This window comes from Paraburkholderia sediminicola, from assembly GCF_046026675.1.
Taxonomy (GTDB): domain Bacteria; phylum Pseudomonadota; class Gammaproteobacteria; order Burkholderiales; family Burkholderiaceae; genus Paraburkholderia; species Paraburkholderia sediminicola_F.
In genome coordinates this window covers 2007104-2468476 of record NZ_JAQQEY010000001.1, presented here as the reverse complement: position 1 = coordinate 2468476, position 461373 = coordinate 2007104, and the positions used below count along the sequence as shown (strand labels likewise).

Here is a 461373-nt window from a genome sequence, read left to right as displayed (position 1 = left end):
TATCACGTGCATTAATTGCTCCGGGCGTTCGGGTTGACCCTGGCTGCCATTCCCCCTCCATGCAATCGCGTTCCCCTGTAAGGGGGATGTTGCATGGGCTCGCGCCGGGACACCATGGATTCCATAGAAATCATACGCCCAACCACCTCGAAGGAGGAGACATGTCAACCGCAACGAATCACATTGCAGCGCACAAACTCGGCCCGCTCGGCGCGCAGCCCGAACTCTCCGAGATGAACCAGATGGTCCAACAAAGCGTGCATCGATACGCAGAAGAGGTCATGCGTCCGATCGGCGTCAAGCTCGATCGCATGACGCCCGAGGAGGTGATCGCCCAGGGCTCGCCCTATTGGGAGGCGCGCGACAAGTTTGTCGGGCTGGGTTTTGGTGTCGACGGACTGCTCGAGCTCGAACCCGCCGAACGGGCGACGACGATGAGCATCCTGTTCGAAGAACTCGGCTGGGGCGATTCGGGACTCGCGATCACCTACGGCGCAGGCCTGCTGCCCGCACTGATGAGCGCGGTGTCCGGCAACCCGTTTTGCCGTGCGCTCACACCGGACGCGAAGCTCGGCTGCTGGGCCATCACGGAACCGGATCACGGGTCCGACATGCTCGACGCGAACGGCATGATTTTTCATCCGCAGGGCTCATACGGCCGCCCTAACTGCGTGGCGACGCTGCGCGGCGACGAGGTGATCATCAACGGGCAGAAGTCGGCGTGGGTGTCGAACGGTATCGCCGCCGACGTCTGCATTCTCTATTGCGCGGCGGACAGCGGCAACGGCGCCGACACGAAACGCGGCGCGGTGGTGATCGTGCCGCTCGACGCCAAAGGCGTCTCGCGCGGCAAGCCGCTCGACAAGATCGGCCAGCGCGCGCTCAACCAGGGCGAACTGTTCTTCGAGAACGTCACGTTGTCGAAGGAGCACCTCCTCGCCGGCCCCGACCAGTACGTCGACGCGGTCTACGCGGTCCACACGTTCGCCAACGCGATCATGGCCAACGTGTTTGCCGGCACCGCGCGCGCCGCGTTCGAGCTCGCGCTCGCTTACGCACATGAACGCAAGCAGGGTGGTTTGCCGATCATCCGCCATCAGTCGGTCGCGTCGCGGCTCTTTCATATGTTCCGCAAGGTCGAAGCCGCCCGCGCGCTCGCGCAGCGTGTCGTGCATTACAACTTCACCGCGGCGCAGCCTTCACTGCACGCGGCAATGACGGCGAAGGTCACCGCGACCCAGACCGCGTTCGAAGTCGCCAACGACGCGCTGCAGATCTTCTGCGGCAACGGGCTCACACGCGAGTATCCGATCGAAAAGATCTGGCGCGACGCACGCGCGTCGATGATCGAGGACGGCTGCAACGAAGTGCTGGCGATCAAGGGTGGCTACTACCTGATCGATCCCGAGCTGCTTTGAACGGCACCGCGCGCCCAAGCAATCCGATGACAACCTGAAGGAGACGACGAAATGGCAACAAAATACGAAGTGGTCCTCTATGGAGCGAGTGGCTACACGGGCAAGCTCACGGCATGGAAGCTCGCCGAACGCGGTATTCCGTTCATTGCCGCCGGGCGCAGCAAGGAGCGGCTGGAAGAGGAGCTCGCGAAGGTGCCCGAACTCGCCGGACACGACTATCAGTGCGTGGCGGTTCAGCACGAAACAGGCGCGCTCACCGAATTCTTCAAGGGCAAGAAGGTGGTGATCAATATCGTCGGGCCGTTCATGCAACTCGGGCGCCCGGTGGTCGAAGCGAGTCTCGCCGCCGGTTGCAACTACTTCGACACCACCGGTGAAACCGACTGGATGTCGCTGTTGAAGCGCACGTATGGCGAAGCCTTCGCGGCCCGGGGTTTGGCGCTGTGCCCCGGCAATTCGTACATGTGGGCCGAAGGCAATCTCGCGGCGGAGATCGCACTCGAGACCCCGGGCATCGACACGCTCGACGTGCTCTATCTCGGCGACTCGGAAGTGAGCGTCGCGTCGACGATGTCGTTTCTGCGGATGTGCACGCAACCGCAGTTCTACCTGCGCAACAAGCAACTGATGCAGTGGCCATGGGCAACGCCGTATCAGGTTCACGTGCCGGGTGAGCACATGTTGCTGAATGCATTGCCATGGAGCGGCGGCGGCGAGCCGGTCTGGTACCAGGACGACCCGCGCGTGCGCAATTGCCAGACGCTCGTGTCGTTCAGAAATCAGGAGCGCTTTCTCGCGGTGGTCGGCCTGCTGAAGAAGTTCGAGGAAGAGTGCCGCCACCTCGATCCCGCCAAACAGGAAGAAGTCACCAATGAGTGGGGCAAGGCCGTGACGCAGGTCGAACCCCCGCGCGAAAACCCGGACGTGAATCGCTGCACGTTGTCGTGCCAGGGGCGCGGCAATACGAATTCCGTCAGCGTGATTCTGCGGGGCAATTCGCCCTATGCGCAAACCGGCGTGCTCGGTGCGGAGGCGGCGCGACGCGTGCTGCGCGGGCAATTGCACGCAACAGGTTTCGTTTCGCCGGCGCAGGCGTTCGGCGCGCGCAACCTGGTCGCCGCGCAGGCCGAGGAAGGTTACCTCGCCTATGAGGTCAAGAGCGTTTGACGACGAATCGGACGGCTCGCGCCGGCGACTTGTGGCTTATGACGTGTGGCGCGCGCCTCCTGGCGATGGAGAATCGACATGGGTAACGAAGTGTATATCGCGGGCGTCGGCATGACGCCCTTCGGCAAGCATCTGGAAACCAGCGTGAAGCAGCTCACGCGCGCGGCAGTGGAAGACGCGCTCGCGGACGCAGGCTGTGACAAGTCGCAGTTGCAGGGCGCGTTTTTTGGCAACTCCACGCAGGGGCACATGGAAGGCCAGCACATGATTCGCGGCCAGCTTGCGCTGCGGGCGATGGGCATCGACAAGGTCGCGGTGATCAACGTCGAGAACGCCTGCGCGAGCGCGAGCACCGCGTTTCACCTCGCGGTGAACTACGTGAAGGCCGGTGCTGCCGACATCGTGCTCGCGGTGGGCGCCGAGAAGATGTTCTCGACGGACAAGGCGCGCACCTTCAGCGCCTTCGACGGTGCGTGGGACGTGCATGACACCGAGAACGGCAAGCGTCGGCTGCTCGAGATGGGCGAGGGCATCGAGCCGCCGGCCGGCAGCGTCTCGACGAAACCGTACAGCGTGTTCATGGATATCTATGCGTCGATGGGCCGGATGCACATGCGCGAATTCGGCACCACTCAGCGGCAGTTTGCCGCCGTGTCGGCCAAGAACCACGGACATTCGGTTCACAACCCGCTCGCGCAGTACCGGCAGGCTTACTCGATCGACGAGATTCTCGGCGCACCGCCGATCACCTATCCGCTCACCCTGCCGATGTGTTCGCCCGTCAGCGATGGCGCGGCCGCGGCGATCGTGTGCAGCGAAGCCGGCCTCGCGCTGTTAGGTGGGCGGCGCTCGCGCGCCATTCGTGTGCTGGCGTCCGTGCTGCAAACCGGCAGCGACCGGCCGGCCACGGCGCTCGACCGGCATCTGGTCCGGCAGGGCTCGTTGCGCGCGTATGAGCAGGCGGGCGTCGCGCCGCAGGATGTCTCGGTCGCCGAGGTCCATGACGCGACGGCGATAGGCGAAATCATCCAGTCCGAAGTGCTCGGATTGTGTGAGCCGGGCATGGGCGGAGTGGCCGCGGAACGAGGCGAGACGACGATCGGCGGGCGGATTCCGATCAATCCGTCGGGCGGTCTCGAATCGAAGGGGCATCCGATCGGTGCGACAGGACTCGGCCAGCTTTACGAACTGGTGACCCAGTTGCGCGGTGAAACGGGCGCTCGGCAGGTCGAGGGCGCGCGCATCGCGATCGCGGAGAACGGCGGCGGACTGTGCGGCGTGGAAGAGGCCGTTGCCAGCATCACGATTCTCGGGCGTTGAGGCCGAATCATGAGAACGCGCTTGAAGCCGCACGTCAAGCCGCGACAGATTCCGCACACGCGCAAGACCGAACCGCATCTGCAAGGAGAGAGGGCGCCATGAGCACCACACCCGAAACCACGTTGGCCGCGTTGCTCGCCAACCGCGTCGAGACCATGCCGGATCTCGACGTGCTGACCGTCGAAGGCGCCGGCGTGCGGCCCGATGAGGTGCGCACCTACCGGCAACTGTGGGAGAACGGCCAGCGGCTCGCGCAGGTCTTGATCGATCAGGGTCTGCAACCCGGCGAGCACTTCGCGCTGCTGATGGCCAATCACGCGGAGTTTATCGACGCGATGGTCGCGGCGTCGATCTCGGGCACGGTGTTCGTGCCGATCGATCCACGCGCACGCGGCGAGAAGCTCGCCTTCATGCTCGACAGTCCGGGCTGCCGTGGCGTTATCGCCGCTGACTATGCGCTCGACAACCTGCTTGCCGTGCGCGCTTCGCTCCCGCAACTGTCCTGGGTGATCGGGCTCGAAACGGACGAGGGAGCGAAGCCGCTCACCGATTTCCCCGGCGTGTCGTCGTACCGCGCGTTGCTGCCGAAGCACGTGCCCGAATTGCCGATCGTGGCCCGCGATCCCGACAGCGCGATGCAGTTGATTTTCACGTCCGGCACCACGGGCGATCCGAAGGGCATTGTCATGACGCACCGCCGCTATTGCGGCACCTCGGCGGCGGTGTCGGCGCTGTTTGGCTACGTGTCTGGCGACCGGCCGTATTCGGGACTGTCGCTCACGCATGCCAATGCGCAGATCGTGACGCTGGGCGCCTCGCTCACCGCCGGCATGCGCGCCGTGCTGTCGCGCCGCTTTACGAAGTCGCGTCTGTGGGACATCACCCGCAAGTACCGCTGTACGACGTTCACGCTGCTTGGTGGCATGACCACGGCGGTCTACAGCGAGCCGAACAAGCCCGATGACGCGGACAACCCCGTGCGCTTCGTGATTTCCGCGGGGATGCCCGCGGCGATCTGGAAGGCCTTCGAGCAGCGCTTCGGCGTGCAGATCGTCGAGTTCTACGGCGCGGCGGAAGGCGGCATCACGGTCAAGCCGCTCGGCGCCGGCCCGGTGGGCAGCATCGGCAAGCCGGCGCCGATTCTCAGGCACCGCATTGTCGACGACGACGGCAACGACTGCGCTCCCGGCGTGCCCGGCGAACTGCTGTTCCGTCCAGCGGATGGCTCGCCGTTCAAGGTCGAATACTTCGGCAATCCGGAAGCGTCGGCGAAGAAGTGCAGGGACGGCTGGCTGTACATGGGCGACGTTGTACGCGAAGACGAGAACGGTTGGCTCTTCTTCGAATACCGCAAAGGTGGCGGCATTCGCCACAACGGCGAGTTCATCAATCCGGCGCCGATCGAGAAAGTGATCGCCGAATCCGGTCTGGTCGAAGACGTCTACGTGTACGGCGTGAAGGCCGCGTCGGGCGCGCCCGGCGAAAAGGATGTGGTCGCGGCGGTGGTGCCCAAGGACGCGGCCCGTTTCGACCCGCAGCAGATATTCCGCGCATGCCGCACGAAGCTGGAAGCGAGTTCGGTCATCTCCTGGTTGCAGGTGGTGCCCGAGATCCCGAAGACAGCGTCGGAAAAACCGCTTGAACGCTATCTGGTCGACATGTTCGACGGCCAGCGTAACAGCGTGTTCGCTGAGACCCCGTGACGGTGTGACGGTGCGCGGCAAACCTTAAGCAATTTTCAGATGGAGTAGGCAATGAAAGTACTTGTTCCTGTCAAACGCGTCGTCGACGCGAATGTGAGGGTCCGCGTAAAGGCCGACGGCAGTGCTGTCGATATCGCCAACGTGAAGCTCTCGATGAACCCATTCGACGAAATCAGTGTTGAGGAGGCCGTGCGCCTCAAGGAAGCCGGCGTCGTGACCGAGGTGATCGCGGTTTCGTGCGGCGTACAGGCGTGCCAGGAAACACTGCGCACCGCGCTGGCGACGGGCGCCGACCGCGCCATCCTCGTCGACACGGACGCGGAGTTGCAGCCGCTTGCGGTCGCGAAGTTGCTGAAGGCGCTAGTGGATAAGGAGCAACCGCAACTGGTGTTGCTCGGCAAGCAGGCGATCGACGATGACTCGAACCAGGTCGGCCAGATGCTCGCGGCGCTGCTCGGCTGGCCGCAGGCGACCTTCGCTTCGAAGGTCGCGATCGAAGCGGGCAAGGCCACGATCACGCGCGAGATCGACGGCGGCCTCGAAACGATCGAAGTCGATCTGCCGGCAGTCATTACCGCCGATCTCCGCTTGAACACGCCGCGCTACGCCACGCTGCCCAACATCATGAAAGCGAAGAAAAAGCCGCTCGATGTGGTGACGCCGGACGCGCTCGGTGTCGACGTCAAGCCGAGGCTAACCACGCTCGGGCTCACAGAGCCCGCCAAACGCGAGGCAGGCATTCGCGTCGCCGATGCAGCCGAACTGGTCGACAAGCTGCATAACGTCGCCCACGTCATCTAACCCACAAGGGGAGAAAAATGCCCGTACTCGTTATTGCTGAGCACGACAATCAGGCGCTCAAGACAGCGACCCTGAATGCCGTCGCCGCCGCCGCCCGACTCGGCGACGACATTCATGTTCTCGTGGCCGGCTCGCAAAGCGCTGCAGTCGCCGAACAGGCGGCCCGTATTGCCGGCGTCACGCGAGTTCGTTGCGCCGACGCTGCGCACTACGGCCATGCGCTGGCCGAGAATCTGGCGGCGCTCGTCGTGAAGATTGCCGCTGACTATAGCCACGTGATCGCACCCACCACCACGACCGCGAAGAACGTGATGCCGCGCGTGGCCGCGTTGCTCGACGTGGCGCAGATCTCCGAGATCATTGCCGTCGATTCCGCCGATACGTTCGTACGCCCCATCTATGCGGGCAACGTGCTGGCAAAGGTGCGAAGCGCCGACCCGATCAAGGTGATTACCGTTCGAACGACGGCCTTCGCGGCCGCGCCCGCCGAAGGGGGCACCGCCGCCATCGAAGCGTTGGAGCCCGCCGCTGCGGTGCCAGGCTCGCGTTTCGTGAGTCACCAGCTCACCCGTTCGGAACGCCCGGAGCTGACGTCCGCGCAACGCGTGATCTCTGGCGGCCGCGGCATGGGTTCCGGCGAAAACTTCGCGCTGATCGATGACATTGCCAACAAGCTCAACGCGGCGGTCGGCGCGTCGCGCGCTGCGGTCGATGCCGGCTTCGCGCCCAACGATTATCAGGTGGGTCAGACCGGCAAGGTCATCGCTCCGCAGTTGTATATCGCGGTCGGCATCTCCGGTGCGATCCAGCATCTGGCCGGGATGAAGGACTCGAAGGTGATCGTCGCGATCAATAAGGACGAGGAGGCGCCGATTTTTCAGGTTGCCGATTACTGGATCGTGGGCGACCTCTTTAAGGTCTTGCCGGAGTTGTCCCGCGAACTGGACAAATTACAACAGGATTAATGCGGGAGCACATGATGAGCACTTATATTGCGCCGTTGCGCGACATGCGTTTCGTGATGACGGAACTGGCAGAACTCGGCGAGTTGTCTTCGCTGCCGGGCTACGAGGAGGCGACCCCGGAACTTGCCGAGGCGGTACTCGAGGAGGCCGCAAGGCTTGCGACTGAAGTGCTTGCGCCGCTCAACAAGCCGGGCGACGAACAGGGCGCGCGGCTGGCGCCTGATGGCGTGGTGGCCGCCGACGGTTTCCCGGCTGCCTACGGGCAGTTCGTTGCCGGCGGTTGGGGCGGCCTGAGCGGCGACCCCGAGTTCGGCGGCCAGGGCTTGCCCGAACTCCTGCAGGCGGCGACCGTGGAAATGTGGAACTCGTCCAACATGGCGTTCGCGCTGTGTCCGCTGTTGACCGCCGGCGCCACCGAGGCGTTGCGCCAGCATGGTTCGGACGAGTTAAAGGCAGGTTATCTGCCGAAGATGGTCAGCGGCGAGTGGACCGGCACGATGAACCTGACCGAGCCGCAAGCCGGTTCGGACCTCGCCGCCGTGCGCAGCAAGGCTGTACCTGATGGGGATCACTATCGCCTCTCCGGCCAGAAGATCTTCATCACGTGGGGCGATCACGACATGACGGATAACGTGATTCACCTCGTGCTGGCGCGCACGCCCGACGCGCCCGAAGGCGTGCGCGGCATCTCGCTGTTCCTCGTGCCGAAATTCCTCCTCAACGCCGATGGATCGCCGGGCGCGCGCAACGACGTGCACTGCGTGTCCCTCGAACACAAACTCGGCATTCACGCGAGTCCGACCTGCGTGATGAGCTTCGGCGATCAGGGCGGGGCGATTGGCTATCTGGTGGGGCAGGAGAACAAAGGCCTCGCGCATATGTTCACGATGATGAACGAGGCACGGCAAAAGGTGGGTATCCAGGGGCTCGCGATCGCGGAACGCGCTTATCAGCAGGCCCGCGAATACGCGAAGGAACGCATCCAGGGACGGCTCGCGTCCAGCAAATCGGGTGGCGCCGTGGCCATCATCCATCACCCGGATGTGCGGCGCATGTTGATGACGATGAAGTCCCAGGTCGAAGCGATGCGTGCCTTCGCGTACGTGATGGCCGCGGACATGGACCGCGCGCATCGTGACCCGGACGCCGGTGAGCGCGCACGTCGGCAGGTGCGTGTCGATCTTTTGATCCCCGTGTTGAAGGCATGGTGCACGGAGCTGGGCGTCGAGATCGCGTCGACGGGTGTGCAGGTGCATGGCGGGATGGGTTACATCGAAGAGACGGGTGCATGCCAGTTTCTGCGCGACGCACGGATCGCGCCGATCTACGAGGGCACGACAGGCATTCAGGCTGCTGACCTTGCCGGTCGCAAGCTCGCGTCAGACAAAGGCGCGGGGATGGCTGAACTTGTTGCGGAGATACGTGAGACCGCGCTGGAGCTCGCGCGCAGCACGGATACGCAAGTGGCGTCCGTGGGGGCGGCGCTCGCGGCCGGTGTAGAGGCGCTTGAAGATGCCACCGCCTGGATGCTGCAAGCCTTGGCGACTCAGCCCGATGCAGCGCTTACCAGTTCGGTCGATTACCTGATGCTCACCGGCTACGTGTGCGGCGGCTGGCAGATGGGGCGTGCAGCGCTCGTTGCGTCAGAAAAAAGCGCGGCGAATGAGGACCCGGACTTTCATCGCACCAAGCTTGCCACTGCGCGCTTTTACGCCGACAAGATCCTGCCCAAAGCGAATGCGCTTCTGGAAGCGATTCGCAGCGGGGCGTCGGGCGGGGCGAGTCTCCCAATCGAGCAGTTCTGAGCGGCGATACAAGAGGTGCCGCGAGAACCGGTGTCGATGTAAAACCATTGATATGCAATACGAAATAAAGTGGAGGGGATATGTTTAAAAAACTTGCATGCCTTGTGTTAATACCAGGCGCGATATGTACCAGCAACGCGATGGCGCAGAGTGCCGGCAGTCTCATAACCAGCGTGGGTGGCGTTTGGCTCGACTTTGCCCCGTCTTCCGCAACTTCGTTGCAGAGCAGTTCGGCTTTGGGCACATTCACGTCAACGGGCACGGGTGGTCAGATACATAACACGTTCACCCTGGAGCTCTCGAACACGTATTTCGTCACGGACAATATTGCCGTTGACCTGGCGGCGGGCATACCACCCAAGCTCCAGCTCTTTGCGCAGGGCAACGCCACACCATTCGGTGCAGGCGGGCCATCGCTCAATCTGGGAAATCTGCAGCCACTCGCTACCACCCGTTCGTGGTCACCCATTCTGTTCCTGAAGTATTTCTTCTTCGACGCGCAGGCGAAGCTGCGCCCGTTCGTCGGTGTCGGCGTGAACTACACCTGGTTCTCGCATACCAATCTCAATTCGACATTCGGTGGCGCGTTGCAGCAGATTGCGGGACCGGGCGGACAGGTGACGGCATCGCTCAGTCCGTCATGGAATCCCGCTTTTGTCGCGGGCGCGTCTTACAACATCAGCAAGAACTGGTACGCGACTGCGTCGGTGACCTATCTGTCACTCAAGACAAATGCGACGGTCAATGCGGTGGCTGCCAACGGCCAGACGGTGTTGTCCAACAAGACGCGCATCACGGCGGATCCGGTGATCGTCTTTGTTGGACTGGGATACCGGTTCTAGCCAGAAGAGAGTGCCCGGCTTTCCGCTTCGGATTCGACGGTGGGATTGTGGGGCCAGAGGATACGCATGGGGATAGTACCCACCCGCATCGGGTGGGTGGCCGTCAGATTGCACCGGGATGTGGTGTTGCAATCTTATACTCGGACCCAATGCGTTCCGTGGTGACGGCATAGGTCGCCTGCCTTTGCACACGTCCTTTGGTCTCTTCAGTTTTCCCAGCATGTCCGATTCCGGTGAACATTCAGTAGACGTGCGCGTCTCGCCCAGACTGGCTTTCGAGGCGGTGACGGGCACGAGGCTGATTCCGCCTCGTGGTGCACGGCAACTCATGCCACGCGAAGCCTTGATGGCGCGGCTGCTCGAAGCGCGGCGGCAGCGCTGCGTGGTGATTCAGGGACCCGCCGGAAGCGCCAAAACCAGCACGATGCTGGCCCTGAGGCAGGCCATGCTGACGCTGGACTTCGACGTGGCCTGGCTTTCGCTCGCGCCCGAGGACGACGACCTGACGGCGTTCTTTCACGGTCTGCTCGCAAGCCTGGCTACCGTGGATCCGGCGATCGCGCGCGAAGCGGAACTGCTGGTCGGCCGCGAAAGCGACGAGAGCGCGGTCGAGCATTGGGTGATCACGCTCGTTCGCGGCATTGCTCGCCGCAAGCGCGAGCTGGTCCTGATGCTCGACGACGTTCATTACCTCCAGAACGCCCGGATTCTCGAGGCGTTGCGCTGGCTGCTCGACTACGCGCCGCCGCAGCTTCACGTGGTGCTGGCTTCGCGGCGGGCACTGCCCGTCTCGCTGGCACGTCTGCGCTCACAGGGTTTGGCGACGGAACTCGATCGACAGGATCTGCGTTTTTCGGCTGAAGAGTCAGAGCGGTTCTTGCGCGAGCAACTCGGTGACATTGCAAAGCGGGACGCGCAGGTCGTCCATGAACTGACGGACGGCTGGGTAGCAGGCCTGCAATTGTTCGCGATCGACCTGAAAACCCGGAAAGGCGCGGCTTTCGCGCCTGCGACGGTGCGCGATGCCGAAACCTTCGCCCGCTACTTCGAACGCGAGGTGCTGGTGCGCCTCGCCCCCGACGATCTGCTTCTGCTTACTCGCGCGGCGTTGTGCGAACGATTTTGCGCGCGCCTCTGTGAAAGCTTGATGTGGCATCCGGGCACCGTTGGAGACGTCGCCTCCACGCTCAGCCGACTGGAAGAAGACAACCTGTTCATCACCCAGATGGGTGTGGGGCAGGACGGCGAAACCTGGTATCGCCTGCATCCTCTGCTGCGGGAGGTCCTGCAGCGCCGGGTCGCCGAACTGCCGGCTGCGGAATTGCGCGAACTGCACGCGGCGGCCTGGCAGTGGCTCAGTGCACAAGGTTATGTCGACGAAGCCGTGCATCATGCCGTCCTGGCAGACAATGCACAGGCTGCCGCGGACCTCGTGGAAGGGTGCGCGCACGATCTGCTCGCGCGAGGCGAACTCCGGCAGCTTGCGGGCCTCGTACGCCGGCTGCCTCCGGTGCAGATTGCGGGACGCTTCGATCTGCGCGTGATCACGGCCTACCTGCAAATGTACGCGGGTGAAACCGACGCGCTCATGCAAAGCATTCAGCAGATCGCAGCGCGTAGCGAGCGCCCGGATCCGCGTCAGCGCTACGCGCTCGCGCTGCTTCGCGGCGGCCTGGCGCTACAGCGCGACGATACGGATTCGGTCGTGGCGCTATTGCCGGAACTGCAGCGCGTCCCGCCAGACGCGGACGATTTCACCCGCGTAGGTCGCGGCAATATCCTCTCGTGGATGTTCATCCATCGTGGTGAATATGAACAGGCCCGCAAGGTTCTGGAGGAGGGGGCGCCGCATGGCGGTGCGCCGCGCGGCATCCTGCTCGGTCGTTGCATGAGCGGTATGACGCATGCCGCCGAGGGGCAGGTGCTGCTCGCCGAACGGGTTTTCTGCGACGTGCTGGCGCAAGCAGAGAAGCAGGGACCGGCCTACGTCGGCATTGCGTGTATGGCTGCGGCGTTGCTCGGCGAGGCGCTTTACGAACTGAACGATGTCGACGTTTCACGCAGGCTGCTGGACGAACGCATCGACGTCCTTGAGCGTGTGTCGATTCCTGACACTGTCTTGCGGGCCCTGGTGGTGCTCGCCAGCGCGCACTGGTCCGCCGGCCGTCGGCTCGAGGCGCGCGACTGCCTCGAACGGCTCGAAGACCACGCGAAGCGTCATGGTGTGGACCGTCTCCTCGCCAATGCACTCTGTTTGCGCGCACGCTGGCTGCTGGAAGAAGGCAGTCTGGATGAAGCCGAGGCGGCGTTGTTGCGCTGCGAAGCGCTGGCGGCGCGTTATGCCGGCGCGGTACGTAGCACGGCGTGGGAAATCAGGGTCTGTGCTGATCTCGCACGCATTCGCATGTGTCTGCATCTGAACGATTTCGACGGCGCGATGAACCGGCTGAAGCCACTCAGTGCGCTGTCCGAAGCGGGCGGACGCTGGTGCCGCGTAGCCGCACTGCGTTTGCAGATGGCGATTGCCGAGAAGGGACGCCACAACGATAGAGCGGCACATGAGCATCTGGTGGAGGCCTTGCGTATAGGCCACCGGTTGGGGCTGATGCGCAGCCTGCTGGACGAACTCGGCGAATGTCGGCAAATCCTCGACGCGCTGCCGCTGGAACCGGGCTTCGATCCCGTGCTGGCCTTCTACGCACAGCGGCTGATCGATGCCGGCGCGGCGACGGCGCCTATCGAGCCCCAAACGGCTGCGATGCATGTGCCGATCCAGTCGCTCAGCGAACGCGAAAACGAAGTGCTGGGTCTGCTCGCGCTTGCGCTGCCCAACAAGAAAATCGCACGCGTCATGGACGTATCGCTCGATACCGTGAAGTGGCACCTGAAGAACATCTACAGAAAGCTGGAAGTGACCGGCCGTGATGGCGCTGTCGCAAGGATGCGCGACGCAGGCGCACGATAGCCGCTTTCTCGCTCACTCGCTCGCGAGACCATCCGTCTACCCATCCCACTCCACAAGGGTAGGCTTCTTCGCCCTTACCTCCGCGCACAATGCATTCATGGAAGCAGCCGGCCGATAAACCCGGTCCGCGCTGCCAACGCATTTAATCGATGAGGAGCGTGCGGTGGAAGTCAAGCGTAATGTCTATCGCGAGGATCACGAGATGCTGCGTGAAACCGCGCGGCGATTCTTCGAGCGCGAGTGTCTGCCGCGTCAGGCTCAGTGGGACGAGGCCGGCTGTGTCGATCGCGAAACCTGGCTGAAGGCCGGTCGTGAAGGTCTGCTGTGTGTGACCGTGCCGGAAGAATACGGCGGCGGAGGCGGCGATTTCGGCCATTCGGCGATCGTCGCGGAAGAGCTGCATCGTGCGGGCGTCTCGGGCTTCAGCTATTCCGTGCACTCCGATATCACCGCGCCCTACATCGTGCGGCTTGGCACGGAAGAACAGAAACGCAACTGGCTGCCGCCGATCTGCCGCGGCGAGAAGGTCCTTGCGATCGCCATGACGGAACCCGGCACCGGCTCCGATCTGAAGTCGATCCGTACCACCGCGGTACGCGATGGCGACGACTACGTCATCAACGGCAGCAAGACCTTCATCTCGAACGGTCTCAATTGCGACATGGTGGTGGTGGTCTGCAAGACCGACCCAGCGGCGGGTGCGAAGGGCGTGAGTCTCATCATGGTCGAAACCGATCGCGAGGGTTTTCGCCGCGGCCGCAAGCTCGAGAAAGTGGGGCAGGCCGCGGCCGATACCGCCGAACTCTTCTTCGACAACGTGCGTGTACCCGTCGGCAACCTGATCGGCAATGAGAACGGCGGCTTCATCCACCTGATGGAAGAACTGCCGCAGGAGCGTCTGATCATCGCGGTGTATTGCGCCGCGAAGCTGGAACGGCAACTCGAACTGACGTTGCAATACGTGAAGGACCGCCGCGCTTTCAATCAGACAGTGTGGGACTTCCAGAACACCAAATTCAAGCTGGCCGATGTGAAGGCGCAAGCCGTTGCGGTCCGTACGCTGGTCGACTACTACATCCGCGAGCATATGGAGCGCAAGCTCACGCTGCAGGAAGCGGCCATCGCCAAGCTGTTCGCGACCGAAGCGATGTGGAAGTGCATCGATGAAATGGTCCAGCTGCATGGCGGTTACGGCTACATGCTGGAGTATCCGATTGCCCGCGCCTTTGCCGACATGCGCGTGACGCGCATCTTCGGCGGGACCAGCGAGGTGCTGCGGGATCTGATCTCGCGCAAGCTGTAAGTCTCCCTATCTTTTGAGGAAGCATCATGAGCGAAAAAGTACTGGTGGCAGGCGTCGGAATGATTCAGTTCGCCAAACCGGGCGCGAGCCAGAGCTACACGGAGATGGGCGCTGAGGCGACCCGCCGCGCGCTGGCCGACGCGGGCATTGCATACGACCTCGTGCAGCAGGCGTTCGCAGGCTACGTCTACGGAGACTCCACGTGCGGTCAAACCGCACTGTACGAAGTGGGCATGACGGGCATCCCGATCGTCAACGTCAATAACAATTGCTCGACGGGGTCGACCGCGCTCTATCTCGCACGCCAGGCGATCGCCACCGGCGATGCCGACTGTGTACTGGCGCTAGGTTTCGAGCAGATGCAGGCGGGCGCGTTGAAGTCGCATTGGGACGACCGGCCGGTGACGCGCGCGCGGTTCGTGCCGATCATGCACGGCCTCACCGCGGACCTCGCGCATTTGCCGCAGGCGCTGCGCACGTTCGGCGGCGCGGGCCGCGAACACATGCAGCGCTACGGCACGCGTATGGAAACCTTCGCCGCGGTGCGCGCCAAGGCGAGCCGTCACGCGGCGAACAACCCGCTGGCGCTGTTTCGCAAACAGGTGACGACCGAAGACGTGATGAACGACACGGTGCTGATGCCTGGCGTGATGACACGTTTGATGGCCTGTCCGCCCACGTGCGGCGGCGCGGCGGCGATCCTCGTTTCCGAGAAGTTCGCGAAGAAGCACAACTTGCGCACGGATGTGCAGATCGTCGCGCAGTCGCTGACCACCGATCCGCCGGCATCGTTCGATCCGCCGTCGATGCTCAACTACGTCGGCACGCACATGACGCGCTCGGCCGCGAACAAGGTCTACGAAAAAGCCGGCATCGGACCGGAGGACATCGACGTGTGCGAACTGCACGACTGTTTCGCGCACAACGAAGTCATTTGCTACGAATCGCTCGGGTTCTGTCCGGAAGGCGGTGCGGAGAAGTTCGTGAGTGACGGCGACAACACGTATGGCGGGAAAGTGGTGGTCAATCCGTCGGGCGGCCTGCTTTCCAAGGGGCATCCATTGGGCGCGACGGGACTCGCGCAATGCTATGAGCTGACGCACCAGTTGCGCGGCACTGCCGATCAGCGCCAGCTGCAAGGCGCAAAGCTTGCGCTTCAACACAACCTCGGCCTTGGCGGCGCATGTGTGGTCACGCTGTACGGCAAACACTGAGTCGTCCGCACTGCGCGACGCACACTGGACGTCGGGCTCGGCGTGCTCCCGCTAAAACGCACAGCAGACAGAACCGAGGTTTCCCCATGCAACAGCTTTGCAAGAAAGGAGAGTGTGCGTGAGCGGAACCCCGAAGTACCTCGGCGACCACGCCGCATTGACGCCGGACAAGCCCGCTGCGATCAACAGCACGAGCGGCGACGTCCTGACCTATCGCGAACTCGACGAGCGCTCCAATCGCTTCGCGCAATGTCTCTACGCGGCGGGGCTACGGCGCGGCGACCATATCGCGATGCTGCTCGAGAACAACATGCGCTGCTTCGAGGTGTGTTGGGCAGCGCTGCGTTCGGGTCTGATGATCACCCCGGTCAACCGGTTCCTGACCGCGCGGGAAGCGGCCGGTATTGTCGAGGACAGCAATGCCCAGGTGGTGGTCAGTTCGTATGCGATGCGTGAGCTTGCGGCCGAACTGACCAGCGTGATGCCGACGTGCCGCTCGCGGCTGATGGTGGACGGCACCATCCGCGGCTGGGACAGCTACGAAGCCCTCACGGCTCGATACCCCGCGATGCGCCTTGACGACGAATGGCTGGGCGCCATGATGATTTATAGCTCGGGAACGACCGGCCGCCCCAAGGGCATCATCCGCTCGCATCCGCAAGGCCGGGTCACCGAAGGCTCAGGTTCCGCGCGCCGTCCGCAATTCGAGCGCTATGGCTTCGACGCGCAAACCGTGTATCTGTCCCCTGCGCCGTTGTATCACACGGCGCCGCTCGGCTACGGGATCGAGACGCAGTTTGGCGGCGGCACCGTGGTGTTCATGGAGAAATTCGATCCGCTCGACGCGCTGCTGGCGATCGAACGCTATCGCGTCACGCATAGCCAATGGGTGCCGACCATGCTGATCCGGCTGCTCAAGCTCGGCCCGGCAGTGCGCAATGCATTCGACCTGTCGAGCCAGCGGGTGGCGATCCATGCTGCCGCACCGTGCCCGCAGGAGACCAAGCGGCAGATGATCGACTGGTGGGGGCCGATTATCGAAGAGTATTACTCGTCGACTGAAGGCAACGGTGTGACCACGCTCAACACCGAGGAGTGGCTTGCGCATCCGGGGTCAGTTGGCCGTGCGTTGCTCGGCATCATTCATATCTGCGACGACGAAGGCAATGAGTTGCCGGTGGGCGAGACCGGACTCGTCTATTTCGAACGCGATCAGTTGCCGTTCCACTACCACAACGATCCGGACAAGACCCGTGCCGCACAACATCCCCGCCATCCGGCTTGGACGGCCGTCGGCGATATCGGTCATGTCGATAGCGACGGCTATCTGTATCTGACCGATCGCAAGGCGTTCATGATCATCTCGGGCGGCGTCAACATCTATCCGCAAGCGATCGAGGACGCGCTCGCCGTGCATCCGGATGTGCAGGACGCGGCGGTGATCGGCGTGCCTGATGCGGAGATGGGCGAGCAGGTCAAAGCGATTGTTGAACTGACGCCAGGCATAGCGGCATCGGACGCAGTCGTGGAAGAACTGTTGGCTTATCTGCGCACGCGGGTCGCGCGCTACATGGTGCCGCGTTCGATCGACTTCATCGACGCGATGCCGCGGCTGCCTACCGGCAAGCTCTACAAGCAGGCATTGCGTGAGCGCTATGGCGCGCGAGCGGAGCGCGCTGATTGATAACCGGTGGCACTGAAGCGACTAAAAAATCTGGAGTGAGACGTGAACAACCTGTTGGATGCTTTCCACCTGACGGCGCTTCCCGCCGAGGCGGAAACCTTTCGTGCGGAAGTGAAGCATTTTCTCGACGAACACCTTCCGCCGGCGTCGGCCGACGTTCGGGCCCGTTCGTGGATGGGCTTCGACGCGGACTTCAGCCGACGCCTCGCGGCGCGCGGCTGGATCGGACTGACCTTGCCGGCCAGTTACGGCGGCGCTGGCATGGACGCGTTCCGTCGCTTCGTGCTGGTCGAAGAACTGTTGGCGGCGGGCGCGCCCGTCGCCGCGCATTGGATTGCCGACCGTCAAAGCGGTCCATTGATTCTGCGCTACGGCACCGAGGCGCAGAAGGACTTCTACCTGCCGCGCATCTGCGCCGCGAGTGCGTTTTTCTGCATCGGCATGAGCGAGCCCGACTCAGGCTCCGACCTCGCGAGCGTGCGCACGCGTGCGGTGCGCTGCGATGGCGGCTGGCGTCTGACGGGGCGCAAGATCTGGACGACCAACGCGCAGCATTGCCAGTACATGATCGCGCTGGTGCGTTCGTCAGGCGCGCCGGAAGATCGGCAGAAGGGTTTGTCGCAATTCATTGTCGATCTCTCTCTGCCGGGCGTGACCGTGCGGCCGATCGAGGATCTGACCGGTGACGCCCACTTCTCCGAAGTGACGTTCGAGGACGTCTTTCTCGCCGACGATGCAATGATCGGCGACGAAGGCGCCGGCTGGCAGCAGGTGACGGCCGAACTCGCTTTCGAACGCAGCGGCCCGGAGCGGCTCTATTCAAGCGTCGTGCTGCTCGACTGCTGGAGCGCGCATCTGCGGCGCCACGGCGCGAACGACGCCGAACTCGCCTTGCTCGGCAGCTTCGCGACGCAACTGGCCACGCTGCGCTGCCTGTCGATCGCGGTCACGGCGAGACTCGCGCACGGCGAAAGCCCGGTCGTCGAGGCGGCGCTCGTCAAGGACATCGGCACTGAGTTCGAACAGGCTATTCCCGTGCAACTGGAAGCCGCGATCAGCGCGGACCCCACACAGACCATCGCCCCCGAGCTTTATCGCACGGTGGCCTACCTCAGCCAGATCTCGCCGACCTTCTCGCTGCGCGGCGGCACGCGTGAGGTGCTGCGCGGCATGATCGCGCGTGGCCTTGGTTTGCGCTAACCCATCTGGACCAGCAAAGAGACCTGCATGTTTACCGAAGCCATCGAAGCTATCCTGCGCGATCGCGCCACACCTGAAGCGGTTCGCGTGATCGAGAGCGGCGGCGCGCCCGCGTCTATCTGGGACGCAGTGGAAGAAGCCGGATTTCTGGAGTTGCTGACGCCCGAGAGCGCGGGCGGCGCCGGACTGCCGCTGTCGGCAATCGCACCGGTTTTCTCGGCCTTTGGACGCTATGCGGTACCCGTGCCGCTTGCGCAAAGTATTGCGGCACGCCCGCTATTGCGCAACACCGGGGTCGCGGCGCCTGCCGGCATGACGACACTCGCGGGTGCCTGCCGCCGTCGCGAGGACGGCTTATTGGAGGCGCCTCAGGTGCCGTTCGGCATGACCTGTGATTACGTGTTGGCCAATGTCGATGGTGATCTGCTGTTGCTTGATGCCAGGCGAGCCGAACGCAAGGCAAGCGGTGTGCACGGCAGTTTAAGCGGCACGCTCAGCTGGCGCCGCGACGCCGTGCCGTCGCCGCTTGGTTCGAATGGGGACGAGGTGCTGCTTTTCAGCGCGGCGATTCATGCGGCCGCTATCGCCGGCGCTATGGATCGCGTCTTCGCCATGACCTTGCGGTACTGCAATGATCGCTCGCAATTCGGCAAGTCGATTGGCAAATTCCAGGCCGTGCAGCATCAGTTGAGCGTGATGGCTCAGCACGTTGCGTCGGCCGGCATCGCCTCCGAACTGGCGTTCTCCGGCGCAGGCGCCGTCCCCGAACGGCTCGCGACGGCGATCGCCAAAGCGCGTACGAGCATGGCGGTGCCGCTGGTGGCGTCGACGGCGCATGCGCTGCATGGCGCGATCGGCGTCACCGCCGAATACGATCTCCAACTCTATACGCGCAGGCTGCATGAATGGCGCATGGCGGATGGCTCGGAGGCGTTCTGGAATCGCATGGTGGGGAACGCGGCTCTCAAGCAGGCGCATGCCACGATCGTGGACTTCGCGCGAATTGCGCCGTATGACATGGCTGCCTGAATGGGCGAATAAACAATGGTGGGTCGGTCTGCGCCTCACTGGCGTAGAGGGAAAACCTTTACAGCAGCATAGAACCTGAGAGATCCAATGAACGAATTCCTGAAATACGAACAGGACGAACACATCGTCACGCTGACGATGAACGAACCGGAACGGCGCAATCCGCTCACCGGCAACACGGCGGTGCAGGAGTTTCTGACGGCGATCGGACGCATCGAAGCCGACCGTTCCGTGCGCGCCGTGATCCTGACGGGCGCGGGTACGGCGTTCTCCTCGGGCGGCAATATCCACGATATGGAGCGGCATGCGTCGGGCAGCATGCCGGGTATGGACATTCGCCAGGACTACCGGCGCGGCATTCAGCAACTGCCGCTGGCGATGTTCAATGTGGAGGTGCCGGTCGTCGCCGCGGTGAACGGTGCGGCGATCGGCGCAGGCCTCGATCTCGCCTGCATGTGCGACATCCGCATCGCGTCCGAGCTTGCCAAATTCGCCGAGAGCTTCGTGAAGCTGGGCATCATTCCCGGCGACGGCGGTGCGTGGCTGCTGCCGCGCATCATTGGTTTGTCGCGCGCCGCGGAGTTGACCTTCACCGGCCAGATGATCGATGCGCAACAGGCGCTTGAATGGAATCTGGTTTCCCGCGTCGTGCCGCACGATGCGCTGCTCGCGACCGCGCAGGGACTCGCACGATCGATTGCCGCCAATCCGCCTCATGCGGTTCGGCTTGCGAAGCGCTTGTTGCGCGAAGGCATGCATTGCCGTCTGGACACGCTGCTGGAAATGTCGGCGGCTTATCAGGCGCTCTCGCATCAGACGGTCGATCATCGTGAAGCTGTCGCCGCATTCATTGAGAAACGGTCACCCTTGTTCAAGGGATAGAACGGCCGCGGATCGCCGAATCCGCACGCTCTCCGGTACCGCTGTCCTGCACGCGGCGCCGTTTCTCCACGGGGCTGGGCAGGCCGCGCGCCGTCAATTAAGCCACCTCGCCACCCGGCCAGGGTGGTCCGCTTTTGCACCTGTTCTGGCTTACTTCCACTTGGGCAATCCCGGTTCAAAGGCCGGTGCCGACTAATAGCGGTGTGCTCGCACGCCGTCATGGAAAAAGACAGTGGAGGGACGATGGGTGTATTGAGCGGTATTCGCGTGCTGGAATTCGAGGCGATCGGCCCGGGGCCGTTTGGCGCCATGTTGCTCGCCGACATGGGCGCGGACGTTTTGCGTATCGACCGGCCACTTCCACCCCAGGACCTGGGGCCGAAGACCAATGGCAAACGTGCGGACGTCACGGGGCGGGGGCGCCGTTCGGTCACGCTCGATCTGAAGCAACCGCAGGCCGTTGAGGCGGCACTGGATCTGATGTCGCGCGCCGATGTCGTGATCGAGGGTTTCCGCCCCGGCACGATGGAGCGTCTCGGGCTTGGACCGCAAGCCGCTTTGGCGCGCAATCCACGGCTTGTGTACGGCCGCATGACCGGCTGGGGGCAAACGGGGCCGCTCGCGGAGCGGGCCGGTCACGATCTCAACTACATCGCGCTGTCCGGCGTGCTGTCGGGCATCGGCCGCGCCGACGGGCCGCCCGTGCCGCCGTTGAATCTCGTGGGCGACTATGGCGGTGGCGGCATGCTGCTGGCGTTGGGCGTGGTGGCGGCATTGTTCAACGTCCAGCGCGGCGGCGAGGGCCAGGTCGTCGATGCCGCGATGATCGAGGGCGCAGCGCAGTTGGGCTCGGTGATCTGGGGGCTGCTCGCTTCGGGTAACTGGCGGGAAGAACGCGCCAGCAATCTGCTCGATGGCGGGACGCCCTGGTACGACAGTTACCGTACGAAAGACGGCGGGTACATGGCGGTCGGCGCGGTCGAATCGCGCTTTTACGCTGAGCTGCTGTCGAAGCTCGGTCTCGCGGATGCAGGTCTGCCGGCACAGCACGATCGGAGTGGCTGGCCCGTGCTGCGCGAACGATTTGCGGCGGCATTTCTCGCGCGTACGCGCGACGAATGGTGCGCGGTATTCGAAGGCAGCGACGCATGCGTCGCGCCAGTGCTGAGTTTCTCCGAGGCGCCCGCCCATCCACAGCATCGCGCTCGCGGCAGCTTTGTCGAAGTGGGCGGTGTGGTCCAGCCGGCCCCTGCGCCGCGTTTTTCCGCAACACCGTCGGTGATTGCGAAGCCGGCGCCGCAGCGCGGCGAACACGGCCTCACCGCCTTGCGCGACTGGGGCTTCGACCAGGCCGCCGTCGAGCGTATGCGTGAACACGGCTTGGGTTACCAGCCCGAAGCGTAAACGTCGTCAGAAAAGAAATTTCGGTTTTGGAGACAACAGATGAAAGTATTGGTCGCGGTAAAACGTGTGGTGGATTCCAACGTCAAGGTCCGAGTCAAGTCGGATGGCTCGGGCGTCGAGTTGGCGAACGTCAAGATGAGCATCAATCCGTTCGATGAAATCGCCGTCGAGGAAGCGGTGCGTCTGAGAGAAAAGGGCGTCGTAAGCGAAGTGATCGCAGTGTCGTGCGGCACGAACGCCTGCCAGGAGACCTTGCGCTCGGCGATGGCGATCGGCGCCGATCGCGGCATTCTGGTCGAGACCGATGCGGAGCTGCAACCGCTCGCCGTTGCGAAGCTGCTGAAGGCACTGGTCGACAGGGAGCAACCGCAAGTGGTGATTCTCGGCAAGCAGGCCATCGATAACGACTGCAACCAGACCGGGCAGATGCTGGCGGCGCTCGCTGGTTTTGCGCAGGCCACGTTTGCGAGCAGGGTCGAGCTGTCCGACGATTGCGCGACTGTCACACGTGAAATCGATGGAGGACTCGAGACGTTGCGGCTCAAGCTGCCGGCGGTAGTCACGAGCGACCTTCGCCTGAACGAGCCGCGCTATGCGACGCTGCCCAACATCATGAAGGCGAAGAAAAAGCCTTTGGATGTCGTCACGCCGGAACAACTGGGCGTGGATGTCGCGCCGCGTCTGAAGGCGCTCAGCACGACGGAGCCGGCCGGGCGCAGCGCCGGCGTGAAGGTTCCCGACGTCGCGGCGCTGGTCGCGAAGCTCAAGAACGAAGCGAAAGTGATCTGAGGGAATCAATATGACTGCATCCAATCAAGTGCTGGTCGTGGCTGAACACGACCACGTTTCGATCCGAACCGCCACGCTAAATACGGTAGCGGCCGCGCTGCAATGCGGCGCCGAGGTTCACGTGCTGGTGGCCGGGCACGAGGCAGCCGGCGCGGCAAAAGCCGCCGCCGCGATCAAAGGCGTAGCGCGTGTATTGCATGCGGACGCGCCGCAGCTCGCCAACGGCCTCGCTGAAAACCTCGCGGCTCAGGTCGTCGCGCTCGCCGCGGGCTACGAGCACGTGCTGTTCCCGGCCACCAGCGCGGGTAAGAACGTGGCGCCGCGTGTCGCCGCGCTGCTCGACGTGGCACAGGTCTCCGACATTATTCGTGTGGTGAGCCCGGACACGTTCCAGCGTCCGATCTACGCGGGCAATGCGCTGGTGACGGTGCAAAGCAGCGATCCGGTGAAGGTCCTTACCGTGCGTGTGACGGGATTCGACGCCGTAGCGGCCGAAGGCGGCGCGGCGCAGATTGAAACGGTCGATGCGGTAGCGGACAGTGGCCTGTCCGCCTTCGTGGAGCGCGTGGTGGCAAAGAATGACCGGCCGGAACTCAGCGACGCTCAGATCATCGTGAGCGGCGGCCGCGCGCTCGGCAGCAGCGAGAAATTTGCCGAAGTCCTCACACCACTCGCCGACAAACTCGGCGCGGCACTTGGGGCGAGCCGCGCGGCGGTCGACGCGGGATTTGCGCCGAACGACTGGCAAGTCGGTCAGACGGGCAAGATCGTCGCGCCCCAACTTTATGTAGCGTGTGGCATCTCGGGCGCGATCCAGCATCTGGCCGGGATGAAGGATTCGAAGGTGATCGTCGCGATCAACAAGGACCCGGAAGCGCCGATTTTCAGCATCGCGGATTACGGCCTGGAAGCCGATCTTTTTGCTGCGGTGCCGGAGTTGGTGAACGCGATCTGACGTGTTCTAGCGGAGCGTAGTCGAGAAAGGGGGCGTCGCTGCATCGCGCAGCGATGCCCCTTTTGCATGGTGATGGAGCCCGCGGATTGCAGCTTAAAAAAGAACCGGCATGGGTCGAATGCTTCGACGCATGCCGGCGGCAAAAAAGTCCGGCACTCGGCCGGACCCCTTGGATTACTGTAAATTGCCTGCGACCGCGATGGTCTGGCCGGTGATGTAGTTCGATTCGGGCGAGCAGAACAGGTAGACGCCGCCTGCCGCTTCTTCCGGCGTGCCCCCACGACCGAGGGGGTTGCGCTGCGCATGCGTCTTGAGCATTTCGGGATTCAGGCCGACGCGGATATCCCGGCCTTCGATCTTGACCGTCGCCCCTGCCTTCGCATCCGCCGAGGTCATGCGCGTGTGGATCAGACCGAACGCCACGCAATTGACGTTGACGTTAAAGCGTCCCCATTCGCGGGAGAGCGCGCGGGTCATGCCGATCACGCCGGCCTTGGCCGACGAGTAATTCATCTGTCCGGCGTTACCGTTGAGTGCGGACGTCGACGAGATGTTGACGATCTTGCGGTACACGTCGCGCCCGGCTTCCTTGTCGGCGGCATGCAGCGCCTTGATGTGCGGGTAAGCCGCACGCAGGATGCGGAATGGCGCCGTCATGTGGCAGTCGATGATCGCGTACCACTGCTCGTCGGTCATCTTCTGGACCACGTCGTCCCACGTATAGCCGGCATTGTTGACGATGATGTCGATGCCCTTATACGTGTTCATCGCCGTGTTGATGAAGCGCTCCGCGAAGTCCGGCGCGCTCACGTTGCCAGGGCACGCCACTGCTTCCACGCCCATTTTCTTCAGCACCTCGACCGTTTCGTGCGCCGGATCGGCGTCGAGGTCGTTGATCACGAGGCGCGCGCCTTCGCTCGCGAGTTTCCCGGCGATCGCGCGGCCGATGCCGCGGCCGGAACCGGTGACGAGTGCCACCTTGCCGTCAAGCTTTCCCATGTCTCTTTCTCCTTGATAGAACGGTATTACAGTGCGATTACCGCGTCGCCGAGGACGCGTGGTTCGCCATATTGATTGACGGTCTGGATTTCCACCTTCACGCGCCGCTCGCCGTCGGCCTCGAACTTGTCGACTACTCGCCCGTTGCAGGTGATCTGGTGTCCGAGGTGGGTGATGCCGACGAACCTGACGCCGAATTGGCGCAGTTGCCGCTGGTCGGCCCAGCAGGTCAGCAACCGGCCCAGGTAAGCCATCGACAGCATGCCGTGGGCGAATACGTCGGGCATGCCGCTGCGGCGCGCGAAGTCGAGGTCGATGTGGACTGCGTTGTGATCACCCGAAGCGCCGGCAAAGAGCGCCAGCGTCGTGCGGTCGATCGGTGCGAGCGTCAGCGGTGGCAGCGTGCCGCCTACCTTGACGTCGTCGAACAATGTGCTCATTCGTCTCTCTCCTCAGCCGTTGCGGTGTACCAGCACGCTGCGCAGATCGGCCACATGCTCGCCTTTCTGGTTAGTCACGCGTGTTTCGCGCACCACAAAATCGAGTGCGCCACCTTTCTTGTCGTAGATGTCGGCGATGTGGCATTCGAAGAGCAGCACGTCGCCGGCGTAGGCCATCCGGTGATAGGTGAACGACTGTTCGCCGTGCAGGATGCGCGCGACCTGAATGCCGATCTCGTCGCGCCAGCTTCTGTCCGGCTGCTCCAGTTCCAGTGAGAACAGGAAGGTGGGCGGCAAGGGCAGGTTAGGGTGGCCCGCGTCGCGCGCCGCCGATTCATCGAAATAGACCGGATTGGTTTCGCCGGTCGCCTTGGCGAAGAAGCGCAACCGGCCCGCTTCGGCCACGGTGCGAAACGCGGGAATGACCTTGCCTATGTGCTTTTTATCGATCATGTCGAACACTCCGTCGGAAGCGGCGCATCACGCTGCTTTGTAGATGGTCGTGACGCACGCGCCGCCGAGCCCCAGGTTATGTGCCAGCGCGACCTTCGCGCCTTCGACCTGACGTTGATCGGCAGTGCCGCGCAGCTGATGGGTGAGTTCGTAGCACTGCGCGAGGCCGGTCGCGCCGAGCGGATGCCCCTTCGACAGCAGGCCGCCCGACGGATTGACCACCCACTTGCCGCCGTAGGTGTTGTCGCCGTCGTTGACGAGTTTCTCCGCTTCACCTTCGCCGCACAGACCGAGGCCTTCGTAGGTCAACAGTTCGTTCTGCGCGAAGCAGTCGTGCAGCTCGATCACGTCGATGTCTTCCGGGCCGACACCGGCCTGCTCATACGCGAGCTTCGCGCCCGAGCGCGTCATGTCGAAGCCGACCACGCGAATCATGTCGCGCGTGTCGTATGTGCTCGGCAGGTCGGTGCTCAGGGATTGGCCGGCAATCAGCACATTGGTGCGCAAGCCACGCTTGCGCGCGAATTCCTCCGACACCACGATTGCCGCCGCTGCGCCGCAAGTCGGCGGGCAGGCCATCAGACGCGTGAGCACGCCTTCCCAGATCATCGGCGAGGCCAGCACCTCTTCCGGCGTCACGACGGTGCGGAACACCGCCAGCGGATTGCGTGCCGCATGCTGGCTCGCCTTCGCGCGAATCTTCGCGAACGTTTCGAGTTTGGTGCCGTACTTTTCCATGTGGGCCCGACCGGCGCCGCTGAACTGGCGGATCGCGCTCGGCAGATCGGTGCGATCGACCAGTTCATTGACCAGATCCAGCGCACGTTCGAGCGCCGGCGCACGGTCGCTCCACTTCGACGACAGTGCGCCTGGCTGCATGAATTCGAAGCCCACCGCGAGCGCACAATCGACCGCGCCGCTTTGCACAGCCTGACGCGCGAGGAACAACGCGGACGATCCCGTCGCGCAATTGTTGTTGACGTTGATAACGGGAATGCCGGTCATGCCCACGTGATAGAGCGCTTTCTGGCCGCAAGTCGAGTCGCCATAAACATAGCCCGCGTAGGCCTGCTGTACATCCGCGTAATCGATGCCGGCATCGGCAAGCGCCTCGCGCACGGCGCCCGCACCCATCACGTCGTACGGATCGCTGCTGCCTGGCTTCTTGAACGGAATCATGCCGACGCCGGCGACGAAGACGTTACGAGTCATATCATTGCTCCTTGGTATGGGAAATTCGCACTACAGCTTGCGGGAGATGAGCTCGCGCATGACCTCGCTCGTGCCGCCATAGATACGGTTGACGCGCGCGTCGGCGAACGCTCGGGCAACGGGGTACTCCAGCATGTAGCCGTAGCCGCCATGCAGCTGCACCATGTCGTCGAGCGCCTTGCCGAGCGATTCGGTGGCGAACAGTTTGGCGATCGCCGCTTCTTCTAGCGTGAGACGCCGGCGCACATGTTCGGCGAGGTAGTGATCGACCAGTACACGCACGGCGGTTGCCTGCGCCTTGATGTCAGCCAGTTTGAATTTGGTGTTCTGGAAGTCCCAGACGGTCTGATTGAAAGCCTTGCGGTCCTTCACATAGTTGATCGTGTGCTCGAGGCAGGCTTCCAGTTTTGCGGCAGCACCGATGGCGATTGAGAGCCGCTCCTGCGGCAGTTCGCCCATCAGATAGGCAAAGCCCTTGCCCTCTTCACCGAGACGATTGCTTACCGGTACGCGCACGTTGTCGAAGAATAGCTCGGCCGTGTCCTGCGAGTGCATGCCGACTTTTTCAAGCTTGCGGCCCCGGCGGAATCCCTCACGGGTCGCCTCGACGACGATCAGGCTGACGCCTTTGGAGCCCGCGCTGGGGTCGGTCTTGCAGACCAGGACGATCAGGTCGGCATTAAGTCCATTGCTGATGAAAGTCTTGCTGCCGTTGATGACGTACTCGTCGCCGTCGCGCAACGCCGTGGTTCGTATCGCCTTCAGATCACTGCCGGTGCCGGGTTCGGTCATGCCGATTGCGAGAATGGATTCGCCGGTACAGGTCTTCGGCAGCCATTTCTGCTTTTGCTCCTCATCGCCGATGCGGGCGATATACGGGGCGATGACGTCCGAGTGCACGCCGAAGCCAAGACCACTCAAACCAGCGCGATTCACTTCCTCATTGAGGATCGCTGCGTGGCCGAAGTCGCCGCCGCCACCGCCGTATTCCGTTGGGAGCGTGAGACACAACAAACCTTCGCGCCCCGCCTTTAGCCACGTTTCACGGTCGACGCGGCCAGCCTTGTCCCACTCGGCCTGTTTGGGCGTGCATTCCCGTTCGAGGAAGCGACGCACCGTGGTGCGCAGCATTTCATGATCGTCACGAAAAACAGTACGTGTAATTTGCATAACTAAATTCCTGGGAATGGATGCGGCGTGAGTCCATGTGTGGCGTTATCGCATGCAGGCGATATGTGCTGCAGGTTCGGCTTTGTAAAGCTGTTCGATTAAGTGCGCACGGCGCGCGCGGGTCACGGCCTGGTTGACGTAACCTTTTTCGGCGATCTCATTGGCATCGATCGAAGGCGGCTCGGCCATCAGCATCAGGCGTTCGATGGTCAGGCTTGCGCCGCCGCCAGTGCGACCGGCGAGGCGTTCGCGCAGCGCGGCGACGACGACCGGGTGCTGCACCAGGCTCTCGGTGTCGAGCCCGGCGAGTTCGGGGGCGAGACGCCGGCAGGCGGCGACATTCGGCCAGGCTAGCGCAGCCAGAAATTCACGGTCGTGGCCGCAGATCACGGCATCGGAGACGAGGGGCGCACACAGGTCGAGCAAGCCGAGCCGCACGGCGCCGGTTCGCACCCAGGTGCCGCTTGTGAGTTTGAAATCCTCGACTACCCGTCCGGCGAAGAGCAGGCCCTGGCCTGGGTCGTCAGGATTCGCGAGGCGCACCGCGTCACCGAGCCGGAAGTAACCTTCGTCATCGAAAGCGGCGGCGGTGAGCGCGGGGTTGCCAATGTAGCCGGCAAATACATTCGCGCCGCGCATACGGATTTCGTAGCGTCCATCGCCACCTTCGAGCGGCAGGAGCTTCACTTCCGAGCCGGGTACGGGTCCGCCGATGTTGCCGAGATCGGGGCTCGGCCAGCCGCAGTAGGTGCCCATTCCACTCGTCTCGGTACAGGCGAGGCCCGTCGAGAAGACAACGCGCTTGCCGATCGTCTCCACGGCCACGCGCTGGATGCGATGCCACACGTCCGTTGGCAGGCTTGCGCCGCCGTAGCCGAAGTACTGCACGTTGGCAAACAGGCTGCGGGCAAGCGCGGGATCGCGCTCGAGTTCGCCCGCGAGCACCGCCCATGCAGAGGGGACGCTGGTGAAGATGGTGGGCGAGACTTCACGCAGGTTGCGTACCGTGCGCTCGATCAGACCAGGCAGCGGCCGGCCGTCGTCGATATAGTGCGTCGCGCCGAACTGGACTGAGCGCCCGATGTTCAGGACCCCGCCGAGACCATGGTGCCATGGCAGCCAGTCGAGAAACACCGGCTGGGATTCCCGCAGCCAACCCAGGTTGTCCGCGTAGTAGGCGGCAACCGCCTTGAAATTGCTATAGGTGAGCGGCACGCCTTTCGGCGCTCCGGTCGAGCCCGACGTAAAGAGGATGCGGGCAGTGTCGTCGTGGCGAATGGCCGCGTGTGCGGCAGCAACCCTGGCGACGCTTGCCGGCGTCACGTCACCGGCAAGCACGTCGGCCCATGCACGCTGTGAGCCTTGGACATTGCGTACGGCGATGACGGGCATGGCTGCCAGTTCTGGAATTGCGAGCGCGCGTTCGAACTGCGTTCCGTCCTGCACGAACACGGCCTCAGGAGGCACCAGTTCGAGCACGCCTTTCAGACGGGCGAAGTTTTGGCTGAGCGTCGAATAGGCTGCCGATACCGGTGCGGCAGGAATGCCGACGTACTCGGCCGCCAGCAGCAGGACAGCCTGTTCGATTGAATTACCGGAGAGCAGGACGAGTGGACGCTGCGGGCCGAGGCCCATTTCCAGCAACCTGGCTGCGACAGTTTGCAGTTGACGCCATAGCTCGCGCCAACTGACCGAGCGCCACGCGCCGTTTTCATCCCGTTCGCAGAACGCCGGGCTGTCGCCGCGGCGCTCGGCCCATTCGGGGATGAAGGCAGCGAAGCCGTTCTGTGCGATGTCGGGGGGCTGGCTGGCGGAACTCAGCATCAGCGTGCCGTCGGGGCGGCGTTCGACGAGCGGGCGCCGTTCCGGAAAGCGTACGGGACGGTAAGGGGCTGCCGTGTATTCACTAGCCATGAGCGTCATTGCGCCTGTCTCCTGAGCTTCAGCGCGCGCCATGATGCGCGCCAGCGTTTGTTTTATGAGGTAAGTCCGCCGCTCGCGGCGGCGCGTGACCCCTTGAGTTATAGGATAGTGGCTCGTGGCCGGAAGCGAACCACCCGAGGTGGGTGGCGAAGGCGATCAGAATGGAGAAGGAATGCCGGAGGGGCACGCTATGACGCGGGCGTGTCAGCCGCCCTCGCCACCGGCCACGGGCGCCGGGCCTAATTCGAGGTCGCGCACGCGTGCGACCGCCTCGTCGCGGCTGGTCACGCCAAGTTTGCCGTAGATGTTCTTCAGGTGCCACTTGACGGTTTCCGGCGAGATGCCTAGCGTGCGGGCAATCTTCTTGTTGGGCAACGCCTGCGCAAGCAGGCCGACAACCCGAGCTTCGCGCTCACTGAGCATCTCAGGACCGGTGGGCTGTGCGCTTCGATTGACGGCCTGGGCGGCCGGCACTGCGCCACTGGCCAAGGTCGCCTTCTGCGCGGCCTGTAGCCGGCTTACATAGAAGGATAAAACCGGATCGTGCGCCTCGCCTTGTACCACGGCGGTAATGAGATCCAGCGCGCCGGGATCGGCGTCGAGCAGGCTACGCATGAGACCTAGCCGGTGGCCCCGGCGCAACGCGGCGAGCACGGCTTCGCGCGCGGCGTCGGCCCGGCCGCGCCGCGCATCGACCACGGCGGCCTGCATCTGGAAATGCGCAACGTGGCGTTGCCAGCCGCGCGCCTCGCAGAATGGAATCAGCGCCTGAAGGCGACCCGCGGCTCCTTCGAAATCCTCGTGGGCGATACACCAGTTGATGTGCGAGCGTTCCGCCATCGCGTGAATTTCCGCGACGGTCCCCGCCAGGGTAGCCGCCGGAGCGGACACAACCCGCGCGGCGATCATGTCGAGCCGGGCGAGGCCGGCTTCCGCCGCATCGAACTGACCGCTTAGCAGATGGCGATGAATCTGCTCGGCCACGCTATGGACGACGAGCCGATGCAAACCGTATTGCGTCGCGTATTCTTCGAGGCGCTCGAGATAGGCGAAGGCGTCGAGGCGATGCCCCGCCACCCAGTGGACCGCTGACAGCACGCTCAGTACACGCAATACGGAATCCGGAATGGACACGCGTTCGAGCACGTCGATACGGTCCTCCAGAAGTTTGCGAGCCGCGTCCAGTTCGTTGAATTCGTACAGCACTTCGCCAAGCAGCGCTGCCGCAAAACATGCGGCTTCGGCGGCGGCGCTGCCGCGTTGATCGGCGTCGAACAGAACGTCGCGGCTGATGCGCTCGACCTGGATGAACTTGCCCTCCAGCGCATAGCTGAAACCTGCAATGCAGCGGCCGTTTAGCGTACCGGCCGAGGTACCCATGAGCGGTGCGCCGTCCACAAGCAGTTGCGGCGCCTCGTCCTGAACGCGCCGTGCCTCCTCGTATTCGCCGCGACGCATGTGAATCCACGACAGCAGGTTATTGCGGCCGCCCACTGCGAGGCTGTCAGCGTGAGCCGGGATTTGCAGCATGTACGGCAACACCGACATCGCATCGTCGGTGTCGTCGCGCTGGACGGCAAGCGCGGCTCGCAACAGGATGAGGCGGTATAGCGAATGCACGTCGTTTTCGGGAATGTCGGCCTGAAGGCGCGCGATAGCCGCGGCGCAGGCGTCGAATTCGCGCGCGTACAACTGCAGATGCACCATCCATAGCCGCAGCCCGATGCGAGCCTGCACTTCGGCAAGCGGCAGCAGACGTATCAGTCCGACCAGCTTGCGCAGGTCGCCCTTGATCTGCATCGTGCGGGCGACGCGCAGCACAAGGTCGGCTGCCGCTGCTGCTTCGCCCGCGAGTAACGCATGCCGCACGGCGTCGTCGGGCTGCTCGTGATCGCGGAACCAGGTCCATGCGGCGAGATGCACTTCGCGTTGATGCAGTTCACTGCGTGCACGAAAACGCTCGAGCAGCGTCTCGCGAAACAGCGGATTCAGCCGGTACCATGACTCGCTACCTGAACTCTCGATGGGGGCGAGGAACAGGTTGTCGCTTTCCAGCCTTGTCAGCAGCGCACGCACTTCGGCGGGAGATTGCTCGTCGCCGATCGATGCGATGCACAACGGCGCGCATACCCGCGTGCAGCTCGCCATTCGGATCAGCAGTTCCACCTCGGGCGGCGCAAGGCGTGACAACACTTCGCGTTCGAAGTACTCCGCAAACCCGCGGGCATCCAGAAGTTGGGCGTGAGCGAGCGGATCGGCCGACGTGAGGTCCGTAGCACTTTGCTTCTTTCGCTTGAGACGCATTGCGAAGAGTTGCAGTCCCGCCACCCAGCCGTCGGTCAGTTCGTGCATGTGCCGCGCATCGCGCTGTCCGATCTCGCCCAACTGGGCCTTGAGGAATGCCTCGGACTCGGCGGCCGTGAAGCGCAGGTCGCGCATGTCCAGTTCCAGCACGAGGCCCTGGTCGCGCGGGCGGCCCAGTGCGAGCGGCACCGCCTGGCGTGAGACGAGCACGAGATGGAGATTCGCCGGCGCGTAGTCGAGGAGCCATTGCAACGCTTCGTGGTTGCGCGCATTGGTGACGTGATGCAGATCGTCCAGCACCAGCACGACGTCGTTCGAATGGGCGGCGATACCGCGCACGAGGGCGATGATCGTGCGTTCGACCGTTTCGTCGTCCGTGCCGCGACCGCCTAGCAGGGCGGCTTCATGGCACATCGCCGGGTCGACGTGGGCGAGGCTCGCGACGAGGTAGTCGAGAAAGTGTATGAGTTCGTTGTCTTCAGGTGCGAGCGTCAGCCAGGCGATGTCGAAGCCGAGCGAAAGCAATGCCTCGCGCCACGCGATCAGGAGGCTCGTCTTGCCGCAGCCGGCGGGACCCTGAAGCACGACGCAACGGTTGCGCCGTGCGTCGAGTAACTGAGCCAGAAGGCGTTCGCGCGCGACGATGCGGGCGGTGCTGCGCGGCGGAATCAAGCGGGGATCAGATCTGGAATCCGCGGCGCCGCTTTGTGAGCGGCGAGGGTCCACGGGAGGGAAATTCTGCGGCATCGTGACCTGCGCCTTGCGCGCTCGAGCTTCGCGCCTCGTCGGCGCGGGCCAAAGGACGAAATGATAATCGGCACATTGTAGCGCAGCACGGGTAGCGTTTTCACCTGCGGCAGGGGTAGTGTCTTCCCGGATTATCCCTTGTGTGGCGGGCGGCTTGCATCGGCAATATGCGCTTCGTTTTGCTGCATCGCGTGTTCGCGCCGCGCCACGAATTGCACGACCTCGCCGCCCGCGCGCCATGCGTGACAGGTGTCGGTCATTGGATGCGCCTGAACAGCTTGTCCCCCGTCGTCAGATTTCGTCTGGACGGGCGCGGTCTTGCGCCAACCCATCAATGTCTGGATGGCAGTCGTGGCGATGGGACCGAGCAGTTCGCTCAGATGCGTACAGCCTTTCGGACCGCTCAGCCGGCTCTTGACCTCCTTCATGAAGCCCGCGCCGATGCTCAAGCCCTCGAGGCTGCGATAAGCGTGGTTGATTTCCGCGCAAAAGCGGCTCGGCGCGGAGTCGGTATGAGCCTCGATGTGATGGATAACGAGCTTCGAATCGACCGTGACGATGATGCGCATTTCGTGAATCGGCGAACCGGCGGGCACGGTCTTGAAGAGCAGATCGGCGTCGTCGGCCTTCGTATCGCGCATACGGCCTTCGATGTCGAACAGGCCGTCGCCTCGCTCGAAACCCATGCACTCGATACGGCGGGTATGCACGAGCCGTCTTGCTGAAGGATTCACGGGGATGGCAGACATAGGTATCTCGCTTGCGGAAGCATTCATTCATCCGCCCTTGAGTGGTCGATACCACGGAGCCTATCTGAACGGCGAACGCCTGCGGCCCCCTACGTTGGGGGGGAGGGCCGCTGCCTGTCGCCACCCGCTTCATCGGTCGGGGTATTCCCGTCCCCCCTCTGTTTGGGTAGGTGATCTGTGTGGACGTCCCTGCAATATGGCCTCGCAAAGACGGGTCAGGTTGTTGCCGACCGTCGTCCCGGCGGACATCTGCATGAGTTTGCTTGACCCGTGTCCGTCGGACGCGGCAAACACAAAAAGGGAGACATGCATGCGTTTCATGAGTCAGAGTATTTGTGGGGCTACGTTGATTCTTGCCGCAGGGGGGGCGGCGGCGCAGTCAAGTGTGACGCTTTACGGGGTGGCGGACACGTTTATCCAGTATCTGGATAGCGGTGGCAATCATTCGTTTTCCGAACGAAGTGGCGGATCCACCGGTTCGCTGTTCGGGCTGAAAGGGACCGAAGACCTCGGTAATGGGCTGAAGGCGGTATTCGACATCGAAAACGGCTACAACATCAACAACGGATCTTTTTTCGCCGACAGTACGGCGATGTTCTACCGGCAGTCGTGGGTGGGGCTGAAGCATGACACCTATGGCTCGCTGACCTTCGGCCGTCAATATCAGCCGAGCTTCTGGGCGGTCTACTTCACCGACCCGTTCCGTGGCAACGAAGTCATGTCACCGCTGGCAGCGGCCGATCTGGCTGGCGCCACCGACCGGTCCACGCTCGCCACGCAGTACGTGGCCGGGCGAACCAGCAATTCGATCGTCTATACGTCGCCCGACATGAGAGGCGTGCACGTCTACGCGATGTACGCGATGCCTTCCACGGTGACGCAACCCGTGCCGGTTCGGTCCGGCGCGATGCTCGACCTGGCAGCGAACTATTCGGGCTATGGTTTTTACGCGGGCGCCGGTTATCAGTATCAGCATGGAGCGCAGGAGAGTGCGCCGCTGGTGCCCACGGCCCCGACGTTGCTCACCACCTTCGACCTGATGGCAACGGAGCACTTTACCGGCGCGCTGGCATACCGGCTGGGCATCGTGAACTTCCAGTTCAACTATTCGTATAACCGGCCGAAAGATGCGCCCGCCGGCGCGCTGGTCACGATCACGCCGGCGATCAAGCTGCCGCTTGCTTCGCTGGTTCACTCGTACAGCATCATTGAACTGGGTGCGACGATCCAGGCCACGGCAGCGGACGTGATCGAAATCGCCGGCATCGAGCGGGACGTGCGTGGAGTTCACGACAACACGCCGGGTGTCGAAGTCGGCGTCGACCACAGTCTGTCGAAGCGTACGAGTCTTTACATGCGGGCGGGCTACCTGAAGAACAACGGCACCGCGAACATGAGCTGGCCTGGCGTCACGGGCGTCGCCAGCGGTTCGAAGCAGATTCTTGCGGTGCTCGGCATGACGCATCGTTTCTGACGACGTTGGGCGTTATCGGGAAGACGCCGCTTCGCGGCGTCGCTCGTGAGCGCTGCCGTATCTGTTTTCAAGCGGTCCGATATAACAACAGGAAAAAACTTCCATGAAGCAAACCAGGGTAACCAAAGTGGTGGGTGGCGTGCTGATTGTTCTGGCGTCGCTGGATGTGCGCGCTCAGAGCAGCGCTGCGGCTCCGGCGTCCGGCCAGTCGTATGCATCGGACGCGAAAGCGCTCAAGGCCGCCGACCGTGCGCTGCAGAAGAACGTGATTCGTGCGTTGAGCAGGACGAAAGGGCTCAGGGCTGCCACGATCACGGTTCGCGCACGTAGCGGTGTGGTGACACTGGAAGGAACGGTGCCCGAACAGTCGCAGGTCGGTCTGGCGACTCAGGCTGCTGAAGGTGTCGAGGGCGTGACCTCGGTGACGAACGCGCTGACGTTGTCCACGTTGTAAAACGCGTTTCAAGCGTTCTTGCAGCGAATCCAGAGGGCCTGCTCATGGTGTGTGTGAGCAGGCCCTTTGTACGTGATCTCAGCCGGTCACCGATTTGCACTCGAGAAATTCTGCCAGGCCTTCGTGACCATACTCACGCCCGTTACCGGACGTCTTGTAGCCGCCGAAGGGAACCGTAATGTCCAGCATCGCGCCATTGATGCGCACCGACCCGACACGCAGGCGTGCGGCGACGCGACGCGCGCGTTCGGGGTCGCTGGTGGCGATATAGCCGGCCAAACCGTATTCGGTGTCGTTGGCCATTGCGATGGCGTGTTCCTCGCCGTCATACGGAATCATCACCAGCACCGGTCCGAAAATTTCCTCGCGGGCGATCTTCATGTCGTTGCGGACATCGGCAAAGACGGTAGGCCGCGCGTAAAAGCCCTGCGCAAGTCCTTCGGGCCTGCCGGGACCGCCGGCAATCACGCGGGCGCCTTCCTCGATTCCGGCCCGGATCATGTGTTGCACCTTCTCGTATTGCGCGCGGTTCGAGATCGGACCCATTTTGGTCGCCGGGTCCGCCGGATCGCCGACGACGATTCCATTGGCGACCGCCGCGGCAGTCGCAATGGCGTCGTCGTATTGTTCGCGCGGCACCAGCATGCGGGTCGGTGCGACACAGGTCTGTCCGGAATTGACCATGCATTGGGCCACGCCACTCTTGACCGCGGCCTGCAGGTCGGCGTCGTCGAGAATCAACAGCGGTGACTTGCCGCCGAGTTCCTGCGCCACGCGCTTGACCGTGGGCGCGGCGCTCATGGCTACCTCGACGCCGGCACGCGTCGACCCGGTGATCGACACCATGTCCACATCGGGATGCGACGACAAGCGTGTGCCGACGACGCGTCCCTCACCGAAGATCATGTTGAAGACGCCGGGCGGGGTGCCTGCTTCGTGCATGATTTCCGCGAAGATCACAGCATCCAGCGGTGCGATTTCAGAAGGCTTCAGCACGACGGTGCAACCCGCTGCCAGGGCCGGCGCGACCTTGGCGGCGATCTGGTTCAACGGCCAGTTCCATGGCGTAATCAGTGCCGCGACGCCAACCGCTTCGCGGCGCACGTAGCTCTTGTCGTGATGCGTTTCGAACTCGAAATGGCGCAGCGTTTCTACTGCGGCCTGAAGCTGCGAGAGGCCGATCGCGGCTTGCAGATGTTTGCACAGCGTGATGGGTGCGCCGATCTCGATGCGCACCGCTTCAGCGATGTCGTCGAGCCGTGCACGGTAGCATTCGATAATCCGCTCGAGCAGCGCGATCCGCTCGGCGCGGCTCGATTCCGACCAGACCGGAAAAGCGGCCCGCGCCGCGGCGACGGCGCGATCCGCGTCTTCCGCAGTCCCCATCGTCAGCCGTCCTGTCAGCGTCTCGGTGGCCGGATTGACGATGTCCGTCTGCGTGCTGCCGGCAGACGGCTCGACCCATTGGCCATCGATGTAGAAGGTGTTCAGCATTTTCATTTGGTTTCCTGAGGTTCTGAAGAGCGCGTCGAACTCAGGCCGCAACCGGACGATCGCCGATCACGGTCGCGCGCATCATGTGACGCGGGGCCGGGAAGTAGTCCTGCACCGCGTAGTGCTGGCACGAGCGGTTATCCCAGAAGGCGATCGTGTTCGGACGCCACTTGAGGCGGACCTGATATTCCGGCGCCTGGGCCTGACGGAACAGGTACTGCAGCAGATCCATTTCGGCGAGTTTGTAGTCGAAGCCGACGCGATATTCCTGAGCGGTCAAGCGGCCGTAATTCGACAGATGGGTCGTAAACGCTTCGTTGACGTAGAGGATCTTCTCGCCGGTTTCGGGGTGGACTCGCACAACCGGATGCTCGACGGGCGGAAACTTCGCGCGCATCGCCGCGTGCTGGTCTTCGGGAACCGCAATGCCGAATAGCGGGAGGAAATCGTGGACTGCCTTGAGGCCTGCGATTCGCGCCTTCACGTCGTCGGGCAGATTGTCGTAGGCCGCCACCATGTTGATCCAGATGGTGTCGCCGCCGACCTCCGGACATTGCACGCATCGCAACATGGAGCCCATCGACGGGATTTCGCGCCACGATACGTCGGAGTGGTACAGGTTCTCGCGACCGCGTTTTGTATCGTTGCGGCCGAATATCACGAGTTCAGGATGATCGGGATGATGGGGAAACGCCGGATGGGTCTCCAGTTCGCCGAACCGCTTTGCCATGGCAACATGCTGGGCTGAGCTGATGTCCTGGTCACGGAAGAACAGAACCTTGAACTTCAATAGCGCGCGGCGCAGCGCGGCATAAGTCTCGTCATCGAGCGGCTCGCGCAGGTCGACGCCGCGAATCTCCGCACCGATCGTCGGCGTGTAGCGCTCCACCGTAAATGGCCAGGCGTCGGAATGCGGGTGCGCCACGGTCGAAGCGGGCGCGATCTCTGTTGCTTGCATGTCATGTCTCCATTAGTTTGGGCCCGGGGATGCCGCGGCGCGTGAGGCTCGCGACGGTTGGGGCGGTTTCACAGGCGGACGCGATTCGCGTATGCCGGGTTCTTCTTTCGCGCACCGCCGATCGCTGGCCGTTTCAGCGTGCAGCGCGAGCATTTATCGGTTGTCGGCGCGGATCAGATCGGCGGCTTTCTCACCGATCATGATGGCGGGCGCGTTGGTGTTGCCGCCGATCAGTGTCGGCATGATCGACGCGTCCGCCACGCGCAGAGCTTCAATGCCGCGCACACGCAGGGCAGGATCGACCACGGCCATTGCATCGATTCCCATCTTGCACGTGCCGACCGGGTGAAAGACGCTGTCGGCGTGACTGCGCACGAACGCACGGATTGCCTCCTCGTTCGAATCGTCCGGGCCGAAATCGTCCGTCAGCAATTCCTTTCCGCCCGCTTCGGCCAGCGCCGGCTGCGCAAAGATACGGCGGACGATTCTGACGCCCGCAACTAGCGCGTCCATGTCGGCCTCGGCCGACAGAAAACGCGGGTCGATCAACGGCGCGTCGCGCATGTCCGCGCTACGCAGGCGCACGTGACCGCGGCTCTCGGGACGCAGGATGTAGGCGTGACAGGAGTAGCCATGCCCGAGCTTGCTGCGTTTCGCCACGTTGCGATTGCCGAGTAGAGCGAGAACGAAGGCGAGCTGCACGTCCGGGACGGCCAGCTCGGGGCGGCTCTTCACGAAGGCACCCGCCTCAGCGAAGTTGGAACTGACCATACCGCTGCGATCGCGCCGGTAGCGCAGCATGCCGGACGCCAGCCGCAGAAAACCACCCGCCGAATAGCCATAGAGGTCGTTAGACTTGACCTGTTTGTTGACGATGATGTCGAGGTGGTCCTGCAGATTTTCGCCGACTCCGTTCAGATCCTGGACGACTTCGATGCCGTGGCTGCGCAGGTGCTCGGCCGGGCCGATGCCCGACGCCATCAGCAGTTGCGGCGAATTGAAGACGCCGCAGCTGAGTACGACTTCGCGGCGGGCCCGAAGCGTTTGCGCGACACCTGCACGCACGACGCTGACGCCGCGCGCACGTTTACCTTCGATGACCAGACGCAATACCTGCGTATCCGTGAGTACATCCAGGTTCGGGCGGCCGCCGTTCAGGTTCGAATCTTTTGCATTGCCGTTGTGCAGGTAGGCACGCGCGGCATTCCAGCGTTCGCCGTTGAATTGAGTGACCTGGTAAAGACCGGCGCCTTCCTGCTCCGCGCCATTGAAGTCCGTGTTCAGCGGCAATCCGGCTTGCACCGCGGCGTTCACGAAACGATGGGAAAACGGATTGGGCGTACGCAGGTCGCTGACGTGCAGCGGGCCGTCGCCGCCATGCCACGGATCGTCATTGCGTCCGGCGTGGCGTTGATTGCATTCGCTGCGGCGGAAATAGGGCAGCACGTCGTCGTAGCCCCAACCCGTGCAGCCGAGGCTCGCCCATTCATCGTAGTCGTTGCGATGTCCACGAATGTAGGCCATGCCGTTGATCGATGAACTGCCGCCCAGTCCGCGTCCGCGCGGCTGATAGGAAGGGCGTCCGTCAAGATAAGCCTGGCGTTCCGTGTAGTACGCATAGTTGCGCGGACCGGCCTTTTGCACGGTCGATGCAAGACCGATCGGCACCCATACGCTCATGTGGTGGTCATGCGGACCTGCTTCGAGCAGCGCCACCGTGACCGTTGGGTCCTCTGTCAGTCTGGCGGCCACCGCACAGCCCGCGGAGCCTGCGCCGACGACGATATAGTCGTACTCTGCTGCGATCATTGTGCTGCGAGCGTTGTTGCCAGATCCGATCATGGCGCCTCTGTTCGTTGGAAGGGGTTTGCGCACGTACAGCGGCCGTTGTCCTTATCACCGCTGGATTGGCCAGGCACGTATCAAGCCGCGGCTTGCGTGGCAAAGTGATTGAGTGTCTTGTGCGAGCGATCTGGATGAAGCCAGCGCAAGGCGGCGAGCGATGCTGCGATCAGCAATACGGCGCTGACCGTGAAGCCGAGTTCGTATGCATGGCTATTGCCGCCGCCATAGACCTGTACGATCCGGCCCATCACGGCCGGCGCGAATGCGGCGCCAAGACTCGCGAGTGCCGTGTGGATCGCGACGAGCGATCCGCGCTGGCTGTCCGGGACCATTTCGGCGAGCAGCGCGGGAGCGAGCGTGAAGCTCAAAGTCGGTAGTGCACCTGCGATCGCGAGTAACGCCACCTTCTGCAACGGCGGCAAATGAAGCAGCATGAGGGCGATGTACAGCAGAGCCCCTACCGCTGCCGACAGGCAGATCAGATGAACACGCGCCCTGCGTGTGGACACGCCGCGTCCGAGCATGCGCTGGGATAACCAGCTCAGACCCACGTTGACCGGTGTAGCAGTCGCGACCACAACGGCGAAGCAACGACCAGCTTCGACACCGCTGAATCCGAGTCCTTTTTCGAGGTACGTGGGTATCCACGTGAGGCTCAGGCCCAGCGTCCAGTAAGCCGTGAATCCCAGTGCGAACACCGAGAGGATCGAACGATCCATGAGGATCCTTCGATAGGGCAGCCGATATGCCTGGATTCGCACGGTCGGTACGGCTTGGTGCTTGCCTAGTCCTCCCTCGCGCCCAAAGCATGCCCACAGCACGCTCCACGCTGCGCCTATCGCGCCGAGCAGCAGGAAGTTCATGCGCCATCCCCACTGCCGCGTGACGAGCGGAATCAGCAGGCCGGCCAGCAGCATGCCGAAGGCGGCGCCCTGGTTGATGAAGGCGACCGGCAGATTGCGTTTCCGGTCTGGGAACCACTTGTACAACGCATGCACGGAGACCGGAAACGCCGGGCCCTCGGCGGCGCCAAGGATCACGCGGCAGATGAGAAGTCCCGCCGCGCTCGTCGCCATCGCTTGCGGCAGTTGGAGTGCTGCCCAGCTCAGACCCATCGCCAGCAGTAACCAGCGAGTCGGGAAGCGGTTCGAAAGAAATCCCACCAGGACGGTCGAAATGGAAAAGAGCCAGAAGAAACTGCCGGCGACAAGTCCGAATTTTTCCGGCGAAAGATGCAGATCAGCCGTCAACGGCACGGCCACCAGACCGAGCACGATCTTGTCGAGGAAATTGATGAGGGCGAGCCCCGTCAGCAGGAGGGTCATTGTCCACGCGGACTTTGCCTGGAAATCGGGGGAAGCGGTCATAGGTTGTCTCCTGTCGTCCTTTTCCCGTTGGGCTTCGCTGTCCCGACCGGAATGCGGACTTTATGGCGCCACGGTAAAGGGTGCGGGAGGGCGGGCAACCACCCGGAACAGGTAGGCCAGGGAAAACCTTGTTCTCTGCGATTGCAGATCGTCCAGTCGTGCATGCCGGCGTTGTCGCGAAAGGCGGCCGGTCTACCCGACCAGGGTGGTGGTATCGGAAGAACATTGCCTTACTGTGGATCCGGGCCGTATGGAGCGGGATCGCAGTTCGGTCGGTGTGATCGGCGATGTGCAGTCGAGGCCGCCGACCGTCGATCGGCGCGGTCGCATGCGTGCCGGCCGGGATCAGAGGAGAGCCAGTGAACAATCAGGAAACATCGTTGCGCCGCCTTGTGGAAAGGTGGTTTGGACCGGATTCGGCGATGCGCGCGCGCGTGACGTTTTTCAGTCACTCTCGCGCGAGCCGGTGGCGTTACGTGTGCGTGGCGTCGAGGCGGGCGTCCGGTGATCTGTCGATCTTCTTCTTCCGCCACGAGGATGGGTCCTGGTCAGTGCTCCCGCCCGAGACAAAGCGACCGACGATGAGCGCGGCACGCATGCTGGTTTTGCCCGGCCTGGTTTTGCCCGGCGCACCAGGCCCGATCGCGTCGCCGGCCTGACGACCGGCAGATCCGGGGTGACCTTCACGGATTGAAGCATTCAAAACAGCTTGCTCAATCGCGGCATTCTGTTTTTCATCTATTCCAAATAATGGAGACCGACGCAGTGTCAATCCCGACAACCCTGATTGATGAACTTGCCAGCCCGCGCGAGTCGATGGAATACGACGTTGTGATCGTCGGTGGCGGCCCGGCTGGCCTGTCCGCGGCGATCCGCCTGAAGCAGCTGGCGGCTGGGAAAGGCGTCGAGCTTGGCGTGTGCGTACTGGAAAAAGGCTCGGAGATCGGGGCTCATATCCTGTCGGGCGCGGTGATGGATCCGCGCGCCATCACCGAACTGATCCCGGACTGGAAGGAAAAAGGCGCGCCGCTGACGGTCGACGTGACCGAAGACAAGTTCCTGTTCCTGACGGAAACCGGCTCGAAGAGCGTGCCGGTCTGGGCGCTGCCGGACAACTTCAAGAACCACGGCAACTACGTGATCAGCCTCGCGAACGTCACGCGCTGGCTGGGTCAGCAGGCTGAAGCGCTCGGTGTGGAGATTTTCCCGGGCTTTCCGGCTGCTGAGATTCTGTATAACGACGATGGCTCCGTTAAAGGCGTCGCCACCGGCAATCTCGGTATCGGCAAGGATGGCGAGCCGACCGGGAACTTCCAGCTCGGCATGGAATTGCACGCGAAGTACACGCTGTTCTGCGAAGGCGCGCGTGGGCACTTGGGCCGCCAGCTGAACGATAAATTCAAGCTGCGCGAAGGCGTCGATCCGCAGGTCTACGGCATCGGCATCAAGGAACTGTGGGAAATCGATCCGGCGAAGCACAAGCCGGGTCTGGTGATGCACACCGCTGGCTGGCCGCTGGAGAACGACACCTACGGTGGCTCGTTCCTCTATCACATGGACAACAACCAGGTGGTGGTGGGCTTTGTGGTCGGTCTGGGCTATACGAACCCCTATCTGTCGCCGTTCGAGGAATTCCAGCGTTACAAGACGCATCCGGCAATCCGCGCGATTCTGGAAGGCGGCAAGCGGGTGTCGTACGGCGCACGAGCGATTACTGCGGGCGGTCTGCTGTCGCTGCCGAAGCTGGTGTTCCCGGGTGGTGCGCTGGTGGGTGATGATGCAGGCTTCCTGAACGCATCGCGGATCAAGGGCTCGCATGCGGCGATCAAGACCGGCATGCTGGCCGCTGAGGCTGCTTTTGAAGCCGTGCAGGCTGGCCGCACCAGCGACGAGCTGACGGCCTATCCGGAGTCGTTCAAGACCTCGTGGCTGCACACAGAACTGCATCGTGCGCGCAACTTCAAGCAGTGGATGAGCAAGGGCCTGTACCTCGGCACCCTGATGGTCGGCATCGAGCAGAAGCTGTTAGGCGGCAACGTGCCCTGGACGCTGCATCACCAGCATTCGGATCACGAGATGCTGAAACCGGCGTCGCAGTGCAAGCAGATCGTGTATCCGAAGCCGGATGGAAAGCTGACGTTCGACCGCTTGTCTTCAGTGTTCATCTCGAACACCAACCATGAAGAGAATCAGCCGGCTCACCTGACGCTGAAAGATCCGTCGGTGCCGGTGAATGTGAACTGGCAGACCTATGCCGGTCCGGAGTCACGCTACTGCCCCGCGGCGGTGTATGAGTTCGTGAAGAACGACGACGGCAGCGAGCGTCTCGTGATCAACGCGCAGAACTGCGTGCACTGCAAGACCTGCGATATCAAGGACCCGACCCAGAACATCGTCTGGGTGACGCCTGAGGGTGGCGGCGGTCCGAACTATCCGAATATGTGATTCGGTCTCGCCAGGAGGCAGGATATGTCCCGCGTCAAAACCTCCGCTTGCGACCATTGATGGGGACGCACGGGCGAACTTGAGGGGGCCATTTCAAGCGGTCGGATAACTTTCGCATGCGATTCCACGTTGTCATCGATACTGTATGAATGTACAGTATCGTGCGTGGACGGCCAGTGAGTGCAAGTTCATTGGGCGTGAACGGGCGCGGGGACATGGGGTGCGTTGAACCTCGTCTCGCCCCATCGAGTCGTGAAAATTTTTCAGATGCGTGGGCACGTCCGCATCGATGCGAGGAGATTCTTCCAAATGTTTGCGTCATCCATTCAGGCGCGCCATGCCTGAGCAACTCTGGCTGCCCGGACTCGAGGCGCCACCTGTGCCGACAGACGGCCTGTTCTTCGCCGTCTTTCCAGATACGCGCACGGCGGCGGGCATCTCGAAGCTGGCGCAACAGCTCTGCTCAGAGACGCGTTCGAAGAGCAAACCGCTCGCGGCCAACCGTTTGCACGTCACGTTGCTGCACCTCGGGAATTTTGCGGGTGGCTTGCCGCCGGCGCGGGTGGATGCAGCCATGAGCGCGGCCGCGTCGATCAGCATGGAGCCTTTTAGCGTCGAGTTCGACAGTGCGGTCAGTTTTGCACTGAAGCCGCGGCCGGGGCCGCTGGTGTTGGGCGGAGGCGAGGGCATCGTTGGACTCCATGCGCTTCACGATGCACTCGGACTGGCATTGCAGAACGCTGGATTTGGGGATCGAGCGGTCTCGCCGAATACGCCGTACACGCCGCACGTGACCCTCGCTTACGGCATGCCCTCGATCGCGACACGTCCTGTCGAAGCCGTCAGTTGGAACGTGCGTGAGTTTGCGCTGGTGCACAGCCTGCTCGGCCGTACGCGGCATGTCGTTCTGGCGCGCTGGTCGTTGGCGGCCGGGTGAATGTACGGGTTCGCGTCGGCCGTCGGGAAGCGGATGCGTCGCGGCGCAGGGGCGGGCCGTTCTCGATGAATCGCGGAGACGTTGCGCCGGACTAGAACCGCACGCCGGTTGCGCAGCCGCCGGCAAAGCCGCCGCCGCTACCACCTGCACCTCCGCAGAACACGCCGCAGCCTGATAGCGCGGCCGACATGGCAATGGCTGTCATTGTCGTGCGCAGATATCTTTTGAAAGCGCGCTTTCGGAGCCGTGCAGTCAATGCGCTCAGGCGCGGATCGCAGCATGTGGCGCAAGCTGGACGTGCTGTGTCGAAGCGGTGGTCGGTGATTCCGGATTGCATAACGTAAGTGGACTCCATGAACGGGGCAATGGCAGCGCCGAGTGGCCGTTTTCGCGGCGCATGCCGAAAGATATTCGTAAGTTTTTGCGGGTGCGAAGCAGCGGCGGCGGCAACCCTCCACGCTAATCCACGCTATGCGCCCCTCAAATACGCAGAATCTGAAAACCAGGGGGATTCATCGGTCAGACAGCCAGAACCGTCGCGCGCTCCCTGATAGAATGCTTGGGCCGCAACGTAGTGGACTGCAGATGAAATTGCTTGATGCGTTAGTCGAACAGCGTATTGCCGCCGCAGCCGCGCGCGGTGAGTTCGATGATTTGCCGGGCGCGGGCGCGCCGTTGCTCCTGGGGGACGATGCACTGGTCCCGGAGGAAGTGCGTGTCGCCAACCGGATTTTGAAGAATGCCGGCTTCGTGCCGCCGGCTGTCGAACAGCTGCGCGCCTTGCGCGACCTGCAGGCGGAGCTCAATGCCGTGAGCGACCAGACCATCCGTTGCCGTCTTCAGGCGCGCATGCTGGCGCTCGATATGGCGCTTGAATCGCTGCGCGGCGGTCCACTGGTCCTGCCGCGCGAGTACTGCCGCCGCATTGCCGAGCGGCTGTCGGAGCGCGTCGGCAACCTCAATATGGCCGATGCGGGTTCGCAGTGAGCGAGCCGCTTGCCCGTTCCGCCTCGGCAAGTCCGGGGTCTGTCGAGTCCGGCGAATCGGCTGAGGCGGCAACACTGCTGGCTGGCCAGACCGGGTCCGTTGATCCCGATGCTTCAGCGTCCGCGGCGAGTGATCCAACGCCAACCGCGGCCGCCACAGTGCTGATCGATACCCCTACACCTGACGAATCGCCCGCAGCGGCTGTGTCGGAGCGTGATCGTCGCTTCATGGCGCTCGCCCAGGCTGCCGCCGAAGAGGCCCGCGCAGCGGGCGAAGTGCCGGTCGGCGCGGTGCTCGTGCGGGGCGACGAAGTCATCGCCAAAGGATTCAATAATCCGATCGGTGCGCACGACCCGTCGGCTCATGCGGAAATGATCGCCTTGCGCGCAGCCGCACAAGCTGTCGAAAACTATCGTCTGCCGGGCTGCGAGCTCTATGTGACGCTGGAACCTTGCCTGATGTGCGCCGGTGCGATCATGCACGCGCGTATCGCACGCGTCGTGTTCGGGGCGCGCGATCCGAAAACCGGGGCGTGCGGCAGTGTTGTCGACGCATTCGCGAATCCGCTGTTGAATCACCACACCACGGTGACCGGCGGCGTGCTCGAAACCGAATGCGGCGCCGCGCTCAAATCGTTCTTTGCCGAGCGGCGGCGCGCAAGTCGTGAAGCACGCGCAGCGGCACGGGGCGAAACGCATGTCGTGGCAAGTGGCGAAGTACATCCCGGCGTGCACGTCGAAGTGCACACCGAAACGCACACCACAGCACGTAGCGAAGCACACGCTGAAGCCCATCCCGACGCAGGCCTCGACGCGCACGTCGAAGCACGCAGCGAACCGGGGCCGGCTGAGCCGCTCTAAAACAACAACGTCCAACAGGTCTTGCCAATGACCGTCCATCGCACCATTGAGTTGATCGCGCCGTCCGGGTATCCGCATGATTCCGAGGTGTTGCATCGCGCGTTGCATCGCTTGCATGCGCAGGGGCATCGCGTCGAAGGTGTGGAGGCGACAAGGCGCCGTTACCAGCGCTTCGCCGGCACCGATGGTGAGCGTGCCGCCGATCTGAACCGGCTGGCGGACCCTTCGCGTGAGTTGCCCGACGTCGTGCTAGCCGTGCGTGGCGGCTACGGCGCAGTGCGCATCCTGCACGGACTCGACTACGAAGGGCTGCAACGGCGGCTGACCGATCAACCGGTCGCGCTGGTGGGGCATAGCGATTTCACCGCGGTGCAGCTTGCTTTGCTGGCACGCGCCGGCGTGAAAACTTTCGGCGGCCCGATGCTGATGAGCGACTTCGGCGCGGAAGATCTGAGCGAGTTCACCATGCAGCACTTCTGGTCCGCGTTGACCAAGCCCACCATGACGGTGACCAGCAATGTGCCGCAAGCGCAGACTGCCGACGTGACGGGCATGTTGTGGGGCGGTAATCTGGCGGTGGTGACATCGCTGATCGGCACGCCGTACATGCCGCCGGTGCAGGGCGGCATTCTGTTCCTCGAAGACGTCAACGAGCAGCCTTTCCGGCTCGAGCGGATGCTTTATCAATTGCACCTCTCGGGCATCCTCGCGCAGCAGCAGGCGCTTGTGCTCGGCGATTTCTCCGGCGGCAAACCGTACGAGTACGACAACGGCTACGACCTGCACGCAATGATCGAGCAGGTGCGCTCGGTGATTGGGATTCCGGTCATTATCGGTCTGCAATTCGGCCACATTCCCAACATGCTGACGCTGCCGGTCGGCGCGGACGCGCACCTCGTCGCCAACGCGCACGGGTTCAAACTGTCGTTATCGGGCTATCCGACCCTTGCCTGACACGGCGTGGGGCAGGGAAGCGGGCATTTGTCCGCTTTCTTTTTGCGTCTATAACGCAACTAACGGTCAGTTATTCAGGGCAACTCCTAGCAGATCGGCCGCATGGAGGTCCCTCACTTTGTTGACAAAAACCGTCACCAATAGACGGCCCTCCCATACATTAATTAAACTGGTAGTGAAGCAGAATAAGGCCTGTGCGGGTTGTCCGCCAGGCCGCACCATGGTCAGAGCATCCAGATTGTCGAAATTCAAGACAAAAATTGTTGACAATCTTTATGTCCATCCTATGATGACAAACATACCGAGACGCACATCATGTCCGACACAGATTCCGCCGCCGCGAATAGTCCGAAAGCCGAAACGATCGCCGAGCGCATCCGCGCCGCGATCCTCGAGCATCGGCTAGCGCCTGGCGCCAAGCTGACAGAAGCACAGTTATGCGAAGTATTCGGCGTGAAACGCGGCCCGATCCGGCAAGCGCTCGCGCAACTGGCCACCGACCACCTCGTCGATCTCGAACCGAATCGTGGTGCGTTTGTTGCCAGCCCGTCGTTGCAGGAAGTGCATGAAGTGTTCGAAATGCGCCGGATCATCGAACTGGCCGTAGTCGAAAAGATTTGCGGCGGTCATGGCCTGCGCCGTTTGAAGAGCATCGGCAGCATGATCGGCCGTGAACGCAAAGCGTTCGAAACACGTGATTTTCCGGCGTGGATTCGCCTGTCGGGCGAGTTCCATACCGAGTTGGCCGGGCTCACCGGCAACGCCGTGCTGTGCGACTGTCTGAACGGACTGGTGGCGCGCTCTACGCTGATTTCGGCACTGTACGAGTCGCTCGGACGCAGCCCTTGCTCGTTCGAAGACCATGAAGCGATTCTCGCCGCGCTCGACGCCGGCGATGCAAAAGAGGCGGCGGCACTGATGTCGCGCCATTTGCAAAGCGTCGAGTTGAAGATGCTGGAGCGCCCGGCACGTGGCGCGGCTGATTTGCATGAAGTGTTTGGCGCCCTTGGCGGCGCGTCGAAGGAAGCAGCTAGACCCAAGTCCGCGCCAGGCTGAGGCAGGCGGCCGGCGCGCGCCCGTTGCTGGTGCGCGCCGCACTGAATTGAACTGAACCGAATCAGGCGTTGCAAGGCGGCTCTGCGTGAGCGCTGCCGGCTTGCGCACGCGTGGCCGTCAGGGGATGACAGCCTTGAAGTAGTAACGCATCGCCGGGAATTCGCGGCGACAGGCGGTGCGATAACCACAAGTACATCAAGTACGGAGACATCCGCGGCACGGTTAATCAGTCGGCTCGAAGCTCCCATTTTCCAATCGGGGAGAAGAGGGCCGCTGGCATGGCCGATGCAACGTCCTTCGATTCGCTATCGATGGTCCCTATCCCAAGGAGGAATCATGGCTCAGTTCAGTGCAGCGCCCGGCAATCCCGCAATTCCCACCTACGCAGACGGCGGCGCGCCCAGCGATCCGTCGATGCCAGCAGGCTACAGCGAGAGGCTGTACAACGAAGATCTGGCGCCGCTGCGTCACCAAACCTGGGGTGCGTACAACATCTTCGCGTTCTGGATGTCGGACGTGCATAGCGTAGGCGGTTATGTGTTCGCGGGCAGTCTGTTCGCGCTTGGGCTGACGAGCTGGCAGGTGCTGATCGCGCTGCTGGTCGGCATTACGATTGTCAACCTGCTCTGCAACCTGATCGCCAAGCCGAGCCAGGCGAATGGCGTGCCTTATCCGGTGGCCTGCCGCGCGACGTTCGGCGTGCTTGGCGCGAATATTCCTGCCGTGATTCGCGGCTTGATCGCGGTAGCATGGTACGGAATCCAAACTTATCTGGCGTCGAGCGCGCTGGTAATCGTGGTGCTGAAATTCGTCCCGCAACTGTTGCCGTACGCGGATATGCACCACCATGGCTTCATGGGCCTCTCCACGTTGGGTTGGGCCGGTTTCATGTTGCTGTGGGTCCTGCAGGCGCTGGTGTTCTGGCACGGCATGGAGACCATCAAGAAGTTCATCGACTTCGCCGGCCCGGCGGTCTATGTGGTGATGTTCATTCTCGCGGGCTACATGGTGTATCGCGCAGGATGGCGAAACATCGGCATCAATCTGGGCGGTGTCAAATATCACGGCATGGAAGTGGTGCCGGTGATGATCACGGCAACCTCACTGGTGGTCTCGTACTTCTCCGGGCCGATGCTGAATTTCGGCGACTTTTCGCGCTACGCCAAGAGTTTTCGCAGCGTGCGGCGCGGCAATTTCTGGGGCTTGCCGGTCAACTTCCTCGCCTTCTCGCTGGTGACGGTGGTTACAACCGCGGCAACGCTGCCGGTATTTGGCCAACTGATCACGGACCCGGTCGAAACGGTGGGCCGTATCGACTATCCGACCGCGGTGATTCTCGGAGCGTTGACTTTCACGATTGCAACGATCGGTATTAACATCGTCGCTAACTTCGTGTCGCCGGCCTTCGACTTCTCGAATGTCGCTCCGCGTCTGATCAGCTGGCGTGCGGGCGGCATGCTCGCGGCGGTGGCGTCGATTTTCATCACGCCGTGGAACCTGTTCAACAATCCGGCCGTGATTCACTACACGCTTGACGTACTGGGCAGTTTCATTGGACCGTTGTATGGTGTCCTGATCGTTGATTATTTCCTCGTGAAGCGTCAAAAGATCGTGCTCGATGATCTCTACTCGGTCTCCCCGAGCGGCTCGTACTGGTACAAAAACGGTGTCAACTACCGCGCCGTGGCTGCATTGTTGCCGGCTGCGGTCATCGCCGTGATCTGCGTGATGGTGCCGACGCTCGACGGGCTGGCCAATTTCTCGTGGTTCATCGGGGCCGGATTGGGTGCTGTGTTCTACCGCGTGCTGGCTCGCTGAGCCAGTGCCGCAACAGGAGTCGCTATGCGCATCAAACTGATCAATCCGAATACGACGCAACGCATGACCGAAGCGATGAGCCGCTGCGCGCGTGATGTCGCCGCACCCGGCACCGAAGTGATCGCGGTCAATCCGACGATGGGGCCGCCCTCGATCGAAGGCTATTACGACGAGGCCCTCGCAACCCCCGGTTTGCTGGCCGAAGTCATCGCCGGCGAACGTGAGGGCTGCGACGGGTACGTGATTGCCTGCTTCGGGGACCCGGGTTTATACGCGGCACGCGAGCTGGCGCGCGGTCCGGTGATCGGCATCGCCGAAGCGGCGATGCACGCCGCAAGCGTGCTGGCGCCCGGGTTTTCGGTGGTGACCACGCTGGCGCGTACGTGCGGCATGGCGTGGCATCTTGCCGAGCGCTACGGCATGAAGCGCTTTTGCCGCAACGTCCGCGCGACCGACGTCGCGGTGCTCGATCTCGACAAGCCCGGCTCGGCGGCGCGTCGCATCATCCTCGACGAATGCCGGCGCGCACTGGAGGAGGACGGCTCGGACGCGATCGTGCTCGGTTGCGCCGGCATGGCCGAATTGTGCGCGGAGATCGAAGATGCGCTGGGCGCGCCGGTGATCGAAGGCGTGACCGCAGCGGTCAAATGGACCGAGGCGCTGGTCGCGCTGCGGCTGTCGACAGCCAAGCGGGGCGACTATGCGCGGCCGCTGGCCAAGCGTTACGACGGCGCATTGGAATCCTTCAGTCCGACCGATGCGGACCCAAATCCGCAGCCGCCGCGCGGTTCGGCCGCAAGCGCTGCGGGAAGTGCAAATTCGAGTGGTTTACTGCGGGTAAACACCACGGAACGCCCGGTGGGGCCGGCTTCGCACATACATCCAGTCTGACACGCACTATCTGCCCGGGTGTATGGGCGCACCCGGGCGTTTTCGCTACACTGGTCCCACTCGGCGCTGGTACCCGAATGCTGTTTTGCTGCTGCTTCTGGTGCCGCTTTTTCAAGGCTGATTCCGCCCGCGCCGGCCTGCCTGTGCCTGCATTTGCCTGCTCGCAAGGCAACCGCAGGCAAATGCAGGCAAATGCAGGCAAACGCAGGCAAACGCAGACACACGCATGCAGAACGCACGCAAACCCACGTGCATGTCACGTGAGTTCCGCGCGAATTTTACGGTCCGTCACCACGCTTTCGTCAAACCATGCCACTCGACTCGAACTATCCACGTGATCTGATCGGCTACGGCCGCCACCCGGTGCAGGCGAACTGGCCGGGTCGAGCGCGCGTCGCGGTGCAATTCGTCCTGAACTACGAAGAAGGCGGTGAAAACTGCGTGCTGCACGGCGATCCGGGCTCGGAGCAGTTTCTGTCGGAAATCGTCGGCGCGGCGTCTTATCCGTCCCGTCACATGAGCATGGAGTCGATCTACGAATACGGCTCACGGGCAGGCGTGTGGCGCATCCTGCGCGAATTCGAAAAACGCGGCCTGCCGCTCACGGTGTTCGGCGTCGGCATGGCGATCGAACGGCATCCTGACCTGGGCCGCGCTTTCGTCGAGCTCGGTCATGAGATCGCCTGTCACGGCTATCGCTGGATTCACTACCAGGACGTGTCGCCGGAAAAAGAGGCGGAACACATGCGCCTCGGTATGGAAGCGATCGAGCGCATCACTGGCGAGCGGCCGCTCGGCTGGTACACCGGCCGCGACAGCCCCAACACCCATCGTCTGGTAGCCGAACACGGCGGCTTCCTGTATGACTCGGATTACTACGGCGACGATCTGCCATTCTGGATGGATGTCGAAGTGACGGGCGGCGCGAAGAGCCCGCAACTGATCGTGCCGTACACGCTCGACACCAACGATATGCGCTTTGCAAGCCCGCAAGGCTTCAACACCGCGGACCATTTCTTCACGTACCTGCGCGACGCATTCGACGTGCTGTACGAAGAAGGCGATGAGGCACCGAAGATGCTGTCGATCGGCATGCACTGCCGTCTGCTCGGCCGTCCGGGGCGCTTCCGCGCGCTGCAACGTTTTCTCGACCATATCGAACAGCACGATCGCGTGTGGGTGACGCGGCGCGTCGATATCGCGCGTCACTGGCGCGAACATCACCCTTACCAACAAAACAACCGCGGGGCAGCGGCATGAAGGCGATGCAATACACTCTGGATCAACTCAACAGCACCTCGACCGACGCGTTCGTCGCAGCGCTGTCGGGCATTTTCGAGCACTCGCCGTGGGTCGCGGAAATTGCCGCGGTACAACGGCCGTTTGCCAGCATCGACGAACTGCATAGCAAGATGTCGAGCATCGTCGAGACGGCCGGTGAAGAGAAGCAATTGGCGTTGATCAACGCCCACCCGGAGCTCGCCGGCAAGGCTGCCGTGCGCGGCGAGCTGACGGCCGAATCCACCCGTGAGCAGAGCGGCGCGGGCCTTGCCCAGTGCACGCAGGAAGAATTCGACAGGCTGGTGGCGTTGAACAGCGCCTATCGCGAGAAGTTCGGCTTTCCGTTCATCCTCGCGGTGCGCGGTTACGACCGCCACGGCATCATCGCGAACTTCGAGGCGCGCGTGAACAACAGCCGCGCCGACGAATTGCGCGCGAGCCTCGATCAGATCTACCGCATCGCACGTTTCCGGCTCGACGACCTGATCGACGCGTAAGGTTTTAACTACGCGTCGCGGACCTCGAACCGAAACGTTTTTTCAGTACCAACAAACATTAAGGAAGACAAAGATGGCACTCCCGATTCTCGACCCCAACGCACCGGAATTCACGCGCCGCTATGTGAACCTGGCGGACCCGCGTCTGGGCGCGCAGGCGCTCGAGGCCAGCGACGATTTCTTCGCACCGAAGGAACGCATGCTGAATCCGGAGCCGGCCGTCTTCATTCCGGGCAAGTACGACGACAACGGCAAGTGGATGGACGGCTGGGAAACGCGCCGCAAGCGCGCCAACGGTTATGACTGGTGCGTCGTGAAGCTCGCGCGTCCGGGCGTGATCAAGGGTCTCGACCTCGACACCAGCCACTTCACGGGTAATTTCCCGCCGGCGGCTTCGGTTGAGGCTGCGCGCGTCGTGGACGGCGTGCCGAACCAGTCGACGCAATGGACCGAAATCGTCCCGTCGACCACGCTGCAAGGCAACAGCCACCACTATCACGAAGTCAGCGACACGAACGCCTACACGCACTTGCGCGTCAACATCTACCCGGACGGCGGTATTGCGCGTCTGCGTGTGTATGGCCAGCCGCAAGTCGACTGGGCGGGCGCAAGCCGCACCGAGCAGTTCGATCTGGCCGCGATGGAAAACGGCGCGTATCTGGTCGCGGCGAACAACCAGCACTTCGGCGCTGCATCGACGATTCTGATGCCGGGCCGCGGCGTGAACATGGGCGACGGCTGGGAAACGCGTCGCCGCCGTGAACCGGGCAATGACTGGGCGATCGTCGCGCTGGCGCAACCGGGCGTGATCAGGAAGATCGAAGTCGATACGGCTCACTTTAAGGGCAACTATCCGGACCGTTGCTCGATCCAGGCCGCGTATGTGACGGGCGGCACGGACAGCTCGCTGATCACGCAAGCCATGTTCTGGCCGGTGCTGCTGGGCGAACAGAAGCTGAAGATGGACAACCAGCACTATTTCGAAAGCGAAATCGCTGCGCTGGGTCCGGTTACGCACGTGCGCTTCAACATCATTCCGGACGGCGGCGTGTCGCGTCTGCGTCTGTGGGGCACGCTCACATCATGAAAACGCTGGCGATCGAACCGTTGACGAAGGACGCGTTCGCCGCATTCGGCGACGTGGTCGAACTCGAAGGCGCGAAGCAGATTCCGATCAATCTCGGCACCACGATCCGCTATCACGATCTCGCGAAAGTGGACGTGACTGACGAGAACGGCCGCACACTGGTGAACCTGTTTCGCGGTCAGCCGCGCACGCTGCCGTTCGAAGTGAAGATGCTCGAACGTCATCCGCTGGGCAGCCAGGCCTTCGTGCCGCTGAACGACAAGCCGTATCTGGTGGTCGTGGCGCCGGCGGGCGAGCTGGATCCGAAGCAGATTCGTGCGTTCGTGACGAGCGGCTGGCAGGGTGTGAACTACGCGAAGGGCGTCTGGCACCATCCGCTGATCGCGTTGGGCGACGTGAGCGACTTTATCGTCGTCGATCGCGGCGGCGACGGGTTGAACCTGAACGAGCAGGATCTGGCCGAATCGCTCTGGCTGACTGAAGATGCGTTGAGCGCGGTGACCGTTTGAGGTCGTTGCCTTAGCTTGCGTTAGCGTAGTACGTTGAGCAGGCTGGTTATAAAAAAGCCGCCCGTGATGAACTGCACCCCAAAAGTTGGACACCCGTCCAACGATTTTGGGGTGTTTTTTCATTTGCGGACCACCACACTGCGGGGCGCAATCTCGTTGGTCAGTTGCGCTTGCCGAGAAGCGGTGAATGCCCGATGACTTCACGCGCATGTTCAGCCGGCTCCGGTGCGGAAAATCCCGCCGCTTCGATCGCCGGTTTGAGTCCTTTGAACTGCAAGCTCTTCTTCGGCGATCGCAACGACGCCATACCATCGTCCCACGCATGCAGCATCTGCTTGGCGACGTTGCGCCACTGCGGCTCGTTGCGCGCCGCTTCAATCAACTCGTGACCGACGGCGACGGCCGAGTCGCATAACGCTTCGACCATCTGTGCGTATTGCCGCGGCGCGATTCCCATGCGCGTGTTGAAAAATCGCTCGAGCGTTTTGCCGGCCGCCCAGGTTTTACGTCCGTCGATCGGCAGGCCCGGCGGATTGGCCGCGAAACGTGGATAAGCCTGCGTCGTGACGATGTCGTAGACGGGCGTAAACGCGACGTCGTCCACCGACGTGTAAAACAGCGCGACATTCTTTGTATGGCAGTCCGCGTTGCGCACGACGTAGTTCGTCAGCAAGTGCCAGCCGAGATGCTCGAGTTGCTGTCGCATGCTGTCGCGATCGAGCAGGTAGGCGCGTGCGGCATTGAGCATCTTTTCGCTGGTCGAATTGTATTTTTCGTGCGGCGGTAGGCCCAATAGACCGCACATGTCCTCCACGCCGTACGCGGGCAGTCCATGCGCATCCACGTCGAAACGCTCGACGATCAACGCGCGCCCGTCGTCCGACATCTGCGTGCGCGCGACCGGCGCTACGCCGAGCCGTTCGAGCACGCGCATCGAGTAGAACTCGTTGAAGCCGAGAAACGGCGTGTTGTCGTCGGAGCCTTTGACGATGTGGCGGCTCGTTCGGATTGTTGGTTTGCCGAGCGGCATCGGGGCGGACGCGCCGGAAGCTTCTGCCTGCGGCGCGATGAACTTCGGCACGGCGCCCGAGATAGCCGCGCGCGCATATTCGCGCACCAGTGAAGCAAAATGTTCGGCCGTGTTGTCACCATGCAGGATGTCCTGCACGTCTAGCGCTTGCAGTTCGGTGCCCGGCACGACGCCTTCGGGCGTCACGGTGACGCGGCCAATCCCCATGGCGCCGACTACGGCAAGCAGCGACAGATCGGTGCCGTCGAGTAGGGGACCGAATTGCTCGCGGATCAGATTCAGCAGGTAGCCTTCCGGCAGGTTCTGCCGGAAAAACGGATGCAGGTCGCGTGGCCAGCGCCAGGCTTCTTCGCGTACCGGCATGGTCAGACTGACGAAGTCGGTCGCCGTCGCATCACGGTTGTATTTGAGGACGTAGTCGTCGCGCTCGCGAAACAGCGTAGCGACGTGCTTGCCCAGTACCTGAACGTTGAGCCTCATGAGTCCGCGTCCGGCATGCGTTGTTCAGCCAGGATATCTTCGAGCGTCCGCCCGTGACCGTGCGCGACGAACTTGAGGTCGTAGCCGGCCGCTTCGAGCAGGCGCACCAGCACCGACACGCTCATATCGTTTTTGGCTAGCGTTTCCATGCGTGCGACGGTCGTACGGGCGACGCCCGCGCGGCGCGCCAATTCCTCTTGAGACAGGTGACTTTCGCGCCGAACGGTCTTCAGCATGTCCGATACGTCAGCGAGATTGGTCATTTGTGGCCCCAGGGCGTCAAATTGGCAGATATTGGCCATATTGTAGCCTATAGGACACAGTATAGTCTTTCGATTTTGTGCCTTATGGGCTACATTTTATCGAATATCGCTGAATTTGTGCCTCATGGGCTACAATTCACCTTATCATTCTGATAAGCCGTCCGGACCGAATGACTAACAAAAAAGCGGGCTTCCCGCTCGCGCGAAAAGTCCGCTTCATGCTCTGCAAAGCCGGGCGCAACGCCCGGCCAGCGCATTACTTCACCGCACCGCCTTCGAACCACGCGGCGATCTTCATTCGTTCGTCGTCGGTCATATGCGTGACGTTGCCCAGCGGCATCGCCTTCAAGGTCACTGCCTGCTGGTAAATCCGCTGCGCGTTCTGCGAGATCTCGTCCGGCGTATCCAGCAACACGCCAGCCGGGGCGCTGCCCATCATTGTCGGATGGGCGGAGTGGCATGCCACGCAGCGTTGTTGCAGCACCGGCGCGATATCGGCCACCTTGATGCTCGGCGCATTCGCAGCTTGTGCTTGCGGCACGACCGGCTTCGGCATCGTCGAGAAGAGGGCGGCGAACATCAGCACGATACCGACCAGCGGCAGATACCACAGTACCTGGCCACGGTGACGCATCACGAAGAACTGGCGAATCAGCGCGCCGGCCAGCATGATCATCAGGAGCACGACCCAGTTGTACTGATTCGTGTATGTCATCGCGTAGTGGTTCGACAGCATCGCGAACACCACCGGCAGCGTGAAATACGTGTTGTGCACCGAACGTTGCTTGCCGCGCTTGCCGTAGATCGGGTTCGGGGTTTCGCCCTTGAGCATCGAGGCAACCATCTTGCGCTGACCTGGGATGATCACGAAGAACACGTTCGCCGACATGATCGTTGCCAGCATCGCGCCCATGATCAGGTAAGCCGCGCGGCCCGCGAAGATGTGGCACGCGAGGTACGCCGCGACCACCACATAAATGCCGACGCAGATGCCGAGTACCTTGTCTTTGTTGCCGAGCAGACGGCACAGCGAGTCGTAGACGATCCAGCCTGCGGCGAGGAAGCCGAGTGCCGAAGCAACCGCGACCACCGGACCCATGTCGAGCACGTTCTTGTCGATCAGGTACGTGGACGGCGAGAGCAGATACAGCACCGTGAAGAGGCTCGCGCCCGACAGCCACGTGGTGTACGACGGCCACTTGGACCAGTGCAGATCGTCCGGCATTTCCGGCGGCGCGACGGTGTACTTCTGCATGTTGTAGAAGCCGCCGCCGTGCACGTGCCACAACTCGCCGAACACGCCGCGCTTGCGCTGGTTCGGGTCCGTAGGCGGTTTCAGGCTGTTGTCGAGCGCGACGAAGTAGAACGATTCGCCGATCCACGCGATGGCGACGATGACGTGAAACCAGCGCAATGCCAGGTTCAGCCAGTCAGTGATAAAGCCTTCCATGAAACTCCTCCACTTCTGATTCGTTGTACGCGCAACGACGCCTGTGCCTTGATTGCGCCTTCGGGACCCGGTTGATGGGTTGTCGGCATGCACGGTGTCGCTGCGCAGACTGCGGGGTGAGAGACGCGGTGCGCTCAGTTCGCACAGCGCCGTTTTTTATTGGAACTTCGGGTCGAGTCGCTCGCGTTCGATTGCGCTTCGCGGGTGTCTCCAAGGATCCGCACAGTGCAATCGGGCGCGCTCGCACATACAGCGCGACTTCAACCTCGTCTTCCTCCAACGCCTATCGATATGCTCCGTTCGGCTTAACTGCCCCGATAGGTGCTGTACGACCACGGCGACACCAGCAGCGGCACGTGATAGTGCGCACCGGCATCAGCCACGCCGAAGCGCAACACGACGCGATCGACAAAACGCGGCTCCGGCACCTTCGTGCCGATCGATGCAAAGTAGTCGCCGGCGCCGAACACGAGTTCGTATTCGCCCGGGACCAATGCGTCGCCTTCGAGCAGCGGCTGGTCGCAGCGGCCGTCGTCATTGGTGGTGGTGGTTTTGAGCGCGCGGCGGGTGTCGCCGGTGAGCGCGAAGAGTTCGACCTTGATGCCCGCGCCGGGACGGCCGTTCGCGGTGTCGAGCACGTGGGTAGTGAGCTTTCCCATTCGCAATTTTCCTTATGTGAATGCGAGGTTTCGGCGGCGGCCCGATCCAGAATACGTTGCGGCGGATCGAGGCTCCACGTCAGTGGCTACATACCCGTCGGCGAATTGAAGCGAGCGCCGTGGCAGCCATTGTAAAAAGGATGTTCACGTCAGCGCGCGCGAGATAGGAAAGATAATACCTGGCGCATGACAGACAGCCTGTTGAAAGCCACATTGAGTCGATTCATTCGACTATTGCCGTGCAATTCGATCGTACCGGCGCCAAAAAAGGCCCACTATATCGGCAGCGTGAGGTTGGGTATCGCACTGGCGCGAGTTGTCAGCATTATTTTGACCGTCGAAGGTTACACCTGTGCGCCGCAGCAAACACAAGTGAAGCGCGGCACACCCCGAAGACGGCGGAAACACGCTGGGTAACCGGGCCAACGGCGTTCGACGGGACGCGGCGGCACGGTTGGCGTGCCGTTACATCGCGTTCGAACGGCTTTGCACGGAAGCAATGAAGCGGAGAAACGAATGACGATGGAGCAGACGGCTATCAAGCCGAAGAAAACGATGTTGGTAAAGCACGCGGACATGCTGGTCACGATGGACGGCGCCCGGCGCGAACTGCGCGACGGCGGCATGTATATCGAGGACAACCGCATCGTCGCGGTCGGACCGACGGCGGAATTGCCGCAAACGGCCGACGAAGTGCTGGACATGCACGGCCACCTGGTGATTCCGGGGCTGGTAAACACGCACCACCATATGTATCAGAGCCTGACGCGCGCGATTCCGGCCGCACAGAACGCCGAGCTATTCGGCTGGCTGACCAACCTCTACAAGGTGTGGGCGAACCTCACGCCGGAGATGATCGAAGTCTCGACCTTGACGGCGATGGCCGAGCTGTTGCTATCCGGTTGCACGACCTCGAGCGACCATTTGTATATCTACCCGAACGGCAGCCGCCTCGACGACAGCATCGTCGCGGCAGAGCGGATCGGCATGCGTTTTCATGCAGCGCGCGGCAGCATGAGCGTGGGGCAGAAGGACGGCGGTTTGCCGCCGGATTCGGTGGTCGAGCGTGAAGCGGACATCCTGAAGGACACGCAGCGGCTGATTGAGACGTACAACGACGAAGGACGCTACGCGATGTTGCGTGTCGTGGTCGCGCCGTGCTCGCCGTTCTCGGTGAGCCGCGATCTGATGCGCGAATCGGCGGTGATGGCGCGGCATTACGGTGTGTCGCTGCATACGCACCTGGCGGAGAACGTCAACGACATCGCGTATAGCCGCGAGAAGTTCGGCATGACGCCGGCGGAGTATGCGGAAGACCTCGGCTGGGTCGGTCACGACGTGTGGCACGCGCACTGTGTGCAACTCGACGACGCGGGCATCGAACTGTTTGCTCGTACGGGTACCGGCGTTGCGCATTGCCCGTGCTCGAATATGCGGCTGGCGTCGGGAATTGCGCCGGTCAAGCGGATGCGCCTGGCCGGTGTGCCGGTAGGCCTGGGCGTCGACGGTTCGGCCTCGAACGACGGCGCGCAAATGGTCGCCGAAGTGCGCCAGGCGCTGCTGCTGCAGCGAGTCGGCTTCGGGCCGGATGCGATGACCGCGCGTGAAGCGTTGGAGATCGCGACGCTAGGCGGCGCGAAGGTGCTCAATCGTGACGACATCGGCGCACTGGCGCCGGGCATGGCGGCGGATTTCGTGTCCTTCGATCTGCGTCAGCCGCTGTTTGCGGGCGCGTTACACGATCCGGTCGCGGCACTGGTATTCTGCGCGCCGTCGCAGGTGAGTCATAGCGTGATCGGCGGCAAGGTGGTGGTGAAGAATGGTCAGTTGACGACGCTGGAACTCGGACCGGTCATCGAGCAGCACAACCGGTTGGCGAAGACGCTGTACGAAGCGGCAGCCTGATGACGGAGTAAGGGCGAAGTAGAAGAAGCAGGTCTATCGGCATCCACAAAGACGGGATGCCGATAGAGCGCGGCGCAAAGATTAAGGCTTGTCGATCAACGTTTTGGTCGCTTCGGCGACCAGGCTGCGCAGCCAGCGCACTTCGTCGGAGTAATGCACGCGTTCGTGCCACAGCTGGTAGTACTGCATCGGCGGGAAATCGAGCGGTGCGGGCACCACGGTCAGCGGCAGGAACTTGGCGTAGTAGTCGGCAAACAGGCGCGTCGTTGTGAAGATCAGATCGGACTTGATCAGCACGTAAGGCGCCAGATTGAAGTATGGCAACGTGACGACCACGTGACGCTTTAACCGTTCGCGCGCGAGATGCACGTCGATCGCGCCGCGTTGGCCCACCGAGTAAGGAGTAGGCGCAAGATGCGGCGCATTCAGGTACTGGTCGAGCGTCAACCCGCCGCGTTTGGCGAACGGATGCGCATTGCTCATCAGGCAGACGATCTGGTCGACGAACAGGTTCGACAGGTGCAATTGCTCTGGCGGTTCCGGCCAGTTGCCGACCACGATGTCGAGCTTGCCGTCCTCGAGCGCGAGTTCGTAGTCGAACGCCGGCCCGAGCGAGTGAAACTCGAGCGTCGCGTTCGGCGCGGCCTGACGAAAGCGCTCCACCACCGTCGGCACGAACAGCACGTTCAGGTAGTCCGGGCAGCCGATCCGGTAGCAACGAATGGACGTGGCCGGATCGAAGTTGTGCTGCTGGAACTTGATGCGTTCGATCTCGCGCAGCGCGTTTTGCACCGGTTCGAGCAGGCGCAGGCCGTACTCGGTCGGCACCATGCCGGATTTGCCGCGCACCAGCAGCGGGTCGCCGGTGATGTCGCGCAAACGGCGCAGGGCCGCGCTGATGGCGGGTTGCGATTGATTCAGTTTGACGGCCGCGCGCGTGACGCTGCGTTCCATCAACAGGGTGTGCAAGACGCGTAATAGATACGTATCGATCGCCTCGCGTTGCTGACTCATGACTTCTCCGAAATATATGTTCTGGCTGATCGAACGGGCGTGGGTATATATGGCTTTTAATATGAACACAAAGCCACGTCAAGAGTGGGATACCCGCAGAGCACGCTGCGACGGGGGTTTGCGGGGAATTTTGACGGCTCGACTGGGCCGGTCGATTTAGGTATTGTCATCCGGTTGTGGTGACGGATCGTCTGCTGACAGGGCGGGCGGACGCGCTGTAACCGGCAGTCTCTGACGTACTACGGAATCACATGAGCGACTCTTCTTATAGCGACGGCGCCGCCGCGCAGCCGGCAAACAGGCCGGAACAGGCGGCGCCCCGGTTGATGCTTCATGGCATCACCAAACAATATCCGGCCGTACGCGCCAACGACGACGTCACGTTGATCGTCGCGCCGGGTGAAATCCATGCCGTGCTCGGCGAAAACGGCGCCGGCAAAAGCACGTTGATGAAAATCATCTACGGCGCGGTGCGTCCCGACGCCGGTGAGATCCAATGGGAAGGCCAGCCGGTCGAGATCGCGAGCCCCGCTGCGGCGCGCAAGCTTGGCATCGGCATGGTGTTCCAGCATTTTTCGCTGTTCGAGACGCTCACGGTCGGCGAAAACATCGCGCTCGCGCTCGACGAACCCTTCGATCTGAAGACGCTCTCTAAACGCATCCGCGAAGTCTCCGCTGACTATGGCCTCGACATCGACCCGCAACGTCATGTGCATAGCCTGACGGTGGGCGAGCGGCAGCGCGTCGAAATCGTGCGCTGCCTGCTGCAGAATCCGCGGCTCCTGATCATGGACGAACCGACTTCGGTGCTCACGCCGCAAGCGGTCCGCAAGCTCTTCGCGACGCTGCGGCGTCTTGCGGCGGAAGGTTGCAGCATCCTCTATATCAGCCACAAGCTCGACGAGATCCAGGAGCTGTGCGACACCGCCACGGTGATGCGCGGCGGTCGCGTGACGGGTCACGTGAAGCCGAAAGCAGAAACACATGCGTCGCTCGCGCAGTTGATGGTCGGCCATTCGCTGCCGGATTACACACGCCGCGAACATACGCCGGGTGCTGTGCTGCTCGACGTGAAGCAGTTGTCGGTGGAAAGCGACGATCCGTTCGGCACGTCGCTCAATAACGTGTCGTTTGGCGTCCATGCTGGCGAGATCTTCGGCATCGCGGGTGTGTCGGGCAACGGTCAGGCCGAATTGCTATCGGCACTCTCCGGTGAAAAGCGCGGTACGCGTGCCGATGCGGTCACGATCTGCGGCAAGGCGGCAGGGCGCCTCGGCGCAGGTGGGCGGCGTTCGCTCGGTTTTGGTTTCGTGCCGGAAGAGCGCCTCGGCCGCGGCGCAGTGCCGGCGATGACCTTGTCGGAAAATGCGCTGCTCACCGCGCATCGCCAGCAGATGGTGAACTCCGGCTGGATCAAGGCGGGCGCGATGCGCGCCTTCGCCAAGCGTTGCATCGAAGCGTTCGACGTGCGTTGCGGCGGCTCGGAAGCGTTGGCGCAAAGCCTGTCCGGCGGCAATCTGCAGAAATACATCATGGGCCGCGAGATTCTGCAGGCGCCCAAGGTGCTGGTGGTCGCACAGCCGACCTGGGGTGTCGACGTCGGCGCGGCGGCGTTCATTCGTCAGCAGTTGCTCGACCTGTCCGCTCGCGGCGTGGCGATTCTGGTGATCTCCGAAGAACTGGAGGAGTTGTTCGACATCTGCGATCGCATCGCGGTGCTGGCCGGTGGCAGACTCTCGCCCGTGCGCGCTACGGGAGCGACTAACGCCGAGGAAATCGGCCGCTGGATGGCGGGCCTGTTCGGCGACCGCGAGGGCGCGGCGCCGTCGGCGGAACAGCCGGCGCATGCCTGAACATATCGATGCGTGATCGGATGGCTGATCAACGCTAAAGCACCAGAACCAGATATAAGCACTCACATAAGCACACGCTCCCATGATTCTTCCGTATCGACTCGAAGCACGCACGACGCCCTCGCGCACGATGCAGCTGGCCGTGCCGCTGATCGCCGCGTTGCTCACGCTCGCGATCGGCTTCCTGATCTTCAGCCTGGTCGGCCGTGATCCGCTCGAAGCCATGCACGCGTTTTTCATCGAACCGCTCTCCAGCGTGAACGGCTGGTCCGAACTGCTGCTGAAGGCTTCGCCGTTGTGCCTGATCGGCCTCGGCCTCGCGATCGGTTATCGCGCCAACGTCTGGAACATCGGCGCTGAAGGACAGATGCTGCTTGGCGGCATCGCCGCCAGCGGCGTCGCGATCTATTTCGATCAGGCCAGCGGCTGGTGGATCCTGCCGACCATGATGATCGCCGGCGTGCTCGGCGGCATGGCGTGGGCCGCGATTCCCGCGCTGCTGAAAAGCCGCTTCAACACCAACGAGATTCTCGTCAGCCTGATGCTCACGTATGTGGCCACGCAGTTGCTGATCTATCTGGTGAGTGGCCCGTGGCGCGATCCGCAGGGCATGAACTTCCCGCTTTCGGAGATGTTCAGCGGCGACGCCCTGTACCCGACCTTTTCCGGCGACTGGCACTGGAAATGGCTGCGCGGCACGCGGCTGAACGCATCGGTGTTCGTCACGCTGATCGCGATTCCGTGCGTGTGGCTGTTCATGCGCAAGAGCTTCGCGGGCTACCGGATGAACGTCGGCGGTCTCGCGCCGCTCGCCGCGCGCTACGCCGGGTTCTCCGACAAGAAAACCATCTGGACGTCGTTGCTGATCAGCGGCGGTCTGGCGGGTCTCGCCGGGATGGGCGAGATCGCAGGTCCGATCGGTCAGTTGCAGGCGACATGGTCGCCGGGCTATGGCTTCACCGCGATCATCGTCGTGTTCGTGGGACGGCTGCATCCGGTCGGCATCGTGCTCGCGAGCTTGCTGATGGCGCTGCTTTACCTCGGCGGCGAAGCGGTGCAGACCTCGATGCAATTGCCGCAGGCGCTCTCCGGCGTGTTCCAGGGGCTGCTGCTGTTCTGCCTGCTGGGTGCCGACCTGTTCGTGAACTATCGCGTGCGCCGGCGTTCCGCCGCCGCGCAAGCCCACTGATTTTCCCGGCGGATCTCCATGGATATTCAACAAGCCAGCGCGCTCACCTCGAGCGCCGTCACCGCCGCAATTCCGCTGATGTTCGCGGGCGCGGGCGAACTCGTCACCGAGAAATCGGGCGTGCTCAACCTCGGCGTCGAAGGCATGATGCTGATGGGCGCGGTGACCGGCTACGCGGTCACCGCCATTACCGGCAACCCGTGGCTCGGCGTGGTCGCCGCGATCGGCGCGGGGCTCGCAATGTCGATGCTGTTCGCGTTCCTCACGCTGACCATGCTCGCCAACCAGGTCGCCACCGGCCTGTCGCTGACGATTTTCGGCATTGGCCTGTCGGCGTATGTCGGCAAGCCGTACACGTCGGCTGCGGTGCGCGCCACGATCGACACATGGACCATTCCGGGTCTCTCTAAGATCCCGGTGCTCGGACCCGCGCTCTTCAGCCTCACGCCGCTCGATTACCTCGCGTTTCTGATGTTCGCGGTGATCTGGTGGTTCCTGTATCGCACGCGCGCCGGCCTCGTGCTGCGTTCGGTCGGCGAATCGCCGCAAGTGGCGCACTCGGTCGGCTTTCCGGTGGTCGGCGTGCGTTACGGCGCGGTGGCCTTCGGCGGCGGCATGGCGGGTCTCGCCGGCGGCTATTACTCGATCGTCAACCTGCACTTGTGGCAGGAGCAGCTGACGTCGGGCCGCGGCTGGATCGCGCTCGCACTGGTGGTGTTCGCGACATGGCGCCCGGGCCGTCTCCTGATCGGTGCGCTCCTGTTCGGCGCCGTGACTGGCCTGCAGTTTTACGCTCAGGCCATCGGCGTGCCGGTGCCGACGCAGTTTCTGGCGATGCTGCCGTATGTCGCGACCGTCGTCGTGCTCGTGCTGATTTCGCGCAACCCGAACACGATTCGTCTGAATGCACCCGCGTCGCTGGGCAAGCCGTTTTTCTCTGCGGGTTGACACGCTTGTCGCTTCATATGACCGACCACACGTTTCAAATCAATCGACAAACACGACAGGAGAAAACATGAAGAGAAGAAATCTGCTGACCGCCTTCGCATGGGGCGCGGCCTCCCTGGCGCTTGCCGCGCTGCTCGCGCAATCCGCGCAAGCGGCCGACGCGCCGGGCGTCGCGTTCGTCTACCTCGGCAATCCGGGCGACGCCGGCTGGACCTTCGCGCACGATCAGGGCTCGAAGGAAGCCGAAGCGAAGTTCGGCAACAAGATCAAGATCACCCGCATCGAGAACGTGCCGGAATCGGCCGACTCGGAACGTGTGTTCCGCGATCTGGCGAACAAGGGCAACAAGATCATCATCGGTTCGAGCTTCGGCTACCAGGACTTCGAACTGAAGGTCGCAAAGGACTTCCCGGATACGGTGTTCCTGCATGCAACCGGCTACAAGAAGGCGCCGAACTTCGGCACCTATGACGTGCGCATGTACCAGGGCGCCTACCTGGCAGGCGTCGCTGCAGGCTATGTGACGAAGACCAACACGCTCGGCTTTGTCGCATCGGTGCCGATTCCTGAGGTGATCCGCAACATCAACGCGTACACGCTCGGCGCGCGTTCGGTGAATCCGAAGATCCACACCAAGGTCATCTGGATCAACAGCTGGTTCGATCCGGGCAAGGAAAAGCAGGCCGCTGAAACGCTGATCGGCCAGGGTGCCGACGTGCTGCTGCAAAACACCGATTCGAGCGCGACGCTCGCGACTGCATCGGAAAAGCACGTGCATGCGTTCGGTTGGGATTCGGATATGAAGAAGTTCGGTCCTGAGGCGCACCTGGGGTCGGTGGTCGCGCACTGGGGCGTGTATTACAACTCGGCTATTCAGCAGGTGCTGGACGGCAAGTGGAAGAACGATCCGGTGTGGTGGGGGATTCCGCAGAAGGCCGTCAATCTTGAAGACCTGAATACGTCGGCGATTTCGGCTGATGCGCAGAAGCAGGTGGCGACGAAGCGCGACGACCTGGCTGGCGGCAAGTGGGACGTGTTCACGGGCCCGATCAAGGATCAGTCCGGCTCGGTGAAGGTGCCGGCAGGCAAGACGCTGACCGATCCGGAACTGCAACGCCTGAACTGGTATGTGGAAGGCGTCGACGGTACGCTGCCGAAGTAATCTGGCTTGCGCGAATCATCGAGAACGAATCGCGCAAGGATTGACCGGGTAACGATCGACCAGGCGGCGGTCTCAGCAACCGCTGCTTCAAGACGCTGCGTCCAGTACGGACGCAGCTTTTTTTTGCTTCAGATTTATGCGCCGAAGATGTTTCAGGCGAAGCGCTAGTCGATGCGCAGGCCGACCTTGATGGTCACCTGCCAGTAGGCGACCTTGTCGTTCTCGATCTGGCCCCGCGTTTCCGTTACCTCGAACCAGTGCAGATTGCGCAGCGTCTTCGACGCTTTTGTAATCGCGGTGCTGATTGCGTCGTCGATCGATTTGGTCGATGAGCCGGTCAGTTCGATTTGTTTGTAGACATGTTCTGACATGAACTTCCTCCTTTGACCTTCGTTGGTGTGCAAAAAAAGTATAGGCAATGGATCGCCATTGACATCGCTCGTATGGGCAAGTCATCCCGCACATCGCGTGCCCGATATGCCGCCGCGAAGCGAGGCCGTTATGATGTCCGCGCAACTCAAATCTGAAACCTGACGAGGCTTGAAAGTGGAAATTGGTTTTTGCGGTCCCGGTCTGATGGGCGCGCCGATGATCCGGCATCTGCTGCGCGTGGGGCATACCGTGCACGTCTGGAATCGCACGCGAGCCAAGGCGGAAGCGTTGCTGGTAGACGGGGCCAAAGTGGTCGATACACCTCGCGAACTGGCCTCGCGGTGCGAGGTGGTGCTGCTGTGCGTCGCGGATGCGGCGGCGGTCGAAGAAACGGTGTTCGGCGCAGAGGGACTGCTGAGGGTGGAACCCACCGCGCCGAGGCGCGTGCGCTGGATCGTCGATCACTCGAGCATTCCGCCGGCCGCGACGCGCGCGTTCGCGCAGCGCGCGGCGGCGGTGGCTGCAGTTGCGGGGGAAGGTCCGATTGCTGCTACGGGTGAGGGTGGGCGAGAGCGCGAATCCGCAGGCACAGGCGCCACAGGCGTCGGCTGGATCGACGCGCCGGTATCCGGCGGCGTAGCGGGCGCGACGGCGGGCACGCTAGCGATCATGGCGGGCGGTGCCGCAGCGGACGTCGAGGTGGTCACGCCACTCCTCGGCGCGTATTCAGCCCGGGTCACGCACATGGGCGAGGTCGGTGCGGGGCAAACCACCAAGCTCTGTAATCAGACCATCGTCACCGCGACCCTGGCGGCGATCGCCGAGGCCGTGAGCCTTGCGCAGCGCAGCGGCATCGACGCCTCAAAACTGACACAAGGCCTCGCCGGCGGCTGGGCCGATTCGGTGCTGCTGCAGATTTTCGTGCCGCGCATGACGCAAAGCGGTCTCGCGCCGATCGGCGCATTCCGTACGTTCCAGAAAGACATCGACACGGTCGCCGCGACGGCGTACGAGACGGGTACGCCGATGCCGGTTTCGTCGACGGTTCAGCAACTGCTGCGGCTCGGTGCGGCGATGGGGCTGTGCGAGGCCGATCTGTCGGCCTTCATCGACGTTTTGCAGACGCCGCGCGGCGGCTAGAAGGCACGCGGGGAGGCGCGAGCCGGGCGTGAAAGCGGCGTCGAAACGCGCGCGCACGGCGCTCGCGTGGGTTAGATTCGCGATAACCTGCTAAAATATTGGGTTGTTCGCCGATATCACATTCAAAGGACGCGCCGTGCTGTCTACCGCCAATATCACCATGCAATTCGGGCCAAAGCCCCTCTTCGAGAATATCTCGGTCAAATTCGGGGGCGGGAACCGCTATGGCCTGATTGGTGCGAACGGCTGCGGCAAGTCCACCTTCATGAAGATCCTGGGTAGCGATCTGGAACCGAGCTCGGGCAACGTGATGCTCGAACCGAACGTTCGCCTTGGTAAGCTGCGCCAGGATCAGTTCGCGTACGAAGACGTGCGCGTGCTCGACGTCGTGATGATGGGGCACGCCGAAATGTGGGCCGCGATGACCGAGCGCGACGCGATCTACGCGAACCCGGACGCGACTGACGACGACTACATGCACGCCGCCGAACTCGAAGCGAAGTTCGCCGAGTACGATGGCTACACTGCCGAAGCGCGCGCGGGCGAGTTGCTGCTCGGCATCGGCATCGCGATCGAAGACCACAATGGCCCGATGAGCAACGTCGCACCGGGCTGGAAACTGCGCGTGCTGCTTGCGCAGGCGCTGTTCTCGAAGCCGGACGTGCTGTTGCTGGACGAACCGACCAACAACCTGGACATTAACTCGATCCGTTGGCTGGAAGACGTGCTCAACCAGTACAACTCGACGATGATCATCATCTCGCACGATCGTCACTTTCTGAACCAGGTCTGCACGCACATGGCCGACATGGACTTCGGCACGCTGAAGGTCTATCCGGGCAATTACGACGATTACATGCTGGCCAGCACGCAGGCGCGCGAGCGTCAGCAGAATGCCAACGCCAAGGCGAAGGAACGTGTCGCCGACCTGCAGGACTTCGTGCGCCGCTTTTCGGCGAACAAGTCGAAGGCGCGTCAGGCCACCAGCCGTCTGAAGATGATCGACAAGATCAAGATCGAGGAATTCAAGCCGTCTTCGCGGCAGAATCCGTTCATCCGCTTCGAGTACGAGAAGAAGCTGCATAACATCGCGGTGGTGGCCGACAAGATCTCGAAGAAGTACGAGCGTCAAATCTTCAACGACTTCAGCGTCAGCGTGCAGCCGGGCGAGCGTATCGCGATCATCGGCGAGAACGGCGCGGGTAAGACCACGCTGCTGCGTTCGCTGCTCGGCAAGCTCACGCTCGATCACGGGACCGTGAAGTGGGCTGAAAACGCGAACGTCGGCTACATGCCGCAGGATACGTATGAAGAGTTTCCGACCGACGTCACGCTGATGGACTGGATCGACGGCTACCGTCAGGAAGGCGACGATGAGCAGATGGTGCGCGGCACACTCGGCCGTCTGCTGTTCAATGCCGACGACATCCGCAAGTCGGTCAAGGTGCTCTCCGGTGGTGAGAAGGGCCGCATGATCTGGGGCAAGTTGATGCTGGGCCGTCACAACGTGCTGCTGATGGACGAGCCGACCAACCACATGGACATGGAGTCGATCGAATCGCTGCAGATCGCGCTCGACAAGTACGAAGGCACGCTGATTTTTGTGTCGCACGACCGTGAGTTCGTGAGCGGCCTTGCGAACCGGATCATCGAAGTGAAAACCAACGGCACGCTGAACGACTTCGGCGGCAACTATGAAGAATTCCTGACGAGCCAGGGCGTGCAGTAAGCGCTTTTTGCTTCACGGTGTAGTGTAAGAAAAAGCCCGCTTCTTCGAAGCGGGCTTTTTTCATGGTGGGCGTCTTGCACGCCGGCTCTGGTTTGTCCGTCCGTACGAATCAATCTCATCGCGAACTGACCAACGTCAACCAACCGGTCTCAAAATCAAACGGGCAAACAGCCTCATTGACCCAAAGCAACGCACGTCGCGCCCGACGATCGATTATCACCGTTTCGATCGTCCACCCATCGGGTCGTCAATGCATACCTCTCACTCTTTCCCACCACTCGTTATCCGCGGCCGCTCGCTGCTTCCGATCGTCCAAGGCGGCATGGGCGTTGGCATCTCGGCTCACCGGCTGGCCGGCAGCGTCGCCCGCGAAGGCGCACTCGGCACCATCGCCAGCATCGACCTGCGCCACCATCATCACGATCTGATCGAACGCTGTCGGCAATCCCCTGATCGGGCGACGCTCGAACAGGTGAACCTCATCGCGCTGGCGCGTGAAATCCACGCCGCCAGGGCACTCAGTGAAGGCCGCGGCATGATCGCCGTCAACGTGATGAAAGCGGTCAACGCGCAGGCGGAGTACGTGCGCGTCGCCTGCGAAAGCGGCGCCGATGCAATTGTCATGGGCGCTGGCTTACCGCTCGATTTGCCGGACATGACCCAGGGCCACGACATCGCGTTGATCCCCATCCTGTCGGATAGCCGCGGCGTCGCGCTGGTGCTCAAGAAGTGGATGAAAAAGGGCCGTCTGCCCGATGCCGTCGTGATTGAACATCCGGCACACGCAGGCGGCCATCTCGGCGTGACTAACCTCGCCGACCTGCACGACCCGCGCTTCGAATTCTTGCGTGTGCTTGAGGAACTCGATGCGGTATTCACGTCGCTTGGTTTGCGTCGGGAAGACGTGCCCTTGATCGTCGCGGGCGGCATCAATAGCCACGAAGCAGTGCGCGAATTGCTGAGCGCCGGTGCCAGCGGCGTGCAGCTCGGTACACCGTTCGCCGTGACCGAAGAAGGCGACGCGCATCCGAACTTCAAGCGCGTACTGGCCGAAGCGACGCCCGACGACATCGTCGAATTCGTCAGCGTGACGGGGCTGCCCGCGCGAGCCGTAAAAACACCATGGCTGACGCGCTATCTGCGTCACGAAACAAAAATCCGCGAGAAGATCGGCGCGCTCAAACACGTCTGTCCGACCGCGCTCGAATGCCTCAGCGTGTGTGGCTGGCGCGACGGTGTCGAGAGGTTCGGCCACTTCTGCATCGACACGCGACTCGCCGCGGCATTGCGCGGCGACGTGGCCAATGGCCTGTTCTTTCGAGGGCGCGAAGCCTTGCCGTTCGGCACGGCCATTCGCAGCGTCCACGACCTGATCGAACTGCTCCTGACCGGCGCGACGCGACCCGCTGTCGCAGGTCGTTGGGCGTTCTCGCTGGGTTGATACGGGTCAACGTGAAACCTGACAGGAACTTCGACAATCCCCGCACGCAAACAACACTCGGGGAAGCACATGAAGCACTTGCTCAGGAACAGAATCAAGGCCGTTGTCGTCGCGACGTGCCTGCTAGGCGCAGGCGCGCTGGCGTCGCCGGCGCAGGCTGCCGGCGACGACCCGATGAACGGCATTCACGCCGGCGACGTACTGGTGCGTCTGCGTGCAATCAGCATCATGCCGAACGTTGGGACCAACCAGTCGCTGTCGGCGCTCAATGTAGGCGTCAACAACGCCATCGTGCCGGAGCTGGATCTGACCTACATGATCCGCGACTACCTGGGCGTCGAGCTGATTCTCGGCACATCGCGCCATCAGTTGACGTCGAGTCTCGGCAATCTCGGCGGTGTGAACGTGTTGCCACCCACGCTGCTGCTGCAATATCACTTCAACCACGCGGGGCGTATCCGTCCGTACGTCGGTGCGGGTTTGAACTACACGTTGTTCTATAACAACGGCTTGAGCGCAGGCGGTCAGCCGATCTCGATCACCAACCATAGCTTTGGTCCCGCGTTGCAGGCCGGTGTGGACGTGCAGTTGACCAGGTCGCTGTTTGTCAACGCGGACATCAAGAAGATCTGGATGCACACCGACGCAACGCTTGGGGGTCAGCCGCTTGGCCGGCTGAATATCGACCCGGTGGTGGTCGGTTTGGGTGTCGGTATGCGGTTCTGATTGCCACCTGCGAGAATCTGGGTTCGTCACGCAAAAAACGCCGGAATGTCCGGCGTTTTTTATTGCAACCGCGATTCCAATCGGGAGACGGGTTTTCCGGCAGCAGGGCCGATGCGGGTGGCCACGGCGCGCGGGAGACTACAGCTTGTCGTTCTTGAAACGCATGGCGGTGCCGTCCTGCTCGATGCGTACCCACACTGCGCGTTTTTCCTCGTCGCTCAGGAATACCCAGTTGGACACTTCGGTGGCGGTGCGGCCGCAACCTTTGCAGACCTCGTCGAAAAGCGTGGAACAGACACCAATGCACGGGCTGTCGGGAAGATCGTGGAGATTCGAAGCCATCGGAAACCTTGGGGCGGAGAAGCAAAGTTCCGCTATGTTAGCCGATGCGGCCATCGGGTCCCGGAGTCGCGCTCGTCGTGGCACAGAGGCGTGCAGGGTTGGCAGTTTCCACCGCCGCTTTCGCTCCAATTAGAATTCCGCCCGTCAGCGCGATGCCGTACCCGATTCGCGCCAGCCAGTGCTGCCGGTTGTTGCAGGCGAGTTGCCAGCCATTCGGGCCGCGCCAGCGCCAGTTCGACCACGAAGCACAGGCCGACAAAGCCGATCAGCGCCGCGATCACCGCCTCGAGCCGGCGGCGAGCGCCGTCGCCCAGTTGCCCGGATCGATATAGCCGACCGCGATCAGGGCTCCCGCGCCGACGAACGAAAACCAGTGCGCGGGGCGTGCCGGCCCACCGTCCGGCAGACGCCGGCGGCGGTTAGGTCGCAACGCGGACGGATTCGTGTTCATCGACGCCTGGAGGCTTAAGACTGCACCCGTTTGCAAGTGACGTGCCCGCAGCGAACCCGACACGCGACGCAGTGAGGCCAAGGGGCAAGACATGCCCGCGTGGTTTGCGCCGCGCCGTCTACAAGGCTCTCTGCGCTATTGTGCACCGTGGCGCGACGGGTGGCTTACGCTCGCATCGAGGTTAGCTGTAAGGCATAAGATTCGCAGAAAACGGCCTCTGGCTGCCGCCTTGATGCGAACCCGGTGGGGCGCGGCCGCCGCAACTTGACAACGAGATAACACCGGGGCTGCCACTGGTGTTTTTTTCGGGTAGACACGCGCCGATAACCCGCTAAAATTGCGCCCATTTTGTAGCGGCGCGGCTCACGCTGTACCGTTTGCGCGACAGCCCAGCATTTTTTTTGGTGCGCGCAATAATTAATGGTAGTTTTCGGATTTTTCAGGGGAGCCGTGTGCGGTGTGCCGCGGCGTGGTTGAAGACAGCCGGCTTGGGCCGGCCAGGATCGGAGAACGGGATGAAAAGACGGGTAGTAGGACAAGTGGCGGCACTGGTTCTGTGCGCAACACCGTGGTTGACGGCTGCTGCGAAAGACACGCAGCTCAACGTGTATAACTGGTCCGATTACATCGCCAAGGACACCATTCCGAACTTCACCAAGCAGTCCGGTGTCCAGGTCAAATACGACAACTACGACAGCGACGACACGCTGCAAGCCAAGCTCCTCACCGGCAGTTCCGGTTACGACATCGTCGTGCCGACCAGCAACTACGCCGGCAAGCAGATCGCCGCGGGCATCTTCGCGCCGCTCGACAAATCGAAGCTGCCGAACCTGAAGTACCTCGATCCCTCGCTGATGGCTCTCGTGGCCGGCGCCGATCCGGGCAACAAGTACACGGTACCCTGGGCATACGGCACGACCGGTCTCGGCTACAACGTTACCAAGGCGCAGCAGATCCTCGGCAAGAACGTGCCGCTCGACAGCTGGGACGTCCTCTTCAAACCGGAAAACATTTCGAAGCTGAAGACCTGCGGCGTGTCCGTGCTCGACGCGCCGGACCAGATGTTCGCCGCCGCGCTGCACTATATCGGCAAGGATCCGATGAGCACGAACCCGGCCGACTACCGCGCCGCGCTCGAGATGATGAAGAAGATCCGCCCGTACATCACGCAGTTCAACTCGTCGGGCTACATCAACGATCTGGTCGGCGGCGACGTGTGCTTCGCATATGGCTGGTCGGGCGACGTTGTGATCGCCAAACATCGTGCGGTCGAGGCGAAGAAGGCCTTCAAGATCGAGTACTACATTCCGAAGGGCGGCGCCCCGGTGTGGTTCGACGTGATGGCGATTCCGAAGGACGCGAAGAACAAGGAAGCCGCGCTCGAGTGGATCAACTACATCGAAACGCCGCAGGTTCACGCCGCGATTACCAACGCCGTCTACTATCCGAGCGCCAACCTCGAAGCGCGCAAGTATGTGGACAAGGATGTGGCGAACGACCCGGCCGTGTACCCGTCGCCTGAAGTCATCAAGACGCTGTTCCTGCTGAAGCCGCTGCCGCCGGAAATCCAGCGTCTGCAAACGCGGCTGTGGACTGAATTCAAGTCCGGCCGCTGATTCGCTGCCAGAGTGAACGCGTAAGTATCATCAAGAAGCCCTCGGTATCCACCGGGGGCTTTGTTCGTCAAACGCCGGAGTAAAGCATTGTGATGAGTAGTGACCAGTCGGGCGCGATGGCAGGGACCGCCGTGCCGTCCCCGGGCCTGAACGCCGAAGCAGGCGATGCAGCAGAGAATTTCGTTCAGATCGTCGACATCGTGAAGAAGTTCGGCGAGACCGCAGCGGTCAAAGGGGTCAACCTGTCGGTGAAAAAGGGCGAGCTGTTCGCACTGCTCGGCAGTTCCGGTTGTGGCAAATCGACCTTGTTGCGCATGCTGGCCGGCCTCGAATCGATCACGTCGGGCAAGATCCTGATCGATGGCGAAGACCTCGCGCAATTGCCGCCTTATCGCCGGCCGGTCAACATGATGTTCCAGTCATACGCGCTGTTTCCGCACATGACGGTCGAGGCCAACGTCGCTTTCGGCCTGAAGCAGGAAGGTGTGCCGAAGTCTGAACTGAAAGACCGCGTGCAGACCGCCCTCGATCTCGTGCAGATGGGCCGTTTTGCGAAGCGCAAGCCGCATCAGCTCTCCGGCGGTCAGCAGCAGCGTGTGGCGCTCGCGCGCTCGCTCGTCAAACGGCCGAAGCTGCTGTTGCTCGACGAACCGATGTCCGCGCTCGACAAGCAGATCCGTCAGCGCACGCAGATCGAACTGGTCAACATTCTCGACAAGGTCGGTGTGACCTGCATGATGGTGACGCACGACCAGGAAGAGGCGATGACGATGGCGGACCGTCTTGCCGTGATGAGCGAAGGCGAGATCATCCAGCTCGGCACACCGCACGAAGTGTACGAATATCCGAATTGCCGTTTTTCGGCCGAGTTCATCGGTTCGACCAATCTGTTCGACGGCAACGTCGTCGAAGACGAACCCGATCACGTGTTCATCGAAACGCCCGACTTGCCGGTCCGTCTGTACGTCAGCCATGGCATCACCGGGCCGCTCGGCATGCCGGTGACGATTTCTGTGCGGCCCGAGCGCATCGCGCTCACGCGCAAGCCGCCTGAGGGTGCGTACAACTGGGGCAAGGGCGTGGTAACGAATATCGCCTACATGGGCGGCTATTCGTTGTACCACGTGAAACTCGACGCCGGCAAAACGGTGATCGCCAACGTGACGAGCCTTGCCTTGACGGAGATCGATCCACCCACCTGGGGCGACGAGGTGTATGTGCGCTGGAGCGCATCGGCCGGCGTGGTGCTGACGTCATGAAGCGCTCGATCAGTTCTCTGGCGTCGTGGCCGGTGCGCCGTTTCAACCTGACCGCCCGCACTGCGGTGGTGGCCGGGCCGTTCATCTGGCTGCTGCTGTTTTTCCTCGTGCCGTTTCTGCTGGTCGTGAAGATCAGCTTTGCCGACTTGCAGCTTGGCATTCCGCCTTATACCGAACTCGCCAAATACACGGATGGTGTGATTCACGTCGCGCTGGACCTGTCGCACTATGCGTTTTTGCTGACCGACAGCCTCTATTTCGCGACCTATGTGAATTCGGTGGTGGTGGCGGGGATATCCACGTTGCTGTGTTTGCTGATCGGTTATCCAATGGCGTATTACATCGCACGATCGAATCCGGCGAGTCGCAATCTGCTGATGATGGCGGTGATGCTGCCGTTCTGGACGTCGTTTCTGATTCGCGTGTATGCATGGATCGGGATCCTGAAGAACAACGGCTTGCTGAACAACTTCCTGATGTCGACCGGACTGATCCATACGCCGATCGAGTTGTATCACACAAACACCGCGGTTTATATCGGCATGGTGTATTCGTACCTGCCGTTCCTCGTGATGCCGCTGTACGCGCATCTGGTGAAGATGGACATGACCTTGCTGGAAGCTGCGTACGACCTGGGTGCGAAGCCGTGGCGGGCGTTCTGGCAGATCACCTTGCCGCTGTCGAAGAACGGCGTTATTGCCGGGTGTTTGCTGGTATTCATTCCGGCGGTAGGCGAGTATGTGATTCCGGAATTGCTGGGCGGCGCGAACACGCTGATGATTGGCCGGGTGATGTGGAATGAGTTTTTCGACAATGCCGATTGGCCGATGGCGTCTGCCGTGACGTGCGCGATGGTGTTGTTGTTATTGGTGCCGATGGCGTTTTTCCAGTACGCGCAGGCGAAGGCGATGGAGGAAAGGCGCTGATGAAGCCGAACCGGATTTTGCAGATCATTGCTTTGGGGATCGGGTTTCTGTTCCTCTACATTCCGATCGTGAGTCTGATTGTGTATTCGTTTAACGAATCGCAACTGGTCACGGTGTGGACGCGATTTTCTACGCGCTGGTACGCGGCGTTGTTGCAGGACGACGAGTTGATCGCGGCTGCGTGGTTGTCGCTGCGGGTGGCGCTGCTGACGGCGTTTGCTTCGGTGATTATCGGCACGTGGGCCGGGTTTGTTCTGGCCCGGATGGGGCGGTTTCGCGGTTTTACCCTTTACACCGGGATGATCAATGCGCCGCTGGTGATTCCCGAGGTGATTCAGGGGATCTCGCTGCTGCTGTTGTTCATCGAAATGGCCAAGTGGTTGGGGTGGCCCGCCGGGCGTGGCGTTTTCACGATCTGGATCGGGCACGTGATGTTGTGTATTTCGTACGTGGCCATCATCGTGCAGTCGCGGGTGAAGGAGTTGAATCCTTCGCTTGAGGAAGCTGCGCTGGATCTTGGGGCTACGCCGCTGAAGGTGTTTTTCTTCATTACGTTGCCGTTGATTTCGCAGGCGCTTATTTCTGGGTGGTTGTTGTCGTTTACCTTGTCTATCGATGATCTGGTTTTGTCGGCGTTTTTGTCGGGGCCTGGGTCGACGACGCTGCCGCTGGTTGTTTTTTCTCGTGTTCGGCTTGGGTTGAATCCTGAGATGAATGCGTTGGCTACTTTGTTTATTGCTGTGGTTACTGTTGGGGTTGTCGCTGCTAACTATTTTATGCAGAGGGTCGAGAGGAAGAGGGCTGTTATGGCGGTGTAGGTTTTTTTCTTGCGCGGCGCTTGTTTGTCAGTGTTCTTAGGGTGTTGGCCTTTCCTTGTTTTGTTAGTGGTCTATTAGCGTTGCCCCTGTGCGGGGCGGCATCTACGAGGGTGTAATTAGTTTTGTGTAAACGGTCATTTGGCAGGAGACTGCCAGTAATCAGGAGCGACGATGACCGTAGCGAAACGCAACAAACGCGTGAAACCCGACCCTGAGCTCGTCAAGCTGGCCGACAGCCTGCTGGCGAACTACCAGAAACCAGAGGACCTGATTGGCGAGAACGGCCTGCTCAAGCAGCTCACGAAGATGCTGGTTGAACGGGCGCTAGAGACGGAGATGTCCGAACACCTGGGCCACGGCAAGAGCGAAGCGGTCACCAATGCCACGGGCAACACCCGCAACGGCCATAGCGCCAAGACGTTGCAGGGGGAGTTTGGCGAGTTGCCGCTCGATATCCCGCGTGACCGTCAGGGTGCGTTCGAGCCGAAGCTGGTGAGTCGTCATCAGACGCGCTGGTCGGGCTTTGACGACAAGATCATCTCGCTATATGCCCGCGGCCTGAGCGTGCGGGAGATTCAGGGGCATCTGGAAGAAATGTACGGTACCGAGGTGTCGCCCACGCTCATCTCGGCCGTAACAGACGCGGTGAGCGAGGATGTGAAGGCCTGGCAAGCCCGCCCGCTCGACGCGCTTTACCCCATCGTTTATCTCGACTGCATCCACGTCAAGGTGCGCGACAGCGGTGCTGTACGGACCAAGGCGGTCTACCTCGCCATCGGCGTGAACATGGACGGCCACAAGGAAGTCCTGGGGCTGTGGATCGCCCAGACCGAGGGCGCGAAGTTCTGGCTGCAGGTGGTGACCGAGCTGAAAACGCGCGGCGTGCAGGACATTTTTATTGCCTGTGTCGATGGGCTCAAGGGCTTCCCCGAAGCCATCGAAGCAGTCTATCCGAAGGCAGCAGTTCAACTGTGCATCGTGCATATGGTGCGCAACAGTCTGAACTTCGTGTCCTGGAAGGTGCAGCGCGAGGTCGCCGCCGACCTGAAGACGATCTACACTTCATCGACGGTCGAGCTGGCCGAGCAGAAGCTGAGTGCCTTCGAAGCCACGTGGGACAAGGACTATCCGTCCATCGGGCAGAGCTGGCGGCGCAACTGGGCACGCGTCATTCCGTTCTTCGACTATCCGCCGGAAATCCGGAAGGTGATCTACACCACCAACGCCATCGAATCGATCAACATGAGCCTGCGCAAGGTGATCAAAACCCGCAGTTCGTTCCCGACCGACGAGGCCGTGACCAAGCTGTTTTACCTGGCACTTAACAACATCAGCAAGAAGTGGTCGATGCCGATCCGGGACTGGAAGGCAGCCCTGAACCGCTTCACTATCCAGTTCGAAGACCGCCTGTTACCGGGTTAAATCAATACCCGTTTACACAAAATTCCGGACACCCTCGCATCTACTTTTCTTTGCCGCCGCAAAGAAAAGTAGGCAAAAGAAAGCGGCTCAAACCGCTCATGCTAAGTGGGGCCCGTGGTCTGCTGCAGGTAGTGGTGCATCTGGAATCTGTGCTCATGCACCTGCATACGCCAGTGACAAGGGCGTCATACTTCCGGCGGCGCTTCGCGCGCCGAAGAGCAGTTCATAAAACCACCCGCTACGTTTTGACGCTCACGCCTCGCCGCAGGGCTGTGGCTCGTCATTACATCACCGCCGCCGCCGCGATTGTGATTGAAACGGCAACCGCAACCGCACGCAACCGCAACCGCAACGGCACGCAACCGCAACCGCAACCGCAACCGCAACCGCAACCGCAACCGCCTACGGCAACTGTGATCGTGACCGGGGCGGTGATTGCAGTACACCGACATATCACTTGAAGTGGGGGTTCCCACGTGAGTGGAGAGGCGCGTCGCCGAGGCGAAGCCGACGGCCCCCGCTGCGCAAAAACGAAGCCCGTGGTTTCCCCTGCATACCCGTCCGCGACGCACGCAGTGCGGAGTGGGAGCTGATGACACCTTTGTCACTAACGCGGAATGTGCGAGAACACGGATTCCAGATGCACCACCACCCGCAGCAGACCACGGTGCCCACTTAGTATTAGCGGTTTAAGCTGCTTTCTTTTGCCTACTTTTCTTTGCAGCCGGCAAAGAAAAGTAGGTGCCGCCCCGCACAGGGGCAACGCTAATAGACCACTAACAAAACAAGGAAAGGCCAAAGCCCCAAGAACACGGACAAACAACCGCCGAGCAGGCAAAAAAACACCATCAAACCTTATACCCAACCCGAACCCCACCCCAATGCCGCCCGGCCACAAAAACGGGCGCCGACGCATCTTTCATCAAAACAAACTGCCCACCGCCCATATCACGCCGATACGTCTGCAGCAAAAATTTCTTCACATGTGAAGCAGCCGCAATCCCAGTCCGATCATCGAACATCCGCCGATTCCGGCAATTCGCCATATTCCAGACCACATCCTCGCGCTGCGGCAAGGAAAACTTCAAATTATGCGTAGGCAGATAACCGCGCACATCGATAGCAGCACAGAACGCCACGCGTGGATCAAGCCCGAGTAACGGCTCCTGAATGGCAGGCAAAACCCGATCGGTAAAAGCAGTAAACCGCGTAATGAACTGAGCCGGATTGCTCCCGGCAACGGGCACGTAACGTTGATCGAACAGATCTTCAATTGACACTTCGCCCCGCGCAACAGCCGCTTCGAATACCTTGCCCACCTCGGCCGCGGCCCGCTGCACGGCTTCGATAAACCGCGTATCCGTCGTCTCCACCCCCGTGGCCGCGGTCAGCTCGATCAGCGTCTCGGACACGCTGAGCAAATTCCCCAGCCGGTCCTTCGCCTGCACGAAGTTCTCACTCGAATCTTCGACACCGCTTGCCATCTCCAGCACCTGCGCCTCGAGCCCGTTGCATTGCGTTTCGATCTCGCCGGTCAACGCGGCGATCTGTCCAGCCTCGTCGTTGAGCTGCGTAATCGCATCGCCCGTCGCATGCACGACGTCGCCGATCTTGCGGGTGCCCTCGCGTACCCGATGGGCGCGCGCCGTGTTCACCGAGCCCTCGCTAATCAACTGCTCGGTCTGCTGGGTGAGTTGCGCGAGCGTCGTCTCGATCTGGCCGGTCGCCTGCGCAGTCTTCGCCGACAGGTTCTTCACCTCGGCGGCCACTACCGCGAAACTCTTGCCGGAGTCGCCGGCGCGCGCGGCTTCGATCGCGGCATTCAGCGCCAGCAAATGCGTCTGGCGGGCGATCAGCGAAATCTCCTCGGAGACGCGGCTCACATGGGCCAACGCGCTGCGCAGCGCGCCGATCTGGCTCTCGATCACCGTCACGCCTTCCACCAGCCCGTGGATATCGGCGAGAGACGCCTCGAGCGTCTGTTGCGACGCCTGTACGCCGGTTGCGGCTTCAGCCGACACGTTGCGCATTTTGCGCGCAGCGGCGGCAACGCGGTGGTTGCCCGCCAGCGTGACGGCAGCAGATTCGCGCAGCGCGCGGCATACCTGTGCCTGGCGCTGCACGCGCGCAGCCACTTCTTCAACGTGGCCTGATACGTCGCAGATTTCAATGCCCAGTTTGCCGGCGTGCGCGGCAATATCGCCGACCACGGTCTGCGAACGGGCAGTCCGGCGGAAGCTGAAGCGCGTCATGGTCGTGTTCTCCTTGATGGCGCGGTGTGCTGAGTCAATTCGCGCGCTCATCCTGCACGGATGCCGCGTCTTCCCGAAGTATTGACGGCAAACTTGCAAACAACTTGATACGGGGTATCCCGCGGTCGTTATGATGTGGGGTCCGGCAGGGCGCTGGCACGGCCCGGTGCGCAGCACGCGTGCGACGACCCGGCCTGAGAGAGGCCGGGCCCCGCAAGTGGCTGTGCCTGCCATTTCTCGCAGCCTTCCCACTCACCAGCGGACCATGATCGACTCCTTCGCGCGCGTCTCGGGCTGGCAGCAGCTCTACCACCTGTGGGAGCTAATCGTGATGCTCTGCAAGTTTCTCTGGGGACTGTTGCGGTTGCTCGGAGGCGGTTGAGCGCGCAACGTCGTGTGTCGGCGGTGCGTTAACAGCGCGGCCACGCGTGCCTAAGTGCGGGTCGGTGAGTCGGTGAATTTGGCGGGACCGCTAGACGATGCGACGATACGACCGCCGCATCGTGCGGCCAGGAAGGGTCAGACCGGCGCGCGGCGCGCGCCTTCAGCGGCTGAAGCGGTAGCGGCGTTCGTGCCGAGAAACGCGCGCAGATCGGTCATCACGCGCTCAGGGGCTTCTTCCATTGGAATGTGGCCGAGTCCCGGGTACATCACCGATTTCGCGCCTGGAATGCGGCTCGCGAATTCGGCCGCGTGCGCAGGCGGAATCCAGCGATCCTTCGCCCCCCACAGCACCAGCGACGGCACCTTCAGCGTCTTCAGCACGTCGGTATCGACGTCCTTGAAGTCGAGCGTCGGCACCATCTTGCCGATCGCCGTGCGCGTACCTTCGCCGTGGAAGAATTCGACGTAACGCCGCAGCGTCACTGCATCGAGCTTGCGCGGATCGCCATACACGTTGCGCACCGCGCTCTTGATGATGACTTCCGGCAGCCACCACGGCGAACTGACCCGCACCAGCGCGCTATTGAAGAGGCCAATGTAAATCGGCAGCTTCATCGGAAAACCGGCCGAGTCGATCAGTACCAGCTTTTCGACGGCCTCGCGATGGCGTACAGCGTAATCCCACGAAATCAGGCCACCGAGCGAGTTGCCGATCAGCGTCGCGCGCGAGATGCCGAGTGCCTGCATGAACGTGTCGATAAATCGCCGGTAGGTTGGCAGGTTCATGGTTTCGATTTCGCCGGAGCCCGAGCGCAGCGGTCCGGTCACACCGAACGGCGGCAGATCGAGACGGATCACGCGATGCTGCTGCTTGAGCTCGTCGGCGACGCCATTCCACGTATGCAACGAAGACGCGAAACCGTGAATCATCACGATCGTGTCGCCGCTGCCTTCGTCGACGTAGTGCACGTCGGCACCCATGACCTTGACGAACTTCGAGCCGCTTTGCGTGTAGCGCCGCTGCAATTCGGTGCGCGGCACGCTGGTAATGCCGAGGCGCGCGGCGAGCGAGCGGGGGCGCAGCGGCGCGGTGGATGCGGGCGTTGCGGATTCGATGCTTGCCATGGTTGTTGTCTCCCTCTAGTTTGAATTGGAACGCCTCCGCCTCCGTTTCAACATCGCGAGCAGCCCCTCAGCCGCCGCATGCCGCATCAAGGCGCAAAGCGATAATCCTGCGGCCGCACGCGCCGCGTGCGTTTGCGAAAGCTGAATGTGAAGCCCGGCCACAACGCTGTGACCTTGCCGCTCTTCGTCTGATACCAGCTATGGCAGCCGCTGACCCACACGGAGTGCTGCATCTCTTTCTGCAGACGCGCATTGAAGTCGCGCTGAACGTCGGGCAGCAGCGTCATCGTGCGTGCCTTGCGTCGGCGCAATACGCGCAGGCAATCGGCGATGTACTGCACTTGCGACTCGATCATGTAGATCATCGAGTTGTGGCCGAGCCCGGTGTTCGGGCCGACGATCATGAAGAAATTCGGGAAGTTGGCGATGCTGGTGCCGAGGTAGGCCTCCGGTCCATCGCGCAGCCACATCGTGCCGAGGTCGGCGCCGTCGAGACCGCTCACGTCGAACGGCGCGCCCACGTCGTTGACCTGGAAGCCCGTGCCGCAGATGATCGCGTCGGCCTGGTGATGCGCGCCGTCGTCAGTGACGATGCCGTCGGCGACGATTTCGCGGATGCCGGTCGTCACCACGTCGACGTTGGGTTGATTGAGCGCCGGATAGTAATCGCTCGACAGCAGCACGCGCTTGCAGCCGAGCCGGTAGTTCGGCGTCAGTCTGGCGCGCAGCTCTGGGTCCTTGACGCGCCGTTCGAGGTAGCTCAAGCCGAACTTCATCGGCAGCTTCATCAGTTTCGGATTGACGACGAACGCAATCGCACGCGATTCGAGCTGCCAGTAGATCGCATTGCGCAGGAAGCGCTGCGTGAACGGCAGATGGCGGAACAGCCAATGCGCACGCGGGCCGACCGGCTTGTTGGGCTTGGGCATGATCCACGGTGCGGTGCGCTGGAACAGTTCGAGTTGTGCGACGCGTGGCTGGATCTGCGGCACGAACTGGATCGCGCTGGCGCCGGTGCCGATGACCGCTACGCGCTTGCCTTCGAGTGGATAGTCGTGGTCCCAGCGCGCGGAATGAAACAGCTTGCCTTCGAAGCGTTCGAGCCCGGCGATCTGCGGCATGGCCGGCCGCGATAGCGGACCGCTCGCGGCGATCACGACATCGGCCTCGATGCTTTCGCGCGTGCCGTTCGAATCGATCTCTACCTGCCATGTCTGCCGCGCTTCGTCGAAACGCGCCGAGGCGACGCGCGCATTGCAACGCACGTAACGATCGACGCCGTATTTGCGCGCGCAATGCTTGAGGTAGGCGAAGATTTCCGCCTGACTGCCGAACGCACGCGACCACGCCGGATTCGGCTCGAACGAAAACGAATATAGATGCGACGGCACATCGCAGGCCGCGCCGGGATAGGTGTTGTCGCGCCACGTGCCGCCAACATCGCCGGCCGCCTCGTAAATCGTGAACGACGTGATGCCCATCTGCTGAAGGCGGATCGCCATGCCGATGCCCGCAAACCCGCTGCCAACAATAGCAATGCGCGGTGCGGCGGGTTGGTCAGTTGAAGCAGGCGTCACGGGGGTCTCCGGAGGTGGGCAAAATTCGGGTGTCTACATATGTCTACAGCCGTATAACGGGCAGGGTAGACAACTGTACACTTCGCGTCAAGATCGTTTAGAGTACGACTATTAAACGCGCGAGGCGCGCTCCGACTGAAAGCTCATGAAACCCTTACCCGAAGCGGCGCTCGCCGCCGACCATGGCGCTGTTGCCGGGCAGGACCTCCCGCCTGGCAAGCGCAAACTGATCGAAGCCGCGTTGCGTCTGACCGCGGGCGGGCGCAGCTTTGCAAGCCTGGGTCTGCGCGAACTGGCGCGCGAGGCAGGGTTGAATCCCAACACGTTCTACCGCCATTTCGACACGCTCGACGACCTGGCGCGCGAGGCGGTCGAATCGGTGAGCCGCCGCTTGCGGCCGATGCTGCGGCGCGAGCGCTGGCTGGCCGCGCACGATGAGCCGCAGAGCGTGCCGCGTCGCGCGTGCGTGGCGTTCTTCGCGTTTGCATTGGAGAATCGCGAGGCGTTTCTGAGCGCGCTGGCCGAGTATCACGGCACGTCGCCGGCGTTGCGCGAAGCGGTGCGGGCAAACCTTCACGAGGTGTCGGCGGAAATGGCGGACGACGTCGTGCAACTGGAACTGATGCCGACACTCGCCCGCGCAACCGTCGATGAAGTCTGCACGCAGATTGTGCTGCAGCTGTTTCATCTTTCGGCGGAGTACATCGACGGGAATGCCGCGCGCCGGGACGCGCTGGTCGGGTATGCGGAGCGTTTCATCGTCCGGCTGTTCGCGGGGTCGGTGCTGCTGGCGCAGCATGAGCCGGTCAGGGCGCTCGCATGAATGAAGGGGATCGGCATAAAAAAACAGGCTCCTTGCAGGAGCCTGTTTTCATTGCAGCTTGATCGATTAGCGTTTGACTGGCTGCATCTCACGCAGCGCGGCGTTTCTCAGGTATCGCTCCAGCCGCCGGAATCGTCGTTGCTGCCCATGTCGACGCCGCCGCCGTTGTTGTCGTTCCAGTCGTTCGAGCCTTGGCCGAAGTCGAGGCCGCCGCCATTGCCGCCGTCACCGCCACGGCGACGCGTTTCGTCATCGACAATCACGTCGCGTTCCACCACGCGTTCACGCCCGGAATTCAGCGCCTCGCCGAGTAGCACGCCCGTCAGCAGACCGCCCATGCCGCCGCCGAAACCGCCGCCACCTTGTTGCACGATGACCTGCGGCTGCTGCTGATACGGTCCTTGTTGCGGATATGGCTGCGGTGGGTTGCCAAAACGCTCGGCCTCCTGCGCATACGGCGACTGCTGCGTGCCAGCGGCCGGCGCGGCATACGGATCGGGCCGCCCTTCGGCGCGGGCGCGCAGGCTGCCGATGCGCTGTTCCAGTTCGTCGAGCTGATACGGCGGCACCGGATTCTTGCTGTTCGACAGCGTTTCGACGAGACCGCGCAACTGGTCTTCGGTCGATTCGACTTCCTTCTCCAGCGCCTCGTGACCTTGCACGGTGGAGAGCTTCACGTCGAGCTTCAACGAGCGCACGGCGTTGAGCATTTCGGTTGCGCGCTTGAGCTGCACGCGGCGATCGTCGTCGGCGCGCGAATCGTCTTGCGTGCGGGCGCGGCGCAAGGTCCAGCGCAACACTAGCGCGATCACGCCGATCAGGAGAATGATGCCGACCCACATGCCGATGCCGGGACCATGCCGTTGCGGCGCTTGCGGCACCATCGCCGATTGCTGCTGCACCGCCGGCGAATTCTGCTGCACGAACGGGTTGGCCGCGCGGCTCGTGGTGTTGCCGCCGGCGGCACCGGCACGTTCCGCGTTCTTGCGGATACGCGCTTCGGTTTGCGCGAAACGGGTCGGGTCGGTGAAGCGGATTTGCGGGTCGAGCGTCTTGGCCTGTTGCACCTGGGCGAGCGCGTCGGCAGAACGGCCTTCGCGGTCGAGCACCTGGCTGTACAGGTAGTGCGCGCGGGCGTTGTTCGGATGCGCCTGCAGGACTTCGCTCAAACCGGCATCGGCCTGTTGCCAGTTGCCTTGCGACATGGCGGATTCGATCTGCTGGACCGTCGGCACAGCGAACGCCGCGGCCGACACGAACAGCAGTGAGGCGAATACGCTTGCGAGAAATTTTTTCATTTACGGACCGGGTGCGATGCACCCGTCTCCTTCAGTCGATTCCGACTGCACGCGTAGTGACAGCCGGTATTTACTGCTGACGCAATTACTGAGCCGGCGTGTTGATCTGCTTCTTCAATGCTTCGAGACGATCTTCGACTGACGGGCCGCGGTTCAGATCCGCGAGCTTGTCGTCGAGGGCCTTGCCGGTCTTCACGTCGGCCGAATTCAGGCGCGCGTCGGAACGGGCGTTCGACAACGCAACCTTGTCTTCCAGCTTCTGGAAATCCTCGGACAGATTCTTGCCGCCGATACCGCCCAACGCAGTGGCTGCGACATCTTTGGCCTGAGCGATCTGCTGCTTGGCTTGCAGAATGTTCGAGCGCGCGTTCAGGTCGTTACGACGGCCACGCATGTCGTCGATCTGACTCTTCAACTGCGCAACCGACGGCTCCAGCGTGGTCAATTCCTTGGCCAGCGCATCGCGTTCAGCTTCGGCCGTGGCTTGCGCGCCGAGGGCTTCGCGTGCGAGCGCTTCGTCGCCGGATTGCAGCGCGCGCTTCGCGCCGTCTTCGTACTTCTTCGCCTTGTCGGCGGCGACATCGCGCTTGCTTTGCTGCGTGGCGACTTGTGCCTGAATCTCGATCAGCGAGTTCTCGGCTTTAGCGATGCTCTCGTCGAGTTCGCGCACGATCTGGCGCGAATCGCGCGACGGGTCCTGCACGGAATCGGCTGCGTCGTTCAGGAGACCTTTAAGCGTGCGCGAAATGCTGTCAAAAAGCGACATGAAAACCTCCAAAGAATGAAATCGGCGCTGAATAATTCCTACGCGCTTTAACTGCTTTCAAATGCTACTTTACGCCGCTGCGCGAGAAGCTGCGCAACGTTCGGACCGGAGTTCGGGGCACACTCGCCAATTGCAATAGCGGCGCCACAAATTTACGTTTTGAAAACAAATGGCCAACAGCCTCAGTGGTTAAAACGCGCGTTGGCTTATTCAGCCGTTCGCGGATATTACACCACGCATTCTCTTAAAACCGCCTTAAAGGGCGCGATGACATAATCGCCAACTTCATGCGCGGCGGGCATCCGCGCGACGGGCATCCGCGCGGTGCGGCGGCACGGCGAGTGTCCGCGCGGCGGGTGTCGCGGATGTGAACAGGCGTGGTGTGTGGGCTGCGTGCTTGTGCTTCAACGGCGCATCGATGCGCGCTGGGTTGGGGCGCTTGACCGTGCCGCGTCCGATTCAGGCGAAGCGGCCGCCTTCCGTGCTCGGATCGCTTTGCGGATCGTCTTCGTCGCGCGTGGCGTCGAGGCGAGGGCGTTTGAGTACGTTGCGCAAGGGCGTGTCCACGTCGCTGGGTTTCTGCGCCGAGCCGGCAATGGACGCCGCTTCGGCAGCGGCGACGCGCGCTACGGCTTCGGCTGCCGCGGCGGCTTCTATCTCCTCGGCGGTGGCGGTGAGGGCGGCCAATACGCCGGCCGGCAGCAACGGTGCCGGGCCCGCGCCTGCGGCTGTGCCCAACAATTCATCCGCTTGCGATGCGGCCGCGCTTTCCGCCGGCGCAGCGGATGCGTTGTCACTGTGGGTCTGCAAGGCCTCCGGGAGCGCCGCCCTTGCGTTGCGCGTGCCGCGCGCGACCCGCTGCAGCGCGGCGTCGAGCGCGTCCGGTGCGCGCGGCGCACGCAGCCGGTCGACGATGCTGGCCGCTTTCACCTGTTCGCTGGTCGCGCCGAAGCTCAGCACCGCGCGCCGCATCAGTTCGCTGACGCTAATGCCCAGGTTTTCGGCGGTGGCGGCGATCGCGCGTTTCTGTGCGGTCGTGACGAATACGACGATGCGTTCGCTGGGCTTGTTCATGGTCGGCTCGCATACTTGTTGGCATTGGCGAATCAAGGCGTGAATCTGGCGTACGCCGTCGCGCGTATCGGTAACGACTCCCGCGCCGAGTCCATCATATGACGAGTTGCGCCGATGCGGAACGGGCGCGACATGAAAATCCCGTGACATCAACGGGTTGTAGCGTTTGCGGCGGGCTTGTCCACAGGCCTTTCAACAATTTCTGTTGATAACCGGGGCAAAGCGGCGCCGGGCGCACGCGCGATTGCCGCGATCTACCTGCGTGGCGCCGCGCGAAGGGAATTCTTACAAAAAAACTGTCTTGGACGGCGCTTGATTTCTTTAAAATGCGCTGTTACGTTGCGCCGGACGATGTCACAGGCGTGCCGTGCGGTCGCCCGGGGGCATAGGGCCGCGCGGTGTTTTGCGCCTCACGCGTTCAGTTACGCGCCCACTATTCCAGTCATGCCAATCATCAAACGACCGCACTCTTCAAATTCTCCGGCTGGTGACGACCGGGACGCCTACCACCGCACTCCAGGACGCAACGCTGCTTCGCGCGACACTGAGCCTGGCCGCCGTTCGATCGGCGCGAGCATTACCATCTGGTTTGTCAGTCTGCTGGCGACCATCGCCGTGGTGGGTGCGCTGATCGTCGGTTACGCGCTCGTGGTGATGGGGCCGCAACTGCCGTCGCTCGATGCCCTGACCGACTATCGTCCGAAAGTACCGCTGCGGGTGTATACCGCGGATCACGTGCTGATCGGCGAGTTCGGCGAAGAACGGCGCAGCATTGTGCGCTTCCAGGACATTCCGGACCAGATGAAGAAGGCGGTGCTCGCGATCGAAGACTATCGCTTCTACGAGCACGGCGGCGTCGACTTCGTGGGCATTCTGCGCGCAGGTATTTCCGACATCACGCATGGCGGCGCCTCGCAGGGTGCGAGCACGATCACGATGCAGGTGGCGCGCAACTTCTTCCTCTCGAGCGAGAAGACCTACACGCGCAAGATTTACGAAATGATGCTGGCGTACAAGATCGAGCGCGCGCTGACCAAGGATCAGATCCTTGAGGTCTACATGAACCAGATTTATCTGGGGGAGCGCTCGTACGGTTTTGCTGCGGCCGCGCGCGTCTATTACGGCAAGGATCTGAAAGACATCACGCTGGCTGAAGCCGCGATGCTGGCGGGCTTGCCGAAGGCGCCTTCCGCGTACAACCCGGTGGTCAATCCGAAGCGCGCGAAGATCCGTCAGGAATACATTCTGAAGCGCATGCTCGAGCTGAAATACATCAGCCAGGATCAGTACGATCAGGCGGTCAAGGAAGAGATTCACACCAAGAATCCGGGCAACGAATACAGCGTGCATGCCGAGTACATCGCCGAAATGGTTCGCCAGATGATGTACGCGCAGTACAAGGACGAAACCTATACGCGCGGCCTGAACGTCACTACCACGATCGATTCCGCCGACCAGGACGCCGCCTATCGCGCGGTGCGCAAGGGCGTGATGGATTACGAGCGGCGCCACGGCTACCGCGGACCGGAAGGCTTCGTGCAACTTCCCGCACCGGGCGACGACCGCGATCAGACGATCGACGACGCGCTCACCGATCACCCCGACAATGGCGAAATCATCGCGGCCGTGGTGACGGACGCGAATCCGAAGCAGGTGAAGACGCAACTGGTCGACGGTACCGAAGTGACGATCAGCGGCGACGGTCTGCGTTTTGCAGCCGGTGCGCTCTCCGCGCGCGCGGCGGCCGCCACGAAGATCAAGCCGGGTTCGATCGTGCGCCTCGTCGCCGACGACAAGGGCAACTGGCAGATCACGCAGTTGCCTCAAGTGGAAGGCGCGCTGGTTTCGCTCACGCCGCAGGACGGCGCGATTCGCGCGCTGGTAGGCGGCTTCGATTTCAACAAGAACAAGTTCAACCACATCACGCAGGCGTGGCGTCAGCCGGGTTCGAGCTTCAAGCCGTTCATCTATTCGGCGGCGCTCGACAAGGGTCTCGGACCGGCCACGATCATCAACGACGCACCGCTGTACTTCCCGCCGAGCACGCCGGGCGGTGACGCGTGGGAGCCGAAGGACGACGACCAGCCGGACGGTCCGATGCCGCTGCGCCTCGCACTGCAGAAATCGAAGAACCTGGTGTCGATCCGTATCCTGTCGTTCATCGGCACCAAGTACGCGCAGGATTTTGTCACGCAGCGTTTTGGTTTCGACGCCGACAAGACCCCACCGTATCTGCCGATGGCGCTCGGCGCCGGCCTCGTCACACCGCTGCAATCGGCGGGCGCTTACTCGGTGTTCGCGAACGGTGGCTACCGCATCAATCCGTATCTGATCAACGAGGTGACGGATGCACGTGGCGAGCCGCTTTCGAAGGCGCAGCCGTTGACCGCCGGCCAGGATGCGCCGCGTACGCTCGAACCGCGTAACGCATACATCATGAACAGCCTGCTGCATTCGGTGGCCACGGCCGGCACGGGTGCGGGCACTAACGCGCTGCATCGTTCGGACCTGCAGGGCAAGACGGGGACGACCAACGACGCCAAGGACGGCTGGTTCGCCGGCTATCAGCAATCGCTGGTGGCGGTGGCGTGGATGGGTTACGACCAGCCGAAGAGTCTCGGCAGTCGCGAGTTCGGTGCACAGCTCGCGTTGCCGATCTGGGTCGAGTACATGCAGCGCGCGCTGCGCGGCGTACCGCAGAGCGAGCCGGCGCAGCCGGACGGCGTGACCGCGGTCGACGGCGAACTGTTCTATACGGACATGACGCCGGGCAATGGTTTCGTGGCCAGCATCGGTCTGGATTCGGCGAATCCGACCGCCGGTGCAAGCGACGCGGTGGGCGGCGTGGGGCCGGCGGGTATGACGCCGCCGGCGGTGCCGCCGCCGAGCGTCTCGTCGAATGAGAAGAAGCAGATCATGGATCTGTTCGAGACGAACAAGCCCTGATGTCCGCCAGTCCCCCAAAGGGGGACTTCCTTCGGGGTTCGTCTCGCGGCATAGCGAGTGTGCGCGGCCGGCCCGCGGCCGCGCACGCAAGTTTTTGAAAGGGCAGGGAAATTGCGCGCTGGCGCGGATTTTAGTCGCGCTGCTCGGGCCTCGCCCAGCAGATTTTGTGCCCGCCCTCTGCAGTGTGTTTTAATCACGCCTGCGGTGCTTTTTTATTGGGTCCCATACGGACGCTCGACTCCTAAGCGGTTTCGGTCTCCAACACTGCTGCGTCTCGCCGCGAGTGAGACGCCCATCTTCGAAAGTCGCGCCGCGCGAGACCCGTTTGACGCGCGCGCATGCCACTTCGCCCGTGGGCAACCGTCAGGTTGTCGCGGCCGGCGTGTTTGTTACACAGCATCCACCGGGTCGTTGCCTCGTGAAAAGTCGAATACTCATCTGTCTGATGACAGGTTTGCTACGCGCGTTTGCTTTCCTGCCATATGGCGTCGTCGCACGCATCGGCACCGGTATCGGTGCGCTGTTGTACCGGATTCCTAGCGCGCGCCGGCGCGTCGTGCATACCAATCTGAAACTGTGCTTTCCCGACATGAGCGACGAGGCGCGTGAGCGTCTCGCGCGCGCGCATTTCTGTCATGTGATCCGCAGTTATGTCGAACGCGGCCCGCAATGGTTCGGCAATGCGCAGGCGTTGGCGCGCCTTGTCGAAGTGGAGAGCGCGATCGATCTGACCGACATGGAGGGGCAGCCGACGATTTTTGTCGGCTTCCATTTTGTCGGTATCGAGGCGGGGTGCATGATGTATTCGACGCGGCATCCGGTTGCGTCTTTGTACACGCCGATGTCGAATTTGTTGCTTGATGCGATGGCCAAGCGGCAGCGTGGGCGCTTTGGTACGGAGATGATTCCGCGTAGCGATAGTGTGCGGCGGGCTTTGCGCGTGTTGCGGGATGGCAAGCCTGTCATGCTGGCTGCTGATATGGATTTTGGGCTGCGGGATTCGGTGTTTGTGCCGTTTTTTGGTGTGCCTGCATGTACGCTCACTTCCGTGTCGCGGATGGCTAAGGCTGGGAATGCTCGGGTGGTGCCGTTTGTGACTGAAGTCTTGCCCGACTATCGGGGCTATAAATTGACTATCTTCGAAGCGTTAAAGGATTTTCCTTCGGATGATGTTGCTGTTGATGCTCGGCGGATTACCGAGTTTCTTGAGACGCAAGTGCGTCGGATTCCTGATCAATATTATTGGGTGCATAAGAGGTTTAAGCATCGGCCTGCTGGGGAGGCCGGGGTTTATTGATTTTTTTTGCCTTCGCGGCGCTTTTGTCAGTGTTCTTGGGGCTTTGGCCTTTCCTTGTTTTGTTAGTGGTCTATTAGCGTTGCCCCTGTGCGGGGCGGCACCTACTTTTCTTTGCATGCCGCAAAGAAAAGTAGGCAAAAGAAAGCGGCTCAAACCGCTCATGCTAAGTGGGGGCCGTGGTTTGCACAGGGTAGTGGTGCATCTGGAATCTGGGTTCGTGCCCCTGCATACGCCAGTGACAAGGGCGTCATACTTCCGGCGGCGCTCCGCGCGCCGAAGAGTAGTTCTTAAAACCACTCGCTGTTTGGGCGGCGCCCGAAAGATCTGTGTCTGATTTCGTTGCGGGCTCAAGCATTTACGCCGGTTGTCCAGGTGTTATCAACATGCCTTTCAACAAAATCTGTGGATAAGGCGTCTCTCCACAATACGGCCGTCGTCGCGCGGCACTAGTCAATCATCCCCTGCTTCAGCCTGCACCCCAAGCAACAAATCGATCTCCATCAAGCACTTAAGCGCGTAGCCCCGTAGTTATCAACAGCCCTGTCAACATAAACTGGGGATAAGTCCCCAGCCATAACTATGGAATCCCAGGTTTAGTTCGACGCGCCCACGGTCGCCGTTGGAATGCCCGGCACCGCCGGGGCCGCCGCAGACGCAGACTCCCCCGCCTCCAACGGCGGATTCCCCATCGCCTGGAACAGGGCTGCCGTGTCCGTCAGCCGTGCGCTGGTATAGCGGATCTCATCGAGCTGCGCGTTGCGAAACTGCTGTTCGCTCGAGCGCGTCGAGGCGATCGGCAACGCGCCAAGGCGGTAGCGTCCCGACGTTTCGTCGAAAATCCCCTGCGCCGAACGCGCTGCAATGTTCGCGGCGTCGAGCGCTTGCGCGTCGTGCTGCAGCGCTGCGAGCGTGTCGGCGACGTTCTGGAATGCGGTCAGTACGGTCTGCTTGTATTGCGAAACCGTGGCGTCATAGGTGTCGACCGCGGCGCGGCGCTGCGCGAACAGGGCGCCGCCGTGAAACAGCGGTTGTGACAAGGATGCGCCAATGCTCCATATCGCCCCAGCGCCGGATAGCGCCACCGGCCAGCTAAAGCCGCCCTGTCCCATCGAGGCACTCAGCGAGAGACTCGGGAACATCTGCGCCGTCGCCACGCCGACATCGGCCGCCGCGGCCTTCAGGGCGGCGTCCGCGGCCTGAATGTCGGGGCGGGTGCGCAGCAGCTCGGATGGCACCACGACGGGCACCTGTTCAGGTACGTGCAGTTGCGCAAGATCGAGGTCGTCCGGGGCCGCGTCCGGCGTGCGGCCAAGCAGCACGGCCAAAGCATGACGCGTCGTCAGCCATTGCTGCTTCAAGCCCGGCAAACTCGCTGACAGACTCGCTGCACTTTGTTGTGCGCTCAACTGGTCGGCGTGCGAGACCGCGCCCAGTACGTAGCGCCGCTGTGTGTCGCGCGCCTGATCGTTGGCAATCGTCACGAGCCGCTCGGTTGTGTCGATCTGCGCACGCAACGCGGCGCTCGTGATCGCCGCCGTCACGATGTTGGCGGCCAGCGCGCGGCGCGCCGCATCGAACTGATAGGCCTGTACGTTGACGCGGGCGGCGAGGGCGGCGTCGGCGAGACGTGCGGCGCCGAACAGGTCGAACGTGTAGTGCGCCTGCAATTGACCGACGAAGATGTTGTACAGGAACGTATTCGGACCGGCCTCGGGGATCGCCAGCGCACGGTTGCGGGTAGCCTGGCCGCCCAGGTCGATGGTCGGTAGCATCGAGCTGCCGATCTGCGCGCGCAGTTGCTCGCGAGCGGCCGCGAGACTCTTGTCGGTGGCGGCGAGCGTTGGGCTGCTGCGCAAACCTTCGTCGACCAGCGCGTTCAGCGCCTCCGATTGATACAGTTTCCACCATTCGGGTACGGGCTTCGCGCCGACCACGAATTGCTGCGTGACGCCTTGTGCGGGCACGGTCTGCGTGGGTTGCGCTTCGGCGCCGTAGTGCGCCGGTTGCGGCATGGCGGGCGGCTCGCCGTTCGGGCCGAACGAACAGGCGGCCAGCGTCAGCGTAGCGCCGGCGAGAAGCGTGAGGCGCGCGTGTCGAGGGAATGCAAGGATAGCCATGATCTCAGTTCCCCGAATGCGTCGTGGCGGACGGCGCCGGCGGCTCGCGCTCGTCGGTGCGCACTCTGAACGATGTGGCGTACAGGGCCGGCAGATAGAACAGCGTGAGGATGGTCGCGCTCGTAATGCCGCCCATCAGCGCGGTCGCCATCGGGCCGAAGAAGTTCGAGCGCAACAGCGGAATCAGCGCGAGTACGGCGGCGGCCGCGGTCAGCGTGATCGGCCGGAAGCGCCGCACCGTCGCGCCGACGATCGCGTCGAAGCGCTTATGGCCCGCGGCAATGTCCTGCTCGATCTGATCGACCAGAATCACCGAGTTGCGCATGATGATGCCGAACATGGCGATCACTCCCAACATCGCGACGAAGCCGAACGGCTGGCCGAACAGCAGCAGCGTCAACACCACGCCGATCAGGCCGAGCGGCGCAGTCAGCACCACCATCAGCACGCGCGCGAAACTCTGCAACTGGACCATCAGGAGCACCAATACGGCGATGATCATGATCGGCATCTGTGCGTTGATCGACGTCTGCCCCTTGCCGCTTTCCTCGACCGAGCCGCCGATCTCGATCCGGTAGCCGACCGGCAGCGTGCTGCGAATCTGGCTGAGGGCTTTATCGACGGCATGCGTGACGTCGATCCCTTGCGCGCCAGGCGCGACGTCGGACTGCACGGTGATGGTGGGTTGCCGGTCGCGTTCCCAGATCACGCCGTATTCGAGGTCGTTGCGCAGATGACCGAGCGTGCCGAGTGGCACCGGGCCGTTCGGCGTCGGCATCGCCAGCGTGACGAGCTTCGCGGGGTCGACGCGTTCCGCTTTGGGGGCGCGCAGATCGACGCTGATCAGTTTGTCGCGCTCGCGATACTGCGTGACGGTATAGCCGGACAGCGTCATCGCGAGGAAGCTCGAAATGTCTTCGGAGGTCACGCCGAGTTCGCGTGCCTTCTTCTGATCGACTTCAAAGCGCACCGAGCGCTCGGCGGGCTCGTCCCAGTCGAACTGGACGTTGCTGGTGCCGCGGTCGGCGCGCATGGTCGCGGCGACGCGCTCGGCGATCGAACGCACGGTGGCGATATCGTCGCCGCTCACGCGGAACTGCACGGGATAGCCGACCGGCGGACCATTTTCCAGGCGCGACAGGCGTGTGCGGATCGCCGGAAAGTTGTTGCGCAATTCCGGTTCGAGCCATTGCGCGAGCTTCTCGCGATCTTTCACGGATTTCGCCGTTATCACGAACTGCGCGAAATTAGGCTGCGGCAATTGCTGATCGAGCGGCAGATAGAAACGCGGCGCACCGGTGCCGACAAAGTTCACCGTATGATCGATTTCCGGACGGCCCACCAGCGCTTTTTCGAGCCGCTCTGCCTGGCGCAATGTCGCTTCGAACGACGCGCCTTCGGGCAAGCGCACATCCACCAGCAACTCGGGGCGGTCGGAGCTCGGGAAGAACTGCTGCGGCACTAGCGCGAAGCCTGCCATGGCCAGAATGAACAGTACGACGGTGATCGCCAGCACGACGAAACGCCGTTCGATGCACCAGCCGATCCAGCCACGCAGGCGCTTGTAAAACCGCGTGTCGTAGATGTCGTGTTCGTGATCTTCCGCTTCGTGTGCCTGACGTTTGCGCTCGGGCAGCATGTGATAGCCGAGCAATGGAATCAGCACAACAGCAGCGAGCCACGACGCAATCAGCGCGATTGCCGACACTTCGAAAATCGAGCGCGTGTATTCGCCGGTACTGGACTTGGCGAGGGCAATCGGCAGGAAGCCGGAGACAGTCACGAGCGTCCCGGTCAGCATCGGAAAAGCGGTGCTCGTGTATGCATAGGCAGCAGCGCGCGTGCGGGACCAGCCTTGCTCCAGCTTCACCGACATCATCTCGACTGCGATGATCGCGTCGTCGACCAATAGCCCCAAAGCGAGCACCAGCGTGCCCAGCGACACCTTGTGCAGTCCGATGTCGAACAGATACATGCACAGCGCCGTGACGGCGAGCACGACAGGTATCGAGATCACGACCACCATGCCGGTGCGCACGCCCAGCGACAGCAGGCTGACCACCAGCACGATCGCAATCGCCTCGGCGACGGCTTCGAGAAAATCGTCGACCGAACGCGCCACTGCGTTCGGCATGCTCGACACTTCGACCAGGTGCAAACCGGCGGGCAGGTAGGCCCGCAGCGTGACCATCTGCTGATCGAGCGCCTTGCCCAGGCGAATCACATCGCCGCCCGGCTGCATCGTTACGCCGATGCCGAGTACTTCCTTGCCGCCGGCGCGCATTTGCGTGGCGACCGGATCGTCGTAGCCGCGCTTGATGGTCGCGATGTCGCCAAGACGGAACGAGCGGTTGTTGATGCGGATCAGCGTATCGGCGAGCGCATTGACGTCCTTGAACTGGCCGGTGGGGCGCACGAACACGCGGTCGTCTGTGGTGGTCAGCGTGCCTGCCGGCGAGACGCTGTTCTGCGAATTGATGGCCTGGCCGAGTTGCTGCGGCGAGATGCCAAGGCGCGTGAGTTGCGTGTTGGCGATCTCGATGTAGATGTGCTGGTCCGGATCGCCGAAATAATCGACCTTGCCGACACCCGGCACACGCAGCAGCACCGTGCGCAACTGGTCCGCGTAATCGTGCAGTTGTGCGGCGGAAAAGCCGTCGCCCTCAAGCGTCCAGATGTTGGTGTAGACGTCGCCGAATTCGTCGTTGAAGAACGGACCCTGAATGCCAGGTGGCAAGGTCGCCGCGATATCGCCGACTTTCTTGCGCACCTGATACCAGGTTTCGGGCACGTCCTTGACCGGCGCCGAGTCTTTCATCGAGAAGAACATCAGCGATTCGCCGGGGCGCGAGTAGCTGCGCACGAAATCGATGGCGGGCGTCTCCTGCAATTTCCGGCCGATGCGGTCGGTCACCTGTTCCTGCACCTGGCGCGCGGTCGCACCGGGCCAGAAGGTGCGGATTACCATCACGCGGAACGTGAAGGGCGGGTCTTCGGATTGTGCGAGCCGGGTATAGGCGAGGACGCCGAATGCGGTAGCGAGCGCGATCAGGAAAACGACCAGCGCCTGATGGCGCAGCGCCCATGCGGACAGGTTGAAGCGTCCTTCTTCATGCGTGGTGCTCATGAAGCGAAGTCCTCGGGATGCAGCGGCGGAATCACGTGGACTTTTTCGCCGGCGGTCACTGTGTGCACGCCTTGCAGTACGACGCGCTCACCGTCCTTGAGCCCCTGGCCGATCACGATCGTGCGTTCGTTATAACGCGTGACTGTCACGCGGCGCAGTTCCAACGCGTTGTCCGTGGCGCGTACGACCCACACTGCAGGCTGCATGCCGTCGTGGAACAGGGCGGTGGCGGGCACGGTGAAGGAATTGTTCTGGCTCGCCGGGGAGTTGGCAGATGCGTTGGCAGATGAGTCCGAGGGCGACGGCGCGGCGAGCGCGATGTCGGCGGTCATGCCGAGGCGTACGTCCGGGCCGGGATTGTCGAGCGTGAGCTTGGCGCGGTAAGTGCGGCTTTGCGGATCGGCGGCGGGCGACAGTTCGCGCACACGCGCCTTGAAGCTGCGGCCCGGCAGCGCGGCCAGCGTGACCTGCGCGGTCTGCCCGACCGAGAGCGCGGCGAGCGCGCTTTCCGGCACGTCGCAGACCACGTCGACATCGCCGCTCCATGCAAGGTTATAGACGGCTTGCCCCGCAGACACATTCTGGCCGGTGTCGGCCTGTTCGGCAGTGATCACGCCGGCGTGATCGGCACTGAGCGTGGTGTATTGCAACTGGTCTTTCGACAGCGCCGCCTGCTGCGCGGCCTGGTCGCGCTGCGCGGCGGCGGACGCGTACGCGTTGGTGGTCTGTTCGAGCTGAGCGGGCGCGATCAGGTTTTCTTTCGCCTGTGCCTGGTCGCGATCGAGTTGCTGCTTCGCGTACACGAGACTGTGTTGCGCGGCTTCGAGTTGAGCTTGCGCGCTGGCGGCATTCTTTTGCGCATCCGCCGGATCGAGCCGGGCGACGATCTGCCCGTTCTTCACTACGTCGCCCAACCGCACGCGCCGCTCGATGATTTTGCCGCCGACGCGAAACGATAGCGGGGTGGAATAGCGCGCCTGCACTTCGCCGGGCAACGATGCCGCGGCCGCCGCGCTGCCGTCCGCATGCACGGCGACGGCGACAACCGGACGCGGTGCGGGTGCGGCAACTTCTTTCTTCGAGCACGCAGCGAGCGTGACGATACCGGCGAGAGCGAGGGCGAATGCTGCGCGGCGCAAGTGCGCGGAACGGGCATGCCGATGGAACTGCTGGCGCATCACAGACGATGCGGGAGATCCGGGACGCTTCACAATTACCCCAACTGGAGACGGCGAACGAACACGGCAAGCCGCAGTGGCCCGCCAGCAAAGACCCGCGGCCGAAACATGCAATCAGCATACGCGTCTGACTTCGAATGATTGGTTGCATTCTAATACACACCTGTATTTGAATGTTGATGTGAATTGGAATTCTTTTCGGTGCTAGACTTGCGCCCATGAAACGGCAACGACTTACACGCGAGCAGAGCAAAGACCAGACGCGCCAGCGCCTGCTCGACGCTGCGCAAGCAATTTTTATGAAGAAAGGCTTTGTCGCGGCGAGTGTCGAAGACATCGCCGGGGCGGCGGGTTATACACGCGGCGCGTTCTATTCGAACTTCCGCAGCAAGAACGAGTTGTTCCTCGAACTACTGCGGCGCGACCACGAAACCATGCAGATGGGGTTGCATGCCATTTTCGAAAACGCGACTTCGCGCGAGGAAATGGAGGAGCGCGTGCTGCGCTACTACAGCAACCTGCATCGCGAGAACAAATGCTTCCTGCTGTGGGTGGAGGCGAAGCTGCTGGCCGTGCGCGACGGCCGCTTCCGCATACGCTTTAACGCGTTCCTGCACGAAAAGCTTGAACAGTTGAGCGCGTACATCCGCGAGTTTTCGACGCGGGTCGGCACGCCGCTGCCGTTGCCGGCGGAGACACTCGCGATGGGCTTGATGGGGTTGTGCGACGGCGTGCAGTTCTTTTATGCGGTCGATCCGCAGAACGTGTCGTCGGAGATGGCTGAAACAGTGCTGGCGGGATTTTTCGCGCGCGTGGTGTTCGGGCGCGACGCGTAATGCGCATGCCCGCGTAATACGAATGCCGGCGGATCAGCTCGCCGGCAACTGCGCGCAGGCGTCCGCAACCGGCGTGGCGCAGACGAACGAATACTGCCCGCTGTAGCGCAGGACTTCTTCACCGACATGCAAGGCAACCTTGATTTCCGGGCACCGCTCGTAAGCGATGAAGGCCGAACAGGCCGCCGCGGACCAGCAAACCAGTGAAAACGCGATTTTTTCGAAAAGCTGAAAACGATGTGGCATAGCGATTGATTTCCTTTCGGGCGCTATGTTACCAGCATCTAAGGGTTTATACCTACCAAATATCCGCAATAAGTCTCGCAATAGTGTCGCGAGCGCCTCAGGAACCTGACCGGATTGTCATGTTCAGGTCAGGGTTGGGACATGATCGGGTCGATACAATCGAATCGTTGGGCAAATCCGCGCGCGCCTTGTCGCGCGGGTCGACACAGGCGGCAACATTGCGCCGGCCCGGCTTTACCGAGGCAGGAGTCGTCCCATGAATCAATTGCAGTCGATGCGCGTATTCGTCAAGGTGGCCGACCTTGGCAGTTTCGTCCGCGCGGCCGGCGCGCTGGATCTTTCCACTGCTGTCGTCACGCGCCACGTCGCGGATCTGGAAGCGCGCCTTGGTACCCGGCTGCTCAATCGCACGACGCGCCGTCTCTCGCTGACCGAATCCGGCACGACTTATCTGGAACGCGTGCGCCATATTCTCGACGACCTGGAAGGCGTTGAGCAGATGGTGGTGGCGCGCAATCACGAACCGGTCGGGACCCTGCGCATCGTCGCGCCGGTGGTGTTCGGGCTGCATAGCCTCGCGCCGGTGGTGCAGTCTTACGCCGAGCGTTATCCGGAAGTCATGCCTGATGTCACGCTGGCGGATCGCCACGTCGATCTGGTGGAGGAGGGATTCGACGTCGGCATTATGGTCGCGCGGCAGATGCGCAGCGCGAGCATTGTCACGCGGCGATTGACCACCGGCTATATGACGGTTTGCGCGACGCCCGCCTATCTGGAGCAGCACGGCACGCCGACCCGTCCCGAGGATCTGCTGAAGCATCCGTGTCTGAGCCGGCCTTCGGAGCAGGGCGGCGACGAAAAGGTGTTTACCGGACCGCAGGGTGAAGTCCGTGTGAGACCCACCAACGCAATTGCGGCGAACAACACCGAGATGCTGAGGCAGTTCGCCTTGCTGGGGATGGGCGTGGCGATTTTGCCGAGCTACCTGATCGGCCGCGACCTGGCGTCCGGGCGCCTTGTGCCGTTGCTCGGCGATTACCGTCTGCCGCAAATCGAAATTACGATCGCCTATCCAAGCCGCCTTCATTTGCCGGCGAAAGTGCGTACCTTTATCGATCATCTCGTCGCGCATTTCCAGCGAACCGAAGAGCACGCGCGCGATCCACGGGCCAGGATGCCGCGGCGTGCCGTTGCCGGCTCGCCGGTTTATGCGGACGACCTGCCGGTGTCCGCGTTGCCGGGCGAGGCGACACGGCCGACGCTCCCGGTTTCACGCGCGCGCATCGTAGCCTCGTCGCCGCTTTGACGAGTCCGCGGTAAGCCTAGATCCACACGTCGTTCGCGGCGGTGCGTTCGTTGCTTTCTTCGCCGGTGTTCTTCACGCCGCGCGGTTCGATCAGCAGCAACTTGACCTCGCGTTCGGCATACGGTTTGTGTTCCGTGCCTTTGGGCACCACGAACATTTCTCCTGCCGAAAGCAGCACGGAGCCATCGCGCATGTCGATGCGCAACTGCCCGTCGAGCACGATAAACGTTTCGTCTGTATCGGCATGTTCGTGCCAGACAAAATCCCCTTCGATGCGCACCAGCTTGAACTGGTAGTCGTTCATTTCCGCGACCACGCGCGCTTGCCACTGGTCGCTGAAGAGCTGCAGCTTCTCAGCGAAATTGATGGCGCGGTAAGGCTGTTGAGTCGTTTGATGGGTAGACATCGCGGTGCTCCTCCTCAGGGGTAGGTGTCAGGCAGGAGCGTAGGGCGGGAGGCGCTATCGGGTCTTGTACGTTTGTGCGCGCGGCCGCCGGGCGATGGGCGATGGGATATCCGTCGAGTTGTCGCTTAACGTGTGCCGCGCGTCGAGGGGCCCAGCATCTTGAGCCAATGCGCCGGCGCAACGCCCCACGCGCGCTTGAAGTGCCGCGTCATATGACTCTGGTCGGTAAAGCCGGCCGCCGCCGATGCATCGGCGAGCGACACGCCCTGAATCGCGAGGCGGCGCACGAGATCGAGCCGGCGCATGGTCAGATAGCGATGCGGACTCGTGCCGAACAGCGCACGAAAATCCCGCGACAAACTCCAACGGTCGCGGCCGGCGGCTGCCGCCAGCTCGTCAAGTGTCACTGCGCTATCGAGCGAACCAAGCATGTACTCGCGCGCCCGTTCGGCCGCGAGGTAATCCACCGGACGGCGCGTCGCCGCACCCCCTGCCACGGCGTCGAGCGCGATCGCCAGTTCGTAGAGCGCGTCGTCCTGTTCGAGCGAATCGATCGCCAGATCCATCGTGCGCAGCAGGCTCTCGGTCGCCGCAAACAGACGTGGGTCGTTCGAGAGTCCGCCTTCTATGAACGGCAGCGGCTTGCCACCGAGCGCCTGCTGAAACAGCGCCGGGTCGACATAGATCATCCGGTAGTGAAAGCCGTCACGGGTGCCGGCCTGGCCGTCGTGCGGTTCATCGGGATGCAGCACCATCGTGCCGCCGGGCAAGCTGTTACGTGTGCTGCCGCGATAGCGGAAGCTCTGCACGCCTGCAAGCGTGCGGCCGATCGCATAGGTATCGTGCCGGTGTATGGCATAGCCGGCATGATGAAAGAAGGCTTCGATTCGCTCGATGCCGCTCGTGCCGCCCGAATGCGGCGAGCGATGGATCCAGTCGGCAGCGGGCTTCGGATCGGACGAAAGCGAACTCGGCGGCAAGACCTGCTTTCCGCTCATGCCCCAAGACCCGGCCCGTAGTTGCCGCCGACGAGACGTGTGACCGACGCCACGTCGGCATAGTCCTGCTCCGGCAAACCGTCGAGCATCGACACGACTTCGTTGCTCGCGCCGGCTTCACGCGCGGCGTCGACTAGCGCGTCCTTGTAGGTCGGGAAACGGACTTCGCGCAGAACGTCGGCGATCTGCAGATCAATCGATTCGCCGGGAATAGCCGATGCGGTCATGCGCGCTCCAAAGGTGCTGTTTTCACGTCTGCAGGTGCTCGTTCTGGCCCGTGAAGCTTCGCTCCAGATGCCGCGACTTGGGCAGCGCAATGTGTTGCCATTGTTGCGGACGATTGCCGTCCGTGGCAGCGACGTCCGGTGCCGCGGGAGCGACCGGTGCGGCGTTGGCGCGTTCGGCAAGGCTATTGGCGGCTGTGCTGTCCAGCGCGGTATGAACCGGCGCGGCAAAACACGAGGCTGACAGCGTCACCATGGTCAACAGTGTCGAGGTTTTCATCGCCCGACCTCCTAAGCTCATGCGGCGCTGACAGTTGAGCAAGCGTTGTGCCGTCCCCGCGTCGTAAAGACGGCGCAACCTACACGCGGCGTTGATACAGGCGGCGGCGTGCATCTACCATCTTAGATGGCAAACGGCTGCGACGCGCGCGCAAATGAGACAAAACCTGATTGTAGATTTCACATGATGGCAGGAAAAAGGCGGTGCAGTCGCGAACGGTCGTGCTGCGTTTATGTTGCGATGCGGTAGCGGCTGATGCGCGAGTCCGCGTGCGAGCCCAATCTGCCTGGTAACGGTCCGGGCCAACGGTTCAGCGACCGCCAGGAGCGAGCTTCCAGCTTCTAGCGTAGCACGTCGAACCGTGTCCACGGCCACGACGGCCGGTCGCGCATATAGCCGTTGAGCCAGTTCCACTGTGGGTGGCGCTTCATGAACGCCTGGGCGTCGAACGGCCGGCCGCACGGGTGTCCCCAGCGCGCGGTGAATGCCATCGTGCGCGCCATCTCGCTGTCGACCACTTTGCCGTCATTGGCGCCCCACGGATTGAACGGCCCTTGATCGGAACCGCCGAAGCGCGCGTCGTCCAGTTCCAGATGCCCGCAGATGGTGCGCGAGCAGGGGTTGTCGTTGCGGTCGAGATAGACGTCGTGATGGTCGGCGATCATCTCTTTCGCGAGTTCGACGTCGATCTTGCCGTGATGCATTTCTTCGAGCTGCATGAAGCGCAAACGGCGCGCGCCGTTCTTGCGCACGTCCGTATAGTCTTCGCCTTCGCCGATGCACTCCTGGTTGCGGATCTTCAGATCGGTCGCGGTGTTGTAACCGCTATAGAAGCCGTCTTTCGTACTCTCGAACCCGGAATAGTGCAGCCCCAGTTCGTAGCGCGCGATCTCGCCGGTCTTGGTGTCACCGAGCAGCCAACTGTTCGCATAGCCGCCGTTGTTGGCAACCGCGAACATCTCGCACCATTCGCCGATATTGTTGGCGTACTGCGACGCGCGCCGCGAGCGATAGAACTCCGGCGCACCCGCTGCGTTGTAGCCGACAAAGTTGGAGATGGTGGTTTCGGTGACCATCAGGCCGGCTTCGGTGACCCAGAAATCGGTGAGGCTGGAGATGCAGCCCGGCAGGCCCTGCATCAGGATGCGATTGCCGCGATCGGGCACGATGTCGAACACGACGTTGAACGCGTCGCCCGCGGCGTAGCGGTCCCACGAGTTGTGCGCCATCACGATGCGGCCGTCGCGGGTGGCGTTGCCGGTGGCAATGAACGCGCTGCAGTGATGGCCGCGGCGTCCGCGCCACGGTTTCAGGCCGAGCTGCGGTTTCTGCGTCGCCGCGTGGCTCGGCCACCAGCTTTGCAGCAGATCCATGTAGCCGTTCCATGCCAGCACTTCGGCGAACGGCAGCTTCGCGCCGTCGGCAATGCCCTGGATTTCGTCGGCGAATTCGGTGTCGAGTTTGTTGGCGAACTGGGATACGGCGGCGTCGACGAAGGTATCGAAGTCTTCGCCGGTATCCCATTTCGCCAGGTAGCGGGCGGTGCGGATCGCGTTCTGGATTTCAGTGGCGAGCAACTGGCCGTGCTGCTCGCCGCGATCGTACGGCTCACCTGCGATATGCAGAAAGATCCAGCCGGCCTGGTCACGGCGGACGGCATCGAGGGACGGTTCGCTCATCTTCGCTCCGATCGAAGGGCGGGCGTCTCGGTGCGCCCGTCTTGGCGTAACGCGCGCTGCTCGCAAGCGCTGCAGCGATTTTCTCATTGTAGAGAATCTGCCGCGCTTTGCACGGGTGATGCGGCGTGGGTGAGGCGCCGCGCAATGCTGCGCGGGTTCGGAAACGATTCAGCGATTCAGTGCCCGAAGTCCGGCCTCAGCGCGTCGGATTCATGCGGAAGTACGCATCGAGCAGCGAAGTCTTGTACACCACGCCCGCCAGCTTCGGATCCGCGGTGCTTTCAACCACCGGCAGCCGCTCCCCCTGGAACGCCATGAAGTGCTGCAACGCAACCCCGAGCGGCATATCCGGCGTGAGCACATCGAAATGCGGCTGCAGATAATCCGCGGCGGTTTTTGCGGAGGTGTCGCGCTTGTCGAGCAGATCGGAGGTGATGTCCTTGAGCGCGACCACGCCGAGAAACGCGCCGGACTCGTTGGCAACGTACAGATACTTCACCGGATATTCGAGGAACACGCGCGTCATATCCTGCACGGTCGCGTTCGGCGGTACGACGGTTTCGGCGGGACGGATCAGTTCGCGCATCTGCGTGGCGCGCAGACGGGTGCGCTCCTGTTCCTCCTGATTGCGGCGCAGCGTGATTTCGTACATCGACGTCTTGCCGATCGCGCGCGACACGAAGTACGCGACCACGCACGACAGCATCAGCGGCAGCACCACCTGATAGCTGAGCGTCATTTCGAAGATCATCAGGATCGCCATCAGCGGTGCCTGCGTGGCGCCGGCCAGAAACGCGCCCATGCCGACCATCGCATAGGCGAACGGCGCCGAGGTGCCGTGCGGCCACAACGCGTGCATGCCCAGACCGAACAGCGAGCCGACCACCGCGCCGACGAAGAGTGTCGGCGTGAATACCCCGCCGATCGCGCCCGAACCCACGGTCGCAGAGGTCGCAACGATCTTGAACACCAGCACAAGGACGAGCGCGGTCCACGTCCACGGCGAATGCAGAATGGAGTTGACGACGCTGTAGCCGTTGCCCCACACCTCGGGCGTCCACACCGACAGAATGCCGACGACCAGACCGCCTAGCGCCAGCCGGATGGGCAACGGCACGGGCAGTTTGCGAAAGCTTGCTTTCGAGAAGTCCATCAGCCGCAGGAACTGTGGCGCGGCTGCACCGCACAGCAGCCCGAGCGCGACGAAGAGCAGGACTTCGGCGCCCGCCACCGGCGGAAACACCGGCATTTCGTACGGCGGTTTGTAGCTGGTGAACTCGCGCATCGTGATGTTGGCGACCACCGCCGAAACCACCACGGGGCCGAAGCTTTCCATCACGATCGAGCCGAGCACGATCTCGGTGACGAAAAACGCGCCGGCAATCGGCGCACTGTACGCCGAGGTAATCCCGGCTGCCGCGCCGCACGCGACGAGCAGGCGCAGACGCGGCGGATCCAGATGCACCCAGCGGCCGATCAACGACGCGGCCAGCGCCGCCAGTTGCACCATCGGACCTTCGCGGCCGATCGAGCCGCCGCTTGAAATCGTGAACAGCGACGACACGCTGCGCCAGAAGCTCAGTTTGACCGGCACCACGCCGTCGCCGATCGCGACGGCTTCCATGTAGTCGATGTGATTGCACTTGTCGACGTGACGCTGCGCGACCAGCAGAAAGAGGCCGGCGATCAGGCCACCGGCGGCGGGCAGCCACACGCGCACCGTCCACGGCAAGCTGCGCGCCATTTCGACGAAACTGCCGGACTTGCCGACCGCCGCCAGTTGCAGCAACGCGATGCCTTCGCGAAAGGCAATCGTCGCGAACGCGCCCGCGACGCCGACCACCACCGACCAGACCAGCATCGTATGGGCGTCGGAGAGACGGAACAGGGTTTGGGCGCGGGTGCGCAGCTTCAGCAGGAATGAAAGCACGTCGGCAGGAGAGGGCGTGATAGGTGGATGGAATGCGCGTACGGTAACAGCATCGCGCCCGCTGGCGGAAGCGGGCGCGATGCGCAAGGGTCGCGAAGGAGCACGGCGTGGATCAAGTCGCCGCCTTGTCGAGTTCCGGGTAGTGCCGGAAGATGCAGGCTTCGTTGTGCGCGATGCGCCGGTCGGACTGCAGATAAGCGGCGATGTTCGGCCGCTCGATCACCGCGTCGTGCAAGGCCGCGAGGCGCGGATAGTGTTCGCCAAAACGCTTGAGCGCGCGTGGAAACGCGTATAGCAGGCCGTCGATCAGCTGGAACATCGACAGGTCGACGTAAGTGAGCGCGTCGCCGACCATGAACGTGTCGCCAGCCGGGTTCTGTTTCAGCACGCGCTCGAAGTACTTCATGAACTTCGGAATCCGGTGGTCGATGAAGTCGTGCGCGCGCACTTTGGCGGCGTCTTTCTGGTCTTCGTAATACAACGCGCTGGCGAGCGGATGATGCGTGTCGTGCGCTTCGGTCACCATGTCGGCGATCGTCAGTTGCAGTCCGTTGGCGACATAGCGCAGGCTTTCGGCCGATGGCGCGAGATTGAGCTTCGGACCGAGGTAGAACAGGATGTTGGCGGTCTGCGCGATCACCAGATCGCCGTCCTTGAGAAACGGTGGGGCGAACGGCGGATAGGGCTCGTCCTTGCTCTTCATGATCGCCATCATCGCGTTTGTGCCGAGGCCGTCGGACGGTTCGCCGCGCGCCACTTCCACGTAGTCTGCGCCGGCTTCTTCCAGGGCCAGCCGCACGAATTCGCCACGGCCTTGCAGGCCGTCCCAATAGTAAAGTTCCAGGCTCATCGATCAGTCCTCATTCCGGTTGCATGAACGGGTTTGCGTGAACGGATAACGTTAGCAACCAGTATGCCGCGCATGGGTGACGGATGGTTCTCCTGAACGCACAAAACCCCGCACGCGGCGGGGTTGGCGAAGAGGCGGGGGCAGCTTAGCCGAGCAGGTGCTGGACGGTCCACGTGATACCCAGTCCGCCGGCAATCAACCACACATACAGGATGAAACCGGTGGTCAATGCGCGGGGGCCGGCCTGACGGATCTGCGCGACACGGGTTTCGATACCGAGCGCGGTCATGGCCATGGTGAGCGCGAAGGTGTCGAGCATGTTCAGCGTGCTGGTCGTGCTTTCCGGCAGAACGTGCAGCGAGTTGATCACGACGAAGGCGAGGAAGCCGAGCGCGAACCAGGGAATCGCCAGCTTGCGCGGGGCGTGTTGCTTACCGTCTTCGGCCGTTGTGGAGGCGGCCGCGTTGCGTGCCGGGCGGTTCACCCACATGCCGACGACCAGCAGCACCGGCACCAGCAGCATCACACGGGTCATCTTGACGATGGTCGCGATGTGGGTCGCTTCCGGGCTCACGTTGCTGGCCGCGCCGACCACCTGCGCCACTTCGTGAATCGTGCCGCCGAAGAACAGACCCGCGCCAACCGTGTCGAGATGCAGCCAGCCCGCCTTGAACAGCACCGGGTAAAGGAACATCGAGAGGGTGCCGAACAGCACGACGCTGCCCACCGCCATCGCGCTCTTATGCGGCTTGGATTGCAGCGTCGACTCGAACGCGAGCACGGCCGCCGCGCCGCAGATCGCGCTGCCCGCGGCCGTCAGCAGCGCCGTGTCGCGGTCGAGTTTCATGATCTTCATGCCGGCCCACGTGCCGATCACCAGCGTGCTCACGACGATCAGCACCGATTCGGCGAGACCGGGCAAGCCGACCTGGGCGATTTCCTGCAGGCTGACGCGCAGCCCAAAAAACGCCACGGCGATGCGCAGGAGTTTGCGCGCTGAAAAGTTGACGCCGGCCGCCCAGCTCTCGGGCATGCCGTCGCGCAGTGCGTTGCCGTAAATGGCGCCGGCCACGATGCCGACGATCAGCGGGCTCAGACCCAGGCCGGCGATGGCCGGGATCGAAGCGACGCGGGTCACGGCTGCGGCGAACAGCGCAACGAACAGAATGCCGTTGAGTTGGCCGCGGGTGGATGACCCGGCAGGTGCGGCGGAAGCGGTGAGATGAGCGGTGGACATGGCGTAGCGCCTTTCTATGACTGTCTTGATTCGATAGGCCCAATCCTAAATTAGATATATCGATATGAAAAATCGTGATTTAGGATGTAAAGTATCAGCTTCGCGGATACTTTGACCGTCATGACCCCGGACCAACTTATAACGTTCGCCGCCGTCGCCGAGCATCGCAATATCAGCCGGGCGGCTGTGGCGCTGCATCTATCGCAGCCGGCCGTATCCGGACAATTGCGCCAGTTGCAGGACGAATTCGGCGAGCCGCTTTACCTGCGCGACGGGCGCGGCGTGCGCCTGACACCCGCCGGCGAGCAGCTCGCCAGCTATGCGTCCCGCCTGCGCGATACATGGCGGCAGGCGCATGCGTATCGCGACGCGTTGCGCGGGCTCGAGCAGGGCACCCTGCGCATCGGCGCAAGCACCACGCCGGCGAGCTATCTGCTGCCGTACCTGATCGCCGACTTTCATCGCCACTACCCGGACGTGACGCTGCATACCGCCGATGGCAACACGACGGAGATCGTCGGCGCGCTGGGCTCAGTGGATATCGCGATGATCGAAGGTCCGGTTGGCTCGGATCTGCCGCCGGACACCGCGGTGCACGCGTGGCGCGAGGATGAAATCGTCGCGATCATGCCGCGCACGCATCCGCTGGCGGTGGCGCAGGCGCAGGCGCAGGCGCAGGCGCAGGCGGGCGGCGCGGGTAGGGCTGTCGCGGCAGCCAGGGTGGATGGGGGCGGAGTGTCAGGAGCGGTAGAGGCCGGAGCGGCCATCAACGGCGGGCGGGTGGAGTTGGCGGCGCTCGGTCCGCATCCGCTGGTGTTGCGCGAGGCCGGGTCGGGCGTGCGGCAGATCGTCGAGCGGGCCTTTGCCCGGGCGGGCGTGCCGATGCGCGTGGCGCTGGAGATTGCCGGGGTCGAAGGCGTCAAGGAGGCGGTGCGGGCGGGCATGGGCATCGGTTTCGTCTCGGCGATGTCGATGCGGCATGAGGACGGCGCGCTGTGCCTGTTCTCATTGAGCCCGGAGCCGCTGACACGGCGGCTGTCGATTCTGGTGCCGCATGCGAGTGCGCCGTCACGAGTGGTTGAGCAGTTCCTCGCGTTGTGCCTTGCGGATGGGCCCTGATCGAGGTTTCCTGGGGATTTCCACTATGGTGCGTGACACCTCGCCCGGCGCACTATTCGGGCATCGCAAGCGCCTCGGCGCTTTTTTTAGAAACGTGTTTGGAACCGGTTCCAAATGCCGATCCTGAGACAGGTTTGAGTAAATTCGACATGACTGACGCAGTGGACGTGGTGATCGTCGCAAGCGCATTCGGGATGGACGCGGTTCGCACGCACGGTCATCTGAAGTGGGCCGACGCGAGCAAACAGGCCGGCGCCACGGGCTTCGAAGTGCGTCGCGAACTGTTCGCGGACGAAGCCGATGCCGCGCCGCAGGCGTTGCGCGCGCTCGGCAAGGAGATTGCGGCCCTCGGGTTGTGGTCGGTCTACTCGACGCCCGCGTCGCTGTACACGACGGATGGCAGGCTCGACGCCGACGCACTGCGCGTCTCGATTGAAGAAGCGATCGCGCTGGGCGCGCGCTTCGTAAAGCTGCAACTCGGCGGATTTGGCTTCGAGGCTAACGCCGCAGTGATCGCCGACTACATGCGCTGCGCGGATGTGCGGCTCGTCGTCGAAAACGGTCAACTGGCTGAAGGCGGTTCGCTCGCGCAATTCACCGGCCTGTTCGACGCGTTGGAGCGTGAAGGCCACGCCGGTCTGCTTGGCATGACTTTCGACATCGGCAACTGGGCCTGGCGCGATGTCGCGCCGCTCGATGCCGCTGGTCCGCTGGCTGTGCATGTCGAATACATCCATTGCAAGACGACGGTGGGCGAGGGCGCTCGACGCTTTCCCGCCGCGCCCGCCGCCGGCGACACGCAGTTCGCCGCGGTGCTCGACAAGCTGCCGCGCCACGTGCCGCGCGGCATTGAATTTCCGTTCGATGCAAACCGTATCGATGCGGACGCGGCGCATTACGTCGCATGGCTGGCCGCCGCGTAGGACCTGAGAGAGCGGTACCCAAAAAATGCCCGCCAAAAACGCGTGTGGAGACGTGCACGCGGTACGGGCGGAAGCATGCAGAGAAGCGCAAGCAAAGCAGCGGACGCAAAAAACAGGTAGCAAACTGGAACACGCGGGAACACGCAGGAGCGAAGCATGAGCAATACAAGCGCAGCACTCGACGTCATCACCTACGGCGAAGCGATGGCCATGTTCGTGGCCGCCGAAACCGGAGCACTCGCCGGTGTCGGGCAATTTACCAAGCGCGTCGCAGGCGCCGATCTGAATGTGGCAATCGGTCTGTCACGCCTTGGTTTCAAGGTGGGCTGGATGAGCCGCGTCGGCAACGATTCGTTCGGCCAGTACGTGCGCGACACGCTGACGAAAGAAGGCATCGACCAGCGCTGCGTGGCCACCGACGAGCGCTACCCGACCGGTTTCCAGCTGAAGTCGAAGAACGACGACGGCAGCGATCCGGCCATCGAATACTTCCGCAAAGGGTCGGCGGCGAGCCATCTGTCGTTGGCTGACTACGTGGCCGATTACGTGCTGCCCGCGCGTCATCTTCACCTGACGGGCGTCGCGCCGGCCATCTCGGCGACCTCGTGTGAACTCGCTTTCCATCTGGCGCGGGAAATGCGTGCCGCAGGCAAGACCATTTCGTTCGACCCGAATCTGCGCCCAACGCTATGGCCCTCGCGCGCCGCCATGGTCGAAGGCTTGAATGCGCTCGCCGCATTGGCTGATTGGGTGCTGCCCGGCATCGGCGAAGGCGAGATTCTGACTGGCTACACGCGGCCGGACGACATCGCCAGGTTTTATCTCGACCGGGGCGCGCGTGGCGTGATCATCAAGCTCGGCGCAGAAGGCGCGTACTTCCGCACCGCCGACGATGCCGCCGTGATCGCCGGTCAGCCGGTCGCGAAGGTGGTGGACACGGTCGGCGCGGGCGATGGTTTCGCCGTCGGCGTGGTCAGTGCGCTGCTCGAAGGCAGGACGCTGCCGCAAGCGGTCGCGCGCGGCAACCGCATCGGCGCCCTGGCGGTCCAGGTGATCGGTGATTCGGAAGGCCTGCCGAGCCGCGCCGAACTCGACGCGCTCGAACGTGCCGACGTGCCGCACATCGCAACCGCGGCTTGAGCGCGGATGAGCCGCGCACCGTGCCCCATTCGGCGCACTTAGCCAGATTCGGTATTAGCTGGCTCGATAACAGCAAGAGCGCTCGAACGGCGCCCCATGACCGCCCATCATTGCTTCGGGAAGCCGTTAGCAACTTTCTTGCATGGGACCAGAGTAAGCGCTAAAGCGCTAACTCTGGTCGACAAAGGAGACTTCCATGACTTCATCGCTTGCGATTCGCCGTTGGTGGACGATCATGCCGATCGTATTCATCACGTACAGCCTCGCTTATCTCGACCGCGCGAACTTCGGTTTCGCATCGGCCGCCGGCATCAATCAGGATCTCGGTATCAGTAAGGGCTTGTCGTCGCTGATCGGCGCGTTGTTCTTCCTCGGTTACTTCTTCTTCCAGATTCCCGGCGCGATTTACGCGGAACGCCGCAGCGTGAAAAAGCTCGTGTTCTGGAGCCTGATCCTATGGGGCGGGTGCGCGGCGCTGACCGGCATGGTCAGCAATATCCCCTCGCTGATGGTGATCCGCTTCGTGCTCGGCGTGGTCGAGGCCGCGGTGATGCCGGCGATGCTGATTTTCATCAGCAACTGGTTCACGAAGAGCGAGCGCTCCCGCGCCAACACCTTCCTGATCCTCGGCAATCCGGTGACGGTGCTGTGGATGTCGGTGGTATCCGGCTATCTGGTGCATTCGTTCGGCTGGCGCCACATGTTTATCGCCGAAGGCGCACCGGCGATTCTCTGGGCCGTGTGCTGGTGGTTCATCGTGCAGGACAAGCCGCAGCAGGTATCGTGGCTCACGCAGCAACAGAAGGACGATCTCGCCGAAACCTTGCGCGCCGAACAGGCCGCGATCAAGCCGATGCGCAACTACAGCGAGGCGTTCCGTACGCCCGCCGTGATCAAGCTGTGCGCGCAATATTTCTGCTGGAGCATCGGTGTGTATGGTTTCGTGTTGTGGCTGCCGTCGATTCTGAAGAACGGCTCGACGCTCGGCATGGTCGAAACCGGCTGGCTCTCGGCGCTGCCGTATCTGGCCGCAACGATCGCCATGCTTGCGGCGTCGTGGGCATCGGATAAACTCAACCGCCGCAAAGTGTTCGTGTGGCCGTTCCTGCTGGTCGGCGCGGTGGCGTTCGCCGCGTCGTACGCGCTCGGCTCCACGCACTTCTGGATTTCGTACGCGTTGCTGGTGATTGCCGGCGGCGCGATGTATGCGCCGTATGGGCCGTTCTTCGCGATCGTGCCGGAATTGCTGCCGAAAAACGTCGCAGGCGGCGCAATGGCGCTGATCAATAGCATGGGTGCGCTCGGTTCGTTTGTCGGTTCGTACGTGGTCGGCTATCTGAACGGCGCGACCGGTTCACCCGCGGCATCCTATGCGTTCATGAGCGTGGCGCTGATCGCCGCGGTGATTCTGACGTTGATCGTCAAACCGCAGGCGCAAGCACAGCCGCAAACCAAGGGCGCCACGCTCGCCACACCGTTGCAAGGAAAATAAGCTGATGAAGAAGATCGTCGCCTGGAAGTCGCTGCCTGAGGATGTGCTCGTCTATCTGCAACGGCATGCGGAAGTCGTGCAGGTCGATCCTGCGCAGCACGACACGTTCGTCGCCGCATTGAAGGACGTGGACGGCGGCATCGGTTCGAGCGTGAAAATCACGCCGGCGATGCTCGAAGGCGCGAGCCGGCTGAAGGCGTTGTCGACTATCTCGGTGGGCTTCGACCAGTTCGATGTTGCCGATCTCACGCGCCGCGGCATCGTGCTCGCGCACACGCCGGACGTGCTGACCGAGTCCACGGCGGATACGGTGTTCTCGCTGATCCTCGCGTCGGCGCGGCGCGTGGTCGAGCTCGCGGATTGGGTGAGGGCGGGCGAGTGGAAGCAAAGCATCGGGCCCACGCATTTCGGTGTCGACGTGCAGGGCAAGACGCTCGGCATCGTTGGGCTGGGGCGGATCGGTGGCGCGGTCGCGCGGCGCGCGGCGCTGGGCTTCAATATGAAGGTGCTGTACACGAATCGCAGCGCGAACGCGCAGGCGGAACAGGCATACGGCGCGCGCCGCGTCGAGTTGGCCGAACTGCTCGCTGCCGCTGACTTCGTCTGCCTGCAAGTGCCGCTCACGCCCGAGACGAAGCACATGATCGGCGCGGCCGAATTCAAGTCGATGAAGAAGAGCGCGATTCTGATTAACGCGTCGCGCGGCGCCACGGTCGATGAACAGGCGCTGATCGAAGCCCTGCAAAACGGCACGATTCACGGCGCGGGTCTGGACGTGTTCGAGACCGAGCCGCTGTCGGCCGATTCGCCGTTGCTGAAAATGGCTAACGTGGTCGCGCTGCCGCACATCGGCTCGGCGACGCACGAGACCCGTCACGCGATGGCGTTTAACGCGGCGGAAAACCTCGTCGCCGCGCTCGACGGGACGCTCGCGACCAACATCGTCAACCGCGAAGTGTTGAAGAAATGAGCACGATGCCGCTTGCCGCCCCGCGTCGCGCGACCATCACCGATGTCGCTCGCGAAGCCGGTACGGGCAAGACAAGCATCTCGCGCTATCTGAATGGCGAGATGAGTGTGCTGTCGCCGGAATTGCGCGCGCGCATCGAGGCGGCCATCGAGCGTCTCGACTATCAGCCGAACCAGATGGCGCGCGGCCTCAAGCGTGGCCGTAACCGCCTGATCGGCATGTTGCTCGCCGACCTGACCAACCCGTATTCCGTCGAAGTGCTGCAAGGTGTGGAAGCCGCTTGCCATGCGCTCGGGTTGATGCCGCTGATCTGCCACGCAGCCAACGAAGTCGAAATGGAGCGGCGCTATCTGCAACTGCTGACCACGTATCGCGTGGAAGGCGTGATCGTCAACGCGCTCGGCGTGCGCGAGGAAACCCTGCGGCCGGTGGGCGGTGGGGGGATTCCGGCGGTGCTGGTCGACCGTTCGGTAGATGGGCTCGTCGCCGACATGGTTGGGTTGGACAACCGGGCGGCGGCCGAACTCGGCACGCGGCATCTGCTAGACAACGGGTTCGATGACATCTGGTTCGTCGTGCAGCCCTTCGAGCAAGTCAGTTCGCGGCAACTGCGCGAGGCGGCGTTTCGCGAGGTGATGAGCGGCGTGGGTGGGACGGGCGGTAAAAGCGAAGGCGGCGCGCGCGGGCATACGCTGGTGCTGAATCTTGCGGAGCCGGCAACTGTCGAGCGCGCCCTTGCCGAACTGGATCGCGCAATTGACGCGGCTGGCGGCCTTGACGGCGCCGCAGCCAGCGTGACAGGCAAGGCGACAAGCAGCGTCACAGTTCGCACCGGCGGCAAAGCCAGCCGCATCGCCTTGTTCGCGGCCAACGCGCCCGTCGCACTGTGTCTCGCGCTGCATCTGAAGGCGCGCTACGGCGCGGATTGGCAGGCGCGCGTCGCGCTGCTGTCGATCGACGATCCCGAATGGGCCGAATTGACGGGTATCACCGCGATCCGCCAGCCGACCTACGAGATCGGCTATCGCGCGGTCGAGTTCCTCCACGAGCGCATCGAAGGGGTTCAGGCCACCGCGCGCGACTGCCTCTTGCCAGGCGAATTGATCGTCCGCGCGTCAACTTCGCGCTGATCTGCGATCATTCGGGCTGCGGCGCGCAGCGGGTGCGCGCCGGTCATCGCAAGGAAACCCATGGTTGTTGCACCGCTTACCCTCTCGAGCCTCGCCGTCGCGACGCTGTTCATCGCGGCCTTACCGTTCCTGATCTACCGCCGTCTGCGCCGGCCGCTCGCGCTGAACCCCCGCGACGCGATCACCGGCATCGCCGTGTTCGCGCTGTTCGCGATGGTGATCGAGCGCGCGCTGAATGACTATGTGCTGCATCGGAACGAAGCGACCGCCACCTTCCTGTCCAATCCAGTAGCCTTCGTGGTGTATGGCGCGCTGGCGGCGGGAATCTGCGAGGAAGTGGGGCGGTTCATCGGAATGCGGCTGCTGCTCAAGCGTGCGGCAGCGAAGTCCGAGTCGACTGCGGGCACGGGCGACGGCACGGCGCTGACCTATGGACTGGGCCACGGCGGCGCTGAAGCGTGGCTCGTCGGTGTGCTGGTGCAGATTCAATGGATCCTGTTCGCCATCTTCGAAAACCGCGGCGAGCTGGACGGCTATCTGAGCAATCTGCCGACCGACTCGGTGATGCGCATCCATCTGATCCTCGCCAGCCTGACGCCGCAGACGGCCGGCATTTTCGCGCTCGAGCGGGTGGCCGCGCTGGTGTTCCAGATCGGCTTGTCGGTGTTGATGTGGCGTGGCGTGCGGGCTGGCTGGCGTGGCATCCTGCCGCTCGCGATTGCGTTGCATGCGCTGGTCGACGTGCCGGCTGCGTTGTTCCAGGCGCAACTCGTGCCGCTAGCTGCCGTTGACGGTGTGTACGCGCTAGGGGCGCTGATCGTCGTGGGCTTGTTGTTCAGAGCGTTCCGCCGCCCGGCGCTTGCCGCGTGAGCCCCTTGTGAGCGGCTTGTTACGCCGGCCATCCGTGATTCTCTAACTTTCGGCGTACCCTTGTGGTACACCGTTCAGGCTCATCCTTTCGGCACACTTCATGGAAGAAGCTTACCAATACGACTGCGCGAATCCCGAGTTCGAGGAATTGGCGCGCGTTATCAGCGACCTGTTTCCCGAGCAGACGCAGTTCATCCAGCGCGCGGGCGAAGACGGCACGCCGACACTGGCGATTCACTGGGTTGCCATGCGTTTCGGTGCGACCGCGCGCCGGATCGTGATGACCGTGGTGATCGCACCGACGGCATTGGCGCGTTATCGCGCGTTGCCGGCGCGGCTGAGAGGCCGGAGTTTCGCCGTGCTGCGGGCGTACGTTGAAGCGAGCATTGGCTCGCTTGAAGAACAGTACGCGAACGGCGAGGCGGTGCCGCGCGATGTAACGGTGGATCTCGGCGACGAGTTTGCCTGAAGCGATTGACTGAAGACCCTCGGGCCGTTGGATAGAAGGCGGGCCCGAGTGCCGCTGGGCTTATCGGGCCCAGCCGGCCACAACTCACCGGCAGTGGGTCACAGCCTGTGAGTCACTGCCTGTGACACAGCCTGTGACTCAGTCCGCGAGCCGATAGACCTTCGCGAAGCGCGCGGCCTGCACCACGCCGTAGTCGCCGGGGGCGTACTGCATGATCCAGTCGCCGGCCGCGCCGTGCAGAACGTCGCCGCCGCTCGCCGAGCGGGCCAGTGAAAACGCTTCTTTCATCTGTTTGGCCAGCACGACGGCGGGACGGTTTCGGTATGCGCCCGGTTCGCCGTGAGCGAGGGCGGTGTCTTCCGGCAGGTATTTGGCATCGAAACGTTCACGCGAGACGACCCAGCGGTCGCCGGTCGACCCGGTGATCAGCGCATCGCCGCGAGCATAGCGGTTCGGGCCTTCCAGGCTCATCAGTTCGCCTTCGGCAGTAGCGAATTCAACGTGCACGGTTTCGTTTTTGACGACGCGCTGGGCGTCGGCATCTTGACTCAGATCGAGATTTTTGAGTTCGGTCATGAAGCGAGTGGGTGTGGATATGTGGACTGCGTGGCCGGGACCTTGCGCCCCGACGCTGCGTACTCGCAATCATGCCAGATGCATTTGAAGATCGGTTTCTTTTGCTAAAGGCAATAGAACCGCGGGCAGCGCGGAAACCCGCGCTGCCCGCCATCAACCGTGTCGCTAATCTCTTACGGCTTCAGAGTCGCATCACTCGGCAGCAGCCGGCGCCTTCTTGGCGCCGCCCTTGCCATGGTGACGATGGCCGCCTTCAGGGCCGCCCTGATGGAACGTCACGTCGGCCAGTTTCTTCTGCTCAGGCGAGAAGCTGCTGTATAGCGGATCGAACGCATCGACCAGTTTCTTCATGCCGTCCGCATGCGCTTGCGCGATCGTGGCGTATTGCTTCATGTCGTCGATCGCCGACAGGTTCGTGTTGGCCTTGCGCTGCTGGAACAACTGCCCCATCGTCTCGCCATTGCTGCGCATGACATCGGCGAACGCGTTCCATTGCGATTCCTGCGCCGACGTGATCTTCAACTGCGTGTGCAGGTAGGCGATGCGGTCTTCGACATTGCGCTCGTGGCCTGCTTTGGCGGCCGGTGCGGAAGCCGGGGCGCCCGTGGGTGCCGAGGCCGGTGCGGAAGTTTGTGCGAATGCGCCGCTCATGGCGACTGCGGTGGCCAGCATTACGAGTGCTTTTTTCATCGAAACTCCTGATGTCTGTTCGAATTATGACAAGGCGAGCATGGCGAGCGGCCCAACGCGCGTTCGCATAGCGACGCAAGGCGACCGGCTGCCCACTTCGCCGTCGCCGCTATTAGTATCACGATATCCCTACAATGCGGCTGCAGTGCGACAAACGCTTACAACCGAAACGAACAGGAAATAGCGGGTGGACAAATTCGTCAGCATGGAAATCTTCGTCGCTGTGGTCGAGGCGGGCAGTCTCACGGCGGCCGCCGAGCGCTTTGACATTTCGTCGGCGATGGTGGGCAAGCACATCCGCTCGCTTGAAACGCGGCTCGCGACGCGGCTTCTGACGCGTACCACACGCCGTCAGAGCCTGACTGAAATCGGACGGCAATATTACGAGCAGTGCCGGCGTATTCTGGCCGACGTCAGGGCGGCGGAGTCGCTCGCCGAGGCCATGACGGCCGCGCCGCGCGGGGTGCTGAAGGTGACGGTGCCGCTGACCTACGGCGTCGAAGTCTTTGCCCCGGCGATGACCGACTACCTGAGTGCGTGGCCGGACGTGAGCCTTGAACTGGATCTGTCGAATCGCGTGATCGATCTCGTGGAAGAGGGCTTCGATGCGTCGGTGCGAATCGGCCGCTTGCCGGATTCCAGTTTCGTCGCACGGCCGTTGAAGCCTTACCGGATGCGCGCGTGCGCGTCGCCGGCCTATCTGGAGCGGGCCGGCATACCGCGCACGCCGGCTGATCTCATGCGGCACGAATGCCTCGGCTTTCTGCATTGGGGCCGCGAGGGGTTGTGGCGGCTAGGCGGCGAGGACGCGGACGAAAACCAGCTGCGCGCCGGACGGTTCCGGGCGAACAACGGCCAGGCGCTCAAGGTTGCCGCATTGCGAGGTTTCGGGTTGGTGTTGCAGCCGGAGGCGCTGCTTGCGAGGGAGATCGCCAGTGGCGAACTGGTGTCGGTGCTGGAGGACTATCTGCCCGAAGGCGCGCCCGTCCATCTGCTCTACTCATGCGACCGCCGCGCCACGCCCAAGCTCACCAGCTTCATCGATTTCGTGATCGAGCGGTTCGGGGCGTGATCTTGCCGCTTGCCAGGTTTTGTTTCCCGATTCCAGCTTGCCGCTCGTTGTTAGCCGCTCATCATTGCGTCGCTCATGATTCGGGGTTCCTCTGCCTGACGCTCGATGCCCAGGACGCGCGATAATCCTTCACTACCGACCAACTTCTTTCGCCCCCGATGAGACCTCCGCGCCTCGACCAACTCGACGACCTCGACCGCAACCTCGTTGCGCTGCTGCAAGCCAACGCCCGTGAGAGCGTCGCCAACCTCGCGCGTCAACTGGATGTGGCGCGCACCACCGTGATCGCCCGGATCGCCCGCCTCGAGCGCAGCAACGTGATTGGCGGCTATAGCGTGCGGCTCGGCCAGGACGTGCTCGACTCGAGCATCCAGGCGTACGTCGGCATCATCATCGCGCCGAAATACGGCCCGGCCGTGCAGAAACGTCTCGGCAAGATGCCCGAGGTGCAACTGCTCTGCGCGGTAAGCGGCGAGTTCGACTATGTCGCGTGGCTGCGCGCCGATTCGCCCGACCGCCTCAACGATCTGCTCGACGAGATCGGCGGCCTGGAAGGGGTGGAGCGAACCACTACGTCGATCATCCTTGCGCGCAAGATCGACCGCGGCATGGTGTGATTCCGCGGCCAAATTTTTACGCCGTTTTGACATGTTTTCGACATATCGACTAATCACGTCGTCATAACGTCGAAGTTCATGGTCATAGCGCAGCACTTTGCGCGTATGAACTGTTTTTGCTTCTCCCTAAACTGTGTCTCAAGGGTTCAGCCCGCCGGGCGCAGCGCCTTAGCGCAGCGCACTTCCCAAGCTGATAACAGCACACAAAAAACTAGGAGAAGCGACATGAAAGTAGCCATCGTTGGCGCAGGTTTGATCGGTCACACCATCGCCCATATGCTGCGCGAAACTGGCGACTACGACGTCGTCGCATTCGACCGCGATCAGCATGCGCTTGATAAGCTCGCCGCCCAGGGTATCCCGACCCGCCGCGTCGATTCCGCCGATGCCGCCGCGCTGCGTGCCGCCATTCAAGGCTTTGACGCGCTGATCAACGCACTGCCGTATTACCTGGCGGTGAACGTGGCCTCGGCTGCCAAGGGCGCGGGCGTCCATTACTTCGACCTGACCGAAGACGTGCGCGCCACCAGCGCGATTCGTGCAATCGCCGACGACGCCGATCACGCCTTCATGCCGCAATGCGGTCTCGCACCGGGCTTCATCGGCATTGCCGCGCATGAACTGGCGAACCGCTTCACCGAAATCCGCGACGTAAAAATGCGCGTCGGCGCGCTGCCGGAGTTCCCGACCAACGCGCTGAAGTACAACCTGACGTGGAGCGTCGACGGTCTGATCAACGAGTACTGCCAGCCGTGCGAAGCGATCCGCGACAGCCGCACACAGTGGGTGCAGCCGCTGGAAGGCCTCGAACACTTTTCGCTCGACGGTACCGAATACGAAGCCTTCAATACGTCCGGCGGGCTGGGTACGCTATGCGAAACGCTTTCGGGCCGTGTCGAATCGCTCGACTACAAGTCGGTGCGCTATCCGGGTCACCGCAACCTGATGCAGTTCCTGCTGGAAGACCTGCGTCTTTCAAGCGACCGCGATACGCTCAAGACCATCATGCGCCGTTCGGTGCCCGCGACCGCGCAAGACGTCGTGCTGGTGTTCATCACCGTGAGCGGTATGCGTGACGGTCAACTGGTGCAGGAAGTCTTCACCCGCAAGATCTTCGCGAAGACGGTGTGCGGTGTGCCGATGAGCGCCATTCAGATCACCACGGCCGGTGCGATGTGCGCGGTGCTTGATTTGTTCCGTGAGCAGAAGCTGCCGCAAAGCGGTTTCGTGCGTCAGGAACAGGTGTCGCTGCGCGACTTCCTCGCGAACCGTTTTGGCCAGTTATACGAAGGGCAGTCGCTGGATGCGATGGCAACGGTGTAAGCCGCGACTGTCGCGTTGGGGTTGCAAAAGAGGCTCAATACCGAGGGCCGTGCGACGACGCGGTAGTGATTGCCGCGAGCAACGAAGCAGGCCTCGCAGAAGGCCGTTTGATGAACGCCCCGCCATGCGGGGCGTTTTTCGTTTGAAACGCCAGTGCTATGCAGGCGTGGCACTGGCTGTGACATAGGCGACTACACAGGCAGCGGCGGCAGCATCGCAGGCGACGCATTCGGCTCGCCTGCGAGGCGTGCGAGCAACGCTTCGTAATCCGCGCGGGTTGGCGCGGTGTTGTCGAACATCAAGAGGTCTTCGCAAATATCGCCGCTCGGCACGAAGCGGCGCTGCCGATACTCGTCCCAATGCGCGAGTTTGTAGGCATCGTTCGGATTGCCGCGCGCGACGATACGTTGATGCGCCATCTCTTCGGACGTGTAGACCCATACGACCCGCAGCGCCACGTCCGCGCCGATGCCGAGCCAGGCGCGATCGAAGAGGCGCCGCTCGCGCACTTCGCGCGAGAGCGGCCCGACCACCAGCGCACTGACGCCGAGCTCAAGATTGTCGCGGGCGGTATCGAGCAGGCCGCGATACTCGGGATCGCGCAGGTGCTGCAGAAAAAGCGGGCTGTCGCGATCGTTCGGATCGCCTGTCAGCATGGCCATGGCGGCCGCGCTGTAGCCGCCGAACAGCGTATCTTTGTCGAGCAGGCAGAAGGGTGTCGCGATCGCCTGCATCAGCGGGCCGATCAGCTTCTTCGCCAGGGTGGTTTTGCCGGTGCCGGCGTGACCGCAGAAGAAAACCAGGTGGGTCACGAAGACGAGTCCTCGGGCGTAGCGGCTGGGGTGCCGGCGTGCTGCGGGTCACGCGCGAATTTGCCGCTGGCCTCCAGCCACATCACATTGATGATGCCGAAGCCCAATGCCACGCCGATGCCGAGAATCCAGGTGAAATACCACATTGCAGTCTCCTTGGTCGTATGTCCGGCGAGGCAGCCGGTGAGGCACTACGCATAGCCAGTACAGAGAAGCAAACATGCTGGCGGATAAAGGTAGCACGCTGCTGACCCGAGGGTAAATCCGCAGCGCGCGGCGCCCACAGCCGAACGCTTTGCAGCGATCATGAAGAAGAACGCAGCAGCGCGCAAGAGGGCGTGCAGACCGCTGGCCGTTCGGCCAGGATTGCACAATGCGCCTATAACAAGAGCAACACCGCCAACAACACGGGAGACCCAGCATGCCGATGCGTCCGCACTTTCACTGCAAAGCCGCGCTGCTTGCGCTGGCTATCGCGTCGCTCGCCGGTTGCGGCTCGACACCTGCCGAGCCCGTCCCGTTCAAGGAGGTACCGCAAGCGCGCATCGTCCAGCCCGGTTACACGGAGCCGGGAACCGGACTGGTCGCCGTGGATGTGCGGCGCGAACGTTCCCGCGACGTTATCGTCCGGTTCCGTGATGCGCTGGTGTATATCGACGGCGAGCAGGTCACCGATCTGATGAACGGCGAACATGTGGTCTTCTATCTGAGCCCGGGCGTGCATCGCATCGGTGTCTCCACGCAATTCGATCCGGTCGTGGAGATGCACTTTACGGTCACGGCCGATACACGCTATACGAACCGCGCGTCGGTCACCTTCGGCGACGATCACGGCATCGCTTTGCGCAGGGTTGCGAAATAGCGCAGGGCAGCGTCTGACAACGCGGGATTGCGGCGGGCCGCGTCGAAATGTGGCCACCGCGCGAGAGCTTTAACAATTGGATACATGACGGTCACGCAGAGCCCTTAACATGGCGGGCATCGTGTATCCGTTCATGCAGACCCGGCGTGGGGCCTACGCACAGTGCGAAGCCGGCCGGTCTGTTCCGTTTTCAAGGTAATCCGACATGCTGATCAATTGCGCCGCCTATCAGGACGGCCGGAAGCTGGCTGACATCGATATCGACAGCATCAGCGACTACGTGGCGCGGCCCGAGTGCTTCGTCTGGGTCGCGCTGAAAGACCCGGAGCCGGGCGAGCTGGCCGTGATGAAACACGAGTTCGGCCTGCACGAACTCGCGATCGAGGATGCGCAAAACGGCCATCAGCGTCCAAAAATCGAGGAGTACGGCGAGTCGCTATTCGCGGTCATGCATACCGTGGAAATGGACGAACAAGGCGAGCTGCTGATCGGCGAGGTCGACGTCTTCGTGGGACACAACTATGTGCTGTCGGTACGCCGTGGCACGCGCGCCGGGTTCCAGAACGTTCGCACCCGTTGCGAGCACGAGCCGCATTTACTCAAGGAGGGCTCGGCGTTTGTGCTGTACGCGCTGGCGGACGACATCGTCGATCGTTATTTTCCGATCGTCGAGGCGTTGAACACCGAGATCGAAGCGCTCGAAGACCGTATCTTCGAGCGCAATAATTCGGCGGCATCGCGCGTGATCATCGAGGATCTGTACTCGTTGAAGCGCCGTCTCGTGATCCTGCAGCACCACATCGCGCCGTTGCAGGAAGCGATCGGCAAATTGACGGGCGGCCGGATTCCGAGCGTCTGCGAAGGCATGCAGGCTTACTTTCGCGACGTCTACGATCACCTCGAACGGATTGTCAGAATCATCGACGGCCGGCGCGAGCTGGTTGTCACCGCGGTGCAGGTCAATCTCGGGATGATCTCACTCGCCGAAAGCGAGGTGACCAAGCGACTCGGCTCGTTTGCCGCGTTGTTCGCGGTGCCGACCATGATCGCCGGCATCTACGGGATGAACTTCCAGAGCATCCCCGAGTTGCACTACAAGTTCGGTTATCCGGTCTGTCTTGCCGTGATGCTGACCGTGGATCTGGTTCTGTACTGGCGCTTCCGCAAGGCCGGCTGGCTTTGATAGACCGTTGGGCCATCGCCCCGTGCTGTTCCCGCTTGCACCGTACGCAATAAAAGTCCAGCATAGGCGGCCCGCCGGTGGCTAAGCTTGCAGCCGGCGGTAAATCTGCCACGCACAGACTGAGCGAGGAACCGTTGCCAGAACACAGCCTGCCGGTGCGCCTGTTCGCCGCACCGCGCCGAAGCCATCGAGCGCATCGCATCGACGCATTTTCTGCGGACCGATGCACCGTAACACTGCGAATTGTTGACATTCCGGGAATGGCGCGCTGAGAATAGGCTTGGCAAACGTTTGCGCATCACTAAAAATACGGCTCGACGCGAGCCCAACAAACCCTGGAGATAGGCATGAGCCATCGCATTCGCCGCCGCATGCTGGCGGCCGCTGTTCTCGTCACCGCTACCGCCGCTTTTCCGTTTTCCTCCGCTTACGCGCAAACCACGCCCGCCCATAAGCCGAAGGTCGCGCTGGTGATGAAGTCGCTCGCCAACGAGTTCTTCCTGACCATGGAAACCGGCGCGAAGGACTATCAGAAACACAATGCCTCGCAGTTCGACCTGATCACCAACGGCATCAAGGACGAAACCGATACCGCGAACCAGATCCGCATCGTCGAACAGATGATCGTCTCGAAGGTCGACGCGATCGTGCTGGCCCCGGCTGATTCGAAGGCGCTGGTGCCGGTCGTCAAGAAGGCCATCGATGCGGGCATCATCGTCGTAAATATCGACAACCGGCTCGACCCGGACGTGCTCAAGTCGAAAGACCTGAACGTGCCGTTCGTCGGCCCGGATAACCGCAAGGGTGCGCAGAAGGTCGGCGACTATCTGGCCAAAAAACTGAAGGCGGGCGATGAAGTCGGCATTATCGAAGGCGTGTCGACCACCACCAACGCGCAGCAACGCACAGCGGGCTTCAAGGACGCCATGCAGACCGTCGGCGCGAAGGTCGTGTCGGTGCAGTCGGGCGAATGGGAAATCGACAAGGGCAACGCGGTGGCGTCGGCCATGCTCAATGAGTATCCGAACCTGAAGGCGCTCCTCGCCGGCAACGACAATATGGCGATCGGCGCGGTCTCGGCCGTACGCGCGGCAGGCAGGCAGGGCAAGGTGCTGGTGGTCGGCTACGACAACATCAACGCGATCAAGCCGATGCTCAAGGACGGCCGCGTGCTCGCTACTGCCGACCAGTACGCCGCCAAGCAGGCCGTGTTCGGTATCGACACTGCGTTGAAGGCGATCAGCGAACACAAGAAGCAGTCGCAGTTGTCCGGCGTGGTGGAAACGCCGTGCGACCTCGTGACCAGGTAAGCGTCGGGTAGCAGGTATCGAAATACGCGCCGCAAGAAGCACCACAAGAAGCACCGCAACACGCCGGGGCACGCGGGTTCGCGCTCACGCCGCTGCATGCTGAATGTATGGCAAAAGACACGCGAATCCGCGTCAATTCAATAAACGCTCAAGAAACCTCCTGCGCCGCCGTTAATTCCAGAGGTAAGCGACAAGGCTGCCGGCACGCGGCTCGGCTTTTCGAATTACCTGGGCCTCGCCGGTGAGCGACTGGCGATGAACGTGCTGTTCTCGCTGCCGGTTTTGCCTTTCTGGCGGGCGAGACGTTCAGCGCGACAGCCGATCAGTGCGATAAAAGCAAGTATTCATGGGTGTGGTCTGTCTTCGAGGAAGACGTCCGGTGGGTCGCCAGATGGCGTGGCCGGCAGGAACAACAGGCAGGAGAGCAACAGGTTATGGCGACGATCAAGGATGTAGCGGCCGTGGCAGGCGTGTCGTTCACGACGGTATCGCACGTGGTGAACAACTCACGGCCGGTGTCGGCCGACGTGCGCGCGAAGGTCGAACACGCGATCCGTCAGCTTCACTACGTACCGTCCGCGGTGGCCCGCTCGCTCAAGGCGCGGGCGACGGCGACGATCGGTCTGGTGGTGCCGAACAGTACGAATCCGTATTTTGCGGAGATGGCGCGTGGTATCGAAGATGGTTGCTCGCGCAACGGCTACTGCCTGTTCTTCTGCAATTCCGACGACGATCCGGCCAAGCAGCGTAACTATCTGCGCGTGCTGCAGGAAAAGCGTATCGACGGACTGATCGTCGCCTCCGCGGGCGACGACGCGGTGCTGGCGCAGGCGCTTGCCGACGCCCGCGAGCCGCTGGTCATCGTGGACCGCAATATCGAAGGCGTGAACGCGGATCTGGTGCAGATCGACCACGAGAAGGGCGGCTATCTTGCGACGCGTCATCTGCTCGAACTGGGGCACGTGCGGATTGGCTGCATCACCGGGCCCGTGAAGACGGCGGTGAGCGCCATGCGGGTACACGGCTTCATCCGCGCCATGACCGAACGCGGTATCGAGATTCCGGCCGGCGCGATTGTCGAAAGCGATTTTTCGGGAATGGGCGGCCATCGCGCGGCGGGACAACTGTTCGACACGGTGAAGCCGTCGGCGATTTTTGCCGGCAACGACATGATGGGCATCGGCGCGCTGCGCGCCGCGGCGGAGCGCAATATCAGCGTGCCGCGCGATTGCTCGATCATCGGTTTCGACGATATCGAACTGGGACGATTCACCTATCCGGCGCTCTCGACGGTCGGGCAGTCGGTCCGCGCGCTCGGTGATATGGCCGCGCAGACGCTGATCGAACGCATTGCCGGGACGTCGTCAGGCAGTCCTCGCGCGCTGGGTCGCCGGCGTGTCGTGTCGCCGCGCCTGATCGTGCGCGAATCGACCGCAACATGGGCCGGCGTGGCGAGACGCGATCTGGCGGCCTGATATCAATTGTTGTTGCCGGGCGTGAGCCGGAGGGCTTCGCGGCCGGTCTTCCATGCTGCTTTTTGCGGCTTGCTGAATCGTGCGCGAGCGTTGAGCGCCGCCTCGGACTTAAGCGCTTCCCGCCGGTCTTCGAGCGCGCCATTGCGCGCCCAGGATCTCAGATCGAAAGTCCTGTTTTGAACCCCGCCTGAATCCGTCTTGCCTATCCGCGTTCGGCCTTCCGCGCCGCGTGAATGCACTTCCCCGAATGCCTAAAGCGCTGCGTGCCCCAGGAACGCGGCCTGTCAGTGCTTTGTAATTTCTTCCAATTGTTTACAACGGCTTTCTTCATACCATATAAATCCTTCAAGTATGCCGATCAGGTGCCGTAAACAAAAGTATTAGAGCGCGTCCTCAAATTAGCGCCATGTACGCAGAGCCACACGCTACCCCGCGCTGCGCACGCAGCCTCTTATTTGTTAAGTACAGGAACGAGCATGTTGAACAAAGGCATCACGATCAAGGCGCGGATTGGCCTCACGATGGCTTTCCTCGCCGCGCTGCTGGTCGCCATTGGCGTTTTCGGTTTGTTCGGCATGAGCCGTTCGAACGACGCTTACCAGGATACGTTCACCAACGCGATGCCGAGCGCGGTCAATATCGGCAACGCCGAGCTCTTTGCGGCGCGCGAACGGCTGGCGCTTGACCGGGCCGCGTTCATGATGGGCACGCCGGAGGTGGCGTCGACGATTGAACGCGCGCATGGAATGCGCGTGACGTCCGACATGTGGTGGAAAAAGTATATGGACCTGCCGCGCGACACCGAGGAAGACCGTCTCGCGCAGGACGTTATCGTTAAGCGCGATGCACTGCATCAGCAATTGGACGCGTTTGCGGCAATCATCACGGCGAACGATCAGAGCAAGGTTGTCGACGGCGCCAAGCGCTTGCAGGCGGCATACAACGAACTCGCCAACTCGGACGACGCGCTGCGCAAGTTCCAGTTCGACTCGGCCAGGCAAGGTTACGACTCCGTGCAAAGCAGTTTCGAAGTGTTCCGTATGGTGAGCATTGGCGCACTGCTGGTCGGCGTCCTCGCCGCCGTGCTGTCCTACCTGACGCTCAGCCGCGCGATTGCCCGTCCGCTCGACGCCGCCCTCGGTCATTTCGACGCGATCTCCGCGGGCGATCTGCGCCGCCCGGTCGTGGTCACCTCGCGCGACGAAATGGGGCAGTTGCTCGAAGGTATCGCCAGAATGCAGCGCAGCCTCACCGAAACGGTGCGTACAGTGCGCAGCGGTAGTGAATCGATTGCGACGGCCACACGCCAGATCGCGGCCGGTAATATCGATCTGTCCTCGCGAACGGAAGAGCAGGCGTCGGCGTTGCAGGAAACCGCGTCGAGCATGGAAGAGCTGACCGGCACGGTCAAGCAGAACGCCGACAACGCTCGCCAGGCGAGCTCGCTGGCAGCCAATGCGTCCGAGATTGCCAACAAGGGCAGCGCGGTGGTCAGCCAGGTGGTCGGCACGATGGGTGACATCAATCAGAGCTCGGCGAAGATTGCCGACATCATCTCGATCATCGAAGGGATTGCGTTCCAGACCAACATCCTGGCCCTGAATGCGGCCGTGGAAGCGGCGCGGGCCGGCGAAGAAGGGCGCGGATTCGCGGTGGTGGCAGGCGAAGTGCGCAGCCTCGCGCAGCGTTCGTCGGCGGCGGCCAAGGAAATCAAGGAACTGATCGACACTTCGGTGGAGCGCGTGCAGTCCGGCTCGGCGCTGGTCGACGAAGCCGGCCGCACCATGACCGAGATCATCGGTGCGGTGCAACGCGTGACCGACATCATGGGCGAGATCGCGGCAGCCTCGGAAGAGCAAAGCAGCGGCATCGACCAGGTCGCGCGCGCTGTCACGCAGATGGATGAAGTGACGCAGCAGAACGCCGCGCTGGTCGAAGAAGCCGCTGCAGCAGCGTCTTCGCTCGAAGATCAGGCCGGCAAGCTGCGTTCGGCGGTCGCGGTGTTCCAGCTTGAAGAGAGCGGCTTCAAAGCGCCGGTGAGCGCAGCGCCGAAGCGCGTGACCGCGCCGGTTCGCCGCCCGGCGGCGGCACGCAAAGTGTCACATGCCGCGTCACAAGCCACCCCGGCGGCCAGGACGTCTGCTGTGCCCGCAGCGACACAGGCACCGGCTGCCGCCGCGCCGACGAAGACGCCGGCACGGGCAGTGGCGAGCGCCGGAAGCGATCAGGATTGGGAAACCTTCTGATCGTTGCAACATTCGTTCCCGATGATGCATCAGACGGAACGACGCTTGTGCGGATCGGCCGCATGACGATAAAGACCGCGATTGCGCATGCAACCGCGGTCTTTTTTCATGGTCTGCGGACTAAGTAACGCTCACATGTGTTGTCTACACCCTGGTAAGCGTCGTGATCCGGTACATTGACGGGCGCGACTACCGCTTGTACCGGCAACCTTGCCGCTACAGACAGTCAGCGCGCGAACCGTGAGCCCGCTTGCCAACTGCTGCAACTCAGCGCGGCAACCCAACGCTCAACGCGCCAGCCATAAAGGACCGACATGACGCAATACGACCTCGCGAACCGCCTCGTCGAAGCCCGCCGGCAGCATCGCCCGATCGATGCGCCCCCACCTGACAGCCTGCCGCCCGACGCGGCAACCGCGTACGCGATCCAGCAGGCCGTCATCGTGGGCCTCGGCGACTCGACGGGTGCGTGGAAGATCGGCGCCAGAGCGCCGGGCGGGGCCGCCGCGGGCGCGCCGATTCCGGCTTCGCTGGTGCTGCCGTCGCCCGCGCGGGTGGCCCATACCGGCTTTTTCCGGGTATTGGTGGAGCTGGAGGTCGCCTTCCGTTTCGCCGAGGCGATCGAGCCGCGCGGCCGGGCTTATGCGCGCGACGAGGTGCTGTCCAAGGTTGGCGTCGTGTTGCCGACCATCGAGATCGTCGATAGCCGCTTTGCTGAGTGGCCCAATGTCGCGCCGCTTGCGCAACTGGCCGACGCACAGAACAACGGCGCTTTGATCACCGGTCGTCCGGTTGCCTATGCGGGCCTTGCCCGCAGCTTCGATTTCGTATCGCCCGAACTCGAGCTGAGTTTCGACGGCAACTCGCTGGTGCCCGACGCCACGGGCAATCCGGCGGGCGACCCGCGTGAACTGCTGGTGTGGTTCGTCAACCATTGCGCCGCCATGGGCATCACCATCGAGCCGGAATGGACGCTCACCACCGGTTCGTACGTCGGTGCGCACAATGTGGACAAACCGGGCATCGTGCGCGGCCACATCGACGGACTTGGGGAAGTGGAGATTGAACTGACCTGAGCGTGTCAGTCGCCGTGTACTTGTAACGGCGCGCTTGTGAGGGTCGGCTTGTAACCGCTGATTACGAAGCATCAGGCAAACGGCTGCTCACGGGCGGCCGTTTTACATTTGCGGCCGCATCTGCACTGCGCGCTTAGCCGTATACACCTATGAAGCGGCCCGACGCGCTGCCGTGATCCAGTTATACATGCGGCTAACCCTGTCGCCGACGCGGTTAATACGCGAGGCAGGCATGGGCAGCAAGCACGCGGCAACACACCGCACTTCATGTGAAATAGTGCGGAACGATACCGCCGGTGCGTTGACGAACCGCTTGACGATGCGTCGATGAACAGTGTCTCAGGTGAGCACGGCGAACGAACATGTAACACAGCGCATGTCGCTGTAGACCAAACGGCGATGCCGCGCGTTGATGAAAAAAGGTCCCGGGCATAGAAAACGCATGACGTTCGCGCTTGATGCAAGAAAGTGTGCGCATGCAGACAGGCCGTCCGGTAGAGCAGTGAGATCGTTCGATGGGCGAGACGATTCGTGTAACGGAGCATGGCATGCCGTGCTGGTCAGTGCTGGTCAGTATGGCGAGCAGAGGGCGCTGGAGAGGCGGCAACGTGAGCCGGCAATCGCTGCACATTCGCTGTGATGTGAGCGGAAGATTGTAGGTGAGCGAATCTGTGTTTCCAAGTGAGGATTGCTGGGAGGCGGGTACGGCGCGATTTTCGCAACGTAGTTCGTGAAAAAAAATTTAAAAGGGTTTAGGATGAATTCGAGCGATGTCGTTTCCGAATAGCGCGCCGCGCACGACATCGGTCTAGACTTCGGCGAGGAGGTAGCATGGATATCTACAGCAGTTTCGCGACCCGCTTCGAGAAAACGCGAGAAGATGAACTCTCGCTCGAGGAGTATCTCGCGCTCTGCAAAGACAATCCCGCCGCGTACGCTACGGCTGGCGAACGCATGTTGACGGCAATCGGTGAACCAGAACAGATCGACACTCGCAACGATCCGCGCATGTCGCGTATCTTCGCGAACAAGGTCATCAAGGTATACCCCGCATTCCGTGAGTTCTACGGAATGGAAGAGGTGATCGAGCAGGTGGTCGCCTACTTCCGGCACTCGGCCCAGGGGCTCGAAGAAAAGAAACAGATTCTGTATCTGCTGGGACCGGTCGGCGGCGGTAAATCGTCGATCGCGGAACGTCTGAAGCAACTCATGGAACGTGTGCCGTTCTACTCGATCAAGGGCTCGCCCGTGAACGAGTCGCCTCTCGGTCTGTTCGATTACGACGAGGACGGTCCGATCCTCGAAGAGCAATACGGTATTCCACGCCGCTACCTGAAAAACATTCTGAGCCCGTGGGCGGTGAAGCGCCTGCACGAATACAACGGCGACATCCGCAAATTCCGCGTGGTGCGCCGCTACCCGTCGATCCTTCGTCAGATCGGTATTGCCAAGACTGAACCGGGTGACGAAAACAATCAGGACATTTCGTCGCTGGTCGGCAAGGTCGACATCCGCAAACTCGAACAGTACGCGCAGGACGATGCGGACGCATATAGCTACTCCGGTGGCCTGTGCCTTGCGAACCAGGGCTTGCTCGAGTTCGTCGAAATGTTCAAGGCGCCGATCAAGGTCTTGCACCCGCTGCTTACCGCGACTCAGGAAGGCAACTTCAAGGGCACGGAAGGGTTCGGCGCGATCCCGTTCGACGGCGTGATCCTCGCCCACTCGAACGAGTCGGAATGGAAGGCGTTCCGTAACAACCGCAACAACGAAGCACTGCTCGACCGGATCTTCGTCGTGAAGGTGCCGTACTGCCTGCGCTACGGCGAAGAGGTCAAGATCTACGAGAAGCTGCTGCGCAATTCGTCGCTGGCCAGTGCGATATGCGCGCCGGGTACGTTGAAGATGATGGCGCAGATGTCGGTGCTCACGCGCTTGCAGGAGCCGGAAAATTCCAGCCTGTTCTCGAAGATGCAGGTGTACGACGGCGAGAATCTCAAGGACACCGATCCGAAGGCCAAGTCGTATCAGGAGTATCGTGATTTCGCGGGCGTGGATGAGGGGATGACCGGCGTGTCGACCCGCTTCGCGTTCAAGATCCTGTCACGCGTATTCAACTTCGATTCGACGGAAGTCGCAGCGAACCCGGTGCATTTGATGTACGTGCTCGAACAGCAGATCGAGCGCGAGCAGTTCCCACCGGAAACCGAGCAGAAGTATCTGTCGTTCATCAAGGACGTGCTGGCATCGCGCTATGCCGAGTTCATCGGCAAGGAGATTCAGACCGCGTATCTGGAGTCGTATTCCGAGTATGGACAGAATATTTTCGATCGCTACGTGACGTATGCGGACTTCTGGATTCAGGATCAGGAGTTCCGCGACCACGACACCGGCGAGAGTTTCGACCGCGCGGCGCTGAACGCCGAACTGGAGAAGATCGAGAAACCTGCGGGCATCAGCAATCCGAAGGACTTCCGCAACGAGATCGTGAACTTCGTGCTGCGTGCGCGGGCTGCAAATGCGGGGAAGAATCCCGCGTGGATCAGCTACGAGAAGCTGCGCGTCGTGATCGAAAAGAAGATGTTCTCGAACACGGAAGAACTGTTGCCGGTGATCTCGTTTAACGCCAAGGGTTCGGCGGAAGAACAACGCAAGCACGAAGACTTCGTCAATCGCATGGTGACGAAGGGCTATACGCCGAAGCAGGTGCGCTTGCTGTGTGATTGGTATCTGCGCGTGCGCAAGTCGTCATGATACGCACTGCGTGCCGCCCGCGTGGTCCGACCGCGCGGGCACCTTGCGAGGCGCAAGTTGCATGGACATAGCGTTGCGTTTGCAGACATGCCTATTGCAACGTGCGTCTCGCGCAGCGGAAATACTGGAGACCGGGCGTGCTTCATCAAATCATCGACCGCAGGTTAGCTGGTAAGAACAAGAGCATTGCAAACCGCGAGCGTTTTTTGCGTCGCGTTAAAAACTACATTCGTCGCGCCGTCTCGGAAGCGGTTCGCGATCGCAGCATCAAGGATATTCAGAACACCCAGAGCATCACCATCCCGCGCAAGGACATCGCGGAACCGTCTTTCCGGCATGGTCCCGGCGGCAAGCGGGAAATGGTGCATCCGGGCAATTCCGACTACATCCGCGGCGACAAGATCCAGCGCCCGCAAGGGGGCGGAGGCGGAGGCGGGGGTAACCAGGCGAGCAACGAGGGCGACGGTCAGGACGACTTCGTGTTCGAGCTGAGCCGCGAAGAATTCATGCAGTATTTCTTCGACGACCTCGAACTACCGCGTCTCGTCAAAACCCATCTGATGGCCGTGCCTACGTGGAAAAGCATCCGCGCCGGGTGGGCGGCCGAGGGTACGCCAAACAATATCGACGTCGTTCGTTCGCTGCGCAGCGCGCTCGGGCGCCGGATTGCGCTCGGTGCGCCGCTCGTCAATCAGTTACACGAGATGGAACGGCAACTCGAAGTGATGAAGGCCGATCCGGACGACCGTCGCGACGAGATCAAACTGCTCGAAGAGGAAATTCACCATTTGCGCGGGCGCATCTGGCGCATTCCGTTTATCGATCCGTTCGATCTGCGCTACGTGAACCGGGTGAAGCAGCCTACGCCGTCCAGCCAGGCGGTGATGTTCTGTCTGATGGATGTGTCCGGTTCCATGGACGAGCAGCGCAAGGATCTCGCCAAGCGCTTTTTCATCCTGCTGTATCTGTTCCTCAAGCGGAACTACGAAAAGATCGAAGTGGTGTTCATTCGTCACCACACCCGTGCCGAGGAGGTCGACGAAGACACGTTCTTTCATTCGACGGAAAGCGGCGGCACGGTGGTGTCGAGCGCGCTGGAGCTGATGCAGAAGGTGATGGACGAGCGCTATTCGCCGACTGAATGGAATATTTACGGCGCTCAGGCTTCCGACGGCGACAATTGGACCGACGATTCGCCCAAGTGCCGCAAGATACTTTCGGATGACATCCTGGAGAAGGTGCGCTATTTTGCATATATCCAGGTTACGCCGGAAGAGCAGAACTTGTGGCTCGAATATGCACAGTTGGCGCTGAGCCAGCCGCACATGGCGATGAAGAAGGTCGAAACCGCGGCTGACATTTATCCGGTGTTTCGGGAGTTGTTTGAAAAGCAGGTGGCGTCGTCATGACGGCAAAGCACCTGCCCAACGAAGCGCGCGGCAAGCAGCCGGCGCGCGGGAAAGGCGTGCCGCAGCAGCAACAGTCGGGGCATGCCGAGGCGAAGGCGGACGATACGGGAGCCGCCGCAGCCGGAGCAGTCGACGCCGCTGCAGCACGGGGACACACCGGAACGCCCACTGAGGGGCAAAGGGAAGTCCGTATGAACGTAGCCGATAGACGGCCTCTGCCGTGCCCGTCCGACTGGACCTTCGAATTGATCGAAGAGTACGACTCGCATATTGCCCGTGTTGCAGAGCAATATGAACTCGACGTATATCCGATCCAGCTCGAACTCATCAGCGCCGAACAGATGATGGACGCTTACGCGTCCGTCGGCATGCCGGTGAACTACCGTCACTGGTCGTTCGGCAAACACTTTCTCTCCACCGAAAAGAGCTACCGTCGCGGGCAGATGGGGCTGGCGTATGAGATCGTTATCAATTCGAACCCTTGCATCGCGTACCTGATGGAAGAGAACACGATGACGATGCAGGCGCTCGTCATCGCGCACGCGGCCTATGGCCACAACTCGTTCTTCAAGGGCAACTATCTTTTCAAGCTGTGGACGGATGCGCACGCAATCATCGATTACCTCGTCTACGCGAAGAATTACATCGCCGAATGCGAGGAGCGCTTCGGGCTCGACCGGGTGGAGGAACTGCTCGACTCGTGCCACGCGTTGATGAACTACGGCGTGGACCGTTACAAACGTCCGCAGAAACTGTCGCTGGAAAAGGAGTTTGCGGCGCGCCGCGAACGTGAGGCTTATCTGCAATCGCAGGTCAACGAACTGTGGCGCACCTTGCCGACCCGGCATACGCCGTTGCCGGAGGAAATCGAGGAGCGTTATCCGCCTGAGCCGCAGGAAAACCTGCTGTATTTCGCGGAGAAGAACGCGCCGCTGCTCGAGCCGTGGGAGCGGGAAGTGATCCGCATCGTGCGCAAGGTTGGGCAGTATTTCTATCCGCAGCGGCAAACCCAGGTCATGAACGAAGGCTGGGCGACGTTCTGGCATTACACCTTGCTCAACACGATGTATGCCCAGGGCAAGCTGGAAGACGGCTTCATGATGGAGTTTCTCCATTCGCACAGCAATGTGGTCTACCAGCCGCCGGTCACGAAACCGTACTACAGCGGCATCAACCCGTATGCGCTCGGCTTTTCGATGATGAGCGACATCCGCCGGATCTGCGAATCGCCAACGGAAGAGGATCGCAAGTGGTTCCCCGAGCTGGCGGGCAGTCCGTGGCTGCAGGCGATGCACTATGCGATGCGCAATTTCAAGGACGAGAGTTTCGTCGCGCAGTATCTGTCACCGCATCTGATCCGCGAGATGCGTCTGTTCTCGGTGCTGGACGACGACATGCGTGATGCGCTCGAAGTGTCGGCGATTCATGACGACAGCGGGTATCAGTACGTGCGCCAGGCGTTGTCGCGGCAGTACGACATGCATCATCGGGAGCCCAATATTCAGGTGTGGGCGGTGAATACGCGTGGCGACCGGAGTCTGACGCTGCGGCATTTCATGAGCGACAACCGGCATCTGTCCGGCGATAGCGATGAAGTGCTCAAGCACATGGCGCGTTTGTGGCAGTTCGACGTCTACCTGGAAAGTGTCGATGAGAATGGCACGGTGAGGAAGCGGTATGAATGTAAATACGTGCCGCCGGCGATAAGAGTTTGAGTTCACCAGGTCTTGTTGCATGGAGGCTGGTTTTCTGATCTGTCCGAAGCCCCTGTTTGTCTGTGACGAACAGGGGCTTTTGTCACCGGAGTCTGGCAGGTCGCCTCGCCGCCATCTTTCAGTAATTTGTGAAAAAGTACTGAAAAACCCACAAACTGGTATTTTTCAGTAAAATATAAAAAATTACTGAAAGATCCCATGCCGTCTTTTCCTCTCTACGAGCAGCAAGAACAAGCCTACTGCTCCCAGTTCGCCAACATTGAACAGGCCGCCGCCACTCAGGACAAGGTCCTGATGGGCGCGCCCGGAACGGTTATCGAACATAAACGGGGCGGGGCCATCTACTACGCCCGTCAGTACATGGGGCCGGAAGGCAAAAAGCAGGAGGAGAGCCTTGGCGGTCCCAAGGGTGATCCAGAAGCGGATAGCCGGGTAGAGGAGGTGCGGCAACGCATCGATCTGAGCAAGGATCTCATCTCGCGAATCCGCGACCTCGGCAAGCTGGGTTTTCAACTGGCAGACAACAAAACCTATGCTACCGTCGGCGTTCTTTACAATTACGGCCTTTTCGAGGCCGGGGCTGTGCTGGTCGGCTCGCACGCTTACGCCGTGATTCTCAACTCGCTCGGCATCAAGGCCGTCTCATACGAGACCGAAGACATCGATATCGCGCGCCGGCATCAGCTCGCGCTCATCAACGTTCCCGAAGGCGGACTGCTCGCGATGCTGAAGGAGACCGGCATTAACTTCGTGCCGGTCCCTTCCATGAAACGCGGCGAGGCGTCCACATCGTTTACAGAAGCAGGGAAGTCGCGCTTTCATGTCGACTTGCTGGTTCCCTCGCATGACGACTCGTTTCCCACGGTGTCTGTGGCCGAGCTCAATGCGCATGCCACGGGCTTGCCGTATCTGGCCTACCTGCTAGGCCGCTCCCAGACCGGAACGCTCGTGTCACGGCATGGCGCCGTGCCCGTCCGCGTACCTGACGCGGCCCGCTTTGCCATCCATAAACTACTCGTGTCGCGGCTGCGAACGAACACGCTCGTCAAGTCGCAAAAGGACGTGCGCCAGGCGTCGGTATTGCTGGCCATGCTCGGCGAACATCGCACCGGCGACATCGAAGACGCCTGCGCCGAACTTCCGCGATCGGCGCGCGCACTTGTGCGCCGCACCTTGCCTGAGGTCGAAGCGCTAATGCGCGATGCTCACGAAGCCGGGCTCGAAGAGCTTGCAACGAGCCTCTCGGGATAGTCCCTAACAAACCCCCATCTTTCCCTTGCAATTCTGTAAAATTCGCGCACGCGCGCTATAGGTGCCACCGCGGTACCTCGATGCGCGTGTTGTGAAGGCGGCGCCACGACCGCTACCGCCGTTTAAAGACAAGGAAAGACAACAGCATGACCGACCTGACCGACCAAACCGTGGCCACGACTTACGACGCGCGCGACACCCGGCGCCGCATCTTCGCGATCGTTGGCGCTTCATCGGGCAATCTAGTCGAGTGGTTCGACTTCTACGTGTACTCGTTCTGCGCGCTGTATTTCGCGCCGGCCTTTTTCCCGAGCGGCAACACCACCACGCAGTTGCTCAACACCGCCGGCGTCTTCGCCGCGGGCTTCCTGATGCGCCCGATCGGCGGCTGGTTCTTCGGCCGGCTCGCCGACAAGCACGGGCGCAAGACCGCGATGATGGTGTCGGTGTTCATGATGTGCGGTGGCTCGCTCGTGATCGCCGTGTTGCCCACCTATGCGCAGATCGGCGCATTGGCGCCGGCCCTGCTGCTGGTCGCGCGCCTGTTCCAGGGCCTGTCGGTGGGCGGTGAGTACGGCACCAGCGCCACCTATATGAGCGAAGTCGCGCTCAAGGGCCGTCGCGGGTTCTTCGCATCGTTCCAGTACGTCACGCTCATCGGCGGGCAGTTGTGCGCGCTGCTGGTGCTGGTGGTTCTGCAACAAACGCTCTCCACCGAAGAACTGAAAGCGTGGGGCTGGCGCGTGCCGTTCGTGATCGGCGCGTTGGCGGCGCTGGTCGCGCTGTATCTGCGTAAATCGCTCGAAGAAACGACCACGGCCGAAACGCGTCAACGCAAGGAAGCCGGCACGCTGCGCGGCTTGTGGGCGCACAAGGGTGCATTCGCGACGGTGCTCGGCTTTACGGCCGGTGGCTCGTTGATTTTTTACACGTTCACGACGTACATGCAGAAGTACCTGGTCAACACGGCCGGTATGCACGCCAAGACGGCCAGCAATGTGATGACCGCGGCGCTGTTCGTCTACATGGTGATGCAGCCGGCGTTCGGTGCGTTGTCGGATCGCATCGGCCGCCGCCGTTCGATGCTGTTCTTCGGCTTTTTCGCAACCATCGGCACCGTGCCGCTGCTGCATGCGTTGAAAGACGTGACGAGCCCGTATGCGGCCTTTGGCCTGGTCGTCGTGGCGCTGGCGATCGTCAGCTTCTATACGTCGATCAGCGGCCTGATCAAGGCCGAAATGTTCCCGCCGGAAGTGCGCGCACTGGGCGTGGGGCTGTCGTATGCAGTGGCGAATGCGATTTTCGGCGGCTCGGCGGAATACGTCGCGCTGTGGCTGAAATCGGTAGGCAGCGAGACGACGTTTTACTGGTATGTGACCGCGCTGTGCGCGATCGCCGGCATCGTGTCGCTGCGCATGCGCGATCCTTCGAAAGAAGGCTATCTGCGCCACGAGCCTTGAGCTTAAGCTTGAACGATACGCTCGAACAGCGCGCATGAGCGCTCTTTGAGAACGGCGGCTCGGGGCACCCCGACCGCCGTTTTTTTATCCCACCGGCAACTACGGCAACTACGGCAACTACGGCAACTACGGCAACTACGGCAACTACGGCAAGCACGGCGCGAAGCGCACGCTCAAGCCACCACGATCTCCGTTCCCAGCGCATGAAGCAGGTCGCGCAGCGACTCGGCTTGCGCCATCTTCGCATCGCTGCGCAAATGAATCTGCACGGCGCGCCCCGCGATCCCATCGACGGGATGCGCAAGCCACAACTCCACGGCAAGCCCCAATCCTTCTGGCTGATTGACGACGACCGGCTCGATCACACGCGGCTTGAAACAGGCACTGTCGGACATGGTGATTAACCTCCGGGCTGATGACGGTTCGAGGTCCATCCTAATCAGCCGCACGTGCAAGCCCAAGCGACAAATACACGTTTGCTAATGAGTGGATGCTTAGCAGAAAACGCGCTTATTACAGGAGCATTTCTTGGTTCGGAGCGCGCGGCGTCGCTGCTAATGTGACGCCGATGCGTGGCCATCGGTTGCACCTCGCGCTTGCGACAGATTTACGACGGATATCGTCGACACGCATCCGTTTCTGAAACATCGCACGCATATTGAACAAGCATCACGCACAAACAAAGAGATCCATAAAAATGAAATCAAAAGTACTCGCTGCCTGGTTAATGACACTGACGGGACTCTCGCTGACGGCGCCGGGGCTCGCTTATGCCGACCGTCTCGACGACATCAGGAAGGCTGGCGTACTGCGCGTCGCGACCTTCGACAGCAATCCGCCGTTCGGTTACGTCGACGGCACCAACAACCATATTGTCGGTCTCGACGTCGACTATGCGAAGGCGCTTGCCGACAAGCTCGGCGTGAAACTCGAACTGCAACCGACCAACCCGGCCAACCGCATTCCGTTCCTGACTTCGAAGAAAGTGGACTTGGTGCTCGCCAACTTCACGATCACCGACGAGCGCGCCAAACAGGTCGATTTCAGCATTCCGTATTTCTCGTCGGGCCAGCAGTTCCTGGCGAAGAAGGGCGTGCTGAAGTCGACAGATCAGATCAACAGCCTGCGAGTGGGCGCCGACAAGGGCACCACCAACGAGATCACGCTGCGCGAGAAATTCCCGCAAGCCACGATCGTCGCGTACGACGACACGCCGTTCGCGTTCGCGGCTTTGCGCGCGGGCAACGTGCAGGCGATCACGCAGGATGGTCCGAAGCTGGTCGGCCTGCTCGCGAACGTGCCGGACAAGCAGAACTACGAGATTCCGGCGTTCACGATTTCGAACGACTACATGGGTGTCGGGATTCCGAAGGGCGAGACGCGCCTTGTCGGCTTCGTGAACGACACGCTGAAGGGACTGGAAGCAGACGGCTCGGCCGCGACAATCTACAACCGCTGGTTCGGTCCGCAAACGAAGACGCCGCTCGCGCGCATCTTCAAGATCGGCGACAAGACCTGATCACCGTGTCGCGGTAGCATCCAGGCACCCGGTAATGAACGGGCACGTTGCCGACGTGCCCGTCGGCGTTTTCGAAAGAAGCAGGTTCAAAGATGCAGGTGTGGCTCGCTCCAAAGTATCTGATGTGGCTGTGGCAAGGCTTCGGTGTCACCGTCGGTCTTGCGTTGACGGTGGCGCTCGCGGCCACCGTGTCCGGCTTCGTGCTGGCGATCGCGCGTCATGCGCGGTATGGCTGGCTGCGCCGAGCAACGGCTACGTATGTGCTGGTGTTTCGCAACACGCCATTGCTGGTGCAACTGTTCTTCTGGTACTTCGGCGCGGCCACGCTTATGCCTGACACGCTGATGCAATGGCTGAACACGCCGCATGGCGTGCACCTCGGCGCGTACGCGTTGCGCTGGCCGTCGTTCGAGTTTGTCGCCGGGTGGCTCGGGCTTACGTGCTATACGGCGGCTTTCATCGCCGAGGAGTTCCAGGCGGGTTTGCGCGGCGTGCCGGGCGGTCAGCATGCCGCGGCCGCGGCCCTTGGCCTCACGCCATTGCAGGCGTTCCGCTACGTCGTTTTGCCGCAAGCCGTGCGCATTTCGCTGCCGCCGCTCTTCGGCCAATACATGAACCTCGTGAAAAATTCATCGCTGACCATGGCGATCGGTCTGGCCGAACTGTCGTACGCGTCGCGTCAGGTCGAGACGGAGAGCTTCAAGACTTTCGAGGCGTTCGGTGTGGCCACCGTGTTGTATATCGCGGCCATCGCGTTGATCGAAGCCGTCTCGCATACGGTGGCGCATACGCGTGACCGTTCATTCGCGAGGCGCTGAGCATGACATGGACACTGTTCGCCCATAACCTGCCGTATCTGCTGGTCGGCGCATTTCCGCAAGGACCGCTCGGCGGCGCGGCGCTCACGCTGGTGCTCGCATTGTGTTCCGCGCTTGCATCGGCCGTGCTCGGCGTCGCGGGTGGGAGTGCGCTGGCGTTGGCGGGGCGCATCGCCCGTGTGCCGTTGCTACTCGTGATCGGCTTCTTCCGCGCGATTCCGGTGCTGATGCTGATTTTCTGGACGTATTTCCTGCTGCCGATGGTCTTCCATGTCGACGTGCCGGGACTCGCAACGGTCGTCTGCGCGCTCTCGCTGATCGGCGGTGCGTACCTCGCGCACTCGGTGCACGCAGGCATTCGCGCGGTCGGCGAGGGTCAGTGGCAAGCCGGGCTGTCGCTCGGTCTCACGCGGATGCAAACACTGCGCTATGTGTCGCTGCCGCAGGCGATGCGCATCATGGCGCCGTCGTTCGTGAATCAATGGGTGTCGCTGGTGAAGGACACGTCGCTCGCGTATATCGTCGGCGTCGGCGAGTTGTCGTTCGTCGCGACGCAGGTCAGCAACCGGCTGATGGTGTATCCGGCGCAGATATTCTTGTTCGTCGGCTTCATCTATCTTGTGTTGTGCACGGCGCTTGACCGCATCGCCACTTATGCGCTGACGCGGCGCAAGCGCATCGTGCGGCCACGGGCACCGGCCGCCACCCAGGCATTGTCTGGCGACTGACCGGACAGCCGCTTCCAGCTACGGCTGCGTCAGATCATTTCGGATCGATCCGTCACGAGGTCCGTGACGAGCTCCGTCACAGCGGCGGCCGGATCGGTAATGACAGCCGGCGCTGCCGCGACCACCGCAGCCACCGCTGCGCGCTGCCGCACGCTCACGGCCGCGCGTGAGAGTATGAGCAGGTGGTAATAGAGCCGCGTGCTGAAACCATAGTTGTAGGCGAAGAGATGCGTGAGGGCGATCTTTAGCCCGGGCATCACCTGGCGATTCTTCGCATGAACCGAGACGACGATTGGCGCGAGACGGCGCAACGCCAGCTTGCGTGACGGTTCCAGTTGCACCGGCAGTTTCAGCGCTTTGACGAACCCATACGCACTGACGGTCGCGGCAACTGCCGTGCCGCGCGTGCTATGCGAGATCGAGGTCGCGGTCTTCCGATATACCGACACGTATTCGTGCAGATAAAACACCTCGCGCGCCGCGAGACAGAGTTCAGTGCCGAACACGAAATCGCAGCAAGTGCCGTACTGATCGCTGTAGCCGATCCGTTTGACGAGATCTGCGTTCGCCATCCAGCCGTTGTTCGGGAACATCTGGATCAGCCCGGTTCTACCCGGCAAAGTCTGCAAGCCTTCAGCGTCCCGGGTGCGTCGAAATGCGGTGTTCAGGCGTGCGCTGCCTTCGAAGTCGACGGCGCCCGTGTGGTCGGCCTCGTACTGATCGGCGAAGGCCACTTCGAGTTGCGGATGAAGCTTCCATAGCGACACCAGTTTTTCGATGCCGTCGGTGGTGAGCAAGTCGTCGTCGTGAATCAGCAGGATTTTGTCGCCGCGTGCGCGCGCGAACAGGTTCGCGACGTTGCGCGCCTGGCCGAGCGACGGCTGGTTCTTCGCATAGCGGATGCGCGGTTCATTCGCGTAGCGTTGCGAGATCAACTGCCGGGTGCGTTCGTCCTTTGAATCGTCGCCGATCACAATCTCCAGATTCCCATACGTCTGCGCGAGGCACGAATCGATGCACTCGACGATCAACTCAGGCCGATTGCAGGTGGGCAGGCAAATGGAAACCTTGGGAGAGGGGCGGGAGGGGCCGGACGAAGGAGTGGAGAAGGTGAACACGGGCGTCTCCGTTCTTATCTGTTAAGGGGCGCAGCCGGTTCGCTTTGCGCACACATTGCTGCATGCAGCAAAATAGTCCATTGCAGGAAAAAAATAATCCGTAATAAATCGGAAGAAATGTCCGCGCTGTGAAAGGGGTTCGAAGGGGAAAATTTGTGCGGCTTTGATGCCAAAACGCATCAAAGCCGCTTGGCTAGCGGTGGGGCTAGCGGTTAATAATTCAACTCACTGACGGTTCGCCTTCGCCGGGTTTTTTCCCTGGACGGTCCGCCGGCGACTGATCGCGCCCTTCGTCGTGGCGTTCGGGCAGTTTGCTCTTTTCGTTGTCGCTGTGAGTGGTGGGCTGCGGATGTTCGATGTCGGCGCCTTTGGGTTCTTTGGTTTCGCTCATTGCATGCTCCTGGTGTGAGAACACCTGCAGGACAGCAAGGCTTGGACCCGATAAACATCCGCGCTTACAAACAACACCTTGACCGCGCCCCATATTCAGCGCACCGTGAAGAAGGAAAACACCACGGGAGCGTGAAATGTCCCTCAACTTCCCGAACCCAAGCCGCAGCTATGACGCCTTCCGTCATTGTGTCAATTTCTGGGGCTATGACAATGCGCGCGAAATCGCCTTTACTGTCAACAATTCGGTCATTTCAAATCTGAGCCCGAGCGCAGGCTCCGACGAGCCGGCAGTGCTGGCAGCCTTCGACCGTCATCGCGAGCAAATCCTTACGCTCGCTCGCGGTCTGTATGTCGGCGGTCCGCAAAACCGCTACACGATTTCTTGATACAGCGAGCGCGGCGCGGCAGGTCCAACCGGACTTGCCGCGCGCCGCCTTGTTCCACAGCCGAAGCAGCGCGGCGCCTACCGGCGCCTCGCCTTGCTTTGTCGCGGGAGTTCCAGCATGGATGATGACCAGGTCAACCTAGAAGAAATTGCCGACAGCAAACGGCGGCGCGAAGCAGAACGCCTTGCCGAAAGCGAAAAAACAGCCGCACCCACGGCAAACGAGCCGCAGCAGGCGCAGGGCAATGAAACCGCGCCGAAGCAATGGGTCAAGCACGTGACGAAGTGGCTCGGTGCGAAACGCACGCTGATGGAAACGCGCCGACCCTTGATGCTCAAAAAGAAACCCGTCGCTCTGTAGGCATTCGGAACGAAAATAACCGGCGTAAAGCCGGTTTTTCTATTTGTGCCGTGCCCGTTGACGCTCACGGCAGCAGCGAAGCGGGCGCTTTACCCGATTCCGCGCGTCCTGCGCGCGGTTCATAATCACCGTTGCAGCGGAACGCGTGCTTGCGCCGTTTCCGCAGATCAATGCGTAGCCGCGCCGCTGGCGCGTCCGGAACCCAGCAAGGAGCCACCGATGCTCAAGGGTGACCCAAAAGCGAATCAGCTGTTGGCGGTGTTGCCCGAAATTGAGTGGGCGCGCATCGAGCCGCATCTGGTCGAAGTCGATTTGCCGTTAGGTCAGGTAATCTACGAATCCGGCGGTCAACTCGAACACGTCTTTTTCCCCACCACGTCGATTATTTCGTTGCTCTACGTGATGGAAGACGGCGCCTCGGCGGAAATCGCCATCGTGGGACATGAAGGCATCGTCGGCGTGTCGCTGTTCATGGGCGGCGAGACCACGCCGAGCCGGGCGATCGTGCAAAGCGCGGGCCGCGCCTGGCGCTTGAATGCTCGTTTGCTGAAAGACGAATTCAATCGCGGGGGGCCCATGCAGCGCCTTCTGTTGCGCTATACGCAGGCACTCATTACCCAGATGGCGCAGACAGCGGTATGCAACCGCCATCATTCGATCGATCAACAATTGTGCCGCTGGCTACTGCTCAGCATCGACCGCTTGCCATCGAACGAATTGCGCATGACTCAGGAGCTCATTGCCAATATGCTCGGCGTGCGCCGCTCCGGCGTCACCGCGGCGGCACTGAAACTGCAGAACGCCGGCTTGATCCGCTATAGCCACGGCCACATCACCGTGCTGGACCGGCCTGGTCTGGAAGCCCACGTGTGTGAATGCTACGCCGTGGTCAAACGCGAATTCGACCGGCTGTTGCCGGCATTGCAGGCGATCTAGCGAACGCCCCTGGCGAAGTAAGGGCGAGGCACTGCTGATTCGGCTCGCCGTCCAGCGCGCTAGCGTGTCGTTCTCGTTGCGGTGGACGCCGCGCTCGGTGACGCCCTGCGTTCAATCTCCTCGAATACGTCCATTAACCTGCCGATACGTTGGACGCTGCCAGCCGGTAGACGTCCTTCAGGCGGCGACAAGGCGAGAATCCGGCGTCGCCAGTAGGGCAGACCCAACGGCGGAGCAGTCACGAGAAAGGGAATAATCTGTTCGAGATGGGCGAGCTCGCTCTCAAATGGATAGTTCGACATAGTTTTTCCGTACGGGCAGTGAGTGCCTTCACACAGCCTGCGCGCACCGCGAGATTGTGTCTGCACGCTAGCGTACAAGATGCGAAGTCGCACCCTCTACACCGACAAATGCACGGATGTTGCTCGATGGCTTTCACCGGGGCGTCACACTCGCCCAACCGCCATTCAAGCGGTAGTTTCACGTGTCGGGCCGCCAGTCAGCGAAACGATGAAGTCGAAGAATGCCCGTACCTTGGCCGGTGGATGATGCCGCGAAGGATAGAGCGCATACAGCGGATAAACCTCGTCGCTCCAGTCGGGAAACAGTTCGACCAGTTTGCCATTGGCGAGCAACGACTCGGCGCCGAACGCGAGAATCTGCGCGACGCCCTGGCCGGCGGCGCACACGCTATGCAAGGTGCCGACGTCGTTCACGGTCAGGCGGCCTTGCGGCGTAATCATCGTCTTCTTGCGTCCGCGGTGAAACTCCCAGCTGAACGGGTAACCCGTTAGCGGATCACGAAACTTGATGCACACGTGCTTGCCGCTTTCGAGTTCGGCCGGGCTTTCCGGATGCCCATGTTTCTTCAGATACGAGGGCGCGGCGACGGTCAGAACCCGTGTATCGAGCAGCTTGCGTGCAATGAGCGACGAAACCGGCGGGTCACCGAAACGGATCGCAAGATCGAAACCGTCGGCAACCATATCGCCTAACTGGTCGCGCGTAATCAACTCGAGCTGCAGATCGGCATGCTTATCGACGAAGCCGCCGAGCCTCGGTCCTAGCACGAGACGCGAAAAGAACGGGTCCATGTTCACGCGCAAACGTCCGCGAACCGCCGTGGCACCCTGGGCCGCCGAAGCAGCTGCTTCTTCGAGTCCGCCGAGCAGCGGCACGATCTGTTCGTAGAAGCGCCGGCCTTCGTCGGTCAGCGTGACCGAGCGGGTGGTGCGGTCGAATAGCCGGATGCCGAGGCGTGTTTCCAGCCGTGCTACCGAACGGCTGACGCCGGATTGCGACATGTCGAGTGCTTCGCCTGCCGCCGCAAAACTGCCGCAGTCGACAATCGCCGTCAGCACGCCCATGCCGTTCAGCATGCGCTCGTCAAATGGCATGTGATATTCCCTTGTTACGCATTAATGCATGACATGCTATCGCGAAATACTGTTTGAATTCACGCGGCGACGCCGGGAAACGCCATCTGTCCGAACCAATCAATGACACAGCATCATGAGTGGAATGACAGCCACGCTATCGCGTCAGGCGCTCGTTTGGCGCTAATCTGCAAAGGGTCGCCTGCTGCACGATGGAACGTGGTTCTCACCATGCGTCAGGCATATATGACTGATCAACGGAGAGCGTCATCATGTCGCGAGTTTTTATCACCGGTTCCGCCGACGGTCTCGGCCAGATGGCAGCGCGTCTGCTCGTCGACGCCGGTCATCAAGTGGTTGTGCATGCACGCAATGCCGCGCGTGCCGAGGAAGCGTTGAAGGCGGTACCGGAAGCGGAAACTGCTTTAGCAGGCGATCTGTCGAGCATTGCAGCGACAGTCGCGCTGGCGGAGCAGGTCAACACACTCGGCCGCTTCGACGTGGTGATCCATAACGCGGCGGTTGGTTATCAGGAGCCGCACCGGATTGCCACTGTGGACGGCCTGCCGCATGTGTTCGCGGTCAACACGCTGGCCCCCTACATCTTGACCGCGCTGATCACGAAACCGAAGCGGCTCGTGTATCTCAGCTCGGGCTTGCATCGGAGCGGCGACGCGAGCCTCGACGATCTGGCATGGGACCGGCGGCCGTGGCAGGGCGCAGCGGCCTATTCCGACTCGAAGCTGCATGACGCGCTGCTGGCGTTTGCGATGGCGCGCCGCTGGCCGGCGGTATTGTCCAACGCGCTGGAGCCCGGTTGGGTGGCGACGAAAATGGGTGGGGCAGGCGCGCCGGACGATCTGCAAGCGGCGCCGAAGACCCAGGTGTGGCTTGCCGTCAGCGATGAACCGTTGGCCACCGTCAGCGGTGCGTACTTCTATCACAAGAAGCCGCGCGAGGCGCATCCGGCGGTCCACAAGGTTGCTGTGCAAGAGCGCTTGATCGAAGCGTGCGAGGGATTTTCCGGCATCCGTTTGCCGGACTGACGCTAGCGGCGGCATTGCGCTGAGTCCTATGGGTCACGTCCGACTCAGCGTAGCCAGGGCCTGGCGCGTACGCGAATCCGCCACGCCGGTATTCAGCGCCCCGCGCCCTGGGTCGCCTGGCCACGCACGTCGCGCGTGACGGGCGCTTCGTCCAGATGGCGAAACACCCATGCGGACACCAGCGTGATGACACCCACGCACACGAAGCTCAGGCGGAACCCGAGCGCCGCCGATCCCCATTGCGCGGAGAACAGATTCACCAGCCCGCCGCCGATTGAGACACCCAAGCCGATCGCCAGCATCTGCACCATCGAAAAGAGGCTGTTGCCGCTGCCGGCATCTTCATGCGAGAGGCCTTTGAGCGTGACGCTGTTCATCGCCGCGAATTGCATGGAGTTGGCGCCGCCGAACACTGCCAGAATCACGATCTCGACGATGAGCGGCGTACCACGCGTAATCAATGCGAACGCAACGATCGCCGACCCCACGATGACCGTGTTGACGAGCAGGAACGTGTCGTAGCCATAGCGGCGCACGAGCGGCGCAATCCAGCGTTTGGTGAGGGTGCCGGCAAGTGCGGCAGGCAGCATCATCAGGCCGGAATGCAGCGGTGTGTAGCCGAGTTGCAATTGCAGCAGCAACGGCACGAGAAACGGTACGGCGCTCGAGCCGATGCGGCACACCAGGTTGCCGATCAGACCGACGCTGAAATTCGGCTCGCTAAAGAGCGAGAGTTTGAAGAGCGGATTGTCGCGGCGCTTTGCGTGCGGAATGTAGGCAAGCGCGCTGACTACCGCGAGCGCGAAGAGACCCGCCGACCATGCCGCGCGATGCGTCTCGACCGGCGCCTCTACGGCGAGCGAAAACGCGATCATGCACAGCGACAGCAGCCCACAACCAACGAAGTCGAACGGCGGCGCCTGGGTTTCGCCATGCGCCGGCAAATACCGCTGCACCGCGTAGAGACCCAGTGCGCCGATCGGCACATTGATCAGAAAGATCCAGTGCCACGTGATGGCCTCAACGAACCAGCCGCCGAGCGTCGGGCCGGCGATCGGCCCTAACTGACCAGCGATCGAAATGAACGCGAGCGCCGAGACGTATTGCTCGCTCGAGACGCTGCGCAGGACGGCAAGCCGCCCAATGGGCAGCAGCATCGAGCCGCCCAGTCCTTGCAGGACCCGCGCCATCACCAGTTGGCCGAGCGTATGTGCGCTCGCACAGCAGATCGACCCGAGTACGAATACGAGAATCGCCACGAAATAGACGCGCCGCGTGCCGAAGCGGTCGGCGAGCCAGCCCGACGCAGGAGTGAGCATCGCCATGGTCAGCGTGTAGGCAACCACGATCGGCTGCATCGCGAGGGGCGCGACGTGCAGGCTGTTCGCAATCGACGGCAACGCGGTGTTGACGATCGTGGTGTCGAGCGACTGCATGAAAAAGCCGGCGGCGACGATCCAGAGCAGTGCGGTCTGGGCGGAATCCTTGTTCATGTTCAATTGAGCTGCGGGGGCGGCGGGGCGGACGGACTGGCGGGCCGAGCTCGGAGCGATCGTTGGGGGGATTCCGTCATGATATTGACATCCTCGTCAATCGGGAACCCCACTAGGGTTGTTGACTGTTATCGACTTTGCCGATGACCAGGACCACAATGACGCATGCTCAATCCCATCTGGCTCAAGACCTTCGCGACAGTCGCGGCCTGCCATAGCTTCACCGAGGCGGGGCGGCAACTCGACCTTACGCAGTCGAGCGTCAGCGAACACATCCGCCGGCTCGAACAGAGCGTCGGGCGCCGCCTGTTCGTGCGCGACACCCATTCGCTCGCGATGACCCCGGACGGCGAGGCCATGCTCGCGCACGCCAGCGTGATCCTGCAAGCGCTCGCGCGGGCCGAATCGCAGTTTCGCGCGCCGCGCCTGAAAGGGCGCGTGCGGCTCGGTTCATCGGACGACGTTGCGCTCGGGCCGCTGCCTACGGTGCTGGCGGCGTTTCGCGACGCGCATCCCGATGTCGAACTTGAAATCACTATCGGTATGACCGGCAAGCTATATGAATTGCTGGACGCTGGTTCGATCGATCTGCTGGTCGGCAAGCGGCGTCTGGGTGACCGGCGCGGCGTGCCGCTGTTCACGGGGCGGCTGGAGTGGCTGGCGCGTACCGGCACATTGGTCGATCTCAGCCAGCCGTTGCCGCTGATTCTGGTCGCCGAGCCGAGCGTGACCCGCGCGGTGGTGCTCGACGCGCTGGCCGAAGCCGGTTTCAGCTGGCAGGTGGTGTGTACGAGCAGCAGTCACTCGGGCTGCATTGCGGCCGCGCGCGGCGGGCTCGGTATCACGGTTCGTCCGCAGTATCTGGCCGCGCGGGGCCTGACGCCGCCGCTCAACGCGGCCAGTCTGCCGACGCTGCCCTCGGTGGAATTTATCGCGCTGGCCGCCAAACGGCTGAGCCGTCCGGCGGGCACGTTGCTGCAATTGCTGCACGACAGCGATTTGCGCGGTTCGTGGATTGGTGAATGAAATCGCGCGGGAGTGGCTAGCCTGACCCGAGGCACTGTCCGCATTTAAGCGGGCAAGGCCGCCGCCAACGCGTCAAACTCCGCACCCCACGCCGCGCGCCATGCGTGGCGCGTCGCTTCGTCGATCCATGCACCGTCGATGCCGTTCAGCATGAACTGCCGCAACTCGGCAAGGCTGAAGCCGAAGTGGCTATGCATCAATTGCCATGCTTCGCTTGGCGTCACTTTGTGCAGCGTCGGGTCGTCGGTGTTCGGGTGAATTTTCAGGCCCAGACCCGGCATGCGCCGCATTGGATGCTGTTCGGCCCAGACTTCCGGGGCGAGTGTGCGTAAATAGTAGGAGTTGGTCGGCACCACGGTGAACACGATGCCGCGCTCCGCGTATTGGGCCGCCAACTGCGGGTTGTCGACGATCGTATAGCCGTGATCGATCCGGTCGCAGTGCAGCAGGTCCACGGCTGTCTCGACGTTGCGCCACGGCATGCCGAATTCGCCCGCATGCGCGGTGGTTTTGAAGCCGGCGTTGCGGGCATTGCGGTATGCCTTCCAGAACAACTCAGGTGGCCGGTCGTTCTCGCGGTAGTCGATACCGAGGCCCGCCACTTCCTCCGCGCGATGCGCGCACATCCAGTCGACCAGCGCGACCGCTTCGTCGGGATCGGCCTCGCGATCGATGCTTGGGATCAGTCGCGCGCTGATACCGAAGTCGCGCGCGGCGTCGCGAATCGCGGTGACGATGGCCGCTTGCGCATCCGCATAGGGAATCTTCGAGATGCGCACCGTGCCGGTAGGATTCCAGAAGAACTCGCTATGACGAACCTGGTGCGCGGCGGCATCGGCGAGATATTCGTAGGCGATGCGATGCAGGTCGTCCGCATGCGTGAGCAGATGTTCGTCGAGCGCGCGCAGCACACGCAGCACGCCGACGGGCTTTTCGCCGCGGGTATAGAACGCGTCGATTTCTTTTCGGTCGATTGGCGCGTTGCTCTTTTCGGCGAGCGCGATAAAGGTGTCGTGACGCACCGCGCCCAGCAGATGGCAATGCAATTCGACCTTCGGCAGGGCGGTGAAGAAGGCGCGATGGGCATCGGTGAGCGTCATGCCAAGGCGCGATGCGGGCACGTTGCCCAATGTCTCTTTCATGTCGGTATGGTTTTCGGTAGTGCGTAAAACTCGACGCTAATTCAGTTTAGTGCGAATGCAGGATAAAAATGTGCGGCAAAGCCGGGTAATCAGGGTGCTTAGGTGCAAACTTCAATGCGGCTTCACCACGGTATAGAAGTAATAGCCGAGCGGCACGGCCAGCACATAGAGACCCCACGGTACTTCACGGAAACGTCCGGCGAGCAGCTTGACGAGCACATAGCAGAGCAGACCACCCGCGATGCCGGTGCCGAAACTATTCGACATCAGCGTGAGCAGCACCATCGAAAGAACGGGCAGCGAGTCGCTGAAGTCGTCGAAATGCGTATGGCGAATCGTGCTGAACATCGACAGTCCGATCAGGATCAGTGCGGGCGCGGTGGCTTCCTTCGGAATGGCCAGAGCAACTGGCACGAACAACAGCATCAGTGCGAACATCGCGGCGGCCGCGAGCGAAGAAAGGCCCGTACGTCCACCGGCTTCAACACCTGCCGCGGATTCCACCAGCGCCGTGAGCGCCGGAATGCCGAACACTGGACCGAGCGTCGCCGCAATCGAATCGACCAGAAACGGGCGGTTGATGTTCGGCAGATTCGCGTTTTCGTCGAGCAGATCCGCTTTGGCGCCAACCGCGAGCGTGGTGCCGAGCGTCGAGAAAAACTCCGCCGCGAAGAACACGAACAGATACGGAATCGCGGCCACGCTCAAGGCGCTCGCAATGTCGAGCTTGAACGCAATCGGCGCGACGCTATGCGGCCACGACAGAAACGATGCGGGCATATGCGTGACGCCGAGCGGCACACCGGCGCCGGCCGCAATCAGGATCGCCCACAAGATCGCGCCGGGCACGCGGCGGCCTTGCAGCACGACAGCTGCGCCGAGGCCGATCAAGGCGACCAGGGTGCCGGGCCGCGAGAAATCACCGAGAGCGAGCGCGTTGGTTTTCGCGTTGGCGACTACCATCCCTGCGTTACGGAAACCCAGCACTGCGATGAACAAACCGATCGAGGCACCGAGCCCGAGCTTGATTTGCGCCGGAATCAGCCGCACCACGAGACTGCGTGCGCCCACCAGCGTCAGGATCAGAAACAGCACCCCGGACACGAATGCGATGCCCAGTCCTGTCTGCCACGCGACATGTTCACCCGCGAGCGTAATGCCGAGAATCACCGAGCCGCCGATACCGGGCCCCACCAGAAACGGCAGATTCGCATACAGCGCCATCAGCACCGTGCTCAGTACGAACACGAGAATCGTTGCGGTCGTCGCCGCGCCACGATCCATGCCGCCCGCCGACAGCAGCGACGGAATCACCACCAGCAGATAGGCAGCCGCCAGAAACGAGGTGATGCCGGCGACTGTTTCGGTACGCACGCTGGTCTTGCGCTCGGCGAGTGCGAAACGCCGTTCGAGCCAGCCGCCGCGCGCTGTGGGTGCCGGGTTGTTTGTTGTCGGCATTGAAGATTCGCTATTGATCAATTGATTCATCCTGTAACCACGCCCTTTATACTGCTGCGCATTGCGTCGATGCATTGCTCTCCATGACCGACCGTTCGTCCCTCTTGCCCGCGCTTACGCTGCGGCAAATCCAGTACTTCGTGACGCTTGCGCATGCACGCAGCTTCACGCAGGCCGCGCAGTCGCTCGCCTTGACGCAGCCCGCGCTCACCGCGGCGATCCGGCAGATCGAGTTCCTGCTCGGCGGCCCGTTGTTCGCGCGCTCTGCGCATCGGTTGACGCTCACGCATGCGGGCGCCAGCGTGTTGCCGCTTGCCGAGCGTCTGCTCAATCAGGCGCGCGGCACCTTCGACGATATGGCGAGCACCTTCGCCGAACGCGTGCAGACAGTGCGCATCGGACTGATTCCGTCGGCTGCGGCGCGCCTGTTGCCCGCGCTCGGCGCGTTGCGCGCACAACAAGCGTCGCTGCGCTTCACGCTGAACGACATGCCGAACACCGCCTTGATCGATGCCGTGCGCCAGGGGGCGGTCGATTTCGGCGTGGGTGTGCACGAGCCCGATGCGGCCGCGGCGGACAACGACGGCGAAGCCGCGTTGCGCTACCAGGACCTGTTCGAGGATCAGATCGTGGTAGTGGTGCGGCGCGACGATCCGCTCGCGCAGAAAAAGAGCCTTGCGTGGGCGAAGCTGGTGGGCCGCGATCTCGCGGTGTTCGTGCGCGGCAGCGTCAGCGACGCGTTGCAGCGCACCGGCGGGGCCGAAGGTCTGCAACTGACGGTCGCCTACCGCGTCGAGTACACCGAGCCGTTGTACGAACTCGTGCGCAACCGTCTGGCGATTGCGGTGCTGCCCAGTCTCTACACCATGCATCTGCACGACACGGAACTGGTCGCGTTGCGCCTCGACAAGCCGCGCGTCACCCGTTCGATCGCACTGATTTCGCTCGCCGGCGACGACCGCGGCCCGCACGTGCGTGCTTGCCGCGAATGGCTCGCCGCGCATATCTGACGCAACGCGGGCGGTATGCATGACCGTTGCCGAGCCTTTCACGGGTTCACGGTGTCGCCGGTTCACGGCAGCGCGGCGAGCCGTGCGCGCAAGGCGGCATAAAAACCGTCCGCGTCGACTTCGGTGATCCAGGTCGCGTTCGGCTTGCGGCCGCTGTGTCCGCTCCAGTCCACCACGGTTTCACCGAGCGTCCATTCGCCGACTGTCTCGATCATCACGTTGACCTCGCGTCCTTTGAATAAGGACGGCTCGATCAGGTAGCCGGTCGCGCAGGGGTCATACATGGGCGCTTCTTCAATGCCCCGGCGTCCCTTCTGATACGCGACTTCCGCGGCCATGATATCGGCGGCCATGGTGCCGCAGCGATTGCCGAGTGCGCGAATCGGTGCGATCCGGGCCGGCGTGATCGGCGCTTTCACAGCGACGTCGCGCGGCAGCACGACGATCGGCACACCGCTCGCAAACACGACTTGCGCGGCCTGCGGGTCGACGTAGATGTTGAACTCGGCTGCGGGCGTGATGTTGCCGCGCTCGAAGAAGGCGCCGCCCATCAGCACGATTTCGCGGATGCCGTTGCGGATCTCCGGCGCTTCGGTGAACGCGGTGGCGAGGTTGGTCAACGGCCCGAGCGCGCACAGCGTCACGCTATGCGGCGGCGCCGCGCGCAAGGTGTCGATCAGGAAGGCGACCGCGTGCTGCGGGGCGAGAGGCGCGAGCGGTTCATGCAGCGGCACGCCTTCGAGACCGGTCTTGCCGTGCACGTTGGCGGCCGTGATCAGTTCGCGCGTGAGCGGGCGCGGGCAGCCGGCATAGACCGGCAGCGATTGCGACCGCTCGGCCCAGTCACGCACGATGCGCGCGTTGCGCTCGGTGAGATTGAGCGGCACGTTGCCCGCGACTGTCGTGATCGCGCGCACGTCGATCCGGTCGCTCGCGCCGAGCGCGAACAGGATCGCAATCGCGTCATCCTGACCGGGATCGCAATCGATGATCACGCTGCGGCGCGCGCCGCTTTGCAAAGCGGGTGCGCTCGAAGCGGACGTGCCACTGGCCGCGTCAGCCGCTCCAGCACCACCTGCAGCGGCGGCCAGCATCGGCCACGCCGATGCACCCGCAGCCAGTCCCATGGCCGTGCGCAAAAACGCGCGCCGGTCCTGCGTTGGATCGAAGGTGTTCATCATCGTCAGAACACGTGGCGCATGCCGACCGTCGTGATCATCTGACGGATGCCGGTGGATTGCGCATAGGCAAAAATCTGCGCGTGTTGCGCGTCGCCAGCAGCTTGCTGCGCGATCACCGTCAGCGCGACGTCGGTGCGTTTCGACAGAAAATAGTCGGCTTGCAGATTGACCTGATGCCATTTGGGGCTCGTGTTGATCACATCGTATTTGCCGTCAGTGAAGGCATACGCTGCGCCGAGAACGAGCGCGGGCGTCACGTGGTAGTTCAGGTTCAGGTTGTAGTTCTGCAAACGCAGATGCGAACCGTCGAGATAATCGTAGCGGACATCGGTGAAAAGCGCTGCAAATTGCGCGGCGCCGACCGTATAGAAGCCACCCGTGCCGAAGATGCGCTGCTTGCTCGCATACGCAGCCGGATGCAACGCGCTCTTCGCGAAGATCAGCAGCGACGACGCGTAGTCGTTCGAAATCGCGCCGTCCGGATTGGTCGCGCTGAACGGGTTGTTGTACTGCGCGTAGACCACGCTCCACTTCAGCGGGCCGTTCTCGTAACCGGCGCCGAAGCTGTATGCATTGTTGTTGGCGAAACCGGTGGCGTTGCTGAAGCCATATTCGGCCGTGGCTTTCAGGCCGCGGTAGTCAGGCGTCACGTACTTCACCGCATTTTGCACGCGGATGTCGTTATAGCCGTTGTCGTTGTCGCCGATATTCACGCCGTTGCTCGCAATGATCACCGGGCCGACGTAGTCGTGCACCGTGTCGTACTGACGGCCGAAGGTCAACGTACCGTACTTCTTGCTGGCGAGCCCGACGAACGCCTGCCGGCCGAATTCGCGGCCGTTTTGCGACGCGGTGCCGGTCATCACGTTAAAGCCGTTTTCCAGCTGGAAGATCGCGGTCGTGCCGCCGCCCAGATCTTCGACACCCTTCAAACCCCAGCGCGGGTTCTGGTTGGTCCCCGAAAGTGCCTGCCACGCGTTCTTGCCGCCCTGATTCGTCGCATAGCCGACGCCCGCCGAAATCAGGCCATACAGCGTCACGCTGCTTTGCGCATGGGCGGCGCTGGAGAGCGCGCCGGCGATCGCGAGAGGGGCGAACTTGAGTAGTTTCATCGTGGTCCAGTAGCGGGAAAGGAGGGCGCCGAGCGGAGGGCGCATTCGAACTGGGCTCGACTATACGAAGCCGTCGGCTATAAAAAATAATGTTGTTTTTTTATAGTTCCATAAATTGAATCTATTCAATGAAGTTTCCGCCGGCCGCCTGCGGACCGAGGCCGGCTGAATCCAAGCGTCCTTATCGCCTGTAATGGCATCGTTGCCGGGCCTCGGGCGATTCTGTATGGTGGATCATCGATCTACCCGATGAGACTCCGAATGACGTCCGCAACAGACCCGCTTTTGCAACCGATTCGCTCCGATGTCCTGATTGTCGGCGCCGGGCCCGTCGGCCTTTTTGCCGCTTTCGAAGCCGGTGTAATCGGCCTGTCGTGCCAGATCGTCGACGGGCTCGGCAAGGTGGGCGGGCAGTGCATCGAGCTCTATCCGGACAAGCCGATCTATGACATTCCCGCGATTCCCTCATGTACCGCGCGCGAGCTGGTCGAGCGTTTGATGGCGCAATGCAAGCCGTTCGATGTGCCCATCCATCTCGAACAACGGGTCGAGTCGGTTGAGCAGCGCGACGACGGGCGCTGGACTGTGCGCACCGACCGCGGCCTCGTATTCGACGTGGCGGCGATTCTGCTCGCCGCCGGCAACGGTGCGTTTGTGCCGCAAAGGCTGGCGCTGGCCGAAGCCGTGCCGCTGGAGTCGCGTCAAGTGCACTACAGCGTGCAACGTCTCGCCGATTTCGCCGGCAAGACCGTGGTAGTGGCCGGCGGCGGCGATTCCGCGCTCGACTGGGCGCTGGCACTGCGCAAGGTCGCGCGGCGCGTGACGCTGGTGCATCGTCGCAACGGCTTCAGCGCGGCGGATTCGAGCGTCGAGTCGATGCGGCGCGCGGTCGAAGCAGGGGAGATGGACTTCATCGTCGGCGCGATTTCGGGGCTCAACGTCGAGGGCGATGCGCTGAAATCGATTGCGCTACGGCATATCGAAGGCGAAACGCAACTCGACACCGAGCATCTCGTCGTGCTGTATGGCCTGGTTGCCGATCTCGGGCCAATCGCGCAGTGGAATCTGTCGATCCACGGCGGCCGTGTCGACGTGGATACGTCCAATTATGAGAGTTCGCGGCCCGGCATCTTCGCGGTCGGCGACATCGCCAACTATCCGAACAAGCAGAAGCTGATTCTGTCCGGTTTTCACGAGGCGTCGCTGGCGTTGCGCAAGGCATACGCGTACGCCTATCCGGAGAAGAAGCGGGTGCACGTGCATTCCAGTTACGACGCGAAGCTGGCGGAAAAGGTCGGCGCGGCGGGCTGACGGCGGGCGGCACCGTTTAGTCGGCGCGGAAGGGCGTGCTCCGCGGTCCGGCCCGCGAACATCGGCCACGCGCGGTGTATTTGTCTGTTCATACTTGCCATCCCATCTTGCATTCAGGAATCTGACTTCTGCGAATTTAAATTTGACAGTATCTGACTTTGCAGATATATTGATTCCAACCAGGAGGGAGCTGCGCATGGATCACTACACGCCGGAGAGTTTCGGTCTGACAAACAGCGTGGGCTTCGCCATCAACAAGGCGCGCAACGTGCTGATTACGGAAATGGACGCCGCGCTTAAAGATCTGGATATCACCAGCCAGCAAATGGGCATCCTGCTGTCGTTGAGTCAGGACATTGCGGCCACGCCGTTCGAGTTGTCCAAACATCTCGGTATCGACACGGGTTTGATGACACGTATGCTCGACAAGCTCGAGACCAAAGGTCTGCTGGAGCGCTCGCGCAGTATCGAGGACCGGCGCGTCGTCAATCTGAAGCTGACGAAGGCAGGGGAGGAGGTCGCCGCGCATCTTCCGCAGATTGCCCCGGTGGTGCTGAACGGGCGTTTAAGGAAATTCACCAAAGCCGAATTCGAGGAATTGCGCCGCCTGCTGAACAAGTTTCTCGAAGACTAGCAAGCGACGAGGCAGCGCTGCGAACGATCGCAGCCATTTTTTTATCTTAATATCTGACAGGTCAGCAAATGATATTGCAGCTAAATAGGCAGGCAGCCAGGTCACGCATCGCGAAGGCGGGCGTGACGGTGATCTTCGCGGCCGTGCTGTCGGCTTGCGCGAACTACGCTGGCATCTCGAGCGACAAGCAGATAGCACAGCCGCAGACCTTCGCGACGCAACAAAGCCTGCCCGCGGATCACGGCCATTGGCCCGCCGCCGACTGGGCCGATCAGTTCGGCGACGCGCAACTGAAGGCCTTGCTTGTGGAAGCGCTGAAGGGCAATCCGTCGATCGAACAGGCCCGGGCACGCGTTGCCGCGGCCGCTGCGTATAGCGACACGGCGAAGGCCAGCACGATGCCGAAAGTCGGCGCCACGTATTCGTTCACCCGCCAGCAGTATTCGGGCACGGCGCTGGTGCCGCCGCCGTATGGCGGTTCATGGCAATCGGAGAACCAGGGCCTGTTATCTGCTTCCTACGATCTCGACTTGTGGGGCAAGAACCGCGAAGCACTCAAGGCTTCGCTGTCTCAACTGCAGGCGGGCGAGGCGGATGCGGAAGTCGTCAGATTGTCGCTGACGTCCGCAACGGCACGGGCCTATAACCAGTTGGCCCGTCTGTACGCGTTACGCGACATCGCGCAGCAGGAGGTCACGCAGCGCGAGCAGATCGACCGCATCACCGCCGGCCGCATTGCAACTGGCCTCGATACCCAGGTCGAGCGCAAGACGGCGCAAGCGAACCTCGCTACGAGTCGCGCGACGTTGGCTTCGCTCGACGGCAGCATCCTCACCACCCGTTATCAACTGGCCGCCTTGCTTGGCGCCGGCCCGGACCGTGGCCTCGCGATTACGCGCCCAACGCTCGGAACCGGTGACGACGTACGTCTGCCGGCCAACCTGCCTGCCGACCTGGTGAGCCGCCGCCCGGATCTGGTCGCCGCCAGATGGCGCGTCGATGCGCTCACGCATGACGTGAAGGAAGCCAAGGCCGAGTTCTATCCCGACATCAACCTGAGCGCTGCGATCGGTCTCGATGCGTTTGGCTTCGGCCGCTTCCTGAGCGCAGCGAGCCGCACGGCATCGGCGGGTCCCGCGATCCATCTGCCGATCTTCGACGGCGGTCAGTTGCGCGCGCAACTAAAGGGCCGGTATGCCGACTTCGATTACGCCGTCGCGACGTATAACCAGACGCTCGTCACCGCGCTGTCCGAAGTCGCGACGCAACTCGCGCAGATCCGCTCGACCGACGAGCAACTCGGCGACGCGCAAGCCGCCCAGGAAGCCGCCCGCGGCGCCGATCAATTGGCGCTCACGCAGTACAAGGCCGGTCTTACGAATCAGCTGACGGTACTGAATGCCGACACCACGGCGCTCGCTGCCGACCAACAGGTCGCGAATCTGAAGATGAACCGCCGCGATCAACAGATTGCGCTGGCTGCCGCACTGGGCGGCGGCTATACCGACAGTGCCGATTCGAGCGCACAGGGCAGCGTGGCCGCGTCGGCAACCCCGGCCACTTCGGCCACCTCGGCAGTACAAACCAACCCCGTCGTCGCCACCCGCTAGGACGCCATCGCGACGCTTTCACTTTCTGTCAGGACCACAAAATGAGCGATACGATCACCACCAACCGCGAGACGGCGGACGCGGACCAACCCCAGCAGGTGCGGGCGCCTGCGAAGCGCAAGCTGCTGCTCACCTTGCTGGCCGCCACCGTAGTGTTGGCCGGCGCGGGCTACGGCGCCTACTACATCACGAACGGCCAGTATCATCAGTCGACCGACGATGCCTATGTCAACGGCAATCTCGTCCAGCTAACGCCGCAAGTGAGCGGCACCGTGGTGGCGGTGAACGCCGACGACACGCAGATCGTCAAGCAGGGCGCGCCGGTCGTGACGCTCGATAACGCCGACGCGAAAGTCGCGCTCTCGAACGCCGAAGCGACACTCGGCCAGACCGTGAGACAGGTCAGCGGCCTCTACGTGAACAACGATTTCTACGCAGCGACCGTCGCGCAACGTCAGTCCGATCTCGCGCGCGCCGAAGACGACCTCAAGCGCCGCCAGGCCGTTGCCGAAACGGGCGCGGTATCCGGTGAGGATATCGCCCATGCGCGCGATGCCGTCAGCTCCGCACAAGCCGCGCTCGACGCCGCTCGCCAGCAGGCCGCAGCCAACCACGCGCTGACCGACCGCACGTCAGTCGAACAGCATCCGAACGTGCAGGCCGCCGCCTCGAAAGTGCGCGACGCGTACCTGAGTTACGCGCGCAACACTTTGCCCGCGCCGGTGACGGGCTATGTGGCGCGCCGCTCGGTGCAGGTCGGTCAACGCGTGGCGCCGGGCACGCCGTTGATGGCGATCGTGCCGCTCGACGGTGTGTGGGTCGATGCGAACTTCAAGGAAGGCCAATTGAAGCACATGCGCATCGGCCAGCCGGTCATGCTGTCGGCCGATGTGTATGGGTCGAGCGTCAAATATCACGGCCACGTAGTGGGTTTCTCGGCGGGCACGGGCGCCGCATTTGCCGTGTTGCCCGCGCAGAATGCTACCGGCAACTGGATCAAGGTCGTCCAGCGTCTCCCCGCGCGAATCCAGCTCGACCAGAACGAACTGAACGCGCATCCGCTGCGGATCGGGCTGTCGATGCAAGTCGATGTCGAAACGCGCGACGAGTCGGGCACCCAACTGGGCGCGGCAATCAACACCACGTATCGCACGGACGTGTTCGCCCAGTACGGCGCCGACGCCGACGCCGAAATCGCCAGGATCATCGCGCAGAACGTGCCATCGGCACGTGCTGTAGCGGCAAGTACGACACCAAAGAACGCAGCACGGATAGCAGATTGAACGGGCGATCTCCCGACACCCGTTTTTTTTTAACCAATTAGCTGACAAGTCAGACATTAGCCTTCTTCCACAGGTGATGAAATGAATGGTTCGCCCAATTCCGCCACGCTCCCGCCTCTGACCGGCGGCAAGCTCGTGCTGGCGACGCTTGCCGTGGCATTGGCCACGTTTATGAACGTGCTTGATTCGTCGATCGCGAATGTCGCGATTCCGACCATTGCGGGCAATCTTGGTGTGTCGGTGGACGAGGGGACGTGGGTGATTACGCTGTTCGCCGCGGCCAACGCGATTGCGATTCCTTTGACGGGCTGGCTCACGCAGCGCGTCGGACAAATCAAACTGTTCGTGTGGGCAATTCTGTTATTCGTACTCTCGTCATGGGCGTGCGGCATTGCGCCGACTCTGCCGGTACTGCTCGCGGCGCGGATCGTGCAGGGCGCGGTGGCCGGGCCGTTGATTCCACTGTCGCAAGCGATTCTGCTTGGCTCGTATCCGCGGGAAAAGAGCTCGCACGCTTTGGCGTTGTGGGCCATGACAGCGACGGTCGGCCCCATCGCCGGCCCGGCGCTCGGCGGCTGGATTACCGACAGCTACTCATGGTCATGGATCTTCTACATCAACATTCCGGTAGGCATCTTTGCAGCAGGCGTGACGTGGGCGATTTACCGCACACGCGAAACGCCGACGAAGCGCTTGCCGATCGACAAGGTAGGGCTGCTCTCGCTGATTGCATGGGTGGGGTCGCTACAGATCATGCTCGACAAGGGCAAGGACCTCGACTGGTTCAATTCGCCCGTGATTGTTGCGCTGACCGTATTTGCGGCGATCAGCTTTGTGTTCTTTCTGATCTGGGAGTTGACCGGGAAGAATCCGATCATCGACCTGCGATTGTTCGGAGGGCGCAATTTTCTGGGCGGCACGATTGCGATTTCGGTGGCGTACGCGGTGTTCTTCTCCAACCTTGTCCTGTTGCCGCAGTGGATGCAGGAGTATCTGAGCTACCGGTCGGTGGACGCCGGTCTGGCTACCGCACCGCTTGGCATCTTTGCCGTGCTTCTTGCGCCAGTGATGGCGAAGATCATGCCGAAGTCGGATGCGCGAGTGTTGGCGACCCTGGCGTTTCTCGGGTTTGCCGGCGTGTTTTTCATGCGCTCGCATTACACGACAGGCGTGGATACGTGGACCCTGGTTTTGCCGACTCTGCTGCAAGGTATTCCGACTGCGTTGTTCTTTGTGCCGCTGACGGCGATCATCCTTTCCGGCCTCACCCCCGACAAGATTCCGGCCGCCGCGGGATTATCGAACTTCGCGCGGGTGTTTGCGGGAGCAGCGGGAACGTCACTTGCTACTACGGGTTGGAATGACCGCACGATCTTGCATCATGCGAGGCTGGCCGAGCAAACAAGTGTGAACAATCCGACGTTCACCTCCGCTCTGGACGCCGCGCAAGCGTCGCTGGGCGGAAGCGCTTCTCAGGCGATGGCGTTCTTCGAACAGTCGATGAACGCACAGGCTGCGATGCTCGGCCTGAACGATATTTTCTGGCTTTCAGCCGTGATTTTCGTGGTGATCATTCCGTTGATCTGGTTGACGAAGCCGGACAAGGCGAGCGCGGCAGCGGCGGCTGGCGCCGGGGGGCATTGAGGGTCGGGGTTTCTGCGGCGTGGTCATCGTTTGATTCAGCCCGGTGACGTTGGACCGTGAGGTTGGGCAATGACGTCGGGCAATAAGCAAAACATGGATGTGAGCCGGTGTATGCTGCCTGAACATACCAATAGACGCTTTTTCACTATGAACAAGACTGACGCCCACCCCGCATGCGACAACGGCGAGACCGTTGACGAGCCGCGCGTACTCCACGCGAACGCGCCCGTCGAAGTCGATTACGGGGCGCTGGTCCAATCAATCGAAGACTACGCAATCTTCCTGCTGGATCCGACCGGGCGGATCGTCAGCTGGAATGCCGGTGCGCAAAAACTGAAGGGCTACGCGGCGCACGAAATCATCGGTGAGCACTTCTCGCGTTTCTACCCTGCCGAAGCTGTGGCGCGCGGCTGGCCCACTTACGAGTTGCAGCAGGCCGCGCTGACTGGCCGCTTCGAGGACGAAGGCTGGCGGGTTCGCAAAGACGGCACGACCTTCTGGTGCAACGTGGTCATCACGGCGGTGCGCAACGAGTCAGGTGTGCTGACCGGCTTCGCCAAGATTACCCGCGATCTGACCACCCAGCGCGCGTTTGTGGAAGCGTTGCGGCAGAGCGAGGATCGCTTCCGTCTGTTGGTCGACAACGTGAAAGACTACGCGATTTTCATGCTCGATCCAGACGGCTATGTAGTGAGCTGGAACGCGGGCGCCGTGCGCATCAAAGGCTATACGCGCGACGAAATCGTCGGCCAGCATTTCTCGAACTTCTACACGCGCGAAGAAGCCGCGGCCGGCAAGCCCGCGCGCGAACTGGCGATCGCGAGGCAGCTCGGCCAGGTCGAAGACGAGGGCTGGCGGGTGCGCAAAGACGGCACGACCTTCTGGGCCAACGTCAACATCACGGCCGTGTATGACGAATCGAACCGGCTGCGTGGTTTCGCCAAGGTCACGCGCGATTTGACCGAACGCCGTGAGCGCGACGAACTGGCGCGCTCCAGCGAGCGCATGCGCAAGTTTCTCGCGACCCTCGCCCACGAGTTGCGCAATCCGCTTGCACCGGTGCGTAACGCGATCGGCGTGATGCAACTCGAAGCGGGCGTGAGTCCAACGCTCGCGCGCTCACGCGATCTGATCGACCGCCAGGTCACGCATCTCACGCGTCTCGTCGACGATCTGCTCGACGTCGGTCGCATCATGTCGGACAAGGTCGAGTTGCGCCTCGCGCGCGTCGATCTGGCCGAAGTGGTGGCGCGTGCGATCGAGGCGGCACGGCCGTTTACCGATGCGCGGGAGCAGAGTGTGGGGACGCATATGCCGGTCGAGCCGCTGATTGTCAGCGGCGACACGACGCGGCTCGTACAGGTACTGCAAAACCTGCTGCATAACGCGTCGAAGTTTTCGCCGTCCGGCAGCCGCATCGAGATTTTCGGGCGCGTCGATCATGAGATGGCGGTGCTGGAAGTGCGCGACCATGGCCGCGGGATTCCCGTACGTTCGCTCGATGCGATCTTCGAGCTGTTCGCGCAGGAAAAGGAAGGACAGAGCCTCGGCGAAGGTGGCCTCGGCATCGGCCTCACATTGTGCAAATCACTGGTCGAATTGCATGGCGGCAGCATCATCGCGAGCAGCGAGGGAGCGGGGTGCGGCAGTTCGTTTACGCTCAGTTTGCCGTTTGCAGAGGCGCTTCCCGCAGGGCAAGCCGATCGGGCCGGCATGGCGGGAAATGCGGTGGCGCCGCTGCGTATTCTGCTGGTGGACGACAATCGCGACTCCGCCGACAGTCTCGCCATGCTGCTCGAACTCAAGGGCCACGAAGTCCGCATTGCCTACGATGGTCCGCAGGCGCTCGCTGTCGCGCCGCGCCTTGCGCCCCACCTTGCGTTGATCGACCTTGCGATGCCAAAAATGGACGGTTACGCGACGCTTGAGGCGTTGCGCGCAATGCCGGCGCTGGCCGACACGGTGTTCGCCGCGATGACCGGCTTCGGTCACGCAAGCGATCGCGAACGTACGCGATCGGCCGGTTTTGACGCCCATCTCGTCAAGCCGGTGGAACTCTCGTTATTCGATGCGATGCTGGAGCAGGCGGAGGTGCGGCGCCGGCAACACCGTCCCGCCTGATGTCCACGGCGCACTTCCTTCCTGCCGGAGCGCTGCACGCCGTCTTCGGCGCGCTATCACCCTGAAAGAGGGCGGCGTGTCCCAGGTCCTCGATACCTGCGGCACGCCGCTTGCTGTTTGTCTGCACGCGTTGCGGCTATCAAAAGTTCGCGCGCATAGGTCAAACAGCTTCAGGGAGGCACGATGCTCGATACGCGTGATCGTGCGGCCGGCGTGAGTGCGCGGCCGCTGGAAAGAATCAGCAGAACCCGCACTCGCGATCCTCATGCCGCACTCGCCACGCAGCAGGCTGTGCATTCTGCCGGGGCGTTCGACGATTTTCTGCACGACAAGCGTTTCGATGCGAACGATCCCGCCGCGCTGGGCGATGTTTTGCACGCGCTGGTCCAGCGCGGCTACGACCGTCCGCCCGTCATACCCTTGCCCGGGCACGGGCAGACTCTGGTGCGCTGGCGTGCTCTCGCCGTCGTTGCGGCGTGCGATCTTGGTCTGGTCAAACTGTTCGAAGGACATACCGATGCGCTGGCGATTCTCGCCGAGTTGCACGGTCCCACGCCGCCCTTGGGCAGCCGCTGGGGGGTATGGGCCGCAGAGCCGCCTGACGCGCGCGTGCAGGCCGGCAAACGCGCGGCTCGTACAGACGGTGCCGGGCAACTGTATCTGAGCGGTACAAAAGCCTGGTGTTCAGGCGCGGCTGTAGTCAGTCACGCGCTCGTTACCGCATGGCTCGACGACGAGCCGGTGCTCGCCGCCGTGGCGATGAATCACGCATCGATTTCAATCGACACATCGAAGTGGCAAGCGGTCGGCATGCACGCAACCGCTAGCGCTGACGTCGGCTTCGATCGGACGCCGGCTACGCTCGTCGGCGCGGCACATGCCTACGTGCATCGGCCGGGCTTCTGGCACGGCGGCGCCGGTATTGCCGCGTGCTGGTACGGCGCCGCCGCGCAGATCGGCCGGACGTTGCGCGAAGCATCCATGCAACGTGCCGACGCCCATCGGCTCGCCGACCTCGGCGCGGTCGACGTCGCATTAGCGGGCGCTGCCGCGGTGCTGCATGAAGCCGCCGCTTATATCGACGCGAATCCACAAGCCGACTCACGACGTGAAGCCATGCGCGCGCGCCTCGTCGTTGAAGAAGCAGCGACTGCAGTGATGAGTCACGCCACGCGCACGCTCGGCGCCGGTCCGCTGTGTCGCGATGCGCGCTTTGCCCGAGCGCTGGCGGATCTGCCGGTATTCCTGCGGCAAAGCCATGCCGAACGCGATCTTGCCGCACTCGGTGAGTTGACTATCAAGGCAAGGTTCGACCCCATCTCCGCTGCCGGAGGTGCGCCGTGGATGCTCTGATACGATATACGGAGGGTCGTTGACATGTCCTCGACGGCGACTTATTTCGATGAACTATACAAAAGTAGCGACGACCCATGGCATCTGCGCGAAGGCTGGTACGAGCGCCGCAAACGTTCGCTCACGCTTGCACTGCTGCCGCGTCCGCGTTATCGCAATGCTTTCGAGCCGGGCTGCGCGAACGGCGAGCTGACGGCCGAACTGGCGACCCGCTGTGATGTGCTGCTCGCCGCCGATCTGCACGAAACGGCGGTACGTCTTGCGCGCGAACGTGTTGCCGGGATGCCGCAGGTCCGCGTCGAACAACGCACCGTGCCGGGCGAATGGCCGACCGGGGCGGGACCGTTCGACCTGATCGTCATCAGCGAATTGGCGTATTACCTTGGAGCAGCCGACCTCGAAACGCTGGCCGCGCGGATCGCTGCGTCGCTCACGCAGGACGGCACGCTGCTCGCTTGCCACTGGCGCCGGCCATTCGCCGAGGCGCTCGAGTCCGCCGATACCGCGCACGCGTTATTCGAAGCGCGCTGCGGCCTGTCGCATCTCGCGCATCACGACGAAGCTGATCTGCTGATCGACGTCTGGTCGCGCGACGCGCGTTCGGTGGCGCAACACGAGGGGCTTCTATGATCGGCGTAGTCGTTCCGGCGCACAACGAAGAGGCGTTGCTGGCGCCTTGTCTTGCCGCGTTGATCGAGGCTTCACGGCATGCTGGTCTGGCCGGAGAAGCGGTGCGGATCGTCGTCGTGCTCGATGCCTGCAATGATTTTTCCGGGGCGATCGCGCGTGCTTACGGCGCCGGGACGTTAACGCTGAAGGCGCACAACGTCGGCATCGCGCGTGCCACGGGCGCCGATTTCCTGTTGGCGGACGGCGCCCGCTGGCTCGCCTTCACCGATGCCGACAGCCGCGTGTCGCCGGGCTGGCTGGTCGCACAACTGGCGCTGGACGCGGACGCTGTATGCGGCTCGATTGCCGTCGACGACTGGACAGCGCATCCGCACAGCGTGCGCGAATATTTCCGCAAGACCTATGTGGACGCTGATGGTCACCGTCACGTGCACGGCGCGAATCTCGGCGTCTCGGCAGAAGCGTATCGCCGCGCCGGCGGCTTTCCGCCGCTCACATGCAGCGAAGACGTCGCGCTGGTCGACCGCCTGATCGCGACCGGCGCTCGCATCGCGTGGAGCGCCGCACCGCGCGTGATCACAAGTGCGCGTACGGTAACCCGCGCACGCGGCGGTTTCGGCGACACGCTCGCCGCATGGGCGACAGGATAAACGCGGGCGGTAGCCGCAGCCCGCTTCACGTCTCATTCGGGAACACAAGATCAAGACGGCTGCACGCCGCGAAGAGGGCGAGACGTTAGCCTCGACCGCCTCGCGAGATCTCTTCACCCGCGCGATGCGGCATGCGCAGCGTGACCGGAATCGAGGCGAACGAGCACAAGCCCACCACCAGAAACGCGGGCCAGAAATCCGACCACATGATGCCCGGGTGTCCGTGCAGCACGCGCGAAATCTGCAGCACGATACCGCCCACCGTCACGCCCAGGCCGAGCGACATCTGCTGCACCACGCTGCCGAGACTCGTGGCACGCCCCACATCGCGGCTGGCGATTTCCGCGTAAGTCAGCGAGTTCAGACTTGTGAATTGCAGCGCGGGGAAGAAGCCGCCCAGCAACACCACGAACCAGATGATCCAGGTCGGCGTGCCGGGGAAAAACAGGCCGCACGCCGCGATCGCAATCCCTGACAGCGCCGCGTTGACCACCAGCACCGAACGGAAGCCGAAGCGATGCAGCACGCGCGAGGCGAACGTGCGCATGAACATGCCGCCGAACGCGGACGCGCAGGTAATCAGGCCGGACTCGAACGCGCTCATGCCGTGTCCTTCCTGCAGCATTAGCGGCAGCAGAAAGGGCAGCGCACCGAGACCGATGCGAAACAGCGAGCCGCCGAGCACACTCGCCTGGAAAGTCGGCACCTTGAAGAAGCGCAGATCGAGCAACGGCATTTTGACGCGCTGTGCGTACGCGACGTAGACCACCAGCAGCGCCGCGCCGCTCGCACACATGCCAAACGCGTCCCGATTCGACATGAGTTCGCCGCCGACCAGCGACAGTCCGAGCAGAAGCAGCACCGCGCCGGCCGCCGACAGAAAAAAACCGATCCAGTCGAGCGGTCCCGGATCCGGTTCACGCGTGTTGGCGATGTACCGGTTGGTCAGATAGATACCGAGAATGCCGATCGGCACATTGATGAAGAAGATCAGGCGCCAGTGCAGATAGGTGGTGATGAAGCCGCCGAGCAGCGGTCCGGCTGCCGGCCCGAGCAGCGCCGGAACGCTCAGATAGTTCATCGCGCGGATGAAGTCGGACTTGTGCACCACACGGAAGATAATGATCCGCCCGACCGGCACCATCATCGCGCCGCCGACGCCTTGCACGAAACGGGCGAGGGTGAAGGTGGCCAGCGAGTTCGACGCGGCGCACAGGAGCGAGCCGGTCACGAAGATGCCGATCGCAGTGCGGAAAATCGTCCGCGCGCCGAAGCGGTCCGCAAGCCAGCCACATACCGGGATAAACACACCGAGACCGAGCACATAGCTTGTCACCGCGATTTTCAGTGTGACCGGGTCGCGCCCGAAGTCGCGCGCCATGACCGGCAAGGCTGTCACGATCACATTCGCATCGACGCTTTCCATGAACATCGCGCATGCGACGATAAGGGGCGCAATCAGGGCTTTCTGAACGACGGTCATGGAGGGCGGGCGATCTGCGGCGGAAGGCCGCAGGCAAAGGCGACATTATTGCACCTGTACGGTGCGGATGGTTAATAGTGCAGTGGCTGATGCCGACCCTTTTTGAGATTGCGAGGACCGCGGATGTGAACGTCGCACAACATACCGGAGAGATTATTGATATTTGTTGCGGTGCGGCACGAGAGAGCTATAATCGGGTTATTGCCTAGGTATAAACCCTATACAGGAGTCCACCATGAACACCGCTTCCAACGCCGCTGTCCGCACTGCACCTGCCGCTAACACGTTTCTGGGCAAGCTTCGCGCACTGGCTCTGCATGCACTGAACCTGCATCTGCAAAACTGCGCTGTGATCGCTGAAGCGCATCGCCGCCCGCAGTAAGCACCAGGAAGCGCCAGTGTCCGCACGGGCGCTTGCATAGCCGGGCTGCCGTCAGGTCACCGACCGTGGCGAGCAACCGGTGGTTCTGACCGTATCGTTTAACGGCTCGGGATCTCGAATACCAGACAGGTCGTCGTGGCATGCGCGTAGAGCGTGCCGTCGGGGCCGACGAGGCGAGCTTCCGCCGTGGCCAGTTGCCGTCCGCAATGAATCACCTTGCCTTCGGCGCGCACGCGTTGCACGCGCGGCGTCACCGCTTTCACGTAATTCACGCTCAGCTCGGCGGTGGTGTAGCCGCGGCCCGGCGCCATCATCGTGTGCACCGAGCAGCCTAGCGCGGAATCGAGCAAGGTGGCGATCCAACCACCGTGCACGGTACCCAGTGGATTCAGATGCTGCGCGAGCGGGGTGCCCTGAAAGACCGCTTGCCCAGCACTGACTTCGACGATCGTAAAGTCGAGCGTGCGCGCAATTGCGGCGTAGGGCAGCTCCGCGTTCATCATCGCCTGCATGACTTCCAGGCCGGTCTTGCCCGCCACCTGTTCGGGGCTTGCGACGCCGGGACCCGGGCCGGCGTTAAGCGTCGCCAATACTTCCTGCTCGCGTGCGAGCCAGCGTTCGAGCTGTTGTTCGTTCGTCAATCCGTGTTCTCCGGGAAGCGTGCTTCGGAATCGATGCATCGTCATCGATTAGAGCATCAACCCGCTTCAGGGCGCTGGAGTGCCACCTCTGGATTGCCGCAGCGTGCCCGTGCGTTACTCCCTGATACGCGATGCAACCGCGCGCTGCACTTTGGTTGCTCGCGCGGACAGCGCGCTCATCAGAAGTGCAATCGACACCAACCCGACCAGATACACACCGGCCATCATCCAATCCTGATCTGCCATCGTCATTCCCCTTCAATTGCCGCCATTTCCGGCGCGAAAGCCAATATTCCGCCGTGCTATTACTCTCGATTACGGCACGCGAAGCGGAAATCTTGATGGAGCGAATCAGCCTTTAAAACAGTGCGCGATCGAGCGATATCGACCCCACGTCGAATCTTTGTCTCGCGATCTTCAATAAGCGTTTAAAATCCAGCCCCTTGTCGAGCGCAGCGGTCCTCATCAGCACGCCAAGCCAATCGGCAATATCGACCGTTTTATCGGCCATATTGCTCTGCCATACGCTCCGTCACGCGGCGAAGTGCGGTCCGCCTCAATGACCGGCCTAGGTTAAAACCCGACGAATTCACTGACATTGGCTGACACTGTCAACCTTTTCAACACTTTGCCGTTATCCATTTGTAATCGCCGAAGTAAGGCGACGCCGTGACAGACGACCCGTCGCCACGACAGCTCTACGAAGGTCCGCATTGACCATGTTCCACCGATATAACTACAAATTCGACCAGCCAGGCGCGATGTTCGACCGTATATCGAAGACGCTTGGCAAGCGGAGCATCCTCTCGCCCCTGCTCGCACTCGTTATTTGCGGGTTGTTGCTGCTCGTCTTGCAGCATCTCTCGCAGGCGGTCGACTATCGCTCGATCATGCGTCAGCTGCGTCACCTGACGGCCAGCGAGTGGGCCGCGGCGCTCGGCGCGACCACGCTCAGCTATATCGCGCTGGTCGGCCGCGATGCAGTCGGCTTGCGCTACCTGGGCGTGGCGGTGCCGCGCGCGGCACTGTGGATCGGCGCGACCGCGGGCTCCGCGCTCGGCAATGCGACCGGCTTTGGCGCATTGACGGGCGGCGCCGTGCGCGTGCGCGTCTACGGGGTGTCGAACGTCACGCCCGCACAGATCGGCCGCATGACCGTGTTCACGAGTGTGTCGCTGGCGCTCGCGCTGGTGCTGATGACGGCGCTCGGCATGGTGTGCCTCGCCGACCCGCTCGCGACGATGCTGCATCTCCCGCCGCTCACGCTGCGCTGGGGTGGCGCGACACTGCTCGTCGTGCTCGGTCTCGCTGCGGCCGCCTGCCGTCGCGACACGCGCCCGATCCGCACGCGCTGGCAGTGGCTGTCGTTCGATATCCCGGCGCGCCGGGATCTGCTTGCGCAAGTGGCGCTCGCCGTACTCGACGTGGTGGCCGCGGGCCTCGCGTTGTGGGCGCTGTTGCCGCATGCGGACGTCAGCTTCGTCACCTTCATCACCGTCTATGCCGCCGCGATGCTGCTCGGCATGATCGGCCACACACCCGGCGGTGTCGGCGTGTTCGAAGCCGCGATGGTGTTCACGCTGAACGGCAGCGTGCAAACACATCAGATGGTCGCGGCGCTGCTCGCTTATCGCGCGATTTACTTCGGCGTGCCGCTGATTGTTTCGGCGGCGTTGCTCGCGGGCTTCGAAGGCCGTGCGCTGAAAAGCCGCCTGCCGCTGCGGCATGCGGCAGGTGCTTATAAGCTCGCGCCGCTGTTCCTGAGCCTCGTGACTTTCGTCGTGGGCGGCATGCTGGTGATTTCCAGCGCGACCCCCGCGTTCTGGCAGCGCATCCTGATCCTGCGCGACGTGCTGCCGTTGTGGGTGCTCGAAAGCTCGCAGATGCTGTGCAGCGTGCTCGGCGTGCTGCTGTTGTTCGTCGCGCGCGGTTTGCTGCGGCGTCTGGATGCCGCGTGGTGGATGACCTTGCTGCTGGCGGTGCTGAGCCTCGCGCTCTCGCTGACCAAAGGTCTCGCCTTCGTGGAGGCGAGTGTGCTTGGCATGCTGATCGTGCTGCTGCTGTCCACACGCCGCCGTTTCAACCGTCATTCGTCGCTGTTTGCCGAGCGCTTTACGGCGGGCTGGCTGGTGTCGGTGGCGATGGTGCTCGCGCTCGCTGTGTGGGTAATGCTGTTTGCGTTCCGCGACGTGCCGTACACGCGCGACCTGTGGTGGCAATTCGCTTTCGACGAACGCGCACCGCGGGCGCTGCGTGCAACGCTGGCCGCCAGCCTGTTCGCCGCCACGTTCGCGTTCTGGCAGTTGCTGCGCCCCGCGGCGGGCCGTTTCGTCATGCCCGCTCCGCAGGATCTGCAGGACGCGGCGCGCATCGTACGCGCCCAGGAGCGCAGCGACGCCGGCCTCGCGCTGATGGGCGACAAGAGCTTCCTCTTTTCCGAATCGCGCGAAGCCTTCCTGATGTACGCAAAAAATGGCCGCACGTGGGCCGCGCTTCACGATCCGGTTGGGCCGCGCGAGGAGTGGGCCGGCTTGATCAGCAAGTTCGTCGCGCTCGCGCATGCGCACGGCGGCCGCGCCGCGTTCTATCAGGTGCGCGCCAATGCCTTGCCGCTCTATCTCGACGCCGGCCTCACGCTGATGAAGCTCGGCGAAGAAGCGCACGTGGTGCTCGACGATTTCGACCTGAAGGGCTCGCATCGCGCGCATCTGCGCTATGCGCTCAAGCGCGGCGAACGTGACGGCTTTACCGTCGAAGTGATCGATCAGGCCGATGTGCCTGCATCGCTCGAGACGTTGCGTGAGATTTCTGACGGCTGGCTCGATAGCCGCGACGCGCGCGAAAAGAGCTTTTCGGTGGCCGCGTTTACCGACGAATACCTCGCCGCGCAATCCGTGATGCTGGTGCGCCAGAACGGCGAGCCGGCCGCTTTCGTGACCTTCATGACGACCGACATGAACACCGAAGCGACCGTCGGCGTGATGCGGCACGTGGAAAGCGCGTCGCCGTATGCGATGGAATATCTGTTCACTCAACTGGCGCTGCATCTGAAGCAGGCGGGGTTCCGCTCGCTCAGTCTCGGCATCGCGCCGCTCTCCGGCATGCAGCCGACGCCGCTCGCGTCGCGCTGGCATCGGCTGGCGGGCATTGTGTGGCGCTTCGGCGGCCGCTTCTATAACTTCCGCGGACTGCGTGCTTTCAAGAGCAAGTTCCAGCCGCATTGGGAGCCGCGCTATCTCGCGGCGTCAGGTTCGGTGGGGGTGTTCTTCACGCTCGCGGACCTGTCATTGCTGGCAGGAGGCCGGCGTTCATGACATTGCATCCGTTTTTCAGGCTCGCCGTTGCGGCGGGCCTCCTCGCTGGCAGCGCGGCCGCCCTGGCCGCAACCTCCACCGTGTCCGGCGGCCGTTATGGCGACGTGACGGTGACGCAGCCGGCCGGTCCCATGCGTGGTTTCGTGGTGCTTTACTCCGCAGCGAGCGGCTGGAGTGCCGCCGACCAGCAAACCGCCGATGCGCTTGCCAAGGCCGGGGCGTTGACCGTCGGCGTGGATACGGCGCGCTATGCGGCCAATCTGAGCGCAAAAAAAGAAGCCTGCCATCAATTGGTGGGCGACGCTGAAGCCTTGAGCCATCAACTCGAACGGCAATCGCAATCGAGCCGCTATTTCGCGCCGATCGTCGCCGGTACGGGGCAGGGCGCGACGCTGGCGATGCATGTGCTCGAACAGGCGCCGTCGAATACGGTTGCGGGCGCGGTCTCGGTGGACGCGGAGCGCACGCTGGATTCGCGCTTCCAACCGTGCCCGCCGGACCCGACGATCATCCGCGACAAAGTGCCGGGTTTCGTCGAAAAGGCGACGCCTGGCAACGGCGATCGCACGCGGCTTGTTGCCATGGTCACGCCGCATTTGCAGACAGCGTCGACGAATGACGACGACGTCTCCGATCTGCCGCTGATCGAATTGCCCGCGGCGCATCCGAACGGCCTCATGGCGATCGTGATTTCCGGCGATGGCGGCTGGCGCGATCTCGACAAGACCATCTCGCTCGCCTTGCAGAAAGACGGCGTTTCGGTGATCGGCATCGACAGTCTTCGTTATTTCTGGAGCGAAAAGACCCCGGCCCAGACGAGCCGCGATCTCGCGCGCGTGATGCAGACCTACGGCGCGCGCTGGCATGCGGACCACATTGCGCTCGTCGGCTATTCGTTCGGCGCCGACGTGATGCCGTTCGCCTATAACCGCCTGCCTGAAGCGCTGCGCGCGAAAGTGTCGCTGATTGCGCTGCTCGGTTTCGCGCCAGACGCCGATTTCCAGATCCGTGTGGGCGGCTGGCTCGGTATGCCGGCGAGCGATAAAGCCTTGAAGGTGCAGCCGGAATTCGCACGCGTACCGCCCGCGATCGTGCAGTGCTTCTACGGTGAAGACGAGAAGGGCACCTTGTGTCCGGCGCTGACCAACACCGGTGTCGAGGTGATTCGTACGTCGGGTGACCATCACTTCGGCCGAGACTACAACGCGCTGGAGCGGCGCATTCTGGATGCCTTCAGAAAGCAAAGCGGCGTGCGTGATTAGGGATGCCGCGCGACTTGGCCGCCCCCGCGCGGCCCACAGACGACGCTGCCCGCTGTAGGGAACAGGGATTGACAAAGCCCGTCAAGTCAACGAAGATCGAACGCATGAACTGCCTCGACATCCGTATCGCGCTGATTATTAGCACCATTCATCGAATGGTGGGTTAGCGCGCGTCTGATACGCAGTGACAAAAACCCGCCCCACGAGGCGGGTTTTTTTATGTCCGCTTTCTGCCTGCCTCCTGGTGATCTCTTTGATGATTTGTCCTTGCCGCACAGGAGCTTGCCTTGCCGTTACACGAACTCAAACAGGCCGCGGAAGCCGCTGACAGCGTCGCCTTGCGCCACGACTACCTGAAGAAAACCCTGACCGCGCGCGTCTACGACGTGGCCCGCGAGACCGAACTCGAACGCGCGCCGAATCTGTCGGCACGGCTACGCAATCCGGTGTATCTGAAACGCGAGGACAACCAGCCGGTGTTCTCGTTCAAGGTGCGCGGCGCGTACAACAAGATGGCGCATATTCCGGCGGAGGCGCTGGAGCGGGGTGTGATTACCGCGTCGGCGGGCAATCACGCGCAGGGTGTGGCGTTGTCGGCGGCCCGTATGGGCGTGAAAGCAATCATCGTTGTACCGGTGACAACCCCGCAGGTGAAGGTCGACGCGGTACGCGCGCATGGCGGGGCGACAGTCGAAGTCGTGCAGTTCGGCGAGTCCTATAGCGATGCATACGGACATGCCGTGAAGCTGCAGGAAGAACGCGGCCTGACGTTCGTCCACCCGTTCGACGATCCGTACGTAATCGCGGGCCAGGGCACGGTCGCGATGGAGATTCTCAGCCAGCATCAGGGCCCGATCCACGCGATCTTCGTGCCGATCGGCGGTGGTGGACTCGCGGCAGGTGTGGCCGCGTACGTGAAATCGGTGCGCCCGGAGATCAAGGTGATCGGCGTGCAGACGGATGACTCGTGTGCGATGGCGGCTTCCTTAAAAGCAGGCGAACGGGTCACATTGAACGAAGTCGGGCTGTTCTCGGATGGCACCGCCGTGAAGCTTGTGGGCGAAGAAACCTTCCGCCTGTGCCGCGAATATCTCGACGATGTGCTGCTCGTGAACACCGACGCGCTGTGCGCCGCGATCAAGGACGTGTTCCAGGACACCCGCAGCGTGCTGGAACCGGCGGGCGCGCTGGCCGTGGCCGGCGCCAAACAGTACGCCGAGCGTGAAGGCATCGAGGACCAGACGCTGATTGCGATCACGTCCGGTGCGAACATGAACTTCGACCGCATGCGTTTCGTGGCGGAGCGCGCTGAAGTCGGTGAAGCACGTGAAGCGGTGTTCGCCGTGACGATTCCCGAAGAGCGCGGCAGTTTCCGCCGGTTCTGCGAACTGGTGGGCACGCGCAGCGTCACCGAGTTCAACTACCGCATTGCGGACGCGAATTCAGCCCATATCTTTGTCGGCGTACAGATCCGCAATCGCAGCGAGTCGGCGCAGATCGCGGGCGCATTTGAAGCACACGGCTTTGCCACCGTCGATCTGACTTTCGATGAACTGTCGAAACAGCACATCCGCTACATGGTCGGCGGCCGCTCGCCGCTGGCCCACGACGAACGTCTGTTCCGCTTCGAGTTTCCGGAGCGTCCGGGCGCGCTGATGAAGTTTTTGTCGTCGATGGCGCCGAACTGGAATATCAGCCTGTTCCACTATCGCAACCAGGGTGCGGACTACAGTTCGATTCTGGTCGGCATTCAGGTGCCGGAGAGCGAGAACAGCGAGTTCGAACACTTTCTCACGACGCTTGGTTACCCCTACTGGGAAGAGACGCAGAACCCGGTGTACCGCTTGTTTCTCGCATAACAGAGCGAATTGCAGTGTGGCAGGAGACGGCGCCTGGCAAAAGACAACAGGCGCCGCTGCTCCGCTTGTTAGCGAGCGTGCTTACCTTGCCAGACTTTGCCGAAATGCACAGACATATACACGCCTAAGACAAGTGCGCCTGCGAATACCGCGAGACAGTCTGCATTCACACCGATCGTGACAGACTGCCGCGTGAGCAGATAGAGGCCGGCCAGCAGATTGAAATATCCCCACAGTACGTTGACCAATGCCGACGAATCGCCGACACCCCGCGGTTTCGCGAAAGGTGTCGGAAACGGCTCGCCACGCAGGCCGCTCGCGAGGTGCGGGACGCAATTGCACAGAAACGCGCCGGAGAAAAACAGGGTGAGATAGCTCATGGAATGGTTTGTCTGGTTAGCGAAAAACGCGATCGGGCGGCGAAAGCTGTATCGCAGTTATGCGAGGATATCCTCGCAAAAGATAGTAGAGGATGCCCTCGCATATGTCAAACCCGGCCAGAGCGGATTACGGACGGTGAACAACGGCGCACGCGCGGTGCTGCGTCAGTAGTCTTGGCCGTCGCCAGCCGCGGGGTTAACATGCACGCTGGAATCCACACCACGATGCGAAGCCAGGCTCGCAAGAAAACAGCAATTAAAACTCTCCGATATGGCAACGACACTTTCTAGCGGCGCGCAGGAGCCGAAACGACAACGGGGACATCTGCGTGTCGCGGCAATCATGGAGGCGGGCGTAGCGGTGTTTACCGAGAAGGGCTACGATGCGGCCACCATGACCGAGATCGCCGCGCGCTCGAACACCGCGATTGGTTCGCTGTACCGTTTTTTTCCATCCAAAGAATCGTTGGCGGATGCATTGCTTTCGCGCTATGTGGAGGACACGACGAGCAGCTTTACCGCGCTCGCCGATCAGGCGTCGGCAATGACCCCAGGCCAGCTCGCCGATGCATTCGTCGATTTCATGCTGTCGCTGCAATCGCAGCGCAGTCTGGCTGTCGCACTTGTTGAAGCGCGCGGTGGCAGTGACGAGCGGCGCGCTCGTTTTCGCGAAACGATGCGTGGCAGCATCGCCACGATTTTGCGCAACGCGATTCCTCATCTGACGAAGGCGCAGTCCGAGACGAAGGCGGTGGTCCTTCTGCATGTGCTCAAAGCAGTCGCCGGGGCGAACGACGAGAAGCCCGCGGCACGCCGGAGGTTGCTTGCCGAGATCCGGAAATTGACCAGGGTTTACCTCGAGGCCGCTCAAAGCGACTCGGACGATCGGTTATCGGTCGAGTAAGCGCAAGAGCCGTCTGGGCAACGGGATCACGCATGTGCGCGTCTCCCGCCTGCCCGAACCGGCACACCGGTTATCTCAAAACTAGATACTGCATATCCTCGATATCGCGTTGCGCGATACAGCGCATGATCGTCAAACTGCGTGCATATCAAACGCCGCATTCAGGAGACAACTCATGCGCACCCAGGTTGGCATCATCGGTGCCGGGCCGGCAGGCCTGCTTCTTTCCCATCTTCTTCACTTGCGCGGCATCGATTCGGTCGTGCTCGAATCGCGCACTCGCGAACAGATCGAATCCACTATCCGCGCCGGCGTTCTCGAACAGGGCACGATGGACCTGCTCACCGAGGCAGGTGTCGGCGCGCGCATGAAGGCCGAAGGGGCGCTGCATCACGGCTTTGAACTGGCTTTCGAAGGCAAGCGGCGCCGTATCGATCTGACGGGACTCACCGGCCATTCGATCACGGTCTACGCGCAGCACGAAGTCATCAAGGACCTGGTCGCCGCGCGTCTGGCTGCAGGCGGGGCATTGCGTTTCGGCGTGATGGAGACGTCGCTGCACGGCATCGACACCGATCAGCCATCGATCCACTATCGCCACGAAGGCGAAGCGTGCGAATTGCAATGCGACTTCGTGATCGGCTGCGACGGCTCGCAAGGTGTGTCGCGTGCATCGATCCCGCAGGCCTTGCGGAAAGATTTCGAACGCGTTTATCCGTTCGGCTGGTTCGGCATTCTGTGCGAAGGACCGCCGTCGTCGGAAGAATTGATCTACGCGCGGCACGATCGGGGTTTTGCGCTGGTCAGCACGCGCTCGGCGAATGTGCAGCGCATGTATTTCCAGTGCGATCCCAAGGACTCCGTCGACAACTGGTCCGACGACCGGATCTGGGCCGAGCTGCACGCGCGCGTCGATTCGCACGACGGCCAGCACATCGTGGACGGCAAGATCTTCCAGAAGAATATTGTCGGCATGCGCAGTTTCGTGTCGGCCACCATGCAGCATGGCCGGCTCTTTCTCGCCGGCGACGCCGCGCATATTGTGCCGCCCACCGGCGCGAAGGGCATGAATCTCGCCGTTGCCGATGTGCGTGTGCTGACCCAGGCGCTGAACGCGTTCTACGTCGAAAATCGCACCGATCTGCTCGACGGTTACAGTGCAACCGCGCTCAAGCGTATCTGGCGCGCGGAGCATTTCTCGTACTGGATGACGAGCATGATGCATCGCATTGAAGGCGCATCGCCGTTCGAACAGCAGTTGCAGGTGGCCGAACTCGAATACGTGACCACGTCGCATGCGGCGGCTACCGCGATGGCGGAGAACTACGTGGGCATCGCCGCCGTATAAGGGGATGGGGATCTGCGCGCGCAGCTTTGTGTCGCCAGCGTTTATAGAATGGGCGCCGGATATTTTTGGTCAGACGAACCCCGCCGAGCCGCGCGCACTCCGGCAAACCATTGATGGGCGGGCTTGCTCCATTGTCGTGTCAAAAGCAACAGTGAATTCAGGAATGGAGGATTTATCCGCGCCTGACGGACCCCTAGACTGCTCCCATCGACTGCACGATATGTGACATCTGCAGCGCGTGTAAGACACTCTCTAGAGGTGGTTTCATGAAATCGCTCATCAAAGCTGTTGCTATTGCAGTTGTTCTTGGCGCCCCGATCGCTTCGTTTGCGCAATCGAATCAGCCGGCCTCGCAAAACGCGCAGGGCACGCAAGCGCAAGTTTCCACGCAGCAGGGCGCTGCTCAGGCCGATACGAGCGGTTATGGTTCGGCCAGTCGCGGCACGTGGCAAGCAGGTCGCGGCAATGACACGACGGTAAGCTCGTATTCGCCGCCGATCTATAACGCGCGGTAATGGCGTAACGAAAGGGCACAACGAAATACGCGGATCATTGCGGCGCTATTAGGCTCGTTCAAAATCTGCGAGTTGAAAATAAGAGGCCGGTCATCGGAACAAGTCCGATGACCGGCCTTTTTTCATGTTCGTCACGCAGTTATGGCGTGCGCAACAAGGTCATCTCGTTGCGCAGCAGGGCGTGAAGGTCTTCGTCGGTGGGCCGGGTACCCCAGTGCCGCGCACCGGCGACCGATGCAATCGCGATCCACGAATGAGGTGGAAACCATTCGCGGAGCACGGCGCCGTCCTGACGCAAACACAATTGGCCGGTTTGTTCGCTGTATTCGGCGGAGATGAGCGTGCCGTCGACTTGTGCGCTTACACGCCGTGGATCGCTGCGTTGCAAATCGTCGCTCCTAAAAAGGTGTGGCGCGAATGCCTGCGCGGGCTGACGGCGTCAGTGACGCTGCCCCGGCCCATGCATTAGTGGTCGCCCCGGCCGTGGTCATCGCCATGGCCGTGCCAATCGCCATGATCGCCGTCGTGGCCGTGCCAGTCTCCATGCGGGCCGTCGCGATAGCCGCGCGCGTCATGCCACTCGCGCTCGTGATGGCGCTCTTCCCACTCGCGTCGTTCCCAGTAGCGGTGGCCGTCGTAATAGCGCTCGCCGTACCAGCCGGGACTCACCACCACCACAGGCGGAGCGGGTGCGTAGACAGGCGGAGGCGGCGCATAGACTGGAGCAGGCGAATAGGCCACGCCCGGAATGCCGATGTTCACTCCGACATCGACGTGCGCAAGCGCGACAGAAGATGCACCGATCCCCAGACCTGCAACGATCGCCATGGACAGCCAGCGGTTTCGTGAATTGCTCATGTTTTATTCTCGGCTTTTACGATTGAGAGTGGAGTGCGCCGCGCGGGCAGCGCTTAGTAATGGTCGTGATCGTGATAGTGGTCATGGTCGTGATAGCCGCCCTCTGGCACGACGATACAACCGCCTAATGCACTCCCGAGGGTGACAGCCAACAGCATCAGCGCGAAAATTCGTTTCATGACGTTGCCTTCCCTTTTACGTTTGATCGAACTCTACTGAGCGGCTGGATTACCGGTGTGTTCGTGTGTAACAGGACGTGTCGATTCATTGGCCCGTCGGCCACGCATGTGACACGGTATGGGGGCGCGTTGCAACGCTGCGGTTAGTCCTTCCGCTAGCGAGAACTCGATGGGCAACCCGTTGAGCGCGCTGTGAAAAACGTCGGGCCTTCATGCATCTGCTGTGCTCGGGCAGGTTGAAGCACATGCGTATGAACAACTGGAGCATGCATTGAGTGACAGGTCACTACGCGTATGCCCGACGGATACATTCAGTTGCAGACTCGGGATGCGAGCCGACGTGATGTGGCGCCGATCGCACTTTCTACACGGACGCTAGTGCGTTGCCGAAGCGTTGCCACCTCATGCGCCCGAAGAGATCGTCAGATGCAGCATCAGCTTTTCTTAAGGTTTGATCCGTAGCATGCTGCGCGATTGCGTTCAAAATTTGTGTATCCTCAGCGCAAATACGCTTCTTCCATCCAATGGCTTCAGTGCCACTAACACATTCTCATGACCATGCGAACGGACCCGGCCAGTTTTTCACGCTATGCAACAGGCTATGACGGCGTAGCCAGGTTTCTTCACTGGCTGGTGGTCCTGTTGATCGCTGCGCAGTTCGTAATCGGTTGGACCATGCCGGATATTCATAAGGGCACGCGGCCCGATGGCTTGATCGCGTGGCATCTCGGCGTGGGGGCAACGCTGATTGCCGCCGTCGTGGTGAGAATCGTCTGGCGTCTCACACACACGCCGGCGCCTGCATCGCTGTCACCTTTCTTCCGCGTCGTTTCGCACATCACGCACGGTCTTCTTTATCTTGCGCTGGTGGCTGTGCCTTTGCTGGGATGGGCTAATGCGTCTTCGCGTGGATGGTCCGTCAAGCTGCTCGGCATACTGCCGTATCCCAGCATCTCGGCGGTCGGTTCGCCAGTGGGACATGAGATGGGCGATATTCACGGCTATCTGGCCTGGGTGTTGTTTGCGCTGATCGCACTGCATATCGTGGCGGCGTTGTTTCATCGCTTCGTGCTGAAGGATCAGACATTGCAGCGGATGCTGCCGTGATTCGTTAGCGTGCGTTAGCGGCTTGTTGCTGCCGGTCTGTTGATCGCCGGTCGCCCGCGTGCGAGTTGCGCTCCGTCGGCGGCCAGCGGGTCCACCGATTTCCTCTCTGATGCCTGGATCGTGGCGATTTCGACGTCATTGCGTCGGCGCACGATCGTCACTCCCGTGTGCGTGATAAGCACATAAAAAACAAGTCTTTTACGCGCGCCGATAACACTGGTTAGATCGGAGGATCGACTGTCTGTCAGTCATTGAGGTCCAACCGCATCTCTTGCCGGTCAGCCATGAGCGCAATTACCGACACATTCAACCGGGATTCCACGGGGCGGCCATCCGCGGGGCGCTCCACAGGGCTGCCTTCTGCGGTGCTTTCCACGCATCTTCCTCCTACGTGGTCCGCGCCGTTGTTCTCTTCGCGGCGTGATGGCCGCTCGCTCGACGTGAGCGTTCGTGCCGCAATTCACGCGGCGTTCACCGCCAACCCGTGCCTGAAAAGTTGGCCCGCGCACGCAATCGACGCCTTATGCGACGCCGGCCAATTGCGCACCTGGACCAACGGCGAGTTGATCTTCGCGCGCGATGAAGCGTGCGACGACATCCAGGTCGTCCTCTCCGGCGCGATCGAAATGAGCTGGACCAACTCGGCCGGAGTGCGCGCGGTAGCGGTGTACATGTGGCCGAACGAAGTCATCAACTTCATTCCGGTGATGGACCGGCGCGGCTCGATGCACGATCAGCGCGCCCACGGCTCGACGACGCTGTTCCATATTCCCGGCAGCGCACTATTCGAACTGTTCGCTCGCGAGCCCGCGTTGTTGCGCAACGTGCTTGATCTGATCTGCCTGCGAAGCCGGGCGTTGCATGGCCGGATGGGCAAGATGGCACTGGCCGGATTTCGCGCGCGCTTCGCAGATCAATTACTCGGGCTTGCCGAATGGCACGGCAAGAAAACGGAGCGGGGCGTTGAATTGACGATCAAGCTTTCGCAGGAAGACCTCGCCGCGTTATTGGCCGCTTCGCGGCAAAGCATCAATAAGGAACTGCGCTGGCTCGTGCAGCAGGGCATCGTGGACGTGCGTTATAGCCGGATCACTGTGATCGATATGGACGCATTGCGGAAAGTGAGCGACGCCGCGTGAGAAAAATCATAACGATATAAAAAGCGCTTCTATCAAGTGTCTAAAGCGCGATAGATTCGCGGCGCTCACTCTGCCGATAATGGTTCATCGATTCAGCAGGCAGAGCCACTCAAGTGTTGATTCAACCGGTGCGCTGACCTGTCTCGTCCTTAAACCCAGGAGTTGCATCGCATGTCGAATCTCAGTCTCGCGACGTCCAACGCATTGGACATTCATCCCGTCACCGGCCGCATCGGCGCGGAAATTCGTGGCGTGCGCCTGTCGGGGCAACTCGAATCGGCAACGGTAGAAGCGATTCGCGCCGCGCTGGTACGTCACAAGGTGATCTTCTTCCGCGGCCAGACACACCTGCAGGATGCCGATCAGGAAGCCTTCGCCAAGCTGCTTGGCGAACCGGTTTCGCATCCCACGGTGCCGGTTGTGGACGGTACCGACTACCTGCTCGAACTCGATTCACATCGCGGCGGCCGCGCGAATTCGTGGCATACGGACGTGACTTTCGTCGACGCGTATCCGCAAGCGTCGATCCTGCGCGGCGTGACGATTCCGGAGGTGGGCGGCGACACCGTCTGGGCCAACACCGCCACCGCTTACGACGATCTGCCGCCGCCGCTCAAAGCGCTCGCCGAGCAACTGTGGGCCGTGCACAGCAATGAATACGACTACGCGAACTACGGCAACGTCGGCGAGCGCGGGCGAGATGCCGAAGCGCTCAAACGCTATCGAGAAGTGTTCGTGTCGACACGCTATGAGACCGAGCATCCGGTCGTGCGCGTGCATCCGGAATCCGGCGAAAAGACGCTGATTCTCGGTCATTTCGTGAAGAGCTTTGTCGGCCTCACGCCGAGCGCGTCGGCGCATGTGCTGGAACTGCTGCAAGCCTACGTAACGCGCCTCGAGAACATCGTGCGCTGGCGCTGGCAGACAGGCGATGTTGCGATCTGGGACAACCGCGCGACCCAGCACTACGCGGTCAATGACTACGGCGATGCTCATCGCGTGGTGCGTCGCGTGACGCTGAAGGGTGACGTGCCGGTGAGCGTCGACGGTCGCCGCAGCTTTACGCGTAGCGTCGAACCGAATCCGGCTGTGAAGGCCGCCTGATCGTCGCGGACCGCTTGTGCATGCGCACACTGCGCATGCCGCTCACGCCGCTTGCGTACGTGATGAATGCGCCCCGCAGAAATTCGTAGAATTTTTGCGGGGTTCCTGCGTTTTCAACCTAGCCCTTCAACGGCTACACGCTCCGGCGCCGTTGCTTCGCGATAGCCGAGCCGCGTCGAGATCGCGAGCCCCGATTCCTTGAGTAGCGCGACGTAGTGCGATTTCGTGTCGGCGCCGCAGCGCATCGTCGGAAACGAAATCGACAGGCCTGCAATCACGCGGCCGAAGCGGTCGAACACCGGCACCGCGAGACACTGCAGCCCTTCCTCCTGTTCCTCGTTGTCCTCGCCGTAGCCTTGCTCGCGCACGCGCGGCAGGATGCTCAACACTGCGTCCGCACAGGCGAGCGACTTTTGCGTCGACTTGCGAAATTCGACATGCGAGAGTATTTCGCGCGCTTCGGCCGGGTCCATCCACGCAAGCAGCACCTTGCCGATCGCCGTGCTGTGCAGGGGATTACGGCGGCCGATTCGCGACTGCATGCGCAGCCCGTAATCCGCGTCGATCTTATGGACGTAGATGATGGCGTCTTCGTCGAACGCGCCGAGGTGGACCGCCTCGCGCGTGACCTGGCCGATGCGGCGCATCTCGACATCGGCCTCGCGTACGAGATCGACGCTTTCCAGCGCCTTCGCGCCGAGTTCGAACAGGCGGATCGTCAACCGGTAGCGCTCGGTTTCGACTTCCTGCGTCACATAGCCGAGCGCTTTCAGCGTCTGGATCACGCGGTGCACGGTGGTCTTCGACATGCCGAGCCGTTGCGACAATTCGCTGATGCCGATCTGACTGCTATCGCCGATTGCGCCAAGAATCGCGAAGACCCGGCCAATCGATGAGGCCGATTCACCTCTGTCGCCAGCCACGCCGCCCGCGCTATCCGCTTCCTGCATGGGTACGTCGTCGTCCTTGCGCTGCTTGCCCATTGCTGCCATGTCCGTCATTCCCTGTTGATGCCAAACCGATCAAAGTCCGCTCACTGCCGGATGCCGATCGCCCTCAGTGCCGAGAGCATACCGCGTCACGCGAGCCGCGTGACCTCTCTGCTGCCGTCACGCTAGCGCGCGAGCCAGCCACCGTCCACGGCAAGCGTATGGCCGTGCACATAGTCCGACGCGGACGACGCGAGGAACACGACCGGTCCCGCGAGATCCGCCGGCGTGCCCCAGCGGCCCGCCGGAATACGTCCGACGATTTCATCGTTACGCTGCGCGTCGCCGCGTAGCGCCGCCGTGTTCGCGGTGGCCATGTAGCCCGGCGCGATCGCGTTCACGTTGACGCCTTGCGCGGCCCACTCGTTCGCGAGCAGCCGCGTGAGACCGAGCACGCCACTTTTCGACGCCGTATACGACGCCACGCGGATGCCACCCTGAAACGACAGCATCGACGCGACGTTGATGATCTTGCCGCCGCTTGCCTGTTTCACGAACTGCCGTGCCACCGCCTGCGAAAGAAAGAAGACGCTTTTCAGGTTGACGTCCATGACGGCGTCCCAGTCGTCTTCGCTGAAGTCGAGCGCGTCCTCGCGGCGGATGATGCCCGCGTTGTTCACGAGCACGTCGACACGGCCGAACGCTTCGACTGCGGCGCGCACGATGTCGTTGACCGGGGTGATCGAGGCGAGGTCGGCGCGCACATCCGCGAAGCGGCGTCCCGTTGCTTCGACGTGGGCGGCTGTATCGCCGGCGTCCGCGCGGCTCACGCCGACGATGTCGCAGCCGGCCGTGGCGAGCGCGATGGCCATGCCCGCACCGAGGCCCGTATTGCTGCCGGTGACGATGGCGACCTTACCGGTCAGATCGAAGCTGTTCACTGTGTGTAGGTTCCTATGTCGTCCTCGGTGCCGTTGAGGTATCTGCTGTCCGGGATGGGAGCATGCGTGCCGTCAACGCAGATCGCGCACCGCAATGTGGTCCATGTCGCTGAACACCTGGTTCTCGCCGACCATGCCCCAGATGAACGTGTACGCACGCGTGCCGACGCCCGAGTGAATCGACCAGCTCGGCGAGATCACGGCCTGCTCGTTATGTACGAGGATGTGCCGAGTTTGGTTCGGTTCGCCCATCATGTGGAAGACGGCCGCGTCGTCTGCCACGTTGAAATAGAAGTACACCTCCATGCGACGCTCGTGCGTGTGGCACGGCATCGTGTTCCAGAGGTTGCCCGGTTCGAGCTTGGTCATGCCCATCGAAAGCTGGCAGGTGGGCAGCACCTCGGGAACGATGAACTTGTAGATGGTGCGGCGATTGCTCGTGGCGGGGTCGCCGAGCGTTTCGGGCGACACTTGTGCGAGCGAGATGGTGCGGGTGGGATGCGACTCGTGCGCGGGCGCGCAGTTCAGGTAGAACTTCGCGGGGCGCGCCGCATCGTCGCTGCCGAACGCGACGGCCTGTTTGCCCTTGCCGATGTAGATCGCCTCTTCGTTACGCACCGTATAGCGCGTGCCGTCCACATCGACCCAGCCATCGCCGCCGATGTTGATCGCGCCCAGCTCGCGACGCTCCAGCAGATAGCCGACGCCGATCGCCTTGCCGAGCGAAGTGGGCACCTCGACCGCGTGCGTTGCCGGCCACACGCCGCCTACGATGATGCGATCGATATGGCTGTACGTGAGCCGCAGCGCGTCGCGTTCGAACACGTCTTCGACTAGGAACTGCTTGCGCAGCCCGGCGGTATCAAGCGTCTTCGCGTGCTCGCTGTTGATGCTCTGTCTCACTTCCATTGTTCTTGCCTCCGATCGGATGGGGTGTCGTGCCGTGCCGTTTTACGACGGCGTTCTGTTATCGACTGTAGCGCAGAATTTTAAATGTGGAACATCGGTCCGAAAATATTGCAATGCCACATCAAGCGTGGCAAGCCTTCTGGATGACATCCGGGTAAACGATGATCAGGAAGTCTATCAAAAACGGAACGTTGTTCCTATCGCGATGCTATATTGCGCCGAAAGGGGAGACGCCCGGCGCAAGAACGGGACATTAATCGGGTAATCCACCCGGCAACTGGACGCAAAGTCCATGGAGGAGGCATGAAGCTCAAGAAGGCCATCGACCGCATTCCAGGCGGCCTGATGCTGGTGCCGTTGCTGCTCGGCGCCTGTGTCCACACGTTTGCGCCGGGCGGAGGGAAGTACCTCGGGTCGTTCACCAATGGCTTGATTACCGGCACCGTGCCGATTCTGGCGGTGTGGTTCTTCTGCATGGGCGCGACGATTGACCTGCGGGCAACCGGCGTCGTGCTGCGCAAGTCAGGCACGCTGCTCGTGACCAAAATGGTGGTGGCGTGGATTGCAACGATCGTTGCTTCGCACTTCATTCCGATCGACGGCGTCAAGGCGGGCCTGTTCGCCGGTCTCTCGGTGCTCGCGATCACGACGTCGATGGATATGACCAACGGTGGTCTCTATGCAGCCGTGATGCAGCAATACGGCAGCAAGGAAGAGGCGGGCGCGTTCGTCCTGATGTCGATCGAATCGGGGCCGCTCGTCAGCATGATCATCCTCGGCGCGACGGGCGTCGCGTTCTTCGAGCCGCGGCTGTTCGTCGGCGCGGTGCTGCCGTTCCTGATCGGCTTCGCGTTGGGTAACCTGGACAGCGAGCTGCGCGAGTTCTTTGGCCGCTGCGTGCATCCGCTGATTCCGTTTTTCGGCTTCGCGCTCGGCAACGGTATCGACCTGAATGTGATCGTCACGAGCGGCTTGCCGGGCATCGTGCTGGGTCTCGGGGTGATCGTCGTGACGGGCATTCCGCTGATCCTCGCGGATCGCTGGATCGCGGGCGGCAATGGGGCGGCGGGGTTGGCGGCTTCGTCGACAGCGGGGGCCGCGGTGGCGAATCCGGCGATCATCGGCGAGATGATTCCGCGCTTCAAGCCGCTGGTGCCGGCTGCGACGGCAATGGTCGCGACGGCGTGTCTCGTGACCGCGATTCTGGTGCCGATTCTGACCGCGCTATGGGTGCGCCGGCATCATGCACGCGATGCATTGCGTGAGGAGTTTGCGGCAGCGACGACGCCACCGCAGCCGCTCAATGAGCGGGACGTGCACGTTTGAAGGGGTGGGGCGGCCGGTTTGCGCCTCAACGCGACGAAGTGAAGCGAGTCACGTGAGGCGGGGAATCACCGCCCCAGCTTCCTCTCCAACATCGCCTTAACCTCCGCCCACTCCTCATCGATGATGCTAAAGCGCACCGAATTGCGCTTGCGCCCATCCGGCATGATCCGCTCGTGCCGGACAATCCCTTCCTGTTTCGCGCCGATCCGCAGAATCGCCGCTCTTGATTTCTCGTTGAGCTCGTCGGTCGTGAACTGCACGCGCACGCACCGCATCGCTTCGAACGCATGACTCAGCAGTAGGTACTTCGCCTCGGTATTCGCCGCCGAGCACTGCACCGATTCGCCTAGCCACGTGTGGCCGATTTCCAGCTTCCGGTTCACCCGATCGATTTTCCAGAACCGCGTGCTGCCGACAATCGCGCCGGTATCGCGCCGCACGATCACAAACGGCATCACGGTGGCGGCTGCACGCCCGTCGAGTGCGGTTGCGATATAGCTGCCGACCGTTTCAGGACCTGGCACCACGGTCAGCTTCATATTCCACAATTGCCCGTCCGCGGCGGCGTCGAGCAATGCCTGGGCGTGTTCCTGTTGAAGTGGCCTGAGTTCGACGGCCTGTCCGATCAGTGTGGGTTGCATGACGTGAGGAATGTGAGGAACGTGAGGGGGAAGTCGCAATAAACAAAAAAAGTCCGCGAACGAGCGCTCGCGGACCTGGCACAGCAACCAATCAAGCTGGCGAAGTCAGAAACCTCGCCCTGAACCGAAAGCCTGACGACGGCTTTCGGCGTTTTAAGCCGCGGTCACAGAAACCGACTTGGTGACCAGATAGCCTTCCATGGCTTCCGGACCCCCTTCCGACCCATAGCCCGAATCCTTCACGCCGCCAAACGGCATTTCCGGCCAGGGCGTGGCGGGCTGGTTGATCCACAGCATGCCGACTTCCATCTGTTGCGACAGCAGATGCACGTTGCGGAATGACTTCGTGAACGCGTAACCCGCGAGACCAAACGGCAGACGGTTCGCCTCGGCGATCGCTTCTTCGAGCGTGTCGAAACCGCGGATCGCGGCGATCGGGCCGAACGGCTCGTTGTTGAACACGTCCGAGTCGAGCGACACGTTGGTCAGCACGGTCGGCGCGAAGAAGTTGCCCTCCGAGCCCACGCGTTCGCCGCCCGTCTCGACCTTCGCGCCGGTTTTGCGCGCGTCGTCGAGCACCTTGCTCATCGCGGTCAGACGGCGCGCATTGGCGAGCGGTCCGATCGTTGTGCCTTCCGCCAGACCGTCGCCGAGCTTGAGGCCTTCAGCATGCTTGACGAGCGCCGCGGCGAACTCCTCGCGGACGCTGTTGTGCACCAGAAAGCGCGTCGGCGAGATGCAGACCTGGCCCGCGTTGCGGAACTTCGCGGCGCCCGCGGCCTTGATGGCCAGCGCCACGTCGGCGTCTTCCGCCACGATCACAGGCGCATGACCGCCCAGTTCCATCGTCGCGCGCTTCATGTGCGTGCCGGCCAGCGCGGCCAGCTGCTTGCCGACCGGCGTCGAGCCGGTGAACGTGACCTTGCGGATCACCGGATGCGCAATCAGGTAGCTGGAAATCTCCGCCGGATCGCCGAACACGAGGCCGACCGTACCGGCCGGCACGCCGGCCTCAACGAACGCCTGCAGCAGCGCCGCCGGCGACGCCGGGGTTTCTTCCGGTGCCTTGACGAGGAATGAGCAGCCGCACGCGAGCGCCGCGCTCAGCTTGCGCACAACCTGATTGACCGGGAAATTCCACGGCGTGAAGGCCGCCACCGGGCCGATCGGCTCCTTGAGCACCGTTTGCTGCACCGCCAGATTGCGCGGCGGGACGACCCGACCGTAGACGCGGCGGCCTTCGTCGGCGAACCATTCGATGATGTCTGCCGCGGACAGCACTTCGACGCGCGCCTCGGCGAACGGCTTGCCCTGTTCCTGCGTCATCAGGCGGGCGATGTCGGAGGCCCGTTCGCGCACCAGCGCGGCGGCCTTGCGCATGGTGGTGGCGCGTTCGTTGGCCGGAATCTTGCGCCAGGCTTCGAAACCGCGCTGTGCGGCGGCCAGCGCGCGATCCAGATCAGGGATACCGGCGTGAGCCACCTTGCCGATGGGCTTGCCAGTGGCGGGATTGATGACGTCGAGGGTTTTGCCGCTGGCTGCGTCGCACCATTCGCCGTTGATCAGAAGACGGGTGTCGGTATAGCTCGAGGTGGCCATGCTGGGTTCCTGTAAGTGGGGAGAACGATAGGTCGCGCGGTCGTGATGCATTGGGCTGACGCTGCGCGGCCAAGGATGGACTGCCGATACCAATCATCTTATCTGATTGCGCGCAATCGCATCGGCGCTGGCCCCACGGGCGGCGGTCGGCACGGGCTTTGCTACTCCGATTGCCGCGGCGCAGAAACGGCTACCTGAGCGGCGCCGCGCAAACAGGCGTAAAGTCAAGCAGCAGTAGCAGGAACCGGCGGGAGCCGGTGAATGCAACCCAATCAACCAAGGTGCAAACGAGGAATCGACATGCCAACCGGTACAGTGAAGTGGTTCAATGACGCAAAGGGCTTTGGCTTTATCACACCGGACGACGGTGGCGAGGATCTGTTTGCCCATTTCTCGGAAATTCGCAGCGAAGGGTTCAAATCGCTGCAGGAAAACCAGAAGGTCAGCTTCGAAATCAAGCAAGGACCGAAGGGCAAGCAGGCGGCGGATATCAAGCCGGTGTAAAAGCAGTGACCGGTCCGCACGCGCAGGTGGGCGGACCGGGAGTATTTTCCTTAAGGTTTCCTTCAGCTTTGCTCCGTAGTATTTGCGCGATTACCTGTGCCCCGCGCGTATCGCCGCGGGCAAACGTTCCGATAGTTTTCCGAAAGAAAACCGAAAGTGCCAATCAAGGTTCGTTGGAGCATCCATGAAAACCCTGTTCTTGCAGGCACCGTCATTTGACGGTTTCGATGGTGGCGCGGGTTCGCGCTACCAAAACAAGCGCGAAGTCCGCTCGTTCTGGTATCCGACGTGGCTCGCACAGCCCGCCGCACTCATTCCCGATAGCCGCGTGCTCGATGCTCCCGCCGACGGCTTGTCCGTCGACGCATCACTCGACATTGCGCAGCAGTACGAGCTGGTGGTCATCCATACCAGCACGCCGTCATTTCCCACCGACGCTTTTTTTGCCGAACAGTTGAAGAAACGCAATCCTTCGGTCCTGATCGGCATGGTCGGCGCGAAGGTCGCGGTCGACCCGCACAATTCGCTGATCGCGAGTGATGCGATCGATTTCGTTTGCCGCGAAGAATTCGATTTTACCTGTCAGGAAATCGCCGAAGGCAAGCCATTCGAGCAGATCAAAGGTCTGAGCTATCGCGGCCGCGACGGCTCGATCGAGCACAATGAAGCACGCCCGATCCTCGAGAACATGGACGAGTTGCCCTTTGTGGCGCCGGTCTACAAGCGCGACCTGAAGATCGAGAATTACTTCAACGGGTACCTGAAGCACCCGTACGTGTCTATTTATACGGGCCGCGGTTGCCGCTCGAAGTGCACTTTCTGCCTGTGGCCGCAAACAGTCGGCGGCCATCGTTATCGCACCCGCTCGGTCGAGAACGTACTGGAAGAAGTGAAGTGGATTCGCGACAACATGCCTGAAGTCAAGGAGATCATGTTCGACGACGACACCTTCACAGACTTCAAGCCGCGCGCAGAGGAAATCGCTCGCGGGATGGGCAAGTTGGGCGTGACATGGTCATGCAATGCGAAGGCAAACGTGCCTTATGCGACGCTGAAGATCATGAAGGAAAACGGCTTGCGGCTGCTGCTGGTGGGTTACGAATCCGGCGACGACCAGATCCTGCTGAACATCAAGAAGGGCCTGCGCACCGACATCGCGCGCCGTTTCAGCGCGGATTGCCGCAAGCTCCGCATCAAGATTCACGGCACCTTCATTCTTGGTTTGCCGGGCGAGACTCAGGAAACAATTCAGAAGACCATCGAGTACGCGAAAGAGATCAATCCCCTTACGATCCAGGTGTCGCTCGCCGCTCCGTATCCCGGCACGACGCTCTACAACCAGGCGGTCGAGAACGGATGGCTGGAAGAGAACAAGGTCATCAACCTCGTCAGTAAGTCGGGGGTACAGGTCGCGGCGATCGGCTATCCGCATTTGTCGCGTGACGAGATTTACCACCAGCTCGAAAACTTCTATAAGCGCTTTTATTTCCGTCCGTCGAAAATCTGGGAAATTCTGCGCGAGATGCTAACGAGTTGGGACATGATGAAACGGCGCCTGCGTGAAGGCGTCGAATTCTTCCGCTTCCTGCGCGCCCACCAGGCGTGAGCGCCGTGCATATGCTCGCCGTCACGCTTGCCTATGCGTGTGCGGCGGGTGCGGCTTTTGGCATCGCCTACACGGTGTTAGCGAGCGCTCTGATCGGCCGGTTTTTTGCGAGAGCGGTATCCGAGCCGACCAGTTTTCCGCCGGTCACGATCGTCAAACCGTTGCACGGCAACGAGTGGGCGTTGCTCACCAACCTGTCGAGTTTCTGTCAGCAGGACTATCCCGGCCCCGTGCAATTCCTGTTCGGCGTGCACGATTCGGCCGACCCCGCCTTGCAAACCGTCGACGATCTGCGGCGGCTGCATCCGGAAGCGGACATCACGGTGGTCGCCGACGCACGCCTGTACGGTCCGAACCGCAAGATTAGCAACATCCTCAATATGCTGCCGCAGGCCCAGCACGACGTGCTGGTGTTCGCCGACAGCGATGTGAACGTCGGGCCGGAGTATCTGCGCAATGTGATCGGTGAATTGCAGAAGCCCGGCGTCGGTCTCGTCACCTGCGTGTATCGCGGTGCGCCCGATCCTGGTTTCTGGCCGAGACTGTCGGCCAAGGCGACTAACTATCAGTTCCTGCCCGGCGTGGTGACGGGGCTTGCGCTGGGTCTCGCGCGCCCTTGCTTCGGGCAGAGCATTGCGATGCGACGCGATACGCTGGAAAAAATTGGCGGCTTCACGCCGTTCGTGCAACACCTGGCCGAGGATCACGCGATCGGCGAAGCTGTGCGCATGATCGGCGAGAAAGTGGTGATTCCGCCGTTCACGATCTCGCATGCCTGCGTTGAAAACAGCGCGGCGAAACTGATTGCGCATGAATTGCGCTGGAGCCGCACGATCCGCAGCATCGATCCGCTCGGCCACCTCGGCTCGGTGCTGATTTTTCCGCTTGCCTTCGCGCTGCTCGCCGTCGCGTTCTCGGGCGGCGCGTGGTGGGCGTGGTCGCTTGCGCTGGTCGCCGTCTGCGCCCGACTCGCATTGAAGCTGCTGTCCGATCGCGCGTTGCAGCAGGCGCATCGCGACCTATGGCTGCTGCCGTTATGGGATATCGTATCGTTTTCGATTTTCGTGGCGAGCTTCTGGTCCTCGCGCGTGATCTGGCGCGGTTTCAGTTTCAAGGTGGATGGCGACGGCCTGTTGTCGGCGGCGCAGGACGGAATGACGGATGAACAGCAGGCTGGGTAAGCAATGATGCGCGGGTATCCGGAAGATGGTGGCGAGGACGATGCAGCGTGCTTGAAGCACGCGCGAAGGGCGGCCGCATGATGAAGCATCTCGGCCGCTTCGCCGCGCTTGCCGGCTTGCTGGTGTCACTGTGGCTGGTCTGGCAGGACAATCCCGGCGCCGTACTCGGCGCACTGCGCGCGGCGGGCGCCGGCCTCTTTCTGGCGGCGATCGCGCACGTGCTGCCGATGATCGCCAATGCCTGCGACTGGCGCTCGCTGATTCGCGGTGCGAACCGACCCGGCATTGCCAATATGCTGCACCTGGTCTGGGTGCGCGAAGCCGTTAATTGCATGTTGCCGGTGGCACGTATCGGCGGCGAGGTGGTGTCGTTCCGGATGCTCAGGCGCTGGGGCGTGCGGCCGTCTACGGCGGTCGGCAGCATCATCGTCGATATGCAGCTCACCGTGATCAGCCAGTTGCTGTTCACGATGGTTGGCATCGGTTTTCTGTTCGCCAATGCGCACTCCGACACACTACGGCTCGCCGGGCAACTGGCGTGGGGCGTGGTGGTGCTCACGCCGCTGCTGATGCTGTTCGCACTCGTGCAGCATGCGAACCCGTTCGAGCGCATCACGCGTGCGCTCAATCGGATGACGAGCGGCAAGCTCGCCACGCTCGTCGGACAATCGGCCCAGATCGACCAGGCCATCAAGCTGATCTGGCGCCGGCGCGGCGTGGTGCTGCGCTATCTGTTTTTCTGGCAACCGCTGCAGTGCATCCTGACGTCGCTCGAAATCTGGCTTGCGCTGTATTTTCTCGGTGTGCACGTCACGCTGGTCGAAGCGGTGGTGATCGAATCGCTGATCCAGGCGATCAGCAGTGCGGCTTTCTTCGTGCCGGGCGGTCTGGGCGTGCAGGAGGGCGGTTTCATTCTGATCGGCGGTGCGCTGGGGCTCGATCCTTCGATTTGCCTCGCGCTCGCCGGCGCGCGGCGCATTCGCGATCTGCTGATCTTCGTGCCCGGGCTCATTGCGTGGCAGTTTGCCGAGTCGGCCAATCGCGAGCCGAAGCGGGCCGAACCGGCAGGGCGGGCGGTCGTGGGCGAAGCCAGCCAGCGTTAGTACAACGCCTTCATTATTCCGCGCCCGCATAAGCAGGAAACGACACTTGCACTGCGAGGCCGTGCTCGCCGACGCCCGCGCCGAGATGCAGGCTCGCACCGAAATGCTCCGCGATTCGCGCGACGATCGAGAGGCCCAGTCCGCTGCCGGTGGCCTGATTGCCGGTGGCGCGGAAAAACCGGTTGGTCAGGCGTGCGAGATCGCTGGGCGCGACACCGGGGCCGTCGTCGCGCACGGTGAGCTGCACCCGGCCGGCGTCATGCTGCACGGCGACCTCGATGCTGCCGCCGGTGCGTCCATACTTGATCGCGTTATCGAGCAGATTGTCGAGCAGGATGCCCATCAGTACGGGCTCCGCATTGATCTCGGCGCGCATGTCGCCAGTGAGCGTCACGCGAATGTTCTTTTGCTGCGCATTGCGATCGTTGGCAAGCAGCGCGTCTTTCGCCACGGCCGCGGGCCTGAGTGGCGATGTGGCGAGCGTTTCGTGCGCATCCAGACGCGCGAGCAGCAGCAACTGCTCCGCGAGCCGCGCGCTGCGATCGACGCCTTGCACCACGCGTTCCATCGCCACCCGCTGTAGCGCTGTGTCCGGTTCGGCCAGTGCGACTTGCGCTTGCACCTTGATAGCGGCAAGCGGCGTTTTCAGCTCATGCGCCGCGTCGGCGGTAAACGCGCGCTCGCGTTCGATAGAGTGCCGCAAGCGCGACAGCACCAGATTGATCGCGTCGACGAGCGGGCGCACCTCGGTCGGCGCGCGGCCAATATCGACAGGTTCCAGCCGGTTGATATCGCGCGCGCGAATGGCGCCGGACAGGACCTTGAGCGGCACCAGACTCCAGCCGATGCTGAACCACACCAGCAGCGCCAGCACCGGCAGCGCGATCAGCGTAGGGCGGGCGATCCGGCTCGCGACGCCGCTCACCAGATCGCTGCGGGTATTGGCCGGTTCGAACACGCGCACCGTGTGGCCGAGCGCAGTATCGCGCAAGGTGAACGTGTGCCATATCTGGCCACCCAGCGTCATGTTTTGCGCGCCGCTTACGGGCGGCACCGGCAAATCCCATGCTTGCAGCGCGCGCAATTGCGGGCTGCCCGCCAGCACCTCGCCGTTCGCGCTGCGCACCTGAAATAGCGCGTCGCGTGGCAAGGAATCGTCGTCGTCGCTATCGTTCGCGCCGGGTTCGCCGCCTTTTTCTTCTTCGCGCACGTCGATGCGCGCATTGGCCAGCGTGGTCAGATTGTGCTCGTCGAGCAGCGCGAGGATTTGCGCGAGCTCCGCGAGGCGGGCTTCTTCCCATTCGGCGACTTCGCGCGTTGCCTGACGATAGCTCGAGATCAGCGCGATGCCCCAGATCAGCACGATGCTGGTTAGCACCAGCATCATCAGACGGCGGCGTATCGATGCCGACATTACGTTTTCTCCACTACGTAGCCGATATTACGCACGGTTCTGATCAGCTTGGCGCCGAGTTTTTTGCGCAGGTTGGACACATGGACCTCGATCGCATTGCTCTCGATTTCTTCCTGCCATCCATACAAACTCTCTTCGAGGCGCGAGCGCGACTGGGGAATGCCCTGATTGGTCAGCAACTGCATCAGGATGGCCCATTCGCGCGAGGTGAGGGGCACGCGCGTATTGCCGATTTCGACGGTTTGCGCGGTGGGATTGACCGTCAGATCCTGATAGCGGATCACCTCGACGCTACGCCCCTGCGCGCGGCGCAGCAGGGCCCGGCAACGGGCAATCAGCTCGGTCAGGTCGAAGGGCTTGCCGAGGTAGTCGTCGGCACCCGCTTCGAGGCCGCCGACGCGATCAACCACCGTGCCCTTGGCGGTCAGCACGAGCACCGGCACGTCCTTACCGGCGTCGCGCAGTCGTTTCAACAGTTCCATACCCGACACCCTGGGCAAACCGAGATCGAGCAGGACCAGCGCATAGGCGGTGGTGTCGAGGGCGAGGCTGGCCTTGTGGCCGTCACGAGCCCAATCGACAGTGAAACCGGCTTGACGCAGTCCCGCTTCAATACCGCAGCCGATCAGGTCGTCGTCTTCTACGAGGAGTACGCGCATGGGGAGAGATTCCGTTTGATATCTATTGCATAGCGGCGACAGTTTTTAAGCAAGCGCCAAGTCACACACCCGAAGTGTAGCGATCATGTTCGTTGGGCGCTTTATACCTCTTTCTTCCTTAAGGTTTCCTTCAGCTTGAATCGCTACTATCGCCCCTCAGCAGGTTACTGTCGCGCGGCCGATATAAGCACGCGAAACTACGTCATGTTGTCAGATCATCGCAACTTAATCGTAAGCACATCGATGGAATGTACGGTTGGCGCCTCTGTCGGCGCGTTTCACCGGTGCATGTGCCGGCGAATCGCGTCACTGCATGATGCCGCGCGTTCCCTCAGGTCACGGACCACGCCATGAAGCCAGTCACCACCGACATGCTGCGGGCCCATCTGATGGCGGCTTCGCTCACGGCCATGGGTACCGAAGTGCTCGCCTTGCTGGCACTGCTGGTTCTGCCGGTTTCGCAGCAGGTTTTCAGTTCCGCGGGGTTTCAGGTGCTTGCTCTCGCGCTGATCGTAAGCGGCGTCATCGTGATGCGCCAATTCGCGCAGGCCGCTTTCAATCTCGCCATTCAGGGCCACTACGCCACGTCTGCCGGCCGGCCCGTGTTGATTGAAGCGGACTGTCCGCGGCGCTGGTTCGTCGTTCTTCATCTACGCTTTACCGGCAAACCATTCGTGCTCGCCGGGCACTGACGGCAACAGGCGATGGCGGCGCACGCATTGACAGCATGCCAATGGATCCTGTTATCAGGCTGCGTCTCGGCCTCGCTCTATGCGATGCTGGCCGCGGTGGCGATGCCGTTCTTCGCGGTGCGCCGCGGGGTGCGAGCGAGGGTCGCTAGCATCCCGGCTGGTGCGCGGGCTTCGCATTCCCTGCCTCCTTTCACGAATGTCGGCGTTAGCGTGCTCAAGCCGCTGTGCGGCGCTGAGCCGCGTCTCTACGAAAATCTCAGAACCTTCTGCGACCAGCACCACGGGCATTTCCAGCTCGTACTCGGTGTCTCGTCGCCGGAAGATCCCGCCATCGCCGTGGTGCGCCGTTTGCAGGCCGCCTATCCGATGCACGACATCGAACTTGCCGTCGATACACGCGTGCACGGCAGCAATCTCAAGGTCAGCAATCTGATCAACATGGCGGGGCGGGCGCGCCATGACGTGATCGTGATCGCGGATAGCGACATCGCAGTCGAATCCGACTATCTCGACACCGTGGCGGCGCCGCTCGCCGATCCGCGCGTGGGGGTGGTGACCTGTCTCTACGTGGCGCAAGGCGTCGGCGGTTTCTGGCCGCGGGTCGGCGCGCTCTTCATCAACGAGTGGTTCGCGCCGTCGGTGCGGGTCGCGCATGCGGCCGGGTCGCGCCGCTTCGGTTTCGGCGCGACGCTTGCCTTACGCCGCGCGACGCTCGAGCGCATCGGCGGTTTCAACGCGCTGAAAAACTGCCTCGCGGATGATTACTGGCTTGCGGAACACGTGCGCGCGCTCGGCCTGAGCACGGTACTTTCGCGCGTGATGGTGGCCACCGACGTCATCGAGCCGACTTTTTCCGCCTTGTGGCAGCGTGAGACGCGTTGGCTGCGCACGATCCGCTCGGTGAACCCGCTTGGCTTTGCATTTCTGTTCATCACGTTTCCGACGCCGTGGCTCCTGGTCGGCGCGTGGCTCACCGGCAGTCTCGCGAGCGGACCGTCCGGCGGCGTGCATCTGTGGGCGGCGCTGGTGAGCGGCGCCGGGACGGTGGTCGGTTTTGCCGCGCGCATGCTGCTGCATCTGCGTTCCGCGCGTCACGAACGTACTTTCTGGCACGACTTGCCGCTCGTGCCGTTGCGCGATACCTTGCTGGCATCGCAATGGCTCGCGGGCGCGTTTGGCTCGCATGTGGTGTGGCGCGGTGCACGCGTGCCGGTTGAGGCTTCTGCGTCGACGACGCACGCGAAGGCATTGGGTGTGATGGATGTCATGGAGACTTCGGATGGTGGCTGAGCCGCGCGGCCTGATCGTTACTGCCGACGATTTCGGCCTGCATCCACGGGTAAATCTGGCGGTCGAGCAGGCGCACCGGCACGGCGTGTTGACAGCCGCGAGCCTGATGATCGGCGCGCCTGCAGCAGCCGATGCGGTGGCGCGTGCTCGCGAACTCCCGGGGTTGCGAGTTGGTCTGCATCTGGTGCTGGCCGACGGCGATGCGGTCACGCCGCGTGCGGGGATTGCCGCATTGCTCGACGAGCATGGCCGCTTTGGCGACAACATGGTGCGGGATGGGGTGCGGTTTTTCTTTTTACCGCACGTTCGCAAACAGCTGGCGCAAGAGATTCGCGCGCAGTTCGACGCTTTTGCGAGGACGGGGTTGGCGCTCGACCACGTCAACACGCACAAGCATTTTCATTTGCATCCGACGGTGCTTGAGTTGATTCTGGAGATCGGCCGCGAGTACGGGATGCGGGCGGTGCGCTTGCCGTTCGAGGTTGGTACGCCGCTGTGGTTGCGGCCGTGGATTTCATGGGTACGGGCCAGGTTGGATCGGGCTGGGGTCGTGCACAACGATTATGTTGTTGGGATTGCTAATAGTGGTCGGATGGATGAGGGGGTGTGGCTTGCTGCGCTTGCCGATTTGCCGCATGGGGTGGGGGAGATTTATTGTCACCCGGCGTTTGCGGGTGATCGGGTTTTGAGTCATGGGATGAGGGATTATCGGCACGCCGATGAGTTAGAGGCGCTGTTGTCGCCAAGGGTTGCCGATGCGATTCGGCATTTGGGGGCTAGGGTGGGTGGATTTGGGGATGTGTTCAGCGTTTGATTTTTTCTGCCTGCGCGGCGCTTGCTGTCCGTGCTTCTGGCTTTGGTGCCTTTCCTTGCATTGTTAGTGGTCTATTAGCGTTGCCCCTGTGCGGGGCGGCACCTACTTTTCTTTGCATGCCGCAAAGAAAAGTAGGCAAAAGAAAGCGGCTTAAACCGCTAATACTAAGTGGGTCCCGTGGTCTGCTGCGGGTAGTGGTGCATCTGGAATCCGTGTTCTCGCACATTCGGCATTAGTGACAAAGGAGTCATCAGCTCCCACTCCGCACTGCGTGCGTCGCGGACGGGTCTGCATGGGAAACCAGGGGCTTCGGTTGGCGTAGCGGGGGCCTCGGCTTCGCCTCGGCGACGCGCTCCTGCACTCACCCGGCAACCCCCACTTCAAATGATTTTTCGGTGTGCTGCAATCACGTCGCGGTGGCCGTGGACGTGCAATGACGAGCCACAACCCGTTGGCGCGGCGTGGCCGTCAAAACGTAGAGGGTGGTTTTGTGAAGTGCTCTTCGGCGCGCACAGCGCCGCCGGAAGAATGACGCCCTTGTCACTGGCATATGCAGGGGCACGAGCACAGATTCCAGATGCACCACTACCCGCAGCAGACCACGGGCCCCACTTAGCATGAGCGGTTTGAGCTGCTTTCTCTTGCCTACTTCTCTTTGCAGCCGGCAAAGAGAAGTAGGTGCCGCCCCGCACAGGGGCAACGCTAATAGACCACTAACAAATCAAGGAAAGGCACCAAAGCCAGAACAAGGAAAGGCACCAAAGCCAGAACAAGGAAAGGCACCAAAGCCAGAACAAGAAAAGGCCAAAACCCCAAGAACACTGACAAAAAGCGCCGCGCAGGCAAAAAACCAGCCCATCAAATGGGCCCCTTCTTCATCAACAACTTCAACAAAACAGGCAACAACACCAACACCAGCGGCAACTGCACAATCAACCCAGAAATAATAGCAACCGCCAAAGGCTGCTGCATAGCAGCCCCTTGCCCAAGGGCAAAAGCAAGCGGCAGCAGTGCCAGAATGGCCGCGATAGTGGTCATGGCAATCGGCCGCAACCGATTCCGCCCAGCCGCGATCAGCGCCTCCTCAACCTCAATACCTTCATCCCGTACCAACCCCTGCAACTCCGATACATAAAAAATCGCCACCTCGGTCACGATACCGATAATCATCGTCATCCCCATCATCGCGGAGATGTTCAACTCGATACCGGTAATCCACAACCCAATAAACACAGCCCCCGCAGCCAGCAAAGGCATCGCCATCACCGCCAGCGCAACCCGGAAACGCTCGTACAGAAACAGCAGCAGCCCAAACACCAACGCAATCGCAGCACCAAACACCGTCAACAAACCCTTGAAAGCAATCTGCTGTTGCTGATACAAGCCGCCCAGTTCGTAATACACGCCAGTCGGCAACAAGCTCTTGTCACTCAGCGCCTTCTGCACATCCGCGATCGTCGAGCCCAGATCGCGGCCGTCGATGCGCGCCGTCACCGCCACCATCCGCTTGAGATTGTCGCGGCTGATCTCCGGCTGGCCGGTCACCGTCACCTGATCGGCAACACGGTTCAGCGCGAACAGATGGCCGTCCGGTGCGCGAATCTGCAACAGCCCCAGTTGCGTATCGGTGAGCTTCAGTGCGCCCGCCACGCGCACCCGCACGCCCACCGTCTTCGGTCCGGTCTGGAATTGCGTTGCAACGTTGCCTTCCACCATGTCAGACACGGCCTGCGCAATCGACTGTGGGTCCATGCCCTCGGCCGCCGCAGCCTCCGGCCGGATGTGCAACTCGAGTGCGTCGCCTGCCGGATTGATGCCGTCGTTCACGTCCACCACGCCCTGAATCTTGCCGATCTGCGCGGCGACCTTGCGTGCGGTGGTGTCGAGTGTGTTCTGGTCGTCGGAATAGATTTTTATCTGCACCGGTTGGGGCACTGCGGTCAGGTCGCCGATCAGGTCCTCCATCAGTTGCGCGAGCTCGATATTCACGCCGGGCACTTGCGTTTCGATCTTGGAACGGATTTCTTCCATCACCGTTTCGATCGGCTCGCGGCCACTTGATTTCAGCCGCACGAAGAAGTCGCCCTTGTTGGGCTCGTTCAGGTCGCCGCCGAGTCCGGCGCCGGTGCGACGCGAGTAAGTTGCAACGTTCGGATTCGCTCGGATGATGCCCTCGATCTGCTTCATCAAGCGGTCGGTTTCCGTGACGGACGTCCCCGGCTCGGTGTGATAGTCGAGCACGAAGCCGCCTTCGTCCATGCTCGGCATGAAGCCGCTGCCCACACGCGTGAACGCGAATGCGGCCACCACGATTAGCGGCAGCAGGCCGAGCAGCACGAGAATCGGGCGTGCCGTGACGCGCTCGATCAGAAAGCCATAGCGCCGGGTCATCCAGGACGCGAAGCGGGTTTCCTTGTGTTCCTCGGCGTCCTTCGGCTTCAGCCAGCGGTCGCACAGAATCGGCACCGCGAGCCACGTGACGAGAAACGAAATGAACAGGGCGCTTGCCATCGTCACTGAGAGCGCCTTGAAGAACGCGCCCGTTACGCCCGACAGAAACGCGAGCGGCACGAAAATGATCAGCGTCGCCGCCGACGACCCGGCAAGCGGCCGGGTGAATTCGAGCGCCGCCGCCATCACGCGGCCATGGAACTTGTGCGCACCGCCTTCGCGCATGCGTCGCACGATGTGTTCGATCATCACGATCGCATCGTCGATCACGAGGCCGACCGCGGCCGCCATGCCGCCGAGCGTCATGATGTTGAAGCCCATGCCGAACACGTCGAGCAGCAGGATCGTCGCGGCCATCACGACCGGCACCAGCGCGACCGCAATTGCGGTGATCTTCCAGTTGCGCAGGAAGGCAAACAACGTGAAGGCGGCCAGCACCACGCCGATCATGATCGCGTCGCGCACGCTGGTCGCCGAGGCGATCACCAGTTCGCTCTGGTCGTACCAGTTCGAGAGGTGCACGCCCGCCGGCATCTGATGCTGGAAGTCAGCGAGCTTCGCGCGGATCGCCTTGGCCATCGCCACGCTGTTCGCACCCGGCTGCTGATAGACGTTGAGCAGCACGGCATCCTGGCCGTCGGCGGTGACGCGCATCCATTGCGGCACGACGCCCTGGCGGACTGTCGCGATGTCACCGAGGCGGATTTGCGTCGCGCCGTTGGCCGACACCACCACGTTGCGCAGTTCATCGAGTTGCGTGATGGTAGTGTTGGCGATCACGAGATACAGCTTGTAATGATCCTCGATGCGGCCAGTGGCCATCAGCACGTTGCTCGCACCGATCGCTTTCGACACATCCGGGAGCGAGATCTTGTAGGCGGCGAGGCGCGCCGGATCGATCGCGACTTCGAATTCGTCCTGCGCGCCACCCGTCACTTCGACGCGCGCCACGCCTTCCACGGACGACAGCAACGGCCGCATCTGAAACTGCGCAAGATCGCGCAGCGCCGACAACGATTGCTGTTTCGACGTCAGGCTATACGCGAGCACCGGGAACACCGTCGGGTCCATGCGCCGCACCTGCATCGAGGTGCCTTGCGGCAACGTCGCGAGGATCTCGCTGATGGCCGACTGCGCCTGCAACGTGGCTTGCGCCATGTCGGTGCCCCAGTCGAAATTGATCGAGATTTCCGCCGAGCCGCGGCTCGTAGTCGATTCAACGTCGCGTACGTTCGGCACGCGCCGCAGCGCCTCTTCGACAGGCATCGTGACCAATGTGGCCATCTGTTCAGCAGGGCGGTCGCCCGCGTCGAGCGAGACCACGGCGCGCGGAAACGCGACGTTCGGGAACAGCGAGATCGGCAGACGAAACGCGGTCAGTGCGCCGGCGATCGCCAGCAGCGCGATCACGAATAGCAGCGAGCGCCGGTGCTTCTGCATCCATTGACCGAAATTCATCGCGGCGCGCCTCCGCCAGCCCGCACCGTCATGCCGTCCTTCAACTCATAGTTGCCGCTGACGACGAGCCCTTCAGCCGCGTCGATCGGGCCGTCCACGCCGTAGCGGTCGCCGTTCTCGACTTGCGTGACCACGGCCACGCGGCGCGCCTTGTTTTGCGGCGTGATCTGGAACACGTACGCGCCTTTGTCGTCTTTGAGCACAGCGGCACGCGGCACGACCCAATGCGTGCCGCTGCGAGTCGCGATATCGGCGCTCACACGCGTGCCTGGAATGAATGCGCTCTGTCCGAGCGGGACGTTCGCGCCGACGTTGACGAGCTGGCTTTGCTGATCGATCGATGCGCCGACCAGCACCACGCGGCCGTCCGCGGCGGCCTTGGCGAGCGAGGTAGACAGGCCGTGCAGCGTGACCATGTCTCCGGCATGGATAGCAGGGACGTCCGACGGTTCGACGCCAAGCATCACATTCGCGCGCGCATCCTTGCCGCTACCACCCGCCAGTTGCAGGATCGCGGCGCCGGGCTGCACCTGATCGCCCTGTGCCGCCGATATCTGCAAAACCACGCCGTCGAGCGGCGCAGCGATGATCTTGTTGCCGCTCGCGACACCTGTCTGGTTTTGCGCCGCGAGCGCCTGCTGCGCGTCTTCGGCAGCCTTGCGGGCCGTGGCAAGTTGCGACTGCGTGGCGAGCCCTTTGTCGTACAACGATTGCGTGCGCGCCAGTTCGCCTTGCGCCAGCGCCACCGCGCTTTTCGCCTGGGTGGCGGCGAGCACCGCGGCAGGGTCGGCCTGCACGACGAAAAGCGGCGTGCCGCGTGTCACGCTCTGGCCGGCTTGCACACGCATTTGTACGATACGCGCAAGGTACGGCAGGTTAACCGTGGTCAGATTCGACGCGGACGCCGCGACGATCCCATACGCGCGGACCGGTTGCGCGATGACGGCGCGCTGCACCCGTACGGTCTGCACGGATACGACGGCCTGGTCGGCCGCATCGTCGCCGGTGGACGCACTAGCTGCACCGGCCGCATGCACGCCGGTGCTCATCAATGCAGCGCAGGCGAGAGAAATCGCATACGCGGCGATGCGCGGTCGCCGCGCCGCAAGTGGGCTATTTCGCATGAGTGTCGGTGAAGGTTTGAGCGGAGGAAAAGGCGTCGGGAATCGCGCTGCCCAGCAACGCCTGCAAGCCGACGCGTTGTTCGGCGATCGATTCGCGCAGCGTGGCGACGTCGACACGTTTGGTGAGCGCGGCGTTTTCTGCATCGGTGTAGGCACCGAGCACGAGATTGTGCTGCGCGTAGGCTGCTGCTGCATGCTGCGCGGCGAGGTCGACGTCGGGCAGTGCGGCTTCGGTCTGCTGCAACTGTCGCGCGAGAATCACGCTGTCTGCACGCATATGAGCGACATCGGCAAAAGCCTGATTCAGGCGCGACTGATACTCGTCGCGCAGACGCTGACGCGTCGCTTTTTCGATCGCGACGTTGCCTTGATTGCGGTTGAAGATCGGCAGGCTCAGATTGATCTGGAAGCCGCTGGTGTAGATGTTCGAGGTGTCGCGCGCGCGCACGAAACCCACGGAAAGACTCGGAAACTGGCTGAGAATCGCCGCGCGGTATTTCTGCTCCTGCGCTTCGTAGCCCGCCTGCAGCGCGATCAGATCGGGGCGGCGCTGTGCGAGTTTGGCCAGCGCTGCGTCGAGCGTCGCGTCGGGCAGTTCGGTCGCGTCTTCACTGCCGCTGAGCTGCAACTGCACCTCCGGCGAGAGGCCGAGCAGCGCGTTCAGATCGTGATGCGTCTGTTCCGCGGCGCGCTCGGCGTCCGTGTATTGCTTGCGTGCGTCGCTGTAGGCGGTGAGCGCGGCGGTCAGCGTGTCGTCGGTGAGATTGCCGTCGCGGCGCGCTTCGGCCATGCGCTCGTAGCGCGTGCGAGCGAGGTCGCGCTGCTGTTGCAGCAGCGGCAGCGTGTCCTGCTGGAAGCGCGTCTTGATGAACAACTGCCGTGCCTGGGCGACGATTTGCCATTCCTGCCACAGCAGCCCGAGATCGGTTTTGGCTACCGTCGCGTCGGCGGATTGTTTGTTCGCGCTGCGCAGCACGATCGCCATCACATCGATGCTCAGACCATAATTGAACGCGCGCGTGGCGCCGGCCGCGCCCGGGTAATCGCTCGATACGCTCAGTTGCGGGTCGGGCAACAGTCCGGCTGAATAGGCCTGAGCCCGGGCGATGCCGAGATCGTCACGGGCCAGCTTCAGGTCGGGATTGTTCGCCACGGCGAGCATCGCGACTTCGTCGATGTCGAGCCCGTCGGACGGGTCGAAGCGATGCGCGGCCAGTTCAGGCAGCGGCATGGTGGACGGATCGATCCGGATGCGTTCGAGCGAGCGGGCCGAGGTCGACGTATCCTGCGCTGCGAGCGGCTCGCGGTGATACCACGCGCACCCGCCGAGCAGCATCGCGCAGATCGGCATGAGCACGTGCAACCGTGCCGCTGTGGCGGCGTTGAAAACGGGCAAAATCCGGCTCCTGAACAAAAGGTGAGACAGCCGCGAGCGGATGTCGCTAAACAGGTGCCGATTCTGCTGACGGGGTGCTTAAGGAACGCTTAACGGACACTAAGCCTCGCTTCAGCGTCCCTTAAGCGTCTCATAAGGGACGCATAAGGAAGCGTTAAGCTAACGGGCCGGACAATGCGGGCAAACTGGAGAGAGGAGAGACCATGCGTCTGCTACTGGTCGAAGACGACGACATGATTGCGGAGACGGTGCTGGGCGCGATGCGCCGCTCGGGCTACGCGATCGACTGGGCCGAAGACGGTCGCGCGGCGGAACTGTCGCTGGGCAACGGCGTGTACGACCTCGTGCTGCTCGATCTCGGCTTGCCGAAGAAGGACGGCATCGACGTGCTCAATGCCTACCGCAAGAGCGGAGGCGCCGCGCCGGTGATCATCCTGACCGCGCGCGACGCGGTCGACGAGCGGATTCGCGGCCTCGATGCGGGCGCCGACGATTACCTGATCAAACCATTCGACCTCGACGAGCTGGCCGCGCGGGTGCGCGCGCTCTTGCGGCGGCGCACCGGCCAGAAGCAGCCTGTCTATGCGCACGGCGAGCTCACACTCGATCCCGCGGCGCACGAAGTCACCAAAGGCGGCGAACTGCTGCCGCTCGTGCCGCGCGAGTTCGCCTTGCTGCAGGCATTGATCGAAGAGCCCACGCGCGTGTTCACCAAGCCTGAGCTGGAAGAGAAGCTATACGGCTGGGGCGAGGAGGTAGGCAGCAACACCATCGAAGTGCACGTGCACAGCTTGCGGCGCAAGATCGGCGCGGAGCAGATCGTGACCGTGCGCGGCGTGGGCTACCGTCTGAAGAGGTGCTGATGACGTCGATTCGCCGCTGGCTGCTGGGCTGGCTGATTTTCGGGCTGGCCGCGGCCTCGGGCGTGGCCGGCTTCGGCATCTTTCACACCGCGCGCGAAGAAGCGGGCGAACTGTTCGACTACGAGCTGCGTACCGTGGCGCTGTCGTTGCCGTCGAATCTGGCCGGTGCGGGAGACGGCGAGCATCGCAATCCCGACCTGGGCGATCTGGCCGACGACCGGGTCGTAATCGAAATCTGGGACCGCTCCGGCAAGCTCATCTATCACTCGATGCAGGCGCCGGTATTCTCGCGTTTGCCCGCGGGTTTCAGCACGGTCGAGCGTGGCGAGAGTCACTGGCGCGCGTTCGGGTTGGAACAGCGCGACCGTTATATCCAGGTTGCGCAACCGATCTCCGTGCGGGAAGACCTTGCGCTGCAACTGGCGCTGCATACGCTCTGGCCGCTCGGCGTGCTGGTGCCGGTGACAATCTTGCTGGTGCTGCTAGTCGTGGCAAGGGGACTGGCGCCGATCGGCGGTCTGACGCGCGCGCTGACGACCCGTTCGCTCGATTCGCTGGAGCCATTGCATCTGGGCGGCAGCGTGCCGGTCGAAATCAAGCCGCTGGTACAAGCGCTCAACGATCTCCTGCAACGTCTGAACGTTGCTTCGCAGGCGCAGCGCACCTTTATCGCCGACGCCGCGCATGAGTTGCGCTCGCCGCTTGCGGCGCTGAAGCTGCAATTGCAGGCGGCTTCCCGTGACGGCTCGCTAAAGGGCGAGGGGCAAACGCTGGAGCGCGTCGAGGGACGGGTCAACCGGATCATTCACCTGGTGCAGCAGTTGTTGACGCTGGCGCGTGAGGACGCGCATCCGGTGACGTCGATGGTGCCGGTGAGTCTGCGCCGGATCGGCGAGCAGGTCGTCGGCGATTTTTCGCTGCTCGCGGAGACGGGGGAGATCGATCTCGGGCTCGAGTGTGAAGACGCTCGCGCGAACTACGATGTCTATACGGTGCTGGCGGAGCCGCACGGGATGAGTGTCCTGTTGGGAAACCTGATCAACAATGCGATCCGGCATACGCCGCGGGGTGGGCGTGTCGACGTGATTCTGAAACGGTCGGCCGAGCGGGTGGGATTCGATGTCGTGGATAGCGGGTCCGGGATACCGGAGGCTGAGATCGAGCGGGTTTTCGACCGCTTTTATCGCGGGGAGGAGGCCCAGGGCGACGGCAGCGGACTTGGGCTGGCGATTGTGGCCCGGATCGCCGCACGGCATCAACTGCAGCTTTCGCTGCGTAACAACGCCGGCCGGCCCGGCTTGTGCGTGTCGGTTTTTGGCCTGACGGCGGTTGAGGTGACGGCGCCTGTGGCGGTCAAAAGCTAATTTTTTGCCTCTGCGGCAAAAAACAGATCTTCAGCCCCATCCTTCGAAAAGCGCAATGAAATACGGGCTTTATTTGCGGTCAATGAAATGCGAAAGCGGGAAGAGGGGCGGAAAGTATCGAGTTTAATCGTGCCACAGCAGAACGTTCGCCACTGCTAGCGCACGGCGTCTCACCGCCTCTCACGAGCATGTTTCAACACGCTGCTACAATCCTGTCTTTCTCGATTGATTGTGCGCTATGGGTTTCGAACAACTTGCTGAATTGAAGAAGCAACTGGCCGCGGCACGCGCCGAAGCTGCGCCTGCGGCCAAGCCGGTCGCCAAGCCCGGTGCGAAGCCCGCGCGCAAGCCGTCGCCGCCGCGTCGTGCCGCGCCTGGTCACAAACCAGTGACAGACGCCAAGCCGGCGGCTGACGCCAGGCCCGCGGCCGACGCGAAGCCGGTGGACCCGGTGGTGAAATCGATCGGGAGACTGCAAAAGCGCTTCCCGAATGTTTTCCCGAAGAATCCGGCGCCCAAGCTGCCGCTGAAGGTCGGCATCTTCGAAGATCTCGTCGTTCACGCGAAGGAGCTGTCGCTGAGCGAAGCCGAGTTGCGCGACGCAATCAAGACCTGGTGCCGTGGCAGCCGCTACTGGAAATGCCTGGTTGAAGGCGCCGCTCGCGTCGATCTGACGGGCGGCGAAGCAGGCAAGGTGACGGCGCAGGAAGCGGCCGGCGCGCAGCGTCTGCAGGCGCATCGTGCGGGCAGGGGCGCGGCGAAAGCAGCGGCCTCGTCGGCTGAGGCGTCCGCCAATGCTTCTGCTGCATCGGCCATTCCGGTCGTTTCGGTTGATGATGCGGCGCAAGCAGCGGCCACTCCGCAAGCTGCTGCGGAAACCGAGCCGCAAGTCGCCTCGACGGATACCCCGGCTGCTGAATCGACTACGCCGCCGGCAGCACCGTCGGCCACCGCCGAAGCGTAAAAGGCCCGCCGCCCTGTTAAAGGCGGCTGCCTTGCGCCGCCGCCAGGCGGACCCTCACGAAGCCGACGTGCTCGCGCAGCACATAGAACGCGTCGGCGTATGCGAGCGGCATACGCAAGCGGCTCAGCGAGGCCTCGATATGATCGAGCTCCGCGAAAAGCTGCTTGCGTTCCTCCTCGGTCGAGTCGGCCAGTGCGCCGCGTTCGATCGCAATCAGTGCGCCGTAATAGCGATAGATGCGCGAGCGCACGCGCCACCGGTACAGTGCCGGGATCAGGCGCATCGCCGGAAACAACAACACCGCCATCGGCAGCAGCAGAACGAGCGTGCGATCGCCGATGCTCGCGAGCCAGAACGGCAGCGTGCGGTATAGAAAACTCTTGCCGGTCTTGTAGTAGCGCTGCGCGTCTTCGCTGACCTGATATTCATGGGCGACCGGACTCGGAAACTCCCCGGCGTGCTGCAACAGCCCCGGCATGCCGTGCACCTCCTGCGCGGCCTCGATCAATAAGTCGGAAATCGCCGGATGTAGACCGGTCCGGGCCACGAGTTCGACCGTCGGGCTGATCAGATGGATGGTGTTGGGCGGAATTCTGCGCCTGAGATCCAGCACGCCGGGCGGCAGGTCGATCTCGTCGAGGTAGGGAAAGAGACGCGTATAGGCGCTGGCTTCGTCGAAATCCATCACTGAGATGCCGGGCACTTTCAGGAGTCGCAGCATCAGGCCGCGCGTGGCCGAGTCACCGTTGAGGATTGCCGCGTCGACATCGCCCGCCACGAGTTGCGTGGCGGCCTGCATGCCGTCGCTCGGCACCAGCACGGTGTTGCCGCCTGGTTGGATGCCGTTTGCTTCCAGCAGTTTGAGCGAAAGGAGGCGCGTTCCGCTGCCTTCGCGGCCAATTGCAATCCGTTTGCCTTCCAGTTCTGAAAGATCGCTGATACCCGTGCCGCGATAGAACACCACCACCGGAATATAAAAAACGCTGCCGAGCGACATCAGCGACGATGTATCGCGCCCATCGGCCACACCGCCTTGCACGAGCGCGAGGTCGACATGCTGCTTCGGGTCCAGCAGACGGCCCAGATTCTGCACCGAGCCATCGGACTCCAGCACCTTCAGCGTGATGCCGTTGCGAGCGAGGATCTTCTTGTACTGATTCGCGGTGACGAGGAACGAACTATCGTGCGGGCCCGCGCTCATGGTGATGGTCTTCGGCGGCGCCGGATCGACCACCCAGACGATCAGCGTGATGATCAGCACGATCAGCGCGGCCACGATGATGTAAGGCAAGGTGTGATCGCGCCACTCCGCATGCGACTGATCGCCGGGAAAATGCGGGGGACGCGGGCGATACGCTTTCATGGGCACTCCGTGCCGGTAGCCGGGATGAGGCATTGTCCACTGTCTGCAGCGTATCGGCCAAATGTTCGGCATAACCGGCGCCTTGCCGGCCAGGACACGCGATAGGCCATGGCATAATCCACGACAGCTTCTAATCGTGTCGCCGGGCGCATCTTGAGTCGTTTCCATCGGAAGATCGGCAGTTGGCTGGGATTGTTTGCGATCCTGATGGCCACGCTCGCGCCAACGATCTCGCATTCGCTCGCCGCACACAACGGCGGTGATGCCGGAATGGGAGGCGAGCATTGCTCGATGCCGTCAATGGCTTCCATGCCGGACATGGGCGGCATGTCGTCGATGCCCTCCATGCAGGTTCAGGCATCGGACGACCCCGGCAGCAAACACGCTCAACACGCAGCTACGTCTGACGGCGACGCCTGCGGCTATTGCAGTCTGCTCGCCCACATGCCGGCGGTGCCCAGCGTCGAGGCGCTGTTCTTTGTCACCGTCCGTGCTGTCCAGCACACCGTTGCGACCCGCTTCGAACGTGTTCGCCGCGTCGAGCCGCTCACCTTCGCGCAGCCCCGCGCCCCTCCGTTCGCATCCTGATTCGAGTCATACCGTTGCGATGCCATGACCGCATCGCGATGCTGCTGCACGTCCGCCCGTCGAGGTGCGCGCCGGCATTGTCACGACCCATGAACAGGATGAACCATGCAAACCCAGGCAACGCACAGCGCGATACCGCTGCGCGCGGCGTCGCTCGTTGCGGCTACCGCCAGCGTATTTCTCTTCGCTCCTTCACTCGCCAGTGCTCACGCGATTGCGGGTAATCGCATCTTTCCGTCGACGTTGGCCGTCGACGATCCCGGTGTCGGCGACGAAGCCAACCTCGAGTACGGCCACCAGCGCCTACCGGGCGACGCCGGCGATCAAAGCATCAATACCTTCGATTTCGAGTACGACAAGCTGATCACACCGCGGCTGGCGGTGTCGGTAGACGGTACCTACGCGATGCAAAACAATCCGAAGGCGCGTGGCTTCGACAATTTCGGCGTCGGTCTGAAGTACCTGCTGTACGTCAACGATGAACACGAGTTCATGACCTCGGTCGGCGTGGACGCTGAACTCGGGGGCACGGGAAGCCGCGCGATCGCGGACAACTTTTCGACGATCTCGCCGACGATTTACGCGGGCAAGGGCATGGGCGATCTTCCCGCATCGCTTGCTTATTTGCGGCCGATTGCGATCACGGGTGAAGCCGGCCCGGCGCTGACAACAGGGGCAGGGCAGCCGAACGCGTTCAACTACGGCTTCACAGTGCAATACAGCTTGCCGTATCTTCAGCAGCACGTGCACGACATCGGCCTGCCGCAGCCGTTGGCGAACGTGATTCCGCTGGTGGAAATTCCGCTCTCGAGAAGCCAGGGCCAGACAACCGGCACGGTCAATCCGGGTTTCATCTGGATCAATCGTTATGGCCAGTTCGGCGTTGAAGCGCAAATTCCGATCAACCACGCAAGCGGCTCGCATGTGGGTATTCTGGTTCAGGCGCATATCTTCTTCGACGATGTTGCGCCCACCACGATCGGCAAACCTCTCTTCCAGTAGCGCATAAACACCATAACGCAGGAGCAGGCGATGAAAAACGATCGATATGACTGGCTGCGCGCCGCAGTGAAGATGCCCTTGCTGATTGCCGGGCTTGCGTTCGCGAGCACCGCTTTCGCCCATGTATTTCCGCAGAAGCAGGAGCCGGGCGCGGGCGCGACGGTGGCGTCGCCCGCTCAGGTTCGCGTGATATTCGACGGGCCGCTCGAGCCGTCATTCAGCTCGTTGACGGTGACCGACGCGAGCGGCAAGCAGGTCAACACGGAGAAATCCGCGGTCGACGCCCATCAGGCGGCGGCGATCGCTGTGCCGCTACCGACGCTCGCGGCGGGTCATTACACCGTGCATTGGGTGGCCGTGGCTTCCGACGGGCATCGCACGCATGGCGACTACGCATTCGACGTGAAGTAGCGCTGAAACCGTGCCGCGCCGCGTCATCGCGAGAACAATGGCGCGGTATCCATGAAGGCTTGACGTCTGTTTGCCTCTTTGTGGCGGCAAACAGAGGAGCGCCGCCCGAAGAAAAAATCAGAACTTGTGCCGCAGGCCAATCCGAACAACAGCCTGCTTGTCGTCAGCCGACGCAGAAGGTCCATTAATAGCGGCTACGGCCTGCTTGCCGGTCGAATCTGCCCCGGAGGCTTTCTGATAAACCCCAATCAGATACACATCCGTACGCTTCGACACGAAGTAATCGATCCCTGAAGCGACCTGCTGATAGGTTGCCCCAGTCATGCCTTTAACCGAGCTCCCCTTCGTATAGTCATACGCAACCCCGCACAACAAATCAGCCGTGATCTGATACTTGAAGTTCACTTCCGCATTGTTCAACGTAGCGTTGCCGCTCAGCCCAGCAGGATTTGGCCCCGATGATAGATCCCCAAGATCACGAAAGCTCGTATTCGAATACGTCGCGCCGAACGTCGCAGCACCGAAAAGATACGACGCCCCGGCACCGATCACATGCAGCGATTTCGCCGACGCATACCCGGAATACACAGGCGACACCATATTGCTGCCCGGCACGCCATTCACAGTAGCCGCGGGACTACCGGTACTGCCAAAGAACGATGTATTCGGATTGGCGACATCGAGATAACCCACACCAAGCGCCAACGGCCCATTCACATATCCCGCCGACACCGACCAGATCCGGTTGCGCGAGAAATTGCCCGCGACGCCGCCAAGGCTGACCATACCTTCCACCGTCAAACCACCATACGTATTGCTGGTGAACTTGATCGCGTTGTTGGTGGAGTTGGTGTTGTTGATATTGTCGAGATCGCCGGGATGCGCCGCCATATAGCCGCCCCATTGGTCACCGACCTCGAACGGGCCGAGGATATCGACGTTCGTGTCGTACTGGCGGCCGAGCGTTACCGTGCCGAACGGACCCGACAAGCCTACCCAGGCCTTCTTGCCGAACAGCAGTCCTCCTTGCCCGAGCTTGCCGGTACTGGCGTCAAAGCCGTTCTCCAGCATGAAGATCGCTTTCATGCCGCCGCCGAGTTCCTCCGTGCCACGCATGCCCCAGCGGCTTTGCTGCATCACGCCGCTCAGCAGACGAATCGCGCTATGGCCCGAGACGCCGCCGTTGGCGTTGGCCGTCGCCGCATTGCTCGTATAACTCAAACCTTCATCGATGATGCCGTATAGCGTAACGGCACTCTGTGCATGCACCACGGCCGGAAAGGTAGCGGCAAGGCATATTGTCAGTAGCGTTTTTTTCATGTGGTCTGACGCTCAAGTTAGAGAAAGTGCGAAAAGTGACGGACGTGTTCGCTCCCGCGAGCCACGCGTTGCTTGTCTGCAAGCAGCCGGCGGCGAAACCGGCTACTGGAAGAACCTTGGAATTAGCGGTGTTTAATGGGGCCCGCCGATCATCGGCGGCCGTATCGTGCGGTGGGCCGCAGCGGCTTCATAGGCGTGGCCGAACTGCAGCAGACCCCAGTCGTCGCGAAAGCGTCCGGCGACCTGCAAGCCGATCGGCAAGCCGGACACGCTAAAGCCGCATGGCAAAGCGAGCACCGGCGATTCAGTGGAGGACAGATACCAGCAGATGCGCATCCAGTCGATGTATGAGTCGTAGCGCGTACCCATAAATTCAGTGGGCCAGCGCAGATCGGCGTCGAAGGGCAGCATCTGCGTGGCGGGTAGTACGTAGTACGCGTGGTTGTCCATGAAGCGGCGCATGCGCTCGAACAACGCCGTCTTACGCACGAACATATCGCCCAGGTCCGCGGCGGATAGCGAGCGATGCAGGCGGCACTCCGCTTCGATTTCCGGCTTCAGTTGCGCGCGAGCCTCGGCATCGAGCCGATCGACCAGGCTGCCGATCATCCAGGCGCGTTCGATGCGGAACACGTCCTCGGCATCGCCGAGATCGGGGTCGGTGAATTCGACCTCACAACCCATCGACTCGAACACCGCCGCCTGGGCCTGTACGGTCCGCTGAATCTCGGGGTCGACAGCAAGACCGGCAAGCTGGACCGACATGGCGACGCGTGTGCCACGAAAATCGCGTTGCAACGGTTGCGCGAAGCGCGACCCTGGTTCGGTGATTTCGGTCGCGGTTTCGCCGGACGGTCCGGAGATCGCGCTGAGCAGCAAGGCGGTATCGGCGACATTGCGCGCCATCGGCCCATCTACGCCGAGCGTCGCCCAGCCGTTCGAATCCGGCGCGCGCGGCACGCGTCCCGGCGACGGACGCAAACCCACCACCGCATTCCACGCGGCCGGATTGCGCAGTGAACCACCCATGTCGCTGCCGCACGCAAGCGGATTCATCCCGCACGCAACGGATGCCGCCGCGCCGCCGCTGCTCCCGCCGGCGGATTTGCTCAGGTCCCACGGATTGCGTGTCACGCCAAACACGTCGTTGAACGTGTGCGAGCCCGAGCCGAACTCAGGGGTGTTCGATTTACCGATCATCAGCGCACCTGCGGCGTCACAGCGACGCGCGATCAGTGCGCTGTGCTCGGGTACGTGATGTTCGAAGGCCTTTGAGCCGAACGTGGTGCGCACGCCGCGCGTCGCGGTCAGGTCCTTCTGCGAAACGGGCAGGCCATGCAGAGGACCTTGCCAGACGCCGCGCGCCCATTGCGCGTCGATTTCGGCGGCACGGTTACGTAAGGCGGATTCGTCGGCGATCGTCACCAGCGCGTTGACTTGCGGGTTGACGGTTTCGATACGTGAGAGGTGGGCATTCAGAATGTCGACGGCGCTTACTTCCTTCTTGCGCTGCAGATCGAGCAAGGTAAGGGCGGACTGGTCGCAAAGATCGCTGCTGGCAGCGAGCCGTGTAACGGCATGAAGAGTGTCTGACATGAGAATTTCGCGGTGTTGGAGAGTGAATGACGCGTGTGTGGCGGCCTAGATGTCCTGACGTGTGCGGTCGACCACGAACAGGAGCGCGACCAGCGAGAACGCCCCGCAAACGATCACGTACCAGGCGGGGGCGGCCGGATTCCCGGTTGCCTGAATCAGCCACGTCACGATGAATTGCGCAAAGCCGCCGAAGATCGACACGCCCGCTGCATAGGCAATGGAAAGTCCCGTTGCACGTGTGCCGCGGGGGAACATCTCCGGCAGCATCGAACCGGTCGCGCCTGCGTTGATGGAGTGCAACGCTGCGAGCGCACAGATCACCAGATATAAAGTGCTGATCGAAGGCGAATGCTGGATCAGATAGAAGCCCGGCAGAATGAGCACGGTCAGCAGCACGCGTGAGATAAAGGCAATGCGTTTGCGGCCGAACGTATCGGACCAGATACCGCCCACCGGCGACATCACCAGCATGACCGCGCCGGCGAGAATCCCGCACCAGAGTGCGGTATCCATTGGCAGATGCAGTACCTTGATCGCATACGTCGACATGTAATAGATCACGATGAAATGCGCCGACGTTCCGCCGACCACCAGGAAAAGGGCCACCAGGACAAGACGCCAGTCGCGTTGCAGAACAGTCTTCAGCACGCCGGCGGAATTGGGCGCTGAGTCAACAGGCGCATCCGCTTCGCCGCCCAGCCGCGAACGCAGATAAAGGCCGAGCGGCGCGATCAGCACGCCCGCCAGAAATGGAATACGCCATCCCCAGGCTTCGAGCGAAGCCTTGTCGAGGTAGTGCGACAGCAGAAAACCCACCAGCGAGCCGGCCAGCGCTGCCCCACCCTGGCTTGCGAACTGCCAGCTCGTGATGTAGCCACGCCGCGAAGAAGACGCGCGTTCCGCGAGCAGCGTGGTTGCCACGCCGACTTCGCCGCCGGCGGAAAAGCCTTGCAGCAAGCGTGCGGCGACAATGGCGAGCGGTGCGGCGATGCCGATTTGTGCGTAGGTGGGCATCACGCCGATCAGGCCGGTGCCGACTGCCATCGTCACGAGCGTGAGATTCATCGCGGCGATGCGGCCGAAGCGGTCCGCCAGCACCCCGAACAGCACGCCGCCGAGCGGACGCGCGATAAAGCCGATACCGAACGTGCCGACCGAGAGTAAGAGTTGCTGCTGCGGCGAAGCGAGGGGGAAGAACAGTTTGCCGAGCAGCACGGCAAAGAAGCTGTAGACGGTGAGATCGAAGAATTCGAATGCGTTGCCGATCGTCGTCGCGATGATCAGCCCGCGAGTCGATGGACCGTGCCTCGCGCTTTGACTGACATCGTTGAGCGATGAACTGAGTGAAGGTGACTTCATGAACGGGATCCCTCTGGAGGTGAATCAATCCGTGATGTTTCGATATCGTTTCGAGCGCGCTTCAACATCGGTTCGAGCGCTTTGATCGGGCAGAGCGCCTTCAATGACGGCGACAGGAAAAGTCTAGGGAGTCAAAAAAGCGTTCTGGATTTGCTTTTTCTTATTGTGATAACGCTGGGTTATCGCGCGCGGCCGGATCGGGTTAGCGCGAGGGGCCGGGCCCATGCGGGCCGCACGGCAATGGGTATTTGGGAGCATGGCCGGGGTTTTTCCAGCGGTGTACCATCGATTCAAGCCGTCAGCCACAGGTTGATGCCGAGCGTGATTCCTCTTTCTCCAACGGTTCATCCGACCGCTCTAACCCGTGAAATACAACCAGTTGCGCGCTTTAGTGGCGATTGCCCAGCACGGCAGCATTCGCGCCGCGGCCAAAACAGTGTGTCTGTCCCAGCCCGCGTTGACCAAGGCGATTCGTGAGCTCGAACAGGAGTTGGGTGTGCCGCTGGTGTCGCGCAGCGCGCGTGGTGCACAACTCACGCAGTTCGGCCAGGCCGTGTGTGCGCGCGCGAGGCTCATCCTGGCTGAAATGCAGCACGCGAAAGACGACGTGGTCCATCTATCCGGTCAGGCGGGCGGGACCGTATCGTGTGCAGTCACGCCGCTGGTGTCGCTGAAGTTTCTGTCGCGCGCCATTCACTCGTTCCGGCAGCGCATGCCGAAGACGCGGCTCTCAGTTCAGGAAGGTTTCCTGACGGCAGCATTGGCACGGCTGCGCGATGGCTCGCTCGACTTCGTGATCGCGATCGTCGACGAAAAGAAGCTCGCGCCGGAATTCATGTTCCGCTCATTGCTCGAAGGCGAGTTGATCATTTCCGCGCGCAAAGGGCACCCGTTGGCGAATGCCGAATCGATCGCGGATCTGGAAGGCGCGGAATGGATGCTGAACACCACGCCCGAAAGCATTGGCCAGTCGTTACAGGATTTTTTCGTGCAGCATGGGGCAAGCGCGCCGAACGTGGTGGTGGAGTGCAGTTCGTTCAGTGCGAGTTTTTCGCTATCGGTGAATAGCAATCTTCTGTCGTGTTGTCCGAAGAGCTTTCTGGAGGCAGAGTGGATTCGCGAGCGGCTCGTTTCAGTGCCGGTGCGTGAACTATTGCCGCGCGTGTCGGTAGGGATCATCTCGCGACGCGACGCATTGAATACGTCCGCCTGCGATTATCTGATCGACTGTTTCGTTGAAGCCGTCACGGCTGTGCCGCAGTTTCAGTTCGACACCGATAGCGCGGGCGTGGTTTAGGGGCCACGCGCCGCGGCCGCATTCAATTGCTCCCGTCGCCCGTCAATGCGATGCCGAGCGCTTGATGCGGTGGAAATTGCGATCGAAATAGATCAAACCATCGCCGTCCGTGCGCACGCTGATGCAGGTGGTTTTGACGAACATGACCGAGTGCGAACCCACTTCCTTGAGATCGACGATCTCGCCCTGCAGACTCGCGAGTGCGTCGCGCAGGACCGGCACGCCGTGCATGCCGTCGTCCCAGATCGGCCAGCCGAAGCGTTCTTCCATCGGTACCTGCGTCATGCCGGCGAAGTGTCGCGCGAGCAGTTCATGCTCGCCGGGCAGTACGTTGATGCAAACGTGCCGGTTGCGTTCGAAGGTGGCGTGCATCGCGCTCGAACGGTTCAGGCAGACGAGCAGCGTGGGCGGCGTATCGGTGACGGAGCACACGGCGCTCGCGGTGACGCCGCAGCGTCCATGCGGACCGGCGGTCGTGATGACATTCACGGCCGCGGATAGATGCGCCATGGCCTGACGGAATTGCTGCCTGGCTGCCAGATCGGGGTCGGCGGCGGGAGTCGCTTGCGTTACTTGTGAGTTCGGCGTCATGTTCTGGGTTCCTGGGGGCGCGGTAGGGATCTGGATTCAAGCGTAATCAATCCACGCGTGGAAAAAAATCAGCGCGAGCGGTGCGCGTAGAGGCCTCTTTCCCAGTCCGTCTAAAGGTTTCCCCAATGCATGTCTGCACGGTGCCGCGTATGAGTGACTTTTATCTCCGCTACAGGGTAATTATCGCTTTGCAGCGCTTTTTCCACTGGTTATCATGGGCCCGCAAGACGCTTCGAATCGCATCCATCCCGAACCGTTCCACTCACTCCATGTCCCAGCAGCCTCAGTCCGCTTTGTCCCTCGCACCGATCGTCTATATCGTCGACGACGACAACGGCATGCGTACCTCGCTCGCATGGCTGCTCGAGTCGGTCGGCGTGAAGTCGGCGGGCTTCGCTAGCGCGAGTGAATTTCTGAGCGCGTTTGATCCGGGCATACCCGCGTGTCTCGTGCTCGATGTGCGCATGCCGGAGCAAAGCGGCTTCGACGTGCAAGCCGAGTTGAACCGTCGAGGCGCGACGCTGCCGATCATTTTCGTCAGCGGTCACGGCGACATTCCGATGTCGGTGCGTGCTTTGCAGAACGGCGCGATCGATTTCGTCGAGAAGCCGTATAACTCGCAGCAGATGCTCGATCGCGTGCAGCGTGCGTTGAAACTTGCCTCGCAACGTTATGCCGCTGATCAGAAGCAGCGCGAGTTACGCAAGCGCCTCGCGTCGTTGACGGCGCGCGAGAAAGAAGTGCTGCGCGGTGTGATCGACGGCAAGGGCAGCAAGCGTATCGCCTCCGATCTGTCCATCAGCGTGAAGACTGTCGACGTGCATCGCGCGAGCATCAAAGACAAACTTGGCGCGGCGTCTATCGCGATGCTGGTGCGCGACGTGATGGCGGTGTGGGATCAGGAGGCGGCTGCGTCGGGCACTTAACGCATGAACAAGCCACCGTTCACATCCCAGCATGCGCCGTTTGCAAAGTAAGCGTTCTCAGCGGCCAGCATGACCGCGACATCGGCGACATAGTCCGCTGAGCCCAGACGTCCCGCCGGAATGTTGGCGATCACTGCCTTCAGTTTGTCGGCCGCGACGCTCTCGTGCACGATCGGCAGATCCATCGGCCCAGGGGAAATCGCGTTCACCGTCACGCCCGCTGCGCCGAGGTCACGTGCGAACACCTTGGTCAACGTAATGACGCCACCTTTGGCCGCCGCATAGTGCGCGCCGGTGGCCGATCCGCCGTTCTGTCCGGCTAGGGATGCGATGTTGACGATGCGGCCCGCGCCGGCGTCGGCGAAGTGCTGGCCGAACACCTGGCAGCCGAACAGCACGCTGCGCAGATTCACGTTGATCACCTGATCGAACTGCTCGGCGGTGATCTCCATCACGGATACGACTTTGGATGCGCCCGCGTTGTTGATCAACGCGTCGATGCGGCCCCAGCGTTGCAGGATCGCATCGCGCGCGGATTCGAATGCGCTCTTCGAGGTGACGTCGAGATTCAGTGCGAAGGCGCTCGAGCCGTCGGCGCTCAGATCGCGGGCGAGGGCCTGTGCGGCATCGAACGCAATGTCGGCGACGGCTACCGCATAACCCGCTGCATGAAAGCGCGTGGCAATCGCGGCGCCAAGACCGCGCGCGGCGCCGGTGACAAGTACGACTCTTTTCTGCATTGCTTTTTACTCCGTGAGAAGAGCGGCTTCAAATCGCGCCGCAATCGCGCACACCTGTTCATCCGCCCCTTTGCGTCCCACGATCTGCAAGCCGGCCTTGAGCGGCGAGCCATCGATAGGCAAGGGCAAGCTCAGCGCCGGATGTCCGCTCAGATTGAACGGCCGGATCAATGACGACATGGCGATGACCGGGGTGCCGCCGCGCGCCTCATCGAGCGTGATCGGCAGCGCGGGAAGTGTGGGCAGAATCAATACATCGACGCTTTCAAGCGCGTGATCGACAGCGGCTGTGAATTGCCGACGTACCGACTCCGCCGTTTCGCATTGCGCCGCGGTTGTGTTCGCAGCGGCGCGCAGCCGTGCGTCGAGATCGGCACCGAGCTTGCCGCTTGCCACGAGATGGCCGAACGCATGAAAAGTTTCTACGTTGATGATCGCGAGGCCTGCTTCGAAGGCGGTGGCAAGCCCTGCAAGTTCCAGCGTGCGAGCGGTGCAATCAGCCTGGTCCGCTGCGCGCGTAACGGCTTTAAGGATTTCCGGCATGGCGTCGACCTGCACGATACCGACGTTCCACGCGCCGCTTCGTGCCGTCTGGGCCGTATGTGAGTCGAAGTCGGCGGTGATCGCCTGCATCGCGGCGACGATCATCTGCATCTCGCGCGCGAACGGCCCGACGCAATCGAGCGTCGATTCACGCGGTGCGACGCCGCGCCGCGAGACGCGTCCAAAAGTCGGCTTCAAACCGATCACGCCACAACACGCAGCGGGGCCGCGAATCGATCCACCGGTATCCGTGCCAAGCGCGGCATCGGCAAGCTTCAAGCCAACGGCTGCCGCCGACCCACTCGACGAACCGCCTGGAATACGCGAGGCGTCCTGGGGATTTTGCGGCGTGCCGGTGAAATCGTTGATGCCCGTCATGCCGAACGCCAGTTCGTGCATATTTGCCTTGCCGACGATGTGCCAGCCGGCATCGAGCAGGCGCTCTACGGCTTCCGCGTGCTGTTGCGCGGGCGGTGCGTCGGCCAACGCGCGGCTCGCCGCCGTGGTTGCATAGCCGGCGATATCGATTGAGTCCTTGATGGCGATGCTGGGGCCCGAGCCGCCTATCGACAAAGTCTGGATAAACTCATTCATGGGTTCGGTTTCCTTGCGTTGACTTGCCAGGGTGCATCGAAAAGACGTTCGGTGCGAAAGTGCGTGATGAGCCAGTCGCGGCCATTGCCGGCGGGCGCGAAATCCACGTCGAGGCGCGCCGAGATCAACTCGGCTTGCGCATCGACATAGCCGGACGTTTGCAGCATGACCCAACGGCCTTTCGCGTTTGTGCCTTGCACCTCGATGGTTTCCGACGTGAGGAAATGCACGTTGACCGAGAAATGCGGCGACGGTGGCAAGTAGCGGGTGAGCATCGCGAGAATTTCCGCGTGACCGGTGAGGTGGCCGAACTTGCTCGCGTACTGTGGGCCGATGCCTTCCCAGATCGCGTCGGCAGCGAAGAGAGCCGCGAGCGTCTCGCCTTCGAGCGCACCTGAAGGCACGTCGCAGAGCGCCATATAGCGCGCCATCGTGCGGCGCACCGCCGATTCGGCTTCGAGCGCTGCAAGCCGTTCGGTCAACCTGACAAGCGTATCCGGGTTCTCATTCATCGCATCATGCTCCGGCGTGGTCAAGCCGCGTTGGCGTGTTGCGGCGGCACTTGCAGCGCGCGACCAACGCGTGCTTCGATCTTGCCGTAGCGCCACAGGTTGTATTCGCCGACCGGCGTGGTGCGATACAGATTGCACACCGCCACGGCGGTATCGAAGTCGCGCACGTCGGCCATGATGTAGAAGGTCCACGGTGAGTTGTCGGCATTGCCGACGGTGAGGCGGTCGTCGTCCATGATGCCGAGCACGCTGACGCCGTCCATTGATTCGACCGCCGCCAGCATCTTGCCGTAGGCCTGCCAGACTTCGCCAATCTTCTCGCGTGGCAAGTCGAAGAAATTCTGCGTTACGCCGCAGCAGAACAGAACGCGCAAGGGCAGCTTCGGGTTATCGGACATTGTGTGGTTCTCCATGAAATCGTTTAAACGGCAAAATCAGAAAATGGCTTACAGGTAGCCCGGAATCGGCGGCACGCCGACGAACACCGCACCGGCGCCGTCGAAGTTGCCCTCGCCAAGAAACGCGTGCTGCGTGACTACCATCGCGTCGCGCACCAGGCGCTGCAGCGGATGTGAGCGATAGATCGCCGTCGTGCCACCGAGCCGGTAGGCGCGCTGCACGACCTCGGCGCCTTCGCGGGCGATCTGCGTCGCGGCGAGCCGCAGCAGGCTGGTTTGCTCGGGTGTAACGGGGTTGCCGGCGAGGATCGATTGCCAGACGTCGTCGGTGGTGTCGTAGAAGAACGCGCGAGCCGAACGCAACTGCGCTTCGGCTTTCGCCAGTTCGATCCGGTAATAGGCACGGTCGGCGAGTTGCGGCGCACCGGTCGTCGTCTTGCGTCCGCCGGCCATCTGGTTGGCGACATCGAGCGCCGCGCGTGCGAGGCCGAGGTTGACTACGGCCAGCACCTGCGCCGCGTAGGCGATGGTCGGATAGCGATACAGCGGTTCGTCCACGCACGGTTCGCCGCCCCGCACGAAGGTCCAGTCGTCGGTGACGAACTGATCGGTGACGCGCAGGTCGTGACTGCCGGTGCCTTGCATGCCGACCACATCCCAGTTCTCGACGATCTCGACCTGATGTGGACGGAACACGGCGGTGCGTGGTTTGCCGGGCGCGCCTGAGGCGCCCGCAGTGGGGCCGGCCGCGCCAATCCCCACGCCGAGCCAATCCGCGCCCTTGCAGCCGCTTGCGAATTTCCACGTGCCGTTCACCCGCCAGCCGCCATCGGCGGGCTGAGCGGCTTGCACCGGGAAGAGGCCGCCTGCGAATACCTGATCGGGACCGTCGGCGTAGATATGCGCCTGCGTGGCCAGAGGCAAGGCCGCGAGATACACGTTCGCCGAGCCGAAACTCGCGACCCAGGCCGCCGAACCGTCCGCGACCGCGATACGTTCGATCATGTCGAGAAACGCGGTAGGCGCGAGCGCATCGCCGCCGAAACGCTTAGGCGTTGCCGCGCGATACACGCCTGCGCGCTTGAGTTTGGCGATGACATCGCGCGGCACATGCGAGAGGCGATCGAACTCTTCGCGGCGTGCGGCGATTTCGACGATGACGTCGACGAGCGGCAAACGCGTTGCATCGCGGCTGGCTTGTGCGACGGCGGCAACAGTGTCGATGGCGGTGTCTGACATGGCGGGGCATCTCCTTGATTCGTTATCGGCTGGAACACGAGGCACGTTTCGGTCGCGGGCAAAGAGGCCGGCGACGGCGCGTGCAGGGTGAGGCCAGTCTAGAAATGCAAAAAGAACGCTTCAATTGGGACGCGAGACGTGTTTTTAGGTACGGCGCCGGGGGTATCTAAAGAAATCTTCAGACGCGAATCATGCCGACTGGTGTTATGTTCCTCCACGTACGCGATCGAACTTTTGTGCCGCCTCGCCCGATGAATTTTCCCGCCGAAGAAGATTTCCACCGCCTGCTCGACGCGCTGACGCTGTGCGTGCTGCTGCACGACGCCGAAACGAAGGCGATCGTGTGGGCCAATCGCGCGGCCTGCGAGGCGCTCGGTTTCACGCTTGAGGAAATGCTGCCGCTCAAGGCGAAAGACATGACTCGCCCGGTGCCGAAGTACCGGCGCGAGATCGGCGTCGGGGCCATGGACCGTGCGATCACGGAAGGCCCGCAGGTCTACGAGTGGTGTTACCGCTCGCGCACGGGCGCCGATATGCTGTCCGAAGCCATTGCAACCTACGTGCCCTTGCAGGAGCGCGCGGTGGTGATGGTGCAGTTCCGCGACATCAGCGTCGAAGACACGCTCAAGCAAACGCTGCGGCGCTACGAGTCGCGCTTGCGCGAGTTCATGCAGGATCTCGGTGAGGGCGTGGCCGTACTGACGCCCGCGGGCGAAGTGGAATTCGTGAGCGAATCCGGACGGCGCGTGCTGGGTCTGGATGAGGGCGCGCCGATGGGCGACGTGCTCGACTATTGCAGCGAGCCGGATCGCGACCGCCTGCTCGAACAGCTCGCCACCGCACCGCGCATCCAGCCTTCGCCACCGCAGCGTTATCGCATCACGCGCCGCGACGGTACGCCGGGCTGGCTGCGCATCACGTGCAGACGAATCGAGATCGAAGACGACCTCAATGGCCGCCTGCTGCACTTTCGCGATATCACGGACGAAGTCGCTGTCGAAGAGGCGCGCCGTAACGAGGCGCGGCTGCTGGAATACGCGGGGCGCTACAACGCGATGGGCGAAATGGCGACCGCCATCGCGCACGAGTTGAGCCAGCCGCTCGCCGCGGTGCGCAATTTCATCGAGGGCGCGATTTTGCGGCTCGGGCAACCCGGTCCCATCGACGATGCGCTGTGGGGCCTGCGCAGCGCCGATCGCCAGGCCGAGCATGCGGCGGTGATCATCAAGAGCGTGCGCGATTACATTGTCAAGCGGGAGCCGAGCGAGACCTATGCGGACTTGCGTGACGTTATCGCGGATGTCGCGTACTTCATCGAATTGCGCGCGAGAGACTCGGGGGTTGCGGTCACCATCGAGCAGGCGCCCGAAGCCTTGCCGGTGTATTGCGAGCGCGTGCTGATTGGCCAGGTGGTGCTGAATCTGGCCTTCAATGCGATCGAGGCGCTGACGGGTTGCACAAATGCCGCTGCGCGGCGCGGTGAATTGCGCCTCGCCACCAGCCTGCGTGGAAAATATGCGCTCGTGCAGGTCATCGACAATGGCCCGGGCGTGCCCGCCGAAGCGCATGGCCGCCTGTTCGACGGGTTTTCTTCGTCGAAGGCGGGTGGCAACGGCATTGGTTTGTCGCTGTGCAAAAACATCGTCACGCGGCATGGCGGCGAAATCTGGGCCAAACCGGCACGGCAGGGCGGCCTTCAATGCAGCTTCACGCTGCCGATTATGGCCGTTCCCACCGGCTGATCGCATTTCAGTCATGCGCTGTGTTGATGTTCTTCGGAATGGTCACGAGCGTGATCGCGGTGATGAGACCGAAGCCGATCAACATCAATGCGACCGGCCATGGCGCATGGAACTTCGAATACAGCGCGATAGCGACCAGAGGCGCGAGTCCGCCGGAAAACACCGAGGCGATTTCATGGCCTAGCGCCATGCCCGAATAGCGGACCTCGGTCGGAAAGAGTTCACCCATCAGCGCGGGTTGTGTGCCGATCATCGCGGCGTGGCAGAAGGGCAAGCCTAACGCGAGCGAGAGAAACACGAGCAGCGGTTCATGCGTATCGATCAGCCAGAACGCGGGAAACGCGATCACAACGAGGCCGAGCGCGCCGATCATATACACCGGCCGCCGTCCGATCACATCTGATAGCCGCCCCCACAGCACGATCGTGGCGAGTTCGAGCAGCATCGCGAGCATCACGCCGCCGAGCATGACCGAGACTGGCACGCCGATCGTCTTGCCGTACACCAGCACGAACGAGAGGAAGATATACGTGCCGCCGTTTTCAGCGACACGCAGCCCCATTGCTTGCAACACCTGTTTGGGGTGATTGCGCAGCACGGTCAGCACCGGCATGTGCTTCGGTTTGGCCGCGGTGAAATCGCGGCTCTCCGGAAGGCTCCGACGAATATAGACACCGACGCCGAAGATCAGCACGCTCGCGAGAAACGGCAAGCGCCAGCCCCAGGACATGAAGCTTTCCACCGGCAGCCGCTGCACCAGATAAAACGCGGCCGCCGACAGCACGAAGCCGCCCGCCACACCCAACTGACTGAACGATGCGTAGTAGCCACGGCGATTCGCCGGCGCGCTCTCGCTGATGAGCAGCACGCCACCGCCCCATTCGCCGCCGGACGCGATGCCTTGCACGACCCGCAAAGAGATGAGCGCGACAGGCGCGAGAAAGCCAATCTGCGAGAACGTCGGCAACAGGCCGATGCCGAAGGTCGCCACGCCCATCATCATCAGCGTTACGACGAGCGCGCGTTTGCGGCCATGCCGGTCGCCGATGTGGCCGAACACGATGCCGCCCAGCGGCCGCGCCAGGAAGCCGATCGCAAAGCCTGCAAACGCGGCGAGGGTGCCCATGAGCGGGTCGCCGTGCAGCGGGAAGAACAGCGGCCCGAAGATCAGGGCCGCGGCGGTGCCATACAGAAAAAAGTCGTACCACTCGAGCGCGTTACCGAGCACGGAGGCGATGATGATCCGCCTAAGTGTCCGCGAGGTCGCAGGCGCCGCTGGCGTGGCGGCTGATACGGCCGTGGGAGAAAGCGTGTCGTTTGGCATCGTCGTGCTCGCTGGTTCGCTTGTGGGAGGAAGGGACGCTAGCGCCCGAGTGACTTCGCGGTCTGGCCGCCGATGCCGAAGTCGGTATTGGGAATGTCCTTGATCATCACGCGGGTGGCGTCGAGCGGCGAGTCGAGCAGAGAAGCACTCGTTTCACTGAGCATGGCGATCAGCGCGGTCTTTTGCGCAGGCGTGCGGCCTGCAATCAGGATTGCGACGATCATGAGCAGCGATGCGCGGCTGCTTGCACGATCCGCTGCGCTCGAGCCGCCGATGCCGAAATCGTGCGGCGGCAATTCGCTCAGCAGAATCCGCACCGATTCAGCGGGTGCGCCGATCGCGTCGACGGTGGCCTGAGTGAGACCGGCAATCAGTTGCGTTTTACGCGCTTCTGCGTGACCGGCCGGTAGATAAACCTCTAGTGTGGGCATCGTTTTGCTTCGCTTGCGTTTCCAGGGATCAGAGCAGAAACCCGATCGCGCTGAGCGCTTCGGTTGAATCGATCAGGCGGATCACCTTCTGCACGATGCGCGGCTCGCCGCTCGCGAAACTGATGCGATGCGTGAGATCCGCCGCGAACAGGGTCGACTTGCCGCGTTTGTACGCGACGATGATCTGCGCTGAGCTCACCTCGACCTCGTCGCTCGTATCGCTCGTCAGCGTGAACCGCGAGACTGTGCGCACGGTGCGGGCGGCGTCGCTCGCCGAGGCCGAATAGCCGGACGTCATGCGTTGCACACGCTTTTCACGCATGTCCTGATCGTCGTACGCATAATTCAGCGTGGCGGCGAAGTCAGTGGTGTCGTGATCGATCGGCACCACGTAGAAGCCTGCCGGGTCCCACAGCGAAAGCCACGCGTGATAGTCCTTGCGGTCCAGCAATTCGGCTTCCCGCCAGATCAGTTCGATTGCGCCTGCAAAAGTCTGCTGAGAGAACAGCGTGTTCCTGTCGTCCATCATGCCTGCTCCATCATCGTGCGCCATTGCGCGTACGCTTCGCGCATCCCCGTTTCGTCGGTAGCATGGGCGGTCTTTTCGCCGTTCGGCGCCGTGCTCTCGCGATTCAGGCCGCGGTTCACGAGGATCGGCAGATCGGGCCCAGCATGCGAGCCGCGCTGCACGCGTTCCCATGCTTCGGCGTCGTCCGGGCTGCCGAAACCGAACGGGCCCTGGAAGTGTTCGTGAATGCGCAGACGCACGCGGTTCGCTTCGTCCGGGCCGCCGTCCATGGCCAGGGCGACGTGACGGATCTCCGTCTCGTTCGCGGAGATGGGCCGCAGCACGCGGAAAAACGCCATCGACAGTGCGAGGTTCGGAAACAGATTCAGGTTGAAGCCGACGCCCATCAGCGAGCGCACGATGCGGCGCACTTCGTCGGGCGTATGCTTTTCGCCAAGCGTGGCGGCGAGCTCCTGGAAGCGTTCAGGAATGGGTGCGCCGTCGTCCCTGTCGAGATCGACGAGCTCCGGCACCAGCACGGCAAGGCTATGGCCGTTGCCGAGCGAGCGGCAGAAGGCTTCGTCGCTCGTCATGAAGCTCGTGATCGCCGCGGCGGTTTCGTCGTCGATCGATTTCATCCACGACTTGTGGACGACCGGGAAGTGATACAGGTCGGTGGTGTTTTCGAGCTGAATCTTCCAGTTACCGTTAAAGCGGAAACGATGTTCGCCGTTGGCTTTGATCGGATAGCCCGCGCCCTGTTTCATGAACAGATCGATCCACGGCTTGGCGCCACCGAGGAAATCCTCGAGCGGCTCGATCTCCTGATTGAAGCTCGCGAAGATCAGGCCTTGATAGATGCCCACGCGCAGGCTGGCGAGCGGCAACTCGGTCTTGTCGATCACGCCTTCATAGCCGTCGCCATAGGGCAGTGCGCGCAATGCGCCGTCGAGGCCATAGGTCCAGCTGTGGTACGGGCACGTGAAGCCTTTTGCATTGCCCTTGTGCTGCTCGCAGACCGTCGCGCCGCGATGGCGGCAGCGGTTCTGCAGCACGTTGACGGCGCCGCTCTTGTCGCGCACCACGATCACCGGCTGCCGGCCGATCGTGGTGGTGCGGAAGTCGCCCGGATTCGGCAGTTCGCTTTCGTGCGCGACCCAGATCCACGTCTTGTAGAAAATGCGCTCGAGCTCGGTTTCGAAAACCGCCGGGTCGTAGTACAGCGACGGGGCGACGCGGTCGGACTGCGCGCGCTGGTACAAGGCGCTTGCGTCGACGGTCTGATATGAGGAATCGCTCATCGTGTTTGTAGGTGGGGTGGTCGATGAAGCACAGTCTCGTTCACTCACTGATATGCGTCAAATTGATCTAAAATAAAATATAAAATCAATCTCATGGATATCTCGATGAATTCACTGGACCACGTTGACCTCAATCTGCTACGCGTTTTCCAGGCGATCGTCGAGGAACGCAGCCTCACGCGGGCCGGCCAGCGCCTTGCTCTGTCGCAGCCGGCGATCAGTTATTCATTGGGGCGTTTGCGGACGCTGTTCGACGATCCGCTGTTTATCCGCACGCGCGCCGGCATGCAGCCCACGCCGATCGCACTCGAACTGTCGGGCATCGTCGCGCGGGCGCTGGATACGGTGCGTGAAGCGCTGCGTTATGCGGAGCATTTCGATCCGGCGGTAAGTACGCGCACGTTCCGCTTGTCGCTCTCCGATGCGGGGGAGTTGGCGTACTTGCCGCCGATTTGCGAGGCGTTGCATCAGCAGGCACCGCGTGTGAAATTGCGTATTGAGCCGCTGCCGGTGGAAGAAATCGAAGATGCGTTGCGCGGCAGCCGGCTCGATTTTGCAATCGGCAATCTGCCGACATTGACCGCGCGCACGCGTCATCAAGCGTTATTCGAAGAGACCTACGTTTGCATGACGCGCAAACGGCGTGGCTTACCGCGCACGAAGGAACTGGCGATGAAAGCGTTTCTGGATGCGTCGCACGTGCAGATCACGTCGGTCGAACACAGCCATTACGCACTCGACGATGCGTTTCGCGCGCAAGGTGTGGGCCGGCATATTGCGTTGGAACTACCGCATTTCGTGGCCTTGCCGAGCGTGCTGGCCGTGACCGATCTGTTCGCGACGCTGCCGCGCCGTCTCGCACAGATTTTCAATCGAGACGACGGCTTTCAACTCTACGAGTTGCCGGTTACGTTGCCGATGGCGGCAGTCACGATGCATTGGCACGAGCATTTCGATCAGGACGAGGGCAACGTGTGGTTGCGCAATCTGATGGGCGATATCGTGCGGCGGTTTGATGAGCGTTGAGACGGGAGTGCGGCTGGACGCTCATATGGCCGATGCACTTCGGCAACTGACATTCGTCTCTCAGTGTTGCCCTGAACTGGGCAGCCGGATGCATACAGCCGATCCGGGTGTTCGCACCCCTGGTTCCGCCATGGCAATGGAAGCGGTGTATCAGGTTTTCTATCGTAAGCCTTTGAGCTATGAGACCGCCTGCCATCTTCGTGGCCGATCCGGACAGGTGGCCGGAGTAGCCGTCCGGCGTGCTTTTCCGCGATGACGCCACGATGCAGGTAAAGCATTCGCTGTGCCTGTCAGGCCGAACAGCATCGGTCGGAGAATGGCCGCTTCACCTCGGGAAGCGCCGCCGCATGGTTATCCCGGATGCCATGTCGGTCGATCGTTAGACGAAGTCCGCGCTTACATCACTACGGCTCAAAGGACGTGTGCGCTAGCGCACGCAAGATGCCGGAAGCCTTGAAAGTCAGGTTGAAACTTTTGGGAAGTAGTCCATACTTCCAACCACCCCACCTTCAGGCAGCCGGTCCGTCGTTCGAGTTAACGACAATGCGGCGGACCCGAAACAGCCTGCTCTCTTTCCCCCCACCGCCAGGGAAGTTCGCCATGATTTCCGCTCCATTCACGCGGCGCGCGTTCGTTAAAGGAACCGCGTCGGCAATCGCACTTGCGTCACTCCCCAGGCTAGGCGTCGGAGCGACGCCCACCGTGATCAGGCTAGAGTGGCAAACATTCAAGACGACGCCGCACTATGCATCGTATCTGAACGCGGTTAAAACGATGAAGGCCAATACCAATTCCGCCACGCCTGCGTCGTGGCAGTACTGGGTCAACGTTCACCTCAATTATTGCCCTCACGATCTGCCGTATTTTCTGACGTGGCATCGTGGTTATATCTATTATTTCGAGGAGCAGTTGCGAACCGTATCCGGTGATAGCGGCCTGATCCTTCCCTACTGGGATTACTACACGTATCCCGTCATGCCGTCGGAATTCACGGATACGGCCAGTGGCAATCCGCTCTACGTTTCGCGAGTGAACACGAACGTCTATCAGGCGCTCTCTCTGAGTCCGTACGGAACCAGCGTGACAAACTTTCAGCGCGGCCTGAGCAACGCATTCGAAACCTTGCTGGAGAGCGTGCCGCACGATGCGGTGCACGACATCATCGGCGGTGATATGGGCGACATTACGACGGCCCCGATAGATCCGATTTTCTATTTGCATCATTGCAACCTCGACCGCTTGTGGAACGCGTGGTCGCTGCGCTCGACGAGCAAGGTACCTGCGGCGAGCAATAGTTACTGGAACGGTAGCTTTACATACGCAAGCGGTCTGACAATGACGAAGTCCCGTACGCGCACGACGAAGGGGCTCGGCTACGACTATGCCAACGACAAGATGCCCACCGTATTGCCGCCACAGGCGCGTGACGGGAGGATTATTCGTGTGCAAGGACAGACCATGCCGAATCAGACACGCCCGGCAGTAGCCGCATTGACGACGACCCCGCCGCGCACCGTGTCCTCCACGCGTGAGTCGTTGGGGGGCGTGACGAACGTGTCGCTAGGCAACAACTCCTTGAGCGCCGCCATTCCGCTTCAGGCAACCAGCACGAACACACTGCAGAGTGTGCTCACGACTTCGCCTGCAGTGGGTCTGGGCAATTCGTCAGCGGCAACAAGTGCGAGCCCACTGGCCGCGACCCCGGCCACCAAGTTCCCGTACGTGAAGCTCGTTCTCGATGGCTTGGCCATTGCGCAGGCGGCCAAAGCCGGGGGGTTCTTCTACAACGTGTATATCAATTTGCCCGCTACCGGAGACGTGAGTGCCGCAGCGGCGCCGCACTTCGTCGGCACGCTCGGCTCTTTCGAAGTTTCGACCGCGGCACATCACGGCATGAACATGATGAGCTACGACGTGACCGATCTGCTGGCGCAGCAAGGTGTGACCAAACTGTCTCAGATCGTGGTTTCGTTCGTGCGTATCAATGCTGCCGGCTCGCCGACCGGCAACGCGATCGCTATTCAGGAGATACGAATCGAGCTAGGCACGGATACGCCCTAGTGGATCGAGCGACGCGGCTACGATGGGTAGAGGACAACGACGCAGGTTGACAGTCTCGAAGCGGCATACGCCCGAAGTCTCGCGGCGACTGGAGCGATCGTCATTTCGCGGTTGGAGAGACGCTCGTCTTCGGAATCGACATCAGCGGCGGCATGGGCAGCGGAATGATGTCTTCGGGGCAGCCCGCAGCGCCGATTAAGAGGCGCTTGGAGCCCGCTTCAAGCGTCCTCCGCATCTTCACCCCGCTTGAACAACTCCCGCGCCAGCGAACACAGCAGCGTCGTTGCCGGCGATTCATCCTGCAGGCGTCGGCTCATGATGATCGGCGATGCGATATTAGCCGCCGGAACCGGCCGGTACACCACGCCATGCGCGCGCAAACCTTCGACGCTCTCCGGCACGAGACACACGCCGACCTGCGCCGCAACCAGCCCCAGCGCCGTTTGCAATTCCCTCACTTCATGAACCGCCTTCGGCTCCAACGCATGGTCGTGCATTGCCGATAGCTGCTGGTCCGCATAGCTCGGCCGTGGCGTGCTCGGATAGACGATCAGCGTTTCCTCAGCAAGCGCAGCAAGCGTCAGCGCTTTCTTCTGGCGTGCGAGCGGATGGTTTTGCGGCAGCGCGGCAATCATCCGTTCTTCGACGAGCACTTCGCGCGCCAGTTGCGCGTCGTCGAAACGCAAGCGGCCGAAACCCACGTCGATACGGCCGCCTTTAAGGGCGCCGAGTTGCTCGATCGTGAACATTTCGATCAGCGACAACTCGATATGCGGCGCTGCCTCACGAAATGCGCGGATCACCGCGGGCAAGGCGCCATAGAGCGTGGACGGCACGAAGCCGATCACGATACGTTCGGCCAACTGCGCGAGGCGCCGCGTGAGCGGGGCGAGTTCGTCGGCATCGTCGACCAGACGCTTGGCCTGCGTATAGAAGATGCGGCCGGCTTCGGTCAACCGCAGCGGCCGCGAACCGCGTTCGAACAGCGCGAGGCCAACGCTTTCCTCGATCTGCTGGATCTGGCGGCTAAGCGGCGGCTGCGTCATATGCAGGCGATTGGCGGCCCGCGTGATGTTCATTTCTTCGGCGACCGCGATGAAATAGCGGAGTTGGCGAAGTTCCATGCATACCCCTAAGGTATGGAAGTAGTCGGAATCGGTGTTGGACTGCTTCGCGGGTTGTTTCTACTATGGGTCTCTCATGAAAGCAGTTCAGGAGAGCACCGAATGATAGCAACACCCGTGAAGATCGAGAGCGTGGAGACGATTCTCGTCGACGTACCGACGATTCGTCCGCACCGGCTTTCGGTTGCAACGATGAACTGCCAGACGCTCGTGCTGGTGCGCATCCGCTGCGCCGACGGCGTGGTCGGCGTGGGCGAGGGCACGACCATTGGCGGCCTTGCATACGGCGAGGAAAGCCCGGAAAGTATCAAGGTCAACATCGATACGTACTTCGCGCCGCTGCTCAAAGGCATGGACGCAACCCGTCCAGGTGCGGCAATGGCGAAGCTGCGCGCGCTGTTTCAGGGCAACCGCTTTGCGAAATCCGCAGTTGAAACCGCTTTGTTCGATGCCCAGGCGCAGCGTCTCGGCGTGCCCTTGTCGGAACTGTTCGGCGGGCGTGTACGCGATTCGGTGGATGTGGCGTGGACTCTCGCAAGTGGCGACACGACCCACGATATCGACGAAGCCGAGCGCGTTTTTGAAACGAAGCGGCATCGCGTGTTCAAGCTGAAGATCGGTTCGCGCGCGCTTGCCGACGACGTCGCGCACGTCGTGGCGATTCAGAAAGCACTGGAAGGCCGCGGTGAAGTGCGTGTCGACGTGAACCAGGCATGGACCGAATCCGAAGCGATCTGGGCTGGCAAGCGCTTCGCCGATGCAGGCGTTGCACTGATCGAGCAGCCGATTGCCGCGGAGAACCGAGCGGGCCTCAAACGTCTGACGGATCTCGCTCAGGTGCCGATCATGGCGGACGAAGCGTTGCACGGCCCGGCGGACGCCTTCGCCATCGCCAGCGCGCGTGCGGCCGACGTCTTCGCCATCAAGATCGCGCAATCGGGCGGCCTGATTGGCGCCGCGCAGGTGGCGGCGATTGCGCTCGCCGCGAACATCGACCTGTATGGCGGCACGATGCTCGAAGGCGCGGTGGGCACGATTGCCTCGGCGCAGCTCTTCAGCACCTTCGGCGAACTGAAGTGGGGCACCGAACTCTTCGGACCGTTGCTGCTGACCGAAGAGATTCTCACTGAGCCGCTGCGCTACGAAAACTTTGCATTGCATCTTCCACAAGGACCCGGTCTCGGCATCACGCTCGACTGGGACAAGATCGACCGCTTGCGGCGCGATACGCGCAAAGGCGCAAGCGTCACCACGAACTGACGGTTCATCCGCTAACCGCCGAGAACATTAAACGAAGGAGATACCGCATGAACAAGCAAGCTATCGACACGCTTCTGCAGAAGATCAACGACAGCGCCACCCATGATGGCAATCCGCGCACGAAGCAGATCGTCAACCGCATCATTCAGGATATGTTCTATACGATCGAGGACCTCGACGTTCAGCCGGCCGAGTTCTGGACCGCGCTGAATTATCTGGGCGACGCGGGCAAGAGCGGTGAGCTCGGTCTGTTGGCCGCGGGTCTCGGCTTCGAGCATTTTCTCGATCTGCGCCTCGACGAAGCGGAAGCGAAGGCCGGTATAGAGGGCGGCACGCCGCGCACCATCGAAGGCCCGTTGTACGTGGCTGGCGCACCGGTGTCCGACGGACATGCACGGCTCGATGACGGCACCGATCCCGGCCAGACGCTGGTGATGCGTGGCCGCGTGTTCGGTGAAGACGGCAAGCCGCTCACGAATGCGCTGGTTGAAGTGTGGCATGCGAATCACCTTGGCAATTACTCGTACTTCGACAAGTCGCAACCGGCCTTCAATCTGCGACGCTCGATTCGCACGGATGCCGAAGGCAAGTACAGCTTCCGCAGTGTGGTGCCGGTCGGTTACTCGGTGCCGCCGCAAGGGCAGACGCAGTTGCTGCTCGATCAGTTGGGCCGTCATGGGCATCGTCCGGCGCATATCCACTTCTTCGTGTCGGCGCCGGGCTGCCGCAAGCTGACCACGCAGATCAACATCGACGGCGATCCGTATCTGTGGGACGACTTTGCGTTCGCCACGCGCGACGGCCTCGTGCCGGCCGTCAAGCAGGCCGAGGGCGCGGAAGGCAAGCCCTACGGCGTGGAAGGCCAGTTTGCGCTGATCGACTTCGACTTCACGCTGTTCAGGGAACGCGACAACCTGCCGGGCGCTGAAGTGGAACGCCTGCGCGCCGAAGCCTGAGACCGTGGCTGTGGCGCTCTAACGCGCCGATGCCTGAAAACGCATACACATACCGCATGAATCAATCGACCCTGGCTGCGCAGCGGAGTATTCCGCGTAGTCGGGGTTTTTCATTACCGATCAGAAAAGGAGAGCCAGCATGCTGTTTCACGTTGAGATGACCGTCAACCTGCCGCTCGATATGGACGCCGAGCGCGCCGCGCGCTTGAAAGCCGATGAGAAAGCCATGTCGCAGAAGCTGCAGGAAGAGGGCGTATGGCGGCACTTGTGGCGCATCGCCGGGCGCTACGCAAACATCAGCGTGTTCGATGTGGAAAGCCCCGCGCACCTGCATGACGTGCTGAGCCAGTTGCCGCTGTTTCCGTATATGGATATCGAAGTGCGCGCACTGTGCCGACATGCATCGTCGATTCGCGACGACGACCGGTAAGGGCGCGGAAAGGAAGAAGGTGCTGCGAATGCAGCACCTGGTTTGCATTAAAAAGTCTTAGAGATCGAGCACCAGCAGCGGTGACGTGGCGCGCGAGACGCAGCAGCAGATCACTTTGCCGCTTGCCCTTTCTGCTTTGCTCAGACAGTGGTCGCGATGCTCGGGCGTGCCGCTCACCACCTCGACCATACAGGTCCCGCATACCCCTTCGCCGCATGAGGTATCGACTTCGATACCGATCGACGCCAGCGCTGCGACGATCGTCGTATTTTTATCGACATGGACGGTAGCGCCGCTGCTGGCGATCTGTACATCGAATGCATCGCGCGCGTTCGCTTCTCTGCTAGCCGCCGAAGCGGGCTCGGCGGCGAAGCGTTCAAGGTGAATCGCCTCGGCAGCCACGCGCTGTTCGCCGATCGCCACCACGCGCTCCATGAAGGGCCCCGGGCCGCAGGTATAAATGTGCGAACCCTCTTGCGCATTGGCCACGCAGCCGGCCAGCACAGCATCGAGTTGTTCTTTCTCGACGCCGAAATGCAGCCGCACGAAATCACTGAACGGTGCGCGCGACAGCAAGGGCAAGAACGCCGCGTGCTCCGCGCTACGCGCGAAATAATGCAGCACGAAGCGCTCGTTCTGCTTGAGCAGGCGATAGGCCATGCTCAACAGCGGCGTGACGCCAATGCCTGCGGCAATCAGAATGTGCTCGCTCGCGCCGGACGCAAGCTGGAACAGATTGCGCGGCGCGCCGATCGTCAATTCGCTGCCGACAGTCACTTCGTCATGCAGCGAGCGCGAGCCGCCGCGCGACGCCTCTTCACGCTTGACGGCAAACAGGTGCGCCTCACGATGATCCGGGTCGCCGCATAAGGAGTATTGCCGCGTGACGCCCGAGGGTCCGGTGACGTCGATATGCGCGCCGGGCTCGTAATGGTCGAACGGTTGTCCGTCCAGACGCGAGACGCTGAACGAGCGCACACCGTGCGCTTCGTCACGCACGCTATCGACGCGTACGCTGAAGGTGGTTCTTTCCATGATCTTGCTGGCCAAAGGACAGAGAGGGGCTGAGCGGACGCCGCATGCAATGCACGGCGACCGGTTGTGCGTCAAGGATAAGAAACCGCCGACAATCAGGCAAATCGATTAAAAATCGGTTATCAAATAAACTACATTGATAATACCGAGTCAGCGCGTGCGCACTCATCATCCTTCGACACCTGCCAAATGCCGGACCAGCGCCTTTTCCGGCCGTTTCAGCGCGCTCAGATCGCGCATGCAGATTAGCAACTGCCGCGTGGCCCAACTGTCCGTCAGTTCGATCGTGCGAACGCCCAGCGTGCCGCGATAGCGTTTCGCGGCGGTGGCCGGCACGATGGCGATGCCCGCGCCCTGTTCGATCATGCAGCAGATGCTGTCGAAGGTTCGCATATGCGCTCGAACGCGGAGCGGCTGTCCGGATAGCAGGGCGCGTTCGCCGAGGTACGCGTGCAACGCGCTGCTCGTGCTCAAGCCGATGAATTCACGGTCAGCCACTTCCGCAAGCGTCACGCGGCGTCGCGCGCCCAAGGGGTCGTCACGGCTCGTGACCAGCACGAGTTTGTCGACGGCGAAGGGCAGCGTCTGCAACGCGCCGTGTTCGACCGCATCCGAGATGATGCCGATCTCCGCCGCGCCGGTCAGCACCGCTTTCACGGTTTCGCTACTTTGCCGTTCCTTCAGATCGATCTGCACGTTGGGGTGATCGCGCAAAAAGAGGCCGACTGCGGAGGGCAAAAACTCGGTGATCGCGGCGGTATTGGTCCACAAGCGGATAAACGCCTTGCTCCCGGCCTGGTGTTCGCCGAGCTCGCCTTGCATCCGGTCGATCTGGCCGAGCACGAGTCTCGCGTGATGCGCGAGCGTATCGCCTGTTGCAGTCGACTCCACGCCGCGCCGGCCCCGCTCCAGCAACGGCACGCCCAATGCGTCTTCCATGCCGCGCAAGCGGGCGCTGGCCGACGGCAGCGACATGTTCGCGCGCGCCGCGCCGTGCGTGATGCTGCCGGTGTCGAGGATGTTCAGGAAAAGGCGGAGGTCGATCAGGTCGAAGCGCATGGGGTCGGATTTGAGGGGGTGTCGTAACCGCGGCTGTAGGGTTGCAGTTGCGGTTTTAGCCTTAGTCATAGCCTAAGTCACAGTACGTATCTTACGCATTGTGGGCGGCGCTGCGGCAATCGAAAATCGCGGACATGACATCCAGAACCTCATCCCGATGACCTCTTCTTTTGCGCTGCACGCGAGCGTGGTTGCCGCGACCTTCGTGCTGGCCGGCTTCGTCAAGGGCGTGACCGGCATGGGTCTGCCGACCGTCGCCATGGGCGTGCTCGGCACGCTGATGCTACCGGCGCAGGCGGCCGCGATGCTGTTGCTGCCGTCGTTCGTCACGAACGTCTGGCAACTGTTCGCGGGGCCCAGCGTGCGGGAGTTGGTCAAGCGTTTGTGGCCGATGATGGTGGGCATCATCGCGGGCACGCTCGCGGCTGCGTCGTTCATTGCCGGCGGCGGTGGCGAATGGGCGGTGGCAGGATTGGGCGCCGCGTTGACGCTCTATGCCGCGGCTGGGCTGATGGCGTGGCGCTTCTCGGTGCCGGCGCGCCACGAGCGCTGGCTGTCACCGGCGGTCGGTGTGGTCACCGGCGCGATCACCGGAGGGACCGGCGTGTTCGTCGTGCCGGCGGTGCCTTATCTTCAGGGGTTGACGTTAAAAAGAGAGGATCTGGTTCAGGCGCTCGGCCTGTCGTTCACCGTTTCCACCATCGCGCTCGCTATCGGACTGACACGGGAGCATGCATTTGCGCTCGGCGATCTGGGCGCATCGCTTTGCGCCGTGGTGCCCGCCTTACTCGGCATGTGGATCGGCCAACGGGTGCGCGGGCACATTAGTCCGGCGACCTTCCGCCGCTGGTTTTTTCTTTGTCTGCTTGGCTTGGGTATTCAGTTGCTGGCGCGCGCATTCGTTTGATCAGGATGTGGCGAGCGTGAATGAAGGAGGGCTGGATCGTGTGGTCGACTATTCTGGATACGTTAGGCACGTTGGCTGTACTGGCAAGTGTGGCGGTGCAGATCGCGTTCATCCGCAGATGCGGAAATCGGTGAACCGCCAGGTTCATCTTCAGTTAGCGCGGCGCAAGCCGCTCAGGTAGCGCGTAGCGTTGCATCGTGCGCTCCATGCCATCGAGAAATGCCTGCTCGGCGGCATTCATCTTGCGCGCGCGCAGCCACAGCAGATCGATGTCGACGTCGACCAGACCCTCTTCGGGTGGCAGACGCCACAAGCGTTGCTGCGCGAGATCGTCGCGCACGATGTGCTCCGGCAGGCAGCCGATGCCGTAGCCCGCGAAGATCAGCCGCCGCACTTCGTCGAGGCTCGGCGAGGCCGCCACGATGCGTCCGGTAAAGCCGCGCTGATCGCGAAACACGGTGAGGGGCGAAAGGCTGTCGCCGATCTGGTCGCTGGTGAACGACACGAAGTTTTCCGCCAGCAATTGATCGATCGACAATGCATGCCGCCCGAACAACCGGTGATGCCGCCCGCAGAAAAGCGCATACCGTTGCCGCAGAAAGCAGCGCTGTTCGAGTTTGTCGACGGGGGTGCGGCACAAGCCGAGCCCGGCCGTGGCCGTTTTTTGGAGCAGCGACGAGATGATGTCCGACGAGCGCATCACTTCGATCTGCAAATCCACGCGCGGATAGGTCTTGTGGAATTCCGCGAGGAATTCATCATAGACGCCGGAGTCGATCCGGCTCACCGACAGGAGCCGGATCGATCCGGTGATGTCGTCGCTGCGGTCGTCGAGTTCGGTTTCCAGCCGCGACATGTGGCCGTAAATATCGCTGGCGATGCGGTACACCTCCTCGCCGGCACGGGTCGGTTCGAAGTGCGGGCCGCGGCGCTGGATCAGATTGCGTCCCAGCGTGTCTTCGAGCCGTTTAAGCGCCTGGCTAACTGCCGGTTGCGTCAGATGCAAACGGGCCGCGGCACGGCTGACGCTGCGCTCCTGCATGATCACGAGGAAGGTGCGCAACAGGTTCCAGTCGAGCCGGTCATTCAAAAAACGCGTGACGTCCGCGCGCAACTGAGTCATGGAATCACCTTCGACATTAGCCAGATTTATAGCTGGGATAATAAACCGAAATTTGACTAATATTTTATGGCTGGCGATAAAACACCTCACAAGATGCCCTGATATCAGGCATCGCGACTGAGGAGCCGCTATGAACGCTTCACCCCAAGCCACCCGTCAGCCAGTGCGAGCGGCAAGCGCCGCTTTCATCGGCACGATGATCGAGTGGTATGACTTCTACATCTACGCCACGGCCGCCGCGCTGGTGTTCGGCGAGTTGTACTTCCCCTCGCATGACCCATTTGTCAGCACGATGGCGTCGTTTGCGACCTTCGCGGTCGGCTTCTTCGCGCGGCCGTTGGGCGGCGTGATCTTCGGCCACCTGGGCGATCGCATCGGCCGCAAGAAGGCGCTGATGACCACGCTGATGATGATGGGTGTCGCCACCGTATGCGTCGGCCTGTTGCCGGCTTATACGAAGGTCGGCGTGCTCGCGCCTGTGCTGCTGGTGTTGCTGCGGGTCGTGCAGGGCGTGGCGGTGGGTGGCGAGTGGGGCGGCGCTGTGCTGATGGCCGGCGAACATGCACCGAAAGGACGGCGCACGTTCTTCGCATCGTTCGCGCAACTGGGCAGCCCGGCCGGACTGATCCTCTCGCTGATCGCATTTCGCGCGGTCACGTCGATGCCGCATGACGATTTCATCGCGTATGGCTGGCGTCTGCCGTTTCTGGCGAGCGCGCTGTTGCTCGCGGTCGGCATTTTCATTCGTATCGGTGTGAACGAGTCACCGGAATTCCAGCGCGAGAAAGAGGCGAAGCGTACCGTCGAGTTGCCGATTGCCGAAGTGTTCCGTTCTTCCGGCGCGCTCGTTGCGCTGTGCATCGGCGCGAACACGATCGGCATTGCGGGCGTCTACTTCACCAACACTTTCATGATTTCGTACACCACGCAGAACATTGGCGTGTCGAAATCGCTGATTCTCGATTGCCTGTTCGCGGTCGCAATCATCCAGTTTCTGTCGCAACCGCTCGCCGCATGGCTCGCTGAAAAGATTGGCGGTGCGCGCTTCCTCAAACTGGCCGCGTTCGCCGCGATGCTCTCGCCCTATCCGATGTTCACACTCGTGCAGAGCGGCAGCCGGTTGTCGATGATTGTTGGCATCGCGCTTGCCGTGGTGTGCATGGCGAGTTTCTATTCGGTGATCGCGGGCTTTGTCAGCGGTGTGTTTCCGGTGCGGGTGCGTTATTCGGCGATCTCGCTGTCGTACCAGGTATGTGGCGCGATTGCAGGTGGTTTGACGCCGCTGGCGGGGACATGGCTCGCGCACAAATTTACCGGGCAATGGTGGCCGCTTGCGGTGTTTTACACGTGCCTCGCGGGCATTTCGTTGTCGTGCATCGTCGCGCTGGATGCGCTGAAACACCGTCGTGCCGACGCCCCCGAAGCACTACCGGCACGCTGAATCAAATGAAATCATGGACGTTGCCGGCGCGTGCGATGATGGCCGCACCGGCCTACGCCTGAAGCAAAGGAACTGGAATATGCAGACGTTTTTTCATCCGGCGCAGTTGAAGCATCATCCGCGCAGCTATCTGTCGCGTGGCCAGATGCGCACACCGCAGGAAGTGCCCGAACGTGCGTTGCGACTCGTCGAAGCCGTGAAGAAGCTCGGCTTCGACGTGCAGGAACCGGCGGATTTCGGGGCCGCGCCGCTCGCTGCGGTGCACGGCATGAACTATCTGCGCTTCCTCGAAGAAGCGCACCGTGAATGGAAAAAGATTCCCGCGGAGTGGGGCGACGAAGTGATGTCGAACGTGTATATCCGCGAGAACAACCCATTGCGCGGCGTGCTTGCGCAAGCGGCACGCTATCTCGCTGACGGCAGTTGCCCGGTCGGCGCGGATACCTACGAATCCGCTTACTGGTCGGCACAGAGTGCGCTGGCCGGCGCGCAGGCGATTGTCGACGGCGCGGGTGAAGCGTACGCGTTATGCCGCCCGCCGGGCCATCACGCGCGTGCCGAAGCGGCAGGCGGCTTCTGCTATCTGAACAATGCGGCGGTTGCAGCGCAGGCGTTACGGCAGAAGTACGGGCGCGTCGCGATTCTCGACACCGATATGCATCACGGCCAGGGCATTCAGGAGATTTTCTACGGCCGTGACGACGTGTTGTATGTGTCGATCCATGGCGATCCGACGAATTTCTATCCGGTAGTGGCCGGTTTCGAAGACGAGCGCGGCGCGGAGCAAGGCGAGGGCTATAACGTCAATCTGCCGATGCCGCATGGTTCGTCGGAAGCCGTGTTCTTCGAGCAGCTTGACGCGGCGCTGCGGGTTCTCGCGCGTTTTCAGCCGGATGTGCTGGTCGTAGCACTCGGCTTCGACATCTACAAGGACGATCCGCAATCGATGGTGGCGGTGACGACCGAAGGCTTCGGCCGACTCGGCGGCCAAATCGGTGCGCTGAAACTGCCGACATTGATCGTGCAGGAAGGCGGGTACCACATCGAAACGCTCGATGCGAACGCGCGGTCGTTCTTCGACGGGTTTGCGTCGAAGCGATGAAGTCAGGCAACTGTCGCACCGGCGTCAGCGTCGGTGCCCGCCGCGCCTTTCTCTAACCCTCCCTCGTGCGCTCCGCCCCCAACGTCTTTCCGATTGTTCGGCTCATCCGACGTATCTATTCGTTTCCAGCCGCTTTATCCATGCGGCCAGTGTGCCTACATTGTGTCCAGTGACAGCGCCACTGCATGTCTCGCTTCATCGGCGTCCACCCCGCGAATCTTCGCGAGAGCGACGCCGGCGCGAACTCCATCCAAAGGAAACGATCATGAGCAAACTCACAGGTAAGGTTGCGGTTGTAACGGGCGCATCGAAAGGTATCGGCGCCGCGATTGCGAAGGCACTGGCGGCGCAAGGCGCGTCGGTGGTGGTGAACTATGCGTCCAGCAAGGCCGGCGCGGACGACGTGGTTGCCGCAATCACCGCGGCAGGCGGCAAGGCAGTGGCCGTTGGCGGCGATGTGTCCAAGGTAGCGGACGCGAAAGGCATTATCGATTCGGCAGTGGAAACTTATGGCCGCCTCGACATTCTCGTCAACAATTCCGGCGTGTATGAGATGGCGCCGATCGAGGACATTACCGAAGCGCACTTCCATAAGCACTTCAACGTGAACGTGCTGGGTCTGCTCCTGGTCACGCAAGCGGCGGTGAAGCATCTGGGCGAAGGCGGCAGCATCGTGAACGTCAGCTCGGTTGTCAGCCGCATCACGCCGCCGGGCAGTTCGGTCTATACCGCCACCAAGGGCGCGGTGGACGCCATCACCGGCGTGCTCGCACGCGAACTCGGCCCGCGCAAGATTCGCGTCAACTCAGTGAATCCCGGCATGGTTGAAACGGAAGGCACGCATACTGCCGGCTTCATCGGCTCGGACTTCGAGGCCTGGGCAGTCAGCACAACGCCGCTTGGCCGTATCGGTCAGCCTGACGATATCGCCGATGTCACCGTGTTCCTTGCCTCCGACGATTCGCGCTGGATGACCGGCGAAAGCCTGATCGCCAGCGGCGGTTCGCGGTAACAGGATTGGCGAGCGGCGCGTAGTGGTGGGTTCGTGTGGCGATGCCATGCACCACCCCGACATGTGCCTGCTGCGCCAGGACCGTATGAAAACGCCGCCGGGCAATCGTTGCCCGGCGGCTTATTGTTTCATTGCGCCGCCACAGTAGCGGCGCTTGTCAGCTCCACCGCAAACAACGCATCCAGCAGATTCGACCCCGGTCTTTCAGCAAGCCGCGTGAGCGATTCGATCATTTGCACCTGACAATCCTGAAGCGGAATCATCCTGATCCGTCGCGATTCATTGAATTCGGCGCGCGCGATCACGCCCACCCCCATGCCTTGCGCGACCGCTTCCTCCAGCGCTTCACGCCCGTCCACATACATCACCGGTTCAACCTGCAACGACTCGCGCACCAACTCGATCTCCAGCAATTGCTGAGTGACCGATTGCCGCTCGCGAAAAATCATGGGCTGTTGCACGAGTTCCGCGTAACTCAGCTTGCGTTTCTTCGCCACCGGATAGCTCGCCGGCACCATGGCCACCAGCGGATCGCGCCGCAGCACGCGCGACTCGAGCCGGCTATGCACCTGCGGGGCGGCGGTAATGGCGGCGTCGACCGCGCTCGACAGCACGCGCTGCATGCAATCCGCGGCATTGGCGATCGAGAGCGTCACGACGATCCCCGGATGCAGCTTGCGAAACGCGCCGATCAGCGCGACGGCCAGATCGGGCGCGTCCGCCACCAGCGAGAGCGAGCCGGACTCGAGCCCACCCGCCGATTCGAGCAGTTGCCGCGCGTCGCGCTCGCAACTGAGCATCTGCCGCGTCACGGTGAAGAGACGCAGGCCGAGTTCGGTGGTTTCGACACCGCGCGGGCCGCGCTCGAACAATTTGACACCGTAATCCTGCTCGAGCCGCTTCACGTGATCCGACACCGCCGGCTGCGTGAGCGACAGCGCCTGCGCCGCTTTGGAAAACCCGCCGTGTTCCGCGACCGCATGGAAGGCCCGCAATTGCGCGTATTGCACGTCTGCCTCGTCGAGAGATAAGTTTTTGCGATACCTGCATCGATTATATCGATTTTACCGATGGACAGCCTTTCTGTACCGTGTCATGACCGCAACAGCGATATCGGAGATTCCGACCATGGAAAGCGTCATTGACAGCTCCCCGACAGCATCCGCACTGTCTTCAACCGTGATGTGTGCCGCGCCGGCCCAGGGCGAGCCGTATCTGTTGACGCCGGGACCGCTGACCACGGCGTTCTCGACCAAGGAAGCGATGCTGCGCGACTGGGGTTCGTGGGACGGTGACTTCCGCGCGATGACCGCCCAACTGCGCCGCAGTCTGCTGGACATTGCCGGCGACACCGCCGACGAGTACGACTGCGTGCCGCTTCAGGGCAGCGGCAGCTATTGTGTCGAAGCCATGCTCGGCAGCCTGATTCCGCGCGATGGCCACGCCCTGGTGCTGGCCAACGGCGCTTACGGCAAGCGCATCGCGACCACCCTCGGTTATCTCGGCCGTGCCTGCACGGTGCTCGACAAGGGCGACTACCTGCCGCCGCGCGGCGCCGAAGTCGAAAGCATGCTGGACGCCGATCCGCGCATCACGCACGTGGTCGCGGTGCATTGTGAAACGAGCTCCGGGATTCTCAATCCGATCGAAGAAATCGCCGCCGCCACCGCGAAAAAAGGCCGCAAGCTGCTGATCGACTCGATGAGCGCATTCGGCGCGGTGCCGCTCGATGTGCGTCAGATTCCGTGCGAGGCCTTTGTCTCGTCGGCGAACAAATGCATCGAGGGCGTGCCCGGCTTCGGGTTTGTGATCGCTCGCAAGAGTGCGTTGCAGGAGGCCAAGGGCCGCAGCCATTCGCTCTCGCTCGACGTGTACGACCAGTGGGACGTGATGAACCGCACGGGCCAATGGCGCTTCACGCCGCCGACCCATACCGTGGCCGCGTTTATCGAAGCATTGCGTCTGCACAAGCTCGAAGGCGGCCAGACCGGGCGTCTCGCGCGTTACGCGAACAATCGCGACGTGCTGGTCGCGGGCATGCAGGAACTCGGCTTCGAGCCGCTGCTGAATGCGCGTTGGCGCTCGCCGATCATCGTGACGTTTTTCGCACCGGCGCATCCGTCGTTCAAATTCGAGCACTTCTATGAATTGATGAAGAAGCAGGGTTTCATCATCTATCCGGGCAAGCTGACGGTGGTGGACAGCTTCCGCATCGGTTGCATCGGCCAGGTGGATGAGCGCGTGATGCACCGCGTGGTGCGAGCCTGCGCGCAGTCGCTGCAAGCGATGGGCGTCGCGCACGCCGCGCCGCCGGCGGCCGCGCTCGAAGAGCGCAAAACCCTGGCCGAAGCGGCTTGATCAGCGCGGCTTGAGTGCGGAATACAAACGCGCGGCACGTCGCGCGAGCCTTACAACCTCCAGAGAATCGAAGTACATGAAACACGTAAAAGCAGTGATTTTCGACTGGGCCGGCACGGTGGTCGATTATGGTTCGTTGGCGCCGATGGGCGCGTTTGTCGAGACGTTCGAACAGTTCGGCGTGTCGATCACCATCGACGAAGCACGCGGCCCGATGGGCATGGCCAAGCGTCCGCATATCGCCGCGCTGATGGCCTTGCCGCGCGTGTCGCAAGCATGGGCCGACAAATATGGCCACAAGCCGGGCGAAGCGGACATTGACGCCGTGTACGACGTCTTCGTGCCGAAGAACATCGCGGTGGCCGCGAGCTACAGTTCGGTGATTCCGGGCGTGGCGGAAGTGGCGAGCGCGCTGCGCAGCGACGACATCAGGATCGGCACGACCACCGGCTATACGCGCGAAATCATGGCCGAGATCGTGCCGGGTGCGGCGGCTCAGGGTTTTTCGCCGGACAGTATCGTGTGTACGGGTGACACGCCGGAAGGGCGTCCGTCGCCATACATGATCTACAAGACGTTGCCGGAACTGGGTGTGTGGCGCGCGAAGGATGCGATCAAGGTCGACGACACTGAAGTGGGTATCGAGGAAGGGATCAACGGCGGCACGTGGGCGGTGGGTGTTGCCGTGAGCGGCAATGCCTTCGGCATGGCCGAGGACGACGTCAAGGCGCTGGCGCCGGATGAATTTGCATGGCGGCGCAAGGTGGCGATTCAGAAGTTGCAGGCCGCCGGGGCGCATTATGTGATCGATAGCGTGGCGGATCTGATGCCTGTGGTGCGTGATATTGATGCGCGCCTGGCGCGAGGTGAGCGGCCTTAAATTGTCGAAGCGCGGGCTTCGGTGGGTGTAAACTTTTCTTGCTGTATTTTTCGAAGGCGTACTGTTGAGAGACAGTGCGCTTTTTTGTTGTGCGCTTTTGTTTTGAGTAATCAGCGCGGCTTTTACCCCATCAATCAATAACAACCCTAACCGATATGTCGAAAACTACGCAGACCGATACGCTCGCCTGGCATATCCACGCTCGCTCGCTGCGCTATTTCGATGCAATTCGCCGCTATGGCTCGATCCGTGAAGCGGCGCGGCAATTGCATGTCGTCTCGTCGGCGGTTAACCGGCAGTTGCTGAAGCTCGAGGCGGAAGTCGGCACCCCGCTTTTCGAACGGCTCCCGGCAGGGCTGGCATTGACGGCCGCGGGCGAAGTGTTCGCGCGGCATGTGATCACCGTGCTGCAGGATGCGCGCCGCTTTGAGAGCGAGATGGACGCGCTGCGCGGAATCCGTCGTGGCGAGATCGGCATTGTCACGGTCGAGGGGCTCAACTCGAGTTTTCTGCCGGACCTCGTCGAACGGATGCTGACGCGTTACCCGGCGATCCGTTTTCAGGTGCATACGGCCGGTTCGGCATCGATTGCCCGCACGATTCTCGATGGCGATGCCGACCTTGGCCTTGCGTTCTCACTGCCGCGCACGGACGACTTGCAGCAACTCGCCGTGGGACGTTTTCAGCTCGGCGCGATCGTGGCCGCCGATCATCCGCTTGCCGGCGAGACGACCGTCACATTCGCGCAGTGCGCGCGCTACCCGTTGATTCTCGGCAACGCGCAGTTGTCGATCAGCGGGCTGCTCGAACCGCTGATCCGTCATTACGCAAAGCCGTTGGAAACGGTGCTCGAAAGCGATTCGATCGAACTGATGCGGCGGATGGCGGCACGCGGGCGTGGCGTGGGGTTCCAGACGCGCCTCGGCCTGGAACGCGATCTCGCCGACGGTACGCTGGTGCATATTCCGCTGCGCACGCCGCGCGCGCTGGTCTCCGAGCTGGGCGCCTATGCCCGCGCCGGGCGAACCTTGACGCCCGCGCTCGATGCGTTCGTTCGACTGCTTGCCGAGGCGATCGCCGAACGGGAGGACGACGAGCCGGCCGTCTAACGGCGACGCCGGTGCTGATGCCGAAACGGCATCAGCATGCACCTTTTTCTGCGCTTTTTTGACCACCCACCACGATCTACACTCGGTCGAACGGGTTCAAAGGAGTCGTGATGTCCGAAGTGCTATCAGCTAAAGCAGTGCCGCACACGAGCCTGCCCGTCATCGACGTGGCCGGGCTTGCCTCGGCCGATCCGCTGCAACGCGCGGCGGTGGGCGCGGCGCTCCATGCTGCCTGCATCGATAAGGGCTTCTTCTACATCGCCAATCACGGTGTCGAGCCGGCCCTGATCGATGCCGCACGCGCCGAAGCCGAGCAGTTTTTCGCGCTGAGCGACGCTGAGAAGCGCCAGGTCGACAAAGCGCAGTCGTTCTGCAACCGGGGCTACGAACCGTTGCGTGGGCAGGTGCTGGAAGCGGGCACGCCGCCCGATCTGAAAGAAGGTTTTTACATCGGCAATGAACTGCCGCTCGATCACCCGCGAGTGGTGGCGCGTGCCTTCAACTGCGGGCCGAATCAGTGGCCGCAGCAGTCGCCTTGTTTTCGTCCGGCCATGGGGGCCTATTTCGACGCGCTGTTCGACCTGTCGACGCGTTTGACGCGTGGCCTTGCGTTGTCGCTCGATTTACCGGAAGACCATTTCGACGCGTTCTGCGACGAGGCGATGGCCACACTGCGCCTGTTGCACTACCCGCCGCAACCGGCGCAGGCCTTGCCTGAACAGAAGGGCTGTGGCGCGCATACCGACTTCGGCTGCCTGACGCTGCTCTGGCAGGATGCGATCGGGGGGCTGCAAGTGCAGGATAGCGACGGTGGCTGGATCCACGTGCCGCCGCTGCCGGGCACATTCGTCGTCAATCTGGGCGACCTGATCGCGCGCTGGACCAACGACCGCTATCGCTCCACGCTGCATCGCGTGGTCAATGCGTCGGGCCGCGAGCGCTACTCGATGCCGTTCTTCTTCACCGGGCGGCCGGACTATGTGGTGACGTGTTTGCCCGGTTGTACGGTGGAGGGCGAAGCGCCGAAGTATCCGTCAATCACCGTCGTCGGTCATCTCGAAGCCTGCTACCGGAGAACCTACGGATGACGCCGCCGCGCCCGCCCGCAGCAGGCATGCTGCTGATTCACGGCGCGTGGCAGGGGAGTTGGGCGTGGGACGCCTGGCTGCCCGAACTCGCGGCGCGCGGCTGGACGTACATGGCCGTCGATCTGCCGGGCAACGGCGCGAATCCGTCACGGGATGCCGGCCTCGTGGTCTCGCTGCAAACCTATGTCGACGCGCTGAGCGAAGCGCTCGCGGCGTTCGACGGCCCTGTCGTCGTCGTTGCCCATAGCGGCGCGGGCGTGCCGGCTTCGCAGCTGGCCGAGGCCTTGCCCGGGCGGATCGCGTGCCTCGTCTACGTCGCGGGAATGATGTTGCCGTCGGGTATGGGTTACGCGGAACTCGTCGATGCCAGCGCCGCAGAGGTGCCGAATGCAGGCGGCATTGCGCCGTATCTGCAATGGCGCGACGAGGGCGCATCCACCATCGTTCCGCCCGCGGCGGCGCTTGAAATCTTCCTGCACGATTGCCCCCCGGAGGCGGCGCGGCAAGCCGCCGCGAAACTCAAGCCCCAACAGGAAAGCGGCCGCGCGCTTGTTACGACGCTGAGCGCTGAGCGTTTCGGCGGTGTGCCGCGCATTTATGTCGAAGCGCTGCGTGATCGCTCCGTGCTGTTGCCCTTGCAACGCAAGATGCAGGCGCTGGTGCCAGGCGCGCTCGTGCGTTCGATCGACTGCGGCCACGTGCCTCAACTCGCGCGGCCCGCCGAACTGGCGGCGCTGGTGTGCGACGCCCTTGCCGGGATCGGTATCGCGTCTTCCGCTTCTCAGGTTTTTTCTACCGAATCAGCCTCTGCCACCCATCCCCATTCGCTCACTACCGGAACCTCGTCATGACTCGACTCAATCGCCTCAGCCGGTTGCTCCTCGCTGGTAGCGCGGCTTCGCTCGTTGCGCTTGCAACCCTGAGCGCTTCCGCATCTGCCGCCAACGGCGCGCCGCTCGACGTCTCGATCGTCTATCTCGGCAATCCGGGCGATGCCGGCTGGACCCACGCGCACGATCTCGGCATTGCCGCCACGGAAAAGCAGCTCGGCTCGCAGATCAAGGTGACGCGCGTCGAGGACGTCCCCGAAAACGCCGACGCGGCCCGCGTGTTCCGCGACCGCGCGGCGAAGGGCGACAAGATCGTGATTGGTACGTCGTTCGGCTACATGGATTCGATGTTGAAGGTCGCGCACGATTATCCGGACACCGTTTTTCTGCATTGCTCCGGTTACAAGAGCGCGCCGAATCTCGGCAACTTCAACGGCAAGGTGTATGAGTCCGCCTATCTGGCCGGGGTCGTGGCCGGCTATGTATCGAAGTCGCATGTGCTCGGTTTTGTCGGCTCGGTGCCGATCCCGGAAGTGGTGCGCAATATCGATGCGTTCGCGCTCGGCGCGCGTTCGGTCGCGCCGCAAACGGTTGTGAAGGTGGTGTGGATCAGCAGCTGGTTCGATCCGGGCAAGGAGCGTCAGGCGGCTGAAACGCTGGTCGGGCTCGGCGCCGACGTGCTGATGCAGAACACCGATTCCACCGCGACGATGGCCGTGGCCGAGCAGCATAAGGTCTACGCGTTCGGCTGGGATTCGGATATGAGCCACTGGGGCCCGCATGCGCATCTGGGATCGGTCGCCTACGACTGGGGCATCTATTACAGCAAGGTGATCGGCGAAGTGCGGCGCGGCACGTGGACCAACAAGCCGGTCTATTGGGGCGTCAGGGAAGGCATCACCGATCTGGTGAATGTGAATACGTCGGTGGTGCCGGCAGATGCGCAGCGTGCGCTCGCAGACAAGCGCGCCGCGCTGGTCGCTGGCCGCCTCGATCCGTTCGCCGGACCGTTGAAGGATCAGAGCGGTAAGGTGCGGGTCGCCGCCGGCGCTACCCTGTCCGCGGACGATACGAACCGGATAAACTGGTTCGTCGACGGTGTGCAGGGCAGCGTCGCGCAATGACGGAGCGGATGGCGATGAGTACGGCAAGCGACAGGATGAACGACGCGGCGATCGACGAAGTGATCTGGAACGACTGGCATCCCGTGGCCGCGCTGGATGCGCTCGACGCCCCGGGTGTATCCGGCGGTTCGCACGCCGTGATCAGCACGCGGCTGCTCGGCGTCGATATCGGCGTTGTCGCGTTGTCACAGGCTCAGGCCGGGCCGCAAAAAAACTACCGCGCGTGGCGCCTCGACGATCACACGCCTTGCCATGCGCAGGCACGCTACGGCGTGCTGTGGGTCTGTCTCGGCGAGCCGCGCCGCGACATTCTCGCGATACCCGAGGCCGATGAGTCCGATCGTCGGCTGCTGCATGCCGGCGCGTTTCGTGTGCACGTGAGTGGTTTGCGGGCCATCGAAAACTTCCTCGACATGGGGCATTTTCCGTTCGTGCATACCGGCTATCTCGGCGTGGAACCGTACACAGAGGTCGCGCCATACCGCATCGAACGCGACGAACTCAACGACGAACTGTATGCACACGACTGCCGCTTCTACCAGCCGCGCGCCGCGATGACCGCCGGCGCCGCGCTCGACGTGCGCTACGTCTATCGCGTCGCGCGCCCGTATAGCGCGATTCTGTACAAGACCTGCCCGCCGCAGCCCGAGCGCTTCGACGTGATTGCGCTGTTCGTGCAACCGATCGACGAAGACTGGTGTGTCGCTCACACGGTCATGAGTTATCTCGACGACGCCAGCAGCGACGACGAACTACGCGGCTTCCAGCAAACCATCTTCGCCCAGGACATCAAGATTCTGGTCAATCAGGTGCCCAAACGCCTGCCGCTCGGCACAGGCGATGAACATCCGGTGCGGGCCGACGCAATGTCCGTCGCGTACCGCCGCTGGCTCACGGCCCAGCAGGTTACCTATGGGACGACTCATGGCCGATAAGGACCGCATGGAACCCGCATGGATTGCGCTGTGCAATGTCGATCAACTCGGCGATCGGGCGATCTGTCACACTGAACTGCTGGACCACGAAGTCGTGGTGTGGCGTGCCGAAGACGGCGCCGTCAATGTATGGGAAAACCGTTGCCCGCATCGCGGCGTGCGTTTGTCGCTCGGGCACCATCGTGGCGAAGCGCTGCAGTGTCAGTATCACGGCTGGCAGTTCAACTCCGGCAGCGGCGCTTGTCGTTTCGTGCCTGCACATCCGGATGCTGCCGCGCCGCCGGTTGCGGTGAAGACATGGCCGGTGGAAGTGCGCTACGGCTTTGTTTGGACCTGTCTCGCGCCAGCCGGCGAAGTGCCGCCGTTTGCGCTGATCGAGGAACTTGAGCAGGACGCTGCGCTGAAAGCGGACGCACGATCGCAATCTCCCTCAATCCACTTACGCACCATTGCGATCGATGCCCCCAGCGAGACCGTGCAACGCGCGCTCGCCGACTATTGCTTCGATCATGCGCGCTTCGATCTCTGGCAGACGACGGACTGCGTGGCGTTCGACGTTGCGCCGCACGCAGTCATGATTGAACAACTGGACGCCGCCGCGAATCGGGTAGTTTTCCTCCTGCAGCCGGCCCGGGTTGGGCGCACGTATCTGCATGGCGTCGCGCTCGGACCGGTTGCCCTGACCGAACGCCTGACCGTGCAGCGGCATCATCAGCAACGGCTCAATGTGCTGCGCGATGCGTTGGAGCAGCAGTGCGTGCATCGCGAGCCGCTATCGAACGATGCCGTTGCAAATCGGCCGCCGCTGTCCGCACCGCAAACTTCACCGGCCACGCAGCCGGTCTTTCTGCAACGCTCATTGTCGAAACCCGTCTCCGCTTCAGGGAGCCTGAATGACAGGCATTTTTCCGCAGCCCACGACCCAGCGGACCGGGCCTTCGATATCCATCTGTCGCGCAGCAGGCGCACGGTCAAAGTTGCTGCTGGCGTCACCGTCTTGCAGGCTTTGCGGGGTCACGGCATCGATGTGCCGAGTTCGTGCGAACAGGGCGTCTGTGGCACGTGCCGCACGCGCGTGATCGAAGGAACGCCGCTGCATCGCGACGATTTTCTGACCCCGCAGGAGCGGGCCGCGAGCGACTGCATGATGGTGTGCGTCTCGCGTGCAGCAACTGAAACTTTGACTCTGGATTTGTGAGGCCGCCATGCTCAAACTTTACGACGACGAGCTGTGCGGCGAAAGCTATAAGGTCCGGCTGATGTTGGGCCTGCTCGACGTGCCTTACGAAAGAGCGCGTATTGAGCTTTATCCGTCGAAGCAGAACGAGACGCGTCGCTTTCTCGCGATGAGTCCGTTGGGTAGGTTGCCCGTGCTCGATGTTGATGGCGTGTTGCTGCACGATGCGCACGCGATCCTCGTCTATCTGGCGCGGCGCTACGGTGTTGCCGAGTCAGGAGGCCAATCGCACTGGTTGCCGTTAGACGATCCGCTGCAACTCGCGCAAGTCCAAACGTGGCTCGGCTTCGCGGCGCAATTGAGCGACGCTGTGTTCCCGATGCGCGCACAAGTGCTGCATGGCGGGCAAACGCGCGGCAATGCTTCACGCATGGAGGCAAAGAAACTGCTGCGTGCGCTCGACGAAACCTGCTGGTTCAACGAGGCCGCGGGCACGCCGTTTGTCTGTGCGACTTCAGTGCCCACCGTGGCGGATATTGCCTGCTTCGTACCGGTAGCATTGCTCGACGAAGCCGAGATCGAATCGATCGACTATCCCGCGCTCAGACGCTGGAGTATGCGGATCAAACGCCTCGAAGGATTTACGACGATGGCCGGGGTCTACGCTGCTGTGTGAGAGGAGGGTAGCCGGTTAGCACGCACAGAAGATTTATTTTGTCTGCGCCCCTGCCGACGATATGCTCGATTCGTTCTATCTGGCGTGGCTCGATGCGCAACTGGACGCTTGCCAGGACCGCACGGCCGTGATCGCCATGCATCATCCACCATTCGTGACCGGCATACCGTATCTCGATCTGTATGGACTGCGCGATGCGGAGCCGTTCGCTGCATTGATCGCTTCACACCCGCACGTCGATCGTGTGATCGCGGGGCATGTCCATCGGTTGATGCAGACGAGGCTTGGTCCTGTGCCGGTGCTGACCTGTCCAAGCACGACGACGCAGATCGCTTTGCGCGTCGAGGCCGATGCGCAACCGGCGTCGTATCTCGAGCCGCCTGCTTTCATGCTGCATCGTTGGGTGCAGGGCAAGCCGGCCGTTTCGCATCTGAGCTATATCGGGCGGTTCGAGGGGCCGTTGCCGTTTGCGTGAAAGTGTAGCGCGGATTGGTTGCCCGTCATCGTCATCAAGACATAGCCCTTCGGCTGCGGCGCAGAAGATCCGGATTACGCGGGTGCAGGTTGCAATTGTCTGTTGAATGAACCCGCGTCCTGCCGCTCAAGTTTCAGATGCAGATGCCGTTGACACGAGCTAGTCACTCCCGGGAACCCAGCCGTGCAACTCGCTTACAGTAACGACCGTCTGTCCAGCAGGATGTCGGTTGATCCGTCCGCCGCCGGCGAACCCGAGGTGGAATCGTCGGTTATCGAGTGGCTGTTGCATGACGATCAGGTGATGCGCGAATGCTTCACCCACGCGGCGGAAATTCTGAAGAGCGTGACCGGCGCGGCGATCACCGCGATCACGTTGCTCGACGAGGAGCATCAGCACTACCGGGCCGAAGTCGGCATGGCGATGCCGCTAGTGACCCGCGCGCGCTCGCTGGCCGACTACGCGGTGCGCGACGCGGAGCTGTTCGTCATCGAGGATGCCCACGACGATGCCCGTTTCGGCGAATGCATGCTGGTGCAGCGCCATCCCTTCGTGCGCTTTTACGCGGCGATTGCACTACGCGCGCCGAACGGTGAGATCGTCGGCGCCCTGTGCGCGATGGACCCCGCACCCGGCCGCCTCGATGCATCGCAACGAGGCGTGTTCTACCACCTGCGCGCAATGATCGAAAACGATCTGAAAATGCGCACGGCCACCGCGATCGATCCGCTCACCCAGTTGTACAACCGCCGTTTCCTGCTCGAAAGCATCGCGCGCAAGTGGAAAGACGCACGCGAGGGCGACGTGATGGGCTCAGTGGTCGTCGACGTCGACTGGTTCAAACAATACAACGACACCTACGGCCACCAGGCGGGCGACCATTGCTTGCGCAAGGTGGCTTCGGTGATGCAGGCAGCGGCCGACGGCGAGCGCATCATCGCCGGGCGCATGGGTGGCGAGGAGTTCGGCCTGCTGGTGCTGCGAGCGGAGCCGGTGGCGCTTGAAGACACGCTCGAAGCGCTGCGGCAGGGCGTCGAAGATCTGGCGATCGAACATCGCGCATCGCCGCTCGGCATGGTGACGGTGAGCGTCGGCGCCTCGTTGACGCGTATGACCGAGGGGTCACGGCAGGCACATCGCGAGGGCTTCGCGAGCGCGGACCGGGCACTGTATCGCTCGAAACACGAAGGCAGGAATCTGGTGACAATGGCCTAGGGCAGGCTGCCTCGCTACAGCGTTGCCGTTATCAGCTTCAACCCCGCGGGCAACGATTCTCCAAACACCCGGCCTTCGTCGGCGTCATCGAGTTCCACGGTCTCGCCGACCATCGTGATCCACGCGCGCGGCGCATTGGCCGCTTCGAGTTTGCGCACCACGGCATGGCGCAGGTCTTCCGGCAGGTCACGCGAGCGGTCGCCGGTCATGCGGGCGATCTGCACGGCGGCGAACGCTGCAGGGTCGACCTTCTTCCAGTCGAGCGCGAGGATCGTGTTCAGCCAAAGCGCCGCGATGTCCGGCGGCACGACGCTATGCGCGCTGCCATAGAAGGGCCGCCGCGCACCGATGCGGCCGACCGCCCACCAGCTCTGATGATTCTCCGCCGGCTTCTTCAAGCGCGTGAGCACGGATTCGCCGAGCTCGATCTTGCGTTCGACCGGAATGCGTTCGAGCGATGCGCTCAGCCGGACCATGTCGGTGAAGCCGGTTTTCGACGCATCGAACGGCAGCTTGTGACGCGATTGCGCGGCCGTTTGCAGATAGGCCATCGCGTCGAGCACGCGCAGTTGCGCGCGTTCGTCGAGGCCACCCGCAGCGCGGCGCCATAGCGTCCACCATTCCGACCAGACCTGGCTTTCGTTGACGTACTGGATGCCGTCGTCGAAGAGCGACCAGAGTTGCTCCACGCGCCATTCGTCGAGCGGATAGCCAAAGCCTGGCCGCACGCAATAACCTGCAAGATTCAGCCACAAGCGTTCGTGATCCGCCGAGCGCCAACGGCGGCGTGCACGCTCCCACAGCGCGCCGAACAGTTCGCGCAGCAGCACGCTGTTCCACCCGTCGCGCGGCCCGAGCAGCTGTTCGAGTTGCGAGCGCAGGCGTTTGATTTCTTTCGGGTCGATTTTTTGCGCGCGCGTGCCGAAGCAGCGGTCGATATGGTCGATTGCCTGGTCGAGCGCGGGGTGCCGGGCTTGTGCCGGATCCGCCGACAGGTTCACCTGAGCATCTTCGCGGCGCAACTGGAATTCGAGCAGCCAGCGTTGCGCCGGATTGTCGATCTCGATGCAGTGCACTTCAAGCGTGCCCACTTCGGTCAGTGACGTTGCGATCTGTACCGCGGTTTCGGCGCGCGTCGTGCTCGCGCCGCGCGGTTGCACGATCGTGGCAATAGGTGGCAGCCGAATGAAATCGCCTTGTGCAAGGTCGGCCATCTCGCCTGGTTGATAGATCGTATCCGCGCTTGAAGAGGCCAGGTGGAAGCGCACCGGGTGCCCGAGGCGCAGCGCGAACGTACGGTCTTCGATCCGGATCTCCTGGCCTTCTTCGGTGCCGCGCGGCAGCAGGCAGATGCCGCGTTGTGCCGGTTCGGCGTCCCGTTCGCCATCGCTGGTTTCGTCCAGCACAAGGAAGTAACTGCGCGCAGAGCCGCCACCGATTTTCGGCGCCTGGCCCGCGCGGGCGAGGGCATAAGCGACCGCGCCGCGCGCCACGGCGACGTCGGGATTGTCGTTGTGCAGAACGTTGAGCGCTTCGCCGCGCCACGTGCCCAAAGTGCTGGACAGGCGTTGCGCGAGCGCTTCAGCGCGGAACACGCCGCCGTTCAGTAACAGCGTGTCGGGCACCGGCAACGGCTCGTCCTGCGCTTCGCCCATATGGGAAGGAAGCGCGGAGGAATCAGAAGCGGAATCCAGCGCCTTACGCGATTGCGCCGCGAAGCGGTTCAGAAACGCCGCGATATGACGCGTGACCGCCGCGTCGGTGGCATAGGGCAGGCCGAACTCGACGATCGCGCCGCGCGGTCTGCCGGGCCGTTCGTTCGATGCCACCGCTGGAAAGAATCCGTCGACGATGATCTGCTCGACTTCCTCGCGCGTGACCTGCGCCGTGCGTGCGCCGCCGATCAGCTTCGAGCCTGCGCCGAGCAACGTGATCGAAGCCGACTCCGGTGCGTCTGGGCCGAGCAGTTGTTCCTTCGCGCCGCGGCAACGCTCGACCAGCTGCGAGAGGCTCGCCGCCGATAGACGCGTGCGCTCGTTACCCGCTTGAGGCAAACGCGCTTCGACGCGATGCGCGAGCGCGAGATCCATGTTGTCGCCGCCGAGCATCAGATGGTTGCCCACGCCGATACGCGTGAGTTCCGGCTCGCCGTCGCGCATGCGGACTTCGATCAGTGTGAGGTCGGTAGTGCCGCCGCCCACGTCGCAGATCAGCACGAGCCGCGTGTCCGACAGTTCGGTCGCGAGGCTTTCTCGATGATGAAACAGCCAGTCGTAGAACGCGGCCTGCGGCTCTTCGAGCAGCCTTAAAGTAGGCAGACCCGCCATACGCGCTGCTTCCACCGTCAGCGCTCGAGCGCCTTCGTCGAAAGATGCGGGCACCGTCAGCACGACGTCTTGCGCCTCGAGCGGCGCGTCGGGAAAACGTTGATTCCAGGCCGCCCGTACGTGTGCCAGATAGCTCGCGCTGGCTTCGACCGGTGAGACTTTGCGGACATCGTCCGCGGCGCCCCACGGCAGAATCGGCGCGACCCGGTCCACGGACGCATGCGACAGCCAGCTTTTCGCACTCGCCACCAGCCGTCCAGATACCTGGCCGCCGAGCGCACGCGCGAGCCTGCCGATCACGACCGGCGGATCCTGCTGACTTTCGCCAACGCCATCGACCGCGTTGTCAGGCGCGCGCCACGGCAACTGCAGATCGCCCGCACTCAGCTCGCCCGGCGCCGCGTGATACCTCACCGAAGGCAGCAACGGCCGCGCGGCGACTTCGCCGAGACTCACCAGCTGATCGATCTCGAAGACGCGAATCTCCTGCGAGCCCGCCGCAGCATAGGCCAGCACCGTGTTACTGGTGCCGAGATCAATGCCGACGCTGTAGCGCTTCTGCTTCACTTCAGTCATGCATTCGCGTTGCCGCGCACGTCGAACTCGACCTTCCAGCGTTCGTCGGTGCCGCGCGGCACGGCTTCGAGTTCGAGCGTGCCGGCTTCCGTCACGCGCGCATGCAGTTTCACCGGCACGACTTCACCAGCGGTGCGGCCGGCGGATGGCAGCGTTGCCTGGATTTCCTCCAGTTCCTGCAACTCATCGGGGCCCCAGAAGTCGAGGAGCGTGCCGACCTGATCCTGACGACGCACCGACGATCCAAAGAAGCGGAAGTGCACCGGCTCGCCGACGACCAGCCCGAACTCCTGCGCCGGCAGTTCGGCGTCCGTGCCTTCCTCCATGCCGAACGGGGCGATGCACAGTGCCTGCACCGGCGGCTCGAGACCGGGAACGGCGGGCATCGCCGATTCGATCGCGATGTAGTACGCGCGTGCGGTGCCGCCGCGAATGCGCACGCCCTGGCCGCGCCGCACGTAGCCGTAATAGGCCGCGCCGCGCGCGACGGCGAGATCGAGATCCGCGCCTTCGAGCAGACGGGCTTGCGGCGCGCCTTCAGCACCGAGCCAGCCATTGAGCGTGCCCATGATCCGCTCGACCAGCAGCGGCGACTTGAACACACCGCCGTTGAAAAGCACGGCAGTGGGGTGCAGGAAAGTCGCACCTTCCGTCGTGGCGATATCGCGCAAGCCTTCGAGTTCAGCCAGCGCGCCCACCTGACGGCCAAGGAAGGCCGCCAGATGCCGCGTGATGCCCGCGTCCTGCGCATACGGCAGGCCGAGTTGCGTCAGACCGGCACGCGCGCGGCTCACCGGACGCGCCGCGCTATCCACCTGCGGGAAGAAGCCTTCGAGGATCGTCTGGGTCAGCTCCGCACGCGTGAGTTCGGTGCGAATCGAACCGCCGATCAGCTTGGAACCGCGGCTCGGCACGACGAGCGGCACGGTATCGGTCGACGGGTCGCTAAGCAGCGTCTCCTTCGCGGAGCGGCAGGCATAGGTGAGGGCACGCAGTTGCCATGCGTCGGCCTGGGTACCCTGAGCGGCAAGTTTGCGCGCGACCACGTGGGCAAGCGCGAGGTCCATGTTGTCGCCGCCGAGCAGAATGTGTTCGCCGACCGCGACGCGATGCAGTTCGAGATTGCCTTCGCGCTCGATCACGGCGATCAGCGAGAGGTCGGTCGTGCCGCCGCCCACGTCGACCACGAGAATGATGTCGCCGACCTTGACCTGTTTGCGCCACTGGCCGCCGCTCTTCTGAATCCAGCTATACAGCGCGGCTTGCGGTTCTTCGAGCAACGTCATGCGTCCATAGCCGGCGGCTTCCGCTGCTTCGGCGGTCAACTCGCGCGCCGCCGGATCGAACGATGCAGGGATCGTCACCGTTATGTCCTGCTGGCTGAACGGGGCGTCCGGATGTGCGTGGTCCCACGCTTCGCGGAGATGCGTCAGATAGCGCACCGAGCTTTCGAGCGGCGATACGCGCGCGACTTCGGGCGGTGCGTCATTCGGCAGAATCGCCGCGCGGCGATCGACACCCGGATGGCACAACCAGCTCTTGGCGCTCGACACCAGCCGGATCGGCGTGGCCGCGCCGCGGCTGCGGGCGAACTCGCCGACCGCGAATTCGCGTTGGCCGGTCCACGGCAGGTACAGATCGCCCGACGCGAGTTCGTCCGGATGCGGCAGGTAGAGGAACGAGGGCAGCAGGTCGAGGTTGTCGATCGCGCCGGGACCGGTAAGTTGAGCGATCGGCAGCACGCCTTGAGTGGTCTTTTCACCATCGCTGGCTGTGGTGTCCACGTAGGACAGCGCACAGTGCGTGGTGCCCAGGTCGATACCGATTGAGAAGCGCGCGTCGCTCATAGCTCCACCTCGGCCGGTGCGATCACTTTGGCGTTGTGGCTGTCGGTCAGCTTCGGCAGACGCACTTCGTCGACGCGCCAGCCGCGGTGGCTGATGCTGCCGTTAAATGGTGCCTTGCCGACGACGTTGCCGGTCAGGCGAATCGAGGTGGCGTCGAAACCTTCGGCCAGCGTCACGCGGCTGCCTTCGGCTTCGTCGCGCACCGGACGGATCGTGAAATGCTCGCGCAGCGTCTTGCGGCAGCCGTCGTGCACGAGGCGGGCGGCGGCGCCAATGTCGGCGTCGCTATAGGCCTTGATGTCTTCTTCGACGAAATCGATGAAGCGCGCGTCGCGTTGCAGCAGGCCGAGCAGTTGGAGTGCGGCATCCGGGCTCGCTTCTTTCAGCGTGGGCGCCGGTTGCGGGGCGGGGGCCGGAGCCGCGGCGGGAGCGGGCGTGGGTGCAGCGCTCGCGGCAGCGGCGCCGCCTGCGCCACCGTTACGCAGACGCAGCACTCCGGCGGCGAATTCGCCATCGCCAAGGATGCTGAAAAACGTACTGACGGCAAGTGAAATCCTGCCGAGGAAAGACGGGTTCGAATCGGTCATGAATGCTCCTGAGGGGCTCTGTTAAAGGACGAGCTGTCCTGGCTGCGCCACACGCGACGGGCCCGACACGTGCCTGATTGGCGTGCTGGGCCGTCGTCATGCGTCATTGCGAGGGTCGGCGGCAAGCCTGCCGCCGAGGTCTGATCCATCCGGAATTGCGGCGCGTTTTGCGCGCGCAAAACCGGTATTTTGCCTTGTCGCGCGCCCGACGCGGGCAAAGGCGGCAATTCTAGCGGCTAATGGGTGGAGATTGGCGGGTAGCGGAGGCCGTCTTCCGGATGTGCCCAGCTGCCCACTTCACGCGGCGTGCGGTCCGAATTCGGCCACTACCTGATCGACAAACGCACGCAGTTTCGGGGTGGCGCGGCTTGCCGGAAACACCAGATGCATGGGGCGTGCGGGCGCTTCGTAGCCGTTTAGCAGACGTACCAGCCGCCCCGCGGCGAGTTCGTCCTTCACCGCCACTTCGGGCGCGAGGATCACGCCGCCGCCATTGAGGGCCGCGGCCAGCAGCGCTTTCACGTCATTGGCCTGAAAGCGGCCTGAGATCGGCACGACGTGTTCGCCTTGTGCGTCGGCGAAACGCCATTCGGTCTCAACCGGCAGGCTCGTATAGACGAATCTCAGGCACTCGTGCTCCGCCAGCGCTTGCGGCGTCTGCAGCTCGCCGCGCTCTGCCAGGTAGCCGGGCGACGCGCAGGCGATTAGCCGGTACGGCATCAACGGTCGGGCAATCAACGACGAATCCGACAGCGAACCGAGACGGATCGCGGCTTCATAGCCTTCGTCGATCAGGTCGACGAAGCGGTCGGTCAGCGCCAACTCGACCCGTACCTCAGGGTTGGCCTTCAGATAGCGCGTGATCATCGGCGCGAGACAGCAGGCGCCGAAGGTCACCGGCGCCGTGATGCGCAAACGCCCACGCGGCGAGGCGGACAGCTCCTGCGCGACCGATTCGGCCGCTTCGGCATCCGCCAGCAGCGTCTTGCAGCGTTCGTAGAAAATCTGGCCGATCTCCGTGAGGCTCTGGCGGCGCGTGGTCCGGTTAAGCAAACGCGCGCCGACGCGTTCCTCCAGTGTGCTGACATGCTTACCGGCCATCTGCGCGGAGATGCCGAAGGCGAGCGCGGCCGCGGCGAACGAGCCGCTGTCGGCCGTTTTCACGAACACGGCCATGCTGGTCAAACGGTCCATGATTCCCCACCTATGGTTTCGACAGCCATCAAACTACACCCATTTATCCGGTTAAAGTTTTGAATCATAGTGCTTCTCACCGATGGGCGGGCGCTCAGCCGAGCGATCCGCGGTTAAACATGGAGTGTGAAATATGAAGATAGGCATTCTCGGCGCCGGTTTTCTCGGCCGCGCGATGGCGACTGTCGCGAAGAACCATGGTCACGAAGTGATGATCAGTAATTCCCGTGATCCGCGAACCTTGATCAGTACGGCCGCGGTGCTTGGCTGTGCGCTCGGCACGGCTGAAGAGGCGGCGAAGTTCGGCGACGTAGTGGTGGTGACCGTGCCCTTCAGCAACATTGGCACGCTGCCGGTGGCGGCACTCGACGGCAAGATCGTGATCGACACGTGCAACTACTATCCCGACCGCGACGGCCACATCGAGGCGCTCGACAGTCGCTCGACGACCACCAGTCAGATGCTGGCCGCTGCGTTGCCGGGCGCGAAAGTGGTCAAGGCCTTCAACGCGATTCTGGCGAAAGACCTCGAAACGGACGGCAAGCCTGCCGACGCGCCGAACCGTCGGGCACTGCCGTTCGCCAGCGATGACGAACGGGCCAAACACGTCGTGCGCGGGCTTCTCGATCAGTTCGGCTTCGATCCGGTCGATGCCGGTGCGCTCGCCGACAGTTGGCGTTTCGAGCGCGCGAAGCCGGTCTATTGCATTGCACTGGATCGTGCGGGCATCACTGAAGGATTGGCGGCGGCGCAGCGGCACGTCGAGTTGCCGCATGGATCGTGGCGGCATTGAGTAGAGCGTGACGATGTGTTCCCAAAATCAAATCGATGTGCGACTATGCCCTCCATGGAATCCCGTAACGTACTGTTCAATTCTCACCACCATCACGGCCGCATGCTGTTGCGCCGTGGTTCGTTACGTCCATAGCAGGGAATCGGGGCTTCATTGATCCCGTTTCATGCACCAACGACCAAGGCGCCCAGGGCGCCTTTTTTTATTTCTACGCACAAGAGACCAGACATGACCATGATCCGTGGAACCCGTTTTATCGTCGGAACCGAAGCCGCACAGATTCGTGCACTCGAAAACCGCTTCCGGAGCTACCTTCATTGAAGCCGGGGCAGAGGAGGCGATCGTTCCCGCGCTGTGGGGACAAGACACCTTCATCCAGAAAGCCGGTGGCAGTGAGGTCATCGGGCAGATGTGGGCTTTCCCGGACAAGAAAGGCAGACCCTGCTGTCTGATCCCGGAAGCGACAGCGCTCTTCCAGGAGCGCTGCAAGGAATTGCTGGGACGGCAGACAGAGCGCATGTTGTTCTACGTTGCGCGGTGCTATCGGTATGAGCGGCCTCAGGCGGGCCGTTACCGCGAATTCTCGCAACTCGGTTTCGAATATCTTTGCCCGGATCCGCAACGGGCCAACCTGCGCAGCCAGCAGATCGTGGCGGATTTTCTGGATTCGTTCGGACTGCGTTACGAACTCGACAGCACGGCGCGACGCGGTCTTAGCTATTACCTGAACGGCATGGGCTTCGAGATGCGCTGCACCGAACTCGGCGCGCAACAGCAGATCGTCGGCGGTGGGGCGTATCGGGAAGGTGCGGGGTTCGGTATCGGCGCGGAACGGTTACTGCTTGCGATGGTGGCTCAATGCCTAGCGTAGAGGGCGGGGTGGATTGATCGACACGAGCTGATCTGTTGCCCGAAGCGACGCGCGCTTCAGGCAACAGGATGCAGTTGCGGATTTAAGCAATGCCGGTGCGCTTGATTCGCGCCGCGTGCGCTTTGGCGCAGGTATCGAACGCGGTCACCCGTGCAATTCACCGACAAGCCGTGAAAGGCGGGCAATACGGTGGCGATACATCGGCGCCTGCGGAGAATTTTTCAGATGTTCGACGCGATCGCGCCAGTAGGTCGGCGGAAAAGGTTTTTGCGGCGCGCATGCCACTACGCGTTCAAGATGAACGAGTTCGCTTTCGAAAAGGTGGTGGTGCATTGTTCGATTTCCCCGTGGATGGCCAGTCTGGTCCGTTCGCGACGCCGCTAACTATCTGACACCGCTCAGGGCTTCTAAAGCAGATTCTTGTCCGCGCGGTGGATCTGCGCGGTAATGCAATGCAATGCGAAAAAGACCGCTTACCTGGCTATCCGGAAAAACCTGTGGGGGTGGCCGGGTGCGTGAGTGCCGCAGCGTGCTTCACGCAGAATCGGTCGATGTGCCGCGATTGACGCGAACAAATTAAAAGGGCGGGCCGCCGCTGCTGGTCCCCGCAAAGGGAGGCAACGACGGCCGAACCTCGCAGCGGCCCGCCTGATGCATAGCCAGGCGGATTCCACCGTGTCGGCGTTACGCATTGCAACGATCTTCTCTATGGAAGTATTCGGTCGCCACGTGCCGACACACAACAGTTACAGCCACAACAACAGCACAGCCCTCTCTCAAACTGCCGCCAGCGAATTTGTATCGTTGGCGTTGATCGTGCGTCAGACATGGTTCGGATCACTAACCGCAGGATCGCGACGATTCACGGCGATCCCTCGATCTGCGGCGTCGGCGATCCAGAAACAAACAGGACGTCGCCAGACGTCGGTGCGTCGAACACATTGCAGCGCGCGATCTTTTTTGGTCCCTCAGGTTCCCCGGCTTGTCTGGCAGGTTAATTGCAAGTTCTGGGTACTACTGCCGCCTTGGTGGTCGTTTTTATCGGTCGGTGGCGGCTATCAAGCTTATATAAGCAATCAATGTGCCATGCTGCGAAGCCGCATGGCAACGGGAATGTCGAAACATTTCAGTGGCGGCATTGGACAGTCTCGTCCATGCACGCGCCTGAAAGTGGACGATTTCGTCCAATCGGCAAATCACGGCGCATTGAAGGACTAATTCGTCCGTATGACGACGAACTCGGCGAGGAAGCCGGAAGGTGGTGCGGGAGAGAGGCTGATTGGGGCAAGAACATCCGGCGCGACAATCGCGCGCCGCGCCGGATGGATAGACAGGCAGGGAACGAAGCGCTGGTTACGACTGGAGACTGACCTTGCTATAGGTCAACCGGCTAGGGCGCACCTGCATACGCACCAGTGACACGAGGAAGCTGAAGCCGGCCTGATTCGGATCGATCACCGGCACATAGGCGCCCAGTTCCTTGCTGAGCAGTTGGGAGACGCGGCTCGCGACGTCCACGAAACCTGTGCATCCGAGCAGAATGGACTGGGCGCCGTCCTCGTTGATCGCCTTCAGCGCGGCTTCGAAGGTGCGAATGATCACCACGTCGATGTCGTCGAGTTGCGCGACGGGGCAATTGATCGCACGGATCGACGCGAACGAGTCCTGGATGCCATAGGTCTGCGGATGACCGCGCTGCATCGCGAGCGTGCTTTGCAGGATCGTGACGATCGAGAAGCGCTGGCTGAGTGCAAGCGCCGTGAAGGCCGTAGCGGGAAAGCCGCCGATGATCGGAATATCGATTACTTCGCGCGCGGCTTCAACGCCGCACATATCGAAGTCGGTCAGCCAGATACCGTCGAAACCGTCGTTTGCGATTGCTTGCGCAAGCTCGACCACCGGCATGCCGTTCTGCAGCCAGTTCGTGCGGTTCTCGATATCAGGGTGCCCCTGCGTGATGTTGCGAATCTCGACCTGGACGTCCGGCGGCACGACCGGTGCGATCGCCTTCAGGATGCGCTCGTTGTATTGCGACGTGGCGACGGGCACGAGCACACAGATGCGCAGAGTTGGGCTCAACGGCGTGTTCAAGATAAGTTTCCCTTGGTCGTGGAGGGGAGCGATTCCAGCGGCACATACGGCCCGAGATAGCCGAGCGAGTTCAGCAATTGCATGAAGCTGTCGAGAATCAGACCGGGCTTGCGCAGTTCGGCTTCGGCACGCCAGGCAATCAGCGTGACGGGACGCTTGCCGATCGCCGGGTTCAGCGAACCGTCATCCTGCACGAGGTCGCCGTTGCTGTAGATCGACTGGCCTTCGCCGCCGACGAAATAGGCGACGCTGTCCGGCGACAGCACGATCGGCTGAGGACTCGCGCTGTCCCATGCGAGCAGCGACTCGTTCTGGTACATCACCGTGTAAGTATGTTGGCCGGCCTGAATGCGAATCTTGCCGACGTCGAAGCCGCCGCTCGTATCGACTTCGGCCGAGACCAGTTCGCCCGGCTCCGAGATAGCGCGCGCGGCGAGCCCGCAACGTTCGTCGAGATAGCCGATCATCTGCTGGGCGCTGCCAATCTGCCCGGCCTGCACCGCGCGTCCGAGGTCCAGCGCGCGTTTTAACGTGCCACGAATGGGGGTCGCGCGGCCGATATCGGCCGGCGTCATGACCCACATCGCAAGGCCGCCGAACTGGCCGAACTCGGGATCGGCGACAACCGGACGCATCATCTGCTCGACGATCGCCGACACGTCGCGTTGATGAGTCGGCCCGCCGTGGTTGCTGTCGCGCGGCGTCACGTCGAGTTCGACGCACAGGCCGCCCTGGCTCACGAGGAACGCCGGGCGCGGATCGATCTCGGCGGCCGCGAAGGTGAGCATCGGCAGCGAGGGAACGGCGCGGCCGGCTCCGTCAGCGTCGATGACCGCGAGGCCGAGCTTCGCCGCGACGAGCGCCGCCACGGTGAAGCCCAGCGCGCCGCTTTCCGGCGGCATCACATAGGCGAGCCTGGTGGATTGCGATGCGAGCCGGACCTGGACATTCTGCACAGCCGTCACCGGCCCGAGCGGATAGATGGCCGAATTGATCGCTTCTGGCGCGCCGAGATAGGCGACCATGACGGCCGCGCCTTCGGTGGCTTCTTCGACGGATACAACCTTGATCGTGTCGGTCGAGTAGTAATCGCCGGGGACAAAATGCGCAGCCAGATGCCGCGCGGATTCGATTGTGCCGCCGCCACCGCTGCCAAAGAACGCGGCGCCCAGCAGCAGCGGTTCCAGGTCTTCCTTGCGTAACTCATATGCCATTTGTTATTCCTTTCGTGTAGACATCGATAGAAACTTCGCGCTGGAGTTCGGCGAGCAAACTCATGGCGCTGGTGACACGCGTGCTCGAATCAGTCGTCAGCGAGCGCAAACCGCGCTCGAGGACGTCGATTGCTTCGGCGATGCGTCCGGTGGCGCGCAACAGATCACCGAGATAACGCGCAGCGTCCACGCGCGCCGGCACCGAACCGAACGCGAGCGCAGTAGACATCGCGGTACGCAGACCCAGTTCCGCAGCGTTCACCTCGCCGAGTGCCCACTGCGCGCGCGCCCGGGTGACCAGAAGCTCGCCCAGGTAGACACGTTCCTGACGCGCGAGGGTCTCATCGATCGCGGCGGCGAGCATCGCCTCGCATGTTTTCGCGCGGCCGGCGCGCAGCAGCAGCTCGCCGTGCTGCCACGCCATGAAGGAATAGAACAGCGCACCGCCATTGCAAACGACGTGGTTATCGTAGCCGTCGAGCATGACAGTTTCCCCTTCGTCGGAATGGCCGAGCGCGCTGAGGTGGCATGCGCGAAGGACCTGCCCGACGCCCCGGTAGAACGCGAAGCCGTTCGCGATCGAGACCGACTCGAGCTCGCTCGCGAGGTGTCCCAGCCGGTCCATGTCCTCGAACAGGCAGGCGAGCCAGGCGGCGCCCTGCAGGTTGACGGCATGAGCGAACGCGTGTGCGCCTGGCTCGGAGGCGCGCAGGATCAACATTTCCATGGCGCGCCGCGCCTGCCCGAAGGCGCCGATCTGGTAGGCCGCGAGTCCTTCGAAAGTCAACGCGAGACTGGCGAGATCGATCCCTTGCGAGCCCGTGCGGGTGTCGTCGCGCGACACGCCGAGCAGGTTGCCGCGCGCGAGACAGGCAAGGGCTTCCTCGCTGTCGCCGAGCCAGAAGAGGGTGTTCGTCATCGCGACGTGAGCTTCGTCGAGCGAGACCCGATCACCGCCGTTCTGCGCGCGCTCCAGCATGTTTTGCGCGGTTGCACGCGCCTGCTTGAGCTGGAGCGTCGTTAGCTGCGTGGTCCAGACGCCGAACTGGATCGCGGCGATTTCGGCGGGGGTACAGACGCCTTCGCCGACGGCCAGCGCGGCGGCGTAGCAGGCGGTGGCCTCCGCGTACAGCCAGCCGTGCACGCTACGCAGGCTCATGCCGAGCAAGCGGTAGGCGTCGAACTGAAGACGGCGCGCGGCCTCCTGTTCGTGCGGAGTTTGCAGCAGGTCGAGGCAGCGGCGCAACGGCGGAATGGCTTCGGCGAACTTCGATTCCTCGATCAGCGCGCTCGCATGTTCGAGGCACTTGCGCGCTTCACGGTGGTGTTCCTCGCGCGACTTCAGACGCCGCTCGATTGTTTTGCGGCCCACTCCCAACAGGGTGGCCGCCGCACTCTTGTTGCGCCCGGTCCGCTCGAGCGCGCGGTCGATCAAAAGATCTTCGGCGGCGGCGAGTTTGTCGCGCCCTTCGAGTTGCAGCAGCATGTCGGCGAGGCTTGCGCGCGACACCGGTCCGCCGGTTTCGTTGGCGAGAAACGGCTCGAGCGAGTCGACGTCGATGTTCGTGTTTTCGGCGAGCACGCTCAACTGGCTGATCAGGTTGCGCAATTGCCGGATGTGGCCCGGCCATGCGTGCTGGGCAAGCCGGCGAACGGCGGCCGGCGAAAACTCCAGACGACGCGTGTGCTGTGACGCGAAGTGGGTGACAAGCGCGGGGATGTCCTCGACGCGCTGTTCGAGTCCGGGCACGGCAAGCACGAAGACCGCGAGCCGGTAGAAGAGGTCCTCGCGAAAGAGCCCTTCGCGTGCGAGTTCGCGCAGGTCGCGGTGAGTCGAGGCAACCACGCGTCCTGCGAAGTGCAGACTGGTTGACGAACCAATCGGACGGAAAGTTCGCGTTTCAAGTACGCGCAGCAGTTTGGGTTGCAGCGCGAGCGGCAGTTCGCCGATTTCGTCGAGCAGCAGCGTGCCCTTGCCGACCTGCTGGAAAAGTCCCTGGCGGTTTTCACCCGCGCCGGTGAAGGCGCCTTTAACGTGGCCGAACAATTCGGCTTCGACGAGGTTCTCTGGAATCGCGCCGCAGTTGACGTCGACGAAAGGTTGATCCTGGCGCAGGCTATGTGCGTGCACACGGCGAGCGACCAGTTCCTTGCCCGAACCGGTCGGTCCAAAAATGAGCAACGGATGATCGGTGGGGGCAACCCGATCGATCATGCGGACCAGTTGACGAAACGCTGGCGCGCCGCCCACAAAGGCACCGGAATCAGCCTTGTCGTGAGCGAACGGAACGTCAGAGGTGTAACTCATTACAAAATACGCTCCACTTGATCCGCGCGTTGCGCAACGCGGAAATTACCGTCGAAAAGACGGAGCGGACGGCGATGCATATCGGTCTGGCGTCTGGCCAGATTTTCCGATTGCGTTGTCGGCACGTCCGCCGCAATAAAGAGACAGAGTATGACGGCTTGTCGCCGATGTTGTCTTTTCGACAATAACCCTCGCAACAGCGGTGATTGCGGATTGCATTGCGGTGTGCTGCGTGCTTGGGCAAGCGGATGAGTTCTCTGCGGCGGCAGTGTCCGTAGAAATGAAAGTATCAGTGGGGAATGTCAATATGGCGGGAAATGAAACGTGTCCCGGATGCCGTGCCGGGCTCATCGAATGAAAGGTGAGTGTCAAGATTGGTGGCTGCGCCGCCGCGGCTTGCGGCGGACGCGGGCCGGGAGTAGCCGATGCCGATGCTGTCGAAGCGTTTATGGTTTGCAGGCCACGCTGCGATTACAACCAGCGCCAGATGCCTGCGGCCCATCCGGTGAGTGGCATATGAGCCCAGGTCGCGACGAGCCAAACAACGAAACCACCCAACAACGCGTGCAAGCCGAACCTGCCCAGCCGCGCGCGGCCAGCCGCGATCGCCGCGAACGGCAGGTAGCTCGTCTTCGACTCCCATTCAGGCCAGAGATCGGGCTGAAGCTGCTCCTTCTTCCGGTCCTGCAAGGCAGCGCCGACGAGCGCGAGAACGACGATAGCCGTTGCAACGATGTTGCTCCTGGCCACCGGGAACACCGCGATGTGACACAGCCCCCACAGTACGAACGACCACAACATCGGGTGGCGCGTCACTGCGTACACGCCGAGCGCCGCTTCCGGGAACGCAGCGGGCCGGCCGCCGGTGGGCAGCGCCGGGTTGCGGATCAGAGAGCCCATCAGGAGGATCGATGCGATCAGCATGACCACGGTCGCAACCGCCCAGACCCCGTCTCCTACCGGCCATAGGGGTGCCGTCAAAGGCGCCTTCAGGTAGGCGGCGATCAACCAGCCGAGCGTCACGAAGGCAACCAGCGAATAGACGCCCAGAAACCCTTTTTCGCCAATCGCGCTGACCAGCCTCCTGCGCAGCGGATGGGACAGGACAAAGTGACTCCCCACGAAGGCGACTGCTGCCGCCGCAACTGCGTTGGTGCTTCCCATTCGCCTGGCTCCTCACGTTATATCGTTGGGTGACCGTATTGCGCGTGTTCCAATTTCAGTACCGAAGATTACTCCTTTGCGCTTTCCCTTCTTGTGGCTGTGTGTGGCAACATCGCGGAGATCTCTAAATCACGTGCGGCCTCGCGCAGGCCCACACCCTTCAGGAGAGCCCATGTTCGACCACGTCAAATTCGGAGTCAGCGACTATGCAGCGAGCAAAGCGTTCTTCATTAAGGCACTCGAACCGATCGGCGTAGCTGTTGTCGGGGAGGGGCCGCCGACGTACGGTGTCGAGCTTAGCCCGCCAGGTAAGGCTTCATTGTGCCTGTACCAGACCGAGGAGAAGCCGGCGCATCTTCACCTGGCGTTCACGGCCGAGAATCGCCAACAAGTTGAAGCTTTCTATCGTGCGGCGCTGGAGACGGGTGCCAAAGACAATGGCGCGCCGGGTCTGCGCCCGCATTACCACGCGAACTACTATGCAGCTTTTGTGATTGGTCCGGACGGGCACAACATCGAGGTGGTTTGCCACCAACCCGAGGCCTAGCCCTTTCATCGAGCAGACTCGCGAGGCCAGGTGCACGTCCGCTCCGGGCCTCGCTGCGAACGGTCAGTTTGATGGCCGTTCAGATCGACTTGACCTCGCCGCCGTCCATCCTCAACGTCGAACCTGTCATCCAGTGCGCCGCGGGCGACACGATGAACGCCATCAACTCGGCGATCTCTTCGGGTGTGCCATAGCGCGCGATTCCCGCTTCGACAGGAAAGCGCGCCTTCGCTTCTTCGACCGTCATGTTGTGGAGCGGCGCCCAATGTTCCAGATAGGATTGCCGCCGGCCTGTCATCACCGGTCCGGGCAGCACGCTGTTGACCTGTACGCCGTCTGCAATCCCACGGTCCGAGAAGGCTTTCGCCAGCGCGACAATCGCCGCGTTGATCGTGCCGACGGCGGCGTAAGGTGCTTTGGGAAACAGCGCCGAGTTACCCGACATCAGCACCACCGATCCTGAGGTTTTCTTCAACGACGGCCATGCCGCGATCGTCAATCGCCGCGCGCCGTGCAGCTTCAGCGCGAAGCCGCGGTCCCATTGATCGTCGCTCATCTCGAAGACATCGATCTGCGGCACCGCGCCCGCGATATTGAGTAACGCGTCGATCTGGCCGAACGCCGACAGCGTCTGATCGACGATCTTCTGTGCGGCTTCCGGATCTGATAAGTCGAGGTCGATTGGAAGGGCTTTTGCACCGGCCTTTCTTACTTCGTCGGCGGTCTGATCGAGGTTCTCACGATTGCGCGCAACCACCACGACCGACGCAAAGTCTCGCGCCAACCTGATGGCGGTTGAACGGCCAATACCCTGACTCGCACCTGTAACGATTGCTACCTCGTTCGACATTTCCTTTCTCCTTCATTCCTGGACCGGACTCGATGAGTCGCTAAACCAGCGACTCAATGGACAACCATCACGCTGCGTTCGCCTGTCAGCGAATCAGAAATCCGGAAATAGCCGCGGCGATCTCTGCCGCATGCGTTTCCAGCGCGAAGTGGCCGGTGTCGAAAAAGCGCACCTCGGCATTCGGGATGTCGCGCTTGAACGCCTCGGCGCCTGGCGGCAGGAAAAACGGATCGTTCGCCCCCCACACGGCGAGCAAAGGGGGCTGGTGGCTGCGGAAATACTGCTGGAATGCGGGATACAACGCGACATTGTTCCGGTAGTCGCCGAACAGATCGAGCTGGATCTCGTCCGCGCCCGGGCGGCTCAGATAGAAGTCGTCGAGTGAGTAGCCGTCTGGCGACACGGAGGCCGTGTCCTGTACGCCATGCGTGTACTGCCACACGGTCGTTTCGTGCGTCAGCATAGCGCGAAGCGCTTCGCGATTGGCCTGTGACGGATCCTGCCAGTAAGCGCGGATCGGATTCCAGCCTTCGCTCAGACCTTCTTCGTATGCGTTGCCATTCTGCGAGATGATCGCGGCGATCCGCTCGGGGTGCCGGACGGCAAGCCGGAAGCCAGTCGGCGCGCCGTAATCGAATACGTACATAGCAAAACGATCGAAACCGATCTGCTCGGTGAAGCATTCGATCACGGTGGCGATGTTGTCGAACGTGTACGCGAAAGCATCGCGGCTCGGCATGTCCGACTGGCCGAAACCAGGCAGATCGGGCGCGACGATATGGAAGTGCTCGGCCAGTAGCGGGATCAGGTCTCGAAACATGTGGCTCGAGCTCGGAAAACCGTGGAGGAGTAGCAGTTTCGGTGCGGTCGGACGACCCGCTTCGCGATAGAACACCTTGACGTCGTTGACATCAGCGTAACGATAGGCAATGGAGGACATGGGTTGACTCCCGTTTGGGTAGAGGTGTATTCGAAATGGCAGGCGAAAAGAGCGCCTGTCGGCATGACAGGTTTGAGTAATCCCTAGCGGCCCGAGACGGCTTGAACCGCTTCGACGATCACGTCGGTGACGACGTCAGGGGCTGTGACGATAGGCGTGTGATCGACCTGGTGCGAATGCACGCGCGCGTTCATGCGCTGTGCCATGAAATGTTGCGTGTCGGGACTGATCATCCGGTCCTGCTCCGCGGTCAGAAACCAGCTCGGCCGGTCCGCCCAGAGTGGGCGCCCAACCGCCTCGCCAATGCACGACACCGAAATGGGACGTTGAACCGCGCCGAGCACCGTCAATTCCTGCGCGGTGGCGTTCTGCGCAAACGCCGCTGCGAATGTCTCTTCGGGCAACCAGATCAGGCCATGCCGATCAGGTGCCAGTCTGGGTGCCAGTGGGTGTGCTTCGCCGCGGTAGAACACATCGCCCACCGTTTCGCCTTCGGCTGGCGCAAGCGCGGCGACGTAGACCAGCGCTTTGACGTTGTCGGCGCGCGTCGATCCGATTACTGCACCGGCGTAAGCATGTCCAGCAAGAACAACCGGACTTTCGATGCGTTCCAGCGTTCTGTTGAGGGCGGCCAGGTCTTCATGCAAAGAGGTCAGCGGCAACGGCGCCGCTACTGCGTTGATGCCGTGTGCCTTCAGGCGCTCGACGACCTTGCTCCAGCTTGATCCATCTGCCCACGCGCCGTGCACAAGCACCGCGCTCACATTGCCAATAGACATTTCTCGCTCCTTTGAGGGAATGGGGTGCTGCTTGTGATACACGCACATCGCGTCGAGTCGCCCGCTTTGTAACCTGTAAAACGTGTATTTACAGGTTACAAAGCGGGCGTGTAACTTGTCAAGTGCATTTTTAGTGGTTACGATGTATCCATCGTCACTTCATATTCGTCATGAGAAATGGACTACCGTCAGATGCCCGCGATCCTGGTGGCCGATGCGCCTGGTCTGGATTTCCTGAACTCGGTCGCGACGCCGGTGGATGAGGCCGTCGACTGGATCAGCGATGGAGAAGATTTACTTGCCTGGTTGGAGCAGACCGGGTTCGTGCCGCCCGCCGCACTCGCGGAAATACGGACCCGCTCGACACCGGCCGAACTCGACGACGTTGCGGCACGTGCGCGCGAATTGCGCGAGTGGTTCAGGGGATTTGTGCGGAAAAGGAAAGGGCGGCCGCTCGTCGCCAAAGATTTACGCGAGCTCGAACCCTTGAATCAACTGCTCGAACGGGACCAGCAGCATGGCGAAATCGTGCCGAACACCTCGAGCGGCGCGGCGAGCTTTGAGCTTCGCGCGAAGCGGCGCTGGCAGTCGGCGGAGTCGGTACTGATGCCCATCGCTGAGGCGTTGGCGAAGCTGGTATGCGAAGAGGACTTCACGTACGTGAAAGCGTGCGAAGGCCCCAAATGCACGTTGCTGTTTGCGGATCACACGCGTGGCCACGCGCGCCGGTGGTGCAGCATGGCAATCTGCGGTAATCGCGCGAAGGTCGCGGCTCACCGCAAGCGGCTTAAGGAGCACGAGAACGGCTAGGTTGCGGCTGTCGCTACGCGACTAACCGCTCGTGATGAAACGCCAAAGCGCTGCGCACTCGGTATCGGATATCTGATAGTTGGGCATGGACTTGCGCAGCATGACGCTGGCCGGATCGACGCCGTCCTTGAGCACGCGGCAGAAGGTGTCCGGGTTATAGCGACTGGGCGGCCCCCCTCGACGGCTGATCGCATCAAGCAGATAGCTGGGCGTCAAGGGTGGGGCGAAGGCCTCCGCCGGTTGCTTGCCGGTGTGGCAATTGATGCAGCGGGTTGTCCAGTCCGGTAATGTGCGATCGTCGTCGCGCAGATGCGCGGGGATCGCATGCTGCCCATTGAAGATCGCGCAGCCCAGATCAGCGGATTCACACGGCTGTGCAGCGTTGGCCGAACACGCCACGGCGACAAGCGCGAGGCCGATCGCCGAGCGTTGGATCCGTAATGCCGTCACTGGATGAGCAGCGTGCGTGAGACGCTCGGCACGCCCTTCGCGTTCAGGGCGAACAGCATGTAGTAGCCCGGCACCACCACACCGGGATCGGAGGGGATGGCCACCAGGTATTCGCCTGCCGTGCCCACCGTGAAACTCACCGGCACGCGCCGCTGCTCATTGTTGACCGAATGTGTCACCGACGACAGCCGCATCAGCGCGAACGCCTTCATCCTCTTGCCGCCCATGCCGCCATTCCATGAGCCGCCCACCAGGAACACATCGCCATTGCTCAGCGTGACGCTGCCCTCGTAGCCGCGCGGAATATTCATGAGGTCGCCGGAAGACCAGGCGTGGGTCGAAGGCGTGTAGAAACTCGTCTTGTCGCTGCTCGAGCCGCCGGTCACAAAAATGCGGCCGTCCGGGAGATTGACAATGCCTGGGCAGAACATATCGTGCCCGGTATTGGTGACCAGCACCTGTTTGCTGGTGCCTGTCGCCGGATTGAAGATCGCCGTATACGTGTTGCCCGGCGTGACCTCGCCCGATGTGAAATCCACCTGGCTGTCGGCTGACCAGGCCACGACGGTCCCGTCGGGAAGATTGGCCGCCGCCGGCACGAGTGTCAGGTTGTACGGCGCGGTCCACTTCGACGGCAGCGTCTTCACACTCATGCCGCTGATCTGCCAGGTTTGCAGCGCGGTCCCGTTGCAGGCCTGCTGCGTGATCTGCGGACCCTGTGCGGTCAGGCTCGCCGAGGCCAGACACAGGCCGCTGTGCGCCGCGATGATCGCGAAGCCATTATTTTGCGGCGTTAGCGTGAAGCTTTGGTTCGCCTGGCCGTTGCAGGTCCATTGATCGACAGCCGCGCCGGGATCCAGGCTGATTCCCGCCACCTCCATGCATAGCTTGCTGTTCTGATTGACGAATTTATATTGGGTGCCGGCAGGTGTCGGCACCCAGCTCTGATTGTTGCCGCCGTTGCAGCCCCAAGGAAATCACCGCGGCGCCAGGCGTTTTCGATTCCGCATTGACGTCCGCACACAAACTCGTGCCGCTCAGGCTGATCGTGGCTGCCGTTTGCGCTTCGGCGCGTCCGGAAAATGCGCCCAAGCTTGTCGTGAGTGCAATGAGCAACAGGGCTTTCACGCACCTGTCGAGCAGTGCGGAGGAGATCCTGACGGAACGAATGCGTGTCATGTCCTTGCTTCCGGTTGAAGTCGAACTAGGTACGCCCCAGCGCGCTGAGCACATCGCAGACTTCGTCGACGCGAGGAAGGTCGGCACTGCACCAGCGCAATCGGGCGCTCGCATCGAAGCAATAGATCTGTGTTGAGTGATCGGCGATGTTGCCGAGCGGCAGCGAGCTGCCCGAGAGCGCCGTGCGCATCCGGTCGACGTCGTGCAATGTCGGCGTGGCCGCATTCCACCGGGGACCAGCCTGAAAGCGCGCGAGCCACTCGTGCAAGGCGGATGGCGAGTCGGAAAGCGGGTCGATTCCGATCGATAGCAACTGAACCGGATAACGACCCTGAAGGTGCGGCATGCGGTCCTGAACTCCGCTGAACAGCGCGCCTTGCAGAGGACATACCGAACTGCACCCGGTGTAGATCGTCTGCAATACGGTGATGCGTTGAAGCAGCAAGTCGCTCAGCAGCTGCTTCCTGCCGGTCTGGTCGACTAACCAGGCATCGTCGAGACGAACCGGTGGGCTGACGAGCCCCATCGTTCCATGCTGCGCATAAGCGGGAAGCGACACCACGGCCATCGTGGCCAAGGCTGCATCACACAGTAACGCACGTCGGGCCAATTTCTGAATCGACGCCGGCTCGGCCGATTCCGGTCGCGTGCGAACCTTTTGATGGAACACCGCTTCGTTCTCCGCGCAGGTCAGATGAATCCGCAAGCTGCGCGCAGTCAACCATGCCGGCGACGCGACAGTCGGTGAACCAGGGGGGAGATCGGGTGACGGCTACGTAGGCTCGCTCTCGTACCCGCAAACAGGCAATGCAGCGAAGCGTAGCAGGGAAGGTTGAAGCCAGTTGTGGTTCCAGGGGAACGAATTGCTCGCCTATGTGCAGTGGCCGACACTTCGCCGTGGGTTGGCAAGCGGCACGGTGATTGCTGGAATGAACTGATTGCCGGTCGTTGTCTTCACGCGAAGTTGACGCTCGGCGTCAGAAGACAGCCGACGCAACCATTCAGGAAACCGTGCTGCTTCGTGGTCAATTCCGGACTCAGGCAACACCAGTTCCGGGCGTGATTGCGGCAGAATAATCAGTTCGACCCGATTAAGATTAAATTATTCCATTCGCATACTCTGACGGAAAGGCCGCGCAAGTTTGCACTGTTCATGCAAAGACCCCGGTACTATATGGTCCAGCGGGAATCGGCCCGGGAGCCAGCGTGAGAGAAGCCGGCGTGTAAGCCGGTGCAAAGCGCGCCGCATATTCCACGTATAAACATGAACAATTTTATTCGACCCCCTGTTTCCTATCCGGCATCCGTCGTTTTCGTGGACGACAGCGACAGCTACCTCGATGCATTGCGCCGATTCTTTCCGGATATTTCGACCAATCTGTTTTTCACGCGGCCTCAAACTGCACTCGCTTTCATCCGCAAACATGCTCGCGAGAATTCGCTGGTGTTTGCGCCGGCGTCGGCCGGTCTGAGCGAGGTCGGCCTGGAGCGGTTCGTCGAAACCTCGGCCGAGCGGGACGTACTGGCCCGGAATGCCCGATTTTCGGAGGTGGCCGCGGTTGTGGTCGATTACGACATGCCCGGACTCAGCGGAGTCGAATTCCTTTCGTCCATATCCAATTTGCGTTGCGCCAAGGTGCTCCTGACCGGCGTTGCGGATGAGACCGTCGCGGTAAAAGCCTTCAATGCCGGGATCGTCGATCTTTATCTGAGAAAGACGGATGCGGATTCGGCTAACCGACTGGTTCATTATCTGAAAGATGCCAGAAGCAGGCATTGTTCGGAGGCAGGCTGGTTGGGCCTGGGCGAAAACGGCATGACCTATTGCGATCCGCGAACGAGGAAGGTCATTGACGCGGTGGTCGCCGCCGAAAACATCGTCGAGTACTACTGGCGTCCGGAGCAGAATGCCATCCTGATGTTCGACCGGGCGGGCAACCCGAGCGTTTTCCTTGCCTGGGCTGAGAACGACTGGATCGCCCAGGCGGAAATTGTGGCGGATGAGAGTGGGCCGGCGGATCTGTTGAGGCGGATGGCAGTGCGCGAGTCGATGCCCGTTTTCTGGCCGCACCTGGCCTTTCGTCCCGGTGCGAACTTCAAAACCGTCACGCCGCAATCCATCCCGGGTTGGGACGACGCTTTCTATTGCTGGAGCCGAATCGATTCGGCCGACGTGGGTCTGAGCACGCTGACATTTTCGCAATGGCGCAGCGACCGGATTCAGCAAACCCTCCCGTGAGGGATCGGCCCCTTCACATACTCCGCTATGAACCTGTCGGAATAGACCAACGTTTTCCGCCCCATTGAGCCACATGTACGCCATTCCGACCGCCTTTGTCTCTGCGCTGTTCGTGGTGTTCGGCCTCTATGTACTCATCACACAGGGCGTGACGCGCCTGTCCGCGCCATTCCTTCTGATGTGCGCGGCGACATTTGCGTGGCAAGGCACATGGACATTGCTGTTCCAGACGGAAGATCCCCACATTGCGAGCGTGCTGGTCCGGGTCGGTTATCTCTTCATTCTCTTCCTGCCCACCACGTTCTATCACTTCGTCACGGAGGTGGCGGCGAGGCGCCGCGAGCGGCCGATATTGCTCGCGTCTTACGGTATGTGCGTTGTCCTCGCCGTGCTGCTGCCTGGCAACGAAGTGGTCTCCGGCTACCGGCACTTTTTCTTTGGCTATTATCCGAGCGCCGGGACGCTGCACCCTTTGCACGTCCTGCAGACCGTGTTGCTTGCTGGGCGTAGCGGACAGCTTCTGCTCGCCGCCCGCAAGCAGGCCGGCAGTGAAGCGCGCAGGCGTCTCGATCTCTGCTTTGCAAGCCTTTGCCTATACTCGTTCGCTGCAGTCGACTATGCGGTCAACTACGGTTACCCGTTCTATCCGCCAGGTGTGCTGTTCATTGCGCTCAGCCTGGGCCTTCTCGCGATCACGATCGTTCGCTATCACCTGATTCATCCCTACGCGATCGCAGCGACGATCGCGCACGAAATCGCGACGCCGCTCGCCACGATCGCCATGCATGCCGACGAAATCGCCAGCGTATGGGCGCACGTGTTCAAAGGTTACAAGCTAGCGGTCACGCATGGGCTTTACGACGATCAGGAAGGGCATTCCGGGCAGTCCGAGCGCATCAGCCACCTCGCCACCGCGATCAGAAGGGAGGTGTCGGGCACCAGCGCGATGGTCGAGATGGCGCTCGCGTCGTTCACCCTGGACCGCCTGGACCGCACGCGCTTCAGTCCTCATCCCATGCAGCAATGTGTGACGTCGGCGCTGGAGCGCTATCCGTTCCGTAGCGACGAACGCGTGCGCGTCACCGTGGCGCCGATCGACCCGGCGCTATGCTTTTCGGGTTCGGACACGCTGGCGGTTTTTGTGCTGTTCAATCTGCTGAAAAACGCGTTGCACGCGATTCACGTGAGCGGCGAGGGCGAGATTGCAATCAGCGCGGTTCAGGAAAACGGCTTCTGTGTACTGCGATTCCGCGACACAGGGCCGGGCATCGCGCCCGACGTGCTACCGCATATCTTCGACGCCTTCTTCTCGACCAAGCGGCACGGGAGTGGCGCGGGAATGGGGCTCGCATTCTGCCGCCGCGCTGCGGAGCTTCTGGGCGGCACGATCGAATGCATGTCGACGCGCGGTTCGCACACCACCTTCACCGTGCGCTTACCGGTACCGGGTTCGCCGGCGGACCGTGCACTGAGTAAAGCGCCGGCGCGCTCCTTGCGCCAGCGTCCGCAGTGAAGATTAAGGGTGGAAGTTAGCGGTGAAACTCAAAGATCAAACCCTAAGATAGAACTCAGCGGAAAAACTGAACGGCGAAAGTCCGCCGCTGAGATCAGGCGGCTAGTGCCGTCATCGGCAGCTCATACTCCTTGACCCGCTCGACGATGCCTTCCGGAAACCGCCTGATCTTCCGGTCCCGCCCGGCGTACAGGATCTGCTGGTAACCCTGGGAAACCTGGCGCCCATCCACGCAGAAGCGAAACAGCAGGTAGGCGGAGCATTGCTTGACCTGCACCGTGTTCAGATAGCAATCCACGTGCTGGAAGGGGAAGGTTTCGTGGACGTACTCCTGGTGCGCGCGTTTGGTCACGAACATGCCGTCCGATCCCAGCAGGTCGTTGTGGATGCACTCATGAAACCACCGCTCGCGGCAAACACCTTGCCACTCGAAGTAACGTGAGAAGTACGTATTCATGAACGCGTTCGAGTCCTTTAGATAAATGTCGAACGTGTGGTGGAAGGTCTTGAGCGAGCCCGTGGCGATCGGGTCTTCCGAAAGAAGGGCGGATCCTCGGTTGAGGGCGGTAGGGATATTGTCACGCATCAACATACGATTTTCCTTTCGCAGGAACGGCTGCTTGCGGCAACCACGCATGCCTCCCTGTACGGCAGGCACATCCCATTCTGTTAGGGATGTGGGTCGTGTGGCTATTGGCTGACAAACATGTGACGAAGAAAATTGACGAATGCCCTTGCCGTCGGCGCAGGCTACGCCGCGACGCTCGCTTGCAACCACCGAAGAAGCGGCTTCAATTTCTCGCGATATTCGTTGCGCGGCGGATGCACCAGATAATATCCAGCCCCGGTCTCCACCACACGCTTGAACGGCGTTACCAGTGAGCCGCTGGTGAGATTCTCTCCGACCAGGTTCAGATCCCCCAGCGCCACACCCAAGCCGCGTGCCGCGGCGCTGAATGCGAGGTCCAGCGTGTCGAATACTTGCTCCCGATACGTATGCGCGGCAAGGTTGCCCTCCTGTTGCAGCCACAGGATCCAGCCGCGCCGGCCGAAGCTGGAATGCAGCAACGTGTGGTGTTTCAGATCTTCGGGTTCCACGAGCGGCGGGTTGCCGCTGGCGATCTGCGGCGAGCAGACCGGCGTCAATTTTTCCCGCATCAGACAGGTGGCTTCCAATCCTTCCCAATTGCCGGTTCCGAACAGGATCGCCGCGTCGAGCGTGCCTTCGCCGAAATTGGTCGGCAGGAACCATGCGGTGTCGATATTCAACTGCGTACCTGGCACTTCAGCATAGAAGTCGGTCAGGCGCGGCAACAGCCAGCGCGCCGCCAGCGTGGGCGTGACACGCAGGGTAATGGTCTGGCCACCGGAATTGGTGATGTGCATCGAGCGGCGGGCGGTTGCCAGCAACTCTTCGACGATCGGCACCAACCGTTGACACTCCGCAGTCTGCACGACCATGCGCGTGTGCCTGACGAACAGCGCGCAACCGAAATACTCCTCGATCTGTTGAATATGCCGGCTCACCGCGCTTTGGCTGAGAAACAGCTGCTGCGATGCAGCCGTGAAGTTGCCACAGCGGGCCACCACCAGCAGGGTTTGCAGCACGTTGAAGGGAGGATAGCGTTCGATCTTCATTTATGCACAACTCGCATGGTAACCATGAGATTTTACCGTTTGTGGCCGGAAAATTGGCGTTCTTAAATTCCTTCAACAAGTCCGGATTTCCATACCCGAAGTAGCCTCGCTGTGAGTGCCGCGGCGCCAGCGTTGAGCAAAGGGTTCGCCTTACGTGGCGGGCAGAAACACCGGATCGGCACCGTATCGAGCAACGCGTTTAAGGGAGTTTTCGTTTGATCCGATCTACCGTTACGTTGCCCCTGCAACAGGGCATGCGAGCGTCGCGAAGCCATGCACACAGTGCAAGTACGTCTGAGGAGCCGGGCAACGTTTCTCAAATGGAGTATCTCGAACGCCAGCCGACTCTGACCGCGCCGCGCTGGCCGGAAGGACACCGTTCCTGCGTCGCGCTCGCGTTCGATCTCGACGGCCCGACGGGCGATGCGATGCTCAACGGTTCGATCTGGACCAACCCTTCGTATTTCACCCTGGGCAGTTACGGTCCGTGGCGCGCGCTTGGCCGTCTGCTCGACATGCTCAACGAGCGGCGCGTGCCGGCAACCTTCTTCGTGCCGGCCTGGGTGGTCGAAAACTGGCCGGATCAATGTGCCGCGATCATCGCGGGTGGCCATGAGATCGCTTACCACGGCTACCGGCACGAGGCCTTCTGGACTCTGGATCGCGACGGCCAACGCGCTGTGATGGAACGCTCCGCGGAAGTCTTCACCAAGTATCTCGGCATGCGTCCGGTTGGTTTTCGCACGCCATCGGGCGACTGGGGGCCGGACACGATTCGCGTGCTGATGGAAGCCGGCGTGCGCTATTCGAGTTCGATGCGGGGCGACGACCGGCCTTATCTGCTGCACGCCGAGGGCATCGCCGAGCCCATGGTCGAAATTCCGGGCCGCTGGGAGCTCGATGATTATGCGTCGCTGGCCTATCACCGCAACCCCGATTTTCCGGCAAGCCTCGACCGCATTGCGAGCTACGACGAGACGCTCGACAACTGGCGTCGTGAATTCGACGGCTCGCATCGCGACGGACTTTGCCTGACCACGCTGTTTCATCCGAAGGTGTCAGGCAAACCCGGCCGGATTGCGCTGCTGGAAAGACTGATCGATCACATGCACGCACAAGGCAACGTATGGTTCGCCACGTGCCGCGACGTCGCGCAATGGTGGCTCGATAACAATACGTCGGGACACGCGCAGGAGTTCAGCGCATGAACGCACTTCACTGGCCACACAACGCGCGCTGCGCGGTGGTCGTCACGGTCGACTTCAATGACGAACACGGCATCCTGACTCAGGAGCCGCGTATCGCCGGCCGCGAGAAATCGCTTTCGGTGTGGCGCTACGGTGCGAAACGGGGCGTGGATCGCGTGCTCGACGCGTTTGATGAGTTCGATGTCCGCTCGAGCTGGTTCTTGCCTGGGCGCGTGGCGCAAACCCACACGGACTTGCTGCGCCGTATCGACGCACAGCATCACGAAATCGGCACGAGTGGATTTCGCTGCGAGAACTTCGACACACTCACGCTCGATGAGCAACGACATGCGTTCCTTGCAGGTCAGCAAGCGCTCGTCGACACGCTCGGTCGGCGCGTGCAGGGTTTTCGTTCCTTCTACGGCAATTGGGCACCGGGCTTCGCGGACTTTCTTCGCAGCGAAGGGGTCACGTGGTCGTCTTCATGGCGCGGCGACGATCTGCCGTATTTTCATCTGCCGGACGCGAATGTGAAGGCGAGCGCAGTGACAGTAGTGGCTGGCGACACGCCGCCGCTGGTCGAACTGCCGCTTCACTATGAACTCGAAGACGAACCGTACTTCGTCTACAACCTGTCGCCGGCCGTTCCTGTCGGACAGCCGCGGATTCCCTCGTATCGGGAAGTGCTGGCGAACTGGAAGCAGGATTTCGCGGCGTTTCGCCGCTTCGGTCTGTGCTTTGTGCTGAGGCTGCATCCGGAACTCATCGGTACCGCGGGACGTATTGACGTGTTGCGTGAGTTGCTAGCAGAGATGCGTTCGCACGACGACGTGTGGTTCGCGACGGGCGCGGAAGTGGCGGCCTGGTGGCGCCAGAACGTCGACGGTAACGAACCCGGTCATCCGGTCGACGTTTTTGCACGGCATCGGGAGGCCGCACGATGAGCGCGCGTGATCTGTCGCTGTCGGAGCAACTGGCGGCATTCGTCGCGCGCGTACCCAACGACGCGCTGCCTGCTGCCGTCGTCCATAAGGCCAAGCGGCATATCCTCGACACGCTCGGCGCGTCGCTGGCCGGTGCCGCGGCCGTGGAGTCGCGCAGCGCGCGGGCGGTGATGTCCGGCGAGGGCCCAAGCGTGGCGCAGGTGTGGGGCACGCGGCAGTCGCTCGGCCCGCGCAGCGCGGCCTTCGTCAACGGTGTGGCCGCGCATGCCTTGGAACTCGACGACTCGGGCGGCTGCGATCATTCCGGCGCGGTCGTGCTGCCCGCCGCATTCGCGGCGCTTGCCTGCTCGTCGCGGCCGGTATCGGGGCGTGAATTTCTCGCGGCAGTGGTGCTCGGCTATGACGTCGGCAGGCGCGTGCTCGAAGCGTGCGGCGGATATTCGCCGCACAACGCACGCGGCTGGCATTCGACGATGACCTGTGGCGTGTTCGGCGCGGCGGCGGCAAGCGCGCGCCTTCTCGGACTCGACGCCGTGCAAACCGGCGCGGCGCTCGGCCATGCGGGCAGCTTCAGCGGCGGCCTGTGGGGTTTCATTCACGACGCGTCGCAAACGAAACGCATGCATACCGGCCGTGCGGCTGAAGGTGGATTGCTGGCGGCATTGCTGGCGAGGGAAAACGTCACCGGCCCGACGCAGGTGTTCGCGGACGTATGGGGCGGCTTCTTCAACGCGTTCGCTCCCGACACACAGAAACCCGAAGCCTTGCTGCATGAACTGGGCGACACGTGGAAGATCATGCGTTGCTCGATCAAGCCGCACGCGTCGTGCCGCAGCACGCATGCAGCAGTGGATGCCACGCTCGATCTGTTGCGTGACATCAAATTCGATCCGGACAGGCTGTCCAGCGTGCACGTCAGATTGAGCGCATTCGTCGAAGGCATGTGCGGTGGCCGCGATTTGCGCAACCTGGCCTCGTCGCAAATGAGTTTGCCGTATGCAGTCGCTTCGGTGCTGGTCTATGGCCACGCGGGAATTGCCGCTTATCTCGAGGCTGCGCGAACCGATCCGCGCATGGCCGCGATGATGGAGCGCATTACGCTCGAAGTCGATCTGACGATGTCCGATCTGGACGAGCCCATCGTCACGCTCACGATCGCCGACGAGATGCCGCGCTCGCGGCAGGTGCTCACGCCGCTCGGCGATCCGCGCAATCCGTTGTCGGATGCGGACCTGCTGTCGAAGTACCACGCCCTGGCCGCCATGGCGCTCGACGACACGTCGGCGAACGCGCTTGCCCATGCCGTATTCGATCTGGACAATCTCGCCGACGCGCGAACGCTTCTATCGTGGCTTGGCGGCGATGCCGAGGCTAAACCCGCGCTGCGGTAGCGTGACAGGCCGTGACGGAAACCCAGTAGTTTTGATGACAAGCGTTCAATTCTTTAAAGGTATGTCTCCATGCACAAGCTGAACCCGCTGCGCGCTGCGTCCCGTTTGATGGCAGTCTGCCTGTCGACATTTCTCTTCGGCGCTGCTGCCCATGCGCAAGCGTTGCCTGATTCGATCGCCAGGGCCAAGGTCATCAAGGTCGCGGTCAACTCGATCTACCCGCCGATGGAATACAAAGACCCGGAGAGCGGCGAGCTGACCGGCTTCGATATCGACCTCGGCAATGCGATTGCAAAGCAACTCGGCGTCAAGCTGGACTGGCAGGAGTCGGCGTTTGAACAATTGCTGCCCTCGCTCGCTACCGGGCGAGTGGACATGGTGCTGAGCGGATTGAGCGATGTGCCGGGGCGCCGCGATACGGCGGACTTTCTCGATTACCTGAATTCGGGGGCCCAGTTCTACATCCTGACGGGCGCGCATGGCGGCGAGATCCGGCAGTCGGCAGATCTGTGCGGGAAGTCGGTCGGCACGAGCCGCAGCACGTCATTCCCGGCAGACACCGTAGCATGGAGTGCGAAGAACTGCGTCGGCAAGACGCCGGTCACAGTGGTGGGTACGGAAGACACGTCATCCGCGCGTATGCAGTTGAAGCAGGGGCGAATCGTTGCGGGCGTGCAGGGCAGCGAAACCCTGCCGTACGCAATGAAGCTCGAACCGAACACCTACAAGCCGATTGGCGAACCGTTCGCGGCTTCGCCTGAAGGCATCGCCTTTGCGAAATCCAACCCGAAGCTGCGCGATGCCGTGCGGGCCGCGCTCGACAAACTGGTCGCGAACGGCACATACAGTGCGATCGTGGCGAAGTGGGGGCTGCAATCGAGCGCGGTTCAGCAGGTGACGATGAACGGTGCGAAGGACCATTGAAGCAGTCGGGTCACTCTACGTTCTCGCTCAGCCACGTGGCGAATGCGGACACGAGCGGCGTATCGGACAACTCCTGCCGGGACACCAGGTAATACGCGTGTCTCGACGGCACGGTGATGTTGAACGGCCGGATCAGCGTGCCATCCATCAGGTCGTCCCGCACCGAGAAACTGTCGCCGAGCGCCACACCCTGGCCGTGAATCGCCGCTTCGATACCGATATGCGCATTGCCGATTTCCAGAATCCTGATGCCCTCGAGTTTGTCGGCCGACGCATGCGCGAGCCATCGCATCCACGATCCCGAGTGCTCGCAAAACAGCGCTTTGCCCGCAAGATCCTCGGTCTTGCGGATCGCGTTGGGACCGTTCATCAAGGCTGGACTGACCACCGGAAACAGCGCGGGATGCGTAATCAGCGTGACGTGACGATCGCGCCAGCGGCCTTCTCCATAGCGCACGCAGACGTCGACATCGGGCGAATACACCTCGCGGTCGTCATTGGAGGGGATCACTTTCAGATTGATCGCCGGGTACTGGTCGAGAAACTCGCCGATGTGCCGGGCCATCCAGCGCGACGTGAACAGCAGCGGCGTGGACACGACGAGATCGCCCGCCATCTCGGGTGAGTCCAGTTTGACCACGGCGTTGGCGATCATGTCGAAAGCGTTTTTGACGGGCTGCAGCAAGGCCTCGCCTTCGCGCGTCAATTTCACGCGCGCCTTTGATCTGACGAACAGCGTAACGCCGAGCGACTCTTCGAGAATGCGGATCTGGTGGCTGACCGCGCTGGCGGTCACGTGCAGTTCCTGCGCGGCGCCGGCCACGCTCGAGCGCCGCGCGGCGGCCTCGAACGCACGGAGCGGATTGAGCGGTGGCAGACGGTTTCTCATGAGGCGGGAAGAGATGCTGAGAAAAATTTCATTTGAACGGAATTTAATTCTCGCTACAAGAAGAAAAACTGGATACGTACAGTGGAGTCAACTTAACTGAGGGCTGGCAGCGATGAATATTTCTGAACCGATCGAGCGTTTGTGGGGTGGGCGTTTCAAGTCGGGGCCGTCGGCGGCGCTCAAGGCGCTGTCACGTTCGGACCCAAGCTTCTTCCGGCTCGCGCCTTACGATCTGGCCGGTTCGCGCGCGCATGCTCAGGAACTGCGCCGTGCGCAGATCCTGACCGAGGAAGAACTGCAGCAACTGCTGGGCGAAATGGACAGGCTGCAAGCGCAGTACCTTGCAGGCGAGATCGGACCGTCGCAGGATGACGAGGACGTGCACACGTTCCTCGAACGCGAATTGACGCAACGGTTGGGCGCCACCGGTGGCAAGCTGCGCGCGGGCCGCTCGCGCAACGACCAGGCGGCCAACGACCTGCGCCTGTTCCTGCGTGACAAGGCACGCACGCTGACGCACGCAGTGATCGATTTGCAGAACGCACTGATCGAACAGGCCGATGCGCACACCCGCAGCGTGACGGCGGGCTTTACCCACCTGCAGCCGGCGCAGCCGGTCGTGTTCGCGCATCATTTGCTGGCGCATGCGCAGTCGATTTACCGCGACGTCGATCGTCTGGTGGACTGGGACCGGCGCAGCGCGCGCTCGCCGCTGGGCGCGGCAGCGTTGGCGGGTTCGGCGATCTGTGTGCGCCCGGAGCTATCGGCCGCGGAGCTGGGCTATGACGCGCCGTGCGAGAACTCGATCGACGCGGTCGCCTCGCGCGATCACGTGGCGGAGTTCGTGTTCATTGCGAGCATGCTGTCGGTGAATCTGTCGCGACTGTCGGAAGAAGTGATCCTGTGGACGACGCGCCAGTTCGGCTGGGTCGTGCTGGACGACGGCTACGCCACGGGCAGCTCGATCATGCCGCAGAAGAAAAACTCGGATATCGCGGAGCTCACGCGCGGCAAGGCGGGGCGGCTGATCGGCAATCTTGGCGGCCTGCTGGCGACGCTGAAGTCGCTGCCGCTCGCGTACAACCGCGATCTGGCGGAAGACAAGATCGCCGCGTTCGACAGTATCGACACGCTGGAGTTGGTATTGCCGGCGATGGCTGGCATGATCCGCACGATGCAGGTGAACGTGGCCGAGATGCGCCGCCAGGCGCCGTTGGGCTTCACGCTCGCCACGGAGGTGGCCGACTGGCTCGCGCTGCGCGGCATTCCGTTCAGCGAGGCGCACGAGATCACGGGCGCGCTGGTGAGGGCGTGTGAAGAGCAGGGCATCGAGCTGGGTGAGGTGTCGGTGGCGACGTTGGCCCAGGTGGACGCGCGGCTCGAGGCGTCGGTGCTGGAACACGTGACGCTCGAAGCGGCGGTGGCCGCGCGCAGCGGCTACGGCGGCACGGCGCCGGCTCGCGTGGAAGAGCAGATCACCCGGCTGCGCGCCGCGATCGACCGGCAGACCGAGTGGGCAGCCGACTACAGGGGGCCATCATGGTAAGCGTTTCCAACGATCAGGCGGCACTGCCCGCGGAGGCTCAGAAGCAGATGACAGAGATGAGTGAGGACGTCACCGACATTTCGCATCTGGTACATGTGCGGCGCCGCTACTGGGGCCGTTATGTGGCTTCGGCGGCGATCATCGCGCTGATTGGGTACGTGGTGCTGGCGTTCGCGCACGGCCAGATCGAATGGCGTTACGTCGCGCGGTTCCTGACGGCGCGTTCGATCCTGACCGGCCTTGTCAACACGATCGTGATGACGGTGCTGGCGATGGTGCTGGGCGTGGTGCTCGGCGTGATCACCGCGCTCATGCGGCTGTCGTCCAATCCGGTGTTGCAAGCGGTCGCGCAAGGCTATGTGTGGCTGTTTCGCGGCACGCCGGTGATCCTGCAACTGCTGCTGTGGTTCAACCTGGCGCTGGTGTTTCCGTCGATGGGCATTCCGGGCCTGTTCGAATTTCGCACGGTGGACGTCATGACGCCGTTCCTCGCGGCATTGCTGGGCCTCGGGATCAACCAGGGAGCGTACACGTCGGAAGTGGTGCGCGCGGGGCTGTTGTCGGTGGACACGGGCCAGTATGAAGCGGCCAAGTCGATCGGCATGCCGCGGCTGCAGGCGCTGCGCCGGGTAATTCTGCCGCAGGCGATGCGGATGATTGTGCCGCCGATCGGTAACGAGATGGTGAGCATGGTGAAGATGACGTCCCTCGCGAGCGTGATCCAGTATGCGGAGATGCTGCACAACGCCGAGAACATCTACTACGCGAATGCACGGGTGATCGAGCTGCTGATGGTGGCCGGGGTCTGGTACCTGGTGGTGGTGACGGTGCTGTCGTTCGCGCAGTCGCGGGTGGAGCGGCACTACGCCCGCGGGGCGGGACGTGCATCGGGCCGGCAATGAAGGCGCCGGTGACGACAGGACAAGGAGCCGAAATGAATTCAATCGTTCGCGCGGTCGACGTGCGCAAGTCATATGGCGAGTTCAAGGCCTTGCAGGGCATTACGCTGGACGTGGCCAAAGGCGAGGTGCTGTGCGTGATCGGGCCGTCGGGTTCGGGCAAGAGCACGTTCCTGCGGTGTATCAACCAGCTGGAGAAGATCAACGACGGGGCGCTGTGGGTGAATGGCGAACTGGCGGGCTACCGGCGGGTGGGTAACCGGCTGCACGAACTGTCCGAACGGCAGGTGGCGCGCCAACGTCTCGCGACCGGCATGGTGTTCCAGAAATTCCACCTGTTCCCGCACAAGACGGTGCTGGAGAACGTGACCGAAGGTCCGGTGCAGGTTCTAAAACGGCGTCGCGCGGAAGCGGAAGAAGAGGCGCGTTCGTTGCTCAAGCGTGTAGGGCTCGCTCATAAGTGCGATGCGTTTCCAGTAGAACTGTCCGGTGGACAGCAGCAACGGGTGGCGATTGCACGTGCACTGGCGATGCATCCGCAACTGATGTTGTTCGACGAGCCGACCTCGGCGTTGGATCCTGAACTCGTGGGCGAGGTGCTGGCGGTGATGCGGGACCTGGCGCGAAGCGGCATGACAATGATCGTGGTGACGCATGAACTGGGCTTTGCACGCGAGGTGGCCAACCGGGTGGTCTTCATGGATCAGGGGCAAGTGGTGGAAACCGGCACGCCTGATCAGGTGCTCGGGCAGCCAAAACATAGACGTACGCAGGATTTCATTTCGGCCGTACTTTCCTGATCACAATCGCGGGTTCCGGCTGGGACCCGCTTTCCAGATTCTTCTAACAAGCGAGTTTCTATGAACGCGCCCCTTCGTTTGCGTGAATGGTTCACCCTGGTCGTTGGCGTCGTGGCGCTGCATGCGCCGCTGCTTCATGCACAAACTGCTGCTCCGTCAATTGGCAAGAGCACGCTCGTCGCGGCGATCGTGCCGAACTATCCGCCGTTCGAATACAAGGACCCAGCCACCGACAAGCTGATGGGCTTCGACGTCGATCTCGGCGAAGCGCTCGCCGCGAAGCTTGGCGTCAAGCTCGAATGGCAGGAGACCAACTTCGACCAGATGATGAGCGCGCTGACGACGAAGCGTGTCGACGTGATCCTGTCGGGCATGACCGATCTACCCGAGCGGCGCGGGGCGGTAAACTTCCTCGACTACATCACGACCGGCCCGCAGTTCTATACGGTGAAGGCGCGTGCGGGCGAGTTCGCGACGATGGATGCGTTGTGCGGCAAGACCGTCGGAACGAGCCGCCGCACATCGTTTGTGAACGATACGGCGAAGTGGAGCAATGAGCATTGCGTGAAGGCAGGCAAGCCGCCCATCAAGGTAATCGGTACGGATGGCTCGTCGGACGCGCGCATGCAGTTGCGCCAGAACCGGATCGATGTGGCGGTGCAGGGCGGCGAGACTTTGCCGTACCAGAACTCGATTGAGCAGAACGCGTACGCGCCGATTGGTCAGCCATTCCTGTCGCAGTACACCGCGCTCGGTATGTCGAAAGACAACGCGGCGCTCAACACTGCGCTGACCACGGCATTCAACCAGTTGATCGCCGACGGCACCTACCAGAAGATCCTGGCGAAATGGGGTTTGCAGCAACACGCTGTGCCGAAGGCGCTCGTAAACGCCGGGACTTGATACGGGCGGGCGCGAGCCTCGCCTTGGCCGCGATCACGTTCGACAGATGGATTGCTCACGCCGCTGGCTTCCCGAGCCAGCGGCCTATGGTAGTGGGCTTGAGTGCTTCGAGCCGCTGAGCGTTTTCAGCCCCGCGCCATCGCCTTGCCGACATGTTCGGCGAACGCTTTGACCTTGGCCGAATGCCGGCGCTCCAGTGGGCTCACCAGATGGATCGGGATGGGGATCGTGTCCCAGTCCGGTAACATCCGCTGCACGTTGCCGCTGGCTAGCTCGTCATCGAACAGCCACGTCGGCGAATAGCCGATCCCCATACCCGCGAGCACCGAAGCCCGCATGACCTCGCTGCTGTTGGTTTGCAGATTACCCTCGACCCGCACGATGCGCGTGGTCCCCACCGGATCCGTCGCGCCGGGCCCCGCCGTAAAACGCCACGCGTTGCGCATCGCCAGTTCGGTGTAGACGATGCAGTTGTGCTCACTCAAGTCGCCGGGAACGCGTGGCGCTTTCGTTCCTTTGGGCAGTGAGCGCACGTAGCTGCGATGCGCCATCAGCATCCGCTGGGCCGTTCCCACGCGACGCGCAATCAGGCTGCTGTCCGGAAGATCGCCGAGCCGCACTGCGACGTCGATCCCCTGTTCTACGAGATCGACAAAACCATCGCTCAGGCGCAGGTCGATCTTCACGCCACGATGCTCTGCCAGAAACGACTGAACCAATGGCATGAGCTTGAGGCGTCCGAAGCCGACTGACGCCGCGATCCGCAGCCAGCCCGTCAGTTGCTGCTCGCCGCGCCGCAGCGCGCCTTCGGCCTCCGCGATCTCCGCGACCAGGCGCCGCGCCTGCTCGAAATAGTGTTCACCTTCTTCCGTCAGCGCAAGCGAACGGGTGGTTCGCGTCAGCAGCCGCGCGCCCAGCTCGCGCTCGAGTGCCGCGACCTGTTTGCTCACTGCGCTTTGCGTCGTGTCGGCCTCGTGCGCGACTGCGGAAAAGCTGCCGGCCTCCACCACGCGCACGAACGTCTTCATTGCCTGCAGCTTGTCCATTTTGCTCAATATATTCCTGTATGGAATCAGTCATATGAGCATACACCATCTATATCCCCAATCTGGAATCAGTCAAAGTGCAGTCATCGCAAACGCGATTCGATGCAACCCACCCAAGGAGTACGGACATGAACTCACCCGTCGTTCTTATCACTGGCGCGCTGACCGGCATCGGCCGCGCTACCGCTCTTGCTTTCGCTCGCGAAGGAAACCGCGTGGTCGTCAGCGGCCGTCGCGAAGAGGCAGGTCAGGCGCTTGCCGCCGAATTGCGTGCGCTCGGTGCCGAAGCCGAATTCTTGCGCGCCGATGTGCGCTTCGAAGCCGAAGTACGCAGCGTGGTCGAGCAGACCGTCGAGCGTTTCGGGCGCCTCGACGTGGCGGTCAACAACGCCGGCACGGAAGGTCAACTGGCGCCGATCGTCGAGCAGACAGCAACCAACTACGAAGACACGTTCTCGGTCAACGTGCTCGGCACGCTGCTGTCGCTCAAACATGAAATGCGCGTGATGCTGGCGCAGGGCGCGGGCTCGATCATCAATCTCTCGTCGATCGCAGGCCAGGTGGGCATTGCGGGCGCGTCGGTCTACGCAGCCAGCAAACATGCGGTCGAAGGCCTCACGAAGAGTGCGGCGCTCGAAGGCGCTGCTGCAGGCGTGCGCGTCAACGCCGTGGCGCCGGGTCCTGTAGCGACCGAAATGCTCGACCGTTTTGCCGGGGGAAGCGAGGAGGGCAAGGCCAGTTTCCTCGCGACGATACCGGCGCGACGCGCCGCGACTCCGGACGAAATCGCCCAGACCATCGTCTTTCTTGCGAGCGACAAGGCGCGCTACCTCACCGGACAGAACATTGCAGTCGACGGCGCCTATACCGCGCAGTAACACACGGTTTCTTCCACCCAACTTTATTCATCTTTTTTACTCAGGAGTATCACCATGACCACCATCAACGTACCGACGCGCGACGAAGTTTCCCCGGCTAACCAGGCCATCTTCGACAAGCTCTAGAGCAGTCTCGGCACGGTGCCCAACCTCTACGCGACGCTGGCCCATTCGGAGCATGTGCTCGGCAGCTATCTCGCATTCCAGAACGCGAAGAGCAGTTCGTGATCGGCGACAAGACTGTCACTGACTACCTGCACTCAACGACGCATGTACCGGTGGACTTCCCCGCTGCGCCCCAACTCGCTGCATGATGGTTGCAGCCGGGCAAGGCGGAGCGTTCGCGCGATATCCGCAGTGCCCGGCTGAGTGGAGCGTTACCGTATATATATCCAGTCAGCGATCCCGGCATGTCAATCAGGTGCTTAGCTACAATGAAGCGCATTGAAAGCACGTCCGATGAAACGCAAGCGATCAATTGAACACGGAGAAGACGATGATAGAACGACACATGGTGACGACTGCGTTTGACCTTCCGGGACACAGGATAGAGCGTTCATTCGGCGTCACTCGCGGGATCATCGTTCGGTCTCGATCCGTCGTTGGCGCACTTGGCGCATCGCTGCAGACGATTTTCGGAGGCAACATCACGCTTTACACGTCGCTGTGTGAGCGAGTGCGACAGGATGCATACGAGCGCATGATTGCGCAGGCTGCGGACCTGGGCGCAAACGGCATCATCGGCATGCGGTATGACGCAACCGAGATAGCGAGAGGCATCACAGAGGTGCTGTGTTACGGGACGGCGGTCCACGTGACGTTGCTGGTTTGAAGAGCGCTTTCTGGCCAACGCTGAGGCAACGGGTCTTCGGTGTCGCGTTGGACTGTGTAATGCTTTGCAAATGAAATGAGTTTGTATGCCTATACAAATCGTGGCACGATGGTTTTTTGACCGGGCGTGATTCTGGGCGATCCGTGCCAGTACTGGCGAATCGCACATGTGTCGAAGATATCTATGCATCGCAGGCGTTTTGTATTGGCTGCACTGGGTGCGGCAGGCGTGACGCTTCGCGCGCATGCAGCTTCCGCAGACCCATTCGCTATCGTATACCCGCATTACCGCCCCGAAGATCGGGCGCGTGCGACCTTCCCCCTGGCGGTGCTCGACCTCGCAATGAAAGCGGCAGGCGCCGATTACGTGGCGCGGCAGGCTGACGTCCTGATGGAACGGGGGCGTGCGCTGGCAGAACTGGCCGGCGGGAGCAATGCCATCAATCTGCTCTGGACAAGCACGGACGCCGAGGCGGAACGCGGGTTGAACGTGGTACGGATTCCTATCAATCGCGGGCTGATCGGTTGCCGGATTTTTGTCATACGAAAAGATCATCAGGCTGATTTCGACAAGGTGGGGAGCCTGGCCGATCTGAAGGCATTGACGGGTGGTCAGGGGCTTGGCTGGATCGATACAAAAATCATGAGAGCAGCCGGTCTGAACATAGAGACGGTTCCCTATGAGACGGTGTTCGACATGGTCCAGGGTGGTCGGCTGGACTATTTTCCGCGCGGTGCCGTTGAAGCTTTCGCGGAACTGGACGAGCCGCGGCACAGAAATCGAGATCTGGTCGTCGAGAAGCGGCTGCTTCTGAAATACCGGTCGGACTTCATTTTCTACGTCTCCACGAAGCACGCAAGCCTGGCCCAGACCATTAACAAGGGGCTGGAGAGGGCATATCTCGACGGATCGTTTATGCGCCTGTTCAACTCCCATCCCTACATTCAGGACGGGCTGGTCCGTTCCGACCTCGCGAGCCGCAAGGTCTTCGTCCTCGACAATCCGTTCCTTTCCGAAGCGGATCGCAGGATCCCGGACAAGTACTGGATGAGCTAATGTCGCGCGGGTTTGGAGGCGTGTTTTGCTTCACGCACCATCGTGTCGTTCGCCATCTTAAGAAAACTATCAACGATCGGATTTGTGTACTGAAGCTGCGGACATACGGTGAACCCCCGAAACACGACGTCCGGTGAAAACGGCCGAAACTGGATCTTCGCGGGATTGGCATCAAAAGTCGCAAGCGGATTCACGATGCCGATTCCTAACCCGCGCGACACCATCGCGCAAATCGTCGCACCGTATGGTGTTTCGATAGTCGGCACCTGATTGACTTCCGCCTGACGCAACACGCGATCCAGCGACGAACGCGTGTCGTCCGCATACGAAGCCAGAATCAACCTTTCGTTACGCAGATCGCGTGCGTGGATACGTTTGCGCGCAGTCAGCGGATGCCCGGCCGGTAGCGCGCACACGCCGGGTAGCCGGTATAACTCGGCGCTTGTCACGCCGAATGCTTCGGGCGTAGTCGTAGCAAAGCCGATATCGCAATAGGCCGACGAGGCCCAACGCTGGATCGTGCCTTCGCTGCGCATTTCCAGCGATATCGCGATGCGTGGATAGACGGCGAGAAAACGCTCGATCACCATCGGGATGAACGACAACGCCAGCACCGGCGCCGCGACAAGCCTTAGACGGCCACTGCCGAACTGGCGGATTTCACGCGCGGAATGCGCAAGTTTCTCGAGGCCCACAAAACTCCGGTCCACTTCGCGATAAAACGCGCTCCCCGCATCCGTGGCCTGAATCCGTCCGCCGTTGCGCGTGAACAGGGCCAATCCCGTCGATGCCTCCAGTTCCGCAATCAACCGGCTGATGCTCGGCTGCGACGTGCCAAGCTCCTCGGCGGCGGCGGTCATCGAGCCGCGCAACATGACCAGCCTGAACGCATCGATTTGCCGCTGATTCATCCTTTCGCCTCGTCTGCCTTCGTTAATCCGGCTCCCAGCTTGCCATATCAAATTTGAATGGCGGACGTTTTTGGTCGTATTTGACCGGATGATCGACGAAATCCTAGACTGGCTCGCATCTTCTCTCCGGTCTTAAACGATGCGCTCCGATGCCCTGCTGCTTCACGACGATTTTCGCGTGGCCCCGTACTGGTGGGACGCCGCGCCGCCCGAGACTGCCCGTGACGCGTTGCCGTCCGGCGTCGACGTGGTGATTGTCGGCAGCGGCTATTGCGGCTTATCGGCGGCAGCAGTCGCGGCGCGCCTCGGCGCCAGCGTCGCCGTGCTCGACGCCGCGGAGATCGGGGCGGGCGGCAGCACGCGCAGCGGCGGCATGGTGTCGAGCGGACAGAAGCTCGCGCTAACCAATGCGATTCGTGGCGTATCGGCGGAGAGGCTGGGACGGCTAATGCACGAGTCGATGGCGAGCTTCGATTACCTGAAGCGCCTTGTCGCCGAGGAGTCGCTCGACGCCGATCTGCAGATCACGGGGCGTTTCTTCGGCGCATTCACGCCGCGCCACTTCGATCGTTTGCGGCGCCAGGGCGACCTGTTGCGCGAGAAGACCGGCGTGACGGTGCACGTCGTGCCGCGCGCCGAGCAGCACAAGATGATCGGCTCCGACTACTACTACGGCGGGATTCTCGTCGATGAATACGGTGGTCTGCATACGGCCAAATATCATCGCGCGCTGCGCGATCTCGCGCGACGTTGCGGCGCGACTTTGCATTCGCATGCGGGCGTGGAGCGAATCGAGCGCAATGGCGCGGGTTTTCGGGTTCACGCAACGCGAGGAAAAATCGACACGAAGCATGTGCTGGTCGCGACCAACGGTTACACCGGACGGCTGCTACCGTTCTTCGCGCGGCGCGTGCTGCCGGTCGCGAGTTACCAGATCGCGACGGAGCCGCTGCCGCCGGGACTGATGGCCGTGCTGAATCCGGGGCGGCGCATGATCAGCGATTCGAAACGCAATCTGTTCTACACGAGGCCGTCGCCCGACGGCACGCGAATGCTGTTCGGCTCGCGCCCCGCTATCCGTGAGGTGAGCGAACGTGAAGCGGCGAGGATGCTGCACGCGAAGATGATCGAGTTGTGGCCCGCACTGCGCGACGTACGCATCACACACGCCTGGAAGGGCTACGTCGCGATGACGGGCGACAAGCTCGCGCATATCGGTGAACAGGACGGCATTCACTACGCGCTCGGTTGCAACGGCAACGGTGTCGCGCTGATGAGCTATCTGGGCTCGCGAGTCGTGAGATCCATGCTCGGACTCGATGCACAGGCGGGCGCGTTCGGTGAGGGCACGTTTCCGGTCAGCCCGGCCGGCATGGCGAGTCGCCTGAGCGTGCCGGTCGGCACGGCGCTCTATGCGTTCGACGATTTCTGGAGCGGCCGCGCGCGCGCCGCGCTTTCCTGACAGACTTCCCATCGCAGGTCCTTTCGACGGAGCAAACATCATGCGTTTTCGCCATCTTCTCAGCCTCTTTGCGGTTGTCGTGCCTCTATCGCTTGCGCTGCACAGCAACGCCCGTGCCGACGACATCGGCACGCTGACGCCCGGCAAGCTGGTCGCCGGCGTGGATGCGAACAACAAGCCGTATTCGTATATCGACAACGGCAAGATGACGGGCTTCGACGTCGAATTGCTGCGTACCGTCGCCGCGAAGCTCGGCCTGAGCGCCGAGTTCCGCGCGCAGGATTTCAGCGGCCTGCTGCCGAGCGTTGCGAACCAGCAGATCGATCTGGCCGCCGGGTCGATTTCGATCACGAAGGAACGTCTGAAGATGGTCGATTTCTCAGAGGGCTATCTGACGGGTCTTCTGAGTGTGGCAACCTTGCCCGACAGCGCGATCACGAGCGATCCGTCATCGGTGAAGGGCAAACGGATCGGCGTCGTGCAGGGCACCATCGAGGACACGTATTCGGACAGCTACCTGCCGGGCGCGCAGATCGTGCGCTTTCCGAACCTGAACGCGGGATTCCTCGCGATGCGCTCGAAATACATCGATGGCTACTTCGTGGATAAAACGCTCGTGGAGGGCTTGCAGGGCAAGTATCCGCAAATGAACATCGCTGACAAGCTCGACATCTCCGCCGTCAATCTGCCCGCCGGTTTCCCGGTGCACAAGGGCAACACCAGGCTCGAAGCGGCGCTGAACAAGTGCATCGGCGAACTGGTCGCGGACGGAACCTGGCTGAAGCTGTATCTGCAGTTCCACCCGGGTTATTCGAAGCCCGCGAGCCTGCCGCCGTACGCGATGAAGACCGATAACTGATTGAGTTCGGCCGACTGCGGACCGGTGGCTGAACCCGCCGCCGACGCTCAACAGGGAGCGCACCATGAATGCTTTCTTGCAGAACTTTCTCGACTGGCCGTTGCTGATCTCGTCGATACCGTCGTTGCTGTGCACGGGCCTCGTCAATACGCTGGTGCTATCGGTGTTTTCGACCGTCCTCGGGATCGTCGCGGGCATGATGCTCGCGTTGATGACGGTGTCGCATACGCGCTGGTTGATGCTGCCCGCACAGGTGTTCATCGACGTGTTTCGCGGCCTGCCGGCCGCGCTCGTGATCCTGCTGGTCGGCCAGGGCCTCGCGCCAGTGGGGCTCGCGATCTTCGGACCCAATCCGTATCCGCTTGCGATCGTCGCACTAGGGCTGATCTCGTCCGCGTATATCGCGGAGATTTTCCGCTCCGGCATTCAAAGCGTGGGGCGCGGACAACTGTCTGCGTGTCAGGCGCTCGGCATGACATACTGGAGCAGCATGCGCCACGTGATCGTGCCGCAAGGCGTGCGGCGCATCTTGCCGGCGCTTGCGAACCAGTTCATTTCAATCGTCAAGGATTCGAGTCTGGTCTATTTTCTTGGCCTGCTGACTTCGCAACGCGATTTGTTTACGATCGGCCAGAACACGTCGGTGAATACCGCGAACCTGTCGCCGCTGGTGGCCGCGGGTGCCGTGTATCTGCTCGTGACCGTGCCGCTCACGCACGCGATCAATCACATCGACCGCTGGACCAACCGTCATTCGAATCCGGCGCGCGGCAATTCCAGCACGGGATTGTCACGCCGGCAGCGCAAGGCACAGCCTTCGGCCAATTCGACTGCCTCCGTCAGGGCCGGCATCGCCGATCAACATAACTAGTCTTCACAGGCAGGACACCAGCCACAATGGGACCCAAAGTAGAAACGGTCGCTGACGACACCACCTTGCCCGCGCAAGTCGATGTCGTCGTCATCGGCGGCGGCATTATCGGGGTGAGCACGGCCCTTTATCTGAGCGAGAAGGGATTGCAGGTCGCGCTATGTGAGAAAGGCCATATTGCGGGCGAGCAATCGAGTCGCAATTGGGGTTGGGTGCGCGTCACGCATCGCGACATGCGCGAGTTCGCGTTGAGCATCGAAAGCCTGAAGCTGTGGCGGAAAATGGATGCGACGCTCGGCATCGACACGGGCTTCAATCAGTGCGGTATCCTCTACATGACCGACGAAGACACCGTGATGGACAGTCATCACGTATGGCTCGACAAGGCGCGCCACGTGGCGGGCGATACGTTCGACACGCGCGTGGTCGACGGGAGTGCCGTTGCCGACCTGTTGCCCGGTGCGACGAAAGCGTTCAAAGGTGGACTCTACACGCCCGGCGACGGCCGCGCCGAACCGCAAAAGGCCGCACCGGCGATCGCGAATGCGCTGCGCAAACGCGGTGTCAGGATTCTGACGCCATGCGCCGCCCGTGGCATCGAAACAAGCGCAGGGCGCGTCAGTGCGGTCATCACCGAGCACGGCACGATTCGTTGCAACAGCGTCGTCGTCGCGGGTGGCACGTGGTCGCGGTTGTTCTGCGGCAACCTGGATGTCGATGTACCGCAACTGCTGGTAAAGGCCTCGGTGCTTCGCACCGAGCCGCTCGACGGCGGGCCGACCTGTAGCGCGAGTAACAAGAAATTCGCGTTTCGCAAGCGCGCCGACGGCGGCTATACGATCGCTTTTGGCTTTCGCACCTATAGCGATCTCACGCCCGATTCCTTTCGCCTGTTCTTCAAATATGTCGAAGCGCTGAAGAGCCAGCTGGGCTCTTTGCGCATCGGCATTGGCGCTCGCTTCTTCGATGAATTGCGCCGTCCGCATCATTGGGCGCTCGACCGTCCCACAGCGTTCGAAGCGGTCCGCACGCTCGATCCCGAGCCGATCACCCGCTACACCGACGCCGGTTTGCGCGAGTTCACCAAGGTCTTCCCGCATCTGGCGCATGCGCGAATCGCGCAGCGCTGGGCGGGCTACATGGATGTGACGCCGGACGCGATTCCAGTGATTTCCGGTGTCGATACGGTGCCGGGACTCTTTATCGGCACCGGCTTCTCGGGGCACGGATTCGGCATCGGCCCGGCGGCCGGAAAGCTGATGGCGGATCTGGTGACGAACGACACGCCGCTTGTCGACCCGCATGCATTCCGCCTCAACCGCTTCAGCGACGGAACCAAGATTGTGATCGACGCGGGCTTCTAAGGCGGTCTTTCATCAGAAGGAATAGCCGGTCATCATGCAGCTGATGCGACGCGTTCGCCATAACGTGATGTCATGGGCACCACAACAATTGCGGCGTTGTCGCCATTAAATAGACTCACTATATTGGGCTCAATGCGCATTACATCCACGATCTCTTTCGCTTAACCCTTTCGAGGACAAAGTCGTGATCAAGAAGCCCACGTTGCGCCCGCTTGCGGCGGTTCTGATTCTTGGTGTCGCGGGGCTGGTGCCTGCGTGTCTCACGCCTGTTTTTGCTGCGGGGAAGATTACCTTTGTTTCTCAAGGCGGCACGTATCAGGAAGCGCAGACCAAGGCGATCCTCGATCCTGCTGCGAAACTGCTGAACATTACCGTGAATCAGGACAGCATCCCGGACGCATGGCCGCAGATCAAGGCCCAGGCCGCAACCGGCAAGCCGATCTGGGACGTGGTCGATACGCCGACGTCCAACTGCCTGCGCGGCGGTCACGAAGGCCTGCTGGAGAAGCTGGATTTCTCGAAGATCCCGAATGGGGCCGCGATGCCCGAGAAATACCGCACGCCGTATTCAGTCGCCTATGAGTTCTATTCGACGGTCATCGGCTACAACAAGAAGTCGTTGAAGAAAGTGCCGCAGAGCTGGGCCGATTTCTGGAATGTGAAGGGATTCCCCGGCACGCGCGCGTTGCGCAACGATCCGCAGACGGTACTCGAAGCCGCGCTTCTGGCAGACGGCGTACCGCGCGATAAGCTTTATCCGCTCGATGTCGACCGTGCGTTCAAAAAGCTTCAACAGATCAAGCCGGACGTGACCGTCTGGTGGACCTCGGGCGGGCAGTCGGCACAATTGCTGCACGACGGCGAAGTCGACATGACGATGATCTGGAACGGCCGCGCGAGCGCCGTGCGCAAAGACAACCCCGATATCGACTTCACGTTCAACGACGGCATTCTGCAGAACACCCAGTTGTGCGTGCTGAAGAATGCGCCGAACCTGGCCGACGCGATCAAATTCGTCAACGCCGCTGTCTCGCCCGAATTGCAGGCGAACCTGCCGCTGTACATTGACTATGGCCCGGGCAATCCGGCTGCCTTCAAGACCGGCAAGATCGACGCGAAACGCGCGAGCGAGCTGCCGAGCTCGCCGGACAATGCGGCCAAGCAGGCGCTCATGTCGGAGGAGTGGTGGGCCTCGGACGCCGGCGTTCAGGCGAAGGCGCGCTGGCTCAAGTTCATGCAGTAAGGCGCAGGCCGGTCCTGACGCGCGCGGGCTCACGAGCTCGCGCGCACGTTTTGCCCACCCGTCCCGCACGTTTCAACGCCTGTGCAATCATCGAATGTGATCGACTATCTGATTCTCGGCGGCGGTTCGGCGGGCTGCGTGCTCGCCGCGCGCCTGTCCGAAGACGTCGGCAAAACCGTCTGTCTTGTCGAGGCCGGCCGCAATATCTCGCAGACGGACATGCCTGCTGCCGTGCGCAGCCGGTACCCTGGTCGCGCCTATCTCGACACGGCGAACATCTGGCAGCGCCTGAAGGCGCGCATGAGCGCGTCGGCGACGACACGACGCTACGAACAGGCGCGTCTGCTCGGCGGCGGCTCGGCGATCAATGCGCTGATGGCGAATCGCGGCGCGCCCGCCGACTACGATGAATGGCACGCGCTTGGCGCACACGGCTGGAACTGGAACGCCTGCCTGCCGTACTTCCGCAAACTCGAATCCGATTGCGACTTCGACGGCGAGCTGCATGGCAAGACCGGCCCGGTCCGCATCCAGCGCGCGAACTGGGCACGCATCTCACCCTTCGTGCGCGCGGTGCTCGGCACGCTCGACGCGAGAGGCCACGTGCGGCGCGACGATCAGAACGGCGCATGGGAGGACGGCACGTTCATTGGATCGATCGCGGTGAGCGAGGCCGGCGAACGCACCCCGACGTCGGTCTGCTATCTCGACGATGCTGTGCGTGCCCGTCCGAACCTCCAGATTTGCACCGGAACGCTCGTCGAGCACGTGCTGTTCGACGGCACACGGGCGGTCGGTGCGCGCATCGTCGGCAGCGGGGGCAGGGATGGCAGGAATGGCGCCAGCGAAGAATTGCGCGCCACGCATGTAATCGTCTGCGCCGGCGCGATCCACAGTCCCGCGCTGCTGATGCGAAGCGGCATCGGACCGGCCGCCGAGCTCGCCGCGCTCGGTATCAAAGTGCGCGCGGACCGGGCCGGCGTCGGCGGCAATCTGATGGAGCATCCGTCGATCGCTGTTTCCGCAGTTTTGCCGCGGGCCGCCCGCACGCCGTTTCCCGACGAGCATCACGAGCAGGCCATCGTGCGTTTTTCGTCAGGCATGCACGACACCGTGCCCGGCGACATGCACGGTGCGATCCTGTCGCGTTCGGGCTGGCATTCGGTGGGCTACCGGCTCGGCACGATCTTCTTCTGGGTGAACAAGTCGTACTCGCGTGGGCGGGTGACGCTTACGTCGGCTAGTCCGTATAGCGAGCCCGCTGTCGATTTCAACATGCTGTCCGATGCTCGCGATCTCGAACGCCTGAAGCGGGCGCTGCGCTTCGGCGCTGACACGCTGGCCGATCCGATGATGGCGAAGCATCGTGCGACGCTTCTGCCTTCGAGCTATTCGCCGCGGGTCGCGAGTGTGGCTGTGCCGGGTGCGTGGAATGCGTTGCAACGCGGCACGCTGAGCGTGCTGCTGGACATCGCGGGTCCGTTTCGCGCGTGGCTTGTGCGACGCGTGGTTACTCAGGGCGTGACGTTGAACGATCTGCTCGCCGACGATCATGCCTTGACGCAGTTCGTCACGCGCTCGGTGGGCGGCACCTGGCATCCGTCAGGAACCTGCCGGATGGGCGCTGCCGACGATCCGCTCGCTGTCTGCGATGCACGTGGCGCCGTGTATGGCGTGAACGGGCTTTACGTGTGCGATGCGTCGCTGATGCCGTCGATACCGTGCGCCAACACGAATATTCCAACCATCATGATCGCGGAGCGCATCGCGGATATGCTACGTGGCCGCGCCTAGGCGACGTGCCGGGTTGAGAAAGGGACGGCGCCCTCGTCGACTGCCGCAGCGCTCAGTTGCCCTCAGTCCCCATAGCCCACGATGCCTTTTACCTCGAGAAACGCTTCGAGCCCCCACTCGGCGTATTCGCGCCCATTGCCTGACTGCTTGTAGCCGCCGAAAGGCGAGCCGGCGTCCCACGACGGATAGTTCAGGTACACGCTGCCCGCCCGCAACCTGAACGCTACGCGCCGCGCACGCTCGTGATCGGCGGATTGCACATAGGCAGCGAGGCCGAAGGGACTGTCGTTCGCAATCGCGATCGCCTCCTCTTCGTCGCGATACGGCATGATTGCGAGCACAGGCCCGAAGATCTCTTCGCGCGCGATCGTCATGGGCGGACGCACGTTCGCGAACACAGTCGGTTGCACGTAATAGCCGCGTTCGAGACCTTGCGGACGGCCGAGGCCACCGGCCACGACTTGCGCGCCCTCGTCGATGCCGGCCGCGATCAGCCGTTCCACGCGCTCGAACTGCACGCTGCTGACAACCGGCCCCATGGTTGTGCGCTCATGGTCTGCAGGGCCGACGCGATGTGCTTCCGCCGCCCGCCGGGCGATCGCGACCGCCTCGTCATGGCGCGCCTCGGGCACCAGCATGCGCGTCGGTGCATTGCACGACTGGCCGCTGTTGTTGAAGCACGAGTTGACGCCCGCCGTCACGGCGGCTTCAAAGTCGACGTCGTCCAGCAGGATGTTGGCCGACTTACCACCCAGCTCCTGATGCACGCGCTTGACGGTCGGCGCCGCGAGCTTCGCGATCTCGATGCCCGCACGCGTCGAGCCGGTGAACGACACCATGTCGACATCGGGATGCGCTGCAAGCGCCGCACCGACGGTCGGTCCATCGCCGTTCACGAGATTGAAGACCCCTGGCGGCACGCCCGCCGCGTCGAGAATCTCCGCGAACAGCAGCGCGTTGAGCGGTGTCACTTCGCTGGGCTTCAGCACCATCGTGCAGCCGGCCGCAATCGCGGGCGCTGCCTTGCAGACGATCTGATTGATCGGCCAGTTCCACGGCGTGATCAGCGCGACGACGCCCACCGGTTCATGATTAACGAGCGTGGTGCCTTTTTTGCGTTGCCACGCGAACGTTTCGCACGTGCGGATCAATTCGTCGAGATGCCGCCGTCCGATCCCTGCTTGCCATGCGTGCGCCATCGCGCGTGGGGCGCCCAGTTCGCGCGAGATCGTGTCGCCCATCTCGTCGTGCCGTTCGAGAAAGACCTCGAGAATGCGGCGGATCAGCGCGAGACGCTCGGCGGGCGTGGTCTGCGAGAACGACGTGAACGCGCGTTTTGCCGCAGCGACCGCGCGATCGATATCGGCAGGTGTGCCCATTGCCACTTCGGCGAATGCTTCTTCGGTGCAGGGGTCGATGACGGGCAGGCGTGCCGTGCCTGACGGCTCGACCCACGCGCCGTCGATATAGAACTTCAGTGCATTGGTCATGTGAGAGGTGTGTAGGTGGAGTTCAAGCGCGCGCTGCGCCGGAGCGCCGGCTTACCACGACGATCATCACGAGGCACAGCGTCAGCGCCGTGAGCATCGTGCTGATCGCGGCGATGGTCGGATCGATCTCGTCACGCAGTGTGACGAACATGCGGCGTGTCAGCGTCTGGTTCGAGCCGCCCGACACGAAGAGTGCGACCACCGTTTCGTCGAGCGCCTGAATGAACACGAACACGGCGCCGGAGATCACGCTCGCCTTGATCTGTGGCAGCGTCACTGTCATGAAGCTGCGAAAGCGATTCATGCCGAGGCTGCGGGCGACCATCTCCTGAGTGCGGTCGAAAGTGCGAAGATCCGCGCCGACCGAGATCAGCACATACGGCAGCCCGAGCATCGTATCCGCGAGAATCAGCCCACCGAGCGTATTCACATAGCCAGCCTGCGAGTAGACGAAAAACACACCCACCGCGACGATGATGATCGGCACCATCAACGGCAGCATCAGCAGCGTGCGCAGATAGCGCATGATCCAATGCGTGCCGTTCTGGATCGCATAGGCGGCGCACACGCCGAGCGGTGTGGCGAGCAGTGCGGCGCAGATCGACGCGGTCAGCGTGGTGCGCGCGGCGTCGATCCACGCGGGGTTGTCGAAGAACGAGTGATACCAGCGCAACGAATAGGCCGGCGGGGGGAAGGTCATGAAGCGCGTGTCGGAGAACGACAGCGGCACGACGATCAGCACCGGCACCATGAGGAACAGGAGGATCAGCACGACCGCCGCGCCGAGGACGATCCGTCCGAACGAGAGCTTTGTCATTTCGCGCCCAGGGTCTTTTCGAGTGGCACCACGCGGCTCGCGGCGTAGAAAATCGCGAACACGCAGATCAGCAGGACGACGCTCACCGCGCTCGCCGCGCCCCAGCTGTTATAGATTTCGACGTTGCGGCTCACCACCATCGATACCATGATCGACTTGCCGCCGCCCATCAACTCGGGCGTGATGTAGAAGCCGAGGCACAGCACGAACACGAGGGTGACGCCGGCGAACACGCCGCTCATCGAAAGCGGCAGGAACACGCGCATGAACACATGCAGCGGCGAGCCGCCCAGACTCGCGCCCGCCTGCGAGAGATTAGGCGGGATTTTCTGCATGGCCGAATAGAGCGGCAGCACCATGAACGGCAACAGGATATGAACCATGGCGATGATTGTGCCGAACTGGTTATAGGCGAGCTGCACCGGCCGATCGATTAGCCCCGAGGCGATCAGGGCCTTGTTGACGAGGCCCGTGCGCTGCAGCAACACGAGCCACGCGTAAGTGCGCACCAGCACGCTGGTCCAGAACGGCAGGATGACCATGCCAAGAACAAGCGCGCTCAGCTTCGGTGACACCGAGGCCGCGAAGTAGGCCACCGGATAGCCGAGCACCAGCGTGATGACGGTCACGATAATGCTCAGTTTGAACGTGAGCAGGAAAGTTTCGAGGTAGGCCCCCGAGAACATGCGCCGATAGTTCTCGAGCGTGAAGCCGTCGTGATAGATCGATTGCCACGACAGCCAGGCGAGCGGCACGACGAGCAGCACGACGACCACGAGGAGCGCCGGCGCCATCAGGAGAAGCATCGTGCGATCTTCGCGCCGCTGGTAGCGCGCGGCAGGATCGGACTCGGTGGCCTGCATCAATGAGGGTCCTTGGAGCATCCGTTTGGCGGTCGTCATCATGCACCTACGGCGTCGAGAAACTGATACCACGCGGCGACGAGCCTCACACCCGGCGCGCGCAGCGAATGAAAAGGCACGGGCCGCAGACCGGGCGAGCCGAGCAGCGAAAGCTCGGGCGTCTCGCCGAGGGCGAGCGCGGCGGCATGCTGTCCGAGCAGACTGGCCATCGCGACACCTGCTCCGTTATACCCCAGACAGAAGGTCGTGGCGTCGTCGCTGCGCCCGACATGCGGCAGCGAATTGAACGTCATGCCGACATAGCCCGACCAGCGATACGCCACGGGCACGTCCGCGAGATCGGGAAAGAGCGCGACCATCGCCCGCTGCAGCCCATCGAAGCCGGTCGTCTGGCCTTCTTTGCCGAACGCGTCGCGGCCGCCGAACAGCATGCGGCCGTCCACCTTGCGGAACCACTTCATCATGCGCCGCGTTTCCGTGTAACTGCGGCGTTCGACCATCAGGCGCGCGTCGAGATCGTCAGACAGGCGCTCGGTGGCGATCATCGCGCTGCGGAACGGCACGAGTTCGCGCTGATACGGCGAGGTGGCCGGCGTGAGATCCGAATAGGCATTCGTCGCGACGATCACCTGCTTCGCGCGCACCGTACCGCCTGGCGTGCGCAACGTTACGTGGGTATCGCCGGGCGCGCGGTGCATCTGCAGTACTGGCGTCGATTCGTAAATCGGCACGCCGCGCAGCGTCATGCCGTGCGCGAGCCCGCGCACGTATTCGAGCGGCAGAATCGTGCCGGCATCTGCACTCAGCACACCGCCGACAAAACCCTTCGACCCCGTCTCGCGCTCGACTTCGGCGCGCGATAGCACGCTCATCGACGTATCGCCGAGCTTCGTGCGCACCCAGTCTGCTTCGGCGCAGATCGCCGCGAGGGCGCGCTCGGTGTGTGCGCAGCGCAAGCTGCCCGTATGCTCGAAGCGGGCCAGCGTGAGCCCGAACTCGTCGACCAGCGATTCGACGACCCGCACGCCTTCATGCGCGAGCCGGTGCATGCGCTTCGCGGTATCGAGGCCGTGCAACTGATCGATCGTGGGAAACGACAGCCTGAATTTTGACGACACCACGCCGCCATTGCGCCCGCTCGCACCCCATCCAACCAGGTTCGCGTCGAGTACGGCGCAACCGACGCCGCGTTTTTGCAACGCATAGGCTGCGGCGAGGCCCGAGTAGCCCGCGCCGATCACCGCGACTTCGACGTCGAGATCGCGCGCGAGCGGCGCGCCGGCACTAACGCCCGCGCCCGCATCGGGCGATGCGGCGGCGAGCGCTTGCCAGAGCGAGTCGGGCAGGGGCGAGGGGCGTGCCGTCGGCGCGAGCATCGGCTTAGGCGGCGAGGCGCGCTTCAGCTTCGACGGCGTCCGCGAGCGCGGCGAGCGTCGGGAACGTGAATGTCGGCGTCGTGACGGCCCCGGGCACCGGCGTGGCGCCGAAGCCGCTCTTGCCCTGACGGCGCTCGATCCAGCAGGTCGCATAGCCGAGTTCCGTGGCGACGCCGATGTCGTGGTACTGGCTTTGCGCGGTGTGCAGAATCTCGCCGAACTTGTAGCCGAATGCCGCCTGACGGCCGCGGTTGTACGCGAAGAATTGCGGATCGGGCTTGGCGACGCCGGTTTCGTCGCAGCAGACCGTGTCGTCGAACGGGTCGCCAAGCGTGTGCGCGTAGGCCGACAGTGCAACGCGGTCCGCATTGGTCATGGCAACCAGGCGGAAGTGTTTGCGCAGACGCTTGAGCGCGGCGACCGAATCCGCGAAGGCGGGCCATTCGAGCACGTCGCGCTGGAAGGCGGCGGCCGATTGCGCGTCGTCGGGCAGACCGAGTTCCTGCGCCAGCGACAGGTAGACGTTCGCCATTTCGTGGCTCGAGCGGCCCGGATGGGTCGCACGGCCGCGCATGTACGGCTCGAAGATCTGGTCGTCGGTCAGGTCCTTCGCTGCCGGGCCGCCGAGGCGCCGCACGGAGGCGAGCACGCCGCGCTCGAAGTCGATGAGTGTGCCGACGACGTCGAACGTCAGGACCTTGAAATCGGTGAGCTTCATGAAATCATCCTTTTGCAGTTTGCTGTGAAAACGGGAGAGGGAGTGCCCCAAGCGTGGGAGGCTGAAAAATGAGTGGGATCAGGCCGGCACGACGATCGTGTCCTGCGGATCAAGAACGACGCTCATGGGCGCCCCCGGTTCCGGGATGCGCCGGCGCGCGTCGTGGCCGCCGGGCTGCCTGAGGCTGATGGCGGTGCCGTCGGCGAGCGTGGCGAACACGCGCAGGCTTTCGCCCTGGTACAGCACCTCGGTGACATGACACGACAGACGATTCACGCCGTCGCGCCGCTCGCCGCCGTCGATCACGAGTTTTTCGGTCTGCACCGCGAGCAGCAGCTTGTCGCCGCGCGGCAGCGGATGCGCGGTGCGCAGGACCGTATCGCCGAGGCGCACGGCATCGTCGCCGGCGCGTGTCACGGCGAGCAGCGTCGCCTCACCGATGAAGCTCGCCACGAACGCGTCGCACGGACGGTCGTAGAGCCGCTCAGGCGTATCGATCTGCACGAGCCGGCCGTTCTTCAGGACGGCCACGCGGTCGCTCATGGTGAGCGCCTCGCGCTGATCGTGCGTCACATAGACAATCGTCGCGCCGAGCTTGCGATGCAGCCGCCGCAGCTCGATCTGCATGGTTTCGCGCAGTTGCTTGTCGAGCGCGGAGAGCGGCTCGTCCATCAGGATCAGTTGCGGCTCGAAGACCATCGCGCGGGCGAGCGCCACCCGCTGACGCTGTCCGCCGGACAGTTGACCGATGCCGCGGCTCTCGTAGCCCGAGAGTTCGACCATTGCGAGTGCATCGGCGACCTTCTTGGCCCACGTCGCTTTGGGCTGACGGCGCGCGCGCAGCGGAAACGCCACGTTCTCGCCGACGCTCATGTGCGGAAAGAGCGCGTAGTTCTGAAAGACGATGCCGATGTCCCGTTTGTGCGGCGGCGCAAATGTAATGTCGCGCTCGCCGACCCAAACCGCACCCGAACTCGGCTGCACGAAGCCGCCGAGAATGCCGAGCAGGGTGGTCTTGCCTGATCCCGAAGGACCGAGCAGCGAGACGAATTCGCCCGGGGCGATGTCGAGCGACACATCGTCGAGGGCCACTACCTGGCCATAACGTTTCGCTGCCGATCGGATCGAAACACCTGTTTTCGCTCGTGCGTCCATTGCGTCCTGTCTCGCTGTAGAGGCCTGCGTTAGGGAAAATATAGGCCGCGTCATTATTGACGGCAATTCCCAAATTGTTGGATAAGGCATAACATCAGGTCATGCCTAACCTTCGCAAAAAACTGCCGAGCGCCAATGCGCTGTTCGTGTTCGAAGCTGCCGCGCGCTGCGGCAACTTCACGCGCGCGGCGCAGGAGTTATATGTGAGTCAGCCCGCGGTGAGCCGCATGCTGGCGCGCATGGAAGACCATCTCGGCGTGCGCCTTTTCGAGCGCGTGCGAGGTGGGATCGAGCTGACTGAGAACGGCAAAATCCTCTACCGGAAGATATCGGAAGGCTTCAATGGCATAGAAGGCGCGATACGTGAGATCGAGGCGCGTGCGACGGGCATCGAGTCCGTCACGCTCTCGGTGTCCACCGCGTTCACGACACACTGGCTGATGCCGCGCATGAGCCGGCTGAACCAGGCGTTTCCGAACGTCGATTTGCGGTTTCAACTGATCTCGGGGCGAATCGGCGGCCCGCTCGTCGATGTCGATCTCGGCATGCGCTTTTTGCGCGAGGACGAGATTGGCGAGAACAGTGTGCTCGTGATGCCGGAAACGCTACTGCCGGTGTGCAACCGGCGCTATCACGAGACGGCCGCGACGCAGACGGGCCGCGAGCACGGCGACACAGTGATCGTGATGGACGATGGCGAGCGCGGCTGGCATGAGCGCTTCGCCACGTTCGCGGCACATGGGCGGCACGTAGCCAGCATGCTGAGCTTCAACGACTACGCCATCGTCGTGCAGGCGGCGCTGCTGGGGCAGGGCGTCGCGCTCGGCTGGCTCAACGTGGTGTCGCATTGGCTTCTCGAGGGCGCGCTGCTCCCGTCCGAGGAGGAACTGATCGTGACGAACCGGCGCTGCTGTCTGGTGTGGCCGGAGAATCGGCCGTTGCGGCCGCTTGCAGCGGATGTGCGCGACTGGATCATCGAGGAGACGCGTGCCGATGTGCGGGCTGTCGATCGCAATTATCCGAAGCTTGGACTGCGGCGGTTGCTGGCGGAGGCGGGCCTCGTGATCGGGCCGGGCCAGGATGAGGGGAGAAGGGTCAGAGCAGCCACGCCTTGATCGCATTGCAAAACGTCCGCCACTCGTTTGTTCCAGCCGGCCCTGGTTTCCAGGGCCGAACTCCCGGACACAATCAGGCCAGATCGCGTCCCCCGGTTTCTTCGAGCATCATCACGGCGCCGAGCGAAATGACGACGCACGCGATCATGTACCAGGCCGGCGCCATCGTATTGCCCGTCACCTTGATGAGCCACGCAACGACAAGTTGCGCCGTGCCGCCGAACACCGACACCGCCACGGCATACGCGCTTGCCAGGTAGCCTGCGCGCACATGTTTCGGGAAGTTCTCCGGCATGAGCGCATACGCAGGCGCCGAACCCATCGTATAGAAGAACATCAAAAGGACGATCAGGCCGGTGACGACCGGCAGCGTCGGAAACTGGTTCATCAGCCAGAACGCCGGGTACAGCAGCGCGATCAGCACCACGCGTCCAAACACGGTCAGCGGCTTTCTACGGCCCGTGCGGTCCGACAGCGCGCCCCAGATCGGGCACATGAGCAGCGAGACGCATGCGGCGCCAATCGAGACCAGCATCGACAGCTTGGCCGGCATCTTCAGATACTGAATCGAGTAGGTGGGGATGTAGTACATCAGCACGTAGGTCGCGACGGTCATGCCCATGATTGCAAAGACGGTCAGAAACCATTTGCGTACGAGGGCCGGTTCGAAGCGCGAGTGCACCGTTTTGACGGGCTCGTCATCCACGATATGCCGGCGCAGATACACGCCCACGGGCATGATCAGCGTGCCGGCCAGAAACGGAACACGCCATCCCCAATCGAGCAATTGCGGACCAGTCAATTGATAGGTGAGCACCGCAGCCATGCCCGAGCCGAGCAACGCGGCTGCGCCCTGGCTCGCCAGTTGCCAGCTTGCGCGAAAGCCACGCCCTTTTGCGGAGCCGGTTTCCAGCAGCGTCGCGGTGGCCGCGCCAAACTCGCCGCCCTGCGCAAAACCCTGCACGAGGCGCGCTATCACGATCAACGCAGGCGCGGCGATGCCAATCGTTTGGTAGGTCGGCATGAGACCGATCATCGCGGAGCCGACGGCCATCAGGAAGATCGTCAGCGTGAGCGCGGCCCGGCGCCCGCGCTTGTCCGCGTAATGGCCGAGCACGAAACCGCCGACGGGTCTCGCCACGAAACCGATCGCGAATGCCGACAATGCCAGCAGCGTCGACACGACGGGATCTTGCGACGGAAAGAAAAGCTTTGCGATGGTCAGCGCGAAAAAGCTGTAGACCGTGAAATCGAAGAATTCCAGCAGATTGCCGATGACGGCCGCCACGACAATGCGGGTCTGCGAAACCGCAATCGTGCCGGACGACGTAAGAGGCTGGGTTGACATGGTTTAGGTCCTCACCGTAGGTGTATTTATGATGATTCTGTCCGCGCTTTCTGAGGCGCGCTTAGACTTCCGACGCAAGAAACCGCTCGACCAGCCGCGTCCAGAATGCGGCGCCGACGGTCAGGTTGTCGTCGTTGAAGTCGTACTTCGTGTTGTGCAGCATCGGTGTGTCCTTGCCATTGCCCACGCGCAGGAAGCAGCCCGGCTTCTCTTGCAGGTAAAAGGCAAAGTCCTCGCTGCCCGCGATCGGACCAAAGCCGTCGACCACGCGTTCGTCGCCCACCAGTTCTCGTGCGACCTGTAACGCGAATTCAGTCTCCTGCGCACTGTTCACGAGCACCGGGTAGCCCGGCACATAGTCGATATCGACGCTGGCGCCATGCGCTTGCGCATGCGCGTTGGCGAGCGCACGGATGCGTGCTTCGAGCAGCTTGCGCACGTCGGGATCGAACGAGCGCACGCTCAGTTGAAGACGCGCCGTTTCGGGGATCACATTGGGCGCGTGTCCCGCATTGAACGCACCGATCGTGACCACGGCGGGCTGCATCGGATCGATGTTGCGCGACACGACAGTCTGCAGCGCCGTCACGAGTCCTGCGCCGATTACGAGCGGATCGGTCGCGAGATGGGGGCGGGCAGCGTGACCGCCGCGGCCATGGATCGTGATGTCGACGGTATCGCATGCGGCCATGAACGGGCCGCTGCGGAACATGAACGTGCCCGCCGGTGCGCCGGGATGGTTGTGCAGGCCGAAGATGGCCTCGCAAGGGAAGCGCTCGAACAGACCGTCAGCGATCATGCGTTGCGCGCCGCTATCCGAGCCAATTTCCTCGGCGGGCTGGAAGACGAGATGGACGGTCCCGTCAAAGCGGCGCGTGCGCGCCAGATGCCGCGCTGCACCAAGGACCATCGCCGTGTGACCGTCGTGACCGCATGCGTGCATCTTGCCCGGGTGAACGCTGGAATAGGGCAGGCCCGTGGCCTCGGTGATCGGCAAGGCGTCCATATCGGCGCGTACCGCAACGGCCCGCGACCCCGTTCCCGACTTCAGCGATGCGACCATGCCCGTTCCGCCCAGACCGCGCGTGACTTCGTAACCCCAACTTGCGAGCGCTTCGGCGACAAGATCCGATGTCTGGAACTCCTGGTAAGCCAGCTCAGGGTGCTGGTGCAAACGGTGGCGAATGCCGCGGAGTTCATCGTTCAGATCGCTGGTTTCGTCGAGCGTGCAAAAGAGCTGGGTATTGGGCATTTGGATTGACGTGCATATAGAAAGAGAAGCGTCAGTATTTCGCTGCAAAAACGTGCGATCAATGACGTCTTTCGGTCGATAATGTTGACTTGAATGTCAACAATCAAGAAAGCATGTCAACCGACACCGATATCCCCCAGACAGGCACCTTGAATCCGCGCAGCCTGCGCTATCTGCATGAAATCGCCGTGCATGGTGGCGTGCGGGCGGCGGCGGACGCGCTCGGCATCAATGCGTCGGTGATCAGCCGGCAGGTGACGCAGCTGGAGCGCGCGCACGGTGTGGCGCTGCTCGAGCGGCAGGGCCGGCGCGTGACGCTCACGGAAATCGGCCTGAGTCTCGTCGATCACTTTCGTGAAAGCCGGCGCCGCGACGCGGAGATGCTGGTGCAACTGGAGGACTATCGGGGGCTGCGGCGCGGACGGATCGGTATCGGGTGCGGCGAGGGCTTCGTCGGCAATCTGATGGCGATCGTGCTCGAGCGTTTTAGCGCGCAGTTTCCGGATATCGTCGTCGATCTGCACACGGGCGCGACGTCCGAAATCATCGCGATGGTTCGCAACGACGAGGTCGATATTGGGCTATGCGCGGGCGGGGCGAGGGACCCGGCGATACGCTCACGCACGTTTCGCGCCGCGCCGTTCTGCGCGTTCGTGAGCCCGCGGCATCCGTTGGCGGGACTGCAGCGTATCCGCTTCGAGCAGCTTGCCGATGCCCACCTGATTTTCATGCCGCCGCGTTTCGGCGTTCAGCAATACGTCGACTCGATCATTCGCGCGGAACGGCTTAGCGTGACGCCGGCTTACCGGTGCGATATGTTCGCCGCGGCGCAGGCGATTGCAGCGGCGGGGCTTGGCGTCGCGTTCATGTCGACCGATGCCGCGCGGCAATATCTCGACGCGGGCAAGCTCGTTGCGCTTGAAATCGATCATCCGATTGCACGCGACTTCAGCAGCCAGGTGATACGCCGGGTTGGCCGGCGTTTGTCGCCGGCGGCGGAGTTTTTGTGGAAGCAGTTGGTGGGGGCGATGCAGAGGGGGTGGGCAGCGGCGGCCGGGGAGCAAGGCCAATGAAGAGAGCGGGGGGTTGCAACGCGTAGACCTCGCTCGCTTCGCCGCAGCTCAATCGTCCACGGCGTTGCAGCGAATCACGATCGCCGATTCCGGCGGCATCGGCGGCAACGGCAAGCCGAAGTCGCGTAACGTCGCGCCGGACAGCACGATGCCGCCGTCGACCAGCGACGCGAGCAGCCCCGATGGCTTTGTGAAATGCGGCGCGACCGGCCTATGCAGTATCTCCACGCGGTAACGGCGGGCCGGATCCAATCCCTTCACGGGGACCGGCGCGACGTAGCGGTTTGCGTCCTCGACGAGGCGATAGACCGCGATCAGCGAAGCCCCGAGATCGGGTGCGACGACCTGCAGCCAGGCCAGTGACGGCTCAACCGCCCCCTGGTAAATCGTGCCGCTGTGCGCAACCTCGCGCCACGCCTTGAAAAGAGCGACCCAGCGGACGAGTTCACCGCGTTCGTTCGCGTCGAGCAGCCGCACGTCCATCCGCAGCAGGAAGTCAGCGATCGGTTGCGCAAGGGTTCACGCGAAAAGATCGCGACCGCGCTCGGCAGCACGTCGGCTCATTTTGTCGTGCACGTACGCAGGTGGGCCAATGCCCGCAAACATCCGGCCTGAGCGCCACATTTGCGGCAGATCGACTGCCGGCATACGCGAGCGTGCGAGTACGGCCGCGAACGTACCTTCACAGGTGAGCAAGTTAGATAACTTCAATTTTACATAAGATAAATTATCAACATTTCGAATGTCAGGGCTTTTTAGAAATGTCCGGTTCTGGCTCATTAGAAATGTCCGGTTTCCTGCTCCGGGCTGGCTGCTGTGGCGCATGCTGCGGCATCCCAGCGAGCCCGGAGCCAGATCATGAACGGACGTGGATTCATCACGATCAGCATGCACGAGCTCGAGCGCGTGAAAATCATCGAGGCGGTCGTCCAGCATCGCCTGACGATCGTACTGGCGGCTGAACGGCTGCAGCTGTGTGAGCGCCAGATCAGCCGGCTGGTGCGGCGCTACGAGGCTGCTGGACCGGCTGGGCTCGTCTCGGCGCGTCGTGGACAACCCAGTAACCGCGAACTGCCGGTGGATGTCCGTGCGCGGGCGATGGCGCTGGTGCGTGAGCGCTATGCCGATTTCGGGCCGACACTGGCGTGCGAGAAGCTGGCTGAATGTCATGGCGTGGTGCTGGCGAAGGAAACCGTGCGGCGCTGGATGCGGGAAGCCGGACTATGGATTCCACGCAAACTGCGGCCGCCGAAGCTGCACCAGCCGAGAAACCGCCGCGCGTGTCTGGGCGAGCTGGTGCAGATCGACGGCAGCGATCACCGCTGGTTCGAGGAGCGCGCGCCAGCGTGCACGCTGCTGGTGTTCATCGACGATGCGACCAGCCGGCTGATGGCGCTGCACTTCACGGCGACCGAATCGACCTTCAGCTACTTCGAGGTGATGCGCCGTTATCTCGAGCAGCATGGCAAGCCGGTCGCGCTGTACAGCGACAAGGCCAGCGTGTTTCATTGCAACAGCCATTCGGTGACGCCTGGCAAGGGCGTGACGCAGTTCGGGCGGGCGCTGTATGAGCTGAATGTGGATACGTTCTGCGCCAATAGCAGCCAGGCCAAGGGCCGTGTCGAGCGCGCCAACCTGACGTTGCAGGATCGCCTCGTGAAGGAGTTGCGGCTGCGCGGAATCAGCACGAAGGAGGCGGCCAACGCTTACGCGCCCCACTTCATTGCTGACTTTAACGGCCGGTTTGGCAAGATGCCGCGGAGCACATTCGATGCACACCGGCCGCTGCGTGCCGACGACGATCTTGATCTGATCCTGACATGCAGGGTGCCGCGGCGCGTGTCGAAGGTATTGACGGTGCAGTACGACCGGGTGATCTATCTGCTGGAGGATACGGTAGCGAACCGCAGCCTGATTCACCGTTATCTGGATGTGTTCGAGTATCCGGATGGGCGTATCGAGATCCGGGTGAATGGCGCTGCCCTGCCCTGTGTACCGTATGACCGGCTCTCGGAGATCGATCAGGCGGCGGTGGTCGATAACAAGCGGCTGGGACACACACTGCAGATGGCGCAGGTGATCCAGGCACAGCGTGATGACCGGCGGACATCAGGCTCCCCATCGAGGACCAACCAGGGTGAAGCGCCGCGTCCGAAGGAGCGCAAGGTGGGCACCCGCAAGCAGCGCGAGCTGACCCGGGAGCAGTTGAATGAAGCGATTCTGGGAACTGCCGGAATGCGGGTTGGCTCGGTGCTTGAAAGCCGTCTAACATAGAGATTTCTGAACCTCAAAACCGGACATTTCTAAAAAGTCGCAACCCGGACATTTAAAACCAGCCTCGACAATGGCTGTAGCGGCTAAGTTGTAATGTCCGCTTCTAGCCAAGTTCAAGTCCGCCGTGGAAGAAGTCGAACCGGTCAGCGACGGCTGGGCGTTTCACGGCGCGTTTCCCATGTGGTCTGGCACGAACCGTCAGGATCGTATCATTCGCGGCGAACAACAAAGAGTCCTTGCGCAACGTGTGACTAAGCGTTGAGCGATTCCGCTACAGGCTCCCCCGCATAACCATGTAGCTCTCCATCAGACGCTACCTCAAACGCCGATCCTTTCTGCCACGAAAGCGTCGCGAATTCCGCAAGCTCGAGCGCCTTGACACCGTCCTGTATAGTCGTTCGCACAGGAAGCCCCTGCGTCAGTGCCTCGACGAAATGCGCCATCTCCGCAGCATAAGCCTGTCGATAGCGTTCGAGAAAAAACGGCTCCGGCACGTCGACCGATACAGCGCTCGCAGACCAGCCAGTCACTTCGGTCGGTCGTACATTGCCCGCCTGCAGCATGCCCTTGCTGCCGAGCACTTCAAAGCGCTGATCGTACCCATAGGCAGCCCGCCGCGAGGTGTTGATCTGGCACAGGAGTCCGCGTCTGGTGCGGATCGTCACTGCAGTCGAATCGATATCGCCTGCGTCCTGAACAAGCGGATCGGTCAGGCAACTGCCTGTTGCGTGTAGCGTGTGTGCCTCGTCGCCCAGAATCCAGCGGAACACATCAAGATCGTGGATCAGCATGTCCTTGAAGATGCCACCTGAGCTCTTGATGTATTCGACAGGCGGCGCACCCGGGTCTCGGCTCGTGATGATCAGCATCTCCGGATCGCCGATCTCGCCGCGCTCGATGCGCGCCTTGAGCGCGGCGAACGTGGAATCGAAGCGGCGCTGAAAACCGATCATGCAGGTCACGCCATTGCGTGCAACCGCCGCTGCGCTCTCACGCGAGCGCTCGACCGTCAGGTCCACCGGCTTTTCGCAAAACACGGCTTTCCCGGCATTCGCCGCCCTGATAATCAGATCTGCGTGCGTATTCGTGCTCGACGCGATGACGACGGCGCCAATCGATGGGTCGCTCAGCGCGCCATCGACGTCCACTACTTTGGCACCATGCATCTCTGCCAGTGCATGTGCTGAGGGGGCATGCATATCGACCACATACTTCAGACGCACACCCGCCTGGCGCACGAGGTTTGCTGCATGAATCTTGCCGATGCGGCCGGCTCCAAACAAAGCGATCTCAATCATCGTATTCTCCCGTTTTCTCAATTTCGTCAGTCGGTATTACATCGTCGGCATTGCAAACTCGGCGCCCTGTGCGCGACCACCCAGTCAACGCTGCGCGACTACCTTTTGCCGCGCGTCAAAGCGCACCGCTTCGGGACCATGCGCATGGCGATCGCCAAGGTGACTTTTCTTCCAGCATCAACTACGTGAACCGCGATTCCCGGCTATCGCGACAACATCCACTCGTGAGCCGGATCGTTCTTGAAGTGCCACGCCCGCTTCGGGCCTGCCATCACGTTCAGGTAGTAGCCGTCGTAGCCATGCGGCATCACTACCGGGTGATAGCCGCGCGGCACCATGACCACGTCGTGATCTTCGACCGCCAGCGCTTCATCGATGTCGCGCGCGTCGGTATAGACACGTTGGAACGCAAAGCCTTGCGGCGGATTGAGGCGGTGGTAATAGGTTTCTTCCAGATAGCTTTCCACCGGTATGTCGTCGACGCCATGCTTGTGCGGCGGATAGCTCGATGCGTGCCCCGCTGGGGTCAGCACTTCGACTACCAGCAGCGACTCGGCGGGTTCGGTTTGGGGAAGAATGTCGCAGACATAGCGTGTATTCGTTCCACTGCCGCGCACCGAACGGGCAATCGTTTCCGGCTCGATCAGGCGGGCTTCATACCGCCCTTCGGCCGGCGCGCTGGCCAGAGCAATTTCGGCGGCATCGTGAGCGTCGATCGACACTGCAGTGCGAGGCGGCACGTAGACCGCGTACGGCGAGCGTGCCTCGAAAACGCTACTGCGTGCGCCGATTTCGCGCCACGTCTGTTGTGGCGTGCCGACGCTGATCACGCCCGTGAGCACGACCACGCACATCTCGGTGGCGCCGGTATTGAACGTCACGTGCTCGCCACGCGCGAGCCGTTGAGCGGCAAAACCAACGTGACGCCATCCGGCGCTATCAGGCGTAACTGTGACAATCTCGCGTCCCGCGGGCTTTCCTTTTACGAGCAGGCTCATGCGGCCGCCAGTTGCGCGGTTGCGCGATCGACCAGGGCACGCAGATGCCGATAGCCGCTTTGAGCGTATGCAAGGCTCGGCGCCACCGCCGGGTCCTGCTCGGCTTCGACGACAAGCCAGCCGCGATAGCCATGGTCACGCAGTTGCCGGATCAAAGGCGCGAAATCGATCGCCCCGTCGCCTGGCACCGTAAATGCGCCGTTGATCACCGCATCGAGAAAACTCCATTGACGGTTGCGCGCAATCTCGATGATCTCGGGCCGGACGTCCTTGAAATGAACGTGACAAACGCGTGCGCTATGCCGGGTGAGCGTATCCAGGGGCGTAGCGCCGCTGAAGGTCGTCTTGCTGCCGCCGAACGCTGCATGGCCGCTATCGAACAGCAAGCCGACATCGTCGCTGGTGAGCGCCATCAGACGGTCGACGTCTTCCGGTGTTTCCACATAGGCGCCCATGTGGTGGTGATACGCGAGGCGCACACCGTGCGAGAGCGTGTACCGCGCCACTGTGTTCAACCGGTCGGCGTAGCACCGCCACTGCTCGTCGGTATGAAAGCGCGGGCGTTTGAAGAGCGGGACATTGCTGTCGCCCTGGATCGAGCCGGCGACCTCACCGTAGACCATCACGTTCGCACCGCCCCGCGCAAGCAGCGTGAGATGTGGACCGAGCGCAGCGATTTCCTCATCGGCGGAACGGTCGGCGAGACGCCCCGAGTACCAGCCCGACACCAGTTCGAGCTGATGACGCGACAGCACCTCACGCAACGCGTGCGGCTCGCGCGGAAACTTGTTGCCGAGTTCGAATCCCTGATAGCCGATTCCCCGGCCCTCGGTGAGCGCCGTCTCGAGTGGCGTTTCGCGACCGAGCGAAGGCAAATCGTCGTTGAACCACGAGATCGGATTGATGCCGATTTTTACGTCGAAGGAGTTCGTCATAGCGGGCTCTTTTGTTGTTGCTTGTTCTGTTCATAAACCATGCGCGCCGCCCGCACTTCGTCGCGGACCGACACTTCGGGTACCGCGACTTCCCACCAGCAACCGCCTTCGACCGTCGTGCGCGCGGGGTCCGTGTCGATACAGATCACGTAAGTGCGATCGGAAGCGCGTGCACGCTTGAGCACGCGTTCGAGTTCGGCGAGGTTCGCAGCATGTTCGGCACGAGCACCAAGGGACGCGGCATGGGCGGCGAAGTCGATCTGTGGCGCACCGAGCGGCCCCTGAATACAGTCGGCCAGAAGATTGTTGAACGGTGCGCTGCCGCACGCCTGTTGCAGGCGATTGATGCAGCCATAGCCGCGGTTATCGAGCACGACGATGATGAGCTTCGCGCCGAGCATCACCGACGTGGCGATCTCGCTGTTCATCATCAGGTAGCTGCCGTCGCCGACCATCACGATCACTTCCCGATCCGGCTGCGCCAGCTTGACGCCGAGACCACCCGCGATCTCATAGCCCATGCACGAGTAGCCGTATTCCATGTGATAGCCGCCCGGTCGTGCAGTGCGCCAAAGCTTGTGCAATTCCGCGGGCAGCGTGCCCGCCGCGCAAACGACGATGTCGTGCGACGGCGAATTGGCGTGCGAACGCTGCACCGCGCCGATCACGTTGCCGTCGTACGGCAGTTGTTCCGGCGCGAGTTCGCGCCGGCCAGTGATCTCGCTGACCGTTGCGCGCCAGCTATCGGCGGCTGCATGCGCCCTGTCCTGCCACGCCACATTGCCTCGCCATGCCCCCTTTGTTTCGGGCGTGGCAGCGGACAGCTCATGCGACAGCGCCTCGAGCGCGAGCCGCGCATCGGCGAGGATCCCGACGCCGCGCGCCTTGTCCGCATCGAACGCATTCACGTTGATTGCCACGACGCGCGCTTGCCCGAACAGCGAATGAGACCCCGTGGTGAAGTCCTGCAAGCGCGTACCGATGGCGATCACAACATCCGCTTCCCGGGCGAGCGTATTAGCGGCTGGCGAGCCGGTGACGCCGACCGAGCCCAGTTGTAGCGGGTGATCCCAGCACAACGCGCCTTTGCCGGCTTGCGATTCACAAACAGGCACGCCATGCCGCTCGCAAAACGCGCGCAGGGCAGCACTGGCGCGTCCGTACAACACGCCGCCACCGGCGACGATCAATGGCCGCTGCGCGGCGCGTATCGCCGCGACTGCCACAGCCAGTTGATCCTGAGCCGGCGACGGCGCGCGGAAATTCACCACGGCAGGTTCAAAGAATTCGACCGGATAGTCGTACGCATGGGTCTGCACGTCCTGCGGCAGCGCCAACGTAACCGGTCCGCAGAGCGCCGGATCGGTCAGCACGCGCACGGCACGCGGCAGCGCGCTCAGCAATTGCTCCGGCGCGACGATCCGGTCGAAGTAGCGCGACACTGGCCTCAGGCAATCATTGGCGGAGACGGTCCCGTCATGAAAGTCCTCGATCTGTTGCAACACCGGGTCGGGGGCGCGTGATACGAAGGTATCGCCGGGCAGCAACAGTACCGGCAGCCGGTTCACATGCGCGAGTGCCGCTGCGGTGACGAGATTGGTTGCGCCCGGACCGATCGACGACGTGCACGCCATCATCCGGCGCCGCATGTGCGCCTTTGCGTAGGCGATCGCGGCGTGAGCCATGGCCTGCTCGTTGTGCGCGCGCAGGGTGGGCAACGCGTCACGCTGCTGATACAGCGCTTCGCCGAGTCCCGCGACGTTGCCATGTCCGAAGATTGCAAATACACCGCCAAACAGCGGCACCGGCACAGTGCGCTCATCATCGGCTGGGGCACGCAAGGCGGCCAGATACTTGACGAGCGCCTGCGCAGTAGTCAGTCGGACGGTGCGCGTCATGCCGCTTGCTCCTCGCGTACGGCTTGCGCGACATGATTGCGGGATGACCGCCACAGGTAGATCAACGTCTCGAAGTTGCTGCGCACCTGATCGATCAGCAGCCGATCGTCGATCTCGCCTGCGAGCCACGCCCGGCCCGGTTCATGGAAAATCGTGCGGCCCACGGTAAACCCGCGGCAAGTTGTGCTCGAGCGCGCCGCCTCGAAGCCCTCAGCCAACTGTGCAACAGGCGCATTCAGCCCCAGCAGCACGACACCACGGCAGTACGGATCCCGTTCATCGATCAGCGCATCGATATCGCGCCATGCGTCTGCGCTCATCGGCTCGAGCTTCCACCAATCAGGATAAATGCCGAGGTTGTAGAGGCGTTTGAGTGCCCGGAGCACGGTATCCTGAGTCTGTGGCCGATCCTTCGGCGGGATCACTTCGAGCAGCAGTTCGTGACCGCTTGCCTGCGTCGCGTCATAGAGCGCACGGAGTTGACTCTCCTGCTCCAGCCGATGCAGCGGTTCATCGTCCGGATGATATTGAACCAGGCATTTGACGATGTGTTCGCTGGGCCAGCTTTTGAGCGCCGTACCGATCGAGCGCCCATGTTCGAATTCCAGCGGATTCGAGCCGGGTAACTCGACGGGACGGCCGACCCACCAGCCACGGCCCGTTGCCGCGTTCAAGGCATCCTGTCCATAGCGATCGTCGATCAGCACCGCGATCCTGCCGGCGTAGCTACTGGCCATTTCAGTTTCCGCGACCGCCTGCACGAAAAGCTGCTTGAGCGTCGCGATGCGCGCCTCATCGGCACCGGCCCGCTGCGCCATCTCGAAGAACTGGCTGCGATGATCGAACGCGAAGCCGAGTACTTCGTCCCAGCGCTTGCGCGGCACGCTCACCCGATGCAGACGCGCAAGCGCCGCGTCCTGGTCGGGACGGCGCAAACGGGCGGCATTGGCGAGGAAATAATCCAGTTCGGCCGGTGTCGGCATGGCCGGTGCGCACGCATGGCGCGATACGACAAGCGCGCCACAGGCGTTCGCATAGGCGCAGCACGTTGCATAATCAGCGCCTGTCAGCCATCCTTTGAGAAAGCCGGAGATAAACGCATCACCCGCGCCGAGTACATTGAGGACCTCGACCTCAACGCCGCGAAAATGCCGGTCTCCATCAAGGTCAGCCGGAATCTCGCCGTCGATCACCGTGCAGCCCAGCGGTCCGCGTTTGACGACCAGTGTTGCCGCACTCCCGGCGCGCACCGAGCGCAGTGCTTCCAGCAGATCTTCGAACCCGCCAGCAATGCAAAACTCCTCTTCCGTGCCGACAATCAGATCGAACTTCGGCAAGATGCCACGCAGATGGGCGCTCACGCTACCGTCGGCGACAAAGCGCGTCTCGCCATCCGCCTTGCCCGTCAGGCCCCATAGCACCGGGCGATAGTCGATATCGAGCACGGTGCGCACGCCGTTGCGCCGGGCGTAGTCGAGCGCCGTCATGCTCGAGCGATGCACGCCTTCAGTCGAGAAATGCGTGCCGGTTATCAACAGTGCCTTGCTGGATGCGATAAATGCTTCGCCGAAATCCGCTTCGTCGATCGCCATGTCCGCGCAATTCTCGCGATGAAACACCAGCGGGAACGTGTTCCGGTCTTTCAGACCGAGCAGCACGAGCGCCGTCAGACGCTCCATGTCAGTCTTCACGTGGCTGACGTCGCAGCCTTCCTTTGCCAGCGCGTCGACGAGGAAGCGCCCCATATGATCGTTACCGACGCGCGAAAGCATGGCTGACTTCAATCCCAGGCGAGCGCAGCCGAACGCGATGTTGGCCGACGAGCCGCCCAGATATCGCGAGAAGCTGGTAACGTCTTCAAGCCGCGCACCGATTTGCTGCGCATAGAGATCGACAGCGAGTCGCCCCAGGCAGACGATGTCCAGTGGCCGGTCTTTGGCGAAAGAGGTGGAATGGTTCATATGCGATTGCACCGAAATAGATGACGGAGGGATAGCGCGGCTTAGCGAGCGCGCCGCTTGCGGTATTGGTCGGCGATCACGGCCGCGACGATGATCATTCCCTTGACGATTTCCTGGATGTACGAATCGATTCCCAGAAAGGTGAAGCCGCTCGAGATCACGCCGAGGATCAACGCGCCGATCACCGCGCCTGTGATCCGGCCCACGCCGCCAGCGAGACTCGTGCCGCCGATCACGGCCGCGGCAATTGCGTCGAGCTCATACGACATGCCCATACCGGACTGGCTCGTCTGCGCACGCGCCGAAACGACCACACCGGCAAGTCCAGTCAGCAGCCCAGCGATCGTGTAGACAGCTACCAGATTGCGCCCGACGCTAATGCCCGACACGCGCGCCGCTTGCACGTTGCCGCCGATCGCATACAGGCATTTACCGAAACGCGTATAGCGCAGCACGATGTGGAAGACGAGTGCTGCCAGCAGAAAGATCGCCACAGGCTTGGCACCGCTGCCGATCGCGGTGTACGCGTCGGTGAACATGCTGATGGGTTGGCCGTGCGTGTAGTAGCGCGCCAGTCCACGCGCCGACACCATCATCCCGAGCGTGACGATGAAAGGCGGCACACCGGTGCGCACGATCAACGTACCGTTGATCAGGCCACAAATGCCACCCGTCAGCACACCGACCGCGACCGGCACGAGTACCGGCAAATCGACGAGCCCAGGAAACACCGTGCGCCCGAAACCCGATGTCTGCGCGAGGCTGCCGGCAATCATCGCGGATAGCGCGACCACGGACCCGGACGACAGATCGATGCCGCCCGCGATGATGATCATCGTGACGCCCACCGCGATCAGCCCGATTTCGGACACGCGCAGCACCATGATCAGGAGGCCCTGCGGGTTGTAGAGAAACGATTGGCCGCGCTCGATCCAGCCGAGTGCTTCGAAGACCAGCGCAATGCCGAGCAGCACCAGCAGGATGCTGGTCTCCTGCGGCACGCGCCAGGTGCGTGGAGCAGGACGATGGATATCGGGAGTGAGAATCGCTGAGTTACGCATGGTTGTCTCCGGTCGTTACCGCTGATTCAGGCTGCTCGCCGGAAGCGAGCGTCATGACGGTTTCCTGCGTCGCGCTCGCGCGAGGCAGAATGCCGCTGACGGTGCGCTCGTGCATCACCACGATCCGATCGCTCATGCCCATCACCTCAGGCAGTTCCGACGAGATCATGATGATCGCGACACCTTCTCTTGCGAGCTGCGTGATCAGCGTATGAATCTCCGCCTTCGCGCCGACGTCTACGCCGCGCGTCGGCTCATCGAGGATCAGGATCTTCGGTTTGTTCATCAGCCAGCGCGCGAGCAGCACCTTCTGCTGATTGCCGCCGCTCAGGTTCTCGATGATTTCGTGCAGACCGGGCGTCTTGACCTTCAGTTGACGGCACATATCGGCGCATGAAACGTTGACGCGCTTTTGCCGGACGAAGCCCAGCGCGCAATTGCGGCGCAACGACGAAATCTGCATGTTTTCGCCAACGGAAAGTTGCAGGAACAGGCCGGTGCTCTTGCGATCCTCGGTGAGAAACGCGACACCCGCGGCGATCGCCTGTTGCGGAGAGCGAATCGCCCGGCGTTTGCCGTCGAACAGCAATTCGCCTTCGTCCGCGGGATAGATGCCGAATATCGACTCCATCACCTCGGTGCGCCCGGAACCCATCAAGCCGGCCACGCCGAGAATCTCGCCGTACCGCAGATCGAAGCTGACGTTCGAGAACACGCCGCGGCGGCCGAGGCTACGCACGGCGAGCGCCACTTCACCGATCTCGACTTCCATCTTCGGAAAGACCTGCGTGAGTTCGCGGCCGACCATCGCGGCAATCAGCGACTGCTTGTCGAACTCATTCGCCTTGCGCGTGACGATGTGGTGACCGTCGCGGAAGATCGAGATGTCGTCGGCAATCTCGAACACCTCGTCCATCTTGTGTGTGATGTAGATGATCGCCTTGCCTTGCGCCTTCAGCTCGCCGATGATCCGGAACAGATGCTCGACTTCCTTGTCGGTGATCGCCGAGGTCGGCTCGTCCATGATTAGCAGATCGGAGTCGAAGGACACGGCCTTGGCGATCTCCACCATCTGACGGTTCGCAATGCTCAGGCTGCCGAGCCGCACCTGCGGATCGATCTCGATGCCGAGTTGCGCGAACAGTTCGCCGGTGTGCCGGTTCAGCGCGCGATGGTCGATGAGACCCAGCAGATTGCGCGGTTCCCGGCCAATCCAGATGTTCTCCGCCACCGTCATGTACGGCAGCAAATTCAGCTCCTGGTGAATCATCGCGATACCGCGGTCGAGCGCGTCACGCGGTGACTTCAGCGCAATCGGTTCGCCTCTGAAATGCAGCGAGCCGTCGTCGGGCAAATAGACGCCCGCGATGATCTTCATCATCGTTGACTTGCCGGCGCCGTTCTCGCCCATCAACGCATGCACCCGGCCGGCGTGGACGTCGATCGAGACGTCGTCGAGCGCGATCACGCCGGGAAAGGCCTTGCGAATCTTGCGGGCGGCAAAGATCGGCTCATGCGCCGCCGGGATGGCGACGCGTTGCGGCCGGGCTTCTGCCGCTGCCATGGTGAGGTCTGACATAGTGGCACCCCTCTCTGTGGATGAAGCGGGGCGAACGTGGCGCCGCCCCGAGGTCATGCGGACTATTTATTCAGAAAGCTCTTGTAGTTGTCCGGTGTGACGAGCTGGTAAGGGATCCAGGCCTCCTTAGGCACGTTCTTGTCTCCACTGGCGAGCTTGATCGCTGTATCGACAGCACCCTTGCCCTGCCCCTGCCCATCCTGGAACACGGTGACGGCGAGATCGCCCTTGGCCATCGCGTTCAGGGCTTCCTTCGTCGCATCGACGCCGCCGACCAGCACGCTCTTCGACGAGACGCCCGCCTGCTTCATCGCAATCAGTGCGCCAAGCGCCATCTCGTCGTTATTCGCGGCGATCGCATCGAATTTCTTTCCAGAGCTCAACCACTGACTCATCAGGTTGATGCCCTGGCTGCGGTCGAAGTTCGCGGTTTGCTCCTCGGTGATCTTGATGCCCGGATTCTTCGCGACGATATCCTTTACGCCGCGCGTCCTGTCCCGCGTTGCGTCGGTCGACAGCTCCCCGAGCATGATTGCGATATCGCCTTTCCCTTTGAGCTGTTTCGCGAGGTAGTCCATCTGCAGATGCCCGGCCACGAGACTGTCCGAGCCGATGAAGTAGGCGCCGTTGCCCATCGGTTCGTCCGGCTTGCGATTGACGTATACGATCGGGATGCCCGCCTTGCGTGCGGTGTCGGTCATGCGTTTGGTTGCCGACGCGTCGGCCGGCGTGACGATGATCGCCGCAACGTGCTGGGATACGAAGCTTTCGATCTGGCTGACCTGCCGCCCGACGTCGCCTTGCGCATCCTCGAAGTCGAGATTGACGTCTTTGTGGGCCTTGCCTTCGGTCGCCATTGCGTCGCGCACCGTCGTCAGGAAGTTGTCGTCGAAGTGCGCCATCGAGACGCCGATGGTCGTGCTCGCAATAGCGGAAACCGGCAGCATCGCCGCGAACGACAACGCAAACAGTGATCGTGTGAGGAATTTCATTGACATGTCTCCTATCTGTTGACTGAACCCGCGCGGCCATCGGTCTGATGCCAAGGTCCGCGCGGCAAAATTTCATGCGGTATTCACCCTCTCCATCACTTTCAACGCATGCGCGCTGAAAACTTCTGCTACGCCGCTTTGCGTATCTGGGCCGACGCCGATTCGACGCTCGCGCGGATATAACCGATGCTGTCGCGCAGACGGCTTTCAATGTCATCAGCGCGGGCAATTTCCTCCGCAAACGGCTCGAACGACACGCGACCGCAATAGCCTCGTGCAAACAACGTGGTTAGCTGGCGGATGTTGCCGAGCTGATCGGCCGCGCCGACCAGCACACGATGCCCGTCGCGCATCTGGCCGACTGGCAGGCCACTGTCCTCCACGCCCGAAACGTGGATGAGGCCAGTGAGGTTCGGAAAGAAAATGTCCTCGCCCGCCAGGTGGTGATGAAACGTGTCATGCACAAGCCGGAAATGGCGCTCGCCTGCCGCGTCGTAGATCGCCTTAACTGCATCGGATTTGCGGCGCAGCGCGCATTCCTCAAAACCGAGCGGCTCGATCAGACCATGCAGACCGTGATCGTCGAGGATGGGCTTCAGTTGCTTGAGTGCGTTGGCGAGATCGGCGTGACGCTCGCTTGCCGTGCGCTGATCCTGGCGACTGTTGGTCGGGCACAGGACAATCGCGCGTGCACCGCAGTCGGCCGCATAGCGCGAAAGTGCCAGTGCTTCTTTCGCGCGGGTCGCATCGAAACGTTCGAAGCGCTGCAGCGCATTGATCGATAGGATCGTTAGCCCTGCCGCGGCGCTAAGCGCTTTGATATCGGCGGCGGGCGTGCCGTCGTTGATCTCGACGCCTTCGAGGTCGTTGCGGATCTCGATCGCATCGACGGCCAGGCGTTGGCAAAGCGCGACGTATTCGGCGAACACCAGCCGCGGCGCGCTCATGCGATTCAGGGAGAATTGCAGTGCTCCACCACTCGTCAATGTCATTTGTGTCTCCAGTTATAGCGAACGAATGTGTTGTCTCTCAGATTCATGTCGTTACGGCGTCTTGTCCGGCGGTTTGCTCCAGCCATGTGTTGTGCAGCCATGCCGCGCAGGCAACGTTGTTCTCAAAGATCGAATACCCTGCACCGCCGCCGTAGTCGGCAAATGGAATGAACTCGCAGCTGATGTGCTGCGGCGTGGAAACGCTGCTGTGTGCGCGCGCGTCGAGCAGGTGCTGCACGGCGTTCTTCCACGGAAGGAGTGCTGCCTCATCCCAGTTGCCGTCCCATTGATCCATAGCGGGCCGCACGAACGGGTATTGAATGCCGCGACCGGGTCTGCCGTCGGGGCGACGCATGCGGGAGTTGCGCGGGTTGTTTGGTATGACACTGCGTGCGTGGGCGTGATGGACCCAGCCGCGCGCGATCCACTGTTTGAAGATCGCATCGGGCGACGCAGGATCGAGCACGATCTCGCCCGTTTCTACGTGTGGCCGGATCGCGGATGCGTCGAGTTCTTCCGCATTGCCGATTTTGAAGATCAGATGCGAATGATCGAGCGTGAGGCGCAGTGCAATGCCCTCGCGCGCCAGTAGTTCGCCGACTCGTGCAACGCGGCTGAACTCCTCGCTCCACATGTCGACATGCACTTCGAGGCTCGGGATGCATCCAACCGGGGCGGCCCATTCGCAAGCCTGCGCATAGAACCGCGCGACCTCGATATCAGTGAGGCAATGTCCGTCGGCATGATTTGCGTAGAGTTGGCAATTCAGTACTTTCGAGCCGAAGCGCGGCGCCCACTCGATCACGTGCCGCAGATGCGCTTCGTCGCGACCCGCACAAAAAATGCCGCCGATCACGCGAACTGGCAGCGCGTAGCGCTCGCTCAACTCGACGTAGCGCGCGAGTGCAACGCCCGCTGGCGGATTCATCTCGACATAGTCGAACACGCCCGCGTCGGCGATCATCTGGAATTGCGCGTCGGCGTCGACCGGCGGCATGTCGTTGCGATGCAGCACGCCGTCGATATTTACGCCGATGTGAAGAGTGGGGTTCATGGTTTATGTGTGATGGGGCGTTGGACCGCGCTCAAGCCGTCTCGGTAACCAGCAGCGACTTGAGCTTCACCGACGGATCCGCAAGCTCCTCGGCGGAGACGCGAGCGTTGCGGCCAATCAGCATCTGGACAATCCGGATATCGCGGCCCACTGCGCGGCCGACACCACTCGCCGCGATCAGCGATCCGTCCGTGGACAGATGGAACAGCAGCAACGCATCGGACGTTTCGCGCACCACAACCTGGCTGGCGAATGCAGGAAGCCCTGCTATCTGAATCGACAGATCATATTGATCAGACCAGAACCACGGCACTTCGCGATAACGAAGCTCTTCGCCGAACATGTTGCGCGCGGCGTGGCGCCCCTGATCGTCAGCGTTCTTCCAGCATTCGAGGCGCACACGGCGGCCGTACAACGGATGCGGGAACGAGCAGACATCGCCCGCTGCGAAGATGTCAGGATCGCTCGTGCACAGATGGTCGTCGACCACGATGCCCTCCGCGACTTCGAGTCCCGCTGCCTGCGCTAATGCCGTACGTGGCACAGCGCCGATGCCAACCACTACCGTGTCGCAGTGGATGACTTCGCCGTCGGCGAGACGGACCTCTTCGGCTGCACTGGCACCCGCGATAGCGACCAGCTGCGCGCCAAAGCGGAACTGCACGCCCGCCTTACGGTGCCGTACTTCGATACGCGCGGCAATTTCCTGCGGCACCGCGCGCATCAGCAAACGCTCGCCGGCTTCGATGACCGTGACGCTGCATCCTGCTGCGACAGCACTCGCCGCGACTTCGAGTCCGATGAAACCGCCGCCAACGATCGCGAAGCGTTGTCCGTGATGGAGCCGCGTCGAGAGATCGTGGGCATCGTCAACGGTGCGCAGCGTGACCACGCCAGGCAAGTCCGAACCCGGCACGCTCAACGTTCTGGGCGACGCGCCGGTCGCGAGCAGCAGCCGGCTGTACCCGATGCGTTCTCCGTTATCGAGTAGAACTGCGCGGCCAGCACGATCGATTTCAACCACACTGACAGCAAGCTTCAGATCGATCGCATGATCGGCAAAAAAGGTATCACCGAAGAGCGCGCAATCGCCCAGCGTTTTTTCCTTGAGCAGCACCGCCTTCGAGAGCGGCGGCCGGTCATAGGGCGCGTGCGGTTCGTCGGCAATAAGCGTGATCTCGCCATCGAAGCCCGCTTCGCGCAGTTCGGCGCTGGCGCGGGCACCCGCCAGGCCGGCGCCAACAATGACCATGTGTGCATCGCTTGCCATGATCACTCCGTCGTCGGCACGCCGATCACGACCGCACCGCCTTCGATGCGTACCGGATGCGTTTTCAGCTGTTGACAGACCGGCGCGCAAAGCGGCCTACCGGTTGCAATATCGAAACGCCCCTGATGCCGCGGACACTCGATCGCGTTGCCCAATACGAAGCCGTCGGCAAGATGGGCTTTCTCGTGCGTACACCAGCCGTCGGAGGCGTAAAACTTGCCATCGATGCGATAGACGGCAAACGTGGCACTGCCATGATCAAAACGCATGACGTCTTCTTCATCGATGTCGCCGGTCTGACATGCGACGACCCACTCACGTTGATCCAACATTTCAGATACTCCCAGTTCTGGACGCTTTCTCAGGTTGCCGAGCGCATCGACTCACGATGCGGGACGTGGCGACGGATAAAGTGAGAGCGATCGCGTGTCTGACGGATCAAGGTCGGAACCATCTCCCTATAGACCGACCAGAGGCTCGGGTACGCAGGGGGTGTCTCCGCCTTGATCGCTTCGTGCAGCTTCGGCAGCGCGTGGTACGGCACCATCGGCAGCACGTGATGTTCAATGTGGTATTGCATGTTCATGTAGAGGAACGCGAACACCGGGTTGATGTAGACGGTGCGCGTGTTGAGCCGGTGGTCAGCAACGTTCATGGCCATACCGGCGTGTTGCGTGAGGCCAAGCGTCTGGTGAAACCAGCCGCAATAAAAGCGCGGAGCCCACACGAACATCAGTGGCAGAACGCTTTGGATGACGAAGCACCAGCCGATCACCACTGCTATGACGACGACGTAGAAGCGGCTGATCCAGATCATCTTCCGGCGCTCCATCGCCGGAACAAAGTCGATGACTTCCGGGCTGATCAACCCACATGCATGGCGCACGGTCTTGACGATCTCGGTGGTGCCGCCAATCAGATAGAAGAAATCCAGCAGGATCGTGAGGTGTTGCGGCGGGCGGCAAACCTGAATCTCGGGGTCGCGGCCGACCATGATCGTGTGCGTGTGGTGCCGCGCGTGACTCCAGCGCCAGAGCGTCGCTTCGCGGATCGTCATGAACGAGCAAAGCTGATAGAAGGCCTGGTTCAGCCATGGCGTCCTGAAGGGCGTTCCGTGCGCAAGTTCATGCCAGCGAGCGTCGCTGGAACAGTAGATCGTGCCGTAGACGAAAAACGCTGGAATCGCCCACCACGTTCCCCACGTATAGAACGCCACGGCCCCCGACGCGAGCAGCAACGCGATCCACAGGCCGAAGTTCTTCAGGCCTTCAGTGTCGCTGCGCTTCATCAGTTGCTTGAGTGTCTGGCGTGGGATGTCAGGGCGATACCAGTTCTCTTCGGTATGTCCGGCCGAGGCATCACGCCCGGCGAGACCGGCGTTTGCAAGGCTACCCGTGCAGGGCATGTTCAGAGGTGAGTTCGACACCTGCGTCTCCTTTCTTGTTCAGATCCGCTTCTCCCGGCTGTCCTGAAGGACATGATTGGAGAGGCGATGTGTGCAAGATAAGAGACAGCTGTACTGCTCTCAACGAAAAGATTGACGTTTTTTCGTCAATCCTCTAGCGTTAAAAAGCAAGGAATAATGCTGCACCGCGCCATTCGCGCGAGCCCAGACAAAACAAGTACACATGGAATGGAGACAACGACATGACCGACGCCGCGATACCGCCACGGCGCAAGCGCACTGCGCGCTTTATCGAAATCGCGGAGGCGGCGGGAGTCAGTCCGGCCACCGTCGACCGCGTCCTCAATGAGCGTGGCAGCGTGTCGGCAGCGACGCGCGCGCGCGTCGTGGCGGCGGCCCGGCAACTTGCCGTGCCGCGCGTGCTGCCCGATACGCATCACGGGCTAATGCATATGGAGGTGCTGCTTCCGCAAAACAGCACGCCCTTTTTCGGCCGCCTGAATCTCGCCCTGCAACGCTCGATGCAAATGCTCGATAAGCGAATCGTCATGCATAGATCGATTCTTGCGGGAGACGACCATGCGATTACCGAAGCGATCCTTCATCCGCGCTATAAGCGCTCGGGGCTGATCGTGACGACTCACGATACCCCGCGCATCCGCGATGCATTACGAACGGTAATCGAATGCGGCGAGCCGGTCGTGACGATGGTTACTGACGTCGCGGACGTGCCGCGCCTCCACTATGCGGGCATCGACAACCTGTGTGCCGGGCGTACGGCAGGCTACTTCGTCGGACGCCTCGCCAGACGGCCGGGGCGCGTATTGTTGCTGTGCAGCCGGAAGGACTATCGCGCGCATATCGACCGTATCGGCGGTTGCCGGGCACAGCTTGCGGAGTCGTTTCCTGAACTAGCCTGTGACAGCACGGCAGTGGAAACCCAGGATGACCCGGACAGATGTTATAGCGCGGTCATCAATGCACTGAAGCAAGGCGACCTGGTCGGCATCTACAACAGCGGATACGGCTCGCCCGGTATCGAAGCCGCGTTGCGCAAGTTCGGCGCGACCGGGCGGGTAGTATGGGTCAGCCATGAAATGCTGGACTTGCATCGTCAATATATCGAGGAAAAGACGATGGATATCGCCATCGACCAGGACCCGGATGGGCAGGTTATATCCGCGCTGCAGCACCTACTGCATGCGTGCGGAGTGGTCGAGGACGCTCCCCCGCCTGGACCAGTGGAATTTCGGATATTCTGTCCGGCGAATGTCAGGCAGATGCCATACCTGCCCTCACCGTCCGATTAAAAGCGATAGTGTTTCACCCCCCTTTTTTAAATCCTTTGTTACGGCAAGGCTGTGATGTCATATCTGAGCTAAATAGAAATGTCGCAGTCGGACCTCTTCGGACCCATGCTGAAGCTCCGTTGCGACGGCTGTAGCAGCTTTATGTAAATGTCACGTCTCAGCAAGACTCCCCTCTATCTGCCTTTCAGAGGCGATGTCGAGAAGTACCGCCGCTCACCCATTACGCTCACTAACGCCGAGAGCGCAGACGAATATGTCCTGCCGCGTCGAACAAAGACCTGAGCGCGTGCGGACTGCAGAATCGGGTTCGAGTTCGGCAGCGCGAAAAGGCTAGCCTGATTCAATTCAGGCTGAACTGATATCTTCGGCAAGAAGGTCACGGCGTTGTTCGTGGCGGCAATCGCTTTAAGCGCACGCACCGAATTCGCCACAAAGCGCGGCTCCACCTCTATCCTTTCAACGAACGCCGCGCTGTCAATCAGCGACCTCAGACCGCTCCCTACCGGCGCCAACACAAGCGGCCACTCTGCAAGATCGGCTAGGGACAGCGGCCGCCGACAAGTACTGAGCGAGTGGCTGGGCCCAACAATCGCAAACAAGGGATGAGGGCAATCCGCCAGAATCCTCACCCGGTTATCGCGTTGCGCGTGCAACGTAACGCCAAGATGAGCTTCATCGGTCGCCACCATCCGGACGACCTCCGACGCCGTTTGAAGAATGATGTGAATCACAACCTGCGGATAGCATTCCGAGAACGGGTTCAAAACGCGCTCGATAAATTCGTCAAGAAAACCCTCACTAATCGCAATGCGCAGTTCTCCGCGGCGCAGACCCGACAGGTCGTTCAGCTTCTCCCGCAAACCGTGTTCAAGCCCCCAACGGTCGTGACAATGTTCCATGACCACGTTACCTGACGGGGTCGGATGGACACCGCGGCCACGTCGCTCCAGGAGCGTGGCGCCAAGCTCTGCTTCAAGCTGCATGATCTGTCTGCTTACAAGCGACGGTTCGAGCAGCAATTCATCGGCTGCGGCTCGAATAGATCCCAATTCGACTGCTTTGAAAAAACACTTCAATCGCCTGTCGCCCAAAGTTGAGTGCATCCGCTGTCTCCCGTGCGAGCGTTGCAAAAAATGCAGCGCTGATGATCACCAATCGTATTGCTCCGCTGTTTTTGCCTTTCGATACTGATCTCATGATGCGGCGTTTCCAACGCCATGCCTTATACCTCACTACCCCTCGAACACAAAAATGAGCGAACCGGACACATTTGACTTCCTGATACTGAATGGCACGCTGATCGACGGTACTGGCCTACCTCGGTTTAACGCAGACGTTGGCATCAAGGACGGGAAAATTGTCGATGTTGGCGATCTTTCACGTGCTCACGCCCGACAGTCCATCAACGCGTCAGGAATGATCGTCGCCCCTGGGTTCATTGATGCCCACGCACATGATGATCATGCAATCTTCGCAGCACCAGAAATGGCGAGCAAGATCTCGCAGGGGGTCACCACGGTCGTCACCGGTAACTGCGGAATCAGCAGTTCACCGCTATCCGACGACATCCCGTTGCCGGCTCCGCTCAATCTTCTCGGGCTCCCAACGACCGGGCGATTCCCCACCTTCGAGGCGTTTCTCAAAGCAATCGAGTCCCGCCCTCCGGCGCTCAATGTAGCGCCACTCGTGGGACACACGACACTTAGGGTATTCGCGATGTCGGATTTGTCGCGCGTCGCAACCGTAAGCGAAACCGGCAGCATGCGGTCCATGTTGAAGGAGGCACTTGCTGCAGGCGCCATCGGGTTATCAAGTGGAACCTTCTATCCCCCTGCGGCAGCGGCCACCAAGGAAGAGTTAATCGGTGTTGGCGCGCCACTCCGCGAACATGACGGCGTCTTCGCGACTCATCTTCGGGATGAGAGCGACCACATCGTTGAAGCGATCGGCGAGGCGCTCGACATTGGTCGAACCCTTGGCGTGCAAGTCGTCCTATCTCATCACAAGCTGATGCGGGAGCGCAACTTCGGCAAGTCCCGGATTACGTTGCCCCTCATCAGTAATGCGATGCATCACCAATGCATTTCATTGGACTGTTACCCCTATACCGCCGGCTCGTCGATGATACGTGACGACAGCTTTGTACGTGAAGGCCGTGTTGTCATCGCCTCAAGCGAGCCGCATCCGGAATGTACAGGTAAGACGCTAGAAGAAATCGCTCTGACGTTCGGCACGGATCGACAGGAGGCAGCGCGCCGGCTTCAGCCCGGCACGGCGACCTACCACTTCATGAGCGAAGAGGATGTACGAGAAATCCTGCGATTCGAACACACGATGATCGGATCGGACGGTCTCCAGGTGGGTGAACGGCCCCACCCTCGCCTTTGGGGTACCTTCCCGCGCGTACTCGGCCACTACGTGCGCGACGTCGGCTTATTCACACTCGAGCAGGCCATAAAGAAAATGACCAGCCTGGCAGCACGAAACTTCGGTCTCAAAGGCCGAGGCGTGTTGAAGCCAGGTTATCACGCCGATATCACCATCTTCGACCCGGACACGATTCGTGACCGCGCCGACTACGACAATCCTACCCTGACCTCGTCGGGTGTCGTCGCCGTCATCGTGAACGGCGTAACGACATGGGCAAAAGGACAACACACAGGCGCCTTCAACGGTGCGCTGGTGAAACGGTAATACCACCAGACTCATGACCTGAAACACGCTTCCCTGGTGGCAAAGATCATTGACGACTCGAAGCGAACCACGTCGCGTTCAGTGTCGCCTCTCCTAACCTGGTTTCACAACCGTTTCCGCGAGCAGCCATGGCAACCAATCAACAAGAAGTGCCAATCGATGAACGCGCGCATAGGAAAGCGTTCTACCGAATCGTTCCTTTTCTCTTTGTGTGCTATGTATTCGCGTACATGGATCGGATCAACATCGGTTTCGCCAAGCTTCAGATGTCTCAGACTTTGGGGTTGAGCGACGCTGCTTTCGGTCTTGCCGCCGGCATCTTCTTTATCGGGTACGTTCCATTTGAAGTGCCCAGTAATCTCCTGTTGGCGCGCATCGGCGCACGTCGAACATTCGGCCGCATTCTGATCCTTTGGGGTCTCGTCACAATCGGAACAAGCATGGTTCAAGGTGCAGCGACACTCCAGACCATGCGCTTTCTGCTGGGGGTATTCGAGGCCGGACTTGCACCCGGGATTCTCCTCTACCTGACTCTCTGGTTTGGACCGAAGCGCCTCGGACGCGTCCTTGCAGTCTTTATGAGTTCCGCCGCGCTTGCCGGGATCGTTGGATCTCCGCTCTCGACATTTATCATGGCTCGCATGGACGGCTCGGCAGGCCTCGCAGGATGGCAATGGATGTTCATCATTGAAGGCATTCCACCGGTGCTGTTGGGACTCGCAGCCTATGCAACACTATCGGATCGACCGAACGACGCTCACTGGCTCACGAAGGAAGAGAAAAGCGCGCTTGTCGAGAGCGTGGATTCCGTCACAGATTCTGCAGACCGCCCCCAAAAAAAAAGCGCTTTCCGGGACCCGATTGTTTACGCCATGTCGCTCTGCTACTTTGGAATCATCTGTGGTTTGTATGCGATTGCTTTCTGGCTACCCACTGTCATCTCCATCGCCGGAGCGGGTACGCTTCAGAACGTCGGTTGGTACGGTGCCATTCCGTATCTTGTCGCAGTCGTTTTCATGTATGGCTTGGGAAGACTTTCCGATGCTCGCGGGGAACGCATCCGCTACAGCGCCTCCCCCGCCGCACTTGCAGCAATATTGCTAACGATGACTGTTTGGTCACACGGTAGTTTTGTGTTGTCGATGGTTCTTATTTCGCTTGCAACCGGCTGTATCTATGGCGCCTACGGGGTCTTCTGGACGATTCCTTCAGAATATTTCGGTTCCAAAACGGCTCCGGGAGGACTTGCGCTCATTAACACTATCGGATTGCTCGGCGGTTTCGCGAGTCCGGCTTGTATTGGATGGATTAAAAGCGTGACCCATTCTCTCGACTACGCGCTCCTCCTGCTTGCGGGCGTCATTCTGCTATCGGCATTCGGACTACTCGCGCTTCGCAGCCGTGTGCAGAACAGAGAGACATCCTGTTTAATAGTTGCTCTGCCAGAAGGTCAATAGCACAGCCGATGGTACGGCGAACGCTCGTTGAGGCTCGCCAGTCATCAGATTTTGTATACATCTCCTTCCGCTTAAACCTCTACCCTTTGCGCCACGACGCCATTGCCTGAAAAACGCCATCACGCCTGATCAGCGCATGAAATAGCGCGGCTGCGATATGAAGAACGATCAGCGCAAAGAAGCACAGCGCGAGAAATCTGTGCGCATTCCAGAGCAGCGTGTGCAGTTCGTTGCTGTGAGGCAAAAACGACGGCAGTCGAATGCCGGCGACCACGACGGGATAATCGGCTGCTGACAGCATGCCCCAGCCGAGCAGCGGGAGTGCAATCATCAACGCATAGAAAGCCACGTGCGAGAGATAAGCCGCAAGCTTCATCGGCTCGGGCATGTCTGATGGCAGCGGTGGTGCGCCTCGCACAAGCCTTACTATCAGCCGGATCAGCGCGAGCACGAGAATCAGCATGCCCAACGGTTTGTGAATCGAAACCAGCGTGAGATAGTCAGGCCGAACGGTCGATACCATGCCGACACCGATAAACAGCATCGACAGAATGCATATCGCCATGATCCAGTGCAAAGCGCGCTGTATTGGCGTGAAGCGCTTGTGGCTCGATGTCATGGCTTGACCCCTGCGGTTGGCGTGTGCGGATAGTCTTTGTCCTCGGCGGTCCGACGGTTGAACGATACCGAGTAGGCAGCCGAGCGCGCGGCGGGGAACGGATCGTCAGAAACACGAATGCCCGAAGGAAGGACGGTCGGATCGAAATTAAGGTCGCGGCACGGTCCATTGGCTTCGGGTTCGATGGCATTGACCACAAGCGTGCCGGCCTCCACTTTGCGGCGATCATCGGGCCAGGCTTTGCTCGGATCGGCGCTCGGGTCACCCGGATTGGCGACGGTGACGATCATCGCCCAGCGTTGCGGAGCGTTGCTCACCCGCTGGGCAATGTCCGAAGCAAGGAAGTCGGGGCTGCGCTGTCTAAGATCATCTGGAGAGACAGCCTCCGGTTTCGCTTCCGGCACAAAGGACCAGCGCACAGCCTGATCCTGTCCTTCAGCGTTCGTGAAGATAAAGCTGTTGAGACTGTTATACCGTTCTTGCGCATAAGATGCCGTCCAGGGTGCGCTGGTCGCCCACGCACCGAACCTGGCGAACTCAGGGTGGGCAGCGATAAAGTTCTTCATTGCATCGGGGTCGTCTTTTCGCGCCGAAGCTTGCAACAAAGCGTAAAAGGCCTGAGGCGTCGCAACGGCGAAGAACGGTGCATCGATCATCGCCGAGCGCCACTCGTTTCCATCGGGGGTGACGATACGCAGGCTGAGGCCGCGAACGCGCACGGCGGCGTCTGTGGCTTTCGCATCCGGCGTGGCCAGATTGAAGCGTCCTGTGACCGGATACGAACCAGGCACAAACATCTGCGCCTTGGACAGCGCTGCTGCTCCTCCATTCGACTCGAATGTGCCGGTAAAGCAGATGCCTTTGGCGTGGTTACGCCGGAAACCCAAAGCGGGTCCGCCTGGAGGCGCCAGGCCATTGACGATTTTTGCGGGGGTCAGGCGGTCTGGCGAAAGCCAGCCTGCGGTGTAAGCGAAGGCAAGCACTACCACGGCAACGACAAGTGCGATCAGGGCCAGCGAACGCGTAACGGAAACGTTGGAGCTCGGTCTGTCGGTCATGGGACTCTCGATCAAGAGTGCAGGTACCGAAAATCTAGCAGCATTATGAAACTCGTGCCAGGAAGATACACGTTGGATTGGCATTCGTCTCTCCACGCATTGGCACTTCTATTTCCCCGACTGTGAGCGCGTAAGGGACTCATCTACCTGGAGCATCTCTCCCCCTCGTCGTCACGAAGGGCGGGGAGAGCGTCGCTCGCATCGAGCGCAAGCGGTGCCTGTTCCAGCTTTATGTAATAGCCACCCTGCGCCGCACTCACTACTATCGAGCCAGCATGACCAACGCTGATGGCGATCCCGCGACGCGCATCCAGCGCCGTGATCCCGAACATCCGGACCGACACAATCCTTTGAGGCGGCATGAACAAAGACGCCATCCCTCGCCAAGGCCCCATAGACGAAGTGGACACCGTCTCATTGGCAGCCTCGCTCCTGTTCACGCACGGGCAGACTACTGAAAGGACGGTCGTCGCGGCGCAGCAGTTCGGGCGCACCCTTGGCGTACCGGTCAGAGTGCTGCCACACTGGGACGAACTCGTGGTCGAGCTTGACCACACCTCCTTCTCGGAAATTGTCCCGGCCGCGCCGCTAGGCGTAGATATGGGCAAGGTACTCGCCGTCCAGACAATCGTGCATCAAGTGTGCGATGGCGCCATGTCGAAGGCAGACGTTCGCCCGGCGCTCGTAGCGGCGGAGCACATGCCACCCGTCGCGATACTCCGCTTCGCTCTGTTCGCGGCCATCGGCGCAGCGTCTCTCGGCGTGATCTACGGCGTATACGATGCAGCGAGCCTGGCGCTGATCGCCCTGAGCGCCGGCGCGAGTGCCCTTATCCGTCGCTGGCAGGCGAAGCTTGGCAGCGATCCTTTCCTCGAACCGCTGACCGCGGCCACGCTCGCCGGCGTGATCGGTACCGTCGCGGGTCGCCTTCACCTGTCAGACGCGCAATCGCTCGTCGCGTTTTGCCCCTGCATGGTGCTGGTTCCCGGCCCGCATATCCTCAACGGTGCGATCGATCTTGCGCGCACCCGGATCACACTGGGCGTCGCACGACTGACCTATGCCGGCCTCATCGTGCTTATGATCTGTACGGGCCTGCTGATCGGGACGGCCGCCAGCGGCGGCGCGCTTCAGGCCGGATCGTCCGCGGCCGCGCCCGCGCCCTTCGCTGCCGATGTCCTCGCCGCAGGATGCGCCGTCGCGAGCTTCAGGACTTTCTTTTCGATGCCGTGGCGCCTGCTGCCGCTGCCAATCGCCGTCGGCATGCTGGCGCACGCCGCGCGCTGGGCGCTCGTCTCGATCCTGAGCGCCAACGCCGCGATAGCGGCGTTCTTCGCCTGTCTTCTGGTGGGCCTGATCGTCGCGCCGCTCGTCGATCGCCTACGCTTGCCCTACGCCGCCGTCGGCTTCTCCGCGGTCGTCTCGATGATGCCCGGCTTCTACCTGTTCCGTGCCGCAAGCACGCTGCTTGAGTTGGTCGCCGTCGGACCGCGTGCGTCGGCCGATCTTGTCCCGGCTCTCGTTGCGAACGGCGCCACGGCGTTCCTGATCATCCTGGCCATGACCGTGGGACTGGTTCTGCCTCGCATGCTGTTTGCGCGGTTCGCGACGGCGCGCCCGGCCTTTTGAAGGACCTTCAAGCCCAAGCCGCGGCGAATGGTTGTTGCCTGACACGAAAAGTGGCCAGCTTTCGGGCGACAACCACGCGATTGTCCCTTTCTCTAGAAGCAACAACCGTCACGAAGTTCTCGCACAACCTACGGTAGTCTGTCGGGAGTGGTTCAGCAGCGGCGGGGCCACGGATCGACTCCGCCAGTACGACAACGGTTATCGACACCCGATGGAGGGTACTTACTGTGGCTACGAACAATGGCGGTACGCTGTATGTCCTGCAGGCACGTCCACCGGCGATCATCGCTCTGTCGCCGGACGGTTCACACGAGGTCGTTCTCGCGAACCTCACGCGCACGCCCGACGGCATCAAGGTCGATGCCGAAAACCAGATGGTCTACTGGACCAACATGGGAACCGGCATCCATCTGGTCGACGGCGATCCGGCTTCCGGCGCGGTTCCCCCAAACGACGGCACGATCGAAAGCGCCAAGCTCGACGGAACCGGACATCGGGTGCTGGTGCCTTCCGGTAAGGCCGGAACACCCAAGGAAATCGTGCTGGATAAGGAAGGTGGTCACCTGTACTGGTGCGATCGCGAAGGCATGCGAGTCATGCGCGCGCGGCTGGACGGCACGGAGGTGACGGAACTCGTCCGCACCGGAAACTTCCCGGAGGATACGGCCGACGCGAAGCGCCATTGCGTAGGCATCGTCCTGGATAAGGCAAACGGGCACGTCTACTGGACGCAAAAGGGCGCGCCGGATGCCGGAGAGGGGCGCATCTTCAGAGCGGGCATCGAGCTGCCGCCTGGTGCGACACCCGATCGGCGCCCGGATGTCGAATGTATGCTGGCCGATCTGCCCGAGCCGATCGATCTCGATATCGATCAGCGCGACACCATGCTTTACTGGACGGATCGTGGCGACGACACGCATGACGGAAATACCCTGAATCGCGCAAAAATCACGGCGTCCGGACTGGTTGATCGCCAGGTGCTCGCCCGCGAGCTGAAAGAAGGGATTGGCGTGTCTCTGGACTCACGAGGACGCCGCGCATTTGTGACCGATCTGGGCGGCAACGTGCGCGAGTTGGACATCGATATGAAGCAGGAGGCGCACTTCACCACCGTTGCTCATCTGGGTGTGCTGACCGGTATCGACTACGCCGAAGACATCTGAGTCGGATCCCTCAGAATCGTCCGGCTCAAAGCGCCTGACGGGTCGGCCTGAACAGGATTTCGTTCAGGCCGACCTCGCCCGGCCGGCTCATCGCGAAGACCATCACGCGGGCGGACAACTCCGCGGGAATTGCCACCCACGGCACACTGATAAAGTGGCTACCTAAAAATACATAAAATCGGTCATTTAATAACACCAGTCGAACGCCTAATCTTCACTCATCGGCCCACGAAGTGGGTCCAACCCCCAAGGAGTGAATCATGGAACAACGTCTCGACTTCTACAAAGCCAACCCCGCTGCCATCAAGGCGATGCTCGGCGTCGAAGAACGCATCGGCAAATCGGCCCTCGAAAAATCGCTGACCGAACTGGTCCGTCTGCGCGCCTCCCAGATCAACGGCTGCGCGTTCTGCGTCGACATGCATACCACCGACGCCCGCAAAGGCGGTGAATCCGAACGGCGTCTGGCAACTGTCGTGGTGTGGCGTGAAACGCCCTTTTTCACCGACCGTGAACGCGCCGCGCTCGAATGGACCGAAGCGCTCACGCTGGTGTCGCAAGAGCACGTACCCGACGCCGTGTGGCAAGCCGTACGCCCGCACTTCAGCGACGAGGAACTGGTCGACCTGACGCTGCTGATCTCCGCCATCAACGCGTGGAATCGCTTTGCGATCGCGTTTCGCAAGATGCCGGCTTGAGCGCGCCGTCGCCATGTCCCAGCGCCCGCTTTCTGCATAACCCCGAAGGAAACAAGTCATGAAAATCATGCACGTCGACGCGAGCGCCAAACGCGAGCGATCCAACTCGCGCGCGTTGAGCCAGTATTTTCTGGAACGCCTGCGTGAAGAAGGTCTGGATATCGAAGTCGACTACCTGGACGTCACAGTCGATACGCCGCCGCATGTGAACGAAGCATTCGCCATCGCGACCTACACGCCGTCGCATGAGCGCACGCCCGCCATGAAAGCGACGTTGGCGGCATCGGATGCGCTGTGCAAGCGCCTGCTCGACGCCGACGCGTTGGTCTTTGCGATGCCCATGTACAACTGGTCGATGCCCTCCGTGTTCAAGGCGTTTATCGACAGTGTCACGCGCACCGGGTTGACCTACGTGCACACAGACGAGGGGCGCATAGAAGGCCAGCTTGCGCGGCAAAAGGTGCTGTTCGTCACGAGTCGCGGTGCTGACTTACGCGCCGGGCCCTACTCGTCTATGGATGCGCTGACGCCGGCGCTTAAGGCCGCTTTCGGATTTCTCGGCGTCGCGGCCCCGACCTTTGTCGACGCTCAGCCGTTGCAGTTTTCGGATCAGGCTTCGCGAATCGAGGCACTCGAACGCGCGCGCACCGAACTCGCAGCGGTGGCGGCGCACTGGGCCAACCCGGCGAATCCGGAGACGGCCCCAGCACTGGAACAGGACAACAATGTCATGGCACTCAGCCAGGAGTAATCGCATGAAAATTCGTACGCTGACGGCGACGGTAGCGCTCGCCGGTCTTTCCCTCGCGGGAATCTCGCAAACCGTATTCGCCGCGGATGCGGCCGCAGCACGGGAGACGATTACGCCCGCGTTCACCGAGGCGATCGCCAACGTGCCGGGCAAAACGATGACGGCGCTTGTCGTCGACTATGCACCCGGAGGCAAGTCGCTGCCGCATCGGCATGGACAGACATTTGTGGTCGCCTATGTGCTGTCGGGTGCGATCCGCAGCGGTGTCAACAATGGCGAAGTGCGCGTCTACCACGCGGGCGAATCCTGGACCGAGAAGCCCGGCGCGCATCACACGGTCAGCGAAAACGCGAGCGATACCGAACCCGCGAAGCTGCTGGCAATTTTTGTGGCTGACACAAAGGATAAAAAGCTGGTGACGTTCGACAAGCAATGAACGCGTAACGTGAGATGCAGCCGCGCCCGCCTAGAACTTCGGATGACACTCAAAATTCACTGACGACGCATGCGCGGTCATCATCTCCACGCCGCTCACCGTTTCAGTCGTGACACTGCTCTGCATGCCGCGACGCTCGCAGTAGTCGCGCGCTTCGCTTATCGCGTGTTCATGCGCGCGGGCCCAGGCCATCTTCCCGCCGGTCGCGCTCGCCGCTACCGTGTAAGTGCCGGGTTTGCCGGTCGTGACGACATCGGTCGTCGATGCGCATCCCACGAGGCTCGCGCACGCGGCCACTGCCGCGATGAGCGCCCGCCCCCGGTTCGACAACAAGCTTCTACGCTGCGGCGCAACGGACGCCCGCTCCTGATCGAGCACGGAATCTGACACATGGTTGAACATATTCGCCTACATTTTTTAACCGTTTTTCCAATCCTGAAATTATGCGCAATCAGGCGCGCCAGATCAGCTTCGTCACCTGAAAACACTGTTGCACACGCCTGAACAATCGCCAGCAGCCCACGCCAGGAAGGGACTCCGCAAGTTCGCGGCGTAACAGACGAACATCGCGTCCCCGCAGGCCTGAGCCCTGTTTCAGCGCCCCTTCCGTTCCATGCAATTTCTGCACTCTCCTGATACGAACAATGCACTGGCTTTATTCCTCCAGTTGACCGAAATTAGCACGGTCATTCCATTTTGCGGCGCGCAGGATTCGGGTCGGAGAACCCTACCCGCGTTAACCCCGCAGCAAGACTGTGCAATCGGTCCGCAACAGGCGGATATAAAAAGAGGAGACATGCATGCGTTTTATCAACCACGGCGTTTGCGGAGCCACGCTGATTCTTGCCGCTGGTGGCGCTGCGGCCGCTGAGTCGAGCGTGACCTTGTACGGCGTCGTCGACGCGAACATCCAGTATCTGGACAACGGCGGCGTCCATTCATATGCCGAAAAGAGCGGCGGCTCGACGGGCTCCCTGTTCGGGCTGAAGGGCACTGAAGACCTGGGCGGCGGCCTCAAGGCGCAGTTCAACGTCGAAACCGGCTTTAACGTGAACAACGGCGGCTTGTTCGCCGACACCTCAGCACTCTTCTATCGTCAGGCGTGGGTCGGCCTGAGCCATGACCAATACGGTTCGTTGACCATGGGACGCCAGTACGAGCCGAGTTTCCGGGTCATCTATCCGTCCGATCCGTTTCGTGCGAACGAAGTGTTGTCGCCATTTTCGGCCAACGTCCTCGCAGTCGACCGGAACACACTGTCCACGCAATACGATTCCGGCCGCGCCAGCAATTCGATCATGTATCAATCGCCGGATATGAAAGGCCTTAAGTTGTACGGCATGTATGCGTTCTCCGCCACGGTGAGCCAGCCGGTGCCGGCCACGACCGGCAACATGCTTAACGTCGCGGCCACTTACTCGGGCTACGGTTTCTACGCGGGTCTTGCCTATGTGAACCAGCATCCGGGCCAGGAAACCATCGCCGGCCTGCCCACCTCGCTAAGCCTGCTGGGCACCGAGCACTTCATCGGCGCGCTCGCCTACCGGATCGGCATCGTGAACTTACAATTCAACTATTCATACAACCGCGCGCAGGACCCGGCACCAGGGTCGCTGGCCGCGCACCTGGGCACCGCCCATTCGCTGAGCATTGCGGAGTTGGGCGCGACGATTCAGGCAACCCCGGCCGATACGATCACAATTGCCGGCGTTCAGCGCAGCGTGCGCGGCGCGCATGACAATACGCCGAGCATCGAAGTGGGCGCCGACCATGCGATATCCAAGCGGACGAGTTTCTACATGCGGGCGGGCTATATGAAGAACAACGGCACCGCCACGGTGAGTTGGCCGGGCGTTACCGTGACCGCACCCGGAACCAAGCAGATTCTTGCAACGGTGGGTATGTCGCATCGGTTCTAAAGCAAATCGCTGCCGCCGGGTGGCGCGGGAGCCTCGCCTGGCGGCGGGCGCTCCCGGAGGCAAAACACTTTCGGAATCGCGCTCCACCGACTAGTCTGTATGCACATCAAGCAAACAGACCGGACGCTGAACCGGAGGAGACGTCGATGGACATCGAAGCACGCACCATAACCCGCGTGACGGTTCGGCTTGTGCCGTTCCTGATCGTCTGCTATTTCATTGCCTATCTCGACCGGGTCAACGTCGGTTTTGCTGCACTGCAGATGAACAAGGCGCTCGGCCTGTCCGCCAGTGCGTTCGGCTTCGGCGCGGGCATTTTCTTCATCGCGTATTTTTTCTTCGAAGTCCCCTCCAATCTTCTGCTCGAGAAATTCGGCGCGCGACGCTGGATCGCCCGGATCATGTTCACATGGGGGATCCTCGCGGGCGCGATGGCCTATATCCCGGACATTGCCCGCTTCACGGGCCTCTCGCCCGCGCACGTGTTTTATGGCTTGCGCATCTTGCTGGGCGTGGCCGAAGCGGGTTTCTTCCCCGGCATCATCTTCCTGCTGACGCTATGGTTTCCCGCTGCCTATCGCGCCCGCGTGGTCGGCTATTTCATGGCAGCCATTCCGCTGTCCACGGTGATCGGCGGCCCGATTTCCGGCGCCCTGCTTTCGATGGACGGACGCGGTGGATTAGCCGGCTGGCAATGGGTCTATCTGATCGAGGCACTGCCCGCCCTGGTGCTCTCGTTCTGCGTGCTGTTCTATCTGACCGACAAACCGGTGGACGCCACGTGGCTTGCCGATGACGAACGCGACTGGCTGGTCGCCCGCCAGGCTCAGGAACGCGAGCATCGTGAGGCCGTGCGCACGTTCAGCGTGAAGGAAGCGCTGTTCAATCCGCGCGTGCTGGCCGTCGCGCTCATCTATTTCGGTGCGAACGCAACCAACTATGGCCTCAGTTTCTTTCTGCCGCAGATCGTCAAGTCCTTCGGCCTCACCAACCTGCAGACCGGTTTCGTGACGTCGCTGCCTTACATCGTCGGCGTGGTCAGCATGATCTATTGGGGACGCCACTCGGACCGCAAGCTCGAACGCAAATGGCACGTGGCGATTGCGTTGCTGGTCGCGGCCGGCGGCATTGCGGCGGCGGCCGGGCTCGACAATCCGGTGCAGAAGATGATCGCGCTGTCGATTGCCGGCTTCGGCATCTTCGGCTGCCTGCCGGTGATCTGGACCTTGCCGGCTGCGTTCCTGTCGGGCGCGGCGGCGGCAGGCGGTATCGCCGCAGTCAATTCCCTCGGCAATCTGGCGGGTTTTTTCGGCCCTTACGCGATGGGCTGGATCAAGGACAGCACCGGCGGCTTCGGCGCCGGCCTGCTTTGTCTGTCAGGCGCGGGACTCGTCGGCGTGGCGGCCGTGCTTCTGCTGCATCACGACACGTCGCTTGAGGCGTCGTGCAGTCTTCCGGACTCCGGCGCGGCAGGCAGGGAGAAAGTTGCCAGGCCGTCGTAGCTGCGTCTGCGAAGCGCCGACTTAGCTACGCGGCCCAGCATGGTCGAGCCTCAGGGCGATGCGCTCCCCGGCGCGCTGGCCGGCACGCTCGGGAGTGAGTTTGCCGCGCCCCCTGCGTCCGGCGGCAGCACGTCGTCCGGCGTGGGCGTAGGCGCCAGGGCCGGCTCGCCGTTGCCATGGACCTCACCGTCGACTGCCCTGTTTGCAGGCGCAGCCGCTGATGCCGGTACCTGAAGGAGCGGCGGCTGAGGCGGCAGCGCACGCGGTTCGACATCCGCGGCGGTTGCAGATGCCCCGGCTACCGATGCAGCCGATGCCGGTGCAGGGGCAACAGCAGGCGCATGGCGCGTCGTATTGCGCGTGACAACCGGCGCCTCCGTCTTCGCGGGCGACGCGGTAAACAGATGCTGGAACCACTCGCGCAGCCTGCTCGAGCGCTCCGCAAACCAGCCCGGCTCCTCGTCGGTCGCGAACTTGACGCGGCTATCCACCAGCTTCGAGCGTTGCGCGCGCTGGAAAAAGTCGCCGACGATCGGCAACGCGCTGTGCGCCCCTTGACCCCAATAGTCGCTGCGCAAGGTCACCCGGCTGTCGTTAAAGCCGACCCACGCCCCGGCCACGAGTTGCGGCTGGATCAGGATGAACCAGCCGTCCGCGTTGCCCTGCGTGGTGCCCGTCTTACCCGCCACATCGCCACGCACGCCGAAGCGGCTGCGAATGCTCGAACCCGTGCCCCGGCTCACCACGTCGCGCATCACGTCGACGAGGGTACGGGCGGCGTCGGCCGGCAACGCCTGTTTCGGCGATGCCGGCTCGAACTCGGCCAGCACTTCACCGTTACGGTCTTCGATACGCGTGACCATCACCGGCTCCACGTAACCGCCGAGGTTGGCGATCGTGCCGTAGGCCGAGACCATCTCCTTCAGCGTCACCGGGCTCGTGCCGAGCGCGAGCGACGGCACCGGGTCGAGTTCGCTGTCGCGCACGCCCATGGCGCGCGCCAGTCTCGCGACCTTGTTCGGACCGACCGTTTCCATCAGCTGGGCGGTAATCCGGTTGCGGGAATAAGCGAGGCCGTCGCGCAGGCTGATCGCCCGGTCGCTCGGCTCGTCCTCGTCGCTCGGACGCCAGACTTCGCCGCCCGCCAGCGGAATCTCGACCGGCTTGTCGATAAACGTGTCGCTGGGCTTGGCGCCGTCTTCGAAGGCCGCGGCGTAGACGAACGGCTTGAAGGTCGAACCCGGCTGGCGTCGCGCCTGCTGGACGTGGTCGAACGGATCCTGGCTGAAGTCGCGGCTGCCGACCCATGCCTTGATCTGGCCGTTGCGCGGGTCCATGGCGAGGAAGTCCGCCTGCACCCGGGTCTTGGACTCGCACACGCTCTTCACCAGGTCGCGGTCGGACGAGACGCGCTTCATCGCGTCGTCATCCGTCAGGCCGGCGTCTTTCGCGGCGCGATAGTCGGGCGTTTCGCGCAGGAAAGTCTGCAGCAGGTCGCGGCCGTTCGCACAACCCGCGCGCGTGCCCCACGCCGAATTCGCGATGCCCTGCAACTGGTTGCCCTGCAAGATCACGGCCTGAGTGGCCATGGTCTGCAAGCGTGAATCGATGGTGGTGCGCACCACCAGTCCATCTGAATAGATGTTGTAGTCGTTGCGATCGGCCCATGCCGCGAGCCACTTGCGCAGTTGCTGCGCGAAGTGCGGCGCGGGTCCGGGCGGCTCGGTTTGCCGCTCGAAATCGATGCGCAAGGGACGGCGCGAGAGCGTCGCGTAGGCCGCCGGCGTGAGCTTGCCGTACTTGACCATTTGCGCCAGCACCGTGTTGCGCCGTTGCAAGGCGCGTTCCGGGTTGAGCACCGGGTTGTAGTAGCTATTGCCCTTGAGCATGCCGGTGAGCGTCGCGCTTTCGAGCACATTCAGGTCGCCGGCCGATTTGTCGAAATAGGTTCGCGCCGCCATCTCAATGCCATAGGCGTTGTAGAGGAACGGCACTGTATTGAGGTAGGTTTCGAGGATCTCGTCCTTGGTGTAGAGCGCCTCGATCTTGAAGGCCGTGATCGCCTCCTTGGTCTTGCGGGTCAGCGTGGGGGCGCGGCCGATCTCGTCGGGATAAAGGTTGCGGGCGAGTTGCTGGGTGATGGTCGACCCACCTTGCCGGTCGCCGGAAAACGTGTGCAGCGCGGCCGATGCCGTGCGGCGCCAATCCAGCCCGAAATGCTGGTAGAAGCGGTGGTCTTCCGTGGCGATCAGCGCATTCACCACATTCGGCGAGATGTCCTTGAGTTTCACCCACTCGCGGTTCGAGGGTTTGAATTCGGCCAGCAATTTGCCGTCCGCCGAGAGAATCTGCGCCGGCTGCTCGATTTTCGCCTTGCGGATATCGCCGATGCTGGGCGTGAACGGGATCAGGATCAGCACATACAAAAGTAACAGCACCGGGATGCCTGCGCAGGCCCACGCCGCGCCGCGCAGCGTGGGATGACGCAGGTGCCAGAAGCCCCGGGCGATGGGCTGGTTTGCGAGGGTTAGCCCTTTTTCAAGGGTCTGTAGGAATGAGGTGATCAGGCGCTTCACACTTGCTACCGTCTGCTGGGAAAGGCTGAATCCTACCAAGATGCTGGACGAAGGCCGATTTTTGCGCCGCAAATGGACAAACCCAGGCGCCGCGCACTGGCAGAAACCCAAGCCCACTATAATGTCGGCAATTCTGACAAGAGGTGCTTCATGATCATCAAACCGCGCGTGCGTGGCTTCATCTGTGTATCGACCCATCCGGTTGGCTGCGAAGCCAACGTCAAAGAACAGATCGAATACGTCAAGGCACGCGGCCCCATCGCCAATGGCCCGAAGAAAGTGCTCGTGATCGGCGCCTCCACGGGCTACGGCCTCGCCGCCCGCATCAGCGCCGCCTTCGGCTCGGCCGCCGCCACGCTCGGCGTATTCTTCGAGCGCGCCGGCAGCGAAACCAAAGCCGGCACCGCAGGCTGGTACAACACCGCCGCCTTCGAGAAATTCGCCACGGAAAAGGGCCTGTACGCGACCAGCATCAACGGCGACGCCTTCTCCGATGAAGTCAAGCAACGCACCATCGAAGTCATCAAGCGCGATCTCGGCCAGGTCGACCTGGTCGTCTACAGTCTCGCCGCGCCCAAGCGCACGCATCCGAAAACCGGTGAAGTGTTCACCTCGACCCTGAAGCCGATCGGCAAGGCCGTGAACCTGCGCGGCATCGACACCGACAAGGAAGTCATCAAGGAAACCGTCCTCGAACCTGCTACGCAAGCCGAGATCGACAACACCGTCGCAGTGATGGGCGGCGAAGACTGGCAGATGTGGATCGATGCCCTCCTCGAGGCCAACGTGCTCGCCGATGGCGCGAAGACGACCGCGTTCACCTATCTCGGCGAAAAGATCACGCACGACATCTACTGGAACGGCTCAATCGGCGCGGCCAAGAAAGATCTGGACGAGAAGGTGCTTGGGATCCGCGAGAAACTCGCGGCCAAGGGCGGCGATGCACGCGTTTCGGTTCTCAAGGCGGTCGTGACGCAGGCTAGCTCCGCGATCCCGATGATGCCGCTGTACCTGTCGTTGCTCTTCAAGGTGATGAAGGCGAAAGGCACGCACGAAGGCTGCATCGAGCAGGTCTACGGTCTCTACAAGGACAGCATGTACGGCGCGACGCCGCACATCGATGAGGAAGGCCGCCTGCGCGCGGACTACAAGGAGCTCGACCCCGAAGTGCAAGCGCGCGTTCAGGAACTCTGGACTCAGGTGACCAACGACAATATTTACGAGCTCACCGACTTCAGCGGCTACAAGACCGACTTCCTGCGCCTCTTCGGATTCGAGATCGCCGGCGTGGACTATGAAGCCGACGTCAATCCGGACGTGCAGATTCCCGGGCTCGTGCAGATGTGATGTTTGCTTGCGGGGTCTTTACGACCCCGCAAGCTGCGGTGTTTTCAGTGTGATTGGCTAGATCATCCTGAGCTAGCAACGCGAGGGCTTCCACGCGATGACGTGAGCCGCCGGCCTGCCGACGCCGCTCACGAGACAGCGTCGGTCAGGGGAAGCTCTGATGCCTCCGTATCAGCAGGGAAATGCAGCCTGAAGCGTGCGCAGGATGGCGAGGCCGATCGGGAAGTCGTCCGAGATGCTCGGATGGTTGGTGAAAAACTGATCGAGCAGCGGATAGACGTTCTGATTGCCGATAGCGAGATTCTGCGGTGGGCAGAACAGCGGCGGACGCTTCTTCGACACCAGATCCCCGTTCGCCCACCCCAGCGCGTTAATCGTGCCGGTGATGTACGCCGCGTAGACCGAGTTGTTGTCGGTATGAGCCCACAGCTTGTATTGCGAGGCCGTCATTTCGGCACTTGCATTGAGCGTAAAACAGGCCGTCAGTAAAGCCAGTGCAAATTTCGATACCCGCATCTTTAAACCTTCAATCTGTGTCGCAAAAACGGCCATTGTAGGCGACTCGGATCGTGGCGCGCAGAAGCACTTGGCACATAGGTTTTTGTAAACACTACGCAGGCATTTTTGTAAGTGTCGCGTGCGAATTGACCCCGTGATGCAAAAGCCGCCGGCATTACCTGATAGCGTAACGGCAGATGCAGCACGAACGAACTGCTCACGGCGTACCGTTGCGGCAGTACTCCAGATAGCCAGAACGCAAGGCAAGGCGCTCCATGTAAGCCGTCAGCGCTGGAAAATCGGCGTGCTGCTGCGGCGTCTCAAGCCAACGATTGATCGAAAGCGCGATCGGAATGTCCGCGAGCGAGAACGAGGTCCCAGCGATGAAGGCACCGGTTGTCCCCAGTTGCCTGTCGACGATTGCAATATGCCTCGCCCAGTTCGCGCACGACAGATCGATCTGCTGATGGTCCTGATGAGCCGGCGAGTGCCGGACCAGCGCAAGAAAGGCGTAGCTCCACGCCCTGTTCAGCTCGCTCGCCTGCCAGTCGATCCATTGATCGCACTTAGCGCGTTCGCAAGGATCGCTCGGGTAGAGAAATTCGCCGTCGTAACGGCCGGCCAGGTAACGGATGATCGAGTTGGATTCCCACAGCACAAACTCACCGTCCCGAATCACTGGAACCATGGCATTGGGATTCAGAGCAACAAATTCGGGCACTTCGGTCGCCCTGAATCCAGAACCCCAATCCTCCCGTTCGAACGGCAGACCGAGTTCGGCACACGTCCACAGTACTTTGCGCACGTTGATGGATGAAGCTTTGCCTAGTATTTGCAACATGGAATCGTGGCCGCTCGTTCAGTCGCTATAGATAAATTTACCGGGAATCCGGCTCGAATCGTAGCGTATCGACAGCGCGACAAAGCGGACATAGACACTTTGCACGTTACGCGCTGGGCCAGCTTGCGTCACGACAGAGGGTCGGTTAAACCGATTCAAAACCCGTCAACACATTCACGGCGTTGACCCCGATCGCCGCGACCGCGTAACCGCCTTCCATCACGAACAGCGTCGGCTTCCCCAATCGTCCGATCGCCTCGCCGATGCGCAGATAGTCGGCGCTGCGCAGCTTGAACTGCGAAATCGGGTCTTCTTCGAAAGTATCGACACCGAGCGACACCACCAGCGCATCCGGCGCGTAATCGGCGACACGCGCGCAAGCTGCGTCGAGCGCCACCGAATAGTCCGCCCACGCCGTGCCCGGTTGCAGCGGGAAGTTCGCGTTGTAGCCGAGGCCCGCACCCGCGCCGGTTTCGTCGGCGTGCCCGAGAAAGAACGGATACTCGGTGCGCGGATCGCCATGCAGCGAAGCGAACAACACGTCCGAACGGTGATAGAAAATGCTCTGCGTGCCGTTGCCATGGTGATAGTCGACATCGAGAACCGCCACGCGCTTCGCGCCCGCGTCGAGGAATGATTGCGCCGCTACGGCCGCGTTGTTGATATAACAGTAACCGCCCATATAGTCCGCCGCGGCGTGATGTCCAGGTGGCCGGCACAACGAGAACGCACCGCGTGCGCCTTCCCTCACATGGCGCGCGCCGGTCAGCGCGACATCCACGGCATCGCTCACGGCAGCCCAGGTGCCCGCGGTGATCGGCACACCTGCATCCATCGAGTAGTAGCCGAGCTTGCCATCGATATCTTCCGGCACACGATCCTGCCGCATGCCGCGCACCGGCCAGATGAGCGGCAGCGCGTCGTGCTTGCGGCCGAGCGCGCTCCATTCATTCCATGCGCTGCCAAGAAACGCAATGAAGCCCTTGTCGTGAATACGGTGCACGGGATCGAGTCCAAATGATGCGGGCGCAATCACGTCGCCGAGCTTCGTTTCGCGCACCCGTTCCAGGATGAAATCCGCACGGCTCGGCATCTCGAAGCAAGGCTTCATTTCGCCGTCGATCAATTCAGCATGGCCATGGTGCAGCCGGTGCCGATCGCTATACACAGTCAACATGCAATGTCTCCTCAGGATGCTTGCTGCTCCACTCCGTCGCGTAATACGTCGCTTAATGCGTCGAGGCCGGCCACGTTCGTGGATACGACACTCAAACTACCCCTTCCTGGGCACGGTGCTCGCCATCGCTCGTCGCGAGGATGCCGTAGCAGGCCGGACGCCGGTCGCGAAACACGCCCCACGCATGACGAGTCGCGGCGACCGCATCCAGATCGAAACGATGAAGCAGGATCGCGGGTTCGTCGCGCCCCGCTTTCTGCACTTGCTCGCCGTACTGATCGGCGATGAACGACGAGCCGTAATAACGCTGCGGGAAGTCGCGGCCCTGCTCGCGGCCGGTACGGTTCGCGGCGATCAGCGGCACGAGGTTCGCGCCTGCGTGGCCCTGCATCACGCGTTGCCAGTGCGCGCTGCTGTCGAGCGCGGTGTCTTGCGGTTCGCTGCCGATCGCAGTCGGGTAGAACAGCAGTTCAGCGCCGAGGAGCGCCATCACGCGAGCCGTTTCCGGAAACCACTGGTCCCAGCAGACGCCGACGCCGAGCGTGCCGTAACGCGTCGGCCAGACGCGAAAGCCCGTGTCGCCGGGGGTGAAGTAGTATTTCTCGCTGTAGCCGGGACCGTCGGGGATATGAGTTTTGCGGTAGCGGCCGAGCACGCTGCCATCGGCGTCGATCATCGCCACCGTGTTGTAGAAGACGTTGCCTGCGCGTTCGAAGAAACTGATCGGCAGGACCACGTTCAACTCTGCCGCGACGCGGCTAAAGCGCGTGATGGCGGGATGGCCGTCGAACGGCAGCGCATGGCGGAAGTGCTTTGAATCCTGTTCGGTGCAGAAGTACGGGAGCTCGAAAAGCTCGGGCAGCAGGATCACCTGCGCGCCCTGTGCCGCCGCTTCGCGCACCAGGCGCTCGGCTTGCGCGAGATTCTCCTCGCGATCCCACCCCCGTACCGCCAACTGGATTGCCGCCACACTGACTGCTCGCATCTCCTGTCTCCTCTGCGTTGTCTGGGAAAATTCTGCCCGAGGAACGCGGCTGGGCGATAACGGGGAAACGGTCATCGAGGGGATAAATGTGGCCAATCTGTCCGGGGCGACATAACTTTGGAGCGTGACTCGACGACAGCCAGCAGCCGCGCCGCTGACACCGTGCGCTCAATAGGACTCAGGACAGAACCTTAGGCTACGCGCAGCGGTAGTCGCTCGGACAACGGCCGGTCCAGCGGCGAAACGCGTGCCGGAAGCCGGCCGTCTCGCTATAGCCGAGCCGCTCGGCGATATCCGACATCGACAGGCGCGTACGCACCAGGTAATCGAGCGCGAGATCGTGGCGCACGCGGTCGAGCAGCGCCTGGAAGGCGGAGCCGCTGCCCGCGAGACGCCGTCTGAGTGTGCGCTCCGACACGCACAGCGCATTGGCAAGCGAGCGCAGCGAACCGTAGCGGCATGGGTCGGAATACAGCAGGCGCAGGCTGCGCGCCGTGACGTCGTTGCCCGCCGCGGTGGCCCATTCGCGCTCGAGTTGCGCGCATTGCTGACGCGACATCAGATAGCTCACCGGCTCGGCGAGGGGTAACGGTTCGTCGAGCCAGCTGGCCGGAAAAATCAGCGCGTTTTCAGCAGTGTCGAAGGTGGCGTGGCGGCCGATCCGCTCTTCGTAGGCGTCCGCATGGGCGGGTGCGCCGAACGTCACCTCAAGCGCGGATGGTGCGCGCCGCGCTGACAGCACGTCGCAAACCACCGCCCACATCGACGCGAGACACATGTCCGTATTGATCACGGCGAGATCCGGCCGGTAGCGATAATTGGCGGCAACGATCGCCGCTACATCTGCGTTGCGGCGCAGCGAAACCTTGAAGTAGCTCCCGAGCAGTAAGGGAAAGTCCTGGGCGCATTGCAGCGCGTCGCCAAGCGTGGGACTCACCAGCATCGCGTAACCGAGAATGCCGTAGCTCGAGATATGCATGGCGCGGCCGATGTCGAGGCCGATGCGCGTATCGCCGCAAGCCTGCAACGCGTTGGCGAAGACGATGAGTTCCTGCGCGTGCGTGACGAGCCCAGACGGCTGACGCAAATCGCCCTCGCTAACGCCGCTTCCAGCCAGCAGCACATCAGCGCCAATCCCCTGCCGCTCCAGCAAGGAGACGGCGGCGGCAATCGTATGCAAGGTCGCAACGCATTGGGCCGGCGACGGGCGTGGCGAGCACGGTGCATCGGTCATGGGTGATTCTCAGGTTCCCTCGATCAACCGATGATATTTGATCAAATTTCCTAAAAGGAAAAATCCGTGTCATGATTTGATCAAATCCCATGATGCAAAACGCCCAGCTTCCCCGAACAGGCAGCTCGTCCGCGCAAGGTTTGCAGCCGCGCTTCGCGCCGTCTTCATCAACCGACTGGAGTCAACCTTGCAAAGCGACCTACGCGGCGACCTGCGTGAATTCCTGGAACATCACCGCATCCACGAAGTGGAATGCGTGATACCGGACATGACGGGCGTGGCGCGCGGCAAGATCGTGCCGAAGAACCTGTTTCTCTCGGAAGGCAAGATGCACATGTCGAACGCGCTCCTGATGATCACCGTCAACGGCGAGTTCGCGGATTTCGAGCGCTTTGTCGGACCGAGCGATCCCGACATGGTCTGCATCCCCGATCCAAACACGGTACGGCTCGTGCCGTGGGCGATCGAACAGGTCGCGGTGGTGATCCACGATTGTGTCGGACTCGACGGCAAGCCGATCGGTATTTCCCCGCGCGCAGTGTTGCGACGGGTGCTGAAGCTCTATGAGGAAAAAGGCTGGCGTCCCGTGGTTGCGCCGGAGATGGAGTTCTACCTGATCGCGCAGAACCAGAATCCCCATGAACCGCTGCGCCCGCCGCTTGGCCGCGCGGGGCGCAGCGAAGCCGGCCGGCAGTCGTTCTCGATCGACGCCGTCAACGAATTCGATCCGTTCTTCCAGGACCTGTCGCGCTTCTGCGAGACCACGCATCTCGGTGTCGAAACGCTCGTGCATGAAGTAGGCGCGGGGCAAATGGAGATCAATTTTTCGCACGGCGACGCGCTCGATCTCGCCGACCGCGTGTTCCTGTTCAAGCGCGCGGTGCGCGAAACCGCCTTCCGTCATGGCATTTTCGCGACTTTCATGGCCAAGCCGATGGAGCATGAACCCGGCAGCGCGATGCATATTCATCAGAGCATCGTCGATAGTCAAACCGGCGAGAACATCTTTTCACTTCCCGACGGCACGCCGAGCCCGCTGTTTTTCAACTACATCGGCGGCTTGCAGAAATACATGCCGCAAGCCATGCCGATGTTCGCGCCCTACGTGAACTCCTACCGGCGCCTGTCGCGCTTCACCGCAGCACCGATCAACGTGCGTTGGGGTTACGACAACCGCACCTGCGGCATCCGCGTGCCGAACTCCGGACCGGACGGCCGGCGGCTCGAAAACCGCGTGCCGGGTGTCGACGTCAATCCGTATCTGGCGATGGCAGCCACCCTCGCCTGTGGCTATCTCGGCATGGTGGAGCAGCAGGAAGCGTCGGCGCCGATGATCGAAAGCGCTTACGACCTCGAATATGAATTGCCGCGCGGTCTCGAAGATGCGCTCAAGGCGCTCCTGAAGTGCACGGAACTCGCGGACGTGCTCGGCGATAAATTCGTGCAGGCCTATTGCGCGGTGAAGGAAAAGGAGTTCGAGACCTTCTCGCAAGGCATTACCGCGTGGGAGCGCGAGCATCTGCAACTGCTCGTGTGAGTGCGGGCGGTTTATGGAAACGTCATCGGAGAAGCTGGATTTGAATACTCGCCAAGGCATCAACTGGGAGCGCGCGCAAGCGCTCGTCGAACGCGAACGCCGCGCGTTTGCCGAAGCCATGCCGACATCGCGCGCGCTATCCGAGCGCGCCGCGCATCACCTGTTGTTCGGCGTGCCGCTGCACTGGATGAACGACTGGTCGACGCCCTTCTCGCTCTATGTCGACGAAGCACGCGGGGCCGCGTTTACCGACGTGGACGGTCATCGTTACGCGGACTTCTGCCTCGGCGACACGGGCGCGATGTTCGGCCACTCGCCAGCGCCCGTGGCACGCGCGCTGGCGGCCCAGGCTGAGCGTGGACTGACGACCATGCTGCCGGGCGAAGACGCCGCGTGGGTCGGCGAAGAACTCGCGCGCCGTTTCGGGCTGCCCTACTGGCAATTCGCGATGACCGCGAGCGACGCCAACCGCTTTGCATTGCGCTGGGCGCGCGCGGCGACCGGGCGCAAACAGATCGTGATCTTCAACGGCTGCTATCACGGCACGGTGGACGACGTGTTCGTCGATCTCGTCGACGGCAAGCCGCAACAGCGAGACAGCCTGATCGGCCAGGTGCACGATCTGCTCGGCACCACGCGCGTGATCGAATTCAACGATCTGGCCGCGCTGGAAAACGCGCTGAAAGATGGCGACGTGGCCTGCGTGCTGGCCGAACCCGCGATGACCAACATCGGCATGGTGCTGCCCGAGCCGGACTACTGGCGGCAAGCGCAAACGCTCATGCGCCGCTACGGCACGCTGCTCGCGATCGACGAAACCCACACCATCAGTTGCGGGCCGGGCGGTTACACAAGAGCGTACGGCCTCGAACCCGATCTGTTCATTCTCGGCAAACCGGTGGGCGGCGGTTTTCCTTGTGCCGTGTACGGGTTCAGCGCGGAACTCGCGGCCCGCGCGCAGCACGCCAAGCGCAGCGCACCGCCCGGCCACTCCGGCATCGGCACGACCCTCACGGCGAATATGCTGGCGATGAGCGCGATCCGCGCAACGCTCGCCGAGGTCATGACCGACGCCGCCTACGATCACATGTTCGCGCTCGCCGAGCGGATCGAGGCCGGTCTGAAGGATGCGATCGCGCGTCATGGCATCGCGTGGTGTGTGACTCGAGTCGGCGCCCGCACTGAGTTTCAGTTCTCGCCGACGCCGCCGCGCAACGGTGACGAAGCCGGCCGCCAGCTCGACCCGGAACTGGAACACATCGTGCACTTATACCTGCTCAATCGCGGCGTGCTGATCACGCCGTTTCACAACATGATCCTGGTCTGCCCCGACACGTCGGCGGCGGACGTCGACAGACTGGTTTCCACATTCGACGCTTGCCTTGCGGAACTGACCTGATCTGAGCTTTTTCAGATCGAGGTTGACTGAGCGCGAGCCGGCGCTAAACTCTATCGCCTTTTTTTCGGCCTTTTTGCACTCTTTTTTCGGCTCCCGCATCGAGCTTTATGAAAACTTCGCGCCATCACACGCTGCAGGACCAGACCTACGAAACGCTGCGGCAGTGGCTGACGATCGGGCGCTTCGTGCCGGGCGAGCGCATCAAGATCCGTCACGTCGCAGCCGAACTCGGAGTGGGCGAGATGCCCGTGCGCTCCGCCTTGCAGCGCCTTGCGGCCGAATCGGCGCTGGTGAACGTGCCCAATTGCGGCGTGACGGTGCCGCGTCTGTCGAAAGAACAATTCGACGATGTGCTGCGCGTGCGCCTGATTCTCGAAGGCCAGGCCGCCGAACTGGGCGTGCCGCATCTCAGCGCGCACGATCTGGAAACGCTGGAAAAACTGAATGCACAGATGGTGCAGGCCTTGCGGACGGCCGACGCCAAGGGCTATCTCGACGCCAACGAAGCGTTTCACCTGATTCTCTACCGCGCGGCCGGCTCGCCGCTTTTGCTCGAGTTGATCGAAACGGTGTGGCTGCAGGTTGGGCCGATTTCGAATCTGTTGTTCGGCGACGCGCAGTTCGCCGCCACGCTCAACGACGCCCACGACGATTTGCTGAGCGCCGCGAAGGCGCGTGATGCAGCCGGCGTGCGACGCGCGATCGAGCACGATCTGAGTCATGCGGCAAGTTGTTTGCGGGCGCAGTGTTTGTAAGGGCTGGGGCGGGAATCACGTTTTCAACGTCGCCTGGTCAAGAATCATGTCGTAAAGCGCCTGCGCCGCCGGCGACAACTGAGCGGTCCTACGCGCCACGAGTACGAGCGTGCGAGAAACCACCGGATGCGTGAGCTCAACCGTTCGAACCGTCGGATACGCACCCTTCTGAATGGCGAGCGCCGGCACGACCGCCGCACCCACACCCTGAGCGACCAGCCCCACAGCAGTCGAACTGCGCTGCACTTCATAAAACGAGCGCAGCGACAGTTCGCTCTTTTCCAGCGCGACATCGAGCAATGCGCGATTGCCGCTGACCTCGCCGGCAAAAATCAGCGGATACGATTGCAATTGCTGCCAGGCAATGCGCCGCCGTTTCGCCAGCGGATGATCCTCATGGCAGATCAGCACGTAGCGGTCTTCCGTCAAGGGCACGCTGGCAAGATCCGGATGATGCTCGCCGGCGATATTGATGCCGAACTCCACCTCGCGGCGCAGCACCGCCTCCTCCACCGCGGACGACGCATGATCGAGAATCTTGATGCGGTTATGCGGATAGCGCGCGGCATACGCCTGCAGAATGCGTGGCAGATATTGCACGCCCACGGTCGGCACGCAGGCGATCGACACATCGCCGCGACGGGCCACTCCCGTCTCACGAATTTCCACCAGCGCGTCGGCAAGCTCGCCCAACAAGCGGCGCGCCTGCGGCAGAAAATTGCGCCCTATTTCCGTCAGCGCCATGGAACGCGTGGTCCGTTCGATCAGCGTGACGCCGAGATACGTTTCGAGCTTACGCAGGCGTTGCGTAATGGCCGTTTGCGTGACGTGCAGTGAATCGGCAGCGCCTTGAAAACTGCCGCGATCCGCGATCGCAACGAACGCCTGTACGCCGAGCGTGTCGATTTTCATTAGAATAATGAAGGAATTGGAATGATAAATTCATTTTACTCTACCTTCGCCACCGCACAGAATGAGCGGATTGGATCGATTCGACACCGCACACTGTGCGTGGATGTCGGCGAAAACGGTCCGGCAATCGGGTGCAATCGGGACAAAGGAGCGCGAGATGACTTCATCGACGAATTGGCAGGCAAAACAGTACGTGTTGTTCGAAAACGAGCGCACGCGTCCAGTCCGGGATCTGCTAGCGGCGGTCCCGGCAACGGAGGTGCGAGTGGCGGTAGACATCGGCTGCGGACCCGGCAACTCCACCGAAGCACTGGCGGGCCGCCTGCCCGGCGCGGCGGTCAGCGGTATGGACAGCTCCGCCGACATGATCGCGGCGGCCGCGAAGCGCCTGCCGCAATTCCAGTTCGAAGTGAGCGACATCGAAACGTGGAATGCTCCCGGCCCCTACGACCTGATTCTCGCCAATGCCGTGCTGCAGTGGGTACCGAATCACGAGCAGCTGTTTCCGTCGCTGGTGAAAAAACTTGCGCCGGGCGGCAATCTGGCCGTGCAAATGCCGGACAACCTCGACGAACCCGCCCACCGTCTGCTGCGCGAAATCGCGGCGGACGGCCCCTGGGCGAACAAGCTGAGGGGTGTGGAACGCACCATGCGCTACGGCGCCGACTGGTACTACGCGTTGCTCAAGCCACAGTGCGCACGGATCGACGTGTGGCGCACCGTCTACCATCACCCGCTCGCGGGCGGCGCGGACGCAGTCGTCGAATGGTTCAAGGGCAGTGCGCTGAGGCCGTTCCTCGCCGAGCTCGACGACAGCGAACAAGGCGTCTTCCTCGCGCGCTACCGGGATGCGATCGCGCGAGCTTATCCAGCCCAGGCTGATGGCACCGTGCTACTGCCGTTCCCGCGGCTGTTTATCGTCGCTACGCGCTAGCGGGGTCGGGCCGCCTGCGGGTTGCCGCATGATGTTTGTGGTGTCGGAGTCGCCAGGGCAGTCAGGCATTGCCGCTCGTGAATTCTGCGTGATATTGTGTAACGTAAGCGGAGGGCGGCTTGCCGTCCTCACCGGAACGCAAATTACAGCAGCGAGCGTCGCCATGAGTGATGTACGCCATCATCTGAGTCCACGTGACCGTTTGGAGCTGTTGTGCTGGCTCACATGCGGCTGCCTGGGCGCTTATTACCTCAATGAGGACTGGCCTGACGCGGCGTTTCACGTGCAGTCCGCTCATAAGTGGCTCGACTATCGGTCCCGGGAAGCAGACTGGTTGAGTATCGCCAGGTTGTCGGCAACCGCACTGGAGATTGCGCAGCGGCACGCGAAATTTGTCGAGGCCGATTGGGCGCGGGATGCGGTCGAGGAAATTCTCGATACAGACGAGCTTGACCCTCAGGCGCGGCTGGTGAAACAGGTGCTGGCGGATTGCCAGAACGCGCTTTCGGACAAGCGCCTCGCAGATTAATTTTTTTCCCGCGCGGCAGGTTGAGTGAGTCGGGACGCGGCGTTGGCTCCGTTGATCTGTTTGCCAGCGCCGCGCAGGAAAAATTAAAAATTGTGCCGCAAACCCACAATCACGGAGAGTTGTTTATCCGTGTTCGAATTGACGATATTCGGAATCTGCGCCAGATTCTCCGTCTGCCCCGTTGACGGATTGATCCCCAGCCCGGCGCCGGAAGATTTCTGTCCGATCGCCACCGCATAAACCGCCGTCCGCTTCGACAGGCTATATACCGCACCAAGGTTGATCTGGTGCACGCGGGTCGAAGCGCTGCTGCTCGGTTTGGCGTCGTTGAAAATATACGCCAGACCAAGCTGCAAATCCGGCGCGACCATATAGGTCGTATTCAACTCGGCAATGTCGAAAGAGATATCTTGCCCCGCAGGCGTTGCCGCACTCGCGAAATACTGGCTCTGAGAAAGACGCGTATGCGTATAGGTGAGCGCCACGCTCGCCTTGCCAAACGCGTACGAGCCCCCTACTCCGAAAATCCTCACCTTGCTCGCCTGCTGCAGCAGACAATACGACGCGTCGGCATTCGCGCAACTGAAGTCGCCGATGTACCCGGTAGTGCCGCCTAACGCTGCCTGCAACGGCTGGTTCAACTCGAGATACCCCGCGCTCAGCGACAACGGCCCCTGTGCGTAATTCGCCGCCAATGCCCAGCCCTTGTTCTGCGAAAAATTCCCCGCCACGCCACCCAGACTGAACAACCCGCCCACCGTCAAACCACCGAAGCTCGGGCTGATGTACTTGATCGAGTTGTTGAAATTGAACGCTTCGTTGAGGTTGTCGACGTCGCCGAAATGCGAGCCGTACAGCGTCGCCCAGTTATTGCTCGATGCGTACGCCCCCATGTAGTCGGAGAACGGATCGTATTGACGGCCGAATGTCAGCGCGCCGTACGTGCCGTTGTTCAAACCAACCCATGCGTTGCGGTTGAACAGCGTGTTCGATTGCAACATCGCGCCGTTGCCGATCAGAAAGCTGTTCTCCAACGTGAAGTTCACCGTGGTGCCGCCACCGATATCCTCAGCGCCCGTCAAGCCCCAACGCGACGGCACCAGATTGCCGCCCGCCAACTGATAATTCGCGTGACCATTGGTGCTGCCGTCGGCGAGCGTCGTTTGCTGGTTGGTGGTGTACACGACGCCGGCGTCGACCGTGCCATAGAGCGTCACCGAAGATTGCGCATGTGCGCCCATCGCGAGGCCGCAGGTGGCCAGCGCAAGCGCCGAGCGCTTGACGAATGTGTCTGCCATATTTTTTAGCCGGAAGTTGAGTGGTGAAATCAGCAAGAACAAACTGGAAGCCCCGAACGAACGACACCATTCCGCAGCCGCTCAGGAATGAACGGCCACAGTCGATCGTTAGAACGTGGCGAGCTAGCGCGCGCTGGGTGCCTTGCGCGCTGTTCGATTACTGCCCGAAGCGCGCGTAGATATCCGGTCGCTTCTTACGCAAGATGAGACCGATCACGACGCCGAAGAGCGCCACCGCGAATACGATCCAGGGGAAAGACTTGACGATCGGGCTATCGGAGCCGCTGAGCGCATCGAGATTGCGCACGAGAATCACGCCGATATACAGCAGGCCGATGCCACCGATGAGGGGCGCGACGAACGAGTGCCATACGCGCGTATCCTTGCGCGTCTTGCGGAAGAACGCGATGACGGAGAAACTCGTCACTGCTTGCAACATTACAATACCGATCGTGCCGAGCGCCGAACTCCAGCTGAACACGATGTTGAACGCGTCGCTGCCTGCCGCGATGAAGAGCCCGAGCAGAATGCACGCGGAGAGCGTTTGCAGATAGCTCGCAACATACGGCGAACGGTACTTTTCGTGCACCCGATTGAGCACTTGCGGCAGGATGCCCTCCAGGCTGAGCGCGTGGATATAGCGCACCAGCGTGTTATGAAACGACAACAGGCTCGCGAAGATACTGCTAAGCAGCAGGAAGCTCATCACAGTCGTCACCGCACCGCCCAGGTACTTGCCGGATTGAATGAACCAGAAGTCGCCCGGCTGCTTCGTCGCGACCGCGACCACGTCGTTCAGTCCGTACGCGCAAACAATCGTCCACGTGACGAAAGCGAAGAATACGAGAATCAGCATCACCGACATATACGTCGCGCGTGGCACGGTCACCTTCGGATCGCGGCATTCCTTGCCGTAAATCGCGGTCGCTTCGAAACCGATAAACGACGCGAAGGCGAACATCACCGCAATGCCCAGGTGGCCGCTGAACACATGCTCCGGCGCGAACGGCGCGAGCGTGAGGCCGTTCGGGCCACCCCCATGCACGACGATTGCAATCGCAAGCAGCAACAGGATGCCCAGTTCGAGACACATCAGCACGCCGAGCAGCCGGCTATTCAGATCGATACCGCGGATGCCGGTGAATTGCACCACCGCCACGCAGATCAGCGAATAACCGTACCAGGGCATCGCCGTGTGCAGGAGTGGCGAAAGAATCACCGTGCAGAAAAATCCAAACAGTCCGTATAGCGCGATCTGGATGAAGGTGTACGACATCAGCGCGACGAGTGCGCCGGCCATGCCCAACGGCCGTCCAAGTCCGGCGGTGATGTACGCGTAAAACGCACCGGCGCGCACCACGTGGCGGCTCATCGACGCGAAGCCCACGCTAAAGATCAGCAGCACGACGCCGGCAATCACAAACGCGCCCGGTATACCGGCGCCATTGCCCAGACTGATCGCGGGCGGCACCGCGCCGAGCATGCCGGTCAGCGGCGCGGCCGCGGAAATCACGAGAAACACGATCTGCCATAGGCCCAGTGTATTGCCCTTCAGTTCCACGGGATTCTCCGCGTCGACCAGACGGGTCGGAGAGTAGGGTTCATTCATCGCTGCCTCTATTTTGTTGGCTAGTCTGGAACTCGCCTAAACCCTGGAAATGCTGGCCCAGACGCTCGCTTGACCGACGTTCGAAGTTTCGGTGTGAGCGCATGGTAGGTAGCTAAAAAATAAAGCGACTTCGCGAACTGCGCCAAATTTTCGATAAATTGCGCCAATGCTCGCGAGCGTCTCAGGAACCGTGGTTCGCGGTGAATAGTTAGGAAACGGAAGTTTTTATTTTCGTGTGAGGATTGCGCCTTTACGTGCTTTCAGAATGAAAGCAACTGCAGCGCCACCACCTTTTATTATTTTTTCCAGTTACGCGTGGCGCGCCACAACACGGTTGCGTCGGCATAACCCACTGCGCGAGCGATCGCAGCATTGGTGAGCCCTTCACGTTCAAGCAGTCCTTCCACACTGCGCTGCCGTTCTTCGCGCACGATCTGCCGCACGGAAGTCCCCGCCTCGGCCAGGTGCCGCTGCAACGAACGATGCGAGAGACCGAGATCTTTCGCGATGTCGGCAACGATCAGCTTTTCATGCGCGAGCCGCCGCGTCACCAGATCGCGCACCTGGTCGGCGATGCTGTGGGGCACTGCATCGCGCGCAATCAGATCGGTGGCATGGCGCTCCATCATGCGTGCCATTTGCGTGTCAGCGCTTTTGAGCGGCGCATCGAGATCCGACGGACGCAGGATCACGCCATTGAAAGGCTGCTGAAAGCGCACCGGTACGCGGAAAATGCGTGCATATGGTTTGACGTCAGCAGGCGCGGCATGTTCGAAATGCACTTCGGCCGGATTCCACGCCGCGCCACGCACGGCCCGGATCATATGGCACATCGTCGAAAGGCTGTATTCCGCGTCCTGCCGGCGCGGCCAGATTTGCGGATTGGCGATCTGATAGGTCCATACCGGCCATTCGCCATCGCGCAGCAACTCACAGGTCGTGGTGTTCTGCCACGACGCGAGCGCGAGCGAGAACTTGCGCACTGCCGCATTCAAGGTTGGCGAGGATAGAAACACGAGACCCGCCGGCCCGAGCTCCGTCACCTGCAATTCGCTGCCGAGACGCAAGCCGAGCGACGGTTCGCCGAGTACTTCAGCAGCGCGCTCGAAAGCTGTCACGTAACGCGTAAGCGGCAGGATTTCGTAGGGATTCGACAGGAGCTTGCGGCTCATGCCGAACGCTTCGAGCAGCGCGTCGCAATTGGCGCCTGATGCATCGAGTGCGCGCACAACCGGTCCCATCACCGCAGCGCGGATCATAGGGAAACTACCGTTGAGCGTGACTTTTTTCATGCTGAGCGTCTCCTCTCAAGTCTTCGCTAGTGTGCTGCCGTGTCCTTCCTCCTGGCGCACTTTATCGTTCATTTGGCGCGATAGGCAAGCGCGAAAATATTATTGGGTTCCTACGATTTGCCATCGACTCAGCGTTCGACGCGTTTCACCCAGCCTCGCGCGCAGTCCGGTCCAGCACACTCCTTACGGGAATCTTATGAACACGAATGCCACGAACGCCGCTCACGCCCCCGTTCATCCGCTCGATCCGCTGAGTCCGGACGAAATGCAGCTTGCCTGCGATCTGGTGAAGGCCGCCGACAATCTCGACGGGCACGTCCGTTTTCCGATGGTCGAATTGCGCGAGCCGTCGAAGGCTGAAGTCGTCGCATTCAAGACTGGTGAATATTTTTCGCGCACGGCGTTCGTCCTCGCAATCGATCGCACGAATGGCACGACCACCGAATTCCATGTGGACCTGAGAGAGAAAAAAATTGCCTCGCGCAACGTGCTGCCATTCGATCAGGCGCCATTTGGTCAGCCGCCGATCATGATCGAAGACTTCATGAACGCCGAGCAGATCGTCAAAAGCGACGACGCTTGGCGCGTTGCGGTCATGAAGCGCGGCCTCACCGAGAAGGATCTGGAGCGCGTCCAGGTCGATCCGTTTTCCGCCGGCTGCTTCGACCGCGAGAACGAGAACGGCCGCCGCCTCGTGCGTTGCGTGAGCTACTACCGCGAGACCGTGACCGACAACGGCTACGCGCATCCGATCGAGGGCGTGGTGGCGGTGGTCGATCTGCTCGAGAAGAGAGTGATTGAACTGGTGGACGACGGCCGAATCATTCCGATTCCGCGCGCGAAGCACAACTACGACACACCGAGCCTCGGCGAGCCGCGCAACACGCTCAAACCGCTGTCGATCAGCCAACCCGAGGGCCCGAGCTTCAAGATCGACGGCTGGCACGTGAGCTGGCAGAACTGGAACTTCCGCGTCGGCTTCACGCCGCGCGAAGGGTTGGTGCTGCATCAACTGTCGTGGGACGACGGCAAGAATGCGCGGACGATCATTTACCGTGCGAGCGTGACGGAGATGTGCGTGCCCTACTCCGACCCGAGCACGAATCACTACTGGAAGAGCGCATTCGATGCCGGTGAGTACGGCCTCGGCAAACTGGCGAACCAACTCGAACTCGGTTGCGATTGCCTCGGCACGATCCGCTATTTCGACATTCCTTCCGCCGACGATTTCGGCAATGCGTTCGTGATGAAGAACGCCGTGTGCATGCACGAAGAGGACTATGGCACCCTGTGGAAGCACTACGAGTTTCGCACCGGCGTTTTCGAAATGCGCCGCTCGCGACGCCTCGTGATTTCATTCTTCGCGACGGTTGGCAATTACGACTACGGCTTCTACTGGTACCTGTACCAGGACGGCACCATCCAGCTCGAATGCAAGCTGACCGGCATCGTACAAACCTCGGCGGTGGCTGACGGCGACACGTATCCGTGGGGCGGTATGATCACCGAAAACCTTGGCGGCCCGACCCATCAGCACTTCTTTAATGCCCGGATGCACATGATGGTGGACGGAGAACGCAACACTGTGACCGAACACGAATTCGTGCCGCGTCCGATGGGCGAAACGAATCCGTACGGCAACGTCTTCGACACCACCAAACGCGTGTTCAAGACCGAGAGCGAAGCCGCGCGCATGGCGAACGGCAGCACGGGACGTTACTGGAAGGTGACCAACCCGAACGTGAAGAACGCTGTCGGCGCGAATCCTGGCTACAAGCTGATCGTGAACGACTCCCCGCTGATGCTGGCCGACGAGCGCTCGAAGGTCCGTCAACGCGGCGGCTTTGCGACACGTCACGTGTGGGTCACACCATTCGATCCGGCCGAGCGCTACGCGAGCGGCGACTATCCGAACCAGCACGCGGGCGGCGACGGTTTGCCGCGCTACATCGAGGCGAACCGCAACATCGAGAACGAGGACATCGTCTTGTGGCACAGCTTTGGCCACACGCACGTGTGCAAACCCGAGGACTTCCCCGTGATGCCGGTGGAATACGCCGGCTTCACGCTCAAGCCGAACAACTTCTTCTCTGCGAACCCGACGATGGACTTACCGTCCGAGCGCGACCAGAACAGCGTCGAAGACGGCAAGTCCGCGGATCATGGCTGCTGCAAGCGCTGATCCGAAGATACGTGGCGCGCGGCCCGCTGCTGCACGCGTGACCGACGCGTCATACGTGCGACCCGCGACTGCGTGCAGCGTGGCGCGCCGGCTGACTTCAAGTGAAGGCGGCGCGGCACGCATGCTGAGTGCGGACGCGGACGGTCCGGTACACGGGCTGATTGCGTATGCAAGGGGCACGGCACGCGGGTTAATTGCGGGCGGGGGTTGGGCTACACGTTTGTTGAGGGCGAGTGTGGGTTGGATTGCACGTGTGTTGATGGCGGGCATGGGCGGTGCAGCACGCGGACTAACGGTGGGCGTGGCTGGCGCGGCGCGCGGGCTAATTGCAAGCGTAAGCGGCACAGCCTGTGTCTTGCTCGTGAGCGGCGCCGCGACGCTGGTGACTCAAGCCGGTCTCAGTCAACGAACCAACGCGTTGTGGATGAGCGCGTTGGCGCTGGCAACGATGACGACCGTGCCGTTGTTGATGTCACGTGTATCCAGGCCGCACACCACGCTTGCGACCGCCGTGACCCTGATTGCCGCGATGAGTGCGATGGGCATCGTGCCGGCGTATATGAGTGGATTGGAGCATTCCACCACGATAGCTGGGTTGTTTGTGGTGGTGGGTGGCGTGTTGCTGTTGTACGGGCAGCATCTTGTTCGCGCGTCAGCCTTGCCTCCTGAGCATTTCGATCCGAACCAGTACGCGAATCGAAGCAGGGTCCAGTCGGGCAGAGCCATCCACGCGACCGGTGCGACGGCCCTGCTCGCATTGCTTGCGGGCTTATCGAGCGGCAGTCTCGCGCGTTTCCAGCTGTATGCGATTTGCGGCATGAGTGGCACACAACCGATGTGGCAGATCTTGCTTTCAGTGGGTGCCGTTTGCGCGCTCGCGTTCATCGCCGACCGTTCAGGCAACAGCAACCGAATGTTGATTGTGCTGTACGTGCTACGAGCAGCGTTAATTGGAGCCCTCGCAGCCGCGGACGGTCCAACGCTGGCACTGCTCGCAGCAAAGATATTTCTGATTCTCGACTGCCTGACGATTCCGGCGCTCATGAAGCTGCGGAGAAAATCGCGCGGCGCATTGAGCGCGGGTTGTCCGGGCGTGGCACACCACATCGGGATGGTGTTGGGAGCAACGTTATCGACAACGCCCTACTTTTTCGGCGACGGATTCATCGTGCTGTATGCGCTGAGCGCGATTACGAACCTGACATGTGCCGGCACATTAACGACCAACTGGTCCGAAAGAAAGGTGCACCGCGGGCACCTAAACCATGACTCCCGCCAGGCAGACTCTTCCGACGAGCACAAAGTGCGAGTCGGGAAGTATGACTCCCTTGTCACGAATGCCGAATGTACGAGAACACAGATTCCAGATGCACCACTACCGTTTGCGAGCTGCGGGCCCCGCTTAGCAGGCGTGGTTTGAGCCGCTTTCTTTTGCCTACTTTTCTTTGCGGCGGCAAAGAAAAGTAGGTGCCCCCCGCACAGGGGGAACGCTAATAGACCACTAACAAAACAAGGAAAGGCACCGCCGCAGGCAAGCAGCAAGACAAACCCGAAAGCGCCAACCGAATAGCACCACCAATCCAACCCCGCCGGAGACAAACCATGCCCGAACAGAAAATCCAAACAGCAAAGCTGCCAACCACCATGTTCATCAACGGCGAAAAAACCCCAAGCGCCGCAGGCAAAACCTTCCCCATCTACAACCCGGCAACAGGCGAAGAACTAGCCCACCTCCCAGACGCATCAGAAACCGACATCGACCACGCGGTCAAAACCTCAAAAGCAGCCTTCGAATCAGACACCTGGCGCAGAATGCCGCCAGCCGCTCGCGAACGTCTGCTGCTAAAACTAGCCGACCTGCTAGAACAACACACCGACGAATTAGCCACACTGGAAACGCTAAACCAGGGAAAACTAATAGCCTTCTCAAAGATGCTGGAAGTTTCAGGCAGCGTCCAATGGCTCCGCTACATGGCCGGCTGGGCCACCAAAATCGAGGGCACGACTTTCGACCTGTCGATCCCTTTCCCACCGGGCACCCGCTACAACGCCTCAACAAAACGCGTCCCAGCGGGCGTTGTCGCCGCAATCGTCCCGTGGAATTTCCCGCTCCTGATGGCGGTCTGGAAGATCGCCCCGGCCCTCGCATGCGGCTGCACCGTCGTGCTGAAACCGGCGGAAGAAACGCCTCTAACGGCGATCCGCCTGGCCGAACTGGCCCACGAAGCCGGCTTCCCCCCTGGCGTATTCAACGTCGTCACAGGCCGTGGCGAGACCGCTGGCGCAGCGCTAGTTAAGCATCCCCTGGTGAACAAAGTCACCTTCACGGGATCGACCGAAGTAGGCCGCATCATCGGCCGCCAATGCGCTAACGATCTGAAACGCGTATCGCTGGAACTGGGCGGCAAGAGCCCCGTGATCGTCCTGGACGACTGCGACCCGAAGAAAGCGATCGAAGGCGCCGCCGGCGCAATTTTCTTCAATCACGGGCAAGTCTGCACCGCGGGTTCCCGCCTGTACGTCGCTCGCTCGATTTACGACGAAGTGGTGCAAGGTATCGCCGCAGTGGCCGATGGAATTGCCTTAGGTTCCGGCTTCGACGCCGCAACGCAGATGGGCCCGATGGTTTCGGCACGACACCGCGACAAGGTCATGGGAATGATCGCGCAAGGCCGGCAGGAAGGCGGCGAAATCCTGTCACGTAACGCAGCCGTTGATGCGGATGGCTTCTTTGTCCGCCCGACGGTCATTGCCAATCGTGCGTGCAAGCCGCTTTCCGTGGTCAGGGAGGAGGTATTCGGACCGGTGCTGGTGGCAATGCCTTATGACGATATCGATGAGGTCCTGATTCAGGCTAACGCATCGGAATATGGTCTTGGCGCGAGTGTGTGGACGAATCAACTCGACAAGGCGTTGAGGCTGGTCGACGGCATCGAAGCGGGAACCGTCTGGGTCAACACCCACAACATGGTCGATCCCGCGATGCCATTCGGCGGGTTTAAAGCGTCGGGGATCGGACGCGAGCACGGCAAGGCCATTGTGGATGCTTATACGGAAAGCAAGTCGGTCTGTATCGCCTATTGACGGCCGCTGCACGTCTTGCGGCACGAACACATCGTGGCCGCAAGACGTGCACACCTGTAGCACATCGAGGGCAACACAGTAAAATACCAGGCACCCGCGCCGCTGCGCGTCAGCCTACCCTTGGGTGCCCCACCTTGAAACGCAAAATGCCCGCGCTGAACGCGCTGAAAGCCTTCGAAGTCGCCGGCCGCACGGGCAGCTTTACGCGTGCAGCGGAACTGCTGAACGTGACGCAAAGCGCGGTCAGCCGGCAAGTCCGGCAACTGGAAGCCCAACTCGGCGAGACCTTGCTTCAGCGTCACCATCACCACCTCGAGCTCTCGGCCGCCGGCCGCATCCTCCTGCAAGCACTGCAACAATCATTCGACCGGATCGAACTTACGGTCCGCAGCCTGCAGGAGAAAACCCACCGCAACCGTCTGCGTATCAACGCGCCACCCACGTTCACGAGCCGCTGGCTGATGCCGCGTCTTGGACGTCTACGTGACGCGCATCCGCATCTCGAACTCAGCCTGTCGACCCGCGTCGACGACAACCTCGCCGAATCGGGTGTGCTCGACTGCGCCATCCGTTTCGGCAACGGTGAGTGGGAAGGTTTCGACAACCGTCTGCTGATGAACGAACGGCACATCGCCGTCTGCGCGCCCGCGTTGCTCGCGCGCCAGGCCGGCCGCGCGGCCATCGATCTGAATCAGTTCACGCTGCTGCACGTGCTCGCGAGCGCCGATCAGCGATATCTCACCTGGCAGCATTGGTTGAAAGCCGCCGGCATCGAAAACGTCGACACCCGTGGCGGTTACGAATTCGATCTGCTCGATCACGCGATCCGTGCCGCTATCGACGGACTCGGCGTGACCATCGCCGATCGTCACATGATTGGGCGTGAGCTGGCTGAGGGACAGTTGGTACAAGTGCTCAATGTGCACGTCGACGGCCACCAGTCGTATTGGCTCGTTACGCGCGCAGAGCAGGACGAGCTGCCGCACGTCGCGCTGTTCCGCGACTGGCTGCAGCAGGAGATCTGGTTGACCGAGCGCGCGCTCGATTCGTCGGAGTCGGCGCAGTTGGGTGAAGCGGGCTGAGCCGGGCGAAGTCAGGCGGCCGCAGCCAGCTCTGCCGCTTCGGGTTTAAAAGCAGCTTCGATGGCAGCGTCCATAAGGATCATCTCGGCGCCCTTCTCCGCGACCATCATCGTCGGCGCATTGATGTTGCCAGACGTGATGTTCGGGAAGATCGATGCATCGACCACGCGCAGGCCGGCAATGCCATGCACCCGCAAACGCGCATCGACCACCGAGGTGCGCGGGTCGTCGCCCATCGCGCACGAGCCGCACAGGTGATAGATCGAACCCGATTGCTCGCGGAAATACTGCAGGAAGCCTTCGCGCGTATTCACCTGCGGCCCCGGCGAGATTTCCTCGACCGTGATCTCTTTCAACGCCGGCGACGCCATCACCTTGCGCATCAGTTCGCAGCCCTGGATCACTTCGTCGATGTCTTTCTCCGTGGTCAACGCGTTGATGCGGATTTTCGCGGCGTCTTCCGCACGGTTCGACGCGATCTCGATCGAACCGCGGCTCGTCGGCCGGCACGGGTTGAATGCCAGCAAGAAGCCCGAATACGGCTCGGGTTCCAGATTCGCCTTGTTGCTCTTCGGAATCCGGTACGACAGCGGATTGAAGTACAACTGCAGATTCGGCTGCGCTTCGCGGTCGTTGCCCTTAAAGAACCCGCCCGACTGGTTCACGCTCATCGCGAGCGGCCCCTTGCGTGTCAGCAGATACTGCAGGCCGAGCTTGAGCTTGCCGAGCAAAGGGCGCAGTTCGTCGTTCAACGTCTTCACGTTCGCGCGATAGTAGAAGCTCACGCACAGATGGTCCTGCAGATTCTGTCCCACAGCGGGCAGTTCCTTGACCATTGCAATACGATGCTTTGCCAGCAATGCGCTATCGCCGACACCTGAGAGTTGCAACAGCTTGGGCGAATCGACTGCGCCCGCCGACAGGATCACCTCGCGGTTCGCCATGAACTGCCGCGTCGCGCCGTTCTGCGTCACGCTCACGCCAATTGCCCGTTGGTTACCGTCGAATAGCACGCGGCTCGCGAGCACGTCACGCTCGACCGTCAGGTTCTTGCGCGTCAGCACCGGGTGCAGATACTCGAAGCTGCTCGACGAACGCTGCCCGTTGCGCGTATTCACATCGTAGATGCCCGCGCCTTCGAATCGTTCGCCGTTGAAATCATCGCTGCGCTTGTAGCCGGCCTGGTCGCATCCTTTCAGGAACACGTGGCAGATCGGATGGGCTGCATCCTTCATCGGCGAGATACGGATCGGGCCGTCCGCGCCGTGATACTCCGTGTTGCCGAGAGGATGCGATTCGAGCTTGCGGAAATACGGCAGCACGTCGCGAAACGCCCAGCCCGGGTTGCCCGCCGCGGCCCAGTCGTCGAAATCATGCGGCTGGCCGCGCACGTAAATCATCGCGTTGATCGAGCCGGAACCGCCCTGCACCTTGCCGCGCGGGCAATAGATCGGCCGGTTGTCGAGTTCCTTTTCGGGCTCGCTGTAGTACATCCAGTTATAGGTTTCGTTGTAGTACGTCTTGGTGAAACCCACCGGGATCTTGAACCAGAACGAGCTGTCTTTGCCGCCCGCTTCGAGCAGCAGCACCGAATATTGGCCCGACGCCGAGAGGCGATTGGCGAGAATGCAGCCCGCCGAACCAGCACCGACGATGATGTAATCGTAGTTCATGCTCTATGTCGCCAAGCGGCGCCCAATCCATTGAATGCGTAAAACAACCTGAAACCCACAGCTTGAAACCCGGCTGCGTCAGGCCGGCCTCAACCCTTGGCCGGCGCGAGATCCTTCACGTCGGCAGGAAGTGCTGCCATCTGCAGATGCAGACGCTCGCCGGTGTACGGCGTGTGCTGCCGAACGACGTCCATGTTCAACTCCACGCCCAAACCCGGTTCCTGCGACGGAATGATGTAGCCGTCTTCCCATTGAATCGGCTTCTTCAACACTGCCGCATGGAAACCGTCCCACGTGCCGATGCTTTCCTGAATCAGGAAGTTCGGCGTGCAGGCCGCGAGCTGAATGCTGGCGGCCGCGCCGATCGGCCCGTTGTACAGATGCGGCGCGATCTGCGCGTAATACACCTCGGCAATCGCCGCGACTTTCTTCGCTTCGAGCAGGCCGCCCACACGCGCCACGTTCAGTTGCAGAATCGATGCCGCGCCCGCTTCGAGGAGCTTGAAAAATTCATACTTGGTGGTCAGGCGTTCGCCCGCGGCAATCGGAATGCTCGTGTGCTGCGCGACTTGCGCCATTGCGCCTTCCTGCCCCGGCGGCACCGGTTCTTCAAACCACAACGGATCGTATTTTTCGAGGCGTTTGGCGAGCCGGATTGCCGACGACGGCACCATCTGCCCATGCGTGCCGAACAGAAGATCGGCCTTGCTGCCGACGGCCTCGCGCACGCGGCGGCAGAAAGTCTCGCAGCGGTCGAGCACTTCCATCGACAACTGGTGCCCCGAATAAGCCGTATACGGCCCCGCCGGATCGAACTTCACCGCAGTGAAACCACGCTTCACGTTCTCAACAGCGCATTCGGCGGCGAGATCGGGATCGTCGTAGTCGTATTCACCGCGGCTGTTCTTCGGATACAGGTAGGTGTACGAACGCAGACGCTGGTTCACTATGCCGCCGAGCAGTTCGTACACCGGTTTGTTCGCCGCCTTGCCGATAATGTCCCAGCACGCCATTTCCAGCCCGCTGACCACACCCATCATCGTCAGATCGGGGCGTTGCGTGAAACCGCTCGAATACGCTTCGCGCCAGAGCCGCTCGATATGGTGCGGATCCTTATCGAGCAGATAGCGGCCGAATACATCGTCGATGATGTGGGTCATCGCCTTCGGGTGAAACGTTGCCGAATAGATTTCGCCGACGCCTTCAATACCGCAGTCGGTCTTGAGCTTGACGAAGATCCAGTACATGCCGCCCACGTGCGGCGGCGGTACGGCGACGATATGCGTTTCGAGCGAGACGACTTTCATTTACGCAACCCCTTTTTTGCTAAGCATGTTTCTCAGCGCGAGGCCGGCAAAGCCGCCGAGCGCCGCCATTCCGGCCACATAGCCGAAGTAAAGCTGGTAACCGAAGACGCCCGGGAAGTTCTGCGTCAGATAGCCATTGATCAACGGCAGGAACACGTCGGGCGAATAGCCGAGTACGGAGATCAGGCCGATGGCGAGGCCCATCGTTTCGACCGGGATATTGCAGCGATCCAGCAGCGACCAGTACAGCCCGCGAATCGCGTAAGTCAGAATGCCGATAAACAACACGAGGAACACCAGCAGCACGTGGCTCGAGATACGCGGCGCCGCCATCAGACCCAGCAGCGACAGTGCAGCGAGGAAGAGCGCGATCACCAGCACTGAGACCTTCGAATAACGGTCACCGAGAAAGCCGCCGCCGATGCCGCCGATCGGGCGCATCCACAGCTTGAGCGTAGTGATCGTGCCGGCCATCACCACCGTCAAGCCGATCTCGCCTTCGTGCAGATACGCGGAGAAGCTGTAAGTAGCCCAGAACACCTGGTAACCGCAGAACACGATAGCCGCGACCAGCCACAACTCAGGAATCGACGCGAGCGTTTTCAGATCGACCAGCACGTTGCTGCGTTTCTTCGTGGCGCGGTTGACGGCCGCGTCCTTAGCGCCTTGCGGGTCTTTGACGAGTGCAAGCACCACGCCAAGCGCGATGCACAGAAACGCGTACATGTAGACGACCAGCTTGAAACCAGCCGCCACCGGTTCGCCTCTCGTCTGCGTGAACCAGGCGAACAGCGTGATCGCGATGGTCGCGAGCATGGCTTCGATCAGGCCACGTCCACCATCGAGCAAACCGAAGAAGCGGCCCTGCTCGTGCGTGCCGGCGATCATCGTCACGCGCTTGATAACGGCAGCCCAGAAGGTCAACCCAGTCGTCAAACCCCAACCACCGAAAATCAGCATGAGCATCTGGAACGACGGCGCGGTCGAGTACCACAGGCCGAGCACGCCGGTTGCGATCAGCGAAAAGCAGATCAGGAGGCGCGGCGCGATCCGGTCGGCGAGCCAGCCGCTCGGCAAGTAACTCAGCAGAAAGATCGTGCCGAGCGACGAGTACAGATAGCCGAGCTGGCTATCGGTGATGTGAAACACTTCGAGCATCGTCGGCTGATAGACCTGCCGCAGATACAGAATCGGGTAAATCGCGCCGGCCGCGACGACCAGCAACATGAGCTGGATGTAGCGTTGAGCCTTGTTGGCTTGCAAAGCGGTTTCCGCGGCGCTTGAGGCGAGCGAAGCGGTGGTTTGAACGGACTGAGATGACACGTGAGCGCTCCTGGAAGACACAGCGCCGGTTGGCCGGGCCGCCGGATCTTCAAATATTTTTATAAGTGCAGCGGATTCGCTGCGTTTCTACGGGTTTCAAAACAACGCGTGCCGTCTACTCCGAATCGCGCGGCACGCGCCGGTTTCAGCTTTTCAGCTTTAGTACTTCATGACTACGAGACGGGTCTGCGTGAATTCGAGCATGCCGTGCTTGCCGTCGTCGCCGCCGAGACCCGAGCGTTTCCAGCCCGCATGGAAACCTTGATACGGATCGGCCGGCGTACGGTTCACGTACAGCTCGCCTGCCTCGATGCCGTTGGCGATCTTCATCGCGCTGCGATAGTTCTCGGTATAGAGCACCGACGACAAACCAAACTGATGGTCGTTGGCCATCTCCAGGGCTTCGTCGAGCGTGCGGTATTTGACGACCGGCATAATCGGACCGAAAGTTTCTTCCTGAATGATTTCCATGTCCTGACGGCAGTTCGACAGCAGCGTGGCCGGATAGAAGAAGCCCTTGCCTTGCGGCAGCCTGCCGCCGGTTTCGAGCGTGGCGCCCGCCGCGATCGCGCGTTCGACCATCCCGTGAATCGACTGGCGCGACGCGTCGTTGACAAGCGGTCCCATCAGCGACGGCTGTTCGCTGCGATCACCGCTTTCCACCGCGCTCATGTGCTTCTTCAGCAGCGCGACGAAACGGTCATGCACGCTTTCCTGCACGTAGACGCGTTCGATCGCCGTGCAAAGCTGCCCGCAGTGAGTGGTTTTGGATGCGACCAGATCGCGCGCGGCCTTCTCGAGATCCGCATCCGCCTGGATGATGGCGGGCGTCTTGCCGCCCAGTTCGAGCGACGGCTTGGCGATGTTCGCCTTGCAGTATTCGAGCACCTTGCGCCCCGCGCCGACGCTGCCGGTCAGCGTGATCATGCCGACTTTCGGATGCGTGCAAAGCGCCTCGGCGGTTGCATGATTCATTGCGAGAATGTTCACGACGCCGGCCGGCAACCCTGCCTTCTCAACCGCTCTTGCGATCTCGAACGCTGATGTCGGCGTGTTGTTGCTCGGGCGCACCACCACGGTATTGCCGGCGATCAGCGCGGGCGCCACCTTGCGCATGAACGTATAGACCGGGTAATTGAACGGGATCAGGCATGCGACCACGCCGATCGGCTCGCGATGCAGCACGAGGTTCTCGTCGGGCGTGTCGCTCGGAATCACCTCGCCTTCGATGCGGCGCGCCCATTCGGCGTGGTAGCGGGTGATCTGGCCGGCGTAGATCGCTTCGTTAGTGGCGTCGGCGACGCTCTTGCCCGACTCCAGCGCGAGCGCCGCACCGATGGCGGGCGCGCATTCGGTGAGCGCGTCGGCGAGCTTGTGCAGATAGACCGCGCGCTCGGCCGAAGGCAGCTTGCGCCAGCCCTTCTGCGCGGCGGCTGCGGCGTCGACCGCGGCGATGGCCTCGGCTTCGGTAGCGCCCGTGACGTGGGCAATCACGGCTTCGGTAGCGGGGTTGGTGACGGCGATGAGATCGTCGCTTGCCGCGTCGATAAAGCAGCCGTTAGCAAAATTCCGATCGAGTCGCATGTCGTCTCCTGAAAACCTGGTGCGGTGGCGCATTGCCTTCGGCTATCGCCTTCATGCCAAAGGTGCATGGACGGAATTTTTCTCTGGGGCACGGCGCACCACAAGCGAATAATTCGCGGGACAAACATTCGAAAAAATCACGTTTATCCAGGGATGTGCCTCATACGCGAATCCCATCTCGAATAGCAGAATCCGGGCTTTGCCAAACGCAGCGGCCTTTGCAAGCGGTCGAACCCCGTTTCGACCCACTGGGGTCACTCACTACCAAAGTCTGGAGCTCACAATGAAAAAGAATGTCATCGCCGCCGCAGCATTCACCGTGCTTGCCTCGCTGGCGGCCCCGTCCGCCTTCGCGCAAAGCAGCGTGACCCTGTACGGCGTGCTCGACGAAGGCATCGACTACACCAACAACGCCGGGCGCGGCGCAGTCTGGGAAATGGCAAGCGGCTATGCGCAAGGCAGCCGCTGGGGCATGAAGGGCTCGGAAGATCTGGGCGGCGGCATGAAGGCCGTGTTCCAGCTGGAAAACGGCTTCGACGTGAGCTCAGGGCGGCTCGGCCAGGGCGGCCGCATGTTCGGCCGCCAGGCCTATGTGGGCTTGAGCGACAACCGGTTCGGCACGGTCACGTTCGGGCGCCAGTACGATTCAGTGGTCGATTACCTTGCGCAGACCACCGCCAACGGTAACTGGGCCGGCTACCTGTTTGCGCACCCGTACGACAACGACAACACGGACAACTCGTTCCGTCTCGGCAACAGCGTGAAGTACGCGAGCCCGGAAATCGCGGGCTTCCAGTTCGGCGGCGTGTACAGCTTCAGCAACGACACGAACTTCGCGAACAACCGCGCCTATAGCTTCGGTGGCCAGTATGCGAACGGCGGCCTGCTGATTGCAGCCGCGTACCTGCAGGCGAACAATCCGGGCGCGGGTTCGACCGGCGCGATTACCGCGAACGACGCGAGCTTTATCGCCGGGCGCATGCGGGTGTTCGGCGCCGGCATCAACTACACGTTCGGTTCGGCAACCGCCGGTTTTGCTTACACCAACTCCAACTATAAGGATCCGACCGGCAACGGCTATATCGGCATCCCGCTGGCGGCATCAGGCGTCAGCCTGAATACGCTGAAGTACCAGAACTTCGAAGTGAACGGTAAATACCAGTTCACGCCGGCCTTCTTTATCGGCGCGCAGTATGTGTACACGATGGAGAACTACGATGCGTCGACAGGCAGCGCGAAGCCGAAGATTCACTCGGTCGGTTTGATGGCGGATTACAACCTGTCCAAACGCACGGACGTTTATGTGCAGGGCGAGTATCAGAAGGTCGCGGGCGACTCCACCAACTCGATTCTCGACAACGCGTTCATTCCGGGTGTGCAGGCGCCGTCGTCGACTGGGAATCAGGTCGCCGTGCGGCTCGCGCTGCGGCACAAGTTCTGAGGACTCAGTCCCCCTCCACCGCCGCCTTCAGCCTCAGCAACGCGTGATCCCACTGCTGCGAGATCGCTTCGAGCGCGCGCTGCGCTTCGTCGAGGTGTGCCGGTTCGAACGTCCATAGGCGTTCACGGCCCACCTTGACGTCGCGCACGAGGCCCGCATTGGCAAGCACCTGCAAATGCTGCGTGACCGACTGCCGCGTAACCTCCGTTCCGGCGGTCAACTGCGCGATCGACATCGCACTGCCCGCACACAACACGGCGATCAGACGCAATCGCGTTTCGTCGCCGAGCGCCGCAAAAATCTGCGCGGAACTTCGCAGCATGGCCGCCTTTACTCGCGCATTGCTCACAGCCGGCTTACCCCTTGGCGACATGCTTTTCGATGTTGACCAACTGCTGTTCCCACCCGCCGCTATTCATGCGGAACGCTTCCGCGCGGCGTGCCGCGGGAATTTGATCGAAGCCCGATTCGACTACACGCAGCAACGTGCCCGAATCGACCTCGCTCAGCTCGAATACGACCAGCGTGGTGGGCTCGGGCGAGTAGTCGATTGACACATCGACCGCTGCCGGATGCCAGCGAAACGAAAGATGATGTTCGGCCTCGATCCGCTCGACCAGCACATCCATGACCAAATGCTCATAACCCGGATAGGTGATGTTGCCCTGGACGGATTGGCCGGCCACAAACTGTTTGCCGCCGAAATCCACGCCAAACCATTGGCCGAATTCCTCGGCGTTGGACACCGCGCGCCACACTCGCGAGCGCGGCGCCTTCAGCAGAATCTGTTTCTCGATGCGGTCAGTCGACGCGTCTTTGGGTGTGTCAGATGATATCGTCATATGCAGCCTCCTGACTGCATATTAGGTTTGCAACCGGCAACATGCAAGTATTTACCTGCGTTTTTTTTGCGCAAGCAAATGCTTTCCCGCTGAAGGACAGCGAAACAGATCGCAACAGGCGCTCGCTTACCCCGCCGAAGTCTTTTGCACAAACGCGCTCACCACAGCCTCAAGTTCCCTGGTGATGGAAGTCATCACGCCCGCTATCACGGCGAACTCCCGGCCTGTCACATTCGAACGGCTCGCCACAATCTGGCCGTTGAACGAGACGATATGCGCTTCCTTCGCGATCGCCTTGATCCGCTCGATGAGATCCTGCTGGCCTTTCTTCTGTGCCCGCGCAATGCGTCGGCTTTCCTGCTCGTAGACAGCGGTCACGGCGTGCAGATGCGTCAGCAACGGATCGACGGAACCGATCAACGCGTTCAGCGCTTCATTGGCGCGCGGCGAGCCGCGTTCGATCGCCTCCAGCGCCACCGAGGCCAGCGCGATAAAGTCCGCGATCTTCTTCGCAACGTTCCCGCTGCCGTGAAAAGCCTCGCGCAGCGCCGGCGAGAACAGTCCGGGCATGCCGTCGCGGCCTTGCACCAGCGCGGTGTGGCTGTCCGAAAACGTCCGCAAGGTCTCCCGCGCAATCGCCAATGCACCGTCGAACTGTTGAAACGCCAACATCGACTGCAACGCGATGCGCTGCGACAGCATCCGTTGACGCCCCGCCATGTTGATCAACGAGCTCAATACCTCGCTGGAGACGTCCGCTTCGGACGGTGGTGCTTGAACCCGATCTTTCGTAACGCTCATGTCTTCTGCTTATGATTCGATTGACCCCTTCGCGCCAGCCGGCATCCGCACCGCGTGGCCGCCATCGGCAGACACGCCTCGGCGCGGACGCCGAATTGCATTACTCCGTTGCGTGCGTATGCATCACGTTGGTATGCATCGACCACGCCATCCACGGACGGCGCAGCGCGACGATCGCGAGGAATGCGCAAGCCGCCAGCGCGCCGAAAGTCGCGAAGCCCATCTGATAGCTGCCCGTGCTTTCCTTCGCGATGCCCATCACGACCGGCAGATAGAATCCACCGATCCCGCCCGCCGCACCGACGATGCCCGACATCAAGCCGGTGCGGCCGGCCCAGCGATGCGGCACCAGCTGGAAGGTCGCGCCATTACCCAGACCGAAGGCCACGTACAGACACAGCAGCAGCACAATCCCGCCCAGCATCGACGGCATGGCGGCGGCAAAAACGAAGTCGCACAGCGAAATGACCGCGAGCAGGAAGGTCAGCGCGCGCACGCCCGACACCTTGTCGGCAATCAAGCCGCCGAGCGGCCGCACGATCGCGCCGGTTGCGGCAAGCAGCGCCATGAACAGGCCGGCGTCAATTTTCGACAGCTGATACAGGTTGGTCAGCAGCAGCGAAACATACGACGACATGCCGACAAAACCCCCGAACGTGATGCTGTACACCAGCATGATCGCCCACGTGTCACGCTCAGACAGCACCGAGCGATAGCGCTTGGGCAGCACCGCGATCGCCAGCAGCGCACCGATCACCGGCAACAGCAGCACACCGGTCTTGCCGGAACCGAACATACCCGCTTCGACCAGCAGCACGAGTACGATCAAACCAGCGAGCGTCACCGCGAAACTGCCGAACGCGCGCAGCACGCTGCCGGATTTGATACCGGAATCGTTGGCCCAGAAGTACAGCGTGATCGCGGCAATCGCGAGCAACGGCAGTGCGCCGGCGGTCGCCATTTGCCAGCCGTAGTGCGTTGCCAGTTGCGGGAACAGGAAACCGTCGAGCACCGCGCCGATGTTGCCGGCTGCGGCCAGACCCAGCACGAGGCCCTGCACCTTCGGCGGATAGTTGCTACCGGCCATCGGCAGCGCCACCGCGAAGCTCGCGCCACCTACGCCGAGGAACACGCCGAGCACTAGCAGCAAGGTGTACGACGGCACGAACGGCAACAACGGCAGTACGATCGTCGGCACCGCCGACAGCAATACGCCCATCAGCGCGATGCGTTTGCCATGAGCGGATTGATAGAGATTGCCGAGCGTCACGCGCAGAATCGCTGCCGACAGCACCGGCACGGCGACCAGCAAACCTTGCTGTGCAGGCGTCATTGCAACGCTTTTGCTGATGAACGGCGCGAGCGGCCCGTATAGCACCCAGACAGTGAAGCCGGTGTCGAAATAGAGGAAACACGCCACCAACGCGCGCCAATCCCCGCTCTTTAGAGAGCTCATCACGTTCTTCATTAGATATCCTCACATTTGCTGGTTGTTCGCTTACCTGGTACACGGCGCTGAGGCACCGCGCACCGGAATGGCCACGATATTGAATACCGGTTTTGACATGCAATCTCCATGCCATCCGGGTCCTTATTCCAAGCTTGACTGCGTACTCTCTTAAACCGTGATACCGCGTCTGAGCCGGTCGCTTTGAAAATCAATAAACGTCGCGTACGTAGCGCTTTTCCTGCGCTAAACAGCTCACATAATCAGCGGCTTTTTCTTCGCTCATGCCGCCGTGCTGAGCAACCACTTGCTTGAGCGTCGCGTCGACGTCTCTCGCCATTCGGCTTGCGTCGCCGCAGACATAAAAATGCGCACCTTCTTCGAGCCATGCCCACAGTTGCGCACCCTGCTCGCGCATGCGGTCCTGCACGTAAACCTTCTCCGTTTGATCACGCGAGAAAGCGACATCCAGGCGGGTCAGCACACCGCTGTCGCGCATTGCTTCCAGTTCGTCGCGATAGTAGAAATCCGTGGCCGCGTGTTGTTCGCCGAAGAACAGCCAGTTGCGTCCCTTGTCGCCGCGTGCACGCCGCTCGTGCAGAAAGCCGCGGAACGGTGCAACGCCCGTGCCGGGACCGACCATGATGATCGGCGTGTTCGAAACATGGGGAGGCCGAAAGTGTGCGGATTTCTGCACGAATACCGGCACATTCACGTCACCGGCGCGGTCGGCGAGAAACGTCGATGACACGCCCTTGCGATGGCGGCGGCCATTGCTGTAGCGAACCGCGGCCACCGTCAGATGAACTTCGCCAGGATGTGCCTTCGGGCTCGATGCAATCGAATACAAACGCGGCTGCAGGCGCTTGAGCATGCCGGTCAATTCTGTGGCCGTCAGGTCTACGGGAAATTCGTGGAGCACGTCGGCGAGTTGTTGGCCCCACAGCCAGTGTTTGAGATCGGATTTGCGCGCCGGCGTCAACAGATCGCGCAATGCGCCGTTGCTGCTTCGCGCCGCGATGAATGCCAGTGAGTCAGGGCTGGGACGCGCGATCTCGTAGTGCTTGCCGAGTGCGTCGGCGAGACGCATGTCCCCCACGCCGGAGACGTTCACTGCAGCGTCGGCGCTCAAACCGCTCAGGCTGATCAATTCATCGACCAGTTCGGGACAATTGCTCGGCCATACGCCCAGCGCATCGCCGGCTTCGTATTCGAGGCCCGAGTCGCCGGTGCTCAACGAAAAGTAGCGTGTATCCTTCGCGGCGCCCTGCTTGTTCAGTTGCAGGTTCCTGACGAGACGCGATGCGGCCGGACGCGTCCTGGTCGGCACGGCGCCGGGCACCACGGCGTTGATCATGCCGCCTCGCGGCACCGCATGCAGCGCCGCATCTTCTTCCTTGATGCGCACGATGATGCCTTCGAGCCACGCGTCAGCATTCTCCTGATACTCGCTGTCACAGTCGACGCGATCCATCAAACGCAACGCACCTTGAGCGGCGAGACGTTCATCCAGACGGCGGCCGTGGCCGCAAAATTGATCGTAATTGCGATCGCCCAGCGCGAGCACGGCGTAGCGTAGCCCTTCGAGACGCGGCGCTGCATCGCTGACCAGTTCGCTCCAGAAACTTTGTGCGTTGTCAGGCGGATCGCCATCGCCGAAAGTGCTCGACATGAGCAGCACATATTGCGCTTTCGCGAGCGCCGAGGCTTGATAGTCCGCCATGCATGACGTGCGGATTTCGAAGCCCGACTCCATCAGACGCGTGGCATAACGTTCGGTGAGCGATTCGGTGTTGCCGGTTTGCGAGGCCCAAAGCAAGGTGACTTTGGGTCGCACGCGCAAGATGCGCACACTGGATGCATGTGCCTCGTCAGAGGGCACCGTGGCGAGCGCGACTGCTGGTACGGCCGCCTGGGTCCCACTGCGGCTATAGAGTCCGGCCAGCAAACCATCCACGTACAAGCGGCTCGCCGAATCAAACGGTGCGCTGCCCGGCAGGACCGGCACGCTGTCGATGCCCAACCCTTCCGTCGAACGCAGGCCACTGACGAAACCGGCCAGATACGCACGCTCGGTATCGGTCAACGACGGCGCAGGTGTCGACGGAAGCTGCAACAGACGAGTGAGTGAATCGATACGGGGCATGTCCAGATCCTCGGCGTTCGCCGATATAGCGCTTGCCGGAGCAGCGCCGGCTGTAACCATGGGCGCGTCGCTCAGCGTCTCGTCGTCCGCATTCGAAACCACCGGCCCGATGGTTTCGACCACGACAGGGCTGAGCGCGACCGCACAGAACTTGAGTTCGGGTTGCTGCGAGACCGGATCGATGGCGTCGCTCGTTACGGCGTTGATGCACAGGTCGTCGCCGAAGACGTCGTTCCAGTGCATCGGCGCGAAGCAGTTCCCTGCTTGCACACGCTCCGTAACGACCGCCGGCAGCACGGCACGCCCGCGGCGCGAACGGATTTCAACCGGGTCTTTGGCCTTGATGCCGAGCGCGGCGGCATCCTCGGGATGGATCTCGACGAACGGGCCCGGGTTCAGCTTGTTGAGCATCGCGACCTTGCCGGTCTTGGTCATGGTGTGCCATTGATGCTGCAAGCGGCCCGTATTCAACACGATCGGAAATTCCCGGTCGGGCAACTCGGCCGGGGCTGCAAAGGCGCGGGCGAAGAACACAGCTTTGCCGCTTGCGGTCGGAAACACGAGCCGCGGAAGGCTGCCGTCGGGCAGTTTCTTCAGCGTCTGGTTGACACCGTCGTTGATGTAGCGAACCGGATTGCGGTCGGCGCCATCGTCGGCGGCGAGCGGCCATTGCAACGGCGTTTCCTTCAGACGGCGATGGCTCGCGCCGCGCAGGTCGTAACCCGTTTTCGGATTCGATGAGCGAGTGATTTCCGCGAAAACTTCTTCGGCGCTTGCGTAGGTAAACGCATCGGCGAAACCCATTTCACACGCGACACGCGCGATGATCTGCCAATCCGGCAACGCGGCGCCCGGCGCTTCGATGCCCTTCTGCATCAGCGTCAGGTTGCGCTCGGAGTTGATCATCACGCCTTCGGCTTCGGCCCACAATGCGCCGGGCAACAGCACGTCGGCGTATCGGTTGGTCTCGGTGTCGAGGAAGGCGTCCTGCGAAATCACGAGTTCCGCGGCGCGCAAACCAGCGATCGCGGTCTGACGATTCGCGACGCTCGCCACCGGATTCGTGCAGATAATCCAGCACGCCTTGATCTCGCCCGCAGCCATGCGAGTGAACATATCGATCGTGCCGTTGCCGACTTCAGTCTTCAGCGTGCCCTTCGGAATGCCCCACAGGTCTTCGACAAACACCCGGTCTTCTTCGACCAGAACCGAACGCTGCCCCGGCAAGCCGGGCCCCATGTAGCCCATTTCACGGCCACCCATCGCATTGGGCTGGCCGGTCAGCGAGAACGGACCGCTGCCGCGGCGGCAGATCTTGCCCGTCGCCAGATGCAGATTGCAGATCGCGTTCGTATGCCATGTGCCATGCGTGCTTTGATTCAGGCCCATGGTCCAGCAGCTGATCCACTCCGGCGCGGCGCCGATCATTCGCGCGGCCTGGCGGATATTTTCTACAGAAAGGCCCGTAATCGCCGACACTTTCTCCGGTGTGTAGTCCGCGAGAAAAGCTGGCATTCCGTCCCAGCCTTCGGTGAAGTCCGCAATAAAAGCCGCATCCGTATGGCCGTTTTTGTGCAGCAAATGCAGTAGGCCGTTCAGCAATGCCAAATCGGTACCCGGCTTGATCTGCAGAAAGAGATCGGCCTTATCGGCAGTCGTATTGCGACGCGGATCGACCACAATCAGTTTCGCACCCGCCTTCACGCGATCCATCATGCGCAGGAACAGAATCGGATGACAGTCGGCCATATTCGCGCCGATCACGAAGAACAGGTCGGCGTGGTCGATGTCTTCGTACGATCCCGGCGGGCCGTCCGCACCGAGCGAAAGCTTGTAGCCACTGCCTGCGCTCGCCATGCACAGGCGCGAATTCGATTCGATGTTGTTGGTGCCGACAAAGCCCTTGGCGAGCTTGTTGACGAGGTACTGCGCCTCGATCGACATCTGTCCCGACACATAGAACGACAACGCGTCCGGTCCGTGTTCGTCGAGCAGGCCGCGCAAACGCGCCGCCGTGGTGGTGATCGCCTGCGCCATCGGCAGCGGCGCGGGATCCTGGTCGCGCGCGCGGCGCACGAACGCGTCTTCCAGACGGCCCGACTTGCGCAACGCGACATGCGCCGACTGGCCCTTGGTGCACAGCCGTCCGAAATTCGCCGGATGCTCCTTGTCGCCGGCAATCTTCACGACCTGGCCGTCCTCGACGTGCAGCACCATTCCGCAGCCAACGCCGCAGTAGGGGCACACGGTTTTTACGCTAGCGGAGGACATGGAGAGCGACGTCGTTCGAATGGATACAAAGAGAAATCAGCAACTCAGGCCGCGACCCACACCTGTCCGTCTTCCACCCGCGCGGCGAACGCGCTCACGGAATACGCCGGTGTTTCGAGGCACTCGCCGGTGCGCAGATCGAAGTGGTGCTTGTAGATCGGCGAAGCGACCACGAGGCGCTCGCCCAGACTGCCGATCAGTCCGCGCGAGAGCACCGCGGCTTGCGAGCCCGGATCGTAGTTTTCGATCGCATACACGGCGCCGTCGGCGTCGCCGTTGTTCACATGAAATACCGCCACCTGCTCGCCGTTGACGAGCGCGCACACGCCCGTGTTGGGCACGATGTCGTCGAGCGGGCAGATCGGCGTCCAGGCGAGCGGCAGGCGGTCAAGGTTCATGGTGGAAGTCCTCGGTGATTAGCGCAAAAAGAATCAAACGGTCTCAACAACCACGGGAATCGCATTGAGCTTCGACAGCCGCTCGGCCACCGTCGCGGGCCGGATCTGGCCGCGCTCCTCGACGAAGGTGACATTGCCGTCCGGTTCGCCACTGTTGACGAAGTGACGGAAGCGCTTACGCGTTTCAGGATCGGTGACGGCCCGCTTCCATTCGCATTCGTAGGTATCCACCACGTGCTGCATTTCCACCTCGAGCTCCGCAACTACGCCCAGGCGATCGTTGACGACCACATCGATCAGATAGTCGAGTCCGCCTTCGAGGTTGTCGCGCCATACGCTGGTGCGTTGCAGTCGGTCCGCCGTGCGCACGTAGAACATCAGGAAGCGGTCGATGTAGCGCACCAGCGTTTCCTTATCGAGGTCCGAGGCAAGCAGTTCGGCATGGCGCGGCTTCATCCCACCGTTGCCGCAGACATAGAGGTTCCAGCCCTTCTCTGTCGCGATGATGCCGACGTCCTTGCCCTGCGCTTCAGCGCATTCGCGAGTGCAGCCGGATACGCCGAACTTGATCTTGTGCGGCGTGCGCAGGCCCTTGTAGCGATTCTCGAGTTCGACCGCGAGGCCCACCGAATCGCCGACACCGTAACGGCACCACGTCGAACCGACGCACGACTTCACTGTGCGCAGCGACTTACCGTACGCGTGGCCCGACTCGAAGCCGGCCGCAATCAATTCTTCCCAGATGAACGGCAGCTGTTCGACGCGCGCACCGAACAGATCGACTCGCTGACCGCCGGTGATCTTCGTGTAAAGGCCGTATTTCTTCGCGACCTGGCCGACGGCGATCAAGCCGTCGGGCGTCACTTCGCCGCCCGCCATGCGCGGTACGACCGAATAGGTGCCGTCGCGCTGGATGTTGGCGAGGTAGTAATCGTTGGTGTCCTGCAGCGCCGCGTGCTCCTTCTTCAGCACGAATTCGTTCCAGCACGACGCGAGAATGCTTGCCACCGCCGGTTTGCAGATATCGCAACCGAGGCCGTGACCGTGCTTCGACAGCAACTCGCCGAAGCTGCGCACACCCTCCACACGCACGAGGTGATACAGCTCCTGGCGCGAATACGGGAAGTGCTCGCACACGTGGTTGTTGACCGCGAGGCCCTGCTTTCTCATCTCGGCCTTCATCACCTGCGTGACGAGCGGCACACAGCCGCCGCACGACGTGCCGGCCTGGGTCGCGCACTTCAACGCGCCGATGTCGGTCGCGCCCGCGCACACGGCGGCACACAGGTCGCCCTTCGAGACGTTGTTGCACGAACAGATTTGCGCGCCGGCGGGCAATGCCTCGACGCCGAGCGCCGGTTTCGCCTGACCGTCGGACGACGGCAGGATCAGGAATTCGGGCGATGCCGGCAACTCGATCCGGTTCAGCATCATCTGCAGCAGCGTGCCGTATTCGCTCGCATCGCCGACCATCACGCCGCCGAGCAGATACTTGCCGCATTCGGACACCACCAGCTTTTTGTAGATCTGCTTGCGTTCGTCGCTGAACTGATAGGCGCGGCTGCCCGGCGTGTTGCCATGCGCGTCGCCGATGCTCGCGACGTCCACGCCCATCAGCTTCAACTTGGTGCTCATGTCGGCGCCGGCGAATTCCGCCGAGTCGCCGTGCAGTTGCTTCGCCACCGCGCGTGCCATCTCATAGCCGGGCGCGACGAGGCCGAACAGCTTGCCCTCCCACAGCGCGCACTCGCCGATCGCATAGATGTGCGGGTCGCTGGTACGGCACGCGTTGTCGATCACGATCCCACCGCGTTCGCCGAGCGCGAGGCCGCTTTGGCGCGCGAGATCGTCACGCGGACGAATGCCCGCGGAGAACACGATCATGTCCGTGTCGAGGTGACTGCCGTCGGCAAATTGCATGCGATGCGTGCCCGTCTCGCCATCGATAATCGCCGAGGTGTTCTTCTGCGTGTGCACCGTCACACCCAGTTCTTCGATCTTGGTGCGCAGCATGCGGCCGCCGCCTTCGTCGACCTGTACCGCCATCAGGCGCGGTGCGAACTCGACCACGTGCGTTTCCAGCCCCATGTCGCGCAACGCCTTCGCGCATTCGAGGCCAAGCAGGCCGCCGCCGACCACCGTACCGGTCTTCGAGCGGGCGCCGCATTCCTGCATCGCTTCGAGGTCGTCAATGGTGCGGTAGACAAAGCAGTCGGCGCGTTCGCGCCCTTGCACGGGCGGCACGAATGGATAGGAACCCGCAGCGAACACCAGCTTGTCGTACGGCAAGGTCTCGCCGGTCGATACCGTTACGGTGCGCGCGTCGCGATCGATCGCCACGGCTTTTGCATTGAGCTTCAGCAAGACGTTCTGGCGCTCGAAGAAACCCGGCTCGACGAGCGACAGATCGTCCGCCGTCTTGCCCGCGAAGAATTCGGACAGGTGCACGCGGTCGTACGCCGGGCGTGATTCCTCGCACAGCACGGTGATGTCGAGCCCATGCGCCGCATCTTGCGCCAGGCATTCGACCAGTTTGTGGCCGACCATCCCGTGACCGATAACGATGATTTTCATGACCGCGGCTTCCTCAATGTGCTGGGCTCGAATCGCTGCCGACCGGCTACTGCGCGAAAGCGATTCCGGAAATAAAAACGGCGTCCCGCGAACCCAGTCGATGACTGAATTCGGGGGACGCCGTTGTCCTGACCTGTGCTGCAGCGAGCACTTTGTTGTTGCACTCGCGACGGATCCACGTTGATCCGCTAGCAGGGCTTAAAGCAAAGCTTGTGCCAATTGAGTGAAATTCCCGCTGCAGCGCCGTGGGACGGGGCTTTGCGGCATATGGCACGGGTCTGCTGTCAGCAGGATGTGGGGCGCGTCCTGATGCAGCGGGGCACAGGAATGGTGCGACGCAGCACCGTACGCGTGCGGGCAGTGTTTCGCGGCACTTAGCGACACTCACCGCGCACGGTCTGGCCGATCAGTACGGAAATGTACCTACCCAGGTTGTAGAACCGCCCTGTGTGACGGCCATGATAGACCGGCGGCGGCAAAGCACATCCCGGTGTTCTTGCAGATCAGACGCAGGATCGAGCACACGGCGTGGATGCGGCTACCCGAGGCGCTATCCCGAGCGATTCGCGCTTCCTCATCGTCCCCGAGCGGTAACTCATTCGTGAGAAAGCCGTGGCAGAGACGTTGCCGGAATGACCGAAGAAAACAGAATAGTGAGCTTCGATTCTGTCGGGACTTCAACTTGCTCAATACAAGGTATGCAACCTGGAGAAGCCGGATGTCCATTGATGATGCCGCACGGCTCCTGATCGCCGACGACGATCCGGATCTGCTGGCCGCCTACGTACTCTATTTCAGCGCACACGGTTTCGACATCCGGACCGCGCGCAACGGCCTCGATGCGCTCGCGCAGTATTGCGCGTGGCACCCGGGCGCCGCGCTGCTCGACGTTGAAATGCCGCGTCTCGACGGCCGTGCGGTCGCCCGCCGCATCCGCCATGAGGCCGATACGCCGGCGCCCATGCTGGTCGCCGTGACCGGACTCGCGCGCGACGAGGACAGGCGCGAGTCGTTACGCTCCGGATTCAATCATCATTTCGTCAAACCCGTGCCAATGCCGGTAATCCTCGCGGCGCTGACCGGGCGTGGCCGGCAATAATCGCCACATTAGTCGGCAAAGCCCAATTCAGTGTCGACCTCTTGACCGACGCGCAGCCATGCCCCGGCCCCGCGCGCCACGAGCGCATTGTTGCCGAAAGTCACCGCGCCGCCCCGTTGCGGATTCGCCCGGTAGACGCTCATCGTGTCCGTAGGCTCGTTCGGCCAATCAGGATCGGGCGCGCCCTTCGCCTGATCGACGGTCGGCATCGGACAGCGCGCGCACAGCTTGACCAGTTTCAGTTCCACGGCCTCCTCCGCTGCGCCATCGACGCTCAGACTCTCTACATAGTCCTCTTCGTATGCTTCGAGCCCTGTCAGCACGACGTTTGGGCGAAACCGGTCGATCGGAATGGACGGCGCGCCTTTACTGTTCAGGCGCACGTTCAGATCGTCGAGCGAGGCCTGTCCGATCACCAGCAGCGGAAAACCATCGGCGAAATACGTGGTGGCCCCGGGGACGCTAGCGGTGTAGTCCGGATCGACCTGCCGTTCGCGTTCGGGATCGAAGCGCAGAAGCCGCGACGGCACGCCGAGAAACGCTGAAAACCACGCTGCGCTCTCTTCTCCGGTGTCGAGTCCATAGGCCGCGTCGCGCCAGACCACGGTTTGCACCTTGTGCGGGGCACTCAGCCCGGCGGCGTCGAGCGGCGTGCGCAACTCGCTCATGCCCGGCGCGCGGATCACGAGTTCATGTTCGCCGAGCTCGACCCCGATCAGCGCCATGCGGGGATACGCGCGCTGGGTGAGCATTGCGCCACTCGGGTCGGTGACCATCCAGTATCGATCGTATTCAAGCCCGGTGGCGAGCAGGCGTGCCTCGTGCAACGCAATGCCGGCGCAGGATTTGATCGGATAGACGAAAAGCTCGCTGATGGTAGGCATGGTGTGGGGGTATGGTGAACACGCGTTTTTTGTGTTGATGTCCGATTGTAAAGCGCCGGCACGTGCTGCCGGGCATCGGTCGCGCCGAACTTGAGCGGCGTATTGAGTGGCACATTAAGCGTCCCGCCCCGGAACGCCTGCTGAGCAAGAGTTTGCGCCGCGCGACCGCAAATCCGGCGGTGTGCGACGAGCTACCTGAAACCGGCCGGGCAATGCGACCGTTTCTTCCAGCCGCGCTTGGACGTAAAATCCCCAATCGAACCGCTCGGGCAAAGACAGAGCCGGCGCCGCAGCAATCGCGCAAACCGCGAGCGGCTGCGGCCCGTTGGTCAGTTGGTCAGTTGGTCAAGAAGTACCGACATCTATTGCGCCACGACCCTCGCTATGCGTCAAAAGCGCAGCGGGTCAGCGAGCTGGCAGTTGATCGCCACGGTCAACATCGGTTGCCAGACCCATCTGGACGGCGCCGGGCACACTCCGGTGCGTCACTGGATTGAACTTGTAGAAGCATCCCTACCATAAACGAAACAGGAAATTCATTATGCTGAGCAAACCCGTGTTGACCGTTGCCGAAACGACCCGAATCCTCGAAGCCGCCCGCGCGGAGGCCGAGAAGAACCAGTGGGCCGTTGCCATCGTGGTGGTCGACGACGGCGGCCATCAACTCGGCATGCTGCGTCTGGACGGCAGCGCGCCGGCCAGTTCGTACATCGCGACGGAAAAAGCCCGCACTTCGGCGATCGGCCGCCGCGAAACCAAGGTATACGAAGACATGATCAACAACGGCCGCACGGCATTCCTGAGCGCGCCGCTGCAAGGCACGCTGGAAGGCGGCGTGCCGGTGATCGTCGACGGCCAGGTGGTCGGCGCGGTCGGCGTGTCGGGCGTCAAGTCGGATCAGGACGCGCAAATCGCCAAGGCGGGTATTCAGGCAATCGCCGCTTAAGTTCGGATCCATTCGGAATCCGTTCAAAGCGGCGGCAACAAAAAACGAAGCACAACACGGACCGATGCCCCCTCATCGGTCCCATTCAAGGATGGAGCAGTCGATGACTCAGATGAACACGCGCGGTGGACTGCAAGTCGCCGCCAACCTCGACCAGTTCGTCGAAACCGAAGCCCTGCCCGGCACCGGAATCGACAGCGCGGCATTCTGGTCAGGTTTCGACGCCCTCGTGCATGAGCTGGCGCCGAAAAACCGTGCGCTGCTGGCCGAGCGCGACCGCCTGCAAACCGAACTGGATACGTGGCATCGCGCCAATCCGGGTCCGGTGCGCGATCTGCGCGCGTACCGTGCCTTCCTCGAAGGCATCGGCTACATCGTGCCGTCGCCCGCAAGCGTCAAAGCCACGACCGACCACGTCGACACCGAAATTGCCGGGCAGGCCGGCCCGCAGCTCGTCGTGCCGCTGTCGAATCAGCGCTATGCGCTGAACGCGGCCAACGCACGCTGGGGCAGCCTGTACGACGCGCTGTACGGCACCGATGCGATCCCCGAGACCAACGGCGCCGAAAAGCAGAAGGCCTTCAACCCGGTGCGTGGCGCCGCGGTAATCGCATATGCCCGCCAGTTTCTCGACGAAGCGGCCCCGCTCTCGAACGGCTCGCACGTCGACGCCACGCTGTATAGCGTCGAAGGCGGCAAGCTCGTCGTCACGCTGAAGAGCGGCAAGACCGAACTGAAAACGCCGGCGCAGTTCATCGGCTATCAGGGCGACGCGAGCGCACCGTCCGCCGTGCTGTTGAAGCACAACGGCCTGCACTTCGAAATCCAGATCGACGCGAACGATTCGATCGGCAAGACCGATTCGGCGCACGTGAAGGATGTGCTGGTCGAAGCCGCGGTAAGCACGATCATCGACTGCGAAGACTCGGTTGCCGCTGTCGATGCGGACGACAAGGTCCAGCTGTATCGCAACTGGCTCGGCCTGATGAACGGCACCCTGACGGAAGAAGTTGCGAAGGGTGGCAAGACCTTTACGCGCCGTCTGAATGCCGATCGCGAGTACACCGGTGCGGACGGTTCGTCGAAGGTCAAGCTGCACGGCCGCTCGTTGCTGTTTATCCGCAACGTCGGTCACCTGATGACGAATCCGGCCGTGCTGACAAAAGACGGCAAGGAGATTCCGGAAGGCATTCTCGATGGCGTCATCACCACGTTGTGCGCCCTGCACGACCGCAAGCACCAGTTGAATTCGCGCACCGGTTCGATCTATATCGTGAAGCCGAAAATGCACGGCCCGGCCGAAGTCGCGTTCGCGAGCGAACTGTTCGCACGCGTCGAAGACCTGCTGAAGCTGCCGCGCAACACGATCAAGATGGGCATCATGGACGAGGAGCGCCGCACCAGCGTCAACCTGCTCGCCTGTATCGGCGAAGCGTCCGAGCGTGTCGCGTTCATCAACACGGGTTTCCTCGACCGCACCGGCGACGAAATGCACACGGCGATGGAAGCCGGCCCGATGATGCGCAAGGGCGACATGAAGTCGAGCGCATGGATTGCCGCGTACGAGCGCAGCAACGTGCTGGCCGGTTTGAGCGCGGGCCTGCGTGGCCGCTCACAGATCGGCAAGGGCATGTGGGCGATGCCGGACCTGATGCACGCCATGCTCGAACAGAAGATCGCGCATCCGAAGGCCGGCGCGAACACCGCATGGGTGCCCTCGCCGACCGCCGCGACGCTGCACGCGCTGCACTATCACCAGGTCGACGTACAGGCGGTTCAGCAGGAGCTCGAACGCACGGACTACTCAAAGGTTCGCGACGAACTGCTCGACGGCCTGCTGACCATTCCGGTCGTTGCCGAAGCGAAGTGGAACGCGGATGAGATCCGCAGCGAAGTCGAGAACAACGCGCAAGGCATTCTCGGCTACGTGGTGCGCTGGGTCGACCAGGGTGTGGGCTGCTCGAAGGTGCCGGACATTCACAATGTCGGGCTGATGGAAGACCGTGCGACGCTGCGTATCTCCAGCCAGCACATTGCGAACTGGCTGCATCACGGTGTGGTGACGCGCGAGCTGGTCGAAGAGACCTTCAAGCGTATGGCGAAGGTGGTCGACGAGCAGAACGCGGGCGATCCGCACTACCAGCCAATGGCGCCGGGCTTCGACACGCTGGCTTTCAAGGCCGCGCAGGCACTGGTGTTCGAAGGACGTGAACAGCCGAGCGGCTATACGGAACCGTTGCTGCATAAGTTCCGGCTGGAAGTGAAGAAGGCGCAGTAAAGGCTTTTTCGGGGCGGGGCGGGGCGTGGCTTGGATATAAGGCTCGATCTTGCGAACCCGCCCGGGTCCCAGCCGCAAACCGGGCCAGATAGAAAGACGGGCGCCGCATGATGCGGCGCCCGTTTTAATTTGCGCGGTAGTACTGCGCGTTGCTTCTGCGTGAAAAGATTCCTACACCTTAAGCTGCTTCAGCCGTGTACTGCGCCGGCACGCTGGCCTGCATATTCGCCTGCATATAGGTTTGCAAATACGCTTCGAATTCCGCCTTCACTTCCGGATGACGCAGCGCGAATTCCACCGTCGCCTTCAGATAGCCCAACTTGCTGCCGCAATCGAAGCGTGTGCCGAAGTAGCGGTACGCAAGCACCTGCTCTTCGGTCAGCAGCGATTGCACCGCGTCGGTCAATTGCAGCTCACCGCCCGCGCCCGGCTTGAGCGCGCGGATATGCTTGAAGATGGTCGGCATCAGCACGTAGCGGCCCACCACGCCGAGGTTCGACGGCGCATTGTCCGGCGCCGGCTTTTCGACGATGCCCGACAGCTTGATCACATTGTCTTCCCACTCGCGGCCATCCACGACACCGTACGAGCGGCTGTCTTCGCGCGCGATGGTTTCGACGCCGATCACCGAGCTGTGATAGTGGTTGAAGGTATCGACGAGCTGGCTCATCACCGGCTTCGAGCTGTGCAGCAAGTCGTCCGCCAGAATCACGGCGAACGGGCTGTCGCCCACCAGTTTCTCGGCGCACAGCACCGCGTGACCCAGACCGAGGGCTTCGGCCTGACGCACATAGAAGCAGTCGACGTTAGCCGGCTTGATGCTGCGCACTAGGTCGAGCAGCTTCTGTTTGTTGCGTGCTTCGAGTTCCGCTTCGATCTCGTAGGACTTGTCGAAATGATCTTCGATCGCGCGCTTGCTGCGGCCCGTCACAAAGATCATCTCGGTGATGCCGGCGGCAATCGCTTCTTCAACCGCGTATTGAATCAGCGGCTTGTCGACGATCGGCAGCATTTCCTTGGGGCTTGCTTTGGTAGCCGGCAAAAAGCGTGTCCCGAGGCCCGCTACGGGAAACACGGCTTTGGTGACTTTCAGCATGGTAGGCATTCCCACATCGGTTAGAAATTAGTGTGTTCGCGGGCCTCGCGGCCACTCGATGTCGCCGAAAAGACTAACAAAAAAATTAATCCATTTCGTGCGTTTATTTTTATCGATTCAAATAAATAAATCGATTCGCTTTCGATATTCCGGATCGTGGCATGCACCAGGAAACAATTACGTATCCGTATCGAATTATTTTCTGAAATTCCGAAAATTTTACGTATCCGGCGAAGCGGATCGCGGGCCATCTCAAGCGCGTCCGGGGGCGCATTGTGGATGCACGAAAGCGCCCCCGGGCACCGCTCATTCGTTCTCGTCGATCTGGGGCAGCTTGCCCGGGTTCATCCGAAAACGGCGGATCGGCTCGTTGCGCAGCGCCTCACGGTAGGCGGAGGCGGCGACGAGGATCAGCAGCACGGCAATGCCGGCGAGTAAATGCAGGTTCATGACTTCACCTCTGGTCAAGAGAATCCGTGCCTTAAATTAGCACAACAAAAGCGGCAAATAATTCGATGTAGCAAGTACTTATGCGGAATTACACTTCGTCACAAAATCGCCATTTAATTTGATTTGCCATGCAATTTTTTATCGATTTTTTACCTCCGCTGTGCACTAGCATGTGATGCACCGCGGGCGCGCACGGCGTGCCCGGTGAATAAGCTTTTTCTTCCTTCAGAATAAGGACCGCGTATGAGCGACTCAGCACTGGATGCCGCCGGCTCATCCCTGCCCCTTTCCCCGTCACGAAAGGCCGCCGCGCCGCGCGCGCAGAGCGAAGCGCGCGCCGAGAGCGCCGGCAAGGAACATGTAATCGACGCCATGCGGGGCTTCGCCGCGCTTCTGGTCGCGTATTTTCATTGCCGCCAGGTCGAATGGGTGGGCATGCAGACCTTTCATCAGAGCGTCGGCCATTCTTTCAGTTTGAGTACGATCGCCGCCTACCTGACCTTCCCGATTGCCTGGGGCTCGGCCGGCGTGCCGATTTTCTTCGTAATCAGCGGGTACTGCATTCATCGCGGCGGCGCGCTACGTCTGGCAAAAAATCCCGACTACCGGCTCGACACCGGCAATTTCTGGATCCGCCGTTTCGCGCGTATTTATCCGGTATTGCTGGCAGCGCTCGTGCTGACATTTGCACTCGACTGGGTCAGCCTGCAGTTGCCGCCGGTCAACCACAAGATCCGCGAGATCGGCCTGCAGGCCTTCCTCGTCAACCTGTTTTCGCTGCAAGGCGTGGCCGGCAAGACGTTTGGGTCGAACGGCGCGCTCTGGACGCTATCGCTCGAAGTGCAGTTCTACGCGATCTATCCGCTGCTGTTCGCGCTGCGCCGGCGTCTGGGCATGACTTCCGTGCTGGCGATCGTCGCGGTGATCAATGTGGTGTCCGCCTATGTGCTCGAACGCCACGATATGCAGTTCTTCACGTCCTACTGGTTTTCGTGGACGCTCGGCGCGTGGATCGCCGACGCTAAGGCCCGTAGCACGCCGGAGGCGCGTTCGTCGGTCTGGCTCTACGTGCTCGCCGCGGCGTTCATCGCGCTCGGCTGCGCGGCGTTTCATTTCGGCCAGTACGGGGCATTTCAACTCTGGGCGGTCGGCTTTGCCTTCTACCTGTACAAGGCGCTGGAGCGCCCTGATGCTGATAAGGCCGATACGCCAGGCGTGCGCCTCCTGTCACGGTTCGGCGATTTCAGCTTCTCGCTGTATCTGATCCATCTGCCTATCTTCGTGCTGCTGTCGTCGATTCTGTTCCGCTCGTCGCTGCAGATGTCGATCTGGCCGTCGTTCGGCTACATGCTGGTGGCCGTGCCGGTAGCCTACGTGTTCTACCGGCTGGTCGAACTGCCGGCGATGAAGTGGTCCGCGAGTTTCAAACCGAAGAATGTAGTGAAGCCAGCCTGAGAGCGATGTAATAGAAAGGTCGGAGAAACATAATGTTCAGTTCAGAAACAGGTTTCTCCTTCGACAATGTGAGCAAGCCGTGCCGCCGGGACCACGTTGTATAACCCGGTTGCGTAGCCAGTGTGCGGCGCAAAAAAAACGGAGCGGAAGTCCTCAGGACTTTCGCTCCGCTGCGCTAACGACAAAGACTGGCCGAGTCCCTGCCTACCCCCGCGTTAAATCACTTCGCACGTTCATCAGCTTAAGCGCCCGCGCAAGCCCCTCAACGCCCCGCCACGCGCTTCAGAATCCGTTCGACACCTTCCACATACGTCGCCGTCCCGAACCGGCTCAGCGCCGTCTGATACCCGTTTCTGACAAGCTTGTTACGCAGATCGTCGTTCGAGCGCAACTCGGCGAGCGTGTCGGCGAGACCATGCGCGTCGCCGGGGGTGCATAGCACGCCGTTTTCGTAATCGTCGATGATCTCCAGCACGCCGCCTGCGCGTGCCGCTACCACCGGCCGCTGCGCCAGCATCCCCTCGACAATCACGCGACCGAACGGCTCCGGCGTAATCGACGTATGGACCACCGCATCGACCGCGCACATGCAAGCCGGAATATCGTGCTGGAAACCAAGGAAATGCACGCGGCCACCCAGGTTGTGCGCGGCGACGAACGCATGCAGTTCGATCTCGTACGCGTCCTCGCCGAACAGCGGCGCCCCCACCAGCACGGCATGCATCTGCGGATTGAGGACCATCGCTTCGAGCAGCACGTGTTGACCCTTCCAGCGCGCGAGGCGGCTGAACGAGCCGACCAGAAACGCATCCTGCGGCAGGTTCAGGCGCTGGCGCAGGGTCGCTTGCGGAACCGTGCGCAATGCGTCGAACGGCGCCGCTGAAATACCGTTGAACACCACGTCGATACGCTTTTTGTCGAAGTGCGTGAGTTCCGCGAAGGCGCGAGCGGAAGCCGCCGAATTGGCGATCACGTGCGTGAGTCCGAGGCGCGCGCACCACTTGATGATCGCCAGTTGCTTGCTGCCGAAATGCTCGGGACTCACGATATCGCGCAGATGCCAGACCACCGGCCGTCTGGCGAGCTTGCCGGCAATCGCGCCGATCACCATCGCGCGCTGCGTGTTCGCGTAGATCACCTCGGCGTCGCGCGCGCGTTTTGCGGTGGCGCGCACGAGCGACAGCAAGCCCTTGAGCGCCTGCCCCTTCGGCAGCGAACCGCCCTGCTTGCGCACATTGCGCAATGCGCCGGCTTCCAGCACGTTGACGGTCACGCCGGCTTTGGCCAGAGCGGTGCGGAACGGGCCGTCGTCGAACAGCACGACTTCGATGCGCGAGCGTAAAGCTTTAACGATTTCCAGCAGCGATAACTCGGCGCCGCCGAGCACGCCGCTCTGGTCGACCGCGAGAATGCGCGGTGCGTTGGCGCCCGGCTCTGCCTTGTAGGGGACGTACGGCGGCAGCGTTGCCGAGCGCAATGCCGGCACCGAAGCCCGCACGTGGGCGAAGAAACGTTCGCGGAAATTCGCGGCCGAAAACTGCTCGGCGTTCGCGCGGCAATCCACCGGCGAGAAACGTTTCACGTGACCGTCGAAACGCTCAACCGCTGCAATGATCGACTCGACGTTCTGCTCGTCGAAGAACATGCCCGTGGGTTTTGACTCGGACAGATCGCGCACGGTTTCAAGCGCCCCGCCCTTGCCGTAGGCGATCACCGGCGTGCCGCACGCCTGCGCTTCGACCACTGAAATACCGAAGTCTTCTTCCGCGGCGAACACGAAAGCTTTCGCGCGGCTCATCTTCTCCTTGAGCACCTTGAACGGCTGATAGCCCATGATCTCGACATTCGGGCCGGCCTTCGCGCGGATCTTCTGCATGTCGGGGCCGTCGCCGATCACCACGAGCTTGCGCTCCGGCATCTGCGCGAACGCTTCGACGATCAGATCGATCTTCTTGTACGGCACCATCCGCGAGGCGGTCAGATAGAAATCATCCTTGTCGGTGCATAACGCAAACGCTTCGACATCGACGGGCGGAAAGATCACCTGCGCTTCGCGCTGATAAACCTTCCTGATCCGTCGCGCGATGAAGTCGGAGTTCGCCACAAAACCGTCCACCGAATTCGACGTGCGGATATCCCAGTTGCGGATGTAGTGCAGAATCAGCCGCGCCATCGCGGACTTCGGCCCGGCGGTCAGCTTCGACTGCTGCAGGTACTGATGCTGCAGATCCCATGCATAACGAATCGGCGAATGCACGTAGCTGATATGCACCTGGTCGGGGCCGGTGAGAATCCCCTTTGCAACGGCGTGGCTGCTCGAGATCACCACGTCGTAGGCCGACACGTCGAGCTGCTCGATCGCGAGCGGCATCAACGGCAGATACGTGCGGTACTTGGTGCGCGCGAGCGGCAGTTTCTGGATAAACGAGGTCGTGACCGGTTTGCCGCGCAGAAAGCTGCGATCGTCGAGAAAATCGACGAGACTGAACAGATCCGCGTCCGGAAAGCACGCGACGATCTGCTCGAGTACCTTCTCGGCGCCCGCGTAGGTAACGAGCCAGTCGTGCACGATCGCGACACGCACCGTCTTGTCGCTACGCAACGCCGAGCGGCGCGACGGCGCCTGAACACCGGGAACGGTGGTGAGTTCAGCCAGTGCGCTGCGCGTCGCGGGTTGCAGCACGGCTTCTTCAAGGACTTCGTGGTTCATGCGCTTTTCCTCGGATTCAGTCGCAACAGCAGTGAACGCGCAAGATCGCGCAAAGCGGGTGTCATCGTGATCGACCAGGCGACGTTCGCGCCTACCATCAACAGGCCGGCGACGATCGCCAGAGCGAGACTCGGCAGGAAGCTGGCAAGCCACAGGCTGGCCAGCAGAAAAGCGAGGTGGGCGAGCATGTCGAGCGCGATCTGGCGGGCGCGAATCGCCGACAGGCGCAGCAACACGGCGTAGTCGAACAGCGCCCGACCGGCCACGGCTATCGCCGCTCCGGTCAGACCGAAATGGGTGATGCCGAGCCACAATGCCCCAGCAAACAAGGGCAATTCAAAGAGACCGACGCGCGCGGCGGTGGCCGGATTGACCTGTGACTGGATCAGAATCCGTGTGACGTTCGCCTGGCCGACGAGCCACACGGCGACGATCATGATCCGGCCCACCGGCGCTGCCACAGTGGCGATCTCATTGCCGACCCAGAGATGCAGAAACGGTTCGAGCACCAGCATCGCGACCAGTGCGACCGGCGTGAACACGCCATTAAGGAATTCGAGCGACTGCTGCGTGATGGTGTCCGCATCCGCGCGGCCGACGGCGGACAGGCGCGGAAACAGCGTGCGCACCAGCGCAGTCGGCACGATGTTCAGACGTGTCACGAGGTTCTGCGGCACCGTGTAGTACGTAACGAAGCGCGCACCGAGGCTCGTGCCAAGCATCACGCGGTCGAGCGATTCGGCGATCATGTTGGTGACGCTCGCAATCAGCATCCAGCCGCCGAAGTTGAAGAGCCCCTTCGCCACGCCGAGTTGCGGCGGCAGAATGCTGCGGATGTCCAGCACCTTCAGCGCAGAGCGGCCCAGCAGAATCGCCGCGAGAATCCGTGCAAACACTGCCGCCGCGAGCACGTTCTGCAGGGTCGCCCCCAGCCACAGCGCGGCGCCGAGCGGCAGCAACTGGAACAGGAAGGTGCCGATCGTCTGATTGGTGTTGTAGACACCAAAGCGTTCAGCGCCGTTGATCGCACCGGCGAACACCCATGACACATTGGCAATCGGAATCGCCACCGCGAGCCACGGCAGCGCCATATAGACCTCATGCTGCAACTCGGGCGACACCTTGGTGAAGTACGCGGTGTACAGAAACGCACCGAAATAGATGATCAGGCCGCCGATCACACCGGTCGCAAGATTGAGCCACGTCGCGCTCCAGAACACGCGCGCGCTCTCGCCCTTGTCGCCCGAGGCGCGCGCCTTCGAGATGTGATTCTGCGCGGCCATGCTCATGCCGAGATCGAGAATCCCGAAGTAGCCGATCAGGGTCCACACGAGACTGATCACGCCGTAGCGCTCGACGCCGAGCAGCTTGATATACGACGGCACGGTCACGAGCGAGACGAAAGTCGGCAGCACCAGCCCGAAGAAGTTGATCGCTACGTTCTTGAGAATGCCTTTGTCCATCGGATGCCTTGGGTTTGACTACATTTGCCTGGTATTGCGAAGAAAGCGGTCATGCCATACGTTGTGTCATGGTTTCCAGCGATACATCATCACTTTCCCGCGCGCGTCTTCTTCGACGAACACGAGGTACTCGCCATTGCTGCGCTTCGCGGCGCTGATGCCGTTGGGTACATCGACCCAGCCCGACGCGCTGCCCACTTCCGGGCCCGGACGGATCACCCCGATCTCCTTGCCGCTGTCCTTGTCCCACACGTGCACCGCGCCGACCGGCTCGACGCCGAAGATGTATTGCCCTTCGACCGTGAGGCCGATGATCGTGGCGATGGGTTTGGTCTGCGTGGTCCATGGCAGCGTGATCGAATAGCGCTGCACCGGATTGCCGCTCGACCATTTGTCGTAGCGCACCAGCACGCGGCCCACTTCTTTCCAGAAGCCGCGATCCACCGGCGTATCGGGCGTATAACCAGTCACATACATCGTGTCGGTGTCAGGCTCGTAGATCGCGCGATGCAGTTCGGTAAACGGTTGCGGCACCGGGTACTGCGTCAGGTTCGAATACGAGTAGATGGGGTTGCCCTTCGCGTCGAGTCCACCGAAACGGAAGCGGTAAATGCCCTTGTTATCGCGGGTGCGCCAGATATCGCCGGCGCTGTCGACCCACCAGCCCCAGCCGCCCGCGAGCTTCGTGCCGCTCGTGTTGAGCGTGAATTCGTCCGTGTTGAACTTGCCGTCGCCGTTCACGTCGCGCCAGATCCAGTCGCCGCCGGGCGGCGCATTCGGCACTTTGGCGACCGCGCGCTCGCGCCCGGCGATAAAGCCCGAAGGAATCGCGGTCTCGCCGTCGTGCTGCGGGTCGAAGCGATAGATCTTCAGGTGGTCCGCATACATGTCGGTCAGGTACAGGAACGTGTGGCCCTTGAGCTTGCGAGCGATCGGCAAGCCGGGATACTGATCGGTGTGAAAGACCGGGTCATCGGGATACTTGAAGCGGTTCGACAGAAAACCCGCGTATTTCCAATCCTGTCCTGCAGGCTTCGAGAGATCGAGTTCGAAGCGCTTATTGCCGGTATAGACGCTGTCCGGACGCGACGGATCGATCCATGCGCCGTCGACGAATAACAAGCCTTGCACCTGCCAGTTCTGTTTGCCGTCCGGCGCGTAACTCTCGAGCGTGGCGCCGAGGCCCGCGCCGATCGGGTCGTAACGTGGACCGATGCCGTTGGTCGACACATAGACGTTGCCGCGTGCATCCACGCCCACGCCGGTCAGACCGTTGAAGCGCTGCGGTCCCGGCTTGCCGGCAACGCCGCTGAAAATGCCACCGCGTTCACCGAGCGCGCCCGACTCCGCATAACGGCCGTTGTTCTTGCTGAAAAACAGCACCTGTTGGCGCGGACCGTTGTCCGCGATCAGAACGCGGCCTTGTGCATCCAAGGCGATATCGACCGCGACCGTATCGGCGGGCAACGTGAACGTTTCGTCGATGCGCTTGCCCGCGGCGGTGTAGTGCTCCACATGGGGCGCCTTGTCGTTGCGTGTGCCGCTCAACACCCAGAGCGTGCCGTCGGGGGCTAGCGCGATACGGCCCGGCTCGTGCACGGTCCAGGTTGTTTTCTGCTGCATCGATTCCGCGTCATACACTTCGATGCGATCGCGTGCCGTGTTCGACGCGTAAAGCGTGGTGTCATTCGCCGCCAGACCGCCGATTTCGGCACTCGTACCGGTCGGCACTTCGTTCATCATCAGAAAGCCGGCTGCCAGTTGCGCATGCGGGTCAGCGCTTTTCGCGGCCGGCTGGAACGGTGCGGCGCGCTTCGGATCGGCGATTTGCCGACGCGAAATACCGAACCATTGTTTGCCCTTCTCCGGCCACACGCCCTGCTCGACCAGACGTCCTTTCTCGTTGCCGACCTCGATCGCCACGAAGGCGTACTTGCGATTCAGCGCGATCGCGCTGCCGCCAGCGTTGCCCCAACCATGCGTGCCGCCCGCGAAGCCGAGCATCTTGCCGTTCTGGTAGACGCTCGCTTCGGCGCCGCTTTCGTCCCACGGCGCGTTCGTATAAACCTTGCCGTCCGGCGCGACCGCAATGGCGGTGATGTTGATCTGCGTCCATGTGCCATCGCCGAAACCGAAGGTGTTACCGATCCACGAATTTTTCGCGTTCAAAACGGTTTCCGCGGATGCCGTGAAGCTGACCGATGCCGCCGTCATTCCGGCCGCATAGGCAAACACAGCAAACCAGGTTTTGAACGTGAAACGGGCCAAAGTTATTCCTCCAATCAGGGCCTCGCCGCGAAGGGGTAAAAGCCCGCGCGGGTGCAAAATCCAATGAGATGACGGCTGAGGCCGCTAGAAGCGACGCAAGAACACGAGACTGATTCCCGCAAGACACGACGTATAAGAAGGGGCTTAGAAATCAGGCTCATCGCAGCGCCCACGGTCCAACGCGAACCCGATCGAATACGAGCAGTCGGCGCGTGACGCACGCGCCGTCCCTGGCCCCCCGTCCACACGGCTCACATTACGCGGAAAGAATGCCGCGACGAAAATCGAAAATAATTCAAAAATATTCGGCGCTTTAAGCATCGTGAAAGAAAATGATTTAAAAATCGATTAAATGAAAATGGACGTGCACGCCTGCGCCCCAGAGTGCCTTTGCGCCCCATCCTTACCGATGCAGCCTGACTCCGGCTGCACTTCTTACGGATTGCGACAGCCACAAGACACAAGCATAAAAATCTATTGCGAATGGATAACGAAACACCCTGTTGCAATCTGATTCATTTATCCATTTCATTCCCGTTTTTTCATCAATTTATTTTCCCTAGAATCGAATGCACTCCCGTTGCGACGCGAAGCGAGCGCGCTCTTGCCCTCAAGCCCTGTTCCTGACTTGAGAAGGCTCGCGCGATCCTTCGCCCGGCCCATTCGCTTCACACCATGGACGGTTCATGACTGCTAGCGCACTGCCCTTAGCGCCCTCTCACTCTCGCCGCATCGTGCAGCTCGACGGTTTGCGCGCCATCGCCGTGCTCGCCGTATTCGCCCAGCACGCCTTGAAAGCGCCGCTGTGGATGGGCGTCGATCTGTTTTTTGTTTTGAGCGGCTTCCTGATTACCGGCATCCTGCTCGAGCGCAAGGCGCGTCAGCAGTCGTATTTCGGCTATTTCTATGCACGCCGGGCGCGGCGCATCCTGCCGCCTTATCTGCTGCTGATGGTGGTGTCGTCGATTCTGTTTGGCTTCGGCTGGGCGCAGCACTGGCAGTGGTATGCATTCTTCGCGACCAATATCGGCGACGCGCTCAATCAAAGCGGTCACGACAGCCTGAATGTGCTGTGGTCGCTGGCGGTCGAAGAGCAGTTCTATATCTTCTGGCCGTTCGTGATCCTGTTGCTGCCCGAGCGCCTGCTCGGCTACGTGGCGGCCGCGCTGATCGTGCTGGTGCCGGTGCTGCGCGCAGTCGCCACGCCCTGGTTCGATTCGTTCTGGCCGATCTATTACCTGACGCCGTTCCGCATGGACCTGCTGGCGGCCGGCGCGCTGCTCGCCGTCGCCGTACGGCGCGATCGCAATGCACTCGAGCCGTTCAAGGGCCTCGCCGTGCTCGGCTTTTTTGCCTCGCTCGCGGTGCTGGCGTGGCTGCATCTGCACTATCCGCGGTTCCGGGCGGCCAATACACCGCTGTCGAACGCTGCGCTCTACAGCATTTCGTTGGTGCTTTGTACTTCCGTCGTGGTCATCGCCCTGCAAAGCAAGGGCATCGTCAAGCGGCTGCTGTGCAACCCCGTGCTGGTCTATGTCGGCACGATCAGCTACACGATTTATCTGATCCACCTGAGCGTGCTGTACACGCTGTGGCCGCTGCATCTGAACCGCTATCTGACCGCGGCGCTGGCACTCGCGATCACCCTCGCCTACGCCAGCATCACGTGGTTCGCGTTCGAAAAACGTTTGATGTTCGGCTCGGCAGGCAAAGCCCATGCGCCCGCCGGCAGCGTGTCGGGGGGCGCATCGCGAGCGCCGCAAAGCCGCGCATGAGGCGCCGGGCGTGGCTTGCTGCGTGTGTGTCGGCCGCTGCGTCAGTGCTGGTTTTCCTGGCACCGGACGCGCATGCCGGAAGTCCGGCATCGCAGGTTCTGGTGGACGCCTACGGCGATTCGACCACGCTCGGCGTTACGTGCAGCGAGGGCCACTGCGGACCGCAGGCACAAAACGCCGTGTCGTATCTGCAGGACGAATTGCAAGCCAGGTACGGTCAAAAGGTGCGCGTCACGAACTACGGCGTGGGCGGCACGATGGCCAGCCAGCTGCGCGACGGCACCGGCAACCGCCGGGCCGGCCCGACCGCCGGCATGCCGTGGCAGGAACGGCTCGCCGCTTCGTCCGCGCAGATCGTGTTGATCAACTACGGCATTAACGAAGTGATGCAGAACCAGACGCCCGAGCAGTTTTACGCGGCCGAAACGACGCTCGTGAAAACTGCCCGCGCACTCGGCAAAGAGCCGGTTCTACAGACCTCGAACCCGATGCCCGACAACCGCCTGAACGCGCGGCTCGCCACGATGGTTGCGATGACGCGCCGGGTGGCCGCCGAACAGCAGGTGCCGCTCGTCGATCAGTTCGCGTACGTCAGCAATCTGCCGGACTGGAAGACGCTGATGTCCGACGGCGCGCATCCCAAGCCAGGTTTGTACCGGCTCAAGGCGGAACAGGATTTTCAGGTCGTCGATCCGCTGGTGCGGCGACTGCTGGACGGCACGCTTTGAAGCTCCTTTTTCAAGTGCACTTCTCTTTCTCTTTTACCAATATCGAAGGCAAGCTATGAGCCAACCACGCAAAGCGATCATCACCGGCGTATCCGGACAGGACGGCGCCTATCTGACCAAACTGCTGCTCGACAAGGGCTACCACGTGACCGGCACCTACCGGCGCACGAGTTCGGTCAACTTCTGGCGCATTCGTGAGCTCGGCGTGCTCGATCATCCGAATCTGCGTCTGGTCGAACACGACCTGACCGATCTGGGCTCGACGCTGCGTCTGCTCGAAGGCGCACAGGCCGACGAGCTGTACAACCTCGCCGCGCAGAGTTTCGTGGGTGTCTCGTTCGACCAGCCCGTGACGACCGCCGAAGTGACCGGCATCGGCGCGTTGAATCTGCTTGAAGGCATCCGCATTCTGAATCCGAAGACCCGTTTCTACCAGGCGTCGACGTCAGAAATGTTCGGTCTCGTGCAGGCGGTGCCACAACGCGAGGACACGCCTTTCTATCCACGCAGCCCGTACGGTGTGGCCAAGCTGTTCGCGCACTGGTCGACCATCAACTATCGCGAGTCGTACAACCTGTTCGCAAGCAGCGGGATTCTGTTCAATCACGAATCGCCGCTACGTGGCCGCGAATTCGTCACGCGCAAGATCACGGACACCGTCGCGAAGATCAAGCTCGGCAAACAGGACGTGCTGGAACTCGGCAACCTGAGCGCCAAGCGCGACTGGGGCTTCGCGCTCGAATACGTGGAAGGCATGTGGCGCATGCTGCAAGCCGATGAACCCGATACCTTCGTGCTCGCCACCGGCCGCACCGAGACGGTTCGCGACTTCGTGCGCATGGCTTTCGCCGCCGCGGGGTATCAGATCGAATGGTCGGGCAAGGAAGAGCGTGAGACCGGTATCGACGTGGCGACCGGCAAGACGCTGGTGCGCGTGAACCCGAAGTTCTATCGTCCGGCGGAAGTGGATCTGCTGATCGGTTGCGCGGACAAGGCGCACGAGAAGCTCGGCTGGAAGCCGGAAACCACACTTGAACAACTGTGCCACATGATGGTTCATGCGGACCTGGGTCGGAACGAGCATCACGAGACGTTCTGATCCTGAGAGGCGGCTGCATGGGCAGCCGTCGCCCTGTGAAAAAAGGCCTGATCGCAATGATTCAGGCCTTTTTTCTATTGCATCATAAAACCCTTCAGTGCACCCCACCCGCCGCGATCGCCTCGCTGTACACCGATGCCACACGCTTCGCGATTACCGAATTATCAAAGTTCTCGCGCGCATAGCGGCGGCAGGCATCGGCATCCGGCAACTTCAGTGAGCCGTTCAATGCGCCTGCCAGGCCTTCCGCGATCGCCTTCGCGCCGGTCTCCGGCAACACCAGATTCGGCGACAGACCCGCCACCGCTTCCGGCAAACCGCCCACCGGCGTCACCAGCACGGGCGTGCCCGAAGCCAGCGACTCAACGGTAATCAGCCCGAAGCCCTCCAACGCCACCGTCGGCACCACGCTGATATTCGCCGCGCGGTACAAAGCGGCCAGATGCTGATCGGGCACGAAGCCCAGCAGCTTCACGTTGTCTTCGAGGCCCGCCTCGGTGATACGCGCCTGCAACTCGCCTTCGAGCCGCCCTTTGCCCGCGATCAGCAGCAGCACATCGGGCTCAGTGCGCTTAAGCAGCTTCACTGCATCGATCAGATCTTCCAGACCCATACGGCGCACCAGGCGCCGCACCGCCAGCACGATCGGCCGGTCCTGCGGCAGTTGCAGCTTCAGACGCGCCTCGGCCGGTGTGATCGGCAGATTGAACTGCTCGACATCCACGCAGCCCGGCACCACACGCACGCGGTCCGGCGCGATGCGGTAGCGCGAAGTCAGAATCTTGCCGAAGGCCTCCGACAACACGATCAGCCGCGATGAACGCGCATACACCGATTGCTCCAGATAACGCTTCGCGCGCTGACCGAGCGAATCGGCGCCTTCGACGTGACTTTCGTCGGCCCACGGTCCCTGAAAATGCGAGACCTGCGGAATGCCGCGCGTCACGTCGAGACCCGGAAACGTGTACAGCGCGAAGTGCGACGAAATCACATCGGGACGTGAGGTGCTGATTTCCTGGCGCAGCGCTCGGCGTGCCGCCATCAACCGCAGCGGCAACGATTGCGCGGCGGAGCCAAAACCATTGATCGCGCCACCGGTGTCCGCAGCCACTTTGGGCGAACCGGCCACCACGCCGCGCACCGCGACGCCCGCGCCCGGCAATGCGCCGACCAGCGAGTAGTACATGCGGTCGAGGCCGCCCGCGCGTTCGGGAAACCAGTGCATGCCGATCTGCAGCGATTTGATTGATCTTGTGGTCATAGTTGTTGTCCCTGAGCGTTCTGAGCGTTGTGGTGAGTTGTCTGCCCGGCCAGCGTGTTCAGCGTCAGCGCGTCGGTCTTCGCGACCACCGCGGCCTCCACTTCGCTGCGTCGGCGGTCCTTCTGCTGCCCCGCCAGTTGCCGGTACAGCGCGATGTATTGCGCGGCCATCCGCGCCCAGCCGAAGCCGGTCGCGAGTTCGTTGGCGGCGACGCCCATCGCGCGGCGCGCGTCGTCGTTCTCAGCAAGACGTGCGATAGCGCCCGCCAATGCCTTGGGATCGTCCGGGTCGTCGAGCACGATGCCGCATTCCGGCGTAATGATTTCCGCACCGCCCGCCGTGCGCGCCGTGACCACCGGCAGACCTGCGGCCATCGCTTCGAGCAAAGACAGGCTCATCGCCTCGTAGCGCGAGGGGAACACGAACGCGTCGACCGAATGCATCAGCACCGGCATTTCTTTGACCAGCCCGAGAAAATGCACGCGATGCGCAATGCCGAGCGCCTTCGCTTCTTCCGGATACGGGCTGCCCGGCAGAAAACCGGCCACTGCGATCTGCACGTGTTCGGGCAGATGCTTGAGCGCTTGCAACACCGTGCCGAGGTTCTTGCGCGGCGTGCGCAGATCACCGACGAAGAGCAGCAGGAACGCGTCCGCTGGCAAGCTGAATTTCGCACGGTCGCCCGTGGCGGCCGCAAAGCCTTGCGTATCGACGCCGTTGTAGATCACGTCGACCCGGTTGTGAGGCGTCAAGCCGATCGCGCGAATTTCATCGGCGACCTTTTGCGACACCGCCGTGATCACCTTCGAGCGCCGGTAAGCCCAGCGTTCGAGCAATGCGTTGCAGCGCGTATAGACCGACTGATACGCGGACCATACGCCCTTCGTGAGCCCAAACGGGTAGTACTTGCTGCCGAACCAGCCGCTATGCACGAAGTGCGAGGTGTTGACGTCGGCAGGCGCCCACGTGATGAAGCCGTTCACGTGCAGCACGTCGAATTCGCGGCGATGCGCGCGCAGCCACATTGCGCTTTTGAACGCGAACACCTGCTGGCGCAGCAGATTGGTGGGCCACCAGCGGCCGATCTTCATCGGCACCCAGCGGACGTTCGGATGCGCGAGCAGATCCGGCGCAACGTGCGACGCAACCAGCGTCACACCGATGTTTTCCTCGAGGGCGGCGCGCGCAATCTCGTGGTTGACGCGCCCCTGGCCGTCGTTATGGCGCACGACGTGCGTGACAATGGCGACTCTCAATCAGTGCCTCCGTGGAAAAGTAGCGTGCGTCTGCGGTTCATCTTTTCGTAGTGCACCGCGGATAGGATCGAAAAAACACTCATGAAAAGCAGCAGCCCGCCGGTGCCGACCAGCGAATTGGTGAACACCAGCATCGCGAAGGTCGCGAGGCTGAGACTCAGGCAGGCGGACACGAATTTGTCGTTGCGCAGCTTGAACGACGCGAGCGCCGCGCGCACCACCAGCCACACGATGCCGGACATGTAGAGCAAGGTGCCGGGCCAGCCGAGCACGAACGGGATGTTCATCACGCCGCTGTCGAAGTTGCCGTACTGGCCGAGTTGACCGCCGTCGTTCGAGAGCTTGGTCGAGGTGCCGGTCGCGCCCATGCCTTCGCCGGAGACGTCGGTAAAGGCGGTCTTCGCGAAGGTCGCGTAGAACTCGTTACGCGCGGCGTAGCTCTGGTCGTCGCTCAGATTGACGAGCGTGTTCAGGCGCGCCTGCATCCGCTCGGCGACCGGGCCGACCGTGAGCAGCGGCACGCAAAGGCCAGCAAGCAGCACCGCACTCGCCACGATCCGCACGCGCACCTTGTTGTTCGCCTTGACCAGCTGGATCAGGAGCGCGATCACCCAGCCGCCCCACGTCGAACGCACGAGGCTCAGCGCGAAAGCGAAGAAGCCCAACGCCGCCGCGACCCAGCGCACGCGGTGCGTCGCCGCCATCACGTAGACCATCGCACCCATCATCGCGAACGCGAACGGTCCCGACGAGTTCATCGTGCTGAACACGCGCACGCCCATCGGCACAGGATCGCCCTGCGAATTCATCTGCGAGCCGAGCATCCACAGCGCGTCCCACGGCGGCATGATGAAGAACTGGATCAGGCCGTAGCCGCCCATCACCAGCATGCCCCAGATAAAGGTACTGACGATGGTGTCGCGATACTTCGGGTACTGGCGCGTGTGCGCCATGATGTGAAAGCCGATCAGGATCGGATAGAGCCAGTTCGCGAGGTCATAGGTCGCGGCGAGCGGCCCGCTCGACATCACGCCGATCATGAACGCGTAGGCGAGTCCCATCAGAACCAGCAGCACCGGCAGGCCACGCCGCTGCGAAAGCAGCTTGTAGTAGCGCAGCAGAGAGAACGCACTGATCATCGTCACCGCGAGCGGCGCGACCTGGATCAGGCTGGTCGGCGTGAACGAGCCTTTGGACCAGTCGGCAAGCCGCCGCACTTCCGGGCTCAGGAACCACAGCCACCACATGAAGCCGATGTAGCGCGCCGGGCTCTTGAAGTAGAGCCACAGGCCCGTCAGGATCGCGAGCACCGGGAATCCGAGCGTGAGCACCGTGCCCTGATGCGCGATGATCAACATCACGGTGATCAGCCACAGTAAGGCCTCCGGCAGCCACTCCTTGCGAGCGCCGGACAGTACCCGCTCCGCGTTATCGCCGCCTCGCGCAATCGTCGACATCGTTTAGAGACCTCCGCGTGATTCGCGCGGGCCAGGGCGTTGGCCTTGCCCCTGGCTGCCCGCGCGAACGCGCGCCGGCTGGTTCGCCGCGGCACGCGGCGCCGGTGCCACTGTGTCGGCGTCGGCCGCACCGGCCGTCACGCGTCCGCGCGACGCTGCGCGCGCCCGCAGCATCTCCTGCGTAATTCTCACGTGCTGCATCGCATAGTTCTGCGTGGTCAGATCGCGCGACAGCAAACCGGCAGCCGCAGCCTGCGCCTGGCACAATGCATCCGCGGGAGAGGCGGCGAGCCGGTCCACCGCCTCACGCAACGCCTGCGGATTGAACGGCGGGATGTAAGCCGCCTCGGCCGCCGGAAAATAATCCTGCAACGCGCCGACGTCGGTGACCACCATCGGCTTGCCGACCGCCGCCGCTTCCAGCATCACCGTAATGCCCGAGGCGTGCGAATTCGGCCGCAGCGGCACGACGATCACGTCGGCCCAGTCGTAGAGTTCGTGCTGCTTCTTGATACCGGAAAACAACGCGATCTCGACGTTCGGCGCGCGCAGCGAGGCGGGAATCCGCCGGCGTGTCGCGAGCTTCACTGTGTAGCGCGCATCGTTGCCGAAGGCCTTGATAAGCGTTTCCCAATCGCGGTCGCGATCGTTGCCGATCGCCGCGATGCGGATCGGCGTATGCGGCGCCCATTCGGTCGGCGCCTTCACGGGGAAGTCCTGCGTGTTCAGGCCGTACAGGAGCGGCTTCGCGTCGCGATTGAAATAGCGCCGGCACAGCTCGGCGTTTTCGCTGGCGAGCGTAGTCAGCTGGTCCGCGCGCGTCATCAGCTTGCGATACAGCCAGCTGCGCAGAATCCCATAGGAAGGCCATTTGTCGAGCAGCCACACGCTTTGCGCCAACAGCAAGGGGCTGGCATCAGCACCCGCCTTGCGGCCGCTCAGCAGCAGCATCAGCGCGGCGGACAGCCATTCCTGCTCGGTATGCGTCCAGATCACGTCCGAGCGCAGCATCTCATCGCGATTGCGCCACGTATGGATGAAGTCGAACCCGAGCGCCGCCTTCAGCGCGCGGCGCAGCAAACGCACCGGTTTGCTTTCGCGCGCGTCCTGCGAATAGGTCAGCCTGAACGCGTCGGATTCGGCATGGTGATACCCGTACAGGCAGCCGATGTTATCGCCCGGCCGGTAAAAGCGCGGGTCGGCGCCATAAAACAGATGAACGTGAACTTTCGTACTCATGCAGACACTCCGCTCTGCCGGTGGAAAGGGGCATCGGCCTGCGCGAGCAGGCGCCAGTGCCGATGCACGAACGTGCAGGATGTTGGGGACACGTGAGCGCTCGCGGGCTTCACGCGGTCCGGGACAATGCGCGGCGCGCCTCATGCGCGCCGGTGCGGACCGCACGCCAGCGCGACAGCCTCAGGCTTGCCTGTTTCGAAACCAGAGCAAGCGCGGCGTGCGTGAGGCCCGGATAAACGCGCGTGCCCACCAGCGTCCACCACCACCACGCGGTTTCGCGGCGCAGCGGCGGCAACTGATCGCGCAGGATCAGGTGGAAGTTGAAGGCGGCATTACGCAACGCCGCCATGGTTTGCGCGTCGCGCCGGTCGTCGTCGAAACGTTCGGCCGGGAAATGATCGACGGCCACGCGCGGGTCGTACATCAGCTTCCAGCCGGCGTTCTTCACGGCGAGGCTGAAGGCCATATCGTTGTGAACCTGAGCGCCCGCACCACGCAGGCGCTGATCGAAACGGATCGTGCGGACCGCGTCGCGCCGATAGCTCATGTTGGCGCCCTTCAGGATGTCGACTTCGCGTGCGCCGCCCACACCCAGGTGGTGATTGCCGATGATCTTGCCGTGCGCCGTGACTTTGCCGACCAGCGGCCGCTCGCCGTCGAGCACGCGGCCTTTTTCATGCACCCAGTCACGGCCGCCCAGCGCACCCAGGCGCGCGTCGCTTTCGAACGCGGCGGCAATACGCTGGACCCAATCCACGTGCGGCGCGGCGTCGTCGTCGGTAATCGCGATCACGTCGCCCTTGGCCGCATCCAGCCCGCGATTGAGCGCCGCGACCTGGCCGGGCACCTCTACCAGTGCGATGGACAACGGCAAGCTGCCGGGCACGGCCGGATCGCGTAAGCAGGTATGGGTCGCTTCGTCGTCGGCGCGCGCGACCACCACCACTTCGTCCGGCGCGCGCGACTGCCGTTGCAGCGCCGCAAGGCAGCGCGCCAGGTCGGCCGGGCGGCGGTAAGTCGGAACCAGTACGGTCACTTTCATCGTGATGTCCTTTTCTATCGTGTTTGCGCTGGCATCAGCACACTGGGCTCAGCCTCATGGCTCAGGTGCTCAGATATTCCTGGACCGCCGCATAGCCACGGTCGTAGCCGCCGCGCGAGCGCGCCGGCATACCGTTGAAGATGCCGCCCTGCACATGCACGCCGGCGGCACGCAGGCGCTTCAACGCCTCGGCAATCTCGCCTTCGCTATGCACGCCCGAACGCATCACGAAGAAAGTCGAACCGGCATAGGCGCCGATGATCGATGCATCGGTCACGGCCAGCACCGGCGGCGTATCGATGAGAATCACGTCGTAACGCTTGGCAAGGCCCTCCAGGTATTGCGGAAGGCGCGGTGACATCAGCAGCTCCGACGGATTCGGCGGACGACGGCCGCACGCGATGAAGCCCAAGCCTTCGACGTTCGAGGCGCGAATCGCTTCTTCGAGCGAGATCTGCCCGCTCAGCAATTCCGACAGACCGTTGTCCTGCGCACCGCCCACATAACGTTCGAGCGCGCCACGACGCATATCGCCATCGATCATCAGCACGCGTTTGCCCGAATTCGCGAGCAGCACCGCCAGATTGACCGTCAGGAAGCTCTTGCCGACGCCGGCCATGGGACCGGTCAGCATGACGATGCGGTTCTTCGCGTCCATCATCGTGAACTGCATGGACGTGCGCAGACTGCGCAGGCTTTCGATCGTGACGTCTTTCGGCCGCGCATTCGCCAGCACCGAGCGCAGGCGTTCGCCGCCGCGCTGGAAGCCGCTTTCGAGCAAAGCCTGTTCGGCGCTCAAGGGCACGAGGCCGTACACCGGCAGGTGGAACGCGCGTTCGATATGGTCGGGGTCGTCGATCCCCTTGAACATATTGCGGCGCAGGAATACGAAGCCGGTGCCGCAGATCAGGCCCAGAATCACTGCCGCCGAAAGAATCAGCACCTTCTTCGGCTTGACCGGCGCGCCCGGGCGCATCGCCTGGTCGACGATATGCACGTTGCCGCCGGTACCCGCCTTCTGCACCGACAACTCCTGCACGCGGTTGAGCAGCAGCACGTAGATGTCTTCGGCCACCTTCGCATCGCGTTGCAGCTGCACGGCCTTGACTTCGGTCGCCGGCAGATCGCGGAAGCGGTCAGCGTATTTGGCGCGTTGCGCCTCCAGTTCTGCCATCTGTTGACGCGCGGCCACGAGCATCGGATGGTCGTCGCCATAGCGCTCGGTCAACTGCGCCATCTGCAGACGCAAACCGGCGATCTGCTGCTCGTACTGCACGCTGCCTTCAAGGTAGACCTTGGCTTCGTCGCTCGCATTGATCGAGCCGGACTGACGCTGGTAAGCGGTCAACGCAGCTTCGGCGCGTTCGAGATCGGCCTTCAGGCGCGGCTCTTCGCTCTTCAGGAAGTCGAGCATCTTGCTCGCGTCGACCTGCTTGTTCGACACGTGCTGACGGACATACGACTGCGCGAGCGCATTGGCCACCAGCGCGGCGTGCTCAGGGCTCTTGTCTTCCAGCGAGATCTGGATCACGCCGGTCTGCTTGCCCTGCTCCTGCACGGTGATCGCCGACTGGAACGCGGTGATCGCGTCGAGGTCGTTAAAACGCGTCACGGTGAACTCTTCACCCGGCCGGGCCACCAGCTTGTTGACGAGGATCGTCACGCCGCCGCCCTGCTCCTGCTGGCCCACCTGGCCGCGCAGCAGCAGCGAGCCGTTCTTTGCGTAGAGTTCGTAGTGCTGTTCGTCGAACACCTTCATCGTCAGCTTCTCGCCTTCGAGCGCCGGCACCACGTCGAGCGAGTCGATGTCGGCCTCTTCACCGCCCCAGGCGTATGAAGCCAGACCCAGCCACGGCGGCGCCGGCTGGCCCGGTGTCGCCAGGTGCGCGGCAATGCTGCCAAGCAGCGGAATCGTCTTCGGCACGACGCTGAAGTTCAGCTTCAGTTGCTGGACCACCGGGCCGACTACGCCGCGGCTCTTGATGATTTCGATTTCGGCATCGGTCGGCAGCGAAGTCGAACCGGTGGTGATGGCCGCGCCCGTTTGCGTCTGCGTGAGCGCCTGCGAGGTGTTGTCGGACTGCTCGACCCGCACATGCGCATCGGCCGAATAGATCGGCTTGGCGAGGAAACAGTACGCGGCGGCCAGCGCGACGATCGCCGCGGCGATCGCGATCAGCCACCAGATGTCGTCGAGGATCACCTGCACCAGTTGCCCGAGGACGACGTCCTCTTCTTCGGTCTTGATCGGACCGGCCATGTGTGGAGAGATTTGGTTGCTCACAATTCGATCCCGTTTCGGTTGCTTCGGCGTGGGCTTCAGCGTGTGCTTTGGCATGGGCTTGCGCGTTTGCCTCGGCGTTTGCTTCGGTCCCGCGCCCTTTGAGAGCGGCGCGGGCCTGTCGACGGCTCAGACAGTTATCTCGTCAACTGCTTCAGGTAGAACAACGTCTGTACGCTCGGCAGGACTTGCTGCAACACACGGTTGAACGTGGTCGAAGCGGCGGTGCCCACATACACGACATCCATCGGCTGCAACTGGAACTGGGACGACAGCATGATCGCGTCGGGCTGCGTCATGTCGAGGCGGTACACGTCCGGCGTGGTCGGATGCTCGCGCATGCCGCGCATCACGAAGATCTGGCGCGGATTGGCGTCCGTGTCGAGAATGCCGCCCCCCTGGGTCAGCGCGTCGGCGATCGTCAGGCGGCCCTTCAACATCGGCAGCTGGATCGGCGTCTTCACTTCGCCCATCACGAAGATGCGGCTGTCGCTGCGATCCGGGATGTTGATCACGTCGCCGTTTTGCAGCATGACGTTCTGCGTGGTGTCGCCCTGGTCAAGCATGCGGTTGGCGTCGAGCACGTAAAGCTTGTTGTTGCGCGTGAGGCGCACACGCTGGATGTCGGCGTCGCTGTTGGTGCCGCCCGAGCGCGTGATCGCGTCGACCAGCGTAAGCGGCACGTCGCTGATGGCGAGCGGGCCCGGCGTCTTCACGTCGCCGGTCACCTGCACTTTCTGGCCGCGGTACGACAGCACGCGCACGTCGACCTGCGGATTGCGGATGTAGCGCACGAGGCCGGCGCTCAACTGATCGCGCACGTCACCCACGGTCTTGCCCGCGGCCTTGATGCGGCCGACGAACGGGAAAAAGATCGTGCCGTCGGGGGCAATGGTCTGGCCGTACGGATCGGCCTGGCCCGGCAGCGCGGCGGTATACGGCTGCTGCAAGGCGCCGCCGATCGACTGCGTGGTGTTGCCGCCCGCGGACAGCGTGCTGCCCTGCGGAGTGGTCAATTCCGGGTGGTCCCACACGGTGATGCCGAGAATGTCCTGCGGCGAGAGCCGGTACACGTACTGCGACGGATCGCTATAGTGCGAAGTCGGCAGCGCCTGTTGCGCGGCAGTGGCCTGCGCCTGAGCTTGCGCCGCAACCAGCGGGCCGTCGATCAGATGAACCGGATAGGTTTCGTTGGCTTGCTGACTCTGGTGCTGGCCGTCGTCTTTCAGACGGGACGTGTCAAGATAATTGCCAGGTGCGGTAGCGCAGGCCGACAGAAAGGACGTCAGCAAAAGCGTGGCGGCGAGTTTCGAATTGACGTTCGCGAATGTGTGTGCAGTGCGTTTTTTCATCAGCATATTTTCTTCAGCCATCCCATGACCAGGTGTTCGATGAGCACGAGACTCTCCCTATAGTCGGCTTCCTTGCCGCCGTGCGGATCGGCGACGTCGGAATCGTCTTCCCACTTGCCGAGCGGATAGACCTTGCCGCGCGAAGCCGGATCGAGCGCTTCAACCGCGCTCACCTGCGCGCGCTCGCTGACAAGCACGAGATCGGCTGCGCGCACGAGCTGGCGGTCGAGGCGCCGCGAATAGTGGATGCCGGAGGCGACGCCCTGCTCGGCGAGCAGACGCCGCATCACCGGGTCCATGGCGTGGCCGTTGGTAGCGCGGAGGCCCGCCGAATGAAACGCGATCGGCGCTGAGGACGGCCGCGACGGCGCGCGCTGCCGGGCCTTGAACAGCATCTCGGCTGCGGGCGAACGGCACACGTTGGCGTGGCAGACGATCAGAACGTTGGCGAACATAGCGGGCTCCTTAGTGAGGCTTGGCGGCGCGGCGGCTTATTGGCCAACTTACTGGCCGGCCTCGACCGTATCGGCCGCGTCTGCCGTGACCGGCAGGCCGTTCGCGCCGACCTTCGCCGGCGCATTGCGCAACGCGTGCTGACGGCCGATCGCGTGATACTCGATACCGAGTTCGAGCAGCGCATCCGGCTCGTACAGATTGCGGCCGTCGAAAATCAGCGGCGTAGTGAGGCTCTCCTTGAGCGAACCGAAGTCCGGACTCTTGAAGACCTTCCATTCGGTGAGGATCACCAGTGCGTCGGCGCCCTCGGCCGCTTCCATCTCTTCGTTCACGAACGACAGGCGCGCATGCTGTTGCGGCACGTCCTTCAGATCGAGTGCGAACACGCGCTTCGATTCGTCGATCGCGACCGGGTCGTAGGCCTTCACGCGCGCGCCACGGCGCAGCAGTTCGGCGATCAGCGGACGGCTCGGCGCTTCGCGCATGTCGTCGGTGTTCGGCTTGAACGCGAGGCCCCATACGCCGAAGGTGCGATCCGACAGGTCTTCGCCCAGACGATCGACGATCTTCTGCGCAAGGATCTTTTTCTGCGTGTCGTTGACGGCTTCCACCGCTTCGAGAATGCGCAGATTGGCCTTATGGTCGGCTGCCGTGCGAATCAGCGCCTGCACGTCTTTCGGGAAGCACGAGCCGCCGTAGCCGCAACCGGCATACAGGAAGTCGTAGCCGATGCGCGGATCGGAACCGATACCGCGGCGCACCGCTTCGATGTCCGCACCGACGCGATCGGCCAGATTCGCGAGCTCGTTCATGTACGAGATCCGCGTGGCGAGCATTGCATTGGCCGCGTACTTGGTGAATTCGGCCGAACGCACGTCCATGTACAGCGTGCGTTCGCGATTGCGGTTGAACGGCGCATAGAGACGCTTCATCAGTTCGCGCGCTTTTTCGCCGGGCACGTCTTCATCGCAGCCGAGCACGATGCGGTCCGGCCGCGTGAAGTCTTCCACGGCCGCGCCTTCTTTCAGGAACTCCGGATTCGACACCACGGAGAACATGTGGCTCGCGTTGCGCGCGGCCAGTTCCTCGGCGATCACGTCGCGCACGCGCGAAGCCGTGCCGACCGGCACCGTCGACTTGTCGACGATCACCTTGAAGCCCGTCATATGGCGGCCGATATTGCGCGCGGCGGCCAGCACGTATTGCAGGTCGGCGGAACCGTCCTCGTCGGAGGGCGTGCCCACCGCGATGAACTGGATGTCGCCGTGGGCAACCGCGGCCTCGATGTCGGTCGAGAACTTCAGGCGGCCTGCACGGCGATTGCGCGCAATGATTTCCTGCAGACCCGGTTCATGGATCGGCACGCCGCCGTTGTTGAGCACGTCGATCTTGCGTTGATCGACGTCGAGACAGAACACGTCGTGGCCGATGTCGGCGAGACATGCGCCCGTTACGAGGCCTACGTAGCCACTACCGATGATCGTCAGGTTCATGTATTACACCTCGGAAAATGGAGTTGATTCATTAAATGCGGTCGCGCGTCGCGCGGCTGCTTTTTGCCCCCTTGGGGGGCTGGCGCGAAGCGACAGGTGGGGGCCATCAATATGCGTTGCTGCCTACAAAGCCCTTCCACAGCGTCAGCACGACGATCTTGATGTCGAGCCAGAAGGTCCAGTGCTGCATGTAGTACAGATCGAGCTTGACGCGGCCCATCATCTTTTCGATGCGATCGGTTTCGCCGCGATAGCCATTGATCTGCGCCCACCCGGTGATGCCCGGCTTGATCCGGTAACGGTGCATGTAGCCCTTCACCAGATCCTTGTAGATGTCGTCGTGTTCGAGCGCGTGCGGACGCGGACCCACGACCGACATCTCGCCGCGCAACACGTTGATGAATTGCGGCAATTCGTCGAGGCTGGTGCGCCGCAGGAACGCGCCGACCGCGGTGATACGCGGATCGCGCTTCGTAGCCTGAGTGATCTTGCCGGCCTCTTCCTTGTGCATCTTCATCGAGCGAAACTTATAGATCTCGAACTGGTTGCCGTCGATGCCCTTCCTCTTCTGGCGGAAGAACACCGGGCCCGGCGAGCTCACCTTCACCATCACCGCGATCACCAGCATCACCGGCGACAGCGCGGTCAATGCCGCCAGCGCGAACAGCCGGTCGAAGATGCGCTTGGGCAGCACGCGCAGATCGGTGATCGGCGAGGCGGCGAGGTTGATCGCCGGCACGCCGAGCAGATCCACCATCGGCTGATTGAAGAGCGTGAGACTGCGAACGTCCGGAATGAAGCGGATGTTCACGAAGTCGTTCTTCAGGTCCATCACGAAGCGATGAATCGCCTTCTCTTTCGAGATCGGCAGTGCGAGCCACAGTTCGCGAATCGCGCGCTGACGCACCAGTTGAAGCATCCGCGAGTAATCGCGCTCGACCGGCACGCCTTCGATCGCGTCGCTCGCATCCGGATCTTCATACGGGTTGATCGTGCCCTCCTCGTCGAACACCACGACGGGGCTAAAGCCCGCTTCCGGGCGGCTGCGCATCTGCTCGATCAGGAAGCGCCCATACGGCGCGCCGCCGACGATCGCCACCGCGCGCTGATTGAAGCCTTCGCGGCGCAGTCCGCGCAGGATCGAATAGACGATCACCTTGGTGACGATCAACAGCACGATCGTGGCGATCGCCCAGTAAAAGAGCCACAGACGCGACAGGCTGTCCGAACGGTGCAGGCTGAAGCTGATCAGGATGCCGGTGATCTCCACCATCACCCAGCCGCCCGCGACGCGGCACAGCAGGTCGTATAGCGGCTTGCCGCGCCACGACTGATAGATCCCCAGCGCAGGGAAGAACACCACCACGAGCAGGCAGTCGAACGCGAGCGACACGCTTTGGACGTCGTCCAGCCACACCAATTTCCCGCTGTGCACGGCCGTCGCGATGGCCGCGCCGAGCGCGACCATCGCGATGTCGATGATTCTCGATAGAACGCTCAACATGAGCTGCCCCTCAGTTCGTCAGTCAAGTGCCATCCGTTGGTTGGTTGAATTCCCGTCACACTCATCACGCCCTGCCACCGGGAACGCAACGCCGGTATTCGCGCCTGCAGATCGATGCGCGGCGCGAAACTGATTGACCGGTGTTAATTGCCATGCCGCTTTCCGGATTAAAAAAATTCCTGAACGGACGATCCGGAAAACAGGTGTCGAAATGAGTGAATACCCTTGTACAGGTATAGATAAAGCGGTATTAAAATTCGGACTGCAAGACTGCAAAATATCTCAAAATGTATCGGTCAAATTTTCGGTATTTTTTCGGAATTTTGTGCGGCAATTGTTACCGAAATGGCGTTTGAGAGACCTGTTTCGCGCCTTTATGGAAGCGGATGTAAGCCAGGCTGTCCGTTTTCCTACGAAGCTTACGCCCCGCCTTTCGTCCTCATTCTGCGTCATTCCGCCGGATAAAAAAATCACCTGTGATTTTTTTCGGGTAATTTTTCTTTTTTAAAAATTGGCCGGACATTTTTTCTTCACGAAACAGCCAATTTTATTAGACGGTTTATATAGTTTCTATTTAACGCGCTTTTATTGATTCTTTACTTCGTGATAAAACTCGACGCATTCACCCAGCCTCGAGGAGTCCATCATGACAGCTCCGGTTACGGCCACACCCGCCGACACCCGGTCCACGCAAGCTATGCACCTAAACGTCAAGCTCAAAGTTCATCCCGTGATTCTGGCGGGCGGCTCCGGTACACGGTTGTGGCCGATGTCGCGCGAGCAGCATCCGAAACAGCTGATTGGCCTGCTCGGCGACGATTCGCTACTGCAGTCAACCACGCGCCGGCTCGACGGGCTCGAAACGGGCCATCTGCTTGCGGAGCAACTCGTCGTGGTGGCCAACGAAGAACAGCGCTTCACCACGGCCGAGCAATTGCGCACGAGCGGCAAGCCGACCCGGCTGATTCTCGAACCCGCCGGCCGCGATACGGCGCCGGCGCTGACGGTGGCCGCCCTTTCGATTGCCGCGCAGGATGAGGACGGCATCATGGTCGTGATGCCCGCCGATCACGCGGTGACCGACAGCGCCGGTTTTCATGCAGCGGTGGCAGCCGGCGTGCAGCATGCGGCAGCCGGCCATATCGTGACGATGGGCATCGTGCCGACGCGGGCGGAAACCGGTTATGGCTACATCCGCATTGGCGCGGCGCTTGGCATGCCTAATGACGCTCGCGCAACGGACACCGATGCCGCCGGCAAGATCGGCGCACACAAGCTCGATCGCTTCGTCGAAAAACCGCATCTGGAACTGGCGCAGCGGTATATCGAATCGCAGGAATACTGGTGGAACAGCGGCATTTTCATCATGCGCGCATCGACCTGGCTGAAGGCGATCCGCCACTTCCAGCCGGCGATTTACGAAGCCTGCGAAGCGGCCTTCGCAGGCGGCAAAGCGGACGGCGATTTCTTCCGTCTGCAACGCGATGCGTTCAGCGCATCGCCGTCGAATTCGATCGACTACGCGGTGATGGAGCAACTGGGTAACGATCAGACCGCTGCATCCGGCGTGGTTGTGCCGCTGCAGGCGGGCTGGTCGGACGTGGGTTCGTGGGACGCGATCTGGGACATTTCGGAGAAAGACGCCGATCGGAACGTCGGGCGCGGCCGCGTGATGTTCGAAGGGGCGAGCTCGACCTTCGCGCATTCGGAAGGACGCCTGATTGCCTGCGTCGGCACGCAGGATCTCGTGGTGGTCGAAACGGCCGATGCAATTCTGGTCGCGGACAAATCGCGCGTGCAGGACGTCAAGAAGATCGTCGGACGGATTCGCAACGATGGCGGACTGGAAGCGACCAACCATCGCAAGGTGCATCGCCCGTGGGGCAACTACGATTCCGTCGATACCGGCGAGCGCTTCCAGGTCAAACGCATCGTCGTGAAACCGGGTGCGCGACTCTCATTGCAAATGCATCATCACCGCGCGGAACACTGGATCGTCGTGCGCGGCACCGCACTCGTCACGCGGGGTGAAGAGCGCTTTATCGTCTCCGAAAACGAATCAGCTTATATTCCGCTGGGCGTCACCCACCGTCTCGAGAACCCGGGCAAGATGCCGCTCGAAATGATCGAGGTGCAGTCAGGCTCGTATCTCGGCGAAGACGATATCGTGCGCTTCGACGACACGTATGGACGGCAATGATTCACAACGGATGAAGCGGGAACCTGCGGCTGTTGCTCCTGACGGCCGCGGGGTATTGCTCTGTGCTAACCGTCCTGCTCATCCCGCATGGGAGATGAGTTCTGGATACGACGGAAAACGATCTGATGCACTGCTTTCGGTTGCGGGTGCGGCCGGTTCGCTGGGGTAACGGCGCAGCGGTCCACGGAATGCATTGAGCGGACCGTGCAAAGGCCCACCGTGATTCACCGCGACCGGCTCCGGCACATGACGCATGGCCGGCAACGGACGCGCCACTGCAGCAGCCGCGGCGGCCGCATTAACTGCAGGTGCGGCCTCGGCTGCAGCCTGCGTACGGCATTCACGGTCGATCCACTGCCGCGCCCATTCGAGCGCGTATTGCTCCGCCGCGTCAGCCTCTGCAAAGCGCGGACCGACGAGGCCGGAACGCTCGACGCGTTTGCCGTCCTTCATGATCTCCGCCCACGCGCGATACATGGCGTTGGGCACCTGCTCCGCCGCAACGTAGATCACATAGCCGCGCCGGTCGGCGACCTGCGTGCCGCGTGGCGCGAGGCTCATCGACAGCGAGCTGCGCTGCTGATCTTCAAGCTGTTGCGTGCGGCGTGCCGACGTGATGGCCGAATCCAGGCTATGCATTGCCGCGCCCACCGCCCGCGCTTCTTCCATGCTTTGCAGACCGGCGCGCATGGCGGGCCGGTGTGCAGGTGACGCGGATGTCGAACTGGCCGAAGGTGTACGCGACACCGGCGGCACATTCGTCATTCCGGACAACTGGCGCGTGATATCGGCGAACGGATCCGCCGAACGCCAGTTGTTCAGGCTGCTCGATACGCCGGGTGCCTGCCACGATTCGGGGCTCTTCCACGACACACCACGCAGACCTTCGTCGCGCACGCTGGGGGTTTCGGCTACCGGTGCTGCCGGCTTGGCCGCGACGGGCGGCGCCGGTTGCGGGACGTACGCGAAGGTGCGCCCGGTTTGCGACAATAGCCGAACCATTTCGAGCAGGGTGCCGTTCAATTGCCATTCTTCAAAACGGCGCCGGCATGTAGGACCCGACGGATAGCGGCCCGGCAGTTTCGACCAGGGTTCGCCAGTTGTCAGTATCCACAGAACGGCATTCGCCACGATACGCGGTTCGGCGCGGGGCCGGCCGCGTCGGTTCAGACGGACGGCCGGCTCATCAGAGACAAGCGCTGCCAGCAGCGCCCATTCGTCATTGCTTAGCTCATCGAAAAACATTGGGTTTTCTCCACGCAGCCTGGCCGGGCCGCGGCTTTGGGCGGCCACGGATTCAACTTTCACGATCCGTGTGCAGCCCGCGGTTGCACAAATATGTTTTGTACGTTCTGTTTGCGGGTCAATATCGCACTGGGTTAGTGCGGTTTGTCCCTATTGCGAAGCACAAAACGTGGTCTCACTCGTGCATGGGAGAATTTGTGCACGAAGCATACCATCACCAGGGTTTGCGTGAATATCGTTGAGACAAGTGTTACGGATGGAAACAATCTTGTCCTTTTTGCTGCGTCATTTCTCGTATTGCCGTAACAGAACTACCGTCGGTTCCGGCGCCGAAAGACGCTGTTGCACAGCACAACAGCGCGGCAACAATGGCGAATGACATTTACGAAATCTTTATTTGAGTCACAACGCATTTCGATGCACTTTGATGGCATTTCCGCCCGGCTGCGGAATGCCTGGGTGAAGTGTTTTGACAGCACCTGAGTGACAGGAAGGCGCGATTACCGTCGAAGCGAACACAGCGCTTCTTCATGCCGTTCGCATTCCTCTCGACGCCGCGCGAGCACCGCTGTTCGGCTTGCTTCTAGCGCACGGGATTCGCCGCGCCCTCACCCACCACGGTCATCCACGGGCGTACGCGCCAGCGCGTCACGAGCCCCGCGAGCACATACGGATCGACTCTGGCAAAGGCTTCGGCAGCTTCGGGAGAGTCGCCGTTAAAGAGCAGTACGGCAGTGTCCACAGGCTCGGTCAAGGCCCCGGCGAGTTGCAATTCACCGCGCTCCGTGGCCGCCCAGGCGAGCGCCAGATGAGCATCGCGATACGTGCCGCGCCTCTCGAGATAGTCTGGCACGAGGTCATACATCAACAGGTAGTGCATGGCGAGCCTCCTTTGGCTTGCGTGACTGAGACGACGGGCGGCACATCGGTACAGGAATTCCAGTCAAGATTACCCCTATGATCTTCAATGGGATTTTCTGCCGATTTCCTATTCATTTGCACCTGCAGCAATGCAAATTGGATGTTTATAATTTGATCGCTCATATGGAATGACGGTGGCCTAATTCATTTGCATACGCCTTGCCAATTAATCCGGATTGCATAACATATTTTTGCACTGCTGCGACTCGGTCGCTTTATGCGCCCGAAGCGCCGCCAACCCCGCTGCGTAGGGGAAAACCAGCGTGCTCGCCTGTCAACCGGAATGGCATTCCGTCCGTTCTGGCAGACAGCATTTGCCATAATGGACGTGCCGAGGGGTCCTGGACGCCGTTGACGCCCACGCGCATGAACGATCAAAAACGTTTTCACCACCGATGGAGTGTCACATGAAAATCCAATCCGCTATCGCTGCGCTGGTGCTGGGTACTGTCCTCGTTTCGCCGGTGTTCGCGCAGAACAGCCAGCAAACGAAAATGGCCGACTGCAACAAGCAGGCTGCCGACAAGAAAGGCGACGACCGCAAGGCCTTCATGAAGACCTGCCTGTCCGCCAAGCCGGCCGCCGCCGCGCCGATGAGCCAGCAGGACAAGATGAAGGCGTGTAATACGCAAGCCACCGGCAAGAAAGGCGACGACCGTAAGGCCTTCATGAAGACCTGCCTGTCGTCCGCGCCGGCTAACTAAACACGAGGCAATCGGCGCGGGCCACACGCCGCGCGTCTAGCCGCGTATTGCTCGAACAGGGCCGCACCGTTGTCCGGCCCGGCCCTGTCTTCCTTCTGTTCCAACTCCTGCTCGCCGTCGCCGTTTTTCTCGCGGCAGCCGCCCTCGCTCGACCTATCCCTTCGCAGTCCACCCGCGCGAACGCGCCGTTTTTCTTCTATGATGGCTGCGGAGACGGCCCACCCCCATACACAACATTAGACGGGCCGCCATCTTGTCGTTGGTGCTGCAGAGCATCGATCGGAGGCAAGGATGGTATCGAAGCATAAAAACCGCTGGTTGAGGCGGTGGTTGGTCGTCATCATTTTCTGGGCGGTGCCCGTGGCGATCGTTGCAGTCAGCGAGATCCGGGAGGAAATGGCGTATAACGCCGTCGACCTCGACCGTGCGCTGACCACCTGGAATTTCACCGACGCACAACGCGCCGCCGGCGCACCCGCGCGCTGCCACGGCAAGCTCGACGAGGCGCAAGCCGCCGGCTGCCCGGCCGATGTGCTGGCGGCCAATGCGCCGCTCCAGCAGGACGCCCGCAACGAATACAGCGTGCGCCGCTCGACGCTCATGGGTTACCTCTGGCATGCGTTCGTCGGCTACTGGATCGTGCCGGCCGTCACGCTCTTCCTGATTGGCGTATTGATCGGCATGATTCGTCGCGTGCTGCGGCGCCCGCCGGTCAAAAGTCCGGCAAACCATGGGTGAGGATGCGGATGCAGCGTCGCGGCAACACTTTCAATTCGATTTCAATGCGAATCATGAACGCGGGAAATCGGTAAAAACCGGTCTTCGATGCGGTTTCAATCCGGCCGCCGATGAGCCGGTCCCTGCGCGGTTCGATTCGCCAGAAGCCCGTTCGAAGGCGCTGTCCGAGCGTCTTTTAACGCCCTCCCGCCACCGGTCAAAATTACATCAGCGCACCCGACGATGGCTCGCAAACCCCCGTCCCGCAAGGCTTTTCGCCGAACGACGAAGTACGCCCTCCACGCTTGCGTGTGATATAACTTAAAGGCAGCCCGGCAACACCATATGAGGTTGCGCCCAGGAACCATGATGGAGAAAAACGATGCAAAGACGAAACTTCATGCTGAAGACTACCGCTGCGCTCGCTTTCGGAGGCCTTGCACTCGCTGGTTGTACGACTAACAGCGGCAACCCCAACACCCCCTCCACAGATGCATCCAAACGCCAGTCGATCGACGCCAGCGTCGACGGCACCATGTCGCGCCTGTTCACGACCGTGAAGGGTTCGCGCGAACTCGTATCCAAGGCGCGCGGCGTCCTGGTGTTCCCGTCGGTGCTGCAAGTGGGCTTCATCGTTGGCGGCCAGTATGGTGAAGGTGCGCTGCGCGTAGGCGGCGGCACGGTCGGCTACTACAGCACGGTTTCCGGCTCGTTCGGTCTGCAGGCGGGCGCGCAATCGAAGGCCATCATCTTCCTGTTCATGACGCAGGACTCGCTTGACTCATTCCGCAATGCCGACGGCTGGTCAGCGGGCGGCGACGCCTCGGTCGCGTTGGTGAAGATGGGCGCCAACGGCGCGATCGACACGACCACGGCGACGGCCCCGGTCGAAGTATTCATTCTGACCAATGCCGGCCTGATGGCCGATGTCTCGCTGCAGGGCACCAAGGTATCGCGCCTGAAGATCTAGGCGCGCGGTCCCGCGCGACCCTGAGCAGCGGTCCGGTTGGCCGGCCCAGGCACAACGGCAATAAAAAAACGGCGATGCGTAGTGCACATCGCCGTTTTTTCACACCGCCGTGGGCGGCCGGTTTTACGCCGCTCAACTCCCCGACGTATCGATCACCTTGAAGCGCGAACGCTTCTGCGCGCGAATCACCGACTGATACGCGTCCACATACTGCTGCGCCATCCGGTGCGACGTGAAGCGCTCTTCGAAGCGTTGCCGCACGCCCGCCCGCGGCATCTTATGCAGGCGATTGACCGCCGCCACCGCGCCGATCTCGTCTTCGACGATATAACCCGTCACGCCGTCGTCGAGCACTTCCGGGACAGAGCCGCGGTTAAACGCAATCACCGGCGTGCCGCACGCCATCGCTTCGATCATCACGAGGCCGAACGGCTCCGGCCAGTCGATCGGGAAAAGCAGCGCATGCGCGCCGGATAGAAACTCGGCCTTCTGGTTATCCGCGATCTCGCCGATGAATTCGACATGCGGCAAGTCCAGCAACGGCCGGATTTCGCGCTCAAAGTATTCGCGGTCGGCAGAGTCCACTTTCGCGGCAATGCGAATCTGCATGCCGCAGCGTCCGGCAATCCGGATCGCGGTATCGACGCGTTTTTCCGGCGAGATACGGCCAAGAAACGCGAGGTACTTCTGCTCGACCGGTTGCGGCGTATAGAGCTGCTCCGGCAGACCGTGATAGACGGTGGTGAGCCACTTGGCCTGCGGCAAGGGATGACGCTGCGCATTCGAGATCGAGATCACGGGCGCGGTGTTGAAGGTGTCGAACACCGGCTGTTGCTCGGGCAAATCAAGGCGGCCGTGCATCGTCGTGACGAAGGGCGTCTCCTGGCGCTTGAAGACCGAGAACGAGTAATAGTCGAGGTGAAAATGCAGCACGTCGAAGTTTTCGGCCTGGCGGCGCACCAGTTCCATCAACAGCATATGGGGCGCAATGCGGTCGCGGATACCCGGGTCCAGACGCAGCGCGCGCGGCCAGACGGCTTCGAGCTTCGCGCTCGTAACGGAGTCGCCGCTCGCGAACAGCGTCACGTCATGGCCGAGATCGACCAGCGCCTCGGTGATATAGGACACGACGCGCTCCGTGCCGCCGTATAGCTTCGGTGGCACCGATTCGGTCAAAGGGGCGATCTGCGCAATCTTCATATTTTGTCTCCGTGAACTGACGGCTCGCGCCGATGGCGGTGCACGTCAGCGGCGCTGCTTATGACAGCGCCGGTCCTTCTCCATCAATGCAGTAAACGCCGGGCGTCCGCCTGCACCATCCGCATCACAGCATTATTCACCAGGGCGGAACAAAAAGCCCTTGGCCTTGCAATTCCTGCGCGCTGTTACATTCAGCTTACATCCGACGGCGCGCCTATTATCCGCTCAGGTACGTAGCTCAGGTACGTTGACTGGGTACCGCGCTTACCTGTTGCCCTTAACCAGATCGCTTAGCCACGGTTATCGCGCGGGCCATTTCCACGGCGGCAGGTCGCGATCGTCCGCATCTGTGATGCGCGTGGCGCCAAAGTGCTTCTCGAGCACGATCGACTGGCTGTCGTCCTCCCGTTCGAGCGCCGCGATCAGCCGCGCCGCGTGCGACACCACCAGCACCTGGGAATGCGCGGAAGCCCGCGCGATCAGGCGCGCCAGCGCCGGGAGCAGGTCCGGGTGCAAGCTCGTCTCCGGTTCATTCAGCACCAGCAAGGCGGGCGGACGCGGCGTGAGCAGCGCGGCCACCAGCAACAGATAACGCAAGGTGCCATCCGACAGTTCCGCGCCCTTCAGCGGCCGCAGCAGGCCGTGTTGCTGCATCGATACTTCGAAGCGGCCGTCCTGCGAGGCGATGTCGAGGCGCGAACCGGGAAAGGCGTCGTCGATGGCGGCATCGAGCGCAACCGGGTCGCCGATCTCGCGAATGGTTTGCAAGGCCGCAGCGAGGTCCGCGCCGTCGTTCGAGAGCACCGGGGTGTGCGTGCCGATCTGCGGCAGACGCGCGGCCGCCTCTGCATCGGTGCGGAAGTGGTCGTAAAAGCGCCACGAACGAATCTGCTCGCGCACGGTGATCATCTCGGGAGCGGTCCGTGGGTCAGAGAACTCCGTCATCATGCTGTCGAAGCTCGCGACAGGTTGAGGGATGGTTTGCCACTCGCCCTGCTCGTCACGCGTACGCAGCGCAGCGCCATGCCGGTCGACCAGCAGGGCCGACGGCCGCAACACCGGACCGCTCCAGATGCACTCGCGTTTGATCGTGGGGTCGAGCGGAAAGCGGGTGGCCCTGTCGAGCGGCGGCAATCCGAGATCGATCGCATAGCCGAATTCATCGCCGGAAAATCCAAGCCGCAGACTCACCGGGTCTTTGCGGCGCGTGCCCTCGACGGGCAATTCTCCGGCCAGCACCGCGCGCGAGAAACGTTCGGGCCCAGCCCACAACGTGGATTGCAAACCACCCTCACGCGCAAGCGATGTAATCACCCCGCCGCGCGCCGTCTCGGCCAGCAAACGCAACGAGCGATACACACTCGACTTGCCGCTGCCGTTCGCACCCGTGATGACATTCAATTGCCCGAGCGGCACGATTAACTCGCGCAGCGACCGATACCCCGCGATGGCCAACGTCCTCAGCATGCGGACACCTTTCGATCAAATGCGCGCTGCCCGGTGATCAGTAAAACGATTCTGTTCAAACGTACCATCACTTATGCCCACCGCCCTTGCCCGGCGTCTGCACGGGCACACTGCGCAAATCGTTCAGGAAGGTATCGCGCCACACGCCGAGATCATTCTTGCGCAGCGCCGCCATATTGATCTCGTGACGCCGCTGGCGTGCATCGAGCGGCATTTGCAGCGCGCGCTGCAAGGCCTCGCACATGCCGATTGCATCGTGCGGATTGACCAGCAGCGCGCCGGTCAACTCCGCCGCCGCACCGGCGAAAATCGACAGCACCAGCACCCCTGGATCGTCCGGATTCTGCGCGGCGACATATTCCTTCGCGACCAGATTCATGCCGTCATGCAACGGCGTGACAAAGCCGATCTGCGACTCACGAAACAGCGACATCAGTTTCCAGCGGTCGTACTGCTGATTCAGATAGCGGATTGGCGTGTAATCGAGGCCCGAATACCGGCCGTTGATGCGCCCTGCTTCGTATTCGAGATCCTGGCGGATCTTCTGATAGGTGGCGACGTCCGAACGGGTCGGCGGCGCGATCTGCACCAGGGTGACGTTGCCGCGCCATTCGGGCGAGCGTTCCAGCAGTTGCTCGAAGGCGCGAAAACGTTCAACGAGTCCCTTCGAATAATCGAGCCGGTCGACGCTCATGATCAGCTTGCGGCCCTCCAGACTCTGCTTCAGGTCGAGCACGTGCTGGCGGCTTTCGTAGCGCTGCGCCTGTTCGGCGATTTCATCGGGGAACACGCCGATCCGATAGACGCCCGTGCGCAGCTTGCGGCCGAAGGCTTCGACCTGATTGCCTCCGCTGACGGTGCCGCGCGCGTGGCGCGTCACGTAGTCGTGGAAAGCGAGTTCATCGGTGGCGGTCTGGAAACCCAGCAGGTCGTAGCACGAGAGCGATTTCACCAGCTCTTCGTGGGGCGGAATGTTGAGCAGAATCTGCGGCGCAGGAAACGGAATGTGCAGGAAGAAACCAATGCGGTTCGTGATGCCCTCGGAGCGCAGCGCTTCGGCGAACGGGATCAGATGGTAGTCATGAATCCAGATCACATCGTCGGGTTCCAGCAGCTTGATCAGCTTGTGCGCAAGCCATGCGTTGACGCGGCGGTAGCCGGCATACTCGTCGCGCTCGTAGCGTGCAAGGTCGTTGCGGTAGTGGAACACGGGCCACAGCGTCGCGTTCGAGAAACCGCGGTAATACTGGTCGTAATCCTTGCGCGTGAGCCCGACGGTCGCGAAGGTCACCGCGCCGTCCTGCTCCAGCGTCGGACCGGCGTTAGCGACGGTCTCGCTCACCACGTCGCCGCTCCAGCCGAACCACACCCCGCCCGCGTCCTTCAGCGCGCCGAACACGCCGACCGCGAGGCCGCCCGCCGACCCTTTGGTTTCTGTTGGCGTTGCGACACGATTCGACACGACGATCAGTCGGCCCATGTTGTTAGTCCTCCTTGGTTCGCACGGCGCGGCGTTCACGCTTCAGGAGCGTGTGACGCCTCGAGCGCTGCAACGCTTCGATGACGTCAAGCGGCTGAAAAGCACGCGATACCGTGCCAGGTTCGTGAGTCAGATGGACGGTTCGACCGTCTGGGTGTCCGATCAGTTGCACTCATCTGCGCTGCATGCGGCGCTACACCTTTTCCTTCACCTGCTGCAACGGATCGCCCGTCTGATGACGACCGGCGCGGCTTGCCACGGGATCGGCCTCGGTATGCGCGGCGGTGCTGCCGGCGGGCGTCTGCGTGCTGCGCGGCACCCAGTCGGGCGGTTCGTCCTTGCCAGTTTCGAGTTCGGCCGACACGTCGGCGCGCGCCCGCGGCAAATACTGCGGATAGTGTTTCTGGACGAAGCCGAGCAGCCCCTCGCGCACGCGGCAACGCAGGTCCCAGTTCAGACCGGAATCGAGTGAGCTGACCAGCGCGCGCAACTGCATCGCGCGCTCGGTGCCGTCGGTGACCTGCAGCACCTGAACGCGGCGGTCCCATTCGGGCGCGGCTTCGACGATGCGCGCGAGCTCTTCGCGCAACGGCGCAAGCGGCATCCGGTAATCGACGTATAGAAACACCGTGCCGATGATCTGCGAACTGCTGCGCGTCCAGTTGGCGAACGGGTTTTCGATGAACCATTGCAGTGGCACGATCAGCCTGCGCTGGTCCCACAAGCGCACCGAGACATACGTGCCGGTGATTTCCTCGATACGCCCCCACTCGCCCTGAATCACGACGACATCGTCGAGCCGGATCGGCTGCGAGAGCGCGATCTGCAAACCGGCGATCAGATTGCCGAGCACCGGCCGCGCGGCAATACCGGCGACCAGACCCGCCACGCCCGCCGACGCCAGCAGGCTCGCGCCGATCTGCCGTACGTTCGGGAACGTCATCAGCGCGCCACCCACGCCGACGATCACGATCACCAGCATCACCGAGCGCGCCAGCACGCGCGCCTGAGTATGGATGCGGCGCGCCTGCAGATTGTCGGCGGTATCGAGCGGATGCGCCTGGATGATCGCCTCGCCGATCGCCGCCGCCGAACGCACCGAGAGCCAGGTGATTGCGCCGATCAGCGCAATCGCGGCGGCGTCGCGCAGCGGCGTGATGAAGGTGAGCGTGTCAGGCGCTTCCCACCACACCGCCTCCAGCATCAGGATCACGAGAACGAAGAGCGACGGCTTGTCGATATAGCGCAGCACGACGCTGGTGAGCGGATACGGCCGCGCGATCCGCGTGACGATGCGTGCGCCGACTCGATGGATGCCCAGGGCCAGCACCGTCGCGATGACCGAGACGATCAACGCGCCGAGCCACGTATGCAGCGGGGCTTCGGCGATACGGCTGAGGTCGTCGGGAGTTGGCATGGAGGGCGTGTTCCTCTTGGTTCGAAGGTGAACGGGATCGCCAGCCCGAAACGCGACGGTGGCATTGCATGGGGCGGGCGCTATGCGCGCAGGGCCATCGGCCGAACAGGCGGTGAAGTGCCGAGGGAGCGGGCATGAGCGCGAATGCCACGCCCCGCTGATGACGCTGACGAGCGCTGAAACAGCGGCGCGCCGGCCAGGGTTCAATGCTTCCGGCGCGGCATGCCTGTAGACATCTTAGGCGTTCGTCCGCCCGGACCAGGAAAAGGTGCTCAAGCCGGCGGCATTCTGAATGCGGCCGGGTTTGAGCCGAAATCATCTACGCGATCAGCTACCGCTCTTGCAAGGAAATGCCTTGCCGAGCCCGAGGGAGATCGCCGTGCTGGCGTTATAGCCCGCGACGATCGGATTCTCGGCGATGTATTTGCGTACTGCGTCGGTGAGTTGCGCCGAGCGCGCGTCCGGCGGCAGGCAGTAGTACTGGCCGACGCGCGGCCCCGTGGTGCCGCCGATCGCGTCGATCGTATTGAAGATGCCGTCGGCAGCCCCCTCGATATACGCGGCACACGCACTACGCGATGCCACATCGGTTTTCGTGCACAGCTTGTTGAGGTCGCCTCCCGTAAACGCGGCTGCCGATAGCGGTACGGCAAGCGCGCTGGCGAAAATCAAAGCCCGCAGCATGGTGTTCCTTTCCAGGGTCGTTTATCAGGCGGTCTTGCGCCGCATCGAACCGGCGCGCCTCGCAACGCGCCAAGTCGTCATTCTGCACTGTTTTGCGAAGCGGCAGGCATGCCAACAGGTGCTATCTTCAGGCAAATTTTTTGTCCAGGGAACCGGCGGCCGGTGTCCGTGCAGTTGGCGCCCCGGCGACCGATCCTCCGGCTTTTCTTGCAGCTCACTTCTGTTGCATCTGCTGCAGGCGCGCGGTGAGGCCTTCGACCACGTCCGGTTCCTTGTAGGTCTTCGCGAAATCGAGCGCGGTCAGGCCGATCTGGTTCTTCACCGTGAGGTCCGCGCCGTTATCGAGCAGGAGCTTCACCGTCGACACATGACCGCCGCGCGCGGCCATCATCAGCGGCGTGGTGCCGTTCGGCGAGCCGGCGTCGACGTAGGCCGAATGGTCGAGCAGTACCTTGACGATATCGTCGTGCCCGTTCGCAGCCGCGTAGTGCAGCGGCGCCCAGCCCTTCTTGTTGACTTCCGCGTCCTTCGCGATCAGCAGGTTGACGAAGTCGAGGTCGCCGCCCAGCGCGGCCATCATCATCGCGTTCTCGCCGGCCTTGTCCTGGATCTCGATGTTGGTCTTCGGATTGGCAAGCAGCGCGGCGCCCACCTTGTCCGACTTCTCGCGCGCGGCGATCACCAGCAGCGGGATCCCCTGGTTGTCGACGCTGTTCGGGTCCATGCCTTTGGCGAGCAGCTTGTTGACGCCGTCGACGTCGTCGAACTTCACCGACTTGATGAGCGAGTCGATCGGCGCGGCCTGAACGGGCGCCGCGACCAGCGAGCTCAGCGCGGCGCAGGCGAGCGTGGCGGCCAGCGCGAGGCGCGACGCGCTGCGGCGCGCCGAACCGAGGGCAGTTTGCGCTGCTGAAGTCTCTTGAATCACTGCCGTCAAAGTCGAATAATTTGTCATGTTTTACTTTAGGAAACTTCCCTATCCATTTGATATTTATTGGCTTTATCGATCACATACCAGCCGGCGCAGGAATCTTGAAGAGCCGGAAGAAGTTTTGTGTCGTCGCGGCGGCCAGCACCGTATCCGGCATCTCGCGCTGCTGCGCGATGAAGCGTCCGACATAACTTACGTACGCAGGTTCATTAGGCTTGCCGCGATACGGCACGGGCGCGAGGTACGGCGAGTCGGTTTCGATCAAGAGACGCTCGAGCGGCACGCGGCGCGCGACGTCCTGCACGTCGGTCGCACTCTTGAACGTGACGATGCCCGACAGCGAAATGTAAAAATTCTGTGCCAACGCCTGCTCGGCAACCGCCCACGGCTCGGTGAAGCAATGCATCACGCCGCCCGGCTCGCTCGCGCGCTCCTCGGCCATGATGCGCAGCGTGTCTTCCGCCGACGACCGGGTGTGGATGATCAGCGGTTTCTTCGTGGCGTGCGCCGCGCGGATATGGGTGCGAAAGCGCTCGCGCTGCCATTCCATATCGGCGATGGTGCGGCCTTCCAGACGGTAGTAGTCGAGGCCGGTCTCGCCGATCGCGACCACCTTCGGATGTTCGGCCAGCTCAATCAGTTCGGCGAGACTCGGCTCGCGCATGTCCTCGTGATCCGGATGCACCCCAACCGACGCATACACGTTCTCGTACTGGTTGGCGATCTCCAGCACGGACGGTAGCGTCTCCAGGTCGACCGATACGCACAGCGCATGCGTGACCGAATGGCTGCGCATGTTCTCGAGTACCTGCGGCAGGCGGTCGGCGAGTCCTTCGAAGTTGATATGGCAGTGCGAATCGACAAACATGATGATGTCCTGCTAAGTAGCTGGGTGTGAATCAGGCTGTAAATCGTGGCCGCGAATCGGGCTGTAAATCAGGCCGCGGCCGGGTCGAGCCGCTTGCCGAGAATCACCAGATCGCGCTCCACGCCGTCCAGCACCGCAACGCGCGGCAGCGACCCCCACGTGTCGAAACCGAAGCCGCGGAACAGACGCAGACTCGCGTCATTGTGGCCAAAGATAAAGCCCAGCACGGTGTCGATGCCGAGCGTCGGCGCCATTTCCAGCGAGGCTGCCAGCAGTTGCTTGCCGAGACCCTTGCCCCGCGCGCTTTCGTCCAGATAGATGCTGACTTCGGCGGTGCGTTGATAGGCCGGGCGGCCGTAGAAATCCGAGAAGCTCAACCACGCGATCACGCGGCCGGACTGCTGCGGATCTTCCACCACCCACAGCGGACGCTTGTGCGGCCCATGCGCATGAAACCACGCCAGACGGCTTTCGACGCTCACCGGCTCAAGATCGGCGGTGACTTGCCGCGACGGCACGGTCGAGTTGTAGATGGCAACGATCGCGGGCAGATCGTCGAGCGTGGCGTCGCGGTAGGAAAGACTCATGGTGCTTTGACGTGAGATGGAAGACGAATCAGCGGACGGATGCATGGTTCAGCGCGGCGGGTTAAGGCACGCCAGCCTTGCACACACCGTCGGCCATCAAAGTTGATTTACGCGAACAGCTCGCGGTAGCCGATAAACAATTCTTCGAACACCAGCCGCGCGTTCAGCGGATGGTTCTCGACAGCGCGCTGGCGCGTCACAGTGCGCATGAAGCGCGCGAACGCGCTGGCATCGGCTTGCGACGCACAGCGCGACAATGCCGTGGACGCCTGCGGAAAATAACGCGGCGCGCCGGCTGTGCGCTGCGCCAGCAAATCGTACAACCAGCGCTGCAGCCAGCCGAGCACGAGCGGTACCGGCAGCTTCTGCAGCGCCTCGCCGCAGGCGAAGGCGTCGCAATCGGCGCCGGCGGCCAACTGTTTCAGGGTCCAGTCGCGCAACGTGCGGTTCTCGTCACTCGCGAGAGCGAGGGCCGTGAGCGGCGCGCCACCGGCTTCGGCCAGCAGCGCGGGCGCTTCGGCGACGCCTTGCGCGGCGAGCCACTTCGTGGCGACTTCCGGCGCGGGCATCGTCATCGGCCATTGGCGGCAGCGGCTGATGATGGTGGGCAGCAGGCGGTCGACGCGCGCCGACACCATCAAAAACACTACGCCCGCCGGTGGTTCTTCGAGCGTTTTCAGGAGCGCGTTGGCCGCGGCGATGTTCAGCCCCTCGGCGGGATACAGCACGACCACGCGCGCCCCGCCGCGGTGCGACCCGACGCCGACGAAATCGAGCAAGCCACGAATCTGCTCGATCTTGATCTCCTTGCTGGGCGCGCGCGTCTTCTTGCCTTCGTCGCCGTCGGCCTTCTCGGCTTTCTCGTCCGCAGTGCTGGCGAGTCCGGCTTCGGCGGCCAGCGCTTCGGGCACGATGATCCGATAGTCAGGATGATTTCCCTGCGTGAACCAGTTGCAGGCGACGCAGGTGCCGCATGGCTCGCCGTTGGCCTGCTGGGCCTCGCACAAAAGCCCTTGTGCGAGGTGCTGCGCGAAGCGCAGCTTGCCGATCCCCGCCAGGCCATGCAGCAGCAAGGCATGCGGCCAGTGCCCACGCAACTGCTGCAGGCGATTCCAGTCATCGGCTTGCCACGGATAAATCATCGCTTCTCTTTTAAATCAATCGGTTGACGACATTTTATGAGACATAACACGAACTTCGTCAGCCATCATAACTGAGGATTATATTCTTTTAAAATCAAAGAACTGTGATCAACTCTTCAAGCTGCTTCTGAATTCGCGCAATGGTCTGCGAAGAGTCAATGATAGCGAACCGGTACGGTGCTTCTTCCGCGCGGCGCAGATATTCGGCACGGGTGCGGTTGAAAAATGCCTCCGACTCGCTCTCGAACCGATCCGGATCGCGCGCGGCACTGCGCCGTTCGCTGGCCACCTCTGGCGTCAGGTCGAACAGCACCGTCAGGTCCGGCTGAAAACCACCCTGCACCCAGCGCTCCAGCGTCTCCAGCTTGTCGCGCGGCAGGCCGCGGCCGCCGCCCTGGTAGGCGAAGGTCGCGTCCGTGAAGCGGTCGGACAGCACCCAGTCGCCACGCGCAAGCGCCGGCTCGATCACCTCGGCCAGATGCTGGCGGCGCAGCGCGAACATCAGCAATGCCTCGGTTTCGAGGTCCATCTTCTGATGCAGCACGATTTCGCGGATCTGTTCGCCAAGCGGCGTGCCGCCCGGCTCGCGCGTCATCACGACCGAGCGGCCGGTGCTTGCGACTTTCTCTTCGAGGCGTTCGCGAAACCAGCCCAGATGGGTGGTCTTGCCGGCACCGTCGATGCCCTCAAACGTTATGAATTTGCCCCGCGCCATCATTGCCCTCGAATATATTTGTCCACGGCCTTGTTGTGATCGCCGAGGGTGTCAGAAAAGATACTGCTGCCGTCGCCGCGCGAAACGAAATACAGCGCGGTGGATTGCGCCGGGTTCATCGCCGCCTGCAGCGATGCGACACCGGGCAGCGAGATGGGCGTTGGCGGAAGCCCCATCCGGGTGTAGGTATTGTAGGGAGTGTCGGTCTGCAGGTCTTTCTTCCTGATGCGGCCGGCGTAGCTGTCGCCCATGCCGTAGATCACGGTCGGGTCGGTTTGCAGCGGCATGCCCACGCGCAGACGGTTCGCGAACACGGCCGCCACCATCGGCCGATCCGATTTCTTGCCGGTTTCCTTTTCGATGATCGACGCCATCGTCAACGCATCATACGGAGTCTTGTACGGCAGGTTCGGCGCGCGCGCGATCCACGCTTCGTCCAGACGCAGCCGCATCAGCCGATACGCGCGGCGATAGATGTCCAGATCGCTGGTGTTCTTGTCGAACAGATAGGTGTCCGGGAAAAACAGCCCCTCGCCGTTGCCGATCGACGCTTCCGGCGCGTTGATCGCGTTCATCAGATCGGTGTCGCTCATGCCGGCCGTATCGTGCTTGAGCGCCGGATTGGCGTCCAGCTCGGCGCGCATGCGCTTGAAGGTCCACCCTTCGATGATGGTCGCCACGTATTCGTTGACGTCGCCGCGGGCGATTTTTTGCAGCACTTCGTACGGCGTGATGCCCGTCTTGAACTCGTAGTTGCCCGATTTCAGATCGCTTTGCAGACCAAGCAGCCGCGTCATGATGACAAACAGCTCAGGCTCGACCGGCACGCCGCCGCGGTTGAGCTGCAGCGTGACGCTGCGCAAGCTGCTGTGCGGCTTGACGGTGACATCGAGTTGCGCGGGGGTCAAATCGAGTGGGCTGGTGGCCCAGTGATATCCGCCTGCGATTGCGGCTGCGGCCAGCACAATGACGATTGAGCCGGCGACGAAACATTTCTTCAGAAGGGACATGCGAAACGTGGCTGGGTTGGACCTCATATAATACTTGTTTGCCTTAGCTAAAGTCAGAATTGACTGTTCCCGGAATCCATGAACACACCGCTCGCTACCGCTTCAGGCACGCCTTCAGTTGCGCCCGCAGCTGCTCACACGGGTACCGCCGCCACGGCACAGGCATCCGCACCCGTCGGACTTCCTGTCTTGCCGCGCCCCGCTGCTGACGAATTCGAGGCTGTCATCGGTCAAGGCGCCTACATGCCGCTGACGCAGTTCGGCGTGATCGACGCGACCGGTGACGAAGCGGCCAGCTTCCTGCACGGCCAGTTGACCAACGATACCCAGCATCTCGACGCCGCCAATGCGCGCCTTGCGGGCTATTGCTCGGCCAAGGGCCGACTGCTGGCGTCGTTCCTGACGTGGCGCACTGGCGAAACGATCCGTCTGCTGGTGTCGAAGGACGTGCAGGCCGCCGTGCAGAAACGGCTGTCCATGTTCGTTCTGCGCGCCAAGGCCAAGCTGGTTGACGCGAGCGGCGAACTGGCCGTCGTGGGCCTCGCGGGCGACGTGCGCAAAGCGCTTTCCAGCGTGTTCGATGCGTTGCCCGACGGCGTGCATGTCCAGGTGGACGGCACGGCGGGGTCACTGATTCGCGTTCCGGACGCGCTCGGCCGGCTGCGCTATCTGTGGGTCGGCCCGAAGGCCGCGGTCGAGGCCCGCCTGCCCTTGCTTGACGAAAAGCTCAAGCGCGTATCGCCGGCGGTATGGGATTGGCTCGACATTCGCGCGGGCGAGCCGCGCATCACGCAACCGGTGGTCGAGCAGTTCGTGCCGCAGATGGTCAACTTCGACGTGCTCGGCGCGGTCAATTTCCGCAAAGGCTGCTATCCGGGTCAGGAAGTGGTGGCGCGCAGCCAGTATCGCGGCACGATCAAGCGGCGCACCTCGCTCGCGAACGTAGCGGGCGAACTGGAGACGGTCAAGGCCGGCGCCGAACTGTTCCACTCGGCCGATCCGGGCCAGCCGTGCGGCATGGTGGTGAACGCGGCATCGGCGCCGGAGGGTGGCATCGATGTGCTGGTGGAGATCAAGCTGGCGGCGCTCGAAGGCGGCACGGTGCATCTGGGCGCGGCGGAGGGTCCGGTGCTGACGTTCCTGGCGTTGCCGTACGGGTTGCCGACTGAGGTTTAAACACGCCGCGGCTTCACAAAGGCATCATCTTAAGCTTAGAAATTGATATACTTTCACTCACGTATATCAATCGCTAAGAGGGTGTCATGGTGGTCTCCAAGTGGGGTAATAGTCTTGCGATTCGGCTACCTGCTGCGGTGGTCGACGCGCTCGAATTGCACGAAGGCGACGATATTGAGGTGGTAGTCGCTAGCGCTCGCATTTTCGAGTTGAAGAAGAAACCTGGCCGCGAAGAGTTCCTCGCGCGTCTGCGCGATTTCCGCGGCAAGCTGCCTGCCGACTTCACATTCGATCGGAACGATGCGAATGAGTGAAGTGAAGGCATTTATCGACAGCAACGTATTGCTTTACCTGCTATCGGCGGATGCTGCAAAAGCCGACCGGGCTGAAGCGACGATCCGCGCCGGAGGGCGTATCAGCGTACAGGTGCTCAACGAGGTAGCGAACGTAGCGCGGCGCAAGCTTGGTATGTCCTGGCCGGATATCAACGAGGTGCTCACTCTCATCCGCTCGCTATGCCCTACGGACCCTTTGACGGTTGAAATCCATGAGCGCGGCAGGCTGGTTGCCGAACGTTACGGCCTGAGCGTATACGATGCGATGATCGTGGCCGCGGCGCTGGTTGCCGGATGCGAGACGCTCTACTCCGAAGATATGCAGGACGGCCTGGTGATCGAGCGGCAGGTAAAGATCCGCAATCCATTCGCGGTCCAGTCGGTGCCGGCACTCTAACTAGCTCCCGGGAGACTCCACCCGATGTGCCTGATTGTCTTCGACTGGCGACCCGATGCGGTCGACGGACCGCTCTTCACGCTCGCCGCGAATCGCGACGAATTCTTCCGCCGCACCGCCGAGCCGATCAGCTGGTGGCATGACGCGCCGACCGTGTTGGCCGGGCGCGATCTGATGGGCGGCGGTACGTGGCTCGGCATGTCGCGCGATGGCCGCTTCGCCGCGCTGACCAATTACCGCGCGCCGCATGAGATGCGTGCCGACGCGCCGACCCGCGGCACGCTTGTCAGCGACTGGCTCAGTGGCTCGGACAACGGCCAGCACGAAACGCCGCTCGACTATCTGCAACACGTCGCGCAAACCGGCGACATCTACAACGGCTTCAATCTGCTCGTCGGCGACTGGACGCGCCGCGAACTCGGCTGGTACTGCAACCGGTCGAACACCGCCCCCACGCTGCTCGAGTCCGGCACGCACGGCATCTCGAACGCGGTGCTCGATACCGCCTGGCCGAAGCTGGCTAAAAAGCGCGCGGAACTGGGCGCCATGCTCGCGCGCGATGCGATGCCGCCGCTCGAACGGTTGATCGATCTGATGCGTGATCCTCGCCTTGCGCGCAACGACGAATTGCCTTCCACCGGCATCCCGCTCGAACGCGAACGGGCGCTCTCGGCGGCTTTTATCGAAACGCCGGAATACGGTACGCGCGGCACGACCGCGGTGCGCGTGGTCGCGCATGGTGAGGTGATCAGCGTAGCGGCCGCCGAACGCAGCGACGACAACGGCTCGCACCGGATCGTGCGACCCGGCGACTTCGAGCGCAGCTTCGCGTTCAACGTCGAGCGCGAGATCGCCTGAGGCGCGGTTGACGACCGCCTGGCCGCTTTACACAGGGCGAGACTACTCCACACCGAACGCCGCTCGCAAAGCCGCGGCGGCATCCGCATGTGCCTGCGCAACGTCGGGCACGAAGCCACCCATCTTGAAGAACTCGTGAATCATGCCGGGATAGCGTTTCAGCGTGACCGGATTGCCCACTGCGCGCAGTTTCTCCGCATACGCATCGCCTTCGTCGCTTAGAGGATCGTATTCGGCGGTCGCGATCCATGCCGGTGCAAGGCCGCTGAAATCCGGCGCACCACGCGTGCCGTCTAGCGGCGCAAAGCGCCAGTCGTCGCGATCGTTCTTGTCGCGCACGTATTGCTCGAAGAACCATTGAATCGTCTCGCCTGACAGCAGGAAGCCGTCGGCGAGGCGCGAGTGCGAATCGGTTTGCTGATAGCCCGTGGCGCCCGGATAGATCAGCAATTGCAGCGCGAGCTTGATGCCCGCGTCGCGCGCCAGGACCGCGCACACCGTCGCCAGCGTGCCACCCGCGCTATCGCCGCCCACGGCCAGCCGCTCCGCATCGATGCCGTATTCCGCGGCATGGGCGTGCAGCCAGGTCAACGCATCGAATGCGTCTTCGACGGCGGTGGGGAATTTGTACTCGGGCGCAAGCCGGTAATCGACCGACTGCACCGTGCACTTGCCATCGCGCGCGAACATCCGGCACAACGCGTCGTGCGTATCGACACTGCCGACCGTGAAGCCGCCGCCGTGGTAGTACACCAGCGCCGGCGAAGGCTCGGCCCAACTCGGCTCGACAGGTTGATAAAGACGCGCGCGAATCGTCGCGCCGTCGCGTGTCGGCACGCGCAGGTCTTCGATGGCGAACATGGGCGCACTCGCGATCTCCAGAATCGGCGCGCTTTTCTCGTAGGACGCGCGCGCCTGCTGCGGAGTCAACTCGTGAAGTTGCGGGCGCTTCGCGCGCGCGATCATGTCGAGCACCTGCTCGATTTTCGGGTTCAGCGGCATTGGGCGTCGGGTGGCGCGTGGGCGGCGGAGGTTAGTGAGGAAAAAAATGGGTAAACAGCGCCTAGCTCGCGTTCTTCACTTCGGGCTTCAACGACATCGGATCAGTCGGGTTGCGCAACTGCTCGATGTCCTCGTGACGCAGCTTCACCGTCGCCATGATGCCCGGATGCGTGACGATGTAGAAACGGCGTGCTGCGATCGCTTCAAACGTGATGTCGGCGACGTCGGCCGCCGTCAGCTTGCCCGATTGCACCGCGCGTTGCAGTTGCTTGCCGGCGGCGATCTGCGAGCGGGTCGGCCCGCTGTCGTTGCGCAATTCCGCGGGCCGCGCGCGTTCAGCGTCGGCGATGCCGGTCGGCACGAAGGCCGGACACAACAATGAACAGCCGACTGTGCCGCCCTCCGCATGCCCGGCTTGCGCCAACTGCAGATCGTGATAAAGCGTCTCCGTCAACGACACGACGGCATGCTTCGAGGCGTTGTAGATGCCCATCGCGGGCGGCGACAACAAGCCCGCCACCGACGCCGTGTTGACGATATGCGCGGGTTCGTTCTGCCGCAGCATGACCGGCGTGAAGGCGCGCACACCGTGCGCGACGCCCATCACGTTGACGTTGAACACCCACGCCCAGTCATTCGCCGAGCTTTCCCAGAGGAAGCCGCCCGAGCCTACGCCCGCGTTGTTAAAGAGGAGATGGACTTTGCCGAAGGCGTCGAGCGCCGCTTGCGCGAGCGCTTCGACCTGGGCGGCGTCGGACACGTCCGTCGGCACGCCGATTGCCTCGGCGCCGCCGACGCGCAATGCGTCGACGGTTTGCGAGAGCGCCTCGGGATTCACATCGGCCAGCACGAGCTTCATGCCGAGCGATGCGCCCTTCTCCGCGAACGCCCGGCCAAAACCGCTTGCCGCTCCGGTGATCACCGCCACCTTGCCTTCGAATTCGAACATCCTTCCTCTCCTGGGTTTAACAGTCGGGCATTATCGGCTGGGAACCGTCAACCGATACGTTTATCGGCCGGGCCCTATCGACATCTCCCGCATGCGCGGCTCGACAGCCGCCGCGCTCAGATCAGCTTGACGAGCTGCTTGCCGAAGTTCTTGCCTTTCAGCAGACCGATGAACGCCTCGGGCGCCGCATCGAGCCCTTGCGCGATGGTCTCGCGATACTGCAGCTTCTTCTGCGCGACCAGCGTGCCGAGCTGCTTGAGCGCTTCGGGCCACACGTCCATATGCTCGCTGACGATGAAGCCCTGCACCAGCAACCGTTGCGTGAGCATCAGCGACGGATGCTTGAGCGGCATCGGCTGGCCGTCGTAGCCCGCGATAAACCCGCACAACGCGATGCGGCCGAACGCATTCATGCGCGCGAGCGTCACGTCGAGTACTTCCCCGCCGACGTTCTCGAAGTAGCCATCGACGCCGTCCGGCGTCACGGCTTTGAGTTCCTGATACAGATTGCCGGCCTTGTAGTCGACGCAGGCGTCAAAGCCGAGGGTCTCGACCACATAGCGGCACTTATCCGCGCCGCCCGCGATACCGACCGCGCGCGCGCCGGCCAGTTTCGCCAGTTGCCCGACTACGCTGCCAACGGCTCCGCTCGCCGCACTGACCACCACCGTCTCACCCGTTTTCGGCGCGATGATCCTGTTCAGACCATACCAGGCCGTCACGCCCGGCATGCCGACCGGGCCGAGATACGCCGACAACGGTACATGCGTATCGTCGACCTTCTGCACGCCGGCACCATTCGAGGTGCCGTACTCCTGCCAGCCGAACATCGCGACGACCTTATCGCCGACCGCGAACTTCGGATTCTTCGACTCCACCACTTCGCCCACCGTGCCGCCGATCATCACTTCGTTCAGCGGCTGCGGCGCGGAGTACGACTTGCTGTCGTTCATCCGGCCGCGCATGTACGGGTCAAGCGACAGGAAGTGATTGCGCACGCGGAATTCGCCATCGGCAAGCGGCGCCAGCGGCGTTTCGACGAGCTTGAAGTTATCGGGCGTAACAGCGCCTTGCGGACGCGAAGCCAGCACGAGTTGACGGTTGATCTGGGGCATGACGATCGTCTCCATGAGTTACCGATGTGATCGGCGAATAGTTCGAACCAACAGCGTCTGCAAAAGAGAAGTCAGCGCGCGCGGCGCTCGACACACACGCTGTCCATCCGGTGATTAGCCGTCGCTTGGACCGGGTTTTGCCGAGGGATCGCTGCGCAGGCGCTGTTGCGTCACGTCGCGGCCCACGGCGAGGCGCCGCATATATTTGAAGGTGCCGAGCGCTTTGGCGACGAAGTGGCCTTCGCTGTCGCGGATCTCACCTTCGCAATAGGCCATGGTGGTCGAGCGGTGCAGCACGCGGCCGGTGGCGCGCAATTCGCCGCGGCCCGGCTGCATGAAGTTGACCTTCATCTCGACGGTGACCACGCCGACGCCGTCGCCGGCCAGACTGCGCGCGGCCATCGCGAGCGCGACGTCGGCGAGCGTCATGGTCACGCCGCCATGCGCGACATCCCATGTATTCATGTGATCGGGTTGCAGCGGCAATACGACTTCGCTGGCGCCGTCCGCCGCCGACAACAACTGCGCGCCGAGCCGGTCGACGAACGGGCTTTCGGGCAGCGTCGCGCTGCTCGCTTTAGATGAGGGTGAGTCGGTCATTGCGGATTTCAGATTTCGTAGTCGACACATTCACGCGATTCGCGCACCGCACTCACGAAGCCCTTCAGCGCCGTGTGCGTCGGATGGACCTGATAGGCGTCGAGCGCGGCTTTGTCGGTGAAGTCCGACACCAGCACGATGTCGTAGGTCGATTCGAGGCCCGGTGCCGCGATGCCCACTTCGAGCTTGAGCATGCCCGGAACAATGTCGCGGCAGCCTTCGAGTTTTTCCTTCAGCTTCAGGACATTTTCCGCACGCGAGGCACCTTCGGCGTGTTCTTTGAGTTTCCACATCACAATATGACGGATCACAGGATCACCTTCTTCGATTCAATTCGTTGGGCGAGGATTTTGCGCAATGGGAAATCATAACCGCTACGGCGTTCGCGCATGCGCCCCCCTCCGTGCCGCCAGACGCCCTAACCTGCGCACCGCGTCATCGGCCTGGTCGAGATCCGTACTCGGGCAACTCAGGCGAATGAAATGATCGAAGCGCCCAGCGTTCGAAAACACCGTGCCCGGCATCACGCGAATGCCTTCGTCCAAAGCCGCATCGAAAAAACCAGCCGATGACACGTCGCGCGGCAGTTCGATCCAGAAAAACATGCCCCCGCCCGGCGGCGTGAAACGCGTGCCGTCGGGAAACGATGCGGCGATCGCTGCGGCCATCCGTTCGCGCTGAATCCGCAGACGATCGCGCAAACGCCGCAGATGCCGTTCATACGCGCTCGTTTCCAGAAATTCGGCGAGCACGACTTGCGACAACTGCTCGTTATGGCGCGACTGCGCGAACTTCAGCATGCCGATGCGCGGATGCCAGCGTCCACCGTTGATCCAGCCGACCCGCATGCCGGGTGCAAGTGTCTTGTTGAACGACGTGCAATGGATCACCGTGCCGTCGGTGTCCCAGGCCTTCAACGATCTGGGCGGCTGTGCGGTGTCGGCGAGTTCCCGATAGGGATCGTCTTCGATGAGGGGAATGCCGGCTCGCGCGCACAGTTCGACGAGCTGTGCCTTGTGCGTGTCGGGCATCACGCTGCCGAGCGGGTTCTGCAGATTCGGCACGACCACGACCGCCTTGATGTCGGGATGCGTTTGCAGCGCGAACGCCAGCGCTTCGATGGCAATGCCGGTGGTCGGACTGGCCGGAATTTCGAGCGCGCGCAAGCCGAGGCTTTCGAGCACCTGCAGCAAGCCGAAGAAGCACGGCGATTCCACCGCGACCGTATCTCCCGGCTGCGTCACCGCGCGCAAGGCCAGGTTCACGGCCTCGATGCCGCCGTGGGTCATGATCACATCGTCCACGCCGATCTGGATGCCGGCGTCGAGCGCACGACGCGCGATGATGGCGCGCAACTCGGGATCGCCCTGATCGGGTCCGGCCGCGGTCAGCAAGGTCGGCCGTCGGCGCAAGGCGCGCAGCGCGGCCTTCTGCAACGCGTCAGTGGGATAAAGATCGGGCGATGCGGTCGCGCCGCCGAGATTCAGCGCGTCGGGATAGCGCTGGAATTTCGACACGATTGCCGAAATCGCCGAATGGATGCCGACGAACTGCGCGGCGCCAGGCACGACCGCAAGATCGGGCTCGGTCGCCGCGGGTAAAGCTGCCGTTTGACGGGCGCGCACGAAATAACCGGCACGTGGCCGGGCGTCGATCAGCGCGGCGCGTTCCAGGGTTCGATAGCTCTCGGTCGCGGTTGCGAGGCTCACGCCGTGCCGCTGCATGAACGCACGCATCGACGGCATGCGGTCACCGGGACGCAGCACGCCGTTATCGATCGCGCGGCGGTATTGGTCGGCCAGTTGGCGGTAAAGGGGCCGGCCATCCGGGGGGCGGCCGTCGGCGGGCGGCGCTTCCGTGCATGTCACCGCTTGTGCGTCGGGTGTAGAGATAGAAGTGCTCATGAGCCGATGGTGCGGATAGTTAGGGCGTGGCGACAGATACACAGCGGCGTGATTCCAACCGATACAGCATGTTTAAACCCGGCCGTGTACCGGTTCACATTGTCCATTATTGCGCCTGTTTTCACCTGGACGGACTCAATAAGCTGTATGGCATGAAAACGGTTTAAAGGAATCGGTCATGCCCATCACCCAACCTCGCACCGGTTTACCTCACGATGCCACCACTTCGCGCGTTGCCACCGGTCAGATGGCCGTGCACGATCTGCGTGCCCGAACCTCGATCGTTGCCGTCGAAGGCGATCTGCAGCTCGCCCTCCGCGATCATTCTCTCGCGTGGCTCGGAGACACCGTCCCAGTCACGTCGGTCACGCTGCATGAAGGCGAACGCTATGTCACGCCACAGCGCGGCATCGTGTCGATCAGCACAGCGCATGCGAAATCCGCCGTGTTCGTCGTCGAGCCATGGCGCGCTGAACACGAATGGCACCACTTCATTTTCATCAGTCAAGCCGTACGCAAGCTGACGAGCCTCGTGAAAACGCGGCTGCAGCGCGCTACCTGAAACGTCGCTACCGCCGCACAACGGCCCGCTACAATGCATGATCCAAGCCGCTTCCTTCGAGGTGCCGGTCATGTCCTTCTTCCGCGTACTGCTGTCCCGCCGTTGCGCCCGTCTGGCCGCGATCCTCGCCGTCATCACGCTGACGCTCAACGGCTGCGCCGGCCTGTTCGGCGGCGACCCTTTGCGCGTGAGCGTGGCCGGCATCGAACCGGTTGACGGCCAGGGCCTGGAGATGCGCTTTAACGTCAAACTACGCGTACAGAATCCCAATGAATCCGCCGTCAACTTCGACGGCGTGTCGCTTGCTCTCGAACTGAACGGCAAGCCGTTCGCCAGCGGTGTCAGCGATCAGAGCGGCACCGTGCCGCGCTTCGGCGAAACGGTCGTCAACGTACCGCTGACGGTGCCTGCCTTCGCCGCGGTTCGCCAGGCGTTCGCCTTTGCCGGCGCCGTGCAAGCGGGCGCTGCGCAGTCGGGACAGATTCCGTACATCCTGCGCGGCAAGCTCGCGGGCGGCCTGACGAGCACGACACGCTTCGTCGATCAGGGTACGTTAAGCCTGCCGGCGCTCGGCATGGCTTTGCCTTGATGCGACCCCACCCGCGTCGCCAGTCGAAGCCGGCGATACATGCCGGCTACCCGAACAAGCCCGACCCACACGCATAAAAAACGGGTGCCGTGGATTCAATGCCTGCACATCACATCGCACCGAACCACACGACACCCGCTTTTAATCAAGCCCGCTCTCGCGCCTGATCAAACCACTTCGAACAGGCCCGCCGCACCTTGGCCGCCGCCGATACACATCGTCACGACGACCAGCTTCGCACCGCGCCGCTTGCCTTCGATCAGCGCATGGCCGGTCAAACGCGCGCCCGACACGCCATACGGATGGCCCACCGCAATCGCGCCGCCGTTCACGTTCAGACGGTCTTGCGGAATACCGAGCTTGTCAGCGCAATACAGCACCTGCACCGCGAACGCTTCGTTCAGTTCCCACAGGTCGATGTCCTCGACTTTCAGACCCGCCTGTTTGAGCAGCTTCGGCACCGCGAACACCGGGCCGATACCCATCTCGTCCGGCTCGCAACCGGCCACCGCAAAGCCACGGAAAATGCCGAGCGGTTGCAGACCTTCGCGCTCCGCGACTTTCGCGTTCATCACGACGCAAGCCGACGCGCCGTCCGAGAACTGGCTCGCATTGCCTGCGGTAATCACGCCGCCCGGCATCGCGGTACGAATCTTAGACACGCCTTCAAGCGTCGTGTCGGCACGAATGCCTTCGTCGGCGCTGACCGTGACTTCCTTCGTGAAGAGACGCCCGCTCGCTTTGTCGGCGACACCGGCCAGCACCGTCAGCGGCACGATCTCGTCCTTGAACTTGCCAGCTTCGAGTGCGGCCGCGGCGCGCTGTTGCGAGCGCACGCCGTATTCGTCCTGACGCTCCTTCGAGATCGAGTAGCGCTTCGCGACGTTCTCGGCGGTCTGCAACATCGACCAGTAGATTTCCGGCTTGTTCTGGCTGAGCCAGCCTTCGGCCACCATGTGGCGGTTCATCTCGTTCTGCACGCACGAGATCGATTCCACGCCACCCGCGACGAACACGTCGCCTTCACCGGCAATCACGCGTTGCGCAGCCAGTGCGATGGTTTGCAAACCCGACGAACAGAAACGGTTCACCGTCATGCCCGGCACGCTGACCGGCAAGCCGGCGCGTAGTGCGATCTGCCGCGCGATGTTGGCGCCCGTCGCGCCTTCCGGATTCGCGCAGCCCATGATCACGTCTTCAATGCGCGCCGGGTCCAGCTTCGCGCGCTCGACGGCGGCTTGCGTCACATGCCCGCCGAGCGTCGCGCCGTGCGTCATGTTGAAACCACCGCGCCATGATTTGGCGAGGCCCGTACGGGCGGTCGATACGATTACGGCGTCAGTCATGCATCTCTCCTACTTCCAGATGGTGATGGTGGGCGCGCTGGCGGATCGCTCAGTCGCCCCACTTCATTCATTTCGCTTGTTTCGCCCAGCGGCGGCGATTCAGCCGTTGAACCCACGGCCCTTGGCCGCGAACTCCGCGATGCTCGGCGCCAATTGCCACGCATCGCCATTCGGGCGCGACGCATAGCGGCGAATCGCGCGCTCGACGTTGTAGAGGCCGACCGTATCCGCGTACAGCATCGGACCGCCGCGATAGAGCGGGAAGCCGTAGCCGGTCAGATAGACCATGTCGATATCCGACGCCTTCGACGCAATCCCTTCCTCGAGAATCTTCGCGCCTTCGTTGACGAGCGCGAACACAAGGCGCTCGACGATTTCTTCGTCACTGATCTTGCGGCGCTCGGCGTTGGCTTCCTTCGAGAACGACGTGATCATCTCGTCGACCACTTTCGACGGATACGCCGTACGGTCACCCGTCTTGTAGTCGTACCAGCCGCCACCGGTCTTCTGCCCGAAGCGCCCCGTCTCGCACAGACGATCGGCGATCTTCGAGTAGTGCATATCAGGATGTTCCTGATAGCGGCGCTTGCGGATCGCCCAGCCGATGTCGTTGCCGGCCAGGTCGCTCATGCGGAACGGGCCCATCGCGAAGCCGAACTTCTCGACCGCCTTGTCCACTTGCGCGGGCAATGCGCCTTCTTCGAGCATGAAGAGCGCCTGACGGACGTACTGTTCGATCATCCGGTTGCCGATGAAGCCGTCGCACACGCCCGAGACCACGGCAGTCTTCTTGATCTTCCTGGCGAGCTTCATGACGGTGGCGAGCACGTCTTTCGCCGTGTCCTTGCCGCGCACCACTTCGAGCAGTTTCATCACGTTGGCCGGGCTGAAAAAGTGCATGCCGACCACGTCCTGCGGACGCTTCGTAAAAGCGGCGATCTTGTCGACATCCAGCGTCGACGTGTTCGAGGCCAGGATCGCGCCGGGTTTCGCCACCTCGTCGAGACGCTTGAACACCTGCTCCTTGACGCCGAGTTCCTCGAACACCGCTTCGACGATCAGGTCGGCGTTTTTCAGGTCGTCGTAGGAGAGCGTCGGCGTGATCAAGGCCATGCGCTGTTCCAGCGCTTCGGGCTTGAGCTTGCCTTTCTTGACGGTGGCTTCGTAGTTCTTGCGGATCGTGGCGATGCCGCGGTCGAGCGCTTCCTGCTTCGTTTCCAGCAGCGTGACCGGAACGCCCGCGTTGATGAAGTTCATCGCGATGCCGCCGCCCATCGTGCCGGCGCCGATCACGGCCACCTGCTTGATGTCGCGCACCGGCGTGTCCGAAGGCACGTCAGGAATCTTGCTCGCGGCGCGTTCGCCGAAGAACGCATGACGCAACGCGTGGCTCTCCGGCGTCTGCACGAGCGCAATAAAGCATTCGCGTTCGAATGCGAGGCCCTTGTCAAAACCGTTCTGCACACCCGCTTCCACGGCGTCGATACATTTCAGCGGAGCCGGGAAATTCTTCGCCATCGCCGCGACCGTATTGCGCGTGAACTGGATGAAACCAGCGGCATTCGGATGCTCGATCTTGCGGTCGCGCACCTTCGGGTGCGGGCCCGTTTTCGCACCGACCTTGCGGGCAAACGCGAGCGCCGCTTCGGTCAGATCACCTTCCACGACTTCGTCGAACAGGCCTGAATCAGCGAGCTTTTCCGACAGCACCGGCGTACCGGAGACGATCATATTGAGTGCGGCTTCGAGGCCGATTGCGCGCGGCAGGCGCTGCGTGCCGCCCGCGCCCGGCAGAATGCCGAGCTTCACTTCCGGCAGCGCGATCTGCGCGCCGGGTGCGGCGATGCGGTAGTGCGCGCCGAGCGCCAGTTCCAGCCCGCCACCCATCGCGACGCTATGAATCGCGGCGATAACCGGCTTGGCGCTGCCCTCGACCGCCTTGATAACCGTATGGAGGGTCGGTTCCTGGGTCGCCTTCGGCGTATTGAATTCGGTGATGTCGGCGCCGCCCGAGAAGGCTTTGCCGGCGCCCGTCAGCACGATCGCCTTGATGGCCGGATCGTTCTGCGCGCGCTCGATCCCTTCGACGATGCCGGCTCGAGTCGAGAGGCCGAGCCCGTTTACGGGGGGATTGTTCAGCGTGATGACGGCCACGCCGTCATGAGTTGTGTAGTCCACTGCCATCTGCCTGCCTCCGTGCGATGAGGCGGCGCATGACGCGCCGCCTGTCCGGTTGATCGAGTCGGCTCATTGTCCGACTTTAGCTCCGATTTCCCCGGGGTCAGCAGGCAGAATACACAAAAAAGCACGCTCGTTCAATTTATCGTTAGACGGGGTTTCCCCTGGCCAGCGGAGTCAGGGGGCAATCCTTCTCGTCTTCGAGCGCGGACGGCAGGATGTGGTCGCGAAAAATGTCGCGCAGTTTGAGTTTCTGCAGCTTGCCGGTGGCCGTATGCGGAAGTTCGTCGACGAAGACGACGTCGTCGGGAATCCACCACTTGGCGACCTTGCCGTCGTAGAACGCCAGCAGTTCCTCGCGCGTCACGTCGAAACCGGCCCGCTTGACGATCACCAGCAACGGCCGTTCGGTCCATTTCGGATGCGCACAGGCGATGCACGCGGCTTCAGCTACCGCCGGATGCGCGATCGCGACGTTTTCGATGTCGATCGAACTGATCCACTCGCCACCCGACTTGATCACGTCTTTCGAGCGATCCGTGATGTGCAGGAAGCTGTCGCGGTCGATAGTGGCGACGTCGCCGGTCGGAAACCAGCCGTCCACCAGCGGCGAATCGTCCTTGCGGAAATACCGGTCGATCACCCACGGGCCGCGCACGTGCAGATCGCCGAACGCCACACCGTCCCACGGCAGATCGCGCCCGTCTTCGCCGACGATCTTCATATCGACGCCGTACAGCACATGGCCCTGCTTTTCGAGCAATTTGCGCTGCTCTGCCAACGGACGCTGACTCTGCTCCCACGTCAGTTTCGACAAGGTGCCGAGCGGCGACATTTCCGTCATGCCCCATGCATGGATCACCTGCACGCCGTATTCGTCTTCGAAAGCTCGCAGCATGGCCGGCGGACAGGCCGAGCCGCCAATCACCGTGCGATTCAGCGAAGAGAAACGCACCTTGGCCTCGCGCAGGTGGTTGAGCAAGCCGAGCCACACGGTCGGCACGCCGGCCGAATACGTGACGCGTTCGCTTTCCATCAGTTCATACAGCGATTTGCCGTCTAGATCCTTGCCAGGAAAGACCAGCTTCGCACCGGTCAGCGGCGCGGAGTGCGGAATGCCCCACGCGTTCACATGGAACATCGGCACGACCGGCAGCACGGAGTCGCGCGCGGACAGGCTCATCGCGTCGGGCAGCGATGCACCGAACGCGTGCAGGACCGTCGAACGGTGCGAATACAGCGCGCCTTTCGGATTGCCGGTGGTACCGGACGTATAGCAAAGATAGGACGCCTGCCGTTCGTCGATGGCCGGCCAGTCGTAATTGCCGTCCTGCGCTTCCACCAACGTTTCGTAGCTCAACACCGGCGTTTGCATCATCGGCAAATGGGCTTCATCGGCCAGTGCGATCCAGCCGCGCACTTTGGGGCACTGCGGCGCCAGCGCATCGACGAGCGGTGCGAACGTGGTGTCGAACAGCACGTAGGCGTCGTCGGCGTGGTTGACGATATAGGCGATCTGATCGGGGAAGAGGCGCGGATTGATCGTGTGACACACGGCGCCGAAGCCCGTCGTGCCGTAATACGCCTCCAGGTGCCGGTAGCCGTTCCAGGCCAGCGTGGCCACCCGCTCGCCGGGTTCGACGCCAAGCGCGATCAGCGCCTGCGCCAGCTGCTTCGCGCGCTTTTCGCAGTCGCGGTAGGTGTAGCGATGCACGTCGCCTTCAATGCGCCGCGACACGATCTCGGTGTCGCCGAAATGCCGCGCGGCATGCGCGAGCAACGAGGACACGGTGAGCGGCACGTCCATCATCTGGCCAAGCAGCGGCGTCGTCATAAAGAGAGGTCTCCTCGCCTTGTTTGCGTCGTTTGGGTTGTAGCTCGGGGGCCGCGCGCACTCCGCTGCGTCGCACGCGACGCTTCGGTGGGTCCGCAAGGGACGCTCCGAAGCGTCGCCTTGCGCGCTCTGAAGCGGCGCGGAGGTGCTCCGGCTGGAGACGTCCGGCACGCAGGCGCGTGTCTGGCCAAACCTCGGACTGAGAGCCGGCCAGCAGCTCCGCGGGCGCGGACTTACAATATCGGTTAATCCAGAGGCGCTCAATATGTCGTTTTCCCCAAGCATTGTAGGGTTATCCGGGCCTTTATCGGCTCTTTCCGACGCACTGATCACCTCGCCCGAAAGCGCATTTGCGCGGCTCGGCAGCGTGTTTCTGACACGGCTGCCCGCGGCGCCGCTAAGTGCCCCGTACGTGGTCGGGTTCTCCGCAGAGACCGCCGCGTTGCTCGGTTTAGAGCCTAGGCTCCAGAATGATCCGGGCTTCGCCGAACTGTTCTCAGGCAACGCCACGCGTGAATGGCCTTCCGAAGCGCTGCCGTATGCGTCGGTGTATTCGGGGCATCAGTTCGGCGTGTGGGCAGGCCAGCTCGGCGACGGCCGTGCGCTCGGTCTCGGCGAAGTCGAACACAATGGCCAGCGCTTTGAGCTGCAGCTCAAAGGCGCGGGCCGCACGCCCTATTCGCGTATGGGCGACGGCCGCGCCGTTCTGCGTTCGTCGATCCGCGAATATCTGTGTTCGGAAGCGATGCATCACCTCGGCATTCCGACCACGCGCGCGCTGTGCGTGATCGGCTCCGACCAGCCGGTGCGCCGCGAGGAAGTCGAGACCGCAGCGGTCGTCACGCGCGTGGCGCCGAGTTTCGTGCGCTTTGGGCACTTTGAGCATTTCTATTCGAACGATCGCGTCGATGCACTGCGCGCGCTTGCCGATCACGTGATCGAACGCTTCTATCCGCATTGCCGCGAAGCCGACGATCCGTACCTCGCGCTGCTGAATGAAGCCGTGAATTCGACCGCCGATCTGATGGTCGAATGGCAAGCCGTGGGCTTCTGCCACGGCGTGATGAATACCGATAACATGTCGATCCTCGGTCTCACGATCGACTACGGCCCGTTCGGATTCATGGACGGCTTCGACGCCGGCTATATCTGTAATCACTCTGACTCGCAAGGCCGCTACGCGTACAAGATGCAGCCGCAGATTGCGTACTGGAACCTCTTTTGCCTCGCGCAAGGGCTGCTGCCGCTGCTAGGCGTTCAGCACGAGGAAAGCGTGCGTGGCGACAAGGCGATCGAAGACGCGCAGCGTGTGCTCGGCGGCTTCAAGGAGCGTTTCGCGCCGGCGTTGGAGAAACGCATGCGCGCCAAGCTCGGCCTCGAAAGCGAGCGCGAAGGCGACGACACCTTGATCAACCGTCTGTTCGAATTGATGCATGCCAACCGTGCGGATTTCACGCTGACCTTCCGCAATCTGGCGCGTATTTCGAAGCACGATGCGAGCGGCGACGCACCGGTGCGCGACCTGTTCCTCGACCGAGCCGCATTCGATGCATGGGTGAACGACTACCGCGCGCGACTGTCCGAAGAAACACGCGACGACGCCGCGCGCGCCATTGCAATGAACCGTGTGAACCCCAAATTCGTACTTCGTAATCATCTGGCAGAAACGGCGATCCGCCGCGCGAAAGAGAAGGACTTCTCCGAAGTGGAGCGTTTGGCAGCCGTCCTGCGCCGCCCGTTCGACGAGCAACCGGAAAACGAAGCGTATGCGGGGCTGCCGCCGGATTGGGCCAGCTCGCTGGAAGTGAGTTGCTCTTCCTGACGAGCCCCCAAAACAATCTTGAGACAGGAACCCCGACCATGAACAAGCCCGACGACCTCAACACCGGCGCCCCCGCCGTGCAGAAAGACGACGCCGAGTGGCGCAAAAAGCTCTCCGACATCGAATACCAGGTGACCCGCCACGCGGCCACCGAGCGCCCCTTCACCGGCCGCTATCACGACCACTGGGACCGCGGCATCTATGACTGCGTCTGCTGTGGTACGCCGCTGTTCGAATCGGACACCAAGTTCGACGCCGGTTGCGGCTGGCCGAGTTACTTCAAGCCGATCAACGGCGAAGTGATCGCCGAGAAAACCGACCGCGCGCACGGCATGCTGCGCATCGAAGTGCAGTGCAAGAACTGCGGCGCGCATCTGGGCCATGTGTTCGAAGACGGACCGGCGCCGACCGGTCTGCGTTACTGCATCAATTCGGCTGCGTTACAATTCGAGCCCAAGTAACGCAGCGCGGAGTCCGGCGTCCGTTGAATGATGCGCGGCCGGCGTCTGTCATCAGGCGCGCGCCGGCCGTGACACCTTTCTTCCGGTTTGCAAACCGGTCAACCCGGCGGTCGACCCGCCGCGGCAATCATGCTACGAACAGCGCAACGCGCCGTTCCCGGCTGCCGCGGCGGGTTTTTGCAGCATCCCTGCCACCGGGCGCCCCGCGCCGCGTCCCCGACTCTCCGACCCACTCTCCGAATTCCCGACCAGATAATGAAATTCCTGTTCGATCTGTTCCCGATCATCCTGTTCTTCGTCGCCTTCAAGATCTGGGGCATTTTCACGGCGACGGCAGTGGCGATCGTCGCCACGCTGGTGCAGATCGCGTGGGTGGCTTTCCGCCACCGCAAGGTCGATCCGATGCTGTGGGTGAGCCTCGGCGTTGTCACCGTGTTCGGCGGCGCGACGCTCGTGCTGCACAACGACACGTTTATCAAATGGAAGCCGACCGTGCTGTACTGGGCGTTTTCGGTTGCGCTGATCGTCTCGCAACTGGCCTTCAACAAGAACCTGATCGAAGCGATGATGGGCAAGCAAATCACGCTGCCGCACGCGATCTGGGGCAAGCTGAACATCGTCTGGGCGATTTTCTTCGTGCTGCTGGGGCTGGTGAACCTGTTCGTCGCGTACAACTACACGACCGACCAGTGGGTCAATTTCAAGCTGTTCGGCGCGACCGGATGCCTCGTGGTATTCATCGTCGGACAGAGTTTGTGGCTGTCGAAGTATATGAAGGAAGAATGACATGACGAGCGATGTGTTCATGCACGCCACTACCGCCGAGCGCGCCGCGCTGATCGAGGCGCGTCTTACCGCAGCGCTCGCGCCGGTCGCCTCGATCCGGATCACCGATGACAGCGCGCAGCACGCGGGCCACGCCGGTGCGTCCGCCGGCGGTCATTTCTCTGTCACGATCGTGGCTGCCGCATTCGCCGGGAAAGCCCGCGTGGCGCGGCATCGCATGGTGTATGATGCGCTGGCCGATGCCATGCAGCGCGGCATTCACGCCCTTGCAATCACGGCGTATACGCCCGAAGAATTTGCTTTGTTGCCCCGCTAGGAAACCTTTCGATGACCTTGAAGAAAACCCGCCTTTGGGTATTGCTGGCTGCATTTGCGGCCGCACCTGCATTCGCACAGAACATCGCCGTCGTGAACGGCACGCCGATTCCGAAAGCACGCGCCGACGCGCTGATCGATCAACTGGTTCATCAAGGCCAGCAAAACACGCCGCAACTGCAAATGGCCGTGCGCGAAGAGCTGGTGAACCGCGAAATTTTGATGCAGGAAGCGCTGCGCCGCGGCTTGCCGAATCGTCCGGACATCAAGGCGCAAATCGCCGTCGCGCAACAAACCGTCGTGTTGCGCGCGCTGATCGAAGACTTCGTGAAGACCAACACGCCGACCGACGCCGAAGTCACCGCGCGCTACAACGCGCTGATCAAGGACGCGGGCGGCAAGGAATATCACCTGCACCACATCCTGGTCGACAACGAACAGCAAGCCAAGGACCTGATCGCCAAGATCAAGGCCGGCGCAAGCTTCGAAGACCTCGCCAAGCAATTCTCGAAGGACCCGGGATCGGGCAAGAACGGCGGCGACCTGGACTGGTCGGACCCGAAAGCCTACGTGCCTGAATTCGCGGACGCGGCCACGCATCTGCAGAAAGGCCAGATGACCGACACGCCGGTGCACACGCAATTCGGCTGGCACATCATCCGTGTCGACGACGTGCGCAACATCACGCCGCCGCCGCTGGAGCAAGTGCGTCCGCAGATCGTGCAGCAGATCCAGCAGGAAAAGCTGCAGGCGTTCGAAGAAGGCCTGCGTAAGAACGCGAAGATTCAGTAAGCGGTTTTTGCGCTGCTGCTTCGGAATAAAAAAACCGCCCTCGGGCGGTTTTTTTGTTTCTGCGGGCTCTGCGGTTCTGCTTTACTTCGCTCAGCTTTCGCTGACGTGCCAATCACTTCTGATTGAAGCCTTGCCTCGCTTCGGCTAAAGCAAAGGGGTCGCCGCAAGGAGCGGCGGTCCCCGTCCGCATCATCAACCCAGCCAGCGGCGTGCGTTCTGGAACACGCGCAGCCACGGGCTCGCGTCCGTGCTGCCCTCACCCCAGCCTTCCGGATGCCAGCTCATCTGCACCGCGCGATGCACGCGCTCGGTGTGCGGCATCAGCACGCTAAAGCGGCCATCAGGCGTCGTGACCGACGTGATGCCGTCCGGCGAACCGTTCGGGTTGAACGGATACTGCTCCGTTGCCTGACCACGGTGATCGACGTAACGCATCGCCACGGCCACCTTCGACGCATCGCCTTGCTGCGAGAAGTCCGCGTAACCTTCGCCGTGTGCAATCGCCACCGGAATGCGCGAGCCTTCCATGCCGGCGAAGAAGATCGACGGCGAAGCCTGCACTTCCACCAGCGAGAAGCGCGCTTCGAATTTCTCCGACTTGTTGCGCGTGAACTTCGGCCATGCTTCGGCGCCCGGAATCATCGATGCTAGGCTGCTCATCATCTGGCAGCCATTGCAGATACCCAGCGCAAACGTGTCTTCGCGGCCGAAGAACGCAGCGAACATATCTGCGAGTTGCGAGTTGAAACGAATCGCCTTCGCCCAGCCTTCGCCGGCGCCCAGCGTGTCGCCGTACGAGAAGCCGCCGCACGCCACCGCACCGGCGAAATCCGCCAGGTTGGCGCGGCCGGCCAGCAGGTCGCTCATGTGCACGTCGTGCGCGTCGAAGCCGGCGCGGTCGAATGCATAAGCCGTTTCGAGGTGCGAGTTCACGCCCTGCTCACGCAGGATCGCGACACGCGGGCGTGCGCCCTTGCCGATGAACGGTGCGGCGACATCTTCCGAAGGATCGAACGTGAGGACAGGCGAGATGCCCGGATCGGCGGCGTCGGAAAGCGCGTCGTATTCGGCATCGGCGCAAGCCGGGTTATCGCGCAGACGCGAAATACGCCAGCTCACTTCGCTCCACGCGCGATGCAATTCGGTACGCGGTGCGTCGTAGATCTTCTTCGCGTCGCGATAGATTTCGATCGTGTCACGCTCGTTGGTCTTGCCAATCACGTGCGAGCATGCCGACAGACCGTGTTCACGCAAGGCGCCCAGCACCGCGTCGCGGTCCGCTGCGCGCACCTGAATTACGGCGCCGAGTTCTTCGGTGAAGAGCGCGCGGATCGTGCGGTCTTCACGACGGCCGCTGGTCTGCTTCGCCCAGTCTTTCGCATCGCCATAGTCGGATTCATGGTTCGGATCGAGCACCAGCATGTCGACGTTGAGCGACACGCCAACGTGACCCGCAAACGCCATTTCGCAAACGGTCGCCCACAGACCGCCGTCCGAGCGGTCGTGGTACGCGAGCAGCTTGCCGTCGCTATTGAGCGACTGGATCGCGGTGAAGAAACGCTTCAGATCTTCCGGGTCGTCGACGTCCGGCACCGTGTCGCCGACCTGCTGCGTGACTTGCGCGAGGATACTGCCGCCCAGACGATGCCTGGCGCGGCCAAGGTCGATTGCGATCAGCACGGAGTCGCCCACGTCGCCCGCGCTGCGCAGTTGCGGCGTGAGGTGCTTACGCACATCTTCGACCGGCGCGAATGCCGAGATAATCAGCGAGACCGGCGCGACGACTTCCTTCGCCACGCCACGGTCTTCCCACTTGGTACGCATGGACAACGAATCCTTGCCCACTGGAATGCTGATGCCGAGCGCCGGGCACAGTTCCATGCCAATGGCCTTGACCGTGTCGTACAGCGCGGCGTCTTCGCCCGCTGCGCCGCATGCGGCCATCCAGTTCGCCGACAGCTTGAGCTTATCGAGCGACGCGATCGGCGCCGCCGCGATGTTGGTGACCGCCTCGCCGACCGCCATGCGGCCCGACGCCGGCGCGTTGATCACGGCAAGCGGCGTACGCTCGGCCATGGTCATCGCTTCGCCGCGGAAGCCCGCGTAGTCCATCGTCGTAATCGCGACGTCGGCCACCGGCACTTGCCACGGACCGACCATCTGGTCGCGCGCAGTCGTGCCGCCGACCGAGCGGTCGCCGATCGTGATCAGGAACGACTTGCTGGCAACCGTAGGATGACGCAATACGCTGACCGCCACTTCCGACAACGCGATGCCGGTGACATCCACCGGTTCGAGCTTCTGCTCAACGCGCTTCACGTCGCGATGCATGCGCGGCGCCTTGCCGAGGAGCACTTCCATCGGCATGTCGACCGGCTCGTGTGCGGCGTCCTTGTTCGATTCGGAGTCGATCACCTTCAACTGACGTTCGGCCGTGGCCGTGCCGACCACCGCGAACGGGCAACGCTCGCGCTCGCACATGGCTTCGAACGCGGGCAGATCGCCCGGCGCAATCGCCAGGACGTAACGCTCCTGCGCTTCGTTCGACCAGATTTCGCGCGGCGACAAACCGCTCTCTTCCAGCTGGATCTTGCGCAGATCGAAGATCGCGCCCTTGCTGGCGCCGTCCACGACTTCCGGGAACGCGTTCGACAGACCGCCCGCGCCCACGTCGTGAATGCTCAGAATCGGGTTCTTCTCGCCGAGCTGCCAGCACGCGTTAATCACTTCCTGCGCACGGCGCTCGATTTCCGGATTGCCGCGCTGGACCGAGTCGAAATCGAGTTCGGCCGTGTTGGTGCCGGTCGCCATCGAGCTGGCGGCGCCGCCGCCCATGCCGATGCGCATACCCGGGCCGCCGATCTGGA

402 protein-coding genes and 3 pseudogenes (2 of these 405 only partly in view) are annotated in these 461373 nt (G+C 62.3%); 211 read left to right on the top strand and 194 right to left on the bottom strand.

Annotated elements, in window-relative coordinates; genetic code table 11:
* Positions 1-12: the beginning of a winged helix-turn-helix domain-containing protein gene (locus tag PQQ86_RS10735; protein WP_408266432.1), read on the bottom strand. It extends 2718 nt beyond the left edge of the window; 12 of the gene's 2730 nt are visible here — the first part of the coding sequence; its start codon is at positions 10-12; the stop codon falls past the left edge of the window.
* Positions 13-161: 149 nt separating this feature from the next.
* Here PQQ86_RS10735 and PQQ86_RS10730 point away from each other — a divergent pair, with 149 nt between their 5' ends.
* From PQQ86_RS10730 to PQQ86_RS10645, 18 genes are all read left to right on the top strand, one after another.
* Complete coding sequence (locus tag PQQ86_RS10730) at positions 162-1418, top strand: acyl-CoA dehydrogenase family protein (RefSeq protein WP_408266430.1); 1257 nt, start codon at positions 162-164, stop codon at positions 1416-1418.
* 51 nt (positions 1419-1469) lie between these two features.
* Positions 1470-2585, top strand: coding sequence for a saccharopine dehydrogenase family protein (locus PQQ86_RS10725; protein ID WP_408266428.1), 1116 nt, complete (start codon positions 1470-1472; stop codon positions 2583-2585).
* Positions 2586-2663: 78 nt separating this feature from the next.
* Positions 2664-3905, top strand: coding sequence for a thiolase family protein (locus tag PQQ86_RS10720; RefSeq protein WP_408266426.1), 1242 nt, complete (start codon positions 2664-2666; stop codon positions 3903-3905).
* 98 nt (positions 3906-4003) lie between these two features.
* Positions 4004-5608, top strand: coding sequence for an AMP-binding protein (locus PQQ86_RS10715; RefSeq protein WP_408266424.1), 1605 nt, complete (start codon positions 4004-4006; stop codon positions 5606-5608).
* Positions 5609-5659: 51 nt separating this feature from the next.
* The gene (locus PQQ86_RS10710; RefSeq protein ID WP_408266422.1) at positions 5660-6409 is read left to right on the top strand and encodes an electron transfer flavoprotein subunit beta/FixA family protein; all 750 of its coding nucleotides are present in this window, start codon (positions 5660-5662) and stop codon (positions 6407-6409) included.
* A gap of 17 nt (positions 6410-6426) precedes the next feature.
* A complete protein-coding gene (locus PQQ86_RS10705; RefSeq protein WP_408266420.1) occupies positions 6427-7374 on the top strand; it encodes an electron transfer flavoprotein subunit alpha/FixB family protein in 948 nt (315 codons plus the stop codon).
* Between the two features lie 14 nt (positions 7375-7388).
* Positions 7389-9179: an acyl-CoA dehydrogenase C-terminal domain-containing protein gene (locus PQQ86_RS10700; RefSeq protein WP_408266418.1), complete on the top strand. Its 1791-nt coding sequence runs from the start codon at positions 7389-7391 to the stop codon at positions 9177-9179.
* Between the two features lie 236 nt (positions 9180-9415).
* Positions 9416-10021 carry an OmpW/AlkL family protein gene (locus tag PQQ86_RS10695; protein WP_408266416.1) on the top strand — a complete coding sequence of 202 codons (606 nt, stop codon included), beginning with the start codon at positions 9416-9418 and terminating at the stop codon, positions 10019-10021.
* A 220-nt stretch (positions 10022-10241) separates the two neighbouring features.
* Positions 10242-12986, top strand: a complete 2745-nt coding sequence (locus PQQ86_RS10690) for a winged helix-turn-helix domain-containing protein (RefSeq protein ID WP_408266414.1) — start codon at positions 10242-10244, stop codon at positions 12984-12986.
* A gap of 163 nt (positions 12987-13149) precedes the next feature.
* Positions 13150-14289, top strand: coding sequence for an acyl-CoA dehydrogenase family protein (locus PQQ86_RS10685; RefSeq protein WP_408266412.1), 1140 nt, complete (start codon positions 13150-13152; stop codon positions 14287-14289).
* Between the two features lie 26 nt (positions 14290-14315).
* A complete protein-coding gene (locus tag PQQ86_RS10680; protein ID WP_408266411.1) occupies positions 14316-15503 on the top strand; it encodes a lipid-transfer protein in 1188 nt (395 codons plus the stop codon).
* A 118-nt stretch (positions 15504-15621) separates the two neighbouring features.
* Positions 15622-17187 carry an acyl-CoA synthetase gene (locus tag PQQ86_RS10675; RefSeq protein WP_408266409.1) on the top strand — a complete coding sequence of 522 codons (1566 nt, stop codon included), beginning with the start codon at positions 15622-15624 and terminating at the stop codon, positions 17185-17187.
* Between the two features lie 42 nt (positions 17188-17229).
* A complete protein-coding gene (locus PQQ86_RS10670) occupies positions 17230-18387 on the top strand; it encodes an acyl-CoA dehydrogenase family protein (protein WP_408266407.1) in 1158 nt (385 codons plus the stop codon).
* Between the two features lie 27 nt (positions 18388-18414).
* Complete coding sequence (locus tag PQQ86_RS10665) at positions 18415-19416, top strand: acyl-CoA dehydrogenase family protein (protein WP_408266405.1); 1002 nt, start codon at positions 18415-18417, stop codon at positions 19414-19416.
* Positions 19417-19503: 87 nt separating this feature from the next.
* Positions 19504-20298 carry a crotonase/enoyl-CoA hydratase family protein gene (locus PQQ86_RS10660; RefSeq protein WP_408266403.1) on the top strand — a complete coding sequence of 265 codons (795 nt, stop codon included), beginning with the start codon at positions 19504-19506 and terminating at the stop codon, positions 20296-20298.
* Between the two features lie 243 nt (positions 20299-20541).
* Complete coding sequence (locus PQQ86_RS10655) at positions 20542-21702, top strand: CaiB/BaiF CoA transferase family protein (protein ID WP_408270218.1); 1161 nt, start codon at positions 20542-20544, stop codon at positions 21700-21702.
* Between the two features lie 39 nt (positions 21703-21741).
* Positions 21742-22491, top strand: coding sequence for an electron transfer flavoprotein subunit beta/FixA family protein (locus PQQ86_RS10650; protein ID WP_408266401.1), 750 nt, complete (start codon positions 21742-21744; stop codon positions 22489-22491).
* Between the two features lie 10 nt (positions 22492-22501).
* On the top strand, positions 22502-23446 hold the full coding sequence (locus tag PQQ86_RS10645) for an electron transfer flavoprotein subunit alpha/FixB family protein (protein ID WP_408266399.1): 945 nt from the start codon (positions 22502-22504) through the stop codon (positions 23444-23446).
* 174 nt (positions 23447-23620) lie between these two features.
* Here the strand turns inward: PQQ86_RS10645 and PQQ86_RS10640 are convergent, their stop codons facing one another.
* The 8 genes from PQQ86_RS10640 to PQQ86_RS10605 all read right to left on the bottom strand — a co-directional run bounded on the left by PQQ86_RS10640 (position 23621) and on the right by PQQ86_RS10605 (position 33443).
* Positions 23621-24445, bottom strand: coding sequence for an SDR family NAD(P)-dependent oxidoreductase (locus PQQ86_RS10640; protein ID WP_408266397.1), 825 nt, complete (start codon positions 24443-24445; stop codon positions 23621-23623).
* Positions 24446-24471: 26 nt separating this feature from the next.
* On the bottom strand, positions 24472-24885 hold the full coding sequence (locus PQQ86_RS10635; protein WP_408266395.1) for a MaoC family dehydratase: 414 nt from the start codon (positions 24883-24885) through the stop codon (positions 24472-24474).
* 12 nt (positions 24886-24897) lie between these two features.
* Positions 24898-25338, bottom strand: a complete 441-nt coding sequence (locus tag PQQ86_RS10630; protein ID WP_408266393.1) for a MaoC family dehydratase N-terminal domain-containing protein — start codon at positions 25336-25338, stop codon at positions 24898-24900.
* 27 nt (positions 25339-25365) lie between these two features.
* A complete protein-coding gene (locus tag PQQ86_RS10625) occupies positions 25366-26550 on the bottom strand; it encodes a lipid-transfer protein (protein WP_408266391.1) in 1185 nt (394 codons plus the stop codon).
* A 30-nt stretch (positions 26551-26580) separates the two neighbouring features.
* The gene (locus PQQ86_RS10620) at positions 26581-27720 is read right to left on the bottom strand and encodes an acyl-CoA dehydrogenase family protein (RefSeq protein WP_408266389.1); all 1140 of its coding nucleotides are present in this window, start codon (positions 27718-27720) and stop codon (positions 26581-26583) included.
* A 45-nt stretch (positions 27721-27765) separates the two neighbouring features.
* Positions 27766-29643, bottom strand: a complete 1878-nt coding sequence (locus PQQ86_RS10615; RefSeq protein WP_408266387.1) for a feruloyl-CoA synthase — start codon at positions 29641-29643, stop codon at positions 27766-27768.
* A 204-nt stretch (positions 29644-29847) separates the two neighbouring features.
* Positions 29848-32694, bottom strand: a complete 2847-nt coding sequence (locus PQQ86_RS10610) for a LuxR C-terminal-related transcriptional regulator (RefSeq protein ID WP_408266385.1) — start codon at positions 32692-32694, stop codon at positions 29848-29850.
* 131 nt (positions 32695-32825) lie between these two features.
* The gene (locus PQQ86_RS10605) at positions 32826-33443 is read right to left on the bottom strand and encodes a DUF2889 domain-containing protein (RefSeq protein ID WP_408266383.1); all 618 of its coding nucleotides are present in this window, start codon (positions 33441-33443) and stop codon (positions 32826-32828) included.
* 310 nt (positions 33444-33753) lie between these two features.
* Here PQQ86_RS10605 and PQQ86_RS10600 point away from each other — a divergent pair, with 310 nt between their 5' ends.
* On the top strand, positions 33754-34917 hold the full coding sequence (locus PQQ86_RS10600; RefSeq protein ID WP_408266381.1) for a porin: 1164 nt from the start codon (positions 33754-33756) through the stop codon (positions 34915-34917).
* A gap of 103 nt (positions 34918-35020) precedes the next feature.
* Entirely contained in the window at positions 35021-35371 is a 351-nt protein-coding gene (locus tag PQQ86_RS10595) for a BON domain-containing protein (protein WP_408266378.1), read from the top strand.
* 78 nt (positions 35372-35449) lie between these two features.
* On the opposite strand, the gene PQQ86_RS10590 is transcribed toward PQQ86_RS10595, so the two are convergent.
* The 4 genes from PQQ86_RS10590 to PQQ86_RS10575 form a co-directional block, all read right to left on the bottom strand.
* Positions 35450-36871 (bottom strand): aldehyde dehydrogenase family protein, encoded by a 1422-nt coding sequence (locus tag PQQ86_RS10590; protein ID WP_408266376.1) that lies wholly within the window; start codon positions 36869-36871, stop codon positions 35450-35452.
* A 34-nt stretch (positions 36872-36905) separates the two neighbouring features.
* Positions 36906-37823, bottom strand: coding sequence for a TauD/TfdA dioxygenase family protein (locus PQQ86_RS10585; protein ID WP_408266374.1), 918 nt, complete (start codon positions 37821-37823; stop codon positions 36906-36908).
* Positions 37824-37976: 153 nt separating this feature from the next.
* Positions 37977-39665 (bottom strand): GMC family oxidoreductase, encoded by a 1689-nt coding sequence (locus tag PQQ86_RS10580; protein WP_408266372.1) that lies wholly within the window; start codon positions 39663-39665, stop codon positions 37977-37979.
* A gap of 80 nt (positions 39666-39745) precedes the next feature.
* Positions 39746-41035: an MFS transporter gene (locus PQQ86_RS10575; RefSeq protein ID WP_408266367.1), complete on the bottom strand. Its 1290-nt coding sequence runs from the start codon at positions 41033-41035 to the stop codon at positions 39746-39748.
* Positions 41036-41851: 816 nt separating this feature from the next.
* On the opposite strand from PQQ86_RS10575, the gene PQQ86_RS10570 reads away from it, so the two are divergent.
* The 12 genes from PQQ86_RS10570 (at position 41852) to PQQ86_RS10515 (ending at position 54357) form a co-directional block, all read left to right on the top strand.
* A complete protein-coding gene (locus tag PQQ86_RS10570; protein ID WP_408270215.1) occupies positions 41852-43480 on the top strand; it encodes an electron transfer flavoprotein-ubiquinone oxidoreductase in 1629 nt (542 codons plus the stop codon).
* A gap of 337 nt (positions 43481-43817) precedes the next feature.
* On the top strand, positions 43818-44417 hold the full coding sequence (locus PQQ86_RS10565) for a 2'-5' RNA ligase family protein (protein WP_408266365.1): 600 nt from the start codon (positions 43818-43820) through the stop codon (positions 44415-44417).
* Positions 44418-45002: 585 nt separating this feature from the next.
* Positions 45003-45404, top strand: coding sequence for a DnaJ family domain-containing protein (locus PQQ86_RS10560; RefSeq protein WP_408266363.1), 402 nt, complete (start codon positions 45003-45005; stop codon positions 45402-45404).
* Positions 45405-45562: 158 nt separating this feature from the next.
* Positions 45563-46264 (top strand): tRNA adenosine(34) deaminase TadA, encoded by a 702-nt coding sequence (tadA, locus tag PQQ86_RS10555; protein WP_408270212.1) that lies wholly within the window; start codon positions 45563-45565, stop codon positions 46262-46264.
* Positions 46265-46291: 27 nt separating this feature from the next.
* Entirely contained in the window at positions 46292-47218 is a 927-nt protein-coding gene (gene ldcA / locus PQQ86_RS10550; protein WP_408266361.1) for a muramoyltetrapeptide carboxypeptidase, read from the top strand.
* Positions 47219-47533: 315 nt separating this feature from the next.
* Positions 47534-48274, top strand: a complete 741-nt coding sequence (locus tag PQQ86_RS10545; protein WP_408266359.1) for a GntR family transcriptional regulator — start codon at positions 47534-47536, stop codon at positions 48272-48274.
* Between the two features lie 336 nt (positions 48275-48610).
* Positions 48611-50092, top strand: coding sequence for an NCS1 family nucleobase:cation symporter-1 (locus PQQ86_RS10540; protein WP_054035316.1), 1482 nt, complete (start codon positions 48611-48613; stop codon positions 50090-50092).
* A 24-nt stretch (positions 50093-50116) separates the two neighbouring features.
* On the top strand, positions 50117-50983 hold the full coding sequence (locus tag PQQ86_RS10535) for an aspartate/glutamate racemase family protein (protein WP_408266356.1): 867 nt from the start codon (positions 50117-50119) through the stop codon (positions 50981-50983).
* A gap of 309 nt (positions 50984-51292) precedes the next feature.
* Positions 51293-52243: an allantoinase PuuE gene (gene puuE, locus PQQ86_RS10530; RefSeq protein ID WP_408198274.1), complete on the top strand. Its 951-nt coding sequence runs from the start codon at positions 51293-51295 to the stop codon at positions 52241-52243.
* Positions 52240-52761 (top strand): 2-oxo-4-hydroxy-4-carboxy-5-ureidoimidazoline decarboxylase, encoded by a 522-nt coding sequence (gene uraD, locus PQQ86_RS10525; protein WP_408266354.1) that lies wholly within the window; start codon positions 52240-52242, stop codon positions 52759-52761. The genes puuE and uraD overlap by 4 nt, the downstream gene beginning before the upstream one ends.
* A gap of 73 nt (positions 52762-52834) precedes the next feature.
* On the top strand, positions 52835-53848 hold the full coding sequence (gene alc / locus PQQ86_RS10520) for an allantoicase (RefSeq protein ID WP_408266352.1): 1014 nt from the start codon (positions 52835-52837) through the stop codon (positions 53846-53848).
* Complete coding sequence (locus PQQ86_RS10515) at positions 53845-54357, top strand: ureidoglycolate lyase (RefSeq protein ID WP_408266350.1); 513 nt, start codon at positions 53845-53847, stop codon at positions 54355-54357. Before alc ends, PQQ86_RS10515 begins: the two co-directional genes overlap by 4 nt.
* Before the next feature lie 160 nt (positions 54358-54517).
* Here PQQ86_RS10515 and PQQ86_RS10510 read toward each other — a convergent pair whose 3' ends face one another.
* The 4 genes from PQQ86_RS10510 to uraH all read right to left on the bottom strand — a co-directional run bounded on the left by PQQ86_RS10510 (position 54518) and on the right by uraH (position 58239).
* Complete coding sequence (locus tag PQQ86_RS10510) at positions 54518-55867, bottom strand: type II toxin-antitoxin system HipA family toxin (protein WP_408266348.1); 1350 nt, start codon at positions 55865-55867, stop codon at positions 54518-54520.
* Positions 55864-56130, bottom strand: coding sequence for a helix-turn-helix domain-containing protein (locus PQQ86_RS10505; RefSeq protein WP_325045965.1), 267 nt, complete (start codon positions 56128-56130; stop codon positions 55864-55866). The genes PQQ86_RS10510 and PQQ86_RS10505 overlap by 4 nt, the downstream gene beginning before the upstream one ends.
* 256 nt (positions 56131-56386) lie before the next feature.
* Positions 56387-57580, bottom strand: a complete 1194-nt coding sequence (locus PQQ86_RS10500) for a urate hydroxylase PuuD (protein WP_408266346.1) — start codon at positions 57578-57580, stop codon at positions 56387-56389.
* A gap of 305 nt (positions 57581-57885) precedes the next feature.
* The gene (uraH, locus tag PQQ86_RS10495) at positions 57886-58239 is read right to left on the bottom strand and encodes a hydroxyisourate hydrolase (RefSeq protein WP_408198262.1); all 354 of its coding nucleotides are present in this window, start codon (positions 58237-58239) and stop codon (positions 57886-57888) included.
* Between the two features lie 516 nt (positions 58240-58755).
* Here uraH and PQQ86_RS10490 point away from each other — a divergent pair.
* On the top strand, positions 58756-60144 hold the full coding sequence (locus PQQ86_RS10490; RefSeq protein WP_408266343.1) for an 8-oxoguanine deaminase: 1389 nt from the start codon (positions 58756-58758) through the stop codon (positions 60142-60144).
* 81 nt (positions 60145-60225) lie between these two features.
* Here PQQ86_RS10490 and PQQ86_RS10485 read toward each other — a convergent pair whose 3' ends face one another.
* The gene (locus PQQ86_RS10485) at positions 60226-61158 is read right to left on the bottom strand and encodes a LysR substrate-binding domain-containing protein (RefSeq protein WP_012433318.1); all 933 of its coding nucleotides are present in this window, start codon (positions 61156-61158) and stop codon (positions 60226-60228) included.
* Between the two features lie 251 nt (positions 61159-61409).
* Between PQQ86_RS10485 and PQQ86_RS10480 the strand changes: the two genes are divergently transcribed.
* From PQQ86_RS10480 to PQQ86_RS10465, 4 genes are all read left to right on the top strand, one after another.
* Positions 61410-63011, top strand: coding sequence for an ABC transporter ATP-binding protein (locus PQQ86_RS10480; protein WP_408266341.1), 1602 nt, complete (start codon positions 61410-61412; stop codon positions 63009-63011).
* Positions 63012-63093: 82 nt separating this feature from the next.
* Positions 63094-64200: an ABC transporter permease gene (locus PQQ86_RS10475; protein ID WP_408266339.1), complete on the top strand. Its 1107-nt coding sequence runs from the start codon at positions 63094-63096 to the stop codon at positions 64198-64200.
* 18 nt (positions 64201-64218) lie between these two features.
* Positions 64219-65148: an ABC transporter permease gene (locus PQQ86_RS10470; RefSeq protein WP_097392900.1), complete on the top strand. Its 930-nt coding sequence runs from the start codon at positions 64219-64221 to the stop codon at positions 65146-65148.
* 67 nt (positions 65149-65215) lie between these two features.
* Entirely contained in the window at positions 65216-66310 is a 1095-nt protein-coding gene (locus tag PQQ86_RS10465) for a BMP family ABC transporter substrate-binding protein (protein WP_408266336.1), read from the top strand.
* Between the two features lie 164 nt (positions 66311-66474).
* Here PQQ86_RS10465 and PQQ86_RS10460 read toward each other — a convergent pair whose 3' ends face one another.
* Entirely contained in the window at positions 66475-66681 is a 207-nt protein-coding gene (locus PQQ86_RS10460; protein WP_074283352.1) for a dodecin, read from the bottom strand.
* Positions 66682-66856: 175 nt separating this feature from the next.
* On the opposite strand from PQQ86_RS10460, the gene PQQ86_RS10455 reads away from it, so the two are divergent.
* The 4 genes from PQQ86_RS10455 (at position 66857) to PQQ86_RS10440 (ending at position 71718) form a co-directional block, all read left to right on the top strand.
* Positions 66857-67822 (top strand): NAD(P)-dependent oxidoreductase, encoded by a 966-nt coding sequence (locus tag PQQ86_RS10455; protein ID WP_408266334.1) that lies wholly within the window; start codon positions 66857-66859, stop codon positions 67820-67822.
* A 136-nt stretch (positions 67823-67958) separates the two neighbouring features.
* Positions 67959-69551, top strand: coding sequence for an ABC-F family ATPase (locus PQQ86_RS10450; RefSeq protein ID WP_408266332.1), 1593 nt, complete (start codon positions 67959-67961; stop codon positions 69549-69551).
* A gap of 250 nt (positions 69552-69801) precedes the next feature.
* Positions 69802-70992 carry an NAD(P)H-dependent flavin oxidoreductase gene (locus tag PQQ86_RS10445; RefSeq protein WP_408266330.1) on the top strand — a complete coding sequence of 397 codons (1191 nt, stop codon included), beginning with the start codon at positions 69802-69804 and terminating at the stop codon, positions 70990-70992.
* Between the two features lie 69 nt (positions 70993-71061).
* Entirely contained in the window at positions 71062-71718 is a 657-nt protein-coding gene (locus tag PQQ86_RS10440) for an OmpW/AlkL family protein (RefSeq protein ID WP_408266328.1), read from the top strand.
* 138 nt (positions 71719-71856) lie between these two features.
* Here the strand turns inward: PQQ86_RS10440 and PQQ86_RS10435 are convergent, their stop codons facing one another.
* Together PQQ86_RS10435 and PQQ86_RS10430 are read right to left on the bottom strand one after the other, a co-directional pair.
* Positions 71857-72060, bottom strand: coding sequence for a DUF1289 domain-containing protein (locus PQQ86_RS10435; RefSeq protein ID WP_028199276.1), 204 nt, complete (start codon positions 72058-72060; stop codon positions 71857-71859).
* A 194-nt stretch (positions 72061-72254) separates the two neighbouring features.
* A pseudogene (locus PQQ86_RS10430) lies at positions 72255-72511 on the bottom strand (Nramp family divalent metal transporter); the annotation flags it as partial.
* 515 nt (positions 72512-73026) lie between these two features.
* On the opposite strand from PQQ86_RS10430, the gene PQQ86_RS10425 reads away from it, so the two are divergent.
* From PQQ86_RS10425 to PQQ86_RS10405, 5 genes are all read left to right on the top strand, one after another.
* Positions 73027-74127, top strand: a complete 1101-nt coding sequence (locus PQQ86_RS10425) for a polyamine ABC transporter substrate-binding protein (RefSeq protein ID WP_200566077.1) — start codon at positions 73027-73029, stop codon at positions 74125-74127.
* Positions 74128-74219: 92 nt separating this feature from the next.
* Entirely contained in the window at positions 74220-75386 is a 1167-nt protein-coding gene (locus PQQ86_RS10420) for an ABC transporter ATP-binding protein (RefSeq protein WP_408266325.1), read from the top strand.
* Positions 75383-76312, top strand: coding sequence for an ABC transporter permease subunit (locus PQQ86_RS10415; protein WP_408266323.1), 930 nt, complete (start codon positions 75383-75385; stop codon positions 76310-76312). Before PQQ86_RS10420 ends, PQQ86_RS10415 begins: the two co-directional genes overlap by 4 nt.
* The gene (locus tag PQQ86_RS10410) at positions 76312-77130 is read left to right on the top strand and encodes an ABC transporter permease subunit (protein ID WP_408266321.1); all 819 of its coding nucleotides are present in this window, start codon (positions 76312-76314) and stop codon (positions 77128-77130) included. The genes PQQ86_RS10415 and PQQ86_RS10410 overlap by 1 nt, the downstream gene beginning before the upstream one ends.
* 171 nt (positions 77131-77301) lie before the next feature.
* On the top strand, positions 77302-78552 hold the full coding sequence (locus PQQ86_RS10405) for an IS256 family transposase (RefSeq protein WP_408265345.1): 1251 nt from the start codon (positions 77302-77304) through the stop codon (positions 78550-78552).
* Between the two features lie 848 nt (positions 78553-79400).
* Here PQQ86_RS10405 and PQQ86_RS10400 read toward each other — a convergent pair.
* The 3 genes from PQQ86_RS10400 to PQQ86_RS10390 all read right to left on the bottom strand — a co-directional run bounded on the left by PQQ86_RS10400 (position 79401) and on the right by PQQ86_RS10390 (position 83890).
* Positions 79401-80804: a methyl-accepting chemotaxis protein gene (locus PQQ86_RS10400; protein WP_408266319.1), complete on the bottom strand. Its 1404-nt coding sequence runs from the start codon at positions 80802-80804 to the stop codon at positions 79401-79403.
* A 519-nt stretch (positions 80805-81323) separates the two neighbouring features.
* Entirely contained in the window at positions 81324-82313 is a 990-nt protein-coding gene (locus tag PQQ86_RS10395; RefSeq protein ID WP_408266317.1) for an alpha/beta fold hydrolase, read from the bottom strand.
* An 86-nt stretch (positions 82314-82399) separates the two neighbouring features.
* Positions 82400-83890 carry a flavin-containing monooxygenase gene (locus PQQ86_RS10390; protein ID WP_408266315.1) on the bottom strand — a complete coding sequence of 497 codons (1491 nt, stop codon included), beginning with the start codon at positions 83888-83890 and terminating at the stop codon, positions 82400-82402.
* A 145-nt stretch (positions 83891-84035) separates the two neighbouring features.
* Between PQQ86_RS10390 and PQQ86_RS10385 the strand changes: the two genes are divergently transcribed.
* Complete coding sequence (locus PQQ86_RS10385) at positions 84036-84713, top strand: TetR family transcriptional regulator (protein WP_408266313.1); 678 nt, start codon at positions 84036-84038, stop codon at positions 84711-84713.
* A 107-nt stretch (positions 84714-84820) separates the two neighbouring features.
* Here PQQ86_RS10385 and PQQ86_RS10380 read toward each other — a convergent pair whose 3' ends face one another.
* The 3 genes from PQQ86_RS10380 to PQQ86_RS10370 all read right to left on the bottom strand — a co-directional run bounded on the left by PQQ86_RS10380 (position 84821) and on the right by PQQ86_RS10370 (position 87851).
* A complete protein-coding gene (locus tag PQQ86_RS10380; RefSeq protein ID WP_408266311.1) occupies positions 84821-86011 on the bottom strand; it encodes a tetratricopeptide repeat protein in 1191 nt (396 codons plus the stop codon).
* A gap of 85 nt (positions 86012-86096) precedes the next feature.
* Positions 86097-86777 (bottom strand): PspA/IM30 family protein, encoded by a 681-nt coding sequence (locus PQQ86_RS10375; protein ID WP_054043431.1) that lies wholly within the window; start codon positions 86775-86777, stop codon positions 86097-86099.
* A gap of 459 nt (positions 86778-87236) precedes the next feature.
* Positions 87237-87851: a hypothetical protein gene (locus tag PQQ86_RS10370; RefSeq protein ID WP_408266309.1), complete on the bottom strand. Its 615-nt coding sequence runs from the start codon at positions 87849-87851 to the stop codon at positions 87237-87239.
* Between the two features lie 444 nt (positions 87852-88295).
* On the opposite strand from PQQ86_RS10370, the gene PQQ86_RS10365 reads away from it, so the two are divergent.
* The gene (locus tag PQQ86_RS10365; protein WP_408266307.1) at positions 88296-90797 is read left to right on the top strand and encodes a penicillin-binding protein 1A; all 2502 of its coding nucleotides are present in this window, start codon (positions 88296-88298) and stop codon (positions 90795-90797) included.
* A gap of 418 nt (positions 90798-91215) precedes the next feature.
* On the top strand, positions 91216-92094 hold the full coding sequence (locus tag PQQ86_RS10360) for a lipid A biosynthesis lauroyl acyltransferase (RefSeq protein WP_408270208.1): 879 nt from the start codon (positions 91216-91218) through the stop codon (positions 92092-92094).
* 593 nt (positions 92095-92687) lie between these two features.
* Here the strand turns inward: PQQ86_RS10360 and PQQ86_RS10355 are convergent.
* The 3 genes from PQQ86_RS10355 to PQQ86_RS10345 are packed head-to-tail and all read right to left on the bottom strand — an operon-like array spanning position 92688 to position 98516.
* Positions 92688-94211, bottom strand: coding sequence for an efflux transporter outer membrane subunit (locus tag PQQ86_RS10355; protein WP_408266305.1), 1524 nt, complete (start codon positions 94209-94211; stop codon positions 92688-92690).
* A gap of 4 nt (positions 94212-94215) precedes the next feature.
* Entirely contained in the window at positions 94216-97338 is a 3123-nt protein-coding gene (locus tag PQQ86_RS10350; protein WP_408266303.1) for an efflux RND transporter permease subunit, read from the bottom strand.
* Positions 97335-98516, bottom strand: coding sequence for an efflux RND transporter periplasmic adaptor subunit (locus PQQ86_RS10345; protein WP_408266301.1), 1182 nt, complete (start codon positions 98514-98516; stop codon positions 97335-97337). The genes PQQ86_RS10350 and PQQ86_RS10345 overlap by 4 nt, the downstream gene beginning before the upstream one ends.
* Before the next feature lie 218 nt (positions 98517-98734).
* Between PQQ86_RS10345 and PQQ86_RS10340 the strand changes: the two genes are divergently transcribed.
* A complete protein-coding gene (locus tag PQQ86_RS10340; protein ID WP_408266300.1) occupies positions 98735-99352 on the top strand; it encodes a TetR/AcrR family transcriptional regulator in 618 nt (205 codons plus the stop codon).
* Between the two features lie 33 nt (positions 99353-99385).
* On the opposite strand, the gene PQQ86_RS10335 is transcribed toward PQQ86_RS10340, so the two are convergent.
* A complete protein-coding gene (locus tag PQQ86_RS10335; protein ID WP_097392880.1) occupies positions 99386-99598 on the bottom strand; it encodes a hypothetical protein in 213 nt (70 codons plus the stop codon).
* Between the two features lie 256 nt (positions 99599-99854).
* Here PQQ86_RS10335 and gvmR point away from each other — a divergent pair, with 256 nt between their 5' ends.
* On the top strand, positions 99855-100904 hold the full coding sequence (gvmR, locus tag PQQ86_RS10330; protein ID WP_408266297.1) for a transcriptional regulator GvmR: 1050 nt from the start codon (positions 99855-99857) through the stop codon (positions 100902-100904).
* A 16-nt stretch (positions 100905-100920) separates the two neighbouring features.
* Here gvmR and PQQ86_RS10325 read toward each other — a convergent pair whose 3' ends face one another.
* From PQQ86_RS10325 to PQQ86_RS10290, 8 genes are all read right to left on the bottom strand, one after another.
* The gene (locus PQQ86_RS10325) at positions 100921-101310 is read right to left on the bottom strand and encodes a cupin domain-containing protein (protein WP_408266295.1); all 390 of its coding nucleotides are present in this window, start codon (positions 101308-101310) and stop codon (positions 100921-100923) included.
* Between the two features lie 125 nt (positions 101311-101435).
* Positions 101436-102308, bottom strand: coding sequence for an AraC family transcriptional regulator (locus PQQ86_RS10320; RefSeq protein WP_408266294.1), 873 nt, complete (start codon positions 102306-102308; stop codon positions 101436-101438).
* Positions 102305-102535, bottom strand: a complete 231-nt coding sequence (locus PQQ86_RS10315; protein WP_093644998.1) for a DUF2795 domain-containing protein — start codon at positions 102533-102535, stop codon at positions 102305-102307. Before PQQ86_RS10315 ends, PQQ86_RS10320 begins: the two co-directional genes overlap by 4 nt.
* A 22-nt stretch (positions 102536-102557) precedes the next feature.
* Positions 102558-102812 carry a hypothetical protein gene (locus tag PQQ86_RS10310; protein WP_408202656.1) on the bottom strand — a complete coding sequence of 85 codons (255 nt, stop codon included), beginning with the start codon at positions 102810-102812 and terminating at the stop codon, positions 102558-102560.
* A gap of 341 nt (positions 102813-103153) precedes the next feature.
* Complete coding sequence (locus PQQ86_RS10305; protein WP_408266291.1) at positions 103154-104491, bottom strand: C45 family autoproteolytic acyltransferase/hydrolase; 1338 nt, start codon at positions 104489-104491, stop codon at positions 103154-103156.
* A gap of 196 nt (positions 104492-104687) precedes the next feature.
* Positions 104688-106421, bottom strand: a complete 1734-nt coding sequence (locus PQQ86_RS10300) for a ClcB-like voltage-gated chloride channel protein (protein ID WP_408266289.1) — start codon at positions 106419-106421, stop codon at positions 104688-104690.
* A gap of 112 nt (positions 106422-106533) precedes the next feature.
* Positions 106534-107271, bottom strand: a complete 738-nt coding sequence (locus PQQ86_RS10295) for a glutathione S-transferase (RefSeq protein WP_408266287.1) — start codon at positions 107269-107271, stop codon at positions 106534-106536.
* 145 nt (positions 107272-107416) lie between these two features.
* The gene (locus tag PQQ86_RS10290) at positions 107417-108508 is read right to left on the bottom strand and encodes a YeiH family protein (RefSeq protein ID WP_408266285.1); all 1092 of its coding nucleotides are present in this window, start codon (positions 108506-108508) and stop codon (positions 107417-107419) included.
* A 120-nt stretch (positions 108509-108628) separates the two neighbouring features.
* Here PQQ86_RS10290 and PQQ86_RS10285 point away from each other — a divergent pair, with 120 nt between their 5' ends.
* The 8 genes from PQQ86_RS10285 (at position 108629) to PQQ86_RS10250 (ending at position 116621) form a co-directional block, all read left to right on the top strand.
* Complete coding sequence (locus tag PQQ86_RS10285; RefSeq protein ID WP_408266283.1) at positions 108629-109627, top strand: LysR family transcriptional regulator; 999 nt, start codon at positions 108629-108631, stop codon at positions 109625-109627.
* Positions 109628-109776: 149 nt separating this feature from the next.
* On the top strand, positions 109777-110550 hold the full coding sequence (locus PQQ86_RS10280; RefSeq protein WP_408266281.1) for a sugar phosphate isomerase/epimerase family protein: 774 nt from the start codon (positions 109777-109779) through the stop codon (positions 110548-110550).
* A 156-nt stretch (positions 110551-110706) separates the two neighbouring features.
* Complete coding sequence (locus PQQ86_RS10275) at positions 110707-111690, top strand: sugar kinase (protein ID WP_408266279.1); 984 nt, start codon at positions 110707-110709, stop codon at positions 111688-111690.
* A gap of 196 nt (positions 111691-111886) precedes the next feature.
* Complete coding sequence (locus PQQ86_RS10270) at positions 111887-113182, top strand: MFS transporter (protein WP_408266277.1); 1296 nt, start codon at positions 111887-111889, stop codon at positions 113180-113182.
* A gap of 4 nt (positions 113183-113186) precedes the next feature.
* Positions 113187-114152: a 2-hydroxyacid dehydrogenase gene (locus PQQ86_RS10265; protein ID WP_408266275.1), complete on the top strand. Its 966-nt coding sequence runs from the start codon at positions 113187-113189 to the stop codon at positions 114150-114152.
* Positions 114149-115282: a LacI family DNA-binding transcriptional regulator gene (locus PQQ86_RS10260; RefSeq protein ID WP_408266273.1), complete on the top strand. Its 1134-nt coding sequence runs from the start codon at positions 114149-114151 to the stop codon at positions 115280-115282. The genes PQQ86_RS10265 and PQQ86_RS10260 overlap by 4 nt, the downstream gene beginning before the upstream one ends.
* 60 nt (positions 115283-115342) lie before the next feature.
* Positions 115343-116152: a YhfC family intramembrane metalloprotease gene (locus tag PQQ86_RS10255; protein WP_408266271.1), complete on the top strand. Its 810-nt coding sequence runs from the start codon at positions 115343-115345 to the stop codon at positions 116150-116152.
* Between the two features lie 100 nt (positions 116153-116252).
* Positions 116253-116621, top strand: a complete 369-nt coding sequence (locus PQQ86_RS10250; protein WP_097392865.1) for a DUF3022 domain-containing protein — start codon at positions 116253-116255, stop codon at positions 116619-116621.
* 138 nt (positions 116622-116759) lie between these two features.
* On the opposite strand, the gene PQQ86_RS10245 is transcribed toward PQQ86_RS10250, so the two are convergent.
* Positions 116760-117197 carry a PGDYG domain-containing protein gene (locus tag PQQ86_RS10245; RefSeq protein WP_408266269.1) on the bottom strand — a complete coding sequence of 146 codons (438 nt, stop codon included), beginning with the start codon at positions 117195-117197 and terminating at the stop codon, positions 116760-116762.
* A 173-nt stretch (positions 117198-117370) separates the two neighbouring features.
* Positions 117371-117887: pseudogene (locus PQQ86_RS10240) on the bottom strand (Spy/CpxP family protein refolding chaperone).
* Between the two features lie 187 nt (positions 117888-118074).
* Between PQQ86_RS10240 and PQQ86_RS10235 the strand changes: the two are divergent.
* From PQQ86_RS10235 to PQQ86_RS10225, 3 genes are all read left to right on the top strand, one after another.
* A complete protein-coding gene (locus PQQ86_RS10235) occupies positions 118075-118959 on the top strand; it encodes a LysR substrate-binding domain-containing protein (protein ID WP_408266267.1) in 885 nt (294 codons plus the stop codon).
* A 158-nt stretch (positions 118960-119117) separates the two neighbouring features.
* Positions 119118-119576, top strand: coding sequence for an Lrp/AsnC family transcriptional regulator (locus tag PQQ86_RS10230; protein ID WP_054039581.1), 459 nt, complete (start codon positions 119118-119120; stop codon positions 119574-119576).
* A gap of 225 nt (positions 119577-119801) precedes the next feature.
* Positions 119802-120899 (top strand): saccharopine dehydrogenase family protein, encoded by a 1098-nt coding sequence (locus PQQ86_RS10225; RefSeq protein WP_408266265.1) that lies wholly within the window; start codon positions 119802-119804, stop codon positions 120897-120899.
* Positions 120900-121090: 191 nt separating this feature from the next.
* Here the strand turns inward: PQQ86_RS10225 and PQQ86_RS10220 are convergent, their stop codons facing one another.
* Together PQQ86_RS10220 and cydX are read right to left on the bottom strand one after the other, a co-directional pair.
* Entirely contained in the window at positions 121091-121711 is a 621-nt protein-coding gene (locus PQQ86_RS10220) for a P-loop nucleotide/nucleoside kinase family protein (protein WP_408266263.1), read from the bottom strand.
* Positions 121708-121857 carry a cytochrome bd-I oxidase subunit CydX gene (gene cydX / locus PQQ86_RS10215; RefSeq protein WP_408266261.1) on the bottom strand — a complete coding sequence of 50 codons (150 nt, stop codon included), beginning with the start codon at positions 121855-121857 and terminating at the stop codon, positions 121708-121710. Before cydX ends, PQQ86_RS10220 begins: the two co-directional genes overlap by 4 nt.
* A gap of 275 nt (positions 121858-122132) precedes the next feature.
* On the opposite strand from cydX, the gene PQQ86_RS10210 reads away from it, so the two are divergent.
* From PQQ86_RS10210 to PQQ86_RS10155, 12 genes and pseudogenes are all read left to right on the top strand, one after another.
* Entirely contained in the window at positions 122133-122573 is a 441-nt protein-coding gene (locus tag PQQ86_RS10210) for a hypothetical protein (protein WP_408266259.1), read from the top strand.
* 205 nt (positions 122574-122778) lie between these two features.
* Positions 122779-123756: a magnesium/cobalt transporter CorA gene (gene corA, locus PQQ86_RS10205; RefSeq protein WP_408266257.1), complete on the top strand. Its 978-nt coding sequence runs from the start codon at positions 122779-122781 to the stop codon at positions 123754-123756.
* Positions 123757-124103: 347 nt separating this feature from the next.
* Positions 124104-125066, top strand: coding sequence for a sugar ABC transporter substrate-binding protein (locus PQQ86_RS10200; RefSeq protein ID WP_408266255.1), 963 nt, complete (start codon positions 124104-124106; stop codon positions 125064-125066).
* 156 nt (positions 125067-125222) lie between these two features.
* Positions 125223-125392, top strand: a pseudogene (locus PQQ86_RS10195) (ABC transporter permease); the annotation flags it as partial.
* Positions 125393-125500: 108 nt separating this feature from the next.
* Positions 125501-126541: a LacI family DNA-binding transcriptional regulator gene (locus PQQ86_RS10190; protein ID WP_408270205.1), complete on the top strand. Its 1041-nt coding sequence runs from the start codon at positions 125501-125503 to the stop codon at positions 126539-126541.
* Positions 126542-127017: 476 nt separating this feature from the next.
* Positions 127018-128787: a methyl-accepting chemotaxis protein gene (locus PQQ86_RS10185; protein ID WP_408266253.1), complete on the top strand. Its 1770-nt coding sequence runs from the start codon at positions 127018-127020 to the stop codon at positions 128785-128787.
* Positions 128788-129101: 314 nt separating this feature from the next.
* The gene (locus PQQ86_RS10180) at positions 129102-129863 is read left to right on the top strand and encodes a hydratase (protein WP_408266251.1); all 762 of its coding nucleotides are present in this window, start codon (positions 129102-129104) and stop codon (positions 129861-129863) included.
* Between the two features lie 831 nt (positions 129864-130694).
* Complete coding sequence (locus PQQ86_RS10175) at positions 130695-132617, top strand: PrkA family serine protein kinase (protein WP_054039598.1); 1923 nt, start codon at positions 130695-130697, stop codon at positions 132615-132617.
* Between the two features lie 137 nt (positions 132618-132754).
* Positions 132755-134026 (top strand): YeaH/YhbH family protein, encoded by a 1272-nt coding sequence (locus PQQ86_RS10170; protein ID WP_063495930.1) that lies wholly within the window; start codon positions 132755-132757, stop codon positions 134024-134026.
* Positions 134023-135741, top strand: coding sequence for a SpoVR family protein (locus PQQ86_RS10165; protein ID WP_408266248.1), 1719 nt, complete (start codon positions 134023-134025; stop codon positions 135739-135741). The genes PQQ86_RS10170 and PQQ86_RS10165 overlap by 4 nt, the downstream gene beginning before the upstream one ends.
* A 198-nt stretch (positions 135742-135939) precedes the next feature.
* Complete coding sequence (locus tag PQQ86_RS10160) at positions 135940-136992, top strand: GSU2403 family nucleotidyltransferase fold protein (RefSeq protein ID WP_408266246.1); 1053 nt, start codon at positions 135940-135942, stop codon at positions 136990-136992.
* Between the two features lie 146 nt (positions 136993-137138).
* The gene (locus tag PQQ86_RS10155) at positions 137139-138452 is read left to right on the top strand and encodes an MFS family transporter (protein WP_408266244.1); all 1314 of its coding nucleotides are present in this window, start codon (positions 137139-137141) and stop codon (positions 138450-138452) included.
* A 173-nt stretch (positions 138453-138625) separates the two neighbouring features.
* Here the strand turns inward: PQQ86_RS10155 and PQQ86_RS10150 are convergent, their stop codons facing one another.
* On the bottom strand, positions 138626-138847 hold the full coding sequence (locus PQQ86_RS10150; RefSeq protein WP_054039606.1) for a hypothetical protein: 222 nt from the start codon (positions 138845-138847) through the stop codon (positions 138626-138628).
* 302 nt (positions 138848-139149) lie between these two features.
* Here PQQ86_RS10150 and PQQ86_RS10145 point away from each other — a divergent pair, with 302 nt between their 5' ends.
* The 3 genes from PQQ86_RS10145 to PQQ86_RS10135 all read left to right on the top strand — a co-directional run bounded on the left by PQQ86_RS10145 (position 139150) and on the right by PQQ86_RS10135 (position 141517).
* Positions 139150-139971 (top strand): ABC transporter substrate-binding protein, encoded by an 822-nt coding sequence (locus PQQ86_RS10145; protein WP_408266242.1) that lies wholly within the window; start codon positions 139150-139152, stop codon positions 139969-139971.
* Between the two features lie 92 nt (positions 139972-140063).
* On the top strand, positions 140064-140789 hold the full coding sequence (locus PQQ86_RS10140) for an amino acid ABC transporter permease (RefSeq protein WP_408266240.1): 726 nt from the start codon (positions 140064-140066) through the stop codon (positions 140787-140789).
* A gap of 2 nt (positions 140790-140791) precedes the next feature.
* On the top strand, positions 140792-141517 hold the full coding sequence (locus PQQ86_RS10135) for an amino acid ABC transporter permease (RefSeq protein WP_408266238.1): 726 nt from the start codon (positions 140792-140794) through the stop codon (positions 141515-141517).
* A gap of 29 nt (positions 141518-141546) precedes the next feature.
* Here the strand turns inward: PQQ86_RS10135 and PQQ86_RS10130 are convergent, their stop codons facing one another.
* Positions 141547-142635, bottom strand: coding sequence for a glycosyltransferase family 2 protein (locus PQQ86_RS10130; RefSeq protein ID WP_408266236.1), 1089 nt, complete (start codon positions 142633-142635; stop codon positions 141547-141549).
* 220 nt (positions 142636-142855) lie between these two features.
* Positions 142856-143026: a hypothetical protein gene (locus PQQ86_RS10125; protein ID WP_408266234.1), complete on the bottom strand. Its 171-nt coding sequence runs from the start codon at positions 143024-143026 to the stop codon at positions 142856-142858.
* 136 nt (positions 143027-143162) lie between these two features.
* On the opposite strand from PQQ86_RS10125, the gene PQQ86_RS10120 reads away from it, so the two are divergent.
* The 3 genes from PQQ86_RS10120 to PQQ86_RS10110 all read left to right on the top strand — a co-directional run bounded on the left by PQQ86_RS10120 (position 143163) and on the right by PQQ86_RS10110 (position 144710).
* Positions 143163-143414 carry a DUF1488 family protein gene (locus PQQ86_RS10120; RefSeq protein ID WP_093644935.1) on the top strand — a complete coding sequence of 84 codons (252 nt, stop codon included), beginning with the start codon at positions 143163-143165 and terminating at the stop codon, positions 143412-143414.
* Positions 143415-143531: 117 nt separating this feature from the next.
* Positions 143532-143774: a hypothetical protein gene (locus PQQ86_RS10115; protein WP_408266232.1), complete on the top strand. Its 243-nt coding sequence runs from the start codon at positions 143532-143534 to the stop codon at positions 143772-143774.
* Positions 143775-143993: 219 nt separating this feature from the next.
* Complete coding sequence (locus tag PQQ86_RS10110) at positions 143994-144710, top strand: Crp/Fnr family transcriptional regulator (protein WP_408266230.1); 717 nt, start codon at positions 143994-143996, stop codon at positions 144708-144710.
* Positions 144711-145177: 467 nt separating this feature from the next.
* Here PQQ86_RS10110 and PQQ86_RS10105 read toward each other — a convergent pair whose 3' ends face one another.
* Complete coding sequence (locus PQQ86_RS10105) at positions 145178-146107, bottom strand: LysR family transcriptional regulator (protein ID WP_408266228.1); 930 nt, start codon at positions 146105-146107, stop codon at positions 145178-145180.
* Positions 146108-146358: 251 nt separating this feature from the next.
* Here PQQ86_RS10105 and PQQ86_RS10100 point away from each other — a divergent pair, with 251 nt between their 5' ends.
* Positions 146359-147132: an SDR family NAD(P)-dependent oxidoreductase gene (locus PQQ86_RS10100; RefSeq protein WP_408266226.1), complete on the top strand. Its 774-nt coding sequence runs from the start codon at positions 146359-146361 to the stop codon at positions 147130-147132.
* A gap of 92 nt (positions 147133-147224) precedes the next feature.
* Here the strand turns inward: PQQ86_RS10100 and PQQ86_RS10095 are convergent, their stop codons facing one another.
* Entirely contained in the window at positions 147225-148625 is a 1401-nt protein-coding gene (locus tag PQQ86_RS10095; protein ID WP_408266224.1) for a DHA2 family efflux MFS transporter permease subunit, read from the bottom strand.
* Positions 148626-148790: 165 nt separating this feature from the next.
* Between PQQ86_RS10095 and PQQ86_RS10090 the strand changes: the two genes are divergently transcribed.
* Positions 148791-149651, top strand: coding sequence for a LysR family transcriptional regulator (locus PQQ86_RS10090; protein WP_154566661.1), 861 nt, complete (start codon positions 148791-148793; stop codon positions 149649-149651).
* A 44-nt stretch (positions 149652-149695) separates the two neighbouring features.
* Here the strand turns inward: PQQ86_RS10090 and add are convergent, their stop codons facing one another.
* Both add and PQQ86_RS10080 read right to left on the bottom strand, forming a co-directional pair.
* Positions 149696-150793 carry an adenosine deaminase gene (gene add / locus PQQ86_RS10085; protein WP_408266222.1) on the bottom strand — a complete coding sequence of 366 codons (1098 nt, stop codon included), beginning with the start codon at positions 150791-150793 and terminating at the stop codon, positions 149696-149698.
* Positions 150794-150904: 111 nt separating this feature from the next.
* A complete protein-coding gene (locus PQQ86_RS10080) occupies positions 150905-152251 on the bottom strand; it encodes an NCS2 family permease (RefSeq protein WP_408266220.1) in 1347 nt (448 codons plus the stop codon).
* A gap of 83 nt (positions 152252-152334) precedes the next feature.
* Between PQQ86_RS10080 and PQQ86_RS10075 the strand changes: the two genes are divergently transcribed.
* Complete coding sequence (locus PQQ86_RS10075; protein ID WP_408266218.1) at positions 152335-153261, top strand: LysR family transcriptional regulator; 927 nt, start codon at positions 152335-152337, stop codon at positions 153259-153261.
* Between the two features lie 62 nt (positions 153262-153323).
* On the opposite strand, the gene PQQ86_RS10070 is transcribed toward PQQ86_RS10075, so the two are convergent.
* Positions 153324-154439 carry a nucleoside hydrolase gene (locus PQQ86_RS10070; RefSeq protein WP_408270202.1) on the bottom strand — a complete coding sequence of 372 codons (1116 nt, stop codon included), beginning with the start codon at positions 154437-154439 and terminating at the stop codon, positions 153324-153326.
* A 5-nt stretch (positions 154440-154444) separates the two neighbouring features.
* Positions 154445-155554, bottom strand: a complete 1110-nt coding sequence (locus tag PQQ86_RS10065) for a porin (protein WP_408266216.1) — start codon at positions 155552-155554, stop codon at positions 154445-154447.
* A 261-nt stretch (positions 155555-155815) separates the two neighbouring features.
* Here PQQ86_RS10065 and PQQ86_RS10060 point away from each other — a divergent pair, with 261 nt between their 5' ends.
* The 9 genes from PQQ86_RS10060 to PQQ86_RS10020 all read left to right on the top strand — a co-directional run bounded on the left by PQQ86_RS10060 (position 155816) and on the right by PQQ86_RS10020 (position 166790).
* Positions 155816-156865: an NAD(P)/FAD-dependent oxidoreductase gene (locus PQQ86_RS10060; protein WP_408266214.1), complete on the top strand. Its 1050-nt coding sequence runs from the start codon at positions 155816-155818 to the stop codon at positions 156863-156865.
* Between the two features lie 196 nt (positions 156866-157061).
* Positions 157062-157499: a MarR family winged helix-turn-helix transcriptional regulator gene (locus PQQ86_RS10055; RefSeq protein ID WP_408266212.1), complete on the top strand. Its 438-nt coding sequence runs from the start codon at positions 157062-157064 to the stop codon at positions 157497-157499.
* Positions 157500-157567: 68 nt separating this feature from the next.
* The gene (locus PQQ86_RS10050; protein ID WP_408266210.1) at positions 157568-159109 is read left to right on the top strand and encodes an efflux transporter outer membrane subunit; all 1542 of its coding nucleotides are present in this window, start codon (positions 157568-157570) and stop codon (positions 159107-159109) included.
* Between the two features lie 41 nt (positions 159110-159150).
* On the top strand, positions 159151-160392 hold the full coding sequence (locus tag PQQ86_RS10045; RefSeq protein WP_408266208.1) for an HlyD family secretion protein: 1242 nt from the start codon (positions 159151-159153) through the stop codon (positions 160390-160392).
* An 81-nt stretch (positions 160393-160473) separates the two neighbouring features.
* Entirely contained in the window at positions 160474-162036 is a 1563-nt protein-coding gene (locus PQQ86_RS10040; protein WP_408266206.1) for a DHA2 family efflux MFS transporter permease subunit, read from the top strand.
* A gap of 147 nt (positions 162037-162183) precedes the next feature.
* Entirely contained in the window at positions 162184-164157 is a 1974-nt protein-coding gene (locus tag PQQ86_RS10035) for a PAS domain-containing hybrid sensor histidine kinase/response regulator (RefSeq protein WP_408266204.1), read from the top strand.
* Between the two features lie 183 nt (positions 164158-164340).
* Positions 164341-165510: an acyl-CoA dehydrogenase family protein gene (locus PQQ86_RS10030; protein ID WP_408266202.1), complete on the top strand. Its 1170-nt coding sequence runs from the start codon at positions 164341-164343 to the stop codon at positions 165508-165510.
* Between the two features lie 24 nt (positions 165511-165534).
* Positions 165535-166140 (top strand): class I SAM-dependent methyltransferase, encoded by a 606-nt coding sequence (locus tag PQQ86_RS10025; protein ID WP_408266200.1) that lies wholly within the window; start codon positions 165535-165537, stop codon positions 166138-166140.
* On the top strand, positions 166137-166790 hold the full coding sequence (locus tag PQQ86_RS10020) for a glycosyltransferase family 2 protein (protein WP_408266198.1): 654 nt from the start codon (positions 166137-166139) through the stop codon (positions 166788-166790). Before PQQ86_RS10025 ends, PQQ86_RS10020 begins: the two co-directional genes overlap by 4 nt.
* Positions 166791-166875: 85 nt before the next feature.
* Here the strand turns inward: PQQ86_RS10020 and PQQ86_RS10015 are convergent, their stop codons facing one another.
* Positions 166876-168273 carry an MFS transporter gene (locus PQQ86_RS10015; protein ID WP_408266196.1) on the bottom strand — a complete coding sequence of 466 codons (1398 nt, stop codon included), beginning with the start codon at positions 168271-168273 and terminating at the stop codon, positions 166876-166878.
* Between the two features lie 235 nt (positions 168274-168508).
* Here PQQ86_RS10015 and PQQ86_RS10010 point away from each other — a divergent pair, with 235 nt between their 5' ends.
* Positions 168509-168655, top strand: a complete 147-nt coding sequence (locus PQQ86_RS10010; RefSeq protein WP_167378516.1) for a hypothetical protein — start codon at positions 168509-168511, stop codon at positions 168653-168655.
* Between the two features lie 98 nt (positions 168656-168753).
* Here the strand turns inward: PQQ86_RS10010 and PQQ86_RS10005 are convergent, their stop codons facing one another.
* From PQQ86_RS10005 to PQQ86_RS09995, 3 genes are all read right to left on the bottom strand, one after another.
* Positions 168754-169296: a PaaI family thioesterase gene (locus PQQ86_RS10005; protein ID WP_408203232.1), complete on the bottom strand. Its 543-nt coding sequence runs from the start codon at positions 169294-169296 to the stop codon at positions 168754-168756.
* Positions 169297-169410: 114 nt separating this feature from the next.
* The gene (locus tag PQQ86_RS10000; RefSeq protein WP_408266193.1) at positions 169411-169542 is read right to left on the bottom strand and encodes a hypothetical protein; all 132 of its coding nucleotides are present in this window, start codon (positions 169540-169542) and stop codon (positions 169411-169413) included.
* A 112-nt stretch (positions 169543-169654) separates the two neighbouring features.
* Positions 169655-169807, bottom strand: coding sequence for a hypothetical protein (locus PQQ86_RS09995; protein ID WP_408266191.1), 153 nt, complete (start codon positions 169805-169807; stop codon positions 169655-169657).
* Between the two features lie 250 nt (positions 169808-170057).
* Between PQQ86_RS09995 and mprF the strand changes: the two genes are divergently transcribed.
* The 3 genes from mprF to ilvA all read left to right on the top strand — a co-directional run bounded on the left by mprF (position 170058) and on the right by ilvA (position 175731).
* Entirely contained in the window at positions 170058-172610 is a 2553-nt protein-coding gene (mprF, locus tag PQQ86_RS09990) for a bifunctional lysylphosphatidylglycerol flippase/synthetase MprF (RefSeq protein WP_408270199.1), read from the top strand.
* Positions 172607-173872 (top strand): virulence factor family protein, encoded by a 1266-nt coding sequence (locus PQQ86_RS09985; RefSeq protein WP_408266189.1) that lies wholly within the window; start codon positions 172607-172609, stop codon positions 173870-173872. Before mprF ends, PQQ86_RS09985 begins: the two co-directional genes overlap by 4 nt.
* 287 nt (positions 173873-174159) lie before the next feature.
* Positions 174160-175731 (top strand): threonine ammonia-lyase, biosynthetic, encoded by a 1572-nt coding sequence (ilvA, locus tag PQQ86_RS09980; RefSeq protein WP_408266187.1) that lies wholly within the window; start codon positions 174160-174162, stop codon positions 175729-175731.
* 68 nt (positions 175732-175799) lie between these two features.
* On the opposite strand, the gene PQQ86_RS09975 is transcribed toward ilvA, so the two are convergent.
* Positions 175800-176111 carry a hypothetical protein gene (locus PQQ86_RS09975; protein ID WP_408266185.1) on the bottom strand — a complete coding sequence of 104 codons (312 nt, stop codon included), beginning with the start codon at positions 176109-176111 and terminating at the stop codon, positions 175800-175802.
* Positions 176112-176382: 271 nt separating this feature from the next.
* Between PQQ86_RS09975 and PQQ86_RS09970 the strand changes: the two genes are divergently transcribed.
* The 3 genes from PQQ86_RS09970 (at position 176383) to PQQ86_RS09960 (ending at position 178878) form a co-directional block, all read left to right on the top strand.
* A complete protein-coding gene (locus tag PQQ86_RS09970) occupies positions 176383-177015 on the top strand; it encodes a TetR/AcrR family transcriptional regulator (protein WP_408266183.1) in 633 nt (210 codons plus the stop codon).
* A gap of 175 nt (positions 177016-177190) precedes the next feature.
* Positions 177191-178363 (top strand): 4-hydroxybenzoate 3-monooxygenase, encoded by a 1173-nt coding sequence (locus PQQ86_RS09965; protein WP_408266181.1) that lies wholly within the window; start codon positions 177191-177193, stop codon positions 178361-178363.
* Positions 178364-178629: 266 nt separating this feature from the next.
* Positions 178630-178878: a hypothetical protein gene (locus tag PQQ86_RS09960; RefSeq protein WP_408266177.1), complete on the top strand. Its 249-nt coding sequence runs from the start codon at positions 178630-178632 to the stop codon at positions 178876-178878.
* Between the two features lie 139 nt (positions 178879-179017).
* Here PQQ86_RS09960 and PQQ86_RS09955 read toward each other — a convergent pair whose 3' ends face one another.
* From PQQ86_RS09955 to PQQ86_RS09945, 3 genes are all read right to left on the bottom strand, one after another.
* A complete protein-coding gene (locus PQQ86_RS09955) occupies positions 179018-179266 on the bottom strand; it encodes a hypothetical protein (RefSeq protein ID WP_408266175.1) in 249 nt (82 codons plus the stop codon).
* Between the two features lie 77 nt (positions 179267-179343).
* Positions 179344-179736, bottom strand: a complete 393-nt coding sequence (locus PQQ86_RS09950) for a hypothetical protein (RefSeq protein WP_408266173.1) — start codon at positions 179734-179736, stop codon at positions 179344-179346.
* 53 nt (positions 179737-179789) lie between these two features.
* Positions 179790-179915 (bottom strand): hypothetical protein, encoded by a 126-nt coding sequence (locus PQQ86_RS09945; RefSeq protein ID WP_408266171.1) that lies wholly within the window; start codon positions 179913-179915, stop codon positions 179790-179792.
* A 552-nt stretch (positions 179916-180467) separates the two neighbouring features.
* Here PQQ86_RS09945 and PQQ86_RS09940 point away from each other — a divergent pair.
* The 3 genes from PQQ86_RS09940 (at position 180468) to PQQ86_RS09930 (ending at position 183265) form a co-directional block, all read left to right on the top strand.
* Entirely contained in the window at positions 180468-181022 is a 555-nt protein-coding gene (locus PQQ86_RS09940; RefSeq protein WP_408266169.1) for a cytochrome b, read from the top strand.
* A gap of 284 nt (positions 181023-181306) precedes the next feature.
* Complete coding sequence (locus PQQ86_RS09935) at positions 181307-182161, top strand: Crp/Fnr family transcriptional regulator (protein WP_408266167.1); 855 nt, start codon at positions 181307-181309, stop codon at positions 182159-182161.
* A gap of 171 nt (positions 182162-182332) precedes the next feature.
* Positions 182333-183265: a TauD/TfdA dioxygenase family protein gene (locus tag PQQ86_RS09930; RefSeq protein ID WP_408266165.1), complete on the top strand. Its 933-nt coding sequence runs from the start codon at positions 182333-182335 to the stop codon at positions 183263-183265.
* A 113-nt stretch (positions 183266-183378) separates the two neighbouring features.
* Here the strand turns inward: PQQ86_RS09930 and kdgR are convergent, their stop codons facing one another.
* The 3 genes from kdgR to kduI form a co-directional block, all read right to left on the bottom strand.
* Entirely contained in the window at positions 183379-184257 is an 879-nt protein-coding gene (kdgR, locus tag PQQ86_RS09925; RefSeq protein ID WP_408266163.1) for a DNA-binding transcriptional regulator KdgR, read from the bottom strand.
* A 122-nt stretch (positions 184258-184379) separates the two neighbouring features.
* Entirely contained in the window at positions 184380-185135 is a 756-nt protein-coding gene (gene kduD / locus PQQ86_RS09920; protein WP_408266161.1) for a 2-dehydro-3-deoxy-D-gluconate 5-dehydrogenase KduD, read from the bottom strand.
* 72 nt (positions 185136-185207) lie between these two features.
* Positions 185208-186044 (bottom strand): 5-dehydro-4-deoxy-D-glucuronate isomerase, encoded by an 837-nt coding sequence (gene kduI / locus PQQ86_RS09915; protein ID WP_408266159.1) that lies wholly within the window; start codon positions 186042-186044, stop codon positions 185208-185210.
* 303 nt (positions 186045-186347) lie between these two features.
* On the opposite strand from kduI, the gene kdgT reads away from it, so the two are divergent.
* Entirely contained in the window at positions 186348-187370 is a 1023-nt protein-coding gene (gene kdgT / locus PQQ86_RS09910; protein ID WP_093642943.1) for a 2-keto-3-deoxygluconate transporter, read from the top strand.
* Positions 187371-187435: 65 nt separating this feature from the next.
* Here the strand turns inward: kdgT and PQQ86_RS09905 are convergent, their stop codons facing one another.
* The gene (locus PQQ86_RS09905; RefSeq protein WP_408266157.1) at positions 187436-188011 is read right to left on the bottom strand and encodes a GNAT family N-acetyltransferase; all 576 of its coding nucleotides are present in this window, start codon (positions 188009-188011) and stop codon (positions 187436-187438) included.
* Positions 188012-188164: 153 nt separating this feature from the next.
* Positions 188165-189610 carry an NAD-dependent succinate-semialdehyde dehydrogenase gene (locus PQQ86_RS09900; RefSeq protein WP_408266155.1) on the bottom strand — a complete coding sequence of 482 codons (1446 nt, stop codon included), beginning with the start codon at positions 189608-189610 and terminating at the stop codon, positions 188165-188167.
* 300 nt (positions 189611-189910) lie between these two features.
* Between PQQ86_RS09900 and PQQ86_RS09895 the strand changes: the two genes are divergently transcribed.
* The 4 genes from PQQ86_RS09895 to PQQ86_RS09880 all read left to right on the top strand — a co-directional run bounded on the left by PQQ86_RS09895 (position 189911) and on the right by PQQ86_RS09880 (position 194004).
* Positions 189911-190114, top strand: a complete 204-nt coding sequence (locus tag PQQ86_RS09895) for a cold-shock protein (RefSeq protein WP_007181784.1) — start codon at positions 189911-189913, stop codon at positions 190112-190114.
* A gap of 184 nt (positions 190115-190298) precedes the next feature.
* The gene (hpnJ, locus tag PQQ86_RS09890; RefSeq protein ID WP_408203813.1) at positions 190299-191720 is read left to right on the top strand and encodes a hopanoid biosynthesis associated radical SAM protein HpnJ; all 1422 of its coding nucleotides are present in this window, start codon (positions 190299-190301) and stop codon (positions 191718-191720) included.
* Complete coding sequence (gene hpnI / locus PQQ86_RS09885; protein ID WP_408266153.1) at positions 191717-192901, top strand: bacteriohopanetetrol glucosamine biosynthesis glycosyltransferase HpnI; 1185 nt, start codon at positions 191717-191719, stop codon at positions 192899-192901. The genes hpnJ and hpnI (PQQ86_RS09885) overlap by 4 nt, the downstream gene beginning before the upstream one ends.
* A gap of 77 nt (positions 192902-192978) precedes the next feature.
* A complete protein-coding gene (locus tag PQQ86_RS09880) occupies positions 192979-194004 on the top strand; it encodes a flippase-like domain-containing protein (RefSeq protein WP_408270196.1) in 1026 nt (341 codons plus the stop codon).
* Positions 194005-194017: 13 nt separating this feature from the next.
* On the opposite strand, the gene PQQ86_RS09875 is transcribed toward PQQ86_RS09880, so the two are convergent.
* Together PQQ86_RS09875 and PQQ86_RS09870 are read right to left on the bottom strand one after the other, a co-directional pair.
* On the bottom strand, positions 194018-195418 hold the full coding sequence (locus tag PQQ86_RS09875; protein WP_408266151.1) for an ATP-binding protein: 1401 nt from the start codon (positions 195416-195418) through the stop codon (positions 194018-194020).
* Positions 195418-196077: a response regulator gene (locus tag PQQ86_RS09870; RefSeq protein WP_408266149.1), complete on the bottom strand. Its 660-nt coding sequence runs from the start codon at positions 196075-196077 to the stop codon at positions 195418-195420. Before PQQ86_RS09870 ends, PQQ86_RS09875 begins: the two co-directional genes overlap by 1 nt.
* A gap of 350 nt (positions 196078-196427) precedes the next feature.
* Between PQQ86_RS09870 and PQQ86_RS09865 the strand changes: the two genes are divergently transcribed.
* From PQQ86_RS09865 to hpnK, 3 genes are read left to right on the top strand one after another with little or no spacing between them, the layout of a single operon-like run.
* Positions 196428-196769, top strand: coding sequence for a hypothetical protein (locus PQQ86_RS09865; RefSeq protein WP_408266147.1), 342 nt, complete (start codon positions 196428-196430; stop codon positions 196767-196769).
* A 12-nt stretch (positions 196770-196781) separates the two neighbouring features.
* Positions 196782-198059, top strand: coding sequence for a bacteriohopanetetrol glucosamine biosynthesis glycosyltransferase HpnI (hpnI, locus tag PQQ86_RS09860; protein ID WP_408266145.1), 1278 nt, complete (start codon positions 196782-196784; stop codon positions 198057-198059).
* Positions 198049-198873, top strand: a complete 825-nt coding sequence (gene hpnK, locus PQQ86_RS09855; protein ID WP_408266143.1) for a hopanoid biosynthesis-associated protein HpnK — start codon at positions 198049-198051, stop codon at positions 198871-198873. The genes hpnI (PQQ86_RS09860) and hpnK overlap by 11 nt, the downstream gene beginning before the upstream one ends.
* Before the next feature lie 858 nt (positions 198874-199731).
* Here the strand turns inward: hpnK and PQQ86_RS09850 are convergent.
* From PQQ86_RS09850 to PQQ86_RS09840, 3 genes are read right to left on the bottom strand one after another with little or no spacing between them, the layout of a single operon-like run.
* On the bottom strand, positions 199732-202782 hold the full coding sequence (locus tag PQQ86_RS09850) for an efflux RND transporter permease subunit (RefSeq protein WP_408266141.1): 3051 nt from the start codon (positions 202780-202782) through the stop codon (positions 199732-199734).
* The gene (locus PQQ86_RS09845) at positions 202779-203906 is read right to left on the bottom strand and encodes an efflux RND transporter periplasmic adaptor subunit (RefSeq protein WP_408266139.1); all 1128 of its coding nucleotides are present in this window, start codon (positions 203904-203906) and stop codon (positions 202779-202781) included. Before PQQ86_RS09845 ends, PQQ86_RS09850 begins: the two co-directional genes overlap by 4 nt.
* Positions 203896-205302: a TolC family protein gene (locus PQQ86_RS09840; RefSeq protein ID WP_408266137.1), complete on the bottom strand. Its 1407-nt coding sequence runs from the start codon at positions 205300-205302 to the stop codon at positions 203896-203898. The genes PQQ86_RS09845 and PQQ86_RS09840 overlap by 11 nt, the downstream gene beginning before the upstream one ends.
* Positions 205303-205505: 203 nt before the next feature.
* Here PQQ86_RS09840 and PQQ86_RS09835 point away from each other — a divergent pair, with 203 nt between their 5' ends.
* The 3 genes from PQQ86_RS09835 (at position 205506) to PQQ86_RS09825 (ending at position 208493) form a co-directional block, all read left to right on the top strand.
* Positions 205506-206165: a response regulator gene (locus PQQ86_RS09835; protein WP_408266135.1), complete on the top strand. Its 660-nt coding sequence runs from the start codon at positions 205506-205508 to the stop codon at positions 206163-206165.
* The gene (locus PQQ86_RS09830) at positions 206165-207529 is read left to right on the top strand and encodes an ATP-binding protein (protein WP_408266133.1); all 1365 of its coding nucleotides are present in this window, start codon (positions 206165-206167) and stop codon (positions 207527-207529) included. The genes PQQ86_RS09835 and PQQ86_RS09830 overlap by 1 nt, the downstream gene beginning before the upstream one ends.
* A 238-nt stretch (positions 207530-207767) precedes the next feature.
* Complete coding sequence (locus PQQ86_RS09825; protein ID WP_408266131.1) at positions 207768-208493, top strand: ProQ/FinO family protein; 726 nt, start codon at positions 207768-207770, stop codon at positions 208491-208493.
* Between the two features lie 16 nt (positions 208494-208509).
* On the opposite strand, the gene PQQ86_RS09820 is transcribed toward PQQ86_RS09825, so the two are convergent.
* Positions 208510-209856, bottom strand: coding sequence for a TAXI family TRAP transporter solute-binding subunit (locus tag PQQ86_RS09820; protein WP_408266129.1), 1347 nt, complete (start codon positions 209854-209856; stop codon positions 208510-208512).
* Between the two features lie 153 nt (positions 209857-210009).
* Between PQQ86_RS09820 and PQQ86_RS09815 the strand changes: the two genes are divergently transcribed.
* The 3 genes from PQQ86_RS09815 (at position 210010) to PQQ86_RS09805 (ending at position 211857) form a co-directional block, all read left to right on the top strand.
* Complete coding sequence (locus PQQ86_RS09815; RefSeq protein ID WP_408266127.1) at positions 210010-210444, top strand: DUF2946 domain-containing protein; 435 nt, start codon at positions 210010-210012, stop codon at positions 210442-210444.
* Positions 210445-210549: 105 nt separating this feature from the next.
* Entirely contained in the window at positions 210550-211446 is an 897-nt protein-coding gene (locus PQQ86_RS09810) for a hypothetical protein (RefSeq protein WP_408266125.1), read from the top strand.
* A gap of 30 nt (positions 211447-211476) precedes the next feature.
* Positions 211477-211857, top strand: coding sequence for a copper resistance CopC family protein (locus PQQ86_RS09805; RefSeq protein ID WP_408266124.1), 381 nt, complete (start codon positions 211477-211479; stop codon positions 211855-211857).
* Positions 211858-211974: 117 nt separating this feature from the next.
* Here PQQ86_RS09805 and PQQ86_RS09800 read toward each other — a convergent pair whose 3' ends face one another.
* The 3 genes from PQQ86_RS09800 to PQQ86_RS09790 all read right to left on the bottom strand — a co-directional run bounded on the left by PQQ86_RS09800 (position 211975) and on the right by PQQ86_RS09790 (position 216132).
* Entirely contained in the window at positions 211975-213177 is a 1203-nt protein-coding gene (locus PQQ86_RS09800; RefSeq protein ID WP_408266122.1) for a porin, read from the bottom strand.
* Positions 213178-213309: 132 nt separating this feature from the next.
* Positions 213310-214773, bottom strand: a complete 1464-nt coding sequence (locus PQQ86_RS09795; protein WP_408266120.1) for an amidase family protein — start codon at positions 214771-214773, stop codon at positions 213310-213312.
* A gap of 45 nt (positions 214774-214818) precedes the next feature.
* Entirely contained in the window at positions 214819-216132 is a 1314-nt protein-coding gene (locus PQQ86_RS09790) for an MFS transporter (protein ID WP_408266118.1), read from the bottom strand.
* 364 nt (positions 216133-216496) lie between these two features.
* On the opposite strand from PQQ86_RS09790, the gene PQQ86_RS09785 reads away from it, so the two are divergent.
* Entirely contained in the window at positions 216497-217429 is a 933-nt protein-coding gene (locus PQQ86_RS09785) for a LysR substrate-binding domain-containing protein (RefSeq protein WP_408266116.1), read from the top strand.
* A gap of 42 nt (positions 217430-217471) precedes the next feature.
* Here PQQ86_RS09785 and hpaC read toward each other — a convergent pair whose 3' ends face one another.
* Positions 217472-218020 carry a 4-hydroxyphenylacetate 3-monooxygenase, reductase component gene (hpaC, locus tag PQQ86_RS09780; protein ID WP_408266115.1) on the bottom strand — a complete coding sequence of 183 codons (549 nt, stop codon included), beginning with the start codon at positions 218018-218020 and terminating at the stop codon, positions 217472-217474.
* Between the two features lie 269 nt (positions 218021-218289).
* On the opposite strand from hpaC, the gene PQQ86_RS09775 reads away from it, so the two are divergent.
* The gene (locus PQQ86_RS09775; RefSeq protein WP_408266113.1) at positions 218290-218946 is read left to right on the top strand and encodes a response regulator transcription factor; all 657 of its coding nucleotides are present in this window, start codon (positions 218290-218292) and stop codon (positions 218944-218946) included.
* On the opposite strand, the gene PQQ86_RS09770 is transcribed toward PQQ86_RS09775, so the two are convergent.
* From PQQ86_RS09770 to PQQ86_RS09750, 5 genes are read right to left on the bottom strand one after another with little or no spacing between them, the layout of a single operon-like run.
* Positions 218943-219686: an SDR family NAD(P)-dependent oxidoreductase gene (locus PQQ86_RS09770; RefSeq protein ID WP_408266111.1), complete on the bottom strand. Its 744-nt coding sequence runs from the start codon at positions 219684-219686 to the stop codon at positions 218943-218945. The two genes, PQQ86_RS09775 and PQQ86_RS09770, sit on opposite strands and share 4 nt — an antisense overlap.
* 6 nt (positions 219687-219692) lie before the next feature.
* The gene (locus PQQ86_RS09765) at positions 219693-220823 is read right to left on the bottom strand and encodes an amidase (protein WP_408266109.1); all 1131 of its coding nucleotides are present in this window, start codon (positions 220821-220823) and stop codon (positions 219693-219695) included.
* Entirely contained in the window at positions 220820-221335 is a 516-nt protein-coding gene (locus tag PQQ86_RS09760; protein ID WP_408266107.1) for a nuclear transport factor 2 family protein, read from the bottom strand. The genes PQQ86_RS09765 and PQQ86_RS09760 overlap by 4 nt, the downstream gene beginning before the upstream one ends.
* Positions 221336-221355: 20 nt before the next feature.
* A complete protein-coding gene (locus PQQ86_RS09755) occupies positions 221356-221733 on the bottom strand; it encodes a hypothetical protein (RefSeq protein ID WP_074283434.1) in 378 nt (125 codons plus the stop codon).
* A 48-nt stretch (positions 221734-221781) separates the two neighbouring features.
* Positions 221782-222972: an acyl-CoA dehydrogenase family protein gene (locus PQQ86_RS09750; RefSeq protein ID WP_408266105.1), complete on the bottom strand. Its 1191-nt coding sequence runs from the start codon at positions 222970-222972 to the stop codon at positions 221782-221784.
* Positions 222973-223223: 251 nt separating this feature from the next.
* Here PQQ86_RS09750 and PQQ86_RS09745 point away from each other — a divergent pair, with 251 nt between their 5' ends.
* Positions 223224-224714, top strand: coding sequence for a PAS domain-containing sensor histidine kinase (locus PQQ86_RS09745; protein ID WP_408266103.1), 1491 nt, complete (start codon positions 223224-223226; stop codon positions 224712-224714).
* 7 nt (positions 224715-224721) lie between these two features.
* Here PQQ86_RS09745 and PQQ86_RS09740 read toward each other — a convergent pair whose 3' ends face one another.
* From PQQ86_RS09740 to PQQ86_RS09725, 4 genes are read right to left on the bottom strand one after another with little or no spacing between them, the layout of a single operon-like run.
* Positions 224722-226038 carry an MFS transporter gene (locus tag PQQ86_RS09740; protein ID WP_408266101.1) on the bottom strand — a complete coding sequence of 439 codons (1317 nt, stop codon included), beginning with the start codon at positions 226036-226038 and terminating at the stop codon, positions 224722-224724.
* Between the two features lie 38 nt (positions 226039-226076).
* Positions 226077-226469: a tautomerase family protein gene (locus PQQ86_RS09735; RefSeq protein WP_408266099.1), complete on the bottom strand. Its 393-nt coding sequence runs from the start codon at positions 226467-226469 to the stop codon at positions 226077-226079.
* A 28-nt stretch (positions 226470-226497) separates the two neighbouring features.
* Positions 226498-226998, bottom strand: coding sequence for an aromatic-ring-hydroxylating dioxygenase subunit beta (locus PQQ86_RS09730; protein ID WP_408266098.1), 501 nt, complete (start codon positions 226996-226998; stop codon positions 226498-226500).
* Positions 226995-228278 carry an aromatic ring-hydroxylating oxygenase subunit alpha gene (locus tag PQQ86_RS09725; protein WP_408266096.1) on the bottom strand — a complete coding sequence of 428 codons (1284 nt, stop codon included), beginning with the start codon at positions 228276-228278 and terminating at the stop codon, positions 226995-226997. Before PQQ86_RS09725 ends, PQQ86_RS09730 begins: the two co-directional genes overlap by 4 nt.
* Positions 228279-228383: 105 nt before the next feature.
* On the opposite strand from PQQ86_RS09725, the gene PQQ86_RS09720 reads away from it, so the two are divergent.
* On the top strand, positions 228384-229304 hold the full coding sequence (locus PQQ86_RS09720; protein WP_408266094.1) for a LysR family transcriptional regulator: 921 nt from the start codon (positions 228384-228386) through the stop codon (positions 229302-229304).
* A 702-nt stretch (positions 229305-230006) separates the two neighbouring features.
* The gene (locus PQQ86_RS09715; RefSeq protein ID WP_408266092.1) at positions 230007-231365 is read left to right on the top strand and encodes a tyrosinase family protein; all 1359 of its coding nucleotides are present in this window, start codon (positions 230007-230009) and stop codon (positions 231363-231365) included.
* A 218-nt stretch (positions 231366-231583) separates the two neighbouring features.
* Here PQQ86_RS09715 and PQQ86_RS09710 read toward each other — a convergent pair whose 3' ends face one another.
* On the bottom strand, positions 231584-232489 hold the full coding sequence (locus PQQ86_RS09710) for a LysR family transcriptional regulator (protein ID WP_408266090.1): 906 nt from the start codon (positions 232487-232489) through the stop codon (positions 231584-231586).
* Positions 232490-232591: 102 nt separating this feature from the next.
* Here PQQ86_RS09710 and catB2 point away from each other — a divergent pair, with 102 nt between their 5' ends.
* The 3 genes from catB2 (at position 232592) to catC (ending at position 235135) form a co-directional block, all read left to right on the top strand.
* Entirely contained in the window at positions 232592-233749 is a 1158-nt protein-coding gene (gene catB2, locus PQQ86_RS09705; protein ID WP_408266088.1) for a muconate cycloisomerase CatB2, read from the top strand.
* Positions 233750-233796: 47 nt separating this feature from the next.
* The gene (gene catA / locus PQQ86_RS09700; protein WP_408266086.1) at positions 233797-234705 is read left to right on the top strand and encodes a catechol 1,2-dioxygenase; all 909 of its coding nucleotides are present in this window, start codon (positions 233797-233799) and stop codon (positions 234703-234705) included.
* Positions 234706-234844: 139 nt separating this feature from the next.
* The gene (catC, locus tag PQQ86_RS09695; protein WP_211607055.1) at positions 234845-235135 is read left to right on the top strand and encodes a muconolactone Delta-isomerase; all 291 of its coding nucleotides are present in this window, start codon (positions 234845-234847) and stop codon (positions 235133-235135) included.
* Between the two features lie 57 nt (positions 235136-235192).
* Here catC and PQQ86_RS09690 read toward each other — a convergent pair whose 3' ends face one another.
* Positions 235193-236170: a PDR/VanB family oxidoreductase gene (locus PQQ86_RS09690; RefSeq protein WP_408266085.1), complete on the bottom strand. Its 978-nt coding sequence runs from the start codon at positions 236168-236170 to the stop codon at positions 235193-235195.
* Between the two features lie 168 nt (positions 236171-236338).
* Positions 236339-237229, bottom strand: coding sequence for a LysR family transcriptional regulator (locus PQQ86_RS09685; RefSeq protein WP_408266083.1), 891 nt, complete (start codon positions 237227-237229; stop codon positions 236339-236341).
* A 157-nt stretch (positions 237230-237386) separates the two neighbouring features.
* Here PQQ86_RS09685 and PQQ86_RS09680 point away from each other — a divergent pair, with 157 nt between their 5' ends.
* Positions 237387-238136, top strand: a complete 750-nt coding sequence (locus PQQ86_RS09680; RefSeq protein ID WP_408266081.1) for a sulfite exporter TauE/SafE family protein — start codon at positions 237387-237389, stop codon at positions 238134-238136.
* Between the two features lie 154 nt (positions 238137-238290).
* Here the strand turns inward: PQQ86_RS09680 and PQQ86_RS09675 are convergent, their stop codons facing one another.
* A complete protein-coding gene (locus PQQ86_RS09675; RefSeq protein WP_054041525.1) occupies positions 238291-239250 on the bottom strand; it encodes a LysR family transcriptional regulator in 960 nt (319 codons plus the stop codon).
* A 139-nt stretch (positions 239251-239389) separates the two neighbouring features.
* Between PQQ86_RS09675 and PQQ86_RS09670 the strand changes: the two genes are divergently transcribed.
* The 3 genes from PQQ86_RS09670 to PQQ86_RS09660 all read left to right on the top strand — a co-directional run bounded on the left by PQQ86_RS09670 (position 239390) and on the right by PQQ86_RS09660 (position 242814).
* Positions 239390-240700, top strand: coding sequence for an MFS transporter (locus tag PQQ86_RS09670; protein WP_408266079.1), 1311 nt, complete (start codon positions 239390-239392; stop codon positions 240698-240700).
* A 79-nt stretch (positions 240701-240779) separates the two neighbouring features.
* The gene (locus PQQ86_RS09665) at positions 240780-241802 is read left to right on the top strand and encodes a histone deacetylase family protein (RefSeq protein ID WP_408266078.1); all 1023 of its coding nucleotides are present in this window, start codon (positions 240780-240782) and stop codon (positions 241800-241802) included.
* Positions 241803-242067: 265 nt separating this feature from the next.
* Positions 242068-242814: a glucose 1-dehydrogenase gene (locus tag PQQ86_RS09660; RefSeq protein ID WP_408266076.1), complete on the top strand. Its 747-nt coding sequence runs from the start codon at positions 242068-242070 to the stop codon at positions 242812-242814.
* A gap of 128 nt (positions 242815-242942) precedes the next feature.
* On the opposite strand, the gene PQQ86_RS09655 is transcribed toward PQQ86_RS09660, so the two are convergent.
* On the bottom strand, positions 242943-243824 hold the full coding sequence (locus PQQ86_RS09655) for a LysR substrate-binding domain-containing protein (protein ID WP_408266074.1): 882 nt from the start codon (positions 243822-243824) through the stop codon (positions 242943-242945).
* Positions 243825-243942: 118 nt separating this feature from the next.
* Between PQQ86_RS09655 and PQQ86_RS09650 the strand changes: the two genes are divergently transcribed.
* The 11 genes from PQQ86_RS09650 to PQQ86_RS09600 all read left to right on the top strand — a co-directional run bounded on the left by PQQ86_RS09650 (position 243943) and on the right by PQQ86_RS09600 (position 254681).
* The gene (locus tag PQQ86_RS09650) at positions 243943-245172 is read left to right on the top strand and encodes a 2-aminoethylphosphonate--pyruvate transaminase (protein WP_408266072.1); all 1230 of its coding nucleotides are present in this window, start codon (positions 243943-243945) and stop codon (positions 245170-245172) included.
* Positions 245173-245248: 76 nt separating this feature from the next.
* A complete protein-coding gene (gene phnX / locus PQQ86_RS09645; protein ID WP_054041481.1) occupies positions 245249-246052 on the top strand; it encodes a phosphonoacetaldehyde hydrolase in 804 nt (267 codons plus the stop codon).
* Positions 246053-246207: 155 nt separating this feature from the next.
* Entirely contained in the window at positions 246208-247161 is a 954-nt protein-coding gene (locus tag PQQ86_RS09640) for a LysR family transcriptional regulator (protein WP_408266069.1), read from the top strand.
* A gap of 110 nt (positions 247162-247271) precedes the next feature.
* The gene (locus PQQ86_RS09635; protein WP_408266067.1) at positions 247272-248249 is read left to right on the top strand and encodes an isopenicillin N synthase family dioxygenase; all 978 of its coding nucleotides are present in this window, start codon (positions 247272-247274) and stop codon (positions 248247-248249) included.
* Positions 248246-249100: an alpha/beta fold hydrolase gene (locus PQQ86_RS09630; RefSeq protein ID WP_408266065.1), complete on the top strand. Its 855-nt coding sequence runs from the start codon at positions 248246-248248 to the stop codon at positions 249098-249100. Before PQQ86_RS09635 ends, PQQ86_RS09630 begins: the two co-directional genes overlap by 4 nt.
* Positions 249097-250203 (top strand): BMP family ABC transporter substrate-binding protein, encoded by a 1107-nt coding sequence (locus PQQ86_RS09625; RefSeq protein WP_408266063.1) that lies wholly within the window; start codon positions 249097-249099, stop codon positions 250201-250203. Before PQQ86_RS09630 ends, PQQ86_RS09625 begins: the two co-directional genes overlap by 4 nt.
* A 14-nt stretch (positions 250204-250217) precedes the next feature.
* Positions 250218-251138 carry an aromatic ring-hydroxylating dioxygenase subunit alpha gene (locus tag PQQ86_RS09620; protein WP_408266061.1) on the top strand — a complete coding sequence of 307 codons (921 nt, stop codon included), beginning with the start codon at positions 250218-250220 and terminating at the stop codon, positions 251136-251138.
* Entirely contained in the window at positions 251116-252336 is a 1221-nt protein-coding gene (locus PQQ86_RS09615; RefSeq protein ID WP_408266059.1) for a Rieske 2Fe-2S domain-containing protein, read from the top strand. Before PQQ86_RS09620 ends, PQQ86_RS09615 begins: the two co-directional genes overlap by 23 nt.
* Before the next feature lie 7 nt (positions 252337-252343).
* Positions 252344-252991 (top strand): glutathione S-transferase family protein, encoded by a 648-nt coding sequence (locus tag PQQ86_RS09610; RefSeq protein ID WP_408266057.1) that lies wholly within the window; start codon positions 252344-252346, stop codon positions 252989-252991.
* Between the two features lie 61 nt (positions 252992-253052).
* Positions 253053-253466 (top strand): metallophosphoesterase family protein, encoded by a 414-nt coding sequence (locus PQQ86_RS09605; protein ID WP_408266055.1) that lies wholly within the window; start codon positions 253053-253055, stop codon positions 253464-253466.
* A 183-nt stretch (positions 253467-253649) separates the two neighbouring features.
* Positions 253650-254681, top strand: coding sequence for a diguanylate cyclase (locus PQQ86_RS09600; protein WP_408266053.1), 1032 nt, complete (start codon positions 253650-253652; stop codon positions 254679-254681).
* A 14-nt stretch (positions 254682-254695) separates the two neighbouring features.
* Here the strand turns inward: PQQ86_RS09600 and PQQ86_RS09595 are convergent, their stop codons facing one another.
* From PQQ86_RS09595 to PQQ86_RS09580, 4 genes are all read right to left on the bottom strand, one after another.
* On the bottom strand, positions 254696-257584 hold the full coding sequence (locus PQQ86_RS09595) for an Hsp70 family protein (RefSeq protein WP_408266051.1): 2889 nt from the start codon (positions 257582-257584) through the stop codon (positions 254696-254698).
* Complete coding sequence (locus PQQ86_RS09590) at positions 257581-259431, bottom strand: Hsp70 family protein (RefSeq protein WP_408266049.1); 1851 nt, start codon at positions 259429-259431, stop codon at positions 257581-257583. The genes PQQ86_RS09595 and PQQ86_RS09590 overlap by 4 nt, the downstream gene beginning before the upstream one ends.
* Entirely contained in the window at positions 259428-260018 is a 591-nt protein-coding gene (locus PQQ86_RS09585; RefSeq protein ID WP_408266047.1) for a DUF2760 domain-containing protein, read from the bottom strand. Before PQQ86_RS09585 ends, PQQ86_RS09590 begins: the two co-directional genes overlap by 4 nt.
* A 297-nt stretch (positions 260019-260315) precedes the next feature.
* Positions 260316-261212, bottom strand: a complete 897-nt coding sequence (locus tag PQQ86_RS09580; RefSeq protein ID WP_408266045.1) for a LysR family transcriptional regulator — start codon at positions 261210-261212, stop codon at positions 260316-260318.
* Between the two features lie 133 nt (positions 261213-261345).
* On the opposite strand from PQQ86_RS09580, the gene PQQ86_RS09575 reads away from it, so the two are divergent.
* The 4 genes from PQQ86_RS09575 (at position 261346) to PQQ86_RS09560 (ending at position 264094) form a co-directional block, all read left to right on the top strand.
* Positions 261346-262005: an NADPH-dependent F420 reductase gene (locus tag PQQ86_RS09575; RefSeq protein ID WP_408266043.1), complete on the top strand. Its 660-nt coding sequence runs from the start codon at positions 261346-261348 to the stop codon at positions 262003-262005.
* A 283-nt stretch (positions 262006-262288) separates the two neighbouring features.
* Positions 262289-262876, top strand: a complete 588-nt coding sequence (locus tag PQQ86_RS09570; protein ID WP_408266041.1) for an ATP phosphoribosyltransferase regulatory subunit — start codon at positions 262289-262291, stop codon at positions 262874-262876.
* An 89-nt stretch (positions 262877-262965) separates the two neighbouring features.
* Positions 262966-263268, top strand: coding sequence for a hypothetical protein (locus PQQ86_RS09565; protein ID WP_408266039.1), 303 nt, complete (start codon positions 262966-262968; stop codon positions 263266-263268).
* A gap of 283 nt (positions 263269-263551) precedes the next feature.
* The gene (locus PQQ86_RS09560) at positions 263552-264094 is read left to right on the top strand and encodes a hypothetical protein (RefSeq protein WP_408266037.1); all 543 of its coding nucleotides are present in this window, start codon (positions 263552-263554) and stop codon (positions 264092-264094) included.
* Positions 264095-264229: 135 nt separating this feature from the next.
* Here PQQ86_RS09560 and PQQ86_RS09555 read toward each other — a convergent pair whose 3' ends face one another.
* The 4 genes from PQQ86_RS09555 to PQQ86_RS09540 form a co-directional block, all read right to left on the bottom strand.
* The gene (locus tag PQQ86_RS09555; RefSeq protein ID WP_408266035.1) at positions 264230-264967 is read right to left on the bottom strand and encodes an aspartate/glutamate racemase family protein; all 738 of its coding nucleotides are present in this window, start codon (positions 264965-264967) and stop codon (positions 264230-264232) included.
* Positions 264964-266181 (bottom strand): S-methyl thiohydantoin desulfurase domain-containing protein, encoded by a 1218-nt coding sequence (locus tag PQQ86_RS09550; protein ID WP_408266033.1) that lies wholly within the window; start codon positions 266179-266181, stop codon positions 264964-264966. Before PQQ86_RS09550 ends, PQQ86_RS09555 begins: the two co-directional genes overlap by 4 nt.
* On the bottom strand, positions 266171-268489 hold the full coding sequence (locus PQQ86_RS09545; protein ID WP_408266031.1) for a sigma 54-interacting transcriptional regulator: 2319 nt from the start codon (positions 268487-268489) through the stop codon (positions 266171-266173). Before PQQ86_RS09545 ends, PQQ86_RS09550 begins: the two co-directional genes overlap by 11 nt.
* A 471-nt stretch (positions 268490-268960) precedes the next feature.
* A complete protein-coding gene (locus PQQ86_RS09540) occupies positions 268961-269653 on the bottom strand; it encodes an NnrU family protein (protein WP_408266029.1) in 693 nt (230 codons plus the stop codon).
* Positions 269654-269825: 172 nt separating this feature from the next.
* Between PQQ86_RS09540 and PQQ86_RS09535 the strand changes: the two genes are divergently transcribed.
* Positions 269826-270200 carry a VOC family protein gene (locus PQQ86_RS09535; protein WP_408266027.1) on the top strand — a complete coding sequence of 125 codons (375 nt, stop codon included), beginning with the start codon at positions 269826-269828 and terminating at the stop codon, positions 270198-270200.
* A 79-nt stretch (positions 270201-270279) separates the two neighbouring features.
* Here PQQ86_RS09535 and PQQ86_RS09530 read toward each other — a convergent pair whose 3' ends face one another.
* The 3 genes from PQQ86_RS09530 to PQQ86_RS09520 all read right to left on the bottom strand — a co-directional run bounded on the left by PQQ86_RS09530 (position 270280) and on the right by PQQ86_RS09520 (position 272769).
* A complete protein-coding gene (locus PQQ86_RS09530; protein WP_408266025.1) occupies positions 270280-271050 on the bottom strand; it encodes an SDR family oxidoreductase in 771 nt (256 codons plus the stop codon).
* Between the two features lie 85 nt (positions 271051-271135).
* Positions 271136-271990 (bottom strand): alpha/beta fold hydrolase, encoded by an 855-nt coding sequence (locus PQQ86_RS09525; RefSeq protein WP_408266024.1) that lies wholly within the window; start codon positions 271988-271990, stop codon positions 271136-271138.
* An 83-nt stretch (positions 271991-272073) separates the two neighbouring features.
* A complete protein-coding gene (locus tag PQQ86_RS09520; protein ID WP_408266022.1) occupies positions 272074-272769 on the bottom strand; it encodes an alpha/beta fold hydrolase in 696 nt (231 codons plus the stop codon).
* A 177-nt stretch (positions 272770-272946) separates the two neighbouring features.
* Here PQQ86_RS09520 and PQQ86_RS09515 point away from each other — a divergent pair, with 177 nt between their 5' ends.
* Positions 272947-273579: a CGNR zinc finger domain-containing protein gene (locus PQQ86_RS09515; protein WP_408266020.1), complete on the top strand. Its 633-nt coding sequence runs from the start codon at positions 272947-272949 to the stop codon at positions 273577-273579.
* Positions 273580-273600: 21 nt separating this feature from the next.
* Here the strand turns inward: PQQ86_RS09515 and PQQ86_RS09510 are convergent, their stop codons facing one another.
* The 3 genes from PQQ86_RS09510 to PQQ86_RS09500 all read right to left on the bottom strand — a co-directional run bounded on the left by PQQ86_RS09510 (position 273601) and on the right by PQQ86_RS09500 (position 275776).
* The gene (locus tag PQQ86_RS09510) at positions 273601-274029 is read right to left on the bottom strand and encodes a hypothetical protein (protein WP_408266019.1); all 429 of its coding nucleotides are present in this window, start codon (positions 274027-274029) and stop codon (positions 273601-273603) included.
* Complete coding sequence (locus PQQ86_RS09505; RefSeq protein WP_408266017.1) at positions 274026-274967, bottom strand: galactose oxidase-like domain-containing protein; 942 nt, start codon at positions 274965-274967, stop codon at positions 274026-274028. Before PQQ86_RS09505 ends, PQQ86_RS09510 begins: the two co-directional genes overlap by 4 nt.
* A 266-nt stretch (positions 274968-275233) precedes the next feature.
* On the bottom strand, positions 275234-275776 hold the full coding sequence (locus PQQ86_RS09500) for an SCO family protein (RefSeq protein ID WP_408270191.1): 543 nt from the start codon (positions 275774-275776) through the stop codon (positions 275234-275236).
* Positions 275777-276472: 696 nt separating this feature from the next.
* On the opposite strand from PQQ86_RS09500, the gene PQQ86_RS09495 reads away from it, so the two are divergent.
* Positions 276473-277447, top strand: coding sequence for a response regulator (locus PQQ86_RS09495; RefSeq protein ID WP_408266015.1), 975 nt, complete (start codon positions 276473-276475; stop codon positions 277445-277447).
* Between the two features lie 73 nt (positions 277448-277520).
* Positions 277521-278960, top strand: a complete 1440-nt coding sequence (locus PQQ86_RS09490) for a sensor histidine kinase (protein WP_408266013.1) — start codon at positions 277521-277523, stop codon at positions 278958-278960.
* A 94-nt stretch (positions 278961-279054) separates the two neighbouring features.
* Here the strand turns inward: PQQ86_RS09490 and PQQ86_RS09485 are convergent, their stop codons facing one another.
* Positions 279055-279552 carry an acyl-CoA thioesterase gene (locus tag PQQ86_RS09485; RefSeq protein WP_054041457.1) on the bottom strand — a complete coding sequence of 166 codons (498 nt, stop codon included), beginning with the start codon at positions 279550-279552 and terminating at the stop codon, positions 279055-279057.
* 158 nt (positions 279553-279710) lie between these two features.
* A complete protein-coding gene (locus PQQ86_RS09480) occupies positions 279711-280598 on the bottom strand; it encodes a LysR substrate-binding domain-containing protein (protein WP_408266010.1) in 888 nt (295 codons plus the stop codon).
* Between the two features lie 320 nt (positions 280599-280918).
* Here PQQ86_RS09480 and PQQ86_RS09475 point away from each other — a divergent pair, with 320 nt between their 5' ends.
* The 4 genes from PQQ86_RS09475 (at position 280919) to PQQ86_RS09460 (ending at position 285044) form a co-directional block, all read left to right on the top strand.
* Positions 280919-281806: a polysaccharide deacetylase family protein gene (locus PQQ86_RS09475; protein ID WP_408266008.1), complete on the top strand. Its 888-nt coding sequence runs from the start codon at positions 280919-280921 to the stop codon at positions 281804-281806.
* Entirely contained in the window at positions 281803-282729 is a 927-nt protein-coding gene (locus PQQ86_RS09470; RefSeq protein WP_408266006.1) for a polysaccharide deacetylase family protein, read from the top strand. Before PQQ86_RS09475 ends, PQQ86_RS09470 begins: the two co-directional genes overlap by 4 nt.
* Positions 282726-284120, top strand: a complete 1395-nt coding sequence (locus tag PQQ86_RS09465) for an MmgE/PrpD family protein (RefSeq protein ID WP_408266004.1) — start codon at positions 282726-282728, stop codon at positions 284118-284120. The genes PQQ86_RS09470 and PQQ86_RS09465 overlap by 4 nt, the downstream gene beginning before the upstream one ends.
* Positions 284121-284189: 69 nt before the next feature.
* Positions 284190-285044: an ABC transporter substrate-binding protein gene (locus PQQ86_RS09460; RefSeq protein WP_408266002.1), complete on the top strand. Its 855-nt coding sequence runs from the start codon at positions 284190-284192 to the stop codon at positions 285042-285044.
* Positions 285045-285054: 10 nt separating this feature from the next.
* On the opposite strand, the gene PQQ86_RS09455 is transcribed toward PQQ86_RS09460, so the two are convergent.
* Entirely contained in the window at positions 285055-285933 is an 879-nt protein-coding gene (locus PQQ86_RS09455) for a LysR substrate-binding domain-containing protein (protein WP_408266001.1), read from the bottom strand.
* Positions 285934-286045: 112 nt separating this feature from the next.
* Here PQQ86_RS09455 and argH point away from each other — a divergent pair, with 112 nt between their 5' ends.
* From argH to PQQ86_RS09435, 4 genes are read left to right on the top strand one after another with little or no spacing between them, the layout of a single operon-like run.
* Positions 286046-287479, top strand: coding sequence for an argininosuccinate lyase (gene argH / locus PQQ86_RS09450; RefSeq protein WP_408265999.1), 1434 nt, complete (start codon positions 286046-286048; stop codon positions 287477-287479).
* Positions 287480-287526: 47 nt separating this feature from the next.
* Positions 287527-288381 carry an amino acid ABC transporter permease gene (locus PQQ86_RS09445; RefSeq protein ID WP_408270188.1) on the top strand — a complete coding sequence of 285 codons (855 nt, stop codon included), beginning with the start codon at positions 287527-287529 and terminating at the stop codon, positions 288379-288381.
* A gap of 32 nt (positions 288382-288413) precedes the next feature.
* Positions 288414-289178 carry an amino acid ABC transporter ATP-binding protein gene (locus tag PQQ86_RS09440; protein ID WP_408265997.1) on the top strand — a complete coding sequence of 255 codons (765 nt, stop codon included), beginning with the start codon at positions 288414-288416 and terminating at the stop codon, positions 289176-289178.
* A 60-nt stretch (positions 289179-289238) separates the two neighbouring features.
* Positions 289239-290081 carry an ABC transporter substrate-binding protein gene (locus PQQ86_RS09435; protein WP_408265996.1) on the top strand — a complete coding sequence of 281 codons (843 nt, stop codon included), beginning with the start codon at positions 289239-289241 and terminating at the stop codon, positions 290079-290081.
* Between the two features lie 125 nt (positions 290082-290206).
* Here the strand turns inward: PQQ86_RS09435 and PQQ86_RS09430 are convergent, their stop codons facing one another.
* A complete protein-coding gene (locus PQQ86_RS09430; RefSeq protein ID WP_408265994.1) occupies positions 290207-291127 on the bottom strand; it encodes a LysR family transcriptional regulator in 921 nt (306 codons plus the stop codon).
* Positions 291128-291255: 128 nt separating this feature from the next.
* Between PQQ86_RS09430 and PQQ86_RS09425 the strand changes: the two genes are divergently transcribed.
* The 3 genes from PQQ86_RS09425 (at position 291256) to PQQ86_RS09415 (ending at position 293893) form a co-directional block, all read left to right on the top strand.
* A complete protein-coding gene (locus tag PQQ86_RS09425) occupies positions 291256-292005 on the top strand; it encodes an SDR family NAD(P)-dependent oxidoreductase (protein ID WP_408265992.1) in 750 nt (249 codons plus the stop codon).
* Between the two features lie 496 nt (positions 292006-292501).
* Entirely contained in the window at positions 292502-292837 is a 336-nt protein-coding gene (locus tag PQQ86_RS09420) for a YbjQ family protein (RefSeq protein WP_408265990.1), read from the top strand.
* Positions 292838-293020: 183 nt separating this feature from the next.
* On the top strand, positions 293021-293893 hold the full coding sequence (locus tag PQQ86_RS09415) for a transporter substrate-binding domain-containing protein (RefSeq protein ID WP_408265989.1): 873 nt from the start codon (positions 293021-293023) through the stop codon (positions 293891-293893).
* Here the strand turns inward: PQQ86_RS09415 and PQQ86_RS09410 are convergent.
* Positions 293890-294804 carry a LysR substrate-binding domain-containing protein gene (locus tag PQQ86_RS09410; protein ID WP_408265987.1) on the bottom strand — a complete coding sequence of 305 codons (915 nt, stop codon included), beginning with the start codon at positions 294802-294804 and terminating at the stop codon, positions 293890-293892. The two genes, PQQ86_RS09415 and PQQ86_RS09410, sit on opposite strands and share 4 nt — an antisense overlap.
* Positions 294805-294943: 139 nt before the next feature.
* Between PQQ86_RS09410 and PQQ86_RS09405 the strand changes: the two genes are divergently transcribed.
* The 6 genes from PQQ86_RS09405 (at position 294944) to PQQ86_RS09380 (ending at position 302397) form a co-directional block, all read left to right on the top strand.
* Complete coding sequence (locus PQQ86_RS09405; protein ID WP_408265985.1) at positions 294944-296266, top strand: NAD(P)/FAD-dependent oxidoreductase; 1323 nt, start codon at positions 294944-294946, stop codon at positions 296264-296266.
* 40 nt (positions 296267-296306) lie between these two features.
* Positions 296307-297125: an ABC transporter substrate-binding protein gene (locus tag PQQ86_RS09400; RefSeq protein ID WP_408265983.1), complete on the top strand. Its 819-nt coding sequence runs from the start codon at positions 296307-296309 to the stop codon at positions 297123-297125.
* A 64-nt stretch (positions 297126-297189) separates the two neighbouring features.
* The gene (locus PQQ86_RS09395) at positions 297190-297996 is read left to right on the top strand and encodes an amino acid ABC transporter permease (protein WP_408265981.1); all 807 of its coding nucleotides are present in this window, start codon (positions 297190-297192) and stop codon (positions 297994-297996) included.
* A 26-nt stretch (positions 297997-298022) separates the two neighbouring features.
* Positions 298023-299360: an NAD(P)/FAD-dependent oxidoreductase gene (locus tag PQQ86_RS09390; RefSeq protein WP_408265979.1), complete on the top strand. Its 1338-nt coding sequence runs from the start codon at positions 298023-298025 to the stop codon at positions 299358-299360.
* A 184-nt stretch (positions 299361-299544) separates the two neighbouring features.
* Positions 299545-300603: an ABC transporter substrate-binding protein gene (locus PQQ86_RS09385; protein ID WP_097392714.1), complete on the top strand. Its 1059-nt coding sequence runs from the start codon at positions 299545-299547 to the stop codon at positions 300601-300603.
* A 96-nt stretch (positions 300604-300699) separates the two neighbouring features.
* Positions 300700-302397, top strand: coding sequence for a GMC family oxidoreductase (locus PQQ86_RS09380; protein ID WP_408270185.1), 1698 nt, complete (start codon positions 300700-300702; stop codon positions 302395-302397).
* A 62-nt stretch (positions 302398-302459) separates the two neighbouring features.
* Here the strand turns inward: PQQ86_RS09380 and PQQ86_RS09375 are convergent, their stop codons facing one another.
* The 6 genes from PQQ86_RS09375 to PQQ86_RS09350 all read right to left on the bottom strand — a co-directional run bounded on the left by PQQ86_RS09375 (position 302460) and on the right by PQQ86_RS09350 (position 308816).
* Positions 302460-303887: an aldehyde dehydrogenase family protein gene (locus PQQ86_RS09375; protein WP_408265977.1), complete on the bottom strand. Its 1428-nt coding sequence runs from the start codon at positions 303885-303887 to the stop codon at positions 302460-302462.
* 22 nt (positions 303888-303909) lie between these two features.
* Positions 303910-304704 (bottom strand): ABC transporter permease, encoded by a 795-nt coding sequence (locus PQQ86_RS09370; protein ID WP_054042911.1) that lies wholly within the window; start codon positions 304702-304704, stop codon positions 303910-303912.
* Entirely contained in the window at positions 304701-305567 is an 867-nt protein-coding gene (locus tag PQQ86_RS09365; RefSeq protein WP_408265975.1) for an ABC transporter permease, read from the bottom strand. Before PQQ86_RS09365 ends, PQQ86_RS09370 begins: the two co-directional genes overlap by 4 nt.
* A gap of 38 nt (positions 305568-305605) precedes the next feature.
* Complete coding sequence (locus tag PQQ86_RS09360) at positions 305606-306943, bottom strand: NAD(P)/FAD-dependent oxidoreductase (protein WP_408265973.1); 1338 nt, start codon at positions 306941-306943, stop codon at positions 305606-305608.
* A 4-nt stretch (positions 306944-306947) separates the two neighbouring features.
* Positions 306948-307661, bottom strand: coding sequence for an HAD-IA family hydrolase (locus PQQ86_RS09355; protein WP_408265971.1), 714 nt, complete (start codon positions 307659-307661; stop codon positions 306948-306950).
* Between the two features lie 78 nt (positions 307662-307739).
* Positions 307740-308816 (bottom strand): ABC transporter ATP-binding protein, encoded by a 1077-nt coding sequence (locus tag PQQ86_RS09350; RefSeq protein ID WP_408265969.1) that lies wholly within the window; start codon positions 308814-308816, stop codon positions 307740-307742.
* 101 nt (positions 308817-308917) lie between these two features.
* Here PQQ86_RS09350 and PQQ86_RS09345 point away from each other — a divergent pair, with 101 nt between their 5' ends.
* On the top strand, positions 308918-309931 hold the full coding sequence (locus PQQ86_RS09345) for a LysR family transcriptional regulator (protein ID WP_408265967.1): 1014 nt from the start codon (positions 308918-308920) through the stop codon (positions 309929-309931).
* A gap of 73 nt (positions 309932-310004) precedes the next feature.
* Here the strand turns inward: PQQ86_RS09345 and PQQ86_RS09340 are convergent, their stop codons facing one another.
* Positions 310005-311279, bottom strand: coding sequence for an MFS transporter (locus PQQ86_RS09340; protein ID WP_408265965.1), 1275 nt, complete (start codon positions 311277-311279; stop codon positions 310005-310007).
* Between the two features lie 61 nt (positions 311280-311340).
* Positions 311341-312531, bottom strand: a complete 1191-nt coding sequence (locus PQQ86_RS09335; protein ID WP_408265963.1) for a M20 aminoacylase family protein — start codon at positions 312529-312531, stop codon at positions 311341-311343.
* A 113-nt stretch (positions 312532-312644) separates the two neighbouring features.
* Between PQQ86_RS09335 and PQQ86_RS09330 the strand changes: the two genes are divergently transcribed.
* On the top strand, positions 312645-313604 hold the full coding sequence (locus PQQ86_RS09330; protein WP_408265962.1) for a LysR family transcriptional regulator: 960 nt from the start codon (positions 312645-312647) through the stop codon (positions 313602-313604).
* Positions 313605-313652: 48 nt separating this feature from the next.
* Here the strand turns inward: PQQ86_RS09330 and PQQ86_RS09325 are convergent, their stop codons facing one another.
* The gene (locus PQQ86_RS09325; RefSeq protein ID WP_408265960.1) at positions 313653-314081 is read right to left on the bottom strand and encodes a GH36 C-terminal domain-containing protein; all 429 of its coding nucleotides are present in this window, start codon (positions 314079-314081) and stop codon (positions 313653-313655) included.
* Positions 314082-314462: 381 nt separating this feature from the next.
* Here PQQ86_RS09325 and PQQ86_RS09320 point away from each other — a divergent pair, with 381 nt between their 5' ends.
* The gene (locus tag PQQ86_RS09320; RefSeq protein WP_408265958.1) at positions 314463-315878 is read left to right on the top strand and encodes an ISNCY family transposase; all 1416 of its coding nucleotides are present in this window, start codon (positions 314463-314465) and stop codon (positions 315876-315878) included.
* 251 nt (positions 315879-316129) lie between these two features.
* Here PQQ86_RS09320 and iolG read toward each other — a convergent pair whose 3' ends face one another.
* From iolG to PQQ86_RS09255, 13 genes are all read right to left on the bottom strand, one after another.
* Entirely contained in the window at positions 316130-317176 is a 1047-nt protein-coding gene (gene iolG / locus PQQ86_RS09315) for an inositol 2-dehydrogenase (protein ID WP_408265956.1), read from the bottom strand.
* A gap of 203 nt (positions 317177-317379) precedes the next feature.
* Positions 317380-318174 (bottom strand): 5-deoxy-glucuronate isomerase, encoded by a 795-nt coding sequence (gene iolB / locus PQQ86_RS09310; RefSeq protein ID WP_408265954.1) that lies wholly within the window; start codon positions 318172-318174, stop codon positions 317380-317382.
* Positions 318171-319109, bottom strand: coding sequence for a myo-inosose-2 dehydratase (gene iolE / locus PQQ86_RS09305; protein ID WP_408265952.1), 939 nt, complete (start codon positions 319107-319109; stop codon positions 318171-318173). The genes iolB and iolE overlap by 4 nt, the downstream gene beginning before the upstream one ends.
* Complete coding sequence (iolD, locus tag PQQ86_RS09300) at positions 319106-321007, bottom strand: 3D-(3,5/4)-trihydroxycyclohexane-1,2-dione acylhydrolase (decyclizing) (RefSeq protein WP_408265950.1); 1902 nt, start codon at positions 321005-321007, stop codon at positions 319106-319108. The genes iolE and iolD overlap by 4 nt, the downstream gene beginning before the upstream one ends.
* Complete coding sequence (locus tag PQQ86_RS09295; protein ID WP_408265948.1) at positions 321004-322968, bottom strand: bifunctional 5-dehydro-2-deoxygluconokinase/5-dehydro-2-deoxyphosphogluconate aldolase; 1965 nt, start codon at positions 322966-322968, stop codon at positions 321004-321006. Before PQQ86_RS09295 ends, iolD begins: the two co-directional genes overlap by 4 nt.
* A 41-nt stretch (positions 322969-323009) precedes the next feature.
* Entirely contained in the window at positions 323010-324029 is a 1020-nt protein-coding gene (locus PQQ86_RS09290) for an ABC transporter permease (RefSeq protein WP_408265946.1), read from the bottom strand.
* Positions 324022-325608, bottom strand: coding sequence for a sugar ABC transporter ATP-binding protein (locus PQQ86_RS09285; RefSeq protein WP_408265945.1), 1587 nt, complete (start codon positions 325606-325608; stop codon positions 324022-324024). The genes PQQ86_RS09290 and PQQ86_RS09285 overlap by 8 nt, the downstream gene beginning before the upstream one ends.
* A 62-nt stretch (positions 325609-325670) precedes the next feature.
* Positions 325671-326600: a sugar ABC transporter substrate-binding protein gene (locus PQQ86_RS09280; RefSeq protein WP_408265943.1), complete on the bottom strand. Its 930-nt coding sequence runs from the start codon at positions 326598-326600 to the stop codon at positions 325671-325673.
* A 128-nt stretch (positions 326601-326728) separates the two neighbouring features.
* Positions 326729-327592 carry a TIM barrel protein gene (locus PQQ86_RS09275; RefSeq protein ID WP_408265941.1) on the bottom strand — a complete coding sequence of 288 codons (864 nt, stop codon included), beginning with the start codon at positions 327590-327592 and terminating at the stop codon, positions 326729-326731.
* Positions 327593-327635: 43 nt separating this feature from the next.
* Positions 327636-328646 carry a xylose isomerase gene (locus tag PQQ86_RS09270; RefSeq protein WP_408265939.1) on the bottom strand — a complete coding sequence of 337 codons (1011 nt, stop codon included), beginning with the start codon at positions 328644-328646 and terminating at the stop codon, positions 327636-327638.
* Positions 328647-328677: 31 nt separating this feature from the next.
* Positions 328678-329916, bottom strand: a complete 1239-nt coding sequence (locus PQQ86_RS09265; RefSeq protein ID WP_408265937.1) for an NAD(P)/FAD-dependent oxidoreductase — start codon at positions 329914-329916, stop codon at positions 328678-328680.
* A 2-nt stretch (positions 329917-329918) separates the two neighbouring features.
* Positions 329919-330248: a Rieske 2Fe-2S domain-containing protein gene (locus PQQ86_RS09260; RefSeq protein ID WP_408265935.1), complete on the bottom strand. Its 330-nt coding sequence runs from the start codon at positions 330246-330248 to the stop codon at positions 329919-329921.
* Between the two features lie 29 nt (positions 330249-330277).
* On the bottom strand, positions 330278-331342 hold the full coding sequence (locus PQQ86_RS09255; protein WP_408265933.1) for a fatty acid desaturase: 1065 nt from the start codon (positions 331340-331342) through the stop codon (positions 330278-330280).
* Positions 331343-331563: 221 nt separating this feature from the next.
* Between PQQ86_RS09255 and PQQ86_RS09250 the strand changes: the two genes are divergently transcribed.
* The gene (locus PQQ86_RS09250; RefSeq protein ID WP_408265931.1) at positions 331564-332631 is read left to right on the top strand and encodes a LacI family DNA-binding transcriptional regulator; all 1068 of its coding nucleotides are present in this window, start codon (positions 331564-331566) and stop codon (positions 332629-332631) included.
* A gap of 173 nt (positions 332632-332804) precedes the next feature.
* On the opposite strand, the gene PQQ86_RS09245 is transcribed toward PQQ86_RS09250, so the two are convergent.
* Entirely contained in the window at positions 332805-333734 is a 930-nt protein-coding gene (locus PQQ86_RS09245; protein ID WP_408265929.1) for a LysR family transcriptional regulator, read from the bottom strand.
* Between the two features lie 148 nt (positions 333735-333882).
* On the opposite strand from PQQ86_RS09245, the gene PQQ86_RS09240 reads away from it, so the two are divergent.
* Together PQQ86_RS09240 and PQQ86_RS09235 are read left to right on the top strand one after the other, a co-directional pair.
* Entirely contained in the window at positions 333883-335325 is a 1443-nt protein-coding gene (locus PQQ86_RS09240; RefSeq protein WP_408265927.1) for an N-acyl-D-amino-acid deacylase family protein, read from the top strand.
* 128 nt (positions 335326-335453) lie between these two features.
* A complete protein-coding gene (locus tag PQQ86_RS09235) occupies positions 335454-336782 on the top strand; it encodes an MFS transporter (protein ID WP_408265925.1) in 1329 nt (442 codons plus the stop codon).
* 79 nt (positions 336783-336861) lie between these two features.
* Here PQQ86_RS09235 and PQQ86_RS09230 read toward each other — a convergent pair whose 3' ends face one another.
* Positions 336862-337401, bottom strand: a complete 540-nt coding sequence (locus tag PQQ86_RS09230) for a cytochrome b (protein WP_408265923.1) — start codon at positions 337399-337401, stop codon at positions 336862-336864.
* Positions 337398-338459 carry a catalase family peroxidase gene (locus PQQ86_RS09225; protein WP_408265921.1) on the bottom strand — a complete coding sequence of 354 codons (1062 nt, stop codon included), beginning with the start codon at positions 338457-338459 and terminating at the stop codon, positions 337398-337400. The genes PQQ86_RS09230 and PQQ86_RS09225 overlap by 4 nt, the downstream gene beginning before the upstream one ends.
* 360 nt (positions 338460-338819) lie before the next feature.
* On the opposite strand from PQQ86_RS09225, the gene PQQ86_RS09220 reads away from it, so the two are divergent.
* The 5 genes from PQQ86_RS09220 to PQQ86_RS09200 all read left to right on the top strand — a co-directional run bounded on the left by PQQ86_RS09220 (position 338820) and on the right by PQQ86_RS09200 (position 343136).
* Positions 338820-340088: a threonine/serine exporter family protein gene (locus tag PQQ86_RS09220; RefSeq protein WP_408265919.1), complete on the top strand. Its 1269-nt coding sequence runs from the start codon at positions 338820-338822 to the stop codon at positions 340086-340088.
* Positions 340089-340315: 227 nt separating this feature from the next.
* The gene (locus PQQ86_RS09215; RefSeq protein WP_408265917.1) at positions 340316-341251 is read left to right on the top strand and encodes an SMP-30/gluconolactonase/LRE family protein; all 936 of its coding nucleotides are present in this window, start codon (positions 340316-340318) and stop codon (positions 341249-341251) included.
* Between the two features lie 260 nt (positions 341252-341511).
* On the top strand, positions 341512-341949 hold the full coding sequence (locus tag PQQ86_RS09210) for a carboxymuconolactone decarboxylase family protein (RefSeq protein WP_054037517.1): 438 nt from the start codon (positions 341512-341514) through the stop codon (positions 341947-341949).
* A 58-nt stretch (positions 341950-342007) separates the two neighbouring features.
* A complete protein-coding gene (locus PQQ86_RS09205; protein ID WP_408265915.1) occupies positions 342008-342700 on the top strand; it encodes an FMN-dependent NADH-azoreductase in 693 nt (230 codons plus the stop codon).
* 4 nt (positions 342701-342704) lie between these two features.
* Positions 342705-343136, top strand: a complete 432-nt coding sequence (locus PQQ86_RS09200) for a cupin domain-containing protein (RefSeq protein ID WP_408265913.1) — start codon at positions 342705-342707, stop codon at positions 343134-343136.
* Between the two features lie 30 nt (positions 343137-343166).
* On the opposite strand, the gene PQQ86_RS09195 is transcribed toward PQQ86_RS09200, so the two are convergent.
* On the bottom strand, positions 343167-343538 hold the full coding sequence (locus PQQ86_RS09195) for a hypothetical protein (RefSeq protein WP_408265911.1): 372 nt from the start codon (positions 343536-343538) through the stop codon (positions 343167-343169).
* 398 nt (positions 343539-343936) lie between these two features.
* Here PQQ86_RS09195 and PQQ86_RS09190 point away from each other — a divergent pair, with 398 nt between their 5' ends.
* On the top strand, positions 343937-345055 hold the full coding sequence (locus tag PQQ86_RS09190; RefSeq protein ID WP_408265909.1) for a porin: 1119 nt from the start codon (positions 343937-343939) through the stop codon (positions 345053-345055).
* A 146-nt stretch (positions 345056-345201) separates the two neighbouring features.
* Complete coding sequence (locus tag PQQ86_RS09185; protein WP_408265907.1) at positions 345202-346557, top strand: MFS transporter; 1356 nt, start codon at positions 345202-345204, stop codon at positions 346555-346557.
* A 50-nt stretch (positions 346558-346607) separates the two neighbouring features.
* On the opposite strand, the gene PQQ86_RS09180 is transcribed toward PQQ86_RS09185, so the two are convergent.
* Positions 346608-349133, bottom strand: a complete 2526-nt coding sequence (locus PQQ86_RS09180; RefSeq protein WP_408265905.1) for a penicillin-binding protein 1A — start codon at positions 349131-349133, stop codon at positions 346608-346610.
* A gap of 150 nt (positions 349134-349283) precedes the next feature.
* Here PQQ86_RS09180 and fabV point away from each other — a divergent pair, with 150 nt between their 5' ends.
* A complete protein-coding gene (gene fabV / locus PQQ86_RS09175) occupies positions 349284-350480 on the top strand; it encodes an enoyl-ACP reductase FabV (RefSeq protein ID WP_408265903.1) in 1197 nt (398 codons plus the stop codon).
* 171 nt (positions 350481-350651) lie between these two features.
* Here the strand turns inward: fabV and PQQ86_RS09170 are convergent, their stop codons facing one another.
* The 5 genes from PQQ86_RS09170 to PQQ86_RS09150 all read right to left on the bottom strand — a co-directional run bounded on the left by PQQ86_RS09170 (position 350652) and on the right by PQQ86_RS09150 (position 355215).
* On the bottom strand, positions 350652-350996 hold the full coding sequence (locus PQQ86_RS09170) for a hypothetical protein (RefSeq protein ID WP_408265901.1): 345 nt from the start codon (positions 350994-350996) through the stop codon (positions 350652-350654).
* A 199-nt stretch (positions 350997-351195) separates the two neighbouring features.
* Positions 351196-351819: a glutathione S-transferase family protein gene (locus tag PQQ86_RS09165; RefSeq protein WP_408265899.1), complete on the bottom strand. Its 624-nt coding sequence runs from the start codon at positions 351817-351819 to the stop codon at positions 351196-351198.
* A gap of 145 nt (positions 351820-351964) precedes the next feature.
* A complete protein-coding gene (locus PQQ86_RS09160) occupies positions 351965-352996 on the bottom strand; it encodes a histone deacetylase family protein (RefSeq protein ID WP_408265897.1) in 1032 nt (343 codons plus the stop codon).
* A gap of 91 nt (positions 352997-353087) precedes the next feature.
* Positions 353088-353981: an N-carbamoylputrescine amidase gene (gene aguB / locus PQQ86_RS09155; protein WP_408265895.1), complete on the bottom strand. Its 894-nt coding sequence runs from the start codon at positions 353979-353981 to the stop codon at positions 353088-353090.
* Between the two features lie 196 nt (positions 353982-354177).
* Entirely contained in the window at positions 354178-355215 is a 1038-nt protein-coding gene (locus PQQ86_RS09150; RefSeq protein ID WP_408265893.1) for an AraC family transcriptional regulator, read from the bottom strand.
* 187 nt (positions 355216-355402) lie between these two features.
* Between PQQ86_RS09150 and PQQ86_RS09145 the strand changes: the two genes are divergently transcribed.
* The 3 genes from PQQ86_RS09145 (at position 355403) to PQQ86_RS09135 (ending at position 358906) form a co-directional block, all read left to right on the top strand.
* Positions 355403-356752 (top strand): glutamine synthetase family protein, encoded by a 1350-nt coding sequence (locus PQQ86_RS09145; protein ID WP_408265891.1) that lies wholly within the window; start codon positions 355403-355405, stop codon positions 356750-356752.
* Positions 356753-356765: 13 nt separating this feature from the next.
* The gene (locus tag PQQ86_RS09140; protein ID WP_408265889.1) at positions 356766-358151 is read left to right on the top strand and encodes an aspartate aminotransferase family protein; all 1386 of its coding nucleotides are present in this window, start codon (positions 356766-356768) and stop codon (positions 358149-358151) included.
* Between the two features lie 107 nt (positions 358152-358258).
* Positions 358259-358906: a GntR family transcriptional regulator gene (locus PQQ86_RS09135; protein WP_408265887.1), complete on the top strand. Its 648-nt coding sequence runs from the start codon at positions 358259-358261 to the stop codon at positions 358904-358906.
* 15 nt (positions 358907-358921) lie between these two features.
* Here the strand turns inward: PQQ86_RS09135 and PQQ86_RS09130 are convergent, their stop codons facing one another.
* Complete coding sequence (locus PQQ86_RS09130; protein WP_408265885.1) at positions 358922-359818, bottom strand: LysR family transcriptional regulator; 897 nt, start codon at positions 359816-359818, stop codon at positions 358922-358924.
* Between the two features lie 157 nt (positions 359819-359975).
* On the opposite strand from PQQ86_RS09130, the gene tam reads away from it, so the two are divergent.
* The gene (gene tam / locus PQQ86_RS09125; RefSeq protein WP_408265883.1) at positions 359976-360752 is read left to right on the top strand and encodes a trans-aconitate 2-methyltransferase; all 777 of its coding nucleotides are present in this window, start codon (positions 359976-359978) and stop codon (positions 360750-360752) included.
* Between the two features lie 163 nt (positions 360753-360915).
* Complete coding sequence (locus PQQ86_RS09120; RefSeq protein WP_408193370.1) at positions 360916-361281, top strand: hypothetical protein; 366 nt, start codon at positions 360916-360918, stop codon at positions 361279-361281.
* Positions 361282-361364: 83 nt separating this feature from the next.
* On the opposite strand, the gene PQQ86_RS09115 is transcribed toward PQQ86_RS09120, so the two are convergent.
* The 3 genes from PQQ86_RS09115 to PQQ86_RS09105 form a co-directional block, all read right to left on the bottom strand.
* Entirely contained in the window at positions 361365-362579 is a 1215-nt protein-coding gene (locus PQQ86_RS09115; protein ID WP_408265882.1) for a porin, read from the bottom strand.
* 157 nt (positions 362580-362736) lie between these two features.
* Entirely contained in the window at positions 362737-364188 is a 1452-nt protein-coding gene (locus PQQ86_RS09110; protein ID WP_408265880.1) for an APC family permease, read from the bottom strand.
* 296 nt (positions 364189-364484) lie between these two features.
* Positions 364485-365480, bottom strand: a complete 996-nt coding sequence (locus tag PQQ86_RS09105) for an AraC family transcriptional regulator (protein WP_408265878.1) — start codon at positions 365478-365480, stop codon at positions 364485-364487.
* 196 nt (positions 365481-365676) lie between these two features.
* On the opposite strand from PQQ86_RS09105, the gene PQQ86_RS09100 reads away from it, so the two are divergent.
* From PQQ86_RS09100 to PQQ86_RS09085, 4 genes are all read left to right on the top strand, one after another.
* Positions 365677-367662, top strand: coding sequence for a primary-amine oxidase (locus tag PQQ86_RS09100; protein WP_408265876.1), 1986 nt, complete (start codon positions 365677-365679; stop codon positions 367660-367662).
* A 424-nt stretch (positions 367663-368086) separates the two neighbouring features.
* Positions 368087-369082 carry a hypothetical protein gene (locus PQQ86_RS09095; protein WP_408265874.1) on the top strand — a complete coding sequence of 332 codons (996 nt, stop codon included), beginning with the start codon at positions 368087-368089 and terminating at the stop codon, positions 369080-369082.
* Between the two features lie 182 nt (positions 369083-369264).
* Complete coding sequence (styD, locus tag PQQ86_RS09090) at positions 369265-370746, top strand: phenylacetaldehyde dehydrogenase StyD (RefSeq protein ID WP_408265872.1); 1482 nt, start codon at positions 369265-369267, stop codon at positions 370744-370746.
* Positions 370747-370892: 146 nt separating this feature from the next.
* A complete protein-coding gene (locus PQQ86_RS09085) occupies positions 370893-371828 on the top strand; it encodes a LysR substrate-binding domain-containing protein (protein WP_200651005.1) in 936 nt (311 codons plus the stop codon).
* An 11-nt stretch (positions 371829-371839) separates the two neighbouring features.
* On the opposite strand, the gene PQQ86_RS09080 is transcribed toward PQQ86_RS09085, so the two are convergent.
* The 4 genes from PQQ86_RS09080 to aldA form a co-directional block, all read right to left on the bottom strand.
* A complete protein-coding gene (locus PQQ86_RS09080; protein WP_408265870.1) occupies positions 371840-373501 on the bottom strand; it encodes a GMC family oxidoreductase in 1662 nt (553 codons plus the stop codon).
* Between the two features lie 89 nt (positions 373502-373590).
* The gene (locus tag PQQ86_RS09075; RefSeq protein ID WP_408265869.1) at positions 373591-374808 is read right to left on the bottom strand and encodes a mandelate racemase/muconate lactonizing enzyme family protein; all 1218 of its coding nucleotides are present in this window, start codon (positions 374806-374808) and stop codon (positions 373591-373593) included.
* Positions 374809-376131 (bottom strand): MFS transporter, encoded by a 1323-nt coding sequence (locus PQQ86_RS09070; protein WP_408265867.1) that lies wholly within the window; start codon positions 376129-376131, stop codon positions 374809-374811. It lies immediately after the preceding gene.
* Between the two features lie 159 nt (positions 376132-376290).
* Entirely contained in the window at positions 376291-377715 is a 1425-nt protein-coding gene (gene aldA, locus PQQ86_RS09065; protein WP_408265865.1) for an aldehyde dehydrogenase, read from the bottom strand.
* Between the two features lie 283 nt (positions 377716-377998).
* Between aldA and PQQ86_RS09060 the strand changes: the two genes are divergently transcribed.
* A complete protein-coding gene (locus PQQ86_RS09060) occupies positions 377999-379156 on the top strand; it encodes a porin (RefSeq protein ID WP_408265863.1) in 1158 nt (385 codons plus the stop codon).
* Positions 379157-379160: 4 nt separating this feature from the next.
* Here PQQ86_RS09060 and PQQ86_RS09055 read toward each other — a convergent pair whose 3' ends face one another.
* The 7 genes from PQQ86_RS09055 to nirB all read right to left on the bottom strand — a co-directional run bounded on the left by PQQ86_RS09055 (position 379161) and on the right by nirB (position 389635).
* Entirely contained in the window at positions 379161-379529 is a 369-nt protein-coding gene (locus tag PQQ86_RS09055; protein ID WP_408265861.1) for an ArsR/SmtB family transcription factor, read from the bottom strand.
* The gene (locus tag PQQ86_RS09050; RefSeq protein WP_408265859.1) at positions 379513-379998 is read right to left on the bottom strand and encodes an SRPBCC family protein; all 486 of its coding nucleotides are present in this window, start codon (positions 379996-379998) and stop codon (positions 379513-379515) included. The genes PQQ86_RS09055 and PQQ86_RS09050 overlap by 17 nt, the downstream gene beginning before the upstream one ends.
* Before the next feature lie 126 nt (positions 379999-380124).
* On the bottom strand, positions 380125-380799 hold the full coding sequence (locus PQQ86_RS09045) for a type IV pili methyl-accepting chemotaxis transducer N-terminal domain-containing protein (RefSeq protein ID WP_408265857.1): 675 nt from the start codon (positions 380797-380799) through the stop codon (positions 380125-380127).
* A 100-nt stretch (positions 380800-380899) separates the two neighbouring features.
* Positions 380900-382267, bottom strand: coding sequence for an MFS transporter (locus PQQ86_RS09040; RefSeq protein WP_408265855.1), 1368 nt, complete (start codon positions 382265-382267; stop codon positions 380900-380902).
* 190 nt (positions 382268-382457) lie between these two features.
* Complete coding sequence (locus PQQ86_RS09035; RefSeq protein WP_408265853.1) at positions 382458-386663, bottom strand: bifunctional nitrate reductase/sulfite reductase flavoprotein subunit alpha; 4206 nt, start codon at positions 386661-386663, stop codon at positions 382458-382460.
* Between the two features lie 44 nt (positions 386664-386707).
* Positions 386708-387061 (bottom strand): nitrite reductase small subunit NirD, encoded by a 354-nt coding sequence (gene nirD / locus PQQ86_RS09030; protein WP_054037565.1) that lies wholly within the window; start codon positions 387059-387061, stop codon positions 386708-386710.
* 33 nt (positions 387062-387094) lie between these two features.
* Complete coding sequence (gene nirB / locus PQQ86_RS09025) at positions 387095-389635, bottom strand: nitrite reductase large subunit NirB (protein WP_408265850.1); 2541 nt, start codon at positions 389633-389635, stop codon at positions 387095-387097.
* Between the two features lie 718 nt (positions 389636-390353).
* Here nirB and PQQ86_RS09020 point away from each other — a divergent pair.
* Complete coding sequence (locus tag PQQ86_RS09020) at positions 390354-390734, top strand: response regulator (RefSeq protein WP_408265848.1); 381 nt, start codon at positions 390354-390356, stop codon at positions 390732-390734.
* Between the two features lie 8 nt (positions 390735-390742).
* Here the strand turns inward: PQQ86_RS09020 and PQQ86_RS09015 are convergent, their stop codons facing one another.
* Entirely contained in the window at positions 390743-391618 is an 876-nt protein-coding gene (locus PQQ86_RS09015) for an MOSC domain-containing protein (RefSeq protein ID WP_408265846.1), read from the bottom strand.
* A 541-nt stretch (positions 391619-392159) separates the two neighbouring features.
* Between PQQ86_RS09015 and PQQ86_RS09010 the strand changes: the two genes are divergently transcribed.
* Positions 392160-392564: a heme-binding protein gene (locus PQQ86_RS09010; RefSeq protein WP_028196523.1), complete on the top strand. Its 405-nt coding sequence runs from the start codon at positions 392160-392162 to the stop codon at positions 392562-392564.
* A 103-nt stretch (positions 392565-392667) separates the two neighbouring features.
* Positions 392668-394842, top strand: coding sequence for a malate synthase G (locus PQQ86_RS09005; protein WP_408265844.1), 2175 nt, complete (start codon positions 392668-392670; stop codon positions 394840-394842).
* Positions 394843-395020: 178 nt separating this feature from the next.
* Here the strand turns inward: PQQ86_RS09005 and galU are convergent, their stop codons facing one another.
* On the bottom strand, positions 395021-395938 hold the full coding sequence (gene galU / locus PQQ86_RS09000) for a UTP--glucose-1-phosphate uridylyltransferase GalU (protein WP_408193413.1): 918 nt from the start codon (positions 395936-395938) through the stop codon (positions 395021-395023).
* Between the two features lie 306 nt (positions 395939-396244).
* Positions 396245-396388 (bottom strand): hypothetical protein, encoded by a 144-nt coding sequence (locus PQQ86_RS08995; RefSeq protein ID WP_167378338.1) that lies wholly within the window; start codon positions 396386-396388, stop codon positions 396245-396247.
* A gap of 243 nt (positions 396389-396631) precedes the next feature.
* Between PQQ86_RS08995 and PQQ86_RS08990 the strand changes: the two genes are divergently transcribed.
* Positions 396632-397843, top strand: a complete 1212-nt coding sequence (locus PQQ86_RS08990; protein ID WP_408265841.1) for an acyltransferase family protein — start codon at positions 396632-396634, stop codon at positions 397841-397843.
* 262 nt (positions 397844-398105) lie between these two features.
* Here the strand turns inward: PQQ86_RS08990 and PQQ86_RS08985 are convergent, their stop codons facing one another.
* The 3 genes from PQQ86_RS08985 to PQQ86_RS08975 all read right to left on the bottom strand — a co-directional run bounded on the left by PQQ86_RS08985 (position 398106) and on the right by PQQ86_RS08975 (position 404284).
* Positions 398106-400553, bottom strand: a complete 2448-nt coding sequence (locus PQQ86_RS08985; protein ID WP_408265839.1) for a glycosyltransferase family 4 protein — start codon at positions 400551-400553, stop codon at positions 398106-398108.
* A complete protein-coding gene (locus tag PQQ86_RS08980; RefSeq protein ID WP_408265837.1) occupies positions 400550-402016 on the bottom strand; it encodes a flippase in 1467 nt (488 codons plus the stop codon). The genes PQQ86_RS08985 and PQQ86_RS08980 overlap by 4 nt, the downstream gene beginning before the upstream one ends.
* A 66-nt stretch (positions 402017-402082) precedes the next feature.
* On the bottom strand, positions 402083-404284 hold the full coding sequence (locus PQQ86_RS08975; RefSeq protein WP_408265835.1) for an NHL repeat-containing protein: 2202 nt from the start codon (positions 404282-404284) through the stop codon (positions 402083-402085).
* Positions 404285-404970: 686 nt separating this feature from the next.
* Here PQQ86_RS08975 and PQQ86_RS08970 point away from each other — a divergent pair.
* The 3 genes from PQQ86_RS08970 to gmd are packed head-to-tail and all read left to right on the top strand — an operon-like array spanning position 404971 to position 407886.
* Positions 404971-406059 carry an acyltransferase family protein gene (locus tag PQQ86_RS08970; RefSeq protein ID WP_408265833.1) on the top strand — a complete coding sequence of 363 codons (1089 nt, stop codon included), beginning with the start codon at positions 404971-404973 and terminating at the stop codon, positions 406057-406059.
* The gene (locus PQQ86_RS08965) at positions 406056-406787 is read left to right on the top strand and encodes an SGNH/GDSL hydrolase family protein (RefSeq protein WP_408265831.1); all 732 of its coding nucleotides are present in this window, start codon (positions 406056-406058) and stop codon (positions 406785-406787) included. Before PQQ86_RS08970 ends, PQQ86_RS08965 begins: the two co-directional genes overlap by 4 nt.
* A gap of 55 nt (positions 406788-406842) precedes the next feature.
* Positions 406843-407886, top strand: coding sequence for a GDP-mannose 4,6-dehydratase (gmd, locus tag PQQ86_RS08960; RefSeq protein ID WP_054037584.1), 1044 nt, complete (start codon positions 406843-406845; stop codon positions 407884-407886).
* Positions 407887-407980: 94 nt separating this feature from the next.
* Here the strand turns inward: gmd and PQQ86_RS08955 are convergent, their stop codons facing one another.
* The 10 genes from PQQ86_RS08955 to PQQ86_RS08910 form a co-directional block, all read right to left on the bottom strand.
* The gene (locus PQQ86_RS08955; RefSeq protein WP_154559279.1) at positions 407981-409147 is read right to left on the bottom strand and encodes a glycosyltransferase family 4 protein; all 1167 of its coding nucleotides are present in this window, start codon (positions 409145-409147) and stop codon (positions 407981-407983) included.
* Positions 409144-410403: a glycosyltransferase family 4 protein gene (locus tag PQQ86_RS08950; RefSeq protein ID WP_408265828.1), complete on the bottom strand. Its 1260-nt coding sequence runs from the start codon at positions 410401-410403 to the stop codon at positions 409144-409146. Before PQQ86_RS08950 ends, PQQ86_RS08955 begins: the two co-directional genes overlap by 4 nt.
* On the bottom strand, positions 410400-411860 hold the full coding sequence (locus PQQ86_RS08945) for a glucose-6-phosphate isomerase (protein ID WP_054037590.1): 1461 nt from the start codon (positions 411858-411860) through the stop codon (positions 410400-410402). Before PQQ86_RS08945 ends, PQQ86_RS08950 begins: the two co-directional genes overlap by 4 nt.
* Positions 411861-411863: 3 nt before the next feature.
* On the bottom strand, positions 411864-413099 hold the full coding sequence (locus tag PQQ86_RS08940; RefSeq protein WP_408265826.1) for a glycosyltransferase: 1236 nt from the start codon (positions 413097-413099) through the stop codon (positions 411864-411866).
* Between the two features lie 109 nt (positions 413100-413208).
* A complete protein-coding gene (locus tag PQQ86_RS08935; RefSeq protein ID WP_408265824.1) occupies positions 413209-414141 on the bottom strand; it encodes a glycosyltransferase family 2 protein in 933 nt (310 codons plus the stop codon).
* Between the two features lie 61 nt (positions 414142-414202).
* The gene (locus tag PQQ86_RS08930; RefSeq protein ID WP_408270181.1) at positions 414203-416401 is read right to left on the bottom strand and encodes a polysaccharide biosynthesis tyrosine autokinase; all 2199 of its coding nucleotides are present in this window, start codon (positions 416399-416401) and stop codon (positions 414203-414205) included.
* 158 nt (positions 416402-416559) lie between these two features.
* The gene (locus PQQ86_RS08925) at positions 416560-417780 is read right to left on the bottom strand and encodes a polysaccharide biosynthesis/export family protein (protein WP_408265821.1); all 1221 of its coding nucleotides are present in this window, start codon (positions 417778-417780) and stop codon (positions 416560-416562) included.
* The gene (locus PQQ86_RS08920; RefSeq protein WP_408265819.1) at positions 417774-418229 is read right to left on the bottom strand and encodes an arsenate reductase/protein-tyrosine-phosphatase family protein; all 456 of its coding nucleotides are present in this window, start codon (positions 418227-418229) and stop codon (positions 417774-417776) included. Before PQQ86_RS08920 ends, PQQ86_RS08925 begins: the two co-directional genes overlap by 7 nt.
* Before the next feature lie 48 nt (positions 418230-418277).
* Positions 418278-419723: a UDP-glucose dehydrogenase family protein gene (locus PQQ86_RS08915; RefSeq protein ID WP_097392444.1), complete on the bottom strand. Its 1446-nt coding sequence runs from the start codon at positions 419721-419723 to the stop codon at positions 418278-418280.
* 106 nt (positions 419724-419829) lie between these two features.
* Complete coding sequence (locus tag PQQ86_RS08910; RefSeq protein WP_408265817.1) at positions 419830-421227, bottom strand: undecaprenyl-phosphate glucose phosphotransferase; 1398 nt, start codon at positions 421225-421227, stop codon at positions 419830-419832.
* A gap of 133 nt (positions 421228-421360) precedes the next feature.
* Between PQQ86_RS08910 and PQQ86_RS08905 the strand changes: the two genes are divergently transcribed.
* Together PQQ86_RS08905 and PQQ86_RS08900 are read left to right on the top strand one after the other, a co-directional pair.
* Positions 421361-421735 (top strand): hypothetical protein, encoded by a 375-nt coding sequence (locus PQQ86_RS08905; protein ID WP_408265815.1) that lies wholly within the window; start codon positions 421361-421363, stop codon positions 421733-421735.
* Between the two features lie 138 nt (positions 421736-421873).
* Complete coding sequence (locus PQQ86_RS08900) at positions 421874-423427, top strand: mannose-1-phosphate guanylyltransferase/mannose-6-phosphate isomerase (RefSeq protein WP_408265813.1); 1554 nt, start codon at positions 421874-421876, stop codon at positions 423425-423427.
* Positions 423428-423505: 78 nt separating this feature from the next.
* Here PQQ86_RS08900 and PQQ86_RS08895 read toward each other — a convergent pair whose 3' ends face one another.
* Together PQQ86_RS08895 and PQQ86_RS08890 are read right to left on the bottom strand one after the other, a co-directional pair.
* Positions 423506-424672, bottom strand: coding sequence for a DUF6566 family protein (locus PQQ86_RS08895; protein ID WP_408265812.1), 1167 nt, complete (start codon positions 424670-424672; stop codon positions 423506-423508).
* A 583-nt stretch (positions 424673-425255) separates the two neighbouring features.
* The gene (locus PQQ86_RS08890; protein WP_408265810.1) at positions 425256-425552 is read right to left on the bottom strand and encodes a YciI-like protein; all 297 of its coding nucleotides are present in this window, start codon (positions 425550-425552) and stop codon (positions 425256-425258) included.
* A 448-nt stretch (positions 425553-426000) separates the two neighbouring features.
* Here PQQ86_RS08890 and PQQ86_RS08885 point away from each other — a divergent pair, with 448 nt between their 5' ends.
* The 3 genes from PQQ86_RS08885 to PQQ86_RS08875 all read left to right on the top strand — a co-directional run bounded on the left by PQQ86_RS08885 (position 426001) and on the right by PQQ86_RS08875 (position 427984).
* Positions 426001-426297, top strand: a complete 297-nt coding sequence (locus PQQ86_RS08885; RefSeq protein WP_200651029.1) for a PsiF family protein — start codon at positions 426001-426003, stop codon at positions 426295-426297.
* Positions 426298-426588: 291 nt separating this feature from the next.
* Positions 426589-427035, top strand: a complete 447-nt coding sequence (locus PQQ86_RS08880) for a hypothetical protein (protein WP_408265808.1) — start codon at positions 426589-426591, stop codon at positions 427033-427035.
* A 361-nt stretch (positions 427036-427396) separates the two neighbouring features.
* Positions 427397-427984: a BPSL1445 family SYLF domain-containing lipoprotein gene (locus tag PQQ86_RS08875; protein ID WP_408265806.1), complete on the top strand. Its 588-nt coding sequence runs from the start codon at positions 427397-427399 to the stop codon at positions 427982-427984.
* 132 nt (positions 427985-428116) lie between these two features.
* Here PQQ86_RS08875 and PQQ86_RS08870 read toward each other — a convergent pair whose 3' ends face one another.
* The 11 genes from PQQ86_RS08870 to mltG all read right to left on the bottom strand — a co-directional run bounded on the left by PQQ86_RS08870 (position 428117) and on the right by mltG (position 439485).
* Positions 428117-429184 (bottom strand): glycosyltransferase family 4 protein, encoded by a 1068-nt coding sequence (locus PQQ86_RS08870; RefSeq protein WP_408265805.1) that lies wholly within the window; start codon positions 429182-429184, stop codon positions 428117-428119.
* A gap of 300 nt (positions 429185-429484) precedes the next feature.
* Positions 429485-430651 carry an AAA family ATPase gene (locus PQQ86_RS08865; RefSeq protein WP_408265804.1) on the bottom strand — a complete coding sequence of 389 codons (1167 nt, stop codon included), beginning with the start codon at positions 430649-430651 and terminating at the stop codon, positions 429485-429487.
* Positions 430652-430718: 67 nt separating this feature from the next.
* Positions 430719-432131: an alpha,alpha-trehalose-phosphate synthase (UDP-forming) gene (otsA, locus tag PQQ86_RS08860; protein ID WP_408265803.1), complete on the bottom strand. Its 1413-nt coding sequence runs from the start codon at positions 432129-432131 to the stop codon at positions 430719-430721.
* Between the two features lie 193 nt (positions 432132-432324).
* A complete protein-coding gene (locus PQQ86_RS08855) occupies positions 432325-433548 on the bottom strand; it encodes a mechanosensitive ion channel family protein (RefSeq protein WP_408265802.1) in 1224 nt (407 codons plus the stop codon).
* A gap of 327 nt (positions 433549-433875) precedes the next feature.
* The gene (locus tag PQQ86_RS08850) at positions 433876-434232 is read right to left on the bottom strand and encodes a Rap1a/Tai family immunity protein (protein WP_054042704.1); all 357 of its coding nucleotides are present in this window, start codon (positions 434230-434232) and stop codon (positions 433876-433878) included.
* 214 nt (positions 434233-434446) lie between these two features.
* On the bottom strand, positions 434447-435187 hold the full coding sequence (locus PQQ86_RS08845) for an ankyrin repeat domain-containing protein (RefSeq protein ID WP_408265801.1): 741 nt from the start codon (positions 435185-435187) through the stop codon (positions 434447-434449).
* Positions 435188-435239: 52 nt separating this feature from the next.
* Positions 435240-436031 carry a TatD family hydrolase gene (locus PQQ86_RS08840; protein WP_408265800.1) on the bottom strand — a complete coding sequence of 264 codons (792 nt, stop codon included), beginning with the start codon at positions 436029-436031 and terminating at the stop codon, positions 435240-435242.
* 68 nt (positions 436032-436099) lie between these two features.
* On the bottom strand, positions 436100-436618 hold the full coding sequence (locus PQQ86_RS08835; RefSeq protein ID WP_408265799.1) for a GNAT family N-acetyltransferase: 519 nt from the start codon (positions 436616-436618) through the stop codon (positions 436100-436102).
* Between the two features lie 107 nt (positions 436619-436725).
* A complete protein-coding gene (locus PQQ86_RS08830) occupies positions 436726-437760 on the bottom strand; it encodes a DNA polymerase III subunit delta' (protein WP_408265798.1) in 1035 nt (344 codons plus the stop codon).
* A gap of 94 nt (positions 437761-437854) precedes the next feature.
* A complete protein-coding gene (tmk, locus tag PQQ86_RS08825; RefSeq protein ID WP_175052543.1) occupies positions 437855-438475 on the bottom strand; it encodes a dTMP kinase in 621 nt (206 codons plus the stop codon).
* Positions 438475-439485 (bottom strand): endolytic transglycosylase MltG, encoded by a 1011-nt coding sequence (mltG, locus tag PQQ86_RS08820; RefSeq protein ID WP_408265797.1) that lies wholly within the window; start codon positions 439483-439485, stop codon positions 438475-438477. The genes tmk and mltG overlap by 1 nt, the downstream gene beginning before the upstream one ends.
* Positions 439486-439563: 78 nt before the next feature.
* On the opposite strand from mltG, the gene ygfZ reads away from it, so the two are divergent.
* From ygfZ to PQQ86_RS08800, 4 genes are all read left to right on the top strand, one after another.
* Complete coding sequence (ygfZ, locus tag PQQ86_RS08815; RefSeq protein ID WP_408265796.1) at positions 439564-440661, top strand: CAF17-like 4Fe-4S cluster assembly/insertion protein YgfZ; 1098 nt, start codon at positions 439564-439566, stop codon at positions 440659-440661.
* A gap of 86 nt (positions 440662-440747) precedes the next feature.
* Positions 440748-440975 (top strand): AbrB/MazE/SpoVT family DNA-binding domain-containing protein, encoded by a 228-nt coding sequence (locus PQQ86_RS08810; protein ID WP_408265795.1) that lies wholly within the window; start codon positions 440748-440750, stop codon positions 440973-440975.
* Positions 440968-441393 (top strand): PIN domain-containing protein, encoded by a 426-nt coding sequence (locus PQQ86_RS08805; RefSeq protein ID WP_408265794.1) that lies wholly within the window; start codon positions 440968-440970, stop codon positions 441391-441393. Before PQQ86_RS08810 ends, PQQ86_RS08805 begins: the two co-directional genes overlap by 8 nt.
* 24 nt (positions 441394-441417) lie before the next feature.
* Positions 441418-442251 (top strand): NRDE family protein, encoded by an 834-nt coding sequence (locus PQQ86_RS08800; RefSeq protein ID WP_408265793.1) that lies wholly within the window; start codon positions 441418-441420, stop codon positions 442249-442251.
* A 42-nt stretch (positions 442252-442293) separates the two neighbouring features.
* On the opposite strand, the gene PQQ86_RS08795 is transcribed toward PQQ86_RS08800, so the two are convergent.
* From PQQ86_RS08795 to PQQ86_RS08770, 6 genes are all read right to left on the bottom strand, one after another.
* Positions 442294-443253 (bottom strand): alpha/beta hydrolase, encoded by a 960-nt coding sequence (locus tag PQQ86_RS08795; RefSeq protein ID WP_408265792.1) that lies wholly within the window; start codon positions 443251-443253, stop codon positions 442294-442296.
* Between the two features lie 61 nt (positions 443254-443314).
* Positions 443315-444202, bottom strand: a complete 888-nt coding sequence (locus tag PQQ86_RS08790; RefSeq protein ID WP_408265791.1) for an SDR family oxidoreductase — start codon at positions 444200-444202, stop codon at positions 443315-443317.
* Between the two features lie 116 nt (positions 444203-444318).
* A complete protein-coding gene (locus tag PQQ86_RS08785; RefSeq protein WP_408265790.1) occupies positions 444319-445317 on the bottom strand; it encodes an NADP-dependent oxidoreductase in 999 nt (332 codons plus the stop codon).
* 114 nt (positions 445318-445431) lie between these two features.
* Positions 445432-445917, bottom strand: a complete 486-nt coding sequence (locus PQQ86_RS08780) for a PaaI family thioesterase (RefSeq protein ID WP_408193477.1) — start codon at positions 445915-445917, stop codon at positions 445432-445434.
* Positions 445918-445925: 8 nt separating this feature from the next.
* Complete coding sequence (locus PQQ86_RS08775; protein ID WP_408265789.1) at positions 445926-446228, bottom strand: Dabb family protein; 303 nt, start codon at positions 446226-446228, stop codon at positions 445926-445928.
* Positions 446229-446291: 63 nt separating this feature from the next.
* Complete coding sequence (locus PQQ86_RS08770) at positions 446292-447821, bottom strand: aminotransferase-like domain-containing protein (RefSeq protein ID WP_408265788.1); 1530 nt, start codon at positions 447819-447821, stop codon at positions 446292-446294.
* Positions 447822-447999: 178 nt separating this feature from the next.
* Here PQQ86_RS08770 and PQQ86_RS08765 point away from each other — a divergent pair, with 178 nt between their 5' ends.
* Together PQQ86_RS08765 and PQQ86_RS08760 are read left to right on the top strand one after the other, a co-directional pair.
* Positions 448000-448383 carry a hypothetical protein gene (locus PQQ86_RS08765; RefSeq protein WP_408265787.1) on the top strand — a complete coding sequence of 128 codons (384 nt, stop codon included), beginning with the start codon at positions 448000-448002 and terminating at the stop codon, positions 448381-448383.
* A 70-nt stretch (positions 448384-448453) separates the two neighbouring features.
* Positions 448454-448972 carry an LEA/WHy family protein gene (locus PQQ86_RS08760; protein WP_408265786.1) on the top strand — a complete coding sequence of 173 codons (519 nt, stop codon included), beginning with the start codon at positions 448454-448456 and terminating at the stop codon, positions 448970-448972.
* 167 nt (positions 448973-449139) lie between these two features.
* Here PQQ86_RS08760 and PQQ86_RS08755 read toward each other — a convergent pair whose 3' ends face one another.
* The 3 genes from PQQ86_RS08755 to PQQ86_RS08745 form a co-directional block, all read right to left on the bottom strand.
* The gene (locus PQQ86_RS08755; protein WP_408265785.1) at positions 449140-450318 is read right to left on the bottom strand and encodes an acetyl-CoA C-acyltransferase; all 1179 of its coding nucleotides are present in this window, start codon (positions 450316-450318) and stop codon (positions 449140-449142) included.
* A 99-nt stretch (positions 450319-450417) separates the two neighbouring features.
* A complete protein-coding gene (locus tag PQQ86_RS08750) occupies positions 450418-452502 on the bottom strand; it encodes a 3-hydroxyacyl-CoA dehydrogenase NAD-binding domain-containing protein (RefSeq protein WP_408265784.1) in 2085 nt (694 codons plus the stop codon).
* A 142-nt stretch (positions 452503-452644) separates the two neighbouring features.
* The gene (locus PQQ86_RS08745) at positions 452645-454330 is read right to left on the bottom strand and encodes a 3-(methylthio)propionyl-CoA ligase (protein ID WP_408265783.1); all 1686 of its coding nucleotides are present in this window, start codon (positions 454328-454330) and stop codon (positions 452645-452647) included.
* Positions 454331-454595: 265 nt separating this feature from the next.
* On the opposite strand from PQQ86_RS08745, the gene PQQ86_RS08740 reads away from it, so the two are divergent.
* From PQQ86_RS08740 to PQQ86_RS08720, 5 genes are all read left to right on the top strand, one after another.
* A complete protein-coding gene (locus tag PQQ86_RS08740) occupies positions 454596-456152 on the top strand; it encodes a protein adenylyltransferase SelO (protein WP_408265782.1) in 1557 nt (518 codons plus the stop codon).
* 38 nt (positions 456153-456190) lie between these two features.
* A complete protein-coding gene (gene msrB, locus PQQ86_RS08735) occupies positions 456191-456613 on the top strand; it encodes a peptide-methionine (R)-S-oxide reductase MsrB (RefSeq protein WP_408193490.1) in 423 nt (140 codons plus the stop codon).
* A gap of 255 nt (positions 456614-456868) precedes the next feature.
* Positions 456869-457399: a septation protein A gene (locus PQQ86_RS08730; protein WP_054042677.1), complete on the top strand. Its 531-nt coding sequence runs from the start codon at positions 456869-456871 to the stop codon at positions 457397-457399.
* Between the two features lies 1 nt (position 457400).
* A complete protein-coding gene (locus PQQ86_RS08725; RefSeq protein WP_054042675.1) occupies positions 457401-457715 on the top strand; it encodes a BolA family protein in 315 nt (104 codons plus the stop codon).
* Between the two features lie 11 nt (positions 457716-457726).
* A complete protein-coding gene (locus PQQ86_RS08720; protein WP_408265781.1) occupies positions 457727-458506 on the top strand; it encodes a peptidylprolyl isomerase in 780 nt (259 codons plus the stop codon).
* A 192-nt stretch (positions 458507-458698) separates the two neighbouring features.
* Here the strand turns inward: PQQ86_RS08720 and purL are convergent, their stop codons facing one another.
* Positions 458699-461373: the 3' portion of a phosphoribosylformylglycinamidine synthase gene (purL, locus tag PQQ86_RS08715; RefSeq protein WP_408265780.1), read on the bottom strand. Its footprint extends 1405 nt past the window's final position; the window shows 2675 of its 4080 coding nt (coding positions 1406-4080); its start codon lies off the right edge, out of view — the gene reads right to left on this strand; it ends in the stop codon at positions 458699-458701.

Coding starts and splice junctions, on each gene's coding strand:
- PQQ86_RS10315 (WP_093644998.1), bottom strand. CDS start 102,535: ATGACCGCATCGGCTATTCCCGGCGAATCGATTGATCTGCAGATCGCC.
- PQQ86_RS09105 (WP_408265878.1), bottom strand. CDS start 365,480: ATGAAAAAAGTCACGCTCAACGGTAGTTTCCCTATGATCCGCGCTGCG.
- PQQ86_RS10650 (WP_408266401.1), top strand. CDS start 21,742: ATGAAAGTATTGGTCGCGGTAAAACGTGTGGTGGATTCCAACGTCAAG.
- PQQ86_RS10185 (WP_408266253.1), top strand. CDS start 127,018: ATGTTGAACAAAGGCATCACGATCAAGGCGCGGATTGGCCTCACGATG.
- PQQ86_RS09770 (WP_408266111.1), bottom strand. CDS start 219,686: ATGCAGAAAAGAGTCGTACTTGTCACCGGCGCCGCGCGCGGTCTTGGC.
- PQQ86_RS09900 (WP_408266155.1), bottom strand. CDS start 189,610: ATGGCCACCTCGAGCTATACCGACACCCGTCTTCTGATCAACGGCGAA.
- PQQ86_RS08850 (WP_054042704.1), bottom strand. CDS start 434,232: ATGCTGCGGGCTTTGATTTTCGCCAGCGCGCTTGCCGTACCGCTATCG.
- PQQ86_RS10200 (WP_408266255.1), top strand. CDS start 124,104: ATGAGCCATCGCATTCGCCGCCGCATGCTGGCGGCCGCTGTTCTCGTC.
- PQQ86_RS10065 (WP_408266216.1), bottom strand. CDS start 155,554: ATGAAACTACTCAAGTTCGCCCCTCTCGCGATCGCCGGCGCGCTCTCC.
- PQQ86_RS09810 (WP_408266125.1), top strand. CDS start 210,550: ATGCAAACCCAGGCAACGCACAGCGCGATACCGCTGCGCGCGGCGTCG.
- PQQ86_RS09790 (WP_408266118.1), bottom strand. CDS start 216,132: ATGAAGTCACCTTCACTCAGTTCATCGCTCAACGATGTCAGTCAAAGC.
- PQQ86_RS09160 (WP_408265897.1), bottom strand. CDS start 352,996: ATGTTGACTGTGTATAGCGATCGGCACCGGCTGCACCATGGCCATGCT.
- PQQ86_RS10630 (WP_408266393.1), bottom strand. CDS start 25,338: ATGATCGATAAAAAGCACATAGGCAAGGTCATTCCCGCGTTTCGCACC.
- ygfZ (WP_408265796.1), top strand. CDS start 439,564: ATGAACACACCGCTCGCTACCGCTTCAGGCACGCCTTCAGTTGCGCCC.
- PQQ86_RS09110 (WP_408265880.1), bottom strand. CDS start 364,188: ATGAATGAACCCTACTCTCCGACCCGTCTGGTCGACGCGGAGAATCCC.
- PQQ86_RS09685 (WP_408266083.1), bottom strand. CDS start 237,229: ATGCGCTTCGACCTGATCGACCTCCGCCTTTTCCTGAACATCCTCGAC.
- PQQ86_RS10120 (WP_093644935.1), top strand. CDS start 143,163: ATGTCCCTCAACTTCCCGAACCCAAGCCGCAGCTATGACGCCTTCCGT.
- PQQ86_RS09690 (WP_408266085.1), bottom strand. CDS start 236,170: ATGGAAAGAACCACCTTCAGCGTACGCGTCGATAGCGTGCGTGACGAA.
- PQQ86_RS09370 (WP_054042911.1), bottom strand. CDS start 304,704: ATGACAAAGCTCTCGTTCGGACGGATCGTCCTCGGCGCGGCGGTCGTG.
- styD (WP_408265872.1), top strand. CDS start 369,265: ATGCCCGAACAGAAAATCCAAACAGCAAAGCTGCCAACCACCATGTTC.
- PQQ86_RS09940 (WP_408266169.1), top strand. CDS start 180,468: ATGACCATGCGAACGGACCCGGCCAGTTTTTCACGCTATGCAACAGGC.
- PQQ86_RS09960 (WP_408266177.1), top strand. CDS start 178,630: ATGAAATCGCTCATCAAAGCTGTTGCTATTGCAGTTGTTCTTGGCGCC.
- PQQ86_RS10680 (WP_408266411.1), top strand. CDS start 14,316: ATGAGCGAAAAAGTACTGGTGGCAGGCGTCGGAATGATTCAGTTCGCC.
- PQQ86_RS09750 (WP_408266105.1), bottom strand. CDS start 222,972: ATGTCAGACACCGCCATCGACACTGTTGCCGCCGTCGCACAAGCCAGC.
- PQQ86_RS09610 (WP_408266057.1), top strand. CDS start 252,344: ATGCTCAAACTTTACGACGACGAGCTGTGCGGCGAAAGCTATAAGGTC.
- PQQ86_RS10070 (WP_408270202.1), bottom strand. CDS start 154,439: ATGAACACCTTCGATCCAACGCAGGACCGGCGCGCGTTTTTGCGCACG.
- PQQ86_RS10075 (WP_408266218.1), top strand. CDS start 152,335: ATGACCGACCGTTCGTCCCTCTTGCCCGCGCTTACGCTGCGGCAAATC.
- tmk (WP_175052543.1), bottom strand. CDS start 438,475: ATGGCGCGGGGCAAATTCATAACGTTTGAGGGCATCGACGGTGCCGGC.
- PQQ86_RS10295 (WP_408266287.1), bottom strand. CDS start 107,271: ATGAGCCTGGAACTTTACTATTGGGACGGCCTGCAAGGCCGTGGCGAA.
- PQQ86_RS09005 (WP_408265844.1), top strand. CDS start 392,668: ATGACTCAGATGAACACGCGCGGTGGACTGCAAGTCGCCGCCAACCTC.
- PQQ86_RS08985 (WP_408265839.1), bottom strand. CDS start 400,553: ATGAACCACGAAGTCCTTGAAGAAGCCGTGCTGCAACCCGCGACGCGC.
- PQQ86_RS09720 (WP_408266094.1), top strand. CDS start 228,384: ATGAATTCACTGGACCACGTTGACCTCAATCTGCTACGCGTTTTCCAG.
- galU (WP_408193413.1), bottom strand. CDS start 395,938: ATGCTGAAAGTCACCAAAGCCGTGTTTCCCGTAGCGGGCCTCGGGACA.
- PQQ86_RS09630 (WP_408266065.1), top strand. CDS start 248,246: ATGACGCCGCCGCGCCCGCCCGCAGCAGGCATGCTGCTGATTCACGGC.
- PQQ86_RS10115 (WP_408266232.1), top strand. CDS start 143,532: ATGGATGATGACCAGGTCAACCTAGAAGAAATTGCCGACAGCAAACGG.
- PQQ86_RS09195 (WP_408265911.1), bottom strand. CDS start 343,538: ATGTTCAACCATGTGTCAGATTCCGTGCTCGATCAGGAGCGGGCGTCC.
- hpnK (WP_408266143.1), top strand. CDS start 198,049: ATGGTGGCTGAGCCGCGCGGCCTGATCGTTACTGCCGACGATTTCGGC.
- PQQ86_RS09795 (WP_408266120.1), bottom strand. CDS start 214,773: ATGTCAGACACTCTTCATGCCGTTACACGGCTCGCTGCCAGCAGCGAT.
- PQQ86_RS09835 (WP_408266135.1), top strand. CDS start 205,506: ATGCGTCTGCTACTGGTCGAAGACGACGACATGATTGCGGAGACGGTG.
- PQQ86_RS08720 (WP_408265781.1), top strand. CDS start 457,727: ATGACCTTGAAGAAAACCCGCCTTTGGGTATTGCTGGCTGCATTTGCG.
- PQQ86_RS09575 (WP_408266043.1), top strand. CDS start 261,346: ATGAAGATAGGCATTCTCGGCGCCGGTTTTCTCGGCCGCGCGATGGCG.
- PQQ86_RS10355 (WP_408266305.1), bottom strand. CDS start 94,211: ATGGCTATCCTTGCATTCCCTCGACACGCGCGCCTCACGCTTCTCGCC.
- PQQ86_RS10035 (WP_408266204.1), top strand. CDS start 162,184: ATGAACAAGACTGACGCCCACCCCGCATGCGACAACGGCGAGACCGTT.
- PQQ86_RS08955 (WP_154559279.1), bottom strand. CDS start 409,147: ATGACCACAAGATCAATCAAATCGCTGCAGATCGGCATGCACTGGTTT.
- PQQ86_RS09400 (WP_408265983.1), top strand. CDS start 296,307: ATGCGTTTTCGCCATCTTCTCAGCCTCTTTGCGGTTGTCGTGCCTCTA.
- PQQ86_RS10100 (WP_408266226.1), top strand. CDS start 146,359: ATGTCGCGAGTTTTTATCACCGGTTCCGCCGACGGTCTCGGCCAGATG.
- PQQ86_RS08810 (WP_408265795.1), top strand. CDS start 440,748: ATGGTGGTCTCCAAGTGGGGTAATAGTCTTGCGATTCGGCTACCTGCT.
- otsA (WP_408265803.1), bottom strand. CDS start 432,131: ATGGGCCGACTGATCGTCGTGTCGAATCGTGTCGCAACGCCAACAGAA.
- PQQ86_RS09830 (WP_408266133.1), top strand. CDS start 206,165: ATGACGTCGATTCGCCGCTGGCTGCTGGGCTGGCTGATTTTCGGGCTG.
- PQQ86_RS08875 (WP_408265806.1), top strand. CDS start 427,397: ATGCAAAGACGAAACTTCATGCTGAAGACTACCGCTGCGCTCGCTTTC.
- PQQ86_RS09635 (WP_408266067.1), top strand. CDS start 247,272: ATGTCCGAAGTGCTATCAGCTAAAGCAGTGCCGCACACGAGCCTGCCC.
- PQQ86_RS09500 (WP_408270191.1), bottom strand. CDS start 275,776: ATGGCCGTGGTGTCGCTTCCCGCTTATGCGCAGCATGGAACGATGGGG.
- PQQ86_RS08890 (WP_408265810.1), bottom strand. CDS start 425,552: ATGCACTACCTGTTGATGTATGACCTCGTGCCAGACTATCTCGAGAGG.
- PQQ86_RS10050 (WP_408266210.1), top strand. CDS start 157,568: ATGATATTGCAGCTAAATAGGCAGGCAGCCAGGTCACGCATCGCGAAG.
- kduI (WP_408266159.1), bottom strand. CDS start 186,044: ATGGAAGTGAGACAGAGCATCAACAGCGAGCACGCGAAGACGCTTGAT.
- ldcA (WP_408266361.1), top strand. CDS start 46,292: ATGACCGTCCATCGCACCATTGAGTTGATCGCGCCGTCCGGGTATCCG.
- PQQ86_RS10395 (WP_408266317.1), bottom strand. CDS start 82,313: ATGGCAAGCATCGAATCCGCAACGCCCGCATCCACCGCGCCGCTGCGC.
- PQQ86_RS09265 (WP_408265937.1), bottom strand. CDS start 329,916: ATGGCAAGCGATGCACACATGGTCATTGTTGGCGCCGGCCTGGCGGGT.
- PQQ86_RS09680 (WP_408266081.1), top strand. CDS start 237,387: ATGACCTCTTCTTTTGCGCTGCACGCGAGCGTGGTTGCCGCGACCTTC.
- PQQ86_RS09545 (WP_408266031.1), bottom strand. CDS start 268,489: ATGAGTTACACCTCTGACGTTCCGTTCGCTCACGACAAGGCTGATTCC.
- PQQ86_RS09640 (WP_408266069.1), top strand. CDS start 246,208: ATGTCGAAAACTACGCAGACCGATACGCTCGCCTGGCATATCCACGCT.
- PQQ86_RS10590 (WP_408266376.1), bottom strand. CDS start 36,871: ATGAAAATGCTGAACACCTTCTACATCGATGGCCAATGGGTCGAGCCG.
- PQQ86_RS10725 (WP_408266428.1), top strand. CDS start 1,470: ATGGCAACAAAATACGAAGTGGTCCTCTATGGAGCGAGTGGCTACACG.
- PQQ86_RS09085 (WP_200651005.1), top strand. CDS start 370,893: ATGCCCGCGCTGAACGCGCTGAAAGCCTTCGAAGTCGCCGGCCGCACG.
- PQQ86_RS10560 (WP_408266363.1), top strand. CDS start 45,003: ATGAAATTGCTTGATGCGTTAGTCGAACAGCGTATTGCCGCCGCAGCC.
- PQQ86_RS10305 (WP_408266291.1), bottom strand. CDS start 104,491: ATGAGCGAACCGTCCCTCGATGCCGTCCGCCGTGACCAGGCCGGCTGG.
- PQQ86_RS09495 (WP_408266015.1), top strand. CDS start 276,473: ATGAACAATTTTATTCGACCCCCTGTTTCCTATCCGGCATCCGTCGTT.
- PQQ86_RS08995 (WP_167378338.1), bottom strand. CDS start 396,388: ATGAACCTGCATTTACTCGCCGGCATTGCCGTGCTGCTGATCCTCGTC.
- PQQ86_RS09010 (WP_028196523.1), top strand. CDS start 392,160: ATGCTGAGCAAACCCGTGTTGACCGTTGCCGAAACGACCCGAATCCTC.
- PQQ86_RS09430 (WP_408265994.1), bottom strand. CDS start 291,127: ATGGACAAGCTGCAGGCAATGAAGACGTTCGTGCGCGTGGTGGAGGCC.
- PQQ86_RS08855 (WP_408265802.1), bottom strand. CDS start 433,548: ATGCCAACTCCCGACGACCTCAGCCGTATCGCCGAAGCCCCGCTGCAT.
- PQQ86_RS09515 (WP_408266020.1), top strand. CDS start 272,947: ATGGACTACCGTCAGATGCCCGCGATCCTGGTGGCCGATGCGCCTGGT.
- PQQ86_RS09365 (WP_408265975.1), bottom strand. CDS start 305,567: ATGCAGGCCACCGAGTCCGATCCTGCCGCGCGCTACCAGCGGCGCGAA.
- PQQ86_RS08830 (WP_408265798.1), bottom strand. CDS start 437,760: ATGATTTATCCGTGGCAAGCCGATGACTGGAATCGCCTGCAGCAGTTG.
- PQQ86_RS08730 (WP_054042677.1), top strand. CDS start 456,869: ATGAAATTCCTGTTCGATCTGTTCCCGATCATCCTGTTCTTCGTCGCC.
- PQQ86_RS10265 (WP_408266275.1), top strand. CDS start 113,187: ATGAAGAAGATCGTCGCCTGGAAGTCGCTGCCTGAGGATGTGCTCGTC.
- PQQ86_RS09735 (WP_408266099.1), bottom strand. CDS start 226,469: ATGCCCACACTAGAGGTTTATCTACCGGCCGGTCACGCAGAAGCGCGT.
- PQQ86_RS09590 (WP_408266049.1), bottom strand. CDS start 259,431: ATGAGCGACGCGCGCTTCTCAATCGGTATCGACCTGGGCACCACGCAC.
- PQQ86_RS09320 (WP_408265958.1), top strand. CDS start 314,463: ATGAACGGACGTGGATTCATCACGATCAGCATGCACGAGCTCGAGCGC.
- PQQ86_RS09775 (WP_408266113.1), top strand. CDS start 218,290: ATGTCCCAGCAGCCTCAGTCCGCTTTGTCCCTCGCACCGATCGTCTAT.
- aguB (WP_408265895.1), bottom strand. CDS start 353,981: ATGCGAGCAGTCAGTGTGGCGGCAATCCAGTTGGCGGTACGGGGGTGG.
- PQQ86_RS09625 (WP_408266063.1), top strand. CDS start 249,097: ATGACTCGACTCAATCGCCTCAGCCGGTTGCTCCTCGCTGGTAGCGCG.
- PQQ86_RS09845 (WP_408266139.1), bottom strand. CDS start 203,906: ATGCGAAATAGCCCACTTGCGGCGCGGCGACCGCGCATCGCCGCGTAT.
- iolB (WP_408265954.1), bottom strand. CDS start 318,174: ATGAGCCTGCTCGTAAAAGGAAAGCCCGCGGGACGCGAGATTGTCACA.
- PQQ86_RS09945 (WP_408266171.1), bottom strand. CDS start 179,915: ATGAAACGAATTTTCGCGCTGATGCTGTTGGCTGTCACCCTCGGGAGT.
- PQQ86_RS10000 (WP_408266193.1), bottom strand. CDS start 169,542: ATGGCAGATCAGGATTGGATGATGGCCGGTGTGTATCTGGTCGGGTTG.
- mprF (WP_408270199.1), top strand. CDS start 170,058: ATGTTCGACCGTATATCGAAGACGCTTGGCAAGCGGAGCATCCTCTCG.
- PQQ86_RS10375 (WP_054043431.1), bottom strand. CDS start 86,777: ATGTCGCTTTTTGACAGCATTTCGCGCACGCTTAAAGGTCTCCTGAAC.
- PQQ86_RS09355 (WP_408265971.1), bottom strand. CDS start 307,661: ATGAAGCTCACCGATTTCAAGGTCCTGACGTTCGACGTCGTCGGCACA.
- PQQ86_RS09405 (WP_408265985.1), top strand. CDS start 294,944: ATGCGCTCCGATGCCCTGCTGCTTCACGACGATTTTCGCGTGGCCCCG.
- PQQ86_RS10110 (WP_408266230.1), top strand. CDS start 143,994: ATGCTCAAGGGTGACCCAAAAGCGAATCAGCTGTTGGCGGTGTTGCCC.
- PQQ86_RS08920 (WP_408265819.1), bottom strand. CDS start 418,229: ATGTTCGCCAACGTTCTGATCGTCTGCCACGCCAACGTGTGCCGTTCG.
- PQQ86_RS10500 (WP_408266346.1), bottom strand. CDS start 57,580: ATGGAAGGCTTTATCACTGACTGGCTGAACCTGGCATTGCGCTGGTTT.
- PQQ86_RS09725 (WP_408266096.1), bottom strand. CDS start 228,278: ATGAGCGATTCCTCATATCAGACCGTCGACGCAAGCGCCTTGTACCAG.
- PQQ86_RS09350 (WP_408265969.1), bottom strand. CDS start 308,816: ATGGACGCACGAGCGAAAACAGGTGTTTCGATCCGATCGGCAGCGAAA.
- PQQ86_RS08765 (WP_408265787.1), top strand. CDS start 448,000: ATGCCCATCACCCAACCTCGCACCGGTTTACCTCACGATGCCACCACT.
- PQQ86_RS09470 (WP_408266006.1), top strand. CDS start 281,803: ATGAACGCACTTCACTGGCCACACAACGCGCGCTGCGCGGTGGTCGTC.
- PQQ86_RS09340 (WP_408265965.1), bottom strand. CDS start 311,279: ATGTCAACCCAGCCTCTTACGTCGTCCGGCACGATTGCGGTTTCGCAG.
- PQQ86_RS09280 (WP_408265943.1), bottom strand. CDS start 326,600: ATGAAATTCCTCACACGATCACTGTTTGCGTTGTCGTTCGCGGCGATG.
- PQQ86_RS09615 (WP_408266059.1), top strand. CDS start 251,116: ATGGGACGACTCATGGCCGATAAGGACCGCATGGAACCCGCATGGATT.
- PQQ86_RS10145 (WP_408266242.1), top strand. CDS start 139,150: ATGAAATCAAAAGTACTCGCTGCCTGGTTAATGACACTGACGGGACTC.
- PQQ86_RS10335 (WP_097392880.1), bottom strand. CDS start 99,598: ATGCCACATCGTTTTCAGCTTTTCGAAAAAATCGCGTTTTCACTGGTT.
- PQQ86_RS10385 (WP_408266313.1), top strand. CDS start 84,036: ATGAAACCCTTACCCGAAGCGGCGCTCGCCGCCGACCATGGCGCTGTT.
- PQQ86_RS10320 (WP_408266294.1), bottom strand. CDS start 102,308: ATGAGCGGAAAGCAGGTCTTGCCGCCGAGTTCGCTTTCGTCCGATCCG.
- PQQ86_RS08925 (WP_408265821.1), bottom strand. CDS start 417,780: ATGCTGATGAAAAAACGCACTGCACACACATTCGCGAACGTCAATTCG.
- PQQ86_RS09875 (WP_408266151.1), bottom strand. CDS start 195,418: ATGTCGGCATCGATACGCCGCCGTCTGATGATGCTGGTGCTAACCAGC.
- PQQ86_RS10420 (WP_408266325.1), top strand. CDS start 74,220: ATGAGTAGTGACCAGTCGGGCGCGATGGCAGGGACCGCCGTGCCGTCC.
- PQQ86_RS10600 (WP_408266381.1), top strand. CDS start 33,754: ATGCGTTTCATGAGTCAGAGTATTTGTGGGGCTACGTTGATTCTTGCC.
- PQQ86_RS08965 (WP_408265831.1), top strand. CDS start 406,056: ATGAGGCGCCGGGCGTGGCTTGCTGCGTGTGTGTCGGCCGCTGCGTCA.
- PQQ86_RS10515 (WP_408266350.1), top strand. CDS start 53,845: ATGAAAACGCTGGCGATCGAACCGTTGACGAAGGACGCGTTCGCCGCA.
- PQQ86_RS09950 (WP_408266173.1), bottom strand. CDS start 179,736: ATGAGCAATTCACGAAACCGCTGGCTGTCCATGGCGATCGTTGCAGGT.
- PQQ86_RS08915 (WP_097392444.1), bottom strand. CDS start 419,723: ATGAACCTGACGATCATCGGTAGTGGCTACGTAGGCCTCGTAACGGGC.
- PQQ86_RS09205 (WP_408265915.1), top strand. CDS start 342,008: ATGAAAATCATGCACGTCGACGCGAGCGCCAAACGCGAGCGATCCAAC.
- phnX (WP_054041481.1), top strand. CDS start 245,249: ATGAAACACGTAAAAGCAGTGATTTTCGACTGGGCCGGCACGGTGGTC.
- PQQ86_RS09260 (WP_408265935.1), bottom strand. CDS start 330,248: ATGTTGGATCAACGTGAGTGGGTCGTCGCATGTCAGACCGGCGACATC.
- PQQ86_RS09210 (WP_054037517.1), top strand. CDS start 341,512: ATGGAACAACGTCTCGACTTCTACAAAGCCAACCCCGCTGCCATCAAG.
- PQQ86_RS10460 (WP_074283352.1), bottom strand. CDS start 66,681: ATGTCAGAACATGTCTACAAACAAATCGAACTGACCGGCTCATCGACC.
- PQQ86_RS09820 (WP_408266129.1), bottom strand. CDS start 209,856: ATGAAAGCGTATCGCCCGCGTCCCCCGCATTTTCCCGGCGATCAGTCG.
- PQQ86_RS10640 (WP_408266397.1), bottom strand. CDS start 24,445: ATGGGAAAGCTTGACGGCAAGGTGGCACTCGTCACCGGTTCCGGCCGC.
- tam (WP_408265883.1), top strand. CDS start 359,976: ATGACTTCATCGACGAATTGGCAGGCAAAACAGTACGTGTTGTTCGAA.
- gmd (WP_054037584.1), top strand. CDS start 406,843: ATGAGCCAACCACGCAAAGCGATCATCACCGGCGTATCCGGACAGGAC.
- PQQ86_RS09235 (WP_408265925.1), top strand. CDS start 335,454: ATGGCAACCAATCAACAAGAAGTGCCAATCGATGAACGCGCGCATAGG.
- PQQ86_RS08795 (WP_408265792.1), bottom strand. CDS start 443,253: ATGCCGCTGAACCCGAAAATCGAGCAGGTGCTCGACATGATCGCGCGC.
- PQQ86_RS08930 (WP_408270181.1), bottom strand. CDS start 416,401: ATGGCCGGTCCGATCAAGACCGAAGAAGAGGACGTCGTCCTCGGGCAA.
- PQQ86_RS09295 (WP_408265948.1), bottom strand. CDS start 322,968: ATGAACCATTCCACCTCTTTCGCCAAAGACCGGCCACTGGACATCGTC.
- PQQ86_RS10040 (WP_408266206.1), top strand. CDS start 160,474: ATGAATGGTTCGCCCAATTCCGCCACGCTCCCGCCTCTGACCGGCGGC.
- PQQ86_RS08945 (WP_054037590.1), bottom strand. CDS start 411,860: ATGTCGACGATTGCGCGAGGCGGCGATAACGCGGAGCGGGTACTGTCC.
- cydX (WP_408266261.1), bottom strand. CDS start 121,857: ATGTGGTATTTCACCTGGATTCTCGGCATCGGCGTGGCATTGGGCTTC.
- PQQ86_RS09230 (WP_408265923.1), bottom strand. CDS start 337,401: ATGACATCGAGCCACAAGCGCTTCACGCCAATACAGCGCGCTTTGCAC.
- PQQ86_RS09480 (WP_408266010.1), bottom strand. CDS start 280,598: ATGAAGATCGAACGCTATCCTCCCTTCAACGTGCTGCAAACCCTGCTG.
- PQQ86_RS08755 (WP_408265785.1), bottom strand. CDS start 450,318: ATGACTGACGCCGTAATCGTATCGACCGCCCGTACGGGCCTCGCCAAA.
- PQQ86_RS09970 (WP_408266183.1), top strand. CDS start 176,383: ATGGCAACGACACTTTCTAGCGGCGCGCAGGAGCCGAAACGACAACGG.
- PQQ86_RS09435 (WP_408265996.1), top strand. CDS start 289,239: ATGAACGCGCCCCTTCGTTTGCGTGAATGGTTCACCCTGGTCGTTGGC.
- PQQ86_RS10350 (WP_408266303.1), bottom strand. CDS start 97,338: ATGAGCACCACGCATGAAGAAGGACGCTTCAACCTGTCCGCATGGGCG.
- PQQ86_RS10105 (WP_408266228.1), bottom strand. CDS start 146,107: ATGCCATTTGACGAGCGCATGCTGAACGGCATGGGCGTGCTGACGGCG.
- PQQ86_RS10580 (WP_408266372.1), bottom strand. CDS start 39,665: ATGATCGGATCTGGCAACAACGCTCGCAGCACAATGATCGCAGCAGAG.
- PQQ86_RS10045 (WP_408266208.1), top strand. CDS start 159,151: ATGAGCGATACGATCACCACCAACCGCGAGACGGCGGACGCGGACCAA.
- uraH (WP_408198262.1), bottom strand. CDS start 58,239: ATGGGAAAGCTCACTACCCACGTGCTCGACACCGCGAACGGCCGTCCC.
- PQQ86_RS09245 (WP_408265929.1), bottom strand. CDS start 333,734: ATGCACTCAACTTTGGGCGACAGGCGATTGAAGTGTTTTTTCAAAGCA.
- msrB (WP_408193490.1), top strand. CDS start 456,191: ATGAACAAGCCCGACGACCTCAACACCGGCGCCCCCGCCGTGCAGAAA.
- PQQ86_RS10535 (WP_408266356.1), top strand. CDS start 50,117: ATGCGCATCAAACTGATCAATCCGAATACGACGCAACGCATGACCGAA.
- PQQ86_RS09410 (WP_408265987.1), bottom strand. CDS start 294,804: ATGAATCAGCGGCAAATCGATGCGTTCAGGCTGGTCATGTTGCGCGGC.
- PQQ86_RS08935 (WP_408265824.1), bottom strand. CDS start 414,141: ATGAAAGTGACCGTACTGGTTCCGACTTACCGCCGCCCGGCCGACCTG.
- PQQ86_RS09390 (WP_408265979.1), top strand. CDS start 298,023: ATGGGACCCAAAGTAGAAACGGTCGCTGACGACACCACCTTGCCCGCG.
- PQQ86_RS10545 (WP_408266359.1), top strand. CDS start 47,534: ATGTCCGACACAGATTCCGCCGCCGCGAATAGTCCGAAAGCCGAAACG.
- PQQ86_RS09965 (WP_408266181.1), top strand. CDS start 177,191: ATGCGCACCCAGGTTGGCATCATCGGTGCCGGGCCGGCAGGCCTGCTT.
- PQQ86_RS10715 (WP_408266424.1), top strand. CDS start 4,004: ATGAGCACCACACCCGAAACCACGTTGGCCGCGTTGCTCGCCAACCGC.
- PQQ86_RS09275 (WP_408265941.1), bottom strand. CDS start 327,592: ATGACATTGACGAGTGGTGGAGCACTGCAATTCTCCCTGAATCGCATG.
- PQQ86_RS10400 (WP_408266319.1), bottom strand. CDS start 80,804: ATGACGCGCTTCAGCTTCCGCCGGACTGCCCGTTCGCAGACCGTGGTC.
- hpnJ (WP_408203813.1), top strand. CDS start 190,299: ATGAAAACCCTGTTCTTGCAGGCACCGTCATTTGACGGTTTCGATGGT.
- PQQ86_RS09975 (WP_408266185.1), bottom strand. CDS start 176,111: ATGAGCTATCTCACCCTGTTTTTCTCCGGCGCGTTTCTGTGCAATTGC.
- PQQ86_RS10660 (WP_408266403.1), top strand. CDS start 19,504: ATGAACGAATTCCTGAAATACGAACAGGACGAACACATCGTCACGCTG.
- PQQ86_RS10700 (WP_408266418.1), top strand. CDS start 7,389: ATGAGCACTTATATTGCGCCGTTGCGCGACATGCGTTTCGTGATGACG.
- PQQ86_RS09045 (WP_408265857.1), bottom strand. CDS start 380,799: ATGAGCGTTACGAAAGATCGGGTTCAAGCACCACCGTCCGAAGCGGAC.
- PQQ86_RS10080 (WP_408266220.1), bottom strand. CDS start 152,251: ATGCCGACAACAAACAACCCGGCACCCACAGCGCGCGGCGGCTGGCTC.
- PQQ86_RS09650 (WP_408266072.1), top strand. CDS start 243,943: ATGGAAAGCGTCATTGACAGCTCCCCGACAGCATCCGCACTGTCTTCA.
- PQQ86_RS09200 (WP_408265913.1), top strand. CDS start 342,705: ATGAAAATTCGTACGCTGACGGCGACGGTAGCGCTCGCCGGTCTTTCC.
- PQQ86_RS09585 (WP_408266047.1), bottom strand. CDS start 260,018: ATGACCGATTCGAACCCGTCTTTCCTCGGCAGGATTTCACTTGCCGTC.
- PQQ86_RS10010 (WP_167378516.1), top strand. CDS start 168,509: ATGAACACCGCTTCCAACGCCGCTGTCCGCACTGCACCTGCCGCTAAC.
- PQQ86_RS09285 (WP_408265945.1), bottom strand. CDS start 325,608: ATGTCAGACCTCACCATGGCAGCGGCAGAAGCCCGGCCGCAACGCGTC.
- PQQ86_RS09190 (WP_408265909.1), top strand. CDS start 343,937: ATGCGTTTTATCAACCACGGCGTTTGCGGAGCCACGCTGATTCTTGCC.
- PQQ86_RS10575 (WP_408266367.1), bottom strand. CDS start 41,035: ATGACCGCTTCCCCCGATTTCCAGGCAAAGTCCGCGTGGACAATGACC.
- PQQ86_RS09020 (WP_408265848.1), top strand. CDS start 390,354: ATGTCCATTGATGATGCCGCACGGCTCCTGATCGCCGACGACGATCCG.
- PQQ86_RS08840 (WP_408265800.1), bottom strand. CDS start 436,031: ATGTTTGTCGATTCGCACTGCCATATCAACTTCGAAGGACTCGCCGAC.
- PQQ86_RS09710 (WP_408266090.1), bottom strand. CDS start 232,489: ATGGAACTTCGCCAACTCCGCTATTTCATCGCGGTCGCCGAAGAAATG.
- PQQ86_RS10425 (WP_200566077.1), top strand. CDS start 73,027: ATGAAAAGACGGGTAGTAGGACAAGTGGCGGCACTGGTTCTGTGCGCA.
- iolD (WP_408265950.1), bottom strand. CDS start 321,007: ATGACGCGCACCGTCCGACTGACTACTGCGCAGGCGCTCGTCAAGTAT.
- PQQ86_RS10290 (WP_408266285.1), bottom strand. CDS start 108,508: ATGTCCACCGCTCATCTCACCGCTTCCGCCGCACCTGCCGGGTCATCC.
- PQQ86_RS09490 (WP_408266013.1), top strand. CDS start 277,521: ATGTACGCCATTCCGACCGCCTTTGTCTCTGCGCTGTTCGTGGTGTTC.
- PQQ86_RS10415 (WP_408266323.1), top strand. CDS start 75,383: ATGAAGCGCTCGATCAGTTCTCTGGCGTCGTGGCCGGTGCGCCGTTTC.
- PQQ86_RS10345 (WP_408266301.1), bottom strand. CDS start 98,516: ATGCGCCAGCAGTTCCATCGGCATGCCCGTTCCGCGCACTTGCGCCGC.
- PQQ86_RS10720 (WP_408266426.1), top strand. CDS start 2,664: ATGGGTAACGAAGTGTATATCGCGGGCGTCGGCATGACGCCCTTCGGC.
- nirB (WP_408265850.1), bottom strand. CDS start 389,635: ATGAAAATCATCGTTATCGGTCACGGGATGGTCGGCCACAAACTGGTC.
- nirD (WP_054037565.1), bottom strand. CDS start 387,061: ATGAACCTTGACCGCCTGCCGCTCGCCTGGACGCCGATCTGCCCGCTC.
- PQQ86_RS10150 (WP_054039606.1), bottom strand. CDS start 138,847: ATGTCCGACAGTGCCTGTTTCAAGCCGCGTGTGATCGAGCCGGTCGTC.
- fabV (WP_408265903.1), top strand. CDS start 349,284: ATGATCATCAAACCGCGCGTGCGTGGCTTCATCTGTGTATCGACCCAT.
- PQQ86_RS08725 (WP_054042675.1), top strand. CDS start 457,401: ATGACGAGCGATGTGTTCATGCACGCCACTACCGCCGAGCGCGCCGCG.
- PQQ86_RS09985 (WP_408266189.1), top strand. CDS start 172,607: ATGACATTGCATCCGTTTTTCAGGCTCGCCGTTGCGGCGGGCCTCCTC.
- PQQ86_RS09130 (WP_408265885.1), bottom strand. CDS start 359,818: ATGAAAATCGACACGCTCGGCGTACAGGCGTTCGTTGCGATCGCGGAT.
- PQQ86_RS10095 (WP_408266224.1), bottom strand. CDS start 148,625: ATGAACAAGGATTCCGCCCAGACCGCACTGCTCTGGATCGTCGCCGCC.
- PQQ86_RS09115 (WP_408265882.1), bottom strand. CDS start 362,579: ATGGCAGACACATTCGTCAAGCGCTCGGCGCTTGCGCTGGCCACCTGC.
- PQQ86_RS08805 (WP_408265794.1), top strand. CDS start 440,968: ATGAGTGAAGTGAAGGCATTTATCGACAGCAACGTATTGCTTTACCTG.
- PQQ86_RS10260 (WP_408266273.1), top strand. CDS start 114,149: ATGAGCACGATGCCGCTTGCCGCCCCGCGTCGCGCGACCATCACCGAT.
- PQQ86_RS09895 (WP_007181784.1), top strand. CDS start 189,911: ATGCCAACCGGTACAGTGAAGTGGTTCAATGACGCAAAGGGCTTTGGC.
- PQQ86_RS08980 (WP_408265837.1), bottom strand. CDS start 402,016: ATGGACAAAGGCATTCTCAAGAACGTAGCGATCAACTTCTTCGGGCTG.
- PQQ86_RS10285 (WP_408266283.1), top strand. CDS start 108,629: ATGACCCCGGACCAACTTATAACGTTCGCCGCCGTCGCCGAGCATCGC.
- PQQ86_RS10710 (WP_408266422.1), top strand. CDS start 5,660: ATGAAAGTACTTGTTCCTGTCAAACGCGTCGTCGACGCGAATGTGAGG.
- PQQ86_RS10180 (WP_408266251.1), top strand. CDS start 129,102: ATGACGCAATACGACCTCGCGAACCGCCTCGTCGAAGCCCGCCGGCAG.
- PQQ86_RS10055 (WP_408266212.1), top strand. CDS start 157,062: ATGGATCACTACACGCCGGAGAGTTTCGGTCTGACAAACAGCGTGGGC.
- PQQ86_RS09905 (WP_408266157.1), bottom strand. CDS start 188,011: ATGCAACCCACACTGATCGGACAGGCCGTCGAACTCAGGCCACTTCAA.
- PQQ86_RS09120 (WP_408193370.1), top strand. CDS start 360,916: ATGAGTGATGTACGCCATCATCTGAGTCCACGTGACCGTTTGGAGCTG.
- PQQ86_RS09225 (WP_408265921.1), bottom strand. CDS start 338,459: ATGACCGACAGACCGAGCTCCAACGTTTCCGTTACGCGTTCGCTGGCC.
- PQQ86_RS08790 (WP_408265791.1), bottom strand. CDS start 444,202: ATGTTCGAATTCGAAGGCAAGGTGGCGGTGATCACCGGAGCGGCAAGC.
- argH (WP_408265999.1), top strand. CDS start 286,046: ATGAATATTTCTGAACCGATCGAGCGTTTGTGGGGTGGGCGTTTCAAG.
- PQQ86_RS09415 (WP_408265989.1), top strand. CDS start 293,021: ATGCATCGCAGGCGTTTTGTATTGGCTGCACTGGGTGCGGCAGGCGTG.
- PQQ86_RS08990 (WP_408265841.1), top strand. CDS start 396,632: ATGAGCGACTCAGCACTGGATGCCGCCGGCTCATCCCTGCCCCTTTCC.
- PQQ86_RS09825 (WP_408266131.1), top strand. CDS start 207,768: ATGGGTTTCGAACAACTTGCTGAATTGAAGAAGCAACTGGCCGCGGCA.
- PQQ86_RS10540 (WP_054035316.1), top strand. CDS start 48,611: ATGGCTCAGTTCAGTGCAGCGCCCGGCAATCCCGCAATTCCCACCTAC.
- PQQ86_RS10370 (WP_408266309.1), bottom strand. CDS start 87,851: ATGAACAAGCCCAGCGAACGCATCGTCGTATTCGTCACGACCGCACAG.
- PQQ86_RS10645 (WP_408266399.1), top strand. CDS start 22,502: ATGACTGCATCCAATCAAGTGCTGGTCGTGGCTGAACACGACCACGTT.
- PQQ86_RS10190 (WP_408270205.1), top strand. CDS start 125,501: ATGGCGACGATCAAGGATGTAGCGGCCGTGGCAGGCGTGTCGTTCACG.
- PQQ86_RS09075 (WP_408265869.1), bottom strand. CDS start 374,808: ATGAAAGTCGTCTCGCTCGAAACGCATATCGTCGCCGTACCGCCGCCG.
- PQQ86_RS10135 (WP_408266238.1), top strand. CDS start 140,792: ATGACATGGACACTGTTCGCCCATAACCTGCCGTATCTGCTGGTCGGC.
- PQQ86_RS10365 (WP_408266307.1), top strand. CDS start 88,296: ATGCCAATCATCAAACGACCGCACTCTTCAAATTCTCCGGCTGGTGAC.
- PQQ86_RS10380 (WP_408266311.1), bottom strand. CDS start 86,011: ATGAAAAAATTTCTCGCAAGCGTATTCGCCTCACTGCTGTTCGTGTCG.
- gvmR (WP_408266297.1), top strand. CDS start 99,855: ATGAATCAATTGCAGTCGATGCGCGTATTCGTCAAGGTGGCCGACCTT.
- kdgT (WP_093642943.1), top strand. CDS start 186,348: ATGAAGCTCAAGAAGGCCATCGACCGCATTCCAGGCGGCCTGATGCTG.
- PQQ86_RS09730 (WP_408266098.1), bottom strand. CDS start 226,998: ATGATGGACGACAGGAACACGCTGTTCTCTCAGCAGACTTTTGCAGGC.
- PQQ86_RS08760 (WP_408265786.1), top strand. CDS start 448,454: ATGTCCTTCTTCCGCGTACTGCTGTCCCGCCGTTGCGCCCGTCTGGCC.
- PQQ86_RS09800 (WP_408266122.1), bottom strand. CDS start 213,177: ATGAAAAAAACGCTACTGACAATATGCCTTGCCGCTACCTTTCCGGCC.
- PQQ86_RS10570 (WP_408270215.1), top strand. CDS start 41,852: ATGGAATACGACGTTGTGATCGTCGGTGGCGGCCCGGCTGGCCTGTCC.
- PQQ86_RS10655 (WP_408270218.1), top strand. CDS start 20,542: ATGGGTGTATTGAGCGGTATTCGCGTGCTGGAATTCGAGGCGATCGGC.
- PQQ86_RS09755 (WP_074283434.1), bottom strand. CDS start 221,733: ATGTCCGATAACCCGAAGCTGCCCTTGCGCGTTCTGTTCTGCTGCGGC.
- PQQ86_RS10310 (WP_408202656.1), bottom strand. CDS start 102,812: ATGAAAACCTCGACACTGTTGACCATGGTGACGCTGTCAGCCTCGTGT.
- PQQ86_RS08865 (WP_408265804.1), bottom strand. CDS start 430,651: ATGCTGAGGACGTTGGCCATCGCGGGGTATCGGTCGCTGCGCGAGTTA.
- catC (WP_211607055.1), top strand. CDS start 234,845: ATGCTGTTTCACGTTGAGATGACCGTCAACCTGCCGCTCGATATGGAC.
- add (WP_408266222.1), bottom strand. CDS start 150,793: ATGAAAGAGACATTGGGCAACGTGCCCGCATCGCGCCTTGGCATGACG.
- PQQ86_RS10270 (WP_408266277.1), top strand. CDS start 111,887: ATGACTTCATCGCTTGCGATTCGCCGTTGGTGGACGATCATGCCGATC.
- PQQ86_RS09250 (WP_408265931.1), top strand. CDS start 331,564: ATGACCGACGCCGCGATACCGCCACGGCGCAAGCGCACTGCGCGCTTT.
- PQQ86_RS09135 (WP_408265887.1), top strand. CDS start 358,259: ATGAAAACTTCGCGCCATCACACGCTGCAGGACCAGACCTACGAAACG.
- PQQ86_RS09535 (WP_408266027.1), top strand. CDS start 269,826: ATGTTCGACCACGTCAAATTCGGAGTCAGCGACTATGCAGCGAGCAAA.
- PQQ86_RS09525 (WP_408266024.1), bottom strand. CDS start 271,990: ATGTCCTCCATTGCCTATCGTTACGCTGATGTCAACGACGTCAAGGTG.
- PQQ86_RS10125 (WP_408266234.1), bottom strand. CDS start 143,026: ATGAGCGAAACCAAAGAACCCAAAGGCGCCGACATCGAACATCCGCAG.
- PQQ86_RS09765 (WP_408266109.1), bottom strand. CDS start 220,823: ATGAATGAGTTTATCCAGACTTTGTCGATAGGCGGCTCGGGCCCCAGC.
- PQQ86_RS09550 (WP_408266033.1), bottom strand. CDS start 266,181: ATGGCATATGAGTTACGCAAGGAAGACCTGGAACCGCTGCTGCTGGGC.
- PQQ86_RS08880 (WP_408265808.1), top strand. CDS start 426,589: ATGGTATCGAAGCATAAAAACCGCTGGTTGAGGCGGTGGTTGGTCGTC.
- PQQ86_RS10440 (WP_408266328.1), top strand. CDS start 71,062: ATGAAGCACTTGCTCAGGAACAGAATCAAGGCCGTTGTCGTCGCGACG.
- PQQ86_RS09290 (WP_408265946.1), bottom strand. CDS start 324,029: ATGCGTAACTCAGCGATTCTCACTCCCGATATCCATCGTCCTGCTCCA.
- aldA (WP_408265865.1), bottom strand. CDS start 377,715: ATGCGACTCGATCGGAATTTTGCTAACGGCTGCTTTATCGACGCGGCA.
- PQQ86_RS09760 (WP_408266107.1), bottom strand. CDS start 221,335: ATGAATGAGAACCCGGATACGCTTGTCAGGTTGACCGAACGGCTTGCA.
- PQQ86_RS10340 (WP_408266300.1), top strand. CDS start 98,735: ATGAAACGGCAACGACTTACACGCGAGCAGAGCAAAGACCAGACGCGC.
- PQQ86_RS10625 (WP_408266391.1), bottom strand. CDS start 26,550: ATGACTCGTAACGTCTTCGTCGCCGGCGTCGGCATGATTCCGTTCAAG.
- PQQ86_RS09420 (WP_408265990.1), top strand. CDS start 292,502: ATGATAGAACGACACATGGTGACGACTGCGTTTGACCTTCCGGGACAC.
- PQQ86_RS09055 (WP_408265861.1), bottom strand. CDS start 379,529: ATGTCGCCAAGGGGTAAGCCGGCTGTGAGCAATGCGCGAGTAAAGGCG.
- PQQ86_RS09460 (WP_408266002.1), top strand. CDS start 284,190: ATGCACAAGCTGAACCCGCTGCGCGCTGCGTCCCGTTTGATGGCAGTC.
- PQQ86_RS09395 (WP_408265981.1), top strand. CDS start 297,190: ATGAATGCTTTCTTGCAGAACTTTCTCGACTGGCCGTTGCTGATCTCG.
- PQQ86_RS10250 (WP_097392865.1), top strand. CDS start 116,253: ATGGAAGAAGCTTACCAATACGACTGCGCGAATCCCGAGTTCGAGGAA.
- PQQ86_RS09455 (WP_408266001.1), bottom strand. CDS start 285,933: ATGAGAAACCGTCTGCCACCGCTCAATCCGCTCCGTGCGTTCGAGGCC.
- PQQ86_RS08745 (WP_408265783.1), bottom strand. CDS start 454,330: ATGACGACGCCGCTGCTTGGCCAGATGATGGACGTGCCGCTCACCGTG.
- PQQ86_RS09185 (WP_408265907.1), top strand. CDS start 345,202: ATGGACATCGAAGCACGCACCATAACCCGCGTGACGGTTCGGCTTGTG.
- PQQ86_RS09140 (WP_408265889.1), top strand. CDS start 356,766: ATGGAAACGTCATCGGAGAAGCTGGATTTGAATACTCGCCAAGGCATC.
- PQQ86_RS10060 (WP_408266214.1), top strand. CDS start 155,816: ATGACGTCCGCAACAGACCCGCTTTTGCAACCGATTCGCTCCGATGTC.
- PQQ86_RS09805 (WP_408266124.1), top strand. CDS start 211,477: ATGAAAAACGATCGATATGACTGGCTGCGCGCCGCAGTGAAGATGCCC.
- PQQ86_RS10705 (WP_408266420.1), top strand. CDS start 6,427: ATGCCCGTACTCGTTATTGCTGAGCACGACAATCAGGCGCTCAAGACA.
- PQQ86_RS10210 (WP_408266259.1), top strand. CDS start 122,133: ATGCCGATGCGTCCGCACTTTCACTGCAAAGCCGCGCTGCTTGCGCTG.
- PQQ86_RS10665 (WP_408266405.1), top strand. CDS start 18,415: ATGTTTACCGAAGCCATCGAAGCTATCCTGCGCGATCGCGCCACACCT.
- PQQ86_RS09050 (WP_408265859.1), bottom strand. CDS start 379,998: ATGACGATATCATCTGACACACCCAAAGACGCGTCGACTGACCGCATC.
- PQQ86_RS09665 (WP_408266078.1), top strand. CDS start 240,780: ATGCAGACGTTTTTTCATCCGGCGCAGTTGAAGCATCATCCGCGCAGC.
- PQQ86_RS09930 (WP_408266165.1), top strand. CDS start 182,333: ATGTCGAATCTCAGTCTCGCGACGTCCAACGCATTGGACATTCATCCC.
- hpnI (WP_408266145.1), top strand. CDS start 196,782: ATGGCGGCGCACGCATTGACAGCATGCCAATGGATCCTGTTATCAGGC.
- iolG (WP_408265956.1), bottom strand. CDS start 317,176: ATGATTGAGATCGCTTTGTTTGGAGCCGGCCGCATCGGCAAGATTCAT.
- PQQ86_RS10225 (WP_408266265.1), top strand. CDS start 119,802: ATGAAAGTAGCCATCGTTGGCGCAGGTTTGATCGGTCACACCATCGCC.
- PQQ86_RS10030 (WP_408266202.1), top strand. CDS start 164,341: ATGCTCGATACGCGTGATCGTGCGGCCGGCGTGAGTGCGCGGCCGCTG.
- PQQ86_RS09095 (WP_408265874.1), top strand. CDS start 368,087: ATGAGCGCGTTGGCGCTGGCAACGATGACGACCGTGCCGTTGTTGATG.
- mltG (WP_408265797.1), bottom strand. CDS start 439,485: ATGTCCCTTCTGAAGAAATGTTTCGTCGCCGGCTCAATCGTCATTGTG.
- PQQ86_RS10610 (WP_408266385.1), bottom strand. CDS start 32,694: ATGCCGCAGAATTTCCCTCCCGTGGACCCTCGCCGCTCACAAAGCGGC.
- PQQ86_RS08750 (WP_408265784.1), bottom strand. CDS start 452,502: ATGGCAGTGGACTACACAACTCATGACGGCGTGGCCGTCATCACGCTG.
- PQQ86_RS08740 (WP_408265782.1), top strand. CDS start 454,596: ATGTCGTTTTCCCCAAGCATTGTAGGGTTATCCGGGCCTTTATCGGCT.
- PQQ86_RS10475 (WP_408266339.1), top strand. CDS start 63,094: ATGATTCTTCCGTATCGACTCGAAGCACGCACGACGCCCTCGCGCACG.
- PQQ86_RS09620 (WP_408266061.1), top strand. CDS start 250,218: ATGAGTACGGCAAGCGACAGGATGAACGACGCGGCGATCGACGAAGTG.
- PQQ86_RS09740 (WP_408266101.1), bottom strand. CDS start 226,038: ATGCCAAACGACACGCTTTCTCCCACGGCCGTATCAGCCGCCACGCCA.
- PQQ86_RS09015 (WP_408265846.1), bottom strand. CDS start 391,618: ATGCCTACCATCAGCGAGCTTTTCGTCTATCCGATCAAATCCTGCGCC.
- PQQ86_RS10605 (WP_408266383.1), bottom strand. CDS start 33,443: ATGTCTGCCATCCCCGTGAATCCTTCAGCAAGACGGCTCGTGCATACC.
- PQQ86_RS10445 (WP_408266330.1), top strand. CDS start 69,802: ATGCATACCTCTCACTCTTTCCCACCACTCGTTATCCGCGGCCGCTCG.
- PQQ86_RS10615 (WP_408266387.1), bottom strand. CDS start 29,643: ATGACGCTCATGGCTAGTGAATACACGGCAGCCCCTTACCGTCCCGTA.
- PQQ86_RS08900 (WP_408265813.1), top strand. CDS start 421,874: ATGACAGCTCCGGTTACGGCCACACCCGCCGACACCCGGTCCACGCAA.
- PQQ86_RS10255 (WP_408266271.1), top strand. CDS start 115,343: ATGGTTGTTGCACCGCTTACCCTCTCGAGCCTCGCCGTCGCGACGCTG.
- PQQ86_RS09445 (WP_408270188.1), top strand. CDS start 287,527: ATGACAGAGATGAGTGAGGACGTCACCGACATTTCGCATCTGGTACAT.
- PQQ86_RS09270 (WP_408265939.1), bottom strand. CDS start 328,646: ATGAACCCCACTCTTCACATCGGCGTAAATATCGACGGCGTGCTGCAT.
- PQQ86_RS09880 (WP_408270196.1), top strand. CDS start 192,979: ATGATGAAGCATCTCGGCCGCTTCGCCGCGCTTGCCGGCTTGCTGGTG.
- PQQ86_RS10635 (WP_408266395.1), bottom strand. CDS start 24,885: ATGAGCACATTGTTCGACGACGTCAAGGTAGGCGGCACGCTGCCACCG.
- PQQ86_RS09935 (WP_408266167.1), top strand. CDS start 181,307: ATGAGCGCAATTACCGACACATTCAACCGGGATTCCACGGGGCGGCCA.
- PQQ86_RS09475 (WP_408266008.1), top strand. CDS start 280,919: ATGGAGTATCTCGAACGCCAGCCGACTCTGACCGCGCCGCGCTGGCCG.
- PQQ86_RS09660 (WP_408266076.1), top strand. CDS start 242,068: ATGAGCAAACTCACAGGTAAGGTTGCGGTTGTAACGGGCGCATCGAAA.
- PQQ86_RS10020 (WP_408266198.1), top strand. CDS start 166,137: ATGATCGGCGTAGTCGTTCCGGCGCACAACGAAGAGGCGTTGCTGGCG.
- uraD (WP_408266354.1), top strand. CDS start 52,240: ATGAAGGCGATGCAATACACTCTGGATCAACTCAACAGCACCTCGACC.
- PQQ86_RS10410 (WP_408266321.1), top strand. CDS start 76,312: ATGAAGCCGAACCGGATTTTGCAGATCATTGCTTTGGGGATCGGGTTT.
- PQQ86_RS09870 (WP_408266149.1), bottom strand. CDS start 196,077: ATGCGCGTACTCCTCGTAGAAGACGACGACCTGATCGGCTGCGGTATT.
- PQQ86_RS10505 (WP_325045965.1), bottom strand. CDS start 56,130: ATGACCAATCTCGCTGACGTATCGGACATGCTGAAGACCGTTCGGCGC.
- PQQ86_RS10465 (WP_408266336.1), top strand. CDS start 65,216: ATGAAGAGAAGAAATCTGCTGACCGCCTTCGCATGGGGCGCGGCCTCC.
- corA (WP_408266257.1), top strand. CDS start 122,779: ATGCTGATCAATTGCGCCGCCTATCAGGACGGCCGGAAGCTGGCTGAC.
- PQQ86_RS09995 (WP_408266191.1), bottom strand. CDS start 169,807: ATGGCCGATAAAACGGTCGATATTGCCGATTGGCTTGGCGTGCTGATG.
- PQQ86_RS08870 (WP_408265805.1), bottom strand. CDS start 429,184: ATGAAGATTGCGCAGATCGCCCCTTTGACCGAATCGGTGCCACCGAAG.
- PQQ86_RS09360 (WP_408265973.1), bottom strand. CDS start 306,943: ATGCTCGCGCCGACGGCACGCCCCTCGCCCCTGCCCGACTCGCTCTGG.
- PQQ86_RS09565 (WP_408266039.1), top strand. CDS start 262,966: ATGCCGGTGCGCTTGATTCGCGCCGCGTGCGCTTTGGCGCAGGTATCG.
- kdgR (WP_408266163.1), bottom strand. CDS start 184,257: ATGGCAGCAATGGGCAAGCAGCGCAAGGACGACGACGTACCCATGCAG.
- PQQ86_RS08800 (WP_408265793.1), top strand. CDS start 441,418: ATGTGCCTGATTGTCTTCGACTGGCGACCCGATGCGGTCGACGGACCG.
- PQQ86_RS10490 (WP_408266343.1), top strand. CDS start 58,756: ATGACGATGGAGCAGACGGCTATCAAGCCGAAGAAAACGATGTTGGTA.
- PQQ86_RS10155 (WP_408266244.1), top strand. CDS start 137,139: ATGACCGACCTGACCGACCAAACCGTGGCCACGACTTACGACGCGCGC.
- PQQ86_RS09345 (WP_408265967.1), top strand. CDS start 308,918: ATGCCTAACCTTCGCAAAAAACTGCCGAGCGCCAATGCGCTGTTCGTG.
- PQQ86_RS09060 (WP_408265863.1), top strand. CDS start 377,999: ATGAAAAAGAATGTCATCGCCGCCGCAGCATTCACCGTGCTTGCCTCG.
- PQQ86_RS10485 (WP_012433318.1), bottom strand. CDS start 61,158: ATGAGTCAGCAACGCGAGGCGATCGATACGTATCTATTACGCGTCTTG.
- PQQ86_RS10565 (WP_408266365.1), top strand. CDS start 43,818: ATGCCTGAGCAACTCTGGCTGCCCGGACTCGAGGCGCCACCTGTGCCG.
- PQQ86_RS09485 (WP_054041457.1), bottom strand. CDS start 279,552: ATGTTGATGCGTGACAATATCCCTACCGCCCTCAACCGAGGATCCGCC.
- PQQ86_RS08845 (WP_408265801.1), bottom strand. CDS start 435,187: ATGACAAATTATTCGACTTTGACGGCAGTGATTCAAGAGACTTCAGCA.
- PQQ86_RS09150 (WP_408265893.1), bottom strand. CDS start 355,215: ATGACCGATGCACCGTGCTCGCCACGCCCGTCGCCGGCCCAATGCGTT.
- PQQ86_RS09745 (WP_408266103.1), top strand. CDS start 223,224: ATGAATTTTCCCGCCGAAGAAGATTTCCACCGCCTGCTCGACGCGCTG.
- PQQ86_RS09865 (WP_408266147.1), top strand. CDS start 196,428: ATGAAGCCAGTCACCACCGACATGCTGCGGGCCCATCTGATGGCGGCT.
- PQQ86_RS09850 (WP_408266141.1), bottom strand. CDS start 202,782: ATGAATTTCGGTCAATGGATGCAGAAGCACCGGCGCTCGCTGCTATTC.
- PQQ86_RS09465 (WP_408266004.1), top strand. CDS start 282,726: ATGAGCGCGCGTGATCTGTCGCTGTCGGAGCAACTGGCGGCATTCGTC.
- PQQ86_RS10140 (WP_408266240.1), top strand. CDS start 140,064: ATGCAGGTGTGGCTCGCTCCAAAGTATCTGATGTGGCTGTGGCAAGGC.
- PQQ86_RS08770 (WP_408265788.1), bottom strand. CDS start 447,821: ATGAGCACTTCTATCTCTACACCCGACGCACAAGCGGTGACATGCACG.
- PQQ86_RS08940 (WP_408265826.1), bottom strand. CDS start 413,099: ATGAGTACGAAAGTTCACGTTCATCTGTTTTATGGCGCCGACCCGCGC.
- PQQ86_RS08970 (WP_408265833.1), top strand. CDS start 404,971: ATGACTGCTAGCGCACTGCCCTTAGCGCCCTCTCACTCTCGCCGCATC.
- PQQ86_RS08835 (WP_408265799.1), bottom strand. CDS start 436,618: ATGAGTCTTTCCTACCGCGACGCCACGCTCGACGATCTGCCCGCGATC.
- PQQ86_RS09425 (WP_408265992.1), top strand. CDS start 291,256: ATGAACTCACCCGTCGTTCTTATCACTGGCGCGCTGACCGGCATCGGC.
- PQQ86_RS09040 (WP_408265855.1), bottom strand. CDS start 382,267: ATGAAGAACGTGATGAGCTCTCTAAAGAGCGGGGATTGGCGCGCGTTG.
- PQQ86_RS09520 (WP_408266022.1), bottom strand. CDS start 272,769: ATGTCTATTGGCAATGTGAGCGCGGTGCTTGTGCACGGCGCGTGGGCA.
- PQQ86_RS08785 (WP_408265790.1), bottom strand. CDS start 445,317: ATGCCCCAGATCAACCGTCAACTCGTGCTGGCTTCGCGTCCGCAAGGC.
- PQQ86_RS10730 (WP_408266430.1), top strand. CDS start 162: ATGTCAACCGCAACGAATCACATTGCAGCGCACAAACTCGGCCCGCTC.
- PQQ86_RS10585 (WP_408266374.1), bottom strand. CDS start 37,823: ATGCAAGCAACAGAGATCGCGCCCGCTTCGACCGTGGCGCACCCGCAT.
- PQQ86_RS09595 (WP_408266051.1), bottom strand. CDS start 257,584: ATGACTGAAGTGAAGCAGAAGCGCTACAGCGTCGGCATTGATCTCGGC.
- PQQ86_RS10620 (WP_408266389.1), bottom strand. CDS start 27,720: ATGCAAATTACACGTACTGTTTTTCGTGACGATCATGAAATGCTGCGC.
- PQQ86_RS10595 (WP_408266378.1), top strand. CDS start 35,021: ATGAAGCAAACCAGGGTAACCAAAGTGGTGGGTGGCGTGCTGATTGTT.
- PQQ86_RS10690 (WP_408266414.1), top strand. CDS start 10,242: ATGTCCGATTCCGGTGAACATTCAGTAGACGTGCGCGTCTCGCCCAGA.
- PQQ86_RS10230 (WP_054039581.1), top strand. CDS start 119,118: ATGAGACCTCCGCGCCTCGACCAACTCGACGACCTCGACCGCAACCTC.
- PQQ86_RS10510 (WP_408266348.1), bottom strand. CDS start 55,867: ATGAGGCTCAACGTTCAGGTACTGGGCAAGCACGTCGCTACGCTGTTT.
- PQQ86_RS10280 (WP_408266281.1), top strand. CDS start 109,777: ATGACTGACGCAGTGGACGTGGTGATCGTCGCAAGCGCATTCGGGATG.
- PQQ86_RS10435 (WP_028199276.1), bottom strand. CDS start 72,060: ATGGCTTCGAATCTCCACGATCTTCCCGACAGCCCGTGCATTGGTGTC.
- PQQ86_RS09080 (WP_408265870.1), bottom strand. CDS start 373,501: ATGAACTACGATTACATCATCGTCGGTGCTGGTTCGGCGGGCTGCATT.
- PQQ86_RS08910 (WP_408265817.1), bottom strand. CDS start 421,227: ATGTTGAGCGTTCTATCGAGAATCATCGACATCGCGATGGTCGCGCTC.
- PQQ86_RS10175 (WP_054039598.1), top strand. CDS start 130,695: ATGGATATCTACAGCAGTTTCGCGACCCGCTTCGAGAAAACGCGAGAA.
- PQQ86_RS10405 (WP_408265345.1), top strand. CDS start 77,302: ATGACCGTAGCGAAACGCAACAAACGCGTGAAACCCGACCCTGAGCTC.
- PQQ86_RS08895 (WP_408265812.1), bottom strand. CDS start 424,672: ATGTTTTTCGATGAGCTAAGCAATGACGAATGGGCGCTGCTGGCAGCG.
- PQQ86_RS09240 (WP_408265927.1), top strand. CDS start 333,883: ATGAGCGAACCGGACACATTTGACTTCCTGATACTGAATGGCACGCTG.
- PQQ86_RS10275 (WP_408266279.1), top strand. CDS start 110,707: ATGAGCAATACAAGCGCAGCACTCGACGTCATCACCTACGGCGAAGCG.
- PQQ86_RS09440 (WP_408265997.1), top strand. CDS start 288,414: ATGAATTCAATCGTTCGCGCGGTCGACGTGCGCAAGTCATATGGCGAG.
- PQQ86_RS10025 (WP_408266200.1), top strand. CDS start 165,535: ATGTCCTCGACGGCGACTTATTTCGATGAACTATACAAAAGTAGCGAC.
- PQQ86_RS09530 (WP_408266025.1), bottom strand. CDS start 271,050: ATGTCGAACGAGGTAGCAATCGTTACAGGTGCGAGTCAGGGTATTGGC.
- PQQ86_RS08780 (WP_408193477.1), bottom strand. CDS start 445,917: ATGACCGACTCACCCTCATCTAAAGCGAGCAGCGCGACGCTGCCCGAA.
- PQQ86_RS09375 (WP_408265977.1), bottom strand. CDS start 303,887: ATGACCAATGCACTGAAGTTCTATATCGACGGCGCGTGGGTCGAGCCG.
- PQQ86_RS09605 (WP_408266055.1), top strand. CDS start 253,053: ATGCTCGATTCGTTCTATCTGGCGTGGCTCGATGCGCAACTGGACGCT.
- PQQ86_RS09165 (WP_408265899.1), bottom strand. CDS start 351,819: ATGTTGCAAATACTAGGCAAAGCTTCATCCATCAACGTGCGCAAAGTA.
- PQQ86_RS09100 (WP_408265876.1), top strand. CDS start 365,677: ATGAACACGAATGCCACGAACGCCGCTCACGCCCCCGTTCATCCGCTC.
- PQQ86_RS09335 (WP_408265963.1), bottom strand. CDS start 312,531: ATGCCCAATACCCAGCTCTTTTGCACGCTCGACGAAACCAGCGATCTG.
- PQQ86_RS10165 (WP_408266248.1), top strand. CDS start 134,023: ATGACGGCAAAGCACCTGCCCAACGAAGCGCGCGGCAAGCAGCCGGCG.
- PQQ86_RS09580 (WP_408266045.1), bottom strand. CDS start 261,212: ATGGACCGTTTGACCAGCATGGCCGTGTTCGTGAAAACGGCCGACAGC.
- PQQ86_RS10015 (WP_408266196.1), bottom strand. CDS start 168,273: ATGACCGTCGTTCAGAAAGCCCTGATTGCGCCCCTTATCGTCGCATGC.
- PQQ86_RS09670 (WP_408266079.1), top strand. CDS start 239,390: ATGAACGCTTCACCCCAAGCCACCCGTCAGCCAGTGCGAGCGGCAAGC.
- PQQ86_RS10160 (WP_408266246.1), top strand. CDS start 135,940: ATGCCGTCTTTTCCTCTCTACGAGCAGCAAGAACAAGCCTACTGCTCC.
- alc (WP_408266352.1), top strand. CDS start 52,835: ATGGCACTCCCGATTCTCGACCCCAACGCACCGGAATTCACGCGCCGC.
- puuE (WP_408198274.1), top strand. CDS start 51,293: ATGCCACTCGACTCGAACTATCCACGTGATCTGATCGGCTACGGCCGC.
- PQQ86_RS09035 (WP_408265853.1), bottom strand. CDS start 386,663: ATGTCCTCCGCTAGCGTAAAAACCGTGTGCCCCTACTGCGGCGTTGGC.
- PQQ86_RS09220 (WP_408265919.1), top strand. CDS start 338,820: ATGAACAAAGACGCCATCCCTCGCCAAGGCCCCATAGACGAAGTGGAC.
- hpaC (WP_408266115.1), bottom strand. CDS start 218,020: ATGACGCCGAACTCACAAGTAACGCAAGCGACTCCCGCCGCCGACCCC.
- PQQ86_RS09330 (WP_408265962.1), top strand. CDS start 312,645: ATGTCAACCGACACCGATATCCCCCAGACAGGCACCTTGAATCCGCGC.
- PQQ86_RS10480 (WP_408266341.1), top strand. CDS start 61,410: ATGAGCGACTCTTCTTATAGCGACGGCGCCGCCGCGCAGCCGGCAAAC.
- catB2 (WP_408266088.1), top strand. CDS start 232,592: ATGATAGCAACACCCGTGAAGATCGAGAGCGTGGAGACGATTCTCGTC.
- PQQ86_RS09540 (WP_408266029.1), bottom strand. CDS start 269,653: ATGGGAAGCACCAACGCAGTTGCGGCGGCAGCAGTCGCCTTCGTGGGG.
- iolE (WP_408265952.1), bottom strand. CDS start 319,109: ATGACGAACTCCTTCGACGTAAAAATCGGCATCAATCCGATCTCGTGG.
- PQQ86_RS09170 (WP_408265901.1), bottom strand. CDS start 350,996: ATGCGGGTATCGAAATTTGCACTGGCTTTACTGACGGCCTGTTTTACG.
- PQQ86_RS10090 (WP_154566661.1), top strand. CDS start 148,791: ATGCTCAATCCCATCTGGCTCAAGACCTTCGCGACAGTCGCGGCCTGC.
- catA (WP_408266086.1), top strand. CDS start 233,797: ATGAACAAGCAAGCTATCGACACGCTTCTGCAGAAGATCAACGACAGC.
- PQQ86_RS10325 (WP_408266295.1), bottom strand. CDS start 101,310: ATGTCTACCCATCAAACGACTCAACAGCCTTACCGCGCCATCAATTTC.
- PQQ86_RS10470 (WP_097392900.1), top strand. CDS start 64,219: ATGGATATTCAACAAGCCAGCGCGCTCACCTCGAGCGCCGTCACCGCC.
- PQQ86_RS08885 (WP_200651029.1), top strand. CDS start 426,001: ATGAAAATCCAATCCGCTATCGCTGCGCTGGTGCTGGGTACTGTCCTC.
- PQQ86_RS10245 (WP_408266269.1), bottom strand. CDS start 117,197: ATGACCGAACTCAAAAATCTCGATCTGAGTCAAGATGCCGACGCCCAG.